At 63.4% G+C, this 461373-nt stretch carries 381 protein-coding genes, 4 tRNA genes, 4 pseudogenes and 2 riboswitches (2 of these 391 cut by a window edge); of the genes and pseudogenes, 182 read left to right on the top strand and 207 right to left on the bottom strand.

Annotation, left to right across the window (positions count from 1 at the left end; all coding sequences use genetic code 11):
• The 4 genes from DWF74_RS05765 to DWF74_RS05750 form a co-directional block, all read left to right on the top strand.
• Window positions 1-8743, top strand: the 3' portion of a protein-coding gene (locus DWF74_RS05765; protein ID WP_115580566.1) for a non-ribosomal peptide synthetase. 554 nt of this gene lie to the left of the window's left edge; only the last 8743 of its 9297 coding nucleotides appear in the window; the start codon falls outside the window, past its left edge; its stop codon occupies window positions 8741-8743.
• Window positions 8744-8811: 68 nt separating this feature from the next.
• A complete protein-coding gene (locus DWF74_RS05760) occupies window positions 8812-9870 on the top strand; it encodes a TauD/TfdA family dioxygenase (protein ID WP_115580565.1) in 1059 nt (352 codons plus the stop codon).
• A 10-nt stretch (window positions 9871-9880) separates the two neighbouring features.
• Entirely contained in the window at window positions 9881-12952 is a 3072-nt protein-coding gene (locus tag DWF74_RS05755) for a non-ribosomal peptide synthetase (protein ID WP_115580564.1), read from the top strand.
• Window positions 12952-23514 carry a non-ribosomal peptide synthetase gene (locus DWF74_RS05750; protein WP_115580563.1) on the top strand — a complete coding sequence of 3521 codons (10563 nt, stop codon included), beginning with the start codon at window positions 12952-12954 and terminating at the stop codon, window positions 23512-23514. Before DWF74_RS05755 ends, DWF74_RS05750 begins: the two co-directional genes overlap by 1 nt.
• Window positions 23515-24174: 660 nt before the next feature.
• Here the strand turns inward: DWF74_RS05750 and DWF74_RS05745 are convergent.
• The 6 genes from DWF74_RS05745 to pvdM form a co-directional block, all read right to left on the bottom strand.
• Window positions 24175-26652 (bottom strand): TonB-dependent siderophore receptor, encoded by a 2478-nt coding sequence (locus DWF74_RS05745; RefSeq protein WP_159426431.1) that lies wholly within the window; start codon window positions 26650-26652, stop codon window positions 24175-24177.
• A gap of 113 nt (window positions 26653-26765) precedes the next feature.
• Window positions 26766-28421, bottom strand: a complete 1656-nt coding sequence (locus DWF74_RS05740; protein ID WP_060840283.1) for a cyclic peptide export ABC transporter — start codon at window positions 28419-28421, stop codon at window positions 26766-26768.
• A 324-nt stretch (window positions 28422-28745) separates the two neighbouring features.
• Window positions 28746-29765 (bottom strand): GNAT family N-acetyltransferase, encoded by a 1020-nt coding sequence (locus DWF74_RS05735; protein WP_060840282.1) that lies wholly within the window; start codon window positions 29763-29765, stop codon window positions 28746-28748.
• A 32-nt stretch (window positions 29766-29797) separates the two neighbouring features.
• On the bottom strand, window positions 29798-30688 hold the full coding sequence (locus DWF74_RS05730) for a formylglycine-generating enzyme family protein (protein ID WP_060840281.1): 891 nt from the start codon (window positions 30686-30688) through the stop codon (window positions 29798-29800).
• Between the two features lie 47 nt (window positions 30689-30735).
• A complete protein-coding gene (locus tag DWF74_RS05725; RefSeq protein ID WP_115580562.1) occupies window positions 30736-32022 on the bottom strand; it encodes an aminotransferase class V-fold PLP-dependent enzyme in 1287 nt (428 codons plus the stop codon).
• 32 nt (window positions 32023-32054) lie between these two features.
• Entirely contained in the window at window positions 32055-33404 is a 1350-nt protein-coding gene (gene pvdM / locus DWF74_RS05720; protein WP_115580561.1) for a pyoverdine-tailoring dipeptidase-like protein PvdM, read from the bottom strand.
• A gap of 173 nt (window positions 33405-33577) precedes the next feature.
• Here pvdM and DWF74_RS05715 point away from each other — a divergent pair, with 173 nt between their 5' ends.
• Entirely contained in the window at window positions 33578-35206 is a 1629-nt protein-coding gene (locus DWF74_RS05715) for a PvdJ/PvdD/PvdP-like protein (RefSeq protein ID WP_115580560.1), read from the top strand.
• Between the two features lie 52 nt (window positions 35207-35258).
• Here DWF74_RS05715 and DWF74_RS05710 read toward each other — a convergent pair whose 3' ends face one another.
• The 5 genes from DWF74_RS05710 to DWF74_RS05690 form a co-directional block, all read right to left on the bottom strand.
• Window positions 35259-35696, bottom strand: a complete 438-nt coding sequence (locus tag DWF74_RS05710) for an SMI1/KNR4 family protein (RefSeq protein ID WP_115580559.1) — start codon at window positions 35694-35696, stop codon at window positions 35259-35261.
• A gap of 28 nt (window positions 35697-35724) precedes the next feature.
• On the bottom strand, window positions 35725-36024 hold the full coding sequence (locus DWF74_RS05705; RefSeq protein WP_115580558.1) for a DUF3349 domain-containing protein: 300 nt from the start codon (window positions 36022-36024) through the stop codon (window positions 35725-35727).
• 116 nt (window positions 36025-36140) lie between these two features.
• Window positions 36141-37532: an efflux transporter outer membrane subunit gene (locus DWF74_RS05700; protein ID WP_102861753.1), complete on the bottom strand. Its 1392-nt coding sequence runs from the start codon at window positions 37530-37532 to the stop codon at window positions 36141-36143.
• A 7-nt stretch (window positions 37533-37539) separates the two neighbouring features.
• Window positions 37540-39513, bottom strand: coding sequence for a MacB family efflux pump subunit (locus tag DWF74_RS05695; protein WP_102861752.1), 1974 nt, complete (start codon window positions 39511-39513; stop codon window positions 37540-37542).
• Window positions 39514-40686, bottom strand: a complete 1173-nt coding sequence (locus DWF74_RS05690; RefSeq protein ID WP_102861751.1) for an efflux RND transporter periplasmic adaptor subunit — start codon at window positions 40684-40686, stop codon at window positions 39514-39516.
• 322 nt (window positions 40687-41008) lie between these two features.
• Here DWF74_RS05690 and DWF74_RS05685 point away from each other — a divergent pair, with 322 nt between their 5' ends.
• From DWF74_RS05685 to DWF74_RS05670, 4 genes are all read left to right on the top strand, one after another.
• Window positions 41009-41491, top strand: coding sequence for a sigma-70 family RNA polymerase sigma factor (locus tag DWF74_RS05685; protein WP_102861750.1), 483 nt, complete (start codon window positions 41009-41011; stop codon window positions 41489-41491).
• Window positions 41492-41688: 197 nt separating this feature from the next.
• The gene (locus DWF74_RS05680; protein WP_102861749.1) at window positions 41689-43026 is read left to right on the top strand and encodes a lysine N(6)-hydroxylase/L-ornithine N(5)-oxygenase family protein; all 1338 of its coding nucleotides are present in this window, start codon (window positions 41689-41691) and stop codon (window positions 43024-43026) included.
• Between the two features lie 278 nt (window positions 43027-43304).
• The gene (locus DWF74_RS05675; RefSeq protein ID WP_102880155.1) at window positions 43305-44021 is read left to right on the top strand and encodes an MgtC/SapB family protein; all 717 of its coding nucleotides are present in this window, start codon (window positions 43305-43307) and stop codon (window positions 44019-44021) included.
• A gap of 335 nt (window positions 44022-44356) precedes the next feature.
• On the top strand, window positions 44357-44812 hold the full coding sequence (locus DWF74_RS05670; protein WP_102861747.1) for a response regulator: 456 nt from the start codon (window positions 44357-44359) through the stop codon (window positions 44810-44812).
• Between the two features lie 92 nt (window positions 44813-44904).
• Here DWF74_RS05670 and DWF74_RS05665 read toward each other — a convergent pair whose 3' ends face one another.
• Entirely contained in the window at window positions 44905-45813 is a 909-nt protein-coding gene (locus tag DWF74_RS05665; RefSeq protein WP_102861746.1) for a LysR family transcriptional regulator, read from the bottom strand.
• A gap of 97 nt (window positions 45814-45910) precedes the next feature.
• On the opposite strand from DWF74_RS05665, the gene DWF74_RS05660 reads away from it, so the two are divergent.
• The 3 genes from DWF74_RS05660 (at window position 45911) to DWF74_RS05650 (ending at window position 49134) form a co-directional block, all read left to right on the top strand.
• Complete coding sequence (locus DWF74_RS05660; RefSeq protein ID WP_115580557.1) at window positions 45911-46786, top strand: pirin family protein; 876 nt, start codon at window positions 45911-45913, stop codon at window positions 46784-46786.
• A gap of 144 nt (window positions 46787-46930) precedes the next feature.
• Complete coding sequence (gene ycaC, locus DWF74_RS05655; protein ID WP_102861744.1) at window positions 46931-47557, top strand: isochorismate family cysteine hydrolase YcaC; 627 nt, start codon at window positions 46931-46933, stop codon at window positions 47555-47557.
• A 134-nt stretch (window positions 47558-47691) separates the two neighbouring features.
• Window positions 47692-49134 carry a mechanosensitive ion channel family protein gene (locus DWF74_RS05650; RefSeq protein ID WP_115580556.1) on the top strand — a complete coding sequence of 481 codons (1443 nt, stop codon included), beginning with the start codon at window positions 47692-47694 and terminating at the stop codon, window positions 49132-49134.
• A 19-nt stretch (window positions 49135-49153) separates the two neighbouring features.
• Here DWF74_RS05650 and DWF74_RS05645 read toward each other — a convergent pair whose 3' ends face one another.
• The gene (locus tag DWF74_RS05645) at window positions 49154-49918 is read right to left on the bottom strand and encodes an AraC family transcriptional regulator (RefSeq protein WP_102861742.1); all 765 of its coding nucleotides are present in this window, start codon (window positions 49916-49918) and stop codon (window positions 49154-49156) included.
• Between the two features lie 100 nt (window positions 49919-50018).
• Here DWF74_RS05645 and DWF74_RS05640 point away from each other — a divergent pair, with 100 nt between their 5' ends.
• The 3 genes from DWF74_RS05640 (at window position 50019) to DWF74_RS05630 (ending at window position 53373) form a co-directional block, all read left to right on the top strand.
• Window positions 50019-51149 carry an MFS transporter gene (locus DWF74_RS05640; protein WP_115582424.1) on the top strand — a complete coding sequence of 377 codons (1131 nt, stop codon included), beginning with the start codon at window positions 50019-50021 and terminating at the stop codon, window positions 51147-51149.
• Between the two features lie 148 nt (window positions 51150-51297).
• Entirely contained in the window at window positions 51298-52371 is a 1074-nt protein-coding gene (locus DWF74_RS05635) for an NAD(P)-dependent alcohol dehydrogenase (RefSeq protein ID WP_102861803.1), read from the top strand.
• A gap of 90 nt (window positions 52372-52461) precedes the next feature.
• Window positions 52462-53373 (top strand): universal stress protein, encoded by a 912-nt coding sequence (locus DWF74_RS05630; RefSeq protein WP_115580555.1) that lies wholly within the window; start codon window positions 52462-52464, stop codon window positions 53371-53373.
• 32 nt (window positions 53374-53405) lie between these two features.
• On the opposite strand, the gene DWF74_RS05625 is transcribed toward DWF74_RS05630, so the two are convergent.
• From DWF74_RS05625 to DWF74_RS05605, 4 genes and pseudogenes are all read right to left on the bottom strand, one after another.
• Complete coding sequence (locus tag DWF74_RS05625; protein ID WP_115580554.1) at window positions 53406-54143, bottom strand: Crp/Fnr family transcriptional regulator; 738 nt, start codon at window positions 54141-54143, stop codon at window positions 53406-53408.
• A gap of 68 nt (window positions 54144-54211) precedes the next feature.
• Entirely contained in the window at window positions 54212-62902 is an 8691-nt protein-coding gene (locus tag DWF74_RS05620) for a glycoside hydrolase family 94 protein (protein ID WP_115580553.1), read from the bottom strand.
• Between the two features lie 379 nt (window positions 62903-63281).
• Window positions 63282-63881: pseudogene (gene vgrG / locus DWF74_RS05610) on the bottom strand (type VI secretion system tip protein VgrG); the annotation flags it as partial.
• Window positions 63882-64077: 196 nt separating this feature from the next.
• A complete protein-coding gene (locus tag DWF74_RS05605; RefSeq protein WP_025129830.1) occupies window positions 64078-64596 on the bottom strand; it encodes an Hcp family type VI secretion system effector in 519 nt (172 codons plus the stop codon).
• A 499-nt stretch (window positions 64597-65095) separates the two neighbouring features.
• Between DWF74_RS05605 and DWF74_RS05600 the strand changes: the two genes are divergently transcribed.
• The 4 genes from DWF74_RS05600 to DWF74_RS05585 all read left to right on the top strand — a co-directional run bounded on the left by DWF74_RS05600 (window position 65096) and on the right by DWF74_RS05585 (window position 69982).
• Window positions 65096-65482, top strand: a complete 387-nt coding sequence (locus DWF74_RS05600; protein ID WP_102864601.1) for a DUF2946 domain-containing protein — start codon at window positions 65096-65098, stop codon at window positions 65480-65482.
• A 115-nt stretch (window positions 65483-65597) separates the two neighbouring features.
• Window positions 65598-67766 (top strand): TonB-dependent receptor, encoded by a 2169-nt coding sequence (locus DWF74_RS05595; protein WP_102864961.1) that lies wholly within the window; start codon window positions 65598-65600, stop codon window positions 67764-67766.
• A 53-nt stretch (window positions 67767-67819) separates the two neighbouring features.
• Window positions 67820-69304, top strand: coding sequence for a PepSY-associated TM helix domain-containing protein (locus tag DWF74_RS05590; protein ID WP_115580552.1), 1485 nt, complete (start codon window positions 67820-67822; stop codon window positions 69302-69304).
• A gap of 147 nt (window positions 69305-69451) precedes the next feature.
• Window positions 69452-69982, top strand: a complete 531-nt coding sequence (locus tag DWF74_RS05585) for a DUF3087 domain-containing protein (RefSeq protein ID WP_102881875.1) — start codon at window positions 69452-69454, stop codon at window positions 69980-69982.
• Between the two features lie 27 nt (window positions 69983-70009).
• Here the strand turns inward: DWF74_RS05585 and DWF74_RS05580 are convergent, their stop codons facing one another.
• Window positions 70010-72640, bottom strand: coding sequence for a hypothetical protein (locus DWF74_RS05580; RefSeq protein ID WP_115580551.1), 2631 nt, complete (start codon window positions 72638-72640; stop codon window positions 70010-70012).
• A gap of 297 nt (window positions 72641-72937) precedes the next feature.
• Between DWF74_RS05580 and DWF74_RS05575 the strand changes: the two genes are divergently transcribed.
• Both DWF74_RS05575 and DWF74_RS05570 read left to right on the top strand, forming a co-directional pair.
• A complete protein-coding gene (locus DWF74_RS05575) occupies window positions 72938-73720 on the top strand; it encodes a sulfite exporter TauE/SafE family protein (RefSeq protein ID WP_102864605.1) in 783 nt (260 codons plus the stop codon).
• Between the two features lie 121 nt (window positions 73721-73841).
• Window positions 73842-76289, top strand: a complete 2448-nt coding sequence (locus DWF74_RS05570) for a hybrid sensor histidine kinase/response regulator (RefSeq protein ID WP_115582423.1) — start codon at window positions 73842-73844, stop codon at window positions 76287-76289.
• Between the two features lie 16 nt (window positions 76290-76305).
• On the opposite strand, the gene pcsA is transcribed toward DWF74_RS05570, so the two are convergent.
• Window positions 76306-77028 (bottom strand): phosphatidylcholine synthase, encoded by a 723-nt coding sequence (gene pcsA, locus DWF74_RS05565; protein ID WP_115580550.1) that lies wholly within the window; start codon window positions 77026-77028, stop codon window positions 76306-76308.
• A 319-nt stretch (window positions 77029-77347) separates the two neighbouring features.
• Window positions 77348-78520, bottom strand: coding sequence for a class C beta-lactamase (gene ampC, locus DWF74_RS05560; RefSeq protein WP_115580549.1), 1173 nt, complete (start codon window positions 78518-78520; stop codon window positions 77348-77350).
• Window positions 78521-78746: 226 nt separating this feature from the next.
• On the opposite strand from ampC, the gene DWF74_RS05555 reads away from it, so the two are divergent.
• The 3 genes from DWF74_RS05555 to DWF74_RS05545 all read left to right on the top strand — a co-directional run bounded on the left by DWF74_RS05555 (window position 78747) and on the right by DWF74_RS05545 (window position 81239).
• Window positions 78747-79634 carry a LysR substrate-binding domain-containing protein gene (locus DWF74_RS05555; RefSeq protein ID WP_115580548.1) on the top strand — a complete coding sequence of 296 codons (888 nt, stop codon included), beginning with the start codon at window positions 78747-78749 and terminating at the stop codon, window positions 79632-79634.
• A 148-nt stretch (window positions 79635-79782) separates the two neighbouring features.
• Window positions 79783-80601 (top strand): AraC family transcriptional regulator, encoded by an 819-nt coding sequence (locus DWF74_RS05550; RefSeq protein WP_115580547.1) that lies wholly within the window; start codon window positions 79783-79785, stop codon window positions 80599-80601.
• Window positions 80602-80822: 221 nt separating this feature from the next.
• Window positions 80823-81239, top strand: coding sequence for a hypothetical protein (locus DWF74_RS05545; protein WP_115580546.1), 417 nt, complete (start codon window positions 80823-80825; stop codon window positions 81237-81239).
• A gap of 17 nt (window positions 81240-81256) precedes the next feature.
• Here the strand turns inward: DWF74_RS05545 and DWF74_RS05540 are convergent, their stop codons facing one another.
• The 3 genes from DWF74_RS05540 to DWF74_RS05530 all read right to left on the bottom strand — a co-directional run bounded on the left by DWF74_RS05540 (window position 81257) and on the right by DWF74_RS05530 (window position 82850).
• Window positions 81257-81703, bottom strand: coding sequence for a GNAT family acetyltransferase (locus DWF74_RS05540; protein WP_102864611.1), 447 nt, complete (start codon window positions 81701-81703; stop codon window positions 81257-81259).
• 57 nt (window positions 81704-81760) lie between these two features.
• Window positions 81761-82204 (bottom strand): hypothetical protein, encoded by a 444-nt coding sequence (locus DWF74_RS05535; RefSeq protein ID WP_060840237.1) that lies wholly within the window; start codon window positions 82202-82204, stop codon window positions 81761-81763.
• Window positions 82205-82274: 70 nt separating this feature from the next.
• A complete protein-coding gene (locus DWF74_RS05530; protein ID WP_102864612.1) occupies window positions 82275-82850 on the bottom strand; it encodes a helix-turn-helix domain-containing protein in 576 nt (191 codons plus the stop codon).
• A gap of 125 nt (window positions 82851-82975) precedes the next feature.
• Here DWF74_RS05530 and DWF74_RS30385 point away from each other — a divergent pair, with 125 nt between their 5' ends.
• On the top strand, window positions 82976-83128 hold the full coding sequence (locus DWF74_RS30385; protein ID WP_162884076.1) for a hypothetical protein: 153 nt from the start codon (window positions 82976-82978) through the stop codon (window positions 83126-83128).
• 68 nt (window positions 83129-83196) lie between these two features.
• Here the strand turns inward: DWF74_RS30385 and DWF74_RS05525 are convergent, their stop codons facing one another.
• Window positions 83197-84348, bottom strand: a complete 1152-nt coding sequence (locus DWF74_RS05525; protein WP_115580545.1) for an MFS transporter — start codon at window positions 84346-84348, stop codon at window positions 83197-83199.
• Between the two features lie 347 nt (window positions 84349-84695).
• Here DWF74_RS05525 and DWF74_RS05520 point away from each other — a divergent pair, with 347 nt between their 5' ends.
• The gene (locus DWF74_RS05520) at window positions 84696-85166 is read left to right on the top strand and encodes an Lrp/AsnC family transcriptional regulator (protein ID WP_102864614.1); all 471 of its coding nucleotides are present in this window, start codon (window positions 84696-84698) and stop codon (window positions 85164-85166) included.
• Between the two features lie 3 nt (window positions 85167-85169).
• Here the strand turns inward: DWF74_RS05520 and DWF74_RS05515 are convergent, their stop codons facing one another.
• Window positions 85170-86060 (bottom strand): LysR family transcriptional regulator, encoded by an 891-nt coding sequence (locus tag DWF74_RS05515; protein WP_102864615.1) that lies wholly within the window; start codon window positions 86058-86060, stop codon window positions 85170-85172.
• 98 nt (window positions 86061-86158) lie between these two features.
• Here DWF74_RS05515 and DWF74_RS05510 point away from each other — a divergent pair, with 98 nt between their 5' ends.
• The 3 genes from DWF74_RS05510 (at window position 86159) to DWF74_RS05500 (ending at window position 89045) form a co-directional block, all read left to right on the top strand.
• On the top strand, window positions 86159-87157 hold the full coding sequence (locus tag DWF74_RS05510) for a cyclase family protein (protein WP_102864616.1): 999 nt from the start codon (window positions 86159-86161) through the stop codon (window positions 87155-87157).
• 120 nt (window positions 87158-87277) lie between these two features.
• Window positions 87278-88273 (top strand): diaminopimelate epimerase, encoded by a 996-nt coding sequence (locus DWF74_RS05505; RefSeq protein ID WP_115580544.1) that lies wholly within the window; start codon window positions 87278-87280, stop codon window positions 88271-88273.
• Between the two features lie 112 nt (window positions 88274-88385).
• Window positions 88386-89045 carry a hypothetical protein gene (locus DWF74_RS05500; protein ID WP_115580543.1) on the top strand — a complete coding sequence of 220 codons (660 nt, stop codon included), beginning with the start codon at window positions 88386-88388 and terminating at the stop codon, window positions 89043-89045.
• Between the two features lie 12 nt (window positions 89046-89057).
• Here the strand turns inward: DWF74_RS05500 and codA are convergent, their stop codons facing one another.
• The 13 genes from codA to DWF74_RS05435 form a co-directional block, all read right to left on the bottom strand.
• Entirely contained in the window at window positions 89058-90314 is a 1257-nt protein-coding gene (gene codA / locus DWF74_RS05495) for a cytosine deaminase (RefSeq protein WP_102864619.1), read from the bottom strand.
• A gap of 170 nt (window positions 90315-90484) precedes the next feature.
• Complete coding sequence (gene codB / locus DWF74_RS05490) at window positions 90485-91756, bottom strand: cytosine permease (protein WP_115580542.1); 1272 nt, start codon at window positions 91754-91756, stop codon at window positions 90485-90487.
• A 180-nt stretch (window positions 91757-91936) separates the two neighbouring features.
• On the bottom strand, window positions 91937-92560 hold the full coding sequence (locus tag DWF74_RS05485) for an NUDIX hydrolase (RefSeq protein WP_115580541.1): 624 nt from the start codon (window positions 92558-92560) through the stop codon (window positions 91937-91939).
• Window positions 92561-92661: 101 nt separating this feature from the next.
• Window positions 92662-93633 carry an oligopeptide/dipeptide ABC transporter ATP-binding protein gene (locus DWF74_RS05480; RefSeq protein ID WP_115580540.1) on the bottom strand — a complete coding sequence of 324 codons (972 nt, stop codon included), beginning with the start codon at window positions 93631-93633 and terminating at the stop codon, window positions 92662-92664.
• On the bottom strand, window positions 93630-94625 hold the full coding sequence (locus DWF74_RS05475) for an ABC transporter ATP-binding protein (protein ID WP_108546346.1): 996 nt from the start codon (window positions 94623-94625) through the stop codon (window positions 93630-93632). Before DWF74_RS05475 ends, DWF74_RS05480 begins: the two co-directional genes overlap by 4 nt.
• A complete protein-coding gene (ddpC, locus tag DWF74_RS05470) occupies window positions 94622-95521 on the bottom strand; it encodes a D,D-dipeptide ABC transporter permease (RefSeq protein ID WP_115580539.1) in 900 nt (299 codons plus the stop codon). The genes DWF74_RS05475 and ddpC overlap by 4 nt, the downstream gene beginning before the upstream one ends.
• A 1-nt stretch (window position 95522) precedes the next feature.
• A complete protein-coding gene (locus DWF74_RS05465; protein ID WP_115580538.1) occupies window positions 95523-96539 on the bottom strand; it encodes an ABC transporter permease in 1017 nt (338 codons plus the stop codon).
• A 118-nt stretch (window positions 96540-96657) separates the two neighbouring features.
• Complete coding sequence (locus DWF74_RS05460) at window positions 96658-98235, bottom strand: ABC transporter substrate-binding protein (protein WP_115580537.1); 1578 nt, start codon at window positions 98233-98235, stop codon at window positions 96658-96660.
• Between the two features lie 149 nt (window positions 98236-98384).
• On the bottom strand, window positions 98385-98942 hold the full coding sequence (ddpX, locus tag DWF74_RS05455) for a D-alanyl-D-alanine dipeptidase (RefSeq protein WP_115580536.1): 558 nt from the start codon (window positions 98940-98942) through the stop codon (window positions 98385-98387).
• 32 nt (window positions 98943-98974) lie between these two features.
• Window positions 98975-99835 carry a MurR/RpiR family transcriptional regulator gene (locus DWF74_RS05450; protein WP_115580535.1) on the bottom strand — a complete coding sequence of 287 codons (861 nt, stop codon included), beginning with the start codon at window positions 99833-99835 and terminating at the stop codon, window positions 98975-98977.
• Window positions 99836-99976: 141 nt separating this feature from the next.
• Entirely contained in the window at window positions 99977-100483 is a 507-nt protein-coding gene (locus DWF74_RS05445) for a nucleoside 2-deoxyribosyltransferase (RefSeq protein WP_115580534.1), read from the bottom strand.
• Window positions 100484-100517: 34 nt separating this feature from the next.
• Window positions 100518-100874 carry a 6-carboxytetrahydropterin synthase QueD gene (queD, locus tag DWF74_RS05440; protein WP_011062303.1) on the bottom strand — a complete coding sequence of 119 codons (357 nt, stop codon included), beginning with the start codon at window positions 100872-100874 and terminating at the stop codon, window positions 100518-100520.
• 129 nt (window positions 100875-101003) lie between these two features.
• Window positions 101004-102083 (bottom strand): hypothetical protein, encoded by a 1080-nt coding sequence (locus DWF74_RS05435; protein ID WP_102864627.1) that lies wholly within the window; start codon window positions 102081-102083, stop codon window positions 101004-101006.
• Window positions 102084-102244: 161 nt separating this feature from the next.
• Here DWF74_RS05435 and DWF74_RS05430 point away from each other — a divergent pair, with 161 nt between their 5' ends.
• From DWF74_RS05430 to DWF74_RS05415, 4 genes are read left to right on the top strand one after another with little or no spacing between them, the layout of a single operon-like run.
• Window positions 102245-102565: a PepSY domain-containing protein gene (locus tag DWF74_RS05430; protein ID WP_102864628.1), complete on the top strand. Its 321-nt coding sequence runs from the start codon at window positions 102245-102247 to the stop codon at window positions 102563-102565.
• Entirely contained in the window at window positions 102565-102879 is a 315-nt protein-coding gene (locus DWF74_RS05425) for a PepSY domain-containing protein (protein WP_102864629.1), read from the top strand. The genes DWF74_RS05430 and DWF74_RS05425 overlap by 1 nt, the downstream gene beginning before the upstream one ends.
• Window positions 102879-103547: a response regulator transcription factor gene (locus DWF74_RS05420; RefSeq protein WP_102864630.1), complete on the top strand. Its 669-nt coding sequence runs from the start codon at window positions 102879-102881 to the stop codon at window positions 103545-103547. The genes DWF74_RS05425 and DWF74_RS05420 overlap by 1 nt, the downstream gene beginning before the upstream one ends.
• Complete coding sequence (locus DWF74_RS05415) at window positions 103544-104857, top strand: sensor histidine kinase (RefSeq protein WP_115580533.1); 1314 nt, start codon at window positions 103544-103546, stop codon at window positions 104855-104857. The genes DWF74_RS05420 and DWF74_RS05415 overlap by 4 nt, the downstream gene beginning before the upstream one ends.
• Window positions 104858-105025: 168 nt before the next feature.
• Here DWF74_RS05415 and DWF74_RS30925 read toward each other — a convergent pair whose 3' ends face one another.
• A complete protein-coding gene (locus DWF74_RS30925; protein WP_430757467.1) occupies window positions 105026-105730 on the bottom strand; it encodes a methyl-accepting chemotaxis protein in 705 nt (234 codons plus the stop codon).
• A gap of 201 nt (window positions 105731-105931) precedes the next feature.
• Window positions 105932-105988, bottom strand: a pseudogene (locus tag DWF74_RS30920) (hypothetical protein); the annotation flags it as partial.
• A gap of 1529 nt (window positions 105989-107517) precedes the next feature.
• Here DWF74_RS30920 and DWF74_RS05405 point away from each other — a divergent pair.
• The 3 genes and pseudogenes from DWF74_RS05405 (at window position 107518) to DWF74_RS30910 (ending at window position 110689) form a co-directional block, all read left to right on the top strand.
• Window positions 107518-108834, top strand: coding sequence for a Na+/H+ antiporter family protein (locus tag DWF74_RS05405; RefSeq protein WP_162884150.1), 1317 nt, complete (start codon window positions 107518-107520; stop codon window positions 108832-108834).
• A 175-nt stretch (window positions 108835-109009) separates the two neighbouring features.
• Window positions 109010-109783 (top strand): annotated as a pseudogene (locus DWF74_RS30915) (cache domain-containing protein); the annotation flags it as partial.
• Window positions 109784-109867: 84 nt separating this feature from the next.
• Window positions 109868-110689, top strand: a complete 822-nt coding sequence (locus tag DWF74_RS30910; protein WP_416760374.1) for a methyl-accepting chemotaxis protein — start codon at window positions 109868-109870, stop codon at window positions 110687-110689.
• Between the two features lie 48 nt (window positions 110690-110737).
• On the opposite strand, the gene yegQ is transcribed toward DWF74_RS30910, so the two are convergent.
• Window positions 110738-112063, bottom strand: coding sequence for a tRNA 5-hydroxyuridine modification protein YegQ (gene yegQ / locus DWF74_RS05395; RefSeq protein ID WP_102864635.1), 1326 nt, complete (start codon window positions 112061-112063; stop codon window positions 110738-110740).
• Window positions 112064-112220: 157 nt separating this feature from the next.
• Here yegQ and DWF74_RS05390 point away from each other — a divergent pair, with 157 nt between their 5' ends.
• Window positions 112221-113282: an AI-2E family transporter gene (locus DWF74_RS05390; RefSeq protein WP_115580530.1), complete on the top strand. Its 1062-nt coding sequence runs from the start codon at window positions 112221-112223 to the stop codon at window positions 113280-113282.
• On the opposite strand, the gene DWF74_RS05385 is transcribed toward DWF74_RS05390, so the two are convergent.
• From DWF74_RS05385 to DWF74_RS05375, 3 genes are all read right to left on the bottom strand, one after another.
• On the bottom strand, window positions 113279-113461 hold the full coding sequence (locus tag DWF74_RS05385; protein ID WP_102864637.1) for a hypothetical protein: 183 nt from the start codon (window positions 113459-113461) through the stop codon (window positions 113279-113281). The genes DWF74_RS05390 and DWF74_RS05385 overlap by 4 nt on opposite strands.
• A 108-nt stretch (window positions 113462-113569) precedes the next feature.
• Entirely contained in the window at window positions 113570-113764 is a 195-nt protein-coding gene (locus DWF74_RS05380) for a hypothetical protein (RefSeq protein WP_102864963.1), read from the bottom strand.
• 247 nt (window positions 113765-114011) lie between these two features.
• Entirely contained in the window at window positions 114012-114371 is a 360-nt protein-coding gene (locus DWF74_RS05375; RefSeq protein WP_115580529.1) for a hypothetical protein, read from the bottom strand.
• A 255-nt stretch (window positions 114372-114626) separates the two neighbouring features.
• On the opposite strand from DWF74_RS05375, the gene DWF74_RS05370 reads away from it, so the two are divergent.
• Window positions 114627-115448: a shikimate 5-dehydrogenase gene (locus DWF74_RS05370; protein WP_115580528.1), complete on the top strand. Its 822-nt coding sequence runs from the start codon at window positions 114627-114629 to the stop codon at window positions 115446-115448.
• Between the two features lie 95 nt (window positions 115449-115543).
• Here DWF74_RS05370 and DWF74_RS05365 read toward each other — a convergent pair whose 3' ends face one another.
• Window positions 115544-116194 carry a YceH family protein gene (locus tag DWF74_RS05365; RefSeq protein WP_102864640.1) on the bottom strand — a complete coding sequence of 217 codons (651 nt, stop codon included), beginning with the start codon at window positions 116192-116194 and terminating at the stop codon, window positions 115544-115546.
• A 221-nt stretch (window positions 116195-116415) separates the two neighbouring features.
• Window positions 116416-118935 carry a flavin-containing monooxygenase gene (locus DWF74_RS05360; RefSeq protein WP_115582422.1) on the bottom strand — a complete coding sequence of 840 codons (2520 nt, stop codon included), beginning with the start codon at window positions 118933-118935 and terminating at the stop codon, window positions 116416-116418.
• 177 nt (window positions 118936-119112) lie between these two features.
• Between DWF74_RS05360 and DWF74_RS05355 the strand changes: the two genes are divergently transcribed.
• Together DWF74_RS05355 and DWF74_RS05350 are read left to right on the top strand one after the other, a co-directional pair.
• The gene (locus tag DWF74_RS05355; RefSeq protein ID WP_102864641.1) at window positions 119113-120141 is read left to right on the top strand and encodes an AraC family transcriptional regulator; all 1029 of its coding nucleotides are present in this window, start codon (window positions 119113-119115) and stop codon (window positions 120139-120141) included.
• Between the two features lie 71 nt (window positions 120142-120212).
• On the top strand, window positions 120213-120722 hold the full coding sequence (locus DWF74_RS05350; RefSeq protein ID WP_102864642.1) for a DUF1993 domain-containing protein: 510 nt from the start codon (window positions 120213-120215) through the stop codon (window positions 120720-120722).
• Window positions 120723-120813: 91 nt separating this feature from the next.
• Here DWF74_RS05350 and sstT read toward each other — a convergent pair whose 3' ends face one another.
• The gene (sstT, locus tag DWF74_RS05345) at window positions 120814-122046 is read right to left on the bottom strand and encodes a serine/threonine transporter SstT (protein ID WP_102864643.1); all 1233 of its coding nucleotides are present in this window, start codon (window positions 122044-122046) and stop codon (window positions 120814-120816) included.
• A gap of 346 nt (window positions 122047-122392) precedes the next feature.
• On the opposite strand from sstT, the gene DWF74_RS05340 reads away from it, so the two are divergent.
• Window positions 122393-123550: an MFS transporter gene (locus DWF74_RS05340; protein WP_102864644.1), complete on the top strand. Its 1158-nt coding sequence runs from the start codon at window positions 122393-122395 to the stop codon at window positions 123548-123550.
• Here the strand turns inward: DWF74_RS05340 and nhaR are convergent, their stop codons facing one another.
• Window positions 123551-124456 (bottom strand): transcriptional activator NhaR, encoded by a 906-nt coding sequence (gene nhaR / locus DWF74_RS05335; RefSeq protein WP_102864645.1) that lies wholly within the window; start codon window positions 124454-124456, stop codon window positions 123551-123553.
• A 134-nt stretch (window positions 124457-124590) separates the two neighbouring features.
• Between nhaR and DWF74_RS05330 the strand changes: the two genes are divergently transcribed.
• Together DWF74_RS05330 and DWF74_RS05325 are read left to right on the top strand one after the other, a co-directional pair.
• Entirely contained in the window at window positions 124591-124839 is a 249-nt protein-coding gene (locus DWF74_RS05330) for a hypothetical protein (protein WP_102864646.1), read from the top strand.
• A 30-nt stretch (window positions 124840-124869) separates the two neighbouring features.
• A complete protein-coding gene (locus DWF74_RS05325; RefSeq protein ID WP_102864647.1) occupies window positions 124870-125625 on the top strand; it encodes a TerC family protein in 756 nt (251 codons plus the stop codon).
• Window positions 125626-125704: 79 nt separating this feature from the next.
• Here DWF74_RS05325 and DWF74_RS30380 read toward each other — a convergent pair whose 3' ends face one another.
• Window positions 125705-125875, bottom strand: a complete 171-nt coding sequence (locus DWF74_RS30380) for a hypothetical protein (protein WP_162884075.1) — start codon at window positions 125873-125875, stop codon at window positions 125705-125707.
• A gap of 224 nt (window positions 125876-126099) precedes the next feature.
• Here DWF74_RS30380 and DWF74_RS05320 point away from each other — a divergent pair, with 224 nt between their 5' ends.
• A complete protein-coding gene (locus DWF74_RS05320) occupies window positions 126100-126774 on the top strand; it encodes a PA2778 family cysteine peptidase (protein ID WP_102864965.1) in 675 nt (224 codons plus the stop codon).
• A gap of 50 nt (window positions 126775-126824) precedes the next feature.
• Here DWF74_RS05320 and pbpG read toward each other — a convergent pair whose 3' ends face one another.
• Entirely contained in the window at window positions 126825-127763 is a 939-nt protein-coding gene (gene pbpG, locus DWF74_RS05315) for a D-alanyl-D-alanine endopeptidase (protein ID WP_102864648.1), read from the bottom strand.
• Window positions 127764-128055: 292 nt separating this feature from the next.
• A complete protein-coding gene (gene folD / locus DWF74_RS05310; protein ID WP_102864649.1) occupies window positions 128056-128910 on the bottom strand; it encodes a bifunctional methylenetetrahydrofolate dehydrogenase/methenyltetrahydrofolate cyclohydrolase FolD in 855 nt (284 codons plus the stop codon).
• Between the two features lie 280 nt (window positions 128911-129190).
• Here folD and DWF74_RS05305 point away from each other — a divergent pair.
• The 10 genes from DWF74_RS05305 to DWF74_RS05260 all read left to right on the top strand — a co-directional run bounded on the left by DWF74_RS05305 (window position 129191) and on the right by DWF74_RS05260 (window position 139452).
• Window positions 129191-129267 (top strand) — tRNA-Arg (locus DWF74_RS05305).
• 32 nt (window positions 129268-129299) lie between these two features.
• Window positions 129300-129375: transfer RNA gene (locus DWF74_RS05300), tRNA-His, on the top strand.
• 57 nt (window positions 129376-129432) lie between these two features.
• Window positions 129433-129517 (top strand) — tRNA-Leu (locus tag DWF74_RS05295).
• 412 nt (window positions 129518-129929) lie between these two features.
• Complete coding sequence (gene tig / locus DWF74_RS05290; protein ID WP_115580527.1) at window positions 129930-131240, top strand: trigger factor; 1311 nt, start codon at window positions 129930-129932, stop codon at window positions 131238-131240.
• A gap of 92 nt (window positions 131241-131332) precedes the next feature.
• Entirely contained in the window at window positions 131333-131968 is a 636-nt protein-coding gene (gene clpP / locus DWF74_RS05285; RefSeq protein ID WP_011062274.1) for an ATP-dependent Clp endopeptidase proteolytic subunit ClpP, read from the top strand.
• A gap of 112 nt (window positions 131969-132080) precedes the next feature.
• The gene (clpX, locus tag DWF74_RS05280; protein ID WP_102864651.1) at window positions 132081-133364 is read left to right on the top strand and encodes an ATP-dependent Clp protease ATP-binding subunit ClpX; all 1284 of its coding nucleotides are present in this window, start codon (window positions 132081-132083) and stop codon (window positions 133362-133364) included.
• A gap of 162 nt (window positions 133365-133526) precedes the next feature.
• Window positions 133527-135923, top strand: a complete 2397-nt coding sequence (lon, locus tag DWF74_RS05275) for an endopeptidase La (protein ID WP_102864652.1) — start codon at window positions 133527-133529, stop codon at window positions 135921-135923.
• Between the two features lie 148 nt (window positions 135924-136071).
• A complete protein-coding gene (locus DWF74_RS05270; protein WP_011062271.1) occupies window positions 136072-136344 on the top strand; it encodes an HU family DNA-binding protein in 273 nt (90 codons plus the stop codon).
• A gap of 226 nt (window positions 136345-136570) precedes the next feature.
• Window positions 136571-138442: a SurA N-terminal domain-containing protein gene (locus tag DWF74_RS05265; RefSeq protein ID WP_115580526.1), complete on the top strand. Its 1872-nt coding sequence runs from the start codon at window positions 136571-136573 to the stop codon at window positions 138440-138442.
• Window positions 138443-138573: 131 nt separating this feature from the next.
• Window positions 138574-139452 carry a sterol desaturase family protein gene (locus DWF74_RS05260; RefSeq protein ID WP_115580525.1) on the top strand — a complete coding sequence of 293 codons (879 nt, stop codon included), beginning with the start codon at window positions 138574-138576 and terminating at the stop codon, window positions 139450-139452.
• 58 nt (window positions 139453-139510) lie between these two features.
• Here DWF74_RS05260 and DWF74_RS05255 read toward each other — a convergent pair whose 3' ends face one another.
• Window positions 139511-140716: an MFS transporter gene (locus tag DWF74_RS05255; protein WP_115580524.1), complete on the bottom strand. Its 1206-nt coding sequence runs from the start codon at window positions 140714-140716 to the stop codon at window positions 139511-139513.
• A gap of 123 nt (window positions 140717-140839) precedes the next feature.
• On the opposite strand from DWF74_RS05255, the gene DWF74_RS05250 reads away from it, so the two are divergent.
• Entirely contained in the window at window positions 140840-141739 is a 900-nt protein-coding gene (locus DWF74_RS05250; protein ID WP_102864657.1) for a LysR family transcriptional regulator, read from the top strand.
• 92 nt (window positions 141740-141831) lie between these two features.
• A complete protein-coding gene (locus tag DWF74_RS05245; protein WP_102864658.1) occupies window positions 141832-142683 on the top strand; it encodes a DUF2242 domain-containing protein in 852 nt (283 codons plus the stop codon).
• Window positions 142684-143032: 349 nt separating this feature from the next.
• Here the strand turns inward: DWF74_RS05245 and DWF74_RS05235 are convergent, their stop codons facing one another.
• Window positions 143033-144073 carry an AraC family transcriptional regulator gene (locus DWF74_RS05235; RefSeq protein ID WP_102864660.1) on the bottom strand — a complete coding sequence of 347 codons (1041 nt, stop codon included), beginning with the start codon at window positions 144071-144073 and terminating at the stop codon, window positions 143033-143035.
• Window positions 144074-144076: 3 nt separating this feature from the next.
• Entirely contained in the window at window positions 144077-145207 is a 1131-nt protein-coding gene (locus DWF74_RS05230) for a carbon-nitrogen hydrolase family protein (protein WP_102864661.1), read from the bottom strand.
• A 209-nt stretch (window positions 145208-145416) separates the two neighbouring features.
• Here DWF74_RS05230 and DWF74_RS05225 point away from each other — a divergent pair, with 209 nt between their 5' ends.
• Both DWF74_RS05225 and DWF74_RS05220 read left to right on the top strand, forming a co-directional pair.
• Complete coding sequence (locus DWF74_RS05225; RefSeq protein WP_115580523.1) at window positions 145417-147456, top strand: NADPH-dependent 2,4-dienoyl-CoA reductase; 2040 nt, start codon at window positions 145417-145419, stop codon at window positions 147454-147456.
• 75 nt (window positions 147457-147531) lie between these two features.
• Window positions 147532-148461 carry a 1-aminocyclopropane-1-carboxylate deaminase/D-cysteine desulfhydrase gene (locus DWF74_RS05220; protein WP_115582421.1) on the top strand — a complete coding sequence of 310 codons (930 nt, stop codon included), beginning with the start codon at window positions 147532-147534 and terminating at the stop codon, window positions 148459-148461.
• On the opposite strand, the gene DWF74_RS05215 is transcribed toward DWF74_RS05220, so the two are convergent.
• The 3 genes from DWF74_RS05215 to DWF74_RS05205 all read right to left on the bottom strand — a co-directional run bounded on the left by DWF74_RS05215 (window position 148452) and on the right by DWF74_RS05205 (window position 151244).
• Window positions 148452-149006, bottom strand: coding sequence for a cytochrome b (locus DWF74_RS05215; RefSeq protein ID WP_115580522.1), 555 nt, complete (start codon window positions 149004-149006; stop codon window positions 148452-148454). The two genes, DWF74_RS05220 and DWF74_RS05215, sit on opposite strands and share 10 nt — an antisense overlap.
• Before the next feature lie 198 nt (window positions 149007-149204).
• Window positions 149205-150032 (bottom strand): phosphonoacetaldehyde hydrolase, encoded by an 828-nt coding sequence (gene phnX, locus DWF74_RS05210; RefSeq protein ID WP_110596148.1) that lies wholly within the window; start codon window positions 150030-150032, stop codon window positions 149205-149207.
• A gap of 102 nt (window positions 150033-150134) precedes the next feature.
• Window positions 150135-151244, bottom strand: a complete 1110-nt coding sequence (locus DWF74_RS05205) for a 2-aminoethylphosphonate--pyruvate transaminase (RefSeq protein ID WP_115580521.1) — start codon at window positions 151242-151244, stop codon at window positions 150135-150137.
• A 110-nt stretch (window positions 151245-151354) separates the two neighbouring features.
• On the opposite strand from DWF74_RS05205, the gene DWF74_RS05200 reads away from it, so the two are divergent.
• Window positions 151355-152215: a LysR substrate-binding domain-containing protein gene (locus DWF74_RS05200; protein ID WP_102864666.1), complete on the top strand. Its 861-nt coding sequence runs from the start codon at window positions 151355-151357 to the stop codon at window positions 152213-152215.
• Window positions 152216-152282: 67 nt separating this feature from the next.
• Here DWF74_RS05200 and DWF74_RS05195 read toward each other — a convergent pair whose 3' ends face one another.
• Window positions 152283-153170, bottom strand: coding sequence for a LysR substrate-binding domain-containing protein (locus DWF74_RS05195; RefSeq protein ID WP_102864667.1), 888 nt, complete (start codon window positions 153168-153170; stop codon window positions 152283-152285).
• Between the two features lie 288 nt (window positions 153171-153458).
• Here DWF74_RS05195 and DWF74_RS05190 point away from each other — a divergent pair, with 288 nt between their 5' ends.
• The 3 genes from DWF74_RS05190 (at window position 153459) to DWF74_RS05180 (ending at window position 157099) form a co-directional block, all read left to right on the top strand.
• Complete coding sequence (locus tag DWF74_RS05190; protein WP_102864668.1) at window positions 153459-154784, top strand: MFS transporter; 1326 nt, start codon at window positions 153459-153461, stop codon at window positions 154782-154784.
• Between the two features lie 99 nt (window positions 154785-154883).
• On the top strand, window positions 154884-156275 hold the full coding sequence (locus DWF74_RS05185; protein ID WP_115580520.1) for an FAD-dependent oxidoreductase: 1392 nt from the start codon (window positions 154884-154886) through the stop codon (window positions 156273-156275).
• A 119-nt stretch (window positions 156276-156394) separates the two neighbouring features.
• Window positions 156395-157099: a YebC/PmpR family DNA-binding transcriptional regulator gene (locus DWF74_RS05180; protein ID WP_060840179.1), complete on the top strand. Its 705-nt coding sequence runs from the start codon at window positions 156395-156397 to the stop codon at window positions 157097-157099.
• 68 nt (window positions 157100-157167) lie between these two features.
• On the opposite strand, the gene DWF74_RS05175 is transcribed toward DWF74_RS05180, so the two are convergent.
• From DWF74_RS05175 to zapE, 4 genes are all read right to left on the bottom strand, one after another.
• Window positions 157168-158481: a leucine-rich repeat-containing protein kinase family protein gene (locus tag DWF74_RS05175; protein WP_115580519.1), complete on the bottom strand. Its 1314-nt coding sequence runs from the start codon at window positions 158479-158481 to the stop codon at window positions 157168-157170.
• 89 nt (window positions 158482-158570) lie between these two features.
• Window positions 158571-158939, bottom strand: a complete 369-nt coding sequence (locus DWF74_RS05170) for a hypothetical protein (protein WP_115580518.1) — start codon at window positions 158937-158939, stop codon at window positions 158571-158573.
• Window positions 158926-159540 (bottom strand): hypothetical protein, encoded by a 615-nt coding sequence (locus DWF74_RS05165; protein ID WP_115580517.1) that lies wholly within the window; start codon window positions 159538-159540, stop codon window positions 158926-158928. Before DWF74_RS05165 ends, DWF74_RS05170 begins: the two co-directional genes overlap by 14 nt.
• Window positions 159537-160667: a cell division protein ZapE gene (zapE, locus tag DWF74_RS05160; RefSeq protein WP_115580516.1), complete on the bottom strand. Its 1131-nt coding sequence runs from the start codon at window positions 160665-160667 to the stop codon at window positions 159537-159539. The genes DWF74_RS05165 and zapE overlap by 4 nt, the downstream gene beginning before the upstream one ends.
• Window positions 160668-160904: 237 nt before the next feature.
• Between zapE and DWF74_RS05155 the strand changes: the two genes are divergently transcribed.
• From DWF74_RS05155 to DWF74_RS05125, 7 genes are all read left to right on the top strand, one after another.
• On the top strand, window positions 160905-161405 hold the full coding sequence (locus DWF74_RS05155; RefSeq protein ID WP_102864675.1) for a Csu type fimbrial protein: 501 nt from the start codon (window positions 160905-160907) through the stop codon (window positions 161403-161405).
• A gap of 104 nt (window positions 161406-161509) precedes the next feature.
• A complete protein-coding gene (locus DWF74_RS05150) occupies window positions 161510-162049 on the top strand; it encodes a Csu type fimbrial protein (RefSeq protein ID WP_102864969.1) in 540 nt (179 codons plus the stop codon).
• 20 nt (window positions 162050-162069) lie between these two features.
• Window positions 162070-162606 (top strand): Csu type fimbrial protein, encoded by a 537-nt coding sequence (locus DWF74_RS05145; protein ID WP_102864676.1) that lies wholly within the window; start codon window positions 162070-162072, stop codon window positions 162604-162606.
• A gap of 4 nt (window positions 162607-162610) precedes the next feature.
• Complete coding sequence (locus tag DWF74_RS05140) at window positions 162611-163111, top strand: Csu type fimbrial protein (protein WP_102864677.1); 501 nt, start codon at window positions 162611-162613, stop codon at window positions 163109-163111.
• Between the two features lie 46 nt (window positions 163112-163157).
• Window positions 163158-163949: a fimbrial biogenesis chaperone gene (locus DWF74_RS05135; protein ID WP_102864678.1), complete on the top strand. Its 792-nt coding sequence runs from the start codon at window positions 163158-163160 to the stop codon at window positions 163947-163949.
• Window positions 163950-164067: 118 nt separating this feature from the next.
• Entirely contained in the window at window positions 164068-166425 is a 2358-nt protein-coding gene (locus DWF74_RS05130; protein ID WP_115580515.1) for a fimbria/pilus outer membrane usher protein, read from the top strand.
• A gap of 32 nt (window positions 166426-166457) precedes the next feature.
• A complete protein-coding gene (locus DWF74_RS05125; protein ID WP_115580514.1) occupies window positions 166458-167447 on the top strand; it encodes a Csu type fimbrial protein in 990 nt (329 codons plus the stop codon).
• A gap of 4 nt (window positions 167448-167451) precedes the next feature.
• Here DWF74_RS05125 and DWF74_RS05120 read toward each other — a convergent pair whose 3' ends face one another.
• Both DWF74_RS05120 and DWF74_RS05115 read right to left on the bottom strand, forming a co-directional pair.
• A complete protein-coding gene (locus DWF74_RS05120) occupies window positions 167452-168177 on the bottom strand; it encodes an anti-sigma factor family protein (protein ID WP_115580513.1) in 726 nt (241 codons plus the stop codon).
• Entirely contained in the window at window positions 168174-168680 is a 507-nt protein-coding gene (locus tag DWF74_RS05115; RefSeq protein WP_102864682.1) for an RNA polymerase sigma factor, read from the bottom strand. The genes DWF74_RS05120 and DWF74_RS05115 overlap by 4 nt, the downstream gene beginning before the upstream one ends.
• Before the next feature lie 168 nt (window positions 168681-168848).
• Here DWF74_RS05115 and DWF74_RS05110 point away from each other — a divergent pair, with 168 nt between their 5' ends.
• Together DWF74_RS05110 and DWF74_RS05105 are read left to right on the top strand one after the other, a co-directional pair.
• On the top strand, window positions 168849-169934 hold the full coding sequence (locus DWF74_RS05110) for a catalase family peroxidase (RefSeq protein WP_115580512.1): 1086 nt from the start codon (window positions 168849-168851) through the stop codon (window positions 169932-169934).
• Window positions 169931-170470, top strand: a complete 540-nt coding sequence (locus tag DWF74_RS05105; RefSeq protein WP_115580511.1) for a cytochrome b — start codon at window positions 169931-169933, stop codon at window positions 170468-170470. The genes DWF74_RS05110 and DWF74_RS05105 overlap by 4 nt, the downstream gene beginning before the upstream one ends.
• A 29-nt stretch (window positions 170471-170499) precedes the next feature.
• Here the strand turns inward: DWF74_RS05105 and DWF74_RS05100 are convergent, their stop codons facing one another.
• Window positions 170500-171720, bottom strand: coding sequence for an MFS transporter (locus DWF74_RS05100; protein ID WP_115580510.1), 1221 nt, complete (start codon window positions 171718-171720; stop codon window positions 170500-170502).
• Window positions 171721-171823: 103 nt separating this feature from the next.
• Between DWF74_RS05100 and DWF74_RS05095 the strand changes: the two genes are divergently transcribed.
• Window positions 171824-172279: a winged helix-turn-helix transcriptional regulator gene (locus DWF74_RS05095; RefSeq protein WP_102864686.1), complete on the top strand. Its 456-nt coding sequence runs from the start codon at window positions 171824-171826 to the stop codon at window positions 172277-172279.
• A 36-nt stretch (window positions 172280-172315) separates the two neighbouring features.
• On the opposite strand, the gene DWF74_RS05090 is transcribed toward DWF74_RS05095, so the two are convergent.
• Both DWF74_RS05090 and DWF74_RS05085 read right to left on the bottom strand, forming a co-directional pair.
• The gene (locus tag DWF74_RS05090; RefSeq protein WP_110596137.1) at window positions 172316-173470 is read right to left on the bottom strand and encodes a M14 family metallopeptidase; all 1155 of its coding nucleotides are present in this window, start codon (window positions 173468-173470) and stop codon (window positions 172316-172318) included.
• 473 nt (window positions 173471-173943) lie between these two features.
• Entirely contained in the window at window positions 173944-174291 is a 348-nt protein-coding gene (locus DWF74_RS05085; RefSeq protein WP_102864688.1) for a DUF6124 family protein, read from the bottom strand.
• A 133-nt stretch (window positions 174292-174424) separates the two neighbouring features.
• Between DWF74_RS05085 and DWF74_RS05080 the strand changes: the two genes are divergently transcribed.
• Window positions 174425-175090 carry a LexA family protein gene (locus tag DWF74_RS05080; RefSeq protein WP_102864689.1) on the top strand — a complete coding sequence of 222 codons (666 nt, stop codon included), beginning with the start codon at window positions 174425-174427 and terminating at the stop codon, window positions 175088-175090.
• Between the two features lie 54 nt (window positions 175091-175144).
• Here the strand turns inward: DWF74_RS05080 and DWF74_RS05075 are convergent, their stop codons facing one another.
• From DWF74_RS05075 to DWF74_RS05060, 4 genes are all read right to left on the bottom strand, one after another.
• A complete protein-coding gene (locus DWF74_RS05075; protein WP_115580509.1) occupies window positions 175145-177091 on the bottom strand; it encodes an acetyl/propionyl/methylcrotonyl-CoA carboxylase subunit alpha in 1947 nt (648 codons plus the stop codon).
• Window positions 177091-177906 carry a gamma-carboxygeranoyl-CoA hydratase gene (locus tag DWF74_RS05070; protein ID WP_115580508.1) on the bottom strand — a complete coding sequence of 272 codons (816 nt, stop codon included), beginning with the start codon at window positions 177904-177906 and terminating at the stop codon, window positions 177091-177093. Before DWF74_RS05070 ends, DWF74_RS05075 begins: the two co-directional genes overlap by 1 nt.
• Window positions 177907-177923: 17 nt before the next feature.
• A complete protein-coding gene (locus DWF74_RS05065) occupies window positions 177924-179528 on the bottom strand; it encodes a carboxyl transferase domain-containing protein (RefSeq protein ID WP_115580507.1) in 1605 nt (534 codons plus the stop codon).
• A 106-nt stretch (window positions 179529-179634) separates the two neighbouring features.
• The gene (locus DWF74_RS05060; protein WP_115580506.1) at window positions 179635-180798 is read right to left on the bottom strand and encodes an isovaleryl-CoA dehydrogenase; all 1164 of its coding nucleotides are present in this window, start codon (window positions 180796-180798) and stop codon (window positions 179635-179637) included.
• Between the two features lie 228 nt (window positions 180799-181026).
• Between DWF74_RS05060 and DWF74_RS05055 the strand changes: the two genes are divergently transcribed.
• Window positions 181027-182730: an AMP-binding protein gene (locus tag DWF74_RS05055; RefSeq protein WP_102881803.1), complete on the top strand. Its 1704-nt coding sequence runs from the start codon at window positions 181027-181029 to the stop codon at window positions 182728-182730.
• Window positions 182731-183351: 621 nt separating this feature from the next.
• On the opposite strand, the gene DWF74_RS05050 is transcribed toward DWF74_RS05055, so the two are convergent.
• The 3 genes from DWF74_RS05050 to DWF74_RS05040 all read right to left on the bottom strand — a co-directional run bounded on the left by DWF74_RS05050 (window position 183352) and on the right by DWF74_RS05040 (window position 185778).
• On the bottom strand, window positions 183352-184251 hold the full coding sequence (locus tag DWF74_RS05050; RefSeq protein ID WP_115580505.1) for a hydroxymethylglutaryl-CoA lyase: 900 nt from the start codon (window positions 184249-184251) through the stop codon (window positions 183352-183354).
• 62 nt (window positions 184252-184313) lie between these two features.
• Entirely contained in the window at window positions 184314-184718 is a 405-nt protein-coding gene (locus DWF74_RS05045; RefSeq protein ID WP_115580504.1) for a MerR family transcriptional regulator, read from the bottom strand.
• Window positions 184719-184842: 124 nt separating this feature from the next.
• A complete protein-coding gene (locus DWF74_RS05040; protein WP_102864697.1) occupies window positions 184843-185778 on the bottom strand; it encodes a LysR family transcriptional regulator in 936 nt (311 codons plus the stop codon).
• A gap of 180 nt (window positions 185779-185958) precedes the next feature.
• Between DWF74_RS05040 and DWF74_RS05035 the strand changes: the two genes are divergently transcribed.
• Entirely contained in the window at window positions 185959-187188 is a 1230-nt protein-coding gene (locus DWF74_RS05035) for an acyl-CoA dehydrogenase (protein ID WP_102881801.1), read from the top strand.
• Window positions 187189-187243: 55 nt separating this feature from the next.
• Here the strand turns inward: DWF74_RS05035 and DWF74_RS05030 are convergent, their stop codons facing one another.
• Window positions 187244-188626: a substrate-binding domain-containing protein gene (locus DWF74_RS05030; RefSeq protein ID WP_115580503.1), complete on the bottom strand. Its 1383-nt coding sequence runs from the start codon at window positions 188624-188626 to the stop codon at window positions 187244-187246.
• Between the two features lie 292 nt (window positions 188627-188918).
• Here DWF74_RS05030 and DWF74_RS05025 point away from each other — a divergent pair, with 292 nt between their 5' ends.
• On the top strand, window positions 188919-189251 hold the full coding sequence (locus DWF74_RS05025; RefSeq protein WP_102864700.1) for a YegP family protein: 333 nt from the start codon (window positions 188919-188921) through the stop codon (window positions 189249-189251).
• Between the two features lie 48 nt (window positions 189252-189299).
• On the opposite strand, the gene xthA is transcribed toward DWF74_RS05025, so the two are convergent.
• On the bottom strand, window positions 189300-190112 hold the full coding sequence (gene xthA, locus DWF74_RS05020; protein WP_115580502.1) for an exodeoxyribonuclease III: 813 nt from the start codon (window positions 190110-190112) through the stop codon (window positions 189300-189302).
• 175 nt (window positions 190113-190287) lie between these two features.
• Here xthA and DWF74_RS05015 point away from each other — a divergent pair, with 175 nt between their 5' ends.
• The 7 genes from DWF74_RS05015 (at window position 190288) to DWF74_RS04985 (ending at window position 201364) form a co-directional block, all read left to right on the top strand.
• Entirely contained in the window at window positions 190288-190938 is a 651-nt protein-coding gene (locus tag DWF74_RS05015) for a GNAT family N-acetyltransferase (protein WP_110596189.1), read from the top strand.
• 65 nt (window positions 190939-191003) lie between these two features.
• Window positions 191004-192731, top strand: coding sequence for an autotransporter assembly complex protein TamA (locus DWF74_RS05010; protein WP_102864702.1), 1728 nt, complete (start codon window positions 191004-191006; stop codon window positions 192729-192731).
• Window positions 192728-196405 (top strand): translocation/assembly module TamB domain-containing protein, encoded by a 3678-nt coding sequence (locus DWF74_RS05005; protein WP_115580501.1) that lies wholly within the window; start codon window positions 192728-192730, stop codon window positions 196403-196405. Before DWF74_RS05010 ends, DWF74_RS05005 begins: the two co-directional genes overlap by 4 nt.
• Before the next feature lie 206 nt (window positions 196406-196611).
• Window positions 196612-197085 carry a MarR family winged helix-turn-helix transcriptional regulator gene (locus DWF74_RS05000; RefSeq protein WP_102864704.1) on the top strand — a complete coding sequence of 158 codons (474 nt, stop codon included), beginning with the start codon at window positions 196612-196614 and terminating at the stop codon, window positions 197083-197085.
• Window positions 197082-198551: an efflux transporter outer membrane subunit gene (locus DWF74_RS04995; protein ID WP_102864705.1), complete on the top strand. Its 1470-nt coding sequence runs from the start codon at window positions 197082-197084 to the stop codon at window positions 198549-198551. Before DWF74_RS05000 ends, DWF74_RS04995 begins: the two co-directional genes overlap by 4 nt.
• A gap of 15 nt (window positions 198552-198566) precedes the next feature.
• Complete coding sequence (locus tag DWF74_RS04990; RefSeq protein WP_102864706.1) at window positions 198567-199766, top strand: HlyD family efflux transporter periplasmic adaptor subunit; 1200 nt, start codon at window positions 198567-198569, stop codon at window positions 199764-199766.
• Window positions 199767-199834: 68 nt separating this feature from the next.
• A complete protein-coding gene (locus DWF74_RS04985; protein ID WP_102864707.1) occupies window positions 199835-201364 on the top strand; it encodes a DHA2 family efflux MFS transporter permease subunit in 1530 nt (509 codons plus the stop codon).
• Between the two features lie 139 nt (window positions 201365-201503).
• On the opposite strand, the gene lpxH is transcribed toward DWF74_RS04985, so the two are convergent.
• Both lpxH and DWF74_RS04975 read right to left on the bottom strand, forming a co-directional pair.
• A complete protein-coding gene (gene lpxH, locus DWF74_RS04980) occupies window positions 201504-202256 on the bottom strand; it encodes a UDP-2,3-diacylglucosamine diphosphatase (protein WP_102864709.1) in 753 nt (250 codons plus the stop codon).
• Window positions 202253-202756 (bottom strand): peptidylprolyl isomerase, encoded by a 504-nt coding sequence (locus DWF74_RS04975; RefSeq protein ID WP_016965727.1) that lies wholly within the window; start codon window positions 202754-202756, stop codon window positions 202253-202255. Before DWF74_RS04975 ends, lpxH begins: the two co-directional genes overlap by 4 nt.
• Before the next feature lie 270 nt (window positions 202757-203026).
• Here DWF74_RS04975 and DWF74_RS04970 point away from each other — a divergent pair, with 270 nt between their 5' ends.
• Both DWF74_RS04970 and cysS read left to right on the top strand, forming a co-directional pair.
• The gene (locus tag DWF74_RS04970; protein ID WP_115580500.1) at window positions 203027-204727 is read left to right on the top strand and encodes a glutamine--tRNA ligase/YqeY domain fusion protein; all 1701 of its coding nucleotides are present in this window, start codon (window positions 203027-203029) and stop codon (window positions 204725-204727) included.
• A gap of 18 nt (window positions 204728-204745) precedes the next feature.
• Entirely contained in the window at window positions 204746-206128 is a 1383-nt protein-coding gene (gene cysS / locus DWF74_RS04965) for a cysteine--tRNA ligase (protein ID WP_102864711.1), read from the top strand.
• 68 nt (window positions 206129-206196) lie between these two features.
• On the opposite strand, the gene DWF74_RS04960 is transcribed toward cysS, so the two are convergent.
• The 24 genes from DWF74_RS04960 to DWF74_RS04845 form a co-directional block, all read right to left on the bottom strand.
• Window positions 206197-206514 carry a helix-turn-helix domain-containing protein gene (locus DWF74_RS04960; protein ID WP_102864712.1) on the bottom strand — a complete coding sequence of 106 codons (318 nt, stop codon included), beginning with the start codon at window positions 206512-206514 and terminating at the stop codon, window positions 206197-206199.
• Window positions 206501-206851, bottom strand: coding sequence for a hypothetical protein (locus DWF74_RS04955; RefSeq protein ID WP_019092839.1), 351 nt, complete (start codon window positions 206849-206851; stop codon window positions 206501-206503). Before DWF74_RS04955 ends, DWF74_RS04960 begins: the two co-directional genes overlap by 14 nt.
• Before the next feature lie 237 nt (window positions 206852-207088).
• Window positions 207089-208552 (bottom strand): NADH-quinone oxidoreductase subunit NuoN, encoded by a 1464-nt coding sequence (nuoN, locus tag DWF74_RS04950; protein ID WP_015636299.1) that lies wholly within the window; start codon window positions 208550-208552, stop codon window positions 207089-207091.
• Window positions 208553-208559: 7 nt separating this feature from the next.
• On the bottom strand, window positions 208560-210092 hold the full coding sequence (nuoM, locus tag DWF74_RS04945; RefSeq protein ID WP_011062195.1) for an NADH-quinone oxidoreductase subunit M: 1533 nt from the start codon (window positions 210090-210092) through the stop codon (window positions 208560-208562).
• Window positions 210093-210131: 39 nt separating this feature from the next.
• On the bottom strand, window positions 210132-211985 hold the full coding sequence (gene nuoL, locus DWF74_RS04940; RefSeq protein ID WP_115580499.1) for an NADH-quinone oxidoreductase subunit L: 1854 nt from the start codon (window positions 211983-211985) through the stop codon (window positions 210132-210134).
• A complete protein-coding gene (nuoK, locus tag DWF74_RS04935) occupies window positions 211982-212305 on the bottom strand; it encodes an NADH-quinone oxidoreductase subunit NuoK (protein WP_016964784.1) in 324 nt (107 codons plus the stop codon). Before nuoK ends, nuoL begins: the two co-directional genes overlap by 4 nt.
• 4 nt (window positions 212306-212309) lie before the next feature.
• The gene (gene nuoJ / locus DWF74_RS04930) at window positions 212310-212810 is read right to left on the bottom strand and encodes an NADH-quinone oxidoreductase subunit J (RefSeq protein ID WP_102864715.1); all 501 of its coding nucleotides are present in this window, start codon (window positions 212808-212810) and stop codon (window positions 212310-212312) included.
• A 9-nt stretch (window positions 212811-212819) separates the two neighbouring features.
• Window positions 212820-213368 carry an NADH-quinone oxidoreductase subunit NuoI gene (gene nuoI / locus DWF74_RS04925; RefSeq protein WP_003223795.1) on the bottom strand — a complete coding sequence of 183 codons (549 nt, stop codon included), beginning with the start codon at window positions 213366-213368 and terminating at the stop codon, window positions 212820-212822.
• A gap of 11 nt (window positions 213369-213379) precedes the next feature.
• Entirely contained in the window at window positions 213380-214387 is a 1008-nt protein-coding gene (gene nuoH / locus DWF74_RS04920; protein WP_102864716.1) for an NADH-quinone oxidoreductase subunit NuoH, read from the bottom strand.
• Entirely contained in the window at window positions 214384-217098 is a 2715-nt protein-coding gene (gene nuoG, locus DWF74_RS04915) for an NADH-quinone oxidoreductase subunit NuoG (RefSeq protein WP_115580498.1), read from the bottom strand. The genes nuoH and nuoG overlap by 4 nt, the downstream gene beginning before the upstream one ends.
• A gap of 137 nt (window positions 217099-217235) precedes the next feature.
• Window positions 217236-218591, bottom strand: a complete 1356-nt coding sequence (nuoF, locus tag DWF74_RS04910) for an NADH-quinone oxidoreductase subunit NuoF (protein WP_102864718.1) — start codon at window positions 218589-218591, stop codon at window positions 217236-217238.
• Window positions 218588-219085 carry an NADH-quinone oxidoreductase subunit NuoE gene (gene nuoE / locus DWF74_RS04905; RefSeq protein WP_011062188.1) on the bottom strand — a complete coding sequence of 166 codons (498 nt, stop codon included), beginning with the start codon at window positions 219083-219085 and terminating at the stop codon, window positions 218588-218590. The genes nuoF and nuoE overlap by 4 nt, the downstream gene beginning before the upstream one ends.
• A 2-nt stretch (window positions 219086-219087) precedes the next feature.
• Entirely contained in the window at window positions 219088-220869 is a 1782-nt protein-coding gene (gene nuoC, locus DWF74_RS04900) for an NADH-quinone oxidoreductase subunit C/D (RefSeq protein WP_102864719.1), read from the bottom strand.
• A gap of 70 nt (window positions 220870-220939) precedes the next feature.
• Window positions 220940-221614 carry a NuoB/complex I 20 kDa subunit family protein gene (locus tag DWF74_RS04895; protein WP_011062186.1) on the bottom strand — a complete coding sequence of 225 codons (675 nt, stop codon included), beginning with the start codon at window positions 221612-221614 and terminating at the stop codon, window positions 220940-220942.
• A 10-nt stretch (window positions 221615-221624) separates the two neighbouring features.
• Entirely contained in the window at window positions 221625-222038 is a 414-nt protein-coding gene (locus tag DWF74_RS04890) for an NADH-quinone oxidoreductase subunit A (protein WP_011062185.1), read from the bottom strand.
• Window positions 222039-222641: 603 nt separating this feature from the next.
• A complete protein-coding gene (gene aceA, locus DWF74_RS04885; protein WP_025126589.1) occupies window positions 222642-223967 on the bottom strand; it encodes an isocitrate lyase in 1326 nt (441 codons plus the stop codon).
• Between the two features lie 514 nt (window positions 223968-224481).
• Entirely contained in the window at window positions 224482-225237 is a 756-nt protein-coding gene (locus DWF74_RS04880) for a secretin N-terminal domain-containing protein (protein WP_102864720.1), read from the bottom strand.
• A gap of 176 nt (window positions 225238-225413) precedes the next feature.
• Window positions 225414-225836 carry a GNAT family N-acetyltransferase gene (locus DWF74_RS04875; protein WP_102864721.1) on the bottom strand — a complete coding sequence of 141 codons (423 nt, stop codon included), beginning with the start codon at window positions 225834-225836 and terminating at the stop codon, window positions 225414-225416.
• On the bottom strand, window positions 225829-226995 hold the full coding sequence (locus DWF74_RS04870; protein WP_102864722.1) for a cupin domain-containing protein: 1167 nt from the start codon (window positions 226993-226995) through the stop codon (window positions 225829-225831). Before DWF74_RS04870 ends, DWF74_RS04875 begins: the two co-directional genes overlap by 8 nt.
• An 83-nt stretch (window positions 226996-227078) precedes the next feature.
• On the bottom strand, window positions 227079-228449 hold the full coding sequence (purB, locus tag DWF74_RS04865; protein WP_102864723.1) for an adenylosuccinate lyase: 1371 nt from the start codon (window positions 228447-228449) through the stop codon (window positions 227079-227081).
• A gap of 119 nt (window positions 228450-228568) precedes the next feature.
• Window positions 228569-229192, bottom strand: a complete 624-nt coding sequence (gene hflD / locus DWF74_RS04860) for a high frequency lysogenization protein HflD (protein WP_025126594.1) — start codon at window positions 229190-229192, stop codon at window positions 228569-228571.
• Window positions 229189-230322 (bottom strand): tRNA 2-thiouridine(34) synthase MnmA, encoded by a 1134-nt coding sequence (gene mnmA / locus DWF74_RS04855; RefSeq protein ID WP_102864724.1) that lies wholly within the window; start codon window positions 230320-230322, stop codon window positions 229189-229191. The genes hflD and mnmA overlap by 4 nt, the downstream gene beginning before the upstream one ends.
• A gap of 71 nt (window positions 230323-230393) precedes the next feature.
• On the bottom strand, window positions 230394-230840 hold the full coding sequence (locus DWF74_RS04850; RefSeq protein WP_115580497.1) for an NUDIX hydrolase: 447 nt from the start codon (window positions 230838-230840) through the stop codon (window positions 230394-230396).
• A 161-nt stretch (window positions 230841-231001) separates the two neighbouring features.
• Window positions 231002-233227 (bottom strand): NADP-dependent isocitrate dehydrogenase, encoded by a 2226-nt coding sequence (locus DWF74_RS04845; RefSeq protein WP_102864726.1) that lies wholly within the window; start codon window positions 233225-233227, stop codon window positions 231002-231004.
• 505 nt (window positions 233228-233732) lie between these two features.
• Here DWF74_RS04845 and icd point away from each other — a divergent pair.
• A complete protein-coding gene (gene icd / locus DWF74_RS04835; RefSeq protein ID WP_102864727.1) occupies window positions 233733-234989 on the top strand; it encodes an NADP-dependent isocitrate dehydrogenase in 1257 nt (418 codons plus the stop codon).
• Window positions 234990-235068: 79 nt separating this feature from the next.
• Here icd and cspD read toward each other — a convergent pair whose 3' ends face one another.
• A complete protein-coding gene (gene cspD / locus DWF74_RS04830) occupies window positions 235069-235326 on the bottom strand; it encodes a cold shock domain-containing protein CspD (RefSeq protein ID WP_102864728.1) in 258 nt (85 codons plus the stop codon).
• A gap of 224 nt (window positions 235327-235550) precedes the next feature.
• On the opposite strand from cspD, the gene clpS reads away from it, so the two are divergent.
• On the top strand, window positions 235551-235913 hold the full coding sequence (gene clpS / locus DWF74_RS04825) for an ATP-dependent Clp protease adapter ClpS (protein WP_011062173.1): 363 nt from the start codon (window positions 235551-235553) through the stop codon (window positions 235911-235913).
• A gap of 29 nt (window positions 235914-235942) precedes the next feature.
• Complete coding sequence (gene clpA, locus DWF74_RS04820) at window positions 235943-238213, top strand: ATP-dependent Clp protease ATP-binding subunit ClpA (protein ID WP_102864729.1); 2271 nt, start codon at window positions 235943-235945, stop codon at window positions 238211-238213.
• 125 nt (window positions 238214-238338) lie between these two features.
• Here the strand turns inward: clpA and infA are convergent, their stop codons facing one another.
• The 4 genes from infA to trxB all read right to left on the bottom strand — a co-directional run bounded on the left by infA (window position 238339) and on the right by trxB (window position 241127).
• On the bottom strand, window positions 238339-238557 hold the full coding sequence (infA, locus tag DWF74_RS04815; RefSeq protein WP_002553999.1) for a translation initiation factor IF-1: 219 nt from the start codon (window positions 238555-238557) through the stop codon (window positions 238339-238341).
• A gap of 100 nt (window positions 238558-238657) precedes the next feature.
• Entirely contained in the window at window positions 238658-239365 is a 708-nt protein-coding gene (locus DWF74_RS04810; RefSeq protein WP_115580496.1) for an arginyltransferase, read from the bottom strand.
• Window positions 239366-239423: 58 nt separating this feature from the next.
• Complete coding sequence (aat, locus tag DWF74_RS04805; protein WP_115580495.1) at window positions 239424-240104, bottom strand: leucyl/phenylalanyl-tRNA--protein transferase; 681 nt, start codon at window positions 240102-240104, stop codon at window positions 239424-239426.
• 72 nt (window positions 240105-240176) lie between these two features.
• Window positions 240177-241127: a thioredoxin-disulfide reductase gene (trxB, locus tag DWF74_RS04800; RefSeq protein WP_115580494.1), complete on the bottom strand. Its 951-nt coding sequence runs from the start codon at window positions 241125-241127 to the stop codon at window positions 240177-240179.
• A gap of 295 nt (window positions 241128-241422) precedes the next feature.
• Between trxB and DWF74_RS04795 the strand changes: the two genes are divergently transcribed.
• From DWF74_RS04795 to cysG, 6 genes are all read left to right on the top strand, one after another.
• A complete protein-coding gene (locus tag DWF74_RS04795) occupies window positions 241423-243831 on the top strand; it encodes a DNA translocase FtsK (RefSeq protein ID WP_102864733.1) in 2409 nt (802 codons plus the stop codon).
• 68 nt (window positions 243832-243899) lie between these two features.
• Window positions 243900-244523, top strand: coding sequence for an outer membrane lipoprotein chaperone LolA (lolA, locus tag DWF74_RS04790; RefSeq protein ID WP_102864734.1), 624 nt, complete (start codon window positions 243900-243902; stop codon window positions 244521-244523).
• 33 nt (window positions 244524-244556) lie between these two features.
• Window positions 244557-245882: a replication-associated recombination protein A gene (locus tag DWF74_RS04785; RefSeq protein ID WP_115580493.1), complete on the top strand. Its 1326-nt coding sequence runs from the start codon at window positions 244557-244559 to the stop codon at window positions 245880-245882.
• On the top strand, window positions 245879-246253 hold the full coding sequence (crcB, locus tag DWF74_RS04780; RefSeq protein ID WP_041119048.1) for a fluoride efflux transporter CrcB: 375 nt from the start codon (window positions 245879-245881) through the stop codon (window positions 246251-246253). The genes DWF74_RS04785 and crcB overlap by 4 nt, the downstream gene beginning before the upstream one ends.
• Window positions 246254-246269: 16 nt before the next feature.
• On the top strand, window positions 246270-247550 hold the full coding sequence (gene serS, locus DWF74_RS04775; RefSeq protein WP_102864736.1) for a serine--tRNA ligase: 1281 nt from the start codon (window positions 246270-246272) through the stop codon (window positions 247548-247550).
• Entirely contained in the window at window positions 247551-248945 is a 1395-nt protein-coding gene (gene cysG, locus DWF74_RS04770) for a siroheme synthase CysG (protein ID WP_115580492.1), read from the top strand.
• A gap of 71 nt (window positions 248946-249016) precedes the next feature.
• On the opposite strand, the gene DWF74_RS04765 is transcribed toward cysG, so the two are convergent.
• The 6 genes from DWF74_RS04765 to tusD form a co-directional block, all read right to left on the bottom strand.
• The gene (locus DWF74_RS04765; RefSeq protein WP_115580491.1) at window positions 249017-250018 is read right to left on the bottom strand and encodes a glutathione S-transferase family protein; all 1002 of its coding nucleotides are present in this window, start codon (window positions 250016-250018) and stop codon (window positions 249017-249019) included.
• Between the two features lie 88 nt (window positions 250019-250106).
• A complete protein-coding gene (locus DWF74_RS04760) occupies window positions 250107-251108 on the bottom strand; it encodes a glycosyl transferase family protein (protein WP_115580490.1) in 1002 nt (333 codons plus the stop codon).
• Window positions 251105-251440, bottom strand: a complete 336-nt coding sequence (locus DWF74_RS04755; RefSeq protein WP_016966956.1) for a TusE/DsrC/DsvC family sulfur relay protein — start codon at window positions 251438-251440, stop codon at window positions 251105-251107. The genes DWF74_RS04760 and DWF74_RS04755 overlap by 4 nt, the downstream gene beginning before the upstream one ends.
• Window positions 251437-251733: a sulfurtransferase complex subunit TusB gene (gene tusB / locus DWF74_RS04750; RefSeq protein WP_115580489.1), complete on the bottom strand. Its 297-nt coding sequence runs from the start codon at window positions 251731-251733 to the stop codon at window positions 251437-251439. Before tusB ends, DWF74_RS04755 begins: the two co-directional genes overlap by 4 nt.
• Window positions 251733-252095 (bottom strand): sulfurtransferase complex subunit TusC, encoded by a 363-nt coding sequence (gene tusC, locus DWF74_RS04745; RefSeq protein WP_102864741.1) that lies wholly within the window; start codon window positions 252093-252095, stop codon window positions 251733-251735. The genes tusB and tusC overlap by 1 nt, the downstream gene beginning before the upstream one ends.
• 1 nt (window position 252096) lies before the next feature.
• The gene (tusD, locus tag DWF74_RS04740) at window positions 252097-252489 is read right to left on the bottom strand and encodes a sulfurtransferase complex subunit TusD (protein ID WP_060840113.1); all 393 of its coding nucleotides are present in this window, start codon (window positions 252487-252489) and stop codon (window positions 252097-252099) included.
• 186 nt (window positions 252490-252675) lie between these two features.
• Between tusD and DWF74_RS04735 the strand changes: the two genes are divergently transcribed.
• Window positions 252676-253425, top strand: a complete 750-nt coding sequence (locus DWF74_RS04735) for an SDR family oxidoreductase (RefSeq protein ID WP_102864743.1) — start codon at window positions 252676-252678, stop codon at window positions 253423-253425.
• A gap of 12 nt (window positions 253426-253437) precedes the next feature.
• Here DWF74_RS04735 and DWF74_RS04730 read toward each other — a convergent pair whose 3' ends face one another.
• From DWF74_RS04730 to DWF74_RS04715, 4 genes are all read right to left on the bottom strand, one after another.
• Entirely contained in the window at window positions 253438-254142 is a 705-nt protein-coding gene (locus DWF74_RS04730) for a YoaK family protein (protein WP_115580488.1), read from the bottom strand.
• A gap of 42 nt (window positions 254143-254184) precedes the next feature.
• Window positions 254185-254520: a DUF6388 family protein gene (locus DWF74_RS04725; RefSeq protein WP_115580487.1), complete on the bottom strand. Its 336-nt coding sequence runs from the start codon at window positions 254518-254520 to the stop codon at window positions 254185-254187.
• Between the two features lie 36 nt (window positions 254521-254556).
• Complete coding sequence (locus tag DWF74_RS04720) at window positions 254557-255057, bottom strand: RDD family protein (RefSeq protein WP_115580486.1); 501 nt, start codon at window positions 255055-255057, stop codon at window positions 254557-254559.
• A 102-nt stretch (window positions 255058-255159) separates the two neighbouring features.
• Window positions 255160-256068, bottom strand: coding sequence for a LysR family transcriptional regulator (locus DWF74_RS04715; RefSeq protein WP_047305299.1), 909 nt, complete (start codon window positions 256066-256068; stop codon window positions 255160-255162).
• 125 nt (window positions 256069-256193) lie between these two features.
• Here DWF74_RS04715 and DWF74_RS04710 point away from each other — a divergent pair, with 125 nt between their 5' ends.
• From DWF74_RS04710 to DWF74_RS30540, 10 genes are all read left to right on the top strand, one after another.
• Window positions 256194-257342, top strand: a complete 1149-nt coding sequence (locus DWF74_RS04710) for a muconate cycloisomerase family protein (protein ID WP_162884074.1) — start codon at window positions 256194-256196, stop codon at window positions 257340-257342.
• A 10-nt stretch (window positions 257343-257352) separates the two neighbouring features.
• The gene (catC, locus tag DWF74_RS04705; protein ID WP_016966965.1) at window positions 257353-257643 is read left to right on the top strand and encodes a muconolactone Delta-isomerase; all 291 of its coding nucleotides are present in this window, start codon (window positions 257353-257355) and stop codon (window positions 257641-257643) included.
• A gap of 51 nt (window positions 257644-257694) precedes the next feature.
• Window positions 257695-258624, top strand: a complete 930-nt coding sequence (catA, locus tag DWF74_RS04700) for a catechol 1,2-dioxygenase (protein ID WP_060840106.1) — start codon at window positions 257695-257697, stop codon at window positions 258622-258624.
• Window positions 258625-258760: 136 nt separating this feature from the next.
• Window positions 258761-259717: an AraC family transcriptional regulator gene (locus tag DWF74_RS04695; RefSeq protein ID WP_115580484.1), complete on the top strand. Its 957-nt coding sequence runs from the start codon at window positions 258761-258763 to the stop codon at window positions 259715-259717.
• 626 nt (window positions 259718-260343) lie between these two features.
• Window positions 260344-261708, top strand: coding sequence for a benzoate 1,2-dioxygenase large subunit (benA, locus tag DWF74_RS04690; RefSeq protein WP_115580483.1), 1365 nt, complete (start codon window positions 260344-260346; stop codon window positions 261706-261708).
• Window positions 261705-262193, top strand: coding sequence for a benzoate 1,2-dioxygenase small subunit (gene benB, locus DWF74_RS04685; protein WP_115580482.1), 489 nt, complete (start codon window positions 261705-261707; stop codon window positions 262191-262193). The genes benA and benB overlap by 4 nt, the downstream gene beginning before the upstream one ends.
• Before the next feature lie 10 nt (window positions 262194-262203).
• Window positions 262204-263217, top strand: coding sequence for a benzoate 1,2-dioxygenase electron transfer component BenC (gene benC / locus DWF74_RS04680; protein ID WP_115580481.1), 1014 nt, complete (start codon window positions 262204-262206; stop codon window positions 263215-263217).
• Between the two features lie 142 nt (window positions 263218-263359).
• Window positions 263360-264133, top strand: coding sequence for a 1,6-dihydroxycyclohexa-2,4-diene-1-carboxylate dehydrogenase (locus tag DWF74_RS04675; protein WP_115580480.1), 774 nt, complete (start codon window positions 263360-263362; stop codon window positions 264131-264133).
• 273 nt (window positions 264134-264406) lie between these two features.
• Complete coding sequence (locus DWF74_RS30545; protein WP_205413480.1) at window positions 264407-265138, top strand: alanyl-tRNA editing protein; 732 nt, start codon at window positions 264407-264409, stop codon at window positions 265136-265138.
• Window positions 265139-266074, top strand: a complete 936-nt coding sequence (locus tag DWF74_RS30540; RefSeq protein WP_205413479.1) for a hypothetical protein — start codon at window positions 265139-265141, stop codon at window positions 266072-266074.
• Window positions 266075-266140: 66 nt separating this feature from the next.
• Here the strand turns inward: DWF74_RS30540 and DWF74_RS04665 are convergent, their stop codons facing one another.
• The 3 genes from DWF74_RS04665 to DWF74_RS04655 form a co-directional block, all read right to left on the bottom strand.
• A complete protein-coding gene (locus DWF74_RS04665; protein ID WP_115580479.1) occupies window positions 266141-266686 on the bottom strand; it encodes a hypothetical protein in 546 nt (181 codons plus the stop codon).
• Between the two features lie 97 nt (window positions 266687-266783).
• Entirely contained in the window at window positions 266784-268166 is a 1383-nt protein-coding gene (locus DWF74_RS04660; protein ID WP_115580478.1) for an ATP-binding protein, read from the bottom strand.
• Window positions 268163-268825, bottom strand: coding sequence for a response regulator (locus DWF74_RS04655; protein ID WP_115580477.1), 663 nt, complete (start codon window positions 268823-268825; stop codon window positions 268163-268165). The genes DWF74_RS04660 and DWF74_RS04655 overlap by 4 nt, the downstream gene beginning before the upstream one ends.
• A 170-nt stretch (window positions 268826-268995) precedes the next feature.
• On the opposite strand from DWF74_RS04655, the gene DWF74_RS04650 reads away from it, so the two are divergent.
• From DWF74_RS04650 to DWF74_RS04630, 5 genes are read left to right on the top strand one after another with little or no spacing between them, the layout of a single operon-like run.
• Window positions 268996-269262, top strand: coding sequence for a PepSY domain-containing protein (locus DWF74_RS04650; RefSeq protein WP_060840094.1), 267 nt, complete (start codon window positions 268996-268998; stop codon window positions 269260-269262).
• Complete coding sequence (locus DWF74_RS04645) at window positions 269262-269807, top strand: cytochrome b/b6 domain-containing protein (RefSeq protein ID WP_115580476.1); 546 nt, start codon at window positions 269262-269264, stop codon at window positions 269805-269807. Before DWF74_RS04650 ends, DWF74_RS04645 begins: the two co-directional genes overlap by 1 nt.
• 43 nt (window positions 269808-269850) lie before the next feature.
• A complete protein-coding gene (locus DWF74_RS04640; protein WP_115580475.1) occupies window positions 269851-271146 on the top strand; it encodes a sialidase family protein in 1296 nt (431 codons plus the stop codon).
• Window positions 271146-271757 carry a hypothetical protein gene (locus DWF74_RS04635; RefSeq protein WP_115580474.1) on the top strand — a complete coding sequence of 204 codons (612 nt, stop codon included), beginning with the start codon at window positions 271146-271148 and terminating at the stop codon, window positions 271755-271757. The genes DWF74_RS04640 and DWF74_RS04635 overlap by 1 nt, the downstream gene beginning before the upstream one ends.
• A 49-nt stretch (window positions 271758-271806) precedes the next feature.
• Window positions 271807-273840 (top strand): LTA synthase family protein, encoded by a 2034-nt coding sequence (locus DWF74_RS04630; protein ID WP_115580473.1) that lies wholly within the window; start codon window positions 271807-271809, stop codon window positions 273838-273840.
• A gap of 83 nt (window positions 273841-273923) precedes the next feature.
• Here DWF74_RS04630 and darG read toward each other — a convergent pair whose 3' ends face one another.
• From darG to DWF74_RS04615, 3 genes are read right to left on the bottom strand one after another with little or no spacing between them, the layout of a single operon-like run.
• A complete protein-coding gene (gene darG, locus DWF74_RS04625; protein WP_115580472.1) occupies window positions 273924-275012 on the bottom strand; it encodes a type II toxin-antitoxin system antitoxin DNA ADP-ribosyl glycohydrolase DarG in 1089 nt (362 codons plus the stop codon).
• Window positions 275009-275653, bottom strand: coding sequence for a type II toxin-antitoxin system toxin DNA ADP-ribosyl transferase DarT (gene darT, locus DWF74_RS04620; protein ID WP_115580471.1), 645 nt, complete (start codon window positions 275651-275653; stop codon window positions 275009-275011). Before darT ends, darG begins: the two co-directional genes overlap by 4 nt.
• Window positions 275650-276222, bottom strand: coding sequence for a DarT ssDNA thymidine ADP-ribosyltransferase family protein (locus tag DWF74_RS04615; protein ID WP_115580470.1), 573 nt, complete (start codon window positions 276220-276222; stop codon window positions 275650-275652). The genes darT and DWF74_RS04615 overlap by 4 nt, the downstream gene beginning before the upstream one ends.
• A gap of 379 nt (window positions 276223-276601) precedes the next feature.
• Here DWF74_RS04615 and DWF74_RS04610 point away from each other — a divergent pair, with 379 nt between their 5' ends.
• The gene (locus DWF74_RS04610; protein ID WP_162884073.1) at window positions 276602-277489 is read left to right on the top strand and encodes a helix-turn-helix transcriptional regulator; all 888 of its coding nucleotides are present in this window, start codon (window positions 276602-276604) and stop codon (window positions 277487-277489) included.
• 296 nt (window positions 277490-277785) lie between these two features.
• On the opposite strand, the gene DWF74_RS04605 is transcribed toward DWF74_RS04610, so the two are convergent.
• The 5 genes and pseudogenes from DWF74_RS04605 to DWF74_RS04585 all read right to left on the bottom strand — a co-directional run bounded on the left by DWF74_RS04605 (window position 277786) and on the right by DWF74_RS04585 (window position 283447).
• Window positions 277786-278295 carry a winged helix-turn-helix domain-containing protein gene (locus tag DWF74_RS04605; RefSeq protein ID WP_240322031.1) on the bottom strand — a complete coding sequence of 170 codons (510 nt, stop codon included), beginning with the start codon at window positions 278293-278295 and terminating at the stop codon, window positions 277786-277788.
• 251 nt (window positions 278296-278546) lie between these two features.
• A pseudogene (locus tag DWF74_RS04600) lies at window positions 278547-279531 on the bottom strand (type I restriction endonuclease); the annotation flags it as partial.
• Window positions 279531-280877 (bottom strand): restriction endonuclease subunit S, encoded by a 1347-nt coding sequence (locus tag DWF74_RS04595; RefSeq protein ID WP_115580468.1) that lies wholly within the window; start codon window positions 280875-280877, stop codon window positions 279531-279533. The pseudogene DWF74_RS04600 and the gene DWF74_RS04595, both read right to left, overlap by 1 nt.
• Complete coding sequence (locus tag DWF74_RS04590; RefSeq protein ID WP_115580467.1) at window positions 280874-282850, bottom strand: type I restriction-modification system subunit M; 1977 nt, start codon at window positions 282848-282850, stop codon at window positions 280874-280876. The genes DWF74_RS04595 and DWF74_RS04590 overlap by 4 nt, the downstream gene beginning before the upstream one ends.
• A gap of 315 nt (window positions 282851-283165) precedes the next feature.
• Window positions 283166-283447: a hypothetical protein gene (locus DWF74_RS04585; protein WP_016966805.1), complete on the bottom strand. Its 282-nt coding sequence runs from the start codon at window positions 283445-283447 to the stop codon at window positions 283166-283168.
• A gap of 311 nt (window positions 283448-283758) precedes the next feature.
• Between DWF74_RS04585 and DWF74_RS04580 the strand changes: the two genes are divergently transcribed.
• The 3 genes from DWF74_RS04580 to DWF74_RS04570 all read left to right on the top strand — a co-directional run bounded on the left by DWF74_RS04580 (window position 283759) and on the right by DWF74_RS04570 (window position 285982).
• Entirely contained in the window at window positions 283759-284727 is a 969-nt protein-coding gene (locus DWF74_RS04580) for a hypothetical protein (protein ID WP_115580466.1), read from the top strand.
• Complete coding sequence (locus tag DWF74_RS04575) at window positions 284727-285413, top strand: hypothetical protein (protein WP_115580465.1); 687 nt, start codon at window positions 284727-284729, stop codon at window positions 285411-285413. The genes DWF74_RS04580 and DWF74_RS04575 overlap by 1 nt, the downstream gene beginning before the upstream one ends.
• A gap of 86 nt (window positions 285414-285499) precedes the next feature.
• Complete coding sequence (locus DWF74_RS04570) at window positions 285500-285982, top strand: DUF4265 domain-containing protein (protein ID WP_115582419.1); 483 nt, start codon at window positions 285500-285502, stop codon at window positions 285980-285982.
• 688 nt (window positions 285983-286670) lie between these two features.
• Here the strand turns inward: DWF74_RS04570 and DWF74_RS04565 are convergent.
• From DWF74_RS04565 to DWF74_RS04555, 3 genes are all read right to left on the bottom strand, one after another.
• Window positions 286671-288854 carry a TonB-dependent siderophore receptor gene (locus tag DWF74_RS04565; protein ID WP_115580464.1) on the bottom strand — a complete coding sequence of 728 codons (2184 nt, stop codon included), beginning with the start codon at window positions 288852-288854 and terminating at the stop codon, window positions 286671-286673.
• Window positions 288855-289110: 256 nt separating this feature from the next.
• Window positions 289111-289359, bottom strand: coding sequence for an Arc family DNA-binding protein (locus DWF74_RS04560; RefSeq protein ID WP_115580463.1), 249 nt, complete (start codon window positions 289357-289359; stop codon window positions 289111-289113).
• A gap of 265 nt (window positions 289360-289624) precedes the next feature.
• Window positions 289625-291016 (bottom strand): aldehyde dehydrogenase family protein, encoded by a 1392-nt coding sequence (locus DWF74_RS04555; RefSeq protein ID WP_115580462.1) that lies wholly within the window; start codon window positions 291014-291016, stop codon window positions 289625-289627.
• A 100-nt stretch (window positions 291017-291116) separates the two neighbouring features.
• On the opposite strand from DWF74_RS04555, the gene ptrR reads away from it, so the two are divergent.
• Window positions 291117-291995, top strand: a complete 879-nt coding sequence (ptrR, locus tag DWF74_RS04550; RefSeq protein ID WP_060844074.1) for a putrescine utilization regulator PtrR — start codon at window positions 291117-291119, stop codon at window positions 291993-291995.
• Window positions 291996-292007: 12 nt separating this feature from the next.
• Here the strand turns inward: ptrR and DWF74_RS04545 are convergent, their stop codons facing one another.
• The 4 genes from DWF74_RS04545 to DWF74_RS04525 form a co-directional block, all read right to left on the bottom strand.
• Complete coding sequence (locus DWF74_RS04545) at window positions 292008-292628, bottom strand: LysE family translocator (protein WP_115580461.1); 621 nt, start codon at window positions 292626-292628, stop codon at window positions 292008-292010.
• A gap of 111 nt (window positions 292629-292739) precedes the next feature.
• Complete coding sequence (locus DWF74_RS04540; protein ID WP_115580460.1) at window positions 292740-293423, bottom strand: hypothetical protein; 684 nt, start codon at window positions 293421-293423, stop codon at window positions 292740-292742.
• A gap of 164 nt (window positions 293424-293587) precedes the next feature.
• On the bottom strand, window positions 293588-294616 hold the full coding sequence (locus tag DWF74_RS04530) for a hypothetical protein (protein WP_115580458.1): 1029 nt from the start codon (window positions 294614-294616) through the stop codon (window positions 293588-293590).
• A 104-nt stretch (window positions 294617-294720) separates the two neighbouring features.
• Window positions 294721-295719, bottom strand: coding sequence for a bile acid:sodium symporter family protein (locus DWF74_RS04525; protein ID WP_115580457.1), 999 nt, complete (start codon window positions 295717-295719; stop codon window positions 294721-294723).
• Between the two features lie 85 nt (window positions 295720-295804).
• On the opposite strand from DWF74_RS04525, the gene DWF74_RS04520 reads away from it, so the two are divergent.
• Entirely contained in the window at window positions 295805-296602 is a 798-nt protein-coding gene (locus tag DWF74_RS04520; RefSeq protein ID WP_060844070.1) for an AraC family transcriptional regulator, read from the top strand.
• 284 nt (window positions 296603-296886) lie between these two features.
• Here DWF74_RS04520 and DWF74_RS04515 read toward each other — a convergent pair whose 3' ends face one another.
• The 4 genes from DWF74_RS04515 to DWF74_RS04500 are packed head-to-tail and all read right to left on the bottom strand — an operon-like array spanning window position 296887 to window position 301488.
• Complete coding sequence (locus DWF74_RS04515) at window positions 296887-297339, bottom strand: response regulator (protein WP_060840076.1); 453 nt, start codon at window positions 297337-297339, stop codon at window positions 296887-296889.
• Window positions 297336-299663: an ATP-binding protein gene (locus tag DWF74_RS04510; RefSeq protein WP_060840075.1), complete on the bottom strand. Its 2328-nt coding sequence runs from the start codon at window positions 299661-299663 to the stop codon at window positions 297336-297338. Before DWF74_RS04510 ends, DWF74_RS04515 begins: the two co-directional genes overlap by 4 nt.
• On the bottom strand, window positions 299660-300328 hold the full coding sequence (locus DWF74_RS04505; RefSeq protein WP_060844069.1) for a response regulator: 669 nt from the start codon (window positions 300326-300328) through the stop codon (window positions 299660-299662). Before DWF74_RS04505 ends, DWF74_RS04510 begins: the two co-directional genes overlap by 4 nt.
• Window positions 300325-301488, bottom strand: coding sequence for a sensor histidine kinase (locus DWF74_RS04500; RefSeq protein ID WP_115580456.1), 1164 nt, complete (start codon window positions 301486-301488; stop codon window positions 300325-300327). Before DWF74_RS04500 ends, DWF74_RS04505 begins: the two co-directional genes overlap by 4 nt.
• Window positions 301489-301660: 172 nt before the next feature.
• Here DWF74_RS04500 and DWF74_RS04495 point away from each other — a divergent pair, with 172 nt between their 5' ends.
• Entirely contained in the window at window positions 301661-302179 is a 519-nt protein-coding gene (locus DWF74_RS04495; RefSeq protein WP_102864778.1) for an SgcJ/EcaC family oxidoreductase, read from the top strand.
• 57 nt (window positions 302180-302236) lie between these two features.
• Here DWF74_RS04495 and DWF74_RS04490 read toward each other — a convergent pair whose 3' ends face one another.
• Entirely contained in the window at window positions 302237-303238 is a 1002-nt protein-coding gene (locus DWF74_RS04490; RefSeq protein ID WP_115580455.1) for an AraC family transcriptional regulator, read from the bottom strand.
• Between the two features lie 248 nt (window positions 303239-303486).
• On the opposite strand from DWF74_RS04490, the gene DWF74_RS04485 reads away from it, so the two are divergent.
• Complete coding sequence (locus DWF74_RS04485) at window positions 303487-304260, top strand: EAL domain-containing protein (protein ID WP_115580454.1); 774 nt, start codon at window positions 303487-303489, stop codon at window positions 304258-304260.
• Between the two features lie 42 nt (window positions 304261-304302).
• Here DWF74_RS04485 and DWF74_RS04480 read toward each other — a convergent pair whose 3' ends face one another.
• The 3 genes from DWF74_RS04480 to DWF74_RS04470 form a co-directional block, all read right to left on the bottom strand.
• Entirely contained in the window at window positions 304303-304692 is a 390-nt protein-coding gene (locus DWF74_RS04480) for a YceK/YidQ family lipoprotein (RefSeq protein ID WP_240322030.1), read from the bottom strand.
• A gap of 63 nt (window positions 304693-304755) precedes the next feature.
• On the bottom strand, window positions 304756-305076 hold the full coding sequence (locus tag DWF74_RS04475; RefSeq protein ID WP_102864782.1) for a YceK/YidQ family lipoprotein: 321 nt from the start codon (window positions 305074-305076) through the stop codon (window positions 304756-304758).
• Between the two features lie 57 nt (window positions 305077-305133).
• Window positions 305134-305670, bottom strand: a complete 537-nt coding sequence (locus tag DWF74_RS04470; protein ID WP_115580452.1) for a DinB family protein — start codon at window positions 305668-305670, stop codon at window positions 305134-305136.
• Between the two features lie 244 nt (window positions 305671-305914).
• Between DWF74_RS04470 and DWF74_RS04465 the strand changes: the two genes are divergently transcribed.
• From DWF74_RS04465 to DWF74_RS04430, 8 genes are all read left to right on the top strand, one after another.
• Window positions 305915-307189: a cystathionine gamma-synthase family protein gene (locus DWF74_RS04465; protein WP_115580451.1), complete on the top strand. Its 1275-nt coding sequence runs from the start codon at window positions 305915-305917 to the stop codon at window positions 307187-307189.
• A 152-nt stretch (window positions 307190-307341) separates the two neighbouring features.
• Window positions 307342-308778, top strand: a complete 1437-nt coding sequence (locus DWF74_RS04460) for an amino acid permease (protein WP_102864785.1) — start codon at window positions 307342-307344, stop codon at window positions 308776-308778.
• A 41-nt stretch (window positions 308779-308819) separates the two neighbouring features.
• Window positions 308820-309710 (top strand): LysR substrate-binding domain-containing protein, encoded by an 891-nt coding sequence (locus DWF74_RS04455; protein ID WP_115580450.1) that lies wholly within the window; start codon window positions 308820-308822, stop codon window positions 309708-309710.
• A gap of 16 nt (window positions 309711-309726) precedes the next feature.
• Window positions 309727-311103: a threonine synthase gene (thrC, locus tag DWF74_RS04450; protein ID WP_115580449.1), complete on the top strand. Its 1377-nt coding sequence runs from the start codon at window positions 309727-309729 to the stop codon at window positions 311101-311103.
• A gap of 22 nt (window positions 311104-311125) precedes the next feature.
• The gene (locus DWF74_RS04445) at window positions 311126-311563 is read left to right on the top strand and encodes an Lrp/AsnC family transcriptional regulator (protein ID WP_115580448.1); all 438 of its coding nucleotides are present in this window, start codon (window positions 311126-311128) and stop codon (window positions 311561-311563) included.
• A gap of 434 nt (window positions 311564-311997) precedes the next feature.
• Complete coding sequence (locus DWF74_RS04440) at window positions 311998-313041, top strand: homoserine dehydrogenase (RefSeq protein ID WP_108545707.1); 1044 nt, start codon at window positions 311998-312000, stop codon at window positions 313039-313041.
• Between the two features lie 10 nt (window positions 313042-313051).
• Window positions 313052-314458, top strand: coding sequence for an aldehyde dehydrogenase family protein (locus DWF74_RS04435; RefSeq protein ID WP_115580447.1), 1407 nt, complete (start codon window positions 313052-313054; stop codon window positions 314456-314458).
• A gap of 154 nt (window positions 314459-314612) precedes the next feature.
• The gene (locus DWF74_RS04430; protein WP_115580446.1) at window positions 314613-315848 is read left to right on the top strand and encodes a TPM domain-containing protein; all 1236 of its coding nucleotides are present in this window, start codon (window positions 314613-314615) and stop codon (window positions 315846-315848) included.
• 70 nt (window positions 315849-315918) lie between these two features.
• Here the strand turns inward: DWF74_RS04430 and DWF74_RS04425 are convergent, their stop codons facing one another.
• Window positions 315919-316128: a hypothetical protein gene (locus tag DWF74_RS04425; RefSeq protein ID WP_102881721.1), complete on the bottom strand. Its 210-nt coding sequence runs from the start codon at window positions 316126-316128 to the stop codon at window positions 315919-315921.
• Between the two features lie 187 nt (window positions 316129-316315).
• Between DWF74_RS04425 and ykgO the strand changes: the two genes are divergently transcribed.
• A complete protein-coding gene (gene ykgO, locus DWF74_RS04420; RefSeq protein WP_011062095.1) occupies window positions 316316-316465 on the top strand; it encodes a type B 50S ribosomal protein L36 in 150 nt (49 codons plus the stop codon).
• Between the two features lie 69 nt (window positions 316466-316534).
• Here ykgO and pseH read toward each other — a convergent pair whose 3' ends face one another.
• A complete protein-coding gene (gene pseH, locus DWF74_RS04415; protein WP_115580445.1) occupies window positions 316535-317083 on the bottom strand; it encodes a UDP-4-amino-4,6-dideoxy-N-acetyl-beta-L-altrosamine N-acetyltransferase in 549 nt (182 codons plus the stop codon).
• Between the two features lie 129 nt (window positions 317084-317212).
• Between pseH and DWF74_RS04410 the strand changes: the two genes are divergently transcribed.
• Together DWF74_RS04410 and DWF74_RS04405 are read left to right on the top strand one after the other, a co-directional pair.
• The gene (locus DWF74_RS04410) at window positions 317213-318097 is read left to right on the top strand and encodes a LysR family transcriptional regulator (protein WP_102864792.1); all 885 of its coding nucleotides are present in this window, start codon (window positions 317213-317215) and stop codon (window positions 318095-318097) included.
• A 185-nt stretch (window positions 318098-318282) separates the two neighbouring features.
• Window positions 318283-319119 carry a bifunctional allantoicase/(S)-ureidoglycine aminohydrolase gene (locus DWF74_RS04405; RefSeq protein WP_115580444.1) on the top strand — a complete coding sequence of 279 codons (837 nt, stop codon included), beginning with the start codon at window positions 318283-318285 and terminating at the stop codon, window positions 319117-319119.
• A gap of 278 nt (window positions 319120-319397) precedes the next feature.
• Here DWF74_RS04405 and DWF74_RS04400 read toward each other — a convergent pair whose 3' ends face one another.
• On the bottom strand, window positions 319398-319658 hold the full coding sequence (locus DWF74_RS04400; RefSeq protein ID WP_102864793.1) for a hypothetical protein: 261 nt from the start codon (window positions 319656-319658) through the stop codon (window positions 319398-319400).
• Between the two features lie 179 nt (window positions 319659-319837).
• Between DWF74_RS04400 and DWF74_RS04395 the strand changes: the two genes are divergently transcribed.
• Entirely contained in the window at window positions 319838-320431 is a 594-nt protein-coding gene (locus tag DWF74_RS04395) for a hypothetical protein (protein WP_346330278.1), read from the top strand.
• A gap of 373 nt (window positions 320432-320804) precedes the next feature.
• On the opposite strand, the gene DWF74_RS30770 is transcribed toward DWF74_RS04395, so the two are convergent.
• Together DWF74_RS30770 and DWF74_RS04390 are read right to left on the bottom strand one after the other, a co-directional pair.
• A complete protein-coding gene (locus tag DWF74_RS30770) occupies window positions 320805-320939 on the bottom strand; it encodes a hypothetical protein (RefSeq protein ID WP_275896152.1) in 135 nt (44 codons plus the stop codon).
• 139 nt (window positions 320940-321078) lie between these two features.
• Window positions 321079-321840, bottom strand: coding sequence for an SDR family NAD(P)-dependent oxidoreductase (locus DWF74_RS04390; protein WP_102864794.1), 762 nt, complete (start codon window positions 321838-321840; stop codon window positions 321079-321081).
• 283 nt (window positions 321841-322123) lie between these two features.
• Between DWF74_RS04390 and DWF74_RS04385 the strand changes: the two genes are divergently transcribed.
• Complete coding sequence (locus DWF74_RS04385) at window positions 322124-322363, top strand: hypothetical protein (RefSeq protein ID WP_102864795.1); 240 nt, start codon at window positions 322124-322126, stop codon at window positions 322361-322363.
• A gap of 120 nt (window positions 322364-322483) precedes the next feature.
• Here the strand turns inward: DWF74_RS04385 and DWF74_RS04380 are convergent, their stop codons facing one another.
• Both DWF74_RS04380 and DWF74_RS04375 read right to left on the bottom strand, forming a co-directional pair.
• Complete coding sequence (locus tag DWF74_RS04380; RefSeq protein WP_115580443.1) at window positions 322484-322807, bottom strand: DUF2388 domain-containing protein; 324 nt, start codon at window positions 322805-322807, stop codon at window positions 322484-322486.
• Between the two features lie 117 nt (window positions 322808-322924).
• A complete protein-coding gene (locus DWF74_RS04375) occupies window positions 322925-323638 on the bottom strand; it encodes an SOS response-associated peptidase family protein (RefSeq protein WP_115580442.1) in 714 nt (237 codons plus the stop codon).
• An 86-nt stretch (window positions 323639-323724) separates the two neighbouring features.
• Here DWF74_RS04375 and DWF74_RS04370 point away from each other — a divergent pair, with 86 nt between their 5' ends.
• The 3 genes from DWF74_RS04370 to DWF74_RS04360 all read left to right on the top strand — a co-directional run bounded on the left by DWF74_RS04370 (window position 323725) and on the right by DWF74_RS04360 (window position 325266).
• Entirely contained in the window at window positions 323725-324126 is a 402-nt protein-coding gene (locus DWF74_RS04370) for a hypothetical protein (RefSeq protein WP_205413520.1), read from the top strand.
• Window positions 324127-324192: 66 nt separating this feature from the next.
• On the top strand, window positions 324193-324750 hold the full coding sequence (locus DWF74_RS04365; RefSeq protein WP_115580441.1) for a hypothetical protein: 558 nt from the start codon (window positions 324193-324195) through the stop codon (window positions 324748-324750).
• 93 nt (window positions 324751-324843) lie between these two features.
• A complete protein-coding gene (locus tag DWF74_RS04360) occupies window positions 324844-325266 on the top strand; it encodes a hypothetical protein (protein WP_162884072.1) in 423 nt (140 codons plus the stop codon).
• 20 nt (window positions 325267-325286) lie between these two features.
• On the opposite strand, the gene DWF74_RS30375 is transcribed toward DWF74_RS04360, so the two are convergent.
• Window positions 325287-325496 carry a hypothetical protein gene (locus tag DWF74_RS30375; protein WP_162884071.1) on the bottom strand — a complete coding sequence of 70 codons (210 nt, stop codon included), beginning with the start codon at window positions 325494-325496 and terminating at the stop codon, window positions 325287-325289.
• Window positions 325497-325770: 274 nt separating this feature from the next.
• A tRNA-Ser gene (locus tag DWF74_RS04355) sits at window positions 325771-325858 on the bottom strand.
• 123 nt (window positions 325859-325981) lie between these two features.
• Between DWF74_RS04355 and DWF74_RS04350 the strand changes: the two genes are divergently transcribed.
• A complete protein-coding gene (locus DWF74_RS04350; RefSeq protein ID WP_011062013.1) occupies window positions 325982-326653 on the top strand; it encodes a Bax inhibitor-1/YccA family protein in 672 nt (223 codons plus the stop codon).
• 76 nt (window positions 326654-326729) lie between these two features.
• On the opposite strand, the gene gspM is transcribed toward DWF74_RS04350, so the two are convergent.
• The 18 genes from gspM to DWF74_RS04255 form a co-directional block, all read right to left on the bottom strand.
• The gene (gene gspM / locus DWF74_RS04345) at window positions 326730-327230 is read right to left on the bottom strand and encodes a type II secretion system protein GspM (RefSeq protein ID WP_240322029.1); all 501 of its coding nucleotides are present in this window, start codon (window positions 327228-327230) and stop codon (window positions 326730-326732) included.
• Between the two features lie 3 nt (window positions 327231-327233).
• Complete coding sequence (gene gspL / locus DWF74_RS04340) at window positions 327234-328373, bottom strand: type II secretion system protein GspL (RefSeq protein ID WP_102864801.1); 1140 nt, start codon at window positions 328371-328373, stop codon at window positions 327234-327236.
• Window positions 328374-328379: 6 nt separating this feature from the next.
• Window positions 328380-329267 (bottom strand): type II secretion system minor pseudopilin GspK, encoded by an 888-nt coding sequence (gspK, locus tag DWF74_RS04335; RefSeq protein ID WP_162884070.1) that lies wholly within the window; start codon window positions 329265-329267, stop codon window positions 328380-328382.
• Window positions 329264-329860: a type II secretion system minor pseudopilin GspJ gene (gspJ, locus tag DWF74_RS04330; protein WP_115580440.1), complete on the bottom strand. Its 597-nt coding sequence runs from the start codon at window positions 329858-329860 to the stop codon at window positions 329264-329266. Before gspJ ends, gspK begins: the two co-directional genes overlap by 4 nt.
• Window positions 329857-330243 (bottom strand): type II secretion system minor pseudopilin GspI, encoded by a 387-nt coding sequence (gene gspI / locus DWF74_RS04325; protein ID WP_240322028.1) that lies wholly within the window; start codon window positions 330241-330243, stop codon window positions 329857-329859. The genes gspJ and gspI overlap by 4 nt, the downstream gene beginning before the upstream one ends.
• Complete coding sequence (gspH, locus tag DWF74_RS04320; RefSeq protein WP_162884069.1) at window positions 330227-330721, bottom strand: type II secretion system minor pseudopilin GspH; 495 nt, start codon at window positions 330719-330721, stop codon at window positions 330227-330229. The genes gspI and gspH overlap by 17 nt, the downstream gene beginning before the upstream one ends.
• A 3-nt stretch (window positions 330722-330724) precedes the next feature.
• The gene (gene gspG, locus DWF74_RS04315) at window positions 330725-331114 is read right to left on the bottom strand and encodes a type II secretion system major pseudopilin GspG (protein WP_222933766.1); all 390 of its coding nucleotides are present in this window, start codon (window positions 331112-331114) and stop codon (window positions 330725-330727) included.
• 61 nt (window positions 331115-331175) lie between these two features.
• Window positions 331176-332393 carry a type II secretion system inner membrane protein GspF gene (gene gspF / locus DWF74_RS04310; protein WP_115580439.1) on the bottom strand — a complete coding sequence of 406 codons (1218 nt, stop codon included), beginning with the start codon at window positions 332391-332393 and terminating at the stop codon, window positions 331176-331178.
• 2 nt (window positions 332394-332395) lie between these two features.
• A complete protein-coding gene (gene gspE, locus DWF74_RS04305; protein WP_115580438.1) occupies window positions 332396-333889 on the bottom strand; it encodes a type II secretion system ATPase GspE in 1494 nt (497 codons plus the stop codon).
• Window positions 333886-335805 carry a type II secretion system secretin GspD gene (gspD, locus tag DWF74_RS04300; protein ID WP_060844044.1) on the bottom strand — a complete coding sequence of 640 codons (1920 nt, stop codon included), beginning with the start codon at window positions 335803-335805 and terminating at the stop codon, window positions 333886-333888. The genes gspE and gspD overlap by 4 nt, the downstream gene beginning before the upstream one ends.
• Window positions 335802-336350 (bottom strand): type II secretion system protein N, encoded by a 549-nt coding sequence (locus DWF74_RS04295; protein WP_115580437.1) that lies wholly within the window; start codon window positions 336348-336350, stop codon window positions 335802-335804. The genes gspD and DWF74_RS04295 overlap by 4 nt, the downstream gene beginning before the upstream one ends.
• Before the next feature lie 136 nt (window positions 336351-336486).
• A complete protein-coding gene (gbpA, locus tag DWF74_RS04290; protein WP_115580436.1) occupies window positions 336487-338040 on the bottom strand; it encodes an N-acetylglucosamine-binding protein GbpA in 1554 nt (517 codons plus the stop codon).
• A gap of 318 nt (window positions 338041-338358) precedes the next feature.
• Complete coding sequence (gene gbpA / locus DWF74_RS04285; RefSeq protein ID WP_115580435.1) at window positions 338359-339915, bottom strand: N-acetylglucosamine-binding protein GbpA; 1557 nt, start codon at window positions 339913-339915, stop codon at window positions 338359-338361.
• Between the two features lie 235 nt (window positions 339916-340150).
• Window positions 340151-341719, bottom strand: coding sequence for an N-acetylglucosamine-binding protein GbpA (gene gbpA, locus DWF74_RS04280; protein ID WP_115580434.1), 1569 nt, complete (start codon window positions 341717-341719; stop codon window positions 340151-340153).
• A 180-nt stretch (window positions 341720-341899) separates the two neighbouring features.
• Complete coding sequence (gbpA, locus tag DWF74_RS04275) at window positions 341900-343453, bottom strand: N-acetylglucosamine-binding protein GbpA (RefSeq protein ID WP_115580433.1); 1554 nt, start codon at window positions 343451-343453, stop codon at window positions 341900-341902.
• Between the two features lie 140 nt (window positions 343454-343593).
• The gene (locus tag DWF74_RS04270; RefSeq protein WP_115580432.1) at window positions 343594-347244 is read right to left on the bottom strand and encodes an ATP-binding protein; all 3651 of its coding nucleotides are present in this window, start codon (window positions 347242-347244) and stop codon (window positions 343594-343596) included.
• A 31-nt stretch (window positions 347245-347275) separates the two neighbouring features.
• Window positions 347276-347917, bottom strand: a complete 642-nt coding sequence (locus tag DWF74_RS04265; protein WP_102864813.1) for a response regulator transcription factor — start codon at window positions 347915-347917, stop codon at window positions 347276-347278.
• Window positions 347918-348219: 302 nt separating this feature from the next.
• The gene (locus DWF74_RS04255; protein ID WP_115580430.1) at window positions 348220-348657 is read right to left on the bottom strand and encodes an Lrp/AsnC family transcriptional regulator; all 438 of its coding nucleotides are present in this window, start codon (window positions 348655-348657) and stop codon (window positions 348220-348222) included.
• A gap of 132 nt (window positions 348658-348789) precedes the next feature.
• Between DWF74_RS04255 and DWF74_RS04250 the strand changes: the two genes are divergently transcribed.
• The 3 genes from DWF74_RS04250 (at window position 348790) to DWF74_RS04240 (ending at window position 353657) form a co-directional block, all read left to right on the top strand.
• Entirely contained in the window at window positions 348790-349683 is an 894-nt protein-coding gene (locus tag DWF74_RS04250) for a DMT family transporter (RefSeq protein WP_060844038.1), read from the top strand.
• A 248-nt stretch (window positions 349684-349931) separates the two neighbouring features.
• Window positions 349932-352217, top strand: coding sequence for an FdhF/YdeP family oxidoreductase (locus DWF74_RS04245; protein ID WP_115580429.1), 2286 nt, complete (start codon window positions 349932-349934; stop codon window positions 352215-352217).
• Between the two features lie 513 nt (window positions 352218-352730).
• Window positions 352731-353657 (top strand): Dyp-type peroxidase, encoded by a 927-nt coding sequence (locus DWF74_RS04240; protein ID WP_240322053.1) that lies wholly within the window; start codon window positions 352731-352733, stop codon window positions 353655-353657.
• A 56-nt stretch (window positions 353658-353713) separates the two neighbouring features.
• On the opposite strand, the gene DWF74_RS04235 is transcribed toward DWF74_RS04240, so the two are convergent.
• From DWF74_RS04235 to DWF74_RS04220, 5 genes are all read right to left on the bottom strand, one after another.
• Window positions 353714-353869 carry a DUF2474 domain-containing protein gene (locus DWF74_RS04235; RefSeq protein WP_082729275.1) on the bottom strand — a complete coding sequence of 52 codons (156 nt, stop codon included), beginning with the start codon at window positions 353867-353869 and terminating at the stop codon, window positions 353714-353716.
• Entirely contained in the window at window positions 353862-353993 is a 132-nt protein-coding gene (locus DWF74_RS30765; RefSeq protein WP_275896151.1) for a hypothetical protein, read from the bottom strand. The genes DWF74_RS04235 and DWF74_RS30765 overlap by 8 nt, the downstream gene beginning before the upstream one ends.
• A complete protein-coding gene (gene cydB, locus DWF74_RS04230) occupies window positions 353980-354996 on the bottom strand; it encodes a cytochrome d ubiquinol oxidase subunit II (protein ID WP_115580428.1) in 1017 nt (338 codons plus the stop codon). Before cydB ends, DWF74_RS30765 begins: the two co-directional genes overlap by 14 nt.
• Before the next feature lie 16 nt (window positions 354997-355012).
• Window positions 355013-356434, bottom strand: coding sequence for a cytochrome ubiquinol oxidase subunit I (locus tag DWF74_RS04225; RefSeq protein WP_102864819.1), 1422 nt, complete (start codon window positions 356432-356434; stop codon window positions 355013-355015).
• Window positions 356435-356566: 132 nt separating this feature from the next.
• Window positions 356567-358891: an FdhF/YdeP family oxidoreductase gene (locus DWF74_RS04220; RefSeq protein ID WP_115580427.1), complete on the bottom strand. Its 2325-nt coding sequence runs from the start codon at window positions 358889-358891 to the stop codon at window positions 356567-356569.
• Between the two features lie 457 nt (window positions 358892-359348).
• Here DWF74_RS04220 and moaA point away from each other — a divergent pair, with 457 nt between their 5' ends.
• Genes moaA through moaE form a run of 5 tightly spaced genes read left to right on the top strand, consistent with a single transcriptional unit; the run spans window position 359349 to window position 362527 of the window.
• The gene (gene moaA / locus DWF74_RS04215; RefSeq protein ID WP_102864821.1) at window positions 359349-360347 is read left to right on the top strand and encodes a GTP 3',8-cyclase MoaA; all 999 of its coding nucleotides are present in this window, start codon (window positions 359349-359351) and stop codon (window positions 360345-360347) included.
• A gap of 46 nt (window positions 360348-360393) precedes the next feature.
• On the top strand, window positions 360394-361293 hold the full coding sequence (locus DWF74_RS04210) for a bestrophin family protein (protein ID WP_115580426.1): 900 nt from the start codon (window positions 360394-360396) through the stop codon (window positions 361291-361293).
• 26 nt (window positions 361294-361319) lie between these two features.
• Window positions 361320-361802, top strand: coding sequence for a cyclic pyranopterin monophosphate synthase MoaC (gene moaC / locus DWF74_RS04205; RefSeq protein WP_115580425.1), 483 nt, complete (start codon window positions 361320-361322; stop codon window positions 361800-361802).
• On the top strand, window positions 361799-362050 hold the full coding sequence (locus DWF74_RS04200) for a MoaD/ThiS family protein (RefSeq protein ID WP_102864824.1): 252 nt from the start codon (window positions 361799-361801) through the stop codon (window positions 362048-362050). Before moaC ends, DWF74_RS04200 begins: the two co-directional genes overlap by 4 nt.
• A gap of 3 nt (window positions 362051-362053) precedes the next feature.
• Complete coding sequence (moaE, locus tag DWF74_RS04195) at window positions 362054-362527, top strand: molybdopterin synthase catalytic subunit MoaE (RefSeq protein ID WP_115580424.1); 474 nt, start codon at window positions 362054-362056, stop codon at window positions 362525-362527.
• A gap of 88 nt (window positions 362528-362615) precedes the next feature.
• Here moaE and fdhD read toward each other — a convergent pair whose 3' ends face one another.
• The 3 genes from fdhD to mobA all read right to left on the bottom strand — a co-directional run bounded on the left by fdhD (window position 362616) and on the right by mobA (window position 365118).
• Window positions 362616-363443: a formate dehydrogenase accessory sulfurtransferase FdhD gene (gene fdhD / locus DWF74_RS04190; protein ID WP_115580423.1), complete on the bottom strand. Its 828-nt coding sequence runs from the start codon at window positions 363441-363443 to the stop codon at window positions 362616-362618.
• A gap of 57 nt (window positions 363444-363500) precedes the next feature.
• Window positions 363501-364391 carry a LysR family transcriptional regulator gene (locus DWF74_RS04185; RefSeq protein WP_060840021.1) on the bottom strand — a complete coding sequence of 297 codons (891 nt, stop codon included), beginning with the start codon at window positions 364389-364391 and terminating at the stop codon, window positions 363501-363503.
• Between the two features lie 109 nt (window positions 364392-364500).
• Window positions 364501-365118 carry a molybdenum cofactor guanylyltransferase MobA gene (mobA, locus tag DWF74_RS04180; protein ID WP_205413500.1) on the bottom strand — a complete coding sequence of 206 codons (618 nt, stop codon included), beginning with the start codon at window positions 365116-365118 and terminating at the stop codon, window positions 364501-364503.
• A gap of 226 nt (window positions 365119-365344) precedes the next feature.
• Between mobA and moaB the strand changes: the two genes are divergently transcribed.
• Together moaB and DWF74_RS04170 are read left to right on the top strand one after the other, a co-directional pair.
• Window positions 365345-365884: a molybdenum cofactor biosynthesis protein B gene (gene moaB / locus DWF74_RS04175; RefSeq protein ID WP_060840020.1), complete on the top strand. Its 540-nt coding sequence runs from the start codon at window positions 365345-365347 to the stop codon at window positions 365882-365884.
• Window positions 365881-367086 (top strand): molybdopterin molybdotransferase MoeA, encoded by a 1206-nt coding sequence (locus DWF74_RS04170; protein ID WP_115580421.1) that lies wholly within the window; start codon window positions 365881-365883, stop codon window positions 367084-367086. Before moaB ends, DWF74_RS04170 begins: the two co-directional genes overlap by 4 nt.
• Here the strand turns inward: DWF74_RS04170 and DWF74_RS04165 are convergent.
• From DWF74_RS04165 to DWF74_RS04150, 4 genes are all read right to left on the bottom strand, one after another.
• The gene (locus DWF74_RS04165) at window positions 367083-368123 is read right to left on the bottom strand and encodes an FUSC family protein (RefSeq protein WP_162884149.1); all 1041 of its coding nucleotides are present in this window, start codon (window positions 368121-368123) and stop codon (window positions 367083-367085) included. The two genes, DWF74_RS04170 and DWF74_RS04165, sit on opposite strands and share 4 nt — an antisense overlap.
• 123 nt (window positions 368124-368246) lie before the next feature.
• Window positions 368247-369872, bottom strand: a complete 1626-nt coding sequence (locus DWF74_RS04160; protein WP_115580419.1) for an NADP-dependent glyceraldehyde-3-phosphate dehydrogenase — start codon at window positions 369870-369872, stop codon at window positions 368247-368249.
• 140 nt (window positions 369873-370012) lie between these two features.
• On the bottom strand, window positions 370013-371050 hold the full coding sequence (locus tag DWF74_RS04155) for an AraC family transcriptional regulator (protein ID WP_115580418.1): 1038 nt from the start codon (window positions 371048-371050) through the stop codon (window positions 370013-370015).
• 9 nt (window positions 371051-371059) lie between these two features.
• Window positions 371060-371974 (bottom strand): GGDEF domain-containing protein, encoded by a 915-nt coding sequence (locus DWF74_RS04150; protein ID WP_102864833.1) that lies wholly within the window; start codon window positions 371972-371974, stop codon window positions 371060-371062.
• 444 nt (window positions 371975-372418) lie between these two features.
• On the opposite strand from DWF74_RS04150, the gene DWF74_RS04145 reads away from it, so the two are divergent.
• From DWF74_RS04145 to DWF74_RS04115, 7 genes are all read left to right on the top strand, one after another.
• Window positions 372419-374941: a TonB-dependent receptor gene (locus DWF74_RS04145; RefSeq protein WP_115580417.1), complete on the top strand. Its 2523-nt coding sequence runs from the start codon at window positions 372419-372421 to the stop codon at window positions 374939-374941.
• A gap of 39 nt (window positions 374942-374980) precedes the next feature.
• Window positions 374981-376903, top strand: a complete 1923-nt coding sequence (locus tag DWF74_RS04140; protein ID WP_115580416.1) for a phytase — start codon at window positions 374981-374983, stop codon at window positions 376901-376903.
• A 91-nt stretch (window positions 376904-376994) separates the two neighbouring features.
• Window positions 376995-377705, top strand: a complete 711-nt coding sequence (gene tolQ / locus DWF74_RS04135; RefSeq protein WP_108545627.1) for a protein TolQ — start codon at window positions 376995-376997, stop codon at window positions 377703-377705.
• A gap of 16 nt (window positions 377706-377721) precedes the next feature.
• Entirely contained in the window at window positions 377722-378168 is a 447-nt protein-coding gene (gene tolR / locus DWF74_RS04130; RefSeq protein WP_115580415.1) for a protein TolR, read from the top strand.
• Window positions 378165-378980, top strand: coding sequence for an energy transducer TonB (locus DWF74_RS04125; RefSeq protein ID WP_115580414.1), 816 nt, complete (start codon window positions 378165-378167; stop codon window positions 378978-378980). Before tolR ends, DWF74_RS04125 begins: the two co-directional genes overlap by 4 nt.
• A gap of 162 nt (window positions 378981-379142) precedes the next feature.
• Window positions 379143-380030 carry a Dyp-type peroxidase gene (locus DWF74_RS04120; RefSeq protein ID WP_115580413.1) on the top strand — a complete coding sequence of 296 codons (888 nt, stop codon included), beginning with the start codon at window positions 379143-379145 and terminating at the stop codon, window positions 380028-380030.
• 17 nt (window positions 380031-380047) lie between these two features.
• Window positions 380048-381016 carry a Gfo/Idh/MocA family protein gene (locus tag DWF74_RS04115; protein ID WP_115582415.1) on the top strand — a complete coding sequence of 323 codons (969 nt, stop codon included), beginning with the start codon at window positions 380048-380050 and terminating at the stop codon, window positions 381014-381016.
• Between the two features lie 211 nt (window positions 381017-381227).
• Here the strand turns inward: DWF74_RS04115 and DWF74_RS04110 are convergent, their stop codons facing one another.
• On the bottom strand, window positions 381228-381518 hold the full coding sequence (locus DWF74_RS04110) for a type II toxin-antitoxin system ParD family antitoxin (protein WP_115580412.1): 291 nt from the start codon (window positions 381516-381518) through the stop codon (window positions 381228-381230).
• A 180-nt stretch (window positions 381519-381698) separates the two neighbouring features.
• Between DWF74_RS04110 and lexA the strand changes: the two genes are divergently transcribed.
• From lexA to DWF74_RS04060, 10 genes are all read left to right on the top strand, one after another.
• On the top strand, window positions 381699-382316 hold the full coding sequence (gene lexA, locus DWF74_RS04105; RefSeq protein WP_115580411.1) for a transcriptional repressor LexA: 618 nt from the start codon (window positions 381699-381701) through the stop codon (window positions 382314-382316).
• The gene (gene imuA / locus DWF74_RS04100) at window positions 382316-382933 is read left to right on the top strand and encodes a translesion DNA synthesis-associated protein ImuA (protein ID WP_115580410.1); all 618 of its coding nucleotides are present in this window, start codon (window positions 382316-382318) and stop codon (window positions 382931-382933) included. Before lexA ends, imuA begins: the two co-directional genes overlap by 1 nt.
• 7 nt (window positions 382934-382940) lie before the next feature.
• Entirely contained in the window at window positions 382941-384356 is a 1416-nt protein-coding gene (locus DWF74_RS04095) for a Y-family DNA polymerase (protein ID WP_115580409.1), read from the top strand.
• Window positions 384353-387433 (top strand): error-prone DNA polymerase, encoded by a 3081-nt coding sequence (locus DWF74_RS04090; RefSeq protein ID WP_115580408.1) that lies wholly within the window; start codon window positions 384353-384355, stop codon window positions 387431-387433. Before DWF74_RS04095 ends, DWF74_RS04090 begins: the two co-directional genes overlap by 4 nt.
• A 507-nt stretch (window positions 387434-387940) precedes the next feature.
• A complete protein-coding gene (locus DWF74_RS04085; protein WP_162884148.1) occupies window positions 387941-388600 on the top strand; it encodes a CsgG/HfaB family protein in 660 nt (219 codons plus the stop codon).
• A 28-nt stretch (window positions 388601-388628) separates the two neighbouring features.
• Window positions 388629-389000, top strand: a complete 372-nt coding sequence (locus DWF74_RS04080; protein WP_102864845.1) for a DUF4810 domain-containing protein — start codon at window positions 388629-388631, stop codon at window positions 388998-389000.
• On the top strand, window positions 388997-389656 hold the full coding sequence (locus DWF74_RS04075; RefSeq protein ID WP_102864846.1) for a DUF799 domain-containing protein: 660 nt from the start codon (window positions 388997-388999) through the stop codon (window positions 389654-389656). The genes DWF74_RS04080 and DWF74_RS04075 overlap by 4 nt, the downstream gene beginning before the upstream one ends.
• Window positions 389657-389893: 237 nt before the next feature.
• Complete coding sequence (locus DWF74_RS04070; protein WP_102864847.1) at window positions 389894-391612, top strand: ATP-binding protein; 1719 nt, start codon at window positions 389894-389896, stop codon at window positions 391610-391612.
• Window positions 391613-391722: 110 nt separating this feature from the next.
• Entirely contained in the window at window positions 391723-394389 is a 2667-nt protein-coding gene (locus DWF74_RS04065; protein WP_115580407.1) for an ATP-binding cassette domain-containing protein, read from the top strand.
• Between the two features lie 135 nt (window positions 394390-394524).
• On the top strand, window positions 394525-394758 hold the full coding sequence (locus tag DWF74_RS04060) for a DUF465 domain-containing protein (protein ID WP_102864849.1): 234 nt from the start codon (window positions 394525-394527) through the stop codon (window positions 394756-394758).
• Between the two features lie 169 nt (window positions 394759-394927).
• On the opposite strand, the gene DWF74_RS04055 is transcribed toward DWF74_RS04060, so the two are convergent.
• On the bottom strand, window positions 394928-396031 hold the full coding sequence (locus DWF74_RS04055) for an SMP-30/gluconolactonase/LRE family protein (RefSeq protein ID WP_115580406.1): 1104 nt from the start codon (window positions 396029-396031) through the stop codon (window positions 394928-394930).
• 25 nt (window positions 396032-396056) lie between these two features.
• Window positions 396057-397232: an SRPBCC family protein gene (locus tag DWF74_RS04050; RefSeq protein ID WP_115580405.1), complete on the bottom strand. Its 1176-nt coding sequence runs from the start codon at window positions 397230-397232 to the stop codon at window positions 396057-396059.
• Window positions 397233-397600: 368 nt separating this feature from the next.
• Between DWF74_RS04050 and DWF74_RS04045 the strand changes: the two genes are divergently transcribed.
• The 6 genes from DWF74_RS04045 (at window position 397601) to DWF74_RS04020 (ending at window position 413579) form a co-directional block, all read left to right on the top strand.
• The gene (locus DWF74_RS04045; protein ID WP_240322027.1) at window positions 397601-408667 is read left to right on the top strand and encodes a DUF637 domain-containing protein; all 11067 of its coding nucleotides are present in this window, start codon (window positions 397601-397603) and stop codon (window positions 408665-408667) included.
• Window positions 408668-408681: 14 nt separating this feature from the next.
• Window positions 408682-409032, top strand: a complete 351-nt coding sequence (locus tag DWF74_RS04040; RefSeq protein WP_115580404.1) for a DUF3969 family protein — start codon at window positions 408682-408684, stop codon at window positions 409030-409032.
• Window positions 409033-409119: 87 nt separating this feature from the next.
• Window positions 409120-409248, top strand: a complete 129-nt coding sequence (locus DWF74_RS30760) for a hypothetical protein (protein WP_258009287.1) — start codon at window positions 409120-409122, stop codon at window positions 409246-409248.
• A 445-nt stretch (window positions 409249-409693) separates the two neighbouring features.
• Window positions 409694-410242, top strand: coding sequence for a fimbrial protein (locus tag DWF74_RS04030; RefSeq protein ID WP_102864858.1), 549 nt, complete (start codon window positions 409694-409696; stop codon window positions 410240-410242).
• 78 nt (window positions 410243-410320) lie between these two features.
• Entirely contained in the window at window positions 410321-411052 is a 732-nt protein-coding gene (locus tag DWF74_RS04025) for a fimbrial biogenesis chaperone (protein ID WP_060845151.1), read from the top strand.
• A 109-nt stretch (window positions 411053-411161) separates the two neighbouring features.
• Complete coding sequence (locus tag DWF74_RS04020) at window positions 411162-413579, top strand: fimbria/pilus outer membrane usher protein (protein ID WP_240322026.1); 2418 nt, start codon at window positions 411162-411164, stop codon at window positions 413577-413579.
• 87 nt (window positions 413580-413666) lie between these two features.
• Here DWF74_RS04020 and DWF74_RS04015 read toward each other — a convergent pair whose 3' ends face one another.
• On the bottom strand, window positions 413667-417257 hold the full coding sequence (locus DWF74_RS04015; protein WP_115580403.1) for an ATP-binding protein: 3591 nt from the start codon (window positions 417255-417257) through the stop codon (window positions 413667-413669).
• Between the two features lie 10 nt (window positions 417258-417267).
• Window positions 417268-417891, bottom strand: coding sequence for a response regulator transcription factor (locus DWF74_RS04010; protein WP_102864861.1), 624 nt, complete (start codon window positions 417889-417891; stop codon window positions 417268-417270).
• A gap of 335 nt (window positions 417892-418226) precedes the next feature.
• Here DWF74_RS04010 and DWF74_RS04005 point away from each other — a divergent pair, with 335 nt between their 5' ends.
• Window positions 418227-419186, top strand: a complete 960-nt coding sequence (locus DWF74_RS04005) for a fimbrial protein (RefSeq protein WP_162884068.1) — start codon at window positions 418227-418229, stop codon at window positions 419184-419186.
• A gap of 146 nt (window positions 419187-419332) precedes the next feature.
• Window positions 419333-420562: an EAL domain-containing protein gene (locus DWF74_RS04000; RefSeq protein ID WP_115580401.1), complete on the top strand. Its 1230-nt coding sequence runs from the start codon at window positions 419333-419335 to the stop codon at window positions 420560-420562.
• Window positions 420563-420584: 22 nt separating this feature from the next.
• On the opposite strand, the gene DWF74_RS03995 is transcribed toward DWF74_RS04000, so the two are convergent.
• Window positions 420585-421211 carry a response regulator transcription factor gene (locus DWF74_RS03995; protein ID WP_115580400.1) on the bottom strand — a complete coding sequence of 209 codons (627 nt, stop codon included), beginning with the start codon at window positions 421209-421211 and terminating at the stop codon, window positions 420585-420587.
• Window positions 421212-421592: 381 nt separating this feature from the next.
• A complete protein-coding gene (locus DWF74_RS03990; RefSeq protein ID WP_102864865.1) occupies window positions 421593-422066 on the bottom strand; it encodes a hypothetical protein in 474 nt (157 codons plus the stop codon).
• A 200-nt stretch (window positions 422067-422266) separates the two neighbouring features.
• On the opposite strand from DWF74_RS03990, the gene DWF74_RS03985 reads away from it, so the two are divergent.
• Window positions 422267-423172, top strand: coding sequence for a LysR family transcriptional regulator (locus tag DWF74_RS03985; RefSeq protein WP_102864866.1), 906 nt, complete (start codon window positions 422267-422269; stop codon window positions 423170-423172).
• Between the two features lie 730 nt (window positions 423173-423902).
• On the opposite strand, the gene DWF74_RS03980 is transcribed toward DWF74_RS03985, so the two are convergent.
• The 9 genes from DWF74_RS03980 to DWF74_RS03940 form a co-directional block, all read right to left on the bottom strand.
• The gene (locus DWF74_RS03980) at window positions 423903-425261 is read right to left on the bottom strand and encodes an OprD family outer membrane porin (protein ID WP_115580399.1); all 1359 of its coding nucleotides are present in this window, start codon (window positions 425259-425261) and stop codon (window positions 423903-423905) included.
• Between the two features lie 116 nt (window positions 425262-425377).
• On the bottom strand, window positions 425378-426727 hold the full coding sequence (locus tag DWF74_RS03975; protein ID WP_115580398.1) for a citrate-proton symporter: 1350 nt from the start codon (window positions 426725-426727) through the stop codon (window positions 425378-425380).
• Between the two features lie 87 nt (window positions 426728-426814).
• Window positions 426815-428209: an amidase gene (locus tag DWF74_RS03970; RefSeq protein WP_115580397.1), complete on the bottom strand. Its 1395-nt coding sequence runs from the start codon at window positions 428207-428209 to the stop codon at window positions 426815-426817.
• Window positions 428210-428468: 259 nt separating this feature from the next.
• Window positions 428469-428738, bottom strand: coding sequence for a hypothetical protein (locus tag DWF74_RS03965; protein ID WP_102864870.1), 270 nt, complete (start codon window positions 428736-428738; stop codon window positions 428469-428471).
• Window positions 428739-429127: 389 nt separating this feature from the next.
• Entirely contained in the window at window positions 429128-429889 is a 762-nt protein-coding gene (locus DWF74_RS03960; RefSeq protein ID WP_115580396.1) for a hypothetical protein, read from the bottom strand.
• A 136-nt stretch (window positions 429890-430025) separates the two neighbouring features.
• Window positions 430026-430916: a phosphotransferase family protein gene (locus DWF74_RS03955; RefSeq protein ID WP_115580395.1), complete on the bottom strand. Its 891-nt coding sequence runs from the start codon at window positions 430914-430916 to the stop codon at window positions 430026-430028.
• Window positions 430917-431021: 105 nt separating this feature from the next.
• Window positions 431022-432740 (bottom strand): hydrogenase maturation protein, encoded by a 1719-nt coding sequence (locus DWF74_RS03950; protein WP_115580394.1) that lies wholly within the window; start codon window positions 432738-432740, stop codon window positions 431022-431024.
• Window positions 432741-432999: 259 nt separating this feature from the next.
• Window positions 433000-433314 (bottom strand): SCP2 sterol-binding domain-containing protein, encoded by a 315-nt coding sequence (locus tag DWF74_RS03945; RefSeq protein ID WP_011061945.1) that lies wholly within the window; start codon window positions 433312-433314, stop codon window positions 433000-433002.
• A gap of 50 nt (window positions 433315-433364) precedes the next feature.
• On the bottom strand, window positions 433365-434075 hold the full coding sequence (locus DWF74_RS03940; RefSeq protein WP_102864874.1) for a histidine phosphatase family protein: 711 nt from the start codon (window positions 434073-434075) through the stop codon (window positions 433365-433367).
• A 203-nt stretch (window positions 434076-434278) separates the two neighbouring features.
• Between DWF74_RS03940 and sohB the strand changes: the two genes are divergently transcribed.
• The gene (gene sohB / locus DWF74_RS03935) at window positions 434279-435304 is read left to right on the top strand and encodes a protease SohB (RefSeq protein WP_102864875.1); all 1026 of its coding nucleotides are present in this window, start codon (window positions 434279-434281) and stop codon (window positions 435302-435304) included.
• 110 nt (window positions 435305-435414) lie between these two features.
• On the opposite strand, the gene DWF74_RS03930 is transcribed toward sohB, so the two are convergent.
• A complete protein-coding gene (locus DWF74_RS03930) occupies window positions 435415-435909 on the bottom strand; it encodes a DUF934 domain-containing protein (protein WP_016966421.1) in 495 nt (164 codons plus the stop codon).
• Complete coding sequence (locus DWF74_RS03925) at window positions 435893-437551, bottom strand: nitrite/sulfite reductase (RefSeq protein WP_047305033.1); 1659 nt, start codon at window positions 437549-437551, stop codon at window positions 435893-435895. The genes DWF74_RS03930 and DWF74_RS03925 overlap by 17 nt, the downstream gene beginning before the upstream one ends.
• A gap of 596 nt (window positions 437552-438147) precedes the next feature.
• On the opposite strand from DWF74_RS03925, the gene DWF74_RS03920 reads away from it, so the two are divergent.
• Window positions 438148-439233, top strand: a complete 1086-nt coding sequence (locus DWF74_RS03920; protein WP_102864876.1) for an ABC transporter substrate-binding protein — start codon at window positions 438148-438150, stop codon at window positions 439231-439233.
• A gap of 7 nt (window positions 439234-439240) precedes the next feature.
• On the opposite strand, the gene DWF74_RS03915 is transcribed toward DWF74_RS03920, so the two are convergent.
• Together DWF74_RS03915 and metH are read right to left on the bottom strand one after the other, a co-directional pair.
• Window positions 439241-439462, bottom strand: coding sequence for a DUF2970 domain-containing protein (locus DWF74_RS03915; protein ID WP_102864877.1), 222 nt, complete (start codon window positions 439460-439462; stop codon window positions 439241-439243).
• A gap of 101 nt (window positions 439463-439563) precedes the next feature.
• Complete coding sequence (metH, locus tag DWF74_RS03910) at window positions 439564-443274, bottom strand: methionine synthase (RefSeq protein ID WP_102864878.1); 3711 nt, start codon at window positions 443272-443274, stop codon at window positions 439564-439566.
• Window positions 443275-443430: 156 nt separating this feature from the next.
• Between metH and DWF74_RS03905 the strand changes: the two genes are divergently transcribed.
• Window positions 443431-445722, top strand: coding sequence for a fatty acid cis/trans isomerase (locus tag DWF74_RS03905; RefSeq protein WP_115580393.1), 2292 nt, complete (start codon window positions 443431-443433; stop codon window positions 445720-445722).
• A gap of 143 nt (window positions 445723-445865) precedes the next feature.
• On the top strand, window positions 445866-446450 hold the full coding sequence (nfuA, locus tag DWF74_RS03900) for a Fe-S biogenesis protein NfuA (protein ID WP_102864880.1): 585 nt from the start codon (window positions 445866-445868) through the stop codon (window positions 446448-446450).
• A gap of 175 nt (window positions 446451-446625) precedes the next feature.
• Here nfuA and cobM read toward each other — a convergent pair whose 3' ends face one another.
• The 4 genes from cobM to DWF74_RS03880 form a co-directional block, all read right to left on the bottom strand.
• Window positions 446626-447372, bottom strand: a complete 747-nt coding sequence (cobM, locus tag DWF74_RS03895) for a precorrin-4 C(11)-methyltransferase (protein ID WP_115580392.1) — start codon at window positions 447370-447372, stop codon at window positions 446626-446628.
• 82 nt (window positions 447373-447454) lie between these two features.
• Window positions 447455-447868 (bottom strand): cobalamin biosynthesis protein, encoded by a 414-nt coding sequence (locus DWF74_RS03890; RefSeq protein ID WP_115580391.1) that lies wholly within the window; start codon window positions 447866-447868, stop codon window positions 447455-447457.
• Window positions 447865-448566 (bottom strand): CbtA family protein, encoded by a 702-nt coding sequence (locus DWF74_RS03885; RefSeq protein WP_115580390.1) that lies wholly within the window; start codon window positions 448564-448566, stop codon window positions 447865-447867. The genes DWF74_RS03890 and DWF74_RS03885 overlap by 4 nt, the downstream gene beginning before the upstream one ends.
• 11 nt (window positions 448567-448577) lie before the next feature.
• On the bottom strand, window positions 448578-448766 hold the full coding sequence (locus DWF74_RS03880) for a CbtB domain-containing protein (RefSeq protein WP_060839964.1): 189 nt from the start codon (window positions 448764-448766) through the stop codon (window positions 448578-448580).
• Window positions 448767-448863: 97 nt separating this feature from the next.
• Window positions 448864-449095, bottom strand: a riboswitch (cobalamin riboswitch).
• 73 nt (window positions 449096-449168) lie between these two features.
• A riboswitch (cobalamin riboswitch) is annotated at window positions 449169-449380 on the top strand.
• 98 nt (window positions 449381-449478) lie between these two features.
• On the opposite strand from DWF74_RS03880, the gene cobW reads away from it, so the two are divergent.
• From cobW to DWF74_RS03845, 7 genes are all read left to right on the top strand, one after another.
• Window positions 449479-450549 carry a cobalamin biosynthesis protein CobW gene (gene cobW, locus DWF74_RS03875; RefSeq protein WP_102864884.1) on the top strand — a complete coding sequence of 357 codons (1071 nt, stop codon included), beginning with the start codon at window positions 449479-449481 and terminating at the stop codon, window positions 450547-450549.
• 3 nt (window positions 450550-450552) lie between these two features.
• Entirely contained in the window at window positions 450553-454326 is a 3774-nt protein-coding gene (cobN, locus tag DWF74_RS03870; protein ID WP_115580389.1) for a cobaltochelatase subunit CobN, read from the top strand.
• Between the two features lie 154 nt (window positions 454327-454480).
• Window positions 454481-455488, top strand: a complete 1008-nt coding sequence (locus DWF74_RS03865; RefSeq protein WP_115580388.1) for an ATP-binding protein — start codon at window positions 454481-454483, stop codon at window positions 455486-455488.
• 53 nt (window positions 455489-455541) lie between these two features.
• Complete coding sequence (locus tag DWF74_RS03860; protein ID WP_115580387.1) at window positions 455542-456141, top strand: vWA domain-containing protein; 600 nt, start codon at window positions 455542-455544, stop codon at window positions 456139-456141.
• Window positions 456142-456605: 464 nt separating this feature from the next.
• Window positions 456606-458252 (top strand): phospholipase D-like domain-containing protein, encoded by a 1647-nt coding sequence (locus tag DWF74_RS03855; protein ID WP_102864888.1) that lies wholly within the window; start codon window positions 456606-456608, stop codon window positions 458250-458252.
• Between the two features lie 133 nt (window positions 458253-458385).
• On the top strand, window positions 458386-459963 hold the full coding sequence (locus DWF74_RS03850) for a tyrosinase family protein (RefSeq protein ID WP_115580386.1): 1578 nt from the start codon (window positions 458386-458388) through the stop codon (window positions 459961-459963).
• A 5-nt stretch (window positions 459964-459968) separates the two neighbouring features.
• Window positions 459969-460700 (top strand): DUF2182 domain-containing protein, encoded by a 732-nt coding sequence (locus DWF74_RS03845; protein WP_115580385.1) that lies wholly within the window; start codon window positions 459969-459971, stop codon window positions 460698-460700.
• A gap of 78 nt (window positions 460701-460778) precedes the next feature.
• On the opposite strand, the gene DWF74_RS03840 is transcribed toward DWF74_RS03845, so the two are convergent.
• Window positions 460779-461373, bottom strand: the end of a protein-coding gene (locus tag DWF74_RS03840) for a hypothetical protein (RefSeq protein WP_115580384.1). It continues 1430 nt past the right edge of the window; the window shows 595 of its 2025 coding nt (coding positions 1431-2025); its start codon lies off the right edge, out of view; the stop codon is at window positions 460779-460781.

Below are 461373 nucleotides of genomic sequence, written 5' to 3'. Positions count from 1 at the left end.
CTCTGACGGCTGGTCGATGAACGTGCTGATCGACGAGTTCATCCGTTGCTACGACGCCTTCGAACGGGGCGATCAGCCGCAACTGCCGGCGTTGCCAATCCAGTACAGCGACTATGCCTTGTGGCAGCGGCGCTGGCTGGAGGCAGGGGAGCAGGCACGGCAGCTGGAGTACTGGCAGGCGCAGTTGGGGAGCGAGCATCCGGTGCTGGAACTGCCCACTGACCATGGACGCCCGGCGATGCCCAGCTACCGTGGCACCCGCTATGACTTCGCCGTGGCGCCGGAGTTGGCCGAGCAACTGCGGGCTTTGGCCAAACAGCACAATGTGACCCTGTTCATGCTGTTGCTCGGCGCCTTCAATGTGCTGCTGCACCGTTACAGCGGCCAGGACGACATTCGCGTCGGCGTACCCATCGCCAACCGCAACCGCGCCGAGGTCGAAGGCCTGATCGGCTTTTTCGTCAACACTCAGGTGCTGCGCACCCAGCTCACCGGCCAGATCCGGGTCAGCGAACTGCTGCAGGCCGTCAAAGAGGCGGCGCTGGGTGCCCAGGCTCATCAGGACCTGCCGTTCGAGCAACTGGTTGAAGCCTTGAAGCTGGAGCGCAACCTGAGCCACACACCGCTGTTCCAGGTGATGTACAACCACCAGCCCCAGGTGGCGGATATCAGCACGGTACAGACAGCGTCCGGGCTGGAGCTGAGCCTGGTGCAATGGCAGAGCCGCACCACCCAGTTCGACCTGACCCTGGACACCTACGAGAAGTCCGGCAAGCTGCACGCCGCCCTGACCTACGCCGAAGACCTGTTTGACGCTGACACCATCGCACGCATGGCGCGGCATTGGACCGCACTGCTGCAAGGCATGCTGGAGGATGCCGAGCAGCGCATCGGCGAGTTGCCGATGCTCGATGCCCGGGAGCGCCAGACCCTGGTGCACGATTGGAACGCCACGGCGCAGGCTTACCCCACCGGGTTGAGCATGCCGCAACTGATCGAAGCTCAGGTCCGGCGTACCCCCGACGCCTGCGCCTTGGTGTTCGGCGAGCAGCAACTGAGCTACGCCGAACTGGATGCCCGAGCCAACCGGCTGGCCCGCTTGCTGCGTGAACTGGGTGTGGCGGCGGATGTGCTGGTGGGCATCTGCATCGAACGCTCCATCGAAATGGTCGTGGGCCTGCTGGCGATCCACAAGGCCGGTGGCGCCTACGTGCCCCTGGACCCGGAATACCCCCGGGACCGCTTGGCCTACATGATCGAGGACAGCGGCATCCGCCTCTTGCTGAGCCAGCGTTCGCTGCTGCCGCTGCTGGATTTCCAAGCCGATGCAGAGGCGCTCAAGGTCATCCTCCTGGACCAGGATCAGGACGCGCTGCTGGCTTATGACAGCGGCCCGCTGGAGACGCCGGTCGACCCGCTGAACCTGGCCTATGTGATCTACACCTCGGGTTCCACCGGTAAGCCCAAGGGGGCTGGCAACAGCCACGCGGCGCTGGTCAACCGTCTGTACTGGATGCAGCAGGCCTATGGCCTGGACGCCAGTGACGCGGTGCTGCAGAAAACCCCGTTCAGCTTCGACGTCTCGGTCTGGGAATTTTTCTGGCCGCTGATGACCGGTGCCCGGCTGGTGGTGGCGGCCCCGGGGGCCCACCGTGAGCCGGCGCGCCTGATCGACACCATCATCGACCACGGCATCAGCACCCTGCACTTTGTGCCCTCGATGCTCCAGGCCTTCATCCATGAGCAGGGCGTGTCGGCCTGCGCCAGCCTCAAACGCATCGTTTGCAGTGGCGAGGCCTTGCCCCTGGATGCCCAGCAGCAGGTCTTCGCCCGATTGCCGGGCGCTGGCCTGTACAACCTCTACGGCCCGACCGAGGCGGCGATCGACGTCACCCACTGGACCTGTGTCGACGAAGGCGCAAGCAGCGTGCCGATTGGCCAGCCGATCGCCAACCTGCGTACCCATGTCCTGGATGCCCAGTTGCAACCGGTACCGGCGGGTGTTGCCGGTGAGCTCTATCTGGGCGGCCTCGGGCTGGCTCGCTGTTATCACCGGCGCCCGGCCCTGACCGCCGAGCGCTTTGTACCTTGCCCCTTCCACCAGGGGGCGCGGCTGTATCGCACCGGCGACCGGGTGCGCCAGCGGGCCGATGGGGTGATCGAATACCTGGGCCGCCTGGACCATCAGGTCAAGCTGCGGGGCCTGCGTATCGAGCTGGGTGAAATCGAAGCCCGGCTGATGCAGCACCCGAGCGTGCGCGAGGCCGTGGTGCTGGTGCAGAACGCCAAGCACCTGGTGGCGTATCTGGTGTTGCAAGAGGGCGCCCAGGCCCAGGGGTGGACCGACGAACTCAAGGCCTGGCTGGCCAGCAGCCTGCCGGAGTACATGGTGCCCCATCACCTGCTGGCCCTGGATCGCTTGCCGGTGACCGCCAACGGCAAGCTCGACCGCAAGGCCTTGCCGCTGCCCGAGACGGCGCCGCAACTGGCCTATGTGGCCCCGGAGAACGCCATGCAGAAGGCCCTGGCGGGCATCTGGTGCGATGTGCTGGGGCTCGCTCAGGTAGGCCTGGACGATAACTTTTTCGAGCTTGGCGGTGATTCGATCATCTCGATCCAGGTGGTCAGTCGCGCCCGTCAGGCCGGGGTCCGTCTGGCGCCCCGGGACCTGTTCCAGTACCAGAGCGTGCGCAGCCTGGCCCAGGTCGCGGTCCTCGACGATCAGCCGCAGATCGACCAGGGACCAGTGACCGGTGAGGTGCCGTTGACCCCGGTACAGCACTGGTTCCTGGCTCAGGAGGTGCCTCGACCGGGGCACTGGAACCAGTCGTTGCTGCTGGACCCGCGCCAGCCCTTGCAGCCAGCGCTGTTGCAGGTGGCGTTGTTGCAGGTGGTCAATCATCACGATGCCTTGCGCCTGCGCTTTGTCGGCACGCAGCAGGGTTGGCAGCAGGCCTATGCCGAGCCTGCCAGCCACTTCGACCTGTGGCAGTGCCGGGTCGAGCATGACCAGGCCCTGGCGGCAGTGTGCGACGAGGCCCAGCGCAGCCTGGACCTGCAAGCCGGCCCCCTGGTACGCGCGGTCCTGGTGGAGCACGAGTCGGGTCGCCAGCAACTGTTGCTGGTGATCCACCACCTGGTGGTGGATGGGGTGTCCTGGCGGGTGCTGCTGGAGGACCTGCAACAGGCCTACCGGCAGTTGGCGGAGGCTCAGACGGTGCAACTGCCACCCAAGACCAGTGCCTATCAGGCCTGGGCCCGGCGCTTGCGGGAGCATGCGCCGCAGCGCGAGACCGAACTGCCGTACTGGCTGGCGCAGCAGAGCGGAGCCGGCGACTTGCCCTGTGACAACCCAGCGGGCGGCCTGCAGAACCGTCATGGCCGCAAGATCGAGTCGCGACTGGATGTGGGGCTGACCCGCAAACTGCTGCAACAGGCTGTGAGCGCCTATCGCACCCAGGTCAACGACCTGCTGTTGACCGCCCTGGCTCGCGTACTGTGCCGCTGGACCGGGCAGGCTTCGGCCCTGATCCAGTTGGAAGGGCATGGTCGCGAGGACCTGTTCGACGATCTGGACCTGACCCGCACCCTGGGCTGGTTCACCAGCCTGTACCCGGTGCGCCTGCAGCCGGCCGAGCAAGCTGGGGCTGCAATCAAGGGGATCAAGGAGCAACTGCGCGCGATCCCCGGCAAGGGGCTGGGCTACGGCTTGCTGCGCTACCTGGGCAGCCCGGCCCAGCGTCAGGCGCTGGCGGCATTGCCGCAGCCACGGATCACCTTCAACTACCTGGGCCAGTTCGATCGCCAGTTCGATGAGCAGGCGTTGTGGACGCCGGCCAGCCAGAGCAGCGGGCAGGCTCAGGACCCACAGGCACCCCTGGCCAACTGGCTGACCCTGGAAGGCCAGGTCTATGGCGGCGAACTGGCGTTGCAGTGGGGCTACAGCGAGGAAATGTTCAGCGACTCCAGCATCCAGCGGCTGGCCGATGACTACCTCGCCGAGCTGCGCCTGCTGATCGAGCACTGCTGTGGGCTGGATCAGGCCCAAGCTACGCCTTCGGACTTCCCGCTGGCACGGATCTCCCAGCAACAGCTCGACGCGCTGCCGGTGCCGGCGGTTGCCATCGAGGACCTGTATCCGCTGACGCCGATGCAGCAGGGCATGCTGTTCCATACCCTCTACGAGTCCCAGGAACAGGCCTACATCAACCAGTTGCGCCTGGACATCCACGGCCTTGATCCCCAGCGCTTTGCCGATGCCTGGCAGAGTGCCCTGGATCGCCACCCTATCCTGCGCAGCAGCGTGCACTGGGAAGGGCTGGACAGCGCCCATCAGTTGGTCAGGAACCGGGTCAAGGTGCCGTTGCAGGTACTGGCATCGGCCCCGGCGGATCTCGATCTACTGGCCGCGCAAGAGCGTTCCCGGGGGTTCGAGCTGGATCGGGCGCCCTTGCTGCGCCTGCTGCTGGTGCCCATCGCCGACAACCACTGGCACCTGATCTACACCTGCCACCACCTGCTGCTCGATGGCTGGAGCAATGCCAGCCTGCTGGCCGAAGTGATCCAGTTGTACGGCGGCGCTCGCTTGCCGGCGCCCCAAGGCCGCTATCGCGACTACCTGGGCTGGTTGCAGCAGCAGTCGGCCCCGGCTGCACAACAGTTCTGGAGCGAGCGCCTGCACGCCATGGACTCGCCGACCTTGCTCGCCGACGGGGTGCGCAAGCCGGTGTCGGGCAGCGGCCATGGGCAGCACCTGGAAGGGTTCGACCAGGCGCTGACACAACGCCTGGGCAGCTTTGCCCGGCAGCAGAAGGTCACCCTGAACACTGTGCTGCAAGCCGCCTGGGCGCTGTTGCTGCAGCGTTATTGCGCGCAGCAGTGCGTGATCTTCGGTGCCACCGTGGCGGGGCGTTCGGCGCCGCTGCCGGGTATCGAGCAGCAGTTGGGGCTGTTCATCAATACCTTGCCGATCATTTGCCAGCCACGTTCGCAGTGCAGCGTGGGGCAATGGCTTGAGCAGATGCAGGCGCTCAATCTGGGCTTGCGCGAACACGAGCACGTGCCGCTCTACGAGATCCAGGGTTGGGCCGGGCACCAGGGCGCCCCCTTGTTCGACAGCCTGCTGGTGTTCGAGAACTTCCCCGTGGCCCAGGCCCTCAAGGAGGGGGCTCCGGCCGGGCTGCAGTTCTCCGGCCTGGCCAACCACGAGCAGACCAGCTATCCGCTGACCCTGGGCATCGAGTTGGGCGAGCACCTGAGCCTGGACTTCAGCTATGACCGCAGTCGTTTCAGTGCCGATCAGGTCCAGGGCTTCTGTGCCCAGTTGCGGCATTTGCTGCTGCAGTTCATGGCCGATCCCGACGCGGCCCTGGGGGGCTTGCAGTTGTTGAGCGAACAGGCGCGCCAGGACTTGCTGCAGCACAGCCAGCTGGCCGAGGTGGTGCCCGCCCAGGCGCCGCTGGTGCACCAGCGGATCGCCGCGCAGGCGGCGGCCACGCCCGAGGCGCTGGCGCTGGTGGTCGATGGCGAGCAACTGGACTATGGCCAGTTGAACGCCCAGGCCAACCGCCTGGCCCATTGCCTGCAAGCCCAGGGGATTGGCCCGGGGGATCGGGTCGGCCTGGCACTCAAGCGCGGCCCGCAACTGATCGTCAGCCTGCTGGCGGTGCTCAAGAGTGGCGCGGCCTATGTGCCCCTGGACCCGCAATACCCGCAAGAGCGTCTGGCGTTCATGATTGCCGACAGCCGCCTGAGCCTGCTGCTCAGCGACACCGGCACCTGGGCCGCGCCGCTGCTGCCCGACAGCGTGCTGCATTGGGATCTGCCGAGCCTGGCGCAACGCTTGAGCCATTGCTCCAGCGCCGATCCGCTGAACCGCGCCTGCCCGCAAGACCTGGCCTATGTGATCTACACCTCGGGCTCCACCGGGGTCCCCAAGGGCGTGGCCATCGATCACCGGGCCTTGTCGGCGTTCTGCGAAGCGGCGGCGGATTATTCGGCGCTCACCGCCACCGACAAGGTGCTGCAATTCGCTACCTTCAGCTTCGACGGTTTCGTCGAGCAGTGTTACCCAGCCCTTTGCCTCGGCGCGGCCCTGGTGATGCGCGGCGACGAGCCCTGGGCCGTCGAGCAACTGGCGGCGGTGATCGTCAGCCAGGGCGTGACCCTGGCCGACCTGCCGGCGGCTTACTGGCACTTGCTGGCCAAGCAGTGCATGGCCGACGGTATCCGCAGCCTGGGGCGCCTGCGCCAGGTGCATGTCGGCGGCGAGGCGATGTCGGTGGAGGGCTTGCGCCTGTGGCACGCCGCCGGGCTTGGGGGGGTACGCCTGCTCAATACCTACGGCCCGACCGAGGCCACCGTGGTCTCCAGTGTCCACGACTGCCGGGAGCAGGATGCCAGCGAGGTCTACGGCATCCCGATCGGCCAGCCGATCATCGGCCGCGCCCTGCGGATCATCGACGGCGACCTCAATCTGCTGCCCGAAGGCGGCACCGGGGAGCTGTGCATCGGTTCTGCGTCGAGCCTGGCCCAGGGGTATTTTGACCGGCCGGGACTGACCGCCGAGCGCTTCATTCCCGACCCCTTTGCCGGTCAGCCCGGCGCCCGGCTGTATCGCAGTGGCGACCTGGCGCGTTACAACCCGCAAGGGGCGATCGAGTACATCGGCCGCATCGATCATCAGGTGAAGATCCGCGGCTTCCGCATCGAACTGGGGGAAATCGAGGCGCGCCTGTCGGCTCGGCCAGATGTGCGTGAGGCGGTGGTGCTGGCCGTGCCGGCCAACAACGGCATGCAACTGGTGGCCTATGTGGTGCCCTCTGCGTTGCCTGGGGATACCGACGACGGCCTGGGCGATGCTCAGGCACAGGCCGAGCGTTGCGCGCTGATCAAGGCCGGGCTCAAGGAAACGCTGCCGGATTACATGTTGCCCAGCCACGTGCTGCTGTTGCCGCGCCTGCCCCTCAACCCGAACGGCAAGCTGGACCGCAAGGCCCTGCCCAAGCCGGACTTGAGTGCCTTGCAACAAGCCTATGTGGCCCCGCACAGCAAACTGCAGCAGCAGGTGGCGGCGATCTGGCAGAGCGTGCTCGAAGTCGAGCGGGTCGGCCTGCAGGACAACTTCTTCGCCCTGGGCGGGCACTCGTTGCTGGCCACCCAGGTCATCAGCCGGGTGCGGCATGAGCTGGGCTTGCAGGCCGCGCTGCGGACCCTGTTCGATGCGCCCGACCTGCAAGCCTTTGTCGCCGCCCTGGGCGCCACTGAGGCTCCGGAGGCGGCCCCGGCCTTGTGCCGGGTGGATGACTCGCGGCCACAGCCGTTGTCCTTTGCCCAGCAGCGCTTGTGGTTCCTCTGGCAGTTGGAGCCGCAGAGCTCGATGTACAACATCGCCCGGGCCCTGGAGTTGCGTGGCGAGCTGGACATCGAGGCGGTGCGGCAAGCCTTCAAATCACTGATGCAGCGGCATTCGGTATTGCGTACCACCTACAGCGAGGTCGAAGGCGAGAGCTGGCAGCACGTCCATCGCCACCTGCCGCTGTCGTTCGTGTTCGATGACCTGTGCGCCTTGCCAGTGGCCGAGCGCGAGACCATGGCCCAGCAGCAGTTGCAGCAACAGGCCGCGGAGCCCTTCGACCTGATCGCCGGCCCGCCGATGCGTGTACGCCTGCTGCGGCTGGAGCCGCAACGGCACCTGCTGCTCATGACCCTGCACCACATCGTCGCCGACCATTGGTCGTTCGGCATTCTGCCGACCGAGTTCGTAAGCCTGTATCACGCCCATCGGACCGCCACGGCCAGCCCGTTGCCGGAGCCGGCCCTGCATTACGTGGACTTCGCTGTCTGGCAGCGCCAATGGCTCGAAGGCGGTGAGCTGCAGCGTCAGCTCGATTACTGGCGTGATGTCCTGGGCGATGACCATCACCTCACGCGCTTGCCCGCCAGTGCCACGGTGCAGCCAGGGCAGACGCCGTCACCCTTGTGCGATCTCCACGAGTTCCATTTTTCGGCGGCTCAGAGCCAGGCGCTGCGCGCCTTTGCCAGTGCCCAGGGGGTGACGTTGTACATGCTGCTGCTGGCAGGTTTTGCCCTGGTGGTGGGGCAGCGCAGCGACAGTTCGCGGGTGCGTCTGGGGACCGATATCGCTAACCGCAATCACGCCGGCGTTGAAGATCTGGTGGGCTTCTTCGTTAACCAACTGGTATTGCAGATAAGTGTCGAGGAACAACAGTGCGTCAGCGACTTGCTGCAGGTGACACGGAGCACGGTCATCGGTGCTTCGGATCACCAGGACCTGCCTTTCGAGCGCCTGGTGGAGGCGCTGCGGGTGGTCCGGCGCGCCGGTCGTTCGCCGTTGTTCAGCATCAAGTTCATCTATCAGGAAAGCCTTGATCAGCCCTTGTCGATCGACGGCCTGGACGTGCAGCCGGTGGCTGCCGGCAGGGCTGCCGCGGAGCTGGACCTGGTGGCCGAGTTCGTCAATGCGCCCCAGGGCATCTACCTCGGCCTGAAGTGCGATGCCGGGCTCTACACCGCCGCGGACATGGCGTGCCTGTTCGAGCAGTTGCAGGCGGTGTTCGAGCTGATGGTGGTCGATACCCAGGCGCCGTTGGCGGCGTTGCTGAACCAGGCACGGGATATCCAATACCTGCGCGAGCGAGACCAGTTGCAACAGCGCCAGGCCCTGCTCAAGCAACAGCACCCGATTCAGCGGCGCCGTCCAGGACGGGTGCCGGTCGAGTGAAGCCATATTGAACAATCATGCAGGCGCGTGCGATCGCCGCGCCTGATACCGCGAATCGGAGGTGGGTCATGTCGAAATTCGAGTCTCAAGCCATACCGGCATTGGGCAAGGGACGGCGCAAGAGCTTGAGCCTGGACCAATCCAGCCTGGTGACGTTCACGCCGCTGTTCGAGAACAGCTCGATTCCCCTGCTGTGTACGCCGAACGTTCCTGGCGTGGGGCTGGCGCAGTGGGCCGGGGAAAACCGCGAGCTGCTCCAGGAAAAGCTCGACCGGCACGCAACGTTGTTGTTCCGCGGCTTCGCGGTGCAGGACATCAACGAATTCAACCAGTGCGTCGATTCGATTTCCGGTGGTGCCCTGGAGTACCTGTTCCGGGCCTCGCCGCGGACCCAGATCACCAAGAAACTCAACGTCTACAGCTCCACCGACTACCCGGCCGTGGAAAAGATCTTTCCCCACAACGAGCACTCCTATTCCCCGGTGTTTCCGCTGCACCTGTATTTCTACTGCGACGTGCCGTCGACCACCGGCGGCGAGACGCCATTTGGCGACACCCGGCATTTGCTGGCGCGGATCGATCCACAGGTGCGCGAAGAGTTCCAGCGCAAGCGCGTGCTCTATGTGCGCAACTATGGCGACGGCATGGGGCTGCCCTGGCAGACCGTGTTCCAGACCGACAACCGCGCCGAGGTCGAGGCCTATTGCGCGAAGATCGGCGTGACCCCGGAGTGGAAATCCGGCAACCGCCTGCGCACCCGGCAACAGGGCCCGGCCATGGTCCGGCATCCGCGTACCGGCGAGAGCGTGTGGTTCAACCATGCGACGTTCTTCAATGCCCTGACCCTGCCAGAGAGCATCCGCGACAGCCTGCTGGCGGAGTTCGCGCCCGAGGACCTGCCGCAAAACACCTTCTTTGGCGATGGCAGCCCGATCCCCGATGACTACATCACCCATCTGCAACAGCTCTATCGCGAGGTGATGGTGGAGTTTCCCTGGGAGAAGGGCGACGTCGTGATGCTCGACAACATCCTCACCCTGCACGCCCGCAACGAATATTCAGGCCTGCGCAAAATACTCACAGCCATGGCCGTCCCGCTGAAAAGCACCGACGTGGCCATTGGTTAAGGACATCAGCATGACCGACTTTTCCCAAGCAGAGACGTTTCAGATTTCGGCCCAGCAGGCCGCGATTCTTTCCCAGCAGCAGTACCTGGGCCAGCCGCTGGCGGCGCAGGCGCTCCTGTCCTTCGACACGCCGCCCGAGCGTGCTGTGCTGGAGGCCGCACTGAACGAGGTGTGCCAGCGCCACGAAATCCTGCGCACCCGCTACCGGCAGGTGCCCGGCTTCAAGCAACCGGTGCAGGAAATCACCCCCCAGGTGCGCCTGCGCCTGTCGCTGGAAGCGGGGCGCAGCCTGCAACAGGCCCGTGCCGAGGATCGCCTGGCCCTGGCCGAAGTGCCCCTGGTGGCCTCGCTGCTGGATCGTCAGTTGCTGATCAGCGTGACCCTGGCCAGCTGTGACCGCCAGTCTCTTTCATTGCTGATGACCGAACTGCAGCAACTGTGCGCGGGACGGCAGTTGCCAGCGTTCGACAGCCTGCAGTACGCCGATTACGCCGCCTGGCAGAGCGAGCTGGGGGAGGAGGCGATCGGTCGCGAAGGCCTGCAGTTCTGGCGCACTCTGTATGCCGGACAGCAGCCGGGCGTGCGCCTGCCGTTCGAGCGCCGCCTGGACTTTGCGCCGCAGTTGCAGGAATGCCGCCTGGACACCGATCTGGCACCGGCATTGCGCCAATTGGCCAGTGCGGCCGAGCTGAGTGTCGAGGACAGCCTGCTGTTCCTCTGGGCCGGTTTCCTCGCCGGGCTGAGCCAGCAGGACTCGCTGTTGGTGGCGCTGACCGTGGACGGTCGCAGCGACCAGTTGCAGCAGACCCTGGGCCATTTCAGCCGGCGCCTGCCCGTGGCCGTCACGTTGCAGCCCCAAGCCACCTTGCAGGACAACCTGCAGGCGTTCCGTCATCAGCTGGACCTGAGCCGCTCTTGGCAGGATTGCCTGAACGAGCTGGAAGCGTTCGGCGCCGAGCAGCCCCGTCCCCTGGACCTGGGTTGCTCCTACAGCGAAGGCGCCGAGGTGCAGGAGCTGCTCCTTGATCGGGCGTACTTCGAGAAGCTGCACCTGCAGGCCTGGGCCGAGGCCGACCAGCTGTCGCTGCAACTGAGCTGGCAGCCCCGTCTGCTGCCCGACGGCCTGCCTGCCGCCTGGCTCGAACAGTTCGCCCAGTGGCTCAAAGCGGCCGCCGCGGACAGCAGCCTGACCCTTGAGCAATTGCCGTTGGTCAGCGCTGATCAGGCGCAGCGCCTGTTGCAGGATTTCGATCGCAGCGCGGACCTGAGCGCCGCCGATGCACCGCTGCTGCACCAGCTGTTCGAAGAGGCCGCCCGGGCCTTTCCCGAGCGTGCCGCGATCCATGTCGATGGCCGGGAAATCACTTACGCCGAGCTCGACCGTCAGGCCAATCAGCTGGCCCACAGCTTGCGCCAGCAAGGGGTCGACAGCGACGCCATCGTCGGGGTCTATGGGGCGCGTTCCATCGAGATCGTGGTGGCCCTGCTGGGGATTCTCAAGGCCGGTGGCGCCTACCTGCCGCTGGACCCGGCCTATCCCAGCGAGCGCCTGTCCTTCATGCTCGAGGACGCAGCGGTGCGCTGCCTGATCAGCCTGCAACCCCTGCATCCGGACATCGTCCTGCCGGCCGACCTGCCCCAGATCAGCCTGGACCCTCAACTGTTGAGCGGCAACGCCCAAGCGCTGCCCAGCCGCAGCACGGGCGACAACCTGGCGTATGTCATCTATACCTCGGGCTCCACCGGCAAACCCAAGGGCGTGATGGTGTCCCACGCCAATGCCAGCACCTCGACCCTGGCCCGCGGCGCGTTCTACCAGGCGCCCCTGGAACGTTTCCTGATGCTGTCCTCGTTCTCCTTCGACAGCTCCGTGGCGGGGATCTTCTGGACCCTGAGCCAGGGCGCGACCTTGTACCTGCCCAGCGAAGAACAGCACAAGGACCCGCAGCAGGTCGCCGAGCTCATCGACGCGCAGCGGATTTCCCACTTTCTGGCCCTGCCATCGTTCTATGCGCAAATCCTCGAAGCCCTGCAGCAGCCGTCACTGCGCTGTGTGATCGTGGCCGGCGAAGCCTGTCCGGTGGAGCTGGCCCTGCGGCACCGGGAACGGCTGCCCGAGACCTTGCTGGTGAATGAATACGGCCCTTCGGAAAGTGCGGTCTGGTGTTCGGCTTTCGCCGTGGAGCAGCCGCCTGTGGATGAGCGGGTGGCCATCGGTGGCGCTATCGCCGGTACGCGACTGCGGGTGCTGGATGAAGAAGCCGGACTGGCCGGTATCGGTCGCGAGGGCGAGCTGTTCATCGGAGGTCCGGGCCTGGCCCGTGGCTACCTCAAGCGTCCGGCCCTGACCGCCAGTCGCTTCCTCCCGGACCCGTTCGCCAGCACCCCCGGTGCGCGCCTGTATCGCACCGGGGACCGGGTCAGCAGCTTGCCCCAGGGCACGCTCGACTACCTCGGTCGGATTGACTTCCAACTGAAGATCCGAGGCTTTCGCATTGAGCTGGGCGAGATCGAAAGCCTGCTCGGGCAAGCTGCCAATGTGCGCGAAGCCGCTGTCGTGGCCCGGGACACGGCGGCCGGCAAACAGTTGGTGGCGTATGTGGTGCTGGCCCAGGTCGACGACCGCGAGGCCCAGGAGCAGGCCCTGCTGGCCCAGCTGCGCGAGCAGTTGCCCGAGTACATGGTGCCGTCGTTCCTCAGTGTCCTGGAGCGTTTCCCCCTGACCCCCAACGGCAAGCTGGACCGTAACGCCCTGAGCGCTCTGGAGCTGCAAGGCAGCGCCTATGTGGCGCCGCGCAACGAGCTGGAGGCCACCCTGGCCGCCATCTGGCAAGAGGCGCTGCAACTGGAGCGGGTCGGTGTGCATGACAACTTCTTTGCCCTGGGCGGCCACTCGCTGCTGGCCACGCGCATTCGCTCCAAGGTGCAAAGCGAGCTCAACCTGTCCTTGCCGCTGCGGGTGTTCTTTGAGGGCGAAACGGTGGAGCTGCTGGCCCGACAGGTCGAGCTGCATCGTGATTCCGGGGTGACAGGGGACAAGGTCGATGCCTTGGAAGCCCTGTTTGCGGAGGCCCAGGAGTGATGAATCCGTTACCCGAGCGCATGCTGGCGCTGTCCAAGCGGTTCGCCGCGTTCAGCCCCCAGGAGCGTAGCGCCTTGCAGCGCAAGATGATCGAGCAGGGGCTGTCCCTGGACCTGTTGCCGATCCCTGGGCGCAGCCAGGACCAGACGCTGATGTGCGCGTCCTATGCCCAGCAGCGCCTGTGGTTTCTCTGGCAACTGGAGCCCACCTCCAGCGCCTACAACCAATTGGCGGTGCTGCGCTTGCAGGGCGACCTGCAGGACGCCGATCTGCAACGCAGTATCCAGTACCTGATCGACCGCCATGAGGTGCTGCGCAGCACCTTCAGCCTGGACGGCCAGCAAGTGATGCAGGTGATTCATCCGCAGCGCGAATTCCTCCTGCAACGGCTGGATTACAGCCACCTTGAGGACGCCGGCCCACAGGTGGCCGAACAGGTGACGGAGCAGGGCGAACGCCCCTTCGACCTGGAGCACGACCTGCTGTTGCGGGCGACCCTGATCAAGCTCGGGCCCCAGGAACATGTGCTGCTGTTCTGTACCCATCACATCATCAGTGATGCCTGGTCGCTGCCGATCCTGGTGGGCGAGGTGACCAGCGCCTATGTGCACTGGCGCCAATACCAGCGCGCGCCGGACCTGGCGCCGCTGGCAGTGCAGTACGCCGACTTCGCCGTTTGGCAGCGCCTGTGGCTGGAAGCCGGTGAAGCCGAGCGGCAGCTGCAGTACTGGCGCGAGCGCCTGGGCAGCGAACCCTTGACCCTGGAACTGCCTCTGGACCGGCCGCGCCCGCCGCTGCGCAGTGCCCGGGGCGGGCGCCACGCCATGGTCTTCGATCAGGACCTGGACCGCGGTGTGCGCGAACTGGCCGCGAGTACCGGCTGCACCCTGTTCATGGTGCTGCTGGCGTCCCTGCAGGTGCTGCTGCAGCGCTACAGCGGTGCCCGCAGCATTCGCGTGGGCACGCCGGTGGCCAACCGCACGCGGGCCGAAGTCGAGGGGCTGATCGGCTTTTTCGTCAACACCCAGGTGCTGCAGGCCGAGATCGACCCGCAGCAGTCATTCAGTGCCTTGCTGGCCCAGGTCAAGACCCGGGTGCTGGAGGCCCAGGCGCATCAGGACCTGCCGTTCGAACAACTGGTCGATGCCCTGCAGCCTGAGCGCAGCTTGAACCAGAGCCCCTTGTTCCAGGTGCTCTACAACCACCTGGCGGGGGACAACGAAGGCGCGCGGGTGGAGATTCCCGGGCTGAAGATCGAGGCCCTGGCCAGCGACAGCGAAGCCGTGCGCTTCGACCTGACCTTCAACACCCATGAAGAAGGCGGACGCCTGCAGGGGGCGCTGGTCTACGCTAGCGACCTGTTCGACCCGCAGACCATCGAGCAGATGGCCCGGCATTGGCACAACCTGTTGCAGGCGGTGGTGCGCGAACCGCAGCGTCGCCTGGGCGAACTGCCGATGCTCGATGCGGCAGAGCGCACGCAGATACTGGAGCAGTGGAACCTCGGCAGCGCCTTTGAGCGTCCACCCTTGTCGGTACCGGCCTGTGTCGAGGCGCATGCGCTGCGCAGCCCCGATGCGCCGGCCGTGGTCTGCGCCGGGCAGCAACTGACGTATCAACAGCTCAATGCGCAGGCCAACCGCCTGGCGCGTCAGCTGCGCGAACGCGGCGTGGGGCCGGATGTGCTGGTGGGCATTGCCGCGCAACGCTCGATCGAGATGATCGTGGGCCTGCTGGCGGTGCTCAAGGCCGGCGGCGCCTACGTGCCTCTGGACCCCGAATACCCGCAGGAACGCCTCAACGGCATGATCGAGGACAGCGGGATTACCCAGTTGCTGGCCCAACAGCAGCTGATCGGGCGTTTTGCCGATCTGCCCGGGCTCTGTATCGAGCCCCTCGAGGATTCGCCGGCACGCCAGGCCCTGAGTGCCGACAACCTCGAACCCCTGACGGCTCCCGGACACCTGGCGTACGTGATCTTCACGTCTGGCTCAACGGGGCGGGCCAAGGGCGTGACCATCAGCCACGGCGCCCTGGCCAACTACGTGGCGGCCATTCATCAGCGTCTGCCGCTGGCGTCGGCCCGCAGCATGGCGCTGGTGTCCACGCCGGCGGCGGACCTTGGGCACACGGTGCTGTTCGGTGCCCTGTGCGGCGGCCAGGCGCTGCATGTGATCAGCGCCGATCTGGCGGTGGACGGTGCGGGCCTGGGCCAGTACCTGCAACAGCAACAGATCGATGTGCTGAAAATTGTCCCCTCGCACCTGGCGGCGCTGTTGGGTGAGGACAATGGCGCGGTGCTGCCACGTCAGTGCCTGGTGCTGGGTGGCGAAGCCTGCCCGGTGAGCCTGGTTGAGCGCATCCAGCGCCTGGCGCCGCAGTGCCGGATCGTCAACCACTACGGGCCGACCGAAAGCACCGTGGGCGCCCTGACCCAGGCCGTGGAGGGCGACTGGTCCCAGGCTGCGTCGATTCCCCTGGGCCGGCCACTGGCCAATGTCCGCGCCTATGTGCTGGACAGCGAAGGCCAGCCGGCCGCCGTCGGCAGCCTGGGCGAACTGTATCTGGCCGGTGCCGGACTGGCCCGTGATTACCATCGGCGCCCTGAGCTGACCGCTGCCAGCTTCATCCCCGATCCTTTCGACCCGCAGGGCGGCGCCCGCCTGTACCGCACTGGCGATCAGGTGCGCTACCGCCGCGACGGCAGCATCGAGTTCTGCGGGCGCATCGACCAGCAGATCAAGATTCGTGGCTTCCGGGTCGAGCCGGGAGAAATCCAGGCCTGCCTGCACAGTCATCCCTGGGTGCGCGAGTGTGCGGTACTGGCCCTGGATGGACCCCAGGGCAAGCAGTTGGTGGCCTATCTGGTGTGCCAGTCCGGGCTCGACCCGGATCAGTGCAAGGAAGGGCTCAAGCAGCACATGAACGCGCACCTGTCGGCCCATCAGGTGCCCAGCCATCTGCTGTTGCTGCCGGCGCTGCCCCTGAGCCCCAACGGCAAGCTGGATCGCCAGGCTTTGCCGCGCCCTGAGCAGGGCCGTCCGCAGGACCTCTACCGTGCGGCACAGAACCCCGTGCAACAGACACTGGTGGATATCTGGCAGGAGGTCTTGAACCAGCCGCGAATCGGTATCAACGACAACTTCTTCGAACTCGGTGGCGACTCGATCATCGCCATCCAGATGGTCAGCCGCGCACGCCAGGCGGGCTTGCAGATTTCCTCCCGGGACGTGTTCCGCAGCCAGAGCATTCTTGAGCTGGCAGCGGTGGCCAAGCAAGGCACGGCCTTGTTCATCGATCAGGGACCGGTGCGTGGCCCGATGCCGCTGACGCCGATCCAGCAGGTATTTTTTGCCAGCGACATTCCCCAGCGCCAGCACTGGAACCAGTCGCTGCTGCTGACCCCTCGCGAGCCGTTGCAGGTGCCGCTGCTGGAGCGCGCCCTGAACCAACTGCTGGTGCAGCACGATGCGTTGCGCCTGAGGTACCGACAGCACGCCGGCCTCTGGCAGGCCGAACACCAGGAGCATCCCGAGCCGGTCAGCCTCTGGCGGCAGTGGGTGGCGGATGCCGCAGCTATTCAGGCACTGGGCCAACAGGCCCAGAGCAGTCTCGACCTGGAACAGGGGCCTCTGTTGCGCGCGGTGCTGATGGACCTGGACGATGGCAGCCAGCGTTTGCTGCTGGTCATCCATCACCTGGTGGTGGACGGCGTGTCCTGGCGGATTCTGCTGGAGGACCTGCAAAGCCTTTATCGGCAGTTGGCCGAGGGTGCGGTGCCGGTCCTGCCGTCCAAGACCAGTGCTTTCCAGGATTGGGCCGTGCACCTGCAAGACTGGGCGCAGCGCCTTGGGCACACCGACGAACTGGATTACTGGTGCCGGCAACTGGAGCAGGCGCCTCAGGGCCTGCCCCTGGACTATCCCGCCGGGGCGAACCTGGCGTGCCATGGCACGGCGATCAATGCCCGGCTGCCTCGGGAGCTGACCAGCCAGCTGTTGCAGGAAGCCCCCAAGGCCTATCGCACACAGATCAACGACCTGTTGCTGGCCGCCCTGGCGCGCGTGATCTGCCGTTGGACCGGGCATTCGCAGATGCTGGTGCAGTTGGAAGGTCACGGGCGCGAGGAACTGTTTGCCGATGTCGACCTGTCGCGTTCGGTGGGCTGGTTCACCAGTCTCTATCCGCTGTGCCTGACTCCGGCGCAGCCACTCTCGGATTCGATCAAGGCGGTCAAGGAGGACTTGCGTCGGGTCCCGGCCAATGGCCTGGGTTATGGCGCGTTGCGTTACCTGGGGCCGGACGCGGTCCGCGAACGCCTGCAGGGGCTTGCGCAGCCGAGGATCACCTTCAACTACCTGGGGCAGTTCGACCAGAGCTTCGACTCGCAGTCACTCTTGGCTCCGGCGCCGGAAGCGGCCGGTGACGAACGTCACCACGAGGCGCCACTGAGCAATTGGTTGACGGTCAACAGCCAGGTCTATGGGGGCGAACTGTCCCTGAGCTGGAGCTTCAGCCATCAGTTGTTCAAGCCGCAGACGGTTCAGCGCCTGGCCGATGATTACCTGCTGGAACTGCAGGCGCTGATCGAGCATTGCACCCTGGATACCTCGGCGGGCGTCTCGCCATCGGACTTCCCCCTGGCCGGGTTGAACCAGGCTCAGCTGGATGCGCTGCCGGTGGCCCCACGTACCATCGCCGACTTGTACCCCTTGTCGCCGATGCAGCAGGGCATGCTGTTCCACACCCTCTACGAGCAGGCCAGCGACGATTACGTCAATCAGCTCCGGGTGTCGGTGCAGGGCCTGGACCCGCAGCGTTTCCGCCGGGCCTGGGAAGATGCCCTGCAGGCCCACGACATCCTGCGTACCTCTTTCCACTGGCAAGCGGAGCTGGAGCAACCGGTGCAGATTGTCCAGCGTCAGCTGGTGCTGCCGTTCCGGGTGCTCGACTGGTCGGACGGGCAGGCCAGCGAGCCTGCCCTTGACGCGCTGGCCGGCGAAGAACGCAGCCTGTGTGCGCATTTCGACCGTGCACCGTTGTTGCGCCTGTGCCTGGTGCAGACCACGGCCCAGGACTACCAACTGATCTACACCAACCACCACATCCTGATGGATGGCTGGAGCAGTTCGCAGTTGATGAACGAGGTCCTGCAACGCTACGCCGGGGTGGTGCCGCCACAGGCTCCGGGGCGTTATCGCGACTACATCCAGTGGCTGCAACGCCAGGATCTGAGCGCCTGTGAACGTTTCTGGCGCGAGCAACTGGGGCGTTTGTCGACCCCGACCCGGCTGGCAGGCAGCATCGCCCTGGAAAACCCGGGCGCGGATGCCGGCCATGGCGAGTTCCACCATGATTGGACCCAGCCGTGGACCGAGCGCCTGGTGGCCTTCGCCCGGCAGCAGAAAGTCACCGCCAACACCCTGTTGCAGGCGGCCTGGCTTCTGCTGTTGCAGCGCTATACCGGACAGAGCACCGTGGCCTTTGGCGCGACGGTGGCGGGGCGTCCTTCGGAGCTGCCGGGGATCGAGCAGCAGATCGGTCTGTTCATCAATACCTTGCCGGTGATCGCCACCCCCGATGCGCAAATGAGCGTGGCGCAGTGGCTGCAACAGGTGCAGGCGCACAATCTGCAACTGCGCGAATACGAACATACGCCGCTCAACGATATCCAGCGCTGGGCCGGCAGCAGCGGTGAAGCGCTGTTCGATACCCTGCTGGTCTTCGACAACTACCCGGTGGCCCAGGCCCTGGAGCAGGAGGAGGCTTCCAGCGTGCGCTTCGGTGCCGTGCACAGTCGTGAACGCACCAACTATCCGTTGTCGGTGGCGGTGGCGCTGGAGCAGCGCCTGAGCATCAGCTACGGCTATGCCCGGGAGGCCTTCAGCGCGGCGGTGATCGAGCGCCTCAACGGCCATCTGCTGCACCTGCTGGCGCAACTGATTGATAACCCCCAGTTGCAACTGGGCGCCATCGAGCTGCTGACCCCGGCCGAGACGGCGAGCCAATGCATAGCGCCCGTCGCGCCGGGGATCGAGCCGGCGGTACACGAGAGCATCGGTGCCCTCGCACAACGCTGGCCGGAGCGTCAGGCGGTGCTGTTTGCCGGGCAACGCTTCACTTACGCAGAACTGGACCAGCGGGCCAACCGCCTGGCCCATGAACTGGTGGCCCGTGGGGTCGGCCAGGAGGTCCGGGTCGGCGTGGCATTGCCCCGGGGCGAGGGGCTGCTGGTGGCCTTGCTGGCGGTGCTCAAGGCCGGCGGCGCCTTCGTGCCGCTGGATCTGAGCTACCCAGCCGACCGCCTGGCCTACCTCATGGCGGATTCCGGCATGGCCCTGTTGCTCAGTGACACCGAGTCGTTGCAGCGCCTGCCTTCGGCCGCCGGTCTGGCGGTGCTCGATCTGTCGCGCCTGGAGGTCGGGCAGCATCCGCTGACCGCGCCTGCGGTAACAGTGGCGCCAGAGAGCCTGGCCTATGTGATCTACACCTCGGGTTCCACCGGTCAGCCTAAGGGCGTGACCGTGGCCCATGGTCCGCTGGCGATGCACTGTCGCACCACCGGCGAACGCTATGGCATGACGCCCGAGGACTGTGAACTGCACTTCCTGTCGTTTTCCTTCGACGGCGCTCATGAACGCTGGCTGACCGCCTTTGTCTGCGGCGCCAGCCTGCTGCTGCGTGACGACAGCCTGTGGACCCCGGAGCAGACCTGTGAAGCGATTCGCCGCCATGGCGTGACCATGGCCGGTTTTCCTCCGGCGTACCTGCATCAGTTGGCGGAACATGTGCAGCGGGTCGGCAATCCGCCGCCCATGCGCCTCTACAGCTTTGGCGGCGATGCCATGCCGCAGGCCAGCTTCGAGCTGGTCCAGCAGGTGTTGCGTCCCCAGTACATGATCAACGGTTACGGGCCCACCGAAACCGTGGTCACGCCGCTGGTGTGGAAAACCGCTGCCGGTGAGCCTTGCAAGGCTGCTTATGCGCCCATCGGCCATTGCGTCGGCGAGCGCAGCGCCTATGTCCTGGATGCCGATCTCAATCCCTTGCCAGTGGGGGTCGCCGGAGAGCTGTACATCGGCGGCAATGGCTTGGCGCGAGGTTATCTGCAGCGTTTCGCGCAGACCGCCGAACGCTTTGTTCCCGATCCCTACAGCCCCTTGGGGGGACGTCTGTATCGCACCGGGGATGTGGTGCGCCAGGGTAGTGACGGGGTGTTCGAGTACCTGGGGCGTATCGACAACCAGGTGAAGATCCGTGGCTTCCGCATCGAGCTGGGCGAAATCGAAGCGCGGTTGATGGCCCACGAACAGGTCAGCGAGGCGGTGGTTCTGGCCCAGGACACCGCCCATGGCCGGCGGCTGGTGGCTTATCTGGTGCCGGCCGCGACCGTGCTTGAGAACGAGCAAGATCAGGAAAGGTTGCGTGAAACCCTGCGCCAGACGTTGAAGGCCTGCCTGCCCGACTACATGGTGCCGTCCTATTGGCTGTTTCTCGAACGCTTGCCGCTGTCGCCCAATGGCAAGCTGGATCGCAAGGCGCTGCCCATGCCGGAAATGGTCCAGGCCAGCCACGCCTATGTGGCGCCACGCAGCGATCTGGAGAAGCGCCTCGCACAGATCTGGCAGGACGTGCTGAAGCTGGCGCAGGTCGGTCTGACCGACAACTTCTTCGAGCTGGGCGGGGACTCGATCATCTCCCTGCAGTTGGTCAGTCGAGCGCGTCAGGCCTCGATCCGCTTTACCCCCAAGGACCTGTTCGAGCAACAGACCATCGGAGGGCTGGCGGCGGTGGCGCAGTGCGGGGTGCAGGACGACATCGACCAGGGACTGGTGAGCGGCGACATGCCGCTGCTGCCGATCCAGCGTCTGTTCTTTGCCGAGCCGATTCCCCAGCGGCACCATTTCAATCAGTCGGTGCTGCTGATTCCGGCCACGCCCTTGAACCCGCTGGCCCTGAAGCAGGGCTTGCGAGCCTTGCTTGAACATCACGACGGATTGCGTCTGCAGTTCCAGCAGGGGAGCGCAGGCTGGAGTGCCAGCCATGGTCCGCTGGATCAGTCCGGGCCCGGTCCGGACCTGTTGTGGCAGGCCGAAGCCGCCAACGCCGCCGAGCTGGAGCAGCTCTGCGAGAAGGTCCAGTGCAGCCTCGACCTGCAGCGCGGGCCTTTGTTGCGGGCGCTGTTGGTGACCCTGGCAGACTCCACTCAGCGCTTGTTGCTGGTGGCCCATCACCTGGTGGTGGATGGCGTGTCCTGGCGCCTGTTGTTCGAGGACCTGCAAAGCGCCTACACCCAGGCGCTGGCCGGGCAAGCGCTGCAGTTGCCTGCCAAGAGCAGTTCTTATCAGGCCTTTGGCCGACGCCTGCAAGCCTATGCCCATGGGCCCGAGGCCCGGGCCGAACTGGCCTACTGGCGCGCGCAACTTGCGGGCGCACAGGCATCGTTGCCTGGGGTCGAACCTGGCACCCAGGCCTTGAGCCGCGACGCTGGCAGCGTGCAGGTCCAGCTCGATGCCGCGACCACCCAACGCTTGCTGCAACGCGCTCCAGCCGCCTACCGGACCCAGGTCAACGACCTGTTGCTGGCGGCCCTGGCCCAGGTCATGGGGCAGTGGACCGGACAGCCGTCGACCCTGATCCAGCTGGAAGGCCACGGGCGTGAGCAACTCTTCGAGGACCTGGACCTGAGCCGCACCGTGGGCTGGTTCACCTCGGTGTTCCCGGTGCGCCTGAGCGCCGGGGACAGCGCCGAGTCTTCGATCAAGCGGATCAAGGAACAGCTGCGGGCCATTCCCAACAAGGGGATCGGCTACGGTGCCCTGCGTTACCTGGGGGATACCGCCAGTCGCGAGGCGTTGCAGGGGCTTGCCCAGCCTCGGGTCACCTTCAACTACCTGGGGCAGTTCGACGGCAGTTTCGATGATCCTCAGGCGCTATTCATTCCGGCGCCCGAGGCCCATGGCGCGGATGCCAGCATCGATGCGCCCCTGGGCAACTGGCTGTCCATCAGCGGCAAGGTGTACGACGGCCAGTTGCGCCTGGACTGGAGCTTCAGTCAGCGCATGTTCGACAGTGCGCAGATCGAGTCTTTGGCCCAGGACTATGTCCAGGCGCTGCAGGCACTGGTGGAGCATTGCTGCCAGGCCCGCGGCGGCGTTACGCCATCGGACTTCCCGCTGGCGCGGCTGACCCAGGAACAGCTCGACGCCCTGACGCTGGTGCCGGCGCAGATCGAGGACATCTACCCATTGGCGCCGATGCAGCAGGCCTTGTTGCAGCATGAGTTGCAGGACCATGAGGCGGGGGATTTCGTCAACCAGATGTGCATGGATGTGCAAGGCGTCGACCCGCAGCGACTGCGTCAGGCCTGGCAGCAGGCCATGGATACCCATGAGATCCTGCGCAGCCGTTTTGTCTGGGGCGGGTCCCTGGTGCAGCCGCTGCAGGTGGTCCACAAGCAGGTCGAGGTGCCGTTCCAGGAGCTCGACGGCACTGTGTTGAGCAGCGCTGCGCTGGAGCGTCTGGCCCTGGCTGACCGGCTCAAGGGCTTCGACCTGTCCCAGGCGCCGTTGCTGCGTCTGCAGGCGATCAAGCTGGGGGAGGGACGCTACCGGCTGATCTGTACCAACCATCACATCCTGTTGGACGGCTGGAGCGGGTTCCAGTTGTTCAACGATGTGTTGGCGGCCTACACCGGGCAGGCCATCAGTCACCGACCGGCTGGCTACCATGACTACATTGCCTGGCTGCAGGCCCGTGACCAGCAGGCCGACGAACGCTTCTGGCGTGAACAGCTCAAGCCACTGAAGGTGCCGACCTTGCTCAGTGCCTGCGCGATGGCCCAGGGCGATCGGCAGCGGGGTGGGCATCGTCAGCATTACTTCGAGTTCGACGAGGCCCAGACCGAGCAACTGACCCGTTTCGCCCGGCAGCAGAAGATCACCGCCAACACCCTGGTGCAGGCGGCCTGGCTGTTGCTCCTGCATGTGCATTGCGGTCAGTCGACGGTGGCCTGCGGCGCCACCATCGCCGGACGCCCGCCACAGCTCAAGGGCATCGAGCAGCAGTTGGGGCTGTACATCAACGATGTGCCGCTGGTGGCCAGTATCGAGCCGGGTCAGCGTATGGGTGATTGGCTGCAGGAACTGCAAGGGCGCAACCTGCTGATGCGCGAGCACGGTTACAGTGCCTTGAGCGATATCGAACGCTGGGCCGGGTTGCCGGGCGGGGAGTTGAGCGACACGGTGATCGTGTTCGAGAACTATCCGGTCAGTGCGGCGTCGGCGGGTGGGGATGTCGGTGATTTGCGTCTGGAGAGCATGCACAGCTTCGAGCAGACCAGTTCGGCGTTGACTTTGTATGTCGAGCTCAAGGGGCAGTTGCAGTTCCACTATGACCATCGTCTCAATGCCTTCAGCGAGGCGGCGGTAGAGGCGCTGAATCTGCAGTTGGTGCAGATGCTCTGGCTGTTGGCCGATGGTTCGGCGGAGCGGTCGCTGGCGCAGGTGTTGGCGCAGCAGGGCGGGACGCCGGTTAGGCGGGAGGTGCTGTTAGGGGTTTAGGTATCGTTGATTGGTGTGATGGGCGGGAGGACAGGTGACTGTTCTCCCGTTTTTTTTGGATGGGGGAAATCTGGTGGTGGTTGGGCTTTTGCGGCGTGGGTTGGAGTACAGGTCCATTGCTGCGGGGCTGGCCGCTGGCGGTTGGGAGGGGGCATATCCATTGCTGCGGGTGCGGCGGCTGGCGGTTTCGCCCTTACGGCGAGTCACTTTGGGGCCCCAAAGTAACCAAAGGGCTTTGCCCCTCCACTTGGTGCCTCGCATAGCGAGGCATGCCCGAACTCCGGCGTTGATCCGTGGGCCGCCACCGGCCATCCCGGCCGGGTGGCGCCTAACCCGGCATCCCTGCCGGGTTACCCACGGCTCAATGCCTGCGTTCGGCCATAGTGGTTAACGGGGCGTTCAGATCAAGATCAAAATCAAGAGCCAGACGGCGGCCTTGCGGCCGGCCTGAAGCTGAACGCGCGCACTCATTCCCCTGAAGCTGGCTTGCCAACAAGGCTTTGGCTCGGGCGCTGTATGGCTTGCGGGCCTCTTCGCCGGAGCGCAAATCCAATGGCAATGCCGAAGACTGGGGGCGAAACATCGGGTCGAGGCTGGCGCCTCGGGCAAAAAAATCCCCGCCCCGGTGACCGGGGCAGGGAGGGGTTCAACTGGAGGGAATCAGAAGCTGTATTTGACGTTGAACATGACGTTGCGCGGGTCGCCGTAGTAGATCGAGTTGTAGGTGCCGATACCGCTGTAGTAGTTGCGGTCGAAGACGTTGTTCAGGTTGACCGTGGCCTTGAGGTTCTGGTTGAAGTCGTAGCTGCTCATCAGGCCCACCACGGCGTAGCTGGCACGGGTGAATTTGTGGCTGGGCAGTTGGTTGTAGGCGGCATCGACGAAGCTGTTGTCGACGAAGGAGGTCGAGCTCTGCCATTGCATGTTGCCGCCTACGGTGACTTTGTTCAGTTCGCCAGGCAGGCGATAGGTGGTGGCTACCTTGAACAAGTGCTGTGGCTGGGTGGTGGCCACGCGCTTGTTCTTGGCGTCGTAGGACTCCTGGTAGACGTAGCCGGCGTTGACGTTCCAGTCCGGCAGCACTTCACCGGCCATTTCCAGTTCGACGCCGTTGGTGGTGGCGCCCTTGATCGCACGCATGGCCTCGAAGCCGTCAACGCCCATGACGCCGGTATTCTCGCCCAGGTTATCCTGCTTGAGCTGGAACAGCGCCAGGCTGGCGTTCAGGCGACGGTCGAAGTATTCACCCTTGACCCCCACTTCGTAGCTCTGACCGGTGAGCGGCTCCAGGGACTTGCCGCTGACGTCCAGGCTGTAGGGCTGCGGTTTGAAGATGTCGGTGTAGCTGGCGTAGACCGTGTGGTAGTCGTCCAGGTCATAGGTGATGCCGGCATAGGGAATGACTTCCCCGGAGTTGGTGGTGGAGATGCTCGGCAGTTGGCGCAGGGCGTTGACCCGATCGATCTGCCAGTCGTAGTCGGTGACCCGGGCACCGAGTATGAAGTTCAGGGCATCGGTGGGCTTGAGGATCACCGCTGCGTAGGAGACTTTCTGGGTGCTCTTGATGTCGAAGGTCGACCACCAGGCCCAGTCGGTCGGGTAGGGCATGCTGTTGTTCCAGTTCAGCACGTCGTCGATGACTCCAGTGGTGGTGCCGTCGATACGCTTGGAGCGGGTGGTGGCGTGGGAATAGTTGTAGCCCAGCACCAGTTCGTGGGTGCGCCCAAACAGCGCGAACGGACCCTTGGCGTAGGCATCGAAGGACTTCTCGTCGCTGTTGGAGCCGAAGTTGGCCACGCCGCCCGGCGGCAGGTAGCCATAGTCCTGGCTGTTGTCGAGATTGACGTGCTCGCTGGACATGCCGGCGATGATTTCCCGCGAGGTGTACTTGCGCGTATTGACTGTCGCCTTGAAGGTCCAGTCGTTGTCGAACTGGTGATCGAGGCCGACAAAGGCGTGCTGGGTTTCCTGGTTGCGGTAGGCGAACTTGTCCGCCGGGTTGGTGGAACGGGAGAACTTGATCCGATTACCGTTCTTGTAGAACACCGGCAAACTGGTGTTGGTCGTGGCGTCGTTGTTGTTCTTCTGGTAGTCGTAGCCGACGCTGAGGGTGGTGGAATCGCTCAGGTCGCCTTCGAGAATGCCGTAGAAAACGTTCTGTTCACCTTTCTGGTAGTCGATGAAGCTGTTGCGCTTGCCGGTGCCGGCCACCATCCGTCCGCGTATCGCACCGCCTTCCACCAGCGGGCCGGAAACGTCCACTTCGCTGGTGTAGCGGTCCCAGGAACCGGCGCCGGCGGCGACGTGGCCCTGGAATTCCCGGGTGGGGCGCTTGCGCACCATGTTGATCACCCCGGACGGATAGCCGATGCCGTTGACCAGGCCGGTAGCGCCCTTGAGCACTTCGATACGGTCGTAGATCAGGGTGTTGCCGATGCTGTAGTTGTCGCGGATGTTGCCGCCGTCGGTGCCCAGGCTGGGAATGCCGTCGTACTGGAAGTTCTGGATTTCAAAGCCCCGCGAGTAATACACGTAGCCTTCGGAGCTCTCGCGGTTGACCGTGATCCCGGGGGTCTGCTGCATGACGTGCGCCAGTTCGGTCAACCCTTGGTCATCCATCTGCTGGCGGGTGATGACGCTCACCGACTGCGGCGTTTCGCGCAGCGACAGGTCCATGCGCGTGGCCGAGTTGCTTTGTCCGGTGGTGTAGGAACCGGTCCCCTCAGTGGTGCTCCCCAGCCCCTGAGTGGAAATGTTCATGGTCCCCAGCTCCACAGCCCCACTGCTTTGCACCAGGGTCACGGTGTTGCCTTGGCGCTGATAACTCACCCCGGTCCCGCGCAGCAGTTGCGACAGGGCCTGGTCGGGCTGCAAGGCGCCCTTGATCGCCGTGCTGCGCTTGCCCTGGACGCTGTCCTGGTTGTAGAGCACTTGCAGGTCGGCTTGCTGGCCGAAAGTCTGCAAGGCGCTGCCCAGGGACTGTGCAGGAATATCGAAATTGGCTTGCTGGGCCTGTACCTGGGCGGCACAGGGCAGCGCCAATACGGCCCCAAGCAGATAGGGACGCAAGCTCGGCCGCAGCGCATGGCGCATGAGCAGGGCTTTTTTCAGGGGGGTGAGTCCAAGAGGTGCTGGCATGTTCATTTGCTCTTATTAAGCGGCAATGGGAATTCGTTTTAAATGTGAATGTTTCTCAAACTTGTTATGAGACGTTCGACTTCCCGAAAACCGGAAAGCCGATACGAAAAAAATCAGGCCGGTTCGAGTTCGCAACTGACCTTGCCCGCTTCCATGCGCACCAACTGGTCGGCAATGTCGAAATAGCGATCGTCGTGGGAGATGACGATGATGGTCTTGCCCAGGCGTTTGAGGTCCGGCAGCAGCTCGGTGTAGAAAATCCGCCGGAAGGTCGGGTCCTGGTCGGCGGCCCATTCGTCGAACACCAGCACCGGGCGTTCCTCGATCCAGGCGTTGACCAGCGCCAGTCGCTTGCGTTGCCCGGTGGACAGATCTGTGGTGGTGAAGGCCCCGTCGCGGATGCTCACCTTGTGCCCGATCTCCAGGCGGCGCAGATACTGTTCGGCCTCTTCGGGCAGTTGTTCGCCACCCTGGACCAGGTCATCGAACAGGTAGTAGTCGGCAAAGATGGTGGTGAACAGTTGTCGATAGTCGTCGCGGGTCTCGGCGGTGACAGGGCGGCCGTTGAGGCGGATCTCGCCTTCCTGGGGTCGGTACAGGCCCAGTAGCAGCTTGATCAGGGTGGTCTTGCCGCAGCCGTTCTCGCCAACGATGAAGACGATGTCGCCCTGCTTGATCCGCAGGTTCACCGGGCCCAGGGCAAAGGGCGCGCTGCCTTCGACGGCCGGGAAGGCGTAGCGCACATCGTGCAGTTCCAGGCTGTGCACGGTCTGGGGTTGGCTTGCGGTTTCACTGAGCAGCAGGTGCGGTTCGGGGGAGGAGAAGCGCTCGGACAGTTCGGCGATGCGGCGGAAGGCCACCTGGGCGCGGCTGACAATCGGCAGGTTGCCGATCAGCAATTCCAGGGGGCCCTTCATGTACAGCAGCACCAGGACGAAGCCGCTCATCACTGCGCGGTCGTTGTTGGGCCAGAAGGACTGCAGGGCCAGGGCCAGGCCGATGACCACGAAAAACAGCATGGAGCCGAAGGTCTTGGCGACGATGAAAATGTTCACCGACTCGATCTGTTTGTTGCAGATGTGCTCGGCGCTGTGCTTGATCCGCTGGTTGAACATGCGGTTGCGGCGCGGCCGGTGGATGCGCAGTTCCTTGGCGCCGTCGGCAATGGCGTTGTAGTGCTTTTGCAGGTTGTCCTCTTCATCCCGGGCGTCCATGAAGCCCTTGATGCCCTTGGTTTGCGCAACAAACTGCACGCTGCAACCAATCACGATGGCCACCAGCATCAGCAGGAACATCGGCCATGAGAGCAGGGCCAGGTAACCCAGGCAGCCCAGGGTCACGGTCAGGGAAATGGCCAGTGGCGCAAAGGCGAAGGCGAAGTCGCTGATGGTGTCGATGTCGTGGGTCAGTACCGGGATCAGGCGATGGCTGCGATAGCGTTCGATCTGCTCGATGGGCGCGCTGAGGACTTTTTCCCCCAGGTCTTTGCGCAGCTTGCTGATGATGTGCTGGCCGACGTAGTTGCTGCCGATATCCGACAGAATCGAACACAGCAGCGCCAGCAGGCACAGCCCGGCGAAGGTCAGGACCACGCCGCGACTGAGGCCGTCGGCGCCGTTCAGGGCCTGGTTGATGGTCGCCAGCAGGACGGTGATGCTCAGGCCGCCGATGATGCCCAGCACGATCGAGACGGCCACGGTGGGCCAGAAAGGTTTGAGCAGGCCCAGCAGGTCACGGATGGCGCTGCGGCTACGCGGAGGGCTGTTCATGATGACTCCTGGTTCAAGCACGGATAAGGGCGGGTGAGAGGCGGTTTGCGTTGGGGCATGGGGGCCGGGGTGCAGCCGTCGGGTTCATCTGGTGCGCTTCCTCTGAAATGGATCGACATACGGGCAAGGGTCCGGGGTGCACAGCGCGACGCGGCGTGCAGTGCGCTGCAATGCCGGGCTTGAGGAGGCTGTCGCGTTCGGGACGGGGCTTGACTCAAGACCGTTGCAGAGAAGACGAAGTGGCACTGGGGGGATTTAGCGCAGGCCCGGCGTCGCGCCGTGCGCCGGTCGCTGCCGGGAGGCTGCAGCGACCGCTGGATCAGCTCAAAGTGGCCGATCGAAGAAGAACTCGCGTTCCAGGCGCAGCAGAGCGGCTTTCTTGTGGGCCAGTTGGATGTCCTTCAAGTGACCGAAGCCCTGGGACTTGAGGAAGTCGATCTGCCGGTCATGGTCGATGCGCGGTTCGCCAAGGATGCGCTGGGTACGTGGATCATCCAGGAACATGTAGTGCATCAGCGAATTGAACCAGCCCTTGAGCTTGCCGATGCCCTGGTGCTTGTTCTCGCCCACCACCACGTGCCAGCCGCGGTCGTGGTCCTGCACGTCGTAGTAGGGGGCGATGCGGTCTTCCTTGCACCAGTAGACTTCGAAGTAGGCGAAGGGCTCGTCGTCGTAGCAGCCGATCAGCGGATGGACCCGCGGGTCGGCGAGCATGTCTTGCAGATAGGCGGCGTGCTCGTCGAGGCTGCCGGCCTGCTCCCAGAAGAACGCCACCTGCTCCAGGTTCATCCAGCGATTGAAGGCTTGCAGGTCACGGTCCGGATCGATGGTGCGCAGGCTGAACTCGGTGTTGAGCCCCGGCAGACGACGGCGGTACACCTCGCCCTGGGGCAGTGGCGGGCGTTGCGGGTGACGTTTCTCGCCGCTGAACTGGTAGAAGGGCGCGGTGTGGGCGCTGGCCGGAGCGCTGAGCCAGGGCAGCGGGTGCTGCCAGAAGGTACTGCGTCGGCACTGTAGCTCCACCTGGTGGGCATCGACGGCGAGCAAGGTGTCAAAGACCCCCTGGCGGATGGCTGACACGGCAAAGTCGCGGCTGGCACGCAGGCGAACCCGCACCTGGGCGGACTTTTTCTTGTAGCAGAAATGCCCGCCCAACAAGGCCAGCAGCGCGCTGGCCGGGTAGTTGGGGGCAATCTCGCCGGCGATCTCGATCAGTTCGCCATCGCTGCGAAAGGTCAGTGCCGCGAAGCCCTCGGTGTGCAGGCTGCCCTGGTTCTCTTCGGCGTCATGCACGCTGGCGGTGGAACCGTCGCTCAGCGACAGGGTGAACAAAGCTGCTTTCATGGTGTGTCTCCGTCAGTCGATGAGGGGAAGGGTCAAAGGTCGCGGGCAACCCGGAACCCCAGCCAGTCACCACGATCGGTGGGGTAGATGTTGTTGCGGTTGCCTGAGCGGGAAAAAATCGGCGCTTCGGTCCAGTCGTTGCCGCGCATCTGCAGGACGCTGCAGTTGGGCTCGGTCCAGGCGCTGCCGTCGGTGGGGGCGCCGACATAGCTGTCATGCCAGCAGTCGGGGGTGAACTCGTAGACATTGCCGTGCATGTCGTAGACGCCAAAGGCGTTAGGGGGGAAGGAGCCGGCGGGCGAAGTGAAGCTGAAGCCGTCTTCCGGGCCGTAGGTGTTGGCGTGCTTGGCAATGCTGTATTCCTTGCCCTCGTCGAAAGGGAAGGGGAAGGGGCCGGTGCTGCCGGCGCGGGCCGCGTATTCGCGCATGGCTTCGCTGACGATGTAGTAGTGCTGGCCGGTGCGCTTGGACAGCCAGGCGGTGTAGGCCTGGGCTTCGTTGAAGTCCATGCACACCGCCGGTTGGCGCGGGCCGACTGGGTAGCGGGGTTTACCGGCCTTGCATTCGCGACCGGGGCGCGTGTCGCCGTCGGGCATCTGGTAGCCGGTTTCCTTCAGGTAGGTGGCCCATTCGCCGGCCAGGACCTGGAAGCGTCCGATGGCGAATGGCTTGGCGAAGGTCACTTCATGCATCGGACCTTCGTCCTCCTGGCGGCCGACCTCGTCAGCGGGGGTACCCATGGTGAAGGTGCCGGCGGGCAGCACCACCATTTCCGGACAGTCCTTGCAGTCCTTGAACACCTTGCCCGGCTGGGGCGAGGCGGCGGCCTGGGCGGCGGTCGGCAGCAACAGGCTCAGCAGCAGGGCCAGGGAGAGGCTGGCCAGGGGCGGGCGGAGGGCGGTGCTCAGTGAATGCTGTTTCATCATGACTCTCTTTTTAAAAGTGACGCAGGGCGCAAGGAGGAGCGGTTTCAGACCTTTTTGCGCAGCAGGTCCATGAAGCGATCGATCTGTTGTTCGTCGTTGAGCAGGCCAGGCGCGGTACGGATCACCGGACCGACGTCCCGGTCCACGGCATCGACCACCACCCGATTGGCCATCAGGTAGGCGGCGAACTGGTCGCAGTCCTGATTCTTGATCCGGAAGAAGGTGAAGCCCGCTGACAGCTCGGGGCTCAGGGGGGTGACCAGCGCCACTTGGGGCAGCTCCTGCAGACGTTGCTTGAGGTAGCTGTTGAGGGCGTGGATGCGCGCCTGGACCTGGGCCTTGCCCAGCTGCAAGTGCAGCTTGAAGGCTTCATCCAGGGCCCAGCGGTGTTCAAAGGCGTGGTAGCCGCCGGGGGTCATGCTGGTAGCGAAATTGTTGTCCTCGGAAAAGGTCGGCACGCTGGGGGTAACGTCCTTGAGCTCTTCGGAACGGGCGCAGATGATCCCGGTGCCGCGAGGGCCGAACATCCACTTGTGAGTGCCGGAAATGAAGTAGTCGCAGTGCATGTCGGGGAAGTCCAGGTTATCCACGCCAAACCCGTGGACCCCATCCACCACATAGATGATTCGGTCTTTGTCGTCGCGGTTGCGGTTGAACTCATCCACCAACTGGCCGATCTCGCCGATCGGCAGCTTCACGCCACTGCCCGACTGCACCCAGGTCATGCCCAGGACTCGGGTATTGGGGCGGATGCTGCGCTTGATCGAGCCCAGGATTTCATCCTTGGACACCCGGTGCGGGTCCTTGAACAGGCTGATCTTGCGCACCTGGGTGCCTTGTTTGGCCACGCGGAAATTCAGGCTGTATTCGGTGGCGTAGTGTTCGTGGACCGTGGTCAGGATCTCTTGATCGGGCCGCACGTGAAGGCCGCCGTAAATCATCGCCAAGCCTTCGCTGGTGCTGCCGGTGAGGGCGATCTGGCCGGGCTTGGCTTGCAGGTAGCGGCCCGCCCATCGACGCACTTCGGCCTCGCGTTTCCAGGGTTCCTGCAGGTCCCAGTCCATGGCCAGCCCCGGGTTGCGGTCGATATTGGCGCGATGCCGTTCGATGGCTTCACGCACGGGCCTTGGGTGCGAGGTCACCAGGAAGTTGGAAAAGTGAATGGAGTCCGGGTCCTGGTCGAACAGCAGGCGCAGTTGCGTCCATGGGTCCTTGGGCGCAGGGGGCGGGGCGCTAGTGCTGGTGCCGGACGCGGCCAGGGCGCCGGCGCCCAGAGGCAGGCCGGCGGCGAGGATGCCGGCCTGTTTGAGAAATGTACGGCGATCGGTCATGAGCTCATTTCACTGGTTGGCAAAAGGGGGGATCAGCGATGGGCCAGGGGCTTGGCGGATTTCTGCACCTGCTCCCAGACCCGCAGGAAGTTGCCGCCCCAGAGCTTGGCGATATCCGCTTCGCTGTAGCCGCGCTGCAGCAGTTCGGCGGTGACGTTGCGGCCCTCGCTGACATCCTTCCAGCCGTCCAGGCCGCCGCCGTCGTTGAAGTCCGAACTGATGCCGACGTGGTCGATGCCGATCTTCTTCACGGCGTAGTCGATGGCGTCGCCGAAGTCCTTGAGGGTGGCCTTGGGTTCTGCTTCGACAATGCTGTACAGCTCGCCGGCGTATTCGCCGAAACGCTGTTCGGGCCACACGGTGATGATGGCGTCGCCGGGCATCAGGGCCATTTCCAGCCCGGTCAAGGGTTGCAGGTCGAAACGCGCGCGCAGGGCGTTGAGCTTGTCCCGGGTCGCTTGGCTCAGGGGACGGATGTAGGTGGGGAAACCGACGATCTGCACCACGCCGCCGCTGTCCTTGATCAGCTGCATTTCCCTGTCGCTGAGGTTGCGCGGGATATCCACCAGGGCCCGGGGCGCCGAGTGCGAAGCGACGAAGGGCGCGCGGCTGAGTTGGCTGACCTGCTCCAGGGCCTTGGTCGACATCTGCGAGACGTCGATGATCACCCCCAGGTCGTTGAGTCGGTGCACGGCCTGCCGGCCCAGGTCGGACAGGCCGCCGAGGGCGTCCGGGGTGTCGTTGAAGAACGGCAGTGGACGCGAGGAGTCGGACCAGGCGTTGTTGCCCACGTAGCTGAAACCGAACATGCGCATGCCCCGGGCCGCCCAGTGATCGAGCTGGTCGAGATCGGTGCCCAGGGGGTAGGCGTTGAGCATGCTGAGGAACACCGCGAACTTGCCTTCGCCGTTGAGGCGGCGGAAGTCGTCTGGGGTATAGGCAATGCCCACCTGGTTGGGGAAGTCGCGGACCATGCCGGTGAGGATCTTGTAGCGCGCTTCCTGCTCGTTGCGCGCGGCGTCGACAAAGCCCGCCGTGGGACGATGAGGGGCATTTGCGCCGTTCCAGATTTCCGGCCAGCCGAAAATCGTCAGGGCTGCGCCGGACAGGCGCCCGCGTCCGGCCTTGGCCAGGTCGAACTGGCCGCTGCCGTCCTTGTCGGCCTCGTTGCCGGCACTGCCGAAATCCAGGGGCACGGTAATGTGGCTGTCGAAGGAGAGGATGCGCTCCTGCAATTCTTCGGCCTGCTTCATCACCTTGACCGGGTAGCCCGGGTTGTCCCTGAACCAGTAGTCCCAGGCCAGGAAGCCGGCGCCGGCGCCAATCGCCAGGGCCAGCGGCAGGCCGATGTAAAGAGCCTTCTTCGAACGTGGTTTTGTCATTGCCATCTCAGTCGGTTTCGCCGTCAAGGTGCAGGCACGGGGGCCTTTGCTATCTGGGAAGAACGAGCCAGTGACGAAGAAATTTAAGTCCCCTGCGCGGGCGGTAAATTTCCGTGGGCAATAAACGTTCTAGCTTGGATAAAGCCTGCATCAGGGCTGACACAGGTAGGGCAATGACGATTTCTCGACGAGGGTTCATGGCGGGCTTGGCGCTGACTGGCGCTGCCGTGCCGGCGGCGTTTTATGTGCATCGCGAGTTGACGCGTGAGGAATTCCCGATCACCCCGGGCGAGGCCACGGTGGAGCTGGCGGATACCGCCGGGCAACGCTTGGCGGACCAGTTGCGGGGCATCTGGAGCATTCGCTTTGAAGGCGCCGATGCCGGGCTCGATGGCCTGGGGCGCCAGGACTTGGAAGTGTTTCTCGACATCGCCCAGCGCGGGCGTGGCCTGCGCGGTTACCTGGATACCGCCGAGGGCCTGCGCGGCGCCGCCGAGCCGCGCTACCGGATCGTTGCCGACCTGGTGAGCCCACAGCCGGGTGAGATGTACTGGCGATTGATTCCTGCCACGGCGGTGGACGGTGCCGCCACTTATGAGTTCAAGATGAGCCTGGATGAAGTCTGGGCCGATTTCGCCAACGCCGGCAGCGGCACCCTGAGCGGCTGTGTCGAGCGCCTGGACCGGCCCCTGGCGCTGCCCGCCTTGGACAACCGCTTTGTCGCCACCAAGCAGATGTTTCCCGAGGCTCGCCAGCGTATCGGCCTGAACCCGACGCTGCTGGCCTGGCTGGTGTCGCCCGAGCATCGGTTGTTCCACCAGCTGTGGCACGCGACCCGGGACAAGTGGCACCGGCTTTCCGAAGAGAAGCGTGACGCCCTGCGCGGCATCGGTTGGCAGCCCGGTCCTCGGGGGCAGGAGCGCGATGCGCGCGGTCCGAAGAAGGATCGCAACGGCTCGGGTATCGATTTCTTCTTCATGCATCGGCACATGCTGGGCACGGCGCGTTCCATGCAGGACTTGCCGTCCTGGCAGCATTTCCCCCTGCCGCAGCCGGAACTGCTGCGTGATCGCCTGGGTTTCGCCCGCTATTTCGACAACCATGACGGCGGTTCCCTGCCGCCGGCGTGGCTGGCCGATGACGATGACGACTACAGCCAGTGGGTCAGCGACATCAAGGCCGGCGAGACCTACCACAGCAACTTCCAGGTCTGGGAGTCGCAGTACCGCAACCCGCGCTACCTGGCGAACCTGACCCTGGGTCAGTTCGGCTCGGAAATCGAGCTGGGCCTGCACGACTGGCTGCACATGCGCTGGGCCTCGGTGCCGCGTGATCCTTCCAGCGGTGCACCGGTGCCCATGGCCCGCGATCCGGCGGACTTTTCCCCGCGCTGGTACCAGCCGGAAAACGACTTTCTCGGCGATCCGTTCTCCTCCCATGTCAGCCCGGTGTTCTGGCGTTTTCATGGCTGGATCGACGACCGCCTGGAGGACTGGTTCCGTGCCCACGAACGTTTCCATCCCGGCGAGCTCAAGCGTCTGGAAGTCAATGGCGTGCCCTGGTTCGCCCCGGGGCGCTGGGTCGAGGCCGGCGATCCCTGGCTGGGGCCGGTGACCCACGGTTGCAGCACCATCCCTGGATTACAGACCGGCAAGACCGTGGAGATGGACCCGGAAACCATGAAGCTGGCCCTGCGCATCACCTTTATCGAGGATGAAAAGCAGTTGGCCGATCTGCTGCGCAAGGTGCCTCGCCGGCCCTGGTATGCGCGGCATTTGAAGGTCAGGCAGCGACTGCTGTAGCGGCGCCGGACTGATCGTGAACTTCGAGTCTGGAGGTCGTTGCTAGGGGTGTTCAGATCGAAAGGGCCACTTCGGCCAGGAAGCTGAACAGTTCTGGGTATCCGGTCTGCTGCCATGCTTGGGTTTCATGATCAAAAAAGCACACCTCTGCCAGGCATTGGGTGTTTTCAATCCGGAATCCGTAGAAGTCGCCGCAGCCGTTCTCTGAAAACAACAGATGACACTTGCCAATCAGTGGGTGTTGTCGATTGATTCTGGCCAGGTTGAAATCGCTGTCTCTGTCCAGTGAGTAGACGATTCCCAAGGCAAAGTAGCCGCCCCCATGCTTCAGCAGGAACTGGCGGTACTCGACAGGAAGTCGCAGCGCCAGGTCATTTTGAGCCTCGGTGATGTCCTCCTCGGTGGCGGCGCTGTCCGAAGGGAGCTCAAACCAGATCGGATGGAGGTTCTTCTTGGCATTCAGCAGTTGTTCAAATTCACTGAAGTTCATTGTCCTGGTCTTCTTGAGGGGCGATGCATCAGATGTCGGCCAGTGTTTCAGACGCTCCGTGATGGTTCAGGCGCTGAGTTAGCGATGCTATCTCCTGGGCTTTCGGTTTCTTGCTGGTCACGGCCTCGTAGATCTCGTTGAGGACCAGATCCGGGTCCTTGTGGGTGAGCTGTGAGATGACATTCGCCAGGTTTCGATCTGACAGATGTTCATATAGCGCTGCCAGAAGAGGGCGGTAATCGGTTGGGCTGACTCCGTTCGGGAATGCTCTTTTCAGCATCGACAGTACATCTGCCAGGGAGGCGTCCAGCTCGGTTCCGATGGGCATGGTGGGGGTGTTGCTCGCGTCTGTTGGTGGTCGCAGATTCTAGGTCATCAGGGCCCCGGCCGTCGCTGCGACGATGGCCAGTGGTGATACCGCTGGCCATGCGAGCTTTTGCTGATTCATTGATTCCAGCCGCCACCCAGGGCCTTGTACAGGGCAATGCTGGACTGCAGCCGTGACAGCCGCAGTTGCACGTTCTGATCCTGGGCGGCGTACAGGGTGCGCTGGGTTTCCAGAACGGTCAGCAGGTCTTCGGCGCCGGCCTGGTAGCGGCTCTGGGCGATCTCGAAGGCCCGTTGCGCCTGGTTCAATTCCTCGCTCTGCCACTGGCGTTGCTGGTCCAGGCCGCGAATGCTGTTGAGGGCCTTCTCCACATCGGCAAAACCATTGATGATCGCCCCGCGATAGCTTTCCAGCAGTTCTTCTTGGCGGGCCGTGGCCTTGTCCCGTTCGGCGCTCAGGCGCCCGGCGTTGAAGATCGGTGCCACGAGCCCGGCGCCGAGGTTGTAGAAGGGACTGCGCAGCAGGTCCGGGGCGTGGCTGGCACCGGAGCCGAGGCTGGCGCTCAGGGTCACGCTGGGCAACATGGCCGCCCGCGCCACTTTGACGTCGGCCTGGGCCGCGGCCAGTTTGGCCTCGGCGCTGGCAATGTCCGGACGCCGGCTCAGCAGGTCGCTGGGGACGCCGGCATTGATGCTCGGCCATTGCAGTTGGGTGAAGTCCTGGTGGCCCAGGTTGAGCGCCTGCACCGGTTGCCCGAGCAGGGCGGCGAGGGTGATCCGGGCTTCTTCGGCCTGTTGCTGCGCCAGGGGCAACTGGCGTTGCTGGGCGGCGACCAGGCTGCGTTGCTGGGCCAGTTCCAGGGCCGTGGCCGAGCCCGAGTCGTAGCGGGTCTGCACCAGCTTGAGCACGTTCAGGGCGTTGTCCAGGTTCAGCTGGGCGATCCGGCTTTGTTCGCTCAGCGCCAGGGCCTGGGTGTAGCTGTTGGCGACGCCGCTGAGCAGGGTCAGTTCCACGGTGGCCCGGTCGAACTCGCTGGCCTTGACCCCCAGCAGGGCGCTGTCGCGGGAGGCGTGGCGGCCGCCCCAGAAGTCGATCTCGTAGCTGGCGCTGAGGCTGGCATCGAAATAGTCCACGGCCTGGTTGTCGCTGGTGGCGTCCAACTTGCTGTAGCCCTTGCCGCGCAGCAGTTTCTGCCGGTTGGCGTTGAGCCCGCCCTTGAGCTCGGGCAGCAGTGGCGCGCCGGCGATCACGGCGCTGGCCTGGGCCTGGCGCACCCGGGCCACCGCTGCGGCCAGATCGAAGCTGCCATCGCGGGCCTGGGCGATCAGGCGGTCCAGGTCCGGGCTGGCGAACTGGCTCCACCATTGCCGGTTGTCGGCCTGGGCGGCGGGGGTGTTGGCTGTTTGCCAGGTGGCGGGGGCTTGCAGGCCGCTGTCCGGGCGCGGTGCGGGGCTGCTGCAGGCGGCCAGCAGGATGCAGGCGGCCAGGAGGCTCAGGGGTGTTTTCATCGTTCGATCATTCACTGGTAAGGGCCGTGACCGGGTCGAGCCGGGCAGCTTTGCGGGCCGGCATGAAGCCGAAGATGACGCCGGTGACCAGGGCGCAGCCGAAGGCGCCGAGGACGGCGACCAGGGAGAAGGCGATCGCCACTTCACTGAGGATCAGTACGCCACCGATCAGCAGGGCCAGGGCGATGCCGGTCAGGCCGCCGACCACCGAGAGCATCACCGCTTCGGTGAGGAACTGGCGCAGGATGTCGCGCTGGCGAGCGCCGGTGGCCATGCGGATGCCAATCTCTCGGGTGCGTTCGCGCACGGTCATGAGCATGATGTTCATCACCCCGATACCGCCCACCAGCAGCGAGATCGCGGCAATGGCGCCGAGCATCAAGGACAGGGTGTTCTGGGTGCGGGCCTCGGCCTGGATCATCGCCGCGTTGTTGGTCAGCTCATAGTCGCGCTGGCCGTTGTGCAGGCGCAGCATCAGTTGGTCGATGGCTTGCTCGGCTTCCTCGACCTTGCTGGCGTCCGCCGCGGCGATGGCCACGTACTCCGGATTGCGACTGCCAAACAGGCGGGTGCTGGCGGCGGAGTAGGGCACGGCGATGCGATCGTCGCTGTCCTGGTCGCCGGAACTGGCGCCTTTGCCCATCAGTACGCCGACCACCTGGAAGGGGGCGTTTTCGATCAGGATGTACTGGCCGATGGGGTTGGCGACGTCCTTGAGCAGTTTTTCCCGGACCTTCTTGCCGATCACCGCGACCGCGGCGCCGGCTCGTTCGTCGGCCTCGGTGAAGTAGCTGCCTTCGACCACCGGCCAGTTGAAGATGTGCGGGAAGTTGGTGTCGTTGCCCCCTACGTAGCTCATGTGATCGGCATTGCCGAAACGCACCACGGCTTCCGAGCCGTTGACCGGCATGATGCGCTTGACCTGGGGCAGGGTGGCCACGGCCGCGACGTCGTCGAGGCTGATGATGCCTTGCGGCGCGCGCGGGTTGGGCGAGTGTCCGCTGAGGTAAAGGATGTTCGAACCGAAGGCCCCCATCTGCGCCATCACCTGGCGCTTGCTGCCTTCGCCCACGGCCAGCATCACCACCACCGAAGCGACGCCAATGACGATCCCCAGCAGGGTCAGGGCGGTGCGGAAGCGGTTGATCCACATCACCCGCCAGGCGGCCTGCACCGCTTCCAGCAGTTCGCCCTTCCAGGCGCCGGTGGCTTCGCTGCCGTCGGCCAGGCGCTGGCGCAGGTCCACCGCCTGCAGGGCGCCGGCGTTGGCGCTGGTCTGTACCGATGGGTCGTGGTGGGCGGTGTCGCTGATGATTTCGCCGTCGCGGATTTCGATGATGCGCTTGGCCCGGGCCGCCACTTCACGGTCGTGGGTGATGAGGATCACCACGTGGCCCTGGCTGGCCAGTTCGTCCAGCAGGGCCATGACTTCTGCGCCGCTGTGGCTGTCCAGGGCGCCGGTGGGTTCGTCGGCGAGGATGATGTGGCCGCCGTTCATCAGGGCGCGGGCGATGGACACCCGTTGCTGCTGACCGCCGGACAGTTGATGCGGGCGGTTGCCGCTGCGACTGGCCAGGCCCAGGCGCTCCAGCAGGGCGGCGGCGCGGGCGTGGCGTTCGGCGGTCGGGGTGCCGGCATAGATGGCCGGCATCTCGACGTTTTCCTGGGCCGAGGCCGAGGGGATCAGGTGGTAGCCCTGGAACACGAAGCCAAAGGCTTCGCGGCGCAGCCAGGCCAGTTCGTCGCTGTCGAGCTGGGCGACGTTCTCCCCGGCGAACAGGTACTCGCCGGACGTCGGACGGTCCAGGCAGCCGAGGATGTTCATCAGGGTCGACTTGCCGGAGCCGGAGGCGCCAACGATGGCGACGAATTCCCCGGCGTGGATCGACAGGTCGATGCCGCGCAGGACATCGACTTGCGGGCTGTCGCCGCCGCCGTAGGATTTGCGGATGTCTCTGAGGTCGATCAGCGGAGTCTGCATTCAACCCCCGCTGCTGTTGGCCGGGCCGATCAGCAGGTGATCACCTTCGTTCAAGCCGTCGAGGATCTGGATGCGCAGGCGGTCACTGATACCGACCCGGACTTTGCGCTCGTCGATCGAACCGTTCTTGGCCACCACCCGGGCAGTCTGCAGGTCCGGCTCAGTGCTGCCCTGCAGAGCGGCGATGGGGGCGGTGAGGACATTTTTTGCCTGGTTGGCGACGAAGAACACCTGGGTGGTCATCTCCGCCATCAGCGCGTTGTCGGCGTTGTCCACGTCCAGCAGTACGGTATAGAGCACCACCCGGCCGCTGCCGCTCTTGCTGGTGCTGGTGGGGCTGCCGCTGCCCTGGCTGGTTTCGTTCAGCGGCTTGGGCGGAATGGGCAGGATCTGCCGCACGGTGCTGGTCCAGCGCCGGTTGCCACCGCTCAGGGTGGTGAAGTAGGCCTGCATGCCGGGTTTGACGTGGCCGATATCGGCTTCCGAGACTTCGGCCCAGACGGTCATGGGCGAGAGTTTGGCGATGCGCAGGATCAGCGGTGTTTGCTGCTGGGCGTTGAGGGTCTGGCCTTCGCGAGCGTCCACCGCGACCACGGTGCCGGACATGGGGGCGTAGATGCGCGTATAGCCCAGTTCCGCCTGGTCGCTGCGCAAGCTGGCCTGGGCCTGGCGGATCTGCGCCTTGTACATGTCGATGCGTGCCTGGGTGGCCTTGAGTTCGGCCTGGGCGGTCTGTACGTCCTCTTCGCGAGTGGCGCCGCCGGCCGCCAGGTTCTGCTGGCGCTGGTATTTCTGCCGGGCCAGCTGGTTCTGGGCGTACTGCTCCTGCAACTGGGCCTGCAGGTTCTCAATGGCGAAACGGCTGGCGTCGAGCTTGGCCTGTTGGGTGGCAGGGTCGATCTCCACCAGCAATTGGCCTTCCTTGACTGTGTCGCCGGCCTCGACGTGGATCTTGCGGATCTGCCCGGAGGCCTGGGCGCCGACGTCGACATAGCGTCGGGGCTGCAGGGTGCCCAGGGCGGTGACGCTGCTTTCGATATCGCCACGGCTGACTTGCACCGTCGCGAACTGATCGCGCCCAGGGGGAATGAAGGTCCAGGCAGTGATGGCTACAACGGGAATCAAGCAGAGTGCGGCAAGCAGGGCGCGTCGGGTATGTCGGGGACGTTTCATGCAGGGTTCCGGCCAGGGGAAATCGGCCCGTCATCCAGCCGTTGCTGCTTCACGAGGCAAGGCCGGGCGCTGCCGTCGGGGCGGCAGATACGGGGAGCTGTCAGGTAAACGAGAAGCGCGCGGGGGAATTTAACTCCCGACACATGGGGTTACAGCTGCTTGAACACGAAATATCTACGGATCGCTGCAGCAGTACTTTAAATCTATATGAGAATTACTATAAATTACGTCGCTCCTAAACTGCCATCATTGAATGACTGGATCAGTCCCCTTGCCACGGATCTTGTTCAAGGACAGAAATCACCCACCTGGGTCGGGAGTCATGTTGGAAAGTTACTACCGCGAGCTGATGGGCTTCCTCAGCGCCAGGCTTGGCAACCGCCAGGCCGCCGAGGACGTTGCCCATGACGCCTTTGTGCGGGTGCTGGAGCGCCCCAGCGCTCCTCCCATCGAGCAGCCGCGGGCCTTCCTTTATCGCACGGCGCTGAATCTGGTGATCGATGACCATCGGCGTAACCAGCTGCGTCAATCCGAACCCCTGGAAGCACTCGACCAGCAAGAGCACTGCTTCAGTCCGTCACCGCAGGCGAGCCTGGATCAGGGGCAGCGTCTGGAGATGCTCCAGCGAGCCTTGGCGGAACTGCCCCGGCTGTGCCGCGAGAGTTTTCTGCTGCGCAAGCTTGAAGGTCTGTCCCATGTGCAGATTGCCGAGCATCTGGGCATTTCCCGCAGCCTGGTGGAAAAACACATCGTCAATGCCATGAAGCATTGCCGGGTGCGCCTGCGTCAGTGGGAAGCTCAGTGACCAGCGGCGCACGCTGGCGGCACTGAGCCTGGTGTAGTGGCGGCTGACTTTTGTTTGCCGGACAGCCGGGGCAGTGGGTTAAATTTTTTTTCATCGTCCTCGTTCCTACTCAACAGACGACCTGTTGGCCCTCAGGGGCCGGCCAGGTCACCGGCGTAATTCCCCGCGTTGAGGGGCTTCTCCAGAGGACACTGGACATGACACAGGCAATGGCATCGGCCATCGTTCACGATTTGATTGGTATCGGTTTTGGTCCCTCGAACCTGGCGCTGGCCATTGCGCTGGAGGAGCGCGGCCAGGTTCAGGGTCCTCTGGACGTGCTGTTTCTCGACAAACAGGCCGATTATCGCTGGCACGGCAATACCCTGGTGACCCAGAGTGAACTGCAGATTTCCTTCCTCAAGGACCTGGTCACCCTGCGCAACCCCACCAGCCCTTACTCGTTCGTCAACTACCTCAAGCACCATGGACGCCTGGTGGACTTCATCAACCTCGGGACCTTTTATCCGTGCCGCATGGAGTTCAACGACTATCTGCGCTGGGTCGCCGCTCAATTCAAGGACCAGAGCCGCTACGGCGAAGAGGTCCTGGCCATTGAGCCGCTGTTGCACAACCAGCAAGTCGAGGCGCTGCGGGTCATCTCGCGCAATGCCCAGGGGGAAGAGTTCATCCGCAGCACCCGCTCGGTGGTGGTCAGCGCTGGTGGAACGCCGCGGATTCCCGAGACTTTCAAGGCGCTCAAGGGCGACCCTCGGGTCTTCCATCATTCTCAGTACCTGGAGCGCATGGCAGAACAACCTTGTGTCGCCGGCAAGAAGATGAAAATCGCCATCATTGGTGGCGGCCAGAGTGCAGCGGAGGCCTTCATTGACCTCAATGACAGCTTCCCGTCGGTGCAGGTGGACATGATGATCCGTGGCTCGGCACTCAAACCGGCCGACGACAGTCCCTTTGTCAACGAAGTGTTCTCGCCCGAGTTCACCGACTTGGTGTTCCAGCAAGCCAGTAGCGAACGTGAGCGCCTGGTCAACGAGTACCACAACACCAACTATTCGGTGGTGGACATCGACCTGATCGAACGCATCTACGGGATCTTCTACCGCCAGAAAGTCTCGGGGATCGCCCGTCACGCATTCCGCACCCTGACCCTGGTGGAAAAAGCCGTGGCTACCGATCAAGGCATCGAGTTGGTGCTGCGCAACAATGCCACCGGCGCCTGCACCACTGAGCACTACGACGCGGTAGTGCTGGCCACCGGTTATGAGCGCCAGATGCATCGTCAACTGCTGGCGCCTCTGCAGGAATACCTGGGCGACTTCGAAGTGGACCGCAACTATCGGGTGATCACCGACGAGCGCTGCAAGGCCGGTATCTACATGCAGGGCTTCAGCCAGGCCAGCCATGGCTTGAGCGACACCTTGCTGTCGGTACTGCCGATTCGTGCCCAGGAGATCGCCGATTCGCTGTATGAACATGGCAAGACCCGCGGTCATAGCCGCTCGGTCCGCGACCTGCTGCTGGCCACCGCCAGCTGACCGGCGCCACGGCCGCTCTTGCGTGGCCTGCGCGGACGGGCGCCAAGACAATCTTGCAGAGCTCTTCGCCGGCAAGCCGGCTCCTGCCGTTTGGGGTTATCCCGGGTGTTTTCTGCAGGAGCCGGCTTGCCGGCGAAGGCGTTCCTGAACCTTGGCTTGAGAACTGTTCGATTCCTCTTGCCGCGTCGTGGTGGCCAGCGGCAAGTTTCGGGGTTGCGGCGTACTGCTTGTAACTTGCTGCTTGTAGCTTGCCGCTAGTCGCCAAGAGGATTTTCGACATGCAGGCCCTGCACAACATCAACCTGGACTCGCTGATCGATACCCTGGTCAGCCTCAGCGCGGCTTTTATCCTTGGCGGCCTGATCGGCTTTGAACGCCAGTACCGGCAGCGCACCGCGGGCTTGCGCACCAACGTGCTGGTGGCGGTGGGCGCGGCGATTTTCGTCGACATGGCCAACCGCCTGGGCGGTGCCGACGGCGCGGTGCGGGTGGTGGCCTACGTGGTGTCGGGCATCGGCTTTCTCGGCGCCGGGGTGATCATGCGCGAGGAGGGCAACGTCCGCGGGCTGAACACCGCCGCCACCCTTTGGGCTTCGGCGGCGGTGGGCGCCTGTGCCGGTGCCGATCTGGTTCTCGAAGCCCTGCTGGGCACCCTGTTCGTGCTGGCCGCCAATACCCTGTTGCGGCCCATCGTCAACAACATCAACCGCCAGCCACTGGACGTGATCTCCGCCGAGGTCACCAACATCGTCTACGTCATTGCCCAGCGTTCGAACCAGAAGGCCGTGTTCGCCTTGCTGGAAGCCGAGTTGACGCGCAGCAATTACCCGGCCAGCGATGTCGATGTGCATGCTTTTGGCAACGATGAAGTGGAGATCGAGGCGACTCTGGCCAGCACCTCGGTGGACGGTGAAGAACTGGATGCGCTGGTGGCGCGGCTGTCCACCTCGGCCCTTGTGCAGCAGGCGTTCTGGAGCCCGAGCACCACCGAGTGATAGGGGCTTGATGATGGCTGGCGTGTTGTCTTTTGCTGTTCTCAGAGACCTGCAGTGGGTTCTGGGAAAAGCCTTACAAAACAACAAGACCTTTCAGTCTCGTACCCCTCTGCTAAAAAAACCGGGCGGCGATTAAGGTAGTGAGCGACTTAGAAAGAGCTAGCGGTTGGGCTTGTGCAGTAGCTGACTTGTCCGAAAAAACTACGGCAAGAGCATGCTGGGCGTGGTTTTCAGATTAATCCTAGAGAAAACCCTCCGACACTTCCCTAGCCTTCTACCGATCTAGGAGGAAGGCCGGCAGTCGCCGGTCGTAGTCTCAAAAGCAGGATCCAGAAATGTCCAATAGAGCGCTGCGCATACTGATTGCCGATGATCAACATTTTCATCGCATGCAGATCGAACGAACCTTGAATCAACTGAATTACTACCGCATTGCACCCGTGCACACATTGGAGGAACTGCTTTCGCTGGTGGAGTACGCCTGTGATCCGTTCGACCTGCTGATCATCAACGGCAGCCTGGCCACCCACAGCGGTTTCGATCTGCTGGACTTCTGCCTGGACAACCCCCAGCTCGGCCACGCCCTGATCTATGACAGCCAGCGCTTTCCACCCATCCCCAGCAGCCTGCGGCACCGGATCCAGGCCAGCCGCGCCGAGTTGCCGGACAGCGAGGCGATCCGGCGTTTGATGCAGCAGATCGATCCGCCCGTGTTCCGGACCTCCAGGTCAGGCGGCATTCAGTGGCTGCCGGAACTGCAGCACGGCGGCTGGCGCGCCAGTGCCAATTGATTCAATCGCGCTCTATGCAAAACGGCATCCCCAGGGATGCCGTTTTACGTTGCGCTGCGGACAAGGCGCCGTCGATGGAGCCGGCGTCGGGGTCAGGCCATGTCGCTGTGGCTGAACTCCTCGCCGAGAAAGTCGATCAGGCTGCGTACCGAAGGCAGCAGGCCACGGCGTGACGGGAAGATGGCGTGGACGATCCCGCAGCGCGGCGCCCAGCCGGGCACCAGTTCCAGCAGGCGCCCGGCGTCCAGGTCCTCGCGGACCACCACCTTGGGCAGGTGGGCGATGCCGACGCCCGCCAGCACCGCGTGGCGCAGGGCCAGCAAGTCGTCGGTGACCATCCGCGGCCGATGGCGGATCAAGGCTTCGGCGCCGTCGGGCCCCAGCAACTGCCATTGGTAATCGCGTTGCGCCGCTCCCCAGTGCAGGCTCGGCAGGCCACTCAGATCTGCCGGTGTAGCCGGGCTCGACAGGCGCTGGAGAAAGTCCGGATGGCCCACCAGGCTCTGGGTGCTGTTGCCCAGTACCTTCATCACCAGATCGGTGTTTTCCAGGGGCGGGAAGCGCACCCGCAGGGCAATGTCGAAGCCCTCGTGGATCAGGTCGACCCGGCGGTTGGTGCTTTCGATGAACAGCTCGACCAGGGGGTACTTGAGCATGAAACGGGTGAGCATCGGCCCGACCCAGGAGTTGAGCAGGGCCGTGGGGCAGGCCACGCGCACCAGGCCTTGAGGTTCGGAGCGATTGCGTTCGATGACTTCCGCCGCGCCCTCGGCTTCCACCCGCATGGCCAGGCAGCGTTGGTAATACTCCTGGCCGATCTCGGTCAGCGAACAGTGGCGGCTGGTGCGCTGGATCAGGCGCACGCCGAGGCGCTCCTCCAGCTGGGCAATCCGTCGGCTGAGCTTGGACTTGGGCATGTCCAGGGCGCGCCCGGCGGCGGCGAATCCTCGGTGCTCCACCACTTGGGTGAAGTAGTAGAGGGTATTCAGGTCTTCCAAGATCGTTCTCCAAATAGAACGCTAAGGGCGATTTTTGCAGTCTAGCGCGGCAAAGGTGTGAGTTTTAAGGTGTGTCCATCAGATAGTTCTGGAGGACGACATGAAAAGCATCATCGGCATCTACACCAGCCCCCGGCCTCACTGGGTCGGTGACGGCTTCCCGGTCCGCACCCTGTTTTCCTACGACAACCTGGGTCAGCACATCAGCCCGTTCCTGCTGCTGGATCACGCCGGCCCCGCCCAGTTCAGCCCCACCAACACCCGCCGTGGGGTCGGTGAACATCCCCATCGCGGCTTCGAGACAGTGACCATCGTCTACGACGGCGAAGTGGAGCACCGTGATTCCACCGGCAGCGGCGGCAAGATCGGTCCGGGCGACGTGCAGTGGATGACCGCCGCTTCGGGGATTCTCCATGAGGAGTACCACTCCGCCGATTTCGCCCGGCGTGGCGGCAATCTGGAAATGGTCCAGCTGTGGGTCAACCTGCCGGCGAAGGACAAGCTCGCAGCTCCCGGTTACCAGACCCTCGTTGCGGCGGACATCCAGCAGCTCCCGCTGCCCGGCCATGCCGGCAGCCTGCGCCTGATTGCCGGTGAGTTCGCCGGCCAGCGCGGCCCGGCGCGGACCTTCACCCCCATTGACGTCTGGGACATGCGCCTGCTGGCCGGCAAGCACCTGGAGCTGCCCCTGCACCCGGGGCGCAACACCGCCTTGGTGGTGCTGCGTGGCACGCTGCAGGTCAATGGCCAGGAGCGGGTCGCGCAAGGACAGTTGGCACTGTTGGAACGCGAGGGCGACCTGATCAGCCTGCAAGCCGACAGCGACGCGATTGTGCTGTTGCTCAGCGGCGAGCCCATCGACGAACCCATCGTCGGTCACGGCCCGTTCGTGATGAACAGCGAAGAGGAAATTCATCAGGCCTTCGTCGACTTTCAATCGGGACGCTTCGGCCAGATGGACGCCACCGGTCACTGACCGGCAGCGCTGGCGCGGCACGCATGGCCGACTAGGCTCTGCGAGTCGCGCGCTATCCCCAATGTCCGCCCTCACGCTGCAGGTGCGGCCATGGGTTTAACCCCAGCCGGGTTATCCGGCATCGATCATTAGCGAGGACTCACCATGACTAACGCCTACAAACGTCTCGACAAGGAAAATGCCGCCGTTCTGCTGGTTGATCACCAGGCCGGCCTGCTGTCGCTGGTCCGCGATATCGAGCCTGATCGCTTCAAGAACAACGTGCTGGCCCTGGCCGACCTGGCCAAGTACTTCAAGCTGCCGACCATCCTCACCACCAGTTTCGAAACCGGCCCCAACGGCCCGCTGGTGCCAGAGCTCAAGGCGCTGTTTCCCGACGCGCCGTACATTGCCCGTCCCGGCCAGATCAACGCCTGGGACAACGAAGACTTCGTCAAGGCGATCAAGGCCACCGGCAAGAAGCAACTGATCATTGCCGGGGTGGTCACCGAAGTCTGCGTGGCGTTCCCGGCGCTCTCGGCCCTGGAAGAAGGCTTTGAAGTCTTTGTGGTCACCGATGCCTCCGGCACCTTCAATGCGCTGACCCGGGACTCGGCCTGGAACCGCATGTCCAACGCCGGCGCGCAGTTGATGACCTGGTTCGGCCTAGCGTGCGAGCTGCATCGTGACTGGCGCAACGATGTCGAAGGCCTGGGCACTCTGTTTTCCAACCACATCCCCGACTACCGCAACCTGATGACCAGCTACAACACCCTGACCCAGGGCCAGTAAAGCCCCGGCAGCGGCGGGCATCGCGCCCGCCGTTGCGTGGCATGGCCGCATCACCGGTTTTTGTCTTTTCCAGCTATACCTGCCCCAGCGTCTTTCGTGCGATCTTGCCGCCATTGTCCTGCTGGAGTTGCTCGATGCTTGCCCCATTCGCCGATCACCTGCTGTTGGCCGCGATGACGCTGTTGCTGCTGGACCTTGCCCTGTGGCACCTGATCGGTACCCAGGGCGATCGCTGGAAGCTGGCGGTGCGGGTGCTGATGTTCTGCCTGTACAGCCTGATGCTGTTCAACCAGGGCCTGAGCCCCATGCAGACGGCGCCCTGGCCGGACGATGTGCCGTTGCACCTGGCGGCCACCGGTTTACAGATCGGCTGGTGGCTGTTCGGCGCCCGGACCCTGACGGTGTTGCTGGGCACCCTGATGATGCAGCGGGTCGGTCACACCGGGCGGCTGTTGCAGGACTTGATGGGTGCGGTGATCTTCCTGATCGCCATCATCGCCGCCCTGGCCTACGTGCTGGACCTGCCGGTCAAGGGCGTACTGGCCACCTCCGGGGCGCTGGCGATCATCGTCGGCCTGGCCCTGCAAAGCACCCTCAGCGACCTGTTTTCCGGCCTGGTCCTCAATACCACCAAGCCCTATCAGATCGATGACTGGATCGCCATCGACGGCACCGAAGGCCGGGTAGTGGACATCGATTGGCGGGCGACCCGGCTGCAGACCTCCCAGGGCAGCATGGTGGTGATCCCCAACTCCCTGGCGTCCAAGGCCAAGATCACCAACTTCAGCCGCCCCAGCGATATCTATGGTTTATCCATCAGCGTGCAGGTCAGCCCCCACGCTCGCCCACAGAAGGTCATCGAGGCCCTGGAACGGGCCATGCTCGGCTGCCGTTTCCTGCTCGGCACCCCGGCCCCCAGCGTGGCCCTGAAAAGCTCCGGCAGCAGCGGCGCGGAATACGAGATCAGCGGCTTCGTCGCCACCATGGGGCAGAAGCGCGAAGTGCGAAACCAGCTGTTCGACCTGGCATTCCGTCATTTGCAGGCCAGCGGCATCAGCCTGCTGTCCAGCGACGAGCCGGTGCAGAACCAGGCGCTGTCCCGACCTCGGGCGCTGCTGGACGCCTCCAGTATCTTTTCCACCCTGCGCCAGGAAGAGAAGGACACCTTCAGCCATAACATGCAGTTGCAGACCTTCCGTGCCGGCGAAACCATCCTGCCGGCGGGGGCGGTCAGCGATCACCTGTTCATCATCGAGTCCGGCGTGGTGTCGGTGACCATGCAGCGTGACGGCAAGCCCTTCGAAGCCGGACGCATGGGCCCGGGTGAAGTGATCGGCGAGGCGGGCGTGGTGGCCGAGCAGGCGACGCTCGCGGAGTTTTCGGCCAAGACCTTCTGCAGCCTGTACCGCATCGACAACGAGTTCCTCAAACCCTGCCTGGATGCCCGTCACGACATCGGCGACGCCATGAAGACCCTGCTGGACTTCCGCCAGCACATCGCCCAGAGCCTGGCCCAGTCGCCACCCAAGCCTGTGGCCAAGAAGGGCTTTCTGCAGTGGTTGCGCAGCCGCACCTGAGGTGCCCCGTTGCGGTTCCTCATTTGAAGTAGGCCCGGGGCGTGGTGCCGGTCATGGCCTTGAAGAAGGCGATAAAGATGCTGTCACTGGCAAAGCCCAGTTCGAAGGCCGTGTAGCCGATGCTACGGCCGGTGGCCAGCAACTCGATGGCGCGCATCAGCCGCCATTGCTGGCGCCATTGCTGGTAACCCAGGCCGGTCTCGCGCTGAAAGATGCGGCCGATGGTGCGGCTGCTGGCGCCGACCCGGGTGGCCAGCACCTTTAGCTCCGGTGGCAGGCGCTGCAAGTCTTCCAGCAGCGGCTGCAGGCGCTTGTCCCAGGGCAGCGGCAAGGACAGCGGCTGGTGCAGCGCAGCGCCGATTTCCTCCAGGCACAGGCCCAGCAGGTGCGGGTAGCGGCCCTGGCTCCAGTCGCAATCGAACGCCGCCAGGGCCATGGGCTCCAGCACGGCGCGCAGCAGGGGACTGACATCGATCACCGCCACGTCCGCCGGCAGGCGCGGACTGAGTTCGACACTGAAATACAGCGAGCGGTAATCCACGCTCTGTTGCATCTGCGCCCGGTGCTGCACCCCACCGGGAATCCAGGCCGCCCGCGAGGGCGGCAGCAGGCACAGGCGGTCGGCGAGGGTGATCCGGGTGCAGCCCTGGCGGGTGTACAGCAGTTGCCCGCGACGGTGCCGGTGCAGGCCGGAGTCATGATCGCCGAGGGTGGCGGCAACGCCGATCACCGGTGCGCTGAAGGGGTCCGGGTCGAAGCGTGCCTGGGGATCGAGCCATGCCATCTTTGTCCGATTTCCACTGTTTATTGGCCGGGTTGCGATAATACGCCAGCCGCGCCTGCCTAGAATCGCCGGCATGTTTTTTTTGCCGAGCATCCACCTGATGAATCCCCGTTCCCTGTTGCCCCTGGCCATGGCCCTGCTGATGTTCCCGCAGATCGCCCAGACCCTCTTTAGCCCGGCCCTGACCGATATCGGTCGGGACTTTGGCGTCCCGGCGCAGCAGGCGGCCCAGAGCCTGTCGGTGTTTATCCTGGGGTTCGCGCCGGGGGTGGTGCTCTGGGGACGCCTGAGCGATCGCTGGGGGCGGCGCCCGGCCTTGCTTGGCGGGCTGGCGCTGTATGCCCTGGCGCTGGTCCTGGAGTTGCAGGCCCGCAGCTTTGCCCAGCTGTTGCTGTGCCAGGGGCTGGCAGCACTGGGCGTGGCTGCCGGTTCGGTGGTGACCCAGACCCTGCTGCGGGACCTGTTCCAGGGCCGCGAACTGATCCGGGTGTTCTCACTGATGGGCATGGTGCTGGCGGCCAGTCCCGCTATCGGTCTGTTCGCGGGAGCGGCCCTGAGCCGTGCTTTTGGCTATCAGGGCGCACTGACGGGGTTGCTGGTGCTGGCCCTGGCGTTGTTCGGCTGGTGCGCCCGGGCCTTGCCGGAAACCCGTCCGCCTGCGCAGCCCCTGGCGCCCCTGGCCGGCACCTTGTGGCAGATGCTGCGGGACCCCGCGATCTGGCGCTCGGCGCTGCTGGTGGCGGTGTTCAACCTGGCCTTGCTCAGCTATTACAGCCTCGGGCCCTTTGTGTTCCGTAGCCTGGGGCAGGGCGCGCAATGGTTCGGTTACAGCGGCGCGTTGCTGGCCCTGGGCTCCGGCCTGGGTGCCTGGCTCAACCGCCGGCTGTTGGGCCGGGGCTGGCACAGCGAGCGGCTACTGGTATTGGCAGCCCTGGCGGTGTTGGCCGGGGGCGGCGGGGTCCTGGCCTTGCAGCACAGCCTGTGGCTGGTGCTGCCGATGCTCGGGGTGGTGCTGGGCTTTGGCCTGGCGATTCCGAACATTCTCGGCTCGGCCCTGGCGGCCTACAGCGACCGGCTGGGCAGCGCCGGGGCCTGGTTCGGCTTGTTCTATTACCTGCTGATCGGCGCCGGCCTGCTGCTGGTGGGTTGGGGGCAGGCCCTGGGCCCGAGCCTTTGCCTGTGCGGCGCGGCGGCCTTGTTGCTGTGCCTGGGTGCGCGCCGCCGCACATGAAAACCGGGTTTGCGACACACGGTCGCCGCACCGTCCCTGAAGGGGCCATTGTTTGACCATGATCAAGCCGTTGCCCGGCGCATCCGCGCAGCCTGTAGGCAGATCTGTGCAACGGCGCAGCCCCTTCCCGGAACTGGAGATCGGCAACATGGCCAAGATGAAAGCCGCGGTATTCGTCGAAAAGAACCGCATCGTCCTGGAAGACAAGGACATCCCCGAAATCGGTCCGCTGGACGCTCTGGTGCGCATCACCACCACCACGATCTGCGGCACCGACGTGCACATCCTGCGCGGCGAATACCCGGTGGCCAAGGGCTTGACCATCGGCCACGAACCGGTGGGCGTGATCGAGCGCCTGGGCTCCCAGGTCCGCGGTTTTCATGAGGGCCAGCGGGTGATCGCTGGGGCCATCACTCCCAGCGGTCAGAGCTACGCCTGCCTCTGTGGTTGCGGCTCCCAGGATGGGCCTGACACCCGCCATGGCTTTCGCGCCACGGGCGGCTGGAAGTTCGGCAATACCATCGACGGCTGTCAGGCCGAGTACGTGCGGGTGCCGGACGCCCTGGCCAACCTGTGCCCGATTCCCGACGGTCTGAGTGACGAAGAAGTACTGATGTGCCCGGACATCATGTCCACCGGCTTCTCCGGCGCCGAGCGCGCCGAGGTGAACATCGGCGACAGCGTGGCGGTGTTCGCCCTGGGGCCCATCGGCCTGTGCGCGGTGGCCGGGGCCCGGCTCAAGGGCGCCACCACTATCATCGGCGTCGACACCGTGGCCGCGCGCATGAGCGTGGCGCGCGGGTTGGGGGCGACCCACGTGGTGGACTTCAAGCAGGGCGACGTGGTCAAGCAGATCATGGAGCTGACCGACGGCCGCGGGGTCGATGTGTCGATCGAGGCCCTGGGCACCCAGGGCACTTTCGAATCGGCGCTGCGGGTGCTGCGCCCGGGCGGCAAGCTGTCGAGCCTGGGGGTCTATTCCTCCGACCTGCGCATCCCGCTGGATGCCTACGCCGCCGGCCTCGGCGACCTGAGCATCCTCAGCACCCTGTGCCCCGGCGGCAAGGAGCGCATGCGCCGCTTGATGGAGGTGGTCGCCAGTGGCCAGGTGGACCTCAAGCCCCTGGTTACCCACCGCTTCAAGCTCGATGACATCGAAGCCGCCTACGAGCTGTTCGCCAGCCAGCGCGACGGGGTGATGAAGATTGCCGTGACGCCATGATCCGAGCACCGGGTGGCCTTGATGCATATCAAGGCGCCCGGGGTCGTCTGCCTCGACACTCAGGCCCATCAACGTCCAAGGAGGTCAACCATGAGCCAGTACCAGCGTCTGTTGCTGATTGCCGATCCCCAACAGCATCAGTCTCCCGCGGCGCGCCGCGCTGCCGCCCTGGCCAAGGCCAGCGGAGCAGCCTTGCATGCCCTGGTGTTCGTCGAACCACCGGCGCGCACCTACCTGTGGGAAGAGCACCTGGAAGAAAGTGAACGCCAGGCCTACCTGCAACGCCATGAGCGCTGGCTGCAGGTGGAAGCCGAGTGGATGCGCGAGCAGGGGGTGGAAGTCACCACCCAGGTGATCTGGAGCACCCAGGTGCTCAAGGACATGCTGGACTACATCAACGAATTCCAGCCCGATCTGCTGATCAAGGACGTGACCCTGGAATCGGCCCTCAAGCGCGTTTTCGTCACCCCCCTGGACTGCCACCTGCTGCGTGAAGCCCCGGTGCCGGTGCACCTGGTCAACGACGCCCCGCACAAACTGCCCCGGCGCATCGTCGCCGCCGTCGACCCGGCCCAGTCCGACACCCAGATCAGCGGCCTCAACGGCCTGATCATCCAGACCGCCAACGCCCTGGCCCTGCAATGCGATGCGCAACTGCACCTGCTGTATGCCTACGACCTGATGCCGATGCTTGATGGCGTCGCGCCGGTGGCGTCCACCGCCTGGAGCGTCAACTGCCTGGACGAGTTGCGCGACTCCTTGCACAAGGAGTTCGAACGCCTGGGCGATCAATACAACGTGCCCCAGGAGTTTCGCCATTTCATCATGGGGCCGCCGGTGCCGGGCATCGCCCAGTTCGTCGACGAGTACCTGGTGGACGTGGTGGTCATGGGCACCGTGCACCGCACCGGTTTTGGCCGGCTGATCGGCAGCACCACCGAGCGTGCCCTGTACTCGATGCCGGGCAGCATCCTGGCGGTGAAGGCGCTGAGCCCGAACTGAAATCCCCGCTCTGACCCTGCCAGCGGCGAGCCTCAGCCCGGCTCGTCGCCCTGGCTGCCCGGCAAGTACGGCAGCAGCCGCGCGGTCTCCTTGCGCACCACCGCGTAGCACTCGCAACTGTGCTGTTCCAGGCGCGGCCGGTCGAGGACGTTGATGCGTCCCCGGCTGTACTCGATGATGCCCTGGCGCTGCAGTTTGCCGGCGGCCTCGGTGACCCCTTCACGGCGCACCCCGAGCATGTTGGCGATCAACTCCTGGGTCATCACCAACTGGTTGCCCGGCAGGCGGTCCAGGGACAGCAGCAGCCAGCGGCACAGTTGCTGGTCGATGGAGTGGTGGCGGTTGCACACCGCAGTCTGGGCCATCTGGGTGATCAGCGACTGGGTGTAGCGCAGCATCAGCAGGAGCATCTCGCCGTGGCGGTTGAACTCGTCCTTGAGGCGCTGCCCGGGCAGGCGCAAGGCATGCCCGGCGCTTTGCACGATGGCCCGGCTGGTGGTGCTCTCGCCGCCCATGACCAGGGACACGCCCACCAGTCCTTCGTTGCCCACCACGGCGATTTCCGCCGAGGCGCCGTTCTCCATCAGGTACAGCAGCGACACCACCGCGTCGGTGGGGAAATACACGTGGCGCGGGATATCCCCGGACTCGTAGAGCACCTGGCCCAGGGCCAGGGGCACCGGCTTGAGGTGGGGCAGCAGGCGCTCTTGCACCTGGGCCGGCAGTGCGTTGAGCAAGTGATTGGGCCCGAGCCCAAGGTTGTCGAACATCTCAGAACCACCGGATGGCAAGGCGTCAGCGCTCACTCAGGGTAGTCCAGGGCGTTGCCCGGTGTCTGTCATGGCGCCGACTCGGTGATGGCCGCTGTCGGGGAATGCCCGGTCTGCGGCGGTGGGACACTGACGGGCCAGGTGAGTAACACCCGGCGTGTGGTGCCGTCGTCCAGCAGCGGGATGGCCAGCTCCGGCAGGGGGCGTCCGTCCAGGCTCAGGCTGAGGCTGGCGCCTGGAGTCTGCTGCACCTCGATGTGGTAGACCGTCGCGCCAAACCGGTAGTCCAGGCTGTAGCCCGGCCAGTGGGCCGGGATCACCGGTTCGATGTACAGCTGCTCGCCTTCGCGGCGCAGCCCCAGCAACGACTCGACGATCAGCCGGTACATCCAGCCCGCCGAGCCGGTGTACCAGCTCCAGCCGCCGCGTCCGGTGTGGGGCGCCACGCCATAGACGTCGGCGGCCATCACATAGGGTTCGACTCGGTAGGTGGCCACCTGCTCGGCGCTGCGTCGGCTCACCGGGTTGATCATGTGCAGCAGCTCCCAGGCCCGGGCGCTGTCCCCCAGACGGGCGAAGGCCATGCTGGCCCAGATCGCCGCGTGGGTGTACTGGCCGCCGTTCTCCCGCACCCCGGGCACATAGCCCTTGATGTAGCCCGGGTCCAGGGGGCTGTGGGCGAACGGCGGGTCCAGCAGCAGCACCACGCCGCTGTCGCGGCGCACCAGATGCCGGTCCAGGGACTCCATGGCCTGATGCTGGCGGACGTCACTGGCGGCAGCGGAGAGCACCGACCAGCTCTGGGCGATGGAGTCGATGCGGCATTCCTGGTTGTCGGCGGAGCCCAGGATCTGGCCGTCGTCGAACCAGGCCCGGCGATACCACTGGCCGTCCCAGGCCTGGCTGTCGAGGGCCGTGCGCAAGGCCAGGGCCTGCTCGCGACAGGCCCGGGCGAAGGCCGGATCGTCGTGCTGTTCGGCGGTGACGGCGAACCGCTGCAGCACCTCGTGGCTGAAGAACCCCAGCCACACGCTTTCCCCCAGGCCCCGCTCGCCGACCCGGTTCATGCCGTCATTCCAGTCCCCGGTGCCCATCAGCGGCAAGCCGTGGACGCCGCGCCGGCAGCCGTGCTCGATGGCCCGTTGGCAGTGGCGGTAGAGGCTTTCCCGCAGTCCGCTGGCCTGGGGCAGGTCGTAGTAGGACTCTTCCCCGGGATTGAGCTGGCGACCTTCCAGGTAACCCACTTCAACCTCCAGCACACTGCGGTCGCCGGTGATCTGCACATAGCGGCTGGTGGCCAGGGGCAGCCAGAGGAAGTCATCGGAACAGCCGGTGCGCACCCCGCGATTCTGTGGTGGGTGCCACCAGTGCTGGACGTCGCCCTCGGGGTACTGGTGGGCGGCGCAGAGCAGTAGGTGCTCGCGGGCCAGGATCGGCTCGGCGTGGATCATGGCCATGCTGTCCTGCAACTGGTCGCGAAAACCGATGGCGCCACCGGACTGGTAGAAACCGCTGCGCGCCCAGAAGCGGCAGGCGATGGTCTGGTACATCAGCCAGCCGTTGGCCATGACATCGATGGCCGGGTCCGGGGTATGCACCTGCAGTGTGCCCAGGCTGTGCTGCCAGTGCTGGTGCACGGCGGCCAGTTCGCTCTGCGCCATCTGCGTGCCGCGGTATTGCAGGACCCTTCGGGTTGCGGCCTTGGCATCCACCTCGGCCCCCAGGCGGAACAGTACTTCCTGGCTCTGGCCGTCCGCCAGCTCCAGCGCCACCTGCATCGCCGCGCACGGATCGAAACCGGCGCCGGAACGCCCGGACAGGCGCCCCCGAGTCAATGCGGCCGGCGCCGCGAGGCTGCCGTTGCGGCCAATGAACTCGCTGCGGTCGCCGGTGAAACTGCGCACCGCCGAGTCGGTGTCGAGAAACGCCACATGCCCGGAAAACTCCATGTTGTAGGGGTTGCGGGCGAACAGCGCGCCACTGACCGGATCGCTTTCAGTGACCACATGCATGGCCGAGCGACCGCGCAATTCCCCCAGCACCCATTCCACGTAGCAGGTCACTGTGAGGCGCCTTGGCCGGCCGCTGCGGTTGCGGATCTTCAACCGCGAGAACTTGATCGGCGCCTGCAGCGCCACATAGATCGTCAGCTCGCTGTGGATGCCGTTCTCCTCATGTTCGAACACGCTGTAGCCGAAGCCATGGCGGGTGCGATAGCTGCCGTTGCCGGGGCAGGGCTGGGGAGTGGGCGACCAGACCTGGCCGCTGTCTTCGTCACGCAGGTACAGGGCTTCGCCGCTGGGGTCGCTGACCGGGTCGTCGTGCCAGGGGCTGAGGCGGTACTCGTGGGCGTTTTCGCGCCAGCTGTAGGCGCCGCCGCTTTCCGAGATCACCGTGCCGAACAGCGGGTTGGCGAGCACATTGGCCCAGGGCGCCGGGGTCGGTTGCCCGGGGTTGAGGGTGATCAGGTATTCGCGGCCGTCGCTGCTGAAGCCGCCGTAGGGCGTTTCCAGGATCAGTTCCGGCAGCGGGGCTGGCGGGGCACTGCTGGCCGTTTGTGGCAGGCGCACCAGGGGCGCTTCCAGGCGCGGCAGCGACGGATCGGCGCGGCGCCGGTGGACCTGCTCGGCGAGGCTGCCGCGGCTGTCGCTGATCACCAGGCGCGCCACCGCCAGCATCAGCACCCGGTCTTCGCCCGACAATTGCTGGGCCGGACGCACGAAGATGCCCCCGGGACGGTCGATCAGGCTGGCTTCGCTGCCGGAGGTCACCAGGCCCATGATCAGGTCCTGGAGCTGCTGGCGGTAGCCGACCTGATCCTCGTTCCAGATCACCAGGTCCACCGCCAGGCCTTTCTGCCGCCAATAGGCGTGGGCCTTGATCAGTTGCTGCACCAGGGTGATGTTGGCCAGATCGCCCACTTGCAAAAGGACGATCGGCAGGTCCCCGGAAATGCCCTGGCCCCAGAGCCCGGACTGGCTGCGGCGGTTGGCCAGCAGCAGGCTGCTGTCGGCCCGCAGGCTGGCGTTGGCATAGAGCAGCGAGGCGGCCATCTGTTGGAACAGCCGGGCTTCGGCCAGTGAGGCGTTGAGCTGGCGCAACAGCACCTGGCTGTGGGTCCAGGCCAGGTCGAAGACCCGGTCCGCCAGGTGCCGGTCACGGTATTTGTGGATCAGTTGCAGGCAGTGTTCGCGGCTCTCGGCGACCCCGGTCACCAGGTCGATGGTGGCGCTCTGGCCGGGGTCGAGGGTGATCCGGCAGCGGATCGCCACGATCGGGTCGAGCACCGGTCCGGCGCTGCCCGAGAGTCGTTCGACCTGCGGGTCCAGGGCCAGGGGCGAGGCCAGATCCCGGCCGCGGCCGATAAAGCGTGCGCGATCGGTTTCATAGGAGATGGCGTCGATGTCCACGCCGTGGGCCGCCAGCAGGTGGCACAGCCACGGCACTGGCTGCTCCTGGGCCCGTGGCCGGCGGCTGCAGACGATGGCCTGCAGGCTGGGCAGCAGTTCGGTTTCGATGAACAGGTTGCTGAAGGCCGGGTGGGCCGCATCGCTCTGGGCCGGGGCCAGGACCACCTCGGCGTAGCTGGTGAGCTCGATGCTGCGGCGCCCCCGGGCCCGGTTGCACAGGTGCAGGCGGCGCAGTTCGATGGGGTCCTCGGGGGACACGACGATTTCCAGGTGGCTGTCGAAGTCCCGTTCACGTACCCGGAATTCGGCCCGGGCATCGGTGAAGATCGCCTCGAAATGCTCTGGGCGGCGGCGGGTTGGCTGGTAGGCCGCGGACCAGAAGTCGCTGCTGGCCACGTCCCGCAGGTAGCAGAACTGCCCCCAGTGATCGCGGGTCGGGTCTTCGTGCCAGCGGGTCACCGCCAGTTCGTTGCAGCGGCTGTAGCCACCACCGGCACTGCTGAGCATCAGGTGGTAGTGACCGTTGGACAGCAGTTGCACGGCCGGGCGCTTGCGGTCCGGGTCGGCGAATACCCGCAGTTTGTTTTCATGGGCCCGGGCCGCTTCGTCGGCTTCCGGAGCACCGGCGGCGTGCAGGTACTGGGCGGCGGTTTTCGGCACCCGTTCCTGCAGCAGCAGGGCGATGGCCTGGAACTGCGGATCGGATTCGAAGCGCCGTTGCATGGGTTGATCCAGCAGCAACCAGGCCAGGGCCAGCAGGCTCATGCCCTGGTGGTGAGCCATGAACGACTGCACCACGGCATGGTCCTGGCCCCGGGGCAGGCGCGACTCGGTGTAGTCCACGGCTTCATAGAGGCCGAAGCGTCCACCCAGCCCCAGCTGTGCCAGGCGCTGCAGGTTCTGGCAGGCGGCCTGGGGCGCCACCATCAGCGCCAGGACACTGGCGTAGGGCGCCACCACCCGTTCCGCGCCGAGGCCACGCTTGAGCCCCAGGCCCGGCACGCCGAACGCCCGGTACTGGTAGTTGAACTGACTGTCGAGGGTGTTGTAGCCCGACTCGGACACGCCCCAGGGCAGGCCCAGTTGCTGGCCGTGCTCGATCTGCAGGGCCACCGCGGCGCGGCAGGTCTGGTCCAGCAGGGTGCCCTGGTAGCTGGGCATCACCAGCATCGGCATCAGGTATTCGAACATCGAACCGGTCCAGGACAGCAGCACCGGGGTGCCGGCGCTGCTGGTGAGCAGGCGGCCCAGGGCGAACCAGCTTTCCTGGGGCAACTGTCCCTGGGCGATGGCGACAAAGTGGGTCAGGCGCACTTCCGAGGCCAAGAGGTCGTAGTAACCGGCATCCAGGCGGTGTTCATCGGCGTTGTAGCCGATCACCAGCAAGTGGCGACGGGTGTCGTAGAGAAAGCCGAAGTCCATCTGCGCCATGCTGGCTACCGCTTCCAGCAATCGACTGAGGCAACTTATGCGCTCCAGGGCCAGCTCCTGCACGGCGGCGATCCGCTCATGGTGCATCGGCAACCAATACCCGGCGTCCAGTTGGGCCAGCTGGCGCCAGCTCAGGGTGCCGAAGCGGCGGCCATCGGCCATGGGCGGCAGGCAGCGCCATTGCAGTTCGTCATGCAGGTCACGGCATTGCGCGGCCAGTGCCTGGCGCCAGAAGTCCACATCGTCCGTTGTGCCGGCCTGCGCCTGCTCGACGCTGTCGGCAATCCGTTGCAGCAGCCCCAGCAAGGCATCCGGAGCCACATCGGCATGCAGGCTCAGGTGCTCATGCACGGCGCGGGTTTCCAGGCGCCAGCGCAGCACTGGGGCGGTGTCCTGGCCGGCCGCCGTGAGGGCGTCCTGGAACACATCGAGGCTGTCCAGCAGGCCGTTGGCGATCTGCAGCAGCGCCGGAGGGCTATCCACCAGGGCCTGCAGGCCGGGGCGCAGGGTCAGCAGCATGCCTACCAGGTTGCCGCTGTCCACGGTGGACACATAGCGCGGCGGCAAGGGTTGCAGGCTCTGGGTGTCGTACCAGTTGTAGAAGTGCCCGCGATAGCGTTCCAGCCGGCCCATGCTGGCCAGCATCTGCTCCAGGCGTTGCATCAGTCGGCGGCTGCTCAGGTAGCCGAAGTCGTGGGCCGCCAGATGGGCCAGCAGGGCCAGCCCGAGGTTGGTCGGCGAGGTGCGATGGGCGATGCGCTGCTGGGGCTGTTCCTGCAGATTGTCCGGAGCCAGCCAGTTGTCATCGGGGCCGACGTACTGGTCGAAAAAGCCCCAGGTGCGGCGGGCCAGGCTCTGCAGGAAACGCCGTTGGCCGCTGGAAGGCTCGAACGCCACCTGGCTTGCCGGGCGGCTGAGCCACCAGGCCAGGGCCGGGCCGGCCAGCCAGGCCAGGAGCAAGGGCGCGGCCATCAGCAGTTGCGGCCGCGGCCACAGCAGCCCTGTCAGCAGCAGGGCCAGCAACGGGCCGATCCACATCCGCCGGTACAGCTGCAGCAGGTTGTCATCCGGGCCGCGCTCGGCTTCCCGGGACGGTTGCCACTGCAGGCGATGAGCTTTGCTGATGCCCATGCGCCACAACGCGCGGGCCATGGCGTCCAGGCTGTAGGCGACCTCATAGGGCAGCCAGGCCAGGGGCAACAGGGCCCGGGACAGGTGCTGGCCGGCGCTGCCCAGGGCAGCGGTCAGTTGTTGCAGCAACGGCACTTCCGGGGTGTTGTGCACCAGCTCGCGCAAGGCGGCGGACAGGGGCAGCACCAGCAGCACAATCAGCACCGCCAGGGTCCAGGCCAGGGGCTGGGTGGAGCCCAGCCAGCCCCACAGCAGCATGCTCAGCAAGGCCAGGGGTTCGAGGCTGCGGCGCAGGTTGTCGAGGATTTTCCAGCGTGCCAGCGGGCTCAGGCGATTGCTTTCCAGGCCGCCGGCGGCCTTGGGCGACCAGGGCAGGAGCCAGGGCAGCAGTTGCCAGTCGCCGCGAATCCAGCGCTGGCGGCGCTTGACGTCGGTGCTGTAGCGCGCCGGGTATTCCTCGAACAGCTGCACATCACTGAGCAGCCCGGAGCGGGCGTAGCAGCCCTCGATCAGGTCGTGGCTGAGAATCCGGTTGTCGGCAAAGCGCCCGCCCAGGGTCTGCTCGAAGGTGTCCAGGGCATAGATGCCCTTGCCGACGAAGGAGCCTTCCTGGAACAGGTCCTGATAGACGTCCGACACCGCGCGGGTATAGGGATCGATCCCGGCATCGCTGGCGAACAGCCGGGAATAGGCGCTGCGCGCGGTGCTCGACAGGCTGATGCCGACCCGCGGCTGGAGAATCCCGTAGCCGCTGACGATGCGCCCGCTGAGCGGGTCGGTCTGTGGGCGGTTCAGCGGGTGGTCCATGGCACCCACGCATTGCTGGGCCACGTCCCGGGGCAGTTGGGTGTCGCTGTCCAGGGTGATGACATAGGTGATCTCGGGCAGGGCCTGGATATCGCCGACGATCAGCGAGAAGCGTTCCTGGCCACGGCCGCGCAGCAGGGCGTTGAGGTCTTCGAGCTTGCCGCGCTTGCGCTCGTGGCCCATCCAGCAATGTTCGGCGGCGTTCCACAGCCGTGGCCGGTGCAGCAGGTAGAAGCGATCCACCGCCTCTTCGGGGTACTTCAGGTTCAGCGCCTCAATGCCTTGTCGGGCCAGCGCCAGCAGGGCGGTGTCGCCGTCCTGGGTTTCGCTGGGGGCGTCGAGAAAGTCGCTGAGTAGGGCGAAGTACAGCTGGGCATCGCGGTTGGCCAGAAAGCGCACTTCCAGGCCTTCCACCAGCTCTTCGACATCCGCCGCGTTGCCGAACAGGCAGGGCACCGCCACCAGGGTCCGGGCCCGGGGCGCAATGCCTTCGCTGTAGTCCAGGCGCGGCAGAATGCCCGGGGCCACGGTCAGGGTCACCAGGCCGTTGATCAGGCCAATGGCCAGGCGGCTGGCCAGCAGCAACGCCGGCACCGCCCACAGTGCCAGCCAGTAATGGCCGGGGCTGGCTTCCTGATACAGGGCATCGAGAAACGGCCAGGCGAACAGCGCCGATAGCAGCATCACCGGCCCCAGGAAAAAGCCCAGGGGCGCCTGGGTCAGCAAGCGCCGGCCGCGTTCGGCCAGGGGGACTCGGGCGCCGATCTGTTGTTCCAGGGTGCGGCGTCCGGCGCCGATCAGGTAATGCCCGACATGGCCGGCCACGGCTTCCGGGGCCTCGGCGCAGTAGTGGGCGCGGGCCAGTTCGATGCACTGGCGGGCCACCTGTTCTTCACTCAGGGGGCAGTGGCGGGCCAGGCGTTCGAGCACATGCCGGTAATGGTCGCGGGTGGCGAAATCCATGCGCCGGTAGACCTGGGCCGGGTCGTCCTGAAGCACCTGTTCGACCCGGCTCATCAGCTCGACGAACTCGCGCCAGTTGCTGGCCGAGAGCAGGCGCAGGCTGGAAATACTGTTGCTGATGGACACCTGATCGGCGGCTTGCTGTTGGGCGTCGAGCTGTACCAGGCGCTCGATGTTCAGCCCGGTTTCCCCCAGTAGTTGCTCGATCCAGGCCAGGGGCAGCACCAGGGCGGCGTTCTGGCCCTGCAGGCGCCGCGCCAGTTCGGCGACGAAGGCGGCACTCATGGGCGGTGCCGAGCGCGCCATGTCGGCCACCGCCAGCACCACGCTCTTGGCGTCCTGCTCGGCGGTTTCCATCAGGCGGTCGGCCCAGTCGTTGGCCAGATTGCGCTCGCTCCAGTTGGCCATGACCCGGAAGGCCACGCGCCGCAGGTTCTCGATCAAGGCCAGGCGCAGCATGATCGGAATCGCCCACAGCTCGCCGAGCTTGAGCGGGGTGACGCTTTGGTAGCTGTCGACGAAACGCCCCAGGCTTTCGCTGTCGACCCGGCCGTCGCCGTGGGAAATGGTTTCCAGGGCGATGTCGTAGACCCGTGGCAGACCCGCCGACTGGCCGTTGGCCAGGCGCGGCAATTGCCGGCTGTAGCCCCGGGGCAGGTGAGTGCGGGTGATGCGGATCTGTTCTTCCAGCAGGTAGTAGTTGTCCAGCAGCCATTCGGCGGCGGGGGTGGCCCGGGGCGAGCTGCCGGTGGCGGCGGTCAGGCTTTTGCAGCAACTGGCCAGGGCGCTGGCGTTGTCCGACAGGCGTGCCAGCAGCCAGTCGGGGTTGCGGCTGTGGCTCAGGCGGTGCTGGTGCGCCAGCAGGGTGCCGTGGCTGGCCATCTGTTCACTGCTGAACAATTCCGAGCGCAGCGGCGCTTCGTATTCGACGCTGTTGCGCGAGGCCTTCCATTGGCCGTATCTGGCGGCGGGCAGACGGCAGAACCTCAGGAATGTGTGGGTCCAATGACTGTCCATGTTTTCCTTGGCATAACAGAGCCGTCCCTCGGCACGGGGTGCGAGGGAGGGCCGGGAGCGGGGCGTGCGGTCAAATCGATGCACCGTCGCGACGAACGTTTCAGGCAAAAAGCTGCAACCTTGACGGTGGCGGGAGTGGGGGAGGGTGTCTGTGCGTTGGGGCACATAGGCGGATGACCGGCATTGCTGCTGGGTGGCTTGACGTGGCTAGGGAGCTTGATCCCGCTCGGGCGCGTAGTGGTCGTGGAACCTGAGGGAGCGGTCTTGTTGGTGGGCATATCCGTTGCTGCGGGTGCGGCGGATACCCGCCTGGCCACTCAGGGCGATGGCCGGGTTGCCGCCGTTGCTCTGCTGCGACTCGTCGTTGGCGCCATGCCCCAGGTCGCGCACCGCTTCGCTGAGGGTTTGCTGTGGTTGGGTGGACGTACAACTTGTCACCCTGGACCAGGGTGTGGGCGTTGGCATCGTGCTTGAAGAAATAGAACAGGCCTTCCTCGGTGGACATGCGGTCGAACAGATAGAGGTCGGTGTCTCCGGCCTGGACGCAGTATTCACGTGGCGCATGCGGGGTGTGGATGTAGGGCTGGTAATCAAGAACGCCGTGCTCGTCCAACACCGACTTGAGGATCTCGGGCACCGTCTTCTGCTGAAAAATACGCCAGTCGGAGCTCAGGGCCAGCCGAGCTAGTTGCGGCTCCACCAGCAGGCGGTAACGGGTGCGGCGAAAGCCGGTTTTACCCTGGGTGAAGCTGCTGACCAAGCCGTGGACATGCCGCACCTGCAGGCCGCCTTGCCAGATCGTCAGCAAGGCCGGCTGGTCGAGGATCTGGCCGAAGTCGATGGCACCGTTGTCGCTGGCCAGTTCGAGCGTCAGGCGAAAAGGCTCGGACAAGGCTTCTTCCAGGGTGAACTCGACAACCTCGAACGCTACCTGCGCGGTCAGCACGGAAAACGTGAACTGCAAATCCCTTTGACGCATGACACACATCTCCACTTCGTGAAGTGCTCATCCCCCCTGACAGCACGAGCGATCAGGGAGTGTGCAGTCGGTGCTCGGTTTTCCCGAGACTCGTCCTATCCAACGGATGACCGGTGTGCCTCCTCAGACGTGCCTGGGAGCGCAAAGCCCATCGGTCGGTGCGGCTGACCGATGGGGTGGCAAGGTGTCGCTGGGTTTAGCCGGCGACCGGGGTACGCCAGTCATCGGAGCCCGAAGTGCCCGACACTTCATGGGTCCAGGTGATCTTGCGGTAGGTGAACTCGACGTCCTCCAGGTGGGTGAAGTGCGCGTTCGACGGGTCCTGGCAGTTGTGCATGTAGTCCTTGATGTCGACGATGATCGCGTCTTCCAGGGTGGTGGTGAAGTAATGCTCCTGGGTGCCGGCGGCGGAGGTGCGGAACCACTGGATTTCGATCTTGCTCAGACGCTCACCGGAGGTCAGGGCCGCGAGCAGCAGTGGTGAAGCCTTGTCGAAGACCTTGGTGATCTTCACCGGTTTGTGTACCCGCTGGCCGGTGGGCTGACCGGACTGCGGATCGCGGGGGATGATCACTTCATGGCTGAAGCCCTGGACCATGACTTGATCTTCGTGACCTTCCTGGTAGGTGTTGCCAACGGAGTCAGCGGTGAAGGCACCGGCGGTGATCAGACCTTGTTTGGTACCGGTGACGGACATATACGCTGGGGTTGCCATTGTTGCTCTCCTTGCTTGGATGTACGGAAAACCCGGAGGCCTGAATGGCCGGCCGGGCTCCTGGGACTTCTCAAGACTCATGCCAACCTGCCAATACCCCTTGCCAATCAATCACTTGATGGAAATCCAAGGTTCAACAGGCTGTTTCCAGCCTGAATTCCTATAGAAAGTGCGCAAGAAGTTGCGCAGTACTGCGCAACTTCTTGCGCACTCCTCTGTAGAGCCCTGAGCGTCATGCTTACAGCGATGTGCCCACAGGCTTACTCACATTCGAGTGCGCAACTTCTTGCGCATCAAGGCTAAAAGCCATCATGGGCATGGGCAGCATTGTTCCGCCCAGGCACGGGCTCACCTGGCGACTTTAGTTCTGGTCCGATCCTTCGCTCTTCGCGAGTCGGCTATAAAGCTCGCCACAACCTCACCGCAGGCGGGCCCATGAGATTTGCTCGCCATGCATAGGTGATTTTCCAGTGCGTTTTTCACTGTTAACCTTGCCGCCATGACCCATTCTTCCGCACATCGCCCTCACATTGCCTGGACGCTGTATTTCTGCGTGCTGTTCAACGTGTTCGTCTGCGGTCTGGGTCATGGACAGATGGCTGCACTGGAAATCACCGGCGTGGGTGGGCAGTTCTGTCACGCCCTGGGCGAATCTGCATCAACTCTGGATGACAGCTCCAGCGACAAGACTGGCCCCAGCACCATGGGGGCTTTTGTCTGCCCCCTGTGCTCGGCGGTGAGCCTGGGCCTGGGGCTGCTGTTCTGTCTGGCCTGGCTGCTGCTGGTACGGCACTCGGCGCGGGTCAAGGTCGAGCGGGGCAGCAAGGCGCCGCCGCGTTACTCCTGGCCGTCACTCAATCCTCGGGCTCCCCCACTGAGCGCCTAGCGCTGCTTCGCGATTGCCCTGGCGTCGCGTGCTTTTCATCTCCCGGTACTTAAGTCTGCGGTCGCGATGGCGACGGCGGCCGGGGTGTTTGATGATTTTTTTCGAGTCCGAGTCCATGAAGTTCCTGTATCGCTCCCCCAGTTGTGCGGCGCTGTGCTGTGCCCTGTCGTTCAATGCCCTGGCCGAGGGCACGCTGCAATTGCCGCAGACGCGCATCAGCGCCGATGAAGTGCAAGCCACTGGTCTGCAACTGGATACCCAGACCACCACCGGCTCGCGCCTGGGCCTGACCCCGCGGGAAACCCCGGCGTCGGTCAATGTGGTCAACCGCCAGCAGATTGAGCAGCGCGGCGCCGCCAACACCCAGGACATACTGGCCAGCGTGCCGGGGATGAACGCGGCGTCATCGCCGGGCATTCCGGGTTTCGTTTCCTATCGCGGTTTCTCCGGGCCGCAGATCACTCAGTTGTTCAACGGCATCAGCGTGCAATACGACTCCATCGCCGCCCGTCCCGTGGACAGCTGGATCTACGACCGGGTCGAGGCGGTCGGCGGGCCGTCGAGCTTTCTCTACGGCACTGGCGCGGTGGGCGGTTCCATCAACTACATCACCAAGCTGCCTTCGCGCACCGAGTCGTTCAATGAAGGGCGGGTCAGCTATGGCTCCTTCGACAGCCGAGAAACCTCCTTGGGTTTCAACCATGCGCTGAACGACGGCGCCGGGCCGCGCCACTACGCGCGTTTCGATGTCAGCCACACCACCAGCAACGGTTATGTCGACCGCGAGCAGCGCGATGCCTGGACCACGGCGTTTTCCCTGTTGACGGATTTCAACGACCAGCTGTCCCACACCCTGGCCTACGAGTACCAGAACGAAAGCGTCGACAGCCCTTACTGGGGCACGCCGGCGTTGAGCCCGCTGGGGGGCAAGATGGAGGTGGACAAGAGCCGGCGCTTCGAGAACTACAACGTCAGCGATGGTCGTTATGAACAGCGGGTGCAATGGCTGCGTTCGATCATCGACTATCAGGTCAATGACCGCACTTCCGTGCGCAACACCCTGTACCACTACAACGCCGATCGCGAATACCGCAACCTGGAAAACTACGCCTACAACAGTGACAACAGCCAGGTGGTGCGCTCTGGCATCCTGCTCCAGCGCCACGCCCAGGAACTCAACGGCAACCGTTTCGAACTGCTGCATCACAACAGTCTGTTCGGCCTCGACAGCCAGTGGTCGGCGGGTATCGATTACAGCCACAACGTGATGAGCAACTACCCGCGCTCGGTGTCGGGCTCGCTGCCTGGGGTCGATCCGGACGCTTTCGATCCGGGCAGCTTCTGGGACTTGCCGGGCATGCAGCGCGGCTTCGAGAAGAACCGCCGCAACCAGGTGGATACCTGGGCCCTGTTCCTGGAAAACCGCCTGCAACTGACCGATCGCCTGTCCCTGCTCAGCGGCCTGCGCCACGATCAGATCGACCTGCAAGTGACCAATTACCGCGCCGTCACCGAGGCCAATCCGGCGTTCTTCCAGCGTAAATACCGGCCCACCACCGGGCGCCTGGGGCTGGTCTATGAGTTGACCCCGGCGGCCAACGTCTACGTGCAATACAGCACCGCTGCCGATCCACCGGCAGGCATCCTGACCACCGCCAGCTACGGTCAGGTGCGCGACTTCGACCTCAGTACCGGCAATCAGTGGGAGATCGGCAGCAAGTTCGATTTCCTCGACGGCCGCGGCTCGGCGACCCTGGCCGCCTACCGCATCGAGCGCAAGAACCTGTCCACCGCCGATCCGAGCAACCCCGGCAGCAGCCAGCCGGTGGGCCAGCAATCGTCCCGCGGGGTGGAGCTGGCGGGCTCGTTGCGGGTCACGCCCAAGCTGTTGGCCGAAGGCAACTTCGCTTATGTCGACGCCCAGTACGACGAGTTCTATGAAAACGTCGGCGGCCGGCCGGTGTCGCGCAAGGGCAACAGCCCCACCAATACCCCGGACAAGGTAGGCAACCTGTGGCTGAGCTACGACATTGCCCCGTCCTGGCAGGTGGGCGGCGATGCGCGCTACGTGTCGTCGATGTATGCCAATGCGGCCAACACCCGCTATGCGCCGGCCTACACGATCTTCGGCGCCTTTGTCGGCTACCAGCTCAATGCCGATACGCGGATCACCGGCCGGGTGCGCAACCTGACCGATCAGGTCTACGCCCGCACCACGGGGCAAACCCAGCTGTACCTGGGGGCGCCGCGGACCTTCGAGCTGGCGCTGCAAACGCGCTTTTAACCTGAGACAGCGGGGCGCCCGATGGCGCCCCGCGCATTTGCGAGCAGCCTGTGATGAAGCGTTACCTGTACCTCTGGCACCGCTGGCTGGGCATTGTTGCCTGCCTGTTCATGGCCCTGTGGTTTATCTCCGGGGTGGTGATGCTGTATGTCGGCTACCCCAAACTGACCCCCGCCGAACACTGGTCACGCTTGCCTGTATTGCAACTGGGCGATGCACCCATTGACCTGAAGCAGGTGCTGCACGCTGCCGATCCCGAACTGGCGCCGTCAAGCATTCGCTTGACCACGGTGGCCGGCGCCCCGCGCTATATCCTCGAATACCCAGGACCGCGCAAGGTAGCGATCGAGGCCGATAGCGGCCTGCAAGCGCTGCCCACTGACCGGGTCGAGGCCCTGGCCGCGGCCCGGCAGTTTGCCCCCGGTGTGGCGGTGCGTGATCGCGGGACAGTGAATGGCGACATGTGGAGTCAATCCCGGGCCCTGGACGCCGACCGACCCTTGCTGCGGGTGGCCACCGCCGATGCCGAACGACGTCTGCTGTATGTCTCCGGCACGACGGGCGAGGTGGTGCGCGATGCCACTGCCACCGAGCGTGGCTGGAACTGGATTGGTGCCTGGCTGCACTGGCTGTACCCGCTGCGGGGCATCGGCATCGATGGCGCCTGGGGGCCGATCGTCACTTACCTGTCCCTGGCCGCGACCCTGATGGCCGTGCTCGGCCTGGCGGTGGGCGTGCTGCGCTGGCGCTTCAAACGCACCTATCGCAATGGTTCGCACTCGCCGTACCAGGGCTTTGCCCGCTGGCATCATGTGGGCGGCATGCTGTTCGGCGTGCTGCTGATTACCTGGATCTTCAGCGGCCTGATGTCGATGAACCCGTGGAAAATCTTCAGCAGCTCCCAGCCCCTGTCGGTGGCGGCCTATCAAGGCGCACCGCTGCACGCTGCGGCCTTTCCCCTGAGCGCGGCCCAGGCCCTGCAGCGCTTTGCCGATGACGGCCTGCAGGCCCGGGAGCTGGAGTGGCGGATGATCGGCGGCAAGGGTTATGTGATCGGCTACGACGGTGCCGGACGCACGCGGATTCTGGCCATGGACGATCAGCAGGTGCTGCGCCAGTTCAACCCCGACACCTTGCGCCAGGCGGCCTGGGCCATTCGCCCCGAGCGGCCGATGGTTGTCCAGCAATTGGCTGCCTACGATTTCTATTACTACGCCCGCGAGCCCCACAGCATGATGGGCCACTTGCAGCAGCGCCTGCCGGTGCTGCGGGTGCGCTTCGACGACCCGGCCCAGACCTGGCTGCACCTGGACCTGCACACCGGCGCCATCGTCGGGCAACTGGACCAGCCGCGCCGCGCCTCGCGCTGGCTGTTCGGCCTGCTGCACAGCTGGGACTGGCTGCCGCTGCTGGCCAACCGCCCCTTGTGGGACCTGTGGATGATCCTGTTCAGCGCCGCAGGCTTGCTGATCAGCGTCAGCGGTGTGGTGCTGGGCTGGCGCCGCCTGGGGCGTTCATTGCGTGGGCGTCGGCGTTGAGGCGGGGGAGGGCGCAATACCGCGACCTGGATCAGGGTTATGCAGTATTTCTGCCCTGCGCCGACGATTTAAGCCACCGCTCCCGGTCCCAGCGGTGATAATGCCCGCCTGCTCAATTCCCTACTGCTTCCGGAGCCCATCGCCCCCATGTTCGTCATCACCCCGCAGGACCCTGAACTCTATCGCCGGCAAACCCGCCGCAGCACCCTGATCATCGCCCTGGTGTTCATCGCCCTGGCCATGCTGTTTTCCAGCGCTGCGGTGGCGGTGTTCGGCCAGCCCGGCGGCGATAACCTGGTGTGGAATGCCGGCGGCGTGTTCACCGGGCTGGTGATCAGCGCCGTGCTGTTGCGCACGGTGTTCTGGACCCAACCGTGGATGGCCTCGGCGGTCTATGGCTGGCGCCTCAAGCGCAGCCTGATGCGGGTGACCAATGTCATGCATCATGTCACCGCCGGGGTGGCGGCGGGCGATCCGGCGGCCCTCAAGCTGCTGCGTTTCTATCACCTGGGGTTGACCCAGATGCATCAGCTGGACGCCAACTCCAGTGCCCACGGACAGATGCTGGGTGAAGTGGAGCGCCATCTGGCGTTGCTGGCCGAGCAGGGCATCGACCCGCAGCAGGAGCGCCTGGAGGCGCAGTGGCTGGAAGCGGTCAAGGTGCACCAGCCGCGCTGAGGTTCAGGTTGATCCGCTGGCCCTTCCTCAAGGCTGCGGATCATCCAGGTAGCGCCACAAGGCCTCGGCCATTTCGTTGGACTGGCCACTGCGGCCAAACAGCTGCTGGCCGATATGCAGCCCCAGCTGGCGATAACTCTCGAACTGCGCCTCGTCGAAGAACTGATCCACCGTGCTCTGGTTGGGAAAGCCCGGGTTGGCCCGGGCGTAGTTGACGACGTCCGCTGTCAGCCCGGCGATCAGCCGCGGCTTGAGCACCAGGATCCGGCAGTGGGGCGTGGCCGCGATGTCCGCCTGGGTGTCGGGGCTATGGGCGTAGACGTTCAGCAGCAAGGCGCACTTGTGACTGTCGGCGCCCGGTGGCTGGCGAAACTCTTCCAGACTGCCGAACAGCCCCTTGAGTTGGGGATGGGCCAGTACCCCCGGGTCTTCGCGGATTTCCAGGGCCTGGTCGATGCGCGCCAGGCGCACCAGATTGGCCAGGTCGTCGAACTGGTAATCCGGGTCGCAGCCGCTGTCGCAGGTGACGATCAGTTCCACGCCGCGCCCCTCACGCAGCAACTCGTAGGTGGCGGTGTTTTCGAAATGCCCGCCGTCGGACAGGTACTGGTAGTCGCGTCGATGTCCATGAAACCGCGAGGTCAGCTCATAGAACAGGTAGGCCTGGGTGCCGAAGTAGGTCCAGGGCTTCAGGTCACGGGGCTTCCAGTGCTGTTGCCCGGGATCGAGGAAGTGGCTGGGCCACCAGATGCCCAGGCGTATGTTGGCCAGCCCCAGGATCAGCGACATGCCCAGGCTGTTGGCTCGCCCCAGGCCGGTGCTGAAGGCGGCGCCGGAGACGCCGATCCACTGGCCCAGGCTCAGGGGGCTCATGATTTCCGAGGCCGGGCCCTGGCTCAGGTCACGGCGGTAGGGCTTGCCATCGAGGGTGTAGCGTTCCGCCGGACCGTCGCTGGCGACGCTGCCTTCGGTTGAGGGGGCCCAGTTCGGCGCGATGCACAAAGGCTTGCCCTTGCGGTCGCGCTGCACCAGTTGCTCGGCGGGGTCCACCGTCAGGTTCATGGTGACGTTGATCAGGTGCACCGGCCCGGCACTGGGGGTGGCGTAGTACTGCTGCAGCGACAGGTCGTCGCTGGACATCGGCTCGGCCACGCTGAGGTAGGTGCGGCGCTGCTGTGGCGGGCCGTTGAAGCGCCGGCCATTGGACGCGCCGAGGTAGGCGCGGGTCAGCCTGGCGCTGTAGAAGGCCTGGAGCGACGAGGTGTTGAGAAAGCCGATGAAGCGCCCGCTGACGCAGACCAGCAAGGCGGTCACCATGCTCAGGGCCAGCAGGCGCCAGGCAGCGGCAGCGCTGTAGCTGATGGCGCCAGCGTCATGGGCGACCCATTGCACCAGCAGCGCCCAGCACAGGCACAGCAGGCTCATCAGCAGGCATCCGGCAACCAGCGCCAGGACATCCAGGGGCAGTTTGCGCATCCAGCCGGGCAGCGGCTTTTCATCCTTGAGCAGCACCAGGCGGCGCACCAGCCACATCAGCAGCGCCAGCAGCAGGGGCGTGGCCAGGGCCTGATAGTCCAGCAGGTAGCGATACAAGGCTTCGGCACCGGTCACCAGCAGGGCCAGGAAAGCCAGAATGGCCACTGCCGCCATGGCTCGCCCCAGGGCGCGGGTGATCTGCACCCGGTAGTTGCGCACGCAGTTGTTGCAGGTGCTGTCCTTGGCCGGGTCTCGGTGATCCGCCAGCCGGCGGACCAGCCGGTGGGTGATCAGCAGCGCGTTGCTGCCGACCAGGGCGGCCCCAAGGGCCAGGGTGCCCACCACCTGCCATTGGGCCACGTCATAGGCCAGGGCGCCGCCGATCCACAGGCCGGTGACGATCGCCAGCATGAAGCGCAAGGCCGGGTTGCCAAGGTTTGGCGGCTGGTCCAGATCGCCTTGGGGGATCACCAGCCAGTACGCCACGGCGCAAGGCAGGGCGAACAGCAGGGCGGCCATCAGCGGCCACAGCAGCAGGCTGGCCTGACTCAGCACCTGGAACAGGGTCAGCAGGCTGAGCATCAACAGGATCGGCATGCCGATCATGGCGTGCAGCGACAGCCAGTTGCGCCAGGTCATGGCCAGGGCATAGAGCATGTCGCCGGAGCTGGTGGGCGTCAGGTAGCGGCCGTTTTCCCGCAGCCAGGCACCCGGGCCCTGGCCCACGGGCTGCTGGGCGTAGTCGACGCCGGTGCTGATACGTCCCGGCGGCTCGAAGCGCAGCGCCTGGTAGGCATCGCGGGCGGCCTGGCCCACCGGGTCCTGGGGATCGGGCTCGCGCAGGCGTCCGGGAAGGAACAGGCTGGAGAAGAAGCTGCCGATATAGCCGCCGCCACTGACCGTGGACAGGTAGTCGATGCGTGACAGCAGACTGTGCTCGGTGGCGGTTTCAGGCGCGGGCTGGAGTGGGGCCGTGGAGGCCGTCGCCGGTGCCGGCGCCCGGGCCATGGCTTGCAGAACGCCGAGGCAGAAGGTGGCGCTGCGGATGCCGCCCCCGGACAACGCCAGGCCCCAGTTGCCACGCTGCGGCGTGCTGGGTCCGGGGGCTTGCTGGTGCAGGTTCAGGCGTCTGAAACGGATGCGCTGTTGCTCGATCTGGTAGAGGGTCGAGTCGGGTGTCATGGGCCTTCCTTGGAAAACGAAAGGGGCGGGACCTGAGTGAGCTCAGGATCGCTTGCCCCGGCGAGCGCCCAGCAGAATACCGGATGCGCAGGTTGCGGTGTATGTCACCGGCGGTTCAGGGAGGGCTGGATGGGCATGTGGCGGATGCAAGGGCGGCGGGCACTCGATGCGTCTGGCGCATGGAAAAAATGGCCCTGGTTATAACGTTAGATTTTATTCATATAAATGGACATAAGCTTTAGCCGCTATGCTGCCGCCAGTTTTTTACCTGGCCGTGTGATTTGTAGGGTTTTATTGATGGATGTGGGTAATTTCGGTTTTGTCATCGCAGGCCTGGTAGTGGGATTCATCGTGGGCATGACGGGGGTGGGCGGCGGCTCGCTGATGACCCCGATCCTGCTCTGGTTCGGCATCAACCCGGCCACCGCCGTGGGCACTGACTTGCTGTACGCCGCCATCACCAAGTCCGGTGGGGTGCTGGTGCATCAGAAGAACCGCAATATCGACTGGCGCATCACCGGCTGGCTGACCCTGGGCAGCGTGCCGGCGGTACTGGCGACCCTAGGGTTCTTGAACAACCTGGACTCCGATCCCCAAGCCTTGAACTCGGTGATCAAGCAAGGGCTGGGCTTCGTCCTGTTGCTCACGGCCCTGGCCATCGTCTTCAAGAAGAAGCTCATGGCCTTCGCCCAGCGCCACGGCAGCGACTATCAGCCAAGCCCCCGCGGTCTCAACGGCCTGACCGTGGTCACCGGGCTGATCCTCGGCACCATGGTCGCGCTGACCTCCATCGGCGCCGGCGCCCTGGGCACTGTGGCGCTGTTCATCCTCTATCCGTTCCTGGCCACCAAGCGCCTGGTGGGCACCGAAATCGCCCACGCCGTGCCCCTGACCCTGGTGGCCGGCCTGGGTCATGCCAGCATGGGCAACATGGACTGGCACCTGCTGGGGTTCCTGTTGATGGGCTCACTGCCGGGGATCTGGATCGGCAGCCACATGACCGGGCGGATCTCCGACGAGATCTTGCGCCCATGCCTGGCGGTCATGCTGTTCTCCATCGGCTACAAGCTGGCCTTCTGAGGTCCACAGCCGGGCCATGCTCGCCGTCACCTGCTAACTTCCGTGGATTCCAGGGGTCAGTTATCCTGCGCAGGCCCTTGATGGGCGGCGCAGCCCCTTTTCCCCTTGTGTGATGCAGTCCATGACTATTTCCTCTGCTGATGGTGCCGCCCCCCAGACCTGGCGCGGCGGCGAGACCGGTGCCGCCATCCGCCAGTTCGACTGGTCGCAGACCTCGGTGGGCCCTCGGGAGCACTGGCCCAGCCTGCTGCACAGCACCTTGAGCCTGGTGCTCGAATCCCCTGAAAGCCTGTACCTGCTATGGGGCCCGCAGAAGCAGTTCTTCTTCAATGATGCCTATCGTCCGGTACTGGGGCCGCGCCTGGCCCATGCCCTGGGGCAGACCATCGAGACGCTCTGGGCCGATGCCTGGCCGGATGTGCAACCCATGGTCGAGCAGGCGTTCCGCGGCCAGTCCTGCCGTCATGAAGACCTGCCGGTGAACATGCAGCGCTATCCCGGAGAGGAACTGACCTGGTGGTCGTTTTCCATGAGCCCGATATTCGACGAGCGCCAGGAGCAGGTGCTGGGGGTGCTGTGTCACACCGTGGAAACCACCGCGCGGGTGCGCCTGGGGCTGCACGCCCGGCTCACCGAGTCGCGCCTGCGCGAGACCCGCGAGCTCAATACCCGGGTGCTGGCCAGCAGCAATGACTGCATCAAGGTGCTGGACCTCGATGGTCAGTTGTCGTTCATGAGCGAGGGTGGCCTGCGGGTCATGGAGGTCAGCGACTTCAATGCCATTGCCGGCTGCCCCTGGCCGGACTTCTGGCAGGGCCAGGGCAACCTTGACGCCCAGGCCGCCATCGCCGCTGCCCAGGCCGGGGAATCGGCGCGGTTCCAGGGCGCCGCCAACACCCTGGCCGGCAACGCCAAGTGGTGGGATGTGCAGGTCACGCCGATGCTCGATGAGGCCGGTCAGCCGGAGAAGATCCTCTGCATCTCCCGGGACATCACCGCCACCCGCGAGGCCGAGGAGCAGTTGCGCCGCCTCAACGAGTCCCTGGAACAGCGGGTCCAGGCGCGCACCCAGGAGCGCGACCGTATCTGGCAACTGTCCACCGACCTGATGCTGGTGGCGGATTTCAACGGGCGCATCGTTGCCGTGAACCCGGCCTGGACCCGACTGCTGGGCTGGCAGCGGCACGAACTCGAAGGCAGCAGCTTCTACGATTTCATCCACCCCCAGGACAGTGTGGCGGCGGTCAACGCCTGCACCGAACTGGCGCTGGGTCAGAGTTTTTCACGGGTGGAAAACCGCTTTCGGCACAAGGACGGCAGCTATCGCTGGGTGTCCTGGAGTGCCGTGCCCGACCCCCAGCACCTGCATGCCGTGGGGCGTGACATTCAGGCCGAGCGTGAAGCCGCGCAGGCGCTGCGCAAGACCGAAGACATCTTGCGCCAGGCACAGAAGATGGAGGCGGTGGGGCAACTGACGGGTGGGGTCGCCCACGACTTCAATAACCTGCTGACGGTGATCCGCTCGTCCACCGACCTGCTGCGGCGCAACCTCAGCGAGGAGCGCCGGCAGCTGTACATCGATGCGATTTCCGACACCGTGGACCGCGCCAGCAAGCTCACCGCCCAGCTCCTGGCCTATGCCCGCCAGCAGAACCTGCGCCCGGAAACCTTCGACGTCGGCGTCAGCGTGCAACTGCTGGCACAGATGATCAATCCGCTGATCGGCGCCTGCATCGAACTGCGTATCGAACTGCCGCAGCAAGCGTGCTGCATCCATGCCGACGCCGGCCAGTTCGATACCGCGCTGATCAACATGGCGGTCAATGCCCGGGACGCCATGCAGGGCGAGGGCCTGCTAGTGATTGCCGTGGAGCGGGTGGCGCAGATTCCCGCCAGCGCCAGCCAGGGCGCCCAGAACGGCGACTTTGTCGCGGTGTCCCTGACCGACACCGGTGCCGGCATCGACCCGCAGCAGATCGAGCGGATCTTCGAGCCCTTCTTCACCACCAAGGAGGTGGGCAAGGGCACTGGGCTGGGCCTGTCCCAGGTGTTCGGTTTTGCCAAGCAGTCTGGCGGTGGCCTGGTGGTCCACAGTCAGCCGGGGCAGGGCACGCGCTTTACCTTGTACCTGCCGCGCTCTGAAGCTGTGGTCAGCCCGGTAGCGGCCCCTTGTCCGGGGCCGCTGCAGGTGGATGGCCAGGGGGCCACGCTGCTGGTGGTCGAAGACAATCCCGAAGTGGGCGTGCTGCTGGCCCAGGCCTTGAACGAGCTGGGCTACCAGACCGAATGGGCCACCAGCGCTATCGAGGCACTGCGTCGCCTGAGCCAGGAGCCGGGGGTGTTCCAGGCGGTGTTTTCCGATGTGGTGATGCCCGGCATGAGCGGCATCGAGCTGGCCACCCGCATCCGCAGCGATTACCCCGGGCTGCCGGTGATCCTCACCAGCGGCTACAGCCCGGCCCTGGCCCAGGGCCAGACCCGGGAGTTCGTGTTCCTGCAGAAACCCTACTCGGTGGCGGCCCTGGCCCAGGCCTTGAGTGCCGCGATCGGCAACGACCCGCCGCTGTGATGCAGGCCGCCGCCGTCTATGGCTGGTGGCTGCCCTTCATCCACTCCTGGGCCGAGCGCCACAGGCAGATCCCCAGGAAATAGGCTGAAGCCGCCAGCCACAGGCCCATGATCGACGGGCTGTGCAAGGGGTGGCTGAGGATCAGCAGCGCGCCACTGAGCAGCCAGACGAAGGTCACGATGATGTTCAGCCCCATCCACTTGCGTACCCGGAACGGATGCAGGAACTGCACCCGAGTGGCGGTCAGCAGGGCCAGGGCGAAGATGCTCAGCAAGCTCAGCCAGGGGCCGGGCTCGATCAGGTAGAAGCACAGGGCGACCACGTTCCAGGCGGCGGGAAAACCCTGGAAGTAGTTGTCGTGGCTCTTCATGTTGACGTTGCAGAAGCACAGCAGCGACGACAGCAGGATCAGCGAGGTGGCCAGCAGTGCGCTGTACTCCGGCAGGGGAATGTAGCGGTAGATGAACAACGCCGGGATGAACACGTAGGTCAGGTAGTCGATCACCAGGTCGAGCACCGAACCGTCGATGTTGGGCAGCACCGAGCGGGTGTTGACCTTGCGCGCCAGGGAGCCGTCGACGCCATCCACCAGCAGCGCCACCCCCAGCCACAACAGGCAGGCCTTGGGCTGGTTGTCGAACAGTGCCAGGGTGGCGAGCAGGGCGCTGACCACTCCGGTGGCGGTGAAGCCATGGGCGCCCCAGGCTTTGATTCTGGCGATTTGCAGGGTCGATATCACGGGGCGTTTCTCCGGCGGCTGTGGTTCCCGGACGACCAGCGTTGTGCACGCGGCGGTGCTGGTCCAGGTTGCAGTTATCGACCGGAAAGCCTGGCAGAAGGTTCAGCGCCACCCCTGAATCAGGCTCGATGCGGGCCTTGCGGTCCTTGTCGCTATCCAGGAAGGCGGGCGTTGCACAGCTGGCCGAGGTCAACGGTCGAGGGGGATTTCCTGAGTCTAGGCGCCATGGCCGAAGCGACAAGAAAAACGCCACCTGGCGCTGAACACCGGTGGCGTTTTTTATTGGCTGCCCCGGGGGGCGTGATGCTGTGCTGCTCGGTTACTTCGTTGCCTCCAGGGCACTGAGGAGCGCATGGGCGGCCTTGATCCGTTCCTCGTTGGGGTAGTTCTTGTTGGCCAGCAGGACAATGCCAATCTGTTGGCTCGGGACAAACAGCACGTAGGCGCCGAAGCCGCTGGTGGAACCGGTCTTGTTGTACAAGGCGTCGGCCTTGGGCGGTTGGGCCGGAGTCAGCCACTGCACCGGATGCGGTTCGAGGGCCATTGGCGTCGAGTTGCCTGCCAGCAGCCGTGCCAGGGGCACCGGGTAGGCGTAGCGCTCCCAGCCCAGGCCCTGGGTCATGTCGCCGACCCGGTAATAGCCGCTCTGGGTGCTGGCGATGGCTTTTTGCAGCGTGTCGTCCAACGGCTGCGGTTGCAGGTTATCGGCAACGAACTGCAGCAGGTCCGGGGCACTGGTCTTGACCCCGTAGGCCTCGGCATCCAGGGGGCCGGGGCTGACCCGGATCGGCTTGTTCTGCTTGTCATAGCCCTGGGCGTAGTGGGCCTGCTGGTCCTTGGGCACCTGGAGGTAGCTGTGCTTGAGCCCCAGTTTGGGGAACAGGCTCTTTTCCAGCAGTTGAGCGTACGGTTGGCCCAGGCTGCGGGCAGCGAGGTAGCCGAACAGGCCGATGCTGGGGTTGGAATACAGACGCTGGGTGCCCGGGCTGAAGGTGGGCTTCCAGGTGTTGTAGTAATCCAGGGTCTTGTCCTCGCCCTGGACGTCGTCGGGGAACTGCAGTGGCAGGCCACCGGCACTGTAGGTGCCCAACTGCAACAGGCTGATGCCGTCGAAGGCACTGCCGCGCAGGGCCGGCCAGTACTGGCTGGCGTGGTCCTCGAGGGCCAGCTTGCCGCTGGCCTGGGCGTAGCCGGCCAGGGTCGCGCTGAAGGTCTTGCTCACCGAACCCACTTCGAACAGGGTGTCGTTGTCCACCGGCTGTTGATTGTCCTTGGAGGCAAGGCCGTAGTTAAAGTAATGTCGCTTGCCGTTGGCGATGATCGCCACTGCCATGCCGGGAATGCCCTGCTGTTGCATCAGCGGACGGATGGTGGCATCCACGGTGGTTTTCAGACGGCTGTCCTGGGGGGGCTCGGCCAGGGCGTCGACGCTGCCGAGGAGCAATACGCAGGCGCTGATGATGCCTAATCCGGTTGAGGTTTTATGGCGCATGATGGGCTGTTTTCCATGGGTTCTGATTTTTTTTGCCGCCTATTCCCAGCGGCTTTCCGGCTTCGGGGTTCTTTGCCCGAACCCCGGAGGCGCAGTGCTTGCGGAGTCTTTCCGGGAAGGGAGGACGTGGTCAGCGCTGCGCGAGCGAGGCCAATGTAGGCAGTCTGCGCAGGATCGGCAAACGACGATATTTCGCAGGAGCCATTAGAAAAACTAGGGAATGCCCATGCTCCGTCCACACCTGCCCTTGAACGCGCTGCGGGCTTTCGAAGCCTCGGCCCGTCATTTGAGTTTCACCCGCGCCGCCATCGAACTCTGTGTGACCCAGGCGGCGGTCAGCCATCAGGTCAAGAGCCTGGAGGCCCAGCTCAACGTCACCCTGTTCAAGCGCTTGCCCCGGGGGCTGATGCTGACCAGCGAAGGCGAGACCCTGCTGCCGGTGCTGCGTGAGTGCTTTGATCGCATCGCCCAGACCCTGGGGCGTTTCGAGGGCGGGCACTACCGCGAAGTGCTGACGGTGGGTGCCGTAGGCACCTTTGCCGTGGGCTGGCTGTTGCCGCGCCTGGGGGATTTCCAGGCGCGCTATCCCTTTGTCGACCTGCGCCTGAGCACCAACAACAACCGTGTCGACGTGGCCGCCGAAGGCCTGGACTACGCCATCCGTTTTGGCACGGGAGCCTGGCACGGCATCGAGGCCCTGGAGCTGTTGCAGGCGCCGCTGTCGGTCTTGTGCATACCGCAGATCGCCCACCAGTTGCACAGCCCGGCGGATCTGTTGGGCCAGACCCTGTTGCGCTCCTATCGCACCGATGAATGGCCGCAATGGTTCCAAGAGGCGGGACTGGGCGGCGGCAGTCCCTTGCCCCAGAGCATTGTCTTCGACTCCTCCCTGGGCATGCTCGAAGCGGCCCTGCAAGGACTGGGGGTGGCCCTGGCGCCGCCGTTGATGTTCGAGCGACAGTTGGCCAGCGGGGCGGTGGTCCAGCCGTTCGAGATCGGCATTGTCACCGGCAGCTACTGGCTGACCCGTTTGCAGTCGCGGGCGCAAACCCCGGCCATGAGCGCCTTCAAGGCCTGGCTGCTGGAGGCGGTGGCCGCAGGCCCTCATCAATAGCGCCAATGCCCCGGCGTCCAGAGCCGCTGGCCGGCGTGGCCAGTGGCTTGGCTCAGCCCCGTGGGCCCGGCACAATCCTCGACCTTGCAGGGCAGGCGCCGGCATCGTGCCGATGGCCGGCATGCCCCGGGAGTGTGGAGGAAGGTGGATGCCCGTCTTGAAACAGCAGGACCAGGACCAGGACCAGGACCCGGACGCGATTGCGCGTCCGGTATGTGCCCTGTGCATCTCGATGCAAGAAGAGCGCTGGGAACGGCCGTGGCACAGCCATCGCAAGGCCCAGTTGCTGTTTCCCGCGGGCGGTGTGCTCAGTTGCGAGAGCGCCGAGGGCCTGTGGCTGGCGCCGCCGCAGTGCGCGGTGTGGATTCCCAGCGCGATCGAGCATCGGGTCCAGGGGCTGGAGAACGCCCAGGGTTATTGCCTGTTGGTCGAGCCCGAGCACGCCCGGTCGTTGCCGCAGGCCTGCTGCACCCTGGTGATGTCGCCGCTGTTGCAGGAGTTGCTCAAGCGCTGTGCGCAACTGCCGTTCCTGTATGACCAGGACGGCGCCGCCGGGCGCCTGGTCGCGGTGACCCTGGATGAGCTGGCGGTCGCGCCCCGTGAGCAGATCCACCTGCCCATGCCCCGGCACGCACAGCTGCGGCGTCTGGCCCAGCAGATCCTTGAACAGCCGCAGCGGCGCCTGAGCCTTGGGCAATGGGGCGAGCAGATCGGCCTCAGCGAACGCAGCCTGAGCCGCTTGATCGTGGCCGAGACCGGCCTGAGTTTCGGTCGCTGGCAGCGCCAGTTGCACATCCTTCTGGGGCTCAAGCAATTGGGCCGGGGCGACTCGGTGGAGTGTGTGGCGCTGACCCTGGGCTATGACAGCGCCAGCGCCTTTATCCGCATGTTCAAGAAAGCTGTGGGCCAGCCGCCGGGGCGGTTTTTTGCCGAGCGTCGGCAAGCCCTGGAAAACCACGCCCTGTAGCCGCTGCCGAGCCCGCGAGGCTGCGAAAAGGCCCGCAGGGCCTTGCCTGGCGATGCCTCGTCAAATTCAAGATCGCGGTGGCCGCCAGGTCAGAGTGCCGCCTGTGGCAGTGGCAATATCTGGCTGGATTAGTCAATAACTTGTCGATCTCGGCTGATGCGGACAGTGGTTCTCGGGAAGATGATAAGCATTCTTGTTTGTCAGCTTCTGGAGGTGTTCCCATGTACTTCGATCATCAGCATTTTCCCCTGGTCTGGATGCGTCGCGCCGAAGGCGCAGGACAGCCGGTAGTCGACCCTTACCAGCAACTGGAGGCGCTGACGCAGCGTGCCCAGGCTTTTGTCCTGATGAGCGATCTGATACCTGAGCCCGAGCAGCGCAACAGCGCTCAGGGCAAGGCGTTGCTCAAGCAGGGCTCGATGTGGACCAAGTGCAACAAGGCGGCGATCCGCCGCTGGATCAAGGCGATGATCGTCATCGCCCCGCAGCCGGAGAACCAGGCGCAGGTCGAGGCTTTTGCCAGGACCTATGAACAGTTCTGGGGCTACCCACTGCTGCACAGTGCCTCGCCGCTGGCCGCCGTCAGTTTGGCCCAGCAACTGCTGGCGCCGCCGCGCAGCAACCTGAACAACTGGTGAGGGCGGCGCGGCTGCCGTCAGCCGCGCAGGTGCTCGGGGACGTTGGCGGTGATCACCTTGCCCATGCTGACCCGGGGTTCAACCTGATACCCCAGGGCCTGGTAGAAGCCCTGCACCGCGGCGTTGCTGCTGAGGATCTGCAGGTTGATCTTCAGGCAGCCGCGGGCGCCCAGGGCCTGCTCGCCATGGCGCACCAGGGCCCGGCCGGTGCCGAGCCGGCGCTGTTGCGGGTCCACCGCCAGGGAGTACAGCCAGCCACGGTGGCCGTCGTAGCCGGCCATTAAAGTGCCGATGACCTGAGCTTCGGCCAGGGCGACGAAGAACAGCCCGTCATCCACGGCGAGCTTGCGGTCGATGGCCAGCTCCGGGGCGTTGTGGGCGGTGTCGTAACCGAAGACACGCTCCCACAGTTCGATCACCGGCTGGCGGTGCTGGGTGTTGCGGTACTCGACGAGTTGGATCATGGCGTGGGCTCGATAAAGGGTTGAGCACCGGAGCGCGGGTATGGCCGGTGGCAGGTTTCAGTCCTGGTGGCCGGGCCAGGTTTCGGTGGGGAAATAGGCCTCCAGCCCAGGTTCCTTGTGGTCCACGCCATCCCGGGTCCAGTAGCAGCTCAAGCGCGAGTAGTTGTCCAGGTCGCCACGGACCAGGCAGGTGGCGCTGTGCCCGGGCTCGCTGAAGCGCAACACATCGGCCTCGGCCATGGTGGCCCGCTCCACCTTGCCGATGGCGGTGGTGGTCTTGCCGTTGATGGTCTTGACCAGGGTCAGGGCCTGGTTTTCATAGCGGATCACCGCGGTGCCGGAGTAGGTCGGGCCGCCGTCCGGCTCCTTGCCGATCAGCATGAACTGGCCGGGCACCATGCTGTAGTAGACGTGCGGCTCCTGGTCCTGCTTCGGCGCGGCCTGGGCCGCGAGGCTGGCCAGCAGCAGGCCGAGAAGGGGGGCGCGGGAGAAATGCGGCATCGGTGCTCACTCCTGTTGAGGCGGGGGGCCATGATTCCAGACTTGGCGTTGCAGATAAATGCCCGGGCGGCTAGCGGTGTTCGATCACCAGGATTGCCGTGGTGTCGGCTTCCAGAGCTTCAAACACATGCGGCTGGTCGGCGCTGTAGCGGAGGTAGTCGCCGGCATTCAGGCTGATCGGGTTGTCCGCCGGCCCGGCCAAGGCCCGTCCACGGGCAATCACCAGGTGTTCCACGGTGCCCGGCAAATGCGCCTTGGATTGCCGCGGCTGGCCGGGCTGGACGTTGAGGCGGTACAGATCGCGCTGCGCTCCGGGTGGGCAGTGGTCTAGCAGGGTCGCCGCATAATGGGCGTCCTCGGCGTGGGCGGTGGTGCCTTCATGGGCACGGATGACCTTCAACTGATCCGCCGGCTGTTCGAAAAAACGTGTGACCTGCAGGCCCATGGCCTGGGCCAGGGCCCACAGGGTCTCGATGCTCGGGTTGCCCATTCCGGCTTCCAGCTGGGACAGGGTGGACTTGGCCACGGCCGCCCGCTTGGCCAGTTCCGAGACGGAAAAACCGGCGTTCAGACGTTCGCGCTTGATGGCTATGGCCAGCTGGCCAATGGGTGAAAGGGTGCTTGCTTCGTTCGTTTTGTCGTTCATTTGTCTGTTAAATCATCCTTGTTTCTCTTGACGCAGAGAAAATGCGATGTTCATTATATTGGATAAATGTTCGATATAAAAACAAAAGGAGTTTCCCGGATGATTGTGCGGTACAGGGCAAACTCATGGGGCTGAGCCTGCGGTTGGTGGTGATTCCGTATCACGAGATCTGCCTGATGATGCATTGCCTGGCCCATCTGCAACTGTGTTTGGGGGATTGGCTGGTGGCTGGGCAGACCCACCTGTTCGTCGAATCACCCCGCTGGTACAGCCGCTAGCGCCGGGCACTGTACGGGGGCGGTCACGCAAGGGGATCAGCGCCGTTGGCGGGCGCTGGGGTGTGGCGTCAGACCTTGAGCACCTTGCCGCTGGCGGCCACTGCCAACAGCAGCACGGCGATCAGGCCGAACGCCATGCTCAGGCTGCTGCCATGGGCAACGAAACCGATCACCGCGGGGCCGGCAAGGATGCCGGCATAGCCCAGGGTGGTGATGGCCGGGACGGCGATGCTTTCCGGCATGACCGTTTGCTTGCCCACGGCGGTGTACAGCACCGGCACGATGTTCGAGCAACCCGCGCCCACCAGGGCATACCCCACCAGCGCCGCTTCCCAGGCCGGGGCCAGGGTCGCCAGCAGCAGGCCGGCGGCTGCCGTGCTGCCGCCGATGACGATCACCCGTCGGGCGCCCAGGCGGTGGACGATGGCATCCCCGGTCAGGCGGCCCAGGGTCATGGTCAGGGCGAAGGCGGCGTAACCGAGGCCGGCGTAGGCCGCATCCAGGTCGCGCTCGGCGCTGAGAAACACTGCGCTCCAGTCCAGCACCGCGCCTTCGGCGAGGAACACCACAAAGCACAGGCAGCCAATGAACAGCACCACACCGTGGGGCACGGCAAAGGCCGGGCCCGAACTCTGGCTGCCGTAGGGCAGCATGTGCGGCGCGGCCTTGAGCAGGGCCACCAGCATCAGGGCAATCACCACCAGCGTTGCCCCCAGAGGCGACAGGCCCAGGCCCAGCAGCGCGCTGACGCCGGCGGCGCCGACAATCCCACCGAGACTGAACAGCCCGTGGAAGCCCGACATCATGGTCTTGCCGCTGGCGCGCTCGACGATCACCGCTTGCAGGTTGACCGTGGAATCGACACCACCGAGCCCGGCACCGAACAGGAACAGCGCCGCCATCAACAGCGGAATCGAGGTGAGGGTCGCCAGCAAGGGCAAGGCCAGGCAGATCAGCAGGGTGCCGCCGGCCATGACCCGGCGACAGCCGAAGCGCCCGGCCAGGGCCCCGGCGATCGGCATCGCCAGGATCGAACCCACGCCCAGGCACAACAGCAGCAGGCCCAAGGTGCCTTCGTCGAGCCCGGCCCGGGCCTTGGCATAGGGCACCAGCGGGGCCCAGGCGGCGATGCCGAAACCGGCGATGAAAAAGGCGATGCGCGTGGACATCTGTTCGAGGCGGCCGGGGGTGGCCTGCAGGTGAGTGTTGCTGGCAGTCATAAAAATCCTTGGCGGTCAGGTGCCAGCGAGGGGGCAACGCTGGCTGACCGGTTGTGCTGTCGCACCGATCCCTTGTTCATGCAGCCTGGTATCGGTGGCGCCTTCAGAAGGCTTCGAGGGTGGCCGGGGGGATTGTGACAAAACTAACGGTTGAAGGTTGCAGAAAAACCCAACCGGGGCCACGAACGGAACATTCGTCGCCGCCTCGGCAATGCTTGAGGCATTCCACGGCCGCTGCTGTTGGCGGAAATATTAGTGCGCAGGGGGCGCATCTATTGCGCATAATCGGCGGCTTTTGCACAAAATCATTCCACTGTGCGCCGTTGTTTTCCGGAGTTGCGCCGTTCATGAACACCAGTCTCGATGCCTATGACCTGAAGCTGCTCGCCGAGCTGCAACGCGATGCCAGTACCGCGCAGAGCGAACTGGGCCTGCGGGTCAACCTGTCCACGGCGGCGGTCAATCGGCGGCTCAAGCGCCTGATGGACGAGGGTGTGATCGAGCGCTACACCGCGCAAGTCGCCCCGGATGCCCTCGGCCATGAGCTGAGCATCATCGTCGAGGTGGAAGTGGAAAGTGAGCGCATCGACCAGATCGATGCCCTCAAGCGCAGTTTCCAGGCCTGTCCCCAGGTCCAGCAGTGCTACTACGTGGCCGGTGAATGCGACTTCGTGCTGATTTTCTGCGTGCGCAACATGGCCCAGTACACCCAGCTGACCCGCGAACTGTTCTTTGGCAATGACAACGTCAAGCGCTTCAAGACCCTGGTGGCGATGAACCGGGTCAAGGTCGGGCTCCAGGTGCCCACCGACGGTTGAGGCTCAAGGGGTCTGCAGCGCCTCCAGCAGAAAATCGATGAACACCCGGACTTTCTGTGACAGGTGGCGCTGGCTGGGGTACAGCGCGTAGATCTGGCGGCTGGGCAGGCGTTGTTCCGGTAACACGCGCAGCAGTTGGCCGCTGTCCAGGAGCGGTTGGGCGACAAAGCCGGGCAGGGCGCCGATGCCCAGGCCGGCCACCAGCATGTCGCCGAGCAGCAGGCTGTTGTCCACGGCAAAGTGCACCGGCAGCTCCAGCCGGGTCTGGCCTTCCGGGCCCTCCAGTTGCCAGCGCCCGGGATGCTCCGCCAGCCGGTAGGCCAGGCAGCGGTGGCGATGCAGGTCGGCAATGGCGCTGGGCGTGCCCTGGGCCTGGAGATAGGCCGGCGCGGCACAGATCACCTGCTCAACCTGACCCAGGTGACGCGCGATCAAGGTCGAATCCTCCAGTTGCCGGCGAATCCGCAGGGACACGTCGAAGCCTTCGCCCACCACATCCAGCACCTGATCGTTGAGGGTCAGGTCCACCTGCAATTGCGGGTAGCGCTGCATGAAGGCCACCAGGATCGGCGAGAGCACCTTGAGCCCGAAGGACAGCGGCGCATTGATCCGCAGGCGGCCACCGGGTTCGTGGCTGCCGGCCTGGGTGGCGCGCTCCAGGGCGTCCAGCTCATCGAGCAGATGACAGCATTCATTGAAGTAACTCTGCCCGGCTTCCGAGAGGCTCATCCGTCGGGTGGTGCGCAGGATCAGCAGGCTGCCCAGGCGCTCTTCCAGTTGCCGCACCTGCTTGCTGACGGCGGCGGTGGATTGCCCGAGGTCGGCGGCGGCCTGGCTGAAGCTGGCCCGTTCCACCACCCGGCGAAAGGTGCGCATGGCCATCAGTACGTCCATATTGTTTCCCCTGGGTTGAATATCTATCCACGAATCGGCTGATTATCTCTGATTGATCCCTCAATACCATGGGCACTTCATTTCACAGGAGTGTTGTCATGGCTCATCACGCAATGTCCAAAATCCTTCCTGGGGTGCTCGCCCTGGCCCTTTTCAGCGGTAGTTGCAGTGCCGCCACTGCGGCCCGGGCCGAGGTGGGGATCAGCCCTTGGGGGCCCAAGGATGAGATCGGTCGCTTGAACCTGATCACCCCCGAGTCCCGGGCGGCGATCATGGCCCGGGTCAGCGGCGAGCAGGCCTACGACCTGGCCGTGGATTATTTTGTCGGCATGCCCAGCTGGCAGGCCGCTGGAGATCCGCCCTATCAGATGTGGATGACCCATACGCCCCACGGCAATGTGGTCGCCGATCCGATGCAGGTCGGCGAACCGATGAACCAGCACGTCAGTTACAGCGGTTCGGCGGTATCGATGTACGCCCATATGGGCACCCATATCGACGCCCTCAACCACTTTGGCCTCAACGGCAAGATCTGGAACGGCTACCGCGCCGATCAGCATCTGGGGGATCGGGGCTGGAACGTCACCGGGGCGGAAAAACTGCCGCCGATCATTGCCCGCGGAGTGCTGATCGATGTGGCTGCGGCCAAGGGGCTGGAACAGCTGGCGGACAGCTACCGGGTGACCCGCGCCGACCTGCAACAGGCCCTGGCCAAACAGAAGGTGGCGCTGGAGAAGGGCGACGTGGTGCTGATCCGCACCGGGCGCATGCGTGACTACGACAATGCCCAGCGCTATATGGCCAACCCGCCGGGGCTGAGCCTGGATGCGGCGAAGTTCCTGGTGGAAGAGGGCGGCGCCATGGTGGTGGGAGCGGACAACCTCAGCTTCGAAACCTTCCCTTCCGAGGTCGAGGGCAATTACCTGCCGTTGCACACTTACCTGCTGGCGATGCAGGGCGCGCCGATCCTGGAGCTGGTGAACCTGGAAGGCTTGTCCCGGGACAAGGTCTATCAGTTCGCCTTTATCGGTGCCTCACTCAAACTGCGGGGTGCCGACGCGGCGCCGATCCGGCCCATGGCCTTGCCCATTCGCTAGCCTGGCGGATGGTTGTTCTTCAGCAGCGCGCGGTGTCCACCCAGGCTTCTTGGTTCCCCTGGCCGAGCCGCTGGATTGTCCGTAATGTCAGCGGCTCGGTTTTTTTCTGGAGGCGGTGTGATGGCGGCGTTCTACGATGCCCGGGGCAATATCTATGGCGTGGTGTCGCCCGAGGCGCTGCGCAGCCTGGGCATTGCCTTGCCCGATACGGCGGCGCAGGCGGCCCTGGACCGGCGGCGGTGGGCTGTGCAGGCCATCGCCGCGCTGTGTGACTGGGCGCCGGGAGCTCGGCCGCAAGGGGCCAAGGCTCATCGCTGTGACGGCTTGTTGGTGGGGCCGTTCCAGGCCGGTGCGCCTTTCGATCTGCTGATCGTTAATACCGACGGCACCCTGGCCGAGCGCAGCGGCAATGGCCTGACGATTTTTTCCCAAGCCCTCACCGAACAAGGGCTGATGGCGGTCGAAGGCGAGACGCTATTGCGGGTGCATCATGACCAGCGCGGTGGCGACTCGCCGGTGATCACGGCGGTGGAGCCGGCGCGGGTGGCGGGGGTGTCGGGGTTCTGGCTGGATCTCGGGCAGCCGTGCTTCGGACCTGAGGCGGTGGCAGCTGATGGGGTGCAAAGCCTGACCTTCAATGGTTGCCAACTGAGCCGGGTCGCGCCCTTGCAAGCGTTGAATGCGCAGTGGCAGCACAGCCAGTTCGTGCGTATCGGCAATCCCCATTGCGTGACCCTGGTGGAGGCGGCCGATGCTTTGCCGAGCAACCCGCAGATGCTCGAACCGCCGCTGTTCGAGGGCCTGACCCGTATCGCGTTCGCCCGGCCCATCGGCAACGGCCAGCCCTGCCCGGCCGGGGTCAACTTGCAATGGGCCATGCGCGCAGGTGAAGGGCGCATCGTGGCCCGGGTTTTCGAGCGTGGCGAAGGTCCCACCGCGTCGTCCGGCACCAGCGCCAGCGCTGTGGCTTGCGCGGCCTGGCGGGTGGGCTGGGTTGAGGCCGGACGGGTCGAAGTGCTGATGCCGGGCGGCACCGCGCCGTTGCTGTTGCAAGAGACCGATGGGGTGTTAACCCGGGTGAGCCTGTTTGGCACGGCGTGGGCCCTGGCTGACTGAGCAGGGCGCCGCCGTGGCGCTGGCCGGGTGCAAAACGGCTGGGGTTTATGTAGCGTGGCGGCAGTCGTGGCCTATCTCCCGATACCGCCCGCATTCATGGAAGGGATTCGACATGCAAAAAGGAATGCCCCGCCGCGCCTTGCTCAGAGGCTCGGTTATGGCTCTGGGGGCTTTAGTCGCTGGCAGCCTTGGTGGTTGCCTGACCAGCCAGCTGTACGAAAGCCGCGCCAGCAATGAGGTCTATACGGAAACCGTCAGCCAGTTCTACATCACGGCGGACGAGCAGAGCTTTGTCATCCTTGGCAAGAAGTACCACTACTTCGTGAGGGTCGATCCCGAGTTGCTCAAGGCCATCAAGTCGGATCTGCACGGAAAAATGCAGGCCGAGTTTTCGCAGATTCTCGTCAATGCGGGGCAGAACCTGGACGGTAACCTGCTCCTGAGAATTCCCGGGCTGGATCAGCTCGACGCCCAGCAGATCGAGGCAGCCGAGGCCTTGGGTTTCGTGGTGGCGAGGTCGCAGAACGCCCTGTTGCACCGCTATGCCATTCGCGGCAGCCGCTTTAAGTCCAAGCGGGATATCAGCGCCTATCAGGCCAACCCGTTGAACAGCACCTACACCTTGCAGTTCTCGGCGTACCGGGAGAAGAGCAAGGTCGGCCAGGTGCTGTTGACGCCGGTGACCCTCACCGCAGACGGGGTGTTGACGATCCTCGCCCTGCCGCTGTTGCCGGTGGCGTTCATGGCGGCCCAGCCGTTTCGGGTCAAGTAAGCATCGCCACCGTCAGTCGCCGGCCAGTTGCACCTGGGCCATCTGCCGTTGCATCAGCACCTTGCCGTGGCGGATCGAATACAGCGGCAGGCCTTGGCTGCGGAGCATTTCGTAATCGCTGTCGGCCGAGAGGATCAGCAGGTTCGCCGGCCGACCTTCCTCAAGGCCGTAGCCTTCGCCCAGGGCCAGGGCCTTGGCGCTGTTGTCGGTGACCAGGTCCAGGGCGCTTTGCAGGTTGCTGTAGCCGAGCATGTGGCAGATGTGCAGGCCGGCTTCCAGCACCCGCAGGATGTTGCCGTTACCCAGGGGGTACCAGGGATCGACGATCGAGTCCTGGCCGAAGCAGACGTTCATCCCGGCATCCAGCAGCTCCTTGACCCGGGTCACGCCGCGGCGTTTCGGGAAGCTGTCGAAGCGCCCCTGCAGGTGGATGCTTTCGGTGGGGCAGGAGACAAAGCTGATGCCCGAGTGGCCCAGCAAGCGAAACAGCTTGGCGCAGTAGGCGTTGTCGTAGGAACCCATGGCGGTGGTGTGGCTGGCGCTGACCCGCGAACCCATGCCGCGGCTGCGGGCTTCCTCGGCCAGCACTTCGAGAAAGCGCGAGTGCGGGTCGTCGGTTTCGTCGCAGTGCACGTCCACCAGGCAGCCTGTGCGTTCGGCCAGGTCCATGAGGAACTTCACCGAGCTGACGCCCTGGTCGCGGGTGTATTCGAAATGGGGGATGCCGCCCACCACATCGGCGCCCAGGCGGATGGCTTCCTCCATCAGCTCGCGGCCATTGCGGAACGATTCGATGCCCTCTTGAGGGAAGGCAACGATCTGCAGGTCGATCAGGTGCGCGCTTTGCTCGCGCACTTCCAGCATGGCCTTGAGGGCGGTGAGGTCGGGATCGGTGACGTCGACGTGGGTGCGCACGTGCTGGATGCCGTGGGCGGCCAGGGAGCGGATGGTTTTGTGGGCGCGGGCGCGGGTGTCTTCGGCGGTGATGGTGGCTTTGCGTTCGCCCCAGCATTCAATGCCTTCGAACAGGGTGCCGCTCATGTTCCAGCGCGGCTCGCCGGCGGTGAGGGTAGCGTCCAGGTGAATGTGCGGTTCGACGAAGGGCGGCACCACCAGGTTGCCGCCGGCATCCAGGTGTTCGGGGCCGAAGGCCGGGACGGCGCCGGAGGTGTCGGCGCCTTGCAGGACAATGCGGGCGATGCGGCCGTTTTCCAGGTGCAGTTGGTACAGACCTTCACGGTGGCGCAGGCGGGCGTTGGTGATCAGCATCGGAGCAGTTCCTCGGGTCGGGCAATCAGTGGTTCAGCCGTCGGATCAGGGCAGGTCCTTGTCCCACGGTCGTTGGACGGCCCCCGGTCAGGCGTTAATGCGCGGTGCGGCAGGGGCAGGGTGTTGCGTGACCGGGCCATGATAGACCCGGAAGGTGCCGGGTGAGCAAATCAGGCCTGGATGTCGGCGGCCTGGGGGACGCGTGCGCCCAGCATTGCGCTCAACAGGATGTAGCTCAGGCCGGCAGCCGCGATGCCCACCAGCGGCGCGACCCAGGGCGAGCAGAAAGCCGCCAGGGTGCCCAGGCCATAGGCGCACAGCCCTGGCCAGTTCCAGGCCGGCAACTGGCTGTCGGCCAGACGCGGGTAGCGGCCGCGCCAGCGATAGAAGAAGTCGGCCATGATCACCCCGCCAATCGGCGGAATCACCGTGCCCAGCAGCACCAGATAAGGCACCAGCAAGTCGTACATGCCGAGCATCGCCAGCAGGGTGCCGATCAGCGCGCCCACCAGGGTCACGGTCTTGCGCCGCTGGGTGCGCAGCAGGTTGCAGCCGGCCACGGCGAAGTTGTAGATGGTGTTGTCCTGGGTGCTCCAGATGTTCAGCAGCAGCATGGCCATGGCCGCCATGGCGAAGCCTTGCAGCAGCAAGACTTCCACCACGTCCGGCTGCTGGTAGACGATGGCGCCGTAGGCACCGATCAGCACCATCAGGCCGTTGCCGATGAAGAAACCGATCAGGCTGGCGCTCACCGCCACCCGCGCCGAGCGGGAGAAACGGGTCCAGTTGGTGGCCTGGGTGGCGCCGCTGACAAAGGTGCCGAACACCAGGGTCAGGGCGGTGGACAGGTCCATGGTGGCGCTGGGGCTGAGGGCCAGCAGGCCGTCGAGACCGCCGACCTGGGTGGTCGCCACCGTCATCGACAGCACCAGCAGCAGACCCATGGCCGGCACCGCGATCCACGACAGGATCTCCAGGCCGCGATAACCGACATAGGCGGTGGCGCAAAAGGCCATGCCGAACAGCAGCATCAGTCCCAGCACCGCGCCCTGATCCAGCTGGAAATACTTGCCCAGCACCACCGCCGCGGTGGCGGTGCCCCAGGCGTACCAGCCGACCTGGGTCAGGCCGAGGATCAGGTCGCTGAGCTTGCTGCCCCGTTCACCGAAGCACAAGCGCCCCATCAGCACCGTGTTCAGCCCGCTCTTGAAGGCGATGTAGCCCAGGCTCGCGGCGTAGATCCCCAGCAGCAGGTTGCCGAGGACAATCACCATCAGCAGGGTGGTGAAGTCGAACGCCACCCCCAGCTTGCCGCCGGCGAACATGGTGGCGGTGAAGAAGGTGAAGCCCAGCAGCACCATGGCCATGGAGGCCAGGCCCTTGCGGGCGTGCTGCGGAACTTCGCTCAAGGGGTAGTCGTTGCCGGGTTCGTGCTGGGTCATGGGCCTGTCCCTGGTCGGAGTGATAGCCGGTTGTTGCAGCCAGCGTGCCAAGCGGCCTGACAACCGGGGGCTGCCCGGCAGGTATAGACGATCGCGGGCATTGAGCCACGAATGAGCGCCTGCAGCGGCACGAAAGCGGTGCAGGCAGCGTCATCTTGAGTCACGCCACGCCGCTGTGGATTAGTCGAACAGCACCTGGGTGGTCTTGCCTTGATGAAAGTCGAAGGCCTCCTGGATATCCCGTTCCACGGTGCGGCCCAGGGACAGGGGCGGCAACTGGTCGGGGGCGAAGAAACCGGCCTCGCTGGCTTCGCTGCCAGCCACGGGCGCCGGGCCGCCGTGGCGCTCGCAGAGAAAGTACAGCTTGTAGAAGTCGCGGTGATCGGCCTTGTAGGGGCCCTTGGCCTTGTGCCGGACGCCGTACAAGGCGCGTACCGACACCTCAAGCCCAGCCTCTTCGTGGATTTCCTTGATCACGTTCTCGCTGGCCGACAGGCCGACGTCGGCATAACCCCCGGGCAGGGCCCAGAGGCCGTCGTGCTGCTCGCGCACTAGCAGAATCTTGCCGTCCTCGATCAGCGCGCCGCGCACTTCGACCATCGGCGTCGAGTAGCGCTGGGCAAAGTCCGAGACCAGATCGGTGATGCGCTCCACGGGCACATTGCCCAGTTGCGCGAGCATGTCGTGGGCGATGTCGGCGACTTCCTGGTAGCGCTCGCGGTCGTGCACGTCCTTGCAGAAGTGCAGGCCGGTGGAGGCGATGGCTTGCAAGCGTTTGGCGTGGGTCAGCCAGTGGCTTTCCATGGGTGGGGTTCCTGCGGCGTCAGAGAGAAGGCGCCTGTTTTAAGCCCTTGGCGCGCAGGGAGCAAGCACCACGCCGTGGCAGGCGGCGTGGTGCTCTTGGATTACCCCGCGAGATCCTGCAGATGGCAACGCACTTGCTGCGTCGCATTGCCCAGCAGCTGTTGCGGCTGTTCGCAGCCTGGGCCGCGGCGGCTGCAGCGGTCGAGAAAGAAGCAGCCGCTGGGCAGCTTGCGGTTGCCCGGCAGTTCGGTGGGCGCCGAAACCTGGCTGTCCGCCAGGGGCGCGCCCAGGCGTGGCACCGCATCCAGCAGCAGTTGAGTGTAGGGATGGCGCGGCCGCTCCAGCACCTGTTCGGCGCTGCCCAGTTCGACGATCTGTCCCAGGTACATCACTGCCACCCGGTCGGCCATGTGCCGCACCACCGAGACGTTGTGGGAGATCAGCACAAAGGTCAGGCCGCGACTGCGTTGCAGGTCCGCCAGCAGGTTGAGGATCTGCGCCTGCACCGAGATGTCCAGGGCCGAGGTCGGTTCGTCGAGGACAATGATGTCCGGGTTCGACGCCAGGGCCCGGGCAATGGCGATGCGCTGGCGCTGGCCGCCGGAGAACTGGTGCGGGTAGCGCTCCAGGTATTCGCCGCGAATGCCCACCTGCTGCGCCACCGTGGCGGCGATCTCGCGCATCTGTGCGGCCGGGGTGTTGCCCAGGGCGAACAGCGGCTCGGTGATGATCTTCCAGATCGGCAGGCGCGGGTCGAGGGACGATTGCGGGTCCTGGAACACGATCTGTACATGGCTGTGGCGTTCGCGGTCGCTGGCGTAGGCCCAGCGCAGGTCGCCGCTGCTGGGCTGGACCAGGCCCATCAGCAGTTGCGCCAGGGTGCTCTTGCCGCAGCCGGATTCGCCAACGATGCCCAGGGTTTCCCCGGGGCGCAGTTCCAGGTCGATGCCGTTCAGCGCATGGGCGAAGGCCCGGGGCCGGCCCAGCCAGTCATTGCTCAGGGGGAAACGCACTTGCACGTCGTTGAGCCGCAGCAGCGGCGGGTTGCCGGTTTGCGAGGCGGTGGTAGTCATTGGGCGGACTCCGGGGCGGCCAGCCAGCAGGCGCTCTTGCGCTGCTCGCCGGCGTTGATCGAATGCAGTGGTGGCCGTTGGGCACATATCGCCATGGCCTGCGGGCAGCGCTCGCGGAAGGTGCAGCCAGCGGGCAGGTGGGCGAGGTTGGGCACCTGCCCGGGAATGGTCAGCAGTGGCGCGCCGGGGACCACCTGTTCCGGCAGGCCGCTGAGCAGGCCGCGGGTGTAGGGATGCTGTGGGTCGAGCATGACCTGGGCGGTGCTGCCTTGCTCGACCACGGCGCCGGTGTACATCACGTAGACCCGGTCGCAGAACTGCGAAACCACCGCCATGTCATGGGTGATCAAGAGGATCGCGGTGCCCCGTTGCCGCGCCTTCTCGCGCAGCAACAGCAGCACCTGGCGCTGCACCGTGACGTCCAGGGCGGTGGTCGGTTCGTCGGCGATCAGCAGTTGCGGGTCGCAGGAGAACGCCAGGGCGATCATCACCCGCTGGCGCATGCCGCCGGACAGCTCGAACGGGTAGGCCTGGAGCACCTGCTCGGGGTCGGCGATGTGCATGTCGCGCAGCAGGGCGATGGCCTTGGCCCGGGCCTGGTCCTGGCTCAGGCGCTGGTGATGGATGATCACGTCGAGCATCTGCCGGCCGATGCGCCGGGTCGGGTTGAGGGCGGTCATCGGCTCCTGGAAGATCATCGCCGCGTCGCGGCCACGGATCTGCAGCAGCTGTTTTTCCGGGGTGGCGAGCATGTCGCGGCCCAGCAGCGACAGGCTGCCGGAGGTGATGCGGTAGCTGCGCTCGGGCAGCAGGCGCAGGCTGAGCATGGCGGTCACCGACTTGCCCGAGCCGGACTCGCCGACCACGCCGACGATTTCCCCCGGGTTGACGTGCAGCGACACGCCGTTGAGGGCCTGCACGTTGCTGCGGTAGGCGGGGAATTCCAGGCTCAGGTTATCGATGTTGAGGACGGCGGATGAGCTCATGGTCATTTCCCCTGTTGCCGTGGGTCGAGCAGGTCACGGATGCCGTCACCCAGCAGGTTGAAACCGGTGGCGGTGAACAGGATCGCCAGCCCGGGAAAGGTCGAGTACCACCAGTTGTCGAGGATGAAGTTGCGCCCGGTGGCCACCATCGCCCCCCATTCGGCGGTGGGCTGCTGCGCGCCCAGGCCAATGAAGCCCAGGGCCGAGGCCATGAGGATGGCGCTGCCGATGTCCAGGCTCAGTTGCACCAGCAATGGCGGCATGGCGTTGCGCCCCACGTGCCAGCTGACGATGTGCCAGCGCCCGGCGCCGTAGGTCTGCGCCGCCTTGACGTAGCCCATCTGGCGGATGCTCAGGGCCTGGCCCCGGGCCAGTCGCACGTAGAACGGAATGCGCACCAGGGTGATCGCCAGCATGGCGTTGAACAGGCTCGGGCCCAGGGCGGCGGCCAGGGCCATGATCAGCACCAGCGACGGCACCGACAGCATGATGTCCATCAGGCGCATGATCAGGCTGTCGAAGCGCCCGCCGATGATCCCCGACATGCAGCCCAAGAGGCCCCCGGCCAGGCACGAGGCGAAGGCCACGAACAGGCCCACGCCCACCGACTGGCGGCTGCCGTGGAGCACCCGGCTGAACAGGTCGCGGCCGACTTCGTCGGTGCCGAACCAGTGGGCGGCGCTGGGGGCGGCCAGGCGCTGGGCCAGGTTCAGGGCGTTGGGGTCATGGCTCGACAGCCAGGGGGCGAAGGCCATGCACAGCAGCACCAGCAGGGTCATGCACAGCCCGGCGATGGTCAGCGGGCTTTGCCGCACGCGGTAGCCCAGGTAGGCCAGGCGCGCGCGCCAGCCGTTGGCCTGGGCCACGGGCAGCGGCAGGGGAATGTTCAAGGGAGCGGACATCTCAATTTACCTCGCCAATGCGCGGGTCGATCACCCGGTACAACAGGTCGATCGCCATGTTCAGCAGCACATAAATGAATGACACCAGGATCGCGAAGCCCATCACCGCCGGGAAATCCAGGGCCTGGATCGACTTCACCACGTAGGCGCCCATGCCCGGCCAGGCGAACACCGTCTCGGTCAGCACCGCGCCGTACAGCAGGTCGCCCAGGGTCAGGCCGAGCACCGTCACCGAGGGGATCAGCGCATTGGGCAGGGCGTGGCGCAAAATCACCGCCCAGCGCGACAGGCCGTAGGCCCGGGCGGTGCGGATGTAGTCCTCGCCGAGCTGGTCGAGCATCGCCGAGCGGATCTGCCGCGCCACCACCCCGAGGTTGACGAAGCCCAGGGTCACCGCCGGCAGGATCAGGTGCTGCAGGGCATTGAGGAACAGTGGAATATCCCCGGCCAGCAGCGAGTCGATCAGGTAGAAGCCGCTGATGGTTGGCGGCGGCTCCAGGCCCTCGTCCAGGCGCCCGCTGCCGGGCAGCCAGCCCAGGTTGCCGTAGAACAGCAGGATCAGCCCCAAGCCCAGCCAGAACGCCGGGGTGGAAATCCCGGTGACCGCCAGGGTGCGGGCGATCTGATCGATAAAGCGGTTGTGATAGACCGCCGACAGCACCCCCAGCGGCACGCCCACCAGCACCGACAGCAGCAGCGCCGCCAGGGCCAGCTCCAGAGTCGCCGGGAAGAAGTTCTGCAGGTCTTCCAGCACCGGGCGGCTGGTGCGGATCGAGGTGCCCAGGTCGCCGTGCAGCAGGTCGAGCATGTAGCGCCCGTACTGCTGGTACAGCGGCAGGTCCAGGCCCAACTGGTGGCGGATGTTCTGCACGATGGCATCGCTGGCCCGGTCGCCGGCGATCAGCCGCGCCGGATCACCGGGAATCAGGTGCGAGATGGTGAAGGTAATCAGCGAAACCCCGACCACGACCAGCAACAGGCCGAGCAGGCGTTTGCGCAACATATTCAGGAAGGCCATGAGGCAACCTCGTTAACGCTTGACGAACGGCGGGGGCAACAGCGGTGCCCCGCCGGGGACACGGCAACCCGGCACCGACCCGGTTCAGGGGCCGGCGACGGGGACTGCAGGCGCGGCCCTACTTGCTGATTTCAGCGATGTTGAACACCTGTTCCAGCATCGGATGGAACACGTAGCCCTTCACCGAATCACGCATCGGCAGGCTGTAGTTCTTCTGGTACAGGTAGGCGTAGACGTTGTCCTTGAGGACGATCTTCTGCGCCTTCTGGTACAGCTCGATGCGCTTGGCGGTGTCGTTGGTGGCCGCCGCTTCGCGGATCAGGCTGTCCACTTCGGGGTTGCTGTAGAACGAGCGGTTGCCCGGCAGGCCCTGCAGGCTGGAGTCGAACCAGAAGTTCATGAACATGTAGGGGTCGGCGAAGTCCGGGCTCCAGGAGCCGATGGCCACGTCGTAGTCACCCTTGCCGACCCGTTCACGCATGGTGGCGTTGGCCAGTTTTTCCATCTTCAGGTTGATGCCCAGGGGCGCCAGGCCCGCTTGCAGGGTCAGGCCGATGGACTCCCAGTTGGCGTCCTTGTCCGAGTACAGGTAGGTCAGGTTGCTGATCTTCTGCGGGACCTTGGCCAGGCTGGCCTTGGCGCCGTCGAGGTTCTGCTGCATCAGCGGCAGGCTCGGGTCGTGGGACCACATGCCGTCGGGGATCGGCCCGTTCATCAGCTTGGCCTGGCCCTTGAGGATGCCGTCGACGATGCCTTTGTAGTCGATGGCCTGGACCAGTGCCTGGCGCGCCTCGACGTTGTCCAGGGGCGCACGCTGGTTGTTCAGGTACAGGTAGTTGACCCGCAGCGAGGGGAAGGTCTGGATCACCACCCCGGACTTGCCGGCCAGGGTGCCGAGCTGGTCTTCGGGCATGTCCTCGATGATGTCCAGGTCGCCGCGCTCCAGTTGCAGGCGGCGCACCGAGGCTTCGCTGATGATCTTGATCACCACCTTGTTCAGGCTCGGCTTGGGGCCTGCGTAGTAGCTGTTGGGCTCCAGCGTCAGCGACTGGCCCTTCTGCCAGTTGCTCAGGCGGAAGGCCCCGGAGCCGGCGGTGTGGGTCGACAGGTAGGCGTTGACGTCTTCGCCCTTGTTGGCCACGTCCGGGTTGATGATGCCGCCGCCGTTGTGGGCCAGGGTGTAGAGGAAGGGCGCGTAGGGCTTCTTCAGGGTGAAGCGCACGGTCAGCGGGTCGACCACGGCCACGCTCATGTCATCCGGGAAGGCCCCGGACGGACCTTGCTTGAGCTGCATCAGGCGGTCGAAGGAGAACTTCACCGCCGCGGCGTCCACCGGCTTGCCGTCATCGAACTTGTTGCCGGGCTTGAGCTTGAAGTCCCAGGTCAGGTTGTCGGCGGAGGTGCTCCAGCTCTCGGCCAGGTCGCCCTGGACTTCGGTGCTGCCCTTGCCGTTCTCGACCTTGTAGGTCACCAGCTTCTGGTAGGCCGGGTAGGTCACGGCCCAGTCGTTGTTGTCGATGGTCACGGCCGGGTCGAGGGTCTGCGGGTCGGCGGCCTTGCCGATCATCAGGGTGTCCTTGGGCGCGGCGGCGCTGGCCGCCTGCCAGGCGCCCAGGCTCAGGGCGGCGCACAGCAGCGACAGGGCGACACGGGTGGACAGACGCACATCAGGGTTATTGCGCAGATTGGGGGTCATGCCGGTTTCCTTGATCATTCGATGTTGGGAAGTTCGTCAGGTTTTTTATAAAAGCTATAACCGGGCAGTTGTTGCTGAAGCGGTGTTGCAGTACGACCGGCTTGGGGCAGTTAGCTGCCTGTTGTTGTGGCCGGTTGGGGAACGGGAGATCAGTGTTCGAAGGGCTGGTCGTGCTCCTGGATCAGGGGGAAGTCCTCGGCGTTGGGCAGCTCGTAGTGCCACCACTCGGTGGGGATCGCCTCGAAGCCGGCGCTGAGCATGATCCCCAGCAGCAGCAGGCGATTGCGCTGCACCTGGGGCGGCAGGTCGCTGTAGAACTGGTGCGACTTGGGCTCCATGGCATCGAAGGCGGTGCCCATGTCCAGGGGCTCGCCAGATTCATCCACCAGGGTCAGGTCCACGGCCACGCCGCGGGTGTGGTGCGAGCCCAGGCGCGGGTCGCGCACGTAGTCCGGGTCGGGCAGGGCCTGCCACAGCAGTTGCTGGGCGTAGGCCGGGCGGTAGGCGTCGTAGATGCGCAGGCCCAGGCCAGCCATGCGCGCCAGCTGGCTGGCCTTGTACAGGCAGGCCGCGGCGTCCTTGTGCAGCAGGCAGCGGGCGTTGCGGTAGATCACCTGGCCGGCCAGGTTGTCGGCGCTGGCGTAGACCAGGTCGATTTCCAGTTGGTGGCGCTGGGCGTCGATTTCGACAAGGGGGCTGTTGTTCACTCACTCACTCCATCTTGGGGCACGCTTGAAGGTCAGGATTCGAACTGGCCGAAGGCTTCCTGCAACGCTCGGTTCTTCGCCAGGCGCTCATCCAGGCGCTCGCCATAGCCCTCGGCCACCGCGGACACCATCAGGTTGAACAGGCAGGTCAGCGGCGCCAGGGAATCCCAGAACTGGCCGACATCGGTTTTCAGTTGCAGCAGGTCCAGCGGGTAGTCCCGAGCCCAGGGGCACTGCAGGTCGGTGACCAGGGCCAGGGGCAGGGCGTTGGCGTTGGCCACTTCGCAGAAGGTCTGGGTGACGGCGGAGTAGGCGCGAAAGTCGGAAATGATCGCGTAGGGCTTGGCGAAGCCCGAGTTCAGGGTTTCCGCGTAGATGCCCGACAGGCCGTCGACGTAATAGACCTTGGGCCGGATGTATTCCAGGTGGCTGTGGAAGGCGTTGAGGATGCCCCGGGTCGACTGGATGCCGATGATGAACACCGCGTCGGCCTCGACGATCTGCCGCACGATGTCGGCGAACACCTGGCTGCGGGCCAGGCCGTAGACGTGCTGGATGGCCTCGATCTCGCGATGCATCGAGCGCTCCAGGGCGTCGTCCTGATGGGCTTCGCTGCGAAACGCGCCGAGCCGGTCGGTGATCAGCCAGGAGGCCGGGGCATCGCCGCGCAGGCCTTGCTTGACGTCATCGAGGTTGCGGTAGCCCAACGAGCGCAGGAAGCGCCCCACGGAAATCCCCGTGGTGCCGGCTTGCTGGGCGATGCTGTCGGCGGTCTCGAAAGGCAACTGCTGGAGGTTGGCCAACAGGTAGGTGGCGATGCGCTTGCCGGTGGGCGTCAGGCTTGCAAACTGCTGTTCCAGGGTGACTTGGAAACTGTTCTTGTCCATGACCATCTCGCAAGGCGTTCGCGGGAAATGTTATTGAAGTTTCATTTTTGTAATTTGTGTTAGAAACATAACATCGGCCTTCGCGACAAAACAAGGCTTTTGTCCGATGGGGTCGTTTTCGGCAGAAAGTGACGCTGCTGGTTATCTTCAGTGGGCCGCAGGGGCTGCGTTCAACCAGTGCCCGAGGTCACGGATGGCTGTTTCCACACAGCTGCTACGACCGCTCCAGGTGCAGGCCAGCATCAGGTTGCGCGGCAGGTTGAAATCTTCCACCGCAAAGCCCTGGGCATCGCGGCCCTGGGCGTCGTGGGGTACTTGCTGGCGCAGGGTCGCGGGGCCGCTGAAGTAGGCCCACACCGGCTTGCCCAGGGCGATGGCCGCGCCCACTTCGAAGGCGGTGCCGGAATCCGGCTCCAGGCCGCGAAAGTCGTTGAGGTTGGCCAGCAGGGCGTCGCAGGCGCGGATCATGGCCAGGTTCTGCTGGCAGATCCACTGCGCGGTGGCTTCTGGCGAGAGGTTCTGCGGGGCCTGGTTATCCAGGGGGAACAGACCGTGCAGGCCCTGGGCGCTGCACAGTTGCTTGAGGTATTGGCCATGGGCCACGGCATCGCGGCGAAACACATCAAAACCGGCGAGGTAGATACGTGGGCTCATGGGCAGCTTCCTTGCGACCTGTAGATGGCTCGGCTTACTCGCCGCGGTAGATGCAGCCGCTGGTGCAGGTTTCGTGGATGCGAATCGCCGAAAGCTCCGGCAGCAGCGGCTTGAGTTCGTTCCAGATCCACTTGGCCAGGACTTCGCTGGTGGGGTTTTCCAGGCCGGGGATGTCGTTCAGGTAGTTGTGGTCCAGGCGCTCGTAGAGCGGCTTGAAGATGGCCTTGATTTCCGAGAAGTCGCGAATCCAGCCGGTGTGCGCGTCGACCTCGCCGCTGAGGTGGATTGCCACCTTGAACGAGTGGCCATGCAGGCGGCCGCACTTATGGCCCTCGGGCACGAAAGGCAGGCGATGGGCGGATTCGAAGGTAAATTCTTTGAAGATTTCCACAGTGTCGGTCAGCTCTGTCAGGTGGCGTCGCCCGGGGGGCGAGTTGAGGCAGGCGGCGAGTTTATCAGCTTGGCTCCCGGGCTGCGGAAAAACCCTGACTAAAGGGTCAGTGCGCGGCCTGGGGCAGCCTCACAGGCTTTGCAGGCGTTCGCCCAGGCGGTTCTGCGCCGCCAGTTCGAGGAACTCGTCGCCCAGGCGCCGGCTTTCGTCCATGGCGCTGCGCCAGTATTTCTGCCGGCCGGCGTCATCGCCCATGAAGCGCTTGAAGTCGTTGCGGTCCGGCAGCTTGCCGTAGGGCAGGCGCGCCAGGTATTCCTTCGACGGCGCCAGCAGCAGGACGTCGCGCAGGCGCTGCGGGCTGGCCCGGCGCCAGGGCAGGGTCTTGTCGAACCAGCCGGGAATCACCCGGTCGGTGAAGTGCGGGTAGAGCACGATGTCGCTGCCGCTGTAGGGCAGGTCCAGGTGGTAGTCCAGCAGGCCGCCGTCGCGGAAGGTGCCGGCCCCGGCGCCGGGCAGTTCGCGCACGCCCTGCATGACCATGGGGATCGAGCCCGAGGCCAGCAGCGCCTGGCGCAGGTTGCTGCGATCCAGGGGCACGAAGCGCGAAGGGAAGTCTTCCAGGGCGTGCAGCGGCGGTGCCAGGCGCGGGTCATGCAGCACCAGGCGTTCGAAGTGCCGGGACAGGCGCGCGCGGCCGCGCAGGTTGTCGGCGATCACCGAAGACAGGCCCAGGCCGAGGCGCCCGCGGTGATCGTCTGCCAGCAGGCCGTGGCTTTTGACCACCATGATGTTCAGTCGGTAGTGAGGGTTGTCGAGGATCGACGCATCGCGGCCATCGAGCAGGTCGTCGAGCATGCGCTGCGAGCTGTGGCTGATCTGCGCCATGGTCACGCCCTTGGCGAAACTCTGGGCGTTGTACAGCTGGCCCAGGCGACGGATGCCTTCGGCGGCGTCCGGCAGGCAGGCACTGGCGAAGCGCCAGGAACCCACCGAGGCACCGATCAGCGAGCGTTCGCGGGGCACGGCGGGCAGCCATTCGCCGAACAGCGCCAGGTCCAGGCCCTGAATACCCAAGGCCTTGGGGCCGCCGGCAGCGCCCGGCAAGGTGCCGACTTCGCCGGCGTGCAGGCCTTGGCGGCGGATGCGGGCCAGGGCGCGAGGGCCGGCCTTGAGGGTCAGGGCGGGAAACTTGATATGGATGGCGGTCATACCGGGCTCACTCTTGAATCAGCCGCCGAGTATAGAGAACCCGGGCGCTTCGGGCCGAGTGAAACTTGTGTCAGGGCCATGATGGCGATTCAGTTTCAATTAAGTTGCCTTGGGTATCGTCGGCGCCATCGGCCTTTGGCCACTGACCTTGGAGACCTGCCATGAAAACCCTGACCGCGCTGTTCAGCGCCAGCCTGATTGCTCTGACCACCAGCCTGGCCGCCAGCCTGGCCCATGCCCGCGACTTGGGCCCGGACGAAGCCCTGCGGCTGCGCGACGCTGGTACCATTGTGTCCTTTGAAAAACTCAATGCCACGGCCCTGTCCCGGCATCCTGGGGCGAGCATCAGTGAAACCGAGCTGGAAGAGGAGTACGGCAAGTACATCTACCAGGTTGAACTGCGCGACCCGCAAGGGCTGGAGTGGGACCTGGAGCTGGACGCCGTGACCGGCCAGGTACTCAAGGATCATCAGGACACTTAATGAACTCGACAATGCGCGCCGGCAGCCGGGTGGCCCTGGCGCTGTTGCTATTCTGCTCCCTGGCCGTGGCCCGCGACCTGGACCAGGACGAGGCCCTGCGCCTGCGCCAGCGGGGGGTGATCCTGCCCCTGGAGCAACTCCTGCAGCAAGCCATGGACCGCTATCCTGGCGCCAAGTTGCTGGAAGCCGAACTGGAAGAAAAACATGATGTATACATTTATGAGGTTGAGCTGTTGACCCTGGACGGCGTGGTCCGTGAGCTGGACCTGGATGCCGCCACTGGGCGCCTGTTGAAAGATGAGGAAGACGACTGATGCGCCTGCTTGTGGTGGAAGATCACGTATCCCTGGCCGATGAACTGCTGGAGGGCTTGAAACTCCAGGGCTACGCGGTGGACTGGCTGGCCGACGGCCGCGATGCCCTGTACCAGGGTGCCAGTGAGCCCTATGACCTGATCATTCTCGACCTTGGCCTGCCCGGGGTCCCGGGGCTTGAGGTGCTGCGTCAATGGCGCGCCGGTGGTCTGGCGACCCCGGTGCTGATTCTCACCGCCCGCGGCTCCTGGGCCGAGCGCATTGAGGGCCTGAAGGCTGGCGCCGACGATTACCTGAGCAAGCCTTTTCACCCCGAGGAGTTGCACTTGCGGGTGCAGGCGCTGTTGCGTCGCTCCCACGGCCAGGCCAATCAGCAGACCTTGCAGGCCGCCGGGCTGCACCTGGATGAAGGCCGCCAATGCGTGGTCCGTGATGGCCAGGACGTGTTACTGACCGCCGCGGAATTTCGTCTGTTGCGCTACTTCATGCTGCACCCGCAGCAGATCCTGTCCAAAAGCCATCTGGCCGAGCACCTGTACGACGGTGAAACCGAACGCGATTCCAATGTCCTTGAAGTCCACGTCAATCACCTGCGGCGCAAGTTGGGGCGCAGCGTGATCGAAACCCGCCGCGGCCAGGGCTACCTGTTCGGCGGGAGTGATTCGTGAGGTCGATCCAGCGGCGCCTGAGTCTGGGCCTGATCACGGTGATGCTGGTGGTCGGTCTGGTATTGGCGCAGACCAGCCTCTGGCTGTTTGAGGTGGGCCTGCAGCGTTACCTGGAGGCGGGACTTCAGGAAGACAGCGAAAGCCTGCTGCTGGCGTTGGTCCGGGGCCCGCAAGGTTTGCAACTGGACGAGCGTCGCCTGTCGCCTGCCTATCAACGGCCCTTTTCCGGGCATTACTTCCGTATCGATTTCGCTGATGTGCATTGGCGTTCCCGTTCCCTGTGGGATCAGGAGCTGCCGCAGCTGGAGCGCGCCGGCCTGCAAAGCGACCTGCAACTGGGGCCGGAAGGTCAGCAGCTACTGGTGCTGCGCAGCGACTACAAGCGCCTCGGGCAATCGATTTCCATCAGCGTGGCCCAGGATTACACCCCGGTGCGCGAGAGCTTCCAGCGCATGCGTCAGGTCGGTCTTGGCCTGGGGCTGGCCGGGTTGCTGCTGATTCTGCTGCTGCAGCGGATTACCGTGCGCCGGGCCTTGCGTCCCCTGGAGACCGCACGGGAGCAGATCGCCCAGTTGCAGCAGGGCCAGCGCTCGCAGTTGGACGCCCAGGTGCCGGTTGAACTGGAACCGCTGGTGGCGCAGATCAACCATTTGCTGGCCCACACCGAAGACAGCCTGAACCGCTCGCGCAACGCCCTGGGCAACCTTGGCCACGCCTTGAAAACCCCTCTGGCGGTACTCCTGAGTCTGGCTTCGGGTCCCAAGCTCGAGGGTCACCCCGAGGTGCGCAGGGTGCTGCTGGAGCAATTGCAGCAAGTACAGCAACGCCTCAATCGCGAACTCAACCGCGCGCGGCTGGCGGGGGATGCACTGCCCGGGGTGCTGTTCGAATGCGATGCCGAACTGCCGGGCTTGCTGGCGACCTTGAACATGATCCATGGCGAGCACCTGGACTTGAGTTACCAGGCGCCACCGGGGCTGCGCTTGCCCTGGGACCGGGAAGACCTGCTGGAGCTGTTGGGCAATCTGCTGGACAACGCCTGCAAATGGGCCGATGCCCAGGTGCGCCTGAGCGTCGAGGAGCGGCCGCAGGGCTTTTGCCTGCGGGTGGAGGACGACGGCCCGGGCATTCCCGAAGCGCGGCGGGCGGAGGTGTTCAGCCGCGGCGCACGGCTGGATGAACAAACCGATGGCCACGGGCTGGGCCTGGGCATCGTACGCGACATAGTCGACGCCTGCGGCGGCCGCCTGAACCTGGGGGACAGCGAGTGGGGCGGCTTGCGGGTGGAGGTCGAGCTGCCCAAGCGCTGAACTTGCCTGGCGCTCGACCGCCGAACCCTGGCGGCCTCTGGATCTTGGCGGCCCTGCGTGCCGTTCGCAGCCTGCGGCAGCGGCTACAGCATTCCGGTTTGGTGCCGGTGTAGCCGCTGCCGAGCCATGGCGAGGCTGCGACAAGGCCCGAAGGGCCTTTGGACAGGGTCAGACGCGGAACTGGTCCATCAGGCTCTGTTGCTGGTTGGCCAGGCTGTTGAGGGACTGGCTGACCCGCGCCGATTCATTGGCCTGTTCCGACAGCGACTCGGTGACATCGCGAATGGTCGCCACGTTGCTGTTGATCTCTTCGGCCACCGCGCTCTGCTGTTCGGCGGCGCTGGCGATCTGCAGGTTCATGTCGCTGATCACCGTCACCGCATCGCCGATCTGGCGCAGGGCGGTGACCGCCTGACCGACTTGTTCGACGCTGCCCTGGGCCTGGCGATGGCTGTTGTTCATGGACCCCACCACATCCCGGGTGCCGGTTTGCAGTTGCTCGATCACTTGGCGGGTTTCTTCCACCGATTCCTGGGTGCGCTGGGCCAGGTTGCGCACCTCGTCGGCGACCACCGCAAAACCGCGCCCGGCCTCTCCGGCGCGGGCCGCTTCGATGGCAGCGTTGAGGGCCAGCAGGTTGGTCTGCTCGGCAATCGAACGAATCACTTCCAGTACCGTGCCGATCTGTTCGCTGTTGGCGGCCAGACCTTCGACCTGGGTCATGGCGGCGCTCATGTCGGCGGCCAGTTGATCGATGCTGCGGGTGGTGCGGTCGATCACGGTCAGGCCCTGTTGCGTGGCCTGGTCGGCATCCCGCGCCGCCTGGGCCGCCTGGGCCGCGCTGCGGGCCACGTCCTGGGCGGTGGCGCTCATCTCGTGGGAGGCGGTGGCCACCTGATCCACCTGGCGATACTGCTGTTCCATGCCGGCGCTGGTCTGGGTGGCGATGGCCGATGACTGGTCGGCAGTGCCGCGGGCGTCCTGCACCGAGCGTTTCACTTCGGCAATGATCGGCTGCAGCTTGTCGAGGAAACGGTTGAACCAGCCGGCCAGTTGCCCCAGCTCGTCCTTGTTGTTGTAAGCCAGGCGCCGGGTCAGGTCGCCTTCACCGCTGGCAATGTCTTCGAGCATGTGCGCCACGCCGAGAATCGGCCGGGTCACGCTGCGCGCCATCAGCCACACCAGCAGCAGGCCCACCACGGCAGCCAGCAGGCCCAGGCCCAGCTCCATCAGGGTGCCGCTGTTGTTGCTGGCGTCCAGTTCGCTTTTCAAGGCTTCGGCCGGACCCACCAGGACCTTTTCCGGCACATCCAGCAGCACGCCCCAGGGCTTGCCGCCAGGGATCGGGGTGAAGGGGGCGAGGACCTTGAGTTTCTGCTGGCTGTGCAGGCTGTGGGTCTGGGTGCTATCGGCCAGTTGGCGGATCAGTTCGGCGCCGTTGACGCTGTCGACACTGTCCAGGCGCTGGCTGAGCTTGCTGGCATCCGGGCTGTAGCCGGCCAGCAGGCCTGCGGGGCTGAGGATACTGACGCTGGTCTGGCCGGCGTAGAGCTTCTGGCTGGCATCGCGGCTGATGGCCTGCAGGCTGTTGAGGTTGATGTCCACCGACAGCGAGGCGATGACTTTGCCGTTGACCAGCAGCGGGAAGACGATGCTGGTCATCAGCACCTTCTGGCCGTCGATGTCATAGAAGTAGGGCTCGATCACGCAGGGCTTGAGGGTGCTGCGCGGGCAGGTGAACCAGGCATTGGCCGGTTGGCCGCTGGGTCCGCTGCGGGTGTCGCTCATGTCGCTTTCCGGCAACGCCATGGAGGTCAGCTGGCCCGGGGTGGGTTGGGACCAGTACAGGGCGAAGCGGCCTTTTTCGTTGCTGCCCAATTCGCTCTGGCCGCTGAACAACTCGTCCTTGCCATCCAGGGCGTTGGCTTCGAACACCAGGGACAGGCCCAGCAGCTCGGGGTTGGCCTGCAGCGCCGACTTGACCTGGCGGGTCAGGTCTTCACGCAGGTCGAAGGCGTCGAGGAAGCGTTTCTCGGCCTGTTCCCGCAGGAACAGCACCTGGCGGGAAAAGCCGTGGCCGTATTGATAGGCGTCCATGAACTGTTGGCGAATGCCCAGTGCCTGGACTTCACCCTGGGCTTCGATCCGCGCCTGGGCTGCTTCGTTGAGCATCTCCATGCTCGACGCTTTCACCAGCTCGGAGCTGTGCTCCATGCGATACAGCGAAAGCCCCACCAACAGCGACACGATGCCCAACAGGCAGAGTCCGGCCAGCAGGGTGATCTTCCATTGGATGGAAAGTTGTCTGAGCGACATGGAGGCGTCCTTTATTCGATAAATATCTGAGACTTTGCACTGTAACGGCCGACGAACGGCGTTCTTTAAACGCTTGTTCGAAATAAGCCGTGAGGCTCCGGGGCTGCGGTGCAGCCCGTCGGGAACGCGCGCCCTCGCCACGGCTACGGGGGGCTCGGGTGCTTCGCGCGCAAGCTTGCTCCTGCGGGCGGCGGGGTGCGGGTTTTGACAAGCTGGTTGCGCTGCTGCAAAGTGCGCGCCCTCTAATAAGAACCTCTTTCATCTCGATGTCGGCAGCCCGCTGCCTTCCGGTCGGTCACAGGCTTTTGCGCCTTTTTTAGCGGCGCAGTAATGAGGTAACGATGATTAACGCAGTAATTGCCGCGGTTGGCGTGATGCTGGTGCTCAGCCTGTCCCGCGTGCATGTAGTGATCGCCCTGATCATTGGTGCCCTGGTGGGCGGCTTGACGGGTGGCCTGGGGATCGAGGCTACCCTCAAGGCGTTCAACAGTGGTTTGGGTGGCGGTGCCACCGTGGCCCTGTCCTACGCCTTGCTCGGCGCCTTCGCCGTGGCCATCGCCAAGTCCGGCCTGGCCCATGCCCTGGCAGACAAGATCCTGATATTGGTGGATCGCCAGGACGCCCACGGCGGCGGCCAGGTCAAATGGCTGCTGATCGGCCTGTTGTGGGTGGTGGCGATTGCTTCGCAGAACATTCTGCCGATCCACATTGCCTTCATCCCACTGCTGGTGCCGCCGCTGCTCTATGTACTGACCAAGTTGCAACTGGACCGGCGGTTGATCGCCTGCGTCATCACCTTCGGCCTGATCACCCCCTACATGTTCTTGCCGGTGGGCTTCGGCAACATCTTCCTCAATGAGATCCTCCTGGCCAACGTGGCCCGCAGCGGGGTGGATATCAGCCATATCAATGTCACCCACGCCATGGGCATTCCCGCCCTGGGCATGCTCTGCGGCCTGCTGCTTGCGTTCTTCAGCTACCGCAAGAAGCGCGTGTACAACCTGGATCGGATCGAGAAAGTCGAGCAGGTGGCGGTGCAGTACAACCCGCGGACCCTGCTGGTGGCGGGAGCGGCTATCGTCGCTGCGTTCGTGATCCAGTTGCTGCTGGACTCGATGATTATCGGGGCTTTGTGCGGCTTCCTGATGTTCTCGGTGTCGGGCATCGTGCGCTGGCGCGAGACTGACGAGCTGTTCACCGAAGGCATGAAGATGATGGCCATGATCGGCTTCATCATGATCGCCGCCTCCGGGTTCGCCGAAGTGATGAAGGCCACCGGCGAGGTCAATTCCCTGGTGCAAGCCTCGGCGGCGTGGATCGGCCACAGCAAGGGCGTGGGGGCCTTGCTGATGTTGCTGGTGGGGCTGTTGGTGACCATGGGCATCGGTTCGTCGTTTTCCACGGTGCCGATCCTGGCCGCGATCTTCGTGCCCTTGTGCGTGCAGCTGGGTTTCAGCCCGTTGGCGATCGTTTGCATTGTGGGCACCGCCGGGGCGCTGGGTGACGCGGGCTCGCCGGCCTCGGATTCGACCCTGGGCCCGACCTCGGGGCTGAACATCGACGGTCAGCACCATCACATCTGGGACACCGTGGTCCCGACCTTCCTGCATTACAACCTGCCGCTGCTGGCCTTTGGCTGGGTCGCGGCCATGGTCCTCTGATTCCATCCCTCTCTATGCCGGAGCCGGCTTGCCGGTGAAGGCGTCCTTCAAGGCGCTGCTGGGTCTGCCGGCCCTCTAACCGGCAGGCCCGCTCCTGTGAGGTCGGGCTCAACTTTTGTTTTGGTGTGCCGTTAACGGCTTATCACACCAATAAAAAACCAAGAGTGAGCCCACTATGCGCTTGAGCCTGAAGGCCAAAGTCCTGTCCCTGGCGGTACTCCCGGTACTGCTGTTCGCGCTGGTGATCAGCCTGAGCACGGTGTTCATGTTGCGCCAGCAGGCCCAGAAAGAGGTTGAGGAAACCCGTAGTCGTCTGCTGGGCGAGGCCAAGACCACGCTGCAGAGCTATGTCGAAGTCGCCCTGAACACGATCAAGCCCCTGTATGACGCGGCGGCGCCCGGGGATCAGGCGGCCCGGGCCGAGGTGGTCAAGCTGCTGTCCAACATCACTTACGGCAAGGACGGCTACTTCTTCGGCTACGACTCCGAAACCGTGCGCCTGTTCAAGGGCAACAGCCCGGACGGCGTGGGCAAGAGCTTCAAGGACAATCGCGACCCCAACGGCGTTTATGTCAACCGCGAGCTGGTGCGCGTGGGCAAGGACGGCAGCCATTACGTGCAATACAGCTCGACCCAGCCGGGCAGCGACGTGCTGGTGCCCAAGCTGGGTTACACCGAGTACCTGCCCAAGTGGGACATGGTGCTGGGCACCTCGGTCAATCTCGACGGCATCGACGCCCAGGTGGCGGCGGTCCAGGACAGCGTCAACCAACGCATGGAAGGCATGGTCCTGAGCATCCTCGGGATCGCCGCGGTGGTGCTGCTGGTGATTGCGGCCCTGGGCCTGCTGGTGGCCAACACCATGCTGCGGCCGCTGAACCTGATGAAGGCCAACCTGGATGACATCGCCGCCGGCGAAGGCGACCTGACCCGGCGTCTGGCGATCACCAGCCAGGACGAACTGGGAGAACTGGCCGGTTCGTTCAACCGTTTTGTCGACAAGATCCACGGTCTGGTGCGCCAGATCACCGAGATGACCGGGCAGCTCACCGAGCTGGTGACCCAGGTTTCGGATCAGGCCCAGCGTTCGGAACAGGCCATGGAGCGTCAGCGTCACGAGACCGATCAGGTGGCCACGGCGATCAATGAAATGTCTTCGGCTGCCCAGGAAGTGGCGCGCAGTGCCCAGGGGGCGGCGGTGGCGGCGCAACAGACCGATGAGGAAGGCCAGGCGGCCAAGCGCGTGGTGGATGGCAGCATTCAGCAGATCCATGCCCTGGTCAGCGATATTCGCAACAGCGGCACTTCCCTGGACAGCTTGCAGCAGGACGTGACGTCGATCGTCAGCGTGCTGGATGTGATCCGCTCCATCGCCGAGCAGACCAACCTGCTGGCACTGAACGCGGCCATTGAGGCGGCCCGGGCCGGGGAGGCCGGGCGTGGTTTCGCGGTGGTCGCCGATGAAGTGCGGGCCCTGGCCAGCCGTACCCAGCAAAGCACCCAGGAAATCCAGGGCATGATCGATCGCCTGCAGCAGGGCACCCGGGTGGCGGTGGACGCCATGCGCCGCTCCAGCGACGCCGGCGATGGCACCTCGGTGAAAGCCAACGAGGCCGGTGCCTCGCTGGACACCATGGCTCAGCTGATTGGCACCATCAATTCGATGAACGCGCAGATTGCCAGTGCCGCCGAAGAGCAGACCGCAGTGGCCGAGGAGATCAACCGCAGCGTGCATCAGATTGCCGTGGCGGTGGACAGCGTGGCCGATGAAACCCAGCGCGGGGCCCAGACGTCACGCAGCCTGGCGGACCTGGGGCAGCGCCTGGGTCGGTTGGTGGGGCAGTTCCGGATCTGATGTTGTGCTCAGCCAGCCGCCCGGGGCGGCTGGCAAGAGCGCTGCGCTTCAGGCGCTGATGTCGCGCATCAACAGACCAAAGCGCAGGTCCACCTGATCGGGGATCGGTAGGTACACGGTGTGGCCATCCCCCGGGGCGACTTCGATGGCTTGGCCCTTGGCGTTCTGCAGTTCGTGCAGATCGAAATGGAAGTTGCCCTTGGGGGTCATCAGTTCCATGTGATCGCCCAGGGCGAAACGGTTCTTCACCTTCACTTCTGCCAGACGGTCACGGCGTTCGCCGGTGAGTTCGCCGACGAACTGCTGGCGTTCCGACACCGAGCTGCCGTTCTGGTAGTTCTGGTATTCGTCATGTACATGGCGCCGCAGGAAGCCTTCGGTGTAGCCGCGCTGGGCCAGGGATTCCAGATCGTTCATCAGGCTGCGGTCGAACTCGCGCCCGGCCGCCGCGTCGTCGATGGCCCGGCGGTACACCTGGGTGGTGCGCGCGCAGTAGAAGTGGGATTTGGTCCGGCCCTCGATCTTCAGCGAGTGCACGCCCATGCGGGTCAGGCGTTCCACGTGCTGCACCGCCCGCAGGTCCTTGGCATTCATGATGTAGGTGCCGTGCTCGTCCTCGAAGGCCGGCATCAGCTCGTCCGGGCGATTGGCTTCCTGGAGCAGGAACACCTGGTCGGTGGGTGCCCCCAGGCCCAGGGTCGGCTCCGGCTGGAAGGTCTGGACGATGTCCCCGAGGTTGTTCTCGGTGGCTGCTTCGGCCTTGTATTTCCAGCGGCAGGCGTTGGTGCAGGTGCCCTGGTTGGCGTCGCGCTTGTTCATGTAGCCCGAGAGCAGGCAGCGTCCGGAATAGGCCATGCACAGGGCGCCGTGGACGAAGACTTCCAGCTCCATGGCCGGCACTTTCTGGCGGATTTCCTCGATTTCTTCCAGGGACAGTTCCCGGGACAGGATGATCCGGGTCAGCCCTTGCAGTTGCCAGAATTCGACGCTGGCCCAGTTCACCGTGTTGGCCTGCACCGAGAGGTGGATCGGCATGGCCGGGAAGTGCCGGCGCACCAGCATGATCAGCCCCGGGTCGGACATGATCAGCGCATCCGGGGCCATTTCGATGACAGGCTCCAGGTCCTTGAGAAAGGTCTTGAGCTTGGCGTTGTGCGGGGCGATGTTGACCACCACGTAGAAACGCTTGCCCTGGGCCTGGGCCTCGCGGATACCGAGGGCCAGGTTGGCGTGGTCGAATTCGTTGTTGCGCACCCGCAGGCTGTAGCGCGGTTGGCCGGCGTACACCGCATCGGCGCCGTAGGCGAAGGCGTAGCGCATGTTTTTCAGGGTGCCGGCGGGGGCCAGGAGTTCGGGCTTGGCGAGGAGCGTCATGGGGCTGTCGGTCGCAAAAGGTCGCGAGGGTAAGCCAGTGCTGGCGGGCATTCATTGATCTGGATCTATGTCTGATGCAGAAAAAACGCACTCGGCATCACGGCTGCGGACTAACCTCAGGACGCCGTGATGGGGCGTTGACTGATCTGGATCGGACATGAATCAAAACAACCTGCAAAACAAAAGCCTGCTGCTGTTACTGGTCCTGGTGACGGTGGCGTTCATCTGGATTTTGCTGCCGTTCTACGGAGCACTGTTCTGGGCGGTGATCCTGGGCATCGTCTTTGCTCCCTTGCAGCGCCGTCTGCAATTGAAGTTCGGCTGGCCGCGCAATCTCACGGCCTTGTGCACCCTGCTGACCTGCCTGGTGATCGCCATCTTGCCGGTGATCATCACCAGTGTGTTGCTGGTCCAGGAAGGGGCCGAGCTGTACAAGAAGATCGAAAGCGGTCAGTTGGACATCGCCGGCTACCTGGCCCAGTTCAAGCACAGCCTGCCACCCTACTTTCAGCACTTGCTGGATCGCTTGGGCCTTGGCGAGCTCAAGGGCTTGCAGGAGAAGACGGTCAAGAGCGCGATGCAGGGCAGTCAGTACCTGGCGACCCAGGCGTTCAGCTTCGGTCAGGGCACCTTCGAGTTCGTGGTGAGCTTCTTCATCATGCTCTACCTGCTGTTCTTCTTTTTGCGTGATGGCGCCGAACTGGCGCGCAAGATCCGCACCGCCGTGCCCCTGGCCGAGTACCAGAAACGCCGGCTGCAACTGAAGTTCAATCGGGTGGTAAGGGCTACGGTCAAGGGCAATGTGCTGGTGGCGGTGACCCAGGGCGCCCTGGGTGGAATGATCTTCTGGTTCCTGGATATTCCCAGTGCCTTGTTGTGGGCGGTGCTGATGGCATTTCTGTCATTGCTGCCGGCGGTGGGGGCGGGGATTGTCTGGGGGCCGGTGGCGGCGTACTTCCTGATCAGCGGAGCGATCTGGCAAGGGGTAGTGCTGGGGGTGTTCGGGGTGTTCGTGATCGGCCTGGTGGACAACCTGCTGCGGCCCATCCTGGTGGGCAAGGACACCAAGATGCCGGACTACCTGATTCTGATCTCGACCCTGGGCGGGCTGGCGATCTTCGGCCTCAACGGGTTTGTCATCGGGCCCTTGATCGCCGCGCTGTTCATGTCCAGTTGGGCGCTGTTCGTCGAAACCCGGCCTCGAGTGCAGTTGCCTTAGCAGTGGACCCTGTGCAGATCGAGTTGCCTGGACAGGGCCTGGGCGGCGGGCAGGGAGGTCAGCGGGCCGCTGACGGCTTCGCCGTCGCGTACCAGGTACCAGCAGGCCAGCAAGCCCAGTTGCCTGAGCGACGCGGGGACGGCACTGCCGATAACGGACATGATCTGAACCTTGGGCATGACAAGCTCCTCGATTGGCGAGGAGTTACCTTACAAAGCCTCAAGTGCTACGAAAAATCACCCAGTCTGATAGTGGACATTGATGCCGGTGCTAGCGGCTGCGGTCGTTCAGTCCACCACCTGATCGAGCATGTGCAGCACTTCCTGCTCATTGAGCAGGCCCTTGCGCACCAGATTCTGGGCCAGCAGCGAGAGAAACTTGGCGCAGCGATGGCCTTCCAGATGCTTGAGTTCGGTCAGGGCGTCGTACACCCGGCTGGAGGTGCAGAGGCCTTCGACGCGGTGGGGGTTTTGCGTGGGCATGGGGTCGTCCTTGTTGTTATGGGCCTGTGGCGAGCGGACTGGGTCGATCTTGCAGTCCTTGAATGACACAAACATGACAGTCCCGCGTTGCTCAGGGCCGTCGTGGGATCAGCGCACTATTCCCGGATTTGCAGGCAAATACTGTTCCAGTCGCGACATTGTTCGGGATTATTCAGACATCCGGGTGATGGCAAAATGCAACAGGCCCCGCTTCGAGGGCGGGGCCTGTGGTTGTTTCAGTGGACGGTTACCAGCGGCCGGGACGTGGGCCGTAGTAGTAATGAGGGTGGCCGTAGTAGCCCCGTGGCGGACCGTAGTACACCGGCGCCGGGCGGTAGTAGACCGGTTGTTGGACATAGACCGGTGCTGGCTGGTAGTAGACCGGCGGTGGTGGCGCGGCATACACCGGCTGGGGTTGCACATACACCGGCGCCTGCTGCACGTAGACCGGACGATCCTGGTTGGCGATCACCGAGCCCACAACGGCTGCACCGACAATTGCGCCCAGCGCTGCGGGGCCGGCCCAGCCACCACCGTGGGCCGATGCCTGGCCGGCGACAGCCAGTGCACCTATGAGCAGGGCAATCTTGGGGATTTTGGAAATCATGGTTGGTCCTCGGTTCAACCCCTGCGTTTATGGTCTGCACCAGACTCAAGAACTGACGCGGGGATACTGCTAAGACAGCGGTTTCTGGAAAATCTGCACAGCCGCTGAGTAAATATTGTGTAAGGTCTGTACCGGCCTCTTTACCGTCATCCCTGGGCGCTGCTGGGGCCTGCAAACCAGCGCCGATATGATCAGGCACAAGGGGCTTGGCTGACCAAGCCCGTCTATCCGAAAGTGCCCAGCGAGGAGATGAATATGCAAATGAACCCCAACAAAGACACCCAGTTGTGCATGTCGCTGTCCGGGCGTCCGGGGAACTTCGGCCTGCGTTTTCACAATCATCTGTATGAGCAGTTGGGGCTCAATTTCTACTACAAGGCCTTCAGCAGTCAGGACCTGCCTGGTGCGGTGCGGGGGATACGTGCGTTGGGGATTCGCGGCTGCGGCGTGTCCATGCCGTTCAAGGAGGACTGCATCGCCCTGGTGGATGAGCTGGATGCCTCGGCCAGGGCCATTGCTTCGATCAACACCATCGTCAATACCGACGGTCACCTGAAGGCCTACAACACCGATTACATTGCCGTGGCCCAGTTGCTGGCCGAGCACGACGTGCCACGGGAATCGACCTTCGCCCTGCGTGGCAGCGGCGGCATGGCCAAGGCGGTGGCCAGTGCCTTGCGTGATAGCGGTTATGCCCAGGGCGTGATCGTCGCGCGCAATGAAGTCACCGGGCGCGCCCTGGCTAGTGCCTTGGGATATGAGTGGCAGGCGGAGTTGGGCAGCCTGCGGCCGCAGATGCTGATCAACGTGACCCCGATCGGCATGAGCGGTGGCCCGCAAGCGCAGCAGCTGGCGTTCGAGGCCGAGGCGATTGCTGCGGCGGACCGGGTGTTCGATGTGGTGGCCGTGCCGTCGGAGACACCGTTGATCCTGCGGGCCAGGGCCGAAGGCAAGCAGGTCATCACCGGGCTGGAGGTGATTGCGATTCAGGCCCTGGAGCAGTTTGTGCTGTATACCGGCGTGCGCCCGAGCGAGGAGCAGTTCCGCCAGGCCGTGGCCTTCGCCCGGGCCCTGTAGCCGCTGACGCAGGCTGCGACAAGGTTTGGGCGTCTGCCAGGGCGTCGCCCCTTTTTTGGGGGGGCGATCGCAGTTTTCGGCAGCGGCTACGGGAGTCAGCCTTCGAGTTGGGCCAGACGTTCTTCCAGGGCGGCAATCCGCGCTTCCAGTTCTTCGATGCGCTCCACTGAAACCGCGCCGCCGGCGCTGCGCTCCACCGGGTTGCCGCGGGCGGCGAGGATCGCTTCGATATCCGCCGGGTCGCCCAGGGCGTGGGTGTAGCGGTCCTCGCGCTGGCCGGCCTGACGCGGGATGTGCAGGGCCAGGCCCCGGGCGATCAGGCGTTCGAGCTGGTGCAGGACTTGCTCGCTGTCTTCGAAATCGTGCATGCGCCCGCTGCGGGTCAGCAGTTCGTTGACCGTCTGCGGACCGCGCAGAAACATCAGGCCGCACAGGATCAACTGCGCCGGCACCAGTTCCAGGGCCTTGTCCAGGCGCTGCTCCCAGCGGTCGGCGCGGCTGCCCATGACCAACCGAGTGAAGCCCCGTGCCTCAAGGGCGCGCAGGCTCTGGCCGACCTGGCCCTGGGTCAGGTTCATCACCGGTTCGCGGCTGGTTTTCTGATTGCAGGCGATCACCAGGGCATTGAGGGTCAGGGGATAGGTTTCCGGGCTGGTGGCCTGCTTTTCGATCAACGAACCCAGAACGCGGATGTCGGTACTGCTCAGGCGCAGTGCTTCGCTGGGGGTGTCGTGCTCGTTGCTCATAAGTGCTGGTCCCTTGGTCACTGATGGATGAGGTCGTGGAAAACCCGGTGCATGGCGCGCTAGGGCGGTCTTGAGTTTTCCGTGGCCGAGTCGGCCTTCTTCGAGGGGCTCTGTTTTACCTTCACAAGCCGGTTCTGGCCATCAGAACTTGGTGGGGCGGGGATCGGGTTGCGGCGTTCAAGCAAGGCAAGGCCGCCGCGCAGTCGGCGCGGCGGCAGGTTTCAGCTGGATTGCGCAGCTTGTGCTGGTTCGGCTGCGGCCCGCGGCGTGGACGGCGCTGGGGGACTGGCGGCGGGTTCCAGGCACCGCTGGGCAAACCGGGCGATGCTGCGCAGGGCGTTCCTGGCAGAGCGCAGATAGAAGGCCTGCAGCTGGAAGACATGCCAGCGCCCGTCGTGAATTTCCAGCTGGCAGGGCACGCCGGACGCCCGTGCCCGTTCGGCCAGGCGGATGGAGTCGGACAGCAGCAATTCCTGGTCGCCGACCTGGATCAGCATCGGCGGCAGGCCGCGCAGGTCCGCTTCCAGAGGGCGATGTGAAAGCGTCTGCGCAGGGACGGCGTAGGCCTTGAGGGCCTGTTCCAGCCAGTCGCGGCGGATCATCGGGTCGACGGCGGATCGGGATTGAAGGCTGTCAGCGCCCAGGTCGGGATCGGTAACCGGCGAGAGCAGTATCAGCCCGGCCGCGAACGGCTCGCCGCGTTGCTTCAAGGTCAGCGCCAGTGCCAGCGCCAGGGCGCCCCCGGCAGAGTCACCGGCAATCAGCAGTTGTTGCGCCGGGCAGCCCTGGGCACGGATGGCGTCATAACAGGCCAGGCAGTCGTCCAGCGCGGCCGGGTAGGGATGCTCCGGTGCCAGTCGGTAGTCAGGCGCCCAGACGCGGCAGCCAGTCTCCCTGGCCAGGCGGCTGGTGACGCTGTAGTGGGTGTCCGGGTTGCCCAGGCAGAAGGCGCCGCCGTGCAGGTAGAGGATGACCGCGTTCGAGGTCCGGGCCTTGGGCTCGACGCACTGCACCGCCGACTGACCCAGGCTCGTGCGCTTGCGGATTACGCCCAGGCCACCGGGCATCAGCCAGGAGAGGGCGTTGACGAGCTTGCGCTGGCTCACCAGTTGCCGCGGCGGGCCGATCAGGGGCCTGAAACTGGCTCTCAGGAAAAGCCGCAAGAAAGCCGCGTTGCACCGTTCCAGCCAATCCCCGGGTGGGGCCACTCGCTGTCCATCGCTGGGCGAAAACGGCGCCTCCAGGGGGCTGGCAAATCGGTAGGCGGACAGTCCGCCATAGCGGGTCAGCCATCTGTAGCTCCAGGTGAAACCGGGCCAGTTGGTGCTGTTGTGCCCCTGTGCGTCGACATACCAGCTCTGGCAGCCGCTCCACACCGAGGTGGCCAGGCGGCGCTGGATGCGCCACTGAAAACGCTGGTAGGGCGACTCGTCCACCTCCAGGGTTTTCGCCGCGCTTTTGAGCAGCGCCCGGCGGGCCTTGATCACGTGGGATATCTGGCTTTCCAGCATGTGGATGATGGAGTTGTGGCCCAGGTTGGTGTTGGGGCCGTAGAGCATGAAGAAGTTGGGGAAGCCGGGCACGCTGAGCCCCAGGTAGGCTGCCGCGCCATCTTGCCAGGCCTGGTTCAGGTCGACCCCGCCGCGGCCGCTGATGCGCATCGGCGAAAGGAATTCGGTGGCGGCGAAGCCGGTGCCATAGATGATGGCGTCCACCGGGTGCTGCTGGCCGTTGAGGGTTGTGATGCCGTGCTCGGTAATGCGCTCGATGCCCTGGGTCAACAGCTCGACATGGGGGCTGGCGAAGGTTTTCAGGTAGTCGTTGGACAGCAGGATGCGCTTGCAGCCGATGGGATAGTCCGGGGTCATGCGCTGGCGCAGTTCGGGGTTGGGCACCGAGGCATTCAGCAGCTTGTGAAAAGGAATACCGACCACCCATTGGGTCAGGCTCTTGAGGCGGGTAAAGCCCAGGGCCCGGGATTCGAAATGCAGGTAGTAGGCGGCGCGCACCAGTTTGGCCCATAGCGGATGGCGGGCGAATCGCTGCTTTTCCTCCGGGCGGTAGGCGCGGTCGGCCTTGGGCATGATGTAGGCCGGGGAGCGCTGGAAGACCTTGAGCGCGGCCACCTGATCGGCGATCTGCGGAACGAACTGGATGGCCGAGGCGCCAGTGCCGATCACCGCCACCCGCTTGTTGGCCAGAGGGTAGTGATGGTCCCAGGCTGCGGAATGGAATACATGCCCCTGGAAACTGTCCAGGCCCGGCAGATTGGGCAGGGCGGGGCGGCTCAGTTGGCCAGTGGCGCTGATCAGCAGGCGGCTGAAGTGCTCCTGGCCATCGCGGCAGATGACCTGCCAGCAACTGCTGGCTTCATCGAACCGGGCGTGGCGCACTTCGCTGCCAAAGTGGATGTGGCGCAGCAGGTCGTAGCGCTGGGCGCAATGCTGCAGGTAACCGTGGATCTCTGCCTGGGGGGCGAACACCCGGGACCAGTTCGGGTTGGGCTCGAAGGAAAACGAGTACAGGTGCGAAGGCACGTCGCAGGCGGCGCCGGGGTAGGTGTTGTCGCGCCAGACGCCACCGACGTCCTGGCCTTTCTCAAGAAGGATGAACTGATCGACCCCGGCCTTGCGCAGGGCGATGGCCATGCCCAGGCCGCCGAAGCCGCTGCCGATGATCAGGGCCTCAAGGGGCGCGGTTGGGCTGGAGGGTGGGGTGCAGGCAGGTGCTGATTGGGGCATGACGACCTCGTTGTTATTGTTGTGCGGCACTGGGTTGATCCTCCCGAGGCCACGTCCTTGTTTCTGTGGTGCAGCCCCGATCAGTGAAGCATGCAGGGAATAAAGTGCAGGCCCCATGCTGTAACGGGACAAGTGCTTTAGTATTTGGGCCAAATCAGCGGTTCATGAGTCCGGCCCATGAGTATCCAGACCTACACCCGAGGACCTTCCAGCGCCTTGCTGCTGGTGAGCTTCGGCCGCGAAAAGGGCTTGCCAGTGGCGAGTTTGCTGGCCGGTTCGGGGTTGTCCCTGGAGCAGTTGCAGGACCCCAACAGCCTGTTGACGGCGGCTCAGGAACTGCAACTGGTGAGCAATCTGCTGGGTTTGCTGGGCAATCCCCGGGGCTTGGGTTACGTCGTGGGCGCGCGCTATCACTTCTCCAGCTACGGCCTGTTTGGCTATGGCCTGATCAGCAGTACGACCGCGGCGGATGCCTTGAACCTGGCCTTGCGCTTCTTACCCCTGACTTATGCCTTTGCCACGATCGGCTATCGATTGGAGCAGGAGCTGGGCGTGCTGACGTTTGCTGAGCCTGCGGTGGCGGACCCGGCGGTACGGGAGTTTCTGCTGCAGCGGGACATGGCTGCTGCGGCGGTATTGATGAAGGAGATTGTGGGCCCGGACTTTCGCCTGACGCGGTTTACCCGGTGCAATGGCCGTCCTGTGGCGCGCAGCAAGGGGGAGGTGGAGCAGATCCTTGGCCTGAGTCCCGCCTATCGGGCCGCGCAGCATGGCCTGGCCTTCGACCGGCGCTTCCTGACCCGGGCCTTGCCCCAGGCCAATCCACTGACGGTGTCGATGTGCGAGCAGATGTGTGCACAGTTGCTGGAGCGTCGTGCAGCGCCTCAGGGGGCTACGGCCCTGGTGCGCCAGTATCTTGAGGCCGCCCCCTCCGGCAGCGTACCGGACCTGCCGAGCATGGCGCGGTTGAGTCGGACCAGCGTGCGTACCCTCAAGCGTCGTTTGCGGGAGGAGGGCACGTCGTACCGGCAATTACAGAGCCAGCACCGCAGCGCTCGAGCCTTGGAGCTATTGGGCAACCCGGCCTTGAGCCTGACGCAGATCGCCGAGCGGCTGGGCTTCAGCGATCTGTCGAGTTTTTCCCAGAGCTTCAAGCGCTGGTTTGGCGTCGCGCCCAGCGCCTATCGCCAAGGGCCGCCGGGATAAAGGCCCCGGGGTCGGCCGCTGTGGCTATAATCGCTGCTCGTTGTATTTCCGCCATCCATGTCGAGACTGTCATGACTATTTCCCTGTACGCCGCTTCCGTTCCTGTCTTCAAGCAAATGCTCAACGCCTTGAGCGATGTACTGCACAAGGCCGAAGCTCACGCCACGGCGAAGAATATCGAACCCAATGCCCTGCTCCAGGCGCGCCTGTATCCGGACATGTTCCCGCTGGTGCGTCAGGTGCAGATCGCCGTGGACTTCGCCAAGGGCGTATCGGCTCGCCTGGCCGAGGTCGAGCTGCCCAAGTACGACGATACTGAAGTCACCTTCGCCGACCTGCAGGCGCTGATTGCCAAGGTCCTGGCCTTTATCGAAGGCATCCAGCCTTCGCAGATCGATGGCAAGGAAGGCATCGAGATCGTCACCCGTCCGGGCACTCCGAAAGAGAAGCGCTTCAGTGGCCAGTCCTACCTGCTGACCTACGGCCTGCCGCAGTTCTTCTTCCACGTCACCACCACCTACGCGATCCTGCGTCACAACGGTGTGGAAGTGGGCAAGCGCGACTACATGGGCGCGTTCTAAGGCGTTCTGCTGAAGAGCGGCACGACCCTTTCAGCGCGCATAAAAAAGCCCGGCCAGGTTGACCCTGGCCGGGCTTTTTAGTGGCCGTGAATCAGGCTGAGGCTTGCGCCTTGTCTTCCTGGGCCATGCACGCGGCGGCGGTGAAGAGCACGTCGGTGGAGGAGTTCAGCGCAGTTTCCGCCGAGTCCTGCAGCACGCCGATGATGAAGCCCACGGCCACCACTTGCATGGCGATTTCGCTGGGGATGCCGAACAGGCTGCAGGCCAGTGGAATCAGCAGCAGCGAGCCACCGGCGACACCGGAAGCGCCGCAAGCGCAGATCGCTGCCACCACACTGAGGAGCACGGCGGTCGGCAGGTCGACGGCGATGCCCAGGGTGTGCACGGCGGCCAGGGTCAGCACGGTGATGGTGATCGCTGCGCCGGCCATGTTGATGGTGGCGCCCAGGGGGATGGACACCGAATAGGTGTCTTCATGCAGGCCCAGGCGCTTGCTCAGCTCCAGGTTGACTGGAATGTTGGCCGCCGAACTGCGGGTGAAGAACGCGGTGATGCCGCTCTCGCGCAGGCAGGTCAGTACCAGCGGGAAGGGGTTGCGGCGGATCTTCCAGAACACGATCAGTGGGTTCATCACCAGGGCCACGAACAGCATGCAGCCGATCAGTACCGCCAGCAGGTGCAGGTAGCCCAGCAGCGCAGCGAAGCCGGAAGTGGCCAGGGTCGAGGCCACCAGGCCGAAAATCCCCAGGGGGGCGAAGCGGATCACTACACGTACGATGACGGTGACCCCGTTGGACAGGTCGTCGAGCACCGTGCGGGTGGTCTGGCCGGCGTGGCGGATGGCCACGCCCATGCCGATGGCCCAGGCCAGGATACCGATGAAGTTGGCGTTCATCAGGGCGCTGACCGGGTTGTCCACCACACTCAGCAGCAGGCTCTGCAGCACTTCGCTGATGCCGCCGGGAGCGGTGATGGCGACGTCCTGGGTCGACAGCACCAGGGCGGAGGGGAACAGGCTGCTGGCGATGACGGCTACCACGGCGGCAGCGAAGGTGCCCAGCAGGTAGAGCACCAGGATCGGCCGGATATGGGTTTCCTGGCCGTGCTTGTGGTTGGCGATTGAGGCCATCACCAGCACGAACACCAGGATCGGCGCCACGGCCTTGAGCGCCGAGACGAAGACCTTGCCGATAAAGGTGGTGGACTTCGCGGCCTCTGGAGCCAGCAGGGCCAGGGCGATACCGGCAATCAGGCCGATAACGATCTGCGTGACCAGGCTCAGGCGTTTGAGGAATTGCAGAAAGGAAGGGGGGGAAGCGCTCATAGCGGTATCTCTGTTTATTTTAATGTGCAGTGCATGCCGGGTGCCCCGGGCCGGAAGTGGCCCGGCTGCAGCGGCACCCATGGCTGCGGTCAATGGCAACCGGCGATCGGGCGACTTGAGTGGCAGTGCGCGATCAGGCCTGTTTTTGGCAGGGGGCGGACTTTATCACAGCAGCCAGTGCTTCCCGCGTCGATGTGACGATCTGCCACTTGGCGCAGCAAGAAAAGCGGCGACGTGGCGGTTGCCCTGACCCGTACTCACTCTGTTAATATTTGTCACCCCCTTTTCCTATCCAGTCAGCGGGCCCTTCGGGCTATCGCTGCTGTCGCCGTTTCTGGAGTTCTTGATGTTGTTGCCCATCCTGCTGTTGTCGGCTGCGGGTTTTACCGTGCTGACCACGGAATTCATCATCGTCGGCCTGTTGCCGTCGATTGCCCGGGACTTGCAGGTCAGCGTGTCCCAGGCCGGCTTGCTGGTGACCCTGTTCGCATTCACGGTCGCCGCTTTCGGGCCCTTCCTGACCGCCTACTTCGCGCGTTTTCCGCGCAAGCAGCTGTTTATCAGCGTGCTGTTGATGTTTGGCCTGGCCAATACCCTGGCGGCGCTCGCACCGAATATCTGGGTGATGTCCCTGGCGCGACTGGTGCCGGCCCTGGGGTTGCCGGTGTTCTGGGCCCTGGCCAGCGAAACGGCAGTGGATATCGTCGGCCCGGACTACGCCGGGCGCGCCATTGCCAAGATCGGCTTCGGCATTGTTTGCGCCACGGTGTTCGGGATTCCCGTGGGCACCCTGATCGCCGATGCCTTTGGCTGGCGCAGCGCCTTTGGCCTGCTCGCTGTGGTGGCCTTCGGCAAGGCCTTGCTGCTGTGGGTCTACCTGCCGACAACCAAGGCGCATAACCAGCAGGCGAGCCTGCGTTCGCAGTTTCGCATCCTGCGCAGCCCGCTGATGCAGGGGCATGTGCTGCTGTCGATTCTGGTGTTCAGCGGCATGTTCACTGCCTACACCTACCTGGCGGATATTCTCGAGCGCCTGGCGGGCTTCAACGGCACCGTGGTGGGCTGGTGCCTGATGGGCTTTGGCGCGGTGGGGTTGATCGGAAATTCCCTGGGCGGCCGGGCTGTGGACCGGCATCCGCTGATCGCTTCCATGGTGTTCTGTGGGTTGATGATCGGCGGCATGCTGGCCCTGGTGCCGAGCATTCATTCGACCCTGGGGTTGGCGGCAGCCATGGGTGTCTGGGGCGTGACCCAGGCAGCCCTGTTCCTGGTCAGCCATGTGCGGCTGATCAAGGCGGCGCCGCAAGCGCCGGCGTTCGCTGCGTCGCTGAACATCGCCGGGGCCAACCTGGGGATCGGCCTGGGGGCCATGGTCGGCGGTCGGGTGATCGACACCTTGGGGCTGGGTAGCCTGGGATTTGCAGCGTCCTGCTTCATTGTGCTGTCCATTGCCCTGGCGTTGCTGCTGATGAAGCTCAAGGCGCCGCACGCCTGTCCTTCCTGATCAGTGGTTGATGGGGGTGAACAGTTCCCGTCGGGCCCCTTCGGTAATGGCGACAATGCCGGGGTGCTTGACCTTGCGCTCCACGGAAATGGCGTAGAACGATTCAGTCACGGCATCGGTCTGGCCAATCAGATGCACGCCGTACTGTTGCCGGACCTCATCGGCAATCACGCTGGGGGCGATAAAGATCCCACTGCCGGACTGGCCGAAGGCCTGCATCAGAGCGCTGTCATCGAATTCGCCGATGATGCGCGGTTGCAATTGCTGTTCGGCGAACCAGCGCAGTAGGCGGCTGCGGACCACGGTTTCCTGGCCCGGGATCAGCAGCGGGGCGCCGTGCAGGCCCCGGGGAAAGTCCGCGCCGTGCAATCGTGCCAGTTCCTCGGTGGCGAAGAAACTGACGCCGCATTCTCCGAGTTTCTGGCTGTAGCCCTTGATGTCCAGATGCGAGGGCATGGGGCTGTCGGAGATCACCAGGTCCAGGCGTTGGATGGCCAGGTCTGCCAGCAGGCGCTCTAGTTTGTCTTCGCGACAGGTCAGGCGAATCGGGTCGCTGAGTTCCATGGTGGGCGCGATCAGGCGATAGACGATGGACTTGGGCACCACGTCTGCCACGCCGACGCGGAATTGGATCTGTTGCTCGTCGGGTCTGGCCCGAAGCATGGCTTCGAGTTCACCACCGAGCTGGAACATCTGTTCGGCGTAGGGCAGGGCCTGGCGCCCGGCTTCGCTCAGTTCCAGTTGGCGTCCGACCCGGTGAAACAGTTCGATGCCATAGGTCTGCTCCAGCAGGCTGATCTGGCCGCTGATGGTTTGTGGGGTCAGGTTGAGCTGCTCGCAGGCGCGGACGATGCTGCCGGTCTTGGCTACAACCCAGAAATAATGCAGTTGGCGGTAGTTGAGCATGGTGACTATCAGTTCGTGAAAAGCGAAGTATAACTGCTAAAAATACGAATTTTCCTGAAGTATTACTCTCCTTAGAATGCCCCGCTATCGACGGGGCCCCACTTGGCCACGCCCGTTCTATCGAGGAATACGGTATGTCATTCAAAAAACTGGGTGCAGCGTCGCTGCTGGCACTGTCTATGCTGACCCTGGCGGCTTGCGATCAGGCGGAAAAAAGCGCACAACAGGTGCTGGACAAGGCGGCCGAGACTGCCAAGCAAGCCATCGACGATACTCACAAGGCTGCAGAGCAAGCGTTGAGTGACGCCACGCAAAGTGTGACCGGCAAGGAAAAACCACAGGAAGACGCGGCGAAGAAGCCGGAGTCGTCCCAGGAAATCTGATCTTTCATACAACCGATTCAGGATTGACCCATGGATTACCTCTTACAACTCGCTGCTAGCCCCACTGCTTGGGTCGCCCTGGCCACCCTGGTGGTGATGGAAATCGTGCTCGGCATCGATAACCTGATCTTTATTTCCATCCTCACCAACAAGTTGCCGGAAAAGCATCGGGCCAAGGCGCGGCGCATTGGTATTGGCATGGCGTTGTTCCTGCGTCTGGCGCTGCTCAGCACCATCGCCTTCATCGTCCAGCTCACCGAGCCGGTGATCGACGTCATGGGGCAGAGCTTCTCCTGGAAGGACATGATCCTGATTGCCGGTGGCCTGTTCCTGGTGTGGAAAGCCACCACGGAGATTCACCACAGCATGACTCCGGAGCCTGAGGCGGACAAAACCCAGGCATCGGGCGTGGCGATCGGCTTTGCTGCTGCGATTGGCCAGATCCTGTTGCTGGACATGGTGTTTTCCATCGACAGCATCATTACTGCCGTGGGCATGACCGAGCACTTGCCGATCATGATCATTGCGGTGGTGGCGTCGGTACTGGTGATGCTGCTGGCTGCCGAGCCGTTGGCCAAGTTCATCAATGACAACCCGACCGTGGTGATGCTGGCCCTGGGCTTCCTGATCATGATCGGCATGACCCTGATCGCCGAAGGTTTCGGCGCCCATGTACCCAAAGGGTATGTGTATGCGGCGATGGCGTTCTCGGCAGCCATTGAAAGCCTGAACATACTGGCTCGTCGGGTCCGTCAGAAGCGTCAGGCGGCGCAAGCCGAGGGCTGATTCGCAACCATGACAAACGGCCGTCTGCACTCCTTGGAGTCAGGCGGCCGTGTTGTTTTCGGCAGGGCGGGGATGTTGATCAGTGGGCAGTGGCTGGGCGCCGGGCGGCTTTTCCAGTCTTGATGTCAGGGGTGGACTGCTGGGGCCGATGATGGTGACGGCGGGTGATGCGTAGCACGCCCCAGAGCATTGCGGCGGCTACGGCCAGCCAGCTCAGGATCAGCATCACTATCGTCGTTGTCAGGCTCATAAGTGCCTCCTTGATGCCCTGTCCAGGGCACACACTCTTACCAATGGTTAGTCTAGTAGTCTCTGTGTTTCAGGCTATTGACCAATAGTCGAGAGTCTTCGAACACTTCGCTCTATGGTTTTCAATTAACTGCCGCCTAACGCTATACCCTCGCCCGTGAGGGCCCTATGATCAAGGCCCCAGCCGGGACCGGGTCGTCCGGCGTTTGAATATAGAGAGCGATGATGGTGCGGGTATTTCCTCGATTTCGAGCGGCGTTGCTGGTCAGCGCCTGTGTCTTGAGCCTGGTCGGTTGTGCCGGCAGCGTGCAACCCGAGATCCAGCGCTTGCCGGAGCGGGTAGAGCTCAACAGCGTGCCGTTTTTCCGTGGAGAGATGTATCAAAGTGGCCCCGGAGCCTTGGCTGGCATGCTGTCGCAACAGGGCATCGTGATTACTCCGGGGTTGTTGGACAAACCCTTGCACCTGCCTGGCGCCGAGGCGCAATTGCAGCAGAACATGCTAAGCCTGGCGCGTGAGTACGGGATGGTGGTCTATCCCCTGGACGATCATCTAGCGTCCCTGCTGACCCAGGTGGCGGCAGGTTATCCGGTACTGGTGCGCTTTACCGAAGGTTCGACGTTCTGGGCTGAGCCGCGTTATGCGGTGTTGGCTGGCTACAACCGGGACAAGCAAACCGTGTTGCTGCGTGGAGCGAAAAGCCGTCGGCAACTGATGAGCTTTCGTGAGTTCGAGTCGTCCTGGAAGAGCGCCGGGAGCTTTGCGGTATTGATTCAGGCGCCCAACCAGTTGCCAGCCAAGGTCGATCGCCAGCGCTGGTTGAAAGCCGCCGATGAACTGGGGCAGGCCGGTCAGGAGCAAGCAGCAGCCAGGGCCAGCAAAGCGCTCGATAGCCACTGAAGCCTGCAGACAACAACGGCGCCATTGGGCGCCGTTGTTGTGCTTGAGTATCAGTGCGAGGCCTGAGGGGCTGCAGTCTGGCGGTTCTTGAGGTTCTTATCGGCCTTGTAGCGCAAGGCAACGTCCGGTACCGAGCCGCTCTTGCCGGTTTCTACCCAGTTGCGGATGCGGCTGGCGTCAGCGAAGTGGGTGTACTTGCCGAAGGCATCGAGAATCACCAGGGCTACCGGGCGATTGCCCATGCTGGTGACCAGCACCAGGCAGTGACCGGCTTGATTGGTGAAGCCGGTCTTGGTGATCTTGATGTCCCATTTCTCCTTGTTGACCAGGTGGTTGGTGTTGCGAAAGCCCAGGGTGTAGTTGGGCTTGCGGAATGCCACGGTCTTTTCCTTGGTGGTACTCAGCTCGCTCAGTAGAGGGTACTTGCGGGCAGCCACCAGCAATTTGCTCAGGTCGCGAGCCGTGGAAACGTTATGGATCGACAGGCCGGTGGGTTCCACATAGCGGGTGTGGGTCATTCCCAGTGACTTGGCCTTGGCGTTCATCGCGGCGATGAAGGCCGGATAGCCTCCCGGGTAATGATGGGCCAGGCTGGCCGCGGCGCGGTTTTCCGAGGACATCAGGGCAATCAGTAGGGTGTCTCGACGGCTTAGTTCGCTTTTGAGCTTGACCCGGGAGAACACGCCCTTCATTTCTGGGGTGTCGCTGATGTTCATGGAGATGTGTTCGTCCAGCGGCAGCTTGGCGTCCAGAACCACCATGGCGGTCATCAGTTTGGTCACCGAAGCGATGGGCACCACGACGTCCGGATTGCTGGAATAGATGACTTTGTTGGTTTGCAGGTCCAGCAGCAGCGCGCTGCCGGATGCAATATGCAATTGTGAAGTGTCTCTTGGCGCCGCGGTGGTTTCGCTGGCGTCGACGCTGTGCGCGATCAAGGTGCCGGACACAGCAAACAATAAGCTGAGGATGGAGAGACGAATTTTCACGCGGGCGGACTCGATAATAATGGATATGCCGTTTGGCAACGGGCTTTTTCGGAAAAGCGTTACATTTTATGAGTATGGCTGAAGAACTGTCGATTGTTCTTCAGTGGTCAGTCGAAAACCCTTAAAAACCAAGAAAAAACACCGTTTTTTCCTGAGTGCTACTGCGGTTTCAGAATAGGCTGAGTGCGATCCTGAACGCTAAGATTCAGGGGCGATAAAGAGCGCTGTGGTGTTGTAACGTTGGCGCATAAAAAAACCCGCCATTGGCGGGTTTTTGTGCGCTGTCGAAAACTCAGCTGTGCAGCGATTCTGCGGCGTACAGGGTGTTTTCCAGCAGGCAGGCGCGGGTCATGGGGCCTACGCCACCAGGCACTGGAGTGATCCAGCCCGCGCGGGGCAGGGCGGTTTCATAAACCACGTCGCCCACCAGCTTGCCGTCTTCCTGGCGATTGATGCCGACGTCGATGACGATAGCGCCTTCCTTGATCCACTCGCCCTTGACCAGGCCTGGCTTGCCAGCAGCAACGACAACCAGGTCGGCACGGCCGACATGGCCAGCCAGATCCTTGGTGAAGCGGTGAGTGACGGTCACGGTGCAGCCAGCCAGCAGCAACTCCATGGCCATCGGGCGCCCAACGATGTTGGATGCGCCGACCACGACTGCATCCATGCCATACAGGTCGGCACCGGTGCTTTCCAGCAGGGTCATGATGCCTTTGGGAGTGCAGGGGCGTAGCAGGGGAATGCGTTGGGCCAAACGACCGACGTTGTAAGGATGGAATCCATCCACGTCTTTGTCCGGACGAATGCGTTCTAGTAGTAGAGAGGCATCCAGGTGCTCAGGAAGTGGCAGCTGTAGCAGGACACCGTCGATGTTCGGGTCATCATTGAGGCGATCAATCAAGCCCGCCAGTGCTTCTTGAGTGGTGTCGGCGGGCAAGTCATAGGCTTGTGAAAGGAAGCCGACCTCTTCGCAGTCTTTACGCTTGTGCGAGACATAAACCTGAGAGGCCGGGTCGCTGCCGACCAGAATCACCGCGAGGCCCGGAGTACGCAGGCCTTGCTGGCGACGCTCGGCGACACGTTTGGCGATCTGCTGGCGCAGGCTAGCGGCGATCGCTTTGCCGTCGATTAGTTGTGCAGTCATGACGCGTGATTAACCATCGAGAGGGAGAGAAAAAGAGAACGTATTCTCGCATGTCGGAACGTGAGGGCAAAGGCGCTTGGTCTGCAAATTCCCCTAACTCCTTTAATTAAATGAATTTTTTTCAAAAAAGAGTTGACGACCTAAAGGCTCGCCTATAACATTCGTCGCACTTGTCGGGCACAGCCTAGCACTGGTTAAGAAAGTCGGGCAGAGTTGATGTTTAGCTCATAACGACTGAAAGCAATTAGTTTGTAATCGTTAAAGAATACAGATTAATAAGGCGCCCGTAGCTCAGCTGGATAGAGCATCCGCCTTCTAAGCGGATGGTCGCAGGTTCGAGTCCTGCCGGGTGCGCCATTAGGCAGCTTTGGCACAAGTAACGCAATATGGTGGGCGTAGCTCAGTTGGTAGAGCACAGGATTGTGACTCCTGTTGTCGTGGGTTCGATCCCCATCGTCCACCCCATATTCGAAGAAGGCGCCAGATTAATAGTCTGGCGCCTTTGCTTTAAAAGATTGTTAAGCGGACGTGGTGGAATTGGTAGACACACTGGATTTAGGTTCCAGCGCCGCAAGGTGTAAGAGTTCGAGTCTCTTCGTCCGCACCAATAAAGTAGCTAGTTAATAGCAGATTACGGCGCAGCACCTGAAAAGGGCTGCGCCGTTTTCGTTTTTGGGTCCGATATGTCTGGTGTTTCCACGCACAGTGGGGCGGCTGGGTTGGGCAATGGTTGGCCTTTGGTCGCTGGATGCTGGGATCTTGGCTATTGGTTGGTGTATGTCAGGGAAGCTCTGGCCGGCTCCTTCTATATATAGAAGGGTTGGTGTAGAGGCTCTGGTTGGATTCGTAGTATTTGCTCTCATGGCGAGGCTCAATCCTTTGTCCTCGCCTTCACATTGTCGGCCGTTTTTTACCCGTTTTCAGTAGGGTGACTTCTTGAGTTTGACCCACTAGAATGCATGCCCTTGATTCTGGGGTCGGAAAACGGCCGGCTAACGTCTGTGCAACGAGGAATATCCATGCAAGTTTCTGTTGAAAATACTTCTGCTCTTGAGCGCCGCATGAGCATCACCGTGCCGGCTGAGCGCATCGAGAGCCAGGTCAACAAGCGTCTGCAGCAGACTGCCCAAAAGGCCAAAATTGCGGGCTTCCGTCCTGGCAAGGTTCCAATGAGCGTGATTCGTCAGCGTTATGAGGCTGATGCGCGTCAAGAAGCAGTGGGTGATGTGATCCAGGCTTCCTTCTATGAGGCCGTTGTTGAGCAGAAGCTGAACCCAGCTGGCGCTCCTTCGGTCGAGCCTAAGGTGTTGGAGAAGGGCAAGGATCTGGAATATGTTGCCACTTTCGAAGTCTTCCCAGAGTTCACGGTTGCTGGTTTCGAAAGCATCGCTGTTGAGCGTCTGAGCGCTGACGTAGCTGATGCTGATCTGGACAACATGCTGGAGATCCTGCGTAAGCAGAATGTTCGCTTTGAAGTTGTTGATCGCGCTGCGCAGAACGATGATCAACTGAACATCGACTTCGTGGGTAAGGTTGACGGTGAAGCTTTTGCAGGCGGTTCGGCTAAAGGCACTCAGTTGGTACTGGGCTCTGGCCGCATGATCCCTGGCTTCGAAGACGGTCTGGTTGGCGCCAAGGCTGGTGAAGAGCGTGTCCTGAACCTGACCTTCCCTGAGAACTATCAGAACCTGGATCTGGCCAACAAGGCTGCCGAGTTCACCGTGACTGTTAACAGCGTTTCCGAGCCTAAGCTGCCTGAGCTGACTGAAGAGTTCTTTGCTCAATTCGGTATCAAGGAAGCCGGCCTGGAAGGTTTCCGTGCCGAAGTTCGCAAGAACATGGAGCGTGAGCTGCGTCAGGCCATCAAGTCCAAGGTGAAGAATCAGGTAATGGACGGTCTGTTGGCCTCCAACCCGATCGAAGTGCCAAAGGCGCTGCTGGACAACGAAGTTAATCGTCTGCGTGTTCAGGCTGTCCAGCAATTCGGTGGCAACATCAAGCCGGATCAGCTGCCTGCCGAGCTGTTCGAAGAGCAAGCCAAGCGCCGTGTAGTGCTGGGCCTGATCGTTGCTGAAGTTGTTAAGCAATTCGATCTGAAGCCTGATGAAGACCGCGTTCGCGAGCTGATTCAGGAAATGGCTTCGGCTTACCAGGAGCCTGAGCAGGTCGTGTCCTGGTACTACAAGAACGAGCAGCAATTGAACGAAGTCCGTTCGGTTGTGCTGGAAGAACAAGTTGTGGATACTGTTCTGCAGAAAGCTAGCGTGACCGACAAATCGGTCTCTTACGAAGAAGCGGTCAAGCCGGTAGAAGCACCTCAAGCCGACTGATTTTCTTCTCGTTCGAAGCACACACCATAAGCCAGCCTTCGCGCTGGCTTATGCGTATTCAAGACGTGACTATTTGGGAGTGACTGCAGAGCATGTTCCGTAATTCTTATATTCAGCAGAACTCTGATATCCAGGCCGCAGGCGGCCTGGTCCCGATGGTTGTCGAGCAGTCCGCTCGTGGCGAGCGCGCCTACGACATCTACTCGCGCCTCCTCAAGGAGCGAGTGATCTTTCTGGTAGGTCCTGTAGAAGACTACATGGCCAACCTGATTTGTGCGCAACTGCTATTCCTTGAAGCGGAAAACCCGGACAAGGACATCCATCTCTATATCAACTCCCCGGGCGGCTCGGTAACGGCTGGCATGTCGATCTACGACACCATGCAGTTCATCAAGCCTAACGTTTCAACCACCTGTATTGGTCAGGCATGCAGCATGGGTGCCTTCTTGCTGACGGCCGGTGCCCCTGGCAAACGTTTCTGCCTGCCAAACTCCCGAGTGATGATTCACCAGCCCCTGGGCGGTTTCCAAGGCCAAGCGTCGGATATAGAAATCCATGCCAAGGAAATCCTCTTCATCCGTGAGCGTCTCAACACGCTGATGGCCAAGCATAGCGGACGCACTCTGGAAGAAATCGAGCGCGATACCAATCGTGATAACTTCATGAGCGCCGAAGCAGCGCGTGAGTACGGGTTGATCGATGAAGTAATCAACCAACGCCCCGCTTAAAATAAGCAGCTCAAAATAGGCTTGGTCAGTTGTTCTGATCAGTGGCGGGCTTGAAAAAGCCCGCAATAGCCTTCATCTTGTGTTGCAAGCCTATCGGATTTGGATCGAACGAATGACTGACACCCGCAACGGCGAGGACAACGGCAAACTGCTTTATTGCTCCTTCTGTGGCAAAAGCCAGCATGAAGTACGCAAATTGATTGCCGGCCCCTCGGTCTTTATCTGCGACGAGTGCGTCGACTTGTGCAATGACATCATCCGTGAGGAGGTGCAGGAAGCACAGGCCGAGAGCAGCGCGCATAAATTGCCTTCGCCTAAAGAAATCAGCGGCATCCTTGATCAATACGTGATTGGTCAGGAACGTGCAAAAAAGGTTCTAGCTGTAGCGGTGTACAACCACTACAAGCGCCTGAATCAGCGTGACAAGAAAAGTGACGACGTCGAGCTTGGTAAGAGCAACATCTTGCTGATCGGCCCTACAGGTTCGGGTAAGACGCTGCTGGCGGAAACCCTGGCCCGTCTGTTGAATGTACCGTTCACGATCGCCGATGCAACCACCCTGACCGAAGCTGGTTATGTGGGTGAGGATGTCGAGAACATCATTCAGAAGTTGCTGCAGAAGTGCGATTACGACGTAGAAAAAGCTCAAATGGGCATCGTCTACATCGATGAAATCGATAAGATTTCCCGCAAGTCTGACAACCCTTCGATTACTCGGGATGTTTCCGGTGAAGGCGTTCAGCAAGCCCTGTTGAAGTTGATTGAAGGTACGGTTGCTTCCGTTCCGCCACAAGGTGGTCGCAAGCACCCGCAGCAGGAATTCCTGCAAGTCGATACTCGTAACATCCTGTTCATCTGTGGTGGCGCGTTCTCCGGGCTGGAAAAGGTTATTCAAAACCGCTCTACCCGTGGCGGCATTGGTTTCAATGCTGAAGTGCGTAGCAAGGAAGAGGGCAAGAAGGTTGGTGAGTCCCTGCGTGAAGTCGAGCCTGACGATTTGGTCAAGTTCGGTCTGATCCCGGAGTTCGTTGGCCGTCTGCCAGTCCTGGCGACCCTGGATGAGTTGGATGAAGCTGCATTGATTCAGATCCTCACTGAACCGAAGAATGCCTTGACCAAGCAGTACGCCAAGTTGTTCGAGATGGAAGGTGTTGATCTGGAGTTCCGCACTGACGCCTTGAAGTCAGTCGCCAAGCGGGCACTTGAGCGCAAGACAGGTGCTCGTGGCCTGCGTTCGATTCTCGAAGGTGTTCTGCTCGACACTATGTACGAGATCCCCTCGCAATCCGAGGTGAGTAAAGTAGTGATCGATGAAAGCGTCATTGAAGGCAAGTCCCAGCCACTGTACATCTATGAAAACAGTGAGCCGACGGCCAAGGCGGCGCCAGACGCGTAAGCGTCGCGCTGTTGGATTGAAAGAAGGGGCCTTCGGGCCCCTTTGCTTTTAGCGTCTTAAAGTGCTGTCTTTAAGCTTGTTTTTTTTACAGGCAGCCCCCATCTTGGTTTCAAGCTTACTTCCATCTGTTTACGGCCGTACGGCCGCCGTAGAGGCGAAATCATGAAGACAACCATCGAATTGCCTCTCCTGCCATTGCGTGATGTTGTGGTTTATCCGCACATGGTTATCCCGCTGTTCGTGGGGCGCGAGAAGTCGATCGAAGCCCTCGAGGCAGCGATGACGGGCGACAAGCAGATTCTCTTGCTGGCACAGAGAAACCCTGCTGATGACGATCCCGGTGAAGATGCACTCTATCGCGTAGGTACCATTGCAACTGTCTTGCAGTTGCTCAAGTTGCCTGATGGCACCGTCAAGGTGTTGGTTGAAGGCGAGCAACGCGGCGCTGTCGAACGCTTCAGTGAAGTTGATGGTCATTGCCGTGCCGAAGTCTCCCTGATTGACGAAGTAGATGCTCCTGATCGTGAGTCAGAGGTGTTTGTTCGCAGTCTGCTGTCCCAGTTTGAGCAATATGTGCAACTGGGCAAGAAAGTTCCTGCCGAGGTGTTGTCCTCCCTCAACAGTATCGACGAGCCAAGCCGCCTGGTGGATACCATGGCCGCGCATATGGCGTTGAAGATCGAGCAGAAACAGGAAATCCTCGAGATCATTGATCTGTCTGCTCGGGTCGAGCACGTCCTGGCATTGCTGGACGCCGAGATCGACCTGCTGCAAGTTGAAAAGCGCATTCGTGGCCGCGTCAAAAAGCAAATGGAACGCAGCCAGCGCGAGTACTACCTGAATGAGCAGATGAAGGCCATTCAAAAGGAGCTGGGCGATGGTGATGAGGGTCACAATGAAATCGAAGAGCTGAAAAAGCGCATCGATGCCGCCGGCCTGCCAAAAGATGCGATGACCAAAGCTCAGGCCGAGCTCAACAAGCTCAAGCAGATGTCGCCGATGTCTGCCGAGGCTACGGTGGTTCGCTCCTATATCGATTGGCTGGTTCAAGTGCCTTGGAAGGCCCAGAGCAAGGTGCGTCTCGACCTGGCGCGTGCCGAGGATATTCTCGACGCCGATCACTATGGTCTGGAAGAGGTCAAAGAGCGGATTCTCGAATATCTCGCCGTACAAAAGCGCGTGAAGAAGATTCGTGGTCCGGTGCTGTGCCTCGTCGGTCCTCCTGGGGTAGGTAAGACCTCTCTTGCGGAGTCGATCGCCAACGCGACCAACCGTAAGTTTGTGCGTATGGCGCTGGGTGGCGTACGTGATGAAGCGGAAATCCGTGGGCATCGTCGAACTTACATCGGTTCGATGCCAGGAAGATTGATTCAAAAGATGACAAAGGTTGGGGTTCGCAACCCGCTGTTCCTGCTCGACGAAATCGACAAGATGGGCAGTGATATGCGTGGTGATCCGGCGTCGGCGTTGCTGGAGGTTCTGGACCCTGAGCAGAACCACAACTTCAACGATCATTATCTGGAAGTTGATTACGACTTGTCCGATGTGATGTTCCTTTGCACCTCCAACTCGATGAATATTCCTCCAGCATTGCTGGACCGGATGGAGGTGATTCGTCTGCCTGGCTACACCGAGGACGAGAAGATCAACATCGCGGTCAAGTACCTGTCGCCCAAGCAGATTCAGGCCAATGGACTGAAGAAAGGCGAGCTGGAATTCGACCCCGATGCGATTCGCGACATCATCCGCTACTACACCCGCGAAGCCGGTGTGCGGGGCCTGGAGCGCCAGATCGCCAAGGTCTGCCGCAAGGCGGTGAAAGAGCATGCGATGGAAAAACGCTTCTCTGTTAAGGTCACTTCCGATCTGCTGGAACACTTCCTGGGCGTGCGTAAATTCCGCTACGGCCTGGCCGAGCAGCAGGATCAGATCGGCCAAGTGACCGGCCTGGCCTGGACTCAGGTAGGCGGTGAGTTGCTGACGATCGAAGCCGCTGTGGTTCCAGGCAAGGGTCAGTTGATCAAGACCGGCTCCCTGGGCGATGTCATGGTCGAGTCGATCACTGCCGCGCTGACCGTGGTACGCAGTCGTGCCAAGAGCCTGGGTATTCCCTTGGACTTCCACGAGAAGCGTGACACCCACATCCACATGCCGGAAGGGGCTACCCCTAAAGACGGCCCTAGCGCGGGCATAGGCATGTGCACGGCGTTGGTTTCGGCGCTGACCGGCATTCCGGTGCGGGCTGATGTAGCGATGACAGGGGAGATCACCCTACGCGGTCAGGTATTGGCCATCGGCGGGCTGAAAGAGAAATTACTTGCAGCTCATCGGGGTGGAATCAAGACGGTGATCATTCCTGAAGAGAATGTTCGCGATTTGAAAGAAATTCCTGACAATATCAAGCAGGATCTGCAGATTAAACCAGTTAAATGGATTGACGAAGTCCTGCAAATTGCGCTGCAATACGCGCCGGAGCCCTTGCCGGATGTGGCTCCCGAGATAGTTGCAAAGGACGAAAAACGCGAGTCTGACTCTAAGGAAAGAATTAGCACGCATTAGTACGCATTAGCCTGGGGGGCTTCCTTGACAGCTTTTTAGAGCCCTTGTTATAAAGCGGCTCTTAAGTGTCTGTAGGCCATTCAGCACTCGTTTTTGCTTTCACCAAAAAACTTAGAATCATACTCATAGATATGTAAGGGGACTTAGAGTGAACAAGTCGGAACTGATTGATGCTATCGCTGCATCTGCTGATCTCCCGAAAGCTGCTGCTGGCCGTGCGCTGGACGCAGTAATCGAATCCGTTACTGGCGCTCTGAAGGCCGGTGACTCTGTTGTTCTGGTTGGTTTCGGTACTTTCTCCGTAACGGATCGTCCAGCTCGTATCGGTCGCAACCCACAGACCGGTAAGACTCTGGAAATCGCTGCTGCTAAAAAGCCAGGTTTCAAAGCCGGTAAAGCACTGAAAGAAGCCGTAAACTAAGTTTCTTCAGGGTCTTTGCCCATCCGGGTCGGGGTCATGCCTGATCTGGCAGCGGGGCGCCAGTAGGCCGGTGCATCACCGGCCAATGCCGAGGGTCGCAGGTTCAGCTCTCGTCCGCTCCGCCAGTTACGAGAAGGCGCATCCTCGGATGCGCCTTTCTTCTATCCGGACTCTACCCACACTCCACGGTTGCTTAAATTGAAGTACAGCCGTTTCTGGGGGACGCATGCTGCAGAATATCAGGGACAACTCACAAGGCTGGATTGCCAAAACCATCATCGGGGTCATCGTCGCACTGCTGGCGTTGACCGGTTTCGATGCCATTTTCCAGGCCACTACCCATAACCAGGACGCGGCCAAGGTCAACGGCGAGGAAATCACTCAGAACGAGTTGAGCCAGGCCGTCGACATGCAACGTCGTCAACTGATGCAACAGTTGGGCAAAGATTTCGATGCCTCCCTGCTGGATGAGAAGATGCTGCGCGAAGCCGCGTTGAAAGGGCTGATCGATCGCAAACTGTTGCTGCAAGGTGCACAGAATTCCAAGTTTGCCTTCTCCGAGGGCGCGCTGGATCAGGTGATCCTGCAAACGCCGGAATTCCAGGTTGAAGGCAAATTCAGCCCTGAGCGTTTCGATCAGGTGATTCGTCAGTTGGGCTACACCCGTCTGCAATTCCGCCAGATGCTGGCTCAGGAAATGCTGATCGGTCAGGTGCGTGCCGGTCTGGCGGGCAGTGGTTTCGTGACCGATGCTCAGGTACTGGCGTTCGCTCGTCTGGAAAAACAGACTCGAGATTTCGCTTCACTGAGCATCAAGGCTGATCCGGCAGCGATCAAGCTGACCGATGACGAGGTCAAGGCCTATTACGATCAGCACGCCAAGGAGTTCATGACTCCCGACCAAGTGGTGATTGATTACATCGAGCTGAAGAAGGCTGCCTTCTTTGATCAGGTCAGTGTCAAGGACGAGGACCTGCAGGCGCTGTATCAGAAGGAAATCGCCAACCTGTCCGAGCAACGTCGTGCCGCGCACATCCTGATCGAAGTCAACGATAAGGTGAACGAGGCTCAGGCCAAGGCCAAGGTCGAAGAGATCCAGGCGCGTCTGGCCAAAGGCGAAAGCTTCGAGGCACTGGCCAAGGAATTCTCCCAGGATCCAGGCTCGGCTAATAACGGTGGCGACTTGGGCTATGCCGGTCCAGGTGTTTATGACCCAACCTTCGAGAAGGCGCTGTATGCGCTGAATAAGGATCAGGTCTCGGCCCCGGTGCGTACGGACTTCGGTTTCCACCTGATCAAGCTGTTGGGCATCGAAGCACCGGAAGTGCCGAGCTTCGCCAGTCTCAAGGACAAGCTGACCCGCGACTTGAAAACTCAGCAGGTCGAGCAGCGTTTTGTCGAGGCGACCAAGCAGCTGGAGGACTCTTCGTTCGAGGCCTCCGATCTGGCACAACCGGCTCAGGAACTGAAGCTGACTGTTCACACCTCCGCGCCATTCGGCCGTGACGGTGGCGACGGTATCGCTGCCAACCGTGCAGTGGTGCAAGCAGCGTTCAGCACCGAAGTCCTCGATGAGGGTTCCAACAGCACCGCCATCGAACTGGACCCGGAAACTGTCGTGGTGCTGCGAGCCAAAGAGCATCGCAAACCTGAGCAACTGCCTCTGGAAAGCGTCGCCAGTGCCATTCGCACGCAATTGGCCAAGGAGCACGCCAGTGCTGCGGCCAAGACCAAGGCTGAAGAGCTGATTGCCAGCTTGCGTGATGGCAAGACCGCGCTGAACAAGCCGGTTGATGGCCAGAACTGGAAAGTCGCACAAGCGGTGACCCGTGGTCAGGATGGTATCGATCCAACTGTTCTGCAGGCGTTGTTCCGCATGAGCAAGCCTGAGTCCAAGGACAAACCGACCTTCACTAGCGTGACCCTGCCTAACGGCAATCTGCTGGTGCTGCAGCTCAATGCCGTCAATGAAGCCGCTGCGCCGACCGAGGAAGAGAAGGCTCAATACCGTCGCTTCCTGGCCTCGCGGGTAGGGCAGCAAGATTTTGCCGCCTACCGCAAGCAGCTGGAAAACCAGGCGGACATCAAGCGTTACTAATGCCTGAACCGCAGTGTTGAAAAGACCCCGGCCGCAATGCCGGGGTCTTTTTTTGAGCTCGGATAAACCTCAGGTGCCGGTGGTGTGCCAGCGCTTGCGCGCATGCAGGTAAGGATAAGAGCGAGAATGCCATGAACCACGATCTGATGACCAACAACCCCCTGTTGATCGTTTCGGCGATCTTTGTGTTTTTCATCCTCCTGGAAATAGCTTGTTCAGCCTTTCGCCAACCCCGTGGCCAGCGCCGCGACGTGCTGATCGAGGCGGTGGGCTCAAGCCTGTTGCTTGGCGTGACCTTTCCCCTGGTGATGTGGGCCAGCGGTGCGCTCATGGGCCTGGCACTGCCACAAGCCAAGGGCATGCTGGCGGATACGCCCTGGGTGCTTGGTCTGCTGTTGTTCCTGATCTTCGATGACATGGCCCAATACTGGTGGCACCGCCTGACCCATCGTCTCCCCGCGCTGTATGCCCTGCACCGGGCTCACCATTCAGCGGCCTACATGAGCATTCGCATCGTTTATCGCAACAACAGCTTCTATTACCTGCTGATGCCCGGAATCTGGTTCTCCGGGGTGCTGATCTACTTGGGGCTGGCGCCGGTCTATTACGGTTACCTGATTCTCAAGATGACGGTGATCTTCGCCGCACACAGCAGCGTGGCCTGGGACGACAAGCTGTACCGCATCGGTTTTCTCCGGCCACTGATGTGGCTGGTGGAGCGAGTCTTTTCAACGCCTTCGACCCATTCGGCTCACCATGGCCTGAGCGCCGAGGATGGCGTGACCCACTACAAGGGCAACTTCGGTAACTTGCTGTTCCTCTGGGATGTGCTGTTTGGCACCGCGAAGATCACCCGCCGCCGGCCCGTTACCTTCGGTATCGAGCACTTGGCGCCGGTGAGCTGGAAGGAGGAGCTGTTCTGGCCGTTGGTACGCAGTCGCAAAGCCCGATCCGCTGCGCACGCAAAAGTGGATACTGCTTTGCAGACTGGCGCTTCGGCTGAAGGCTAGCGACCTGGCAGGCTCCGTTGCCGCGAGAACGCCCGATTGCCAAGGCTTGGGTCGAGGATCAGCGTCTGACTGGAAAGCCCTGGTGCCGGGCGTTCACCGCCACCACCAGGCTGATCAGCAACAGCGCGGCAATCACCCAGGGGAAGATCGCCACTCCCGGCCCTTGCAGCAGCAAGGCGCCACCCAGGCCGCCACCGGCGATCGCCAGGTTCCATAGGGTGACCAGCATCGACTGCGCAGTGTCAGCGTGCTCGCCTGCGGCCTTGGCCAGTGCGGTTTGCAGCAGGGTGGCCATGCCGCCGAAGGACAGCCCCCAGATAGCGGTCGCCCCATAGATCGCCACTGGCCAGTCACCCAGCAGCCCCAGCATCAGGGTCGAGCCGATGAACAGCAGGCAACTGACCAGCACCAGTTGACGCAGCCAGCGATCGATCAGCAGGCCCACCAGCCAGATGCTCAACAATGCGGCCAGGCCAAATACCAGCAACACCCGCTCGATCTGCTCACCAAGCCCGACCGGCTGAAGAAAGGGCGCGATGTAGGTGTAGAGAATGTTGTGTCCCAGTACATAGGCAAAAGTCACGAACAGCACTGGTCGGATCCCCGGCAAGGCCAGGACTCGAGCCAGCGACAAGCGCTTCTGCGCGCGCAGCCCCGGGAAGTCCGGCACCTGAACCAGTACCCAGCCAATTAGCCCCAGGGTCAGCAAGGTCATGACAGCAAAGCTCATGCGCCAGCCCACCAGGTTGCCCAGCCAGGTTCCAGCGGGCATTCCCACCGACAGAGCCACCGGCGCGCCGAGCATGGCCAGCGTGATTGCCCGGCCTTGCAAGTGAGGCGCCACCATGCGGCTGGCATAGCCGGCCAGCAAGGCCCAGAGCAGACCGGCGAAGACCCCGGCGAAAAAGCGTGCCACCAGAATCAGGCTGTAGTCACTGGAGAGGACGGTAACAGTGTTGACCAGGGCAAAGCCGGCGATGGCCAGCAACAGTAAGGGGCGCCGCCGCCAGCCCTGTGTGAGGATGATCAGCGGGATGGCGGCCAGTAGCGAACCCAGGGCATAGAAGGTCACCAGCTGGCCAATCAGTGCAGGTGAGACGCCAAGGTTGGCACTCATTTGTGGCAGCAGCCCAGCCGGCAGGGTCTCGGTCATCAGGGTAATGAAACCGGCGCTGGCGAGAGCCAGCAGGCCGCCGACAGGCAGGCGTTCGCGGGTCTCGGCGGGTGCTTGTAGCAGTTCACAGGCATTGGCGGAGTTGCTCATGGTCGGGCACCGTTGTGCAGGGGCAGAAATGAAGCTCACAGGGTAGGGTTCTGTGCATGGCGGAAAAATAGGCTAAGGTTCCGAACTTATCGGACACAGAAGTCCTTAATCGCAGGAGGCAGAATGGACTGGCTGGGCAGTATCCCGGTGTTCATGCAGGTGGCCGAGACACGTAGCTTTACCGAAGCGGGGCGGCTATTGGGAGTGTCCTCCTCAGCCGTGGGCAAGAGCATCGCGCGGCTTGAGGAGCGTCTGGAGACGCGCCTGTTCCATCGCACCACCCGCAGTATCAGCCTGACCGCCGAGGGGGCCGGGTTCCTCGAGCGCTGCCGCCGGATAGCTACCGAAGCGGAGGCTGCGGAGTTCCAGCTGTGCGATTCCTCCAGTGCGCCTGTAGGTAAGTTGCGGATCAGCGCTCCCCAAGTTCACGGGCTGTTGATGCCGGTACTGGCGGAGTTCATGCAGCTCTATCCACAGATCGAGCTGGACGTGGACCTTTCCGATCGCATGGTGGACGTGGTGGAGGAGGGGTTTGATCTGGTAGTGCGCACGGGCAATCCCAAGGACTCCCGGCTCCTGGCCCGACAATTGGGGCGCTTTCACATGGTGCTGGTGGGTAGTCCCGACTATTTCAAGCAGCGCGGCCTGCCGCAATGCCCCCAGCAACTGCGCGAGCACGCCTGCCTGCGGCACACCTTTCACCACACCGGCAAACTTGAGCCGTGGCCGTTCAAGCCCCAGGCCCACTTACCGGAACCGCTGCTGCCGACCCGCTTGACCAGCAGCTCCATCGAGGCTGTGGAACACGCTGCCCGCAGCGGTTTGGGTATCGCCTGTTTGCCGGATTTCATGGTGCAGGCGGCGGTTCGCCGGGGAGCGTTGCAGACAGTGCTCGACGAGTACCTGGAACACAGCGGCACGTTCTGGGTGCTGTGGCCATCGAGCCGGCATGCAGCGGCCAAGCTGAGGGTGTTGATCGAGCACTTGAGCGAGCGACTTTTTCCGGCAAACAACGGTCAGTAAACTTGTGTGAAATTTAAGACACCAATTACCTGCGCGGTGTGGCATTGATCTGTTGCACAATACGCGCCGGAGCGTTTTCCTCAGGATTTTCGATGTTTAGATCATTTCATCTGCGCGCCGCAGCCGCGGCATTGCTGCTGTCCGCTGTCGCCGGTTGTTCGACGCACAAGACCGCCATCTACGAGCATGAAAGCTTCGATGATTCCGGCACTTTTTCGCGCAATTACCCGGTCAGCGATACCGCTTCCTGTGAAGCCGCACGCCGGGCTCTGCTGAGCCAGGGCTACATCATCACCAGCAACGACCCGAAGCTGGTCAGTGGCCACAAGAGCTTCCAGCAGACCGGTGAGACCCATCTGGAGATCAGCTTCAATGTGGTCTGTGCCCAGGACGGCAGCGGCGACCAACGTTCGACGGTGTTTGCCAACGCCTTGCAGGACCGTTATGCACTCAAGAAGGTGAACAACTCGGCGAGCCTGGGCGTCGGAGTGCTGGGTTCGGTGTCGATGCCGATCGGTTCCACCGACGACTCCATGGTCAAGGTGGCCAGTGAGACGGTGTCGTCCGCCAAGTTCTATGAGCGCTACTTTGCCCTGGTCGAGCTGTTTTTGCCCCAGGAAGTGAAGAAGGCTGCACATATCGAAGAGAAGCCCAAGGCTGATCTGGGGGTTCCCGAAAACAAGCCCGAGGCGGAACCCAAGCCTGAGTCCAAGCCACAGAGCGAAGTGATCGAGCCGAGTGCTGTGGTCGCACCGCTGGTGCCCGCCAATGAGCCTGAGCCAACGCTCTCCCAGCCCGTGGCTCCACCAGCGGAAGTCGCGCCGATTGTGCCGGCTGCCAGCAGCGAGCTGGCGCCTGCCAATCAAGCCGTCACTGCACCCCCCGCCAGCAGTCTGCCGCCGCCGACCGAGCCGATTCCCGCTCTGCCGGGCAGCGGGCACTGATCGGTTCCAGGATGCTCGGGCCGACTCTTTAAAGTCGGCCCGATGTTTACATCGCGCTCGCCTTCGACTGCAATCATTGCCGTTGCATGGGTATCCACAGCTTAAATTTCTCACGGGCTGTTACGTTTTAACGACATAAATCTTGACCGGGGGGGTAGTATTTTTTCTGTCATCCCGGCACTTTATGCTGGTCCCGACAGTCATTAGGCACAGGGTTATTCAATCAACGGAAAAGGAGTCCGCCATGGACGAATACCAAGAGGAACTGCTGGAGTATCAAGCTTTTGAGCTCGATCCCCTGGAGCCAGCAGAAGACGCCACCGAGCTGTAACGCCGGTGGCGTTTTTTTTTAGCCGAATTGTCGGTGGCTGCGCCGGAATTCCCCCGGGGTCTGCCCGTTCCAACGCTTGAAAGCCCGTTGAAATGCCTCGGCTGAGGCAAAGCCCAACAGATAGGCGATCTCGCCGAATGCCAGTTCGGTATCGCGGATATAGGTCATGGCCAGGTCGCGGCGAGTGTCGTTGAGAATCGCTCGAAACTGCGTCCCTTCTTCCGCCAGCTTGCGCCGCAGGGTCCAGGTCGGCAGCTTCAGGCGCATCGCCACTTCTTCCAGGTCCGGCTCACGGCCACCGTTGAGCAGAGGGCCCAACAGCTGGATGATGCGTTCGCGCAGGCTGCGGGTCCGGGTCAACTGTTCCAGTTCTCTTTCACATAGCTGCACCAGATGCCGCCAGGTGCTGGGGCAATGCTCCGGATTGCGCAGGGCCAGGTTGGCCTGGCTCAAGCGCAGCTGGTTCTGTTCAGCACCGAACTGGATGGGCGTTGGGCCGAGCAGGGCATAGGCGTCGTGATAGTCCGGGCGCTCGAACTCGATGTCGATCTGCTCGGCATGAATGGCCTGGCCGCAAAGACTCGACAGCTGCTGAAGCCAGCCGGACATGATTGAGTCCACGACGAAACGGTTGTAGGCGTTGTAGGGGCTGATGGAATAAAAGCGCAGCCAGGCACCGTTGGCGTCTTCGTGAAAGCTCGACTGGCCGCGATAGTTGGAGCCGTACAAGGCCTCGAAACGGGTCAGGCAGCGAGCCGCTTCGCGCACGGTAGGGGCTTGCGCGGCAGTCACCCCAGCAAGGCCCATCTGGCTCAGGCGACTCAGGCGGCCCATACGCAGACCCAGTGCCGGGTCACCGGTCAGCTGGATCGCCCCGTGGCCCAGGCGCATGTAGCGGGGGATCGACAAGCGTGCCCCGGCTTCCCCCAGCCTGGCGGCGTCCAGTGCGTATTGTTCCAGCAACGGTGTCGGGTCCAGCCCATGACTGCGTACCGCGTCCACCAGGCTGTGGACGAACCCCACCGAGAGGTCTCCCAGGCGCATCGGCGGCGTCTTCATCGACTACAACCAGATGTTCAGCAAGCGAGCACCCCGGGTGCCCTCGTCGGCAAAGGTCTGGCCATTGCTGTTGATAAAGCTCTGGCCGCTGCTGCGCTGGTCCCAGAACTGGCCACGCAGGAACACGCTGACCCCGGCACTGGCCAGGCTGCTGGGCGGGCGGGCAGTGAGGGTCAGGCGATGCCAGGCCTCGCCTTCGCTGGCTTCCTCGGGCTTGAGGCTGACTTCACTGGGGGTGGCGATGCTCTTGTAACCGCGCCAGGGTTTGTCCCAGCCGTCGCGGCCCATGACAAAGGCCGGGACTGCCACCAATTGAGTGCTCTGCTCATTGAGCTTGCGATAGTTTTCCGGGTACCAGCTGTCGCTGCCGATCAGTACGCCGAGCCGTCCGGCGGGGGTATCGATCACCCGTAGCGCTGTTTCGGTATCGCCCTTCAGGTAGCCGCTTTCGGCATAGGTCGGGTAGATCTGCCGCTGGGGCTGGCCCATGGGCAGGCCATCGCTGCCGAACACCAGGCTGCTGTTGTACAGGGCGCCGCTGCCAATCTGCAGGGTGCCCTGACTGACACTGGGCTCCGGCAGAATGATGGTGCCGGCCACCAGGGTCACCTGGAACTCCTTGGCCAGGCCGCCGAACAGCCACTGATAGTCCTTGGCCATTTTCTTCGCCTTCATGCGCAGATACGCATCGTCCAGGCGACTGTCGCCCCTGGCGCTGATCAGCGCCTTGAGAAACGGCAAGGGGTTGCTCACGGCCAGCCAGTTCATCGCTTCTTTCAAGGAGGTGGCCTGGTACAGCTCGTTCTTTTCACCACTGACCATCAGCCAGGTGCCGATATGCTCCGGTAGCACGACGATGGTCTTGGCGTTGACCAGGCCTTTGTCAGTGGCTTGCTGCAAGTAGGCCGCCAGCTTGCGATGCAGGCGTTCGATGTTCTGGTAGTCGGTGGGGAACAGTTCAGGCTGAATCGCCAGCAGGTTGCCATTATCGGCTGGCACGCCTTGATCCACCGCGAGCTGGATGCGCAGGTCCGACAGGTAGTGCGCCTCTGGACGGTCGCGAGTCCAGATTGCGTAGCGGGTGGCGGCTGCAAGCAGGGCCAGAGTGAGGGTGATGTAGAGAAGTTTGCGCATGGGGAAACAGTCAGCGGCCGTGTGCAGGAGTCGTCGACTAGGGTAGGGCCCGGGCCGACGCTTGCCAAGGGGCGCTGTGCGTTTGGATCAATAAGTTGTCAGTTACGGTCATTGAGCGCCGGATACCGTGCTCTTAGTCTGTGGAGCACTACCGATGGAAGACGCAGAGCTTCCACATTTTCCGTGATTGCCCGATCTGGAGTGACACCATGGCTGCCGCACCTTACCCGCACTTGCTGGCCCCCCTCGACCTGGGGTTCACCACCCTGCGCAACCGCACCCTGATGGGGTCCATGCACACCGGTCTGGAAGAGAAGCCCGGCGGTTTCGAGTGCATGGCGGCGTATTTTGCCGAGCGTGCCCGCGGCGGCGTGGGCCTGATGGTCACCGGCGGTATCGGTCCCAACGACGAGGGCGGGGTGTATTCCGGCGCTGCCAAGCTGACCACCGAAGAAGAGGCCCTCAAGCACCAGATCGTCACTCGTGCGGTGCACGAGGCGGGTGGCAAGATCTGCATGCAGATTCTTCACGCCGGGCGTTATGCCTACAGCCCCAAGCAGGTCGCCCCCAGCGCGATCCAGGCGCCGATCAACCCGTTCAAGCCCAAGGAGCTGGACGAGGAAGGCATCGAGAAGCAGATCCGCGACTTCGTCACCTGCTCGACCCTGGCCCAGAAAGCCGAGTACGACGGCGTCGAAATCATGGGCTCGGAAGGTTATTTCATTAACCAGTTCCTGGCGGCCCACACCAACCACCGTACCGACCGCTGGGGCGGCAGCTACGAAAACCGCATGCGCCTGCCAGTGGAAATCGTTCGCCGGGTGCGTGAGGCGGTCGGTCCGAACTTCATCATCATCTTCCGCCTGTCGATGCTCGACCTGGTGGAAGGCGGCAGCACCTGGGAAGAAATCGTGCAGCTGGCCCAGGCCATCGAACAGGCCGGCGCCACCATCATCAATACCGGGATCGGCTGGCACGAAGCGCGAATTCCCACCATCGCCACCAAGGTGCCTCGCGCCGCATTCAGCAAAGTCACGGCCAAGCTGCGCGGTTCGGTGAGCATTCCGCTGATCACCACCAACCGCATCAACACCCCGGAAATTGCTGAGCAGATCCTCGCCGAGGGCGATGCCGACATGGTTTCCATGGCTCGGCCGTTCCTCGCCGATCCGGACTTCGTCAATAAAGCCGCCGCCGGTCGCGCCGACGAGATCAACACCTGCATCGGCTGTAACCAGGCGTGCCTGGACCATACCTTCGGCGGCAAGCTCACCAGTTGCCTGGTCAACCCCCGTGCCTGCCACGAGACCGAGCTGAACTACCTGCCGGTCACGCAGATCAAGAAGATTGCCGTAGTGGGGGCCGGCCCGGCGGGCCTGTCCGCCGCTACCGTGGCCGCTGAACGTGGCCATCAGGTGACCCTGTTCGACTCCGCCAGCGAGATCGGTGGCCAGTTCAACATCGCCAAGCGGGTGCCGGGCAAGGAGGAGTTCTATGAAACCCTGCGTTACTTCAAGCGCAAGCTGCAGACCAGCCATGTCGAGCTGTGCCTGAACACCCGGGTGGATGTGGAGCAACTGGTGGCCGGCGGTTTTGACGAAATCATCCTGGCCACCGGTATCGCCCCGCGTGTGCCGGCGATTCCCGGGGTGGAGCATCCCAAGGTCCTGAGCTACCTGGATGTGTTGCTGGAGCGCAAGCCGGTCGGCAAGAGCGTGGCTGTGATCGGTGCCGGTGGCATTGGCTTCGACGTTTCCGAGTTCCTGGTGCACCAGGGCGTGGCCACCAGCCAGGACCGTGAAGCGTTCTGGAAGGAATGGGGCATCGACACCCAGCTCGAAGCCCGTGGCGGCGTAGCGGGAATCAAGGCTGAGCCCCATGCACCGGCCCGTCAGGTGTTCCTGCTGCAGCGCAAGAAAACCAAGGTTGGCGACGGCCTGGGCAAGACCACCGGCTGGATTCACCGCACCGGGTTGAAGAACAAGCAGGTACAGATGCTCAACAGCGTCGAATACCTGAAGATCGACGACGCCGGTCTGCATATCCGCATTGGCGAGGCAGGAGAACCCCAGGTGCTGCCGGTCGACAACATCGTCATCTGCGCCGGTCAGGACCCGCTGCGTGAGCTGCAGGATGGCCTGCTGGCCGCAGGGCAGAATGTGCACTTGATCGGCGGCGCCGATGTGGCCGCGGAGCTCGACGCCAAGCGTGCCATCAATCAGGGCTCGCGCCTGGCGGCACAGCTGTAACGGCGTCAGCGACACGCAGCGGGCAAAGAGGCGCACTGGTAGACTGCGCCTCTTTGCATGTTGAACCTGATGCTGATGTCCTTTCCCGATTCCTTCGATTGGCTGCCCCAGGCACCGCTGCAACGGCTGGACCTGGACTGGCTGTCTCAAGCCGGGGTCGAGGTGGCGGTGCTGCGCCTGGACCTGATCGATCCACTGATCAGCGGCAACAAATGGTTCAAGCTGACCGAACACCTGGCAACCGCGCGCCAGTGTGGTGCCGCCGGCATCATCAGCCTGGGCGGTGCCCATTCCAATCATCTGCACGCCCTGGCCGCTGCCGGTCGACGTTTTGCCTTCCCCACGGTCGGGCTGTTGCGCGGCCATCCACAAGACACCCCGACCGTGCGCGACCTGCAGCGTTTCGGCATGCAGGTGCACTGGTTGGGTTACGCCGGTTACCGGGGGCGCCATGCCCCCGGTTTCTGGGCGCCTTGGCAGGCGCAGTACCCCGAGCTGTATCCGGTGCCCGAGGGGGGCGGTGGCCTGGCGGGCGCTTCAGGCTGCCGGCCGTTGCTACAACAGGTGCAGCAACAGTTACCGGCCTTGGGCTGGAGCGACTATCACGGTTGGTGGCTGGCCGTCGGTACTGGCACCACCCTGGCTGGGTTGGTGCTGGCGGAGGCTGGCGTGCACCCGGTGTATGGCGCACTGGCGGTGCCTGCGGATCACGGGGTGGCGCAGCAGGTTGCGGATATTTTGCAGGAGGCCGGGCTGAACAGTGGCCGTTATGAGCTGCTGGACAGCAGTCGTGGCGGTTTTGCCAAGGTCGACGCAGAGTTGCGGGAGTTCATCCAACTGAGTGAGCGATACAGCGGCTTGCCATTGGAACCGCTGTACACCGGCAAGGCCCTGCTGGCCTTGCAGGCGCAGGTCCTGGCCGGGCGCTTTGCCGCGGGTAGCCGGTTGATCTTCGTGCATACCGGCGGCTTGCAAGGCCGCCGTGGATTCGCCGATCAGGCCTGATCCGGTTTGCGCCACATGCGTTGCAGGGTGTTATCGCGCATCACGTAGTGGTGATAGAGCCCGGCCAGGGCATGCAGACCGATCAGCCAGTAACCCAGGCTACCCAGCAGTTCGTGCCAGCCCTGGAGTTGTTTGGCCAGGTTTTTGTCCTCTGTCACCAGCAGCGGCAGATCGAAGCCGTAGAACATCACTTGATGGCCCTTGGCGCTGGTGGTCAGCCAACCGAGCAGCGGCATGGCGATCATGAACAGGTAGAGCGCCCAGTGCATGAGCGTCGCCAGCAGCCTCTGCCACTGGGGCGGGTTGGGCACGATCTTCGGTGCGACGCCCTGGGTGCGCGCGAACAGGCGCAGCCAGACCAGAACGAACACCGTCAGGCCGAGCATGAAGTGGGCTTCGACAATCAGCGTGCGAGCGCCGCTGCCCTTGGGAAAGATGCCGCGAAATTCGATACAGGCGTAAACCACCGCCAAGAGCACCAGCATCAACCAGTGCAGGGTGATCGTCATGCTGCTGTAGCGAGACTCAGTGTTTTTCCAGGGCATACGGGACATCCTCGGTCATCAGGTCTGAAGCCTCCGTTCTTGAATGACGGAGTGCTGTAACTGTAATCCGCTATCCGAGGGTTTGCCTGAGTCGACAGGGGCTTTTATCGCCCTTGTCAGGGCCCTGGCGGGGCAATGCCCGATAAAAAAACGGCGGTGCCAGGAGCGCCGCCGTTTGGTTGTGGAGCTGGGGCCTGATCAGTGGCTCTGGGGCATCTCTCCTCGGGCCAGGCGCTGGTTGATGTCGGCGATGACCTGAGGCAGATCGGCAATGGTGTCGATCATGTAGTGCGGGCGCGAAGCCTCGAACAGTTTATGGATGCGCTTGCGCTCGCTGGCCAGGGTGTCGCTGGCCAGGGCACGGAAGCCGTCATAGCTCAGGCCCAGGGCGTTGCCCGAGCAGATCAGGGCCACGGTCCACATGCCGGCGCGACGGCCCTCGAGAATCCCTGGCACGGTGTCGTCGATCTTCACGCAGGCGGCAACATCATCGATGCCCAGGGCGATCACATTGGCCAGGGCCTGGGCCGGCCAGGGGCGACCGTTGGGCACTTCGTCGGTGGCCACTACATGGTCGGCGACGTAGCCGTTGCTGGCGGCCAGGGTCACCACCTTGTCCATCACCTGCTTGGGGTAGCCGGAGCAGGAGCCGATCTTGATGCCTTGCTCGCGCAGCTTGGCAATCACTTCCAGGGCGCCGGGAATCAGTGCCGAATGCTCGGCGATTTTCTCGATCTGCAATGGCATGAAGCGCTCGTAGATGGCTGTGACGTCGGCATCGGTGGGTGTACGACCGAAGACTTTACGGTAGCGCTCGGCCACCTCCGGCAGGTCGCACAGGGTGCGGATATGGTCCCACTTACCCATGCCCATGGGGCCGCGGGCTTCTTCGATAGACACCTGCACATCGAATTCGGCAAAGGCTTCGACAAAGATCTGCGTCGGAGCGAAGGAGCCGAAGTCCACCACGGTGCCGGCCCAGTCGAGGATCGCTGCTTGCAACTGAGAAGGGTTGCTGTAGTTCATGGTTTCAATGCCTGTGTAGGAGCGAGTTTGCTCGCGGAAAAAGGTTCGGGATCGCAGCGCCTGTTTCGCGAGCAAGCTCGCTGTTGCAGGCACGGCGGGGAGTCAGATGTTCTGGACTTCCATTTCCTGCAGTACCTCGGCGATGGCGGCGACGGCGGCCTGCATGCCGCGGCGGTCGACGTGACCGATGCAGCCCACGCGGAAGGTTTCGACTTGGGTCAGCTTGCCCGGGTAGAGGATGTAGCCCTTGGCCTTGACCCGTTCATAGAAGTCCTTGAACTGGTAACGCGGGTCTTGCGGGGCATGGAAGGTGACGATGATCGGCGCCTGGATTGCTTCCGGCAGAAAGCTGCGCAAGCCCAAGTTCCCCATGCCTTCCAGCAGTGTCCGACAGTTGTCGGCGTAGCGCGCATGGCGTGCCGGCAGGCCGCCTTCTTCGTTGTACTGCAGCAGGGCTTCATGTAACGCAGCGACCACGTGGGTCGGCGGGGTGAAGCGCCACTGGCCGGTCTTGGCCATGTAGCTGTGCTGGTCGTGCAAGTCCATGGCCAGGGAATGGGCGTTGCCCGCCGCCTGGGCCAGGGACTCCTTGCGGGCGAAGACAAAACCCATGCCGGGCACGCCTTCCAGGCATTTGCCGGAGGCGGCGATCAATGCGTCGAAGGGGATTTCCCGGGCATCGATGGGCAGGGCGCCGAAGGAGCTCATGGCATCGATGATCAGGCGTTTGCCGTGGCGGGCCACGACCTGGGCGATCTCCGGCAGCGGGTTGAGGATGCCGGTGCTGGTTTCGCAGTGGATCAGGGCCACGTGGCTGATGCGGTGGTCGGCCTGGAGCAGGCGCTCGACGTCGGCGGCGGTGGTGGGTTCGTCCTCGGCGGTTTCAAAGGTGCTGAAGTCGCGGCCGAGCACTTCGCAGATTTTCGCCAGGCGCTTGCCGTAGGCACCGTTGATCAGCACCAGGACCTTGCCGTTGCGGGGCACCAGGGTGCCGATGGCGGCTTCCACGGCGAAGGTTCCGCTGCCTTGCAGGGGGACACAGTGGTGGCTGTCGGCGCCGTTGACGATGGCCAGCAGTTGCTGGCACAGGCTGGCTGTCAGTTGGTTGAAGCGCTCATCCCATGAACCCCAGTCCACCAGCATCGCCTGGCGGGTGCGGGCGGATGTGGTCAGGGGCCCGGGGGTAAGCAGGATTGGCTCGGCGATGCTCATGCTGTGTCCTCGAAAATGATGGGATGAAGCTACGGGGACTAAATTGCAGTTTGCCTTGTCATCAATCAAATTGTTTGTTGTTATGCCAGCCATCAGTGAGGCCGATAGCTATGAACCTGTTTCAACTCCGCGCATTCGACGCCGTGGCCCGTGAAGGCAGCTTCACCCGGGCCGCCGGGCGGCTGTTTATCAGCCAGCCAGCGGTGACCGGGCATATCAAGGCCTTGGAAGAGCATTACCAGATCACCCTGCTGCGGCGCACTGCGCGCCGGGTGGAGCTGACCGAGGAAGGCATCAAGCTGGCGGCCATCACCCGGGCCATGTTCGGCCTGGCCGAAGAGGCCCAGGCCATGCTCGAGGCCAACCGGCAATTGCTGACCGGGCGCCTGGAAGTGGCGGCGGATGGCCCGCACATGGTGATGCCGATGCTGGCCAGCCTACGGGCGAAGTATCCGGGAGTGACGGTCAACCTGCGCCTGGGCAATGCCCAGGAAACCCTGGCGGCGCTGCTGTCGGAACACGCCGACGTGGCGGTGCTGACCGAAGTCGAGCCGCGCAAGGGCCTGCACCTGCAAAGCCTGGGTGAGTCGCGGATGTGTGCCCTGGTGCCCCAGGGGCATCCCTGGCTGGAGCTGCCCGAAGGCATTGCCATCGAACAACTGGATCAGGTGATCATGGTGCTGCGCGAACCCAGTTCCATCACCCGGCGCACCTTTGATGAGGCTTGCGTGTTGGCCAGGGTCCAGCCCCGCGTGCTGCTGGAACTGGACAGCCGCGAGGCGGTGACCGAAGCGGTGGCGGCGCAGTTGGGCGTCGGGATCGTCAGTTCAGTGGAAGTGGGGCACGACCCGCGGGTGTGCACGGTGCCGATTCGTGGCGCTGGCCTGATCAACCGGCACATGCTCGGTTGCATGGAACGGCGCCGTGACCTGCGCCTGATCCAGGCGTTTTTCGCCCTGGCTCCTGCCTGACCGCCCCGTAGCAACTGGCTTGTCAGCGAAGAGGCCCGAGGGATCGCCTTCGCCGGCAAGCCGGCGCCTACGGAGCGGTGGGGGAGGCCAGGCTTTCGCGTACCAGATCGAGAAAGGTCGCGACGATCCGCCGTGAACTCTGCTCGCGCAGGCACACCAGGGTTTCGGTCATGCGCCGCTGGCAGTCGATGATCGGCAGGGCGCAGACCCGGGAGTCGGCGCCGAACTCCGCCGCCGAGACCACCCCCACGCCAATCCCCACCACTACCGCTTCTCGCGCCGCTTCCCGGCCCTCCACCTGGATGGTCGGGCGAATCCGCAGGCCGGCCCGGTTCATTTCCTCTTCCAGGGTCTGCCGGGTTACCGAGCCGACTTCCCGCAGCACCAGGGGCGTGTCGTCCAGGTCGGCCAGGCAGATGGACTGGCGATCGGCCCACGGATGATTGCGCGAGACAAAGGCCACCATCGGGTCGTTGCGCAGGGTCAAGGACAGCAGGCGCTCGTCATCCACCTCCCGTCCCAGCAGGGCCAGGTCGGCCTGGTAGTTGAACAGACGCAGCAGGGATTCATCGGTGTTGCCGGTCTCGATCTTCACATTGATCCCGGGGTACAGCTCGCAGAACCGGGCGATCTGCGGCAGCACATGCACCGGGGCATCCACCGCCAGTACCAGGCTGCCGGTCTGCAAGGCCTGGGAATCCTGCAACAGTTCCTTGGCTTCGGCCTCCACCACGAACAGGCGCTGGGTGATGGCCAGCAGGCGTTCTCCCAGATCCGTGAGGCGTACCGAGCGTTTGTTGCGATGGAACAGGATGACGCCGAAGCGCTCTTCGAGCTTGCGCACCTGATCGGAAATCGCCGGCTGGGTGAGAAACAGGCGTTCGGCAGCCTTGGTGAAGTTGCCGTGCACGGCCACCGCATGAAAGGCCTTCAACTGTGCGTGGGAAACCGACATGGGCAGATCCTCTTACAAGCTGGGCTTATATTTGAAATACGATAAATCGATTTCACTTATTAGTTGGTAATTGCTTCCATCTTTCAAGGCCCGGGTGACCCGTCAGTCGACCCGTACCCGGCCCTGATGCCTGTGCGTGCACCTCCAAGTCCCGAAACAGGGAAAGCAACAGGACTCATCTGACCAGCAGTGCCTGCCTCAAGGGCTCTGCTGCAGTGCTCAACAATAAAAAACACAGGCGTTTGTTCCTCATTCTGCCGGCACACTCACCCTGAGGTCAGAACCACAATGAATAAGCACAACGGCACCATCAAACGTTGGCGCGTGCAGATTTTCGCCATCACCTGGATCGCCTACGCGGCGTTCTACTTCACCCGCAAAGCCTTTTCCGTCGCCAAACTGGGGATCGCCGACGATCCCGACTTCACCCTCGACAAGATGGCCATGGCCAACCTCGATGCCATCTACCTGGCGGCCTACGCCGTGGGCCAGTTCACCTGGGGGATCTTCGCCGACCGTTTCGGCCCGCGGGTGGTGGTGCTGGGCGGCCTGCTGATCTCCGCGGCCGCGGCCCTGGTCATGGGCAGCTTCGCCACCTTGCCGGTGTTCGCCACGTGCATGCTGATCCAGGGGCTGGCGCAGTCCACCGGCTGGTCCGGGCTGTGCAAGAACATGGGCAGTTTCTTCCCTGCCCGGGAGCGTGGCCGGGTCCTGGGGCTATGGAGTTCCTGCTACGCCTTTGGCGGGCTGGTGGCGTCGCCCTTTGCCGGCTGGTGGGCCTATACCCTGATCGGCACCTGGCATGCGGCGTTCATCTCCAGCGCAGTGGTGGTGGGGCTGACGGCGGTGCTGTTTTTCATCTTCCAGCGCAACACCCCGCAGGATGTGGGTTTGCCGGCGGTGGAGCCATTGGCGCCACAGAGTGCCGAGGAGGAGGCCGCCGAGCGCCGCCTGAGTGTCTGGGAGCCGTTGCGGGAGATCCTGCGCAATCGCACGGTGCTGGTGCTCGGCCTGTCGTACTTCCTGCTCAAACCGGCGCGCTACGCGATTCTGCTGTGGGGACCGGTGATCGTTTATGAGCAGATGCCGTCGGTGGGCAAGGTGGGGGCGGCGATCGTGCCCACCACCTTCGAGCTGGCCGGGCTGCTGGGGCCGATCATGATCGGCCTGGCCTCGGACAAGCTGTTCGGTGCCCGGCGCATGCCGGCCTGTGTCCTCAGCCTCTTGGCGCTGACAGTGTCCCTGGCGCTGTTCATGGGGGCGCTGCACACCGGCAGCGTGCTGCTGGTGATGCTGCTGCTGTTTTTCATGGGGCTGACCCTGTACGGGCCGGACTCGATGATCAGCGGCGCGGCGGCCATTGATTTCGGTTCGGCCAAGGCCGGGGCCACGGCCGCAGGCTTCGTCAATGGCTGCGGCTCGGTGGGGGCAGTACTGGGGGGCTTGTTGCCGGGCTATTTCGACACGGTGACGGTGTTCATCGTGTTTGCCGGCTGTGCCCTGGTCTCGGCGCTGTTACTCATGCCGTTCTGGAACAGCCGACCCCATGGGAGCGAGCCGGTGCGCGGGCTCGTTCCCAATGGACCGTTGTTGATCAAGCCGTTGCGTTCCTGACTTTTCTGACCCTTCGCCGGCAAGCCGGCTCCTACGAAGTGTTGTAGGCGCTGGCTTGCCAGCGCACCCACTTGCCGTTTTTTTCCTGGAGACTCACCCATGCGACCTTTCTGGCTGGAACAGGCCCTGCAACAGGAAACCCTGGACCCCTGTCCGCCTCTGCAGGGCGATACCACCTGCGAGGTGGCCATTGTCGGCGGCGGCTACACCGGTTTGTGGACCGCCATCATGCTCAAGGAGCAGAACCCCGGGCTGGATGTGCTGCTGATCGAGGCGGATATCTGCGGCGCCGGTGCCAGTGGGCGCAATGGCGGCTGTGCGCTGTCCTGGTCGGCCAAGTACTTCACCCTGGAGCGTCTGTTCGGCATCGAGGAGGCGGTGCGCCTGGTCAAGGAGTCCGAGCGCAGCATCCACGCCATCGGCGCATTCTGCGAGCGCTATGGAGTGGAGGCTCACTATCGCCTCGACGGTACCTTGTACACCGCCACCAACCAGGCCCAGGTCGGTTCCACCGACGGGGTGATCGCGGCCCTGGAACGCCGGGGCATCAATTCCTTCGAGAAGCGCCCCTTGGCCGATGTGCAGCGCATGGCCGGTTCCAGCCAGCACCTGGAAGGCTGGTACTCGCCGGCCGCCGCCAGTGTGCAGCCGGGGTTGCTGGTGCGTGGCTTGCGTCGGGTGGCCTTGCAATTGGGGGTCAGAATCCATGAGCACAGCGCCATGACCGGGTTGGAAGAAGGGCGCCCGGCGCGGTTGCGCACCCCTTTGGGACAGATCCGTGCCCAGCGTGTGGTGTTGGCGATGAACGCCTGGATGGCCCGGGCCTTTCCGCAGTTCGAACGCAGTGTGGCGATTGTTTCCAGTGACATGCTGATCACCGAGCCGCGTCCGCAACTGCTGCAGCAGATCGGCTTGACCAGCGGGGTGACGGTGCTGGATTCGCGGATCTTCGTGCACTACTACCACAACACTCCCGACGGCCGGATCATGCTCGGCAAGGGCGGCAACACCTTTGCCTACGGTGGGCGCATGTTGCCGGTGTTCGACCAGCCGTCGCCCTATGCCGGGTTGCTGCACAAGAGCCTGGGGCAGTTCTTCCCGGCCTTTGCCGAGGTGCCGGTGGCCGCGACCTGGAACGGTCCGTCGGATCGCTCGGTCACCGGGTTGCCCTTCTTCGGCCAGATGAGCCGCGCCGGCAACCTCTTCTATGGGTTCGGCTATTCCGGCAGCGGCGTGGGCCCCTGTCATATGGGAGGGCAGATTCTCGCATCCCTGGTCCAGGGCCTGGACAATCCCTGGACCCGTTCGCCCCTGGTCAACGGTCCCTTGGGTTACTTCCCCCCGGAGCCGATCCGCTACCTGGGCTCGCTCATGGTGCGCAACGCCATTCGCCGCAAGGAGCGGGCCGAGGATCATGGGCGTCGGCCGCGGCATCTGGATGTGCGTCTGGCGCGTTTCGCTGCGGCCGCTGGCAAGGCCGACAAGGGCTGAAGCCTGGCGGGGTAGGGCCGGTCGCTGACTTTTTGGTCGATCAGGGCCCTGAGGACGTATAAACTTGCCCATCGCGTCGGCCAAATCCAACTCGACGCCATAGATCAAGAGAGTGAGTAATGGGCGCACAGTGGAAGGTTAAACACAAAGAAGCGGCAGCCAACGCCAAGGGCAAGATCTTCGGCAAGCTGGTGAAAGAGATCACCATTGCCGCACGTAACGGCGCTGACGTCGCCACCAACGCCCACCTGCGGCTGGTGGTCGAACAGGCCAAGAAGGCCTCGATGCCCCGCGAGACCCTTGAGCGCGCCATCAAGAAAGGTTCGGGCCAACTGGGCGAGACCGTGCAGTACCACCGCGTGACCTACGAAGGTTTTGCCCCGCACCAGGTGCCGCTGATCGTTGAATGCGTGACCGATAACATCAACCGCACCGTGGCGGAAATCCGTGTGGCCTTCCGCAAGGGCCAACTGGGTGCTTCGGGTTCGGTGTCCTGGGATTTCAACCACGTGGGCATGATCGAAGCCTCGCCGGACAGCCCGGACGCCGATCCGGAACTGGCCGCCATCGAGGCCGGTGCTCAGGATTTCGAACCGGGTGAAGAGGGCGCGACCCTGTTCCTGACCGAGCCTGCGGACCTGGATGCCGTACAAAAGGCATTGCCCGAGCAAGGTTTCACCGTGTTGTCGGCCAAGCTGGGCTATCAGCCGAAGAACCCGGTGAGCGGCCTGAGCGATGAGCAGATGGCTGAAGTCGAGGCCTTCCTCGAAGGCCTGGACAACCATGACGACGTGCAGGACATGTTCGTCGGCCTGGCGGGTTAAGACCGCGATTCGCCGGCCAGCCGGCTCCTGCAAACCTCTGTAGGAGCCGGCTGGCCGGCGAAGCTGTTTTAAAGCCCCGCCAATTCCTCACAGACCAGGGCAAAGTCCGGTCGTGCCAGCACCTCTGGCTGACAGCAGCGCTGCACCAGCGCCGCCAGTTTCTGCCGCTGTTCCAGGCTCAGCGAGCCATCCCCGCGCTCCAGCAATTCTTCCAGCAAGACACCGAAGGCCCGCACTTCCAGGCGTTGCAGCGCCCGGCTCTCTGGGGTGTCGTCCTTGGCATGGAAGGACGCCGCGCCAAAATCCCCCAGCAGGCAGTCGCCTTGTTCATTCCACAGGGTGTTGTGGCCGTAGAGGTCGCCGTGGGTAATGCCCTGGGCATGCAGGTGGGCACCCACCGCAGCGATGCCGCGGGCGATTCGCAGAATCACGCCGGCACGGTAGTGCGCGTTATCCGGGTAGATATCCCGGGAGCAGGAATCCAGGCTCGGCAGCGCCGCAAGGTTGCGGTAGCTGGGGTCGATCAGTTGCATCACCAGTCCGTTCTGGCCCTGGGGATGCTCGACGATGCGGCCCTCGACCCGGATCAGGTTCGGATGTAACCCGGCACTGATACAGGCGTTCATTTCATGCAGCGGCGAGCCATCGCTGGTCATCTCGCCCTTGTACAGCTTGACCGCCACCGCGCGGGCGGGCTCTCCCGTCGGCTGCCACCACGCTTGGTGAATCACCCCGGAGGCGCCTTCGCCCAGGCGTTGCTCCAGGCGCAGTTCGTGCCAGGGGATGGTGCGGGTGGACTCCAGGGCCTGGGCGTCGGCCTCGGATTCCAGTGGATTGCCGGCATAGGCCAGCCAGGTCAGGCGCGGCAGGGCCAGGAGGAACGGCGGCAGCTCGGTCAGGCGGTTGGCGGCGATCCGCAGCAGCTCCAGGTTGTGGCACTGGCCCAGGCTCTGGGGCAGGGCGGTCAGGCGGTTGCCGGCCAGCATGAGCTTTTGCAGCAGCGGGCGCTGGCCCAGCTCTTCGGGCAGTTCACTGATGCGGTTGTCGGTGAGGATCAGCCAGCGCAACTGCGGCGGCAGGGCGGCGGCCGGGACCCGTTCGATGCGGTTGGCCTTGAAGCCGATCATGCTCAGTTGCGCGCAATGGCCGAGGCAGGCCGGTAGTTCACTGAACTGGTTGTCCGAGCAGAACAGGATGCGCAGGTGGGTGAGCCGGTGCAGGTCGTCGGGCAGGCTGCTCAGTGCATTGCCGCTGAGGTTGAGGATTTCCAGCGAGTCGGCCAGATCGAAGATCTCCTGGGGGAACTCGGTCAGTCCACAGGACAGGTCCAGGCGCTTGATGCCGGCCAGCTGGCCGGCCCGCAGTTGAGCAAGGGTATCCATGAACAGCGTCAGTACTCGAAAGAAGAAAAAGGCGGGCAGAATAAAGCAGTTCGGTGGTTTTGGCTGCCTAAGCGGCCATTGGATGAGTGCTATTGGGTTTCCAGCAACCTGAAGGTCAACGCGCCCGCTCCCTGTACGTAGTCGGCAATCAGGGTAAGGTCGGTCTTGCGGCCTTTGGACCACAGCTGGCAGGCCACTCTCATGACGGATGGCTCGGTGTCCAGCGGGTAAAGGTCCAGGGCGACCCGGCCGCTGCGGTCCGGCTGGAATGCCCGATCATAGGGCGCAGGGGCCAGGTCCACGGCCTGTTCTCCCGAGCTGTCCAGCTCTTCGAGGATTTCTGCATAAATGGCCGGGCTTACGCCAAATGCCGCCAATACCGTTGGCTGGGCATTTTCAATAGCGCGCAAGAGCGCCGCTGCCAGTCGATAAATCTCTTTGCGGTCAAATTCTTGCATCTTGCAGTGCTTCAGCTAACCGGCGAAATGCCGCGGGGTGCCTGGGGTTCCTGGCTTCAGCCAGCATCGACTCCAGGCTGTGGTGCTCCAAGGTGTATTTTACCGATCCGGTGGCGGCTCTGCCCAGCGGGTTTTCCAGGTCGAAGTCGCTCTCCAGGGTTGCAAGCAAGTAGGCGCCCTGGCGGCTCCATTGGTTGAAACGCATGACGTGGCGGTCATCCAGAATCACCGCGCCTTCCTGCTTGTCATCCGAGAAATGGAAAGCCAACTGCGAAGGGGGCAGGTTTTGCTGTGCCGCAAGGCGTTTCCTGTACTTGAGCACGGACGTCAGGCGGGCCCCAGGGGCCAGGCTGAAGCCACTGCCGACCCGTTGCCGGTCAAGGAAGTAGCACTTGAACAGCACCTCCAGGGTTCGCTGGTGGTAGCGCGTCGTGCAGATTTTTTCATACTGGTGAAAGTCCTGGGGCTCGCCGACCCGCTCATAGCCTTTGGCCGCCAGTTCGGCTGCCGAGAAACTCTCCAGGCCAAATAGCCGGGAGTGCTTGAGGGTTGAATCTTGCAGGTGCAGGCACACCAGCTCGCAAAAGCTGATCGAACTCATGTGGCTACTCGCTCAAGCGGGTGCCCGGGACCGATTACCTGCAATTGCCCGAGGCGGCTGCGGGTGCGCGCCAGGTCGATGGCGTGGCCGCCGAGACACTCGTGCAGCGGGCGCTGGCCGATCAGCTGCAGGCGTTTGTCCTGGTCGTAGAGCACGTCGATCAGGTTGATGAAGCGTTGCTGGGCGGCGATCGAGCATTCTCCCAGCTCCGGCAGTTCGTCGATGATCCAGGTGTCGAAGTGGCGACTCAGTTCCAGGTAGTCCATGACGGCCGTGGGCTGTTCGCACACATCGTTGAATTCAAAACGGATGCTGCGCTGCTGGATCTGGCGCACGGTCAATTGCCGGGCGCCTACTGTCAGTTGCGCCGCTGGGGCATGGCGCTCGGGCAGTTCCAGGGCCTGGCGCTGGGCCGGGGTGCCGGGCCACACATAGTGACCCTGGGTGAAGAGCTGCTGATCGTGGGAGCGGGCCTGGCTCCGGTAGTCGTGGGGGCCTCCCACCTCCATCACCTGCATGCGCCCGTTGATCAGTTCGATCACCGGCTTGAAGCGGGCGTGGTACAGCGGGTTGGGCAGCAGGCCCTCGGGGGCGTAGTTGGAGGTCAGTAACAGCGTGATGCCGCGGTTGAACAGGGCCTTGAACAGCCGGGTGATCAGCATCGCATCGCCAATGTCATGGACATGGAACTCATCGAAGCAGAGCACTCGGCACTGGTTGAGCAGTTCATCCAGGGTGGTTTCCAGAGCGTCGGCCTGCTGCTGATGGCGGAACATGCCCTGGTGCAACCGGGCGAAGAAGTCGTGGAAGTGCAGGCGCTGTTTTTCGGCGATGGGCAAGGCGCGGAAGAAGCCGTCCAGCAACCAGCTCTTGCCCCGGCCGACGGCGCCGTACAGGTACAGGCTCTGGGCCTTGCCGGAGGATTGCGTCAGGTCCTCGGCCTGCCGGGCCATGCAGTCGATCACCCGCAATTGGCTGTGGCTGAGGGTGTATCCCAGGTCCCGGGCCTTGTGGCGAAAGTAGTCATGAATCACGCCACCGGCACCGTTCGGGCGGCGCAAGGCTCGGGCGAACAGGCGTCGCCAGGGTGATTGAGTCTGTGCAGGTGTTGGCGGTAAAGCGGCCAATGGTGGTTACCCCGATGATTCCAGGCCGCCTACCTTAAAAGCGGCGCGACAATTTAACCAATAGAAAACCCAACAGCCAGTGATCTCGAAAAGGCATGGCGGCGATAGACGGTCATTCACACCGGGCAGGCCGATTAATACGCTAACTGGCAGTTTCGCCCGCGGTTGCTAACCTGATTTCAGCGAATGCTCCTCATAAGGATTGAGGCCTTGAATGGATATAAGGGTTTGGCAGTCATGAGCGCGTTGCTCAGCGCGACGGCAGGGGCCGCGGATTTGCAGGTGCAGGTCCGGGTCGATGTGCAGCGTGGCTGCCAGTTGGTGGGTCAGCAGCGGGAGGCGGGTGTCGAGCAACTCGGTACCTTGGACTTTGGCAGTACTGCGCGCCTGAACGATCCGGCGGGGCCTTTGGCTGCGGCATGGGTCAGTGGTCGCCTGCCACGCCTGGAGTGCAATCCCGATACCCCTTATCAGATGCGCATCGACGGCGGCCTGCATGGCGGTGTCGGCGAGGTGCGTTACCTGGCCAGCAACAGTGCGTTGGGCAAACCCATTCCTTATCGCCTCTACCAGGACTCGGCCCGGCGCATTGCGTTGCCGGTGAATGTCCCGGTCAGTGGACGGGTGCCGGACTCCGGCACTGTGGATCTGCCCCTGTACGGGCGCATTGAACCTCTGGCCGAGATTCCCCGGGCCGGGGGCTATTCCGATGTATTGAAGGTGACACTGACCTGGTGAGGTCGGGGGTATGACAGCTGCCACGGGGGACCCGGGCAGAGCAGGGACAGCCGTTCAGGTTGAACGGCTCACGTGGGAGTCCTGATGGAACCGGGATGGGTGCAATGAAAGGCAGGACCTGGACGATCGTCGCCCTGGGCTCGCTGTGTCTGCTGGTTGATGATGCCCAGGCGGCGATCAGCGGGCAGATCCAGGCGCGCCTGGTGATCACTGCCAGTTGTCAGGTGAGCAGTGGCGGCAGCGCGCCCTCCACGAACCCCATCAGCAACCTGGGCATGCTCGACTTCGGGCAGCAGGGGCCGACCTGGGTCAACCCCATCAAGGCCAGCCTCACCGACAGTGCCGAAGGCCAGTTGCAGGTGGCCTGCAATCCCTCGGTCACCGGTTTCACCGTGACCATCAATGGCGGCCTCAACGGCGACGGTACAACCCGGCGTTTGAGCAACGGACGCCAGACCATTCCCTATCGATTGTTTGTCGATGCATCCGGTAGCGACAGCTACAGCATCGGCCAGCAGCGCAATTTCGCAGTGAGCAGCGGCAGGCGGATTCCCATTCCGGTGTTCGGCTCTGTGGTCGCGAATACCCGCGCGGTTCCGGCAGGGGTCTACACCGACACCCTGACCATCACGCTGGATTGGTAACTCACGAGAGGACGCACATCATGCACGCGCTTGTATCCAGGATTGGCTGGCCCTTGTTGGGACTGGTCATGGTTTCCACGGCCAACGCCGCCACTACGGTCACCGGTCAGATCAGCTCGACCCTGATCCTCACCAGCAGTTGCCAGGTCAACGGGGTGGGCGGCAGCACCGGTCTGAACTTCGGCGCCTTGAACTTCGGCACCACCAACAGCCTGTTTACGACGGCCACTGGCCAGGTGCTGGGGGGCGGTGGCGGGGCTCTGTCGATTCTCTGCTCCAGCGGCACCACACCCAGCCTGACCATCCAGGGCGGCAACAATGACGGTATGTCCTCGGGTGGCACCCGGGCGTTGTACGACGGGGTGGCCAACTATGTGCCCTACGACCTGTACACCGACTCCGGCCACTCGCAGATCGTGGCGATCAATGGGGTGATCAACCTGGCGCCGAGCACCGGGGTCGCGCAGACCGTGAACCTCTATGGCCAGGCCGTGGGCAAGGCCGGGCTGCCGGCCGGCACCTACACCGATACGGTGTCCGTGCAGCTGACCTTCTGATGCCATGGCCAGCCAAGGTCTTGCGCTGTTTGCCCTGATCTGCGCCAGTGCCTGGCCGGCGTGGATCTGGGCGGCCACCAGCCAGAACTTCCAGGTCAGTGCCACCATCACCGCCGGTTGTCTGGTGGTGGGCGGTGTCAGCAACTACGGCAGCCTGTCCTTCGGCAGCCAGTCGGCGCTGTCCACCAGCACCGTGCGAGTGGCGTTGATCGGGGGCGTGCAATTGCAGTGCACACCGGGAGTGGCCTTGAACATGACCGTGGACGGCGGCCAGTACAACAGCAGCGGGCGACATATGCAGCTCAATAGCGGCAGTGCCCGGGTGGCCTATCAGTTGTTTCGCGATGCGGCGTACAGCCAGAGCCTGGGCATAGGCCAGAGCGTGGCCGTGGCTTACAGCGATGCCAATAACATCAGCCTGCCGATTTACGGGCAGGTGCAGTTGCCGGGCAATCAGCCTGGGGGGACTTACAGCGATGTGCTGCAGGTGCAGCTGTCGTGGTGATGGGGCGAGTCGACAACCAGTCGGCAGGCGGACAAGGAGTAGCAGTATGCATTTACCTTTGCGGGGCCTTTGGGCCACCGGTTACCTGATACTGGCCGGAGTGTTGTCTGGCGTGCCCAGGGTCCAGGCCGCCAGCTCGGTGCTGATCTGGCCGATCGATCCGGTTCTGGAGGCGGATCAGCAAGCCAGTGCACTGTGGCTGGAAAACCGCGGTACTGAAACCGCCAACCTGCAGATCCGGGTGTTTGCCTGGAGCCAGAGCGGTTTTGCCGACCAGTACCAGAACCAGCGCGACGTCATCGGCAGCCCGCCGGTGGCGAAGATCGAACCCGGGCAGAAGCAACTGGTGCGCCTGACCCGAACCCGTGAGGTGCCGCCGGGGCAGGAGCTGGCGTACCGGATCATCATCGACGAGATTCCTTCGGCCAAGCCCATCACCCCGGAAGAGGGGGCCAAGAGTGCGGCGGCGATCCGCTTCCAGATGCGTTACTCGGTGCCGTTGTTCGCCTATGGCGCCGGCCTCTGGAGCAAGGAAGACACTTCCCGCCCTCGCGATCCCAAGGGCGCCGGTGTGCCGGACCTGAGCTGGCGCAAAGTGGCGGTGGACGGCCAGACGTTTTTCGAGCTGCGTAACCAGGGGGCCGTGCACGCACGCCTGACCGATGTGGCGTTCAAGCAGGGCGGGCAGACCCGGCCGCTGGCGCCGGGCTTGCTCGGTTACGTGCTGCCCGGGGCGGTCATGCGCTGGCCGGTGACGGCCCCCCTGACAATGGATTCGACCCTGCAACTGCGGGTCAATGGCGCGCCGCAGGTGCAGAGTCTGGCACCTGCGCACTGATCCACTGCAGTCATGCAAGCGCCTGCCAGGTGGCGCTCGGAAGAGGTACGGACGGATGCGAGCGCGGTGACGCATCCGCCTTGGGATGGAGATGTCCATAAATGGACTTGAACCCGCCATGAGCCAGGACGCTGCTCGTTGTTTGCGCTGCTGGAAAGGACTGATGGCTGGCCTGTGCGGTCTGATGCTGGCGCCTTTTTGCCAAGCTGGCGAGCTGCCGCCACCGCCCAGCAGCCTGGAGTCGCTGGCCGATGCGCAGTTGTTTCTGGAACTGGTGATCAATCAGATGAACACAGGGAAGGTGGTGGCGGTGGAGCAGCGTGCCGGACGATTGTTCATGCCGGTGCAGACGCTGCGGGAAACCGGCATCAAGCTGCCGGAGGGGCTGGGCAGCGAAGTCGATCTGGACAGCCTGCCGGGCCTGCACAGCGATTACGACAGTCAGGGCCAGCGCCTGCTGATTGATGTGCCGCCGGATTGGCTGCCGGAGCAGTTCATCGGCAGTCGCCAGGCCTATCCAAGGACACCGGCCCTGAGCAGCTTCGGCGCGCTGCTCAACTACGATCTGTACCTCAATGACACCGATGAAGGCGGCACCTACCTGGCGGCCTGGAATGAAGTGCGGCTGTTCGACACCTGGGGCACCTTGTCCAATACCGGGCAGTACCGGCGGACCTTGTCCGGCGTTGCCAGCAGCTCGTTGAACAATGGGTATCGGCGTTATGACACCACCTGGCGTTTTTCCGATGAAGAACGCCTGCTGACCTATGAGGCGGGTGACGTGGTGAGCAGCGCCTTGCCCTGGAGCAGTTCGGTGCGTCTGGGTGGGGTCCAGCTGTCTCGGGATTTCGCCGTGCGCCCGGACCTGGTGACCTATCCCTTGCCGCAGTTTGCCGGTGAAGCGGCGGTGCCATCCTCCCTGGACCTGTTCATCAATGGCTACAAGTCCAGCAGCAGCGAGGTGCAACCGGGGCCTTACACCCTGACCAACATTCCCTTTATCAACGGGGCTGGGGAGGCAGTGGTGGTGACCACGGACGCCCTGGGGCGGCAAGTGTCGACCACGGTGCCGTTCTACGTTACCAGCAGCCTGCTGCAGAAGGGGCTGACGGATTTCTCGGTGGCCGCAGGGAACCTGCGCCGGGACTACACCCTGCGTGATTTTGGCTACGGCCCGGGTGCCACCTCCGGCAGCCTGCGCCATGGCCTGAGCGACAGCCTGACCCTGGAAGCGCATGCCGAAGCCTCGGACTCCCTGACGCTGGGCGGGGTGGGCGGCAATATGCGCCTGGGCAACTTCGGCGTGCTCAACACGGCGCTCAGCCAGAGCCGTTTTGACGGCAGCGGCGGTCAGCAGTTCAGCTTCGGCTACCAGTACAACAACCAGCGTTTCAGCCTGGCGTACCAGCGCATGCAACGTCGTGACCAGTATGCCGACCTGACGGTGGTCGACAGCCCCTACATCAGCCTCAGCCAGCGCAGCGAGCAACTGACCCTGAGCCTCAACCTGGATCGCTACGGCAGCCTGGGGGCCGGCTATTTCGATGTGCGGGCCGCCGACTCGAGCCGCACCCGGTTGTTGAACCTGACCTGGAGCAAGCCGCTGTGGCACAACAGCAGCTTCTACCTGTCGGCCAACCGGGAGATCGGCGATAGCCAGTGGGCGATGCAGGCGCAGCTGGTGATTCCCTTCGACTTGCACGGCAGCCTGAGCCTGAGCAACGAACGCAGCAAGACGGGGGAAAACCGCCAGCGGGTCAATTTCAGTCGTTCGGTGCCCCTGGAGGGCGGGGTTGGCTACAACCTGGGTTATGCCACGGGCAGCGGCGCCGACTATCGCCAGGCGGATGTCACCTGGCGCCTGCAGTCGGTGCGCCTGCAGGCGGGGGTCTATGGCACCCGCGATGCCGAGACCCGCTGGGCCGATGCCAGTGGCTCGCTGGTGTGGATGGACCGCCAGGTGTTCGCTGCCAACCAGATCGACGATGCCTTCGTGGTGGTCAGCACCGATGGTTACCAGGATATCCCGGTGCGCTATGAAAACCAGTTGGTGGGGCAGACTGACAAGAGCGGACACTTGCTGGTGCCCTGGAGCAGTGCCTATTACCGGGGCAAGTACGAGATCGATCCGTTGAACCTGCCGGCCAACGTCCAGACGCCGAATGTGGAGCAGCGAGTGGCGGTGCGTCGTGGCAGCGGCTATTTGCTGGAGTTTCCACTGACCCGGATCATCGCCGCCAGCGTGGTGCTGGTGGACGCCCAGCAACGGGAACTGCCCCTGGGCAGCACCGTGACCCATGAGCAGAGTGGGGCTCGGGCGGTGGTCGGCTGGGATGGGCTGGTATATCTGGAGAATCTTTCGCAACACAACAGCCTGCAAGTCAGCCTGGCTGATGGCCAGAGCTGCCGTGCGCAGTTCGACATGGATCTGCAACAGCAGCAGGTGCCGTTGATCGGCCCGCTGGTCTGCCAGTAGTTGTGGCGTCACGAGGCAAGGGAGTGCTGAGGGTGGACAGGTTCAAGGGATGGCGACAGGCAATAGTGGGGCTGCTGGCGAGTCTGCTGACGCTGCAGGCCCAGGCGCTGTGCAACGCTGTCAGCACCGCACCGGCGGGGTTCGGCACTGTCAGCTCGATCCTGGTGCGTACCACTTCGCAGCCGGCTTCCACCACCAATGCGGGCTTGAGCTGCACTGGCTCGCTGTTGAGCCTGCTGGCCAGCAACGACCACTTCTACGCCACCATCACGTCCAGCACCAGCGGCATGGTCGGCCCCACGGGCGATGTCATCGGCTACACCCTGTACGCCAACAACAGCACCAGCTATCCGATCACTCGGGGCGTGCAGTTCGACTTCGCGCGCAACTCGATCATCGACCTCCTGGGCTTGCTGGGCAGCCCCACCGTGGCCAAGACCGTGCCCATCTACATGGGGACCATCACCGGCAGCAACGTAGCGGCAGGTGTCTACACCGAGAACCTGAGCATCTTCTGGAGCTGGAACTATTGCGCCGGGATCGGCGCACTGGGGGTCTGCCTGGGACGGGACATCGGCAGCGGCACCCAGGCGCTCACGGTGAACATGACGGTGTCCAACGATTGCGTGATCACCGCGCCGAACATCAGTTTCGGCAGCGCGCCGGTGGTCAGTGCCTTCGCCACGGTCACCGGGCAGACCATCAACCTGTCCTGCACCAAGGGCAGTGCCTATACCGTGGGCTTGAGCGACGGCCAGCAACCCGTGAGCGCGGGAGGGCGACGGCGGATGATTTCCGGCAGCAACTACCTGGCCTACGACATTTTCAAAAGTGCCGGCAACACCCGTTGGGGCAGCGTTGGCAGTGCCCGACGCTCCAGCACCGATGCCGAAGTGAACCCGGGCAATGGCCTGGGCACCGGCAGCCAGATCTTCAACTACAACGCCAGGATCTACACCGACCAGAACACGCCGCCCGCGGGCACCTACATCGACAACGTGGTGCTGGACGTGGGGTTCTGAAGGCCTACAAGGGTATTTCCACCGGGCCGACCATGGCGTAGTTGTAGCCCCCGACGGACCAGTACTGTGCCTGCAACGGGCCGTCACGGCGGCTACCACGGGGTAGCAGGGTGTTCTGCGGTCCTGGCGGGCGGATGTAGAAGCTGACTTTGCGCCCCTCGCGATCCTGGTACAGAACCATTGCCGCCGGCCCTTGTTCGGTACTGAGCAGGCGCCCGCTGACCGCTTTGAAGCCAGCGTCGTGCAGGTCCGGCAGCGGGCTGGCCTGGGTGAAGTAGCGATCCAGCCAGGCTTGCATGGCGCCGTTGTCCTGGACCTTGAAGTCCGCCGGCAGGATGCCTTGCTCGGCGAACAGGCGATACGCCTGGAGGGCATCGGTCATCGGCAGCACGCTGTTGCCGGCCAGGGTCAGCTCCCGGGCCTGCCAGCCGCTCAGACCGCCAACCCCGACCGCCACCAGCAGTGCCGCGGCACTGGCCAGGCGCCGCAAGCCCCGCTGCTGGTGGCGCGTACGGATCAGCGTCGGCTCCAGCGCCGGGTTGGGCGCTTGCAGCAGGGCGCCACCGAGGGCGGCCCGCAGGTGCTGGGCATCCTGCTGCCAGGCCTGGACCTGGGCTGCCGTCTGCGGATGGTTGGCCAGGTAACTGTCCAGCACCCGGCGGTCCGCTTCGCTGAGCTGGTGATCGACGTAGGCGTGCAGGTCGCTGTCGCTGGGGGGCAGGCTGATCATTTGAGTATCCGTAGAGAGGGGCTGCTGATTTCGCCGTCGCTGAGTTGGCGCAGCGCCTGGCGGGCCCTGGACAGGCGCGACATCACGGTGCCGACGGGGACCTGGAGGATCTCTGCCACTTCCTTGTAGCTCAAGCCCTCCACCGAGACCCAGAGCAGCAGGGCGCGTTGCTCGGCGTTCAGGCGGTCGAAAGCGGCCAGGGTCGACTGGGCGACTACGGTGCGCTCCACCGAAGGCTGGGCGTCGTCACGGCCGGTAAAGAATTCGAGCATGCGTGCGTAACGCCGGGAGCGTCGGTGGGCATCAAGAAACTGCCGGTAGAGGATGGAAAACAGCCAGGCTCGCAGATCGCCTTCGGGGCGTTTATGGGCCCGACTCGACAAGGCGCGCTCCAGGCAGGACTGCACCAGATCGTCGGCGCTGCTGGGCTGGCGCGTCAGGGACAGGGCAAAGCGCCTGAGGCGGGGGAGCAGCAGGCGTAGCTGTTCGTCGAAATCGTTCATGAAGTCCTGCAGGTGCTGGGCCAGTCACTAGGCTTGGGACTAGGAAGACGCGCTGCCTCGCAGGTTATTCCACAGACGCGCAAATAAATATCGGGCTGTGGAATAACCGGCACCGGGCTGCGTCTGACTGGTCCTGGTCCCTTGTGGCCCCGCGTACTGGAGATGTCCATGGTTGCCCCATCCTCGCCACCCGATCGTCCGCCCTTGAGTGCTGTCAGCCTGACCTTGCGCCTGGGGGCCATTGCCTGGGTGGTGGCCGCCGCTGCCGCGGCGCTGGCCTACGTGCACGGCAACTTCGACCCGCAACGCCTGACTCCCAAGGCCCTGGTGGATGTGCTGGAGACCAATAACGGCGTGCATCCGGGGTTTCGCCGCAACCACGCCAAGGGCGTGTGTGTCATCGGTTACTTCCAGAGCAGTGGCGAGGCCCGGGCCTACTCCACGGCACAGGTGTTCAGCGAGGCGCAAACGCCGGTGGTGGGGCGTTTTGCCCTGCCCAGCGGCAACCCCTATGCGCCGGACAGCAGCGTGCCGATCCGCAGCCTGGCGTTGCGTTTCCTCCAGGCCAACGGCCAGCAGTGGCGCACGGGAATGAACAGCATGCCGGTGTTTCCGGTGGGCACTCCCGAGGCGTTCTATCAACTGCAGCAGGCCAGTTCCCCTGATCCGGCCACGGGCAAGCCGGACCCGACCAGGGTGCCGGCGTTCTTTGCCGCTCACCCGGAGGCCGGGCCCTTTCTGCAATGGGTCAAGAGCGCCAAGCCTTCAGCCAGTTATGCCAGTGAAAGCTACAACGGGATCAACGCGTTCTACCTGGTGGATGGCAGCGGCAAGCGCCAGGCGGTGCGCTGGGGCGTGGTCCCCGAGACCGGTGAGGCGCCAGCCCCGGGCAGTGCTCCGCAAGGCGCGGACTACCTGGAACAAGACCTGACGCAGCGCCTGGCTCAAGGGCCGTTGCGCTGGCGTTTGCAGATCACCCTGGCGGCGCCCGATGACCCCACCCATGACGCCAGCAAGGCCTGGCCCGCAGAACGTCCGGTGATCAATGCCGGGACCCTGGTGCTGCAAGGCACCCAGCCGCAGAACAGTGGCCAGTGCCGGGACATCAATTACGACCCGCTGATTCTGCCCAATGGCATCCAGGCCTCCGATGATCCCCTGCTGGCAGCACGCTCTGCTGCCTACGCCAGTTCCTACCTGCGTCGCACCAGCGAAGTCAGTCAATTGCCCTCCGCCCAGGAACCGCGTCCATGAATAGCCACCCTCAACACTTCGCCCCGCTGGCGCGCCTGCTGCACTGGCTGATGGCGCTGATGATCATTGCCATGCTGTTTATCGGTGCCGGCATGGTGACCTCGGTGTCGGCCCGTCATGAGTGGCTGATCCACGTGCACAAGCCGTTGGGCATCGCCATTCTGCTGTTGGCGGCGGTGCGCCTGCTTGTGCGTTTTTCCACTCGACAACCGCCGCTGCCGGCAGACTTGCCGGGCTGGCAGGTGTTGGCGGCCAAAGCCTCCCATGTGCTGCTGTACGCCCTGATGCTGGGCTTGCCGGTACTGGGCTGGGCCATGATTTCGGCGGCCGGGGACCCGGTGATGCTGAGCGGTTCGTTGCAGTTGCCCGCGATCCTGCCGGCCAATGCCCAGGTGTTCGCTCTGTTGCGCAAGGCCCATGGCTACCTGGCTTATCTGCTGTTCCTGACGGTGTTGCTGCATCTGGCGGCGGCACTGTTCCATGGCTGGGTCCGCCGAGACGGGGTATTGCAGAGCATGCTGCGGGGGCGGGTTTGAGTCCCCCTTGAGCAAGCCTGCTGTGTCGTTCAAATGGCACAGCGAGCCTCGGTCCGAGCTTTCCCGGGGTTCAGGCTCCACAGCCAATAGACCAGTGCCAGGCTGTTGATAGCGGCTCCCAACAGGCAGACCCCGATCCAGCCGGCCCAGGCGTAGGTGGCGGTGGCGGCAATCGAGCCGCCGGCGCTGCCCAGGGAGTAGAACAGCATGTAACCGGCGGCCAAGCGGCTCTGGGCTTGTGGGCGCACGCTGTAGATCAGGCTCTGGCTGGTGACGTGGACGGCCTGCAAGCCCAGGTCGAAGGTGATGACTCCCAGTAGCAGTGCCCACAGGGACGATTGGGTAAAGGCGATGGGCAGCCAGGACAGCAACATCAACGCCAGAGCCAGGCCGCTGGTCCACTGCGCCAGGCCGCGATCCGCCCAGTGCCCGGCCCGTGCTGCGCCCAGGGCGCCGGCGGCCCCGGCCAGGCCAAACAGGCCGATTTCGGTGTGAGACAGCGACAGCGGCGGGGCGCTCAGAGGCAGTACCAGCGGGGTCCACAAGACGGTGCCCGCGGCGAAGATCAACATCGCCAGCACCGCACGGTCGCGCAGTACTTTTTCTTCCCTGAACAGCTGCAACAGTGAGCCGAGCAATTGCCCGTAGCGTTGCACCGCGGGTGGCTGTTCAACTCTGGGCAGCACTCTCCACAGGGTCAGGGCCACCAGCAGGGTCAAGCCGGCCGACAACAGATAGACCGAACGCCAGCCGGCCAGATCGGCCATGGTTCCGGCCACGGTGCGGGCCAGCAGAATGCCCACCACGATGCCGCTGGTCACTATGCCGACCACCTGTCCACGCTGGGCTGTGGGTGCCAGGTTCGCGGCATAGGCCACCAGAGTTTGGGTCACCACCGCCAGCAGGCCGGTGCTGGCCATGCCCAACAGCAGCCAGGCGCTGCTGGGGGCCAGGGCCACCATTAGCAAGGCCAGCACTGACAGCAGAGTCTGGGTGACGATCAGTCGCCGGCGGTTGAGCAGGTCGCCCAAAGGCACCAGCAACAGCAGCCCCAGGCCGTAGCCCACCTGGGTCAGGGTGATGATGATGCCCACCGTGGCCGGCGGCAGGTCGAAGGTTCGGGCCATGGCGTCCAGAAGCGGCTGGGCGTAGTAGACGTTGCCCACCGCCAGGCCACAGGCGATGGCGAACAGCAGCACCACCCGTGGTGAAAGAGTCGAGGGGGCAGGAGGGGAAGGATCGCGTGACATGTCGGGCTCCGTATCTGGTTTCGTTATAAAACCAGTTGTACGGTAGAGATTGTGGTTTTATATTGCAACCACTTTTCTGTGGCCCGAACGGAGACTGCCCAGCATGGTTAAACGCACCAGCCTGCAAGATGCCGAGTGCCCGGTGGCCCGCTCACTGGACGCCATCGGTGATTGGTGGTCGTTGCTGATTGTGCGGGATGCCTTTGACGGCATCCGTCGCTTTGGCGAGTTCCAGCGCAACCTCGGCATGGCCAAGAACATTCTTGCCGCACGTTTGCGCACCCTGGTGGAACACGGGGTTTTTGAAGTGGTGCCGGCCTCGGATGGCAGTGCCTACCAGGAGTACGTGCTGACGCCAAAGGGCAAGGGGCTGTTTCCCCTGATCATCGGCTTGCGCCAATGGGGCGAGGCGTTTTTCTACGAGGAGGGCGAGGCGCATTCGCGAATGGTCGACCGGGAAACCGGGCAACCGTTACGTGCGCTGGAACTGCGTGCGGCGGATGGGCGCTTGCTGGGGCCGGAGGATTGCCGACGGGTGCCGGCTGGCGCCGATGAGTGACGACTGCGCACAGGCTCGCGCAGCCGTCAGTCGGGTTCAGCGCAGGTGGTCCACTAGGTCGGCGAGGGTGCTCATGACATCCTTGCCCAGCTGCATGGAGCGCTTGCCGGACCAGCCGGTGACGGGGTTGGGGTTATCGTCGTGGTCCTTGAAAGGCATCTCCAGGGTCAGCGCCAGGCAGTCGTATTTCTCCCCGACGGCATTGCAGGCCAGGGTCATGTTGGCCTCTCCGGGATTGTCCCGGGCGTAGCCGTGGGTAGTCTGGAAGTCTCGGGTCTGGCGCTTCAAGTGGCTGCGAAAATGCTCTTCGAGTCCCGCCAGGCGTGGCGTGTAGCCCGGGTTGCCCTCGCAGCCGGCGGTGAAGACGTGAGGAATTTCTTCATCGCCGTGCACATCAAGAAACAGGTCGACGCCGTACTTTTCCATCTGCTGCTGGACGAACAGCACCTCCGGGCTCAGTTCCTGGCTGGCGTTCTGCCAGGCGCGATTCAGGTCCTGGCCCTTGGCGTTGGTGCGCAGGTGGCCGTGGAACGCGCCGTCCGGGTTCATGTTGGGCACCAGGTACAGATCGGCCTTGGCCAGCAGCGAGTTGAGCTCCGGGTCATCCCGGTGCTGCAGGCGCTCGATCACGCCTTCCATGAACCATTCGGCCATGTGCTCGCCGGGATGCTGCTGGGCAATGATCCAGATCTTGCGCTGCCCTTCCTTGCCGCTGCCCTTGCGCAGAAGCTGGATATCCCGGCCTTCGACGCTTTTGCCCACTGCCAACAGTTCGGTGTCGGCCTTGCTCAGGGCTTGATCGATCAGCCAGTCGTGGCGCCCGCGACTGTAGGGCTCGAAGTAGGCGAACCAGGCGTGAGTCTGGGTGGCCTCCAGATTGAAACGCAGGGCGTCACCTTCGAAGATCGTCGGTACGCGAAACCAGTTCACATGGTCATAGGAAGCGACGGCCTGGTAGCCGGTCCAGGCTTTGTTGTAGGAGGACTGGCTGGCGTTGGTCAGGCGGAACCAATGTTCCTGGCCGACATGCAGGCCGCTGACCTTGAAGTGAAACCATTGGAAGTGCGGACTCTGGGTATCCGGGCGGATGGCCAGCAGTGCCTGCAGCGGATTGCTGATGTCCAGCACGTTGATATTGCCGCTGTCGAAGTCGGCAGTAATTTGAAACGAAGTGTGATTACCCACGGTCATGGTCGGTCCCTGTATAGGATTGTTATGACCGCTACTCTACACACTGAGGGGGGTAATAGAAGGGGGGGCGTCGTCCTTGACGCAGAAGCAGCTTAGTGGCTATGCGATTGATTCTCAAGCGCTACTTTTGTCTTTCCTGGCCATTTAGCACGGCTGCTATCTTGCAAAAGGACATTCTTTTGCTATCATCGCCGCCATTATTTTAGCTGCATCCACGTCTTCATTAGCCTGAAGCCAAGCCAGAAAACTGGCAAAAAAAAGACCCGGCAAAAAGCCGGGTCAAAAACCGTGATTAGCCTGATGAGGAGATAATCCAAAGGTCCGACCTAAGGTCCTTTGGGCTATCGACTGATCTCGCGATCAGTTGCTTGCAATAATAATCATTATCATTTGCAGGTCAAATGTTTTTCCCTGCCCTTTGGAAAATATTTTTCCATTTCTCCTGTTTCCGCTGTTTATTCCTTGCCGGCGCCTCAGCTGGACTCAAAGCGCTGACTTTCCAGGGACTTGTCCACCAGGGCTTTGGCCAGGTCGATCATGTGCACCACGGAAAAAGCCAGGTCACGCTTGGCCCCCCGCAGATTGTCGGCCGCGTCATAGGCGGTGGCTGCTGCACAGCGCAGCAGATCGGATGCATGGATCATGGCTTCCTCGCTGCTGAGGTTGCGCCTGACCTCGAAAAACTTCTCTTCCTTGTCCGATCCGGTCAGCGCGGGCTTCAAGTAGTAGTCCATCGCCCGTCGTGCTGCGTGGCTGCCCTTGAGTGAATTCAATGTGGTCTCTGTATCGAGCTCCGGCACGTCCTTGCTGCTTGCGTTCATAAAGTGTTCCGTCCTGTTTGAGAAAAGGAAAGAGGGGTATGAACTAGATTAATACGTATTGTAATTGTGACGAGATTTCAAATACTACAAGTTGTGTGTTGAGGTCGGAAATACACAACGTATTGTTCAGTCCATGGACAAATGGATCGAGTTGGTCAAAGCCAACATGAAAGGCCGCAAGGTCACACAGGAAAAACTCGCCGAGCGTCTGGGCATGTCTCAGGGTGGTATCGGTCATTGGTTGAGCAAACGCCGTCAGCCAAAGATCGAAGACATGAATCGGGTGCTTGAAGAGATCGGCATGGGCTTTCTGGAAGTTGCCCTGGTGGTCCGCGAGAAACCCATGCTCGGTGACGATGGCGAACCCCTGGTGAACGAGCCTTCACTGTTGCACAAGTACAATCCGTACTTCCGTTATCCGGTGAGCGATTGGCGAGCTGCTGGGGAGGTTCGTGAAGATGGCAAGTCAGCCTATGTACCGGAGCGCTATGAGCTTTCCGATTATCAGGCTCAAGGCGCGGCGTTCTGGCTGGTGGTAGTCGGTGACGCAATGATTGCGCCCAGCGGCTTGAGCATCAGTCAGGACATGCTGATTCTGGTGGACCCGGCTGTTACCGCCGAACCTGGGAAGTTGGTGGTCGTACAGTGTCCCGGTAATGCCGAGGCGATCTTTCGTAAGTGGGTGAAAGAGGGCAGTCAGCATTATCTGGTTCCCCTCAATCCCACCTATCCGAAGATGCTCTACAGCGACGAGTGCCGGGTTATTGGTGTAGTCGTACAAGCTACTGCGAAGTTTTAACTTGCTTGAAAGGCCCCTTCCTACAGCTAGGAAGGGGCTTTCTTATTAGTGGGTTTACTCCAACTCTACCAACGCACTGCCTTCACTAACCATTTCGCCTTCCTGGCAATACAGTGCCCTGATGACACCTGCCTGGGGCGCGCGGATGCTGTGTTCCATCTTCATCGCCTCCAGCACCACCAGTTGCGCGCCGGCTTCGACGCTTTGCCCGGCGCTGACCAGCACCCGCACGATGCTGCCGTTCATGGGCGCAGTAAGTCCGCCCTGGTGACTGTGACTGGCATCGGCTGCAGCAATCGGATCGTAAGCCGTGACGCTGTGCATCTCGCCCTGCCAGTGCAGGTACAGAGTGTCACCACGGCGAATGGCGCGATGTTCACGACGCAACCCTTGTTGCTCTACCCACAGGTGTTCACCTTGCAACTGGAAGGCTGGCGAGCGAGCGCCCAGGCTGATGGCCTGATCCTGTCCGGCACAGCTCAGGTGCAGGCTGGTCTGGGCCGGTAACGCGCTGCGCCAGCCATTGACTGCCGACCATGGGGACTGCAGGTCGTCGCTACGCACCCGTTCCGGCTGGCTTTGTGTGAATGCCTGTGCGGCCGCTTGCCAGAAGTCCGCGCCGAGTTCGCAGGGCGCTGGCAGTAATTGTTCCTGATAGCGTGGGATAAATCCGGTATCCAGTTGCGCCTCGGCGAACGCTGGATGGGCAATGATGCGCCGCAGGAACGCCAGGTTGGTTTTCAGGCCACCGATGGCGAACTCGTCCAGCATGCTTAACAGGCGCAGACGAGCCTGCTCGCGGGTTTCGCCCCAGGCGATCAGCTTGCCCAGCATCGGATCGTAGAAGGGCGACACGCTATCGCCTTCCTCGACCCCGCTGTCGACCCGACGGCCCGGGCCAGCGGCGGATTCGCGATACAACTCCAGGCGCCCGGTCGCGGGAAGGAAGTCGTTGCCCGGGTCTTCGGCATACAAGCGCACTTCAATGGCGTGCCCCAGCAGCGGGACCTGTTCCTGGCTGATGGGCAGGGCTTCACCCTGGGCCACGCGTATTTGCCAGGCCACCAGATCGAGGCCGGTAATGGCTTCGGTAACCGGGTGTTCCACCTGCAGCCGGGTATTCATTTCCATGAAGAAGAATTCGCCGCGAGCATCCAGGAGAAACTCCACGGTGCCGGCGCCGACGTAGCCGATGGCCTGGGCCGCGCGCACGGCGGCTTCGCCCATGGCCTTGCGCAGCTCGGGGCTGAGGCCGGGAGCGGGGGCTTCTTCGACCACTTTCTGGTGACGCCGCTGGATCGAGCAGTCGCGCTCGTTGAGGTACAGGCAGTTGCCGTGTTGGTCGGCGAACACCTGGATCTCCACGTGGCGGGGCTTGAGCAGGTACTTTTCCACCAGCATCCGTGAATCGCCAAAGGATGATTGGGCTTCACGTTGGGCCGAGGCCAGGGCTTCGGCCAACTGGCTGACGTCCTCGACCACTTTCATGCCCTTGCCGCCGCCGCCAGCGGTGGCCTTGAGTAGCACCGGGTAGCCGATGCGCTCGGCGGCACTGCGGAAGGTTTCCAGGTCCTGGGCTTCGCCGTGATAACCCGGCACCAGAGGTACGCCGGCGGTTTCCATCAGTGCCTTGGCCGCCGACTTGCTGCCCATGGCGTCAATGGCCGAGGCGGGCGGGCCGAGAAAGATCAGGCCCGCCGCTTCGATGGCTCGGGCAAAACCGGCGTTTTCCGAGAGAAAGCCGTAACCGGGGTGGATGGCCTGGGCGCCGCAGGCCTTGGCCGCAGCGATCAGCTTGTCGATCTGCAAGTAACTGTCGGCGGCCTTGCTGCCCCCCAGGTCGACGCGGATATCTGCCTCGCGGCTGTGCCGAGCATCGCGGTCGGTGGCGCTGTGCACGGCCACGGTGGTCAGGCCCAAGGCCTTGGCGGTGCGCATCACGCGGCAGGCGATCTCGCCACGGTTGGCCACCAGTAAAGTGTCTAGAACGGGGGCGCTCATCAGCGGGACTCCTTGGTCGTGGGCTCGGACTGCCAACTGGGCGGGCGTTTTTCCAGGAAGGCCCGCAGGCCTTCCTGGCCTTCGGCGCTGACCCGAATCCGCGCGATGGCATTTTCGCAGTAGCGACGCAGGGCTGTGGTGAGGGCGCCATTGCCCACTTCTCGCAGCAGGTCCTTGCTGGCGCGCATGGCTTGGGGGCTGTTGAGCAGCAGATTGTCGATCCATTGGGTGACTTGCTGTTCCAGCTCGGCAGCCGGGTAACTCTCCGCCAGCAAGCCGATTTCCCGTGCCCGTTGGCCGCCAAAGCGCTCGGCGGTGAGGGCGTAACGTCGGGCGGCGCGCTCGCCAATGGCCTGGACCACAAAGGGACTGATGACCGCTGGCGCCAGGCCAATGCGGACTTCCGACAAGCAGAACTGCGCATCGTCGGTACCGATTGCCATGTCGCAGCAACTGATCAGGCCCAGGGCGCCACCAAACGCTGCGCCTTGCACCACGGCCAGGGTCGGGATCTTCAGCTTGGCCAGGTTGTACATCAACTCCGCCAGTTCCCGGGCGTCGTCGAGGTTGGTCTGGTAGTCGAGTTCGGCGGACTGCTGCATCCAGGCCAGGTCGGCGCCGGCACTGAAGTGCTTGCCGCGTCCGCGCAGCAGCAGGAAGCGCAGGCTCGGGTCGCTCTGCACCTGATCCAGGGCCAGGATCAGCTCGCGGATCATCTCGGCGTTGAAGGCGTTGTTCTTGGTTTCGCGGCTGAGCCACAGGGTGGCGAAGCCACGAGGGTCACGCAGCAGTTCCAGGGTATTGAAGTCGCTCATGTTTTTCTCGCGCAGGATTACATGCGGAACACGCCGAAGCGGCTCTGTTCGATGGGTGCATTAAGGGCCGCAGACAGGGCCAGGGCCAGGACGTCACGGGTCTGTGCCGGGTCGATGACGCCGTCGTCCCATAGCCGGGCGCTGGAGTAGTAAGGGTGCCCCTGGTGCTCGTATTGATCGAGGATCGGCTGTTTGATCTCGGCTTCCTGGGCGGCATCGAAAGGGTGTCCGCCGCGTTCCGCCTGCTCGCGCTTGACCTGGACCAGCACCCCGGCCGCCTGTTCGGCCCCCATCACGCCAATCCGCGCGTTGGGCCACATCCACAGAAAGCGTGGATCGTAGGCGCGACCGCACATGCCGTAGTTACCGGCCCCGAAGCTGCCGCCGATGATCACGGTAAATTTCGGCACCTTGGCACAGGCCACCGCGGTGACCAGCTTGGCGCCGTGCTTGGCGATGCCGCCAGCCTCGTATTTCTGGCCCACCATGAAGCCGGTGATGTTCTGCAGAAATAGCAGGGGAATCCCGCGCTGGCAGGCCAGTTCGATGAAGTGCGCGCCTTTTTGCGCGGCTTCGGCGAAGAGGATGCCGTTGTTGGCGAGGATGGCGATAGGGTAGCCATGCAGGTGAGCGAAACCGCAGACCAGGGTGGTGCCGAACAGGGCCTTGAATTCATCGAACAACGAGCCGTCCACCAGCCTGCTGATGACTTCGCGTACATCGAAGGGCTGCTTGGGATCGGCCGGCACCACGCCGTAAAGCTCTTCACGGGCATACAGCGGAGCGAGCGGGGTGCGTTGCTGCAACTGGCCCTGCTTGTGCCAGTTGAGGTTGGCCACGCTGCGCCGGGCCAGGGCCAGGGCGTGTTCATCGCTGTCGGCGTAGTGGTCGGCAACCCCGGAAATCTTGCAGTGCACGTCGGCGCCGCCCAACTCTTCGGCACTCACCACCTCGCCGGTGGCAGCTTTTACCAGGGGCGGGCCGGCGAGGAAGATGGTGGCCTGTTCACGAACCATGATGGCTTCGTCGGCCATGGCCGGCACGTAGGCGCCGCCGGCGGTGCAGGAACCCATGACCACGGCGATCTGCGGGATGCCCTGGGCGCTCATGTTGGCCTGGTTGAAGAAGATCCGGCCGAAGTGCTCGCGGTCCGGGAATACTTCGTCCTGGCGCGGCAGGTTGGCGCCGCCGGAGTCCACCAGGTAGATGCAGGGCAGGCGGTTCTGTTGGGCGATGGTCTGGGCCCGCAGGTGTTTCTTTACCGTCAGCGGGTAGTAGGAGCCGCCTTTCACCGTGGCGTCGTTGGCCACGATCATGCATTCGATGCCTTCTACCCGACCGATGCCGGCAATCACGCCGGCGGCGGGCACGTCTTCGCCATAGACCTCGTAGGCGGCCAGGGGGCTGACTTCAAGAAACGGCGAGCCAGGGTCGAGCAGGCGGTTGATACGCTCGCGCGGCAGCAGTTTGCCCCGGGAAGTGTGGCGCTCCTGGGCCTTGGCACCACCGCCTTGCTGGACCTGGGCGAGCAGGGTATGCAGGGCGTCGACTTGGGCCAGCATGCTGGCCGCGTTCTGCGCGAACTCGGGGGATTTCGGGTTGAGCTGAGACTTCAGAATCATGGGAGGGCCTACGGCAGCTTCAAGCGACACGCTTCAAGCTGCAAAAGTAAGTCGGTATTACGGCAGCTTTGGCTTGCCGCTCGTAGCTCGCAACGTGCGGCTGCTCTTACTTGGTTTCGTTGAACAGTTCGCGACCGATCAGCATGCGGCGGATTTCGCTGGTGCCGGCGCCGATTTCGTAGAGCTTGGCGTCACGCAGCAGGCGGCCCGCGGGGAATTCGTTGATGTAGCCGTTGCCGCCAAGGATCTGGATCGCATCCAGGGCCATCTGGGTGGCACGTTCGGCGCTGTAGAGAATCACCCCGGCGGCGTCCTTGCGGGTGGTTTCGCCACGCTCACAGGCCTGGGCCACGGCGTACAGGTAGGCGCGGCTGGCGTTGAGCTGGGTGTACATGTCGGCGATCTTGCCCTGGATCAACTGGAACTCGCCGATGCTCTGACCGAACTGCTTGCGGTCGTGGATGTAGGGCACCACCAGGTCCATGCAGGCTTGCATGATCCCGGTCGGGCCGCCGGAGAGCACCACGCGCTCGTAGTCCAGGCCGCTCATCAGCACTTTGACCCCGCCGTTGAGCACGCCGAGGATGTTTTCCTCCGGCACTTCCACGTCATCGAAGAACAGCTCGCAAGTGTTGGAGCCGCGCATGCCCAGCTTGTCGAACTTGTTGCTGCGGCTGAAGCCCTTCCAGTCACGCTCGACGATGAAGGCGGTGATGCCGTGGGGGCCCTTTTCCAGGTCGGTCTTGGCGTAGATCACGTAGGTGTTGGCGTCGGGGCCGTTGGTGATCCAGGTCTTGCTGCCGTTGAGGACGAAGTGGTCACCGCGCTTGTCGGCGCGCAGCTTCATCGACACCACGTCGGAGCCGGCGTTGGGTTCGCTCATGGCCAGGGCGCCAATGTGTTCGCCGCTGATCAGCTTGGGCAGGTACTTGCTCTTCTGCTCGTGGTTGCCGTTGCGGTTGATCTGGTTCACGCAGAGGTTGGAGTGGGCACCATAGGACAGTGCCACCGAGGCGGAGCCGCGGCTGATCTCTTCCATGGCCACCACGTGGGCCAGGTAACCCAGCCCGGCGCCGCCGTATTCTTCCGCTACGGTAATGCCCAAGAGGCCCATGTCGCCGAACTTGCGCCACATGTCGGCGGGGAACAGGTTGTCGACATCGATCTGTGCCGCCCGAGGAGCCAGTTCCGCCTTGACGAAGGCCTGGACCTGTTCGCGCAGCATGTCAATGGTTTCACCGAGGGCGAAGTTCAGGGTCGGGTAACTCATGGCGGGGCACCTTCAAACTTGTTTTTATTGAGGGAATGGGCTGCAGAGAGCGGCGCTGTCTAGCTCTCACCTTTACGTTAACGTAAACCTGCGACCGAAGGCTGTCAATCGCCCTTTACGTAAACGTCAACTTGCGCCAGAGTAGCAGGGCTTTCGATTGGAGCCAGGCTTTTTCGCACCATCGGCCAGGCTCCTGAACACCCACTAATAAAGACAATAGGGGTCGTCATGGAACACTCGGGTTTCCAGCCGGATCGCAGTTACACCCGTGGTACGCAAGACAAGCCATTGCTGGCGCTGACCATCGGCCAGGCCTTCGACAACACCGTCGCTGCCTATCCCCAGGGGGAAGCCCTGGTGGTGCGTCATCAGCAGTTGCGCTACAGCTGGCAGCAACTGCGCGAGGCCGTCGACCTGCATGCCAGGGCGCTGCTGGCCTTGGGGCTGAAGACGGGGGATCGACTGGGGATCTGGGCCCCCAACTGCGCCCAGTGGTGCATCGCCCAATTTGCCAGTGCCAAGATCGGCGCGATCCTGGTGAACATCAACCCGGCCTATCGCAGTTCCGAGCTGGAATATGTGCTCAAGCAGTCCGGCTGCCAGTGGCTGATCTGCGCCGGAGCCTTCAAGACCTCTGACTACCACGGCATGCTGCAGGGGCTGATCCCTGAATTGGCGGAGCAATCCATCGGTCAATTGCACTGTGAACGCCTGCCCGAGTTGCGTGGGGTGATCAGCCTGGATGCCCAGCCGCCCTCCGGCTTTCTGCCCTGGTCGCAACTGACGGCCCTTGCCGCTGGAGCCACCGCCGAGCAATTGCAGGCGCGCCAGGACAGCCTGGATTTCGATCAGCCGGTGAATATCCAGTACACCTCCGGCACCACCGGTTTCCCCAAGGGCGCGACCCTGAGTCACTACAACATCCTCAATAACGGTTACATGGTGGGGGAGAGCCTGGGCCTGACCGCGGCAGATCGGCTGGTGATCCCGGTGCCGCTGTATCACTGCTTCGGCATGGTCATGGGCAACCTGGGCTGTATCACCCACGGCACCACCATGATCTACCCCAACGATGCCTTCGATCCGTTGCTGACCCTCAGTACCGTGGCCGAGGAGCGGGCTACCGGCTTATATGGGGTGCCCACCATGTTCATTGCCATGCTCGACCAGCCCAGGCGTGGTGAGTTCGACCTGTCGAGCCTGCGTACCGGGATCATGGCCGGTGCCACTTGTCCGATCGAGGTGATGCGCCGGGTCATCAGCGAGATGCACATGAGCGAGGTGCAGATCGCCTACGGCATGACGGAGACCAGTCCGGTGTCGTTGCAGACCGGTCCTGCCGATGATCTGGAGTTGCGGGTCACCACCGTGGGCCGTACCCAGCCGCACCTGGAGAGCAAGATCATCGACGAGGCCGGCAATCTGGTGCCGCGGGGCACCATCGGTGAACTCTGCACCCGGGGTTACAGCGTCATGCTCGGTTACTGGAACAACCCCCAGGGCACCAGCGAGTCCATCGATCAGGCGGGCTGGATGCACACCGGCGACCTGGCCACCATGAACGAGCAGGGTTATGTGTGCATTGCCGGGCGCAACAAGGACATGATCATCCGCGGTGGCGAGAATATTTACCCGAGGGAGCTGGAAGAGTTTTTCTTCACCCATCCCGCCGTGGCCGATGTACAGGTGATCGGCATTCCCTGCGCCAGGTACGGTGAGGAAATCGTCGCCTGGATCAAGTTCCACCCCGGGCATTGCGCCAATGAAGTCGAGCTGCAGGCCTGGTGCAAGGAGCGCATCGCCCACTTCAAGACGCCGCGTTACTTCAAGTTCGTCGAGGAGTTTCCGATGACGGTAACCGGCAAGATCCAGAAATTCCGCATGCGCGAAATCAGCATCGAGGAGTTGCGCGAGCAGGTGAGCAGGGTGTGAGCATTGCTGGAGCGTGCATCTGGACGGGTGCACGCTTTATGGGCGAGAAGGGCAGGCAAAAGCTAAATCGCAGAAAGCACAAAGGGGAGCCGAAGCTCCCCTTTAATTTGTCGTTGCGTGCTCTTTTTTTATTATTGAGGGGCGGTCTATTGTTGTTTTTGGCAACCGTGGCCCTTTACCGCTGTTTTTGGCGATCCCCATCCGGGATCAAGAGCAAACGTATTTTTTTGAGCGCTGATCTAACGTGTCGCCAGGGCGATCCAACCAGTTCGGGAGCTACCTCAGGGTAGTTTTATTGTTCTCTGACCGGTTGCGGGTGGCTCTTGCAAGCCCTCCTGCACATCACATCCTCTCCAAAAAAATCTGTTAGCTGCGTCTCTGCCGTGTTGTTTTTGTTATGTCAGAGTCGTTACGTCTTATTTTTATTAGGTTTGCTGCTTTTTATTCTTGTTATGCCATAGAGATAGCAGGAGCCGTGCCAACTTTTTAAAGTCCTTTAAAATCAATAGCTTGATGTTTTTGTAGGACAATCTGCATCGCAATAAAATCGACAAACTGTTTCCGTGTTACTCGTTCCCGCCACCGTTTAGAGCGGCCGGTAACACCCGGCCGCACATTGGCTCACCCGGCGCTACGTGCCTTGGCCACACGAGAACCGCTGGGACGGCCCAGCACCGTGCAGATCTGCCGGCCAGCATCGATCAGGCGATCCATGTCGATACCGCTGTGTATGCCCAGGCCGTTGAGCAGGTACAGCACATCCTCGGTAGCAACGTTACCGCTAGCGCCCTTGGCATAGGGGCAGCCGCCGAGGCCGGCGATCGAACTGTCGAACACCGCGATGCCCTCCAGCAGACTGGCGTAGACGTTGGCCAGGGCTTGGCCATAGGTGTCGTGGAAGTGGCCGGCGAGCTTCTCCCGTGGTACCTGGGCGCTCACCACTTCGAACATTCTGCGGGTGGCGCCGGCGGTGCCGGTGCCGATGGTGTCGCCCAAGGACACTTCGTAGCAGCCCATGGCGTACAGCTCACGGGCCACCAGGGCCACTTGCTCCGGGGCTACCTCACCTTCGTAAGGGCAGCCCAGCACACAGGACACATACCCGCGCACGCTGACGCCATGCTGCTTGGCGGCCTCCATGATCGGCACGAAGCGCTGCAGGCTTTCGCTGATGGAACAGTTGATGTTGCGCTGGGAGAAGGATTCCGATGCGGCGGCGAACACCGCGACTTCCTTGACCCCCGCCGCCAGGGCATCTTCGAAGCCCCGCAGGTTCGGCGCCAGCGCGCCGTAGACCACCCCCGGCTTGTGCTGGATGCGGGCGAAGACCTCGGCCGAACCGGCCATCTGCGGTACCCACTTGGGCGAGACGAAACTGCCGACTTCTATATAGCCCAGGCCTGCCGCCGTCAGGGCATCGACCAATTGCACCTTGTCATCGACGCTGATGGGCTGGGCTTCGTTCTGCAGACCGTCGCGGGGGCCCACTTCGATCAGGCGTACATGGCTGGGGAGTGACATTCAGGTTCACCTTCTATGAGGGAGGGCGGATGCCGGCGCGAGCGGCGCAGGTGTCCCAAGGATTATTGTGCGGTGCTTTTCTGGTTCTGGATGGTTTGTTCCAGCGCCTGGGTACAGCGCTCTTCGGCGGTGTCCAGTTCCAGCTTCATCTGTTCGATGTCGAGCAACTGCTGTTCGAGCTGCTCTCGCCGTTCGCCGATTTTCGCCAGCATGCTGTGCAACTGCTTCAGGTTGCCGCTGCTGGGGTCGTAGAGCTCGATGAGTTCACGGCATTCGGCCAGGGAAAAGCCGATGCGCTTGCCCCGCAGGATCAGCTTCAGACTGACTTTGTCCCGTGGGGAGTAGATGCGTTCCTGGCCGCGACGCTCAGGGGTCAGCAGGCCCTGCTCTTCATAGAAGCGTATGGCCCGGGTAGTGATGTCGAGCTCGCGGGCGAGGTCGGAGATGCTGTAGGTCTGGCTGCTCATGGAGGCGCTCAAGGTAGGACTTGGCGCTAAGCTAAAGGCAGGTTTACGTATACGTCAAGCAATCCGCGTCGATCCCGTTCGCCGGCAAGCCGGCTCCTACAGTGAGGGCTTGCCGGCGAAGGGGTCAGGCTGTCTGCTGGTCGAGTTTCTTTTCGTGGGCGGTCACCTGCTGGCACAACTCGATCATCTGTTCGCGCATCCAACGGTTGGCCGGGTCCTGGTCGGTGCTTTCGTGCCAATAGAGGTGGGTTTCCACCGGTGGTACATCATTGACCGGAAGATTGAAGGCCTGCAGGTCATGGCGTCGGGCAAAACGTTCCGGGACGGTCATGACCATGTCGGTTTGTTGCAACACTTGTGAAGCCATCAGGTAGTGCTGGGAGCGCAGGGTGATCTTGCGCTGGATGCCCATCTTGCCCAGCGCCAGGTCGACATGGCCCAGGCCGCTGCGACGGCTGGAAATATGGATGTGGGTCAGGGACAGGTAGTCGTCCAGGGTGAACTTTTCCTTGCCGGCCAGGGGGTGGCCCTTGCGCATGGCGCACACGTAACGGTCTTCCATGAGCTTGACGTGGCGCACCTGGGGGTCGGTGTTGAGGGGGGCGTCCACGGCAAAGTCCAGGCGCCCGGCTGCCAGTTCCTTGGTGGTCTCCCGGCGCTTGGAGAGGAAACTCTCGATGATCACCGCCGGTGCCAGGCGGCGCAGGCGTTGGAACAGGGGGGGCAGGATCACTGCCTCGGTCAGGTCGGTCATGCTGATGCGGTAGGTCTTGACCGCTTGCAGAGGGTTGAAAATCCGACTTTCCTGGACTGAAACCCGCAGCAGTGACAATGCATTGCGCACCGGACCGATGATGTTCTGTGCCATGGGGGTGGGCACCATGCCCTGGGCGGTCCTGACGAACAGCGGATCATTGAAGGTCTCGCGCAGACGCGCCAGCGCGTTGGACACCGCCGGTTGGGTGATGCCGACGATCTGCCCGGCGCGGGTCAGGTTGGCTTCGGTGTAGATCGCGTCGAAAACGATGAAGAGGTTGAGGTCGACCTTGCTCAGATTCATGGCGCTGCACTCTTATTGTTAGGGCCTGTGAGGGAGGCTCGGAGGCCTTTCGGATCAGCCGATCATATATCGGTGATGAATGTTAATACACGCCGAGAATAGGCTAGGTAAATTTTCGTAGCTGATCTAGCATCGATTTCAGTCCCCCAACACCCGTTCTTCACAAAGGTAGAACTGCCCATGGAATTCGCCTATTCCCCCAAGGTTCAAGAGCTGCGTGAGCGCGTCACCGCGTTCATGGATGCCTATGTTTATCCGGCTGAAGCGGTCTTCGAGCGTCAGGTTGCCGAAGGTGATCGTTGGCAGCCGACCGCCATCATGGAAGAGCTCAAACTCAAGGCCAAGGCTGAAGGTCTGTGGAATTTGTTTCTGCCTGAGTCGGAACTGGGGGCCGGCCTGACTAACCTTGAATATGCGCCACTGGCGGAGATCATGGGCCGATCGCTGCTGGGCCCCGAGCCGTTCAACTGCTCGGCGCCGGATACCGGCAACATGGAAGTGCTGGTGCGTTATGCCAGCGAAGAACAGAAGCAGCGCTGGCTGGAGCCGCTGCTGCGTGGCGAGATCCGCTCCGCGTTCGCCATGACCGAGCCGGATGTGGCTTCCTCCGACGCCACCAACATGGCGGCCCGCGCGGTGCGCGACGGCGATCAGTGGGTCATCAACGGCAAGAAGTGGTGGACCTCGGGCGCCTGTGATCCGCGTTGCAAGATTCTGATCTTCATGGGCCTGAGCAATCCGGATGCGCCGCGTCATCAGCAGCACTCGATGATCCTGGTGCCGGTGGATACCCCCGGGGTGAAGATCGTCCGTCCACTGCCGGTGTTTGGCTACGACGATGCGCCGCATGGTCACGCCGAAGTGTTGTTCGACAACGTTCGGGTGCCCTACGAGAACGTGCTGCTGGGCGAGGGTCGCGGTTTCGAGATTGCCCAGGGGCGTCTTGGCCCGGGGCGCATTCATCACTGCATGCGTTCCATTGGCATGGCCGAGCGGGCGCTGGAATTGATGTGCAAGCGTGCGGTGAATCGCACCGCGTTCGGCAAACCGCTGGCTCGCCTGGGGGGCAATATCGACAAGATCGCCGACTCGCGGATGGAGATCGACATGGCTCGGCTGCTGACCCTCAAGGCGGCCTACATGATGGACACCGTGGGTAACAAAGTGGCCAAGAGCGAGATTGCCCAGATCAAGGTGGTGGCGCCGAATGTGGCCCTGCGGGTGATCGACCGGGCGATCCAGATTCACGGTGGGGCCGGGGTATCCAATGACTTCCCATTGGCCTACATGTACGCCATGCAGCGCACCTTGCGCCTGGCCGATGGCCCGGATGAAGTACACCGCGCGGCCATTGGCAAGTACGAAATCGGCAAGTATGTGCCGAAGGAAATGCTGCGCAGCAGCCATTGATGATCATGCAGCCGGCCTGCCGGGCGACGCCTGTGGCAGGCCGGTTGCTGTGTATTCAGTACACCCAGACTTCTACGCGCCGGTTCTTGATCCGGCCCTCGTCGGCGTTGTTGGCCGCCACTGGCAGCTCAGCGCCGAAACCGCGGATCTCGCGAAACACCACGCCGCTTTTCACCAGTTCCCTGCGCACTGTCATGGCCCGCAGCTTGGACAGCAGGGCAGCGCGTGCCGGGTCGCTCTTGGCATCCCCGAATCCGGCCAGAGTGACGTGCCGGTTCATCTTGCCGTGCTGGCGCAGGTAATCCAGGACGCGATTCAGGTCCTGGCGTGCCTTGTTGTCCAGATTGGCGCTGCCCTCCTCGAAGCGAAAGTTCACGCTCAGGCGTTGCGCATCCCGGCTCAGTTGCTGGTAGGCCTTGGGCATCTGTGGGCTGGGCGTTACCCGCATGGCTTGCACGGTCTGGGCGACAAAGCCGTTGGCGGCGACGATGGCCTGGCCTTTGGCGCTCTGGGAAAAACTCACCAGGGCGTCCGCCCAGGGGTTCTGCCCATTGGGCGGCAAGTACAGGTACAGACGCCGCGACAGTGGGTAGTCCTCAGTGGCGATCAGACTGTTGAGGGGCGGCATGGGCTGGGAGTCACCGTCGATAATCGCCACGGCCTTGGCCTGGCGTACGTAGGGCAGGCCGATGAAGCCGATGCCTTGAGGGTCCCGGCTCACCGCGTCCGACAGCTGTTCGCTGGACTCGAAACGCTTGGCCGCCGGGTTCAACGCCTTGCCGCGACGGCTGAGGACCAGCTCCTTGAAGGTGTCGTAAGTGCCGGACTGATCATCCCGGGCATACAGGTGGACCAGCCCGCCCGTGCTCCCCAGCTCTTCCCAGGTCTTGATCTCGCCACTGAACAGGCGGGCCAGTTGCTCGGTGCTTAGCTGGCTCAGCGGATTGTGCGGATGAAGGATGATTGCCAGACCGTCGATGGCGATGACCTGTTCGGCGCCAGGGCTTTTCAGGTCTCCCAGGCTTTCCAGCTCCACCAGTTCGCTGTCCTTGATCGGTCGGGAGGCGGCCGCAATATCGGCCTGGGCGTTTTTCAGTGCGCTAAAGCCGGTGCTCGAACCGTGGGCGGCAACGTCCACTCTGACTGTCCGACCTTGGGCGCTCTGTCCTAGAACGCGTTTCTCATTGTCCTTGCCACTGCCCTCGATCCTGACGTTGTGCAGACCCTGTTGTTCAAGCAAGCCCTTGACCAGCGCCGGGCCAAGCTGGGCGCCGATGGTGTTGGAGCCCTGGATACGCAGCACGGCGGCATTGTCGGGCGCCAGGGGCAAGGCGGCGAACACTGACCAAGGCAGGGCATAGCAAACAAAGCCGATCAGAAACAGGCTGATGGTCCGGCACCAGATATCTCGTTCACTGACGGTGGAAGCGCGGGGCATGGCGGCACTGGCCTTCTATTGAGAAAGAGGAGAGTGCTGGCGAGATTAAGTCAGGGAGGTGACAGGTATGTGACGAGCGGCACTTTCTGGCGATAAATGGCGAAAGTCCTACATCGTAAATAGCTGTTTTCTCTAGATTTTTTGAGACTTGTCCTAAAGACCAGTCTTCGGAGGCTGCGTAGAGTTGGCAACTTTGTCTGGCGGGGATTGGGGCGACTGCCAACGCGTCATCCCCCCGCAGATGCCTCGGCAGTGTTGTGCTGCTATTTCGTAGTAAGCAAAGGAGTTACAAATGAGTGCCTGGTTCGAGCTGAAGCAGTATGGCAGTGGTGCATGCAGATTCTTGCTGAAGACAAAGGAGGCGCAGACCATGCTTCAAAGCGACCGATTCCCTTGCCGGGACAGTGCCGAGGCGGCTCTCGGCCTGTTCCGCGCACACTGCGCTTCTCCTGAGCGCTACGTCAAGAAAATTTCATCGGGCGGTAAACCTTATTTCAAGCTCAAGGCCGGCAAGGAAGTGATTCTGGTCAGTCATTTGTACGACTCGGAGCCTACTCTCGAGAGCGCCATCAACGCCATCGCAGCTGCTGGCACCACTGAACGGGTTGAAGTGGTCCAAATGTAAGCGGTAGTAAAAAGCCCATCTTGCGATGGGCTTTTTTGTGCCTGTGAATCAGCTCAACTCGAGCCAGATCGGCGCATGGTCAGAGGGCTTTTCCATGCCCCGCAGTTCATAGTCGACGCCGGCGTCCTTGACCCGGGGCAGCAGCCCCTGGGATGCCATGATCAGATCGATGCGCAGGCCACGCTTGGGTTCGTCCTCGAAACCGCGACTGCGGTAGTCGAACCAGCTGAAGCGATCGTTCACCTCGGGGTTCAGGTGACGGAAGCTGTCTACTAGACCCCAGTTCTTCAAGCGTGCCATCCACTCGCGCTCTTCCGGCAGGAAGCTGCATTTGCCGGTCTTGAGCCAGCGTTTGGCATTTTCGGCGCCGATGCCGATGTCGCAGTCTTCCGGGGAAATATTCACGTCACCCATGACCACCAGGGGCTGGTCGTTGCTGAAGCGATTTTCCAGCAGCTGCTGCAGGTCATGGTAGAAGCGTTCCTTGGCCGGGAACTTGGTGGGATGGTCGCGGCTTTCACCTTGGGGGAAGTAGCCGTTCATGATGGTCACCGGCGTGCCGTTGGCATCGGCGAAAGTACCCCAGATAAAACGCCGCTGGGCGTCTTCGTCATCGCCCTCGAAGCCTTTATGCACGGCCAGTGGTGCCTGGCGCGAGAGCAGGGCGACACCGTAATGGCCCTTCTGGCCGTGGTAGTGCACGTGGTAGCCCAGGGCCTGGACGTCGGCGAGGGGAAACTGCTCGTCGGCGACCTTGGTTTCCTGCAGGCCGATCACGTCCGGCTGGTGTTTGTCGATCAGCGCCGCCAGCTGATGGGGGCGGGCGCGCAGCCCGTTGATATTGAACGAGACGATCTTCATGGTCGGCGGTCCTGGCAAAACAGCGATGCTAGCTGACTACGCCCGGGTCGACCAGCATGGCAGCCCCGCGAATGCGCTGCTAATGTCCTTGAGCGTGGGAACGATCAGCGCCGCGCCAGGTTCGTAATAACAAGAGTGCGGCCATTCGAGCCGGGCCCAGGGGAGAGTGACCGACATGCCTGATACCGCCAACGCCATCGCCGATATCCATATGCTCGACAGCGGCTATTCCCGTGAAGCGCGGTCGCTGCTGTACCAGGCCTATCGCCATGAGCCGACCTTCGGTTTCATTTTCGAATCCGAGCGTGCCGGTTATGAACAGCGGGTGCGGGCCACGGTGCGTGAGCTGGTGAAACAGCATTTTCTGCAAGACCTGCCGGCCATCGGCCTACTGGTCAACGACCGCTTGATCGGCATTGCCCTGATCGCCCCACCGCAACGCCGCCTGGGCATTACCGAAAGCTGGGCCTGGCGGCTGCGCATGGTGCTGAGTACCGGGTTTCGTTGCACGCGGCGATATCTGGAGTACCACGAGGCGGTGCAGGCCTGCCTGCCCGGCGATGCGGTCCATGTCTTGCCGTTATTAGGCGTGCACCCGCAATTCCAGGGGCAGCATTTCGGCGAACAGCTGCTGGAGGCGGTGCACAATTGGTGTGCTGTGGATGAGCATTCCCAGGGCGTGGTGCTGGATACGGGTAATCCGCGCTATCTGGAGTTCTATAAACGCCAGGGTTATGAAGAGATCGGAGAGATCGCGGTAGGGCCGGTCCGCGAGCACGTATTCTTTCATCCGAACCCGCAACTCTTACAAAGAGCAACAGCCTGATATAGAACTTTCCCAGCACTTGAGCGCTCTATCGCCCCCCCAAGCTCGTGATAGCATCCGCGCCTATGAAGTTTCCAGGAAGATTTACCAGCGGCTTTTTGCTGTTGTTCACAAGCTGTGCGGCGCTGGCGCAGAGCGAATTGGATGTCAGGGTAAAGCCCGCCAATGACGAGCTGAAAGCCAATGTGGAAGGTTACATTGGCGGTGTCGGTGATCGTGATGAAGAAGCCCTGCTGCGATTCAGCCGGGGCGCCGAGGAGCAGGCGAAGAAAGCCGCCCAGGCATTGGGCTACTACCAGCCCCGTATCGAAAGCGAAGTGCGCGGCGGCGAGAAACCCCGCCTGTTGTTGCGTATCGACCCCGGCGAGCCGGTGCATCTGCGCAATGTGACGATCCGGGTCGAAGGCCCGGCAGCGTCCCTCAAGTCCTTCCGCACCCCTGACAGTGACCAGCTCAAGCCTGGCGCTGTGCTCAATCATGGCCGTTACGAAGATGCCAAGCGCCTGATTCAGAACCAGGCCTCGCGCTACGGTTTTTTCAGCGGACGTTTTACCCGCCAGCAATTGTCGGTAGACCCCCTGGCCGGGGTGGCGGACATCGAACTGGTGTATGACAGCGGTCCGCGTTACGCCCTGGGCAAGGTCAGCTTCACCGGGGACTCGTTGTTCGACGAAGACCTGTTGCGGCGCATGGTTCCCTTCAAGAACGGTGCTCCCTACGACTCCGAGCTGATTGCCGAACTCAACCAGGCGCTACAGTCCAGCGGCTATTTCGAGGGCGTGCGGGTCGATGCCGCGCCCACTGCTGCCGAGCACGAGGTGATTCCAGTGGCGGTCCTGCTGGAAACCCGCAAGCCCCGGACCATGGGGCTTGGCCTGGGTTACTCCACTGACGTCGGCCCCCGGGTCAAGGCCAACTGGACCCGACACTGGGTCAATCCCCAGGGTCACAGTTATGGCTGGGAGGCTGAAGTCTCCCAGCCCCGGCAGAACGTCGGCCTGTGGTATGACATTCCCCTGGACCCGCCGCTGACCGACAAGCTGCGCTTCGCCGGTGGTTATCAGAATGAAGAAATCTCCGGCACCGATACCCTGAGTAAGCTGCTCACAGTGGGCCCCGAGTGGCACAGCAAGTTGCCCAGCGGCTGGCAGCGCGTGGTCTCGCTGAAGTATCAACGTGAGGAGTATCGCCTTGGGGACGACTCGGGCCTGAGTAATCTGCTGATGCCTGGCCTGACCTATTCCTACCTGCGCAGCGACAACCGTATCGATCCGCACAACGGTTATCGCATTCAATTCGATACCAAGCTGGCCAAGGAAGGCGTGGGCTCCGACACCAACCTGTTGTACGGAACGGTCCTGCTCAAAGGCCTGACCACGGCCTGGGACAATCACCGCTTTCTGGGGCGTGTGCAGTTCGGAGGCAGCGCCACCAACGGTTACAAGTCCATTCCGCCGTCCTTGCGCTTCTTCGCCGGTGGCGACCAGAGCGTGCGTGGTTACGACTACCAGACTCTGTCCCCGAAGAACTCCGAAGGGGATCGCATTGGCGGTCGTTACATGGTGGCTGGCAGTGTCGAGTATCAGTACTCCATTGCCGAGAAATGGCGGATCGCGACCTTTGTCGATCAGGGCAACTCGTTCAACAAACTGGAGCTACCGAACCTCAAGACCGGGGTTGGTGTGGGGCTGCGCTGGGTGTCGCCGGTAGGGCCGATCCGGGTCGACCTGGCCCACGCGATGAATGACGACGGTGGGATTCGCTTGCACTTTTCCATGGGGCCAGAGCTTTGAAGCGCACCTTGAAGATAACGCTGCTGGCGATTCTTGCGCTGGTGATCCTGACCCTCCTGGCCTTGACCACGGTGCTGGGGACCCAGGCTGGCAGCCGCTGGGCCCTGGGCCTGGTGCCGGGGCTGACCCTGGACAATTTCCAGGGCCATCTGGGTAGCCAGTGGAGCACAGACCATCTGCTCTGGCAGCAGGACGGCAGCCGGGTTGAGCTCGATTCGGTGAAATTTGCCTGGTCTCCTGCCTGCCTGTTGCGCATGACCCTGTGCATCGAGCAGTTGGAGGCCGATCAGGTCAGCCTGCAGTTCGCTCCCAGCAACGATGCCGAAGAAAGCACAGGGCCCATCAGCCTGCCGGAATTGCGTCTGCCCGTGGCCATCGAGCTGGGACAAGTACGGGTCGGCCGCTTGTTGTTCAACGGCAGTGAAGAGCTCAAGGGGCTGCAACTGGCGGCGCGCTGGACCGCTCAAGGCTTGCAGATCGACTCGGTGCACCTGCAGCGCGATGACCTGAGCCTCGACCTGTCCGGCCTGTTGCAACCCAGTGGCGACTGGCCCCTGACGGCTCAGGGCACCCTCGGCTTGCCCGCTCCTGGCGGTGGTCCCTGGGCGCTGGCTATGCAGGTCGAAGGCGATCTGCTCAAGACCCTGAAACTCAAGGCCGACAGCAGTGGCTATCTGCAAGGGCAGTTGAGCGGTGAGCTGCAACCCCTGGTGGAGAACCTGCCGGCGCAAGTGCGGATCATTGCCAGTGGCTTCAAGGCCAGCGCTGACTTGCCGGACACCCTGCAACTGGATCAGTTGGAACTGACCGGCAAGGGGGACTTGAAAAACGGCTACCAGCTCGACGGCAAGGCCAGTCTGCCGGCGGAGCAAGGGCCGGTGGCTCTGCTGTTGCAAGGCAAGGTCGACGCCAAGGGCGCACAGATTGCCACGCTGGAGTTGCGGGCCAACGACAAGCAGAGCCTCAATCTCAGCGGTCAGCTTGATTGGAGCCAAGGCTTCTCGGCCGAGGCCAAGCTTGCCTGGCTGGATTTCCCCTGGCATCGCCTTTACCCATTGATCGAAGAACCGGCCGTGGCGCTGCGCAGCTTCAATGCAGAAGTGGCCTATCGGGATGGCAACTACCTGGGCAACTTCAAGGGTGACCTGGATGGCCCGGCAGGCGCCTTCAGCTTGAGCAGTCCCTTCAGTGGCGACCTGAGCAAGATCTTCCTGCCGCAATTCCAACTCACGGCCGGACAAGGCAAGGCCCAGGGGCACCTGAACCTGCAATTTGCCGACGGTGTGGCCTGGGATACGGCGCTGGAACTGTCGGCCATCAACCCGGCCTATTGGCTGGCCGAGTTGCCCGGTACCCTGGCCGGCCCTTTGCGCAGCCAGGGGGAAATGAAGAACGAACAGCTCAAGGTCACGGCCGACCTCGACCTCAAGGGGCGCCTGCGGGGGCAGCCGGCCGTGCTGCTGGCCAAGGCCGACGGAGCAGGGGAGCAATGGAACCTCAGTGCCCTGGATATCCGCCTGGGGGACAACCGCATCAACGGCTCCGGCAGCCTGCAGCAGAAAATCGCCGGCCAGCTGGACATCAAGCTGCCGCGTCTGGGCCAGCTATGGCCGCAGTTGCGCGGGCAACTCAATGGCCGGGTAGATCTGGCAGGCACGCTCAAGGCGCCACAGGGCAAGGTGGACCTCTCGGGGCAGCAACTGGCCTTTGCCGACAACCGCCTGCAAAGCCTCAAGCTGGGGGCGACTCTCGACGGCGCGCAACAGGCCCAGGTGGATCTCAAGGGCAGTGGAATTCAGGCCGGAGACACCCAGCTTGGCACCCTGACCCTGGCCGGCCAGGGCGATATCAAAAAACAGAAACTGCAACTGGATTTGCAAGGCCCACTGTTGAAACTGGCCCTGGGGCTGGACGGCGCGCTGGATCAGGGCAACTGGCGGGGGCGCCTGGCCAGTGGCGATGTACAGACCGGCGGCCAGGACTGGAAACTGCAGAACCCGGCGAAGCTGGAGCGTTTGGCCAATGGCACCCTCAACTTTGGCGCCCATTGCTGGACCAGCGGCGATGCCAGTCTGTGTGGCGAAGACCAGCGATTGATGCCCGATCCGAAGCTGCGTTATCACCTCAAGCGTTTCCCCATCGACAGCCTGGCTCAATGGCTGCCCAAGGATTTCGCCTGGAAGGGCATGCTCAATGCCGAGGTACAGTTGGACCTGCCGGCCAGCGGTCCCAAAGGCCAGATCCTGCTGGATGCCAGTGGTGGCACCCTACGGGTCAAGGACAAGGGCCAATGGCTGGACTTCCCCTATCAGGTGTTGAAGCTCGATACCCGCCTCAACCCGCGACGCATCGATACCCAGTTGCAGTTCGACGGCGGCAAGTTGGGCGAACTGATGGTCCAGGCACAGATCAATCCGTTGCCCAAAAGCAAACCGTTGTCCGGGGAGTTCCGCCTCAGTGGTCTGGATCTGTCCGTGGCACGGCCGTTTGTGCCCATGGTGGAGAAACTCAGTGGCAACCTGAACGGCAGTGGTCGCTTGTCTGGCGGGCTGTTGGCGCCTCAGGTCAACGGCAATCTGCAACTCAGTGGCGGTGAGGTCTCCGGTTCCGAGCTGCCCATCAGCCTTGAAGACTTGCAATTGAGCGCGCAGATCATGGGCGAGAGCGTGCAACTCAACGGCGGCTGGAAAAGCGGCAAGGCCGGGCAGGGCAACCTCAATGGCAATATCGCCTGGGGGCGAGCCTTGGCGGTGGACCTGAGCCTCAAGGGCACGCAGTTGCCCGTCACTGTCGAGCCCTATGCCGCGCTGGAAATGGCTCCGGACCTGAAGATTTCACTGCAAGACGACAAGCTGGCAATCAACGGCAAGGTGCTGATCCCCAAGGGGCAGATCACCGTACGCGAATTGCCGCCCTCGACGGTCAAGGTTTCCGATGACACGGTCATCGTCGGCCAGCAGACCGACGAAGGTAAGAAGCCCATGGCCATGGCGATGAACATCGATGTGGAGGTGGGCCAGGACAAGCTCAGCTTTGCCGGGTTCGGCCTTACCGCCAACCTGCGGGGGCATGTGCACATTGGCGACAACATGGATACCCGCGGCGAGCTGTGGCTCAACGACGGTCGTTATCGGGCCTATGGCCAGCGCCTGACGGTGCGTCGTGCACGGTTGCTGTTTGCCGGCCCCATCGACCAGCCGTACCTGGATATCGAGGCGGTGCGCCAGACCGACGACGTGATTGCCGGCATCCGCTTGAGTGGCAGCGCCGAGCAACCGGCGACGCAGATCTTCTCCGAACCGGCCATGAGTCAGGAACAGGCCCTGTCCTACCTGGTACTGGGACGGCCGCTGAGCTCTACCGGTGAAGACAACAACATGCTGGCCCAGGCGGCCCTGGGCCTGGGGTTGATGGGCAGCGCCGAGCTCACCGGCGGCATTGCCAAGAACCTGGGCATCCAGGACTTTCAGCTGGACACCCAAGGCAGTGGTAACAGCACCAGCGTGGTGGCTAGCGGCAATATTTCCGAGAAACTCAGTCTGCGTTATGGCGTCGGGGTCTTCGAACCCGCCAGCACCATTGCCTTGCGCTACAAACTGAGCAAGAAGGTCTACCTGGAAGCGGCCAGCGGTTTTGCCAGCTCCCTGGACATCTTCTACAAGCGCGACTTCTAAGGCTTGCTGCCAAAGGGGGCATGGCCCCCTTCTTGTCCACACCACCTCTCCCTGATCGAACAAGGCGCCCGCCGGTTTTCAAGCCGGCGGCGCTGCGCCGTTGATCAAGCAAATAAACAGCAAGCTAATCACTGCGTTGACATTGGCTGCCTAGGCAGTAATATCTCGACACACACTCTCTGCCTAGGCAGCTAACTGGTGGTCAGATGAAGCATTTCAAACCCGACGACTTTCACAATTGCCATCTCGGCTTGCTGCTGGGGCGTGCCGCCCTGCTCAAGGACCGGATCATTGACACCCACATGGAGCCCCACGGCATCACTGCCGCGCAGTTCAAGGTGCTGATCATCATGGCCCAGTTCGGCGTCGATACCCCGGCCGAATTGTGCCGCCACCTGTCCCTGGACAGCGGTTCGATGACCCGCATGCTCGACCGCCTGCAGCAGAAGGACTTCCTGGCGCGTCAACGCTCGGAGGACGACCGGCGCCAGGTGCGCCTGGTGCTGACCGAGGAAGGTCGCAAGCTTGCTGATCGGCTGCCTTACATCGGTGCCAATGCAATGAACCAGTTGGCGGGTGCCATCTCTCCCGAGGAGTTGCGCACCCTGGAGCAGATTCTCAAGAAAATTTTGCTGGCTGCCGGTGACCCGATCACCATCCTGCGTTTAGGTGAAAAATGAGCAGTAAAACCTCGCGTACCCGCCTCAGCCTGGTGCTGTTGGCCATGAGTCTGGCCGGTTGTGCCAATTACAGCGGCCTGGATACCTCCGGCGTAAGCCTTGAGGCGAAAAGCCTCGCAGCTGGACAGTCTCTCAACGGTGTGACTTTGTCGCCGGCAGCCTGGCCACAAAGTGACTGGTGGAAAAGCCTGGGCGATACCCAGCTTGACGGGCTGATCCAGGAAGCCCTGCGGGACAGCCCGGACATGCAGATCGCCAGTGCCCGTGCCCATCAGGCCAGTGCTGCGGCTTATGCCGCGGATGCCGGGCGGATGCCGACCCTGGATGCCAGTGCCGGTATCAGCCGCTCGCGCCTGGCCCGTGACCAGGACCCGCTGGGGCAGGGCGGGGCCTATTCCACGGTGCGCAACATTGGCGCCAGCTTCAATTACAACTTCGATCTCTGGGGGGGCCAGCGCGCGGCCTGGGAAGCAGCGCTGGGGCAGGCCCGAGCCGCTGAAGTCGACCGCCAGGCAGCGAGTCTGACCCTGGCCGCCGATGTAGCGCGTGCCTACAGCGACCTGGGGCGTGCGCATATCGTGTACGACCTGGCGAACGAGGACCTCAAGCGTACCCGGCAGATGCTCGACCTGAGTCGCCGTCGCCTGGACTCCGGGATCGACAGTCAGTACCAGTACCAGCAGACCGAAAGTCTGGAGGCCAGCTCCCAGGCCAGCCTGATCGACGCCGAGAAGCAATTGCAGAGCGCGAAGATCGCCTTGGCTGTATTGCTCGGCAAGGGTCCGGATCGGGCCGATGACATCTCCCGGCCCAAGGTCCTGCAAGCCAGCGCCGTAGCCCTGCCTTCGACGCTGCCCGCTGAACTGCTGGGGCGCCGGCCTGATCTGGTGGCGGCTCGCTGGCGGGTGGAAGCGGCGAGCAAGAACATCGATGCCAGCAAGACCCGTTTCTACCCCAACCTCAACCTCAGTGCGCGAGCGGGCACCGAGGCGTTGCTGGGGGATGCGCTGTTCGGTTCCGCCAGTCGCTTCTTCAGTATCGCGCCGACTGTCTCGCTGCCGATTTTCGACGGCGGGCGGCTGCGGGCTGACCTGGACGCCCGGGATGCCGACTACGACCTGGCAGTCGCGCAATACAACAAGACCCTGGTGGCTGCCCTGGGGGATGTCAGCGACAGCATCTCCCAACTGCGGGAAATCGGACGGCAGATCGTCGCCCAGCAGCACGCCACCGACATCGCTCAGGACTCTTACAACACCGTGGTCCAGCGTTTCGGCTCCGGGATCGGCAACTACCTGGACGTGCTGAGCATTGAGCAGCAACTGCTGCAGGCCCAGCGCCAGCTGGCCACGCTGAATGCTCAGCAGATCGATCTGTCGATTCAATTGATGCAGGCGTTGGGGGGCGGCTTCGGTGCCCAGAACCTGGCTTCGGCCGACCCAGCCCCAGTTCCTCAGACTAAATAATTCGAGGTATTTGTCATGGCCACTGCCGACACTCAAGCAACCGAAAACACCCCGGACGCCGGTAACTCCCGCAAGCGCAAAGTCATGCTCCTGGGGCTGACGGCCATCGTCATTCTCGGCGGTCTGGGCGTGTTCGCCTGGCACGAACTTTATGGGCGCTGGAATGAAAGCACCGACGATGCCTATGTCAACGGCAACGTCGTGGAGATCACCCCGCTGGTCACCGGCACTGTGGTCAGCATCGGCGCCGACGATGGTGATCTGGTGCATGAGGGCCAGGTGCTGATCAACTTCGATCCTAACGATGCCCAGGTCGGCCTGCAGAGTGCCGAGGCCAATCTGGCCCGCACCGTACGCCAGGTGCGTGGCTTGTACAGCAACGTTGATGGCATGCGGGCTCAAGTGGCGGCGCAGAAGGCCGAAGTGCAGAAAGCCCAGGACAACTTCAATCGCCGCAAGAACCTCGCGGCCAGCGGAGCGATTTCCCAGGAGGAACTGTCCCACGCTCGTGATGACCTGACCTCGGCACAAAATGCCCTGGCCAACGCCCAGCAGCAGCTCAACACCACCAATGCCCTGGTGGACGACACCGTAGTCTCCAATCACCCGGATGTGCAGGCCGCGGCCGCGCAGTTGCGTCAGGCCTACCTGAACAACGCCCGCAGCACGCTGATTGCGCCAGTGACCGGTTATGTGGCCAAACGCACCGTGCAACTGGGCCAGCGGGTCCAGCCGGGCACTGCACTGATGGCGGTGATTCCCCTGGACCAGCTGTGGATCGACGCCAACTTCAAGGAAACCCAGCTGCGTGACATGCGCATTGGCCAGCCGGTAGACATCGAGGCCGACATCTATGGCAGCGATGTGAAGTACAGCGGCACCATCGATAGCCTCGGTGCCGGCACCGGTAGCGCCTTTGCCCTGTTGCCGGCGCAGAACGCCACCGGTAACTGGATCAAGATCGTGCAGCGTGTGCCGGTGCGTATCCACATCAATGCCGAGGAGCTGGCCAAGCACCCGCTGCGGGTCGGCCTGTCGACCCTGGTGAACGTCAACCTGCGGGATCAGAGCGGCCCGGTACTGGCCCAGCAACCACCGCAAAAGGCTTCCTTCAGCACCAACGTCTATGACCGTCAGTTGGGCGAGGCCGATGCTCTGATCGCCCGTCTGATCCACGACAACAGCGCGACCATCGGCAAGACGGCCCAGCGCTGATTCGCCAATCCGTCAACCCTGGTGTCGTCTAGAGACCAGGGTGCCAGCCCAGTTCCTAAGGATTCGCGATGAGCAATAACGCGTCTTTCACGCCTCCCAGCCTGCTGCTGAGCACCATCGGCCTGTCACTGGCGACCTTCATGCAGGTGCTCGATACCACCATCGCCAACGTGGCGTTGCCGACCATCTCTGGCAACCTCGGGGTGAGTTCGGAGCAGGGTACCTGGGTCATTACCTCGTTCGCCGTGAGCAACGCCATTGCCTTGCCACTGACCGGCTGGCTGAGCCGGCGTTTCGGTGAAGTGAAGCTGTTTATCTGGGCCACCCTGCTGTTTGTGCTGGCCTCGTTTCTCTGCGGTATTTCCACCTCGATGCCCGAACTCGTTGGCTTTCGGGTGCTGCAAGGGGTGGTAGCAGGTCCCCTGTATCCCATGACCCAGACCCTGCTGATTGCCGTCTACCCGCCCGCGAAGAGGGGGATGGCCCTGGCGCTGCTGGCCATGGTCACGGTGGTGGCGCCGATTGCCGGGCCGATACTCGGTGGCTGGATCACCGACAGCTACAGCTGGCCGTGGATCTTCTTTATCAATGTGCCGATCGGCCTGTTTGCTGCCTGGGTGGTTCAGCAGCAATTGAAGGCGCGACCGGTGGTGACCAGCCGCCAGCCGATGGACTATATCGGCCTGCTGAGCCTGATCGTCGGGGTCGGTGCCTTGCAGATCGTTCTCGACAAGGGCAACGACCTGGACTGGTTCGAGTCCAACTTCATCATCGCCGGCACGCTGATCTCGGTGATTGCCCTGGCGGTGTTCGTGATCTGGGAAATGACGGATCGGCATCCTGTGGTCAACTTGCGGCTGTTCGCCCATCGCAACTTCCGCATCGGCACCATCGTGCTGGTGGGCGGTTACGCCGGGTTCTTCGGGATCAACCTGATCCTGCCGCAATGGTTGCAGACCCAGATGGGCTACACCGCCACTTGGGCCGGTCTGGCCGTGGCACCGATTGGCATTTTGCCGGTGCTGATGTCGCCCTTTGTCGGCAAGTACGCCCACAAGTTCGACCTGCGCCTGCTGGCTGGCCTGGCGTTCCTGGCCATTGGCCTGAGCTGCTTCATGCGTGCCGGATTCACCAATGAGGTGGACTTCCAGCACATCGCCCTGGTGCAGCTGTTCATGGGGATTGGTGTGGCGCTGTTCTTCATGCCGACCCTGAGCATCCTCATGTCCGACCTGCCGCCGCACCAGATCGCCGACGGCGCCGGCCTGGCGACCTTCCTGCGGACGCTGGGGGGTAGCTTTGCGGCGTCGCTGACGACCTGGATCTGGATTCGTCGGGCGGATCAGCACCATGCCTACATGAGCGAAAGCATGAGCATCTTCGATCCGGTCACCCGGGACGCGTTGAACAACCTCGGCGGTGCCAGCACCCAAGCCTACGCGCAGTTGGACCAAGTGCTCACCAGCCAGGCGTACATGCTCTCGACCGTGGACTATTTCACCTTGCTGGGCTGGGGGTTCATGGGCCTGATTCTGTTGGTGTGGCTGGCCAAGCCACCGTTTGCCGCCAAGGCCGGCCCGGCGTCGGCGGGGCATTGATGCCCATTGTCGTATGAGCTGGCTTGCCAGCGAAGGCGTCCGTAAGGGCGATGCAAGGCTTGCTGGCCACTTCGCCGGCAAGCCGGCTCCTACGGTGGGGCATTTGTTGTAGGGGCTACTTGCCAGCGAAGGCGTCTGTTCAGGACGAACCGGGCAACGCCAGCTGCGTGGGTACGAAATCGAACGCAGCCAGTTGGAAACCCTGCTCGTCCACCTGCAATGCCCAGCCCTGTCGATCCCAGTCCCCCAGCACGATGCGTTTGGCGGCCTGTTGGCCAATCTGCAACTTGTGGATCGCCGGGCGGTGGGTATGGCCATGAACCAGGGTGCCCACTCCATGTTCGCGCATGACCCGCGGTATTTCGTCCGGGGTCACATCGACAATGTCGTTGGCTTTCATGCGCGTCTGGGCGCGGCTTTCGTTGCGCAGCTTGCGCGCCAGCTTGCGCCGGGTGCGCAAGGGCAGGTGCCGCAGAATCCACAGGCTCAACGGGTTGCGCAGGTAACGACGCATGCGCATGTAGGCTTCGTCGCGGGTGCACAGGCTGTCGCCGTGCATCAGCAGTACCGGCTCACCGTAGAAGTCGACGACGCTGGGGTCCTTGAGCAGGGTGGCGCCGGCTGCCTTGCAAAAGGCCTGGCCGAGCATGAAGTCGCGATTGCCATGCATCAGGAAGACCTGGGTACCGCTGTCGCTGAGTTCGCGCAGTGCCTGGCAAATGGAAAGCTGGTAGGGGGTCATGGCATCGTCGCCGATCCATACCTCGAAGAAGTCCCCGAGGATGTACAGCGCCTCGGCGGCGCGGGCGCGCCCACCGAGTAAATCCAGAAACGCCCGGGTAATGTCCGGGCGTTCCTCTTCCAGATGCAAATCTGAAATCAGCAGTATCACTCAATGATCTCGGCTTTCTCGATGATCACGTCTTCTGCGGGTACGTCCTGGTGGCCGGATTTCATGGTGGTGGCCACGCCTTTGATCTTGTCGACCACTTCAGTGCCGGCGATCACTTTACCGAATACTGCGTAGCCCCAGCCTTGAACGGTCTTGCCGCTGTGGTTGAGGAAGCTGTTGTCGGCGACGTTGATGAAGAACTGCGCGGAGGCCGAATGCGGCTCCATGGTACGGGCCATGGCGACGGTGTACTTGTCGTTGGAAAGGCCGTTGTCCGCTTCGTTCTGGATGCTTGGACGCTTGTCTTTCTTTTCTTTCATGCCAGGTTCGAAGCCGCCGCCCTGGATCATGAAGTTACCGATGACGCGGTGAAACACGGTGTTCTCGTAGTGCCCGGCTTTCACGTATTCGACGAAGTTGGCCACGGTCAACGGGGCTTTCTCGGCGTTCAATTCCAGCACGATCTCGCCGTGGTTGGTGGTCAGTTTGACTTGGGTCATGGTCGGTACTCTTTATAAGGAGAAGCGTTTTCAAGAAAATCCTGGGTGGCGGGGCACGCATGCGGTCCGCACCGATTTGGCCATCCTGCAGCCAAGGAGCGCAGTTTAGCGTGACCGCCATGAATTTCGAGGCTGTTTTTTCACTTGCACGCTATTAATAGCCGCAGTTTTAAAGCTGCGCTCTGTCAGGCACTTGACAGCATCGGCTATGATACTCGTTTTGATTTATCAGGCCGCACCCGGCCGCGCACTTGTACGTTCAAGGATCCTATGAGCAAGCCCACTGTCGACCCTACCTCGAATTCCAAGACTGGACCGGCCGTACCGGTCAACTTCCTGCGCCCGATCATCCAGGCGGACCTGGACTCGGGTAAGCACACACAGATCGTGACCCGCTTCCCTCCGGAGCCCAACGGTTACCTGCACATCGGTCACGCCAAGTCGATCTGCGTGAATTTCGGCCTGGCTCAGGAGTTCGGTGGTGTCACCCACCTGCGCTTTGACGACACCAACCCGGCCAAGGAAGACCAGGAGTACATCGACGCCATCGAAAGCGACGTCAAGTGGCTGGGCTTTGAGTGGTCCGGTGAAGTGCGCTATGCCTCGCAATATTTCGACCAATTGCACGACTGGGCCGTGGAACTGATCAAGGCAGGCAAGGCCTACGTCTGCGACCTGACTCCCGAGCAAGCCAGGGAGTACCGCGGTAGCCTCACCGAAGCGGGCAAGAACAGCCCGTTCCGCGAGCGTTCGGTTGAAGAGAACCTGGACTGGTTCGCCCGCATGCGTGCCGGCGAATTCCCGGACGGTGCACGGGTGCTGCGGGCCAAGATCGACATGGCCTCGCCGAACATGAACCTGCGCGACCCGATCATGTATCGCATCCGCCATGCCCATCACCACCAGACCGGTGACAAGTGGTGCATCTACCCCAACTACGACTTCACCCACGGTCAGTCGGACGCCATCGAAGGCATCACCCATTCGATCTGCACCCTGGAATTCGAAAGCCACCGTCCGCTGTACGAATGGTTCCTCGAGCACTTGCCGGTGCCGGCGCACCCGCGTCAGTACGAATTCAGCCGCCTGAACCTGAACTACACCATCACCAGCAAGCGCAAGCTCAAGCAACTGGTGGACGAGCAGCACGTGAATGGTTGGGACGATCCGCGCATGTCGACCCTGTCGGGCTTCCGCCGCCGCGGCTACACCCCGGCATCGATCCGCAACTTCTGCGAGATGGTTGGCACCAACCGCTCCGACGGCGTAGTCGATTACGGCATGCTGGAATTCAGCATCCGCCAGGACCTCGACGCGAATGCCCCGCGCGCCATGTGCGTGCTGCGTCCGTTGAAAGTCGTGATCACCAACTACCCGGAAGACCAGGTCGAGAACCTCGAACTGCCGCGTCATCCGCAGAAAGAAGAACTGGGCGTGCGCAAGCTGCCGTTCGCCCGTGAAATCTACATCGACCGTGATGACTTCATGGAAGAGCCGCCAAAGGGCTACAAGCGCCTGGAGCCCAACGGTGAAGTGCGGCTGCGCGGCAGCTACGTGATCCGTGCCGACGAAGCGATCAAGGATGCCGAGGGCAATATCGTCGAGCTGCGTTGCTCCTACGATCCGGACACCCTGGGCAAAAACCCTGAAGGCCGCAAGGTCAAGGGCGTGATCCACTGGGTGCCGGCTGCCGCCAGCGTCGAGTGCGAAGTGCGCCTGTACGATCGTCTGTTCCGTTCTCCGAACCCGGAGAGGGCCGAGGACAGCGCGAGTTTCCTGGACAACATCAACCCTGACTCCCTGCAAGTGCTCACTGGTTGTCGTGCCGAACCCTCGCTGGGCAACGCACAGCCGGAAGACCGTTTCCAGTTCGAGCGCGAAGGCTACTTCTGCGCGGATATCAAGGACTCGAAACCCGGTGCTCCGGTATTCAACCGTACCGTGACCCTGCGCGACTCCTGGGGTCAGTGATTCAGTCAAGGAACTAACGTGCTAACGATCTACAACACGCTCACCAAGAGCAAAGAAGTCTTCAAGCCTTTGGATGGCAACAAGGTGCGCATGTACGTGTGCGGCATGACCGTGTACGACTATTGCCACCTTGGGCACGGCCGCAGCATGGTGGCCTTCGACCTGATTACCCGCTGGCTGCGTTTTAGCGGTTATGACCTGACGTACGTGCGCAACATCACCGATATCGATGACAAGATCATCAATCGTGCCAATGAGAACGGTGAGTCCTTCGAGGCCTTGACCGAGCGTATGATCGCGGCGATGCACGAGGACGAGGCGCGGTTGAATATCCGCAAGCCGGACATGGAGCCGCGGGCCACCGACCATATCCCTGGCATGCACGCGATGATCCAGACCCTGATCGACAAGGGTTATGCCTACGCTCCGGGCAATGGCGACGTGTACTACCGCGTCGGTAAGTTCATGGGCTATGGCAAGCTGTCGCGCAAGAAGATCGAAGACCTGCGCATCGGTGCGCGGATCGAAGTGGATGAGTCGAAGCAGGACCCGCTGGACTTCGTGCTGTGGAAAGCCGCCAAACCGGGCGAGCCAAGCTGGGAGTCGCCGTGGGGGGCTGGTCGTCCGGGCTGGCATATCGAGTGCTCGGTGATGTCCACCTGCTGCCTGGGTGAGACCTTCGACATTCACGGCGGTGGCAGCGATCTGGAGTTCCCGCACCACGAGAACGAGATTGCCCAGAGCGAGGCGGCGACCGGCAAGACCTACGCCAATGCCTGGATGCACTGCGGCATGATCCGCATCAATGGCGAGAAGATGTCCAAGTCCTTGAACAACTTCTTCACCATTCGCGACGTGCTCGACAAGTACCATCCAGAAGTGGTGCGTTATCTGCTGGTGGCCAGCCACTACCGCAGCGCCATCAACTACTCGGAAGACAACCTCAAGGACGCCAAGGGCGCGCTGGAGCGTTTCTATCACGCGCTCAAGGGTCTGCCAAAGGTCGCTCCGGCCGGTGGCGAAGTCTTCGTCGAACGTTTCACCCAGGTGATGAACGACGACTTCGGTACTCCGGAAGCCTGTGCCGTACTGTTCGAGATGGTGCGTGAGATCAACCGCCTGCGTGAGAGCGATATCGATGCGGCGGCGGGTCTGGCAGCGCGTCTGAAAGAGCTGGCCAGCGTGCTGGGCGTGCTGCAACTGGAAGCCGATGACTTCCTGCAGGCCGGTGCTGAAGGTCGGGTCGATGGGGCACAGGTCGAGGCGCTGATCCAGGCCCGTCTGGCAGCCCGTGCCAACAAGGATTGGGCTGAGTCCGACCGTATTCGCGATCAGATCACCGCCATGGGCGTGATTCTGGAAGACGGCAAGGGCGGTACGACCTGGCGCCTGGCTGACTAAGCTGGCGTTTGCTGCAACAAGAAACCCGCCTGGTGCGGGTTTTTTGTTGCCCTTCGAACAGTGCCGGATCAGGCCAGCGAGGCGAGGCGCTCCACTGTGTCCGGGTAGCGTTCCACCAGGCGCATCAAGGTCGTGGCCTGGGCGTTGGGTGTGGCGCGGCCTTGTTCCCAGTTTTCCAGGGTACGGGTGTTGGTCCGCAGGTACATGGCGAATACTGAGCGCGAGAGGTTGAGTTGCTGGCGGATGTTCATCACCTCGGTGGCAGTGATGGGGGGCAGTTTGTCCAGCTTCACTTTATGGCTGCGCAGGGTGATCTTGCCCTGGCGTTCCTGGGTGAGGGCGTCGATGCCTTCTACCAGTTCGGAAAAGATGTCACGTTTGGTCATGTCTTCTGGCCTCGATTTCACGTTCCAGCAGTTGTTTGAGCTGTTGTCGCTGCTGCGGTAGCAGGTCGTCCATCTGCTCCTTGTCGAACAGGGTGAAGAGCCAGAACTGCGCCCCTCCGGACCACCAGTAATAGATCACCCTCAGCCCGCCACGCCTGCCCTTGTTGCGTCGCTCATCGACAAAACGCATCTTGCGCAAGCCGCCAGTGCCCTGAATCAGAACCCCTGCGTGCGGGTGGCGCAGCAACTCGATCTGCAGTTCGCAGAACAGCTCGTCGTCAAGGAAGTCCTTTCGGTATCGTGCAAATGCCGGTAGTTCAATAAACAGAGCATTCATTTCATACGCTTCCTGCGTATAGACTGGATGACGCTGCAGCTTTGGTCAAGGCCCGCTGAGCGCCGCGTTTGATCTGGCAACAGTCTATGCCTGCGGCATTGGGCTGAATGTCGGAGCGGGCCGACGTGACAGGAAGGGCGATTCCGAGTTTCGCTGGGAAGAGGGGAGGGCAGGGCCCTGAAATGCAAAACGGCACCCGAAGGTGCCGTTCTGTTTGTTGCGTTGAAACCTAAGCGATCAACCCGCCAGGCCGGAGTGCTGGACCAGGGTCAGCAGCGGCTGTGGGTATACGCCGAGGAAGAACGCCAGGACCGCGATGGCCAGCAGCATGACGCCACCGGCTTTCTGTTCCCAGTGCAGTTGGGCATCGACGCGACGCAGGTTCGGTTCGATCAGGTACAGGGTGACCATCACTCGCAGGTAGTAGAAGACGCCGATGGCGCTGCCCATGACCAGGGAACCGACCAGCCACCATTGGTGCGCTTCGACACCGGTAGCGATGATGTAGAACTTGCCGATGAAGCCTGCGGTCAGTGGGATACCGGCCAGGGACAGCATCATCACGGTGAGGACGGCGGTCAGGTACGGACGGCGCCAGAACAGGCCGCGGTACTCGTACAGGGCGTCGGCATCACGGCCTTTGTACGGCGAAGACATCAGGGTGATCACACCGAAGGCGCCAAGGCTGGTGATCACGTAGGTGACCAGGTACACGCCGATGGCTTCCATGGCCAGGCCCTTGCTCGCCACCAGGGCGATCAGCAGGTAGCCGAAGTGAGCGATGGACGAGTAACCCAGCAGACGCTTGAGGTTGCTCTGGGTCAGCGCCAACAGGTTGCCCACCAGGATCGAGGCGATGGCGATCACGGTCAGCACGTTGCTCAGGACACCGCTGCTGGCCACTGGCGACAGCTGGAACAGACGCACCAGTACCGCGAACACCGCTACCTTGCTGGCGGTGGCCAGGAAGGCGGCGACCGGGGCCGGGGCGCCTTCGTAGACGTCCGGAGTCCACAGGTGGAAAGGCACCAGCGACAGTTTGAAGGCCAGGCCGATCAGCATCATGCCCAGGCCCAGTTGCGCCAGCGGGCTTGGCAGCCCAGTGGCGGCCAGGGCTTGACCGATACCGCTGAAGCTCAGGCTGCCGGCTTCTGCGTAGAGCAAGGCCATGCCGAACAACAGGAAGCCCGAACCGGCGGCCGACAGCACCATGTACTTGATGCCGGCTTCCAGGGAGCGCTTGTTGAAGAAGGCATAGGCCACCAGGCCGTAGACCGGTACCGAAAGCAGCTCCAGGCCGATGAACAGGCCAGCCAGGTTCTGCGCGCTGACCAGTACCAGACCACCGGCGGCGGCCAGCAGGATCAGCAGGTACAGCTCTTCTCGGTTGCCCGGGTAACCGCTGCTGCCGTCGCCCAGGTAGGCGTGGGCCAGGGTGACGCAGGCCAGGGTGGCCACCAGGATCAGGGCCATGTACAGGCAGGCGAACTGGTCGATCTGCAACAGCGGGGTCACTGCCAGCGGTGCCACTTTCAGCACCGGGAAAATCGACAGCAATGCCAGGTTCAGACCGGCCACCGACAGCAGGAAGGTCTGGGCGTGGTTGCGCCGCCAGGCGATCGCCAGCATCACCACCACAAGGGTGGCGCTGGTGATCAGCAGCGGCGCCAGGGCTATAAAGTGTTGAATCGTAAAGTCCATAGCGCTCTTACCGGGCCGAAGCGAGTTGAGTGAAGGCGGTGCTGAGCCATTGCTGCACGCCATGCATGGTGGCGGCAGAGGTATCGAGGAACGGTTGCGGGTACACGCCGATGTAGATCAGCAGTACCGCCAGTCCCAGCACCATGATCAGTTCGCGAGCATCCATGCCGTGCAGTACCGCGTCCGACTTGGACGGGCCGAAGTAGGCACGGTGGATCATGATCAGCGAGTAGACCGAGCCGAACACCAGGCCGGACGTCGCGATCGCAGTGATCCATGGCGCGCTGACGAAGGTGCCGATCAGGATCAGGAACTCGCCGACGAAGTTACCGGTGCCCGGCAGGCCGAGAGAGGCGGCTGCAAAGAACAGGCTGATGGCCGGCAGGTAGGCGATACGCGACCACAGGCCGCCCATTTCACGCATGTCGCGGGTATGGGTGCGTTCGTACAACTGGCCGCTGAGGATAAACAGCGCGGCTGCCGAAACACCGTGGGCCAGCATCTGGATCACCGCGCCCTGCAGGGCCTGCTGGCTGCCGGAGTAGATCCCGATCAGCACGAAGCCCATGTGGGAAACGCTGGAGAAGGCGATCAGACGCTTGATGTCGGTCTGGGCGAAGGCCAGGAAGGCGCCGTAGAAGATGCCGATCAGACCCAGGGTCATGGCGATCGGTGCGAACTCTGCCGAAGCATTGGGGAACAGCGGCAGGGCGAAACGCAGCAGGCCATAGGCCGCCGTCTTCAACAGGATACCCGCCAGGTCCACGGAACCGGCGGTCGGTGCCTGGGCGTGAGCGTCAGGCAGCCAGGAGTGGAACGGCACCACCGGCAGCTTCACTGCGAAGGCGATGAAGAAGCCGAGCATCAGGATGTACTCGGTGGCGGTGGACATCTTGGTCTTCAGCAGCTGGGCGTAATCGAAGGTGATCACCCCGGTGTTGTTGAAGTTGACCAGCACCAGGCCCAGGATCGCCACCAGCATGATCAGGCCGGAAGCCTGAGTGAAGATGAAGAACTTGGTCGCTGCGTAGATCCGGGTTTTCTTGCCGTCTGCCGAGCTGTGACCCCAGAGCGCGATGAGGAAGTACATCGGCACCAGCATCATTTCCCAGAAGAAGAAGAACATGAACAGGTCCAGCGCGAGGAACACGCCGACCACACCGCCCAGGATCCACATCAGGTTAAGGTGGAAGAAGCCCACGTGACGCTGAATCTCTTTCCAGGAGCAGAGTACCGAGAGGATACCCAGCAGGCCGGTCAGCAGGATCATCAACAGCGACAGACCGTCCAGGGCCAGGTGCACGTTGATGCCGAAGCGCTCGATCCAGACATGCTTGAACTCGATGGCCCAAGTTGGATCGGCGCCAGGCGCCGGAGCAAATGAATAGTTACCGTGGGCCCACAGCCAGAGGCCGAGAGCGAGTTCCAGGGTCATGGTCAACAGCGCAATCCAGCGGGGGAGGGTGGCGCCGAAGCGCTCACCCAGCCAGCACAGCAGGCCGCCGATGAAGGGGATCAGGATTAGCCAAGGCAGAATCATGACGGGCTCAATTCCTTTCGCAAGTTCGCAAGGTTCATATCAGACCGCTACCAGCACAATGGCGCCGATGACCAGCACGGCACCGGCTGCCATCGAGGCGGCGTACCAACGCAGTTGACCGGTCTCGGTACGGCTCAGGGAGTTGTGGCCCCCTTTGGCCATACGCGGGATCAAACCGATGGTCTGATCGAGCGGGTCCTTGCGCAGTACATGGCTGATGGCCAGGTATGGCTTGACGAACAGTTTGTCGTAGATCCAGTCGAAGCCCCAGGCGGCGAACCACCAGGCCGAGAGCAGACGCCCGATGCCGCTGTTGGCGATGGCGGTCACAACGCGACGCTTGCCAAGGAACAACAGGGCGGCCAGCAGGATACCGGCCAGGGCGATGGCGCCCGAGGCGATTTCCAGGCTGTGCTTGGCTTCGCCACCGGCATGACCGACGCTCAGCGGCAGTACACCATGCAGGGGCGGAGTGATCATCGCGCCGATCCCGGTGGACAGCACGATCAGCACCACCAGCGGCAGCCAGTGGGAAATCCCGTGGCCGGCGTGGGCTTCGGTCTTGGCTTCACCGTGGAAGGTGATGAAGATCAGGCGGAAGGTATACAGCGAGGTCATGAACGCACCCACCAGGCCGGCGTACAGCAGGCCGTGGTTGCCGCTGGCGAAGGCTTCCCAGAGGATCTCGTCCTTGGAGTAGAAGCCCGCGGTCACCAGAGGCAGGGCCGCCAGGGCTGCACCACCGACGATGAAGCTGGCGTAGGCCAGAGGCAATTTCTTCCACAGGCCGCCCATTTTGAAGATGTTCTGCTCGTGGTGGCAGGCAACGATCACCGCACCGGAAGCCAGGAACAGCAGGGCCTTGAAGAAGGCGTGGGTCATCAGGTGGAAGATCGCACCGTCCCAGGCGCCAACGCCCAGGGCCAGGAACATGTAGCCGATCTGGCTCATGGTGGAGTAGGCGAGGATCCGCTTGATGTCGGTCTGCACCAGCGCGGCGAAGCCGGCCAGTACCAGGGTCACGCCACCCACCAGGCCCACCAGGTGCAGGACTTCCGGCGCCAGGGTGAACAGACCGTGGGTACGGGCGATCAGGTAGACGCCGGCGGTGACCATGGTCGCGGCGTGGATCAGTGCCGAAACCGGGGTCGGACCGGCCATCGCGTCCGCCAGCCAGGTCTGCAGCGGCAGTTGTGCGGATTTGCCCACGGCGCCGCCCAGCAGCATCAGGGTCGCCAGGGTGATCCAGAAGTCGCCGGCCTGGAATTTCTGCGGTGCCAGCACCAGCAGTTCCTGGACGTTCAGCGTGCCCACCTGTTGGAACAGAATGAACAGGCCGATGGCCATGAACACGTCGCCGATACGGGTGACGATAAAGGCCTTGAGTGCGGCGTTACCGTTGTTGCGGTTGCTGTAGTAGAAACCGATCAACAGGTAGGAGCACAGGCCCACGCCTTCCCAGCCGAAGTACAGGAACAACAGGTTATCGCCCAGCACCAGGAACAGCATGCTGGCGATAAACAGGTTGGTGTAGGCGAAGAAGCGCGAGTAGCCGGCTTCACCGCGCATGTACCAGGACGCGAACAGGTGGATCAAAAAGCCCACGCCCACCACCACACCCAGCATGGTCACGGACAGACCATCCAGGTACAGGGCGAAGTTCGGCGCGAAACCGTCCACCGACATCCACTGCCACAGCACCTGGGTGTAGTGACCACCCTCGGGCGGCGCGACGTTGAATTGCCAGATCACGTAGGCGGCCACGATGGCCGATAGACCAATGGAGCCGACGCCGATCAGGGCCGAGAGGTTTTCCGAGAGGCGTCCCCGGGAGAACGACAGCAGCAGGAAACCGATCAGGGGGAATACGAAAGTCAGAAAGAGAAGGTTCATCCGCGCATCTCGCTGGCTGCATCGATATCGAGAGTGTGGAAGCGGCGGTACAGCTGCAGCAGGATCGCCAGGCCAATACTGGCCTCGGCGGCTGCCAGGCTGATCACTAGGATGAACATCACTTGTCCATCCGGTTGCGCCCAGCGGGCGCCCGCAACGATGAAGGCCAATGCCGAGGCGTTCATCATCACTTCCAGGCTCATCAATACGAAGAGGATGTTACGGCGGACCATCAGGCCGACCAGACCGAGGCAGAACAGGATGCCGGCAACTGCCAGGCCATGTTCCATCGGGATAGTACCGAGAGGGATAGTAGGCATCGTGTTACTCCTTCGCCTCGTTGCGGCCCAAGTGGAACGCCGTGACGGCTGCGGCGAGCAGCAGCATCGAGGCGAGTTCGACCACCAGCAGGTAAGGGCCGAACAGGCTGATGCCCACGGCCTTGGCGTCGACGGTGGTTTGACCGATACCGGCACCGCTCTGGTGGCTGAACAATACGTACAGCAGTTCAGCCAGCAGCAGGGCGGCGAGAATCACCGGGCCGATCCAGATGCCGGGCGTGAGCCAGATGCGCTCTTGCTGGGCCGCGGCCGGGCCGAGGTTGAGCATCATCACCACGAACACGAACAGCACCATGATGGCGCCGGCGTAGGCGATCACTTCCAGGGCACCGGCGAACGGTGCGCCGAGGCTGAAGAAGGTCATGGCCACGGCGATCAACGAAATGATCAGGTAGAGCAGGGCGTGCACAGGGTTGGTGTTGGTGACCACGCGCAGCGTGGAAACAACGGCAACACCTGATGCGAAATAGAAAGCGAATTCCATCGTTCTTCCTTAAGGCAGCAAGCTCTTCACGTTGATCGGCTCGGCTTCATTCTGCGCGGAGCCTTTTGGCTTACCGGCAATGGCCATACCTGCAACACGATAGAAGTTGTAGTCAGGGTTCTTTCCGGGACCGGAGATCAAGAGATCCTCTTTCTCGTAAACCAGGTCCTGACGTTTGAACTCGGCCATCTCGAAATCCGGTGTCAGCTGGATTGCGGTGGTCGGACAGGCTTCCTCGCAGAGACCGCAGAAAATGCAGCGTGAGAAGTTGATGCGGAAGAAGTCCGGGTACCAGCGACCGTCTTCGGTTTCAGCTTTCTGCAGCGAGATGCAACCCACAGGGCAGGCCACGGCGCACAGGTTGCAGGCTACGCAACGCTCTTCGCCATCGGGGTCGCGAGTCAGGACGATACGGCCACGGTAGCGTGGCGGCAGGTACACCGGCTCTTCGGGGTATTGCAGGGTGTCGCGTTTGCGAAAGCCGTGACCGAACACCATCACCAGGCTGCGCAACTGGGTACCAGTACCCTTAACGATGTCGCCAATATATTTGAACATGGGTCAAATCCTCACTGAACCGCGCCCGCAGGCGTGTTCAACAACACAAGCGCAGCGGTCACCAGCAAATTGATCAGGGTCAGCGGCAGGCAGAATTTCCAGCTGAAGTCCATCACCTGGTCATAACGCGGGCGCGGGATAGAGGCGCGCAGCAGGATGAACAGCATGATGAAGAACGCGGTCTTCAGGGCGAACCAGACGAAGGACAGTTGCGGCAGGATGCCGAACGGACCGTGCCAGCCACCGAAGAACAGGGTGACCAACAGTGCCGAGATCAAGATGATGCCGATGTACTCACCAACGAAGAACATGCCCCATTTCATGCCGGCGTATTCAATGTGGTAACCGTCGGCCAGTTCCTGCTCCGCTTCCGGCTGGTCGAAGGGGTGACGGTGAGTCACGGCCACGCCAGCGATGAAGAAGGTACAGAAGCCGAAGAACTGCGGAATGATGAACCACAGGTTCTGCGCCTGGTACTCGACGATGTCGCGCATGTTGAAGGAACCGACCTGAGCCACGATGCCCATCAGCGCCAGGCCCATGAACACTTCGTAGGACACGGTCTGGGCCGAGGCCCGCAAGCTGCCCAGCAGGGCGAACTTGTTGTTACTCGACCAGCCGGCGAACAGCACCGCGTAGACTGACAGGCCAGCCATGGCGAAGAAGAACAGCAGGCCGATGTTCAGGTCCGCGACGCCCCAGGTCGGGGTGATCGGGATGATCGCGAAGGCGATCAGCAGGGCAGACATGGCGACCACCGGTGCCAGGGTGAAGATCACCTTGTCGGCAAACGGCGGGGTCCAGTCTTCCTTGAAGAACATCTTCAGCATGTCGGCGGCGATCTGGAACATGCCGAACGGGCCAACGCGGTTCGGACCGTAACGGTCCTGCCACCAGCCCAGCAGGCGACGTTCGACGAAGCTCAGCAGCGCACCGGCGATGACCACCGCCAGCAGGATCACGACGGCCTTGACGACCGTCAGGATCACGTCGATCACTTCAGGGGTAAACCAACTCATTGCGCCGCCTCCTGCAGACCGTCAACGGATTTGCCAAAGAACGCCGGAGGAATCCCCGCCAGACCGGCAGGCAGGCCCACCAGGCCAGCACCCAGCTCTTCGTTGATGCGCAGTGGCAGACGCAGGGTCTGGCCGGCTACGTTCACCGCGAGCAGGGCACCGTCGTTGACACCCAGGCGATCGGCTTCGGACTTGGCCAGGGCCACGTAGGCCGCCGGAATGCGTTCCTGTACCGGAGCGGCTTTTGAAGAGTTCTCTTCGCTGCCGAACAGGTGATAGAACGGCACCGCTTGCCAGGTGCCCTGAGCCGGAGAGAAGGCCCGCGGTACGCTGGCGAACCAGTTGAGACGGTCGCCCTGGCTTTCGATCAGGCGAGTACCCGGATCACCGGCACGCAGATGGCCGCCGACTTCGTCCTGGAACTTGTTCCAGGCTTGCGGTGAGTTCCAGCCCGGCGACCAGGCGAACGGCACTTGCGAGCGCGGTTCGGCGGAGCCCGAGTAACCTTCCATGGAGTAGGCGAAGGCGGTATCCGGGTCTTGCGGGGTGCGCGGTTCATGCACGCTCTGGTTGGCGCGCATGGCGGTACGGCCGCTGTAGCGCAGCGGTTCGCGGGCCAGTTTCAGGCCTTTGATACGGAACGCTGCGGAAGGTGCCGCGTCGATGATGGAAGCCAGTTGCGGGGTGCTCGCGGCGCAGGCAGCGGTCACGTGGTCCAGCTGGGTCCAGTCCACCGGCTTGTTCAGCAGAGTGCTGCGCAGGGCATGCAGCCAGCGCCAGCCTTCGTGGACCATGATGCTGGCGTCCAGGTAGGTCGGATCGAAGACCTGGAAGAAGCGCTGGGCGCGACCTTCCTGGCTGACCAGGGTGCCGTCGCCTTCGGCGAAGCTGGCCGCCGACAGCACCAGATGCGCGCGCTCCACGGTGGCGGTCTGTTGATGATCGGCAACGATCACCACCTTCGCCGCGTTCAGTGCGGCATCCACCTTGGCTGCGTCGGTGCGGGTGTACAGGTCGTTTTCCAGGACCACGATGGCGTCGGCCTTACCGTCGATCACCGCCTGCAGGGCCGCGTCCACGGATTCGCCACCGAGCATGGCCAGGCCGAGGCTGTTGGCCTCTGGCACGATCAGGCTGATGGAGCCGGCTTTGTCGCGCAGCTTCAAGGCTTTGGCGATGTTCGCTGCAGCTTCGATCAGCGCCTTGGAGCCCAGGGATGTACCGGAAATGATCAGTGGGCGCTTGGCCGCCAGCAGAGCGTCGGCAATACGCTTGGCCAGTTCCAGGGCTTCGCTGTCCAGGCCTTCCACGGCAGGGGCGCTGGCGTCGATGGCGTGAGCCACGGCGAAACCGATGCGCGCCAGGTCGTCCGGAGCGGCGTGTACACACTCCTCGGCGACGTCGTCGAGCTTGGTTTCAGCCAGGCTGGCAATGAACAGCGGGTTCAGCGCGTGCTGGCCGATGTTCTTCACGGCGGCGTCGAGCCAAGGCTGGACGCGCATGGCGTCGGCCATTTCCTCTGCCTTGCCCTTGACCGACTGGCGCAGGGCCAGGGCCATGCGTGCGGCGGTTTGGGTCAGGTCTTCGCCAAGGACGAAGATGGCATCGTGGTCTTCGATCTCGCGCATGTTCGGAACCGGCAGCGGACTGTCGTTCAGCACCTGCAGAACCAGGCGGATGCGCTCCAGTTCGGAAGCTTCGATACCACTGTAGAAGTGCTCGGCACCGACCAGCTCACGCAGGGCGTAGTTGCTTTCCAGGCTGGCGCGAGGCGAGCCGATACCGACGATGTTGCGACCGCGCAGCAGGTCGGCCGCCTGGTCCAGGGCCTGGTCCAGAGTCAGCTGGGTGCCATCGGCCAATCGTGGCTGGCGCGGACGGTCCTTGCGGTTGACGTAGCCGTAGCCGAAACGGCCACGGTCGCAGAGGAAATACTGGTTCACCGAACCGTTGTAGCGGTTCTCGATGCGCCGCAGCTCGCCGTAGCGCTCACCCGGGGAGATGTTGCAACCGCTGGAGCAGCCATGGCAGATGCTCGGCGAGAACTGCATGTCCCACTTGCGGTTGTAGCGCTCGGAGTGAGTCTTGTCGGTGAACACACCGGTCGGGCAGACCTCGGTGAGGTTGCCGGAGAACTCGCTTTCCAGGGTGCCGTCTTCAACACGACCGAAGTACACGTTGTCGTGGGCGCCGTAGACGCCCAGGTCGGTGCCGCCGGCGTAGTCCTTGTAGAAGCGCACGCAGCGATAGCAGGCGATGCAGCGGTTCATTTCGTGGGAAATGAACGGGCCAAGGTCCTGGTTCTGGTGGGTGCGCTTGGTGAAGCGATAACGGCGCTCGTTGTGGCCGGTCATCACCGTCATGTCTTGCAGGTGGCAGTGACCGCCTTCCTCACAGACCGGGCAGTCGTGGGGGTGGTTGGTCATCAGCCATTCGACAACGCTGGCGCGGAAGGCCTTGGATTCTTCATCGTCGATGGAGATCCAGGTGTTGTCAGTGGCTGGGGTCATGCAGGACATGACGATACGACCACGGGTGTCGTTCTCGTCGGTGTACTGCTTGACCGCGCACTGGCGACAGGCACCAACGCTACCGAGAGCGGGGTGCCAGCAGAAATAAGGGATGTCGAGGCCTAGTGACAGACAAGCCTGTAACAGGTTGTCCGCCCCATCGACTTCGAGCGCTTTGCCGTCTACGTGGATAGTGGCCATGGTTCAAAGTTCTTCGTTGGCCCGGTGTCAGCGGGCGTGGCTAATGGAATCTTGTTATGCGTGCGAATCAACACAGCCGTTCACGGCGTCATCGCACGTCGAGCGCAGGGCACGGACCCTGCGCCCTCATCTAAGCGTTACGCGCCGACTACGATCGGTCGGGCCAGAGGCGGGACGGCGGCGCTGGTAGGCGCGATGCCGGCTTCGAACTCTGGACGGAAATACTTGATGGCACTGCCCAAAGGCTCCACGGCACCCGGTGCGTGAGCACAGAAGGTCTTGCCTGGGCCGAGGAAGCCCACCAGACCCAGCAGGGTCTCGATGTCGCCCTGCTGGCCCTGGCCGTTCTCCAGAGCCATCAGCAGCTTGACGCTCCATGGCAGGCCATCACGGCAAGGGGTGCAGAAGCCGCAGGATTCACGGGCGAAGAATTGCTCCATGTTGCGCAGCAGCGACACCATGTTGATGCTGTCGTCCACCGCCATGGCCAGGCCGGTACCCATGCGGGTGCCCACTTTGGCGATGCCGCCGGCATACATTTGCGCATCCAGGTGTTCTGGCAGCAGGAAGCCGGTACCGGCGCCGCCTGGCTGCCAGCACTTGAGCTTGAAGCCGTCGCGCATGCCGCCGGCGTAGTCTTCGAACAGCTCGCGTGCGGTTACGCCGAAGGGCAGCTCCCACAGGCCAGGGTTCTTCACTTTGCCGGAGAAGCCCATCAGCTTGGTGCCGTGGTCTTCGCTGCCTTCGCGGGCCAGGGATTTGTACCATTCCACGCCGTCGCCGATGATCGCCGGCACGTTGCACAGGGTCTCGACGTTGTTCACGCACGTCGGCTTGCCCCACACGCCTACGGCAGCAGGGAAGGGCGGCTTGGAGCGAGGGTTGGCGCGACGGCCTTCCAGGGAGTTGATCAGTGCGGTTTCTTCACCGCAGATGTAACGCCCGGCGCCGGTGTGCACGAACAGCTCGAAATCGAAACCGCTGCCCAGGATGTTCTTGCCCAACAGGCCGGCGGCCTTGGCTTCCTCCACGGCACGCCGCAGGTGCTTGGCGGCGGTGGTGTATTCGCCGCGCAGGAAGATGTAGCCGCGGTAGGTCTTCAGTGCACGGGCACTGATCAGCATGCCTTCGATCAGCAGATGGGGCAGTTGCTCCATCAGCATGCGGTCCTTCCAGGTGTTGGGTTCCATTTCGTCCGCGTTGCACAGCAGGTAGCGGATGTTCATGGACTCGTCTTTGGGCATCAGGCCCCACTTCACGCCAGTGGGGAAGCCCGCACCGCCGCGACCCTTGAGGCCGGCATCCTTGACGGTCTGGACGATGTCGTCCTGGGACAGGTCGGCGAAAGCCTTGCGCGCCGCCGCGTAACCGTTCTTGGCCTGGTACTCGTCGAACCATACCGGCTCGCCGTCGTCACGCAGACGCCAGGTCAGGGGGTGGGTTTCTGCGGTACGCGCAATGCGGTTCGCAGGGCCGAAAGAGGTCAGGGTCATACGTAGCCCTCCAACAGTTTGGCCACGCCAGCAGGCTGTACGTCGCCGAAAGTGTCGTCGTCGATCATCAGCGCCGGGGCCTTGTCGCAGTTGCCCAGGCAGCACACCGGCAGCAGGGTGAAGCGGCCGTCGGCGGTGGTCTGGCCGAGGCCGATGCCCAGCTCGCTCTGAATCTGGCTGACCACGGACTCGTGGCCGCCGATGTAGCAGACCATGCTGTCGCAGACGCGAATGATGTGGCGGCCCACTGGCTGACGGAAGATCTGGCTGTAGAACGTCGCCACGCCTTCAACGTCGCTGGCGGGGATGCCAAGGATCTCGCCGATGGCGTAGACCGCGCCGTCCGGCACCCAGCCACGTTCCTTCTGGACGATCTTCAGGGCTTCGATCGACGCCGCGCGCGGGTCTTCGTAGTGATGCATCTCGTGCTCGATGGCCGAGCGCTCGGTTTCGCTCAGGGCGAAACGGTCTGTCTGGATAAGCGTGCTGTTCATGCTTAGCGGTCCACGTCGGCCATAACGAAGTCGATACTACCCAGGTACGCGATCAAGTCCGCGACCATGCTGCCGCGGATCACCGAAGGGATCTGCTGCAGGTGGGCGAAGCTTGGGGTGCGAATCCGGGTGCGGTAGCTCATGGTGCCGCCATCGCTCGTCAGGTAATAACTGTTGATGCCCTTGGTCGCTTCGATCATCTGGAAGGATTCGTTGGCCGGCATCACCGGGCCCCACGAAACTTGCAGGAAGTGCGTGATCAAGGTTTCGATGTGCTGCAGGGTGCGCTCTTTCGGCGGCGGCGTGGTCAGCGGGTGATCCGCCTTGTACGGGCCTTCCGGCATATTGCGCAGGCACTGGTCGATGATCTTGATGCTCTGGCGCATCTCCTCGACGCGAACCATGCAGCGGTCGTAGGCGTCACCGTTGGCCGCCAGTGGAACTTCGAACTCGAAGTTCTCGTAGCCGGAGTACGGACGGGCCTTGCGCAGGTCGAAATCGCAGCCGGTGGAACGCAGGCCGGCACCAGTGACGCCCCATTCCAGGGCTTCCTTGGTGTTGTAGGCGGCAACGCCGATGGTCCGACCCTTGAGGATGCTGTTCTGCAGGGCAGCCTTGGTGTACTCGTCGAGGCGCTTGGGCAGCCATTCGACGAAGTCCTTGACCAGCTTTTCCCAGCCGCGGGGCAGGTCGTGGGCGACGCCGCCGATGCGGTACCAGGCCGGGTGCAGACGGAAGCCGGTGATGGCTTCGATCACGGTGTAGGCACGCTGACGGTCGGTGAAGGTGAAGAACACCGGAGTCATGGCACCGACGTCCTGGATGTAGGTACCCAGGAACAGCAGGTGGCTGGTGATGCGGAAGAACTCGGCCATCATGATGCGGATGACGTCGACCTTCTCCGGCACCTTGATGCCGGCCAGCTTCTCGACCGAGAGCACGTACGGCAGGTTGTTCATCACCCCGCCGAGGTAGTCGATACGGTCGGTGTAAGGGATGAAGCTGTGCCAGGACTGACGCTCGGCCATTTTCTCAGCACCACGGTGGTGGTAGCCGATGTCCGGAACGCAGTCGACGATCTCTTCACCGTCCAGCTGCAGGATGATGCGGAACGCACCGTGGGCAGACGGGTGGTTCGGGCCCAGGTTGAGGAACATATAGTCCTCGTTGGCACCGGAACGCTTCATGCCCCAGTCTTCTGGACGGAAGCGCGCGGCTTCTTCTTCCAACTGCTGCTTGGCCAGGGTCAGGCTGAACGGGTCGAACTCGGTGGCGCGGGCCGGGAAGTCCTTGCGCAGCGGGTGACCTTCCCAGGTCGGCGGCATCATGATCCGCGAAAGGTGAGGGTGGCCGGCAAAGTCGATGCCGAACATGTCCCAGACTTCACGCTCGTACCAGTTGGCATTGGGCCAGATACCGGTCACGGTCGGCAGACTGAGGTCGCCTTCGGACAGGGCCACCTTGATCATCACGTCGCTGTTACGTTCGATCGACAGCAAGTGGTAGAACACGCTGAAATCGGCACTCGGCAGGCCTTGACGCTTGGTGCGCAGGCGCTCGTCCACGCCATGCAGGTCATAGAGCATGACGTACGGCTTGGGCAGGTTGCGCAGGAAGGTCAGGATTTCAACGAGTTTGGAGCGGGTAACCCACAGCACCGGCATGCCGGTGCGGGTGGCCTGGGCGGTGAACGCCTCAGGGCCAAAACGGTTATTGAGTTCGACGACCACATCCTGGTCGTCAGCCTTATAAGGCGGGATGTACAGAGCACTGCCTGTAGTCATGGTTTTTTATCGCTTTCGGTCAACGTAAAGAGTGAAGCCAGTGTCGTTTCTTTGTCAGAACAGATCTGGATCAGACTTCGTCAGGGCTGCGCAGGTTGGTGACCTGAATACGCTGTTCGCGGCGCTGCTCCTTTTGCGACGGCATCTCGGCGCGATATACGCCTTGATCACCGACGACCCAGGACAGTGGGCGACGCTCCTGGCCAATGGATTCTTGCAACAGCATCAAGCCTTGCAGGAATGCTTCGGGGCGGGGCGGGCAGCCAGGTACGTAGACGTCCACGGGCAGGAACTTGTCCACCCCCTGAACTACGGAGTAGATGTCGTACATGCCACCGGAGTTGGCGCACGAACCCATGGAGATAACCCATTTAGGCTCGAGCATTTGCTCATAGAGACGCTGGATGATCGGCGCCATCTTGATGAAGCAGGTGCCGGCAATAACCATGAAATCCGCCTGACGCGGCGATGCCCGGATAACCTCGGCGCCAAAGCGCGCGATGTCGTGGGGCGCCGTGAAGGCAGTGGTCATTTCCACGTAGCAGCAGGACAGACCGAAGTTGTACGGCCACAGGGAGTTCTTACGCCCCCAGTTGACCGCGCCGCTCAGCACGTCTTCCAGCTTGCCCATGAAGATGTTTTTGTGGACCTGATCCTCTAACGGATCGGAAACGGTTTCCCGTTCGCCGATCGGGTACTGATCGTTAGGAGCATCGGGGTCGATCCTGGTGAGATTGTATTGCATCGCCAAAGCCTCATTGTTTTAGCTTCGCCTGCCGCTTACGACGACCTTCCGGAGCCCAGTCAAGAGCCCCCACTCGCCAAAGGTAGACAAGACCTGCCAACAGAATTGCTATGAAAACGAGAGCTTCGACGAATCCGGTCCAGCCGCTTTCGCGGACGGACACAGACCAGGCAAAGAGAAAGAGGGCTTCGATATCGAAGATCACGAAGAGCATCGCGACCAGATAGAATTTGGCTGAGAGCCGCAAGCGGGCGCCACCGGTAGGTAGCATGCCGGACTCGAACGGTTCGTTTTTGCTGCGGCCCCAGGCTTTTGACCCGAGGAGGCTGGAGACGCCGAGCATGAAGGCACAAAGGCCGACAACACCCAGAAGGAAAATGGCAAAGCCCCAGTTGTGGGCCATGAGTCCTGTCGCTTCGGGCATGCTGGTAATCCTTAACAGAGAGCAAGAGTCTCTGAGCTTGATAAAGAAATAAAGCAGTGACGATATGTCGCAGCGCAATCAATCGCGCTGATTTTATGGCTAAACACCGGGCAAGTAAAATTTCTAAAGCGAAATTGTTTATCGTAATAAGGACATAGCTCACCTCTGTAGCCCCGTAAGCCGCGGCCTGTGGGCATTAGGGGAGGTTTTGTTAATTATGTTTTGTTGCAGCTGCAACGAAAGTTGTAGCCGCTAAATGATAATCAATATTGTTTGGGTGTTGTTTTAATCTGCTTTCCTTCGGGGAGTGGGAAAGTTGCTTGTTATATCCCTGTTACTGCAAGTAGCAGGGGCGCACCTTTTAACCTGTTTCGCTCTGGGTAACACCGCTCTGGATCAATGTTTGGCGAGCTTTCTTGCAGGGGCCGGGCGTCTCGAGGTTTTTGAGGGGGCTGCAGGGGAGCGGTTCGCCGGCAAGCTGGCTGTTGCAGGTTTGGCGGGCAAAAAAAACGCCCCGAACCAGTCGGGGCGTCAGTTGTACAGCAATGCAGTTGTTTTTACCGGGCCTGCATTGGCCGCTCGATCAAGGCGCGAGGCCTGGAATCAGTGGAACTGCTCTTCTTCGGTGGAACCGGTCAGAGCGGTTACCGAGGACGAGCCACCCTGGATCACGGTGGTCATGTCGTCGAAGTAGCCGGTGCCCACTTCCTGCTGGTGCGCCACGAAGGTGTAGCCTTTGGCGGCGTCAGCGAATTCCTGCTCTTGCAGCTTCACGTAGGCGGTCATGTCGTTGCGGGCGTAGTCGTGCGCCAGGTTGAACATGCTGTGCCACATGTTGTGGATGCCGGCCAGGGTGATGAACTGGTGCTTGTAACCCATGGCGGACAGTTCGCGCTGGAACTTGGCGATGGTGGCGTCGTCCAGGTTCTTCTTCCAGTTGAAGGAAGGCGAGCAGTTGTACGACAGGATTTGGTCCGGGTATTCCTTCTTGATTGCTTCGGCGAAGCGACGAGCTTCGTCCAGGTCCGGCTTGGCGGTTTCGCACCAGATCAGGTCGGCGTACGGAGCGTAAGCCAGGCCGCGGGCGATCGCTTGATCCAGGCCGGCTTTCACTTTGTAGAAGCCTTCCTGGGTGCGGGTGCCGGTCACGAACGGCTGGTCGTACGGGTCGCAGTCCGAAGTCAGCAGGTCAGCAGCGTTGGCGTCGGTACGGGCCAGGATGATGGTCGGTACACCGGCAACGTCTGCCGCCAGGCGGGCAGCGGTCAGCTTCTGTACGGCTTCCTGGGTTGGAACCAGCACCTTGCCGCCCATGTGGCCGCACTTCTTCACGGAAGCCAGTTGGTCTTCGAAGTGAACGCCGGCGGCGCCCGCTTCGATCATGCTCTTCATCAGCTCGTAGGCGTTCAGCACGCCGCCGAAACCGGCTTCAGCGTCGGCCACGATTGGCGCGAAGTAGTCGATGTAGCCGTCGTCGCCCGGGTTCTTGCCGGCTTTCCATTGGATCTGGTCGGCACGACGGAACGAGTTGTTGATGCGCTTGACCACGGTCGGAACCGAATCCACCGGGTACAGCGACTGGTCGGGGTACATGGATTCGGCGGAGTTGTTGTCCGCAGCCACTTGCCAGCCGGACAGGTAGATGGCCTGGATGCCGGCTTTGACCTGTTGAACAGCCTGGCCGCCGGTCAGGGCGCCCATGCAGTTGACGAAATCTTTCTCAGGACGGAAGGACGGCTTGGCACCTTGGGTGACCAGGTTCCAGAGCTTCTCGGCGCCCATGCGTGCCAGGGTGTGCTCGGGTTGGACCGAACCACGCAGACGGACCACGTCGGCAGCGGAATAAGTGCGAGTCACGCCTTTCCAGCGCGGGTTTTCAGCCCAGTCTTTTTCAAGGGCTGCAATTTGCTGTTCGCGTGTCAGTGCCATGGAGATAAACCTCGTCGCGTCTTGTGTAAAAAGTCGTTCTTGGTTGGAGAATTCCGGCTCCGCCGATCACGCGTTGTAACGTTGCGTGGAAGGCTGCTCGCTGACCAGGAAGCTTAGGCGGTCCAGTCGGGTCTGGCGGGGATGGCGACGGGTGAACGATGGGCTCGAGGGGAGAGTGAGCAGGTGAAGGCGAGCTGCGGTGCGCATGCGGGCGTCGTGGGCCTTGGTGCGTTCCATCAGTGTGTTGCCGATCGACCTAAATACGCTTCCGTCCCTCGGGACAACTTCGTTCCAGTCGCAATCTCGTCAAACACACCTTGTGGGCAGTACAGACACGAATCGGCTCAGGTGGGTAGGTTAGAGCGGCGATCCGAAGGCCCTTGCCAGGGCCCCTGATTAGCGGGAGCGAGGCCATCATGCCCGCGGTTTTTTGGCTCGTCAAATGTTTTGTAGTGCTTTTTTTATGGCACTACATCTTTGGTCTAATACGACTAATCAGTCAGTTTTTGGTGCTTTAGTCCAAGGCGTCGACCTTGACGCGCAAGGTCATGTCATCCCGTCCTTGAGTCGAGTAGCTGCGGCCCAGGGCCTGCTTGTCGGCCTGGGTCTGGCGATTGACCCCGGCCAGGGTGATCCACTCGCCGAGGCGCCCACTGACAGTTGTGTCGGTACTTTGCACGTTCACTACATCAGGGCGTTCCTGGCTCATACGGTCGCGGTTGGTGCTGATACTCAGGTGCACGGTCTCGCCGGTGACGCTGGCTGTCACGTAGAAGCCCTGGGTGACGTTGCGGTATTGGGTCTGGTTTTGCAGGCGACCGTAGGGATCGGTCTGGGTGGTGGTCAGGGGTACGCTCTGGCCAACCTGGATCAGCGCCGGCACGCCTTCGCTGGCCTGGACCTGTTGGATGCCGCCATCGCGGCTCTCGGTGCTGCGATTGATGATGCGCGTTTGCGGTGCACCATTGACCGAATAACCCTGGTTGTCCTGGAAGTTGTTCTCGTTGGTGTCGACGGTGATCAGCAGACGCTTGGCCGCGGTATCCAGTTGCGCAATGAAGGCCCGCAGTTCGGCGATCTTGCCCGGCTCGGCGTTGACGATCAGCTGGTTGCCATAGGCGCTGACCTTGCCGTCCTTGCCCAGAAAATTTTGCGCCACCGGCAGCAGGTCGGCGCTGGTGCGGTTGTTGAGGGGCACGATCTCGGTGGCGGCCATGACCGAGCAGCTGAAGGTCAGCAGCAGCGTCGTGAGTAAGGTGCGTAGGGACATATCCGTTATCTCCGCGAGTAGCTGGCGTAAAGCCTTGAGTTTGACACTTTGTCGGCTTTGGGTGGGGCAAGTTGAATCCTAGACGGCAAAACGCCCCGGCATCCTGGTCTTGCGCCTGGTGGGCGCAAGGGGATGGCGGGGCGTTCGCTCTGGCCATTGCCGCTGGGGCTTGTCGGTCAGGCGCCGCGAACCATGTCGACGTGGGGGATTCCCGCTTCGAGGAATTCCTCGCTGACAATCGAGAAGCCCAAGCGCTCGTAGAACGGTGTGGCCTGGACCTGGGCGCTGAGCATCTGTTGCTTCAGGCCTCGCTTCTCGGCTTCGTCGATCACTGCGCGCATCAGCGCATCGCCGACCTTGAGGCCGCGCCAGTCCTTGAGTACCGAGACCCGGCCGACATGGCCGTCCGGCAGCAGGCGCGCGGTACCGATAGGGAAATCACCCTCGCAGGCCAGAAAGTGCACAGCGCTGTCGTCGTCGGCGTCCCACTCCAGTTCGGGCGGAACCGATTGCTCGGCAATGAACACTGCTTCACGAATGCGCCGGATCTCGGCGTTATCCTTTTGCCAGTCTGCGACACGTACGTGAATCTTATTCATCGGCAAACCCCAGGCTCCCTTGCTTGACCAGTTCACACAGCAGGCCGCGCCCATCTTCATCCGCCAGCCAAGGGCCGAGGTTGTCGATATGCAGGGCGTCGGCGGCGCAAATCATTTTCAGCAGCTCGCGCAGTTTACCGGGAAGCAGGCGACTTTGGCCGCTGGCGAACAGCAGCAGGTCTTCATCGACCTCCGACCAGGCCAGGCGTGCGCTTGGATTGCGGATCAGGATCGCGCCCTGTTCCAGGCTGCCCAGCAGGTCGTCCTCTTCCAGTTCCGGGCCGACCACCAGTTCCGGGTAGCGTGGCTCGGTCATGAACTGGCCGAACCAGGTCAGCAGCAGGCGTTCGTCGCTCATGTGCTCGGCCAGCAGGCCCTTGAGGCGATCGAGGGCGTCCTGCTGGATCTGGTGCGGGTCGCTGGCCGGCTGCACGTCGGCGTCGGTGTAGCGCTCTTCGTCCGGCAGGAACTGGCCGAGGAAGTCGGTGAAGTGAGTCAGCACTTCAGCGGCGCTCGGGGCGCGGAAGCCCACCGAGTAGGTCATGCAGTCGTTCAGCGCGACGCCGTAGTGGGCCAGGCGTGGGGGCAGGTAGAGCATATCGCCCGGCTCCAGGACCCAGCTTTCGGTCTCTTCGAATTCGGCGAGGATGCGCAGGTCCGCGTGTTGCAGCAGCGGGCTCTCGGAGTCGCACATCTGGCCGATCTTCCAGTTGCGCTTGCCGTGGCCTTGCAGCAGGAACACGTCGTAGTTGTCAAAGTGCGGGCCGACGTTACCGCCCGGTGCGGCGAAGCTGATCATCACGTCATCGATGCGCCAGCTCGGCAGGAAGCGGAAGTGCTCCAGCAGTTCGGCGACTTCCGGGACGAACTGGTCCACGGCCTGGACCAGCAGGGTCCAGTCGCGCTCTGGCAGCTTGCTGAACTCGTCTTCGGCGAACGGGCCGCGGCGCAGTTCCCATGGACGTTCGCCTTTCTCGATCACCAGGCGCGATTCGACTTCTTCTTCCAGGGCCAGGCCGGCCAGTTCGTCAGGTTCGATCGGGCTTTCGAAGTCAGGCAGGGCCTGACGGATCAGCAGGGGCTTCTTCTGCCAGTAGTCACGCAGAAATTCCCGTGCAGTGATGCCGCCCAGAAGTTGAAGTGGAATGTCAGGATTCATTTGTAACCTATTGAAAAAGTTTACTTTTCTAGCAGGAATAAAAACGCCCGGCGCGGCCGGGCGTCAAAAGGTCGAGCAGTCGGTCAGATGCGCTTGGCCTGGGCCGCGGCATTGCCGATGTAACTGGCCGGGGTGAGCTGCTTCAGCTCGGCCTTGGCCGCGGCCGGCATGTCCAGCCCGTCGATGAAAGTCTGCAGCGCTTCAGGGCTGATGCCCTTGCCGCGGGTCAGTTCCTTGAGCTTTTCGTACGGATTTTCGATGTTGTAGCGACGCATCACGGTCTGAATCGGCTCGGCCAGGACTTCCCAGCAAGCGTCCAGGTCTTCGGCGATCCTCGAAGCGTTGAGCTCCAGTTTGCTGATGCCTTTGAGGCTGGCTTCGTAGGCGATCACGCTGTGAGCGAAGCCCACGCCCAGGTTGCGCAGGACGGTGGAGTCGGTCAGGTCGCGCTGCCAGCGGGAGATCGGCAGCTTGCTCGCCAGGTGCTGGAACAGGGCGTTGGCGATCCCCAGGTTGCCTTCGGAGTTTTCGAAGTCGATCGGGTTGACCTTGTGCGGCATGGTCGAGGAACCGATTTCGCCGGCAATGGTGCGTTGCTTGAAGTAGCCCAGGGAGATGTAGCCCCAGATATCGCGATCGAAGTCGATCAGGATGGTGTTGAAGCGGGCGATGGCATCGAACAGCTCGGCAATGTAGTCGTGCGGCTCGATCTGCGTGGTGTAGGGGTTGAAGGCCAGGCCCAGTTCGTCTTCGATGAAGGCGCGGGCATTGGCTTCCCAGTCGATGTCCGGATAGGCCGACAGGTGGGCGTTGTAGTTGCCCACGGCGCCGTTGATCTTGCCCAGCAGCGGTACGGCGGCGACCTGAGCGATCTGGCGCTCCAGACGGTACACGACGTTGGCCAGTTCCTTGCCCAGGGTGGTCGGCGAGGCCGGCTGACCGTGGGTGCGCGACAGCATCGGCACTTCGGCGAAACGGATCGCCAGTTCGCGGATGGCGTTGGCGGTCTGGCGCATCAGCGGCAGCATCACGTCATCACGGCCTTCGCGCAGCATCAGGGCGTGGGACAGGTTGTTGATGTCCTCGCTGGTGCAGGCGAAGTGGATGAATTCACTGACGTTGGCCAGCTCAGGCAGCTTGGCGGCTTGTTCCTTGAGCAGGTACTCGATGGCCTTGACGTCGTGGTTGGTGGTGCGCTCGATCTCTTTGACGCGCTCGGCGTGCTCCAGGGAGAAGTTCTCTGCCAGGGCATTGAGGACGGCGTTGGCTTCGGCGGAGAACGCCGGCACTTCGCTGATGGCGCTGTGGGCGGCCAGGCGCTGGAGCCAGCGCACTTCAACGAGGACGCGAGCACGGATCAGGCCGTATTCGCTGAAAATGGGGCGCAGGGCCTGGGTTTTGCCGGCGTAGCGGCCGTCAACAGGGGAAACCGCAGTGAGCGAAGAGAGCTGCATGGGGTGTTCTCGGACAGTCGGGCAACGAAATGGGGCGCGTATCATACATGAAAATATCCGCAGGTCCGTTGCCAACTGACCAGCGTCTTACGCGCAGCTCTTGAAAAATCAGGCGCAGCTCAGCTGCTGCGCATCAATGGATAAAGCTCTTTGAGCAATTTGCGCCGGCTGATCACCAGTTGCCAGCGATGGCCGCCCAACTGGCGCCACAGGCGTGCGGAACGAATGCCGGCCAGCAGCAGGGCGCGAATTTTCGAGGCGTTGCTCGGTTGCTGCAGGTTGCGCATGTCGCCATGTACCTGAATGCGCTGGCGCAGGGTGCTCAGGGTGTCCTGGTACAGCCCGCCGCACGCGGCAATGACGTTTTCGTGGGCCGGGCCGAAGTGTTCGACCTGGGACTGGATCTGCGGCAGGCGCTTGCCGATGGTTTCCAGCAGGTCTTCGCGCTTGGCCAGCTGACGTTCCAGGCCAAGCATCGACAAGGCGTAGCGCAGCGGCTCGCGTTGCAGAGTGCTGGGGTCGCGCTCCAGGGCGCCGATCAGGGCGCGGTAGCCCTCGCGCAGGTTGATGTCGTCGCCGCCATAGACTTCCAGGGTGTCCTTCGGATCACGGATCAGCAGGCTGCCGAGCATGCAGCTCAAGGCGGCTTCGCTGACCTGGCCGGTCTTGGCGATGCGGTCCACCAGCACCGCTGCGAGGAATACCCCACCCAGCGCCGTCAGTTGCTCCTGAATCGGGCTCATGGACGGACGTCCTTGCTGCTCCAGGGTTCGGCGACTTCGATGACGCCGCCGCCAAGGCAGATTTCACCGTCGTAGAACACCACGGACTGGCCGGGGGTTACGGCGCGCTGCGGGTCGTCGAAGGTGGCGCGGTAGCCGTTGGCGGTCTTTTCCAGGGTGCAGGGCTGGTCGCTCTGGCGGTAGCGCACCTTGGCGGTCAGGCGCCGTGGCTGGCTCAGGTCGATAGGGTTGACCCAATAGATGTCGGAAGCCAGCAGGGCGCGAGAGAACAGCCATGGGTGATCGTTGCCCTGGCCAACGATCAACTCGTTGTGCTCCAGGTCCTTGATCAACACGTACCACGGCTCTTCGCCGGCGTCTTTCAGGCCGCCGATGCCCAGGCCCTGGCGTTGGCCGATGGTGTGGTACATCAGGCCGTGATGGCGGCCGATGACTTCACCTTCGGTGGTCTTGATCTCGCCGGGTTGGGCCGGCAGGTACTGCTTGAGGAAGTCGCTGAAGCGCCGCTCACCGATAAAGCAGATGCCGGTGGAGTCTTTCTTCTTTGCCGTGGCCAGGTCGTGTTTCTCGGCGATGGCGCGTACTTCGGGTTTTTCCAGCTCGCCCACCGGGAACAGGGTCTTGGCGATCTGCTCGCCGCCCACGGCATGCAGGAAGTAGCTCTGGTCCTTGTTCGGGTCCAGGCCCTTGAGCAGTTCGGTGCGGCCGTCGATGTCGCGACGGCGCACATAGTGGCCGGTGGCGATCAGGTCGGCGCCGAGCATCATGGCGTAGTCGAGGAACGCCTTGAACTTGATTTCGCGGTTGCACAGGATGTCCGGGTTCGGCGTGCGACCGGCCTTGTATTCGGCCAGGAAGTGCTCGAACACGTTGTCCCAGTACTCGGCGGCGAAGTTGGCGGTGTGCAGCTTGATGCCAAGCTTGTCGCACACGGCCTGGGCGTCCGCCAGGTCGTCCATGGCGGTGCAGTACTCGGTTCCGTCGTCTTCCTCCCAGTTCTTCATGAACAGGCCTTCCACCTGGTATCCCTGCTCCATCAGCAGGAGGGCGGAAACGGAAGAATCCACGCCGCCGGACATGCCGACAATGACGCGCTTCTTTTGGGTGTCAGAAGGGGCTGGATCACGCATAGGAATTCAATGGGTGTCTTGAAAAAGGACGCGATTCTAACAGGCTGAGGCCTGCAAGGCTAAAACTGCGGTTAAAGCATTGGTCGGATCAGCGCCAGGCTGTGCAGTTGGCCGTCCAGGTAATCGTCCAGGCACTGCAGGATCAGCTCGCTGCGCCAGTTGGCCCGTTGCTCCAGCAGTTGCTCGCGGCTCATCCAGCGTGGGCCGATGATGCCGTCATCCAGCTGATAGTCCGGACGGTGGCGCAGTGGCTTGGCGGCGAAGCACACGCGCTGGTAGGTCACGCCGTTGCTGGGGGCGGTGTACAGGTAGATGCCGACCACGCCGGTCAACTCCACGTCCCAGCCGGTTTCCTCCAGGGTTTCGCGGATGGCCGCCTGGAGCAGGCTTTCATTGGCATCCAGGTGTCCGGCAGGCTGATTGAGCACGGCCTGTTCGCCCGAGTACTCCTCGACGAACAGAAAGCGGCCCTGGTCTTCGACGATGGTGGCGACAGTGATATGGGGTTGCCATTCCATAAGGGCACTCCTTTATAAGAGGCGGGCATTTTAGGCGGCGGCTTGTCGGCGAAGCGAGCGCCGCATGTCCGGCGTGGAGGCGTTCGCCGGCAAGTCGGCTGCTTGTGGGCCCAGAAGCACAAACCCCGGCGCGGGGCCGGGGTTTGTGTGTTCGCTCCTGCTTACACCAGCGCAGCGATGGCCGCGTTGAGGGTGGCGCTCGGGCGCATGGCCTGGCTCACCAGCTCAGGGTTGGCGCTGTAGTAGCCACCGATGTCCACAGGCTTGCCCTGTACGGCGTTGAGCTCGGCGACGATGGTCGCTTCGTTCTCGGTCAGGGTCTTGGCCAGGGTGCTGAACTGCGCTTGCAGGGCAGCATCCTCGGTCTGGGCGGCCAGGGCTTGTGCCCAGTACAGCGCCAGGTAGAAGTGGCTGCCGCGGTTGTCGATGTTGCCGACTTTGCGCGATGGCGACTTGTTGTTGTCGAGGAACTGACCGGTAGCCTGGTCCAGGGTCTTGGCCAGTACCAGGGCTTTCGGGTTGTTGTAGGTGTTGCCCAGGTGCTCGAGGGAAGCGGCCAGGGCCAGGAACTCACCCAGGGAATCCCAGCGCAGGAAGTTCTCTTCCAGCAGCTGTTGCACGTGCTTCGGGGCCGAACCGCCGGCGCCGGTTTCGAACAGGCCGCCACCGTTCATCAGTGGCACGATCGACAGCATCTTGGCGCTGGTGCCCAGTTCCATGATCGGGAACAGGTCGGTCAGGTAGTCGCGCAGTACGTTGCCGGTCACCGAGATGGTGTCCTTGCCGTCGCGGGTGCGGGCCAGGGTGAACTTCATGGCTTCAACCGGGGACATGATGCGGATGTCCAGGTCGCTGGTGTCGTGATCTTTCAGGTAGGCCTGAACTTTTTCGATCATTACGCCGTCGTGGGCGCGCATCGGGTCCAGCCAGAAGATCGCTGGGGTGCTGCTGGCGCGAGCACGGTTGACTGCCAGCTTGACCCAGTCCTGGATCGGTGCGTCTTTGGTCTGGCACATGCGGAAGATGTCGCCGGCTTCGACTTTCTGCTCCAGCAGCAGCTTGCCTTGGCTGTCGGTCACGCGAACCACGCCATCAGCCTTGATTTCGAAGGTCTTGTCGTGGGAGCCGTACTCTTCGGCTTTTTTCGCCATCAGGCCGACGTTCGGCACGCTGCCCATGGTGGTCGGATCGAACGCGCCATTGGCTTTGCAGTCTTCGATCACGGCCTGGTAGATGGTGGCGTAGCAACGGTCCGGGATCACTGCCTTGGTGTCGTGCAGTTGGCCGTCGGTGCCCCACATCTTGCCGGAGTCACGGATCATCGCCGGCATCGAGGCGTCGACGATCACGTCGCTCGGCACGTGCAGGTTGGTGATGCCTTTATCGGAGTTGACCATGGCCAGGGCCGGGCGGGCTGCATAGACGGCCTGGATGTCGGCTTCGATCGCGGCTTGCTGATCGGCCGGCAGGGCCTTGATGCGGGCGTACAGGTCGCCGATGCCGTTGTTCAGGTTGAAGCCGATTTCTTGCAGGACGGCGGCGTGCTTGCTCAGGGCGTCCTGATAGAACTCGGCAACGATCTGGCCGAACATGATTGGGTCGGAGACTTTCATCATGGTGGCTTTGAGGTGCACCGACAGCAGTACGCCTTGTTTCTTGGCGTCTTCGATTTCGGCGGCGATGAAGGCGCGCAGGGCCTTTTTGCTCATCACGGCGCAGTCGAGGATCTCACCGGCTTGCACGGTGGTTTTTTCTTTCAGGACGGTGGCGGTGCCGTCTTGGGCGATCAGTTCGATCTTGACGCTGTCTGCGGCTTCGATCAGCGCGGCTTTTTCGCTGCCGTAGAAGTCGCCGTTGCTCATGTGGGCAACGTGGGACTTGGAGTCCTTGGCCCAGGCGCCCATCTTGTGCGGGTGCTTGCGCGCGTAGTTCTTCACCGACAGCGGAGCGCGGCGGTCGGAGTTGCCTTCACGCAGAACCGGGTTCACGGCGCTGCCCTTGACTTTGTCGTAACGCGCCTTGGCGTCTTTGTCGGCGTCGCAGGTCACGGTTTCTGGGTAGTCCGGCAGGGCATAGCCCTGGGCCTGCAGTTCCTTGATCGCGGCTTGCAGTTGCGGTACCGAGGCGCTGATGTTCGGCAGCTTGATGATGTTGGCTTCCGGGGTAACGGCCAGTTCGCCCAGTTCGGCAAGGTGGTCCGGTACCGCTTTGGCACCCAACTGCTCAGGGAAGCTGGCGAGGATGCGGCCGGCCAGGGAGATGTCGCGGGTTTCCACGGCGATATCAGCCGAAGCGGTGAAGGCTTCTACGATAGGCAGCAGGGAATAGGTGGCGAGGGCCGGGGCTTCGTCGGTGAAGGTGTAGATGATCTTCGAGCGGGTGGGCATATTCGGATTAACTCTCTTCTTTGCTAAAGCGTGCGCAGAAACTCGAGGTGCGCCGGGTAAGCGCTTTCGTTCAAAGGTCATCCATGAGCCGAATGTCGAGGTTTCTTCGCGGTGATGTTGGGTGCATCAGTCGAGCGTCAAGCGGGTGGGCTGCGGTAACAACCCGGCTTTGGGCGGCCATTCTCGGCTTGTTTTTTTCGGTAGCAGAGCGTTCGGCCGTCGTGACTCTGTGGTCAGCGGCGGCATTATACATAGGTAGCTAGCAAAACGCCGATGCTTCATAGGAGCCCGTTCTCGTCCATTGGTCTAAAGGTCGCAGGCGGGGGGTAGGCGTAGAGTCGCTCGAGGTGCTCGATTTTGGCACTTTTCCCTTTGCTTTCAGGCTTGTAGGCCGCGAACTGTGCAGCTTTCACGGCATATGGGTGGAACATGAGGTTCCCGTCCAGATTCAACTGGGTTACGCTCGAACGCAGCCAGATGTTCAATCCACACAACGGAGTTCAGCATGGGATACAAGAAGATTCAGGTTCCAGCAGTCGGCGACAAAATCACCGTCAACGCAGACCATTCTCTCAATGTTCCTAACAACCCGATTATTCCTTTCATCGAAGGCGACGGTATTGGTGTTGATATCAGCCCGGTCATGATCAAGGTTGTCGATGCTGCGGTTAAGAAGGCTTACGGCGGCGAACGCAAGATTTCCTGGATGGAAGTGTATGCCGGGGAAAAAGCGACTCAAGTGTACGACCAGGATACCTGGCTGCCTCAGGAAACCCTGGACGCGGTGAAGGACTACGTGGTTTCCATCAAGGGCCCGCTGACCACTCCGGTCGGTGGTGGCATCCGTTCCCTGAACGTGGCCCTGCGTCAACAGTTGGACCTGTATGTATGCCTGCGCCCGGTGCGCTGGTTCGAAGGCGTGCCTAGCCCGGTGAAAAAGCCTGGCGATGTGGACATGACCATCTTCCGTGAAAACTCCGAAGACATTTACGCCGGTATCGAATGGAAGGCCGGTACGGCAGAAGCCACCAAGGTCATCAAGTTCCTTAAAGAAGAAATGGGCGTCACCAAGATCCGTTTCGACGAAAACTGCGGTATCGGCGTCAAGCCGGTTTCCCTGCAGGGCACCAAGCGTCTGGCGCGCAAGGCGCTGCAGTATGTAGTGGATAACGACCGCGACTCGCTGACCATCGTCCACAAAGGCAACATCATGAAGTTCACCGAAGGTGCCTTCAAAGAGTGGGCCTATGAAGTGGCGGCTGAAGAGTTTGGCGCAACCCTGCTGGACGGCGGTCCTTGGATGCAGTTCAAGAACCCGAAAACCGGCAAGAACGTCATCGTCAAGGATGCTATCGCTGACGCCATGCTCCAGCAGATCCTGCTGCGCCCGGCCGAATACGATGTGATCGCCACCCTCAACCTCAACGGTGACTACCTGTCCGACGCCCTGGCGGCGGAAGTGGGTGGTATCGGTATCGCTCCGGGTGCCAACCTTTCTGACACCGTGGCCATGTTCGAAGCGACCCACGGCACCGCGCCCAAGTATGCCGGCAAGGACCAGGTCAATCCGGGCTCGCTGATTCTCTCCGCGGAGATGATGCTGCGCCACATGGGCTGGACCGAAGCGGCCGACCTGATCATCAAGGGCACCAACGGCGCCATCTCGGCCAAGACCGTGACTTATGACTTCGAGCGTCTGATGGAGGGAGCGACCCTGCTGTCTTCGTCGGCATTCGGTGATGCACTGATCTCGCACATGTAAGCGAATTTGGGCTGAAAGCAAACCGGCCGACTCAATCCCTTGAGTCGGCCGGTTTTTTTATGACTGGATGTTGGATGAATCAGCTCAGGGCGCTTTCGGTCTGGACCTCGGCGGTGACGATTTCGCCGGGTACCTTCAAGGCGCTGATTTTGATTGCATGCAGCCCCTTGGGGCCTTGGATGATCTCGAAGCTCACTGCCTGCCCGGCTTTCAAGGTCTTGTAGCCATCCATATCGATGGCCGAGTAATGGGCAAACAGATCGTCAGTCTTGCCCTCCTCATTAATAAAGCCATAACCCTTGGCATTGTTGAACCACTTGACCTTACCGCTAGCCATACTCATATCCCTCTGCAACAGACTCCATCACTGGAGTATCATCCAGTTCATCCGCCGCCAAACTTGGTAAAAAGGTTGACGCCGCGGACGTTTATTACCCAATGTGGGCCCTATTGGTTGTAACACCGTTTTGCCGATAGTCAAGGTGACCCGGCGGTCGGAGTTGAATTCCGTCCAGGGCGCCCCCACCACTGTATTTGCACAACTGACGAACCTTTCTTTCCATGCATGCAATCAGCCAGATTCGACTAACATTCAATCAGGATCGCCCGGACTTGCACGACGACGATTCCGCTGGCTTGGCTGTACAGGAAGCTAAGCCTGCGTTACAGGCGCCGCCGATGTACAAGGTGGTTTTGTTCAACGATGACTACACCCCGATGGATTTCGTCGTCGAAGTGCTCGAGATGTTTTTTAACCTGAATCGCGAGCTGGCGACCAAGGTCATGCTGGCCGTCCATACCGAAGGGCGGGCAGTGTGTGGATTGTTTACCCGCGACATCGCCGAGACCAAGGCCATGCAGGTCAACCAGTACGCCCGGGAAAGCCAGCATCCGCTACTCTGTGAAATCGAGAAGGACGGTTAACGCCGACCACTTGGGTATGAGGTGAAGCTATGTTAAACCGCGAGCTCGAAGTCACCCTCAATCTCGCCTTCAAGGAGGCCCGTTCGAAGCGTCATGAATTCATGACCGTCGAGCACCTTCTGTTGGCTCTTTTGGATAATGAGGCCGCCGCCACCGTTTTACGTGCCTGCGGAGCAAACCTCGACAAACTCAAGCACGACCTGCAGGAGTTCATCGACTCCACCACGCCGCTGATTCCTGTGCACGACGAGGATCGCGAGACTCAGCCAACCCTGGGTTTCCAGCGTGTGCTGCAACGTGCTGTCTTTCATGTACAGAGCTCGGGCAAGCGTGAAGTCACCGGCGCCAATGTGCTGGTGGCAATCTTCAGTGAGCAAGAGAGTCAGGCAGTCTTCCTGCTGAAACAGCAGAGCGTTGCCCGTATCGATGTGGTCAATTACATCGCCCATGGCATTTCCAAGGTGCCTGGGCATGGTGATCATTCTGAAGGTGAACAGGATATGCAGGACGAAGAGGGTGGTGAGTCGTCTTCTTCGGGCAATCCTCTGGATGCCTATGCCAGCAACCTCAACGAATTGGCTCGTCAAGGGCGGATTGATCCGTTGGTGGGTCGCGAGCAGGAGGTGGAGCGCGTTGCGCAGATCCTCGCTCGTCGACGCAAAAACAATCCGTTGTTGGTGGGTGAGGCGGGTGTGGGCAAGACCGCCATTGCCGAAGGCTTGGCCAAGCGCATTGTCGACAATCAGGTTCCAGATCTGCTGGCCAATAGCGTTGTCTATTCCCTGGATCTCGGGGCGTTGCTGGCGGGTACCAAATACCGTGGCGATTTCGAGAAGCGCTTCAAGGCGTTGCTGGGCGAATTGAAGAAGCGTCCCCAGGCAATTCTGTTCATTGACGAGATCCATACCATTATCGGTGCCGGTGCGGCCTCCGGCGGGGTAATGGATGCCTCGAATCTGCTCAAGCCGCTGCTGTCCTCGGGTGATATCCGTTGCATCGGTTCGACCACCTTCCAGGAATTCCGTGGGATCTTCGAGAAGGACCGGGCCCTGGCTCGGCGCTTCCAGAAGGTCGATGTGTCCGAGCCTTCGGTCGAGGACACCATTGGCATCCTGCGCGGTCTCAAAGGTCGCTTCGAGCAGCATCACAGCATCGAATACAGTGATGAAGCCCTGCGTGCCGCGGCTGAACTGGCCTCGCGCTACATCAATGACCGGCATATGCCGGACAAGGCCATCGACGTCATCGACGAGGCGGGCGCCTACCAGCGTCTGCAGCCGGCCGAGAAGCGCGTGAAGCGCATCGAGGTGGCTCAGGTCGAGGATATCGTGGCGAAAATTGCCCGTATTCCGCCAAAACATGTCACCAGTTCCGATAAAGAGCTGCTGCGCAACCTTGAACGCGATCTCAAGTTGACGGTGTTTGGCCAGGATGCGGCGATTGATTCGCTGTCTACCGCCATCAAGTTGTCCCGTGCGGGCCTGAAGTCTCCGGACAAACCGGTGGGTTCGTTCCTGTTCGCCGGTCCTACCGGTGTCGGCAAGACCGAAGCGGCCCGGCAGTTGGCCAAGGCCATGGGTATCGAACTGGTGCGCTTCGACATGTCCGAGTACATGGAGCGGCACACCGTATCGCGCTTGATTGGTGCGCCTCCCGGCTACGTCGGTTTCGACCAGGGTGGCTTGCTGACCGAAGCGATCACCAAGCAGCCGCATTGCGTATTGCTGCTCGATGAAATCGAGAAGGCGCATCCGGAAGTCTTCAACCTGCTGCTGCAGGTGATGGATCACGGCACCCTGACCGACAACAACGGGCGCAAGGCGGATTTCCGCAATGTGATCGTCATCATGACCACCAACGCCGGTGCTGAAACCGCGGCGCGAGCCTCTATCGGCTTCACTCATCAGGATCACTCTTCCGATGCCATGGAAGTGATCAAGAAGAGCTTTACGCCAGAGTTCCGCAACCGTCTGGACACCATTATCCAGTTCGGTCGCCTGAGCCACGAAGTGATCAAGAGCGTGGTGGACAAGTTCCTTACCGAGCTTCAAGCGCAGTTGGAAGACAAGCGCGTACAGTTGGAAGTGACCGATGCCGCTCGCAGCTGGCTGGCCGCCGGTGGTTACGACGTGGCCATGGGTGCACGCCCGATGGCGCGTTTGATCCAGGACAAGATCAAACGTCCCCTGGCCGAGGAGATCCTGTTTGGCGAATTGTCCGATCATGGCGGTGTGGTACACATCGACATCAAGGATGGCGAGTTGACCTTCGATTTCGAGACCACGGCGGAAATGGCTTGATGGCCGCGTAACGCAGCAGTACCGCCAAAGGCACCGGAGGGTGCCTTTGTGCTATCTGGGGTTTGCCGGTTTATTCGAGACGAACAAAAACGCCCGGCATAACCGGGCGTCTTGTATTGACTTGCTTAGCGAGCGCGGTAAGTGATGCGCCCTTTGCTCAAGTCATAGGGCGTCAGCTCGACGCGCACTTTGTCACCGGTAAGAATACGAATGTAGTTCTTGCGCATCTTGCCGGAAATATGCGCGGTTACGACGTGCCCATTTTCCAACTCCACACGAAACATGGTGTTGGGCAGGGTGTCGACGACAGTGCCTTCCATTTCGAAGCTGTCTTCTTTCGACATGCAGTAAAGCCCTCGGTGTCCAATGAATGGCCCGGTGCAACTGCGCCAGGCAAAAGCGGCGTGCATTGTGCCCGAAAAGTGGGGTTTAAGCCAAGACCTTCTAGTTGAGGATCACCCATCTCTGGTTAACCAGCAGCTCTATGGGGCGATATTGGGTCTTGTAGTTCATCTTTTTGCAGTTTTTGATCCAGTAGCCGAGGTACACCGCGTCCAGTCCCAGGCGCAGGGTTTCGCCGATTTGCCAGAGGATCGCGTAGCGCCCCAGGCTGCGGCGCTCTTCATCGGGTTCATAGAAGGTGTAGACCGCCGAAAGCCCGTTGGGCAATAGATCGGTAACGGCCACCGCCAGCAGGCGCTCCTCCAGGCGGAACTCGTAGAAGCGGGAAAACGGCAGGTCACGCACCAGGAAGGTCGAGAATTGGTCGCGGCTGGGGGGGAACATGTCGCCGTCGGCGTGGCGTTGCTCGATGTAGCGTTGGTAAAGGTCGAAGTACTCTTCGCTGAAGCCAGGTTTGGCCGCTTGTACGCTCAGGTCGCTGTTGCGTTTGAGAATGCGTTTTTGCTGACGATTGGGTAGGAACTGCGCCACTGGAATGCGCGCCGGGACGCAAGCGTTGCAGTTTTGGCAGTGGGGGCGGTACAGGTGATCGCCGCTGCGACGAAATCCCATTTCCGACAGATCTGCGTAGACATGCACGTCCATGGGCTGGCTGGGATCGAGGAACAAGGTGGTGGCCTGTTCGTCGGGCAGGTAGCTGCAAGAATGGGGTTGAGTGGCATAAAACTTCAGGCGCGCCAACTCGGTCATGAGTCAACCCTCGGAATAAGCTTTGAAATTAAGTGTAAGCCACAGCCGTCAAACCCGCCTAGGAAACCCATGTGGCGCGGCTCGGCTGATCCAGGTGACGCGCGAGGTAGTCGGCGAACTCGGGTCGGGAAATGGAGCGCGCACCCAGGCTGTGCAGATGCTCGGTAGGCATCTGGCAGTCGATCAATACAAATCCCCACTCCTTCAGATGCTGTACCAGAGTGGCGAATCCGAATTTCGAGGTGTTGTCGGCACGGCTGAACATCGATTCGCCAAAAAACAGTTGGCCCATGGCCAGGCCGTACAGCCCTCCCACCAACGTGCCTTGATCCCAGACTTCCACCGAATGGGCATAGCCGCGCTGATGCAATTGCAAATAGGCCTGTTGCATCGCCTCGCTGATCCAGGTGCCGTCGGCATAAGCCCGAGGTGCTGCGCAGGCACTGATGACCGCAGCGAAGTCCTGGTCGAATGTCACTTGATAGCGCTGTTTGCGCAACAGCTTGCCCAGGCTGCGGGAGACATGCAGCTCGTCCGGCAGTAGCACGGTGCGTGGGTCGGGGGACCACCAGAGGATCGGTTGCCCCTCGGAAAACCAAGGGAAGCAGCCGTGACGATAGGCCTGAATCAGGCGATCGGCGGACAGATCACCGCCCGCAGCCAGCAGCCCGTTGGGCTCGCGCATGGCCTTTTCCAATGGGGGGAAATCAAGCTTGTTGCGTTGTAACCAGGTCAGCATGGCATCCAGACTTACGGCAGGGGAGGGCGGTGGCGGGCCGATGATGGCCCGCCACAAGCGTAGGGCGAGGGCTTAGTTGTCGTCGAGGAATTTTTCTGCGTCCAGAGCTGCCATGCAGCCGGCACCGGCGGACGTAATGGCCTGGCGGTAGACGTGGTCGGCCACATCGCCGGCGGCGAACACTCCCGGGATGCCGGTGGCGGTGGCATTGCCTTCGCTGCCACCCTTGATCAGCAGGTAGCCGTCACGCATCTCCAGTTGCCCCTGGAACAGGTCGGTATTGGGTTTGTGACCGATGGCGATAAATACCCCGGCCAACGCCAGGTCCTTGGTGGCTCCGCTGTGGCTGTCCTTGAGGCGGGCGCCGGTCACGCCGCTAGCATCACCCAGCACCTCGTCCAGATGCTGGTTCCAATGCAGGCGGATATTGCCGTTGGCGGCCTTGTCGAACAGTTTGTCCTGGAGGATTTTCTCTGCGCGGAGCTTGTCGCGCCGGTGCACCAGGTGCACTTCCTTGGCGATGTTGGACAGGTACAGAGCCTCTTCAACGGCGGTATTGCCACCACCCACCACTGCCACCACCTGATTGCGATAGAAAAAGCCGTCGCAGGTGGCGCAGGCGGAAACCCCTTTGCCGGCAAACGCTTCTTCCGATGGCAGGCCCAAGTACTGCGCCGACGCGCCGGTGGCGATGATCAGCGCGTCGCAACTGTAGGTGCCGCTGTCGCCGATGAGGATAAACGGCCGTTGCTGCAACTGAGCGGTGTGGATGTGGTCATAGACGATCTGGGTGTCGAAGCGTTCCGCGTGTTTCTGCATGCGCTCCATCAGCACCGGGCCGGTCAGGCCTTCGACGTCACCAGGCCAGTTGTCGACATCGGTGGTGGTGGTCAGTTGGCCACCGGCTTGCAAGCCGGTGATCACTGTCGGTTTGAGGTTGGCGCGCGCGGCATAAACGGCGGCGCTGTAACCGGCAGGGCCGGAGCCCAGAATGATCAGGCGTGAATGCTTCGCTTGGTTCATAAAAACACCTCATAAGCCTTTGTCACAAAAGAGAATGCATGCTCCAATTGAACAGTGCGTATTACGCAATTGGCTATGCTTAACAGACTGTTCTGACGTGGCATGGTGTGAACAAACCCGTACAATACGACGATGTACCAGGCTTATTCAGAATTGCACCGTTTCAGAAGCAAGGGGCAGAGTGTTAAAAGTAGCCCCAGTTACGCCGGTCAACTTTATTTACCTGCTCGGATTGAGCAGTATCTTGTAGTCAATCACCCGTTGGACGCGCTTATGGCGCAGGAAAAGACGCGTTTTGAAGAAATCCACCGCAGCACCTAAACCTGTTGTTCCGCTCTGGCGTCAGCAATTGCACTACCGGCTCAAGGAAGGTGCATTGATCGCCATTGGAGCCCTGTGCCTGTTCTTGATGATGGCACTTTTGACCTACGGTAAAGATGATCCGGGTTGGAGTCATAACAGCAAGATCGAAGATGTGCAGAACTTCGGCGGTCCCGCAGGCTCTTACAGCGCCGATATCCTGTTCATGGTGTTGGGTTACTTCGCTTATATCTTCCCGTTGCTGTTGGCGATCAAGACTTACCAGATCTTCCGCCAGCGCCATGAACCGTGGCAGTGGAGCGGCTGGCTGTTTTCCTGGCGGCTGATTGGCCTGGTGTTCCTGGTGCTGTCCGGCGCTGCGCTGGCCCATATCCATTTTCATGCCCCCACCGGCCTGCCTGCCGGTGCCGGTGGTGCCCTGGGCGAAAGCCTGGGTGACCTGGCCAAGAATGCCCTGAACGTGCAGGGCAGTACCCTGATGTTCATTGCCCTGTTCCTGTTCGGCCTGACGGTGTTCACCGACCTGTCGTGGTTCAAGGTGATGGACGTCACCGGCAAGATCACTCTCGACTTGTTCGAACTGTTCCAGGGCGCGGCCAATCGTTGGTGGGATGCTCGCGTTGAGCGCAAGCAACTGGTGGCGCAATTGCGCGAAGTGGATGCCCGGGTCGATGAGGTGGTGTCCCCGAGCATTGCCGACAAGCGCGAGCAGGCCAAGGTCAAGGAGCGTCTGATCGAGCGCGAGCAGGCTTTGAGCAAGCACATGTCCGAGCGCGAGAAGCAGGTGCCGCCGGTGATCACGCCGGTAGCGGTCAAACCGCCAGAGCCCAGCAAGCGCGTGCAGAAAGAGAAGCAGGCGCCGCTGTTCGTCGACAGCGCGGTGGAAGGCACCTTGCCGCCGATCTCGATTCTTGACCCGGCGGAAAAGAAACAGCTCAATTATTCGCCCGAATCCCTGGCGGCCGTCGGCCATCTGCTGGAGATCAAGCTCAAGGAGTTCGGCGTCGAAGTTGCGGTGGATTCCATCCATCCCGGCCCGGTGATTACCCGTTACGAAATCCAGCCGGCGGCCGGGGTGAAAGTCAGCCGTATCGCCAACCTGGCCAAGGACCTGGCCCGTTCCCTGGCGGTGACCAGTGTGCGGGTGGTGGAAGTGATTCCCGGCAAGACCACCGTGGGCATCGAGATCCCCAACGAAGACCGGCAGATCGTGCGCTTCTCTGAAGTGCTCTCGACCCCGGAATACGACAACTTCAAATCCCCGGTCACCCTGGCCCTGGGCCATGACATCGGCGGCAAGCCGATCATCACCGACCTGGCGAAAATGCCTCACCTGTTGGTGGCCGGTACCACAGGTTCCGGTAAGTCGGTGGGGGTCAACGCGATGATCCTGTCGATCCTGTTCAAGTCCGGCCCGGAAGACGCCAAGCTGATCATGATCGACCCGAAGATGCTCGAACTGTCGATCTACGAAGGCATTCCGCACCTGCTGTGCCCGGTGGTCACCGACATGAAGGACGCAGCCAACGCTCTGCGCTGGAGCGTGGCGGAGATGGAGCGGCGCTACAAGCTGATGGCCAAGATGGGGGTGCGCAACCTTTCGGGCTTCAACGCCAAGGTCAAGGAAGCCATCGACGCCGGCACACCACTGGCCGATCCGCTGTACAACCGCGAAAGCATCCACGACGAAGCGCCGCTGCTGACCAAGTTGCCGACCATCGTCGTGGTGGTGGACGAATTCGCCGACATGATGATGATCGTCGGCAAGAAGGTTGAAGAACTGATCGCCCGTATCGCCCAGAAGGCCCGGGCCGCCGGTATCCACTTGATTCTCGCGACCCAGCGGCCGTCGGTGGACGTGATCACTGGCCTGATCAAGGCCAACATCCCGACCCGCATGGCGTTCCAGGTGTCGAGCAAGATCGACTCGCGGACCATCATCGACCAGGGCGGCGCCGAACAACTGCTGGGCCACGGTGACATGCTCTACATGCCGCCGGGCACCAGCCTGCCGATTCGCGTCCACGGCGCCTTCGTCTCCGACGATGAAGTGCACCGCGTGGTGGAGGCCTGGAAACTGCGGGGCGCGCCGGAATACAACGACGACATCCTCAACGGTGTCGAAGAGGCGGGCAGCGGTTTCGAAGGCAGTAGCGGCGGTGGCGACGGCGATGATCCGGAAGCTGACGCGCTCTACGACGAAGCCGTGCAGTTCGTCCTGGAAAGCCGCCGGGCCTCGATCTCGGCGGTACAGCGCAAGCTGAAGATTGGCTACAACCGCGCTGCCCGGATGATCGAGGCCATGGAAATGGCTGGGGTGGTGACGGCGATGAACACCAACGGCTCCCGCGAAGTGCTGGCGCCGGGCCCGATGCGCGACTGATCCCTGTTTCGTTTTCAGCGGCGTGATGCCACGCCGCTCGCATACCCATCCAATTTATGAGGAATTCCATGCGCCTGATTCGCATGTTGCTGCTGCCGGTACTGGCTGTGACCTCCCTGTCGGTCCACGCCGACCCCAAAGACGTGGCGCGCCTGACCCAGTTGCTGGAAAAGTCCCAGACCCTGACCGCGCGTTTCTCCCAACTGACCCTGGACGGCAGCGGCACCCAGTTGCAGGAAACCGCCGGCGAAATGTCCCTGCAGCGCCCGGGCCTGTTCTACTGGCACACCGATGCGCCACAAGAACAGCTGATGGTTTCCGACGGCCAGAAAGTTTCCCTGTGGGACCCGGACCTGGAGCAGGTGACCATCAAGAAGCTCGACCAGCGCCTGACCCAGACTCCGGCCCTGCTGTTGTCCGGTGATGTGTCGAAGATCAGCGAAAGCTTCGACATCACCTCCAAGGAGGCCGGTGGCGTGATGGACTTCACCCTCAAGCCGAAAACCCGCGACACCCTGTTCGACAGCCTGCGCCTGTCGTTCCGCAACGGCATGATCAACGACATGCAGTTGATCGACAGCGTCGGCCAGCGCACCAATATCCTGTTCACCGGGGTCAAGGCCAACGAAGCGATCCCGGCGTCCAAGTTCAAGTTCGACATCCCCAAGGGTGCCGATGTGATCCAAGAGTAAGCAGCCGCAACCGCAAGGTTTCGAAGGTAGTCCATGGACCTGTTTCGTAGTGCCCCGATCGCCCAGCCACTGGCCGCACGCTTGCGTGCGACCAACCTGGACGAGTACGTCGGTCAGCAGCATCTGCTGGCTCGGGGCAAGCCGCTGCGTGAGGCCCTGGAGCAGGGTGCCCTGCATTCGATGATCTTCTGGGGCCCTCCGGGAGTGGGCAAGACCACCCTGGCGCGGCTGCTGGCGGAAGTCTCGGATGCTCACTTCGAAACCGTCTCGGCGGTGCTGGCCGGGGTCAAGGAGATCCGCCAGGCGGTGGAAATCGCCAAGCAGCAGGCCGGGCAATACGGACGGCGGACCATTCTGTTTGTCGATGAAGTGCATCGTTTCAACAAGTCCCAGCAGGATGCCTTCCTGCCCTACGTGGAAGACGGCACGCTGATCTTTATCGGTGCCACCACGGAAAACCCGTCCTTCGAACTCAACAATGCGCTGCTGTCCCGGGCCCGGGTCTATGTGCTCAAGAGCCTGGATGAAGCGGCCCTGGGCACCCTGATACAGCGCGCCCTGACTGAGGAGCGCGGTCTGGGCAAGCGCCAGTTGCGCCTGAGCGACGAAGGCTTCCAGATGCTGCTGTCGGCGGCCGATGGCGATGGCCGGCGCATGCTCAATCTGCTGGAGAACGCCTCGGACCTGGCGGAAGACGGCGGCGAGATCGGCGTTGATCTGTTGCAAAGCCTGCTGGGGGATACCCGCCGGCGTTTCGATAAGGGCGGCGAAGCCTTCTACGACCAGATTTCCGCGTTGCACAAATCGGTGCGCGGCTCCAACCCCGACGGCGCCCTGTACTGGTTTGCGCGCATGCTCGACGGCGGCTGCGACCCGCTGTACCTGGCCCGGCGCGTGGTGCGCATGGCCAGCGAGGACATCGGCAACGCCGACCCGCGGGCGCTGAGCCTGTGCCTGGCGGCCTGGGATGTGCAGGAGCGCCTGGGCAGCCCCGAAGGCGAGCTGGCGGTGGCCCAGGCCATTACCTACCTGGCCTGTGCGCCGAAAAGCAACGCCGTGTACATGGGCTTCAAGGCCGCCATGCGCGCCGCTGCCGAGCACGGCTCCCTGGAAGTGCCGATCCACCTGCGCAACGCCCCGACCAAGCTGATGAAGCAGTTGGGTTACGGCGACGAGTACCGCTACGCCCATGACGAGCCGGATGCCTACGCCGCCGGTGAAGACTATTTCCCCGAAGAGCTCGAGCCTTTGCCGCTCTACCAGCCGGTGCCCCGTGGCCTGGAACTGAAGATCGGCGAGAAGCTCAAGCACCTGGCCGCCCTGGACCGGGCCAGCCCCTTGCAGCGGAGAAAACCGTGATCCCCCTGATCCTCGCAGTTTCCGCCGGCGGCGTGGCCGGTACCCTGTTGCGCTTCACCACGGGCAACTGGATCAACGCCAATTGGCCGCGGCACTTCTATACCGCGACGCTGGCCGTTAATATCGTGGGCTGCCTGCTGATCGGCGTGTTGTACGGACTGTTCCTGGTCCGTCCGGAAGTGCCGATCGAAGTGCGTGCCGGTTTGATAGTGGGCTTCCTCGGTGGCCTGACGACTTTTTCATCCTTTTCACTGGATACCGTGCGTCTGCTGGAAAGCGGACAAGTGGCGCTGGCCCTGGGCTATGCGGCACTGAGCGTATTCGGCGGGCTGCTTGCTACCTGGGCCGGCCTGTCCTTGACCAAACTTTGATAAACGAGAGAACGACATGCTCGATTCCAAACTGTTACGTAGCAACCTCCAGGACGTAGCGGATCGTCTGGCATCCCGCGGCTTTGCCCTGGATGTGGCACGCATCGAAGCGCTGGAAGAACAGCGCAAGACCGTGCAGACCCGCACCGAGCAACTGCAGGCTGAACGTAACGCGCGCTCCAAGTCCATCGGCCAGGCCAAGCAACGCGGCGAAGACATCGCCCCGCTGATGGCCGACGTTGAGCGCATGGGGAACGAGCTGAGCACCGGCAAGGCCGAGCTGGAAAACATCCAGAGCGAACTGGACTCGATCCTGTTCGGCATTCCCAACCTGCCTCACGAATCGGTGCCGGTGGGTGAAGACGAAGACGGCAACGTTGAAGTGCGCCGCTGGGGCACCCCGACCACCTTCGACTTCCCGATCAAGGACCACGTGGCCCTGGGCGAAACCCACGGCTGGCTGGATTTCGAAACCGCGGCCAAGCTGTCCGGCGCGCGCTTCGCCCTGTTGCGCGGCCCTATCGCCCGTCTGCACCGCGCCCTGGCGCAGTTCATGATCAACCTGCACACCGGCGAGCACGGCTACGAAGAGGCCTACACTCCGTATCTGGTGCAGGCTCCGGCCCTGGTGGGCACCAGCCAGCTGCCGAAGTTCGAGGAAGACCTGTTCAAGATCACTCGCGAAGGCGAAGCCGATCTGTACCTGATCCCGACCGCCGAAGTGTCCCTGACCAACATCGTGGCCGGCGAGATCCTCGATCCGAAGCAACTGCCGCTGAAGTTCGTCGCCCACACCCCGTGCTTCCGCAGCGAGGCCGGTGCTTCGGGCCGCGACACCCGCGGCATGATCCGCCAGCACCAGTTCGACAAGGTCGAGATGGTCCAGGTGGTCGAACCTTCGACTTCGATGGAAGCCCTGGAAGGCCTGACCGCCAACGCCGAAAAGGTCCTGCAACTGCTGCAACTGCCGTACCGCGTACTGGCCCTGTGCACCGGCGACATGGGCTTCAGCGCGGTCAAGACCTACGATCTGGAAGTCTGGGTGCCGAGCCAGGACAAGTACCGCGAGATCTCCTCGTGCTCCAACTGCGGCGACTTCCAGGCCCGTCGCATGCAGGCGCGCTTCCGCAACCCGGAAACCGGCAAGCCGGAGCTGGTGCACACCCTCAACGGTTCCGGCCTGGCCGTGGGCCGCACCCTGGTGGCGGTGCTGGAAAACTATCAGCAGGCCGACGGCTCGATCCGTGTGCCGGACGTGCTGAAGCCGTACATGGGTGGTCTTGAGGTCATCGGCTAAATGGAATATCTGCCGCTGTTTCACAACCTTCGCGGCAGTCGTGTGTTGGTGGTCGGTGGAGGGGAGATTGCCTTGCGCAAATCCCGTCTGCTGGCCGATGCCGGTGCGCAGCTGCGAGTGGTCGCGCCTGAAATAGAAGCGCAATTGCAGGAACTGATCGTCGCCAGCGGCGGTGAGTCCCTGCTGCGCGGGTATGTCGAGGCAGACCTCGACGGCTGCACCCTGATCATCGCCGCCACCGACGACGAATCCCTCAATGCCCAGGTCTCCGCCGATGCCCGTCGGCGTTGCGTCCCGGTCAACGTGGTGGACGCGCCGGCCCTGTGCAGCGTGATCTTTCCCGCCATCGTCGACCGTTCGCCGCTGGTCATCGCGGTCTCCAGCGGCGGCGATGCGCCGGTGCTGGCGCGGCTGATCCGGGCCAAGCTGGAAACCTGGATTCCTTCCACCTACGGCCAGTTGGCCGGGTTGGCGGCGCGTTTTCGGGCCCAGGTCAAAGGCCTGTTTCCGGATGTGCAGCAGCGCCGGGCGTTCTGGGAGGATGTATTCCAGGGCCCCATCGCTGATCGCCAACTGGCGGGGCAGGGCGCGGAGGCCGAACGTCTGTTGCAGGCCAAGATTGCTGGCAAGGCGCCCCATGCGCCGGGCGAGGTGTATCTGGTGGGTGCGGGCCCGGGTGATCCGGACTTGCTGACCTTTCGCGCCCTGCGCCTGATGCAACAGGCCGATGTGGTGCTCTACGACCGTCTGGTGGCACCGGCGATTCTCGACCTGTGCCGCCGCGATGCCGAGCGCATCTACGTTGGCAAGCGCCGCGCCAATCATGCCGTGCCTCAGGAGCAGATCAACCAGCAACTGGTGAACCTGGCCCGGCAAGGCAAACGCGTGGTGCGGCTCAAGGGTGGCGATCCGTTCATCTTTGGTCGTGGCGGCGAAGAGATCGAAGAACTGGCGGCCCACGGCATTCCATTTCAGGTGGTGCCGGGGATTACCGCGGCCAGCGGTTGCTCCGCCTATGCCGGGATTCCCCTGACTCACCGCGACTACGCGCAGTCGGTGCGCTTTGTCACCGGCCACCTCAAGGACGGCACCAGCAACCTGCCCTGGAGCGACCTGGTGGCACCGGCCCAGACCCTGGTGTTCTACATGGGCCTGGTGGGCTTGCCGACCATCTGCGAGCAACTGATCAAGCACGGGCGCAGCGCCGACACCCCGGCGGCCCTGGTTCAGCAGGGCACCACCAGCAACCAGCGAGTGTTCACCGGCACCCTGGCCAACCTGCCGACGCTGGTGGCGGAGCACGAAGTGCACGCGCCGACCCTGGTGATCGTTGGCGAAGTGGTCCAGCTGCGCGAGAAGCTGGCCTGGTTCGAAGGCGCTCAGTCCGAGGTCTGAAAAGCTTCGCCGGCAAGCCGGCTCCTACAGATCCCACTGTTGTAGGAGCCGGATTGCCGGCGAAAGCGTCCTCAACCCCTGCACCACACCCCCATCCCGCTCAACCGTTGCCGATCATGGCCGCGACTGAAGTCCTGCAACGGCCCCTTTGGCACGATCCCGGTCGGATTGATGGTGCTATGGCTGGCGTAGTAGTGCCCCTTGATATGGACGAAATCCACCGTTTCGGCAATTCCCGGCCATTGATACAGCTCCCGCAGCCAGTTCGACAGGTTGGGGTAATCGGCCATCCGCCGCAGGTTGCACTTGAAGTGGCCGTGGTACACCGCATCGAAACGGATCAGCGTGGTGAACAGCCGCACATCGGCTTCGGTCAGGTACTCGCCGGCCAGGTAGCGCTGTTTGTCCAGCAACGCTTCCAAGGCATCCAGCTCGGCGAAGACATCATCGAACGCCGCCTCGTAGGCCTGTTGTGACGTGGCGAATCCGGCGCGGTACACGCCATTGTTCAGCGCGGGGTAGATGCGTGCGTTGAGTTCATCGATGCGTGCGCGCAACGGCTGCGGGTAGAAGTCCAGGGCGTTGCCGGTCAGGCCGTCGAAGGCGCTGTTGAACATGCGGATGATCTCCGCCGACTCGTTGCTGACGATGCGCTGTTGCTGCTTGTCCCACAGCACCGGCACGGTGACGCGGCCGGTATAGTCGGCGCTGTCGGCGGTATAACGCTGGTGCATGAAATCAAAGTGATCCAGCGCATCACCGCTGGAGCCGTAGGCGCTGTCGAAGGTCCAGCCGTGCTCGCGCATCAGCCAGCTGACCACCGAGACGTCGATCAGCTGTTCCAGGCCCTTGAGCTTGCGCAGGATCAGGGTGCGGTGGGCCCAGGGGCAGGCCAGGGAGACATACAGGTGGTAGCGCCCGGCCTCGGCGGTAAAGCCGCCTTCGCCGCTGGGGCCCGGGCGGCCATCGGTGGTGACCCAGTGCCGGCGTTGCGCCTGTTCCCGTTGGAAGGCGCCGTCCTTGCCGCTTTCGTACCACTGGTCATGCCAGCGCCCATCGATCAGCAGTCCCATGGAATGCTCCTCAGCTATTGTGCGTTGGAGTGCAGTCTATGCCCCTGGGTTCGAACAAAAAGCGCAAAGCATGGGCGGTTTTGATCGATTAAATCGATCTGTCCCGGGCATCCCAATACTGCTGGGCCAGCGCGAAGGCCTGCTCCCGCGGCGTGCCCAAACCGCGCAAGGCCAGGGCCATGGTCGCCAGCAGGGCCAGTTGTGGGTAACTGTCCTCAACATCACCGCGCCACAGCGCCTTGAGGTGCTCGGGATCCAGGCTGGCCGGTTTGACATGGCGCTGGGCCGACAGCGCCGGCCATTCCTCGTCCCAACTGACGCCGCCGGTGCTGCCGTACAGATGGCTGGTGGTGTCCGGGTTGATCTCGATCTCGCCGCCATCGCCCTTGATCACGATCACGTTGTCCCCCAGCAGGCCGCTGGCATCGCGGTGCACTGCCTGGTAACCGGGGTGGAAGATGCTCTGCAGGCCGCAACGGGCGCCCAGGGGATTGAGAATGCGCGCCAGGGAATGGATCGGTGAGCGCAGGCCGAGGATGTTGCGCAAATCGATCATCCGTTGCAGCTGTGGCGCCCAGTCGCCTAGCGGCATGAAGGCCAGGTTGCCCTGGTCCAGTGCCTGGCTGACCGATGACCAGTCACGGCACAGGGGAATCCCCAGGGGCTCCAGCAACTGTTCGGTGTACAGGCGCCCGGCGGTATGGGCGCCGCCGCCGTGGAGCAGGATGCGCACGCCGCTCTGCGCCAGGCACTTGGCCGCCAGCAGGTACCAGGGCAGATGGCGCTTCTTGCCGGCGTAGGTCGGCCAGTCGAGGTCCAGCTGGATCGCAGGGGCGTTCAGGCGCTGGCGCAAGGCTTCGGTAAAGCCTGCCAGCTCTTCCGGACTTTCTTCCTTGTGCCGCAGCAGCATGAGAAAGGCGCCCAGCTGAGTGTCCTCCACCTTGTCGTCCAGTAGCATGCCCATGGCTTCCCGGGCTTCCTCGCGGGTCAGGTTGCGCGCACCGCGCTTGCCTTTGCCCAGGATGCGCACGAACTGGGCAAAAGGGTGTTCTTCCGGGGTCTGGGTGAGCAGGGGGGCGAAATCGTTCATAGGCAATTGGTCGGCTTTGGCAGGCCCGCCAGCTTGGCGGCAAGTTTGGCGGGAGTGCCTTTGAACAGTCGGTTCAGGTGCAGGCTGTTGCCCTTGTCCGGGCCCAGCTTGAGGGCGGTGTACTTGATCAGCGGGCGAGTGGCCGGGGACAGCTGGAACTCTTTATAGAAGCCCTGCAGCAGTTCGAGGATTTCCCAATGCTCCGCGCTCAGCTCCAGCTCTTCGTTGGCGGCCAGGGCTTGGGCTACGTCGGCGGACCAGTCGTCGAGATTGACCAGGTAACCGTCCTTGTCCAGTTCGATGGCGCGAGCGCCCACAGTCAGGGTACTCATAGCCAGGTATTGACCTTGTCATGCTCAATCGACAGCTCGACGAAGCCTGGGTAATCCACCGCACGGGCCCAGGTCGGCAGCTCCAGTCCCCGGGCTTGCAAGTCCTCTTCCAGCACATACAGCTTCAGGCCGCTGCGGGCGCCCAGTTCGCCGTAAAGGGTGGTGCCCGGCTGCAGGGCATAGGCGGCATCGCCGCACAGCAGCAGGCCATCGGCGCTGCCCAGCAGGCGCAGGCAACTGCTCAGGCGGGTGTCGGTGAAGGGCGAGTGGGACAACACGTGCAAGGTCGACATCAGAGGGTAATCACCTGGTCAAAACGGTCGATGATCCCGGCCAGTTCCGGGGCGTTGAGCAGCTGTACCGCGTCAAGGCTCAAGGTTGCCGGGTCCAGACCACGAGCAGCAAGGCTGGCGCTACAGGCAAACAGTTCGTCGACGCCGAACAGCGACAGCGCCTGCAGGTTGGCGCTCAGGTCTTTCTGGCGCAGCAGCGACGCCTGTTGCCCCGGCGCCAGTTGCAGCACGCCATCGTCGAGAAACAGCAGGCCGATCGGCAGGTCGAAGGCGCCGCCGGCCAGGACGATATCCAGGGCCTCGCGGGCACCAGGGCCGGACCAGGGCGCCTGACGGCTGATCAACAACAGGGATTTGGCCATCTCACGCCCCTCCAAAACAGATCAGGCGGTCGGCGGCCTGTACCGCGTCATGCAATTGCCCGAGCCCCGACAGTTCCCAGGGCGCCTCGACGTTCACCGCCGTGCGCTGATAGCGCTGGGCTTCGTCGGCGTTCAACACACCCCGGCGCAGGGCGGCGGCGATGCACACCACGCCATCGAGCTGATGCTGCTCGACAAATTCGCGCCATTCCCGGGGCAGGTCCTGTTCGTCCTGGGGCGTGACGACACTGTTGGCAGCGTTGTGCACGCCGTCCTGATAGAAAAACAGCCGGACAATCTCATGCCCGCCCGCCAGCGCCGCCTGGGCGAACAGCAGGGCGCGGCGCGAGGAAGGCGCATGAGCGGCAGAGAACAGGGCGATGGCGAACTTCATGACGGACTCGATGGATAAAACTGCGGCCATGATAAAGCTTTCTCCGTGGATCGGCTAAACCCCTTTCGCCCCGAAGGCTCAGGCGTGGCAAGCCCGGGACATATCGGGTAAAGCTTTGCCTGGCCCCAAACCCCGGGGCCAGGGATAGACTCGCGCCTTCAATCAACCTGGGACAAGGAGCAAGGGATGATGGATTTGAATTCGGCGGTGGTGGTGGTCACCGGTGCCGGTCGTGGTCTGGGCGCGGCACTGGCCATCAGTCTGGCGGACCTGGGCTGCAAACTGATTCTCTGTGGGCGTAACCCTGAAGCCCTGGCGCAGGTGAGTGCGGCCATTGAGACGCGCACCGGCCAGGCCGCCGATTGCGTGGTGGTGGATCTGGCCAGCAGCGACAGCGTCAAGGCGGCCCTGGCGGAGATTCATGTGCGTCAGCCCCAGGTGGACATTCTGATCAATAACGGCGCCATGTGGCTGGAGGCCAGCGAGCAGCCCCACAGCGCGGCCGAGGTCACCGGAGTGATCGATGCGGCCCTGACGGGCACCTTCCTCCTGACCCAGGGCCTGATGCCGGCGCTCAAGGCCTCCACGCGTCCGGACATCGTCACCATCGGCTCCATCAGCGGCTTGCCCAATGCCCCCCTGCACAGCGTGTCGCTGCCGTTCTATGCGGCCAAGCACGGGCAACTGGCCCTGGCCGACGGTCTGCGCCAGGTGCTCAAGGGCACGCCGGTGCGCTCGCTGTGTGTGCATCCGCCGTATCTGGAGGATATTTCGCCGCTGGACCCGGCCTGGCAGCAGGTTCCGGCACGACAGAAGGGCGAGCAGGGCACCAACCGCGACGTGGTGGAAGCGGTGGTCTTCGCCCTGACCCGACCGCGGCACATCAGCCTGTCATCGATCGTCATCGATACCGACAGCGGCGGTCTGTTCGACTGATGGCGGCGCAGTTCAGCGGGTCTTGTAGCCCAGTTGCCAGCGGCGCGGAATCTTCAATGACGCCACCCCTAGCAATGCTGCAAACAACCCGCTGACATACAACGCCTTGAGCCCCAGGTGCTGTTCCAGCAGGGCACCCAGCACCGCTCCGGCGAACATCCCGCTCCACGGCACCAGCTGTACCCGCCAGCCGTTGCGCCGTTCGCCGAGCACCCATCTCCCCAGCCCGCGGCCAAAGCGCGACAGGGCCCCGGTGACGTAGGTCAGGCCGATGGGCAGGCCGTTCACTTCCTCCACCGCCGCATTGAGCATGCCCATGGCGATGATGGCCGCCAGCAGGGCCGGCAATTGCTGCTCGAAGGGCCAGGCGGCGGAGGCGCAGAGCAAGGCGCCAATGCTCAGCAGCAAGGGCAGGGCGCGGTGCCCGGCCAGGCGGCTGACCACCACGCCCAGGGCGTTGCCGACGACAAAGGTCGCCACCAGCAGCATCAGGCGCAGCACCAGGGCCGGTTCGCCATCGCTGATGGCCACCGCCATGCGCGTGGTGTTGCCGCTCATGAAGGACACGAAATCCCCGGTGGCCATGAAGCCGATGGCGTCGGTCATGCCAGCCAGCACCGAAAGGCAAGCCACCAGCCCGAGGCCGACCCGCCCGCGCCATTTCTGCGTGTGCTGCAGGGCGGCGCTGGCCGATTGGGTGGAAGTCGAAGGCAACATCGTCGGTTCTCCTGAACAGGGACTACGGGGGACGCGTGCAGGTCAAGGTTGTGGATCGAGAGGATGCAGGGCGCAATACTCATCCCACGGCATGCCGGCCATTTCCGCCACCTCCTTGTGCACTTCAAGGCGCTGGGCGTGGAATTCCTCGGGGCTGGCAGCGGTCAGTTGCAGGCTCAACTCCCAGGCGAACAGCCCCAGGCGCTCGGCTTCGGCTTCAAAGGCTTCATGCAGGCGTTCGTTGCGGTACTGCTCAGGCGTCTCGCCCTTGACCTGGGCCTCCAGCGGATTGAGCTTGTCCAGGGCTTCGCGCAGTTCGGGGCGGGCGACGAGAAATCTTTCCAAGGCTATTTCGTGGTGCAGGGCATCGGCGGGCATCGGGGCTCCTTGAGGGGAACGGGCAGTCTTCAGGCTTCAAGCCCGGGACAGGGGGTGTGCTGGCATTTCACTGCGTATCTGCTGCAGATCCTTGTGCGGGATCACGTAGGTGCGGGCGAGCATATCGCCTATTCGCTGGCAGCGGCTTGATTCCACGCAGGCCATCAGCGGGACAAAGGCGAACGCGGCCTCCAGATAGCGGGTGGCGCTTCTGATCAGTACCTGGATCAGCGTCGGCGGCGTCCCGGCGGCGTTGATCACCACCAGGTCCAGGGCGCACTTGCCGGGCGTGCGGCCCTTGAAGAAATACTCCCAGGCCACGAAGTACAAGGGCCAGACCAGCATGAACAGCATTGAGTGCAGGTAGGGCTCCAGCCCCGTCTGTTGCGCGAGGTCGAGCAAGCGTCTGACCGGCTGCAACGCCAGCACCCCGTGCAGGCTCAGCGACAGGAGCACATACACCGCCAGCGCCAGCACCTGGTCGAACATGAAGGCGGCGGCGCGGCGCAGGATCAGTCGGGTTCTTGAGACTTCCATGGTCGATTCCAGAGTTTTTTCCATCATGTCGGGCGCAGTGTAATCCCCGCAGGGCGGGGAGTAGCAGTGGTTTTGGCGGGGGCCTACTGCACCCGCACCGAGTCAGCTGACCACGGGCTGTTCGCGACCGATCTCGCTGCGCAGTTGGGCAATCAGGTGCAGGCAGTGGGTGAGCCCCGGCGACGGCTCGCCGACCCGGCGGCTGAGGATGATCGGCGAGGTGGCCTCGGGTTCCTGCAGCGGGCAAAAACCGATGTCGTCGCGATGCAGCACCTGCACCGAGGCCGGCACCAGGGTGATGCCGATCCCGGCGCCCACCAGGCCGATGGCGGTCTGCAATTCGTTGGTCCACTGGGCGATCTTCAGGTTCAGGCCACGGGCACTGAACAGTGCGATCACATGGTCGGCGTAGCTCGGGCGCGGGTTGGCCGGATACAGCACGAAGGGCTCGTTGGCCAGTTGCTCAAGGCTCAGCTCTTGTCCCAGCAAGGGATGGCCGGCGGGCAGGGCGACCACCAGCCGATCCTCGGTCAGTACCCTCTGCACGATGGCCGGGTCGTCGATGTGAATCCGCCCGAAGCCGATATCGATGCGCCCGGCCTTCAAGGCTTCCACCTGTTGCAGGGTGGTCATTTCCGACAATCCCAGTTCCAGCTCCAGGGTCTCGTTGCTGCGCAGGCGGCGGATCAGTTGCGGCAGCACACCGTACAGGGTCGAGGGAGCAAAACCGATGCCCAGCCAGGTCTTGTGCCCCAGGCCGATGCGCCGGGTGTTGTCGCAGACCTTGCCCAACTGCTCCAGCACCCGGTTGGAATGTTCAAAGAAAAACCGCCCGGCGGCGGTCAGGCGCAGCGGCCGGCCGCGTTCCAGCAATAGCACCCCCAACTCGTCCTCCAACTGCTGGATCTGCCGGCTCAACGGCGGCTGGGCGATGTGCAGGCGTTCGGCGGCGCGGGTGAAGTTGAGGGTTTCCCCCAGCACCTGGAAGTAGCGCAGATGACGCAATTCCATGACAGCTCCCCTGTAGAGATGTGCATACCTTTAAGGTATCAAGCCAGACCAATTCTATATTGGAACCCCGGAAAAAGCCGGGACAGAATCGAGCGCAGAACTTCAAAAACCTCACGGGTATGGACATGCACGCTTCTGCCATTGAATCGATCGAAACGATCATCGTCGATCTGCCGACCATTCGCCCCCACAAGCTGGCCATGCACACCATGCAGAACCAGACCCTGGTGCTGATCCGCCTGCGCTGCGCCGACGGCATCGAAGGCCTGGGGGAATCCACCACCATCGGCGGCCTGGCCTATGGCAACGAAAGCCCGGACAGCATCAAGACCAACATCGACCGCTTCTTCACTCCGCTGCTGATCGGTCAGGACGCCAGCAACATCAACGCCGCCATGCTGCGCCTGGAGCAGAGCATCCGCGGCAACACCTTCGCCAAGTCCGGGATCGAAAGCGCCTTGCTCGACGCCCAGGGCAAGCGCCTCGGGCTGCCGGTCAGCGAGCTGTTGGGCGGCCGGGTGCGCGATGCGCTGCCCGTGGCCTGGACCCTGGCCAGCGGCGACACCGCCAAGGACATCGCCGAAGCTGAGAAGATGCTCGACCTGCGCCGCCACCGCATCTTCAAGCTGAAGATCGGTGCCGGTGAAGTGGACCGCGACCTGGCCCACGTGATTGCCATCAAGAAGGCCCTGGGCGACCGCGCCAGCGTGCGGGTCGACGTCAACCAGGCCTGGGACGAAGCCGTGGCGCTGCGCGCCTGCCGCATCCTCGGCGGCAACGGCATCGACCTGATCGAGCAACCGATTTCCCGCAACAACCGCGCCGGCATGGTGCGCCTGAATGCCAGCAGCCCGGCGCCGATCATGGCCGACGAATCCATTGAATGCGTGGAAGACGCCTTCAACCTGGCCCGGGAAGGGGCGGCCTCGGTGTTCGCCCTGAAGATCGCCAAGAACGGCGGCCCCCGCGCCACCCTGCGCACCGCGGCCATTGCCGAAGCGGCGGGCATCGGCCTGTACGGCGGCACCATGCTCGAAGGCGGCATCGGCACCCTGGCCTCGGCCCACGCCTTCCTGACCTTGAACAAACTGAGCTGGGACACCGAGCTGTTCGGCCCGCTGCTGTTGACCGAGGACATCCTCGCCGAGGCGCCGGTGTACCGGGATTTCCACCTGCATGTCTCACGGGCACCGGGCCTTGGCCTGAGCCTGGACGAAGAGCGCCTGGCGTTCTTCCGTCGCGACAACACCACCCCCGTGCTGCATCACACCTGAGGAGGGCTGCATGCTATTCCACGTGAAAATGACCGTGAACCTGCCGGTCGACATGAACCCCGAACGCGCCGCGCAACTGAAGGCCGAGGAAAAGGCCCTGGCCCAGCGCCTGCAGGCCGAAGGCAAGTGGCGTCACCTGTGGCGCATTGCCGGGCTGTACGCCAACTACAGCGTGTTCGACGTCGACAGCGTGCAGGAACTGCACGACACCCTGATGCAATTGCCGCTGTACCCGTACATGGCCATCGAAGTTAACGCCCTGTGCAGGCATCCTTCGTCCATTCATGAGGATGACCGCTGAGTTCGCATCAGCCCGTTCACCACTCTAATAAATACAAGATGAGGATTAATCATGAACGTCAGAATTTCCCAGACTGCCAGCGCCCAGCGTTTTCTTGAAGAAGCCAGCGGCCAGTTCACCGAAGGCGGCAACCCCCGGGCCAAGGCCATCGTCTACCGCATCCTGCGGGACACCGTGAACATCATCGAAGACCTGAACGTCACCCCGGAAGAGTTCTGGAAAGCCGTCAACTACCTCAACGTCCTCGGCGCCCGCCAGGAAGCCGGTCTGCTGGCCGCGGGCCTGGGCCTGGAGCACTACCTGGACCTGCTGATGGACGCCGCCGACGAACAGGCCGGCAAGACCGGCGGCACCCCGCGCACCATCGAAGGCCCGCTGTACGTGGCCGGCGCGCCCCTGAGCCAGGGCGAGGCGCGCCTGGACGACGGCCTCGACCCGGGCGTGGTGCTGTTCATGCAAGGGCAGGTGACCAATACCGCCGGCCAGCCCCTGGCCGGGGCTGTCGTCGATGTCTGGCACGCCAATACCGGCGGCACCTATTCCTACTTCGACGGCAGCCAGTCGGAGTTCAACCTGCGCCGGCGCATCGTCACCGACGCCGAGGGCCGCTACCGTTTTCGCAGCATCGTGCCGTCCGGCTACGGCTGCCCGCCGGAAGGCCCGACCCAGCAACTGCTGGATCAACTGGGGCGTCACGGCCAGCGCCCGGCGCACATCCACTTCTTCATCTCCGCCGATGACCATCGCCACCTGACCACCCAGATCAACCTGGACGGCGACCCCTACCTGCACGACGACTTCGCCTACGCCACCCGCGACGAGCTGATCGCCAAGATCACCTTCAGCGAGGACCAGGCCCGGGCCAAGGAGTTGGGCGTGAGCGGCCGCTTCGCGGAAATTCACTTCGACTTCACCCTGCAGTCCTCGGCCCAGCCGCAAGAACAGCAGCGCCACGAACGGGTGCGTGCCCTGGAGGACTGAAGCGCCGACCCTGCTTGACCCGGCCACGGAGCACCGACCCAGGTGCCCGTGGCTTTTGCCGTTATGCCTGGCCTGACGAGACTGCGTTGCGTGCCTGAAACGCAGACCTGATAAGCACCATCAGAGTGACCCGATCATGCAAATGCATCTGTTGAGTGAACGCAGCCGCGTGTTTGTTCAAGCCGATCCCCATGCCGTGTCCGGTTACGTCAATCAGCACGTGGGCAGCCACTGCATCCGCCTGCCCCGGGCGGGCCATCCCCAGGCCAGCCTCAACCATCGGGCCCTGGCCAGCCTGGACCTGTGCAGCCTCAGCTATGGCGGCAGCGTGCGCGTCACCTCGCCGGCGCTGGAAAGCATCTACCACCTGCAGGTGCTGCTGCGCGGCCACTGCCTGTGGCGCAGCCGCGACCAGGAACACTGCTTCGCCCCGGGGGAACTGCTGCTGATCAACCCCGACGACCCGGTGGACCTGACCTATTCCGACGACTGCGAAAAATTCATCATCAAGATTCCCACGCACCTGCTGGAAGCCGCCTGCCAGGAACAGCGCTGGCAGTACCCGGGGCAGGGCGTGCGCTTTCTGCGCCAGCGTTACCAGCTGCAGGAACTGGAAGGCTTCGTGCCCCTGCTGAGCCTGTTGTGCCAGGAGTCTGAAGCCCTTGAGGCCATGCCCAAGGTGCAGGAGCACTACGCGCACATCCTGGTGAGCAAACTGCTGGGCCTGATGCAGACCAATGTCCAGCGCGGCACCCTGAGTGCCTCGGCGGCGACCTTCGAACGCATTGCCGACTACATCGAGCGCAACCTCAAGCGCGACATCGGTTGCGAAGAGCTGGCGCAACAGGCGTGCATGAGCCTGCGTTCGCTGTACGCGCTGTTCGAACGCAACGTCCGCACCACGCCGAAGCACTACATCCGCCAGCAGAAACTGCAACGGGTGCACGCCTGCCTCAGCGACCCGCACAGCCCGGTGCGCAACGTCACCGAACTGGCCCTGGACTTCGGCTTTTCCCACCTGGGTCGCTTCGCCCAGAGCTACCGCCAGCAATACGGCGAACGGCCGTCCGACACCCTCAAGCGTCGCCACTGACCGGCCCTTCCGACCTGTGCCTGGCGATCACCCGGCAGACCTTCGGTGTCCTTGGGATCCCTGCGTCTCCTGCGGAGCCGTTCGCAGCCTGCGGCAGCGGCTACACCCCTGTAGCCGCTGCCGAGCTTGCGAGGCTGCGAAGAGGTCCGCAAGACCTTGCCTGGCGATCGCCAGTCGAACCTTTAGCGGCCTTGAGACCCTTGCGTCCCTTCGGGCCGTTCGCAGCCTGCGGCAGCGGCTACACCCCTGTAGCCGCTGCCGAGCGTGCGAGGCTGCGAAAAGGTCCGCAGGACCTTGCCTGGCGATCGCCAGTCGAACCTTTAGCGGCCTTGAGACCCTTGCGTCCCTTCGGGCCGTTCGCAGCCTGCGGCAGCGGCTACACCCCTGTAGCCGCTGCCGAGCGTGCGAGGCTGCGAAAAGGTCCGCAGGACCTTGCCTGGCGATCGCCAGTCGAACCTTTAGCGGCCTTGAGATCCTTGCGTCCCTTCGGGCCGTTCGCAGCCTGCGGCAGCGGCTACAAGGCAATCTGCAGAAAACGGATACAGGTCTGCACGCATCGGCTATTGCCCCGCCAACCCCCGTCCTAGCATGGCCCTGCCTGAATAAAAACAATGGAGGCGGCGGCCATGTCCCTGCGACCCGAATACCTGCATTCCCTGCTTGAAGAAGACCCCGACCAGGGCGTCTACCGCTGCAAGCGGGAGATGTTCACCGACCCCCGGTTGTTCGACCTGGAGATGCAGCACATCTTCGAAGGCAACTGGCTGTACCTGGCCCACGACAGCCAGATCCCCAATCCCAATGACTACTACAGCACCACCATGGGCCGGCAGCCGGTGTTCATCGCGCGCAACAAGAACGGTGAACTCAACGCCTTCATCAACGCCTGCAGCCATCGCGGCGCCATGCTCTGCCGGCACAAGACCGGCAACAAGGCGTCCTTCACCTGCCCGTTCCACGGCTGGACCTTCAACAACACCGGCAAACTGCTCAAGGTCAAGGACCCGGCCGCTGCCGGCTACCCGGCCAGTTTCAACTGCGAAGGCTCCCACGACCTGACCCGCGTCGCGCGCTTTGAGTCCTATCGCGGCTTTCTGTTCGGCAGCCTCAACCCCGACGTGCTGCCCCTGGTGGAGCACTTGGGGGAGTCGGCGAAGATCATCGACATGATCGTCGACCAGTCCGCCGACGGCCTGGAAGTGCTGCGCGGCTCCTCCAGCTACATCTACGAAGGCAACTGGAAGCTCACCGCCGAGAACGGCGCCGACGGCTACCACGTCAGCTCGGTGCACTGGAACTACGCCGCCACCCAGAACCAGCGCAAGCAGCGCGAAGCCGGGGAAGACATCCGCACCATGAGCGCCGGCACCTGGGCCAAGCAGGGCGGTGGCTTCTACTCCTTCGACAAGGGCCACATGCTGCTCTGGACTCGTTGGTCCAACCCCGAGGACCGGCCGCTGTACGAACGCCGCGACGAGCTGGCCCGGGACTTCGGCCAGGCCCGGGCCGACTGGATGATCGAGAACTCGCGCAACCTGTGCCTGTATCCCAACGTCTACCTGATGGACCAGTTCAGCTCGCAGATCCGCATTGCCCGGCCGATCTCGGTGGACCGCACCGAAATCACCATCTACTGCATTGCGCCCAAGGGCGAGAGCGATGAAGCCCGGGCCCGGCGCATCCGCCAGTACGAAGATTTCTTCAACGTCAGCGGCATGGCCACCCCGGACGACCTGGAGGAGTTCCGTTCCTGCCAGCTCGGCTACCAGGGCAGCACCACGGCCTGGAACGACATGTCCCGCGGTGCCGAGCACTGGGTCCAGGGAGCGGACGAGGCCGCCAAAGAAATTGACCTGCAGCCGATCCTCAGCGGCGTGCGCACCGAGGACGAAGGCCTGTTCGTGATGCAGCACAAGTACTGGCAGCAGACCCTGCTCGCGGCCCTGGAGCGTGAAGCCTCACGGCAGATCGCAGTGGAGGCCGTGCAATGAATATTTCCTACGACACCGTGCGCGATTTTCTGTACCGCGAAGCCCGCTACCTGGACGACAAGGACTGGGACAGCTGGCTGGAACTCTACGCCCCGGACGCGACCTTCTGGATGCCGTCCTGGGACGACAGTGACCAGCTGACCGAAGACCCGCAGCGGGAAATCTCGCTGATCTGGTACGGCAACCGCAGCGGTCTGGAAGACCGGGTGTTCCGCATCAAGACCGAGCGCTCCAGCGCCAGCATTCCCGACACCCGCACTTCCCACAACCTGAGCAATATCGAGCTGCTGGAGCAGGGCGACGGCCTGTGCAAGCTGCGCTTCAACTGGCACACCCTGAGCTTTCGCTACAAGACCGTGGACAGCTACTTCGGCTGCAGCTTCTACACCCTCGACCTGCGCGGCGAAAACCCGCTGATCCTGGCCAAGAAAGTCATCCTGAAGAACGACTACGTTCGCCAGGTCGTCGATATCTACCACCTCTGAGGCGACCGCCATGAGCCATCAAATCGCACTCAATTTCGAAGACGGCGTCACCCGTTTCGTCAACGCCAACCCGGGCGAAACCGTGGCCGACGCCGCCTACCGCCAGGGCATCAACATCCCCCTGGACTGCCGCGACGGCGCCTGCGGTACCTGCAAATGTTTTGCCGAGGCGGGGCGCTACGAGCTGGGCGAGGACTACATCGAAGACGCTCTGAGCGCCGACGAGGCCGAGCAGGGTTTTGTCCTCACCTGCCAGATGCGCGCCCTCGGTGATTGCGTGGTGCGGGTGCCGGCTTCGTCCCAGGTCTGCCGCGCCGGGCAGGCCATCTTTCAGGCCAACATCAGCGCGGTGCGCCAGCTGTCCGACAGCACCATTGCCCTGTCGATCAAGGGCGAGGCCCTGAGCCAGCTGGCGTTCCTGCCGGGGCAATACGTCAACCTCGGGGTGCCCGGCAGCGAACAGACCCGGGCCTATTCCTTCAGCTCCTTGCAGCGCGACGGTGAGGTCAGCTTCCTGATCCGCAATGTGCCCGGCGGCCTGATGAGCAGCTTCCTCACCGGTCTTGCCAAAGCCGGCGACAGCATGACCCTGGCCGGGCCCCTGGGCAGCTTCTACCTGCGGGATATTCGCCGGCCCTTGCTGTTGCTGGCCGGCGGCACCGGGCTGGCGCCGTTCACCGCCATGCTGGAGAAAATCGCCGAGCAGGGCAGTGAGCATCCGCTGCATTTGATCTACGGCGTGACCAACGATTTCGACCTGGTGGAGCTGGAGCGCCTGGAAGACTTTGCCGCGCGCATCCCGCAGTTCAGCTTCAGCGCCTGCGTGGCCAACCCCGAGAGCCAGTACCCGCGCAAGGGCTACGTGACCCAGCACATCGAGCCGGTGCACCTCAACCAGGGTGATGTGGACGTGTACCTGTGCGGCCCGCCGCCGATGGTCGAGGCGGTGAGCCAGTTCATCCGCGAGCAGGGCATCGCCCCGGCGAATTTCTACTACGAAAAGTTCGCCGCCAGCGCCGCCTGAAGGGCGCCTCGCCGCTGTAGGCGCTGGCTTGCCAGCGAAGGCGTCGACAAGGGCGCTGCAAGGCTCAAGGGCCCCTTCGCCGGCAAGCCGGCTCCTACGTCGGGTGGCGTGCTCTCCATCTTTTTGCATCCACGAGGTTTCCATGAACCGTTTCCACAACCAAGTCGCCCTGGTCACCGGCGCCGCCCAAGGCATCGGCCGTCGCGTTGCCGAACGCCTGGCCGAAGAGGGCGCTCGCGTGGTGCTGGTGGACCGCTCCGAACTGGTCTTCGAACTGGCCGCCGAACTGACCCCACGCTTCCCGGTCCTGGCCCTGACCGCCGACCTGGAGCAGTACCGCGAATGCAGCCGAATCATGGCGGCGGCCATCGCCCACTTCGGCCGCCTCGATGTCCTCATCAACAACGTCGGCGGCACCATCTGGGCCAAGCCCTTCGAACAATACGAGCCCGCGCAGATCGAAGCCGAAGTCCGTCGCTCATTGTTCCCGACCTTGTGGTGCTGCCACGCCGCCTTGCCGCAGATGCTGGAGCAGGGCAGCGGGGCCATCGTCAACGTCTCCTCCATCGCCACCCGCAGCCTCAACCGCGTGCCCTACGGCGCGGCCAAGGGCGGGATCAACGCACTCACCGCCTGCCTGGCCTTCGAAACCGCCGGCCGTGGCGTGCGGGTCAACGCCACCGCTCCGGGCGGCACCGAAGCCCCGCCGCGGCGCATTCCGCGCAACAGCGCTGAACAAAGCCCTGAGGAGCAAGTCTGGTACCAGCAGATCGTCGATCAGACCCTCGACAGCAGCCTGATGAAACGCTACGGCAACATCGACGAACAAGCCGCAGCCATCCTGTTTCTGGCCTCCGCCGAAGCCTCCTACATCACCGGCACAGTGCTGCCGGTGGGCGGCGGCGACCAGGGCTGAGGGTCAACCTGCTGCTGACTGACCGACCTGTAGGAGCCGGCTTGAGAGATCGCGTTCGCCGGCAAGCCGGCTCTTACGGCAATCGCGTATTGGATTGGCTTTCGCACGAGAGGTAGGTTGGGGATTGTGTGCGCCGAAAATTAATCCTGGGGATTTATTATTAATCCGGGGGTTGAATATTCATCGGCAGATGGTTCTTAATGCACCACACAGGCAACGGCTGTTCATGGGAATCCCCGGCCGGCCGTGAATGCTCAAGGACGCGAGGCACACATGAACCCAACCCTTCCTTTGTTTCATCAGCAACCCTACCTGCAAACCGTGCAATGCCAGATCCACCGGCTTGAACGGGACGATTCGGGTGTGCCCTTCGCTCTATTGAGCGAGACGGTGTTCTATCCCCAGGGCGGCGGCCAACTGGGGGATCGGGGGCTGCTGACCCTCAGCGAACCCGGGGCCGCTGATGTGCCGCAGGTGATCGAGATCGCCACCACCAAAAGGAAGGACGACGAGATCAGGCATTACCTGAAGCTGGATGACGCCGGGTTCGGGCAACTGCAATCACTGGTGCCGGGGCAGGGGGTGACGGCGACCCTGGACTGGTCCCTGCGCTATCAGCAGATGCGCATTCATTCGGCCATGCACCTGATGCACTGCCTGCTGGAGCAGACACTGGGGCGCTCGATTCCACACCCGGTCCGCTCGCCGTTGAATGACCAGGGCGGGGAAAATCACTATGAGTTCACGGGCGAGTTCGATGAGCAGAGCCTGGAGCGTGCCACGCAAGAGTTGAATCGCTTTTGCGCGGCCGGTCATGCCGTCAGAACCCAGGCTGACACCGGCAAAGGACCAGGCTATCGCTGGTGGCAATGCGGCGAGTGGTCGATCCCCTGTGGTGGCGTGCATGTCGGCAATACACGAGAGATAGGGGCCGTCACTGCCAGCATGAAACTCAGGAAGAACACCACCCGGGTCGCTGTTTCGTTCGCGGTAGAGGTTGAGTAAATGTCGGAGAACCAGCAGGCCTTTGGCGCGTTTCTCACCCAGTTGCGCCTCGAAAGCGGCCACCTAAAGATTTCAACTTTTCTGGAAACCGTGAACATTCCGTTTTCCGCCAACCACTACCGGGACGTCGAGGCAGGACGCAAGCACCTGAGCCTTGAGTCAGCCGTCGAACTGCATGACCAACTGGGCATCGTCCCCGCCAGCAAGTCGAGCTTCGATTACTACTGGCATTACTTTCGTGACTTGTTGCCGGCCCCCGTGCACGAAATGCTGTTTGGCAAAGGGGTGGAGATCAAGGATCTTTCCGCCATGCTCGAGGTGCGTGAACACGACTCCAAGCTGCTGCGCCGCGCCTTGAGCCTGAGCCGCTACGAACGTGAGTTCATCGTCACCGAAGAGATCATTGCAGCCTTCAAGGAACACTTCGAACTGCTGCCGTTGATGACCTATCTGTACATGGTGGACAGCGCCTCGGTGGCCGAAATCCAGGCGGTGTGCCAGCAGCTCGGCCTGGCCTACGACGCGCGTACCGAAGCCTTCCTGAGCCTTGTGGCCAAGGAGCGCAGCACCCCGCGGTCACCCTTCGTGCGCCATGCCCCCACCTTGAGAATGCCCAGAACCGCAGAGGCCCTGGCGCTCAAGGACCGGTTCCTGCGTCACGAGATCGATCGATCGTTGACCAAGCCCGAGCAAAGCGAATATTTCAATGTGTCCGGATCATTCAAGTACAGCGCGATGGTCACGCTCAAAGCGGCGGACATCGAAGAGATCCAGGACCGTCTTGTCGATCTGTTTTCGGTGATCGAAGTGCACAACAAATCTTCCGGACAACTGGAAGACCCAGGGGCTGATCCCTACTTCTTCGGGCTGGTGGTGTCGGGCCGCCCGGAGTACGACGGGCGCGCGGGGCGATCGAAGAAAAAGAGCCGGGGATGAAGCAGGCGCTGGCCGCTGCCACCCGTGGCCACAGCCGAGCTGCGGGTGGAGACGGCCCAGGCGGCGCTATGACCTGTTCTGGGGAATGGCATAGGGCAGGGTGATGGGCGGCGCGTCCTGCAAAGGCCGCGAAGACTTCGCCATCAGATAACCGATGATCTGCGCCGAGCTGAGCTCGATATGCAACAGGTCTTCATCGTCAAACCACGCGTTGGGCCAGAAGATCAGGTCCGAGGCATTGGCTTCGGGGAAGTTGGTTTCCAACAGGCCCAGGGCGTAGTCCGTATCAGACTCCGTGCCTTCGCACTGGCAGATGAAATCCGCCACGGCGCACGCTTCGTCGAAGCTCAGGTCGTCAACGTAGCGCTCTTGATGAAAGGCCGTGCGCAGAAAGTTCGCCGCGCTGGTATGGCTGTGCATGTCGCGAAATTCGTGGAACTCGAAAGGCCGGCCGGCGTGGCTGTTCCATTGCTGGATCAGCGCACTGATCTCGGGGCTTTCCCGTTCCTGGTTGTTCCAGATCTGGTCGAGGATCTGGTTGAGCAAGTCCTTCATCAACGCCCGTATTTTCGGCGTCGCGGGTGTTGGTTTCAGCCGTTCCGGCATGGCCATGGGGGGCTCCCTGATTGTTATTTCATGCGGCTGGCGGAGGGGCCGCCAGCCCCCCGATTCCCGAGCGGCGCACAGGATAGGCCCTTCGCGCCGCCGACTAAAGCGCTGGCCCCAGCCGCAACAACGCACACAACCCGCCCTCAGGCCGATTGCGCAACTCCAGACGGCCACCGATCTTGCTGACGATCATCTGCACAATCGCCAGCCCCAGCCCGGCGCCATGGGCGTTGCCCTGGCTGTAGAAACGCTCCAGCAAACGTCCGCGCTCCTCTTCATTGATGCCGGGCCCGGCATCTTCCACGCACAGGTGCATCGCGCCATCGGCCTGGGGCCGCAGGCCGACCCGCACCTCGCTGCCCGCGGGGGCAAAGTTCAGGGCGTTGGTCACCAGGTTCTGCAGGGCAATGGCCAAAGCCACCGGATCGGTGTCGATCAGGCAGCCTTCGTCGCCTTCGAGCACCAGTTCAACATCCTTCTCCAGGGCCAAAGGCGTCAGCTCCGCCAGCTCTTCGCGCACCAGGGCGCTGAGGTCAATGCGGCTCAGGCGCGGATTGCTCAGCTGCGGCTCGATGCGCGCCATGGTCAGCAGCTGACTGCCGATGCGGGTGGCGCGGTCGACGCCGCTCACCAGAAAATCCAGGGCTTCCTGGCGTTGCTCCGGGCTGCCGGCGCTCTGGGCGTTCTGCGCGTGAATCCGCAGGATCGCCAGGGGCGTGCGCAGTTCATGGGCGGCGTCGGCAATAAAGCGCCGCTCGCGCTCCAGCAGGCTGTCGATCTGCGCCAGTAACTGGTTGAGGGCGGTCTGCATCGGTTCCAGGTCCTGGGGCAACGGCTTGAGCCCGAGCGGCTGCAAGGTGTCGCTGCTGCGCCCGCGAATGGCCCGGGCCATGGCCCGCAGTGGCGCCAGGCCCCAGCCGATGGTCAGCCAGATCAGCAGCGCCAGCAGCGGCACGCCGATCAGGGTCGGCCACAGGGTATGGCGCACGATGCGCTGGATCAGGTCCTGGCGAATGTCATCCCGTTCGCCGACCCAGATCAGCAGGCCCTGCTGCGGGTCGGCCAGGAGAAAGGCGCACCAGTCCCTGCCGTTTTCCAGGATGTCGTGGGCCCCCAGGGTGGTGGGCGGCGCCTCCAGCAGCGGGGCCTCGGCGGAGCGCATCAGCAACTGGCCATCGTCGCGCCACACCTGGAAGGTCAGGCGGGTTTCATAGGGGTGGGCGGCGCCGTCCACACCGACCCGGCTCATGGCCTGGTCGAAGGCCTGGTGCAGGCGCTCCCAGTCCGCCGCGTCCGTCTGTTGAGCCGGGTCGCGCTGGCGCAGCACCCCTTGCAGCAGCCGCGCGCTCTGGGCCAGCTGGGCGTCGTAGACCTCTTCGATTTCATGGTGGCTGTCGCGCAGCACCAGCCAGCTGATCAGCAAATCCCCCAGCAGCACCAGGACCAGGACCGGCAGCAGAATCCGCGTGCGCACCGAGTTCATGGCTTGAGCTCCAGCACATAACCGACGCCGCGCACGGTGCGGATCAGCTCGCTGCAGAGCTTCTTGCGCAGGTTGTGGATCAGCACTTCCAGGGTGTTGCTCTCGACCCGGTCCTGCCAGCCGTACAGCGCCCGGGACAGGCGTTCGCGGGTCACCACCTTGCCCGGGCGCACCATCAGCTGATGCAGCAACTGGTATTCCATGGGGGTGAGCACCACCTCGGCGTCGTGGTACTGCACCTGCTGGTTGGCCGGGTCGAGGCAGATACCGGCGTGCTCCAGCAGCGGCTGGGCACGACCCTGGCTGCGGCGCAGCAGGGCGCGGACCCGGGCCTTGAATTCCTCGACATCGAAGGGCTTGACCAGGTAGTCGTCGGCCCCGGCATCCAGCCCGGCGATGCGCTCGGCGGTGCCGTCGCGGGCGGTGAGAATCAGCACCGGCAGGTCCTGGCGGGCGGCGCGCAATTGCTGGAGCAATTCCAGGCCGTCGAGCCGCGGCAGGCCCAGGTCCAGCAGCAACAGGTCGAAGCTTTCCGTGCGCAGGGCATGCAGGGCGCTGGCGCCATCCTGCAGCCAGTCCAGGGTGTAGCCTTCGGCGCTCAGGGCCACGCGGATGCCCTGGCCGAGGGCACGATCATCTTCGACAAGCAGCAGGCGCATGGGGTGTTCTCGGTTGGGCGGGGGGCAGGGAAGGGGCGCATGATGACGCCGGCCAGGGGCTGCCGGCAGGGGTTTTAGGCGGTGAAAATGTTACCGCGCGTTGCCAACTAAGCTTTCACTAAGCTTGGTTTTGCACAGTGCAATCTCCCCCATTACCGGAGCGTTTCTCTATGCGCAAAGTCCTGCTGCTGTCCCTGGTTCTCGCCAGCCCCCTGGCCATCGCCGGCCCGCAATGCACCACCGCCGAACGCTCGCAATGGCAAGACCCGCAAGCCTTCCAGGACCAGCTCAAGGCCCAGGGCTACCAGATCAGCAAGTTCAAGGTCACTGACGGCAACTGCTACGAGATCTACGGCTTCGACAAGGACCAGCGCAAGGTCGAGATCTACCACGACCCGGTGACCGGCAAGGCGGTGAAGACCGAGATCAAAGGCTGATGCCGCACGCGTCCCTGCGGCTGTGGGACCCGCTGGTGCGACTGTTTCACCTGTCCATCGCCGGGGTCTTTATCGGCAACTACTTCTTCAATGAAGCCGGTGACGACTGGCACGTCTGGCTGGGCTACTACGCCATGGCCTGGCTGCTGCTGCGCACAGTCTGGGGATTTGTCGGGCCGCGCAGTGCGCGCTGGTCCGACTTCTGGCCGACCCGGGCCCGGCTGGCGCGGCATCTGCGCTCGCTGTGGGCCGGGCGCCCCGAGCACCGCCTGGGGCATTCACCCCTCGGGGCTTTGGTGATGCTGCTGATGCTGCTGGCCCTGGTGCTGATCGGCGTCAGCGGTTTCTTGATGGAGGAGGTCGATGCCTTGTGGGGCGCCGACTGGCCGCTGCAGGTGCACGAAACCAGCGCCGATGTGCTGCTGGGCCTGGTGCTGCTGCATGTGTGCGCGGCGATTTTTGAAAGCTTCCAAGTGCGCGACAACCTGCCGTTGTCGATGCTCACCGGCCGCCGCCGACCCTTGCCGGGTCCTGAGCGGCGCTGACGTTTTCCCTTGTTCCCAACCGGCACTTGCCACGGGCTCCTTTATGCGTGCGCTGTCCTTTCGCCTGAGCTTCATCTGCAGCAGCCTGCTCTTGGCCGCCGTCTTTATCGCCGCCTGGCGCAGCCATCCGCCTCACCAACTGGCGCCGTTTGCCCAGGCTGCGGTCAGCAGCGATACGGCTACGACCGACAGTACGCCGCAATACAACAGCCGCTTCGTCTCCTCGGACCTGGATGACTTCGTGCATTCGTCCTCGGTGACCGCCTTGCCCGGCGGCGACCTGATGGCCGTGTGGTTCGCCGGCTCCCGAGAGGGCGCCGCCGATGTGCAAGTGCGCAGCGCACGCTTTGACGCCAAGACTGGCGAGTGGGGCGCCGAGCAGGTGCTGGCCACCCGCGAATCGACCCGGGACGGCACCGGGCGCTATATCCGCAAGCTCGGCAACCCGGTGATCGCCCTGGGCCCGGACCAGCGCCTGTGGATGTTCTACGTTTCGGTGTCGGTGGGCGGTTGGGCCACCAGCGCCATCAACCTGATGGTTTCCGACGACCTGGGACGCAGTTGGTCGGCGCCGCGGCAGTTGGTGACCTCGCCGTTCTTCAACATCAGCACCCTGGTGCGCGCCGCGCCGGTGTTCCATGCCGACGGCGCCATCGGCCTGCCGGTGTACCACGAGTTCATGGGCAAGTTCGCCGAGTACCTGTACCTGAGCGCCGATGGCGCGGTGATCGACAAATTCCGCATCAGCCGCGGCAAGCACTCCCTGCAACCGACCATCGTGCCCCTGGACGAACGTCGCGCCGTGGCCATGCTGCGCTACGCCGGCGACACCCACCACAAGGTCCTGGCCAGCCGCACCGAAGACGCCGGGCAGACCTGGAGCGAGCCCTATCCGCTGCAACCGTCCAACCCCAACTCGTCCCTGGCGGCAGTGGGCACCGACGACCAGGGCCTGCTGGTGGCCCTCAACGACCTGCAGGACGGGCGTTTCAGACTCAGCCTGTACGGCACCGACGCCGGCCTCAGCCAATGGCGCCCGCTGGTGGAGCTGGACCAGTCCCCCGACCCTTTGGGCCAGCCGTTTTCCCACGAGGCCTACAAGGACATCATCGGTGAAGGCTTCCGCGCTTCCAGCGGCGCCCGACGCCTGCCCCTGGAACAGCGCTTCTTGAGCAACCTCGACTATCGGGTGTGCAAGCCCCAGGGCTGCGACTTCGAGTACGAATACCCCTACTTCAGCCGCGGGGCGGACGGCCTGTACCACCTGGTCTATTCCTGGAACAACACCTTTATCAAGCACGTCAGCTTCAACGCGGCGTGGCTGGCGGAGCGCCTGTGATGCTGTCCCTGTGGCAAGCCCACCTGAGTTTTATCCTCCTGGGTTTCGTGCTGCTTGGCAGCCTGCGCCTGACCGCGCCCTGGCGCCCCTGGCTGCTGCCCGTGCTGGCCCTGGTCAGCTTCATTCCACTGAACCAACTGCCGCTGGCGGCCTATGTGCGCAGCTTCACCGATGACTTGGCCATCAGCACCCTGGTGCTGCTGGGCTGGGTCAGCCTGCGGCACTTGGGGGTGATTGCGCCCTTGCCAGCCAAACACCGGGTGCAGGTCCTGCTGCTGTTTATCGGCCTGACCCTGAGCCTGTACCCCGCGACCCTGGGCCTGACCTATTTCGACCCCTACCGCTGGGGCTACAACCCACGGCCGATGATCGTGCTGATGGGCCTGGCGGCGCTGGTGCTGCTGTGGCAGCGCAACCTGTTGGGGGTACTGATGCTGGCAGCCGGGACCCTGGCCTTCGCCCTGCGCCTGAAGCCTTCGGAAAACTACTGGGACTACCTGCTGGACCCGCTGCTGGCGGGCTACTGCCTGATCGCCGGCAGCGGCGGTCTGCTGCTGTGGCTGTGGCGCCGCGTCAACCAGCGCAGCCACCGGCAGCCCCTTGCCGGGTAAACCAACCGGCCGCGCCGCGGCCTTCGACAACACCACACAGAGGTCAATGATGGGCGGGTTGCAATCACGCCGCCTGCGCTACGGCGTGGGCGCAATCGGGCTGGTATTCGGCTTGCTGGCACTGCTGCGGCTGCTGTTCGCCGTGGGGTTTTCCGGGGTGGACCTGAGCGCCGCCGACCAGCGCGAGGCCATCCTCCAGACCCTCGGCATCGGCCTGCGCTTCGACCTGCGCCTGACCCTGCTGCTACTGCTGCCCCTGGCCCTGCTGGCCTGGCTGCCGCGCTGGAACCTGCTGCGCCTGCCGGCCCTGCGCTGGCTGGCCCGGGCCTACCTGCTGCTGGTGCTGGGCGGGGTAGGGCTGCTGTACATCATCGACTTCGGCCACTACGCCTACCTGGGCGTACGCATCAACGCCACCGTGCTGCGCTACCTGGACGACGCACAGATCTCCCGGCAAATGCTCTGGGAAAGCTACCCGGTGCTGTGGATCGTCCTCGCTTGGGGCAGCACCCTGGCCCTGTGCTGCTACGCCTTGCTGCGCCTGGAACGCCTGACCCTCGACCGCCCAGCGCAACCCCTGGGCCGCTGGTCCCTGGCCAGCGTCAGTGCCCTGGGCATCGCCGCCGTGTTCCTCGCCCTGCTGGGCCGGGTAGAAAACCTCAACCTGGAAAACCCCGTGCCCCTGCGCTGGAGCGATGCCTACTTCTCCGGCAACAGCCAGATCGCCGCCCTGGGCCTGAACCCCGTGCTGTTCTTCTACGACACCCTCAAGGCCGGCCAGGCCCAGTACGACGAAGCCCAAGTGCGCCAACACTACCCGGCCCTGGCCCGCTACCTCGGCGTCGACCACCCGGACCCACAGCGCCTGAACTTCACCCGCCAACAAGGCGTGCAGCCGTACCGCATCGACCGCCCCCGGCCGCCCAACGTCATCTTCGTCATGCTCGAATCCCTCGGCACCAGCGCCGTGGGCGCCTACGGCAACCCGCTCAACCCCACCCCCAACCTCGACCGCCTGGCCCGCCAGAGCTGGTTCTTCAAACACTTCTACGTCCCGGTCACCGGCACCGCCAAGACCGTGTGGGCCAGCATCACCGGCGTGCCCGACGTCACCCGCCAAGAGACCGCCACCCGCCAGCCGCTGATCACCCGCCAACACAGCCTGATCAACGCCTTCAGCGACTACCACAGGCTCTACCTGATCGGCGGCAACGCCGGCTGGGCCAACATCAACGGCCTGATCCGCCAGAGCATCGACAACGTGCGCCTGTACGACGAAAGCCACTGGCAATCGCCCCTGGTGGACGTCTGGGGCATCTCCGACCTCGACCTGTTCAAGGAAAGCGACCGCCTGCTGCGCGCCATCCCCCAGGACCAACCGTTCTTCGCCTACCTGCAAACCTCCGGCAACCACCGCCCGTTTACCATTCCCAAGGACAACGACGGCTTCCAAGCTCAGGACCTACCCCTGGAACAGGTCCAGGCCGCCGGTTCCCGGAGCCTTGCGCAATACAACGCCGTGCGCCTCTTGGACTTCAACATCGGCCGCTTGATGGAGATCGCCAAGGCGGGCGGTTACTACGACAACACGATTTTCGTGTTCTTCGGCGACCACAACACCCGCATCAGCCAGATCCCCCACATGGCCCCCGCGTTTGAACAGCTAGGGCTGGAAAGCAACAACGTACCGCTGCTGATTCATGCGCCAGGGATGTTGCAGCCCAGAGTGATCGAAGAAGCCGTCGGCCTCGCCGACCTGCTGCCCACCGTAGCCGGCATGGCCGGGATGCCCTTCACCAATGGCGCCATGGGGCGGGACATACAACAGCCTGCACCGGAGGGGGAGCGGGTGGTGCCGCTGGTATTGAGGGAAGGGACCTTTCCGGTGATTGGCGGCGTGACCAAGGATTTTTTGTTGCAGATGCAGCACGACGGCAGTGGTGCGACCTTGCATGATTTGGCGTCGAGCACCCCGCGGGAGGATGTGGCGCAGGAGCATCCGCAGGAGTTTGAACGGTTACTGGAGTTGACGCGGGGGATGCATGAGGGGGCGCGGTTGATGTTGTTTCGCAACGTTCGCTGACACCGCTTTGTCATCGGTTGACGCCAGCCCGTGTAAGAGCTGGCTTGTCAGCGAAGGCGGCTGTAAGACCGCCTGAGCGCTATTTAACAGACAGCCAGTTCAGGACTGAAGCTACTGGACGTCAGGCGTTTGAGCGCTATATCAAGCGCCTGATCGTCGAACAGCCTGTTCTTGCGAGCAGCAGAGCCGGCCCCTCCGTCCCACTGCTTCAATGCCTCGCGCACTGCGGGAACAGTTGGAGAAACCCCTTCTCGGTTTAGTAACCAATCGACCGTCGCCAACAGCTCCATGCCAAAGGGAGATTCAAAACCGTCAATCAGCTCAGCGGTGCGCTCCAATGCTTGGGCGTACTCTTTTGCTTCGGTTTTGAGATAGGTCTGTAGAAAAGTCTTACGCACATCGTCGAACCAGATCACATCGCTAATATCGGCGTCACTGATTCGCTTGTTGCAGTGCAGATAGCTGCCATCCAGATTATTCAGCAAATGCTCCAAGCGGTTGGCATATGGCCCAAATTTGTGAGCAACAAATTTAAGGTTTAAAGGGTTCTCGGTGTCTGGCAGTTTTTCTATTGCTCGCTCAAGGAACCAAGCGAGTTTCTGAATTTCTAGCAGACTGCACTCCATGCCTAAAACCCAGTAACGCCTAACCAGTTCTGCAATCAGCGCGCGAGCGGGCGTGAGTTTCTCCACTCCGTTTCGTTTGGCGACGTTCAGATACTGTTTAGAAGGCTCAAACACCAAAATATCGACATCCAGATCGCTGAGTATCGAAACGATCTGCTCCCGAACTTCAGGCCATTTCAAGCCACCGTTACCGGCACCTAGCGGAGGCACTGCGACGGACTTCACCTGGTTTTCAAGCAAAAAACGACGCAGGTCATGCAAACCTTCTGTTATCCAAGCCATCTGCGAGGGTGATCGCCAGTGACGCTTGGTAGGGAAGTTCACGATCCAACGTGGTCCATCCAACTCGTTGACGGCGGTGACGTGCATTTTGCCAGTCTCCACCGCGCCAGCTTTGCAGGCTGCCGAGTACAGACGGTAATTCTCGCTAAAACGCTCTTTAAACATCAGAGCGATTCCTTTGCCCATCACGCCTACGGTATTCACCGTGTTGACCAGGGCTTCGGTTTTGGCTTCCAGAAGGTTGCCTTGGGTAAAACGGATCATTGGAAATACCATCCCGGACGCGCATGAACAGGCAAGGCCAAACCTCTGGTGGCCAAGTCTTGTTCTATGCGTTTCTTCATTGCATCGCTGTAGCACATGATGCCGAGGAGTCCTGTAATCGGTAGGTGATTGTGAATCAGCGCTTCAGCCTGATAACGCTCCATTTTTCTAGGGTCATCGGGGTCGCGTTTGAAGTCGCGTCGCTGAAGGATAGCCCAGTCGACCTGGCTGAGATTCGCCAGATCGCTGTAATAGTCTGTCCAATACGGATAGGCGTGTGCGTTTGTGAAGACGAACGGTAGTCCTAGCTGTTCGACGCGGTACAAGCTCGATACCAGAATCACAATCTCATCATTGGTGCGTTGTTGAACACTCCGGCCTGAGTGAATGTTTTTCATCATCACAGAGAAAGGAGTGAAATAGAAGGGCACATAATCAGCTAGCACACCACCAGGAGTAATGGGTACATGACGTGCCCGGCGCTTGTCGATCAGGTCTACGTTGCCGATGTTTACGTACTGGGGGGCCTGTATTTCGGAGCTCGCACAATGCAGACCGTTGTCCAGAATCCAAGGCAGGTTGTCGCGATGGACGATACGCCAAATCAGAGCCTTCTCTGGATTCAGTCTGCTGTAATTCATCGACGAAACATTCCGGGATTCACTCCAATCTGCACAGAAACACCAGCTTCGCGCATTTTAGCCCCGCAATGCTCTTCAACCTCAGAATTAGCGACAAAAATCTTGAAAAAATCATTAGCAGAAACAACGGTGGGAGACAGGCATTCCGCCATGCAGACGCTTTTGCAGTGAGGGTCGTGATAGTCCCTTTGGTTCATCGCATCCCAGTCAATGGCCTCGAAGCCTGCCTTATAGTCAAGCAATTGAATGGTGTCATTAGCCAATGGGTGTCGAGGAATGACCTTCCAATCCTTTTCAATTGCGAAGGATCGGCGAATAGATATGACTACGAATTGGGTGTCGCGCTTATTGCCCTGAACGCTTCCGTCAAATGGATTCGCGGCAAACCAATGAAAGGGGACGTAGTTTTCGAGTCCCAGCGCTTGTCGTTTTTTAAGTATTTCAGCATCAGCTACGTCTTTGAACCCTTTGAGCTGCGAGCGTGGCCTGAGGCCGTTCTGAAAGATACTGCTCAAATTTTCAAGGGCGGTGAGGTGATAAAGCAGTTTTTGTTCCTTGATATCTACCATGTCGGTCTCCTTGACCTATGCAATTGCTGAGTGGTTTCAGCCCTGCTACTTCTTCCGTGCGGACAACAACCTTAAATAAATACTCACACGCTGGTGCGATTTAGCAGGGTGCTGATAGTGATTCTATTGCGCCATTACGTTGAGCTACAAGTTCAATCTAGGCTTCGCCATCTGACCGGTATCTTTCTAGTGGATACGGGCTTTCATTGCTGTCAATCAGTCGGTTTTCCCCTTTCTTAAGGTGATCAGTGAAATCAGAAGGCCCCTTCAGAGGGCGTAGATATTGAGCCAGTATCGATGAGGAGGGCTGGAGGTATTGAATTTGTACTCGTTTTTGGTGTACAAACTCATAATTCGTGTTTTTTTGTCAGGGTGGGTTATGGAACGACTGAAAGAGTTACGGAAGGTTTTGGGGTTGACGCAGGCTGCTTTAGCAAGCCAGTTGAGTGTTTCACAACAAACCGTTGCTAGATGGGAGCGAGGAGATGCTGAACCCAGCTTCGCGACTTTGAGGGATATCGCTACCTTATTGGGAACGAGTGTTGATGATCTGCTGGAGTATTCAGTAGGGCGGGCCAAAATTTCTTCACAGCACTGGAGGCTCCAAGATGAAAGCATTGATGGATTCTGGGGGCATATTGGGCTTCTTCTCCCCGGAAAGTTGAAGAGCCAGTGGTATCCGATTACTGAAAACGAATGTGGAAGAATCCATCATATTTTGTCGGAACGGCACACCTCCTCTGGTTGGCTATTGCTTAGCACGCTTAATAACAAAGCCTTGATCGTAAATCCTGATCTGATGCAAAGAATTCGGCTCCTGGATGATGCTGCTGATCAGCCTGCTGATGACGATTGGGAGCTTTCTATTGACGGTTATCAAGGTTGGGGAGCGGAAATCTATCGTGGAATAAGTGAGTTTTTCTGGGATGAGGATGAGTTTGAGTCAAAAAACTCTAAGGCCCTAAAAAAGGTTGTTACTGATCTCATAGAGGAACATAAGCTGGATGAGGAAGCTGTTTCTGAGTTTATGGAGCATACGAAAATTCATTTAAAAAACGGGTCTTTAATTAGCTTCAAAGCTGACCGGTCTGATACGTATGAGCTTGCTATCGATGCTGATTGTGCAACCCCATCCACAATTTCTCTAAAGAATGATCACACTGGTGAGTTGAATTATTTTAATCCCATGCATGTTGCTTTAGTGGAGATACCATTAACGGAATATCTCGAGGCTGCGAGAGAGATGATGGAGGAGTTAGAGGGGTAAGGGGCGTCTCAATAATGAGGCCTCTAGAGTAGACAATATTCAGACACCTGGCGGCTGGGCTCTTTTCAAGACAAAAGAAATCGGCTTCACCGCCAACCGCTCGCAATCCAATTCGGCTGCGCAAGTTAATCCACGATCATATGGGGAAAAGGCTCTATGAGACCTTCACGGCTGTACGCCTCAAGCGAATTCGCGCCCTCAGCATCGACCATAGGCTATGGAAACCGAAGAAATGCACCTGCAGTGATTTTTGCAAACTTGGACCAATTGAGTGGAGCCTGTTGTCCCGTCGTAACTCACTCCTCCGCAAAATAATCACTGTCGAGCTGCTTGACCTCGTACACCTGCTTCACGCTCACCAGTGATTGCACCAGTGCCTGATGGGCCTCGGCCAGTTGCTCGTCGGGAGTGGTTTCTGATGGGGCGATATCCAGCGCAGCGGGGATGTCCGTCGTTTGTGGCTTGGCGGCATGGAAGTCAGCGAACTCGGGGAATTGTTTCAGCCAGCTCACGGTAATGCGCGCGGGTCCATTGGCCAAGGCGTCGAGGCCACGCGGGGTGATTTGCACCATACCTTTGGCGGGAATGGTCAGCAGCCCTGCTTTGTTGAGATAAGTTCGAGCCCAGCCTACGCGGTTATTGATTACCGTCTGATTCCCAGAGGGCAGGTATTCTTTGCGCTCCTCCTCGGTCAGTTGGAACTGATCGGCAATGCGCTCGCGCAGTTCTCTGAGTGGCAGCGGCGCGCCGTTCTGCACGGTGGTCAGCACCGGCCGCATGACGCTTTGAAAGTCCGGAATTGCCATGGTCACTCCTTAACCCAGTTGATTGCTCTCAGCGAGACCTGCCGCTGCCTTGAGCATTTTCAGAATCACCAGCGCAAAGGCTCGGCTCTTGGTTTCGTTATCCAGTACTTCCAACGACAGTTTCTCGTTGTCAGTCATGGCGTCGAGTACGGTGTCCACCACGCGTTTTGGCAGCAGGCCGTGCATCACCTGGTCCACCGAGTGGCTGTTGACTTGAGCCATTAAGTCATCTTGGTGCAACAGGCGTTGGGTGATGCCCGAGCCGGCGCTGTGCTGGATCAAGTAACGCTTGCCTGGCCCTTCGGTGCGGGTGGTGTTGACCAGCTTGTTGACCACTTCCCATTGGTGGTAACGCGGGAAGATCATCGTTTCCTTGGTGACCAGCGTGCCGTCGAAGCCTTCGCTGGTTTTTTTGTCCAGGTGCAGAAAGCGCCCCAGCACCTTGAGCCAGGCATCGGGCTGTAGCAGCCGTTGCCAGAGGTAGCTGGTGGCGTATTGGCTGTCGTCGGCAGGCATTGGGTTGCCGGCGCCGCCTTCCTCAGTACCCAGGTTAAAGGGCAGGAAGAAGGTGTCCTTACCCGCCAACTTTGTGGTCATCGCCACTTCGTTCTGGCCCACGGCAAAGTGCACCAGCGCGCCACGCTTGAAGGTCAGCAGTGGCTCGGGCTTGCGGGTTAGCGGGTCTTTTACCGGGCGGTCGTCACGGTACTGGCGCTTGGCGTTTTCCACCGACTGCTTGAATTCGCTTTTCAGCTCCAGCGTGGCGGTAGGGATGCCGTTAACAAACAGCACCAAGTCCAGCCGAGGGTTGTAGCTTTGCCCACTACCACCCGCTTCGCGGGCGTGCGGCGAGTAAGACACCTCTGGCACCACCCGCAGGCGGTTGCACTGGTAGCGCTTGAGCGTGTCCGGGTTCATGCCGTGGTCGGGCTGGAAGCTGCACAGCTCCACTTTTACTGCAGGTAACTTGAAGCCATGACGCAACACATCCAAGGTGCCGCTCTGTTCCAGCTCGCGCACCAGTTTCTGGATCAGTACATCTTCAGGGGCATTGGGGTTGGCCTTGGCGAACTTATCCCAACGCTCCGGCCAGGCGTCCTTGAAGTAGCCCAGCACATCTTCGGTGTACAACGCCGTGCGACGGTCGTAGCCACTGGCTGTACCGACTAACCAGCCTTGGGCGGATAGGGCCTCGATAATGTCCTGCTGAAACTGAGCTTCCTTGCTGTCCGCCATTACACGGCCTCTTGTGCTAATTCAGGGGATGGTGCACTGGCTGGGGGCTGCCAGCCGCGTACGTCGATTTTGCCGGTAACGGCGGCGGAGATTAGGGCGGAGCGGCGTTCTTGAAGCAGCCTAATACCCTTTACAGCTTCTTTGCTCAAGAAATCAAACTGTGCTCTTAGCTTTTTTACTGCGGCGACAATCTCAGCCACCTCGTTGCTTGGAGGAATAGGTATATCAATTGATTTGACGATGTCAGTGTTCAAGTTCGGCTGGCCCGAGCCAGCAGCCCTATCTCTTAGCCCCTCAGTCAGGGTTGCAAGATAGAGATATGAATACTCTTTATCCAAGGAAATATTTTCGAAGCCAACAACTCCGTCATTGGCATTTGCGTCGATCATCAATATTTTCGGAACGCCCAAGGTCGCTCCGCTATTTGAAAGCAGCAAAGTGCCCTTAGAAAAAACCCGGCATTGATCGCTGCCTTTCTTTGTAAGAAACGTCTCTGTTTCATGCAGATAAATCTCATCGTCTTTCGTTATTTCTGCAACTGTTACCCAAGGAGAATAATCACCATTGAACAGTTCTGGATCACCGGCTGGTCGTGGTGAGCCTCCTCTGACAACAGAAGATATATACCCAAACTTGCTTACCACCCAGTGTGCCGGCACCTCACCTAGCCACTCCACGCCGGAGTCTTTCATCGGAGCCGTGGGGTCGAGGCCTTTTGTGACTGCATGGGAGATGACAGCCTGGCGCTTTTCCTTGAGCAGTTCGATCAGGCGCTGCTGCTCTTCGATCAGCGCGTCGATGCGGGCGGTTTCGTGGTCGAGGAAAGCACCAATCGTTCTCTGTTCATTAATCGAAGGAAAAGGAAGGGATAGCTGAACAAAGTTGTTATATCTAAGGGCTTGTCCATCACGAACAAGATTGCTTGTATTTTGCAGGGCAGATATGAACGGTGCAGATTTAAAGAGATGCTTAAAAAATCTATCGTCGAGTTCTCTATTAGCATAGAGCGGAACATATGCAGAGCTTACTGCTCCACTATAAGAGCAAAATTCCAGGCCGCCTTGAAAGCTGCGCATACTAATGACAAAGTCGTTAACCTCAGCCTTCTTTAAAATATCCCGACCCAAGATAACCTGCATCACCTTCTGGTCTTCCAGCTGGCAAAATAGCTTTTGTGGGATAACTCCATACTTTTGCGAAGCGGTCAGCTGCTCATCACTCTCAACAGCCTTAATGTTTCTCTCCGAGAAAACATTCTTGCTGCGATAGATATGCCAATGCCCTGGCATCTCACCGATCCAATCCTGTCCGGAGCTCTTGTAATCCGGATAACTTGGAAACGTCATGCCGACAGCCCCTCAATCATCTGCTTGATGCGGTCGGTGCAGGTCTTTAGGTCGCGGTCGATCTCGGCCAATGGACGCGGCGGCTGGAACACATAGAAGTGGCGGTTAAATGGAATCTCAAAGCCAACAATGCCTACCTCGCCGTCCTGTGCATCAGTCTTACTTTCGTCGATCCAGGCATCCGGCACATGAGGAAAAACTTCCCGCTGGAAGTAGTCATACACCGACTCACCCAGCGGTACGTTTTCGTTGTCACGCAGTCCTGCGTCCGCCTCTGGCTGGTCTTTGCTGGTGCAGATATCCGCCTTGGGGTCACGTTCGCTCAAGGCATTGAGCAGCGCTTTTAGCTCTGGCGTGCTGAGGCTGACACTGTGCGCGGCCAGGGCTTTTTTCAGTAGCTTGCTGAACTGCTCGCGGTTGCGGTGCAGTTGACTAGCGTCCATGGATTGCAGGGTTGTCATCAGTTGTTGCTGCGCGGTGCTGTCGAGTTTCTGGATAGCTTTTTCTTCCAGCACTTTGGCGACGCGCTCGGCGCTGGTCTGGAAGTTCAGACGCAACGGCCGTTCGACGGTAATGCGTCGATAGCCGAAGGCCTCGATGGGGAAGATCTTGCTCTGCGCGGTTTGCTCGAAGCTGCCATACAGGCGCACCAGTTCGCTGATTTGTTCTTCGGTGATGTACTGACGCTTGCTGCCCAGCGACTTGCGCATTTTGGCGTAGTGCTGGCTGCCGTCGATCAACTGCACCTTGCCCTGGCGCGCAGCAGCCTTGTGGTTGCTGAGTATCCACACATAGGTGGCAATGCCGGTGTTGTAGAACATGTCCGTTGGCAGCGCGACGATGGCTTCGACCAGATCGTTTTGCAGCAGGTAGCGGCGAATCTCCGACTCACCCGAGCCCGCGCCACCGGTAAACAGCGGCGAGCCGTTGAGGATGATGCCGATGCGCGAGCCACCGTCGCGTGGGTCACGCATTTTGCTGACCAGATGTAGGAGGAACAGTAGCGAACCGTCGGACACCCGTGGCAGGCCCGGGCCAAAACGACCGTCGAAGCCTTTGTGGTTGTGCTCGTCGGTGATCTGCTTCTGCACCTTCTTCCATTCCACGCCGAACGGCGGGTTGCTGAGCATGAAGTCGAAGCGCTTGTCGGCCAGTTGGTCGTTGGACAGGGTGTTGCCGAGCTTGATGCTGGCCACGTCCTGGCCCTTGATTAGCATGTCCGCTTTGCAGATGGCGTAGGACTCGGGGTTCAGCTCTTGGCCGTGCAGAGAGACGCTGACCTTCTCGCTGATGGACTGAATGTATTCATCACCCTCAGACAGAAAACCGCCTGTACCTGCGGTTGGGTCGTAGATGGTGACGATGCTATTGGGTGCCAGCTTGTGGTCTTGATTGGTGATCACCAGTGAGGTGGTGAGGTGCACGATATCCCGTGGGGTAAAGTGTTCACCTGCGGTTTCGTTGGAGCTTTCAGCAAACTTGCGGATCAGCTCTTCGAAGATGATGCCCATGCCAAAGTTGCTGATGCGCTCGGGGCTCAGGTCGGTGGCTGCAAAGCGTTGCACCACTTGATAGAGCAGGTTGGCGCTGGCCAGTTGCTGAACGAAGTCTTCGAAGTGGAAGTGTTCGAAGATCTCGCGGGCGTCTTTGCTGAAGGCTTGCACATAACTCATCAGGTCAGCGGCGGTCTGGGTATCCGACAGGGTTTCCAGGGTCAGTGGCGAAGCATTGAAAAATTGTTGATCCGCTGTTCGCAGCAGAATTATCTCGCGTACGGTATCTGGGCGGCCTTCCTGAGCGAAGGTCTGTTTGATTACTTCGGCCTTAGTCGGTGCGAGCACGCACTCCATCCGCCGCAGCAGGGTAAATGGCAGGATAATGCGGCCGTACTGGGATTGCTTGAAATCACCACGCAGCAGGTCGGCAATCGACCAGAGAAAGGCGGCCGTCTGGGAATGATTTTCCGTGTTCACGCGAGAATTCCTTGGGGTATAGGCAAAGCGGCAAGTCTAACCTGTCGAACAGCCTATCTGTAGCGGCCCATGTAGAAATGGCGGTAATGGGTAGGGACAGGAGCTAGTGCTCCGGTGTGGGTTCTATTCCCGTTGATAAAATATGAGGCCGCACACGAACATGCCGCCAGCAACGATATGCATGCTGAAAAGTGCTGCTAGTTTGGATATGGGCCCAAGTAAGGAGGGGAACTATGTCCTTCAATACTGGCGTTCTTTTACAAACGCTTGAGACATTAAAAAGCCGGCTCGTAGCCGGCTTCCTTGGCGCCTAAATCACTTGCTAAATGCCCTTGTTTGAATCGCAGCCAACACATCCCGTACATCCTGAAGTAATAACCGGGCTGTATTGGTCACAGTACCAATGTCCTTGTCGCTCGCGTCTCTCAACGTGGCACAGGTCATCAGATTCAGATAATCAAGCGCAGTCACTAACCGCTCACTCGCACACGCATGCAGATCCACCAATGGCGCCTGGCTGTCGATAAACAACACTGGGCCATCGCTAGCAATTGGAGTGAGCGGGATAAAACGTTCGGATGGGTCAATATTGCTCATGGTGTCGTTCCTTCCAAGAGTGAAAAGTCGCCACCTGTTGCTGCGAATCAACCGGGGTGTAGTTTGTTCCTTTCGACGGAGCTCTGAAGTGCCGCGGACCAGAATCGAGGGTCTGAAAAACTATATGGGCGAGGTAGATGATGGGCAATGGCAGCCCTGTAGGAACGGTCTCTCTTCCAGGTAGGGACAGGCTGAATTTCCTGAAGGTTTCATATCCGCTGCAATGGAGGCGGTCTGCATCAGCAATACCTTCTGTCTCCCAGCGATTTTGCTATCCTGCGCCCCTTTTCCCCACCGCAAGGAACGCAGGCATGACCCAGCCCATTGGCAGCAGTTCACAAACAAGGGCTGGCCAACAGCGTCACCTGCCACACCTCCTGTTCCGTCTGACCACAGCACTCCTGCTCGGCCTCGGGCTCATCACCCCCACCGCCCAAGCCAACCCCACCACCACCTACCGCGGCACCCTAGGCGATACCCCGGTTGAACTGGCGCTCACCTACGACTCTCAATACGGCGGCGGTATGTCCGGCTATTGGTTCTCCGAGTCCGAGCGCCTGCCCATGGCGTTGGAGTCCACGCCTTTCCATCCCGGCTCCGCGCTGTTGATCAACATCATGGACAACCCGACCCTGCCGGCGACGGCGGTGTCGTTGCAGCCGTTCGCCGAGGGGGCAGAGGCGCTGCAGGGCAGTCTGGTGGATCTGCGCACGGGCACGCAGCAGCCGTTGCAGTTGCAGCGGGTGACGCGTTTTGGCGGCAGTCAGCGGGAGGCGTTTGAGGGGGAGTTGCTGCAGCCGGTGTTCGATCGGGATTTCTATTTCAGTGTGCATGCCGCGCGCAAGGCCGGGGAGGAGGTGGCGCAGGTGGACAGCATCCGGGTGATCAGTCGGGCCACCGGTAAGCGGGTGCAGGAGATTGGCGGGCAGTGGTGTCTGTCGTCCGTGGGCACCAGGACGCTGACCTTCGGGCATTTTCATGACGAGGCTCGGATGGACTTTCAGGTCCAGGGCTATCGCGTGGGGGAGACGGATGGTCGGGTGTGGTGCTCGCCCACGCAGTATTACCTGTACAACCGGGATCTGCGGACCTATCGGCGCCATCCGCAGTTGGAGCAGTTCGCGGCGGACGGTGATCTGCGCTTTTCCCCCAGTGGGCAGATGGAATTCAGCAAGCAGGACTTTATCAATTACGACCAGCGCACTCGGCGTTGGGATTATTACCGGGTGATCACCCCTGAGCGTTTGGAATATCTATCGTCGGGCGAGGAGCGTTTCTGATGCGCGGGTTTGATTTTGCTCGGGGGCTGGTGGTGCTGGTGTTGGCGCTGTGGCTGTTGCCGGCGCAGGCGTCTCATGGGGTGTATGAGGGGACCTTGGGCAAGCAGGCGATTGTCTTGACCCTGGGCAGCCAGAACGCGGTCTACCAGGGCACCTATGCCTATCAGCGCTATCGCACGCCGATCCGCCTCAAGCCGACCTTCAGCTACAGCAACAAGACGCTGGCCATGGATGAGCTGGACGAGCAGGGCTTGCCGGTGGCGCGTCTGCAGTTCAATGACTTGCTGAACTCCCGTCAGCAGGAGCAGGTGCGCGGCACCTGGACCAGTTATCGCACGGGCAAGACCTTGCCCATTGCGCTGAAGCTGGTGGGCCTGGTGGATTCGGATCGCTCGTGGCCGCAGCCGGTCACCACGCTGTTGCAGAGTGCTTCCACCAAACGCTGGTATTTCCAGGTGCCGATGCCGGGCAATGATCAGCGGATCACGACGCTGGAGGTGATGGACAAGGCCACCGGCAAGTTGCTGGTGAGCCTGGCGATCGCGGCACCGGGCTGTCCGAATCGGGGGGTGGATATCTTGCAGTTGCAGGGTGAGGGGGAGCAACTGCGGATTGCTTTCAAGGATTGCACGTTTCCGGGGTTTCGGTGGAATGAGGGCGGTGGGAGCTTTGCGCCGTTGCCTTGAGGCCCGTTCGTTTGCGCCCTTTGGGGACGTGGCGGCTGGTGGATTAGATGAGTCTGGTGTTGAACCTGGACGTTGTGGAGCCCCGTATGGATGACAAGCAATCCCCTGTGCTGATTCAGGTGTACATGGCCGATGACGATGGCGCCGTTCGCGAGGAGTTGCTGGCGCGGCAGATCGATGAGCATACCTACGAGTTGCTGTCCTCGCCGGGGCTGGCGCAGAACCTGGCGCGGGGCGATATCGTTTCCATCCGCAATCCCGATGCTCCGGCGCAAGTGCTGAAGCGGGGCGGCAATTTCTGCATTCAGATCTATGCCGATTACATTGATCCGACGGTGATCAGTGCGCTTGAAAACGAGGTCGCTGGTGAGCTGGGCGGAACCCTGGATGGGCTGTTCGAGGGGAACCTGTCATTCGCTGTTCCTGCGAGCAATGGCATGGACCGTATCAATGCGGTGTTCGATCGCTTCCGCGAGCAAACCGGGATCGAGTGGTACTACGCCAATGTCTATAAAAACCTCGACGACGATGAGGACGAGACGCTGTTGAACTGGTGGTTGGACTGCTGATCTTTCCCGGGGCCTGGGCATGCCACCCAACAAACCGACCAAGTAGCGACCAAGTAAGCGACCAAGTCAGCACCCGGTAGTGCTCCAGTGGCCGTTCTGTGGTGTGGGCCTGCATGGGCGTGGGGGAGCGCTAATCGTCCAACAGCGTGTTGGACGATTGAGACTTTTGTACTGGCATTGGAAAGAGGCGGGCCGACCTTTTGTTTGCTCAATCGTTGGGTGTGCTTTTTACCGGCGAGAGCGGGCTTGAGGACGTCTTCGCCGGCAAGCCGGCTCCTACGGTGGATGTAGGAAGGGTCTGTCTTTTCTGTAAGGCGGGCTGGAGGCGCTGATTGCGCTGCTGTTCTGTGGGATAACCATCAGCGTAACCCTGGACGTACTGATCGATTCCAGGGGTATCCCACGCAGAGAGGTCGTGGCCATGGGCCAGGAAATGCGGCTGTTTCAGGAGGACTTGCTCAAGGCGGTTGCCGATATGAGCGCCGGTAAGGCTGTGCGTTCAGTGACGCTGTCCGTGGCGACTCGTCGCCAAGGATGGGCGGGAGACGCGCAAGGTGTGTTTGTCGAGATTTTGATGGCTGGCCTGTGCCGGCGCTGCAGTTTTTCCGGCAAGCCACAACGCCCGGGATTTCGTGGGCGTTGTAGCCGCTGCCGCAGGCTGCGATCGGCCCCGTAGGGGCCGTCTGCCTTAGAAGTTCACCGAAGCACTCAACCGCGCCGTCAACGGCGCGCCCTGGAACAGGTAGTCGTCGCCCATGTATTCCCCGGCATCGCGCCAGTAGCGTTTGTCGAACAGGTTGTCCACGGTCAGGCGGAACACGGTGTCGTAGCCATCAATGCGGGTGCTGTAGCGGCTGCCGATGTTGAAGATGGCGTAGGCGCCGGTGGCGACGTTGCCCTGGCGGTCGGCGTATTTGCTGCCGCTGTATTGCATGCCGCCCAGCAGGGCCAAACCATCGAGCCAGGGCAGGGCGTAGTCGCCTTGGAGGCTGGCTCGCAGGCGTGGGACGTTGAGGGTTTGGTGGCCTTCGTAGGCCGGGGTGCCGGTGTCCTCGACCCGGGAGCGAATCGCCGCGACGCTGGCGGCAATCTGCAGGCGCTGGGTGGCCCAGCCGTTGGCGGAGAGCTCCAGGCCGGTGTTCTTTTGCTGGCCCTGCTGGACGTAGGTGAAACCGCCAGCAGCATCCGGGCGCGAGTACTGGTAGGCCTGGCGCATCTGGAACAGCGCGGCGCTAAAACTCATGCGCTGCCAGTCGTACTTGACCCCGGCTTCGATCTGCCGCGAGACAGTGGGGGCCAGGGTGTCGCCACTGTTACTGGCGAACCAGGGGGCCTGGCCACCCAGGCTCAGGCCCTTGCTGTATTGGGTGTACAGCGACAGTTCGCTGATCGGTTTGTAGATCAGCGCGGCCTGGGGCAGGAATACATAGCGTTGGGTGTGGCGATCGCGCACGCCGTCCTTGTCGAAGCTCTCTTCGTCGAGGCGTACTTCGCGCCCGCCGAGAACGGTCTGCCACTGTTCGTTGAAGCTGATGCGATCGCTGAGGAACAGACCGTATTGGCGGCTGTCGAGGCGTTTGTGGGAGTCATTGAGGGCGCCGTTGTAGCGGGCGAAGTTTTCCGGCTCGCTCTGGATATTGCCCGTGCCAATCCATTGGTTGATGGACTCGCGCCGATCCACCACGCGGCGAAACGCACTGGTCCCCACGCTCAACTCATGGCCCAGGCCCGCTGCGTCGAAGCGGCCATTGAGCAGCGCCTGCACTTCATCGTTGCGCCGGGTGTCGTCGGGGCTGCGGAAGTCGTAGATGTCGTAGTTGCCTTCGGGGCTGAAGTAGTTGCCGTTGGCATTGATGCAGCCGGTGGTGCAGCCGCCCCAGGCAAACGAACTGTAGTCATCGATCACCACCTTGCTGCGGGACGCGCTGAGGCTGCCGGTCCAGTCATCGTTGAAGCGGTACTCGAAGTTGCCACCGATGTTCAGCGATTCATTGGTCACCGGCTTTGACCCGCTCTGGTGTCCCAGGAGTTTTTTCGGCGAGGCGTGGTGGGGCAGGCTGGAGCCGCCCAGCAGTTGATAACCCGGTGCCGAGCGCTGCTGCTTGTTCTGGTATTCGATATCCAGTTGCAGCAGGGCATCGGGGCTGATGTTCCAGTCGAAGGCCAGGGAGGCGAAGTCGCGCTGGCCATTGGTGTGTTCGACATAGGAGTGCAGGTCTTCATGGGCCAGGTTGGCGCGCAGGCCGAACTGCTGTTCGCTGCCGAACCAGCCGCCCACGTCGGTGGCCAGGTAACCGCTGCCGCGATCGTCGGTGGAAACGGTCACCGAACGAATGTCCGTGGGCCGCTTGGTCACGTAGTTGACCAGGCCGCCGGGCTCGCTGACCCCGCTTTGCAGGCCGGAAAGGCCCTTGAGCAGTTCCACCCGCTGTTTGTTTTCCAGGGCGACGTTCTGCTCGCCGGTGATGGTGCGGTTGTTGATCTTGTAGCTGCTGGCCGCGTTCAGGGAGAAGCCGCGCACCTCGAAGTTTTCGTAGTAGCCCACTGGCGCGTAGCTCTGGCCCACCGAGGCGTCGTTCTTCAGTACATCGCTGAGCAGTCGGGCCTGCTGGTCGAGGATCATCTCTTCGTTGATCACGCTGATGGAGGCCGGGGTATCCAGCAACGATGTTTCGCTGAAGCCGCCCACCGAGGCGCTGTCGGCGCGATAGCCGTATTGCTCTTCGCCACTGACGGTCTGGGTCGGTAACTGGGTGCCGCTGGCGTTGGCCACCGCGTGGCTACCGGCCAGCAGCAGGCCCAGGGTCAGGCGATTGAAAGGCAATCCTGTGGCGCTGGCGCGTGTGGGGGGCGTCGGGTGAGTCCGGCTCATGAACAATCCTAGAAGGCGACGCTGTCCCCATGGCAGAAGCCGGGGGAGGTTCCTGAGAAGGCTACGATCGTCGACCTGAGTGTGTAGTGAGGAACAGCGCGGGAGCCCTGCGGGCATCAGGCAAGGGCCTGGCGGTTGCCGCTGGGTGCTGTCGGGCAGGCGCCATCATACAAGCTGCGGCGCGGGGGTAAAGGCGGGAGAGGGATTGGCTCAGGTTACCGAGGGGGGCGGCCCTGATGCATGAAAAGAAACGGCGTTACCGGTCAGGTTCAGGGGCGTTCATTTGCAGGGATTCGATCTGTTGTTCCAGGGTTGCAATCTTGCCCAGCAGGATGTTGATGAGTTTCTTGTCGTGGCTACGGGCTTCGGTGGCGACCAGCGACTTTTCCAGTCGGTCGACGATTTCATTGTTCATGCTGCGGTTTTCCTGCTTGGCGATGCGCTTGACTTGGGTGTGAAGCTCACCAGGCAGGCGAACGATGAATTTTTGAGCGGGGGCGCACATGCCGGACCTCGGGTGATATCAAAAAGAAACATCATAGAAAGGTCGGGGCAGGCAGGGCTTCAAGAAAATTCTGAAAAAACAGCAAGATCGGGCTTAGTTTCGCTGAGCAGGCTTGGCGATCCGCCGGGCCGCATCCAGGCATTGCGCCCCATCCAGCCAGGCCCCTCAATCAAGAGTCGGGGGCCAGGCCGCCAGGCCCCTCGCCAGCGCTAACGGCCGTTGGCAACCGGGCCTCTGGCCGCTGGCTGAAGCCCGGTGATCGACCTTAACGCCGATCCAGCCACACCGTCTGTGCATTGCAGAACTCGCGCACGCCGAAGTGCGACAGCTCGCGGCCGAAGCCGCTTTTCTTCACCCCGCCGAAGGTCACCCGAGGGTCGCTGGCGCTGTAGCCATTGATGAACACGCCGCCGGTTTCCAGTTCGTCGGTCATCTGCCGGGCCCGTTCCAGGTCCTGGGTGAAGATCGTCGCGGTAAGGCCGAACTCGCTGTCGTTGGCCAACTCCAGGGCGTGCTCGGCATCCCGGGCGCTGATGATGGCGGCCACCGGGCCGAACAGTTCCTGCCTGAAGGCGGTCATCTGCTCGGTGACGTCGGCCAGCACCGTGGGCTGATAGTAGTTGCCGGCGCCTTCGACCTTGTCGCCTCCCAACAGCAGGGTGGCGCCTTCGGCCAGGGTGGCCTGGACTTGCTGGTGCAGCTCGTCACGCAGGTCGAAGCGGGCCATGGGGCCGAGGTAGGTGTCGCTGGCCAGCGGGTCGCCCATCACCAGGGCGCGGGTGGCCTCGACGAATTTGCGGGTGAATTCCGCGACCACCCCTTGCTCGATGATCAGGCGCTTGGCGGCGGCGCAGACCTGGCCGGTGTTCTGGTAGCGGCCGATCACCGCAGCCTTGACCGCTTCGTCGAGGTCGGCGTCGTTGAGCACGATAAAGGGGTCGGAACCGCCCAGTTCCAGTACGCATTTCTTCAGCGCGGCGCCGGCCTGGGCGCCGATGGCGATGCCAGCGCGCACGCTGCCGGTCAGGGTCACGGCAGCGATGCGGCGGTCGGCGATGGCGCGGGACACGCCATCCGGGGTGACGTTGAGCAGCTCGAACACGCCTTCAGGGAAACCGGCGCGCTGCATGACGTCCAGCAGCAGGTAGGCGCTGCCCATGACGTTCGGCGCGTGCTTGAGCACGTAGGTGTTGCCGGCCAGCAGCGCCGGCACCGCGCCGCGCAGCACCTGCCAGATCGGGAAGTTCCACGGCATCACCGCCAGCAGCGGGCCCAGGGGGCGGTACTCGATGCGCGCCTTGTTGTTTTCCACCAGGGTCGCTTCCGGGGCCAGCATGGCCGGGCCGTGCTCGGCGTACCACAGGCACAGCTGGGCGCACTTCTCGATTTCGCCGCGGGCCTGGGGCAGGGGTTTGCCCATTTCCAGGCTGATCATCCGCGCCATGGCCTCGCTGTTGTCCCGCAGGGCCTGGGCCAGGGCGGTCAGGTGCGCGGCGCGGGCGGCGACGCTCTGGCGCTTCCACAGGGCAAAACCGCGGGCGGCGCGCTCCAGGGCGGCGTCCAGTTCCGCTTCGGACTGGTAGGGGTAGGCGCCAATCTGCTCGCCAGTGGCGGGGTTGATCGACAAGGCGTGGGTATTGCTGGAAACAAGGTTCATGGCACCGTCCTGCAAGGTGGGAATGACGGCAGGTTACGGTGCTGGATCTTTGCTGAAAACTGAATAATATTGATCGAGTCGTTCACGTTTGGAGAATGCTGTGGATCTGGTCCAGCTGGAAATTTTCAAGGCCGTTGCCGAGCAGGGCAGCATCAGCGCCGCCGCGCAGTTGATCCACCGGGTGCCGTCGAACCTCACCACGCGGATCAAGCAACTGGAGCAGGACCTGGGGGTGGAGCTGTTCATCCGCGAAAAAAGCCGCCTGCGCCTGTCGCCCGCCGGGTGGAACTTCCTCGACTACGCCCGGCGCATTCTCGATCTGGTGGCCGAAGCGCGCCTGACCGTGGCCGGCGAGGAACCCCAGGGCCCGTTTGCCCTGGGCTCGCTGGAGAGCACGGCGGCGGTGCGCATCCCGGCGCTGCTCGCGGCCTACAACCAGCAATACGCCAAGGTCGAGCTGGACCTGTCCACTGGCCCTTCGGGGACCATGATCGACGGCGTGCTCTCCGGGCGTCTGGTGGCGGCCTTCGTCGACGGCCCGGTGCGCCACCCGGCCCTGGAAGGGCTGCCGGTGTTCGAGGAAGAAATGGTCCTGATCGCGCCCCTGGGGCACGCGCCCATCACCCGCGCGCGGGAGGTCAACGGCGAAAGCATCTACGCCTTTCGCGCCAACTGTTCCTACCGCCATCACTTCGAAAGCTGGTTCACCCAGGACGCCGCGGTGCCGGGCAAGATCCACGAAATGGAGTCCTACCACGGCATGCTGGCCTGCGTCAGCGCCGGTGCCGGGCTGGCGCTGATGCCCCGCAGCATGCTGGAAAGCATGCCCGGCTGCGCCACGGTCAGCGTCTGGCCGCTGTCGCCGCGCTTTCGCTTCCTGCGCACCTGGCTGGTCTGGCGGCGCGGCACCGTGTCCCAGAGTTTGAGCAGTTTTGTGAAGCTGCTGGAAGAGCGTGGGGTGGTGCTGGCTGAGGTTTGAGGGGCGCGATGTTCAACGCCTGCTCAAGGCCAGGCGAGCCGCGAACAGCACGAAGATCATCCCTGTGGTGCGGTCCATCCACTGGATCACCTTTTCCCGCTGCAGCACCCCGCTCAGGGAGCGGGTGGCGCCAATCAGCAGCAGGGACCAGATCAGCCCCAGCACCACGTGGATGCTCACCAGACCGAAGGTCCAGAGCACCAGCGGCTGTCCCTGGGGAATGAACTGCGGCAGGAAGGACACGTAGAAGATCCCCACCTTGGGGTTGAGCACGTTGCCCAGCAGGCCCTTGAGAAACCAGTGGGTGCCGGGATTGCCGTCCGGGTTGGCCGGAGCAAACGAGCGGCGCGGGCGCAACAGCATGTTCAGCCCCAGCCAGGCCAGGTAGGCGGCGCCGCAGTACTTCAACAGGTTGAAGGCCAGTTCCGACACTGCAATCACTGCCCCCAGGCCGAAAGCCACGGCCGCGCCCCAGAGCAGGCAACCGGCGTTGATCCCCAGTGCTGCGCGCAGGGCCTGGCGTTTGCCTTCCACGGTGGCGGTGCGCAGTACCAGGGCAGTGTCCAGGCCCGGGGTCAGGGTCAGCAGGGTAGCGGCGAAGGTGAAGGCCAGGAGGTTGTCGGTGATGGACATGGGCAGGGTTTCAAGCCGGGACGTTGGCGAACGTTAGCACAGCCGTGAAGCACTGATGCGCTCCACGGCGGTGTGGGTAAACCGCAGCGGTTTGGGCTCTGCAGGCAAGCCTCAGGCCTTACACCGGACCAGTGCCAGATACACCCCCGAGCCTTTCCCAGGTTCGATGTAATTCGCGCTGTCCAGATTGGTTATCTGGGTCGGTTTCATCTCCAGTTCCAGCTCCGGTGCGTCGGCGTACCACTCGTTGTTGTCGTTCAGGCCATTCTCGAAAGCGTCGAGAAACGCCTGGCAACTGTCGAACTTGCCATAGCTGTAGTTGCCTTGCTGGTCACTGTAGAAGCGTGAGTAGCTCAGCAGCACAATGCCCCAGCGCTCGATGCGCTCATCGGGACTGGTGCGGGGGATCTGCTTGACCAGGTCCTTGCGGATTTCCCAGATCTTGTAATAGGCATTCTTATTGTTGTGCACCACCTTGAACTCGATGGCGGTCGAGGCCTTTTCGCCGTAGCTGTCCTCGATCCAGATATCCACCTTGCGCCGCTCGGCAGCGATCAGCCAGCGCGGGACGTTACAGCGAGGAACGCTGATGTGGCTGGGGCGGTAGTCGTCGCGTTCATCCAACTGGCCGCCGAGGCCGAAATGCTCGCGATTGATGTCCAGCAATGCCGCCGATTCCAGGCTCAGCCACAGTTCCGGAGCGACACTGACAACAATCGATTTGAGAATGCGCTGGCGTTCTTCCTGTTGCAGGTGCGTCAGCAGCAGTTCGGTAAAGCGGGGAACAAAGGACATGGGATCTCCTTATCAGGTCCGAAAAGGTGGAGCGGTCAGATTAATGCCCATCTGTAGGAGCGAGCTTGCTCGCGATGCTTTCCAAAGCGCCGCCTATTCCCGGTGAGTGCGGGTTATCGTTGAGGTCCTCGGCGAGCAAGCGCGCTCCTACGACAGGGCGGCGTTTAGAACGGGCCGAGGGGTTCAGGGATGCCCAGTTGCTGTTGCCGGGCTTCGAGCTGTTTGTCCACGGCGCGTTTGCCACTGAGCAGCTTGAGGTGCTGGACGCTGGGCGGTAGCTGGCTGCCGATCAGTGTCAGCAGATCCATCTGTGGGGCCTTGATGATGCGCAGGTCGGCGATGTTCGAGGTGTTCAGGCCGCTGAGTTCCCCCAGGCTCTTGAGGTTGATCAGGCTCAGCTTGTGCAGCCGGGCCAGTCCGGCGAGATCCAGCCGGCGCAGTTGCGCCTGGTCCTCGATCTTCAGCGCTTCAAGCTGTGGAAAGCCGTCCAGGTCCAGGCGGTTGAGGCCGCGCACCCGCAGGATCTCCAGATCCGTGACCTGGGGGTTGTGCAACTCCGGCATGCTCTCGCGGCTGCCGAAACTCAGCACCAGGCTGCGCAGCCCGGCCATGCCGGCCACCATGCCCAGGGTGGTCTTGGCCGGTAGGCGATGCAGGCTCAGGTGCCTGATGCTCGGGCACTGGCTCAGCACATCCAGCTGATGGCTCTGCACGCTGATGCTCAGGCTGTGCAACTCGGGCATCCAGCCAAGCGGCGCCAGTTCAATCGCCGGGCCCTTGTCCAGGGACAGCCGCAGGCTGTGCAGTTGCTCCAGGTTGGGCAGGCTGAGCAGTTCAGGCAGATCGGCGCTGATCACCTGCAGGGCAAACTCCCGAAGCAGGGGCAGGCTGCCAATGGCCTCGTAGTGCTCCAGGCTGTCGAGGCAATCCAGGCTCAGGGACTGCACATGGGGCAGGGCCAGCAACACCCGGGCATCGAACGCGCTGCCCGGGTAATGGCTGTAGAAACGCACCTTGAGGCGTTCACCGAAACGGGCGCAGAGCGTGTCGAGCTGACTCAGCAGTGCGCCGTTGTACTGTTCGGCCTTGGCGAACTGGACGATGACCTGGGCCTGGTCATCGGCCTCCAGGCGGGCGCTCACCTGCAGTTCCAGGTCGGCCTGGCTGGGGGCTTGAATTCGATGGGGAAACATCGGCGGTCCTTGATGATTTTCGCCGCGGCATCATGCCATTGCGCACGCTTCATCACCATCTGCGCGCAGGCCCGGCCAGCTGCCGGGCCGCCTTTCCGGAAGCGTTACGGGTCGACCTGACCCATCAGCTCGGCCACCGATTCCGGGCGCTTGGCGTAGCGCTGGGCCAGCACCGCGCAGACCATCAGCTGGATCTGGTGGAACAGCATCAGGGGCAGAATCAGCACGCCCATGGTGCTGCCGGCGAACAGCACCTGGGCCATGGGCACGCCGGTGGCCAGGCTCTTTTTCGAACCGCAGAAGAGGATGGTGATGCGGTCTTCCTGGTCGAAGCCGAACAGCTTGCCGAGAAAGCTCGAGGCCAGCAGCACCAGGGCCAGGAGGATGCAGCAGGCCACCACCAGCCCGCCCAGTTCCCACAGCGGGATCTGGTGCCAGATGCCTTCGTTCACCGCCTCGCTGAAGGCGCCGTAGACCACCAGCAGGATCGAGCCCTGATCGACGAAGCGCAGCCAGTGCTTGTTGCGCCCGACCCAGGCGCCGATCCAGCGCCGGGCGATCTGCCCGGCGATGAATGGCAGCAGCAGTTGCACGCTGATCTTGATGATTGCATCCAGGGTCGAGCCGCCTTCGCCGTGCACGTTCAGCAGCAGGGTGACCAGGAGCGGGGTGAGGAAGATGCCGAACAGGCTCGACGCTGCGGCGCTGCAGATGGCCGCCGGGATATTGCCCCGGGCCAGGGAGGTGAAGGCGATGGCCGATTGCACCGTGGCCGGCAGCGCGCACAGGTAGAGCATGCCCAGGTACAGGTCGTTGCCCACCAGCGGCGACAGCAGCGGCTTGAGTGCCAGCCCCAGGACCGGAAACAGGATGAAGGTCAGGCTGAACACCAACAGGTGCAGGCGCCAGTGACCGGCCCCGGCGATGATCGCCTCCCGCGACAGCTTGGCGCCGTGGAGGAAGAACAGCAGGCCGATGGCGAGGTTGGTCAGCCAGCCGAAGCCGACCGCCACCTGGCCGCTGGCCGGCAGGAAGCTGGCCAGCAGGACCACGCCGATCAGGGTCAGGGTGAAGTTGTCGGGCAAAAGACGTGAGCGAGTCATAGCGGTTTCATCCGGGGGTTGCCAAGTGCAGTGGGGCGACTCTAACGTGGCTGCGGTTTACCGACTAACGCCAAGGAGCCCATTGATGCCGCCTAAAGGACATGAAAAGATCGTCCGCCGCAGTATTCCCGGGCTGCCGAGTCTGCCGCGACCGGTGTACGGGCGCACCGAATCCTTGCCCAACCGGGCCCTGACCCGGCGCCACAGTCACCCCTGGGTGCAATTGTCCTATGCGATCCAGGGCGTGCTGGAGATCCAGACCCTTGGCGGACGCTTTGTTGCCCCGCCACAGCGCGCGGTGTGGATTCCCGCCGGGGTGCCGCACCGGGTGTTCAGCTCGCCGCGCACCGAAATGCGCAGCCTGTACCTGGATTGCAGCGTCACCGCCTGGGCGGCCACCGACAGCTGCCAGGTTCTGGCGGTCAGCAGCCTGTTGCGGGAACTGATCCGCGCCTTCAGCGAATTGCCGGTGGAGTATGTCGAGGACAGCGCCGACGGCCGCCTGGCCCAGGTGCTGCTGGACCAGCTGGCTGCCGCGCCGCAACTGGACCTGATGCTGCCGCTGCCCCTGGACGCGCGCTTGCGCACGATCTACCGCAGCCTGCAGGCGCACCCGGAGCAGCCGACCACCCTGGGCCAGTGGAGCCAGAAGCTCGGGGTCACGGAGAAGACCCTCAGCCGTCTGTTTCTCAAGGACACCGGGCTGACCTTTCGCGCCTGGCGCCAACGCTTGCGCCTGCTCGGCGCCCTGACCCCCCTGGAGCAGGGCGAGCGGGTCACCGATGTGGCCCTGGCCTGCGGCTATGACTCGACCTCGGCGTTTATCGCCGCGTTTCGCCAGCAGTTCGATGCCACCCCCGGCGAGTTCTTCCGCGACCTCTGAACCCCGCGATTCCTGTAGCCGCTGCTGAGCCCGCGAAGCTGCGCAAAGGTCCGCAGGACCTTGCTTGACGACCTCCCGTCGAACCTCAATCGATCTTAAGAACCCTACGTCCCTTCGGGCCGTTCGCAGCCTGCGGCAGCGGCTACAGGGTGCGACGGTGCGACGGTGCGACGGTGCGGCAGGTGCGGCAGGTGCGACGATGCGACGGTGCGACGGTGCGACGGTGCGACGATACGACGATACGACGATACGACAGGCGCGACAGGCGCGACAGGCGCGACAGGTCAGGCCTTTGATGGGCGCAGCAGTGCGATCTGCTCCGGCGGCACCAGGGTGCGCAGGGTCTTGTACAGGGCCCGGGTTTCCAGCAGGTTCCAGATCCGCAGCAGGGTTTCCAGGGCGTCCAGCGGCTTGCTGATGAAGTCCCGCGCGCCCAGGGCCAGGGCCCGCAGGCGGGTGTCGCGGGTGGCGTCGGCGGTGAGCACCAGGATCGGCAGGTAGTCGTGGGCCGGAATCCGCCGGTTGAGCTGTTCGAGCACGGCAAAACCGTCGAACTCGGGCATGTGCAGATCGAGGATCACCAGGTCCGGCTCGAAGCTGTTGAACAGCTCCAGGGTGCGCAGCGGCTGGGTGCTGCTCAGGACGTTGTGCAGGCCTTCGCGGGCCAGCAGCTGTTCCATCAGGTCGAGGTTGGGGCGCTGATCATCGACGATGAGGATGCGCATATCGGCAGTCATAGGGGCTCCGCTAAACAGGCGTCCAGGTGGGCGAAGAACGCTGGGATGTGAATGGGCTTGGTGAGAATCGCCGTGGCGCCGGCTTCCAGCAGGCTGCGCTGGGTCAGCTCGCTGGCGTCGGCGGTGATCATCAGGATCGGCGTGCTGGCGGTGCTGCCGGAGGCCCGCAGCCGTTGCAGCACTTCCAGGCCTTGCAGGTCCGGCAGGTTGACGTCCAGCAGGATCATCTGCGGTGAGTGCTGGCGGGCCAGGTCCAGGCCCAGCTGGCCCTGCATGCTCGACAGCAACTGAATACCCGGACGGCGCTGCAGCAGGGTTTCGATCAGCGCCAGGCTTTGCAGGTTGTCTTCGATGCAGAGGATCTTGCCCCGATAGGGGCTGGGCGTGGGCAGCGTCGGCGGCTTCAGCGCCGGGGTGGCCAGGGGCGTTGCGAGCGGGGCATCGGGCAGGCGCACACAGGGCAGTTCGAGGATGAAGCGGCTGCCGCTGCCCATTGTGCTGTGCACCTCCAGGCTGCCGTCCATCATCTCCAGCAGGCTCTTGCTCAGGGCCAGGCCCAGGCCGGTGCCTTCGACCTTGGGATCGGCGTCCAGGCGTTCGAAAGGCTTGAACAGGCGTTGCAACTGGTCGGCGGCAATCCCGGCCCCGGTGTCGATCACGGCAATGCGCAGGCGCGCTTCTTCCAGGGTCACCTCGATGCTGACCCGGCCCTGGGCGCGGTTGTACTTGATGGCGTTGGACAGCAGGTTGAGCAGGACCTGGATCAGGCGTTGGCGATCGGCAATCACCCCGCTGTCGGCGGGCAGTTCCGGCAAGGCGCTGAGCTGGATGCCGGCGTCGGTGGCCATCGGCGACACCAGGGTCAGGGCCTCATGCAGCACCGCCGCCAGGGGCATGGGTTCGACGTTCAGCGGCAGGCGCCCGGCTTCGATGCGGGCGATGTCCAGCACCTCGTTGATCAGCCCCAGCAGGTGCTGGCCGGCCCGCAGGATATGCCCGACCTGGGGGCGCTGGCCGGCGCTGGAATCCATGTCGAGCAATTGCGCGAAACCGAGGATGGCATTGAGCGGCGTGCGCAGTTCGTGGCTCATGCGCGAGAGGAACTCGCTCTTGGCGCGGCTGGCGCTTTCGGCTTCTTCGCGGGCGGTGCCCAGGGCGATTTCCGCGGCGCGGCGGTCGGTGATGTCCCGGGTGATCTTGGAGAACCCCCGCAGGGCGCCACTGGCGTCGTATTGCGCGGTGATCACCACGCTGGCCCAGAAGCGGCTGCCGTCCTTGCGGCAGCGCCAGCCTTCTTCCATGTAGTGGCCGTGGGCGGTGGCTTCGCGCAGGGCCATGTCCGGGTGCTGCGGGCATTCCTCCGGCAGGTAGAACAGGGAGAAATGGCGGCCGATGATTTCCTGGTCGCGGTAGCCCTTGATCCGTTCGGCACCGAAGTTCCAGGTGGTGACCATGCCGGCGGTGTCCAGGGCGAAGATCCCGTAGTCCTTGACCCCGTCGATGATCAGCCGCAGGCGTTCCTCGTTGTCGCGCAGGGCGCGCTCGCGTTCGGCCAGCAGTTGCCCGGCTTCCACCAGGCGCGTGCCCAGCTGGCCGATTTCATCCAGCTCCGGGGCTTGCGGCAGCAGCGGCTGGCCCAGGGCCAGGCGCTGGGCGTTGCCCTGGACCTGTTGCACCCGGGTGACGATGCCCCGGGACAGCAGCAGCACCGCGACGATGGCGCCAAACAGTCCGCAACCGGCGGCCAGCAGGGTGGCGAACAGCAGGCGCATGCGGGTTGCCGCCGCGGCCGCGGTGCGTTCGGCCAGCAGCGCGTCCTCGTGGATGCGCATGGCGCTGATCTGCTCACGCAGCACGTCCAGCACCTGCTTGTTGTCGATGAGGATCGCGGTCACCGTGGCGCTGTCGTCGCGGCTGCCGTTGCGCAGGGCCACCAGGCCTTCGAGCTTGGTCTGGATCAGCGGGGTGATGGTGTGCAGGTACTCGCGCATGCGCGTGTCGCGCACGTTGCGGTCCAGGCGTTGCAGGGCCGCTTCGATCTGCGGACGGGCCTGGAGGTAGGCGGGCAGGAAGTCCTCGCTGCGGGTCAGCAGGTAGCCGCGCACGCTGGCCGCGGCCTCGGCCAGCAGGGTGTGCACGGTCTGGATATCGCCCTGCACCAGCAGCACCCGGCGCACGTCTTCTTCGGCGCGGGCGGTCTGGCGTTCGGCGCTGTAGATCAGCACCAGGGACAGCAGCAGGATCACCAGGGGCAGGGAGATCACCACCAGCGCCTTGCCCCGCAGCGGCAGGTCGGCCCAGCGCCGGGCGCTGCGCAGGTTCATGGCCACTGCCCGCTGGGCTGGGCCACCAGTCCCAGGGCGATCCCACGCACCGCCGCCTGGGTGCGGTCGGAGGCGCCGAGCTTGCCGATCACCCGCTCGACGTGGGCCTTGGCGGTGCCGGTGGTGATGCCGAGCTTTTCGCCGATCTCGCGGTTGCTGAAGCCGCCGGCCACCAGCCCCAGCACCTGGCGCTCGCGGGCGGTCAGGGCCTGGGCCTGGGGTATCTGGCCGCTGCCGCGTTCGGTCATGCGTCGCAGCAGGCGCGCACTGACCGCACTGTTGAGGGCTTCCTCGCCCTGGGCCACCCGTTGCAGGGCGCCGATCACTTCGTCGCGGCTGGCGTCCTTGAGCAGGTAGCCCACGGCGCCGGCGGTCATGGCCGCTTCCAGGTGATCGGGGCTGTCGTCCATGGTGAAGATCACCACCTTGACCTCGGGCTGGCGCTGCTGCAGAAGGCGCGCGGCCCCCAGGCCATTGAGCCGCGGCATGCGGATGTCGAGGATGGCGATGTCCGGGCGCAGTTGCTCGCACAGGGCCAGGGCTTCTTCACCGTCCCTGGCCTGGCCCACCACCTCGAACTCCGGGTTGCCCGCCAGCAGGGCGACGAAGCCGGTGCGGGTCACTTCATGGTCGTCCGCCAGGACCAGGCGTATCAGGCTACTCATGGCGCTTGCTCCAAGGGTTGCACGGGCACGCTGGCCAGCAGCCGGGTGCCGCTGCCGGGCCGGCTGTCGCAGCTGAAATGGCCGCCCAGCAGATGGGCGCGCTCATGCATGGCGACCTGACCCAACTGCTCGGCCACCGGGGCCGGCGAGCTGACGAATCCGCAACCGTCATCGTTGACCCCGAGCAGCGCCAGGCCGTCTTCCAGGGCCAGGCTCAGGTGCACCTGCGAGGCCCGGGCGTGCTTGAGGATGTTGTTGATGGCTTCCTGGGCGATGCGGAACAGGGCGATCTCCACCGCATCGGGCAGGCGCTGCGGCGCGCGCTGCCCCCAGTACACCAGCAGACCGGCGTCGCGCAGGCGGTCGGCCTCGCGGTCGATGGCCCGCAGCAGGCCGAAGTCGTCGAGCACGTGGGGGCGCAAGCCGCCGATCAGTTGCCGGCCTTCGCCGACGCAGCCCTGGGCCAGTTGCAGGATGGTCTGCAGGTCCTGGTGCAGCTCGGCGGGCAACGGCGGACAGCGCCCGGCGAAGCCCTGCAGGCGCTGGTGCAGCCCGGCCAGGGTTTGCGCCAGGCCGTCGTGCAGGTCATAGGCGACCCGCTTGCGTTCGTCTTCCTGGGCGCTGAACAGGCGTTGCACCAGCTCCGACATGCTGCGCTCCCGGGCTTGCAGGTCGCGCAGCAGACGATGGTTTTCCAGGTGCGCCGCCAGCAGGGTGGCCAGCAGTTGCAGGGATTCCAGGTCTTCGCTGTCCGGCGGGCTGATGGGCACGCTGTTGGCCAGCAGCAGGGCGCCGAAGGCGCGGCCGTCGGCGCGGTGCAACAGCACGCGCAGCACGGCGCTGTCCGGGGTCGGCGGCGGCTCCGGCCATTGCGGGTGATCGGCCAGGGCACGCAGGCCTTGCAGGCGTTCTTCATGACCCAGGGCGGCGCGGGTGTGGACCACGCCATCCTCGGCCCATTCCAGCAGCAGCCCGTGGTCCATGGCGGCGAAGGCGCAGGCCCGTTGCACCACCCGCTGGCGCATCTGCTCGGGGGGCAGTTGCAACAGTTCCTGGCCGGTGTCCACCAGCAGTCGCAGGCGCGCGGCGCGGCTCTGGGACTGTCGATACTGGCTGCGCAGGGCCAGGGCGCTGGCGGGGTCGAAGGATGGGGTGGACATGGCGTTGCTCCAGTGCGGCGGCGCTACGGTTGAACAAAAGCGGGCATTAGACCCGCTGCTGCACGTCACGCCTATCTGCCGAATGGCATAGGCCGAAAGCTCCAGTTGGCCGATGGCGCGGACGACGGCGATGGGCAAAGTGTGGCTCATTGAAACCCACTGGAGAAATCGTATGAAACTGAAAACCACTGCCCTGGCCCTGTTTTTCGCCTTCACCGCTCCACTGGCTGTGGCCGCCGAGGTCAAGCCCTATGTCTACAGCGCCGTTGCCGAGCAGCCGCAAGCGGCCCAGGACCGTGAGATCGCCGGCCTGTTCGATCGCTGGAACAGCGCCTTGCAGACCGGCAACCCGCAGTCGGTGGTGAGCCTGTATGCGCCGAACGCAGTGTTGCAGCCGACCGTGTCGAACCAGGTGCGCAGCACTCACGCCCAGATCCAGGACTACTTCGAGCACTTCCTGGCGTCCAAGCCGGTAGGTCAGATCAACTACCGTGAAATCCGTCACCTGGGCCCGGATGCCGCCCTGGACAGCGGCGTCTACACCTTCACCCTGACCGACGCGTCCGGCAAGAGCGAGAAGGTCCAGGCGCGCTACACCTTCCTGTACGAGCGCATCGATGGCCAGTGGAAGATCCTCAACCATCACTCCTCGGCCATGCCGCAAGTCCAGCCGCAGCTGGCCGCTCACTGATCCACCTTGCGTTCCCTTCACGCCGAGCCTGTGCTCGGCGTTGTCGTTTCCCGCGGCTCACTGCTCGCGGTAGCGTCCCGGGGTCATGCCGAACCAGCGCAGGCAGGCCTTGTGAAAGCTGCTCTGGTCGCGAAAGCCCAATAGCGCACCGATGTACTTGACGCTGCGCATGGAGTTGCGCAGGAAGCTGTGGGCCAGCATCAAGCGGGCTTCGTCCAGCAAGGCCGAGAAATGCACGTCTTCGTGTCCCAGGCGGCGTTGCAGGCTGCGGGTGCTGACCCCGACGATCTGGGCGATGTTCGGCAGGTCGCTCGGTGCGCCCTGGGCCAGGCGTTCGGACAACGCTCGACGGACCCGGGCGGTCATCGAACCGTTGTGCAGCAGGTTGAGGCGATTGCGCGCGTACTCCAGGTGCAGCACATCCAGGGCCGGGTCGGCGGTGGGCAGGGCAATGGCGCAATCCTGGCTGCTGAAGGACAGGCTGTTGTAGGGCGCGCAAAACTGCAGGTTGTCTCCCAGCAGCTGGCGCAGGGACCCGGTGTCCAGCGGCTCCTCGTAGGTGAAGGTGGCCGCCAGGGGCTGCACTTTGTGCTGCGGCAACAGCCAGTGCAGCAGGCCCAGGGTCTGGGCCGCGCCGGCGTCGATAAAGGCCCGGGGCATCATCGAGGGTTCGCTGGCCACGTCGAAGCCGATCAGGGTCAGCATCTGCGGTTTGCGCTCCAGGCACATGCAGAAGCCGTTGCTGATCAGCGCGTGGTAATCCACCAGGCGTTGCAGCGCGATGCCCAGGGTGGCGCAGGACATCACCGCATAGCCCAATGCCTCCAGGTTGGCCGGATGGGCCTTGCTGTAGGCCAGCAGGCCCAGGTCCGGCTTGCCGGTGCGGTGCACCGCTTCCTGTATCACCTGATAGACCAGTTCCAGCCTCACGCCCTTGGGGTTTTCATACACATCCCGCAGGCTGCTGCCCAATTGCTTGAGCAAGGTTTCGACGTGGGCGCCGCCCTCATTCATGACATCGGCAAGCACCCGAAAGCTGGCGCTGGTCATTCTATGCATAGGTCTTCCTGGACTGATGGCTTAGTGATATCGGAGAGGCCGTTGGCATGATTGCAATAAACACGGGGCCACAGACGATTCGGCAGTGCCGCGCGTTTCCGAGGACAAGCGAAAGGTATCCAGGAACACTTCCTCAAGGCCTGTGCCGGGGTCGATCATGTTCGGCCAGGGCCCTTGGAAAGGGTGACGGCCAGCGCGTCGCATCCGGTTCGCCGCGAGGGTGCCGTTGTCTTGCCCGGGGAGTTGTCATGCAAAGCGTCAGAGACTTTTATCGTGAACTGGCCCAGGGCCGCCTGATGCTGGCGTTCCAGCCGGTGGTGTGGCTGCCCGACAGCAGCCGGGTGCTGTACCACGAAAGCTTGCTGCGCCACATCGATGCTCAGGGCGGCGAAGTCTATCCTCTGGCGCTGCTGGAAAAACACCAACTGATGCGCGAGCTCGATCAAAGCGTGGTGCGCTGCGTGATCGATGCGCTGCAGCGTGATGAACGCCTGCGCCTGGGGTGCAATATTTCCGCCCAGAGCGCGATCATCGACGGCTTCTGGTTGCCGATTCTGCAGGTGCTGCGCGACTCACCCTCAGTGGCCGCGCGCCTGGTGATCGAGATCACCGAAAGCGCCACGCCGCCGAGCATCGAGGCGGCCAGCGAGTTCGTCCTGTGCCTGCGGGAGCTGGGCTGCCGGGTGGCCATCGACGATTTCGGCGCGGGCCTGGGCACCCTGGAATTCATCCGCCAGACCCGGCCGGACATCGTCAAGATCGACAAGGGCTACATCCAGCGCGCCCGCGGTGAACTCAACAGCGCCCAGACCCTCAGCCACCTGGTGCAGCTGTGCAAGACCCTGGCGCCGTGCGTGATCATCGAAGGGGTGGAGACGGACAGCGACCAGAACCTGGCCACCGCCTGTGGTGGCGAGTGGGGGCAGGGCTATCTGTTCGGTCGCCCGCAGGTGGATCGGCTGGGGCGGCGCTGCTGCCTGGAGCAGCAGATGGCGCCGCGGTGTGCGCTGGATCAGGCCTAGCCCGGTGGCGCCATGACACGGCGCGAGCCCGCCTGACGGGGTTCAATCAACCTGCGGGGTGATGGGCGGGGTGTGGGCCGTCGGGTCTTGCACCTCGGCACTGATGGGCAATGCCGGCAGCTCTTCCGTGGGAATCTCCTTCATGTCCACGTGCCTGTTGCGCTGGGGCCGTTCCGGCTGGAACGCGTCGTAGGGCAGCAGCACGGTGTCGAGCGCCGCATCCAGGGGCAGGCTGGCCACCAGCAGGATCGGGCACACCACCGTCACCCAGCAGCCGCCGGTGATCATGCGTGCGTAGCCCATGTCATAGCCGGTGAGTACTTGGGCGTTGGTCTTGACGCTGCGGTAGTAGCGGTCGTCGCGAAAGTCCAGGGCATTGCCGCGAGTCATGTAGGTGCCGCAGCCGGACAGCAGTAGGGTGTTGAGCAACAACAGGTAATGGAGGATTCGGATGATCGGGCTTCCACGCAGGGGCGAAACAGGGTCGGGCGCGAATCAGTGATTCATCGCGTCATAGGGCAGCAGCGCGGTGTCGGCCACGGCATCCACCGGCAGGCTGACGATGGCCACCACCGGGCAGACGATGCTGACCCAGCAGAAGACCGTGGCGTAGCCGTCGTAGCCACTGGAGCCACGCATGGTCAGCAGCTCGATATTGGCCTGGGTGCCTTTGTAGTAGTCGTAGCCGCTATGGGCGTTGGGCGTGCGGGCGATCAGGGTGCCGCAGCCCGTCAGGGATATTGCGGATAACAGAAGTACAGCGTTGAGGGCTTTGATGATGCCATTCCTTAGCGAGCAGATTTTTGCCGTGCGCATCGTCGCAGAAGCCTGGGGCGCACGCTAGATAGGCTCGAATAAATAGTCGGCACCCGATCAGAGCGCTGATGGAATCAACAGCAACAGATCGGTATCGCCGATGTCCACGCCGGCTTGGGTCAGCAGGGTGCTGGCCTGGCCCCGGTGATGGGTCTGATGATTGAAAAAATGCACCAGCAGGGCATACACATTGCGCTCGGCGACCACGCCCCGGGTGTTGGCGTAATGCAGGCTGCTGTCCAGGTCGGTTTCGCTCAGGGACTGGCTGAAGTTGAGGATCAACTGGTCCAGCCATTGGCGTTGCTGCCAGAGCCCGTCGAGGTTTGGGAACAGCAGGGTCTTGAGGTCCTGGGGCAGGGCCACCTGCTGCAGCGGGGCCAGCGCCGGATGCTGCGTCGGGTGTTGGGCAAAGCGCTTGAGCCAGATGGTGTCACCGGCCAGCAGGTGATTGAGGGTGCCGAGGATCGAGCCGAAAAACGCCTGGCGGTCGAGGACGATCTGCCCCTCGGGCAGGCTCATGGCGGCGTTGTACAGCTTGGCGTTCATCCATTGGTTGTAGCGGGCCATCAGGCCCAGGTGCTCGGTGCGGTTCATGGCCGTTCCTGGTGGTGTGGGGCGCTCGATCAGGCGGTCGTCAGCTTCGCAAGGTGGATGGCCGGCGCGCAAGGGTGGCTTGAAAATCTCCGCGCGATGGGCGTTTTCCCGGTCGGCGAGGCATTAAAAAAACCGCCCCTTTGGCCCCGATAACATCGTTTCTCGGGGCTTGGGCTTTTCTCTATATTGGCCACCAGATCCAGCGCGGCAACAGGCCGCGCGCCCTCTATGGTGAGCCGTTGCAATGAATAAAAAACCTGAACGCACAGGGCTGGAAAATCCCGGGACCGCCACTCGCGTGGTCTGGGGCGGAGAGCAAGTCCGCCACCCTTACAACGCCACGCAAACCCCGATTGTCGCCAGCGCCGCCTACGGCTACGACGACATCGACCAGTGGTACGACGTGGCCCTGGGCAAGGCCCCGGGCTTCATCTACAGCCGCATGAGCAACCCCACGGTGGAAACCCTGGAAGCCAAATTGTGCGACCTGGAAAACGCCGAGTCGGCGGTGGCCTTCAGCAGCGGCATGGCGGCCATCAGCGGCGTGCTCTACAGCTTCCTGCGCCACGGCCAGCGGGTGGTGTCGACCAAGGACAGCTACGGCGGCACCAACAAGATTTTCGAAGAGTTCCTGCCGCGCATGGGCGTGGCCGTGACCCTCTGCGAAACCTTCGACCAGCAGCAGATCGAAGCCGAGATCGCCCAGGGTTGCGACCTGCTGTACCTGGAGACCCCGACCAACCCGACCCTGAAGATCGTCGACATCCAGCGTCTGGTCACCGCGGCGAAACAGGTCGGCGCCCTGGTGGTGGCGGACAACACCTTCGCCACGCCGCTGAACCAGAACCCCCTGGCCCTGGGCGTGGATGTGGTGATCCACAGCGCCACCAAGTTCCTCAGTGGCCACGGCGATGTGCTCGGTGGCGTGGCCTGCGGCAGCGAGGCGCTGATGAGTCAGGTGCGCCATTACCGGGAAATCAACGGCGCCAGCCTCGATCCGTTCTCGGCCTACCTGATCATCCGCGGGATCAAGACCCTGGCCCTGCGCATGCGTCAGCAACAGCACAGCGCGGCGCAACTGGCGCAGTTCCTGCTCAACGAGCCGCTGGTGGAAGCGGTGAATTATCCGGGGTTGCCCAGCCACCCGAATCACGCCGTGGCCTGTGCGCAGATGCGCGGTTTCGGCGCCATCGTCAGTTTTGTCCTGGTGGGCGGCATGGACAGCGTCAAGCTGCTGTTACCGCGCCTGCGCTATGCCCACTGCGCCGGCAACCTGGGGGCGGTGGAAACCATCTACGGCCCGGCGCGCACCACCAGCCATGTGGAGAACACCCTGGAAGAGCGCCAGGCCCTGGGCATTTCCGAAGGCCTGGTGCGGATCTCGGTGGGCATCGAAGACACCGATGATCTGCTGGCGGATCTGCAACAGGCCTTTGCCTGGCTGCGCCAATCGCTCAAGCACAACCCGGCGCCCGGCGCCGTCCCTTCCCTGAATGCCCGGGTCGAGGTGGCCCACTGAAAGAGCGTGCAATACCCCCACAGCAAGGCAGCCCGTGGGGGCTTCATGAAGAGGAATAACAATAAAAACCTGGCGGCATCCGATTTGTTTTCTGCCCATTTCCACAGTCGCAGAAATTGAGACTTGCCCTGACAACTTTCATGAGAACCATCATGTCCCTACAAGAACAACAGACCGACTTGCGCGGCGGCTTCAAGCAAGAAATGCAGACCCGGCACATCGTCATGCTCGCCCTTGGCGGGGTGATCGGCACCGGGCTGTTCCTCACCTCCGGCTACACGGTGAACCAGGCCGGCCCGCTGGGTGCGGTGATCGCCTACATCATCGGCGCGCTGATGGTGTACATGGTGATGATGTGCCTCGGCGAGCTGGCGGTGCAGATGCCCGAGACCGGCTCCTTCAGCACCTACGCCACGCGCTTTCTCGGCCCTGGCACCGGCTACACCGTGGCCTGGCTGTACTGGCTGACCTGGACCGTGGCCATTGGCTCGGAATTCACCGCCGCCGGTATCCTCATGACCCGCTGGTTTCCCGACACCCCGGTGTGGATCTGGAGCGCGCTGTTCGCCCTGGTGGTGTTTTTGTCCAACGTGGTCTCGGTGCGGCTGTTCGCCGAGACCGAGTTCTGGCTGTCGCTGGTCAAGGTGATCACCGTGCTGGTGTTCCTGGTGGTGGGTGGCGGGGCAATCCTGGGCCTGTTGAACATCGATCAGGCCCACAGCATCGGCTTGAGCAACTTCACCCGCGAGGGGTTGTTCCCCACCGGCTTCATGCCGATTGCCATGACCCTGCTGGCGGTGTCCTTCGCCTTCTCCGGCACTGAGCTGATCGGCATTGCTGCCGGGGAAACCCGCGACCCGCAACGCAATGTGCCACGGGCGATCCGCACCACGGTGCTGCGCCTGGCGATCTTCTTCGTCGGCACCATCTTCGTCCTCGCCACCCTGTTGCCCCGGGAGCAGGCCGGTTTGGTGGAAAGTCCGTTCGTCACGGTGTTCACCTACATCGGCATTCCGTACTCGGCCGACATCATGAACTTCGTGATCATCAGCGCGCTGCTGTCCGCCGCCAACTCCGGGTTGTACGCCGCCTCGCGGATGCTCTGGACCCTGAGCGACCAGGGCCATCTGCCCAAGCAGTTCTCGGCCCTGACCCGCATGGGCACGCCGCTCAACGCGATCATCGTGAGCATGGCCGGCGGTGCGGCCTCGCTGCTCAGTAGTGTGTTCGCGCCGGACACCATCTACCTGGCCCTGGTGTCGATTTCCGGGCTGGCGGTGGTGGTGGTGTGGATGAGCATCGCCGCCAGCCAGATCGCCTTCCGCCGTCACTACGTGGCCAATGGCGGTGATGTGCGCGAGCTCAAGTTCCGTGTCCGCGGCTACCCCTGGGTGCCGCTGGGGGCCTTGTTCTGCTGCGCCCTGGCCTGTGTCGGCATCGGCTTCGACCCCGAGCAGCGAGTGGCCCTGTACTTCGGTGTGCCCTTCATCGCCTGGTGCTACTTCGTGTATTACATTACCCGCAGTAGCCGCCAGCGGCGCCTGGCCCTGGCACCTCTGGCACGCTCGTCCGATGCCCTTCAGGGCTGAAGAACGGGAGCGGTCTCCAGGGTGTCCATGAGAGTCAGGCCATGAAGCAGAAAAGCTTGCCCCCGCTGAACTGGCTGCGCGCCTTCGAAGTGTCCGCCCGCTGCCTGAACTTCACCCACGCCGCCGAGGAACTGTTCCTCACCCAGGGTGCGGTGAGCCAGCAGATCCGCCAACTGGAAAGCCACCTCGGGGTGGCGCTGTTCAAGCGCCTGCCCCGGGGCCTGGACCTGACCGAGGAGGGGCGCTCCTACCTGCCGGTGGTGCAGGACGCCATTACCCGGCTGGCGGTGGGCACCAACGAGATCTTCGGCCAGCACCAGCACCGGCCGATCAAGGTGCGCGGCAGCCTGGCGTTCTTCGTCCACTGGCTGGCGCCCAAGCTGGTGACCTTCCAGCAGGCCCAGCCCCAAGTGGACCTTCGCTACATCAGCAATATCTGGGTCAAGGAACTGGACGGCGAGGACGACATGGAGATCCGCTGGGGCCGCGGTCATTGGCCGGGGCTGGTGGCCCAGCGCCTGACCTGGGACAGCCTGTTCCCGGTCTGCGCCCCGGCCTTGCTGGCGCGCTTGCCACTGCAGGTGCCGGACGATCTGGCCCGGCATCAACTGCTGCATGTACTGGGCTATGAGGAGGGCTGGGGCTACTGGCTCAAGCGTGCCGGCGCCAGAGGCGTGGACTCGTCCCGGGGCATGCAGTTCGACACCCTGATCTCGACCCTGCGCATGGCCGAACTGGGCCAGGGCGTGGCCCTGGCCCGTTCCTCGATGGTCGCTGAAATGCTGGCCGACGGGCGCCTGGTGGAGCCTTTCGAGCAGCGTATCGAGGCCAGCGAATCCTTTTATCTGGTGCGCGGCGCCGATGCCGAGCAACACCCCGATGCGCTGAAGTTCTCCACCTGGCTGGTGGAGCAGGCCCATCGCTATAAATGACTGGCCGGAGCCAAGCATGCGCTATGTGAGTACCCGCAGTGCCGCTGAACAGGTGGATTTTGCATCCGTGGTTTTGTCCGGCGTGGCCGCCGATGGCGGGCTGTATGTGCCGCAGCGGCTGCCGTGTTTCAGCCCCCAGGAAATCGCCAACTGGTCGACCCTGGATTACCCCGAACTGGCCTTTCGCGTGCTCAGCCCCTTTGTCGGCGACAGCCTGCCCGAGGCCGACTTCAAGGCGTTGCTGCACCGTGCCTACAGCGGTTTTGGCCATCGTGCGGTGGCGCCTTTGCGGCAGATTGATCGCAACGAATGGCTGCTGGAGCTGTTTCACGGTCCCAGCGGTTCGGCCAAGGACTTTGCCGCACGCCTGCAGGCCCAACTGGTGAGCTACTTTCTCCAGCGCCGGCAGCGTCGCGGGGTGCTGGTGGGCGCCAGCAACGGCGACACCGGGCTGGCGGCGATCGACGCCTTCAAGGACTGCCCGCAGACCCAGGTGCTGGTGTTCTACCCGCAGCACGGTGTGCCCGAGCAGCAGGGGCGGCAGTTGCAGGCGGCGCATCACCCGGGGTTGTGGCGCTTTGCGGTGCAGGGCAGTTTCGACGACTGCCAGACCCTGGTCAGCCGCCTGCTGCGCCAGTGGCCTTTGCCCGAGCACGAGGCGATCGGCTTCAACTCCAGCAACTGGGTGGGGGTCATGGCCCAGCTGGTGCTGTATTTCCATGCCGTGCTGCAACTGGGCGGCGGCCAGCGGCCCATCGGCTTCAGCGTGCCGGCGGCGAGTTTTGCCGAAGTCTATGCCGGCTACATCGTGCAGAAGATGGGCCTGCCGATCACCCAGATGATTGTCGCCACCAATAGCAATGACGCGCTGCATCAGCTGTTCCTGAAGAACCGCTACTCCCGCGGGCAGGCCCGCCAGAGCCTGTCGCCGGCCATGGACCTGTCGCTGTTCGCCAACCTGGAGCGCCTGGTCTGGGAGCTGTATGGCCAGGACCCGCAGGCGGTGGCGGCGCTGATGCGGGGGTTCGAGGACAGCGGCGAGATGAGCCTGAACAACGAGGCCTGGCTGCAGGCGCGGATGATCATCGACTCCTATTCGGTCAGCGACGAAGAGACCGGCAAGGAGATCGTCAGCCTGTACCGGGACACCGGCTACGTCATCGATCCCCACGCCGCCACCGGGGTGCTGGCGGCGCGCCTGTACCGCCGCAGTCTGGTGGCACCGATGGTCACCTTGGGGGAAATCGCACCGGCCAAGTCGGCGCGGCTGCTGGGCTCGCTGGGCATTCCCGGGGTGGTCCCGCCACCGGTGGCAGCGCCCTCGACGCAGCAGTGGCAGACCCTGGCGGCGGATGATTTTGCCGCATTGCTGCATTGCCTGAAGGCACTGTGATGGACCGGTTCAAGGGGGCTGTATGAAGCGGATTCTGGATCCTCTGGACGAGCGCATCCTGGCCGAGCTGAGCGTCAATGCCCGAGCGGCCCATGCCGAGCTGGCGGCCAAGGTCAACCTGTCGCGCAATGCCGTGCGCCAGCGCATCGAACGCCTGGAGCGCGACGGCGCGATCCAGGGCTACACCATTCGCGTGGGCGAAGGGCGCGGGGCGGATACCCGGATCAACGCGCTGATCTTCGTCTACCGCTACGACCGCATGCGGGGCGCCGAGGTATTGCAGGCCCTGCGCTCGATGCCGGAGATCGTCCAGTGCGAAGTGCTCAGTGGCGAGTTCGACGTGCTGGTGCGGGTCAGCGCCGCCACCGCGGAGCGGGTGCACCGGGTGTGGAATGACATCGCCGCCTTGCCCGGGGTGGAAAACACTGTGACTTCCTTTGTCTTGTCCTCCGTGGCCTGAGCGCAGAGCCGGATCTTCTGGCCTCCTGTAGCCGCTGGCGCAGCCTGCGAAAAGGCCCGAGGGGGCTTCAGCGTGGGTGGGGTCGCTGCGTGCCCAAGGCCCGTTCGCAGCCTTCGGCAGCGGCTACACGATCTATAGCCCCAGCAATCCCTGTAGCCGCTGCCGAGCCTTTGGCGAGGCTGCGAAAAGGGCCGAAGGACCTTCCTGCGCCGTCAATCAGCATATTGCGATGAATGGAACCCTGTGTGTTGTCCTGATGGACCGCACCGCCAGGTTTGGCGTCTCCTGCGGAGCCGATCGCAGCCTTCGGCAGCTGTCACGGGTGCTGGGCAAAATGCTCAGCAAATACAGCAAAACGGCATATTTCACTGCCCGGGCCAGCCCCCTAACCTTGTGTCCATCAGCTTCTTCAACCCGGATGGAACACAACAAAAATGACTGAATACAACATCGCCCTGGTGGGCTTCGGCGGGGTCAATCGGGCCCTGGCGCAACTGATTGCCGAGCGCAATCAGGCATGGAAAAAACAGCTGGGTTTCAGTTTGAAAATCGTCGGCATCAGCGATCTGTTCCTCGGTTCCATCGTGGCTCCCCAGGGGCTGGATGCCGGTCTGCTGAGCAAGCTGCCGGCAACCAAAGGCGCGTTGGCGCAACTGCCGGGCGGTCAGGTGGAGGCGCTCAACGAACAGGTGATCAAGGACTCCGGCGCCGACATCATCGCCGAGGCCACCTTCACCAATCCGGTGGACGGCGAGCCGGCCAGCACCTTCTGTCGCTGGGCCCTGGAGCAGGGCAAGCACGTGGTGACCACCAACAAGGGGCCGATCGCCCTGCACGGCGCCGAGCTCAAGGCCCTGGCCCAGCGCAATCAGGCGGCGTTCGAGTACGAAGGCGCGGTGATGAGCGGCACCCCGGTGATCCGCATGGCCAAGCAGTCCCTGGCCGGCAGCGAGCTGCTGGGTTTCGAGGGCATTCTCAATGGCACCTCGAATTTTGTGCTGACCCGCATGGACGCCGGCCTGGGCTTTGCCGAGGCGGTGGCCGAGGCTCAGGCACTGGGGTATGCCGAGGCTGATCCGACGGCGGATGTCGAAGGTTTTGACGTGCGCTTGAAGGTGGTGATCCTGGCCAACGAACTGCTCGGTGCACAGTTGACCGTCAGCGACGTCAGCTGCCGCGGCATCTCCGGCCTGACGGCGGCGGACCTGGAGCAGGCCCGGGCCGAGGGCGCGCGCTGGAAGCTGATCGGTTCGGCCCGGCGCCTGGCCGATGGCTCGCTGCAGGCCAGCGTCGAGCCGCGGCTGTTGCCCCTGGCTCATCCGCTGGCGGGTATTGGCGGGGCGATCAACGCGGTGTCGTTCAACACCGAACTGCTGGGCGCGGTGACGGTGTCCGGGCCGGGCGCCGGGCGCATCGAGACGGCCTTTGCCTTGCTCTCGGACATCATCCACATCCACCAGTCGCGCACCAGCCGCTAGGAGCCTGTCCATGAATCTGTCACGTCTGGCGCCGGTCGCCGATTCGATTGACGTCTGCAGCCCCTTCGATGGTCGCCTGATTGGGACCGTGCCACGCCTTGACGCCTGTGCCGTGCCCTACCTGTTGCAGCAGGCGCGCCAGGGCGTGAACGACTGCGCCGCGTTGCCGCGCCATCAGCGGGCACGGATTCTGGAGCGGGCGGCCTTGAACATCGAGCGCGACGCCGAGCACTTTGCCCGGCTGATCGTCGATGAAGCGGGCAAGACCCTGAAACAGGCGCAGAAGGAGGTCAAGCGCTGCGTCAACACCCTCAAGCTCTCGGCCGAAGAGGCCAAGCGCAATGCCGGCGAGGTGCTGCCCTTCGATGCTTACGAAGGTTCGGAGAACCGCCAGGGCTGGTTCTCTCGCGAGCCTCTGGGGTTGATCCTGGCGATCACCCCCTACAACGATCCGCTGAACCTGGTGGCGCACAAGCTGGGCCCGGCCATTGCCGGGGGCAACGGGGTGATCCTCAAACCGTCGGAGCTGGCGCCGCTGTCGGCCATCAAGCTGGTGGACTACTTGCGCGATGCCGGGCTGCCGACTTCGGTGGTGACCCTGGCCACCGGCGGCGCGGAATTGGGCAAGGCCCTGGTGGCGGCCCGCGAGGTGCGGATGATTTCCTTCACCGGCGGCTTTGTCACCGGCGAGCAAATCGCCCGCAGCGCCGGCCTGAAGAAGCTGGCCATGGACCTGGGGGGCAACGCGCCGGTGATCGTCATGGCCGACTGCGACCTGGCGGCGACGGTGGAAAGCTGTGTGTCCGGGGCGTTCTGGGCGGCGGGGCAGAACTGCATCGGCACCCAGCGCCTGCTGGTCCAGGCCTCGATCTACGAGGCGTTTCGCGAGGCCTTTGTGCGCCTGGCCCGGGAGCAGGTCAGTGGCGATCCATCGGCCGACAGCACGGATATCGGGCCGATGATCAGCCTGCAGGCAGCGCAGAACGCGCAGAAGGTCGTGGATGAAGCACTGCAGCAGGGCGCGCGGTTGCTCTGCGGGCATCAGCGCCGGGGTTCGTGCTACGCCGCCACGGTGCTGGAGAATGTCGACCATGGCAGCCGCCTGTGGCAGGACGAGGTCTTTGCGCCAGTGGTGGTGTTGCAGGCGTTCGACGATCTGGATCAGGCCATCGCCCTGGCCAACCAGCCCGAATACAGCCTGCATGCGGGGATCTTCACCAACGATCTGCGCACCGCCATGGACGCCGCGCGGCGGATCGAGGCGGGCGGGGTGATGATCAACGATTCGTCCGATTACCGTTTCGATGCCATGCCGTTTGGCGGCTTCAAGTACGGCAGCCTGGGCCGCGAAGGGGTGCGTTTCGCCTATGAGGAAATGACCCAGCCCAAGGTGGTGTGCCTCAACAGCCTGAGCTGAGGCCGATTGCAGCAACACGACAGGTCGTCGGGCACCGGGCAGGTTTGGTCACCTGCCCGGTGTTTTTTTGTCTGCGCGGCAGCGGATCGAATCGACCCAGGGAGCGGTGGTGGTAGAGTCCGCCCACCCAGGATGAAGGATGCGGGAAGCGCGAATGATCAAGCTGTTGTGGCAACAAGGGCGCGGGCTGTGGCTGGCGCTGTTTCTCGGGCTGCTGCTGCCGGCGCCGGGCTACGCCGAGCCGGTGCCACCGGGGTTGGCGAGGATTGAGCTGGACCGGCGGATCATCGATCTGAGCGGCACGCTGGACGCGGCGCAGCAGCAGCGCATGAGCGAGAAACTCGCGGCCCTGGAACAGCGCCGCGGTGCGCAGATCGCGGTGATGCTAGTGCCCAGCCTCGGCCAGCAAAGCATCGAGGCCCTGAGCAACCAGCTGTTTCGCGCCTGGAAGCTGGGGCGCAAGGGGGTCGATGACGGCCTCCTGCTGCTGGTGGCGAAGAACGATCGCCAGGTGCGCATCGAGGTGGGTTATGGCCTGGAGCCGGTGGTCACCGACCTGCTGGCCGGACAGATCATCGCCCGGGACCTGGCCCCGGCCTTTCGCCGGGGGGATTTCGCCGCAGGCATCGAACAGGCCCTGGATGACCTGATTGTGCTGGTGGACGGTGGCGAACTGGCGGAACCGGCGCCCTTGCAGGTGCCCTTGCAGATCCCCCTCGAAGTCTATGCCTTGCTGCTGGCCTTCATCATCGGGGCGGTGGCGGGAGTGATGCTGGCCGCGGGCTGGAAGTGGCGCCGGGTCCTGGCCGCTCTGGTGCTGCTGGTGGCGTTGCTGGTGGGCGCGGTCGGCGGTCGCGAGTGGCTGGTGCAATTGTTCCTGGTGCCGCTGTGCATGCTGGTGGGTGGCGCGACGTTCGCCGGGCTGTGGCAGGCGCGCCGGGTGTTCTACGGGGTGCTGGGGCTGCTGCTGTACATCGCCGTGCTGACCCTGCTCAGTCAGTTCCTGGGCCGTTCGACCTTCCTCTACGGGCTGGCCTGGCCGGCCGGCGTGCTGCTGGTGCTGGGAGGGCATTGGCTGCTCTATCGCATGATGCGCAACCGCTGGCGCAAGAGCCCCAAGGGCTTTGCGTGGCGACTGGGGGCGCTGCTGGTGCTGATCCTGCTGATGGCCTGGGGTGTCGACGCCTGGAGTACGGCCCGGCAGTGGCTGACGCTGTTGCCGTTCGCCTACTTCCTCGGTTTCATGCTGTTTGCCAGTACCGGCGGTTTTCACTGGACCAGCGGCGGTGCCAGTAGTGGCGGCGGTAGTGCTGGCAGTTCGAGCTCGGGAGGCGGGTTCTCCGGAGGCGGCGGTTCCAGTGGCGGCGGTGGAGCGTCGGGCAGTTGGTGATGCGCCTGTTGGCCTTTCCCATGGCGGACGGACCGGCCCAGGCGCTGCCGTGTCCGTCCGAGTTTGTGGATCAGACGACTTCGTCGATCAACGAGGTTTTTGGCGCCGTGACCGGTGGCTGAGGCTGTTCCTTGGCCTTGTCTCTGAGTTTTTCCAGCGCCTCTTTCTGTTCCGCCGTCAGGGGCGGTGGGGTCAGCACCTTGCCCGAGTCAGGCAGCTTGATGCCGGGCTGAGAGCCGCCGGCGGTCAGGGGGGGAAGGGGACGGTTGTTTATTTCCATGTCACTGCATCCTTGAGTGGGGTGAATAAAAGATAACGACCGCTTTGCGCTGATCTTTAGAGCCAATGCTCTAGGCCGCCAGATGAACCTTCTTTCGAAGGGGGGCTTGATTTGGTGTTGATAACTATTCTTGTTTGCAAATAAGATATGTTATTACGTTTTGAAATCACCCCAAGGAGTCTCTCCCATGAAAGTCCTGTCCTCCCTCAAAGAAGCCAAGAACCGTCACCGCGACTGCCAGATCGTCAAGCGTCGCGGGCGGATCTACGTGATCTGCAAATCCAATCCTCGCTTCAAGGCGCGCCAGGGCGGGGCGAAAAACCGCAACAAGGGCTGATCCGCCGCTTGCTCCTGTCCAGGACAGGGCGCCCGATACGTGGCAAGCACCGTCGGGCGCGTTGGCGGCTTATCTGCCGAGGCGGGCGATCAGGGGCTCGAGCGTCGGACGTTTGCTCTGCCACTCCGCCTTGGTGATGCCCAGCAGGACCACGTCCATGCGTTGGCCATCCTTGAGGATGTTCTGGCGCCGCAGCCCCTCCTGTTGGAAGCCGAATTTCAGGTGCATGTTGATCACCGCAGGGTTGCTGGCCAGTACCTCGCAGTTGAGTTTTTCAAGACCGGCTTCGGTGAAGGCGTAGTCCAGCATCCAGAACTCGATCAGGCTGCCCAGGCCCTTGCCTTGCTGCTTGGCGTCCAGGTAGAACGCCCAGTCGGCGGTCTTCTGTCGGGCATTGATGGCATTCAGCGAAACGATGCCCAGGGCCTGGCCTTCGTCCATGACGACAAACACCGCCTGGGCCGGATTGCCCCGCAGCGACTCCAGCCAGCGCTGGTGTTCCTGCTCGCTGATTTCGTGGGAGGTGTACATGTACTGGCGCACCTCTTTCTGGTTGCGCAGCGTGCGTACATGGGCCTGAGTGGCGGGATCGGCATCGACTAGCGGGATGAACTGCATCCTGATGTCCTTCTCGGATGGGTAAGCGGTGGTGGCGCATGATGGCATATCCACGGCCGTTGCATGGATTTGTCTCGCGGGACAAGAACCGGTAGAAAGAGCCCTCGCATTCAGAAAACAGATACCTGCATGAGCAACATCGAGAAACCCAATAGCCGCCTGTTCGACCTCGACTTGCTGCGGGCCATTGTCACGGTGGCCGATTGCGGCAGTTTCACCACGGCGGCCAGTCGCCTGCATTCGACTCAGTCCACCGTCAGCCAGAAGATCCGCCGCCTGGAGGAGATGGCCGGGCACCGCCTGCTGGAGCGTGGCAATCGCGATGTCCTGCCCACCGATGCCGGCGCCACGCTGCTGGGGTATGCCCGGCGCCTGCTGGCGCTGAACGACGAGATGCTTGAGGCGCTGTCCGGCGCCACGGTGGCGCTGACGGTGCGGATCGGCGTACCGGATGACTTTGCCGCGGGGCGCACCACCGAGCAGTTGGCCGCCTTCAATCGCCGCTATCCCCAGGTCAAGCTGGAAGTCACCAGCGGCATGAGTCGCGACCTGAGCGCCAGCTATGACCGCGGCGAACTGGACCTGGTGGTGCTCAAGCAACTGCGCAACAGCCGCGAGGCCCTGGGCTGCTGGCCGGAGAAGACCCGCTGGGTGGACAGCGCGAAAAACCCCTGCATCGACCTCGACCCGCTGCCCATCGTCACCTTCCCGCCGCGTGGGGTGTACCGCGATGAAATGATCAATGCCCTGGAGTCCATCGGCCGGCGCTGGCACATCAGTTTCACCAGCTCCAGTCTCAGCGGCCTGCAGTCAGCGATTGCCGATGGCATGGGCATCGGCCTGCTGCCGCTGCGCGCGGTGACGGCAGGGCATCAGGTCCTGGCCCGCAGCAGCGGGTTGCCGTCGGTGGATGTGTTCGAGGTGGCGTTGCTGCACCGTCCGGCGGCGGATCCCATGGTCAAGGAGCTGGCCCGGGTATTGTCACGGGTGCTGGCCCAGGACACCCGTGGCTGAGTCTGTTTACTATTTGATAAATGAATATACCGGATTCCGGTATTTAATTTGTGCATGAAGGCGGCGCTGGATATCGTGATGGCCAGCAGCGATCCGCAGCATTGCCTGGCGCGTCGCTCCGCAGATTTGTTCACCCCGGCGGCGTTGCTGCACGGGGTAGCAAAACAACAATGAGGAGAGTCTCGATGTCCAAAACCACTTATTACGCACCCCACGGCGGGCACCCGGCGCAGACCGAAATGCTCACCGACCGTGCCATGTTCACCGAAGCCTATGCCGTGATCCCCAAGGGCGTGATGCGTGACATCGTCACCAGTCACCTGCCGCACTGGGACAATATGCGCATGTGGGTGATTGCCCGTCCGCTGTCGGGTTTTGCCGAAACCTTTTCCCAGTACATCGTTGAAGTGGGCGCCAATGGCGGCAGCGACAAGCCCGAGCAGGACCCCAACGCCGAAGCGGTGCTGTTCGTCGTCGAAGGCGAAGTCAACCTGACCCTGCAGGGCCAGGAGCACGTCCTCAAGCCCGGCGGTTATGCCTTCATCCCGCCGGCGGCCGACTGGAAGCTGCGCAACACCAGCGGCACCGAGGCGCGTTTCCACTGGATCCGCAAGCACTACCAGAAAGTCGACGGCGTGCCGTACCCGGACGCGTTCGTCACCAACGAGCAGGACATCGAGCCGCGGGTGATGCCGGACACCGACGGTCGCTGGAGCACCACCCGGTTTGTCGACATGAGCGACATGCGCCACGACATGCACGTCAACATCGTCAACTTCGAGCCGGGCGGCGTGATTCCCTTCGCCGAGACTCATGTCATGGAGCACGGCCTGTATGTTCTGGAAGGCAAGGCGGTGTATCGCCTGAACCAGGACTGGGTCGAAGTCGAGGCCGGCGACTTCATGTGGCTGCGCGCCTTCTGCCCGCAGGCCTGCTACTCCGGCGGCCCGGGTCGCTTCCGCTACCTGCTGTACAAGGATGTGAACCGCCAGATGCGCCTGACCCTGAACGCGCCGCATTGATACTAAGGTGGGGCAGGGGCGCTCAAGGCCTCTGCAGCGGCGAGGGATGAAAACCGGCGAATATTCGCCGGTTTTTTTTGCTTCGCAGCAAGGCAGGCACCGGATGGTCGCGCCAGGTTGTTTCGCGTCGAGGTTCACTTAGCGATTGATGATTAGCACGACCTGTCGAACTGAGGGCCGAAAGTGGGCTCGGACAAGTAAAGGGCTATTCAGGGGAGTTGCAACTTATCAACGTTGAGCCAAGGCCGCCGACGGCAGCCTTGGCTGCTGTTAGTGCCTTAGGCGACCGGGTGAATGGTCTCACCGTGGTCTTTCACGGTGCTGCTATCAACTTCGATCTTGCTCGTGGCCTGGACATAGTAAGGCGCCTGGGTGCCGTTCCTTTTCAGGGACAGCACAAAGCCACGGTCGTCCGATCTGTCCCAGCTTTCCTGCTTGCCGCTGTCGATTCCAAAGAAGGTGGTGTCGCCGTCGCTGCCCCATTTGTTGACCGAGACTTCAATCTTTTTCGATGATTTGTTGGTAACGGTAATACCCATCTCTATATTCCTTTTAGATTGAGGTTTAGTTGATCTGGCTATTGACTGCTATCCAATGCTTACAGTCGTTATGTTGTTCCATACAACCTAACTAGAACTGCCAGTCAATGCAGGTGAAGCGCCTTGAAGTCTAGATACTATTTTGCTATCAGCAAGGCTGCACTCCTGGAGCTTCCTCAATGAATCGCCAATGCCCATCTCGCCTTGTCACAACGCCTTCAGCTGTGCCGGGCAACGACGATTTTGCTCCTCACCCACCTATTTGGCAGCAAGATCCGGACTTGCCGATCATGGGCAGCGCTGCATCGGCCATCATGGGGTTCTGCTTCTTGGTGCTTTGGTCCTTGCCGGTCTTGGTGCTGACGATATTGCTCCTTCTGGGGGCCGAAGCGATGCTAGGTGAACCGCGCAGCGATGGGTCGAGTTTCACAACGGCGCTTCTCATCCAGTTCCTGCTGGGCTTTACCGTGCTCATGGGACTGGTCTTCGCGTGGATTTTCTCTGTGCCCAGAGTGCTGGCCTTCACGTTCGACGAAAACCAGCAACTGCTGACCCTTACCGTCAGCCGGCGCGGCCGTAAGCCCACCGAAGTACGGGTGCCATATAGCGACATCATTGGCATCTACCCTTACGTGTTCGCCAGTTATGACCGCGATGGCCATTTCAGCGTTTTGTGTCAGGGCCAAGAGGCAAGCAGTCGCTGTACCGATTGGCCGAGGGTACTTCTCTGGAAGAAATGGAGTTTCATTCGGCGTGGTTGCGAGGAGCGTTAGGCGAACGGATGCATAACCTGGCGGATCTGGACAAATGAACGAAGCGCGCCCATCCCGCCACTTCTTCGGGCGTTTATCCGCTCGAGGCATTGGGGGAGGTGGTACATGATCCTTGAATTCATGGCGCGTGGTTGATTGGGGTGAGGGTGTTATGGGGGACCTGATAGGGGAGGCGTTGTTTCATGCGACCTGACTGGAACGGCCGGCCAATGAGGGTGAAGCGCATTGGCGTCCAGACAGTTTCTTGCTGTCGGCAAGGCAGTGGGCGGCAACCTGGCTGAGGTGTCGTCAGTTCAACTATGTGCAACTTGAGCCTTGAAGGAAAAGAGGACGCCACTTGTCGAACAGCCTGTGCGCGGCGTCTCTTGGTTGTTCAATGCACGCTACGGGCGGCCTTCCAGAGGTCTTGCGCACCCAGGTCGGCCTGCCAGGCTTCGAAGCAGGATCGCCATTGTTCAAAAGCCGGGCCCAGGGGATGACGGGGGGCGCCGCTGAGTGAATAGGCCATACCCTCTCAGCCCTGATGCCTGGCGTTGCCCGTCGGTGGTTGACCTTGCCAAGACCATCCGTGAAGTGTCGATGCGGTCGAGCATGGTCACCGGCAAGGTGAGTTGCTGTTCATTGGCGACGCCGGCAAGGCTTGGGAACTAGGTCAGATTCAACCCGCCGTCCGAGAGGAGTATCTCGCCGGTCAAGTAATCCGACTCGACCAGCATGATCACGGCGTGGGCGATGTCATCTGGGCTGGCGGCCCTGCGCATCGGGGCGCGAGTTCGCCACAACTCTTGGGCATCGGTCCACTCTGCGGTCATGGGCGTGTCGACCAAGCCTGGCGCCACAGCGTTTACGCGAATGTCTGGCCCCAGCGATAACGCGAGCAAGCGGGTCATGTGATTCAGCGCGGCTTTGCTGACCGCATAGGGAATCGATGCGCCTTTAGGACGGATACCGGCATGTGAACTGATGTTCACGACACAACCCGCTCGCCGCTGACGGGCGGCATCGCGCAATGCCGACTCGGCCAATGTGACGAGGTGGAACGGTGCCACGACATTCACCTCGTTCAATTCGTGCCACACCATCGAGTTGGCCGAGGCAAGGTCGCCGTGGGGAATGACTCTGCTAATACCAGCGTTATTGACCAATACATCGAGCTGCCCCCACGCGGCGATCGCCTCGTTAACAAGCCTGACTCTGTCAGCTTCGACAGCAAGATCGGCTTGTACATAAACAGCCTGCTTCATTTCAGCGGCCATAGCGCGTCCCGTATCCGCAGAAGTTCGCGAATGGAGCACCACCGCATAGCCTGCCTGGCTGAGTGCACGTGCAATGGCTGCACCGATGCCGGAAGTGGATCCTGTCACCAACGCGACGCGTAATCCGTTATCGATTGTCGGATTGGGGGTCATATGGACTTCTCTGAGGGGTTGCTGGAAAGCCGTTATCGGAGCACCAAGCGGGCAAGGTTGGAACGGGTCGGCGTAACCAGGCACGCGCCTTGTTCATCAGCGTCTATTTCCCTGAGGGCCGAGTAGAGCGCCGCATGATAAGGGCTGCCGATTCCAAGTCCAGCATTCTGTCCGTTGGGCAGGTCGACGGGAGCCCTGTATGCGCAAAGATGGGAGCAGGGTTGCCGTTGAATCCGACGCCTGTTAGACAGCCGGCCCAAAGTGTCGCCAAGGACTGCAATCAATGTTTCTGCTAATGATGGTTCTCTCGCTCTGGGCGGAGGATCCCGCCTATGTCGTCAACGAAGAACACTGCAAATTCGGGCATTTTGTTGAGTTACCGAAGGACAAGAGACAGGGGCGGCTGATCAAGGCGTGCATCTATCGAATGGAAGGTAAAACCCCGCCTCTTTTTGAACGCGTGCAGGCCAATCCTGTTCGGCCACTGACAGAACTCATGAAGGCGCCTGCTGAATTACGCTAACGCGGCTTGGCTAACCGTCCGCTGGAACTTGAGGAAAGTGCTGTGGGGAGGCTGATTTTATTTCAGGCATGACTTTGATGAAGTCCTGTGCCGCTGCACGTTATGCCAGGAGAACAGACTTCAGAGCGTAGTAGCGATTGCCAGGGCCAGTTGTTCGTCGGTCATGTACGGCGGGCCATAGGCCGAGTGGTAGTAGCGAACGGCTTGCTCGAATTGAGCGCCGCGAATCTCGCCATCTGAGCCTACGAATGCCGGTGCATCAGCCTTGGCAGGCTGGAATTGCTTCACCGCCAGCTCAGATAGTCCGGTTGTTCCTGAAAGAAGCAAGGTTGGAGCCAGCGTTATCATCATCATCGAGTTTTGATAGGAGCCCTTGTTTTCCGCCGCGGCTTGAGCACCGGTCAATGCCAGGATGACGAACACTAGAGTTTTCCATTTATGCATTCCTCACCGCTTCCTTGCTGCCTGCCGAATAGTGGCGCAACGATACCAAGGTGGGTCGCTGTATAGATAGAAGAATCCCGGTGCCGGGCCGGGCTCGATACGGAGGCCTGTCAATCATCAGCCGTTGTTCACCACATCGCCCCCGGCGGGTTTGGTCGTAGGCTCTATCAGTTCCGCCCCGTGGTTCCTGACGTTGCCGATGGCGGTGCTGACTCTGAACCATTCGAAGGCGTCGGCGGGCTCACCCTGGTGCAAGGCCATCTGTTCGGCGCGCTCCTTCGGCGTGGCCGGATCGAGCCATTCCCGGGCCTGCTCCGGCGCCAGGACCACCGGCCGGCGGTCGTGAATATCGACCATACCGCCCTGAGCGTCGGCGGTGATGATCACAAAGCCGTCGTGCTCTGCGCGGCCTCGCTTTGGATCCGGAAGTTGTCCGATCGAGGCACAGAGGATGGGGGAGCCGTCGCGGTGCCGGATCAGGTAGGGCTGCTTCTTCGCGCCGCCTTCATCCACCCACTCGAACCAGTTGTCGATCGGGCATAGGGCTCGGTGCGGCCAGATCTGGCGGAAGAACGGACCGTGGGCCACTTTTTCGACCCGGGCATTGACCGGGGCTGCGCGATCATCCGCCCAGTGCGGCCGCCAGCCCCAGCGCACGGCGTCGGCATGCAACGCTTCGCCGGCAACATGGAAGAGGGCAAGCTGCATTGTCGGCGCTGCGTTGTAGCGCCCCAGGGGCTGGTCGCCAACGCTGTTGACCAGTGCCCCTGGCATGCTCAGGGCAGCGACGAAGTCGTGGATACCGCGATACTGAGAAAGTCTTCCGCACATTGCTGTGCCCTCACGCTAGGAGCGTAAGCATAGCGCCGCCTGTGGGCTTCTATTCATCAGCGCGCTCAGTGGTGAAGAGATTTGGCATGGCGCAGTTTGGCTTGGACATCAATGGCGTTGAGGAGGTTGACGGGGCCCTCTATGCGCCAGCGTGGTGGTACCGCGTCGGGTCGATTGCCTTCAAGGTGTTCCGATCGGGCTTCCTGGTGAAAATCGCACCCCGGAAAACTGCGGCCATGGCTGAGTTTTACCCGGCGTACCTGCACTACGGGGTGAAGCGCGGCAGGCGTCTGGGCAAGCTGGCGCCAGGAACGGGCAAAGGAAAGTCCAACCGGCGAGCTGCTGGCGCGCGTGCGGCTATAGCCGAGCGTGCAGCGGGGGAGTGGCGTATCAAGCCACGTGACAACTACATGGCTGATGCGCTGCAGGACTCCAGCTCTGATGTGAAGGGTATTCTCAGTGCGGCCTTCGCTAGCGCCTTGCGCTGAAAGCGGGTGATGCCTGCTCTGAAGATGCGCTACGATCCGCGGTCCATTGGAAGGAGGTCAAAAGGAATGATCGGTCGTTTAGCTGTGTGCGCTCTTCTGGCTGCGCAAGTGGTGCCTGCATTCGCGGCAAAGGATGAAGTCGAGTATTTGATCCCGGAGGACTGGGATTCGAAAAAAGACGAGGCTAAGCCTGCCGGCGGCTTGCCTCTGACTTCGAAGGAACTTGAGTCTGGAATGAAAAAGAGATTCAAGGAGGTTCCGCAGTGTTCAGGCGTTGCGTTTGGTAAGGCCCAAGCCATGAAGAATGGTGAGGTGATTTACCAAACCTTGAGCTTGAAGGGGGCCCAGCTGGAGATGTTTGTTGAAATCAACAGTGCTGGGAAGGTAGGCAATGCCAAGTTCCTGGGTAGCAAGGGAGCAAAGGACGATCCCGAACTTCGTCTCATGATGTGCTCGACCTACGCCGTTATGCGCACTTTGCAGCCTGAACTGGAGTCGTCTGAAGCTGCGCTGAAAAGCTCCTCCCGAGCGTGGACTTTGTCAAAGCAAAAGCCATTTGAAATGGCCTTCTATTTCAACAAGATCAAAACCCAGTACGTGCCCTTTGAGATGAACGTCTACTGAAGTTTGCTGCTCGGTTGAAAAGTAAATCCAGCGGACTCTGGGTTTCTTTGGCTTTGAGATTCTGGAGAGTTATCGGTGTTACAGACGTTGTGGATGTTGCTCAATTGGGAGGTTTGGGAGTCACTTGCAATAGTTTCTATCCCATTTCAGCTGTTTGTCTGGGTTGGGGTTATGGTCACAATGCTTATCATTCGTTTCCGTGGCCGCATTCCTATCTTTTGGGCCAATCTGTTGGCGGGCGGGGTTGCTGGGCTGGCAGCTATGCAGGTTTGTATGATGTCGGCACCTTATGCGCTCGATTACAAGGATTACCGCGAGAGCGTTCGGAAGTTGGAGGCTCAGGAGCGCTTACAGCGACAACAGGAGTCGCCAGATGTTGATGCGCCGCCTGTTGAGTTGGCGGGGGGGATGGCAGGACTGGAGTCAATGAAGATTTTTATGGCACTGGTTTCATACCGGGCAGATTCCAAACAGCCCCAGGAGAGTGACCAGCAACCGGAAGAAAAGGAGTTCTGAATCGCCCCGGCCAGTACATCTCATTCTTTGGCTACCTGCGAGTGCATCTCTGCGAGCTTGAAGGCGTTGTGCCGGCTTTCGCGCAGCAGGCGGGTCAGCTCCGCGATTTCGTTCTCCAGCAACAGGATGTGCTGCTTGCAGGTTTCAAGGGGCGAAGGAATGCCCAGCCAATCGGCTGTGTCGTCTTCGGTGTGCACGGTACTACCTCGAATACCATGCTGTATGTGCATACAGTGATCGAGGCTTGAGCCAGGCGCGATTTGCGCCGACGAACTTTAGGGGGTAGGGGTGGTGTACGGTCGGCAGAACGCCGGAGACGGGCTACAGCAGTATGCACAATCGGCATATTGCGGTTGCATTGGATTGAGGCGAAAGCCTCTCAAAAAGAGCAAAGTATTCGGACGCGTCCAAAAATGCTTGAGCTGGGTCGACGTGGCGAGGTCAGGAGTAAAATCCCCCAGACACAAAAAAGCCCTGAAAAATCAGGGCTTTCTCGTTGAGATTTGGCGGAGGCGTAGAGATTCGAACTCTAGGACCTGTTACAGTCGGCGGTTTTCAAGACCGCTGCCTTAAACCACTCGGCCACACCTCCAGATCGCATTGCGGGCGCCATAATACCCGAATGAAACACACTGTCAAACTCTCTGCATAGCGAGTTACAGAGCCTCTGTTATCATCCTTGCCACTAAATGTTTCCCCCAACAGGAGTGTCGCCATGCGCGAACAGGATTACGCAGTTAACAACGGCGTGCAGGCCGAGCAGCTAGAGGTTAGCCGCGTCCTGCGCAACACTTATGGCTTGCTGGCCCTGACCCTCGCGTTCAGCGGTGTCATGGCTTATGTGGCGCAGCAGATGCGGGTCGGCTACCCGAACATCTTCGTGGTGCTGATCGGCTTTTACGGTCTGTTCTTCCTCACCAACAAACTCCGCGACTCGGCCTGGGGCCTGGTCTCGGCGTTCGCCCTGACCGGCTTCATGGGCTTTTTGCTCGGCCCGATCCTCAACCGTTACCTGGGCATGCAGGGCGGTGCTGAAGTCGTTAGCTCGGCCTTCGCCATGACGGCGCTGGTGTTTGGTGGTCTGTCGGCCTATGTGCTGATCACCCGCAAGGACATGAGCTTCCTCGGTGGTTTCATCACCGCTGGTTTCTTCGTGTTGATGGGCGCCGTGCTGGCCAGCCTGTTCTTCCAGATCAGCGGTCTGCAGTTGGCGATCAGCGCCGGTTTCGTGCTGTTCTCCTCGGTGTGCATCCTGTTCCAGACCAGCGCCATCATCCATGGCGGCGAACGCAACTACATCATGGCCACCATCAGCCTGTATGTATCGATCTACAACCTGTTCGTCAGCCTGCTGCAGCTGTTCGGCATCATGGGCCGCGATGACTGAATCCGGTTGTTGAGCCAATAAAAAAAGCCCGCTTCGGCGGGCTTTTTGTTGTCCAGGTTTCAAGCGTGACAAGGTTTCAAGGGCTGTGCAGCTGCAAGCGTGCGCTGGCCATGGCGTCCTTGTTGACCTCGATGGAGAACGACAGCACGGCGACTTGCTGCTGCTCCAACTGGTCGATCCAGGTGATCAGGCCGTTGAGAGGCCCCTCCAGACTGAGGTTGACCCGTCCTTCATCCTCCTGGTCCATGCGTTCCAGGTTGAGCCCGGCCTGGCTGCTGGAGCGTGCCAGCATGCCCGGCAGGGCATCACCGGAAATGACTGGGCCACGAAGTGCGGAGGTGCTGACGGGCAGCCGTTGTAGATCTAAAAGCAATTGCGTTTCCTCGGTATAGCGTTGCTCGGCCAGGGCCAGAGCCTGTTGTTGCGGTTGCCAGAGTAGATAGAGGCTGGTCAGGCCAGCGAAGACCACCAGGGCTTGTACCGCCCGTTGTTCGCGCTTTGCCAGACGCTGCCAGCGTTGTCGGAGTGGGGTCGCCAGGGCGGTCCTGGTCGGAGTCGTGGCGCTGGATGGATTCACGTCTTACTCCTTGATTTGAAAACGCGCGGAGACGCCTTGAGCGTCCCGCACGGATGAGTCGGTGCTGACGCTCAGGCCCTGGTTGATCAGGCCCTCGCGCAGCATTTGCAGATCGGCAAAGGCCGGGGCGCTCACTTGCAGGCTCCAGCCTTCCTCGGCCTGGTAATCCAGACGCTGGATCATCGACAGCGCGCCGCCACTGGCGACCCATTGCTCCGCCAGTTGCGACAGACGCAGGGCTACGCCCGGTGTTTCCTGCACCTGTTGGCGTTGCTTGAGCCGCACCTGACGCGCCAGATCGGCGGTAACCGGTTCATCGGCAAAGCGCTCTTGCCACAGACTCTGGCTGGCGGCGTGCAACTGGTCGCTGCGTTGCTCCAGGTACAGCCGGTGCCCGATGTTCTGCAACAGATGGGCGCCGCCGGCAATCGCCAGCACCAGTAGCGTCAGGCGCCAGGGCTTCGCTTTACGGGTGCGGCGCTGGAATTGGCCCTGGCACAGGTCGATTGCCTGCAGGCTGCCCTGGCTGAGCACTTGCCAAGGCTGCTCTTCGACCTGCCAGTGCTGCGGTTCCAGGCCGTCGATGCCCGGGGCCTGGGCGCCTTGCCACAGTAGCCCGTCCGGCACCAACCGGCTCAGGTCGCCGAGCTCCTGGTCGCTGAGGGTCAGGCGCAGTGGGGCGCTGCCGCCCAACAGCCAGCGGCCGTCCCAGGCCAGGGCTCGTGGCCGGTCCTGGGGCAGGCAGTCGGCATCGATGTGCATGCGCGCCGGGTGCAGTCCGTGTTCGGCCAGGCGCTTGAGGCAACGCTGCAGGCGCTCGCGATTGATGACCAGCACCGAGCAGTGACGTCGCTCGCGCAATGGGCCATGGGCCATGTGCAAGTGCTCGACGTCGTCGATCAGGTGTTCTTCCAGGGCACTGTGCAGCGCCTGGCGCAACCAGCGACCGCTGCGGGCCGGGACGCTGACTTGATGAAAACTGGCCATTTCCATCGGCAGCAGCAGGACAAATCCATGCTCGCGAAGCTGTTCGGCGGCCTGTTCCAGGCTGCCTTGCTGGGGCGTGCTGCCGGCTGACCACCAGTGGCAACGCCACGGGGTGTCGCCGGTGGTATGGGGCGAAAGGTAAAGCCAATGGCTCATCAATGGTTACTCGGTAAGCAGATGGGCGTTGGACGGTCCGGGGAGCAGCGTGCGCTGTTGCACCCGGACCTGTTCAGCGTTCATGACGCGCAGGTCGCTGACCAGGCGCAGGCGTCGGCCATGCAGTTCAACGTCGATGGTGGCGCGGAACTGGCGACTGTTGACGCTCAGCCCGCGAGGGGTAATGTCCCGGCCCTGGAGCATGGGGTTGGCGAGGAACGCGGCGACCGTGGGATAGCCCTTGCTCGGGCGCGATTGGGCCAGGGTCTGGGCGGTCGGCAGGTCGATGCCTTCGATGCTGGCCAGCACCAGGGCGCTGGCGGTATTGAGGTTGATGTGGGCTTGTTCATAGGCCGCGACCAGTGGCGACAGGCGTTGCAGGGTGGCGCGATCGACTTCCGGCAATTGTCGCAGCTCGCTGATGTCGCTCAGGGGTAATGGGCGGCCCAGGCGATCAAGAGGGCGCGACAGCGCCGCCGGGTCGTGGGGCTTGATCTGGGCCAAGGCCAGCAGCCGCTGGTAGCGGGCACGGGGGATGACATCGTCCTGCACCAGCGCGCTGTTGAGATTGAAGCGCGCGCCCAGATCGACGATCTGGATCGCCATCCTGCCCCCTTCGATCGGGAACGCCGGGGCCGGTCGGGCCCAATGCTGGCCCAGATGGGTCACCAGCAGGCCGCCTTCGCTGCGGGCATCTTCCTGCAACTGGCTACGGGCCCAGCTTTCGCCACTCAGGGCCAGTTGCCAGAGCTGCTGGTGTTGCACCAGGTGGCTGCTGCTGGCGAGGCTGAGCCGCTGGCGGGCGAGCATATTGCTCACCACCAGGGTCACCAGCGCGGTGATCAGCAACACGCTGAGCAAGGCAACGCCGCGCTGTGCACGAGGCTTATTCACGGGGGGGCGTCCTCGTCCACTTCGGCGCCGCCGGGGAGCAGAATGACCCGGCGGATATGCGGGAAGCCGGGCGCGCTCAGCTCAATGTCCACGGCGGCCGGCAGGCTCAGGGCCTCGCTGCCGATGGGCCAGCTGTCATGGGGCAGGCCCAGGGCGTCGATGAAGCGCAAGTGGACCAGCTCGACCCCACTGAGCAAGGGTTGCACCTGGCTAGGGCTGTCTCGTTCCAGGCCCTGGGTTTCGCGAATCCATTCGCCGTCGCTCAAGCGATGGTTGACCTGCAACAGATCGCTGCGCGGAGCGTCCAGGGGGTTGCGCCAGCCGCCGCGCAGCAGGCGCAGCCCCTGGTGCTGGCTGATCAGCGCCTGGCTATGGCTGTGGTCGTCCTTGAGGGCGTGACGCTGCACTTGCACCAGATCACGCTCCAGCAGACTCAGGGCCCGTTGCAGGTGGCGCAACTGCTGTTCCTGGGTCTGGATGCGCTGGTCGCTGCGCATCACCCGATCCAGCAACTGATAGGTCGCCAACCCCAGGAGGCTGAAGATGGCGATGGCCACCACCACTTCCAGCAAGGTGAAGCCGCGCTGGTTCATGGGTTGGCCTCGACGTAACCCAGCAGCTGCGCGCGGCTGTATTGCCGGGCCCGTTGCGGGTCCTGCTCGGCCGAGACCCGCAGGCTGACCTTGAGCAACCGCGAGTCCGGGGCCGCCTCGATCTCGCTGAACAGCCACCAGTTGCGCCCGCCAAACTCGACCTGTCGTTGCTGGCGCCCAAGGGTGCGCGGCTGCATGCCGCTGCGCAGTTCATTGAGGTAGTTGTCGGCAATCCAAGTGGCTTGGGTGCGTTCGGCCAGATTGCCGCTGTTGATGGCCACATGCTGGATCGCACTGAACAGCGCAATCGACACCGTGGCGAAAATCGCCAGTGCCACCATCACTTCCAGCAGGGTAAAACCCCGCTCAGTTCGCGGTTTCAAGTCGGGGCTCCTGTATGCCGTCGCTGGACAGGGTCAGCAACGGAGTGTTGCGGTGCTCGATCCACAGGGTGAAGGCGCTGGTTTCATCGCTGGACAGCACCAGCAGTTGGGGCAGGGCGCTGCGACTAACCGCCTGGCCCAGGGCCGGGCCGGCTTCGGCAACCTCAAGGCGCAGGCGCAGGTTGTCGGGCAGGCTCTGGGCCCGCCAGTCGCGGTCGGCCAGCCACTGTCCCTGTTCATCCAGGCGCAGCACGGAGTAGGCGTCGGGTTCGATGCGCAGTCCGTAGTCGCTGTTGCTCAACACCGCCTGCTGGCGTAGCAGTTGCAGCAGCGCCAGCAGACGATCGCCTTCACGGCGCGCCTGGCGGCTGGCGGAGTCGGGGTTGATCAGGCCGATCATGCCCGCGGACAGGGCGATGATCAGCACCACCACCAGTACTTCGACCAGAGTGAAGCCCTTGGCGTGGGAGCGTTGCACCGCTCAGCGGTCCCAGTTGCCGATCTCGGCGTTCAGGCCGTCGCCGCCGAGCTTGCCGTCGGCGCCAAAGGAGAACAGGTCATAGCCCGTGCCGCGGGCGCCTGGCACGCGGTACTGGTAGGCATTGCCCCAGGGATCGATGGGCAGGCGCTTGAGGTAGCCGTCGGGGTTCCAGTTGCGTGCCGGCGGGTTGCCGCTGGGCTTGCTGACCAGGGCTTCGAGCCCTTGCTGGCTGCTGGGGTACTGATGGTTGTCGAGCTTGTAGATGTCCAGGGCCATGGCAATGGCCTTGATATCGCTCTGGGCGGCGGCGCCCTTGGCCTGGTCGGGACGGCTCATGATCTGGGGCACCACCAGGGCCGCGAGGACCCCGAGAATGACCACCACCACCATGATTTCAATCAGGGTAAAACCGCGTTGTTTGTTCTGAGTCTGCACGTAGGGGGTTCCGCATTCAGGTAATCAATTGGTTCAGGCTGAGGATCGGCATCAGGATCGCCAGCACGATGATCAGCACCGAGGCGCCCATGAACACCAGCATCGCCGGTTCGAACAGGCCCACCAGCAAGGCAATGCGGTTGGCCAGTTGTTCTTCCTGCTGCTTGGCGGCGCGTTCGAGCATGCTGTCCAGCTCGCCGGAGCGTTCACCGCTGGCGATCATGTAGAGCATCATCGGCGGGAAACTGCCGTTGAGTTCCAGGGCTCGGGTGAGGCTGATACCTTCGCGCACCCCCCGGACGATGTCTTTCAGACCGGTACGAATTTTCTGATTGGCCACCACTTCGCTGGCGATGGACAGGGCGTCCAGCAGTGGCACGCCGCTGCGTCCAAGAATCGCCAGGGTGCTGACAAACCGCGTGCAGTTGCTGGCCCGGATCAGCCGGCCCAGCAGCGGCAGTTGCAGCACCAGGGCATGCCAGCGCTCGCGGGTGGCCGGGTTGCGGACGGCGGCGCGGGCGGCCAGTACCAGGGCCGCCACCAGCAGCAGCAGGAGCAGGCCATAGTCCTGCAGGAAGGCGCTGCTGGCGATCAGGCCCCGGGTCAGCAGCGGCAGTTCCTGGCCACTGTCGATGAACACCTTGACCACGTCGGGCACCACGAAGCCCAGCAGGAAGCCGACGATGCTGACGGCCGCCAACATCAGGATGCTCGGGTAGAGCATGGCCAGCTGGATCTGCTGACGGGCCGCTTGCTGGGCTTCGGTGTAGTCGGCCAGGTTGATCAGCACCTGACCCAGGTGTCCGGAGCGTTCGCCGGCGGCCACCGTGGCCCGGTACAGATCCGGGAAGGCCCGCGGGTAGGCCGCCAGGGCCACCGCCAGGCTATAACCCTCCAGGACCCGGGAGCGGATGGCCAGGAGCATGCTCTTGATCCGCTGTTTCTCGCACTGCGCGGCGACCGCGGCCAGCACCTCCTCCAGGGGCAGGGCGGCTTGGACCAGGGTCGACAACTGGCGGGTGAGCAAGGCCAGTTCGGCGCTGCTCAAGCCGCCTCCGGACACCTGCAGCAAGCCTTTGCCACGCACGCGCTTGCTCTGCGCGGCGCTGACCTTGAGGATCACCAACTGGCGCTCGCGCAACAGTTGCCGGGCATGGCGCGGGCTGTCGGCTTCCACCACGCCGGTGGATTTTTTGCCGGCGGCGCACATGGCCAGGTATTCGTAAGCGGCCATGATCAGTCCCTCTGGGTCACGCGTAGCAGTTCTTCCAGGCTGGTCTGCCCCTGCAACACCATGGCCTGGCCGTCGTCGAACAGGCTGGCGCTGTGCTGGCGCGCATGCTCCAGCAGTTGGTACTCGCCGGCGCCGGTGTGGATCAGCTGGCGCAAGGTGTCGTCGAACAGCACCAGCTCATAGATGCCGCGACGTCCGCGATACCCCGAGTGCTGGCAGGCGCTGCAGCCCTTGGGCCGGTACAGCAGCGGCGCGGCGTCGGCGCTCAGTCCCAGGCGTTCGCAGGCGGCGGCATCGGCGCTGTGGGGCTCCTTGCACTCCGGGCACAGCAGGCGCACCAGGCGCTGGGACAACACCCCCAGCAGTGAGGTGCAGAGCAGGAAGGGTTCGATGCCCATGTCCACCAGGCGGGTCACGGCGCCGATGGCGCTGTTGGTGTGCAGGGTCGAGAGCACCAGGTGCCCGGTGAGGGAGGCCTGCACGGCAATTTCCGCGGTTTCGCGGTCGCGGATCTCGCCCACCATCACCACGTCCGGGTCCTGACGCAGGATGGCCCGCAAGCCCCGGGCGAAAGTCATGTCGACCTTGGCGTTGACCTGGGTCTGACCGATCCCGGTCAGGTGGTACTCCACCGGGTCCTCGATGGTCAGGATGTTGCGTTCCAGGCTGTTGAGGCTGGCCAGCCCGGCATACAGCGTGGTGGTCTTGCCGGAGCCGGTGGGGCCGGTGACCAGGAGAATACCGTGGGGTTTGTGCAGGGCGATTTCCAGGCGCTGGCGCACCGTCTCATTCATCCCCAGGTGGCTCAGGTCGAGGCGCCCGGCCTGTTTGTCCAGGAGGCGCATCACCACCCGTTCGCCATGACTGGAGGGCAGGGTCGAAACCCGTACATCCACCTCATGACCGGCGATGCGCAAGGCAATCCGCCCGTCCTGGGGAATGCGCTTCTCGGCGATGTCCAGCTTGGCCATGACCTTGATCCGCGACACCAGCAGGGTCGCCAGCTCGCGGCGCGGGCGCAGCACTTCACGCAGCAGGCCGTCGACCCGCAGGCGCACCGACAGGTGTTCTTCGAAGGCTTCCAGGTGCACGTCGGAGGCCTTGCTCTTGACCGCCTCGCTGAGGATCGCGTTGATCAGGCGGATGATCGGCGCGTCATCCTCCTGTTCCAGCAGGTCAGTGGTCTTGGGCAGTTGCTCGGCCAGGCTGTTGAGATCGAACTCTTCGTCGAACTGCTCGCCCAGGCCGTCGGCCACCTGCTTGGCGCCGTTCTGTCCGTCGCGGTAGTGAGCGGCCAGGCGCTGGGCGAAGGCTTCGTCGTCCAGCACCTGGCTGCGCAGCAACGCGCCGTTGAAACGGCGCACTTCGGCCACCACCGACAGCGGCGTACTGGCGCGGCAATACAGCACCGCGCCGTCTGCCTGATGGTCCAGCACCACGCCGTGGCGGCGCGCGTAGGCAAAGGCCAGACGCGCGTCTTCGTGGGTGGCGATCATGGCTGGCGCTGGGCGCCGGGGGCGCGCATGTCGATCAGGCCTGCATCGCCATCGCGCTGGGCGTCGAACAGGCGGTGGGCGTCGGCAGGCAACTGGCCGCCGGTCTTGCCGTCCGGGCTGCGCAGCGAGCGCATGTTGTTGTACTTGTGCTGGCTCATCTGCTCGGTGCTGGCGGCGTTGCGCAGCAGGGTCGGACGCAGGAACACCATCAGGTTGGTCTTCTCGTTGACTTCCTTGCTGCTGCTGAACAGGCGGCCGACCCAGGGAATGTCCCCCAGCAGCGGCACCTTGCTGACCTGGACCTTGACGTTGTCCTTGATCAGCCCGCCGAGGACGATGATCTGCCCGTCGTTGGCCAGGATGGTGCTCTTGACCGAGCGCTTGTTGGTGATCACGTCGCTGGTGTTGATGCCCGGCGGCGCGGCGGCCAGCTCGGAGCTTTCCTGCTCGACATTCAGGCGCAGGAAGTTGCCTTCATTGATATGTGGCGTGACCTTGAGGGTGATCCCCACATCCTTGCGTTCCACCGTGGTGAAGGGGTTGCTGGCACCGGCGGTGTCGGTGGTGTAGGAGCCGGTCTGGAACGGCACGTTCTGGCCGACGAGGATTTCCGCCGCTTCGTTGTCCAGGGTCAGCAGGCTCGGGGTGGACAGCAGGTTGTTGTTGGAGTCGCTGGACAGGGCGGTGATCAGCGCGCCGAAGTTGCTGCCGCCGATGCCGATGATCGCGCCATCGGGCAGGTTCGGGCGCTTTTCGTCCTGCAGGCTGTTGAGCAGGGTGCCGATGGACAGGCCGGCGCTATTGAAGTTGGCGGCGGCGGACAGCTTGCCGCGGTTGCCGGCCCATTGCACGCCGAGGGCCTGGTTGATGTCGCCGCTGACTTCGACGATCGCCGCTTCCACCAGCACCTGGGCCCGGGGCCGGTCCAGCTCGTTGATGATGCTTTCGAAGGTCGCCAGCTGGGCCGGCGAGGCCATCAGCACCAGGGCGTTCTGGCTGGTGTCGGCGCTGACCAGCACCGGGCTGTCGGGTTTCTGGCTGTCGCCGCCACGGTTGCCGGACTCCATGCGCTTGCCAATGCCGCTGAGCAGTTCTTCGAGCTTCTTCGCATCGCTGTGGTTGAGCCGGCGCACCCGCGCGGTGTCGCCGACATTGGTCGGTACATCCAGGCTCTGTGCCAGACGCTGCATCTGCTGGCGGACCGGCGCCGGGCCCACCAGGATCAGGCGGTTGCTGCGCGAGTCGCCAATGGCCTTGGCGCTGGTCATCGCACTGTTGCTGTCGGCCAGGCTGTCGGTCAGGGTCTTGGCCACTTCGGTGGCCCAGGCGTGCTTGAGCTGCACGATGCTGAACTGCCGGCCACCGGCGTTATCCAGCTCGTTGATCACCAGGCGCACCCGCTCGACGTTGTTGGCGCTGTCAGAAATCACCAGGGCGTTGGAGGTGGTGGAGGGCGCCATGTAGGCGTCCGCGGCCACCAGCGGGCGCACCGCGCTGGCCACTTCGCTGGCGTTGGCATTGTTCAGTTCGATGACCTGGGTCACGAACTCTTCACTGGCGCCGCTGGGCTCGGCGTGGGCCTTGGTCTTGGCTTCGGCCACCGGCAGGATCAACACCCGGTCGCCCTGGTCCATGGCGACAAAACCCTGGCTGCGCAGGGCGGTGAGAAACAGCGAGTAGATGCCCTGCTGATCCATGGCGGTGCTCGATTGCACCGTGACCTTGCCGTTCAGGCGCGGGTCCAGAATCATCGTCTTGCCGGTGATCTGGCCCACTTCGTTGACCAGGTCGCGCAGCTCGGCGTCCTTCATGTTCAGGGTCCATTGCTGGGCCGCGGCGGTTTTTTCCGTGGCGTACACGGGATTGATCAGGGTGCCCAGGGTCAGCAGGGACCCGGCGATAAAGGCTCGATTCATGATGCTCCAGGGGATTGCACAGACGGTTGCAGCAGGCTCCCGCTGCCTGGCTGTGGATGGGGTTGGGCCGCGGCGGCGTCCTCTGCCTGCGGGGTCAGCAACGGCGTTGCGTGCTGGGGCAGGCTCAGGATCAGTTCCTCGCCAAAGCGTTGCACTCGCACTTGGTCGGTGCCGATCTGGCGCAGGCTGCCCCCGCCCGGCAGGGGCTCGCCGATGCCATAGAAGCGGCTGCCTTCCGGCGATTCGATCAGGGCCCGGGACTGCTCCGGGTGAGCGGCCACCAGGCTGGCCAGCAGGCTCAGCGGCACCGGGGGCAGGTCGCTTGGGTGCTCTTGCAACTGGACGCCGAACAGCCGGGCGATGGCTTGCGGGTCGGGCTGGGACCGGGGGGCCGCCGGCACCACGGCGGGCGCCTGCAGGCTCGCCGGGTTCAGGCTTTGCCGGAACTGCCAGCTGCCGTACGCCAGCCACGCCAGCCAGGCCGCCAGAAACGACAAGGCGCCGACCAGCAGGCCAGCGCGAAGCGAGGGGCGAAGGGCGCTCATAAGCACAGGCGTCTCGGCAGGTTTTCACCCTGCCGGAGCAGGGTTCTTGAATAGGGGGTTGAGCTCATGGGGGGGCTTGACCGCTAACAAGGAGCGTGGCGCCGTGGCGCCACGCTCGGGTGGTTGACGCTATGACTTACTTGGCGTTCCAGGCCGACTGCCAGGCGAAACCTACGCCCGGCTCGTAGGCGTTGGAGCCGCTGGTCCACTGGGTGCACCAGCCGGCGACGGCGCCAGGCTTGCACTCATAGGTCTTGCCGTCCTTGGGTTGCAGGACCACGGTGCCGGCCTTGTAGGATTTCAGGCCATTGGGGAACACGTAGTCGTACTTGGCGCCGCCTTCACCGCCGTTGCCGCCTTCGTTGCCACCTTCACCACCGCCGGCTTCGGCCTTGAGGGTGAAGCGGGCGGACTTTTGCAGCACTTCGCCTTTCTTCGAGGTGGCCACGACCACCAGGTCGTAGACCCCGGGGCTGACATTGTTCAGCGGCATGGAGAAGTGCGGGGTGTTGCCGGCCGGCGCTTGCTGGAAGGTCACGCTTTCGCCTTTGGCGTTGAACACGGTGGCCTTCACGGTGTAGTCGCCGTTCTTGGCGATGGCGTTGAAGTGCAGTTCGGTCTTGCCGTCTTTCAGGGTGTATTCGGACTGCATGCCGGTGATGGACAGCTCGCCCGGTTTGGCGGCCTGTTCCTTGTCGATCATCACGTTGACGATGTCGCTGCCTTTCTTGACCAGGATTTCGTTCCTGCCGAAGTTCGGCACCACTTCGTCCTTGTCGTTGAGCAGGCCCATCTGGTAGCCCTGCTTGGCGGCATTGACCTTCTTCGCCAGCTCGCGCGGCCAGACGTCGGCCTTGGCCAGTTCGGCGCTATCGATGTTCAGCACCACTTGCTTGGCGTGGAGCTCGCCCTGTGCGTTGAAGACGCGAGTCTTGACCTTGTCGCCGATGCTCAGGGCTTCAGGTTGTACCGCGCCCACGGTGTTCCAGTTCGACGGGATGACCGCGCCATTGTCGATGTTCAGGTCGACCACGCTGTAGAAGGTGGCGTCGGTGTCGTTGACTTTCCAGGTGGCCAGCAGCACGTGGTAACCGGAGCGATCAGACGGGATGTCCACGGTGTGATGGGTTTTGCCTTCGGACGGGGCTGGGACGGTGCCGGACGGCCATGGCTGATCCAGCAGCGGGGTCATCTCGAACGAGTCGCGGGTCAGTGGCTGGTTCGGGTTCCAGTCTTTTTTGGTGATGTAGAACTGCCAGTAGCGAGTGGCGTGACCGGCTTTGTAGTGCCAGGTGAAGTTCTGCGGGCCCGGCTTGATGGTGGTCTTGGCCCAGCGGGTAGCACTCTGCTCGTTGATCGGGGAGAAACGCACCAGGCCGCCGGCGGCGATGGTGCCGTTAGCCGGGCCGCATACCTTGAAGTCGCCGGTGCAGGCCTGGGCGTTGCTTGGAAAGTGCTCGAGATCGTTACGGCCGGGCACGCCGATGTACTCGGTGCTTTGTGGCTCGTACATCACTGGACCGCAGTTGACGTTCAGTCTGCCGCCATCGGAACTGCACATGAAGGCGCGGGACTTGGGGCTTTCGATGTAACCGTGGGCCGAGGCTTGCTGGGCGGCCAGTCCCGCCGTCGCCATGGCGATGACGATCGGCAGTTTGAGGAAGGAGCGAGTCCGGTTGGAGTTGATCATGCTGTATGCCTTGAGCAATTGAAAAATGAGTGTTGAAGCGCTGCGAGGAGCCGGTGATGGGGGAATGGGACACCTTGGAGGTCCGCTGTTCCGGCAGCCTTGCCAGCGAGCACAGGCTACGTGCTGCTCCCGGGTGTTCCCATGGGACGAGTACGAGAGTCAAAGGGCTCTAGAACAAGCTTTTGCTGGATTCTTGGCGGATCGGCGCGACCCGTCTGACGGGCCTTTGCAGGCGTGCAAAAGCGCGCCGGCCGGATAAAAAAAATGAGCGTGACGCTTGCGCGTCACGCCCCAAGGAGCAACTGGGGAGTTGCCGGATTACTTGAGGATCCAGGCCATCTGCCAGTGAGAGCCGGTGCCGGGTTCGTACTGGGTCACGCCGGCCTTCCACTGCACGCAGTAGCCGCTGTACGGGAACGGCTTGCACTGGTAGGTCTTGCCGTTCTTGGGCTGCAGCACCAGGGTGCCGGCCTTGTAGGATTTCAGGCCTTCAGGGAACACGTGGTCGTACTTGGCCGGCGTCTCGGGAGTGGTGCCGCCCTCGTTGCCACCGCCGCCCGGGGTTTCCTCAACCTCTGGCTCGGCCTTGAGCTTGAAGCTGATGGTCTCTTGCAGCAGCTCGCCTTTCTTCGACTTGGCCACCACCACCAGATCGTACTGGCCCGCTGTCACGCCTTTGAGCGCGAGGCTGAAGTGCGGCGCATTGTTGCCACTGTCGGCTTGCTGGTGAGCAACGGTTTCGCCCTTGGCATTGACCACGCTGGCGGTGATGGTGAAGTCGCCGTTCAGAGCGATGGCGTTGAAGTGCAGGTCGACCTTGCCGTCCTTCAGGCTGTACTCGGACTGCATGCCGGAGACCTTGAGTTCAGCCGGTTTGGCGGCTTGTTCCTTGGCGATCAGCACGCTGTTGATATCGCTGTTCTTGTTGACAAAGATGCTGTTCTTGCCGAACTGCGGCACCACCTGGTCCTTGTCGTTGAGTTCGCCGATCTGGTAGCCGAGCTTGGCCTGGTTGACCTTTTCCGCCAGCGCCTTGGGCCAGTTGCTTTCCTTGGCCAGTTCCGCGCTGTCGATGTTCAGGGTGACCTGCTTGGCCGACAGTTCGCCCTGGTCGTTGAACACCCGGGTCATGACCTTGTCGCCGATGCTCAGGGCCTCGGGTTGAACGGCACCGATGTTCTTCCAGCTCGACGGCGCGACTTCGCTGTTCTCGATGTTCACGTCCACCACCTGATAGAAGGTGTTGGTGTTGTCGCCCACCATCCAGGTGGCCAGGACGATGTGGTAGCCGCTGCGGTCGGCCGGAATGTTGACCTTGTGGCTGGTGAGGCCGCCGGTCTTGGTCGGCAGGGTGTTGTTCCAGTTGTCGGTCAGCAGCGGCGCCGCTTCGAACGAATCACGGGTCAGTGGCTGGTTGGGGTTCCAGTCTTTCTTGGTGATGTAGAACTGCCAGTTGCGCGTGGCGTGTACCGCGGTGTAGCGCCAGTCGAAGGTGTTCAGCCCGGGCTTGATGCTCATCTTGGTCCAGCGGCTGGCGGTCTGTTCGTTGAGTTTGGCGAAATGGCGCAGGCCACCGGCGGCAATGGTGCCGTTGGCTGGGCCGCAGCGGGTGAACTCACCGTGGCAGGCTTGGGCGGTGCTGGGGAAACCGTCGCGGCTGGCGTTGGCCAGGTATTCGACGCTCTGTGGCTCGTAGGCTACCGGGCCGCAGTTGGTGTTCAGGTTGCCGCCCTTGGCGCTACACATGTACGAGCGGGACTTGGGGTTTTCGATATAGCCGTGCGCGGCCGCTTGTTGTGCGCTGAGCGCGGCCATGCTGATGGCCATTGCCAGAGGAAGTTTGAGGAATGAACGGGCTTTGTGCAGCGTGATCATCGCTTAATCCTTGGTTGTGCGTTATTGGGGTCAACAGGCATCGATTGACAGTGCGGTTACTCGCAGTGAGCTCGGCGGGGGATGGTCAGTGCTCGATGGCCGTGGCCAGAGTAAGAGGCCGTCTTCGGCGCTTGAATGGGACCAGTACGAGAGTGTGCGGGCAGGACTGGGGCTACAGAGGGAGCAGAAAAACGTGGCGCCGGGGCGCCACGTTCAAGGGGTTGGCAATCAGTGTTTACTGGCGCGTCCAGCCCCATTCCCAGGCACTGCCGACGCCCGGCTCGAACACGTTCATGTTGCTCGTCCACTGCTTGCAGTAGCTGCTGGAAGGCAGCGGCTTGCATTCATAGACCTGGCCGTCCTTGGGTTGCAGAACCAGCGTTCCGGCCTGGTAGGACTGCAGTCCCTGAGGGAAGACGTAGTCATACTGGGCGCTGACGTCGGCCGGATTTTCCGGCTTCTGCTCGACGACCTCGGGCGTGACCTTGAAGCTGGCGGTTTTCTGCAACAGGCGGCCTTTCTTGGAGCTGGCCACAATGACCAGGTCGTATTGGCCGGGCTGGATGTCCTTCAGCGTGGTGGCGAAGTGGGGGGCGAGGTTGCCGACATCGCCGTATGCCTGCTGGATACGCTTGCCTGCTGCGTCAAAGATTTCCAGGGACATGAAGTAACTGTCGTTCGGGTCGGTGTGTTCGAGCACGGCATTGAGGTGCAGCTCGACCTGGCCGTTCTTGATCGGGTACTCCTTATGCAGGCTCAGAACGCTCAGTTCAGTGGTGCGCTCGGCAAGGGTGCGGTCCACCAGGACGCTGGTGATGCCGCTGTCTTTCTTGGCGAAGATGGTGTTCTTGCCCAGTACCGCAACCACCTGGTCCTTGGCGTTCAGATCACCCATCTGGTAGCCGAGGTTGGCGGCGTTGACCTTCTTCGCCAGTTCCCGGGTCCAGGTGTTCTTGTCCGCCATGGCGGCCGAGGTAATGTCCAGGGTCACCTGTTTGGCCAGTTGTTCGCCTTGCGCGGTAAAGACCCGGGTCCTGACCTTGTCGCCGACTCCCAGTGCTTCGGGCTGCACCGAACCGATATCGGTCCAGATCGACTTCGCGACTTCGGCCTCGGGCTTGGCAGGCGCGCCGGCGTTATCGATGTTCAGGTCCACCACTTGATAGAAGGTGTTGCTGTTGTCAGCCACCATCCAGGTAGCCAGGACGATGTGATAGCCGCTGCGATCAGCCGGGATGTTCACCTTATGGCTGGTTTTACCCCCGGCCTTGGCCGGCATGGTGTTGTTCCAGGTATCGGTGAGCAACGGCGTTGACTCGAACGAGTCGCGAGTCAATGGCTGGTTGGGGTTCCAGTTCTTCTTGGTGATGTAGAACTGCCAGTTGCGCGTGGCGTGTGCCGCGGTGTAGCGCCAGTCGAAGGTGTTCAGCCCAGGCTTGACGGTGACTTTTTTCCAGCGCGTGGAGGTTTGTTCGTTGAGCTTGGCAAAGGCGGCCAGTCCGCCCGCGGCGATGGTGCCGTTGGCTGGGCCGCATTGGGTAAAGGCGCCGTGGCAGGACTGCCCGGCGCGTGGGAAGTCCGCGCGGCTGCCGCCTGTCAGGTACTCGATGCTCTGCGGTTCATACGTTGCGCTGCCGCAGTCCTTGTTCAGGTTGCCACCGGCATTGCTGCACAGGAATGCCCGGGATTTCGGGCTTTCGATGTAGCCGTGTGCACCTGCCTGTTGCGAAGCCAGAGCCGCCATGCCCATGGCGATGACCAGAGGCAGTTTAAGGTGGGTGCGAGCTCTTTGTGAGGTAACCATCTGGTATTGATCCTTACCTTGAAATAGTGGGTGTCACTGGGTAGTCAAAAAGGGGAGAGGTTGCTGTGCTGCCGCCTGGCCTGAACACGAGTGTCAGTTCCCATTGCGTTGGCGGCCGCTACAGCCGGTCAAGAGCAGGTGGCGCTTGCGCGCCACGCTCAAGGCTTTGAAGCACCGGGTTTAACGGCGTATCCAGCCCCATTCCCAGGAGCTGCCGACACCTGGTTCGAACACGTTCATGCCGGTCGTGAACTGCTTGCAGTAGCTGCTGAACGGCAGCGGCTTGCATTCATAGACCTGGCCGTCCTTGGGTTGCAGAACCAGCGTTCCGGCCTTGTAGGACTGCAGCCCCTGAGGGAAGACGTAGTCATACTGGGCGCTGACATCCGCCGGATTTTCCGGCTTCTGCTCGACGACCTCAGGCGTGACCTTGAAGCTGGCGGTCTTCTGCAACAGGTGGCCTTTCTTGGAGCTGGACACGATGACCAGGTCGTATTGGCCGGGGTTGATGTCTTTGAGCGTCGTCGAGAACTGCGGGTTGAGGCTGCCGACGTCGCCGTATGCCACCTGGACGCGCTTGCCTGCTGCGTCATAGATCTCCATGGACAGGAAGTAGCTGTCGCTTGGGTCCGTGGCCTCAAGGCTGGCCTTCACTTGCAGCTCGACCTGGCCATCCTTGATCGGGTACTGCGCTTGCAGTCCGGCGATTTTCAGTTCGGTTGGGCTGACGGCCAGGGTCCTGTCGATCAGCACGCTGGTGATGCCGCTGTCTTTCTTGGCGAAGATGGTGTTCTTGCCCAGTACGGCAACCACTTGGTCCTTGGCGTTCAGATCACCCATCTGGTAGCCGAGGTTGGCGGCGTTGACCTTCTTCGCCAGTTCCCGGGTCCAGGTGTTCTTGTCCGCCATGGCGGCCGAGGTAATGTCCAGGGTCACCTGTTTGGCCAGTTGTTCGCCTTGCGCGGTAAAGACCCGGGTCCTGACCTTGTCGCCGACTCCCAGTGCTTCGGGCTGCACCGAACCGATATCGGTCCAGGCCGACTCCGCGACGGGGTCCGGCTGGCTAGCCGCCCCCGGGTTGTCGATGTTCAGGTCCACCACCTGGTAGAAGGAGTTGCGGTTGTCATCGACTTTCCAGACAGCGAGCAATACGTGATAGCCGCTACGGTCGGCAGGGATATTCACGGTGTGTCGGGTTTTTGCGTTCGGCATGCGACCGCCCCACGGTTCGTCGAGAAGAGGTGTCATCTCGAAGGAGTCGCGGGTCAGCGGCTGGTTCGGGTTCCAGTCCTTTTTGGTGATGTAGAACTGGTAATTGCGGGTCTTGTGATAGGCGGTGTAGTGCCAAGTGAAGGTGTTCGGGCCGGGTTTGATGGTGTTCTTCTTCCAGCGACTGGTGGTTTGCTCGTCCAGTTTGCCGAAGCTGCCCAGGCCGGCAGACGCGATTCGGCCGTTGGCCGGACCGCAGGTGCGGAAGTCGCCATCACAGGCTTGTGCGTTGCTCGGGTAGCTGGTGTGGCCGTACCCAGTGGAGGCGAAGTACTCAATGCTCTGAGGCACGTAGGTGGCAACGCCGCAACCTGTGTTTTGGCCTTTGTTGCACAGGAACACGCGCGATGCCGGACTCTCAATGTAGCCGTGAGCAGCGGCTTGCTGAGCCGTGATCGAGGCCAGGCCGATGGCTAGAGCCAGGGGCAGCTTGAGAAAGGTACGCGCACGCTGTAGCGAGATCATCTCTTGATCCTTAGTTGGTTTTTTAATGGATTCAACAGGCAATCAAGTGAGGGGGGAGCCACTTTCGGTCGTACTGGCGCCTCTGTCTGGCACCCCCCTCTCCGAAAGCAACGGGCAGGATAGGGTGCGCTGTGTCAGGGCTATATGGGACGGGTACTAGATTGCGTTTGGAGCGCCTCGGGCGGTGTATCGGTGGGCTGTGGCGGCGGCTCGCGCAGGCTGGCGAGCTGCTGCCTGGCTTGTTGGTAAACCTGCTCCATGGCGCTGAGCAGCGCTTGCTGGCAGTTGCGCACGGACGGCAGATGGGTCACGTCGACCTTTCTCAGGGCCTCGCAGGTTCTGGCCATTTCCTGGGCGTTGATCAGGCAGGCCACGCCGCTCAGGCGATGGGTCAGGTCGTTGATCAGATGCGGGGTATTGGCCAGGACGCAGGTGCGCAGTTCGGCGATTTCCTGCTGCAGGTTCTTGGTCAGTTCGTTGAGGATGCGCCGATGCAGGGTCGGACTGTTTTCCCCCAGGTCCCTGAGGTGGTCGATGTCGAAGGCGCGCACCCGCTCTTCGCCGGCACCGCTGTGACTGCCCAGGACTTCCTGCAGCCGGGCCAGGGTCACCGGCTTGATCATCAGATCGTTCATCCCGGCGTTGGAGCATTGGGTCGCTTCGTTGCTCAGGGCGCTGGCGGTGTAGCCGACGATCAGCCGCGGCTTGGCCCCGCTCTGTTGTTCGGCCTCACGCACCGCCCGTGCCAGGCTGTAGCCGTCCATGCCCGGCATGTTGCAGTCGCTGATCAACACGTCGTAGTGGCGGTGGCGCAGCAGCTGCAGGGCTTCTTCGCCACTGCTGACGTGTTCGGCCACGTGACCGATGCGCTCCAGCTGCAGGGTCAGCACCAGGCCGTTGGTGGAGACGTCGTCCACCACCAGCACCCGCAAGGCTTTGCCGGTGATCGGCGGCACTTCCGGCTTTTCCGCCACTTCCGCGTTTGCTGTCTGCCAGCTCACCGGCAGTTCGACGTGGATGCAGCAGCCTTGTCCGGGTTCGCTTTCCAGCCAGATGCGGCCGCCCATCAGTTGCACCAGCTGGTGGCAGATGCTCAGGCCCAGGCCCGATCCGCCGTACAGGTGGGCGGTGCGCGCGGTGGCCTGGCGATAGGGCTCGAAAATCCCCGCCTGGTTGGCCAGGGGAATGCCGATGCCGGTATCGCGCACGCTCAGGGTCAGCAGGCTGTTGCTGTCCTGCACATGGGTTTCGCGCAGGGTGACCTGGATGTGGCCGCGGTCGGTGAACTTCAAGGCATTGCTCAAGAGGTTGTGCAGGATCTGCTGCAGGCGTAGCGAGTCGACCCAGTACAGCCGGTTGGGGCTGGCCTGATAGTCGAAGTTCAGTTGCAGGCGTTTCTCCCGGGCTTGCACGGCAAACAGTCCCAGGCCGTTGGCGAGCAGGGGTTCCAGGGCGGTGGGGTGGGGTGCCAGTTGCATCAGGCCACTCTCTATTTTGTCCAGATCCAGAATGTTGCCGATCAGGTCGATCATCGAGGTCGCCGATTGCTGGGCCACCCGCAGGTTGTGCGACGGCGCCTGGCTGGCGCTGGTTTCCAGTTCCAGCAGACCGACCAGGGCATTGAGCGGGGTGCGCAGTTCGTGGCTCATGGAGGCGAGGAACTCGCTCTTGGCGGCACTGGCTTTTTGCGCAACCTGCTTGGCTTCGCGCAATTTGAGTTCCAGGTTCTTGCGCTCGGAGATGTCCAGCCAGCCCCCCAGCAGCCCCTGCAGGACCCCGCGGGCGTTGTAGAACGGCACCAGCCACTGATAGAGGCAGTACTGCTGCTCCTTGATCCACAGGCTGGTGTCGAGAAAGCGTGGCCGGTGATTGGCCAGCAGCAGCTGATGCTCCTCTTGCAGCACCTCGGCGAAGTCGCGCGGCATGTTCGGCTGCTCGGTAGGCAGGCAGCCCTCGACCTGCTCCTGGGAGGTGGCGAAGAACTCCTCATAGGCGCGGTTGCAGGTGCTCAACCGGCCATTCAGGTCGCAGACATACAGCGGCGTCGGCAGGCCGTTGAGCAGGGAGAACTGGAAGGCCAGCTTGTCCTGCAGGCGGGTCTGCACGCAGATGGTTTCCCGCACCTGGATCTTCAGGCGCCAGTTCCAGATCAGCGACAGCACGAAGATGATCAGGATCACCACGCCCACATGCCAGGCCTGCTCGGCGACCCAGCTCCAGAGCGCGGCGCTGGAATGTTGTTCGGCGATCAGCTGGATGTCGCTTTGCGGGTTCCTGGCCATGGAGTCCAGCAGCTTGTCGAGCACGCTCAGCAACTCCCTGGCACCTGGGGCCGCGGCAAAGCGGTGGGGCGTGGGCAGGGCGTCGAAGGCCAGGCCGAACTGCAGTCCTGAACCGGACAGCGCCTCGGTGCCCACCGGGGTGTCCAGGGTCGCGTCGACCTGACGTTGCAGCACCAGGTTCAGGGCCTGGCGATGATCCTCGGTGAGCACCAGATGGATGTCCGGGTAGCGCTGTTTCAGGTGTTCGAGCAGCGGGTGGTTGCGCGGTAGCGCCAGGTGTCGCCCGAGCATGGCGTCCAGGGAACTGGGAGAACTGTCGCCATGGCGCACCACAAAGGCCCAGTTGCGAGTGCCGTAGCTCTGGCTCAGGCCGATGCCCCTGGCATTGCCGGTCAGGCCCAGGTCGCGGGTGGTCAGATCGGCGTTGCCGGCGGCCAGTTGTTCCAGGTCATCGGTCCTGGAGCGACTGGGCTGAATGTTGAGCTGCAGGCGGAACGAGTCGGCCAGGGTGCGCAGGATATCGATGCTCAGTCCGGCCCACTGGCCCTCGGCATTGCGGTAGATGTAGGGCGGCGCTTCCTCCGCCAGCAGATTGATCTGCCGGTGCGCGGTGAGCCAGTTCAGTTCGCTGGGGGTCAGGGAAAACGACTCGGTCGGCGCGAAGGGAAAGGGCTCCTGGCTCGACTGGTTCTGGATCCGCCGCTTGTGCTCCTCGGGAATGGCGTTGAGCACGTAGTCGATCAGCGCTCGCAGGGTGGCATCCTCGCGCCGCACGGCAAAGGCGAAGCCGGCGTCGGGCAACTGTGGATAGAACTTGCTGTGCAGCCGCAGGTCGGGGCGGGCCTGCATGTACAGGGTGGTGCGGAAACGGTCGCTGATAAAGGCGTCGGCCTGTTTGCCGGCCAGTTGCTCAAGGGCCAGGGCGGTGGTGTGCACGCCGCTGACGTCGGCCCGTGGATAGGTCTTGCGGACGATCTTGAGGTCCAAGTAGTTGTCCAGCACCAGCACCCGCTTGTCTTCCAGGTCCGGTGGCAGGCTCTGGTCGTTGATGCGCCCGACGATGATCGGCTGGTTGTTCAGGTACGGACGGCTGAGGGACAGACCGGGGGTCTGTGCTTCAAGCGCGGTGGCCCGGGGCAGCAGGTCGATACGGTGTTCGAGCAGGGCGCGGATCGCGTCCTGGGGCGAGGCCAGCTCGACGAACTCGAAGCGCAGGCCCAGCTGCTTGCCGATGAGCTTGAGGTATTCGTCGGAGATCACCTTGAGCACCTGGTTGCCGGCGCTTTCCAGGGGCCGCTCGGGGGGCACGATGGTCGCTACCCGCAGCACCTTGTGGGGCAGGGTGCTGCGCATGTCCAGCAGCCGGGCCAATGACGGATTACCCGGCTCTTGCGACTCGGCGCAGTGGGCGGGCAGGCTGAAAAACAGGCTGACCAGGACCATGAAGCTGAACAGCAGGCAGACACGGATCAGCCTCCAGAACTGGGGGGGGCGGGAAATCAGGGGCATAGGGGGGAAGCTCCGGAGTTTTGAGGACCGCTCAGCTCAGGCCGTGTTCCTGGATGTACAGGAACAGGCTGGCCGAGGTGTCCAGGCCAAGCTTGCGCATGGCGCTGCTCTTTTGCGTGCTGATGGTCTGTTTGCTGCGGCACAGGTGCTGGGCGATGGCGCCGATGCTCATGCCGGTGCCGTACAGACGCAGCACCTCGATCTCTCTGGCCGACAACTGCTCGGGCTGCAGCAGCGGCTTGCCATGCAAGGCGGTGCTGGTGTCCAGCAGATGCTGGATCGACGGCGACACGAAAGGTGCCCGCGAGTGGGCGGCAATCGCCTTGGGCAGGTCGTTGAGCAAGCCGCGCTTGCTCACCAGGCCCTGGATTCCGAGTTTGAGCAGGCTGCTGATCAGCGCCGGGTTGTCGAGCATGGTGATCACCACGATGGCCAGCTCCGGGTAGCGTGAGCGCAGGCGTCTGATCAGACGAATCCCATCCACCTGATCGCCACCGGGCATCATCAGGTCGGTCAGCAGCAGGTCGCAGGGCTGGCGCTGCAGGTTTTCCAACAAAGCTTCCACGCTGTGGGCCTGGGCAACGATTTCCAGTTCGGCGCGGTTTTCCAGCAGGGTATGAATCCCAATCAGGGTCAAGGGATGGTCATCGGCTATCTGCACGCGGATCGGCATGGGTTCTTGTACTCGGCTTTTCGACAGGCATGAGCCCACAACAATGCGCAGCTTCCGCAAAGGAGCAGGCATTTTGCTAGTGGGGTCGTCAGAGGATTCGCAGGGTATCACTGAAATTGACGCCAAAAAGACGTCTGGGGGATTTTAAGAATCGTCTTATGCCTAAGGGGAAACTTTCTGAAAAGAGCTCGAGAAGTCAGCTGGTTTTTTGTAAGAAACGCCTCTGGAACGGCCTTTTCACCCCTCAGTTGCAGGCCGTTTTCAGGGGCTTTTTCGACGGTGAAAAAGCCCATTTCACGGGGTCAGTTCATGGGCGGCAACCGCCGCTTGATCGGCGATTTCTTGATGATCGCGGTGTTGGTTTCGGCGAAATGGTTGAGGCGGTCCAGCAGGCTGTCCAGCTGTTCCATGGAGCGCACTTGAAGGCGGGCGATAAAGCAGTCGTCACCGGTGACCTTGTCGCATTCGGTGAACTCGGCAATTGCCAGGATCTGCCGTTCCACCTCCTGCAAGCGGCCCGGCAACGGACGAATCCGGACAATGGCCTGCAATTGGTAGCCCAGGGACTTGGGGTCGATTTCCAGGGTATAGGCGGTGATCACCCCGCGTTCTTCGAGTTTTTTCAGGCGTTCGGCCACGCTGGGGGCGGACAGCCCGCTGATCTGCGCCAGGGCCTTGAGGGAGCGGCGGGAGTCCTGCATCAGGGCACTGATCAGGGCCTGGTCGATGGCATCGAGCATGGCAACCTCGTTAGGTGATTGGGCGTTTATGCCTTGATAAAAAAGGCCTGAGTGCATACTAGCCCAGGTTTTGAACTGGCGATGGCCGTGTGCCGCTGGGCATAATCTGGCCCTTGTCAGAGGAGATTGATGATGGATGCACTGACCCGTCGCGGATCACTGGAAATGACCGCCGCGATGCTGATTTCCGGAACCATTGGCTGGTTCGTTCTGGTGTCCGGACAACCGGTGCTGGACGTGGTGTTCTGGCGTTGCCTGTTCGGTGCCGGCGCGTTGCTGCTGATTTGCGGCGCTTTCGGTTTTTTGCGAAGGAATATTCTGACTCGGCGCAGCCTGTTTCTGGCGGTGCTCAGCGGCGTGGCGATTGTCGGCAACTGGGTGCTGCTGTTCGGTTCCTATTCCCGGGCCTCGATCGCCATCGGCACCGCGGTGTACAACGTCCAGCCGTTCATTCTGGTGGCCCTGGGGGCGTTGTTCCTGGGGGAGAAGATCACCCCGCAGAAGCTGTTCTGGCTGTGCCTGTCCTTTGCCGGGATGTTGGCCATCGTCAGCGCCCATGGCACCGAGGGCGACGCCGGCAGCGACTATCTGCTGGGCATCGCCCTGGCCCTGGGCGCGGCATTGCTCTATGCCTTCGCCGCGTTGCTGATCAAGCGCCTGAGCGGCACGCCGCCGCACCTGATCGCGCTGATCCAGGTCTGCACCGGGGTCCTGCTGCTGGCGCCCTGGGCCAACCTCGCCGAGCCACCCCAGCAGGCCACGGCCTGGGCCAGCCTGCTGACCCTGGGCATCGTGCATACCGGGGTGATGTATGTGCTGTTGTACGGGGCGATCCAGAAGCTGCCGACCGCGCTGACCGGCGCCTTGTCCTTCATCTATCCGATCGCGGCGATCTTCGTCGACTGGCTGGCCTTCGGGCATCGCCTGGGGCTGTTGCAGTGGCTGGGGGTCGCCGCGATTCTGCTGGCCGCCGCCGGGATGCAGCAGGGTTGGACGTTCAAGCGCCGGCGCAGCGTTCTGCAATGAGCGCAGGCTGAGGCCGGACGGGGACCGGCAATAGGTTCCACGCTGGCGGGCCCGGGCGCCAGCGTCGCGTCTGTGCCGGTCGGCGCCTGAGCTTGACAGGCCGGGGCGCAGCGCTAGCTTTTATCCAGTGTCGGCACTGTTGCCACGCACTACCCCCTGTGATCCAGGCCCCTGGCAACCCGCCCGGGTACGCCTCGACCATCCGCAACCACCGACTCGCGTCGTGCCGGGTCGGCCCTGGAGCGATCATGAGCACTCGACGCAAGGTTCCCGGAATCCGCAACTACGATGGTCCCGCCGGTGGCTGGGGCGCGCTCAAGGCTACCGCCACGGCGGTGCGCGAACAGATGGACGCGCTCAAGGCGCCCCTGACCCTGATGCGCACCAACCAGCCCGATGGCTTTGACTGCCCGGGCTGCGCCTGGCCCGACAAGGAGCACAAGTCGACCTTCCAGTTCTGTGAAAACGGCGCCAAGGCGGTGACCTGGGAAGCCACCAACAAGCGGGTGACCCCGGCCTTCTTCGCCGAGCATCCGCTGACCTCGCTGCTGCAGCGTTCCGACTATCAGCTCGAAGACCTGGGCCGCCTCACCGAGCCCCTGGTCTATGACCGCGCCAGCGATACCTTCAAGCCGCTGGCGTGGCAGGCGGCGTTCGAGCGTATTGGCCAGATCCTGCGGGGCCTGCAGCCCGAGCAGGTGGAGTTCTACACCTCCGGCCGCGCCTCCAACGAAGCGGCCTACCTGTACCAGCTGTTCGCTCGGGAATACGGCAGCAACAACTTCCCCGACTGCTCGAACATGTGCCACGAACCCACCAGCGTCGGTTTGCCGCGCTCGATCGGCATCGGCAAGGGCACGGTGTCCCTGGAGGATTTCGACCTCTGCGAGCTGATCATTTCCATCGGCCACAACCCGGGCACCAACCACCCGCGGATGATGGGCACCTTGCATGAAGCCTCGCGGCGCAAGGTGCCGATCATGGTCTTCAACCCGCTGCGCGAGCGCGCCCTGGAGCGCTTTGCCGACCCGCAGAACATGGTGGAGATGGCCACCTACGGCTCGACCCGCATCGCTTCGTCCTACTTCCAGGTCAAGGCCGGCGGCGATGCGGCGGCGATCAAGGGCATCATGAAGGCCCTGCTGGCCCTGGAGGGCAGCCTCGGGCAGGTGCTGGACCATGAGTTCATCGCCGAGCACACCCAGGGCTTCGAGGCCCTGGCGGCGGACCTGCACGCCACCGCCTGGGCGGACATCGAGCAGGCCAGCGGCCTGCACCAGGCGGACCTGGAAATGGTCGCCGCAGCCTACGCCAAGTCCAATGCCACCATCGTCACCTACGGCATGGGCATCACCCAGCACAACGAAGGCACGGCCAATGTGCGGCTGATTTGCGACCTGCTGATGCTGCGCGGCAACCTGGGCAAGCCGGGGGCCGGCATCTGTCCGTTGCGCGGCCATTCCAACGTCCAGGGCAACCGCACCGTGGGCATCACCGAGAAGCCTACGCAGGCCTTTCTCGACAAGCTCCAGCAGACCTTCGGCTTCACGCCGCCTTCGGCCCATGGCCACGATGCGGTGCAGGCCATGCAGGCGATGATCGACGGCAGGGCCAAGGCGCTGCTGTGCCTGGGGGGCAACTTCGCCGTGGCCCTGCCGGACCCGGGCCAGTGTTTCCCGGCCATGAGCCGGCTCGACCTGAGCGTGCACGTGGCCACCAAGCTCAACCGTAGCCATTTGCTGGTGGCCAAGGAGACCTTCATCCTGCCCTGCCTGGGCCGCACCGAGCTGGACCTGCAGGACGGCCTGCGCCAGGCCATCACCGTGGAGGATTCGATGTCCATGGTCCACGCCTCGGCGGGCAAGCTGACCCCGGCGTCGCCGCTTCTGCTCTCGGAACCGGCGATTGTCGCCGGCATGGCCAAGGCCACGCTGCCCGACAGTCGCGTGCCCTGGCTGGAACTGGTGGCCGACTACGACAAGATCCGCGACCTGATCGAACAGACGGTGCCCGGCTTCGACGACTACAACGCCCGGATCCGCGTGCCCGGCGGCTTCCGCATGCCCCTGGCGGCGGCCCAGCGGCAATGGCTGACCCCCTCGGGCAAGGCCGAGTTCTTCGTCTTCCCCGGGCTGCACGAGGACAAGGAAGTGGACGGCGCCGATGTCCTGCGGCTGATCACCCTGCGCAGCCACGACCAGTACAACACCACCATCTACGCCCTGGACGACCGCTATCGCGGGGTCTTCGGCCGTCGCGACGTGCTGTTCATCAGCCCCGGGGATCTGGCTGCCCGTGGCCTGGCCCACGGTGACCTGGTGGACATCGAGACGGTCATCGGCGGGCGGCGGCTGCGCTACGAAAACATCACCGCCATCGAGTACAAGATCGCCCCGGGCACTGTGGGCGCCTATTACCCCGAGGCTAACCGCCTGGTGCCCCTGGACTACCTGGATGTGGACAGCGGCACGCCGTCCTACAAATCGGTGCCGGTGCGGGTCTTGCGCTCGACCTTGGGCAGCGCCGCCTCCTGAGCCGGCAATGGGCGAGGGAGCTCGCTCCCGCTCGGACGCGCAGCGGCCGTAAAACCTGAATCTGCGGTCTGCCTGATAGGAAGGGGACTCAGGCATTGGGAAGGCTGCGCCTTCCAGCGGGAGCAAGCTCCCTCGCCACAGTAAGCGCTCTTGTCACAAGGTTTGTTCAACCTCACAGCTGGTGGCTGACAGCTTGCCGCTTACAGCTGCTTGTTTGTTCAGCCTCACAACTGGCGGCAACCCAGCGGCCGCAAGAACTGCTGCAAACAGCTTGTGGCTGGAAGCTTGCCGCTTGCAGCTGCTTGTTTGTTCAGCCTCGCAGCTGGCGGCAACCCGGAGGCCGCAAGAACTGATGCAAACAGCTTGCGGCTGGCAGCTCACCGCTTGCAGCTGCTTCCCTCACCACCGCCACAATCTGCTAATTTCCTGTCGGTGACTTTTCCGACCGCAGCCCGTGGACCCCACAATGACCCAGTCTTCCTCCCTGGCCGAGCGCAAGCCCGAGCCGCAGCCATCTGCAACCCCATCACCCGCAGTGCAATTTTCATCGTCGCCACCCTGGCCCCCGGCGCTGCTGCCGCGCACACCCTGCGCGAGTGGTGCGCCGACGTCGCCGCGCTGACCCGCTCGGTGGGCAAGCGCGTGCCGGGGGGCAATCTGTCCTGTGTCTGCGGCTTTGGCTCCGCCGCCTGGGACCGGCTGTTCGCTGGCCCGCGTCCGGCGTCGCTGCACCCCTTCATTGAGGTGGGCGTGGAGGGCCGGCGCGCGCCGTCGACCCCCGGCGACCTGTTGCTGCACATCCGCGCCGAGCAGATGGACCTGTGCTTCGAGCTGGCCACGCAATTGCTCAAGCCCCTGGGCGACGCAGTCAAGGTGGTGGACGAGGTCCAGGGCTTCCGCTATTTCGACATGCGCAGCATGGTCGGCTTCGTCGACGGCACCGAGAACCCGGAAGGCCGCGAGGCGGTGGATTTCACCCTGATCGGCGACGAAGACCCGTCGTTCTGCAACGGCAGCTACGTGCTGGTGCAGAAATACCTGCACAACATGACGGCCTGGAACGCGCTGACGGTGGAAGCCCAGGAACGCATCATCGGCCGCACCAAGCTGTCGGACATCGAACTCGACGAATCGGTGAAACCCAGCTGCTCCCACAGTTCCCTGACCACCCTGGAAGAGAACGGCGAGGAGGTGAAGATCCTGCGCGACAACATGCCCTTCGGCCGTCCGGGCGCCGGGGAATTCGGCACCTACTTCATCGGCTACGCGCGTTCGCCACGGCCGGTGGAGCAGATGCTGGAAAACATGTTCGTCGGGCGCCCGGCGGGCAACTACGACCGCCTGCTGGACTTCAGCACGGCCGTCACCGGCGGGCTGTTCTTCGTGCCTTCCGCCGATCTGCTGGAACAGCTGGCCGAGCGCGCGCCGACCGGCCAATAACCGCAAAAACCCGACCCGCTGCTGCGGGCCGGGGTTTCAGGGGGGACCGGCAATTATCAGTGGCTGTGCATGCCGGCGGCCTGCATCAGCAGGCGCAGCAGGCCGGCCACCAGCCCCAGGCCGATGACGCTGGCCAGCCAGATGCCGAGCATCCACAGCAGGCGCTGCCAGCCGGGTGCCGGTTGCGCGGGGGGGGTGGTGAGTTTATCCATGGGCCAGCTCCAGCATCAGCGCGCCGCTGCAGGCGAGCATCAGCAGGGCGCCGATGAACAGCAGGCTCAGTTGCGCCACCGTCCTGTGCCAAGGCATTGGCTTTGCCCGATCAATGGTAGCCATCGCCAATCCTCACTTTGCCGCGGAACACGTAGTAGCTCCAGCAGGTGTACATCAGGATGATCGGCAGGATGAACAGGGTGCCGATCAGGATGAACAGCTGGCTGGTCAGGGGCGATGCCGCGTCCCACAGACTGATGGACGGCGGCACGATGTTCGGCCAGATGCTGAACGCCAGGCCGATGTAGCCGAGGAACACCAGCACCAGGGTGAACACGAACGGCCAGTGGGAATGATGCTGGCGCAAGGTCCCCAGCAGCCCGCACAACGCCAGTAGGCCCAGCACCGCCAACGCACCGAAGATCACGATATGGGCATGGCTGAACCAGCGGGTGGCGATGTCCGGGTGCAGCACCGGGGTCCAGACGCAGAGCACCGCCACCACCGCCATCAGCGCGAACGCCAGGGGGCGGGTGTAGTGGCGCATGCGCGCTTCGAGCATGCCCTCGGTCTTGACCAGCAGCCAGGTGCTGCCCAGCAGCGCGTAGGCCACGATCAGCCCCAGGCCGCAGAACAGCGGGAACGGCGCCAGCCAGTCCAGGGAACCGCCGGCGAACTGCCGGTTGACCACCGGGATGCCGGAAATGTAAGTGCCGATCACGATGCCCTGGCACAGGGTCGCCAGCAGCGAGCCGCCGATAAAGGCCCAGTCCCAGATGTGGCGCTGCTGCGGGCTGGCCTTGAAGCGGAACTCGAAGGCCACGCCGCGGAAGATCAGCCCCGCCAGCATGAAGATCAGCGGCAGGTACAGGGCTTCGAGAATCACCGAGTAGGCCAGGGGAAAGGCCCCGTACAGCGCTGCGCCGCCGAGGATCAGCCAGGTCTCGTTACCGTCCCAGACCGGGGCCACGGTGTTCATCATCACGTCCCGTTCCCGGGCATCGGGGATCAGCGGGAAGAGAATCCCCAGCCCCAGGTCGAAGCCGTCCATGATCACGTACATCATCACCCCGAAGGCAATGATCACGCCCCAGATCAACGACAGGTCTATGCCTTGAATCGTCATGTTGATATCCCTTGTTTCAGTGGTGGTGGTCGCTGGACGCAAAGGTCTCGGCGATGGCGGACAGAGGACGGCGCGGCGTTGGCTCCTGGCCGACAGGGTGGGTCGGCGGGTGCTCGTGGTGGGGCTGCGGGCCCTTGCGCACCAGCTTCATCATGTAGCCGATGCCCACCGCGAACACCGAGAAGTAGATCACCACGAACAGCGCCAGGGAGATGCTCAGTTGGGTCACGCTGTGGTTGGAAGCGGCGTCGCTGGTGCGCAGCAGGCCGTACACCACCCAGGGCTGGCGCCCGACTTCGGTGGTGATCCAGCCCGCCAGCATGGCGATCAGGCCGGTGGGGCCCATCCACAGCACCAGGCGCAGGAACAGGCGGTTGCGATACAGCGCGCCGTTACGCCGCAACAGCAGGCCCAGCACCCCGGTGAGGATCATCAACATGCCCAGCCCGGCCATGATGCGGAAACTGAAAAACACGATGGCCGAGTTGGGACGGTCTTCCTTGGGGAAGCTCTTGAGCGCAGGGATCTGCTTGTCCAGGCTGTGGGTCAGGATCAGGCTGCCCAGGTAGGGCACTTCCACGGCGTAGTCGGTTTTTTCGCCGTCCATGTTGGGAATGCCGAACAGCACCAGGGGCGAGGGTTCGCTGCCGTGGTTTTCCCAGTGGCCTTCGATAGCGGCGATTTTTGCCGGTTGATGTTCCAGGGTGTTGAGGCCGTGGGCGTCACCGACCACCGCCTGGATCGGCGCCACGATCAGCGCCATCCACAGCGCCATGGACAACATCTTGCGCACTGGCGGCGTGTTGTTGCCCCGCAGCAGGTGCCAGGCGGCGCTTGATCCGACGAAGAACGCCGTGGCGACGAACGCGGCAATCGCCATGTGCGCCAGGCGGAAGGGGAACGACGGGTTGAAGACGATTGCCAGCCAGTCCATGGGCATGATCCGCCCATCGACGATGGAGAAGCCCTGGGGCGTCTGCATCCAGCTGTTGGAGGCGAGAATCCAGAAGGTCGAGATCAGGGTGCCGATGGCCACCATCACCGTGGCGAAGAAGTGCAGCCCGCGGCCGACCCGGTTCCAGCCGAACAGCATGACCCCGAGAAAGCCCGCTTCAAGGAAGAACGCGGTCAGCACCTCATAGGTCAGCAGCGGCCCGGTGATGCTCCCGGCAAAGTCCGAAAAGCGGCTCCAGTTGGTGCCGAACTCATAAGCCATGACCAGCCCGGAGACCACGCCCATGCCGAAGTTGACGGCAAAGATCTTCGACCAGAAGTGATACAGGTCCTTGTAAGTGCTGTTGTGGGTCTTGAGCCACAGCCCTTCGAGCACCGCCAGGAAACTGGCCAGGCCGATGGTGATGGCGGGAAAGATGATGTGGAACGAGACCGTGAACGCGAACTGGATGCGTGCAAGGTCGAGCGCCTGTAGATGAATCATGACGATACCCTCGTAATGGCTTGATGCCCGAGCAGGCACTGCGCGGCCGTCGCGAACCCGTGGGCTCGCGGCGGGGGCAGGGGCACTGCACAGGTAAAGGCTGGGGTGGCGATAGCACCGCCCCAGGCTGGATCACAGGCCAACGGACTGGATCAGGTTGCTGGCCGCAGCCGGCTCCAGGCGGATGGCGATGAACTTGGAGGTCGGCGTGTAGGTGCGGTCGCCATAGCTTTCCAGGGGCACCAGGGGGTTGGTCTCCGGGTAGTAGGCGGCAGACTGGCCGGCGGGAATGTCATAGGCAATCAGGGTGAAACCGCTGACCCGACGCTCCCGGCCGTCGTCCCACAGCGAGACGATGTCGACCTTCTGCCCCGGCTCGAAGCCCAGCTGGCGAATGTCCTGCTCGTTGGCGAACAGCACCTCGCGCATGCCGTAGACCCCGCGATAGCGGTCGTCCAGGCCATACAGGGTGGTGTTGTACTGGTCGTGGGAACGCATGGTCTGCAGGATCAGGTCCGGCTTGACCTTGAGCTTGCGCACCCCGGCGCTGACCAGGTGCTCCGGCAGCACGCTGGGAATGAAGCGCGCCTTGCCGGTGGCGGTGTTCCAGCGCCGCTGGGTGGCGTCGTTGCCCAGGTGGAAACCGCCGGGGTGCAGCAGCTTGAGATTGAAGTCCTCGAACCCCGGGATGGTGTCGGCGATCAGGTCGCGGATGCGTCCGTAGTCTTCGATGGTCCACAGCCAGTCGATGGGGTGCTGGCCCAGGGTGGCGTTGGCGATGCCGGCGATGATTGCCGGTTCCGAGCGCAGGTGCGGCGACTTGGGTTTCAGTTGGCCATGGGAGATGTGCACCATGCTGAAGGTGTCTTCCACGGTGATGCCTTGGGGGCCATTGGCCTGGATATCGATATCGGTACGGCCCAGGCACGGCAGGATCAGCGCCTCGCGACCGGTCACCAGATGGCTGCGGTTGAGCTTGGTGGCAATGTGCACAGTGAGCTCGCAGTTGCGCAGGGCGGCGTGGGTGCGCGGGGTGTCCGGGGTGGCCTGGGCGAAGTTGCCCCCCAGGCCGATGAACACCTTGGCCCGGCCCTGTTCCATGGCCGAGATCGCCATCACTGTGTTGTGCCCGTGCTCCCGTGGCGGCTTGAAGCCAAAGCGCGCCTCCAGGGCATCCAGCAGCTCGGTGGGCGCCAGTTCGTTGATGCCCATGGTGCGGTCGCCCTGCACGTTGCTGTGGCCGCGCACCGGCGACAGGCCGGCGCCGGGGCGGCCGATGTTGCCCCGCAGCAACAGCACGTTGATCACTTCCTGGATGGTCGGCACCGAATGGGTGTGCTGGGTCAGGCCCATGGCCCAGCACATGATTGCGCGCTTGGCCTTGCGGTACATGCGCGCCGCCAGCTCGATGTCGGCCAGCGTCAGCCCGGACTGCTCGACGATGTGGTTCCAGGACGTGGCATCGACCTCGGCCAGGTAGCTGTCCAGGCCCGAGGTGTGCTCGGCGATAAAGGCCCGGTCGAACACCGCTTCGCCATTGTTGGCCAGGGCCTCGCGCTCCCAGCGCAGGAGGAACTTGGCGATGCCGCGAAAGGCCGCCATGTCGCCGCCCAGGGCCGGGCGGAAGTAGGCCGAGGAGGTGGGTTCGGAGCCGTTGGTGAGCATCTCCAGCGGGTGCTGCGGATGCTGGAAGCGTTCCAGGCCACGCTCCTTGAGTGGGTTGAAGCAGATCACCTGGGCACCGCGTTTCACCGCCTCGCGCAGTGGCTCCAGCATCCGTGGGTGGTTGGTGCCGGGGTTCTGGCCGATGACGAAGATCGCGTCGGCTTCTTCCAGGTCATGGAACACCACCGTGCCCTTGCCCACGCCGACGCTTTCGAACATGCCCACGGCACTGGCCTCGTGGCACATGTTCGAGCAGTCGGGAAAGTTGTTGGTGCCATAGGCGCGCACGAACAGCTGATACAGGTACGCCGCCTCGTTGCTGGCCCGGCCCGAGGTGTAGAACTCCGCCTGGTTCGGCGAGTCCAGCCTTTTGAGGTGGCTGGCGATCAGCTCGAAGGCCTCGTCCCAGGTGGTTTCCACATAGCGGTCCTGGGTGGCGTCGTAGCGCATCGGGTGGGTCAGGCGGCCCTGGTATTCAAGCCAGTAGTCGCTCTGCGCGGCCAGGGCCGAGACCGTGTATTTACTGAAGAAGGCCGGGTTCACCAGGCGCCCGGTGGCTTCCCAGTTGACCGCCTTGGCGCCGTTCTCGCAGAACTTGACCATGCCGTTTTCCGGCGACTCGCCCCAGGCGCAGCCCGGGCAGTCGAAGCCGCCGTTCTGGTTGGTCTTGAGCATGGCGCGGATGTTCTTGAAGGCGTTTTCACTGCCCAGCCAGTTCCTGGTCACCGCGATCAGTGCCCCCCAACCGGCGGCCGCCCCCTTGTAGAGTTTATATCGATCAACTTCGCTCATGATATTTCTCCAATACAGCGCACGCAGGCAACCGCCCGACAAATAATCGATGTCAGTGATTGTTTAACTGCACAGGCTAAATGCGGTTTTGTGGTGACGCCGTTTAAGTTCGGATCTGTTTGGGGCAACGGAGTCACTTATAGGGCCCGTTTCATGGGCCACGAATAAAGCCTATTCGGCGCTTGTATGGGCTGTCTAATCGCAATTAATGACTGGCTGATCGAAAGCCTCTATCAAGAATTAAAAGCCATGATAATCAATGAGTTGAGTTGAATTCTTGTTGCTGATTGTGGACGGTTTTTTCGTTGATAGAGTGCGTTGATCAATCAGTTGTAAATAGCGATTGGACGCAACTTTTAATCGCTCTTAGTCTTGCCGACAACAACTCCTTAACGGTCGTTTTTGGCCGCGAATTACAACTAAGACCTATAGGTCGCAAGCGTCGACAGAGGCTGTGATGTCAGATCAAGTATTGGTGGATGGCTTTGCTCGACGGGTCGACTATTTACGTATGTCGGTGACCGACCGTTGCGATTTTCGTTGCGTGTATTGCATGGCCGAGGACATGCAGTTCCTGCCGCGCCAACGCATCCTGACCCTGGAAGAGCTGTACCAGCTGGCGCAGCGTTTCGTCGCCCTGGGTACGCGCAAGATCCGCCTCACCGGTGGCGAGCCGCTGATCCGTCCCGGGGTGGTGCAACTGTGCGAGCGCATCGGGCAATTGCCGGGGCTGCGGGAGCTGTGCATGACCACCAATGGCTCGCAACTGGGCAAGCTGGCAGCGCCGCTGTTCGAGGCCGGGGTCAAGCGCCTGAACATCAGCCTCGACAGCCTGGACCCGACGCTGTTTCGTCAGCTGACCCGCACCGGTGACCTGTCCCAGGTCATCGCCGGCATCGACGCGGCGATTGCCGCGGGCTTCGAGCGCACCAAGCTCAACTGCGTGGTGATGAAAGGGCGCAACGACCGCGAGATCAACGAACTGGTGGCGTTCGCCATCGACCGCAGCCTGGACCTCTCGTTTATCGAGGAGATGCCCCTGGGCACCATCAGCGAGCACAGCCGCCGCGATGCATTCTTTTCCAGCGCCCAGGTCCGTGAGCGGATCGCCGAGCGCTACACCCTGATGGAGTCCGCCGAGTCGACCCAGGGGCCGTCGCGCTACTGGCGCCTGGCCGAGGCGCCGCAGATCCGCCTGGGCTTCATCTCGCCCCACAGCCACAACTTCTGCGGCACCTGCAACCGCGTACGGCTGACAGTGGAAGGGCGCTTGCTGCTGTGCCTGGGCAACGAACACTCGGTGGACCTCAAGGCCGTGCTGCGCGCCCACCCCGGTGACGCCGAGCGCCTGCAGCGGGCCATTGTCGAGGCGATGAAGCTCAAGCCCTATCGCCACCATTTCGAGCTCAACGATGAGCTCCAGGTGGTGCGTTTCATGAACATGACCGGCGGCTGAGCCGCCGCTCATTGCTCCCTTCTTATCGTGCAAAGGTTTCGCTCCGATGATCGTCAGATCCAAACCCAACCTGATCAGCGTGCTGATCTCCCTCAAGGGGTCGATCGCCAAGCGCATTGCTTTGCGCAGCCTGCTGGTGACCCTGCTGGCCTCGGCCATCGTGCTGATCGAAACCCTGCACCCGGCCTACTTTTCCAAGGTCAATGCCACGCCTTTCACCTTGCTCGGGCTGTCGCTGTCGATCTTCATGAGCTTTCGCAACAACGCCTGTTACGACCGCTGGTACGAAGGGCGCAAGGCCCTGGGCGCGGTGCTCACCGAGGTGCGCTCGCTAATCCGCGAAACCCAGGTGCTCGGCGATGCCCAGGCCCGCAGCAGCATCCTGCGGGACCTGTGCGGTTTCGCCCACGCCCTCAAGGCCCGGCTGCGCCAGGAAGACGAGCTCAGCGCGGCAGGCACCTGGCTCAGCCATTGGCCGGCGGCCCGGACGCCGAACCTGCCGGACAGCGTCCTGCGCCAGGTGTCGCGCCAGTGCTCGGCCCTGGCGACTTCGGGCGTGATCAGCGAGTGGCGCTACCTGCTGATCGCCAATCTGCTGTCCGGGATCACCGCCGCGCAAACCACCTGCGAGCGGATCAAGGGCACGCCGCTGCCGTTCCCCTACACCTTGCTGCTGCACCGCACCAGCTACATGTTCTGCATCCTCTTGCCCTTTGCCATGGCCGAGCCCCTGGGCTGGCTGACGCCGATCTTCACCGCCATCGTCAGTTACACCTTCTTTGGCCTGGACGCCATTGGCGACGAGCTGGAAGACCCCTTTGGCCACGACGAGAACGACCTGCCGATGGACGCCCTGGTGCGCACCCTCGAACGCGAGATTCTCGACGCCCTGGGGGCCACTGAACTGCCGCCGGCCCTGGTGCCGGTGGACTATGTCCTGAGCTGATCCACTGTCTTTATCCGAGGTTGCACATGAACGAACTCACTCACCTGGACGCCCAGGGCCGGGCCAGCATGGTGGATGTCACCTGCAAGGCCGTAACCGAGCGCGAAGCCCAGGCCCAGGCCTGGGTGCGCATGCTCCCGGCCACCCTGCAACTGATCCAGGACCAGGGGCACCCCAAGGGCGACGTGTTCGCCGTGGCGCGCATCGCCGGGATCATGGCGGCGAAGAAGACCCACGAACTGATCCCCCTGTGCCACCCGTTGCTGCTCAGCGGCATCCACGTCGAACTGCAAGCGCTGCCGCCAGACCGGGTGCAGATCACCACCTGCTGCCGACTCAATGGCGCCACCGGGGTCGAACTGGAAGCCATGACCGCCGCCAGCGTGGCGGCGCTGACGATCTACGACATGTGCAAGGCGGTGGACCGGGGCATGGTCATCGAGGGCCTGCAACTGCTGAAGAAGCAGGGCGGCAAATCAGGGCTGTTCATCGCTGGAGAAACGCAATGATTCTGGTCAATTACTTTGCCCGCTACCGCGAACAGCTGGGCAGCGGCGGCGAGAAACTGCCCCTGGACGCCGACCTGCACACCGTCGATGACGTGCGCCAGTTGCTGATGGCCCGGGGTGAAACCTGGGCCACGGTGCTGGGGGAAAGCAGCCTGATGTGCGCGCTGAACCAGGACCTGTGCAAGCTCGATGCGGTCATCGAGGACTTCGATGAAATCGCCTTCTTTCCTCAAGTGACCGGGGGCTGAGGCATGAGCATTCAGGTGCAGACCCAGGCCTTCAACCTTGATCAACTCAACGCCGGCCTGCAGGCCGGCGATAGCCGTGTCGGCGCGGTGGTGACCTTTGTCGGTTATGTGCGCGACCTCAACCTGGGGGAGGCGGTACAGAGCCTGTACCTGGAACACTACCCGGGCATGACCGAGCGCTCGCTGCAGGGCATCGTGCAACAGGCCCGGGAGCGTTGGCCGCTGAACCGGGTGAGCCTGGTGCATCGGGTGGGGTTGTTGCAGGTGGGCGAGCCCATCGTTTTTGTCGGCGTGGCCAGTGCCCAGCGGCAAGCCGCCTTCGAGGCCTGCGCCTTCATCATGGATTACCTCAAGACCCGCGCACCGTTCTGGAAGCGCGAAGTCACCCCCGGTGGCGAACGCTGGATCGACGGACGTGAGAGCGACCGGCAGGCTGCCGAACGTTGGGCTGCCGAACGTTGGGTTGCAGAACGTTGAGCAGCAGAACATTGAGCTGATGCCGGTGAGTGAGGTTTGAGGGAAGGTGGGGAACAACGCCGGATGCCTGTCTTCCGGCGTTGTGCATTTACACCGGGCTGTAGATCCGCGGGGCGTTGCGATGGGGCACGTGGATCAGGTTCAGGTGGTGCTTGTTGGCCCATTGCACGGTCAGTGCGGTGGGCGCCGACAGGCTGACCAGGGTGCCGAGGCGGGCGCGCACGGCTTTGTGGATCAGTTCCAGGCTGCAGCGGCTGGTGACCACGGTGAAGCCCTGGCGGCCATCGATCCCGGCGTTCAGCAGGGCGCCGATCAGCTTGTCCAGGGCGTTGTGGCGGCCGATGTCTTCCTGGCACAGGCGCACCTCGCCCTGTTCGTCGAAGTACAGCGCCGCGTGCAGGGCGCCGCTGCTGCGGGCCATGTGCTGGGCCTGTTCGATGCGCTCGCGCAGGCCCTGCAGGTGTTCGGCGGGGGGCAGGGGCGAAGGTTCGAGTATCTGCAATTGCGGCAGCGCCTGTTCCAGGGCCTCCACGCCGCATAACCCGCAGCCGCTGGTCCCGGCCATCTGCCGGCGATGGTCCTTGAGGGCCCAGAAGGCCCGGCTGGAAATCTGCACATCGGCCTGGCAGGCCTGGGGAAAGTGGCTGAGGCGGATGTCGTAGATTTCGCTGAGGTCACCGACGATGTCGTTGGTGATGCTGAAGCCGCGAATGAAGTCTTCCAGGTTGCCGGGGGACACCATCATCACCGCCTGGCTCAGGCCGTTGTAGGTGATCGCCAGGGCAATCTCGGCGGCCAGCGGCGCCTCGGCCAGCACCCCGTCGGGGCTGTACTCGCGATAGGCCACGCGCTGCGGCGCCGGCGCCGGCGCATTGGCTTCGGGTTGTTGCTGCGTTTGTTCGATCCGGCAAACCATGACCACACCTCGATACAGTCGATTCGCCCCGGGCCATGGGCGGCCCGGGGCATGCATTCAGTCTTTGAGCGCAAACAGCTTCCTGGCTTCGGCGAAGCACTTTTCGGCAATCGCCGAGCGCGGTTCGGTCTTGCGCATCACCAGGCCCAGGGGCGCCAGCACGCTGGCATCCGGCAGCTGGATGAAGGCCAGGTTGTCGATGGGCGAATCCAGGCCGCTGTCCAGGGGCATGATCGAGCAGCAGAAGCCCTCGTGGATCGCCTGGAACAGCTGGTAGGTGGAATCGCTTTCCAGGATCGGCGTCGGGTTCAGGCCGCGGCTGCGAAAGCTCAGGTCGATGGACTTGCGATAGTGCATGCCGGTGCTGAGCATGCCCAGGGGCAGCTCGGCGGCGTCTTCCCAGCTCATTTCGCTGCCTTCGAAATGAAAGTGCCGGGTGTCGTAGAGCAGGCCGACCCGGGTCTCGCCGATCTCGAAGAAGTCCAGGTAGTTGGGGTTGACGTGGTCCAGGTAGCAGACCCCGAGGTCCAGCTGGTTGTTGCCGATGTCCTCGATGATCCGGTCGGAGCTGGCGGACGACAGGCTGAACTTGAGCTCGGGAAAGCTCGCCGAGAGCTTCTGCACATAGCTGATGGGGTTGAAGCCGCTCAGCGGCACCAGGCCCAGGCGCAGGTTACCCACCAGTTGCCCGCGGCAGGCGGCGGCCTCGGCGAACAGCCCGTCGTGGGCCGCCAGCAGGGTCTTGGCCCAGGCCAGGACCCGCTCGCCGGCCTCGGTGAAGCCTTCGAAGCGCTGGCCGCGGGTCACCAGGATCAGGTCCAGCTCGTCCTCCAGGTTGCGCAGACGCATGGACAGGGTCGGCTGGGTAATGTGGCAGCGCGCGGCAGCCTGGCCGAAGTGCCGGGTCTGCTCCAGGGCGATCAGAAACTTGAGTTGCTTGATGTCCACAATGGCACCTGTGGTGAAGGGAATCGGAGTCAGTATTAACGCAGGTGTCCGGTTCGTGGAAAGACGTTCAGTCTTCCCGGGCCGAACCCTCGGGGCACACCGTCGGCGTTCAGGCCACGGGCCCGGGGTCTGTTTCAGACAGTAGTTCAGGGGTGTTGAAGTTGCTCAGCCGCGGATCGTCGGCGGCGCAAGGCAAAGGCTTCAGGCCATGGGCGGCGAGGGCCCGCAGCAGGCTGCGCTCGCCGCGCTCCCAGGCGGCGCGCAAGCGGGCTGCCAGGGCCGTGGGTATCAGGCTGAACATGGGTTGCCACTGTCCGTCCTGCTGCACCATCAACGGGCTGAGGGTGTCCGCCGGGCGGGCATCCAGCAGCGTCTGGATCAGCGCGCCGTCGATCCGCGGCGCGTCGCAGGCCAGTACCAGCAGCCAGGGGTGCCGGGCCACTGCCAGACCCGCCAGCACGCCGGCCATGGGGCCGGGAAAGTCTGCCTGCTCATCCGCCACCAGGCGATCGGCATAGGGCCGGTACTGCTCGGCGTTGCGGTTGCAGGAAATGATCAGGTCGTCGCTGAAGGGCCGCACCGTGGCCTGCACATGGGCAATCAAGGGCCGGCCCTGCCAGGTCACCAGGCCCTTGTCGCGACCGCCCATGCGCGAGCCGCGGCCACCGGCCAGCAGCAGGATCGAGCAGGGCGGGGAGAGGGTCGGGGCAGGGCGGGTCGGGGTCATGGTCTGGCGCATGTCAGGTGGGTGGCGCAAACGATGGCATTGTCCTTCGGGCACGTCCAATCGGAAGTGTTGAATGGACGATTGATGGGCTTTATCAACCGCCACACCAAACCGCGGTTGACGATAGAGCGCCTCGATAATCCGGTCAGTCAGAACGATTAGACAGCCGCGGTTTCGGGCCTTTAGCCTGCATCCATGATTTTTATCTTGCCGGTCGGAGAATGACATGAGCGTGAAGTCGGATGCGTTGTTTGTACCCTTGAACATAGCCGTGCTGACAGTCAGCGATACCCGGGAATACGCCACGGACACCTCCGGGCAACTGCTGGTCAGTCGCCTGCTGGAAGCCGGCCACACCCTGAGCGAACGCAACCTGCTCAAGGACGATCTGTACAAGATCCGCGCCCAGGTGGCGGCCTGGATCGCCGACGAGCGCATCCAGGTGGTGTTGATCACCGGCGGCACCGGCTTCACCGGTCGCGACAGCACCCCCGAAGCCGTGAGTTGCCTGCTGGACAAGCACATCGACGGTTTCGGCGAGCTGTTTCGCGCCATCTCGATCCTCGATATCGGCACCTCCACGGTACAGAGCCGGGCCCTGGCCGGGCTGGCCAATGGCACCCTGGTGTGTTGCCTGCCGGGCTCCACCGGGGCCTGCCGCACCGCCTGGGAAGGCATCCTCGCCGAGCAACTGGATGCCCGCCATCGGCCGTGCAATTTCGTGCCGCACCTCAAGCCGGTGCAGGCCTGCGAGTCTCGAGGATGATCCAGGGCCACTTGATGCCGCTGGAAGAAGCACTGGCCAGCCTGCTGGCCATGGCCGATACCCAACGTCTGACGCAAAGCGAAACCCTGGCCCTGGACCATGCCCGGCAACGGGTGCTGGCCACTGACCTGGTGGCGACCCTGGGCCTGCCGCCCTGGGCCAACAGCGCCATGGACGGCTATGCCCTCAACCTGCAGCACTGGGACGGCCAGCCACTGGCGGTGTCACAGACGATCTTTGCCGGTCAGCCTGGCGACCCCTTGCAGCCGGGCACCTGTGCGCGGATCTTCACCGGCGCCCCGGTGCCTGCCGGCGCTGACTGCGTGGAGATGCAGGAGAACGTCGAGTTGCTGGAGGATGGCCGGGCGCGCTTCACCCAGGCGCTGAAGCCGGGACAGAACATCCGCCCTCAAGGCCAGGAGAACCGGGCTGGTGATGTGCTGTTGCAAGCCGGCAAGCGCCTGGGGCCTTTCGAACTGGCGGTGGCCGCCGCTCAGGGCTGCACCGAGCTGCAAGTGGTGCGCCGTCCGCGGGTGGCGTTGCTGTCCACCGGCGATGAGTTGCTGGAACCGGGCATGCCTATTCGCCCGGGTTGCATCTACAACAGCAACCGCACCTTGCTCCGCCACTGGCTCGACAGCCTGGGCTGCGAGGTCATCGACGCCGGGATTCTTCCCGACCAGCCACAGCAGACCCGGCTCAGGCTGGAACAGTTGCAGCATGGCGCGGACCTGATCCTGACCACTGGCGGGGTCTCGGCGGGGGATGCCGATTGCCTGGGCCAGGTGCTGAGGAACAACGGCCGACCGCTGTTCTGGAAGCTCGCCATCAAACCCGGAAAACCGCTGACGGTGGGCCACTTCGGCCAGGTGCCGGTGATCGGCCTGCCGGGCAATCCGGCCTCGGCCCTGGTGACCTTCGGCCTGCTGGCCCGGGCCTACCTGTTGCGGATTCAGGGAGTGGAGCAGGTTGCGCCCTTGAGTGTGCCGGTCAGCGTGGCCTTCAACTGGCCCAAGGCCGGCAGCCGCCGGGAATACCTGCGGGCGCGCCTGGAAAACGGCCGCGCCGTGCTCTACCCGAATCAGAGCTCGGGGGTATTGCTGGGAGCCTCCTGGGCCGATGGCCTGGTGGAGATCCTTGAAGGCCACACCCTGCAGGTGGGCGAGGCGGCGCGTTTCATTCCCTTTAGCGAGTTGTTTTAAATCTTCCAGTGCCGGGCGCTCTTGGCCAGTCGCTGGCGCATTTCGCCCAGGGTCGCGGCCAACTGCCGGGTGAGCAGCCGGTAACCGTCAAGGGGCGAATACACCGGCGCCTCCAGGGCCTTGTCGGCATGGCCTTCCAGGGGTTTGTCCAGGCGCTGGGTGCCCCCCGTTTGCAGGGCCCGGGCCATGCCGATCAACTGCACGCGGATCTGCCGGTGCTCGGCCTTGAGTGCCAGTTGCATCTGTGCCATGGCCTGCCGGTCGCTGGCATCGGGGCGGGTGTTGCCGAGGATCTCCAGGGTGCTGATGCACATCCGCAGATTGCGCTGGATGGCGTCCAGTTCGGTCATGGAAATCCGCACTTCCTTGGACACCGACGGCATCAGCGAACGCAGTTGCAGCATGGCGGCGTTGACCCGGCCCAGGAGCTTGAGGTGTTCGTCGTCGGTCACCGACTGGCCCTGGATGATCCGTCCGTACAACTGGGCGCAGTCGCGCAGGGCGCTGGCCAGGGTGTAGCGCCAGGAATACACCGCGTACAGCGGAATGGCGAAGGAAAACGCCAGGGCCAGGGCAATGCCGATGAGGATGTCCACCGCGCGCCACAGGCCGTCGCTGATCTGGTTGTCGCCATGGCCGGCGACGATGAACACGGTGATCGCCGCCAGCAGCGCGATATACCCGCCCTTGCCGATGGCGTGGTAGGAAAAGTAGCCGCACACCGCCGACATGCCCAGGTAGGTCAGCCAGGGATGGCCGAAGTACGCCTGCTGCACCACCAGCACCAGGCCGACCCCGGCGCCCACCAGGGTGCCGATGGCCCGCTCGGCGGCCTTCTTGCCGATGTTGCCGTGGTGCTGCAGGCCGCCGATCACCACCAGCATGGTCACCGACGCCCACTCGCCGTGGGGCAGGTTGAGGCCGGTGGTCAGGAGAATGGTGGCGATCAGGCCGAGGGCGACCCGCACCGCGTGGATCAGGCGGGCGTGACGGTAGCGCCGGTACGGGTCCAGCAGGGGACGCAGCAGGCGCTGCAGCAAGGGCGGCAGGTGGATGCCCCGCAGGTGTTTGAACGGGCCCAGACCGGTTTCTCCAATAGCTAATGAGTGGCTGAATCAGTAGCCGCGACTCGCCGCGTGGCGAGCCCCGGCCAGGCGCTTTTAGAAAATGTAGTCGGTGGTCAGGAAGCTGGAGTCGCGGTTGCGGATGATGTCACTGATCAGCTCCTTGTTGCGCTCCTGGAACTTGGTCGCCACCAGGGTGCGGATCGAGAAGGTGCGCAACGCATCATGCACCGACAGCGTGCCCTCGGCGGAGTTCTTGCGGCCGTTGAAGGGGAAGGTGTCCGGGCCGCGCTGGCACTGGGCGTTGATGTTGATCCGCCCGACCTGGTTGGCGAAGGTGTCCACCAGCCGGCCGATCACCGCCGGGTCGCTGCCGAACAGGCTCAGTTGCTGGCCGAAGTCCGACTCCAGGACGTAGTCGATCACCGTGTCCAGGTCGCGGTAGGGCACGATGGGCACCACCGGGCCGAACTGTTCCTCGTGGTAGACGCGCATCTGCGGGTTCACCGGGTACAGCACCGCCGGGTAGAAGAACGACGCCCGCGACTCGCCGCCATGGGGGTTCACCACCTGGGCGCCGTGGGCCTGGGCATCGGCTACCAGGGCGTGCAGGTAATCGACCTTGGTGTTTTCCGGCAGTGGCGTCAGGGCCACGCCCGGCTCCCAGGGCATGCCCGGCTTGAGGCCTTGCAGCTTGGCGTTGAACTGCTGGATAAAGCGCTCCACCACGCTTTCATGGACGAACAGGATCTTCAGCGCGGTGCAGCGCTGGCCGTTGAACGACAGCGCGCCGGTAACGGCCTCGCTGACCGCGTTGTCCAGGTCGGCATCGGGCAGCACGATTCCCGGGTTCTTCGCGTCCAGGCCCAGGGCCGCGCGCAGGCGGTGCGGCTTGGGGTGGAGTTTCTTCAGGTCGCTGGCGGCCTTGTTGGTGCCGATGAAGGCGAAGATGTCGATCTTGCCGCTGGCCATCAGCGCGCTGACGGTCTCGCGGCCGCTGCCGTAGATGACGTTGATCACCCCGGCCGGGAAGCTGTCGCGGAAGGCTTCGAGCAGCGGGCGGATCAGCAGCACGCCGAGCTTGGCCGGCTTGAACACCACGGTGTTGCCCATGATCAGCGCCGGGATCAGGGTGGTGAAGGTTTCGTTCAGCGGGTAGTTGTAGGGGCCCATGCACAGGGCCACGCCCAGGGGCACGCGGCGGATCTGGCCGAGGGTGTCCTGCTCCAGTTCGAAGCGGCTGGAGCGCCGGTCCAGTTCCTTGAGCGCGCCGATGGTGTCGACGATGTAGTCGCAGGTGCGGTCGAACTCTTTCTCCGAGTCCTTGAGGTTCTTGCCGATTTCCCACATCAGCAACTTGACCACTGCTGTGCGCTGTTCGCGCATGCGCGCCAGGAAAGCTTCCACGTGCTGGATGCGCTCAGCCACGCGCATCGTTGGCCAGGCGCCCTGGCCGCGGTCGTAGGCGCGCACGGCGGCGTCCAGGGCGGTGAGGGCGGTATCAGCGTCCAGCAGCGGCGTGCTGCCGAGAATCACTTGCTGGTCGCCGTCGGCGCCGCTCAAGTAGATCGGGCTGCGGACCTGGGCCAGGGGGCCGTTCCAGGTGCGCAGCTCACCGTCTACCAGGTAGTCGCGCTGCTCCACCGGATCGGGCAGGCGATAGGCTTCGGGGATGTCGGCGGCAGCAGGAAACAGGTTGTTGAGGACATTGGCTGTGGTCATGACTCTACCCCGTGTTGGAAATGGCTCCGGCGCGGATGACAGTGGCGCCATCGCTCCAAGGTTTATACGCCTGAATGGCCTGCGGCTTTAGCGCTTTGTGCAGTTGGCACACCCGCGGTCATGGTTCGAGGTTAAACGTTTCAGCTGTTGCCCAGCAACTGCCGGATCAGGGTTGGGGTGCTGCCGGTCCAGCGCTTGAAGGAGCGGCGGAAGTTGGCCGGGTCATTGAAGTTCAGGTACTCGGCCACTGCCTCGTTGCTCCAGCCCCTGATCTGGTACAGGTACAGCGCCACCTGCTTGCGCACCCGGTCCACCTGCTGCTGGTAGCCGCTGTGGTGCTTGCTCAGCTTGCGCTTGAGGGTCGCCGGGCTCATGGCGAAGGCCTGGGCGGTCTGTTCCAGGCTCGGCGCATGCCGCACGTTGGCTTGCAGGTAGCGGTCCAGGGCATCGAGAAAACTCCCGGAAAAACCCAGCTGGCGCAGGTGTTCGTCGGCTTCCAGGCGCGCCACCTGGCCGGCGGTGGCCGAGGCCCCGGGCCAGGGCCGGGTCAGGTATTGCCGGGGGATGCGCATCAGGTCCAGGGGCCGCCGGAACTGGGTCTGTTCCCCCAGGTGCACCCAGTACTGCTCGACGTAGCGCGGCTCGGCATGGCTGAAGCTGCATTCCCAGGGCAGGCGCTGGCCGCTGAGCCACTGACTCATGGCCACCAGCGAAGTCATGCTGGCTTCCAGCAGGAAGCGCCCGTGCTCGCCGGCGCCGCAGCTGTCCAGCCAGTAGCAATAGGCATGCTGCTCATCCAGCACCAGGCGTAGGCTCAGCAGGGGGCTGAGCAGGGCCTGCTGCTGCACCAGGGTGTCCAGGGCCTGATGCAGGTTCTGGGCATGGCGCAAGGCATGGCTGGCGGCGCCGTAGTGCCCGGGCAGCAGGCGCTGGCCAAACAGGAAACTGCTGTCGTCGGCGTCCAGCAGGCGCCGGCTGTTGCCGATCAGCGCCAGGAACTGCTGCGGGCTGAGACGGGTCTGTCCGGCCAGGATGTCCTCGTGGAACAGCCCGGTGCCGCGCAGCAGGCGATGGCTGTCGATGTCCCGCGACAGCGCCAGGTCGATCAGCGCCGCCGGTTGATAGTGCCCGGGGATGAAGCGGGTATCGGCTTCGTACCAGTGGGTCTTCACGGTCATGACGGCGCCTCAGGCGGTTTTCGCCAGGGGCTGCTTGGCCCGGGCCAGGGCCAGGTTGAGGCGTTTGAGCAGGACCTCCGGGGTCTCCTCCAGGGCCATCACCACCGCGGTGCTGGCCGCCAGGTGCAGGCGCTCGCCGTGTTGCCGGGTCTTGTGCGCCAGGCCCTGCACCGCCTGTTGCAGTTCCAGGGCCAGCAGTCGGGCCTGGCTCTCGCCGGTGTTGGGCAAGAGCACCACGAAGCGGTCGCCGGCCAGTCGGCACAGCAGGTCCTGGCGCCGCAGGTTGAGCAGCAGCACATGGCTCAGGGCCTGCAGCACCGCATCCCCTTCGGCGTGGCCGTAGTCCTGGTTGATCGCGGCGAAATGATCCAGGTCCAGGGCCAGCAACGACAACGGCTGCTGCTGGCGGCGACTGTCCTCCAGGCTGGCGGCCAGCTCGCGCTTGAGGTAGTCGGCGCCGGCCAGGGGCGTGAGCTTGTCGAACTGCCGGTGCTCGCGAAACAGCCGTTCCTTCTTTTCCATCTGCGCGCTGATGGCCAGCTGTTCGCGGTGCCAGTGGTAGATGCCGATGGTCAGCAGGATCATGCCGATGGGCATCGGCCCGGACTCCAGCCAGTGGTCCCAGGTGATGCTGGCGGGCAGGCGGATGAACTCGTCGAGGCTGTCGATCCACCAGGAAAAGAAAATGCAGCTCAGGCCCAGGGCCAGGTAGTTGGTGACCCGGCCGGCGGGGCGGCTCTTGAGCACCAGTGCGAGCCAGACCAGGGCCAGCAGTGCCGAGCCGCCTTCGCCGATGATGTCCAGCCATTGCCACTCGCTGACTGATTTCAGGCTGCCGCAAGCCAGGTGCAGCAACAGCCCGGCATTGGCCGCCAGCAACAGCGCGGCGAGTTTCCAGCGGTGGGGTTTGAGCACGCAGAACATGGCCGCGATCCTTTTTGCCAGGAGTGAGAGGGCGCCAGCACAGCAGATGTTTGTGACGGTGTGGTGACAGCGGAAAAAACCGTCGAGGGGTCGAATCAGCTCAGGGTTCAGGCGTTTTTTTTTGCTGGATGGGGTCGCCTCGAGGGCCTCTTCGCGGGCAAGCCCGCTCCTACGGGGCGTCGGGGGCGCCACGGATGTGTAGGAGCCGGCTTGCCGGCAATGGGGCCCGCAAGACCTGCGCCCGACGGGTGATGGCTTTTGCCGGCAAGCCCGCTCCCGCAGGGGTCAATTCAGCTCATTTGCCGGGGCGAAACCCGGGGAAACGGCTGTTTTGGCGACCTGCCGACCAGGCCTGTCACAGAACCGTCATTCGCCAACCCTAGCGTGCCCTCCCAGTTGCCGGGCCCCTTGCCCGGCGTTGGCGGACTCTTGGGGAGGAACCTCATGTACAAGCGCAGCAGTCCCGGGCTGGTCAGCTTTACCTTGACCGCGCTGGCCATGGCCATCGCCAGTGAACGCTTGAGCGCCGCCGAAACGGCCGCCACCGAGCACGTCCAAGTGGTGGGCCAGGCGGCCAGCATCGATCAGGCGCTCAAGGAACAACGGCGTTCGGACAGCATCCAGAGCGTGGTACACGCCGACGGCGTGGCCCAGTTGCCGGACCAGAACGCCGCCGAAGCGGCGCAGCGCCTGCCGGGCATCAGCATCGAGCGCGACCAGGGCGAAGGGCGCTTTGTCAGCGTCCGCGGCCTGGGCCCGGACCTCAACAGCGTGACCATCAACGGCACCCTGGTGCCGTCCCCGGAAAGCGCGCGCCGCGCCGTGGCCCTGGATGTGCTGCCCTCGGAGCTGGTGCAGTCGCTGTCGGTGATCAAGACCCTGACCCCGGACATGGACGCCAACTCCCTGGGCGGCACCGTGGACGTGAAAAGCCTCTCGGCCTTCGACCACAAGGGCCTGTTCTACAGCGGCAGCAGCGAGGCCAGCTACGACCAGAACACCCGCCAGACCAGCCCGAAATTCTCCGGCGCGGCGAGCAACCGCTTCAGCCTCGGCGACGGCATCGACAACTTCGGCGTGGCCGCGGCCCTGAGCTGGCAGAAGCGCGATTTCGGCTCCGACAACGTCGAGACCGGCGGCGCCTGGGACTTCGAGCGCGGCGCCAGGCTGCAGGAGTTCGAGCAGCGCGACTACGCCATCAGCCGCGAGCGGGCCGGCGGCGGCCTGAACTTCGACTACAAGCCCGACGACAGCAGCAGCTACTACCTGCGCACCCTCTACAGCCGCTACAAGGACAGCGAGACGCGCAACTCCACCAGCATCGAGTTCGCCGACCCGCTGGCGGTTGGGGAGCGCGGCGACGCCGAGGCCAAGCGCAAGCTCAAGCAGCGCGAGGAAACCCAGGAGATCCAGTCCTACGTGTTCGGCGGCGAGCGCCAGTTGGGCCTGTGGACCCTCAGCGGCCAGACCGGCTACAGCCGCTCCAGCGAAGACAGCCCGGCGCATATCGCCGGGGCCACCTTCAAGGGCAACAGCGACTTTTCCGACAGCGGCTTCTACGACAACGGCAAGCCGCGCCCGGTGATCGGCTCAGGCTTCTTTGACGCGGCCAACTTCACCCTGGACAAGGTCGACTGGGAAAAGCAGAACACCACCGACACCGAGAAGAACCTGCGCCTGGACCTGGCCCGGGACTATGACCTCAGTGGCTACGCCGCGCAGTTCAAGTTCGGTGGCAAAGTCAGCCGGCGCAACAAGGACAACGACCTGGAAGCCTGGGTCTACAAGGACTTCGACACCCTGGGCTTCACCGACCAGCAGCTCAACCTCGGGCAGTTCCAGAAGGGCCGCGTGGACTATTCCCTGGGCCGCTTCGGCCCGGGCATCAGCGGCAGCGCCATCAAGCAACTGATCGGTGGCCTGAATCCGGCGGCCTTCTACGACGAAGAAGAATCCCGGGTCAACGACTTCAAGATCCGCGAAGACATCAACGCCGGCTACTTCATGAACACCCTGGACATCGACGACTGGCGCTTCATTGCCGGCCTGCGCTACGAGGGCACCGAGTTCGAGGCCAAGGGCACCGGGGTCACCGACGGCGCCTTCACCGCCACCGACACCAAGCGCCGCTACCAGCACTGGCTGCCCGGGCTGCACGCGCGCTACCAGCTGGACAAGAACACCCAGCTGCGCGCGGCCTGGACCAAGAGCGTGGTGCGCCCGACCTTCGGTCAGCTGGCCCCGGGCTTTGTCATCGACGGCGACGAGGCGACCTTCGGCAACCCGGACCTCAAGCCCCTGGAGTCGAGCAACCTGGACCTGGGCATCGAGCACTACATGGGCCGCGCCGGCAGCGTCTCGGCCTTCGTGTTCTACAAGGACATCCAGAACTTCGTCTACAACACCGACCTGGCCGGCACCGGCGCCTGGAGCGGGTTCTCCGAGGCGCACACCTTCGCCAACGGCGACAGCGCCAAGCTGTATGGCCTGGAGCTGGCCTACTCGCAGAAGTTCGACTGGCTGCCGGCGCCGTGGAACGGCCTGCTGCTGGGCGCCAACAGCACCTTCAGCCGCTCCAGCGCGAGCATCGAAGGCTTCGACCAGAAGGCCGGGGTCAACCGCAAGCGCGACATCGACCTGCCCAACCAGTCGGACACCGTGGGCAACCTGATGCTCGGTTGGGAAGACGACAAGCTCAGTCTGCGCCTGTCGGCCAACTACAAGTCGGCCTACCTCTATGAGCTGGCCTCGATCGGCGACAAGGCCCACGACCTGCACGTGGACGCCCAGACCTTCGTCGATTTCAGCGCCAAGTATTCCCTGAGCAAGAACCTGCAACTGAGCTTCGAGGCGCAGAACCTCACCGACCAGCCGTACTTCGTCTACACCGGCAACCGCTCCTACAACGCCCAGTACGAGGAATACGGCCCGACCTACAAGCTCGGCCTGACCTTCACCCATTTCTAAGTACCGGGCCGCTGCCCGACTGCACCTCCAAGGATTGTGATGAGCACTGTATCGACCGCGAAAACCACTCTGCTGGCGCTGTGCATTGGCCTGGCCAGCAGTGCTGCCCAGGCCGCCCCCGGCGTGCCGGGCCTGACCCTCAAACCCTGGGCCGAGCAGACCCCGGGCGTCACCGGGCTGGGCTTCGTGCCCGCCGGTACAGGCGCCGACCGGCTGCTGGCCAGCGAGCGCGAAGGCCTGTTGCTGCTGGATGAACAGGGCCGCCAGCTGGCCCGCTTCAAGGGCTCGTTCAACGGCCTGGACAGCCGCGCCGCCGGCCAGCAACTGCTGGTGGCCAGCCTGGACAACGAACGCCAGCAGGCACTGCTGCTGAGCCTCGACCCGAAGGCCCGGCATTGGGGCCAGCCGCTGTACCTGCCGCCCCGCGACTTCCCGGTCAACGGCCTGTGCCTGTACCGCGACGAGGCCAGCAACCTGTTCCTGTTCCTGGTGGGCGAGGAGGGCAAGGGCGAGCAGTGGCTGGTGGGCCACGGCGCACAACTGAGCGCCGAGCCGCGACGGGTGCGTGGCCTGCCGCTGCCGCCGGAGGCCAAGTTCTGCCAGGTGGATGACGCCGCCCAGCAACTGCTGGTCAATGAACAGAACGTCGGCTGGTGGGCCTACCCGGCCCACGCCGAAGCCGACACTGCACGCCAGCCGGTGGCCCTGCGCGCGCCCTTTGGCGAGATCAGGAAAAGCGCCGGGGCCATGGCCCTGGTGCCGGGCGGGGTACTGGGCCTGGACCCGAAAGCCGCGCAACTGCATCTCTATCAGCAGCAGGAGCAGGGCTGGTCGGCCCAGGCCAGCTTGCCCCTGAGCGGCCTCAAGGAACCGGAAAACATCGCCCTGCGCGCCAGCGCCAAGGGCCTGCAAGTGTTGCTGCGCGATGACGAGGATGGCCGCCTGTACCAGGGCCAGCTGGACTGGCAGGCCCACGCGCCGGCCCTGCCGCCGGTATTGCCCAACGTGCAGGCGGCGGTGCAGAGCGAACCGGTGGGGCGCCAGGGCGATGCCGCCGATGACCCGGCGATCTGGGTCCACCCGCAGCAGCCGTCCCTGAGCCGGGTGCTGGGCACCAACAAGAAGCAGGGCCTGCTGGCCTACGACCTGCAGGGCAAGCTGTTGCAGGAACTGGCGGTGGGGCGCCTGAACAACGTCGACGTGCGTCCCAACTTCAAGCTGGGCCAGCAGACCGTGGACCTGGCCGTGGCCAGCAACCGCGACCGCAACAGCCTCAGCCTGTTCGCCATCGACCGTGCCAGCGGCGAGCTGCGCGAGGCCGGGGAGATCCCCACGCCACTCAAGGCGATCTACGGCCTGTGCCTGTTCCAGCCCGCCAGCGGCGAGATCTATGCGATTGCCAACGACAAGGACGGCACCTTCGTCCAGTACCGCCTGAGTGCGCCGTCCGGCAGTGCCCAGGGCGAGCTGGTGCGCCAGTTCAAGGTGGCCAGCCAGCCCGAAGGTTGCGTCGCCGACGACCAGCGCCAGCGGCTGTTCCTGGGGGAAGAGGACGTCGGGGTCTGGGCCCTGGACGCCCGCCCCGAACAACCGGCGACCCTGCACAGCGTGATCAAGGTCGGCGGCCTGTTGCAGGCCGATGTCGAGGGCCTGGCCCTGTACCAGAGCAACGCCCGCGACTACCTGGTGATTTCCAGCCAGGGCAACGACAGCTACCTGGTGCTGGACGCCGAGCCGCCGTTCGCTTCCCACGGTGCCTTCCGGGTCGGCCTCAACGCCGCGGCGGGGATCGACGGCGCCTCGGAAACCGACGGCCTGGAAGTCACCTCGGCCAACCTCGGCGGGCCCTGGAGCCAGGGCCTGCTGGTGGTCCAGGACGGGCGCAAGCGCATGCCCGAGCAGACCCAGAACTTCAAGTTCGTGCCCTGGGCCGACGTCACCCGGGCCCTGAAGCTGCCCTGAGCGGCTGTCATCACCCGGTCATCGGCATGTCATCGAATAGCCCCACCGGCACGGCTCTGGCCCCGGCGGGCACCCGCGAAGGAGTTTCACCATGCAAGCCACACTCGAACACATGAGCATCTGGGGGCTGATCAGCGATGCCAGCCTGTTGGTCAAGGCGGTGATGCTGACCCTGCTCCTGGCATCCCTGCTCAGCTGGTACCTGATCATCCAGCGCGGCGCCGTGCTGCGCGGCCGTGAGCGCCGTTGCAACGCGTTCATCCAGCGCTTTCGCGCCGCCCCCGAACTCTTGCCGCTGTACCGCGAAGTGGCCCGCAAGGCCGACGGCGAAGGCGGCGTGGAGCCGATCTTTGTCGCCGGCTATGAGGAATTCGGCCACCTGCACGGCGCGGCCGGCGGCGCCGCTGAAGGCGTGCTGGAGGGCGTGGAACGGGCCTTGTACGTGGCCATCAGCGAGCAGGAAACCCGCCTGGAAAAGGGCCTGCAGTTTCTTGCCACCGTGGGCTCGGTCAGCCCCTATATCGGCCTGTTCGGCACCGTGTGGGGGATCATGAACTCCTTCCTCGGCCTGTCCCAGGTGCAGCAGGCGACCCTGTCCACCGTGGCCCCGGGCATTGCCGAGGCGCTGATCGCCACCGCCATCGGCCTGTTCGCGGCGATTCCCGCGGTGATCGCCTACAACCGCTTCTCGGCCCGCAGCCAGACCCTGCTGACCCGCTACTACGCCTTTGGCAACGAACTGCAGGTGCGCCTGCACCGCACCTTGCAGGGCACCCCGAGCCACCTGGCCGTGGCCGCCTGAGAGAAGGAGCAAGCCGATGTTAGTCAGGCCGCAACGCAAGCACGGACCCAAGGCGGAAATGAACGTGGTGCCCTACATCGACGTGATGCTGGTGCTGCTGGTGATCTTCATGGTCACCGCGCCGATGCTCACCCAGGGGGTGAAGATCGAATTGCCCAAGGTCGCCAGCCAGGCCCTGGCCACCGACAGCCGCCAGCAGATCCTCACCCTGTCGGTGAAGGCCGAGGGCGGCTACTACTGGAACCTGGGCAGCGAACTCGACACCCGGCACCAGACCGACAGCGCCGTGGACCTGGAGCAGATGCGCGCCAAGGTGGCCCAGGTGATTGCCCAGCGCGGCGACACCCAGGTGTACATCCGTGCCGACCAGGATGCCGCCTACGCCAGCGTGGTGGCGGCCATGGCCGCGTTGCAGCAGGGCGGGGTGCACAACCTGGGGCTGGTGACCGAGGCCCCGCAATGACGGCGATGATCATCCACAGCCCCACGGTGCTTCCCATGGGGCCCGAAGCCTCCGGCTTCTGGCGCAACAGCCTGGCGGCGACCCTGGCCCTGGCCCTGCACGCCGGGGTGCTGGCGGCGCTGGTGCTGGGCTGGTCGGTGGACAAACCCCAGGTCGAGGCGCCGGCGGTGCTGACCACCCAACTGGTGATGCTGGCGCCTCCCGCCGCCCCCGCCGAACCCCTGCCGGCGGTGGCCGAGGTGGCACCGCCACCACCGCCCGCGCCAGCGGCTCCGCCGCCGCCGAGTCGACCCCAGGTAGACCCCCAGGTGCAGGCGCAGAAGCTGGAACAGGCGGCCCTGGCGCGCAAGCGTGTGGACGACAAGAAACGTGAGCAGGTGCAGGAGCAGCAACGCCAGCAGCGCGAGCGCCTGGACGCCGAACAGCGCCAGCGCGACGCCGAGCAACGCCTGGCCCAGGAACAAGCCCAGGCCCAGCGCGCCGAACAGTCGCGGCTGGCCGCCGAGCGCGCGCGCCAGCAGGCGGCCCAGGCCGCCGCCGACAGCCGCCAGTACCAGCCCCTGAGCAAGGAGGCTCCGGACTACCCGCAGCGAGCCCTGGACAAGAACCTGGAAGGCGACTGCACCGTGGAATACAGCGTCAATCCCCAGGGCCGGGTGGAGAACCCCAAGGTCATCGACGGCTGCCACCCGCTGTTCATGCGCCCATCCCTGGCGGCGGTGGCGACCTTCCGCTACCAGCCTCGGCTGATCGACGGTCAGGCGGTGACGGTGCCGGCGGTGCGCAACACCTTTCACTATCGGATCCACTAGGGGCGCCCCGGCTTCGCCCGCCAGCGGCTGCCGGGTGGGCCGGGCAGTCCCTTGGCGCAGGCCGGAGCTGTGCTGTTGCCGCCGGTTGCCAATCCGTTGCGCAACGGCACTGACGCCTGCGCCGCACAGCGGTAAACTCCCCGCCTTTATTCAGGAGTTCCCATGAGTTACTACCAGCCCGGCATCCTCGCTGCACCCGTTCCGTCCCAGGCCCGTCATTTGTTCTTTGCCCTTGAGTCCCTTGAGGCGTTGCCCCAGGCCCTCGACCAGTTGCTGGCGCGGGTGGACGGCGCAACGGCGGTGGCAGGCTTTGGCGCATCGCTGGTCAAGGCCCTGGGCGCCCGGGTGCAAGGGCTCAAGGCGTTCCCGGCGCTGACCGGCGTCGGTGTCGACAACCCTTCGACCCAGCACGCGCTGTGGGTCTGGCTGCACGGTGAGGAGCGCGGCGAACTGCTGCACCGCAGCAACGAACTGGAGGCCGCGCTGGCCCCGGCCTTTCGTCTGGTCGGCATGCAGGAAGCCTTCCGCCACAAGAGCGGTCACGACCTGACCGGTTATGAAGATGGCACCGAGAATCCTCATGAAGAGGCCGCCGTGGCTGCGGCGCTGGCCGAGGGTGAAGACGGCCTGCGCGGTGGCAGCTTTGCCGCGATCCAGCAGTGGCAGCACGACTTCAAGGGCTTTGCCGCGATGCACCAGCAAGAGCGCGACCACATCATCGGCCGGCGCCTGAGCGATAACGAAGAGCTGGACGATGCCCCGGAATCGGCCCACGTCAAGCGCACCGCCCAGGAAAGCTTCACCCCTGAGGCCTTCATGGTGCGTCGTTCGATGCCCTGGATCGAAGGTGACAAGGGCGGCCTGATGTTCCTCGCCTTCGGTCACAGCCTGAACGCCTTCGAAGTCCAGCTGCGGCGCATGAGCGGCCTGGAGGACGGCATCGTCGACGGCCTGTACCGCATGAGCCGGCCGATCACCGGTGGCTACTACTGGTGCCCGCCGCTGCACAACGGCCAGCTCGACCTGCGCGCGTTGCAAGCGGCGAAATGAATACCGAGACCGGGTCGCTGGGCACCGTGCGCTGGGGCATGATCGGTTGCGGCAGCGTCACCGAGCGCAAGAGCGGCCCGGCCTTCTACAAGGTCCCGGGTTCAGCGCTGGTGGCGGTGATGGGCCGCCGCGCCGAGGCGGTGCGCGACTATGCACGGCGCCACGGCATTGCTCGTTACTACACCGATGCCCAGGCCCTGATCGACGACCCCGAGGTGGACGCGGTGTACATCGCCACGCCCCCCGACAGCCACTACGCCTACAGCCTGCAAGTGGCCGCCGCCGGCAAGCATTGCTGCGTGGAAAAACCCATGGCCCTGCATGCCGGGCAGAGCCGGGCCATGCAGCAGGCGTTCCAGCAGGCCGGGTTGCACCTGTTCGTGGCCTATTACCGGCGTTCCCTGCCGCGCTTTGCCCAGGTGCGGCAATGGCTGGCGGATGGCCGCATCGGTGAGGTCCGGCACCTGCACTGGAGCCTGAGCAAGGCCGCCTCCGAGGCTGACCGCAGCGGCGCGGCCAACTGGCGGACCGACCCACGGATTGCCGGTGGCGGTTACTTCGCCGACCTGGCCAGTCATGGCCTGGACCTGTTCCAGTACCTGCTGGGGGACATCGTCGAGGTGGCCGGCATCAGCACTCGCCAGGCCGGGCTGTATGCCGCCGAGGACGCGGTCAGCGCCAGCTGGCGCTTCGCCTGCGGGGCCCTGGGCAGCGGCGCCTGGAACTTCGTCGCCGACCGCCGGGTGGACCGGGTGGAGATCATCGGCAGCCAGGGGCGCATCAGCTTTTCCGTGTTCGACGAGCATCCGCTGCAACTTGAAGCCGAAGAGACCCTGAGCCTGGTCATCGAGCACCCCGAGCACATCCAGTGGCATCACGTGCAGGGCATGAACGCCCATATCCGCGGCGAGTCCCGGCACCCGGCCCTGGCCAGCGAAGCCCTGAAGACCGATTGGGTCATGGATCGGATCCTGCAGCGCGGCTGAGCCAATGGCGGCGGTCTTTCGGGCCGCTTCGCTGGCAAGCCGGCTCCTACCGGGGGCAGGGCATTTCCGTGTAGGAGCTGGCTTGCCAGCGAAGGCGTTCTTGAGGCGGGTGCCAGTCACGCGGGCCGCTTCGCCAAAGTGTCTTTGGGAAAACCGCAGTGCATCGACGATGTCGGTTCGGGCTGCATTGGAGATCCGCTACTGGACCATCTCAGTGTTGCTCTTGATCCGTGGCGATCGCTTCCAGTCCCAGCTCATCCAGGTAGTGCTGCAGGTTTTCTTCCCGCACCTGGCTGAAGCGTCCTTGTTGCAGGTCCGCGATACCGATCGCAGCGGCTTGGCGCAATGCCTCGATTTTCGCGGCTTCCTCGGCAACCCGTTGTTCCAGCAGACGCAAACCTTCGCGCATGACCTCGCTGGCGTTCTGGTAACGACCGGATTTGACCAGGTTGTTGATGAGCTGCTCTTGATGGGCGGTGAGGACAACGTTTCGCGTTGGCATGCCGTGCTCCTGGGCTGGGCGTGTGAGGAAAGGCGTTGGCATATTATGCCAAGTGGTGGGCAGATTCAGCCTTGACGGGCGCCTGACGACAGGCGGTTGCGGGCGTTCATCGGCATCGACGATGGTTTTCTGGCAGGACTGATTGGCGGTTCTTGTCAGATAAATCCGAGAGGAGTACAAATGTACTCCATGAAGACTTTATCCCCCCGCCGCAGTGCCATCCTGACCTTTATCCGCGAACGCATCGCCGATTATGGCCAGCCCCCAAGCCTCGCTGAAATCAGCGAGGCGTTCGGTTTTGCCTCGCGCAGCGTGGCGCGCAAGCATGTGCTGGCGCTGACCGAGGCCGGGTTTATCGAGGTCAACCCCCATCAGGCCCGGGGCATTCGCCTGCTCAATCAGCCGCGGCGCCCGGAGCTGCTGGAGATCCCGGTGCTGGGGCGGGTGGCCGCCGGTGCGCCGATTGGCGTCGATGCCGACATACACGGCCAGTTGTGGCTGGACCCGGGGATGTTCTCCCGCACTCCGGATTATTTGCTGCGGGTCCAGGGCGATTCGATGATTGATGACGGCATCCTCGACGGCGATCTGGTGGCGGTGCGCCGCAGCAGTGAGGTGCGTAACGGCCAGACGGTGATCGCCCGCCTGGACGGCGAGGTCACCATCAAGCGTTTCGAGCGCAAGGGGCAGGGCATTCGCCTGTTGCCGCGCAACCCGGCCTATCAGCCGATCGAGGTTACCGACGACCACGAACTGTTTATCGAAGGTGTGTTCTGCGGTCTGGTGAGGCCAGGCTGATGGGTGCCGTGGTCGCACTGGATACCCTGTTCAATGGCGGACGGGTATGGAAAGGCCGCCCGGCGGCCGCGCCGGTCAGCCTGCAGCCGACGGGGCATGCTGCTTTGGATGCGGTGCTGCCCACCGGCGGCTGGCCGGAGGCGGCGCTGACGGAAATCCTCATCGCCGCCCAGGGCCTGGGCGAGCTGCAGTTGCTGTGGCCGAGCCTGGCGCGGCTGACCGCGGCGGGGGAGCGGGTGGTGCTGGTGGCGCCACCCTTCGTGCCCTATCCCCAGGCCTGGCAGAACGCCGGGGTGGATGTGCGCCAGCTGTCGATCATCCAGGCCGGGGAGCGCGATGCCTTGTGGGCCGCTGAGCAATGCCTGCGTTCTGGCAGTTGCGGCGCGGTGCTGTGCTGGCCGCAACAAGTCGACGACCGCGCCCTGCGGCGCTTGCAGGTGGCGGCGGAAAGCGGCCAGACCCTGGCTTTCGCCTACCGGCCCCTGGACGCCGCGCACAACCCGTCGCCGGCGGCCCTGAGGATCAGCGTGCAGGGTCGCCCCGTGCAGTTGCGGGTACTCAAGTGCCGGGGCGGGCTGGCCCATCCGGCCCCGATTGCCTGGCCCGCCGGGCACTGAGGTTGGCATGCGCTGGGTGTGCATTCTGTTCCCGCAATTGGCGCTGGACGCCGTGCTGCGTCAGCGCGCCGAACCCGAGGCGCCCCTGGCGCTGCTCAGTGGCACCCCGCAGCGCCGGGTGATCCAGGCGGTGAATGGCGCCGCCCGCGAGCTGGGCCTGCGCCCCGGGCAATCGCTGACCGCCGCCCAGGCCCTGACCAAGGCTTTTGCCAGCGCCGAATACGATCCGCAGCAGATCGAGCACTGGCAGCAGTTTCTCGCCGCCTGGGCCTATGGCTTCAGCTCCCAGGTCAGCGTGGCCTACCCCCGTACCCTGGTGCTGGAGATCGAGTCCAGCCTGGGCCTGTTCGGCCCCTGGCCGCAGTTGGAGGCGCGCCTGCGCCGGGAGTTGCAGGCCCTGGGCTTTCGTCATCGCATCGTCGCCGCGCCCAATCCGGCGGCGGCTCGGGTCCTGGCCAATGCCTATGACGGCTTGGCGGTGGCCGACGGCGAGGCCCTGGCCAGGGCCCTGGGAGCGATGCCCATCGAGCGCCTGGGCCTGGCCCCGGAGCAGGCCACGGCCCTGTCGCGCATGGGAGTGCGCAGCTTCCAGCAGTTGCGGGAGCTGCCCCGGTCTAGCTTGGCCCGGCGTTTTGACGGCAGCCTGCTCAAGCACCTGGATACCCTGCTCGGTGAGCGTCCGCTGGGGCTGGCGTTCTATCAGCCGCCGGACCGTTTCGACCTGCGCATCGAGCTGAATTTCGATGTGCTGTCCCATCAGGCGCTGCTGTTTCCCCTGCGCCGGCTGACTGCCGATCTGGCGGCCTTTCTCTGTGGCCGCGACAGCGGGGTGCAGCGTTTTGCCCTGCACCTGGAACATGCCGAAGGCGCCGACACCCTGATCCCGGTGGGGCTGCTCAGCGCCGAGCGCGATCCGGCGATGCTGTTTGAACTGGCCCGTGGGCGCCTGGAGCAGATCCAGGTGCCGGCGCCGGTGCGCAACCTGCGGCTGGTGGCCGAGGACCTGCCGCTGTTCGTGCCCCGGCACACGGAACTGTTCGACGAGCGCCCGCAGCAGAACCTGCCCTGGGAGCAGTTGCGCGAACGCCTGCGGGCGCGCCTGGGGGATGACGCGGTGCAGGGCCTGGGGCATCGCGCTGATCATCGACCGGAGCGCAGTTGGCAGACCCAGACTGATCCGCGCCCCTGTCCGGCCAGCCCCGGATTGCGCCGTCCTGGCTGGCTGTTCACTGAACCCCAGGCCCTGAACGAAGGCAGCGTGCGGATTCTCATGGGCCCGGAGCGCATCGAGTCCGGCTGGTGGGACGGCGCCGACGTGCGCCGCGACTACTACCTGATCGAAACCTGCGCCGGCCAGCAGGGCTGGGCCTATCGTCAGGTCGGCGAGCCCGGGCCCTTGCTGCTGCAAGGCTGGTTCGCATGAGGGCTTACGCCGAGCTGCACTGCCTGTCCAACTTCAGTTTCCAGCGCGGAGCTTCCAGCGCTCAGGAACTGTTCCAGCGCGCCAAGGCCCTGGACTATCAGGCCCTGGCGATCACCGATGAATGCACCCTGGCGGGGATTGTCCGGGCCTGGCAGGCCTCACGCGATACTGGCCTCAAGCTGATCATCGGCAGCGAAATGCAGGTCGAGGGCGGCCCGCGCCTGGTGCTGCTGGTGGAGGACCTGGCGGGTTACCAGGGCCTGTGCCGGTTGATCACCCGGGCCCGGCGCCGGGCGGAGAAGGGCAGTTATCGCCTGCTGCGCGAGGACTTCATCGAACCCTTGCCGGGGCTGCTGGCCCTGTGGCTGACGGACGATGGCCCGGCGACGGACCACAGCCACTGGCTGCGCCAGATATTCCCCGAGCGCCTATGGCTGGCGCTGGAACTGCATTGCGGCCAGGACGATGCCCGGCACCTGCAACAGCGGCTGGCCCTGGCCCGGCAACTGGGGCTGCCGGCCGTGGCCTGTGGCGATGTGCACATGCACGTGCGCGGGCGCCGGGCCTTGCAGGACACCATGACCGCGATCCGCCATCACCTGCCGGTGGCCGAGGCCGGGCAGCGGCTGTTCGCCAACGGCGAGCGTCACCTGCGGCCCATCGAGGTGCTGCAAGGCCTGTACCCGCAGGCCTTGCTCGACGAATCGCTGGTCATCGCCGGACGCTGCGTGTTCGACCTCGGCCAGTTGCGCTACCAATACCCCCGGGAGCTGGTGCCCGACGGCCATGACGCCGGCTCCTGGCTGCGGGTGCTGACCCAGCGCGGCATTCTGCGCCGCTGGCCCGGTGGAGCCCGGGCCGAGGTGCTGCAGCAGATCGAGCATGAGCTGACGTTGATCAGCGACCTGGGCTACGAGAGCTACTTTCTTACCGTGCACGACATCGTCGATTTTGCCCGGCGCCAGCACATTCTCTGCCAGGGCCGGGGTTCGGCGGCCAACTCGGTGGTGTGTTTCGTCCTCGGCATCACCGAGATCGACCCGGACCGCTCGACCCTGTTGTTCGAGCGCTTCCTGTCCAGGGAACGCAACGAGCCGCCGGACATCGACGTCGACTTCGAACACGAGCGCCGCGAAGAGGTGCTGCAGTACGTGTTCCAGCGTTACGGCCGGCACCGCGCGGCGCTGACCGCGGTGGTCAGCACCTACCACGGCGCCGGGGCGGTGCGCGATGTGGCCAAGGCCCTGGGCTTGCCGCCGGATCAGGTCAACGCTCTGGCCGACTGCTGCGGCCACTGGAGCGATACGCCGCCCAGCGTCGAGCGTCTGCAGGAGGCCGGTTTCGACCCCGAGAGCCCGGTGCTGCGCCGGGTCCTGAGCCTGACCGGGCAGTTGATCGGCTTTCCCCGGCACCTGTCCCAGCACCCCGGCGGCTTCGTGATTTCCGAGCAGCCCCTGGACCATCTGGTGCCGGTGGAGAACGCGAGCATGGCCGAGCGCACGGTGATCCAGTGGGACAAGGACGACCTGGACATGGTCGGCCTGCTCAAGGTGGACATCCTCGCCCTGGGCATGCTCAGCGCCATCCGCCGTTGCTTCGACCTGATCCACGGCTACCGCGGTCAGCGCTACAGCCTCACCAGCATTCCGGCCGAAGACCCGGCCACTTACCAGATGATCGGTCGCGCCGACACCATCGGCGTGTTCCAGATCGAGTCCCGGGCGCAGATGTCGATGCTGCCCCGACTCAAGCCGCAGAACTTCTATGACCTGGTGATCGAGGTGGCGATCGTCCGCCCCGGGCCGATCCAGGGCGGCATGGTGCATCCCTACCTGCGTCGGCGTAACCGTGAAGAGCCGGAGACGTATCCGTCGTCGAAGTTGGAAGCGGTGCTCAAGCGAACTCTGGGCGTGCCGCTGTTTCAGGAGCAGGTGATGCAGATCGCCATTGTCGCCGCCGACTACACCCCGGGGGAGGCCGACCAGTTGCGCCGTTCCATGGCCGCCTGGAAGCGCCACGGCGGCCTGGAGCCGCACCGCGAACGGCTGCGCCAGGGCATGCGCAAGAACGGCTACAGCGACGAGTTCGCGGCGCAGATCTTCGAGCAGATCAAGGGCTTTGGCAGCTACGGCTTTCCCGAATCCCATGCCGCCAGTTTTGCCTTGCTGACCTACGCCAGTTGCTGGCTCAAGTGCCACGAACCGGCGGCCTTCGCCTGCGCCCTGATCAACAGCTGGCCCATGGGTTTCTACAGTCCGGACCAGATCCTCCAGGACGCCCGGCGCCACGGTTTGCAGATTTTGCCGGTGGAGGTGAGCGCCAGTGACTGGGACTGCAGCCTGGACGCTGGACAGGGCCTGTCCGGGCAGCCGGCCGTGCGCCTGGGGCTGCGCATGATCAAGGGCTTTCGCCAGGAGGACGGCCAACGCATCGAGAGCGCACGCCGGCAGCGGGGCTTTGTCGATATTGCCGACCTGGCCGAGCGCGCCCGGCTGGACGTCCGCGCCCAGGAGCTGCTGGCGGATGCCGGAGCCCTGCGGGCGCTGGCCGGGGATCGCTACCGGGCACGCTGGGAAGTGGCCGGGGTGGAGAAGCAACTGGGGCTGTTCGCCGATCTGCCACGCCAGGAGGAGGCCCCGGTGAACCTGCCCCGGCCCAGCGTCGGCGAAGACTTGCAGGCCGATTACCACAGCCTCGGCACCACCCTGGGGCCCCATCCTCTGGCGCTGCTGCGTGCGCAGCTCAAGGCCCGGCGCTGCCGCAGTTCCCGGGAACTGCTGGAGGTTGAGCACGGGCGTTCGGTGAGCGTGGCCGGGCTGGTCACCGGGCGCCAGCGCCCGGGCACCGCCAGCGGGGTGACCTTCGTCACCCTGGAAGACGAGTTCGGCAACGTCAACGTGGTGGTCTGGCGCGACCTGGCCGAACGCCAGCGTCGGGTACTGGTGGGTTCGCAGTTGCTCAAGGTCGACGGCACCCTGGAGACCGAGGGCGAAGTGCGCCACCTGATTGCCGGACGCCTGACGGATCTGAGCCCGTTGCTGGCTGGCATCAGCGTGCGCAGTCGGGATTTTCGCTGACTGCCGCCGAGCCTCTGGCGGTCTCAGGACTTTTGCGTCTCCTGCGGAGCCGTTCGCAGCCTGCGGCAGCGGCTACAAAAGTCAGGCTCGGCACTGGCCTGTAGCCGCTGCCGAGCCATGGCGAGGCTGCGCAAAGGCCCGCAGGGCCTTGCTTGGCGATCTGCTGCCGAGCCTCTGGCTGTCTCAGGACTTTACGTCTCCTGCGTCGGAATGCCGCCCAAGCCGTTCGCAGCCTGCGGCAGCGGCTACACAGCTCCCGGCCCCTAGGTTTTGCGAGCGGAGACAGGTGGACGCTGATGATTTTTTATTCCTTTTCGGTATGGTGGCGCTTTGGCATAATCGCCGCCGATGATGCCCCCTGCATCAAGTTTCAGAACGTCCCGCCGATGCTTTTCCAGCCCCCACAGACTGGGGCCAGAGGCTTACGGCAGGGCGAAAGTGCATCGAGACGGTGCACCCAAATGGATACTCAAAAAGGAACCTAGAGTGAGAGTGATCTCGAAGTTGATGTTGTCCGCTGCAGCACTGGCGGTGCTGACGGGCATGAGCGGTTGTGCCACTGAAAGCTCCCGCGCCTTGCCGGTGGAAAAGGTCCAGAGCGCCAGCCAGGTGTGGACCGGGGCCCGGGTGCCGATGGCGGTGGGCAAGTTCGATAACCGTTCCAGCTACATGCGCGGAATTTTCTCCGACGGCGTCGACCGCCTCGGCGGCCAGGCCAAGACCATCCTCATCACCCACCTGCAGCAGACCAACCGTTTTAACGTGCTGGACCGCGACAACATGGGCGAGATCCAGCAGGAAGCCGCGATCAAGGGCCAGGCGCAGAAACTCAAGGGCGCGGATTTCGTGGTCACCGGCGACGTCACCGAGTTCGGCCGCAAGGAAACCGGCGACCACCAGTTGTTCGGCATTCTCGGCCGCGGCAAGACCCAGGTGGCCTACGCCAAGGTGGCGTTGAACATCGTCAATATCAGCACTTCCGAAGTGGTGTATTCGACCCAGGGTGCCGGCGAGTACGCCCTGTCCAACCGTGAAGTGATCGGCTTCGGCGGCACCGCTTCCTACGACTCGACCCTCAACGGCAAGGTGCTGGACCTGGCCATGCGCGAGGCGGTCAACCGCATGGTCGAAGCCATCGATGCCGGGGCCTGGAAACCCGGCCGCTGATCAATACTGCTGACAGGGAGACGTAAGCATGTTCAAGACCTTCACCGCGCGGCCACTGCTGGCCGGCGCCTTGCTGGGCAGCGTTTTGCTGGCCGGCTGCAGCGGGCCGAAGACGCTGTACCAGTGGGAAACCTACCAGGCCCAGACCTACGAATACTTCAAGGGCGAGGAAGCCCGCGAGGCCCAGGTCGAGGCGCTGGAGCGCGACCTGCAGAAGATCAAGTCCACCGGCAAGGCGGTGCCGCCGGGTTACCACGCGCACCTGGGCATGCTCTACGCGGGCCTGGGCAAGGATGACCAGATGGTGCAGCAGTTCAATACCGAGAAGGCGCTGTTCCCCGAGTCCGCCTCGTACATGGACTTTCTGTTGAAGAACGCCAAGCAGGGAGCCGCTAAATGAACTTCACCACCTTGCGCAACCTCCTGGGCCTGTTGAGTGTCAGCCTGCTGGTGGGCTGCGCTGCACCCAAGACCGTGGACTATTCGGCCTACAAGCAGGCCCGGCCGAAGTCGATCCTGGTGCTGCCGCCACTCAATGAGTCGCCGGACGTCAAGGCCACCTACAGCATGCTGTCCCAGGTAACCTTTCCCCTGGCCGAAGCCGGTTACTACGTGATGCCGATTGCCGTGGTGGATGAAACCTTCCGCCACAACGGGCTGACCAATCCGGCGGACATCCACGGCCTGTCGCCGGCCAAGCTCAACCAGATCTTCGGCGCCGACGCCGGGCTGTACATCACGGTCAAGGAATATGGCACCAGCTACATGTTGATCAGCAGCGAGACCGTGGTCACCGCCAGCGCCACCCTGGTAGACCTCAAGACCGGCACCACCCTGTGGACCGGCAGCGCTCGCGCCTCCAGCGAGGAAGGCAACAGCGGCAACAGCGGCGGCCTGGTGGGCATGCTGATCACTGCCGCGGTGAAGCAGATCATCAACACCTCCACCGACGCCGGGCACCCGATCGCCGGCATCACCAGCCAGCGCCTGCTGTCGGCCGGGCAACGCACCGGTCTACTGTACGGTCCGCGCTCGCCGAAATACGGCACCGACTGAGGCCTTGCGGGCGGGCAATCCGCCCTTTGCCAGGGGGGCGCTTAGCGGCGTCCTCCTGGACTGGCCGGGATCGCCTATTCTGTGTGTTCAGTGCTGTTGAACCGGGCGTGTCCAGGTTTTCCGGTCCAGGGCTGAAAACCGTGAAACCATCCGCCCGGGCCGTGCTCAAAGGCTCTGGAGGCTGTGCGCAACCTCTTGAAAACCCATGCTGTATCACGTTTTTCGTAGAGTCCGTTCATGCCGTTCTTATCAGATCATCACGGGTGCCAGGGGTGGAAAGGCGAGATGGCCGAACGCATCCGTGCCTTCGACTGGTCCGTCACCAGCCTGGGTTCATTGCAGCACTGGAGCCATAGCCTGCGCAGCACGGTGCAACTGATGCTCGGCTCGCCGGTGCCGATGGTGATGCTCTGGGGGCCGTTGGGCTACATGATCTACAACGATGCCTACGCGGTGTTCGCTGGCGGGCGCCACCCTTATCTGCTGGGCTGCGCGGTGGAGCTGGGCTGGCCGGAAGTGGCCGAGTTCAATCGCGGCGTGATGAACACCTGCCTCAGTGGCGGCACCTTGTCCTATCGCAATAAGGAACTGGTGCTGCTGCGCAACGGCGAACCGGAAAACGTCTGGCTGGACCTCTACTACAGCCCGGTGGCCGGTGATGACCAGGCACCCGCCGGGGTCATTGCGATCGTCGTGGAAACCACCGCCCATGTGATTTCCGAACAGCGCCGGCAGGCCGCCGAGGATGATCTGCGGCAAATGACCCGCAACCTCGAGCAGCGGGTGCTGGAAGAGGTCAATGCACGGCTGAGCGCCGAGGAGCAGTTGCGTCAGGCACAGAAGCTTGAAGCCATTGGCGGCCTCACCGGTGGCGTGGCCCATGACTTCAATAACCTGCTGCAAGTGATTTCCGGCAACCTGCACCTGCTGGCCCGCCATGAGCCGGACAACGCCAATGTGCAGCGCCGTACCGGGGCCGCACTGGCGGCGGTGGAGCGCGGGGCCAAGCTGTCGACCCAACTGTTGGCCTTTGCCCGACGCCAGCCGTTGTCGCCGGCGATCTACAACCCGCACCATCTGTACGAGGGGTTGGGTGAACTGCTGCAGCGTGCCCTGGGTGAAACCATTGCTATCAAGGTGCAACTGCCCGACCAGCCCTGGTGCATTCATGTGGACCGCAATCAGTTGGAAAACGCCGTGCTCAACCTGGCAATCAATGCCCGGGACGCCATGGGCGGCGAGGGCACCATCAGCATCAGCGCGGAGAATCTGCTGCTGGACCGCAGCTTCTGTACCGGCAAGGACATCATCCCCGGCGAGTACCTGCGCCTGACCGTGGCCGACAGCGGCAGCGGCATGTCCCCTGAAGTGCTCAAGCAGGCTTTCGAGCCGTTTTTCACCACCAAGTCCGACGGCCATGGCACCGGCCTGGGCCTGAGCATGGTGTTCGGGTTCGTCAAGCAGAGCGGCGGCCATATCGACATCCTCAGCCTTCCCGGGCAGGGCACCCGGGTGCAGATGTATTTCGCCCGCAGTGCCGCTCAGGAGGCCCAGCGTGCGCCGGCCTGCCCGGCGCGTGGGCCAGGAGGGCAGGCGTGCATCCTGGTGGTGGAGGACAACGCCGATGTGCGCAGTGCAGCGGTGGAAATGCTCAAGCACGAGGGCTATCAGGTGCGTGCCGCGACCAATGGCGATGCCGCCATGCAATTGCTGATGGCAGGGCTCAAGGTCGACCTGATCTTCACCGATGTGGTGATGCCCGGTCTGATCAAGAGCACCGATCTGGCCACCTGGGCCAGGACCCAGGCACCGCCGATTGCGGTGTTGTTCACCTCGGGGCACACCCGGGACATGATTTCGCGCAATCATCAGCTCAGTCCGGACACTCATCTGTTGAGCAAGCCTTACGGCCCCGAGGACCTGAGCGCCATGGTGCGCTCCTTGCTGGGGGCCTGAGTCCTTTGCGCACCGCCGCTTCAGGGCTTGCCCCGGCACCTGCAGGTTGTGTGATGATCGCCGCTCGCGCCGTTTGCGACACTTCCCGAATTTCGACTCCAGGCAGGTCCATGACTTCTTCGCGCAACGCCCCCCATGATCCCCTGACGAGCACGCTGCCCACCCACAGTTCCGGTTTTGTCCGGGTGCGTGGCGCCCGCGAACACAACCTGAAGAATGTCGACGTGGACATTCCCCGGGATGCCCTGGTGGTGTTCAGTGGGGTGTCCGGCTCGGGCAAGTCGTCCCTGGCCTTCTCGACCCTGTACGCCGAGGCCCAGCGCCGCTATTTCGAATCGGTGGCGCCCTATGCCCGACGGCTGATCGATCAGGTGGGGGTGCCGGATGTGGACCGGATCGACGGCCTGCCGCCGGCGGTGGCCCTGCAACAGCAGCGCGGTACGCCGAGCACGCGTTCTTCGGTGGGCAGCGTGACCACCTTGTCCAGCCTGGTGCGCATGCTCTATTCCCGGGCCGGCAGTTACCCGCCGGGGCAGGCGATGCTGTATGCCGAGGACTTCTCGCCGAACACACCCCAGGGTGCCTGCCCAGAGTGTCACGGCCTGGGCCGGGTGTATGAGGTCAACGAAGCGACCATGGTCCCGGACCCTTCGCTGACCATCCGCCAGCGCGCCGTGGCTTCCTGGCCCCTGGCCTGGCAGGGGCAGAACCTGCGGGACATCCTGGTGACCCTGGGCTACGACGTGGACATTCCCTGGCGCGAACTGCCGAAAAAGCAGCGCGACTGGATTCTCTTCACCGAGGAAACCCCCACGGTGCCGGTGTACGCCGGGCTGACGCCGGAGCAGACCCGTGAAGCCCTCAAGCGTCAACAGGAGCCCAGCTACATGGGCACCTTCAGTGGTGCCCGGCGCTACGTGTTGCACACCTTCACCCACACCATGAGTGCGCTGATGAAAAAGCGCGTGTCGCAATTCATGCGCGGCAGCCCGTGCCCGCTGTGCGCAGGCAAGCGCCTCAAGCGCGAGGCGCTGTCGGTGACCTTTGCCGGGCTGGATATTGGCGAACTGTCGCGCCTGCCGTTGCTGCAACTGGCCGAGGTGCTCAGGCCCGTGGCGGCGGCCGACTACCTGGAGCAGGCGGCGGCCGGTGATGAGGTGCTGAGCCAGGCGCAGACCCGGGCTGCGCGTCAGCAGCGCCATGCCCAGGGTGCCCCGGAGCACCGTGGCGCGCCGGATGTGCGGCATACCCCCAACCTGTCCCTGGAGAAGCGCCTGGCCGCGCAACGCATCGCCCAGGATCTGCTGGAACGGGTCAGCACCCTGACCGACCTGGGGCTGGGTTACCTGGCCCTGGAGCGCAGCACCCCGACCCTGTCGTCCGGCGAGTTGCAGCGCCTGCGCCTGGCCACGCAATTGGGGTCGCAGTTGTTCGGGGTGATCTATGTACTGGATGAGCCTTCGGCGGGCCTGCACCCGGCGGACGCGCAGGCCCTGTTCGAGGCCTTGCAACGACTCAAGGCCGCGGGCAACTCAGTGTTTGTGGTGGAGCACGATGTGCAGACCATGCGCCGCGCCGACTGGCTGGTGGACGTTGGCCCGGCGGCGGGGGAGCGCGGCGGCCAGGTGCTGTATAGCGGGCCGCCAGCGGGGTTGGTCGCCATCGAAGCCTCCCAGACCCGGGCCTATCTGTTTGCCGAACAGGCCCCGACCCGGCGTACTCCGCGCCAGCCCCGGGGCTGGCTGCGCCTGGAGGGCATCACCCGCAATAACCTCAAGGACCTGGACGCGGCGTTTCCCCTGGGCTGTTTCACCGCCGTGACCGGGGTTTCCGGTTCCGGTAAATCCAGCCTGGTGAGTCAGGCCCTGCTGGAACTGGTGGGGGCCCACCTGGGTAAGGTGGCCGGCGGCGAGGAGGCGCCGCAGCTGGACCTGGAAGACGACGAGCCGCAGAGCAGCGGCGGCCGGGTCAGTGCCGGCCTGGAGCAGATCAAGCGCCTGGTGCAGGTGGACCAGAAACCCATCGGCCGTACCCCGCGCTCCAATCTGGCGACCTACACCGGGTTGTTCGATCAGGTGCGCAAGTTGTTTGCCGCCACCCCCGCCGCCCGGGAGCGCGGCTTTGACGCCGGGCAGTTTTCCTTCAACGTGGCCAAGGGCCGTTGCTCGGCCTGCGAGGGCGAAGGCTTTGTCAGCGTCGAGTTGCTGTTCATGCCCAGCGTCTTCGCCCCGTGCCCGACTTGCCAGGGGGCCCGTTACCACCCCGAGACTCTGGCCGTGACCTGGCAGGGCCTGAACATCGCCCAGGTACTGCAACTGAGTGTCGAACAGGCCTTGCCGGTGTTCGCGCAACAGCCCGGCATCCGTCGCGCTTTGCAAGTGCTGCGCGACATCGGCCTGGACTACCTGCGCCTGGGCCAGCCGGCCACCGAGCTCTCCGGCGGCGAGGCCCAGCGCATCAAGCTGGCCACCGAGCTGCAACGCAATGCCCGGGGCGCCACCCTGTACGTGCTGGACGAACCCACCACCGGCCTGCACCCACGGGATGTGGACCGTCTGCTGGAACAGTTGGACAAACTGGTGGAGGCGGGCCACAGCGTGGTGGTGGTCGAGCATGACATGCGCCTGGTGGCCCAGGCCGACTGGGTCATGGACATCGGCCCGGGCGCGGGCGACCAGGGCGGCACTCTGGTGGCCTGCGGCACGCCGGCGCATGTGGCCACGCAGCGCAACAGCCGTACCGCGGCGTTCCTGGCCCAGGCCCTGGCCGGAAATTGATCCAGAACAGGTGCCCGTGACGAACGGTGACCGCTGGTCTGATTGGCGGTCGACAGACCCGGGGCGCCGAGCCCATTCTGATCACTGGCAGGGGCGTAATGAAGCCCTTGTTGCCATCAACCACGGAGGTGTTCCATGCCGGTGATCCACGACCTTTACCAGGACCTGAGCTGCAGCAAAGAGGACATTCAACAGCGTCGGGCCAGTGACCCCCACCTGAATGCGCTGTTCGACAAGTACACCAGCATCGACAACCAGGTGCTCAAGGCCGAAGCAGCCGCCGCCGCGGACGACGAACTGAAGAAACTCAAGGAAAAGCGCCTGCTGATCAAGGACGAAATCTCCGAGAAACTCACCGCCCGTTCCTGACCTCCCAAACTGTTGCGAGGGAGCTTGCTCCCCCAGGGCGGCTTGCCGCCCTAACTTCTGCAGCGCGGCTTATCGCCTAAACTTCTAGCAGACTGGCTTGTCGTCCTGACTTCTCCCAGCGCGGTTCGTCCGCCCTGACCCCCGCAGTGGCTCCCCGCAACTCTAACCCTCAAGGCGCCAGCGCCTCCTTCAATGGCAGCCGCGCCATGTGGCTGGCACTCAAGGAGCCCAGGTACAAGTCATCTCCATACTCGCGCACCGTGGTGATCGGCGAGTAGTTGCCGCTGCTGCCGTCCTGCAGGTTGGCAATCACCCGGCCCTGGGTATCCAGACCCAGGACAAAGCCGCGCTTTTCCACCGGCTTGGGCAGCACGGTCATGGCCCGTACCAGCATCTTGCGCACCAGGGGATAGGCCGCGGTGCCATCGAGCAGGGCATTGCGCGGCGCATACAGGGCCACCCAGAAGCGCTCCCGGCCATTGAAACTGAGGTTGTCCGGCAGCCCCGGCAGGTTGTCGATGAACAGGTCGTGGCTGCCGGCCTTGTCGCCCTTGAGCCAGTAACGACTGATGCGGTAGGCCCCGGTTTCATTGACCAGGACAAACGCCTCGTCCGGTCCCAGGGCAATGCCGTTGGCAAATTCCAGGCCTTCCAGCAGCACCTCGGTGGTGCCGCTCTGGAAGTCGTAGCGCAACAGGCGGCCGTCGCCGCCATGCTCGATCACCGCCTCGCCGTCGTGGCCATAGCCCCAGCGGCTGCTGGCGTCGCTGAAGTAGGCATAGCGCCCGGCGGCGTCCACCGCCACGTCGTCGGTGAAACCGAAGTTCAGGCCATTGGCTTCGGTGCTCAGGGTCTGCAATTGGCCTTGCGGGTCCAGGCTCAGCAGGCCCTTGATGGCATCAGCGATGATCAGGCGTCCATCCGGATGCCGGGCCAGGCCCAGGGGCCGGCCGCCGGTGTTGACCAGCACCTTGAGGGCGCTGCCGTCGAGGCTGGTTTGAATCACCCGACCGTCATGCAGGCCGGTGATCAGTTGGCCCTTCTCCAGAAGCAGGGCCTCGGGCCCGTCGATGTCCCGAGCGCCCACGGGTTGCACCGCCTTGAGCTTGTGGTTCTCGGCATAGGTGCCCTGGCTCAGTGAGGGGGCGGGGGCCGGGATCCAGGCCACCGGCTGGACCCGGGTCGGTGCCAGTAGCAGGAACGCCAGGATCGCGACCACCAGCAGCAGGAGGATGCGGGCGGGGGAGAAGCGTCGGGGGGCAATCTGATTCATGCAAGGACTCCTGTCAGGGTCGGCTTCAGGATGGGCTGCTGGCCGGGGCGGTGGTTGTCAGCGGGATGGCCTGTTGGGCCGTCTCGCACAATGCCAGCAATGACGCGGCGGATTCTCGCTCTATCCGCCGTTTGAATAACAGCTGATTGCCCAGGCGCATCAGCAGGTTGTCGAAGCGGTATTCCAGGGTCCGCACAAAGCGCGTGCGTTCGCCCGTCAGCGCTTGGCACTCATAGGTCACTTGCAGTTCCAGGCCATGATCGCCCCGGGCGGTGGCACGCCAGCGGTGCCCCGGCAGGTACTCCCGGACCTGCCAGTTCAGGTGGCCGCTGCGTCCGCCGGCATGGATGTCTTCCTCGAAAATCTGCCCGGCGAACAGGGGGCCATCGTCACCCAACACGTTGAGAGAGGATGGATGCCATTGTGGCCAGCAGCGTGGGCTGGCGGCGTAGGCCAGGGTGGCGGCGGCGCTGCGCGGGATCTCGATCTGATGCTGCATGCGGGTCATGGGCGTGGACTCGTCAGGAAAGGGAGCGGGGGCCGGCACTTCTTCCGGTTGCCAGTGCAAGGTGCCGAACAGCCAGTCCATCAGCGGCAGGACGATATTGAAATTGCGCGTCTGCATCAGCTCGCGGCGGTGATGCAGCTCATGCAGACGGCGCATTTGCCGCACCCAGGGCAGGCGCGCCAGGGGATGACTGGCGGGCAAGTGCTCACAGGCATGGAAAACTTCATAGGCCAGGTAGCCGACCAAGGTGCAACTGGCGAACAGCGCCGCGATGTTGCCGTTCCACAGGCGCAGCAGCGCCCACAGCGGCAGGGCGAACAGCAGGCTGTGGACCACGATCAGCCAGGCCGGAAACAGGATCACCCGCCAGTCTTTGCGCTCTTCATAGGTCATCAGTCCCGGGGTGAAGAAACTGTGGTGGTCGCCGGTATGCCGGGCATAGAACAGCCGGGCGAAAGGCTGCTTGTGATGCCCCAGCCAGCGATGCACCACGTAGATGCACAGGTTGAAGAACAGCAGCGACACCGGCACCGCCAGCCATTCCGTGGGCTGCACCCGCTCCAGGGTGCTGCACAGCACCGCAATGCACAGCGCGCCGTAGGCAAGCACGAAGCCGCCATGCAGCCAGGGGTTGTAGCGCGGACTGACCGCGGCTCGATACTGCTCGCGAAAGTGTTGGGTGGTGGTTCGCACAGCGCTGTTTCCCGTTGTTGTTCTTGTGGGCAGCAGCGTAGCCGTCGCCCCTTTATCCGGCCAATGGACAGTGGGATTGAGCGGTATTCATCAAGCTGAACCGGCGGTGAAAAGCGGTCCGGGAAAGGGGGGCGAGGCGGTAGCGGGGTGAATGAAAGATTGACGCCAGAATAGTGGCTATTTAGTATTTTGCCATCAAATTGATATCACTTTTGCTGATGTTCTGTTTCTTTTGACCCGCTTTTCTCTGCTGCGGATCGATGGACTACCAGTTCGATCTTGCCTCGCGAAATCAATTATCGCTCGCCGTGGGCCTTCGGGATGAAGGCCTTTGGGGTTTTTTGCTCCTGCATTGTTGAGAGACTGACATGGACGTTCGCCAACTCGCCTTTATGGCCCGCCAGCCTTCGGCTGCCCTGCAATCGCGTGACTCTTTCTGCGGCTTTTCCAAGCGCAGCCTGGCGTTCATTCTCGCCAACATGATGTTCTGGCAGCCGCTGGTGGTGATGGCCGACGGCATCGTGGTCAACGGTAGCGGCACCACACTGGGTCAGGCCGGCAATGGCGTGCCCATCGTCAACATTGCCGCCCCCAATGGCAGCGGTCTGTCCCATAACCAGTTCAGCGATTACAACGTCGGCCAGCAGGGGGTGATCCTCAACAACGCCACCAACCGCACCCAGTCCACCCAATTGGGGGGGATCATCCTCGGCAACCCCAACCTGGGTGGCCGCGCGGCCAATGTGATCCTCAATGAAGTCAACGGCGGCAGCCCCAGCCAGCTCAAGGGCTACACCGAAGTGGCCGGACAATCGGCCCATGTCATCGTTGCCAACCCTTACGGGGTGAGTTGCAACGGCTGCGGCTTCATCAACACCCCGAAAGCCACCCTGACCACCGGCAAACCGGTGATCGAGAACGGCCAGCTCCAGCGTTACCAGGTGGATCAAGGCAGCGTCGCCATTGAAGGCGCGGGGCTCAACGCGAGCAATATCGACCAGTTCGAAATCATCACCCGCAGCGCCAAGATCAACGCCGAGATCCAGGCCAAGCACCTGGCGGTGATCGCCGGGGCCAACGATGTCGACGCCAAGACCTTGAACGCCACGGCCCGCAACGCCAACCCGGCGGGTGCACCGCAACTGGCGATCGACTCATCCGCTCTGGGCGGCATGTACGCCGGGGCCATCAAGCTGGTGGGCACCGAGGCCGGGGTCGGGGTCAAGCTCGACGGCAAGCTGATCGCCAGTGGCGGTGATATCCAACTGGATGCCAACGGTCAGTTGCGCATGGCCGACGCCACCGCCGAAAAGGGCGCGGTGGCGATCAAGGCCGGCAGCCTCGATGCCCAGGGCGCGGTCTACGCCGGCAGCGAGTTCAAGGTGCAGACCCGGGGCGACCTGAGCAGCCAGAAAACCCTCGCCGCCCGGGACCGCATCAGCCTCGACAGCGGTGGCCAGTTGAGCAACCAGGGCATCATCGAGGCTGGGGTCAATGCCGACAACAGCCGCAACCCCGACGCGGACATCACCCTCACCGCCCAGAATCTGGACAACCGCGGCAAGAGCATCGTCGCCAGCCGCGATCTGACGGTCACGACCAGGCAGACCCTGGACAATCGGGGCGGGACCTTGAGCGGGCAACGTCAGGTGACGCTCGGTGCCGGCACCCTGGATAACCAGAATCAAGGCCGGGTGCTCAGTAGCGATGCGTTGGTGCTGCAAGCCGGGCAACTGCTGAATCACAACGCCTTGATCACCAGTGATGGCCAGCTCAAGGCCCATGTCGGCCACCTGGGCAATGACCATGGTGAGCTGAGCAGCCTGACCCAACTCACCCTGCAAGTGACCTCGCTGGACAACGTCGCCGGGCTGGTGATGGCGGGCGACACCCTGGACATCAGCGCCAGCGGGAAGATCAGCAACCAGGGCGGGGCCCTGGGGGCGGAGCAGCTGCTGAAGGTGCGCGCGGGGGACCTGGACAACAGCAAGGCCGGCAATCTGCGCAGCGAGGGGCGCCTCAGTGCCGAGGTCGCCGGGCGTCTCGACAATCAGGACAAGGGACTGATCCAGGCCACCGGAGTCGTTGAGGTACAGGCCGGGCATCTGGATAACCGCAAGGGCAGGATTTCCGCCGGCGACACCTTGCAGGTCAGTGGCGAGACGGCGGACAACCGCGGCGGGGTGATGCGGGCGGACCAGGCCCTGAACCTGCTGAGCCGCGAGCTGGACAACCGGGACAAGGGCCGCCTGGAAAGCCAGGCCGCGGTGAGGGTAGAAGGTCGCCGGCTGGACAACAGCAGCGGCCTGCTCAGCGCCACCTCCGGCCTGGCGCTCAAGACCCGGGAAGTGCTCAACAACGGTGGCCGTATCGCCAGCAAGAGCGACCTGCAGGCCCAGGTCGACAGCCTGCGCCAGCAGGGCGGCGAACTGGTGGCCGAAGGCGACCTGCACCTCACAGGCCAGCACCTGGACAACCGCGACAAAGGCCTGGTGGCGTCCCTCAAGGCCCTGACCCTGGACGTCGCTGAAGTGGACAACCGTGGCGGTGCGCTGTCGGGCCGGGGCGAGCTGCAGATCAACGGCCAGGGGCTGAACAACAGCGACGGCGGCAAGGTCCTGGCCGATGATCGCCTGCTGCTCAAGGTGGCCCGGGTGATCAACCAGAACCAGGGGCTGCTGTTCAGCAAGCAGGGGCTGAATCTCAGCGGCAGTAGCCTGGACAACAGCGGCGGCCAGCTGGTGAGTCAGCAGCCCTTGCTGCTGACCCTGAGCGCAGCCCTGGACAACCAGCGAGGCCTGATCAGCGGCGAAGACCTGCTGACCCTCAAGGTGGGCAGCCTGGACAACCGGGGTGGCCGCCTGACCGGCGCCCAGGCCCTGAGCATCGACAGCCGCGGGGCGCTGCTCAACCAGGCTGGCGCCATCGTCGCCGAGCAAGGCCTGGCCCTGGACAGCGCCAGCCTGAACAACAGCGGCAAGGGCGTGATCAGCGCCAAGGCCGACGCGCGCCTGAGCACCGGGGACTTCGACAACAGCCAGGGCGGCAGCTTCACCAGTGCCGGGCAGTTGCGCCTGACCACCGCACAACTGACGAACCACCAGGGTCGGATCGGCAGCGATCAGGCACTGAGCGCCAGTGTCAGCGGTCTGGATCAGCAGGGCGGCGAGCTGTTCAGCAACGCTGACCTGACCCTGGACCTCAATCACGGACAGTTGAACAACCAGGGCGGCAACCTGCACACCCCCGGGCAACTGCTGTTGCGCAACCTCGATCAGGTGGACAACCGCGGTGGCGAGATCTCCGGGGCCAAGGCCTTCAGCCTGAACGCGCGGCAACTGGACAACAGTGGCGGCAAGGTCCTGAGCAACCAGGCGCTGACCCTGCGCATCGAACAGGCCCTGGTCAACGTCAAGGGCCTGATGGCGGCAGCGGCGCTGGACAGTCGCAGCACTCGACTGGACAACCGCGAGGGCGAGCTGCACAGCCGTGGCGACCTGCAGTTGCAGGTCACCGAGGCGGCCGACAACCAGGGCGGAGTGATCCTGGCCGACGCCCAACTGACTCTCAAGGCAGGCACCCTGGATAACCGCCAGGACGGCCTGCTGGGGGCGACCCGGCAGCTTGACCTGAACATCGGGCAACTGGACAACCGTGGCGGTGAGCTGTCCAGCCAGCAGATCGGCCTGGTCGGCGAGCGCCTGGACAACAGTGCTGCCGGGCGGGTACTGGCCAGCGGCGACCTGACGCTGACCGTGGCCCAGGTCATCAACCAGAGCCTGGGGCTGATTAGCGCGGACCAGGGCCTGAGCCTCAACGGCACGAGCCTGCACAACCAGGGCGGGGATCTGGTGGGGCGGCAGCGCCTGGACCTGGCGCTTGCCGGCGACCTCGACAACCATCAAGGTCGCATCAGCAGCGAAGGCGGCCTGGACATTCAGGTGCGCAACCTCGGCAATCGCCAGGGCAGTCTGTCCAGCGCGGGCGCCCTGCAGATCAGCGCCCGGGAGACCCTGGACAACCGCGGCGGCAAGCTGCTGAGCGACGCTGCGCTGACCCTGTCCAGCGCGCGCCTGGACAACCAGCAACAGGGCGTTATCAGCAGCAAGGCCAAGCTGGCACTGGACACTGGCGAACTGGACAACAGCCAGGGCGGCAACCTCAACAGCGGTGATGCACTGAACCTGACCGCGACCCAGGTCAACAACGACCAGGGCAGCATCGGCAGCGCCAAGGCCTTGCAGGCCTCGGTCAGTGGCCTGCAGCAGCAAGGCGGCAAGCTGTTCAGCAAGACTGCCCTGAGCCTGGACCTCAATCACGGCACGCTGAACAACCAGGGCGGCTTCATCAACGCCCCCGGTCCACTGGTGCTGAGCAACCTGGGCACGGTGAACAACCGCCAGGGTGAAATCTCCAGCGAGCAGGCCTTCGAGCTGGCGGCGCACAGCCTGGACAACAGCGCCGGGCAACTGCTCAGCCATCAGGCGCTGACCCTGCGTATCGACGGCGCGCTGACCGCGCTCAAGGGCAAGATTGCCGCTGCCGCCCTGCAGATCGATGCCGGCAGCCTGGACAACAGCGGCTCGCTACTCAGCGACCACGACCTGGGCCTGAGGGTCGCCGGTGCGCTGCACAACCAAGGGCTGATCCAGTCCGCCGGGCACTTGCAACTCAGCGCCAAGGGCCTGGGCAATCAGGGCGGCAAGCTATTGGGTGGCACGGGATTGAGCATCGACCTGGGACCGCAGACCTCGGACCTGGACAACCGCCAGGGCCTGATCAACACCCAGGGCGTGCTGAGCATCGCCCACCTGCGGGACCTGCAGAACCGCGAAGGTGAAATCTCCAGCGCCCAGGGCTTCAACCTGGCCGGGCGCAACCTGGACAACAGCGCCGGCACGCTGATCAGCAACCAGCAGCTAGGGGTCGAGGCTGCGCAGCTGACCAACCAGCAGGGGCTGGTCTCCGGCTGGCAGGGGCTCAACCTCAGCGGTGGCAGCCTGGACAACCGCCAGCAGGGCACCCTGTCGAGCCTGCTGGGGGAGCTGGATATCGACCTCAGCGGTGCTTTGCTCAACAGTGCGCAAGGCGGGCTGGCCAGCCAGGGTCGGCTGACCCTCAAGGCCGCCAGCCTGGACAACAGCGACAAGGGCATCGTCACCAGCAAGGGCGAGCAGCAACTGACCCTCGGCAGTGGCGGTTTGAACAACGCCCGGGGCGGGCTGATTGAAAGCAGCGCCAGCCTCGACATCGGCGCCGGCGACCTGGACAACCAGGGCGGCCGTCTCAGCGCCGCGGGTGTCCTGAGCTTCACCGGCAACAGCCTGAACAACCAGGGTGGCAGCCTGCGCAGCGAAGGCGCGGTGACCCTCGACCTGCTGGGCGCCCTGGTCAATGCCCAGGGCCAGCTGGCCGCCAGTGGTCCGCTGCTGCTCAAGCGTTCGAGCCGGATCGACAACCAGGGCGGGCAACTGATCAGCCAGAACCTGATGACCCTGTTCAGCGCCAGCCTGGACAACAGCAACCGCGGCACCCTGGCCGCCAACGGTGCGCTGCAAGTCACCACCACTGGCCAATTGAGCAACCAGGGTGATGGCCTGATCTATAGCCGCGATGCCGGTTTGAGTCTCAATGCCGGCAGCCTGAACAATGCCCAGGGAGCGATCCAGAGCGCCAAGGCCCAGACCCTGGCCATGACCGGGGCCATCGACAACCAGGGCGGCAAGCTGATCGCCGAAGACGGCGACCTGCGTATCCAGGGTGCCAACCTGGACAGCCGCGGCGGGGTGCTGTCGAGCCTCAAGGGGCTGTTTGAGGCACGTGTCTTGGGGCAACTGAACAACCATGGCGGCCAGGTCGAGGCCCGGAGCCTGGACCTGCAGGCCCTGGCCGGGATCGATAACGGTGGCGGGCGCATGGCGGCCAAGGGCGGCGATCTGCTGCTCAACAGCGGTGGCGCGGGGGTGGATAACAGCAACGGCGGGCTGTACGCCAGCGGGCGGGTCAAGGCCAGTGGCCACTCGCTGAACAACAGTGTGGGGCAGATCAACGGCCAGCACATCGACCTGGACTTCAAGGGGCCAGTGAACAACCGTGGCGGCCTGATTGAAAGCCGCGAGAGCCTGGCCCTGCGAGGCGCCAGCCTCGACAACCAGGGCGGCAAGCTGCGGGCCCTGGCGACCGGGGGCAAGACCGAACTGCAGATCGGTGGCCAGTTCGACAACCGCAACGGCCTGCTGGAAACCGCCAACACCGACCTGACCCTGGCGGCGTCGGACTTCCTCAATCAGGGCGGCAGCCTGCTGCACCTGGGAGAAGGCAACTTCGATATCGCCACCGGTAATGTGATCAATGCTGGCGGCAGCCTGATCACCCGTGGCGGCCTGACCCTCACTGCCGACAGCTGGACCAACAGCAGCGTGATCCAGGCCGGACGCTTGAACCTCAACGTCAACCAATTCGCCCAGACCGCCAGCGGCCAGCTGCTGGCCAGCCAGCACTTGCAGGCCCGGGGCGACAACTGGAGCAACGACGGGTTGCTGGCCAGCGATGGCAGCCTGGACCTGCAGATCGGCGGCACCTATTCCGGCAGTGGCCGGGTGTCCAGCCTGGGTGACATGACCTTCGCTGCTGCCCAGGTGAACCTGGGCAGTGCCGGCAGCATCGCCGGCGGCGCTGATACCCGGGTCAACATCGGCGGGCAACTGAACAACGCCGGGCGCCTGACTTCCAACGCCACACTCACGGTGAATGCCGGCGGTGTGCTCAACACCGGCACCCTGGGCGGCGCCCAGGACCTGAGCCTGACGACCCCAACCCTGGTCAACGACCATGGATTTGTCTTCAGCGGCCAGAACGCCAGCCTCAACGTCAACACCCTGACCAACAGCTATGGCGAGTTCTACAGCCTGGGCGGCCTGACCGTGGCCGGCATGGCGGCCGGCACCTCGGCCCAAAGCCTGAAGAACATCTCCGGCAACATCCAGAGCGGTGGCGATATCAATATTGCTGCCCTGGATCTGGTCAACGATCGTGAAAAATACGAGGCCAGCCAGCAGATTACCGATGGCCGCATGACCATCCGCTGCGCCCAGCACTGTGGCGGCGGCGCCAGTTGGGTCCGGGGGCCGGTGTTTATCTACCGGACAGTGGAAGGGGTGGTGAGCAGCGACTCGCCGCAGTCGACCCTGAATGCGGGAGGCAACCTGACGGTCAACAGCAGCAGTTTCCTCAACCGCTACAGCACCGTGTCGGCAGGCAATGACCTGACCATCACCAGCGGCACCATCACCAACCAGGCCTCCTTGGTGGCGTCCGGTTCTTCCGGCTATGAAGTGGGGGCCGGGGTCAAGATCAAGCGTGGGCTGTTCTTCCAGCTGGCCCGTGACGTGCAAGCCTATGATCGGGCGCACCCCCAGGGCAGTGCCTTCAACCAGCAGGATTTCGCGGCCCTGGTGGCCAAGTTCAACCCGGGGATCTTCTATGGCATCGACCGGCCGGTAGAGACCTCGACCCTGAGTTCTTCCTCCGCGCCGGCCATCATTCAGGCCGGTGGTAAGGCCCGGCTCACGGCGGCCAACGACATCAGCAGCATCAGCGTGATCAAGAGCGCCATTGCCGTGGGCGACCGCGCCCGGGACACCGGCGTGGGGGCGGCGAGCAAGCCGCTGATGGTGGTGCTCAACTCCCAGCTGCCGCCGGACCTGGCGCAGCAGCAGGTCAATCCCCTGAGCCTGCCGAACTTCAGCCTGCCTTCGGGGCAGAACGGGCTGTTTCGCTTGAGTGGCCAGGGGGGCACCGCGCAGCCTGCGGGCCCGGCGCACAGCTGGAACATGGGGGGCGCCAGCCTGGAACTGACCTCGCGTCAGGCCGGGCCGGAGCCGATCCGCCCTCGGGACCTGAGCAGTCAACCGCTGCCGCAGGTGGCCCTGGGCGCCCGTGAGCTGAATCTGCAGGATCACCAGGCCACCGGCGTCGATGGCCGCACCGCAGCGGTCCAGGTCAGCGCGACGGCGGCGGACTCGCCGCTGGGCGTGCTGCCCGTGGGCGGCACCGGCAACCAGAGCGTCAGCCGGGTCCAGGGCCTGCCGGACAGCAGCGTGCGCAGCAATCCCCACAAATACCTGATCGAAACCAACCCGCTGCTCACCGACCTCAAGCAGTTCATGAGCTCCGATTATCTGCTGTCGAACCTCGGGTATGACCCGGACCAGAGTGCCAAGCGCCTGGGTGACGGCTTCTATGAGCAGCGGCTGATCCAGCAGGCGGTGACGGCGCGTACCGGCCAGCGGTTCCTCGATGGCCAGAACAGTGACGAGGGCATGTTCAAGTACCTGATGAACAACGCCATCGCCAGCAAGGATTCGCTCAACCTCGCGGTGGGCGTGACCCTGACCTCCCAGCAAGTGGCGGCCCTGACCCACGACATCGTCTGGCTCGAAGAGCAGGAGGTGAACGGCGAGAAGGTGCTGGTGCCGGTGCTGTACCTGGCCAACGCCAACAACCGCCTGGCGGCCAACGGCGCCCTGGTCCAGGGCCGGGACGTGACCCTGATTGCCGGTAAGGACCTGGTCAACTCCGGGACCTTGCGTGCCAGTGAGAACCTGAGTGCGACCACCGGCAACAACCTGGTCAATGGTGGCCTGATCGAGGCCGGCGAGCGCCTCAACCTGCTGGCCGGGGACAATCTGGTCAACCGCGCGGGCGGCATCATTGCCGGGCGCGATGTGACGGTCCGCGCCCTGGGCGGGGACGTGATCAACGAGCGCAGCATCAGCACGTTCCAGAGCAACCCTGGGAGCACCACCCAGCGCCTGGACTACGCCAACAACGCGGCGCGGATCGAGGCCGGCAATAACCTGAGTGTGCAGGCGGGCCGCGATATCAATAACGTCGGCGGGGTGCTCAGCAGTGGTGCCGACATCGCCTTGGTGGCGGGGCGCGACGTCAACCTGACGTCGGCCCGGGAGCACGACAAAATCACCCGCGATCGTTACTTGAACGAAAGCGTCACTCAGCATGGTTCCAGCGTCAGTGCCGGGCGTGACATCGCAGTCAGCGCCGGACGCGACCTGACGGCAGTCGCCAGCCAGATCGAGGCCAAGCGGACCATCGCCATGGATGCCGTTGGGGACATGACCCTGGCCTCGGCCGCGGATGAGCAGCACAGCTACTCCAAGACCAAGAAGGTCACCCGCCAGGAAGATCATGAGCGTCAGGTCGGCACTTCTCTCACTGCCGGGGCCGATGTGGTCCTCAGTGCGGGCAAGGACCTGAGCCTGATCTCCAGTCGCATCAGCGCCGGCAACGAAGCCTACCTGGTGGCCGGTGACGACCTGGAACTGCTGGCCGCCCAGGACAGCGACTACTCGCTGTACGACATGAAGAAGAAGGGCAGTTGGGGGCGCAAGAAAGCGCGCCACGACGAGGTGACCCAGGTCACCCACGTTGGCAGCCAGATCAGCACTGGTGGCGACCTGACCCTCAAGAGCGGCGGCGACCAGAAGTACCAGGTGGCCAAGCTGGAAAGCGCCAAGGACCTGACCCTGGACAGTGGCGGCGCGATCACCTTCGAGGGGGGCAAGGACCTGCATGACGAGACCCATACCAAGAGCAAGAGCGATCTCTCCTGGTACTCGATGAAGGGCAAGGGCCGCACCGATGAAACCCTGCGCCAGAGCACCCTGGTGGCCCAGGGCAATCTGCTGATCAAGGCGGCCGATGGCATGCGCATCGATATCCGCCAGGTCGACCAGCAGACGGTCAGCCAGACCATCGATGCCATGGTTCAGGCCGATCCGGGCCTGGCGTGGATGAAGGACGCCCAGGCGCGAGGGGATATCGACTGGCGCCAGGTCAAGGAAATCCACGAAAGCTTCAAATACGACTCCTCGGGTCTCGGCGCGGGGGCCAAGCTGGTAGTCGCGATTCTGATGTCCCTGGCCATGGGCCCGGCGGGCCTTGGCCTGGCAGCGCCCCAGGCGGCGGTGGCCGGCAGCCTGGCCACCACCGGGGTCAGCAGCACCATCAGCAACAAGGGCAACCTGGGCTTGGCACTCAAGGAAACCTTCAGCGCCGACAGCCTGAAAAACGCCGCCATTGCCGGGTTCACCGCCGGTGCCTTCGAGTACGCCGATGCCAACTGGTTCGGCGGTGCGGACAGCGCCGGAGCGGGTACTGCAGTCCCGGGCACCGAGGGCAGCACGGCCTCGACCTTGCAGAATGCCAACCCGTCCAAGGACATCTTCCGCTGGAGCACGGCGGCCGACACCGTGACCCGCACCACGGGCCGGGCGCTGATCTCCAGCGGCATCTCCACGGCGATCGGGGGCGGCAGCTTTGGCGACAACTTTGGTGCGGCCTTGCTCGGCGAGGCGGGCAACGTGGCCATGGCGACGGGGTTCAACTGGGTCGGCGACAACGTCCGCTTCCCCAATGGCGGTCTCGAGAAGATCGTCGCCCACGCCCTGATGGGCGGTCTGCTGGCGGAAGCCACGGGCGGCGATTTCAAGACCGGCGCCGCGGCAGCCGGTTTGAACGAGGCCCTGATCAACCAACTGGCGAGCGTGGCCGACGGCAACAAGGACCTGCAGTTGGCGCTGTCACAATTGACCGGCCTGGTGGCAGCTGCGGCAGTGGGCAAGGACCTGGACAAAGGGGCGCAGATTGCCCAGATGGCCACGGCCTACAACTATCTGTTCCACGAGGAAATACTCGAGAAAGACCGCAAGCTGAGTGCCTGTACGACGAAAACCGAATGCGACGGCATTCGCGACTACTACCGCAATCTGGATGAGACCCGGAACAAGGAGTTTCCGCAGCTTTGCCAGCAGAACCCGACACTGTGCCAGGCGGTATTCGAGCGCCTCAGGTCCGAGGAAGGGACCAATCAGCAATGGATGAGCGACCTGCGCAAATCGGACCGGCCCGACCTGTTTGCTCAGTTGACCGATCTGTATCTTGTCATGGGCAACAATCAGGTCGCGCTCAATCGCTACATTGCCAACGCTCAGCGGGACAAGTATGGAACCCTGGGGGTGGTGGCTGCCGACTACATCCTCGAGGCCGCGGACCCCAGGTCAAAACTCTTCACCCCGGGCGGTGGCGCCAAGGGGCTGGCGGATGGGATCAAGCGCGGTATCGTTGGCGGCGGGGCCGGCCAGAACGGCGGCATCAAGCATGTCTATGATTCGCTGCGCAAAGCGCCGGAGTACCCCGTGGGCTTCAAGGAGCGCGCCGGAGGAACCACCCGCAATGCGGTCAAGAACGTGGAGGCGCTGGCTGACTTGCGCAAGGTGGAGGCCGGCAAGTGGAGCAAGGTGTACAAGGATGGTTTCGATAACGCGGGTGCACGGGTCTCGGTGCACTATTTCCAGAGTGAAAGTGGCAAGGTCTTCAACGTGAAGACCAAGAACGGTTGGAGTAATACCCGGTGAAGGAAATATCGTTGATGGTTGAAGCTCTGGGCTCTGAACAGGCCACCCGGCTGGTGTGCACGCTGGCGATTGGCTTGTTGACGTCGTTGCGCACCGAGGCCATCTCCCTGGAGGAGGCCGAGTGGATCCTGTTCACGCCGCGTACCGCAAGCATTTTGCAGGACAAGGGGCTATCGCCCGAGCTCTGTAATCTGATCATGGAGGCATGCGAACTGGAGGATGTGCAGAGCCTGAGGCCGGATCGCCTGGAGGCCAATGTGCAACAACTGGCCGAGCGTTTTGCATCGATCCTGCAAAGCGATCCCGGTTATGCCCACAGAGCCAGTGAAAGGATCCGTCGGGAAGACTTGTATGTCATCCGTTAGTCCTCGACCTGCTGAACTTCGTGTTGCTGCTTGCTCATCTGATCAGCAATCCGCGCTTGCTCGGCGAAGTCAGGGGAGGGGTAGCTGTTGCTGATGCCCGTGTTGGCGCCGCTAGTGACGCTGTTGCGGATCTTCCTGGCCGCCGCCATGACCTGCTGGCTGACCGCGCGTTTGTTCCTGCCGCAGCAGGGTCCTGGTCCCGCCGTGGCCAAGTGATTCACGTGCCCCCAGTTGCCGTTACAGGCAGCCGGGGGGGCGCGCCACGAAGTATCCAGCACTCGGATCGCCGCTGGAGATTGTCCTGGGCTCGGCCAAGGTCCAGCGTCTCAACCTGATTTGGCATCGCCAGCAACAGCTGGCGTCGGGGGCAGTGGTTGCACGGAAATATCAGCGCGATTGCCCCTGCGGCGCAGGTATGAAGAGCACAGGCTCGGCCCCGAAAAAAGCCACTGGTGCGGGCTTCTTAGTTGTTGCAGGCCCTTCGGGCCAAGGCTTTCGGGGGGCTCGAGGCCGAACGTCTTGATGGGCCTCCGGTTTGCAATCAAGAATCTTCTCGGTCACGCCCGAGAGCCGTCCTATCTCATTCACAAGTTAACGTTTGTAGGCTTTCCAGGCCTTGAGGAGCAAGGCAAACGTCAAACACGAGATAGGTATAAAACCCATGAAATTCATCAAGTCCGCACTGTCTGTCGCTGTGTGCTGTGTCGCTGCCCAGGCCATGGCGGCCGACGGCGAAATCAACTTCACCGGCTCGATTACTGCCAATACCTGTTCGGTGAGTGTCGGCGACCTCAACGGCGGTGCCGGCGTTAATGTTTCCCTGGGCAACGCGCCCGCCCTGTCACTGAAAAAGGCCGGCGATACCGCTGGCGCCGGTTCCTTTGCCCTGAGCATGACGGCGCCGAAGGACGACAAGGATTGTGTGCTGACCGGCAAGACCGCCACCGTGCGCTTTCTCAGCATGAACGGTGCCGCCGGCCCCAACGGTGAGTGGTTGGCCCTGGAGGGCGCAGGCGGCGCCGGGGTGGCCAAGAACGTCGCGGTGCAGATTCGCGACGCCAAGGGCGTGGACGTGCAACTGGGCCGGGCCTCCAGCGAGTACGCGGACCTGACTCAACCGATGCGTTTCACCGCCAACTACATCGCCACCGGTGAAGCCACGCCGGGCACCGCCAACGCCAAGGCGTCCTTCAGCGTCGACTACAAGTAAGCGCGTTCCGGCCGGGGCTCCTGCCTGTGACTTGGGGGCCTCGGCATGCCCTGTTCCCTGCCTCAGGTTCTGATCGATATGACTACTTTCCCTCGCTTTCGCGGCGCGCTGCTGTGTGCGTCCCTGGCGCTGCTCTGGCCCGTCTCCCAGGCCAGCGCCGGCATCATGCTCAATGGCACGCGGATCATCCTCAACGCCGATGAACGCAGTGCCTCGACCATCGTCTCCAACCTCACCAGCAGCGATTACGCGGTGCAGACCTGGGTCAATGACGCCGCGGACAGCAAGGGCTCGCTCAGCCCGTTCATCGCCATGCCGGCGCTGTTCAAGGTGCGCGCGGGCGAGGAGCAGGTGGTACGGATCATCAAGACGCCCGGGCAACTGCCGGAGGATCGGGAGTCGGTGTTCTATTTCAATGCCCAGGAAATTCCGCTGCTGGAGCAAAAGCAGGAGAACACCCTGAAAGTGGCGGTGCGCACCCGGGTCAAGCTGTTCTATCGGCCCGGCCACTTGCCGGGCAGCGCTCAGGACGCGCCCGGCCAGTTGACCTGGAAACTCCTGGCGCAACCGTCGGGAACGGTGTTGCAGGTGACCAACCCGAGTGCCTATCACATCACTTTCATCGCTATCCGGGTGATGGATGGCGACACCCCGATCGAGCTGCAGGACGTCGACATGGTGGCCCCCAAGTCCACCCAGGACTTCCCTCTCAAACGCCGGCTCAAGTCCGGCAGCGCCACTGTGGAATTCTCGATCATCAATGACTACGGGGGTTACAGCGATCCGTTGAAGTCCAGTGCGACGTTCTGAGCCGATGACGTGCCTACGGAATGAAACCAGCGCAGTCATGCAGAGGGTCAAGTTCGGGATGTGTGTGTGTTTGAAAAACTGGGTCGGTTGTTTGGCCGGATCGCTATTGTTGGCCGCCCTCAAGAACAGCGCAGGTGTCGCCGCAGAGTTCGATAGCGGATTCGTGGCGGATTTTGGTGGCAGCGGTGCGCTGAAAAGCGATCTCGAAGCCATGCTCCATGAGCAGGACGTGGGTCCGGGCCGCTACCTGGTGGAGATCAGTCTCAACCGTGATTATTTTGCCCAGCGCGACCTCAGCTTTGTCCCCGGCGACAAGGGCCTCAAGGCCTGCCTGCCGCAGGCACTACTGACGGAAATGGGAGTCAAGCTGCCTCCCTTGCAGGCCCCCGGCATCGATGAGCAATGCCTGGACTTGCCCGGGCTGGTGCAAGGCGCGAGCGTGAATTTCGACAGCCGCCAGCTCCGGCTGGACATCAGCGTGCCGCAGATAGCCATGAACCGCGATGCTCGGGGCTATGTGGCGTCCGAAGAGTGGGACAGCGGGGTCAATGCCGGCTTTCTCAACTATCAGTTCTCCGGATCCCAGAGCAGGAACCCGCAGCGCAACGCGGCCAACTATTACCTCTACCTCAATGGCGGTCTCAACCTCGGCGACTGGCGCCTGCGCTCCAGTTCGTCCTATCGCAAGGATGGCACCTGGGAGCGCGCCGCCAGCTATGTGCAACGCGACCTGCCGGGGACCCTGGGCAGCCTGACCCTGGGTGAAAGCGTGACCCCGGGGGACACCTTCCAGAGTGTGCCGTTTCGTGGCGTGCAACTGGCCAGCGACACGCAGATGCTGCCCGACTCGCTGCAGGGCTATGCGCCGGTGATCCATGGCGTGGCCCAGAGCCAGGCCCGGGTCGAGGTGCGTCAGCACGGCTATTCGCTGTACAGCACCTTCGTCTCCCCGGGGCCTTTCGAGATCCGCGACCTCAACGCCGCGTCCGGCAGTGGTGACCTGGAGGTGATCATCACCGAGGCCGATGGCAGCGAGCGGCGTTTCATCCAGCCTTACGCGACCTTGGGCAACCTGCTGCGCGACGGCACCTGGCGCTACAGCCTCAGCGCCGGCCAGTACCATGAGCCGAGCTCGCAGGTAGAGCAACCGACCTTCACCCAGGCATCCCTGGCCTATGGCATGCCGCGGGACTACACCCTGTCCCTGGGCGGGTTGCTGGGGGAGGGCTATCGCGCCTATCAAGTCGGTGTGGGCAAGGGCCTGGGCACCTTCGGCGCTTTGTCCCTGGACGTGACCCAGGCCATGACCGACACCCCGCTGGGGTCGCTCAGTGGACAGAGTTATGGCCTGCGCTACGGCAAGGCGTTCGCCACCGGCACCAACCTGCGCTTTGCCGGCTATCGCTATTCGACCCCCGGCTACCGGGACTTCAGCGAGGCCGTGAGCCAGAGCACCTGGGACAGCGATCACGATGCGGACGGCCGCTATCGGCGGGTCAGCCGGCGCAGTCGACTGGAGGCCAACCTTTCCCAGGCCTTTGCCGACAGCACGTCGTTGTACCTGAACCTGTCACAGCAGGATTACTGGAACTCGTCCCGGCAGCAACGTCAGGTGCAGTTCGGGGTCAGTGGCCAGGTGCAGCGGGTCAACCTGTCGCTGTACGCCAGCAAGAGTCTGAGCGCCAGCGATAACGAAGGCGTGCAGTTGGGCCTGACCCTGAGCTTCCCGCTGGGTCGGCACAACGCCAGCGTCAGCCTGGAGCGCAATGCCGACGGCAGCCACGATCAGCGCCTGGGCCTGAGCGGCCTGGCGGGGGACTACCACAACCTCAACTACAACCTGGACATGCTGCGCAGCGAGCATTCGGCCAACACCGGCTCGGCCTCCGTTGGCTATCGCGCGCCCTGGGCCAACCTCAATGCCGGCCTGAGCAGCAGCAGCGCCTACAAGACTGCCAACGTCGGCATCTCCGGCTCGGTACTGGCCCACCCCGGTGGTGTGCAACTGGGGCAGAGCCTGGGCGATACCATGGCCCTGGTGGAGGTCAAGGACACCCCCAATGTGGGGGTCAACAATGCGCCGGGCACCTTTACCGATGCCAAGGGCTACAGCCTGGTGCCCTATGTGCAGCCGTACCGGCGCAACCGCATCAGCCTGGACACCAGCAAGCTGGACGCCAACACCGACATCGACAGCGGCGTGAGCACCGTGACCCCGCGGCGCGGTGCGGTGGTGCTGGCGCGCTTCAAGGCCCGGCACACCGAGAAGGTGCTGGCCAGCGTGACCCTGCCCGGGGGCGCGGTGGTGCCGTTCGGCGCGGCGGTGCTGGATGCCGCCGGGCATAAGGTCAATGCCGTGGGCCCGATGGGCCAGGTGTTGCTGGCGGTGGGCGAGAGTCGCGACTTCCGCCTGGTCTGGGGCACCGCCGCCAGTCAGCAATGTGCCGTCACCCTGGACCTGCAACAGACCCGGGAACAGGAAGGCTTCAAGCTGGCGAACCTGCGTTGCGCGCCCTTGGGCCACTAGCGCCCGGTCCCGGCGTCAGACCCGGCCCGCAAGCTTCGGCTTGCGGGCTTTTGTTTGGCTCTGCACCCGGGCTTGGTGCGCCCAGGGTCAATGCGGCTGGGCGGAAGTGGCCAGGGTGCTGTTGAGCTGTTCCATCAGGGTCCTGACCTCCTGGCACAGATGGGCCAGGGTGTCGACGGCGGCGTTGTCCGCCAGGGCTTGCTCCAGGGTCTCACACAAGCGCAGCAGGGCGTCGGACTGCATCATCTGCGCCGAGCTTTTCAGCTTGTGGGCCTGGCTGGCCAGGGTCTTGAAGTCGAGGCGGGCCATGGCCTCCTCCAGGGCGTGAAGGTCCTGCTGATTGCAGACGATCAGGTGGCCCAGCAGGCTGCGGCGCTTGTCCTCCGGCAGGTTGAACAGCAACAGCGCCGAACTGCCGTCTTCCACTTCCTGCGGCGTCCTGCTCTCGCTGAACAGCGGCACGTAGCGGGCCAGCATCGACACGCTCAAGGGCTTGAGCAGGCAGGCATCCATGCCGGCGGCGAGGCCGGCCTGCATGTCCTCGCCCCGGGCGCTGGCGGTGGTGCCGATGATGGTGCAGGGGGGCATGCGCATCTGCTGTTCCAGGCGGCGGATCTCTTCGGTCAGGCCGATGCCGTCCAGCTCCGGCATGTTGCAGTCGGTGATGATCAGGTCGACCTCGTTGTCCTCCCAGATGAACAGCGCCTCAAGCCCGTCGTGGGCCAGGATCGGCAGGTGGCCGAGCAGTTCGATCTGCTCCTTGAGCAGGGTCAGGCTCGGCAGGTGGTCCTCGACGATGAGGATCTTCAGGCGCCGCTGGATGGGCGCCGCCGGTTCGCTCTTGGGCAGCGCCAGTGGGGTGTCGCTGTGGGGGGCTTCTTCGGCGCAGGCGGTCAGGGTCATGGTGGTGCCCTTGCCCGGGCTGCTGTCCACCAGCAGGTCGCCATCGATGATCCGGCTCAGCGACTGGCAGATACACAGGCCGATGCCGGCGCCACTGTTGCGGTTGACGGTGACCCGGGAGAAGGGCGTGAACAGGCTGGCCATGTCGGCCGGATCGATGCCCGGGCCGGTGTCCTGCACGCTGATGGAGAAGGCGAAGCGCTGTTCGCCCAGCGCCACGCCCTGGACCCGCAGGGTGATGTCGCCACTGTCGGTGAACTTGATCGCGTTGCTCATCAGGTTGGAGAGGATCTGCTTGATCTTCAGCCGGTCCAGGCGCAATGGCAGGTCGGCGCAGGCATCGAAGTGGGTGATGATCGACAAGCCCTTGCGGGTCGCCAGGCTGTCGAAGATCCCGCGGATCGAGGTCACTATCTGCCGCAGGGTGCAGGTTTCCAGGTGCAGGCGGGTCTGCCCGGATTCGATGCTGGAGATATCCAGGATGCCCCCCAGCAGCTCCAGCAGGCTGACGGCCGCCTCGTGGGCCAATTGCAGCGATTCGAGGTTCTTGCCCTGGGGCGCCTTGCGGGTCAGTACCAGCTCCAGCATGCCGATGATGGCATTCATCGGGGTCCTGATTTCGTGGCTCATGGTGGCCAGGAAGGTCGACTTGGCGCTGTTGGCCCGGTCGGCGGCCTCCTTGGCCTGGCGCAGTTCTTCGAGGATGCGCAGGCGATCGCCGATATCCAGCCAGCCGCAGACCACGCCGAACACCTGCTGCTGATCGTCGCGCAGCGGCTGGATCCAGTGGTAGATATCCAGGCTCTGGCCGCCCAGGTGCAGGGTCTGGTCTCGGGCAATCGCGCTGCCCGATCGCACCACCTGCTCATAGTCGTGCTGCCATTGATTGACCACGGTGCGGCTGAGCAGCGCGTCGAGGACCTTGCTGTTGGTGCTGGAGGTGGCGCCGGGGACGAAGGTCTGGGCGTAGGGGGTGTTGAACAGCAACAGCTCGCCGTCACGGTCACGCACGTAGATCGGGTGGGGAATGCTGTCGACGATGTTCTGGATCAGGCTCAGGCGCTCCTGCAATTGCTTGCGCACGATGGATTTCTTGAAGATCAGCTTGCGCAGGTAAAGGATCCAGATGCAGGTGGCCAGAAGCAGGACGAAGGAGGCGCTGAGCACCTGATAGACCCGCAGGGTCACCTGTTCCCAGTACTTGTTGTCGGTGGCGGCGTTGGCCCGCCAGCGTCCGGAAATGGCCGCGGTCTCGCTCGGGGAAATGCGCAGCAGGGCCTTTTCGATGATGGAAATCAGCACCTTGTTCTGCGGCTGGCTGGCGAGGCCGATCCGTGCGTTAACGCCCTTGAGCAGGCCCGAGACTTTCAGCGCGTCCTCGTATTTGTAGGACAGGTAGTAGCGGGCCTGGTTGGTGGAGGTCAGGGTGAAGTCGCTGCCGCCGTCGCGTACCCGGTTCAGGGAGTCGGCGACGTTGTCGGTGGTGTGGATCTTCAGGTGCGGGTAGTTCTGGCGGATGTGTTCCAGCAGGGCGTCGGAGGTGGGCAGGGCGATGCTCTGCTCGGGACTGTCCTTGAGGTTGAACTCCTCGGGGCCGTTGTTTCGGGTGATCAGGGTATAGGGCGTGGTGATGACCGGGCGGGTAAACAGGTACTTGCGATCCCGCGAGTCGGTTTCCGACATGATTCCCAGGTCCACTTCGCCCTTGTCGAGCAGTTCCATGGCCTTGTGCACCGAGCGGGTGCGGACGATCTCGAAGCGCAGTCCGGAGTTCAGGCGCACCAGTTCCAGAATGTCGGACATGGTGCCGCCGAACTGGCCGCTGTTGTCGAACAGCGCGTAGGGCGCGAGGTCTTCGCTGACGGCGATCCGGAAGGGCCTCTTGCTCTGCAGCAGCTGCTTTTCCTCGTTGTTGAGCACGCTGACGAATTCGTCATCGCTGCACTTGAGGGTCACCACCCACCAGTTGACCATCCGGATGATCTGGCAGCGGCTGCGCGACTGCAGCTGCTGGTTGAGGATCGAGACCAGGCGCCGGTTTTGCCCGGTGTAGGCAAAGCCGATGTAGGCCTCCAGGCCGTTGACGCTGATGTTGGTCACCAGCTGATTGTTGAAGCTCTGGTTCAGCAGGTAGTTGGTGCTGACGGTGTCGCCCAGGTAGGCCTGGGCTTGCCCCTTGAGCACGGCGGCGATGGCGTCATAGGGCGACTGGTAGTTCTTGATGGTGGCGCTGCGGAAGATCTTGAAGGTGTTCTCGTCGATGAAGCCGTCGGGGGTGGAGGAAATCTGTGCCGCGGGATCGCGCAGGTCCACGTCAAGCAGGCTGCCGGTGGTGGAATACAGGGCGATCTGGGTATAGGCGTAGGGCGAGGAGATTTGTACGCCGTACTTTTCCGCCTCCGGTTGGGTGGCGGCATCCACCAGATCGATTTCTCCCGCTTGCAGTGCCTTGAAGGCGCTCATGCGGTCCGGATAGCTGCTGATCTCGAAGCGGATGTTGAGGACTTTCTGCAGCGCCAGCAGGTTTTCCGCAAGGATGCCCTCCAGCTGTTTTTTCTCGGTGAAGATGGTCAGCGGCGGGTAGTCGGGGTAGGTCACGCCGATTCTGACCGGCTTGCGCTGGCTGAGCCAGGCCCGGTCTTGCTCGGTGACCTGGGCGGAGAACTGCAGGGCTTGTCCCCGTGACGATAACTGGAAGGGGTCGGCACCCTGGACAACGGCGGGCAGCAGGGCCGTGAACAGAGTCAGGAGTAGCGTCAGGTAGATGGGGTTCATAGGGCGCAGGTCAAAGCAGATTCATTTCTTTGGCTATGCCGGCCAGCTCTATGGTAGTGCGTACCCCCAACTTGCGAAGAATGTTGATCTTGTGTCCGCTGACCGTCTTGTTGCTCAAGTGCAGGCGTTCACCGATGGCCACATTACTCAGTCCCTGGACCAGTAGTTGCAAAACGATGATTTCCTTATTGGTGAGTCTCTGCGAAGCCGACTCGTTGTTCTGGCCGTGTTCCATGTAATGGGCCAGTACTTCCTTGGGGAAGTAAAGATAACCGTCATTGATGGTGTTGAGCCCCTTCACCAGTTCATCCATGTTGGCGCTCTTGTTGATGAAGCCCAGGGCTCCGGCTTGCATGCAGCGGGCCGCATAAGTGCTGGCCAATTGCGAGGTGAAGACCAGGGTCTTGATCTTGAGGTTTTCCGAGTGGATGCGTTGCAGCACCGACAGCCCGTCCAGGCTATCGAGGCCGATATCCAGCAGCAGGTACTCCGGGGCCAGGCTGCGGATCTTGGCGAGGGCGTCCAGGCCATCGGTTGATTCGGCAACGACCTGATAGCCATGTTGCTCCAGCGTGACTCTGATTGCCCCGCAGATAATCGGGTGATCATCCACGATCAGTACGGTTCTCGTCATGGTTTCCTCATTCTGATTCTTACTTGGAGAGTGTTTATAGCGGTATAGGATAAAGCTCCGGTTTAACATCCGAATTATACCTGCGCACCCTCTTGGACGGTTCTAAAGAGCAGTGCGCTGACGGACTTTTAAGGATGTTCTTGGTTTTCTACAAGAAGCTTCTTGGATTTTTTGGCGGGTGCTTTTGTTAGCCTGTTGACTCTTTTAGTTGTGCTGGAAAAGAGCATCAGAGGCAGTTAATGCACGGTCGATTATTGTTTTTGCTTTGTTGCATAAGTGGCGGCGCCTGGGCCGATTGCACCGGTGGTGATACTGAAAAGTATCTGGACTTCGACATGGGCACTCAGTATGTGCCCCGTGATGCGCCCATCGGTTCGGTGATCGGCACGGCCAATGCCAGTTTCACTTACAAGCACTCCAGCGAGATTGAATGTCGCCATGGCGATCTGTGGGAGACTCGACTCAATGCCTGGCCCAGAGTGACGGGCATCACCCTGCCACCGTTCACGGGGCTGGATTTGAGCAAGGCCACCATCCTCAAGACCAATGTGCCCGGCGTCGGCGTGGTGATCAGTGCCCCCGGTCGCAGCATGACGCACTGGATCAACGTCAGCGGGGCACATCCTTTGGTCCCGTTCAAACTGAGCAATACCCAGGCCTTGCGTATCGTTGATCCGGTGGAAACCCGCTTCACCCTGATCAAAGTCAGCAATGATATTCCCATGGGCAGCTCGCAGGTCAGTAACAGTCAATCGGCAGTGGCGTTCTGGTCTGGCAACCGCCGTTTCCACAGCGTGTTCCTGCTCGCCACTGTGGTGCGCTCGGAGTGCTCCTTGGCCGGCGGCGCCAACACCTACCTCGAAGTGCCCATGGGCGAGGTCATGCGTCGCCAGTTCAACGGCAAGGACAGCCACATGGACAGCAAGGATGTGGTCATTCCCCTGACCAACTGTACGGCGGGCACCTACCCGACGGATCAGGGCTGGAACTACTACCAGAACGCCAACGCCCACCTGCGCCTGGAGGGCGTCCAGGGTTCGGCGATCCTCGACGCCCATCGGGGCATTCTCGGCCTGACGTCGGACTCCACCGCCAAGGGCGTGGCGGTGCAGGTCCTGCGCAAGGATGGCGTCACCCCCTTGACCCTGGGGCAGGAGGTATCGATGGCCCGTCTCAGCGGCAGCCAAATGAACATCGAACTCAAGGCCCGCTACATCCAGACCTCCGATTCGGCGGCAGGCCCCGAGCCGGGCAAGGCCAATGCCCGGGCGGCCTTTACCCTGACCTACAAGTAACCGCAGCGACTGGTCACACCCGCCCCTGGGGGGCGGTGGGGCCGGCAAGGGCATGAACTCGGAAAGCTCTTGCTCCGATTCAGGAAGCGTCCTGAGTTCAAGCGAAGCTGTTTTGGATAGGATGATTTTTTTCCGGAGCTGTCTTGATGTCGACGTTGAGCGTACTGCTGTTGTGTTCGAACGCTTTTCGGGTTCGACGCCTTTCAAGAATACTCACAGCCTCCGGGGTTGCCCGGGTTCAGGTGATCGGTCAGGAAAGCCAATGGGCGCAGTTCCCGCCCGAGCTGGATGAACTGGACCTGGTGATCTGCGATTCCCTGCAGTCGCTGACGGCCATCTACTACCTGCGCCGGCTCTGCGAGCACTACGGCTTTTTCTCGATGATCGAATGCGAGGCCCTGGATGCGCCCATCCGCTGGGGGCTGGCGAATTTCCGCGCACATTCGGGCAAGTACTGCGCCGGCAGCTACAGCGACCTGGACACCACGCAGATCAGCGGCTTGCTGCTCAAGGCCCTGACCGTCAAGCGCGCGGTGCACAAGCACACCCTGGCCGCGCCGAAACGCCCTCCCGCCAGCAACGACTGGGTGGCGCAACGGGATGTGTTTCAGGCCCTGGCCGCGCAGCAGTTCATTCCCTACTTCCAGCCTCAGGTGTGCCTGCGCACCCGACGCATCACCGGTGTCGAGGTCCTGGCCCGCTGGCAGCATCCCGACAAGGGCGTGCTGGGGCCGCAATTCTTCCTCGACCTGTTCGACAGTCCGTCGCGGCATCGCCAGTTGTTCGAGTGCCTGGTGCACCAGGGGCTGCAGGTGCAACGGCAATTGCAGGGCACGCCGGGCGGCGAGGCCCTGGTGTTTTCCTACAACATCGAGGCCAGTCAATTGACCGACCCCGAGTTTGCCGCCCGGGTGTTGCAGCAGATCGACGCCGCCGGGGTGCCCAAGACTCAGGTCACCCTGGAGATCACCGAGCGCCAGGCCCTGACCCTGGACATGCAGAGCATCGAGAACATCAGCGTTCTGCTCAACAGCGGGGTACGCCTGTCCCTCGACGACTTTGGCACCGGGCATTCGTCGATCATGCGTCTGGCGGACATTCCCTTCGGCCAGATCAAGCTCGACTCGGGCTTTGTCGCCAGTGCCCTGGGGCACAAGGAAACCCGGATCATCGAGGCCCTGGTGGGGCTGGCCCGTTCGCTCGACCTGGAGTTGGTGGCCGAGGGCATCGAAACCGAGAAGCAGCGCCGGCATCTGCAGCGCCTGGGAATCGATGCGGCTCAGGGTTATCTGTTCCACAGGCCGATGAAGGGGGCGGCGCTGGCCCGGCTGCTGGCCACGGACAGCCCGCCGCTGCGGCTGATCCGTCAGGGCTAGTGCCACTGCGGGCCGGCACCGCTCACAGCAGGTCCATCTCCTTGGCGATGGTGGCCAGTTCGATGGTGGTGCGCACCCCGAGTTTCTTCAGCACATTGATCTTGTGCCCGCTGATGGTCTTGTTGCTCAGGTTGAGCTTGCTGGCGATTTCCAGGTTGCTGTAGCCGCTGGCCAGCAATTGCAGGATCACCAGTTCCTTGTTGGTCAGGTTGTTCAGTGCGTCATTGGCGGCGTGGCCGATTCCCCGGTACATCTCCAGGACTTCCTTGGGGAAATACAGATAGCCGTCGGCCAGGGCATTCAGGCCCTTGACCAGTTCCTGCAGGCCGGCGCTCTTGCTGATGAAACCCATGGCCCCGGCCTGCATGCAGCGCACGCCGTAGGTGCTGGCGCGATTGGCGGTGAATACCAGGGTCTTGACCTCCAGTTGGTCCAATGCAATGCGTTGCAGGACCGATAGCCCATCCAGGTTGTCCAGGGAAATGTCCAGCAGCATGTAGTCCGGACGCAGCTTGTGAATCTTGTCCAGTGCGTCGAAGCCGTCGGAGGACTCGCCGATGGGCTTGTAGCCGTTCTCTTCAAGCAGCTCGCTGACCGCGGCGCAGATGATGGGATGGTCGTCGACGATAAGCACGCGTCTTTTTTTCATGGGGTCCTCGGAAGAAACCCTGGTCAGAGCTGTTAGGGCTCGTTGCGTAAAATGGGTCACTCGGCAGTCACTGCTTTTATTGTGGAAGTCATAGGCCCGATGACTCTTTTGCATGGGGTCAACGATGTTTTGCAGGGTCGCGGAGACCGCGGCGTAACCCCAAGAGAGTGAAGGCTTGGTAAACAGCGCAAGCATGTTAGTTCAGAAAAACGGGCAAAAGATTCGCGCAAGAAGCGACTGGTAAATATCCAAGACGCTTCTTGCCAGGGCGCGCGCGCAGTCTGTGAGCGCTGTACTCAAGTGGGAAGTTTGCGCAGTGTCCTCAGCCGCTCGGGGCTGAGGCTGGCGGGGCGGCAGGTCCTGGGCGCCGTTCAGTAGCTATTACGGCGCCTTGAGCATCACATAGGCTTCACCGCCACGGCGATCGTGCATGAGGATGAAGGTCTGCCCGTCGAGGGTGATCTTGGTCGGCACGCTCTGTGCCAGCGGGGTGCTGGAGAACTTGCCGGCCATGCTCAGAAACTGCTGGGTCAGCGAGCTGTCGTTCTGGCTCGGGGTGGTGATCGCGCATTCCTTGCCGGCCTGGACCTGGACCCCCAGGGTCTGGTCCTCGTTCATGCCCATCTTGGCGAAGCCGGCATCGGTGAGTTCAAGAATGCCATGGGCCCGGGCGGCGGTTTCGGCACCGGCGAAGGACGGCGCGGATTTCAGGCAGATATCGCGAAAGGCCAGGATGCCGGCGGAGGTGATGGTGGGTTCCTGCCTGATTTCCCGGGTCACGCTGGAGCAGGCGCCGAGCAGCGCCAGAGCGGCGAGAAGTGAGGCTAGGGATGCGGTGCGGGGCAGAGTGTTCATGGAAAATCCTTGCAAACGGGCCGGCCAGGGCGCGGGGAATGGTGCTTGCCGAAGGAGGCGTCGGCGCTCTAGCAGGTTAGGCAGGGGCACCGTGCAGATCAATCTTTTGTGTGACATCCGCGGAGTCAGGAGCGATTGGCCAAGGGCTGGCGCAGTAATTGCGTGCCTGCTGGATCCGTTCAGCGAGGGGGCCTGTGGCCATGCAGTTACGAGCGTTGCGTTACTTCCACGAGGTGGCCCGGTGTGCCTCCCTGCGTCAGGCGGCCGAGCGCCTGTACGTGACGCCTACCGCCGTGAGCCGGCAGATCGAGCAGTTGGAGCACTTCTTTGGCACTGCGCTGATCGAGCGCGGCCCGCGGGGCATCCGCCTGACGGTGGAAGGCGAGTGCCTGGCCGAGCAGGTCAGCTCGACCTTGCGCGGCTTCGATCAGGTGCGCGACGTGATCGCCAGTCGCCAGAGCCAGGTAGCGGGTAACGTCAGCATCCATGTGTCGGAAAGTATCGTTTCCAGCGTGCTGGCGCCGGTGCTTGCGGCGTTCAACCGGGCCCATCCGAAAGTCACCTTCAACATCGTCATCGCCAGTGCCGGCGCCACCCTGGATGCCCTGTGCAGCGGCGAGGCCGATCTGGGCCTGGCCTTCTACCTGCCGGAGCGGGCCGAGGTGGACGTGACCGCCCATTGCCAGTTGTGGCACCGGGTGCTGGTCAGCGCCGAGCACCCGTTTGCCCAGTGTCCGAGCATTCGCCTGGCGGACCTGCAGGGCCAGCCCCTGGCGATTCCCGATTCGGCCTACGGCGTGCGCCAGGCCCTGGAAGGGGCGGCGAAGAAGCGCGGGGTGAGCATTCTGCCGGTGTTCACCACCAGTTCCCTGGAGGTGCAGAAAAGCCTGGCCCGCCAGCGCGCGGCGGTGCTGATCCTGCCCCAGGTGGATGCCGAGGCCCGGGACTTGGGGGATGGCCTGGTGGCGGTGCCGATCGACGACGAGTCCCTGGAGCGGATCCGCGTCGACCTGTGCGTGGTGCGCAACCGCCCCCTGTCGGTGGCCACCCTGAAATGCCAGGAAATGCTTGCCCGCGCAATGCAGCACTACGCCCTGGTCGATTGAGGTCCTGCATACATGACCCTGTAGCCGCTGCCGAGCCTGTGGCGAGGCTGCGACAAGGCCCGCAGGACCTTGCCTGGCGATCACCTGCCGCCCGCCCGGGCGGACTTGAAATCGTTGCGTCTGCTGCGCAGCCTGCGGCAGCGGCTACACGATCGCTCAGGTGTGGCTGTAGCCGCTGCCGAGCCCGTGGCGAGGCTGCGACAAGGTCCGCAGGACCTTGCCTGGCGATCACCTGCCGACCACCCCGGGCGGACTTGACATCGTTGCGTCTGCTGCGCAGCCGTACGCAGCCTGCGGCAGCGGCTACACGATCGTTCAGGTTTGGCTGTAGCCGCTGCCGAGCCTGTGGCGAGGCTGCGACAAGGTCCGCAGAACCTTGCCTGGCGATCACCTGCCGCCCGCCCGGGCGGACTTGAAATCGTTGCGTCTGCTGCGCAGCCGTACGCAGCCTGCGGCAGCGGCTACACAATCGCCCAGGTGTGGCTGTAGCCGCTGCCGAGCCCGTGGCGAGGCTGCGACAAGGCCCGCAGGACCTTGCCTGGCGATCACCTGGCGACCACCCGGGCGGACTTGCAATCGTTGCGTCTGCTGCGCAGCCGTACGCAGCCTGCGGCAGCGGCTACACGATCGCCCAGGGGTGGCTGTAGCCGCTGCCGAGCCTGTGGCGAGGCTGCGACAAGGTCCGCAGGACCTTGCCTGGCGATCTCTCGCCATCGCACCGCCCCATTTCTCAGAACAACTTGAACGGAAAGTTGCCCACCAGGCGGAACTCGTCATAGCTGCCGTCGATCTGGCCGCCGCTGGCGCGGTGGTTGTAGACGATGGTGCGCAGCACTGCATCCTTGAGCCGCCCGGATTGCACCACATACGCCAGCATCAGGCCGTTTTCGTCGTGCTTGGCGCCGTCCAGGCCGCGCACGTTGTAGCCGCGGTTGCGGCCGTTGCGATCACCGTCGTAGTGCGTGCCATCGATGTCCCAGCCCTTGGCGTGCCACAGGCTGGCGCTCAGCCCGGGCACGCCGTAGGCGGCAAAATCCAGGTCGTAGCGCAGCTGCCAGGACTTTTCATTGGGGCCGTTGTAGTCCGAGTACAGGGAGTTGGCCATGTAGTTGCCGGTGGACTCCCAGACATAGTCGAAGTACTCGTTGCCGAACACTTGCTGCCAGGCCAGGGTCAGGCTGTGGGCCTGATGGCTGCCGGTCAGCGCCAGACTCAAGGCGTCGTTGTCGATGTAGCCCAGGCGCTGCTGGCCCTGGTCCCGGGTGTGGTAGTAGTTGAACGCGGTCTTCAGCGCCAGCTGGCTTTTGTCCCCGGCGCGGTGGGTCAGGCCCAGGTAGTACTGGTCCCACATGTTCTCGAAGCGCGAGGCGTAGAGGCTGCCTTCCAGGCCCGGGCCGGGTTTCACGGTGGCCCCCAGGTAGCTGATGCGCTCACCGCTGTAGGCGCGGTTGCCGAAGGTGGTGGTCAGGCGCTCGCTGCCGGTGCCGGTGCGCGGGATGGCCCGGTCGAAACTGCCGGCCTGCAGCGCCATCCAGTCGGTCTCGTTGCTGTACAGGCCCACGCCCTGAAAGCTTGAGGGCAGGGCGCGGTTGTCCTTGAAACGCAGCACCGGGTTGTCGGTCATCAGGCGCCCGGCCTTGAGCTCGGTGTTGGACAGGCGCAAACGCACATCGCCGATGCCCAGGCGGCTCCAGGTGGGCAGGGCGTCGCCGTCGCTGTCCACCAGCACCCGGTCGCCGCCATTGGCCACCCGGCCATGACCGCGCTCCAGGTTCACCGCGCTGAACAGCGCGGCATCCACGCCCAGGCCGATCAGCCCCTGGGTGTAGCCCGAGCTGTACTTGAGCATGCCGGTCTGTACCCAGGTTTCCCGCACCCGGGTGCGTTCGATGCCGTCGGGCTTCTTGATGCTCAGGTAGGTGTCGCGCTGGGTGTGCTGGTTGGAATAGTAGTGGCGCAGGTTGAGGTCCAGGTGGCTGCCCTGGAGGAACCCCGGCGCCTGGTCCTGCTGGCTCGGGCGCGGGTTGTCCTGGGCGATGACGGCGCTACTGGCCGCCAGTGCCAGGGTGAACAGTACGGGCTGTTGCATGGTGCTTCCCCACAAATCAAAGGCGTCGGTCCTCCGCCCGACCGCGGTCATGCGCGGCCGGCAGGGTAGAGAAAAACGCGGTGCCGTAAAAGGGTGTCGGGCCGTGAGGCGAATGCTCAGCGGGCGCGGGCTTCTGCGAGCCGTTGGCCGGGGTGGCTGCGCCCGGGTGCCTGCGGGCGGGTTTCCTTGGCGAACCAGGCCGCAGTCAGGCACACCAGGTTGGCCACCAGCAGGTAGCCCACCGGCGACATCGGGTTGCCGGTGGTGCCGATCAGCCAGGTGATGATGATCTGCGCGGTGCCGCCGAAGGCCGCCACGCCAAAGGCGTAGACGATGGAGAAACCGGTGGAGCGCACCGCCTTGGGAAAGCTCTCCACCAGCAGCACGATCAGCGCCGCGCCGCTCATGCCGTGCAGGCCGGAGAGCACCGCCAGGGTCAGCAGGAAAGTCGTCGGGCTGGGATGCTCGGTCATCAACTGCAACGCCGGGAACAGCACCAGCAACAGCACCACTCTTGGCGCCATGAGGATGGTGCGGCGGCCGAAACGGTCGCAGAGCATGCCGCCGGCAATCGCGCACACCGCCATGGCCGCGCCGGCCACCAGGGTCGAGAGCATGGAGATGCTGGTGGGCAGCTTGAGCTCGGTGAGGGCGAAGGTGGTCATGTAGTTGATGAAGTACTGGGTGATGGTGCTGCCGGAGAGAATCAGCAACCCCAGCACCAGGGCCCGGCGGTGCTCGCCGAACACCTGGCGCACCAGGCTGCCGGTGCTGGCCTCTTCGCCCTGGCCGTGGAAGGTTTCCGCCAGGTTGCGGCGAATGTAGATGCCGATCGGCAGCACCAGCAGGCCGAACACGAAGGGCACGCGCCAGCCCCAGCTGTTGAGGTCCTCGGGGGACAGCACCTGGGTCAGGGTGTAGCCCACGGTGCCGGCGGCCATGGCGGCCACGCCCTGGGCCACCACCTGCCAGCAGGCGTAGGTGCCGCGCTTGTGCGGCGGCGCGGCTTCGAGGATGTAGGTGGTGGCGGGGCCGGCCTCGCCGCCCCAGGCCAGGCCCTGGATCAGCCGGGTGATTACCAGCAGGATCGGCGCGGCGATGCCGATGCTCTCGTAGCTGGGCAGGATGGCGATGCTGCCGGTACCCACGGCCATCATCACCAGGGTCAGGAGCATCGCCGGCTTGCGTCCGACGCGGTCGGCGTAGGCACCGATCAGCACCGCCCCCAGGGGCCGCACGATAAAGCCGACGCCGAAGGCGGTGACCGACAGCATCAGGCTGACGAAGGCACTGTCGGAGGGAAAGAAGGTGTGGCCGATCATCACCGCGAAGGTGGCGTAGACCCCGAAATCGAAGAACTCCACGGCGTTGCCGAGGATCACCGCGAACACGCTGCGCTTGCCCCCCGCCGCGCTGGGCGTTTCGGGCTCGGGTGTGGCGGATGGATTGGACGCTTGGCTGTGCATACTGGCCCCTCGAATTTTTATTCATAGGTTGCCCAGGCCCCGGGCAGCAAGGCCCGGAGCTGGGGTGAAGGTGGCAGTTTCGGTGTGTCAGTGAGACGGCGGATTCGGCCAGCTGTGGATTGCTCCGCGCCAGCTCTCATAGGTCTTGGCCACTTGCAGCAGCCATTGATCGGCAAAGCGCGGGGCGATCATCTGCAGGCCGATGGGCAGGCCATCGGCGGCGAAACCGCAGTTGATCGACAGCGCCGGTTGTTCGCCCATGTTCCAGGGCAGGGTGAAGACGATGTGCTCGAACGGTTGCTGCGGGTCGTTGCTCGGCGACGGCCACTGCGCGGGAAAACTGTTGACCTGGTTGGTCGGCGACAGCACCAGGTCGAACTCGCTGAACACCTGGGCGGCGCGGCGGCGCATCTCGAAGGTCTGGTTGAAGCCCTGCACCGCCTCGACCCCGGACAGTTCGGCGCCCGGCGCCGCCCAGTCGCGGATATAGGGCAGCACCTTGGCAAACTGCTCGGCGCCCAGGGCCGAGAGTTCCGCCCATTGCCGGGCGCGCCAGAAGCGGTCCAGGCCGTCCAGTTGCGCGCGATCCATGATCGGCGCCAGGGTGCGCACTTGGGCGCCGTGGCTTTCGAACCATTTCGCGGCGCGCTCCACCGCCTCACAGACAAAACCTTCCGGCTGCAGCCCGGCGCCGGGCTCCAGCATCAGGCCGATCTTCAGGCCGTTGACCGACACCGGTTCATCGCTCCAGTCGCCGGTCAAGGGCGGCAGGCTGGTGGCGTCGCGGGCGTCGGGCTTGGCCAGGTAGCGCATCAGCAGCACCGTGTCCTCGACACTGCGGGTCATGGGCCCGGCGCAACGCCCGGTGTAGTACGGATCGATGGGAATCCGCCCCAGGGTCGGCTTGAACCCCACCAGAGCGCACCAGGCGGCCGGCAGGCGCACCGAGCCGCCGATGTCGGTGCCAATGTGCAGCGGCCCGTAACCGGCCGCGGCGGCCGCAGCGGCGCCGGAACTGGAGCCGCCGGTATTGCAGGCAGTGTTCCAGGGATTGCGAGTAATGCCGTGGAAGCTCGACAGCCCCGAGGACAACATGCCGAAATCCGGCACCGTGGTCTTGGCCAGGATGATCGCCCCGGCCTCACGCATCCGCGCGGCCGGTGGCGCATCCTGCAGGGCCGGCTTCAGGGTGGTGGCCGCGCTGCCCAGGGGAATCGGCGTGCCTTGGGTGGCGATCAGTTCCTTGATCGTCACTGGAATCCCGTCCAGCGGGCCGTTGGGGGCGCCCTTGTTCCAGCGCTCGGTGGCGGCCCGGGCCAGCAGGCGTACCTGCTCCGGATCGAAGGCATAGAGCGCCCGGATATGCGGCTCCCAGCGCCCGATATGGGCCAGCAGATGGTCGTAGTAGTCCAGGGGCGAGAGCTGGCGGCTGGCGAACTGCGCCAGCAACTGGGCGGTGGATAGATCGTGCAAATCAGTCATCGAACGCATCCTTGTGTCGGGCGTCAGTCGGGTTGCTGATGACCCGACTGTAGCGCTTGCACCTTAGCCCAACCATCACAAAGGACGCAGCGTGGTGTTGCGTTTTTGTGAGCACTGCGGCGGCGTATTGCTCGGCCTGATTGGAATGCGGCCTCACCCAATCGAGACGTTCTGTGGGAGCGGGCTTGCCTGCGAAGGGGGCCGAAAGGTCTACACATGGCTCCCGCTCCTCTTCGCCGGCAAGCCCGCTCCTACCGGTTCAGCGGGTCTGCGCTTGCAGCTGGCGGCCCAGCACATCCAGCACATCGCAGCCATCGCGCAGCGGGATGGCGCAGATCAGCGCCAGCTCTTGCAGCACCACCGCATCGCCGGGGATGTCGGGGCGGGTGGCGAAGTTTTCCAGCAGTTGAGTGACGGCGCGGATGCGATAGGCGGCTGCTTCGTACAGCACATCGGCAGGGGCCTGGGTATCGATCAGCAGGGAAGGAATGGTGCAGTCGTGGCCGGTGATCGGCATGTAGCGATTCATGAGTCCAACTCCATTCAGGGGTGAGCGCTGTCACTCAATCGTCGCCAAACAAAAGGGTGGCAGCTGTACGCGGGTTGGCGAGCCGGGAATGGAAGAACCGACAGACCCGAAGGTCTCCCGCGCACAGCCGCCATCAAGCGGTCATGCGATAACAAAAGCCCTGACCAATCTGCCAGCGCCTCGCTTTGTTCCATTCACAGGGTCGCCAAACCCGTTCGTCATCAGGACGACCCGGGACTATAGGCATGCACTCCAGAACGGGACAAGGCACTGGCAGGACAGGACTTTCTGAGTTTGCTGTAGGACTCAGGAGCGCGAGTGTGGATCAAGCGTGCCGCAGGTTCAATGGCGGGGCTCAGTCGAAGCCGACGCTTGCGCTGTGGCGGGTTTCAGTTCCCTTGCTGCGCCTTCAGTTTTTCCGCGACATCTGACACCACCCAATTCAGCGTGGCGATCGGAACCGTGATCGCCTTGCCATCGGCGTAGAGCGCACAGAAGGATGCCGAGCACTGCATGACCCGGTAAGTGCCCTTATGCCCATCCGGGTCGTTGACGGTCACTTGGGGTGAGTCTTTGAAACCGTTTTTCAGATCCTCGGCCGCCGAGTCTTTGCCGATCAGTACAAAGGGGGTGATGGTGATCATCAAGATAAAGGAGATGAAAAACATCGCCACAAACAGGCCGTAGCTGGGGATGAAGATGTACAGCGCACATTTACCTATCTCCTTGAAGAAGGACGGGGCGGCAACGGTGGCCTGCGGTTGCTTGGCGGACTGCTTCTTGTCAGTGATTTTTTTGTTGAACAAGGCGATCAGATAGTTGAGGCCGCCGAACACCAGAATGCTCAGTGCGCAGACGATTGCGGCCCATAGCCAGTGTTGTCCGATGAACTCCAACCCGCCTTTCAGACCGTTGGTCATGGCGTGATACCAGGCCAGAACTGCGTTGACGAAGGTGGTGGAGGTGTCCATTGGAAACATCGAGGTTTCCAGCTGAAAGTAGCCGAGGTAACCATCGTGGTAGGCCTTGCCGTTCAAATAGAAGAACGGAGTGGTGATTGCCAGAATCACCGAGCCGATCATGCCCCAGGCAATCGGGCTTTTACCGGTCTTTTCCTGGGCTTCTTTTGTGTTCTTGACCTTGGCGTTCATCGTCTTTCCTTAGATTTTTCCAATGGTGTCTTCAACTCTGCGATCCGCGCGGGGCGAAATCGTGGCAGCGGCTTTCTTTCTTGCTATCAGGCAAACGGGGGGAAGCTGGGGGCAGCAGGCTGGGATGCGTCGCCTATCAGCAATACCAACGAGGCACATCCCGGGAAAAACCGGCGAAGTCTTCCCAGACCTTTTGTGTGCGTTGCAGGCTGGCGTGGATTTCCTGCTCGCCGAAGGCCATGGCCCAGAGCACGCTGAAGAAGCTATCAAACGCGGCGTAGAAGGCCATGCGGGCGAGAAAAACCGGCTCGGGATGGCCTGCACAATAGCCGTCGATCTGGCCGCGGGCGAAGTCGCTGCTGAGGTTGCAGGAAAACAGCGCCAGCCGATTGAATTCCCGCGCCGGATCTCCGAAACGGCAGCGGTTGAAGTCGATGATCGACAACAGGTCATCGGCGCCGACGATCATGTTGCTCAGGTGATAGTCACCATGGAGAAACACCTGCGGCGCGTCGGCCAGCAGATGAAAGTGCCGCTCGAGAAACTGCAGGAAGTCTTGCTCATGGGCCACCTTGTGGCCACAGCTCCGGTACTGTTCGAGCTTTTTACGGTAGATGGCATGCATCTGCTGTTCGGCGTTTTCAGTGCCTTCAGGCGCAGCAACGCTGTGGATCTGCTGGAGTATTTGACCGGCTTGCAGGCCAAGCTCATAACAGGCGGCGGCGGGCTGCTCGGCAACCCATTGCGCGCCATCCTTGCCTTCAATCCACGACAACAACGAGTAAACCTGGCGTCCTGAATCAAACAGACCGAAGTCCAAGGGTTGGGACATGGCGATGCCCTTTGCCGCCAGATGCTGGGTCCACTGGAACTCGTCGCGTTTGTTGACGTACTGGGATGAATCGTTGGTGCGCAACAGCAGGTGTTGGCCTTGTTCGTCGACGATATGAAAGATTCTATCGCTGGACCAGCCCTGGGTTTGTGCTTCGATACTGCGCCACGTGGCGTGGCCTGGAATGTCTTGCATGCTCGCCTCCTTGCAAACGATTGCCGCCCCTGGGGGCGGCAACAAAAGGCGGCGAATGGTACGTGGCCTGGCGGTGCTTTGAAAGCCTGCCGCTCAGGCGGTGAATCAACCCACCAGGGCGATGTCCTGGGGCTTGGCCCAGGCTTCGATCAGCCGCTCTGGTGTGCAGCAGGTCTTGCGCTTGTAGACGAAGTTGCTGCACTTCTCGGCGAAGCCCTTGCGGTTTTGCACCATGTCCATGTGCATCTCTTCCAGCTCGGCGTTGCGGCAGTGCTGCATCAACTGTGGGTCGGCGTCCAGCTTGCGCTGGCGCAGGTGCTGGTAGCGCGGGTCGGTGAGTACGCCGTTGGCCCGTTGCAGCAGCCACAGGCCGAACTCGTCCGGGCAGCGCGGGCCGATCTCCTGCACCATGCCCATCTGCAGGGCCTGGAGGGCGCTGATGGGCAGGCAGGCTTCGGTCAGTTGCTTGGCCATGGCCTGGCCGACGGCGCGGGGCAGGCTGTAGGTCCAGTACTCGGAGCCGTACAGGCCCATGCTCTTGTAGTGCGGGTTGTAGACGGTGTCGGCGCGGGCCAGGACCACGTCCGCGGCCAGGGCCAGCATCAGGCCGCCAGCGCCGGCATTGCCGGTCAGGCCGCTGACCACCAGTTGGCGGGCGCTGAGCAGTTCCAGGCAGACGTCGTCGATGGCCTGGATGTTGGCCCAGGCTTCCAGGCCCGGCACTTCGGCGGCCTGGATCACATTCAGGTGCACGCCGTTGCTGAAGGCGCCGCGGCCGCCGCGTACCAGCAGCACCTGGGTGTCTCGGGCCTTGGCCCAGCGCAGGGCGCTGACCAGGCGCTGGCATTGCTCAGTGCTCATGGCGCCGTTGTAGAACTCGAAGGTCAGCTCACCGACTCGACCGGACTCGCGGTAGCGGATCGGCTGGTAGGACTCGGTGCTGAACGGGCTGCTGGAGACCGACCAGTCCAGCACCGGTACCTCGGCCAGGCGTTCGCCGAGTACGTGTCGGGCCGGGCGCTTGAAGGTTTCCTCGCCGGGCTGGGGCTTGAGGCGCAGAGAGCCGATCCACAGGCTGTGGTCGCCGCAGGCCACCAGCACCGCATCGTCATGCACCGCCAGCAGTTGCCCGGGCATGCCGGTGCGCGAGTCCAGGTGAGCGTCGTACACGTAGTACTGACCGCCGGCGAGGCTGGCGAGGACGCCGGGCTGGCCGTCAGCGGCGTCGATGCTGCGCTTGATGAACTGCGCGCTGTCGTGCCAGCTGAAGGTGCGGTCGCACTGCTTCATGTTCGGTTGCAGGCGGCCAAGCACTGCGGGGTTGTCGTAGTCCAGAGGGACCGGGGTAAAGCCGTTGCGGAATTTTTCCACCACATCGCGGATGCAATGGATGGCGGCGTCGCTGACCAGGCCGTTGTACAGCTCGGACTTGCGCAGGCCGGTGGGCAGGTTGAATTCGTGGGTCGACCAGATTGGCCCGGCGTCCATTTCTTCCACCGCCTGCAACGCGGTGACACCCCAGCGCTTGAGCTCCTTGCTGATGGCCCAGTCCAGGGCGCTGGCACCACGGTCGCCGACGATGCCTGGGTGAATGATCACCACCGGACGCTTGGCGTTGCTCCACAGCTGCTGCGGTACCCGGTCCTTGAGGAACGGGCAGATCACCAGGTCGGCCTCGGCCTCTTCGATCTGCCGGCAGACCTCTTCTTCACCGGTGAACAGCACCACGCTGGGGCGGTGCCCGGCCTGGCGCAGGTCAAGCCAGGCGCGTTGGGTCAGACCGTTGAAGGCGGTGGACAGCAGGATGATCTTCAGTGATCGCATAAGCAGACTCTTCCGTGAGTGATAGCGGTGTGGCAAAGGGCTCCGGCTGTGCCGTCCCTGGCCGCAATGGAGGCGCAAGAGTAGAGGGGGGGGGCGAGGCACAAACTGACCGAGATCAATCAAGCGTGCGGCCGGAAGACTGAGCTGCCCAGTGGTATTGATCCAGGGCAAAGCGGCGGGCTAGAGGCGTTGCGTGGTGCAGAAACGACAAATCCCGCCACGGGGGCGGGATTTGTCTGCAGCCGGACCTTGCGGGGTCTTAGGCTGGGAACAGCTCGCTCAGCTTCATGGCCAGCATCATGTCGCCTTCGGCGCGCAGTTTGCCGCCCATGAAGGCTTGCATGCCGTCGGTTTCGCCGCTGACGATGCCGTCCAGGGTTTCGCCGTCCATCACCAGGGTGACTTGGGCGTCCGGGTTTTCGCCTTCCTTGAGTTCACAGGTGCTGTCCTTGACGACCAGCGAGAAGTGCTTGGAATCATCGATGCGGAAACCGAAAACCAGGTCCAGGCCGGCAGCGGCAGCTGGGTTGAACTTGGCTTGCATGGCTTGTACGGCGTCAGCTACGGAGGTCATGGTTCGATCCTTTTATGGGTGGTTACAGCAAGGGTCACAGTAAGCCGGGCTCAACGGAAAGTGATGAGCTCCGGAGCCTTCAACAGTTGCAGATGGGCATGACCGTTGAAGGAAGCCAAAGACACCTCGCGCCCGCGGAACTTCAGCTGGTTGAGCGAGGTGTTGACGATTTGCCAATTCAGTTCGAACGCCTGCTGGGCAGGTATCCGGGTGATCAGGTGGAGCAGGGCGGTGATGGTGCCGCCGGAGGTGAACACGGCAATCTTGTGCTGGTTGTCCGCGGCTTCGAGAATCCGCTGCAGGCCGCCCTGGACCCGCTCGACGAAGCCCAGCCAGCTTTCCAGCCCGGGAGGATCGTAGGTGCCGGCCAGCCAGCGCTGGATGATCAGGGCGAAGATGCGTTGGAACTCGGCGCGGTTCTGCGCGGCGTTGCGCAGGATGTTCAGGGCTTCGGGTTCCTGGGGCAACAGGTCGGGGAGCAGGGCGCGGATGATGGCATCGGCGTCGAACTCGTTGAAGGCTGAATCGATTTCCAATGGCGGGTGGTCAAACCCGGCGGCATTCATCTGTTCCATCGCGGCCTGCGCGGTGTGCTGCTGGCGCCGCAGGTCGCCCGACAGGCAGCGATCAAAGCTGATGCCCAGCGCCGCCAGATGCTCACCGAGCACGGCAGCCTGGCGCACGCCGGTGGCAGACAGCACGTCGTAGTCGTCTGCACCGAAAGAGGCTTGGCCATGTCGAATCAAATAGATGCTGCCCACGTCCGTGTCGTCCCGGTACGTTGAAAGTTTTGCGAGGTTATGAGGATGCCAGTGAGCTGTCAATGAAAAAACATACGCTTGTTTGAAATGCTTGTTGGAGCCTCGTAACACGAGGTTTCGCGACTGGTGGCCGACCGGTCGCGCCGGTATGCTTGAGCCCATTGCGCTGCTGGTTGGCAGCGGTTCATGTTTGAGGAGTCCCTGTGGAGTTTTTCGCCGAATACGCCAGTTTTCTGGCCAAGACCGTGACCCTGGTGGTCGCCATCCTGGTGGTGCTGATCACTGCCGCTGCGCTGCGCAGCAAGGGCCGCCGCAAAGGCACCGGGCAGTTGCAGGTCAGCAAGCTGAATGATTTCTACAAGGACCTGCGCGAGCGCCTGGAGCAGAGCCTGCTGGACAAGGATCAGCTCAAGGCCTTGCGCAAGGCCCAGGGCAAGACCGAGAAGAAACAGAAGAAACAACCGGCCGAGGCCAAGCCCCGGGTGTTCGTGCTGGACTTCAATGGCGATATCAAGGCTTCGGCGACCGAAGGCCTGCGCCATGAGATCACCGCCTTGCTGAGCCTGGCCACGCCCAAGGATGAAGTGGTGCTGCGCCTGGAAAGTGGCGGCGGCATGGTGCACAGCTATGGCCTGGCGTCCTCTCAACTGGCGCGTATTCGCCAGGCCGGGGTGCCTTTGACCGTGTGCATCGACAAGGTGGCGGCCAGCGGCGGCTACATGATGGCCTGCATCGGTGAGAAGATTATCAGCGCGCCGTTTGCCATCCTCGGCTCCATCGGCGTGGTGGCCCAGTTGCCCAACGTCAACCGCCTGCTGAAAAAGCACGACATCGATTTTGAAGTGCTCACCGCCGGCGAGTACAAGCGCACCCTGACGGTGTTTGGCGAAAACACCGAGAAGGGCCGGGAGAAGTTCCAGGAAGACCTGGATGTGACCCATCAGTTGTTCAAGAATTTCGTGTCTCGCTATCGCCCGCAATTGGCCATTGATGAAGTGGCCACCGGTGAAGTCTGGTTGGGCGTGGCGGCGCAGGAGAAGCTGCTGGTGGACGAGCTTAAAACCAGCGATGAGTACCTGGCGGACAAAGCCAAGAATGCCGAGGTGTTCCACCTGCACTATGCCGAGCGCAAGAGCTTGCAGGAGCGTGTCGGGCTGGCGGCCAGCGGTTCCATCGACCGCGTGCTGCTGACCTGGTGGAGCCGCCTGACCCAGCAGCGTTTCTGGTAAGCCACCACTTGCAGAAGCCGGCAAGCCGGCTTTTGCGCCAGGGTCGGAAGCAGGTACAAAAAAGCCCTGGACCGGGAAACCGGTTCAGGGCTTTTTGTTGGCGCCAGGGCTTAGCGGCGACGGAACAGCGGCAGCGGTTCGTCGGTAGCGGCCTGGTAGGTCACCGAGAAGTCCTTGAGGCTTTCAAGGGCTTCGTAGGGGTCCTTGTCGGCCCGCAGGGCGTAGGCGTCGAAGCCGCAGCGGTGCAGGTAGAACAGCTGGTCGCGCAACACGTCGCCAATCGCTCGCAGTTCGCCTTTGTAGCCATAACGGTCACGCAGCAGGCGGGCGTTGGAGTAGTTGCGGCCATCGGTAAAGGCCGGGAAGTTCAGGGCAATGACCTGGAAATGCTCGACGTCGTCACCGATCTCCTCGGCTTCTTCGTCCGCATCCAGCCACACGCCCAGACCGCCATCGCGGGCCTTGAGGGCGTGGGCGTGGTCGCGCCACAAGGCCAGCGGCACGATCAGGTCGTCGCAGTTGGAGATGCCGTCGAGGGTCGCGTCCTTGGGCAGCAAGTGCCAGGTTTCGTCGATGACCTCGTTGTTCTTAATGATTCGCTGCATAGACGCGCTCCTTGAAGAGGTCGATGCCAATACGTTGATAGGTGTCGATGAAGCGTTCGTCTTCGGTACGTTGTTCCACGTACACGTCGATCAGCTTCGAGATCACGTCGGGCATGTCGTCCTGGGCGAAGGACGGGCCGAGGATCTTGCCCAGGCTCGCGTCGCGGCTGGCGCTGCCACCCAGGGACACCTGGTAGAACTCCTCGCCTTTCTTGTCCACCCCGAGGATGCCGATGTGGCCCACGTGGTGGTGACCACAGGCGTTCATGCAGCCGGAGATGTTCAGGTCCAGCTCGCCGATGTCGAACAGGTAGTCCAGGTCGTCGAAGCGGCGCTGGATGGATTCGGCGATCGGGATCGACTTGGCGTTGGCCAGGGAGCAGAAGTCGCCGCCCGGGCAGCAGATGATGTCGGTCAAAAGGCCGATGTTCGGCGTGGCGAAGCCGTTTTCACGCAGTTCGCCCCACAGGGTGAACAGTTGGCTTTGCTCGACGTCCGCGAGAATCACGTTTTGCTCGTGGGAGGTGCGCAGTTGGCCGAAGCTGTAACGGTCGGCCAGATCGGCGATGGCGTCGAACTGCTTGTCGGTCACGTCCCCCGGCGCTACGCCGGTAGGTTTGAGCGACAGGGTCACGGCAACGTAGCCCGGCTTCTTGTGGGCCAGGGTGTTGCGCGCACGCCAGCGGGCAAAGCCCGGGTGCTCCTTGTCCAGGGCCGCCAGTTCGGCGTCCTGGTTGCTCAGGGCCTTGTAGTCGGGGTCGACGAAGTGTTTAGCCACCCGATGCACTTCGGCTTCGGTGAGGGTGGTCTGGCCGCCCCGCAGGTGGACCATTTCCGCCTCGACCTTCTCGGCGAACACTTCCGGCGTCAGGGCCTTGACCAGGATCTTGATCCGCGCCTTGTACTTGTTGTCACGACGGCCGTAGCGGTTGTAGACCCGCAGGATGGCGTCGAGGTAGCTCAACAGGTCCTGCCAGGGCAGGAACTCGTTGATGAAGGCGCCGACCACCGGGGTACGGCCCAGACCGCCACCGACCAGCACGCGGAAACCCAGCTCGCCGGCAGCGTTGTACACCGGCTCCAGGCCAATGTCGTGGACCTCGATGGCTGCGCGGTCGGAAGTCGAGCCGTTGATGGCGATCTTGAACTTGCGCGGCAGATAGGCGAATTCGGGGTGGAAGGTGGTCCATTGACGGACGATCTCGCACCAGGGGCGCGGGTCGATCAACTCGTCGGCGGCGACACCGGCAAACTGGTCGGTGGTGACGTTACGCAGGCAGTTGCCGCTGGTCTGGATGGCGTGCATCTGCACGGTGGCCAGTTCGGCCAGGATGTCCGGCACGTCTTCCAGGGCTGGCCAGTTGAACTGCACGTTTTGCCGGGTGCTGATGTGCGCATAGCCCTTGTCGTAGTCACGGGCGATCTTGGCCATCATCCGCGCCTGGCGCGAGGTCAATTGGCCGTAAGGCACGGCTACCCGCAGCATTGGGGCAAAACGTTGGATATAAAGGCCATTCTGCAGGCGCAGGGGACGGAATTCCTCTTCGCTCAGCTCGCCTGCCAGATAGCGTCGGGTCTGATCACGGAACTGCTTGACGCGGTCCTCGATGATCCGCTGATCGTACTCGTCGTATACGTACATATAGGTCCAGTTCTCAGGCTACAGGTGGCGCCAAAGCGCACTTGGCAAATACTGCGGTGAACGGCTTCGGTACGTTGCTTCGACTGGCGTCGACCGGGGCTTGTCGCCGGTTTCACCTCGTCCTGCCTTCGTTCTCGCTCAACCCCACCCATGTAAGCAAATCTGCGCGCACGGCCGCGCACTCCGGTCGGAGCCGCCGAACGATACCAGTTTGTGGTTATGCGCAAAAGTGATGTTTGAGTATATGCAAAGAACCAAAACGACTAACGGTAGGGGTATATGAGTATCCACATTTGAGGTGGGGACAATCCTGGTCTTAACTGTGGTCGTGTCTTTGAGCAGTCACCGACAAAATCTACTAGAGGCGATGCTATGAGCCATCCAACCAAAACAAGGAAAAGTGACAGTAGCGTTGATGCTTGGGCCATTCTCTTTCTGATCATACTGGTCGTGGGTACGGCCGTGTTTTGGGTCAGCCACCAGTAGTCGAGCGTAAAAGAAGAGCCCGAATTGTCGGACAATCAGGACAATTTGCCGCCGTTGGCCAGCAATTTGCCAGTTATACTGCCTGGGATAATCCAGGGGCTCTTTTCACAATGTTCAAGGTTCTGTGCAAGTGGGTGATATGTCTGAGTTTGCCGTTCTGGGCGGTGGCTCAAGCAACGTCGGTGGTGTTTCTCAACCCCGGTAATTCAACGGAAACCTTCTGGGTCAGTTATTCGCGGTTCATGCAGGCAGCCGCCCGGGATCTGGGCATGGACCTGCAAATTCTCTATGGCGAACGCAATCCGCAGAATTCTCTCGATCAGGCTCGGGAGCTGTTTCAGCGAGCGCAAAAGCCCGATTACCTGATATTGGTCAACGAACAGTATGTCGCTCCGCAGATCCTGCGCATGTCGCAGGGTTCCGGGGTCAAGCTGTTTATCGTCAACAGCCCACTGACCGAGGATCAGCGGGCGTTGATCCGCCAAAGTCGCAGCAGTTACTCCGATTGGATCGGCAGCATGATGAGCAACGATGAAGAGGCCGGTTATCGGATGCTCAAGGAGTTGTTGCGCCAGCATGGCCCTTTGCCTGCCGGGCAAACAATCGATTTGCTGGCCTTTTCCGGGGTGAAAGTCACGCCGGCCGCGCAGTTGCGCGAGCAAGGGCTGCACCGGGCCCTGGCGGAAAATCCTCAGGTGCGTCTGCGCCAGCTCGTGTATGGCGAATGGAACCGGCAGCGGGCGCACGAACAAGCACAACAGCTGTTGCAGCGCTATCCACAGACGCAACTGATCTGGTCGGCTAACGACGAAATGGCTCTGGGGGCCATGCAGGCTGCCCGGGAATTGGGTCGCAAGCCGGGGCGCGATCTGCTGTTCAGTGGACTCAACAGTTCGCCCGAAGCCTTGCAGGCATTGATCGACGGGGAGTTGTCGGTGCTGATGGCCGGACATTTCACCAGCGGCGGCTGGGCCCTGGTGGCCCTGCATGATGATGCGCTGGGGTTCGATGCCCGACGTCTGGGAGGGCCGGACTGGCATTTGTCGCTGTTCCAGTCATTGACCCGTGACCAGGCCCGGCAACTAATGCGCCTGGGCGATCAGGTCGGTGCCCGGGTCGATTTTCGCGGGCTGTCCGCCCAAGGCAAGCCCGACAGCTACCGCTATCCCTTCAGTTTGCAGCTGTTGCTGCACTGACGCCGTTTCAGACTCCCGCCAGGTGCATCGCCAGGTTGGCGATGCCCAGCAGCACCAGCACGAACAGGGTGGTAAAGAGAATGCCCAGCACGATGAAGTGACTGGGTTTGCCGTGACTGAAGTCCCGGGCGCGATTTTTCCCGCTTTGTACGCCGAAGGCGGCCGCCAGCACGCTTTGCAGCATCTGCAGGAAGGTTGGGGGCTGATTGTCGCTGCTTGGATCGTCCATAAATCCCTCGACACGGTTGGGTGTCAACAGAGCATAGACAATGTCGCCTGTGATGGCGGGCTGGTGTAGGAGCCGGCAGGCCGGCTCCTACAGAGTCTGGGTCAGTTGTCGTAGCCCAGGTTCGGCGCCAGCCAGCGCTCGCTTACGGCCAGGTCCTGGCCCTTGCGCTCGGTGTAGCTCTGCACCTGGTCCTTGTCGACCTTGCCCACCGCAAAGTACTGCGCCTGCGGGTGGGCGAAGTACCAGCCGCTGACTGCAGCCGCCGGGAACATGGCGAAGTGTTCGGTGAGGAACACGCCACTGCGGCCGGCGCGGCCTTCGCTGGCCTCGGGGTCGAGCAGGGCGAACAGGGTGCTCTTCTCGGTGTGATCCGGGCAGGCCGGATAACCCGGGGCAGGGCGGATACCGCTGTACTGCTCCTTGATCAGCGCCTCGTTGTCCAGCTGCTCATCCTGGGCATAGCCCCAGTAGTCCTTGCGCACCTGCTGGTGCAGCCACTCGGCGCAGGCTTCGGCCAGGCGATCGGCCAGGGCCTTGACCATGATCGAGTTGTAGTCGTCGCCGGCATCCTGATAGGCCTTGGCCACTTCCTCGGCGCCGATCCCGGCGGTGGTGATGAAGCCGCCGACATAGTCAGTGATGCCGCTGTCTTTGGGCGCGACGAAGTCCGCCAGGGAGAAGTTCGGCTTGCCGTCGGTCTTGATGATCTGCTGGCGCAGGTGGTGCAGGCGGGCCAGTGGCTGGCCGTCGTCGCCGTAGACTTCCAGGTCGTCGTCCTGCACCTGGTTGGCCGGCCAGAAGCCGAATACCGCCCGGGCGCTGATCAGTTTTTCATTGATCAGCTTGTCGAGCATCTCCCGGGCGTCCTTATACAGGGCGGTGGCGGCTTCACCGACCACTTCGTCTTCAAGGATGCGCGGGTACTTGCCGGCCAGGTCCCAGGAGATGAAGAACGGCGTCCAGTCGATGTACTCGGCCAGCACCTTGAGGTCGATGTTGTCCAGCACCCGGGCGCCGGTGAAGGTTGGCTTGACTGGCTGGTAGTTGGCCCAGTCGAACTGTGGCTTCTTGGCGATGGCTGCGGCGTAGCTCAGGCGCTCGGTACGGGCGCTGCGGTTGGCGGTGCGCTCGCGCACCTCCACGTACTCCTCCCGGGTCTTCTCGACGAAGCCGGCCTTGAGCTCCTTGGACAGCAGCTGGGTGGCCACGCCCACGGCGCGGGAGGCGTCGGTGACGTAGACCACCGCGTCATTGCTGTACTTGGGCTCGATCTTCACCGCGGTGTGGGCCTTGGAGGTGGTGGCGCCACCAATCATCAGCGGCAGGTGGAAATCCTGGCGCTGCATCTCGCGGGCGACGTGGACCATCTCGTCCAGGGACGGAGTGATCAGCCCGGACAGGCCGATGATGTCGCACTTCTGCTCCTTGGCCACCTGGAGGATCTTCTCCGCCGGCACCATCACCCCGAGGTCGACGATGTCGTAGCCGTTGCAGCCCAGGACCACGCCGACGATGTTCTTGCCGATGTCGTGCACATCGCCTTTTACCGTGGCCATGAGGATCTTGCCCTTGGCCTCCGGCTTGTCGCCTTTCTCCAGTTCGATGAACGGAATCAGGTGGGCCACCGCCTGTTTCATCACCCGGGCGGATTTCACCACCTGGGGCAGGAACATCTTGCCGGCGCCAAACAGGTCGCCGACCACGTTCATGCCGGACATCAGCGGGCCTTCGATCACTTCGATCGGGCGGCTGAAACTCAGGCGCGACTCTTCGGTGTCTTCGACAATATGGCTGGTGATGCCCTTGACCAGGGCGTGTTCCAGGCGCTTGTTGACGTCCCAGCTGCGCCATTCCTCGGTTTCCGCTTCCTTGACGCTGCCATCGCCCTTGAACTGGTCGGCGATGGCCAGCAGCGCGTCGGTGCCGTTTGGCGTGCGGTTGAGCACCACGTCTTCCACGGCATCGCGCAGCTGCTGCGGGATCTGGTCGTAGATCTCCAACTGGCCGGCGTTGACGATGCCCATGGTCAGGCCGTTGCGGATCGCGTACAGCAGGAACACCGAGTGGATCGCCTCACGCACCGGGTTGTTGCCGCGGAACGAGAACGACACGTTGGACACGCCGCCGGAGCTCAGGGCATAGGGCAGCTCATCGCGGATGTAGGCGCAGGCGTTGATGAAGTCCACTGCGTAGTTGTTGTGTTCCTCGATGCCGGTGGCCACGGCGAAGATGTTCGGGTCGAAGATGATGTCTTCCGGCGGGAAGCCCACTTCATTGACCAGAATGTCGTAGGAGCGCTTGCAGATTTCCTTCTTGCGCGCCTCGGTGTCGGCCTGGCCGACCTCGTCGAAGGCCATCACCACAACGGCGGCGCCGTAGCGCTTGCACAACTTGGCGTGGTGAATGAACTGCTCGACGCCTTCTTTCATGCTGATGGAGTTGACGATGCCCTTGCCCTGGATGCACTTGAGGCCGGCTTCGATCACTTCCCACTTGGAGGAGTCGATCATGATCGGTACGCGGGAGATGTCCGGCTCGCCGGCGATCAGATTGAGGAAGGTGACCATGGCCTTCTTCGAATCCAGCATCCCTTCGTCCATGTTGATGTCGATCACCTGGGCGCCGGCTTCCACCTGCTGCAGGGCGACTTCCAGGGCCTCGGTGTAGTTGTCCTCGCGGATCAGTCGGGCGAACTTGGCCGAACCGGTGATGTTGGTGCGCTCACCAACGTTCACGAACAGCGAGTTGCGATCGATGGTGAAGGGCTCCAGGCCCGACAGGCGGCAAGCCTTGGGAATGTCCGGGATCTGTCGCGGGGCATAACCGGCCACGGCTTTGGCGATGGCGGCAATGTGCCCCGGGGTGGTGCCGCAGCAGCCGCCGACGATATTCAGGAAGCCGCTCTGGGCGAACTCCTCGATGACCTTGGCGGTTTGCTCCGGCAGTTCGTCGTATTCGCCGAATTCGTTGGGCAGGCCGGCGTTGGGGTGCGCCGAAACGTGGGTGCTGGCCTTGTTCGACAGCTCTTCCAGGTAGGGGCGCAGTTCGCTGGCGCCCAGGGCGCAGTTCAGGCCCACCGAGATCGGCTTGGCGTGGGCCACGGAGTTCCAGAAGGCCTCGGTGGTCTGGCCCGACAGGGTGCGGCCAGAGGCATCGGTGATGGTCCCGGAAATCATGATCGGCAGCTCGACGCCCAGTTCTTCGAACACGCCCTGTACGGCGAAGATCGCCGCCTTGGCGTTCAAGGTGTCGAAGATGGTCTCGATCAGGATCAGGTCGGCGCCGCCTTCGATCAGGCCCTTGGTGGACTCGGTGTAGTTCTCCACCAGCTCATCGAAGGTGACATTGCGGTAGCCGGGGTTGTTGACGTCGGGCGACAGCGAGCAGGTACGGCTGGTCGGGCCCAGGACACCGGCGACGAAACGCGGCTTGTCCGGGTTCTCCTGGGTCTTGGCGTCGGCCACCTTGCGGGCCAGGCGTGCGCCCTCTACGTTTAATTCGTAGGCCAGTTCTTCCATGCCGTAATCGGCCATGGAAATGCGTGTGGCGTTGAAGGTGTTGGTTTCCAGGATGTCGGCGCCGGCATCCAGATAGGCTTTTTCGATGCCACCGATCACGTCCGGACGGGTGATCACCAGCAGGTCGTTGTTGCCCTTGACGTCGCTGGGCCAGTCGGCGAAACGCTTGCCACGGTAGTCCTGTTCTTCGAGCTTGTAGCTCTGGATCATGGTGCCCATGCCGCCATCGAGAATCAGAATGCGCTCTTTGAGGGCTTGCTGGAGAGCGTGGAGGCGAGCACTGCGATCAGACATGAGAACTACCTGGTAGGGCCATAACGAAGGGCGTGGATCATAGCAAACCTGCATGGATTTGCGGCATGTACGGGTTTTGCATGAATATCGCTCATGTTGGTGGCCGGGCGACATCGGTAGAATCGCGGCGTTTTTTTTACTTTCGGGACCAGGGACATGCCGTACCGTTTTGTCGTTGCCAGCGCTTTGCTGCTGCTCAGTTCATTGTGCATGGCCCAAGGTCCCGCACCGGCCATTTCCTACACCCGCGACATCCAGCCGATCTTTACCGAGAAATGCGTGGCCTGTCATGCCTGCTACGACTCCGCCTGTCAGCTCAACCTGGGCAGTGGCGAAGGGGCCGGTCGTGGCGCGTCGAAGATTCCGGTGTACGACGGTGAGCGCAGCAAGGCCCAGGCGCCTACGCGGCTGTTCTATGACGCCAGCGGCAAGGCGGCCTGGCAGCGCCAGGGCTTCTATTCGGTGCTCGACGCCCAGGGCAGCCAGGCAGCGCTGATGGCGCGCATGCTCGAACTCGGCCACCGCACCCCCTTGCAACCCAATGCCAAGCTGCCCAGCGAGATCGTGCTGGGCCTGAGCCGCGAGAATATGTGCCCGCAGCTGGGGGAGTTCGACGCCTATGCCGGTGCTCATCCCAAGGAAGGCATGCCCCTGGCCGTCACCGGCCTCACCGACCAGCAGTACCAGACCCTGCAACGCTGGTTGGCCTCTGGTGCGCCCATCGACGAGCAGGGCCTGGCCCCCAGTGCCCGGGAAAGCCTGCAAGTGGCCCAGTGGGAGAACCTGCTCAACGCCCCCGGCGCGCGGGAAAGCCTGGTGGCGCGCTGGCTCTACGAACACTGGTTCCTGGCCCACATCTATTTCGAAGGCGGCGAGCCGGGGCACTTCTTCCAGTGGGTGCGCTCGCGGACCCCCAGCGGCCAGCCCATCGACCTGATCAACACCCGGCGCCCCAACGACGACCCGGGCACCCAGGTGTATTACCGCCTGTGGCCGGTGCAAGGGGTGATCGTGCACAAGACCCACATCACCTACCCGCTGAGCGCGGCGAAGATGGCCCGGGTCAAGACCCTGTTCTACAGCGGCGACTGGCAGGTCAGCGCCTTGCCGGGCTACGGGCCGGGGCGCCGGGCCAATCCGTTCGAGACCTTCGAGGCGATTCCGGCCAAGGCCCGCTACCAGTTCATGCTGGATAACGCCGAATACTTCGTGCGCACCTTCATTCGTGGCCCGGTGTGCCGCGGGCAGATCGCCACCGATGTGATCCGCGACAACTTCTGGGCGCTGTTCCAGGCCCCGGAACACGACCTGTACATCACCGATCCTACCTATCGTGGCCAAGCCACACCGCTGTTGGCCATGCCTGGGCAGAACGACGATGTCGGCAGCGTGCTCAGCCTGTGGCTGTCCTATCGCGACAAGCGCAACGAATACGAAGCCCTGCGCCGCGACTTCTATGCCGACTCTCCGGCCCCCAGCTGGTCGACCCTGTGGGCCGGCAACGACAACGCGCTGCTGAGCATCTTCCGCCACTTCGACAGTGCTTCGGTGAGCAAGGGCCTGATCGGCGAGGTGCCGCAGACGATGTGGCTGTTCGATTACCCGCTGCTGGAGCGCACCTATTATCAGTTGGCGGTGAATTTCGACGTGTTCGGCAACGTCTCCCACCAGGCCCAGACCCGGTTGTACTTCGACCTGATCCGCAACGGCGCCGAGCAGAACTTCCTGCGCCTGATGCCCGCTGGCACCCGTGAGGATTTCCTTGACGATTGGTACCAGAACAGCGGCAAGTTCAAGATGTGGCTGGATTACGAGTCCATCGACGACGACAAGCGCAGCGCCTTGAAACTGGACCCCAAGGACCCGAAGAAAGACTTCGCCCATCAGTTGCTGGCCCGCTATGGCGAGCTCAACGCCAAGCCGGACCCGATCAATCGCTGTGACAGTGCCTATTGCTCGCGGCCCAATATCGACCCGGCGTTGCAGGATGCCGATCAGGCCCTGAGCCGCCTGGCGTCGCGTCCGGCGGCGGGACTCAAGGTCATCGAGCAGTTGCCGGAAGCCACCTTGCTGCGGGTCCAGGCCCCGAGCGGCAAGCGCGAGTTCTACAGCATGCTGCGCAATCGCGCCCACAGTAACGTGGCCTTCATGCTGGGCGAGTCGCTACGCTACCAGCCGGGTCTGGACACCCTGACCATTTTTCCGGGCATTCTCAGCAGTTATCCGAACTTCATGTTCAACGTTCCGAGCGAGCAGGTGCCGGCATTTGTCCAGGCCATGCAAGCGGCCAGGGATGCCGCCGGCTTCGAGAAGATCGTCGATCGCTGGGGGATTCGCCGCAGTCATCCGCAGTTCTGGCAGTACTTCCACGATCAGACCCGTTATCTGCAGGAAGTCGACCCGGTCGAGGCCGGAGTCATGGACATGAACCGTTACGAAAACCTCTGATACAGGGCCGCTATCTGTCCTCGGGACGCCCGCTGGCGGGCCCCGGGGAAGCCCTATACCAAGGTCTATCCCGACAAAAATACTAGGACTTTGTCAGCGGCGTCGATTGGCGTAAACTGCGCCCACGTCTGCGAGGAACCACCATGAGCGCCATAACCATTACCGACGCCGCCCACGATTATCTGGCTGATCTGCTATCCAAGCAGAACACCCCGGGGATTGGCATCCGCATCTTCATTACCCAGCCAGGAACTCAGTACGCCGAGACCTGCATCGCCTATTGCAAGCCGGGCGAAGAGAAACCCGAAGACAAGGCCCTTGGCCTGAAGAGCTTCACCGCCTACATCGACGCCTTCAGCGAAGGCTTTCTCGATGACGCGGTGGTCGACTACGCCACCGACCGCATGGGCGGCCAACTGACCATCAAGGCGCCCAACGCCAAGGTGCCGATGGTCAATGCCGACAGTCCGGTCAACGAACGCATCAACTACTACCTGCAAACCGAGATCAACCCGGGGCTGGCCAGCCACGGCGGTCAGGTCAGCCTGATCGACGTCGTTGACGACGGCATCGCCGTGCTGCAATTCGGTGGCGGTTGCCAGGGTTGCGGCCAGGCCGACGTGACCTTGAAGGAAGGCATTGAGCGCACCCTGCTCGAGCGCATCCCCGAGCTCAAGGGCGTACGTGATGTCACCGACCACACGCAGAAAGAAAACGCCTACTACTAAGGCGTTCGCTGCGAACAAAAAAACGGCGCCCCGTGAGCGCCGTTTTTTTATGCCCGCAAACCAACGCCTCCCGAAATAAGCCTCCGTAGGAGCCGGCTTGCCGGCGAAAGGGCCCTAGAGCCTTGCGCCAATGCCGAGATTGCCTTCGCTGGCGAGCCAGTTCCTGCAAAGAGGGTCAGGGGCGATAGAGGTGCGCGTGTCCGGCGCGGTACAGCGATGATTCGCTGAACGCGTCCGTGGCCAGCACCCGGCCTACCAGGATCAGCGCCGTGCGCCGGAAGCCCTTGGCCGCAACCTTCTCGGCAATGTCCGCCAGGGTGCCCAGGACCCAGTCCTGGTCCGGCCAGGTGGCTCGGTGTACCACGGCAATCGGGCAGTCGGCGCCGTAGTGCGGCAGCAGCTCTGTGACTATCTTCTCCAGGTGGTTGACCCCCAGGTGAATCGCCATGGTGGCGCCGTGGGCCGCGAGGCTAGCGAATTCTTCACCGGTCGGCATGGCGGTCTTGTCCGCATAGCGGGTCAGGATCACGCTTTGGGACACATCCGGCAGGGTCAATTCGGCTCCCAGCAGGGCGGCACAGGCGGCGGTGGCGGTGACGCCAGGGATGATCTCGAAGGGAATACCCAGCTCCCGCAGGCAGCGGATCTGCTCGCCAATGGCGCCATACAGGCTCGGATCGCCGGAATGTACCCGGGCTACATCCTGGCCCTGGTCGTGCGCGTGCTTGATCGCCTCGATGATCTGTTCCAGATGCAGCTCGGCGCTGTTGATCACTCGTATCGCGCTGTGGCCTTCGAGGACGGCCTCGGGCACCAGCGAGCCGGCGTAGATGATCACCGGGCAGCGATGGATCAGGCGCTGGCCCTTGACCGTGATCAGTTCCGGATCGCCGGGACCGGCACCGATGAAATAGACAGTCATGGCTGTGTCCTGTGCAAAAAAGGCGGGAGCAGAGCGGCAGATGAAGAACGCTCATGTTCGAAGAAGGGAATTGTCGGCGATTCTACCGGGCAGTGGCCAATGCCAGGGTGGCCTGGGCGCATTTTTGCCTGGAAACCAGCAGTTCGGCCGGGCCACCGGATAGCTGTTCGGCCATGGCCAGGGCGGCGCTTTCGGCAACGCCATAGCAGCCGCTGTGTTCAAAGGCGATCTGTGAACGATGGCTCAGGCGCGAGGCATAAGGCGCCAGTTGACTGCTGCTGAAGCAGGTCAGTGGCAGGGCCAGTTGATCCGCCAGTTGCAGCAGGCCGGGTTCGTTACGCTTCAAGTCGATACTGGCCAGGGCCAGCAATTGCCCGCTCTCCAGGCCGTGGGCTTGCAGCACCTGCTCAAGCAGGGCGCGCAGCGTGGTCACCGGGCAGCCTTTCTGGCAGCCCAGGCCGACCACCAGGGCCGGCGCCGCGCGCCTTTCGATCATGCCGGGTACAGGTCCGTGTTCTTGCGCCGGAACAGCCAGGCGCTGATCAGCCCGAGGGCCAGCCAGAACGCCGCATTGGTCAACTGCGAGGCGATCTTGAACTGCGCTTCCAGTTCTTCCGGGGCCAGCATCGAATGCACTTCCGGTTGTGGTGCGCCGATCACGTGAGGCACGGCGATGATGGCGGCGCCCAGCAGTTTCAGCAGCCAGTTGCCTGCGAACACGATCAGGGCAAGGCCCACGGCGGTGGAAGCGGCAGCGCCGATCCACCAGACCTGGCGCTGCACCAGATCGGCGGCAGCGGTGCCCGGCAACTCCGGCGGCAGGCCCAGGGTCGGCGCCAGGCAGAAGGTCGCATAACCGGCCAGGCCCCAGAGCAGGCCCTGGGAAGTGCGGCTGGGCGCCCGCAGGGTATAGAGCCCGGCCAGCATCAGGGCGAAGCCGACCGCCACCACCAGGTTGCCACCGGTGGTGGACAGGGTGCGCTGCCAGCCGTCTTCCGGTTCCCAGGCCTCGGCATCATGGCTGTGACCGGCCATGGCGCCTTCGGCGTGTTCGTGGACTTCGGCCGCCGGGGCCTGTTCATAGGTTTCCGCCTGCAGAATCAGCGGGGCCACCCAGAAGCTCTGCAGCAGGGTCAGCAGCAAGGCCGCCAGCAACCCGCTGAAGCCTGCGGTTTGTGCAATACGCTTGATCATGTCGGCAGGTCTCAGTGGCAAGGGAAAGCAGCGCTGTGACGAGTGTCGTGGGCGGCGTTGTGCACCGCTTCGATATGGGAGAAACCGGCGAAGTACACCAGGCAGGCGCCCAGCAGCGAAGCGCCGATGGCGGCCACCAGGCGCTGGCTCAGGGTGGAGGTGCTGCTGGCGGAATGGCTGGTGCTGCTGATGATCGACATGGCGCTTCCCTTTGGAGTGTCGGCGGGGGAGGAGCGCAGGAAAACCCCGCGTGAGGAGCACGCAGGGTTTGCAACAGCGCCCGCCCACCGCGGGTTTGTTATGTGTGTGTTGCGGGCCGGTCTCCGGGCTCGCGAGGGGCAGGGGGCGACTCATGTCGTACCGTGCCGAAAAGTGTCGCCTTCCCATGCCTTGGCACAGTGGATCTGACACTTCGCTCGCTTACCGTTGCGGGGGCAGCACCGGACTGGTCACGGCTTTTTAGTTAAGCACGTGATTCACCGGTTTCCCGTTTCACCCTGTGAAGGGCACCCGTAACAAGGCGCGTAGCAAATCATGGGCGGGGTAACGTCGTCAATTGCGGATGCCGGTGTATTGCCGATTGACCGTCCCCCGCGCTCTGCGTAGCCTTGCGCCTTCGAGGTTCTTCGGCCAGCGGTCGAAGCTAAGAAGGGAACGCGGTCGATGCCGCGGCTGCCCCCGCAACTGTGAAGGGTTTCGTTTCTGCAAGGCCACTGCCTGCGCGTCCAGAACGCCGGCGGGAAGGCGCAGCAACCGCCGGTCCGACGACTGGCAAGCCCTCAGCCAGGAGACCTGCCTCGATCCCAGATTCTCACTACAACCGGGCGGGGTGATCCGGTGGCGAAATCTCCGCGCGCCTCTGCGCTGCGGCTCTCGTCCCGTATGCCCGCCACCTTTGCCAAGGGGCATCCGATGAAAACACTGGCCAAACTTCCCGTCACCATCGTCACCGGCTTCCTTGGCTCGGGTAAGACCACCTTGCTGCGGCACATGCTGGACAACGCCCAGGGCCGGCGCATCGCGGTGATCGTCAACGAGTTCGGCGAGCTGGGCATCGACGGCGAGATCCTCAAGCAATGCTCCATCGGCTGCACCGAGGAAGAGGCCAGTGGCCGGGTCTATGAGCTGGCCAACGGCTGCCTGTGCTGCACCGTGCAGGAAGAGTTCTTCCCGGTGATGCGCGAACTGGTGGCGCGCCGTGGCGACCTGGACCACATCCTTATCGAAACCTCCGGCCTGGCCCTGCCCAAGCCCCTGGTCCAGGCCTTCCAGTGGCCGGAAATCCGCAGCGCCTGCACCGTCGACGCGGTGATCACCGTGGTCGACAGCCCGGCCGTGGCCGCCGGCACCTTTGCCGCGTTCCCCGAGCAAGTGGACGCCCAGCGCAAGCTCGACCCCAACCTGGACCACGAATCGCCGCTGCACGAGCTGTTCGCCGACCAACTGTCCAGCGCCGACCTGGTGATCCTCAACAAGACCGACCTGATCGACCCCGCAGACCTGGCCAAGGTGCGCCTGGAAGTGGCCGAAGAACTGCCGCCGGCGGTGAAAGTCATCGAAGCCAGCAGCGGTCGCCTGCCCCTGGACGTGCTGCTGGGCCTGGGCGCCGGCTCCGAGGAGCATATCGACGGCCGCCACAGTCACCACGATCACCACCACGACGGCGATGACGACCACGACGACCACGATCACGACGCCTTCGATTCCATCTCCATCGAACTGCCCCAGGCCGACGAAAGCCTGCTGCTGGACGCCCTGACCCAGCTGGTGGTCAAGCACGGCATCCTGCGGGTCAAGGGCTTTGCCGCGATCCCCAACAAGCCGATGCGTTTGCTGATCCAGGGCGTGGGCACGCGCTTCGACAAGCACTTCGACCGCAAGTGGGGCGCTGACGAAGCCCGCACCACGCGCCTGGTACTGATCGGCCAGGAACTGGACGCCGCCCAACTCGAAGCGCAACTGCGCGCCGCCCTCAGCGTGTAAGCCATGCACCTGCTCAGGACCCAGCCCGGCGGTTTCGTGTCGGATGACAACATTGCCGACCTTGGACAAACCCCCGCCGAGCTGGTGATTCTGTGCAGCGGTGACTCCAGCCTGGCGCTGCTGGCGGATGCCGCCGAGCAGTTGCCCGAGGATTACCCCAGTTTTCGCCTGGCCAACCCGATGCAGGTACAGAACCACGCTTCGGTGGACCTGTATGTGGACCAGGTGCTGCGCCACGCCAAGGTGATCCTGATTTCCCTGCACGGCGGCATCGGCTACTGGCGCTACGGCGTCGAGCGGCTGGTGGAGCTGTCCCAGCGCGGGGTGCAACTGATCCTGGTGCCGGGGGACGACCGCCCGGACCCGGAGCTCAGCGACCTGAGCACCGTGGGCCCCGTCGAGCGCGACCGCCTGTGGCAGTTCCTGCGCCAGGGCGGGCGGGACAACGCGCTGAATTTCTACCGCTGCCTGGCCAGCGGCCTGCTGGGGCGCGACTACCCCTGGAGCGAACCGCAGACCCTGCCACGTACGGCGATCTACCACCCGCACAAGAGCCAGGCCGCCCTCAGCGACTGGCAGGCCGATTGGCAGCCTGGTCAAGCGGTGGCGGCGCTGCTGTTCTACCGCTCCCACCTGCAGGCAGCCAACACCGGCTTTATCGACCTGTTCTGCCAGCGTTTGCTGGCGGCGGGCCTCAACCCTTTGCCGATCGCGGTGGCCAGCCTCAAGGAGCCCGGCTGCCTGAGTCAGGTGGAAGACTGGCTGGATGAAACCGCGGCCGGGGTGATCCTCAACACCACCGGCTTTGCCCAGTCCAGCCCCGAGGCGCCGCACCTGCGGCCGTTCCGCCGCAACATTCCGGTGATCCAGGCCATCTGCGCCCAGGACAACGAACCAGGCTGGCGCGACAGCGAGCAAGGCCTGGGCCCGCGGGACCTGGCCATGCACATCGCCTTGCCGGAACTGGACGGGCGCATCATCAGCCGGCCCATCAGCTTCAAGGACTTGGCTTGGCGTAGCGAGCGCAGCCAGTCGGACGTGGTGTGCTACCGCGGCCAGCCCGAACGCATGGACTTTGTCGCCGAACTGGCCCGGCGCTGGGTCGAGCTGGGGCGCCAGGACAACGGCCACAAGCGCATCGCCCTGGTGCTGGCCAACTACCCGACCCGCGACGGGCGCATCGGCAACGGCGTCGGCCTGGACACTCCGGCTGCGGCGCTGAACATCCTCAAGGCCCTGCACGCCGAAGGCTACCCGCTGCCGGCCGAGTTGCCCGCCAGCGGCAGCGAGCTGATCCGCCAGTTGCTCGGCGGGGTCAGCAACGACCTGGACAGCCTCGACCAGCGCCCGTGTCAGCAAAGCCTGGCCCTGGACGACTACGCGCTGATGTTCCAGGCCCTGCCCGCCGCCAACCGCGAGGCGGTGCTGCAGCGCTGGGGCGTACCGCAGCAAGACCCGATGTTCCGCGACGGGCGGATGATGATCGCCGGCCTGCGTTTTGGCCTGACCTTCGTCGGCATCCAGCCGGCCCGGGGTTATCAGGTGGACCCCAGCGCGGTCTACCACGACCCGGACCTGGTGCCGCCCCATGGCTACCTGGCGTTCTACTTCTGGCTGCGCCAGACCTACGGCGCCCATGCGCTGATCCACGTCGGCAAGCACGGCAACCTGGAATGGCTGCCGGGCAAGGGTGTCGGCCTGTCGGAGAACTGCTGGCCGGACGCGCTGCTGGGGCCGCTGCCGAACATCTACCCGTTCATTGTCAATGACCCGGGGGAGGGCGCCCAGGCCAAGCGCCGCACCCAGGCGGTGATCATCGACCACCTGATGCCGCCCCTGACCCGTGCCGAAACCTACGGCCCGCTGCGTAACCTGGAACTGCTGGCGGACGAGTACTACGAAGCCCAACTGCTGGACCCACGTCGCGCCCGCGAGCTGCAACGGGACATCCTGCAACTGGTGCGCGAGACCCACATCGACCGCGAGTTGCAACTGGGCGAACAGCTGGACAGCGACGCCGACGCGGCGATCTGGCTGCCGCGCCTGGACACTTACCTGTGCGACCTCAAGGAGTCGCAGATCCGCGATGGCCTGCACGTGTTCGGCGAATCCCCCGACGGCCGACTGCGCATCGACACCCTGCTGGCCCTGCTGCGCATTCCCCGGGGCGATGGCAAGGGCGCCCATGCCAGTCTGCTGCGGGCCTTGGCCAAGGCCTTCGACCTGGGCTTCGATCCGTTGGACTGCGCCCTGGCCGAACCCTGGACCGGGCGCCGCCCGCAGCCGTTGCGACAGCTCAGCGATGCCTTGTGGCGCACGGCGGGCGATGTGCGCGAACGCCTGGAACTGTACGCCGCAGCATTGATCGAAGCCGCGCTCCAGGGCCCGGTGGCGCAGTTGGCTGAGCCGGGCTGGGAGCCGGTGCGGGTCATCATCGACGCCTTGCGCGAAGTGGTCGCGCCGCGCCTGGACGCATGCGGCCCGGCGGAAATGCGTGGCCTGCTGGACGCCTTGAACGGCCGTTTCGTCCCCGCCGGACCCAGCGGCGCGCCCAGCCGCGGGCGTCTGGACGTGCTGCCCACCGGGCGCAACTTCTATTCGGTGGACGTGCGCAACCTGCCCACCACCACCGCCTGGCGCATCGGTTTCCAGTCGGCGAACCTGATTCTCGAACGCCACCTGCAGGACCACGGCGATCACCTGCTGCACCTGGGCCTGTCGGTGTGGGGCACCGCCACCATGCGCACCGGCGGCGACGACATCGCCCAGGCCATGGCCCTGATGGGCGTGCGCCCGGTGTGGGCCACCGGCAGCCAGCGGGTGGACGATTTCGAGATTCTGCCCCTGAGCCTGCTGGACCGGCCGCGGGTCGACGTGACCCTGCGGGTGTCCGGGTTCTTCCGCGACGCCTTCGCCAACCTGATCCGCCTGTTCGACGCGGCGGTGCAGGCGGTGGCGGCCCTCGACGAGCCTGAGGACATGAACCCGCTGGCGGCCAGGGTCCGCGCCGAGCGCGAGGCCTTGATCGCCTCCGGCCTGGAGCAGGACGCGGCCGCGCGTCAGGCTGGCTGGCGGATCTTCGGCGCCAAGCCCGGAGCCTATGGCGCCGGGGTCCAGGGCGCCATCGACGGTCGCCTGTGGCAGAGCCGCGAGGACCTGGCCGAGGTCTACCTGAACTGGGGCGGCTACGCCTATGGCGGCAGCGACGAAGGCACCGCCGCCCGCGAGCAGTTCGCCACCCGCTTGAGCCAGGTGCAGGCGGTGTTGCAGAACCAGGACAACCGCGAGCACGACCTGCTGGATTCCAACGACTATTACCAGTTCCAGGGCGGCATGTTGGCCGCGGTGGAAAGCCTCAGCGGGGCCAAGGCCGCCAGCTACCACGGCGACCACAGCCAGCCGGACCTGCCGAAGATCCGCACCCTCAAGGAAGAACTGAACCGGGTGATCCGCTCCCGGGCGGCCAATCCGAAGTGGATCGAAGGGGTCAAGCGCCATGGCTACAAGGGCGCCTTTGAAATGGCCGCGACCCTGGACAACCTGTTCGCCTTCGACGCCACCACCGAGCTGATCGACGATCACCAGTACGCCTTGCTGGCAGACGCCTACCTGCTGGACGACTCGACCCGCGAGTTCGTCCGCCAGCATAATCCCCACGCCCTGCGCGACATGACCGAGCGCCTGCTGGAAGCCCAGCAGCGCGGCCTGTGGCAAGAACCCGGCGATTATCGTGAAGCCCTGGAGCACCTGTTGCTGGATATTGAAGAAGACAGCTGAGCCTGCAGCCGCTGCCGCAGGCTGCGAACGCCGACGACGTCGACGTCACGTGCTACCGCCCCGAACCTCCTCGCGACGGCTCTGCGGTGCCGATCGCAACCTGTAGCAGTGGCCACCCCCTGATGTTTGCACAACCCTTGAGCGAGACCCCGACATGAGCGACACCCCCCATTTCCCGCTGTCCGCCGTGGTCGGCGCCGAACGCCTGAAACTGGCCCTGTGCCTGACCGCCATCGACCCGAAGATCGGCGGTGTGCTGATCGAAGGCCCGCGGGGCATGGCCAAGTCGACCCTGGCGCGGGGCCTGGCCGATCTCTTGGCCAGCGGCCAGTTCGTCACCTTGCCCCTGGGCGCCACCGAAGAGCGCCTGGTGGGCACCCTGGATTTGGACGCCGCCCTGGGCGAAGGCCGGGCGCAGTTCTCTCCGGGGGTTCTGGCCAAGGCCGACGGTGGTGTGCTCTATGTCGATGAAGTCAACCTGCTGCCTGATCACCTGGTGGACCTGCTGCTGGACGTAGCCGCCAGCGGCACCAACCTGATCGAGCGCGACGGTATTTCCCATCGCCATTCGGCGAAGTTCGTGCTGATTGGCACCATGAACCCGGAAGAGGGCGAACTACGTCCGCAACTGCTGGACCGCTTCGGCCTCAACGTCGCCTTGAGCGGCCAGCCCGCGCCGCAGGAGCGCGGGCAGATCATCCGCCGGCGCCTGGATTTCGACAGCGACCCCCAGGGCTTCTGCGGCCAATGGGCCGAGGCGCAAACGGCGTTGCGCGAGCGTTGCCAGCAGGCCCGAGCGCTGCTGCCGGCCATCGCCCTCGATGACCTGTCCCTGGAGCTGATCACCGAGCGTTGCTTCGCTGCAGGCGTCGACGGCCTGCGCGCCGACCTGGTGTGGTTGCGAGCCGCCCGGGCCCACGCCGCCTGGCGCGGTGCCAGCGCTATCGCCGAGCAAGACATCGACGCGGTCGCCGAGTTTGCCTTGCGCCACCGCCGCCGAGAGACTGCGCCCAGTGCGCCGCAATCGGAGCCCAGCCCCCAGCCGCCGGCGTCAGCCAATGCCAACCCCAGTGAAGGCCAGGGCCAATGGGGCGAAATGCCGGCCCAGGCGTTGCCCACCGGCGCCCGGCGTGAAGTGCCCAGCTGGCCAAAAAAGCCCTAGGCATTCGTCCCCGCACTGATCGGGGGGCGGATGCCAAGCCCCGGGCGGGGCACCTGGATCATGGCCGGCAAGGCAAAGGCCGCGAGGCCCGCGCCGGTTCCATCAACTGGCCCGGCACCTTGCTCAAGGGCCGGCCGCGCTTGCGCCAAGACCTGCTGTTTCGCCTGCGCAGCCGCGCGCCCCATGAACTGTGGCTGGTGATCGTCGACGCCTCGGCCTCGACCCGCCGCCACAGCGCCCTGAGCGACGCCAAGGGCCTGCTGGCACAACTGTTCGACGACGCCTACCGCCAGCGCGCGCGCCTGGCCCTGCTCACCGCCAGCGGCCGCGCACCGAGCTGGCAGGTCCAGGGCCTGAAAGCCTCCCAGGACCTGCGGCACTGGCTCGATAGCCTCGGTGCTGCTGGCGGCACCCCCTTGCCACAAGCCCTGAGCGAAGCGGCCCGGTGGCTGGAGCAGCGTCAGCGGCGCCTGCCGGCGGAACAGCAGCGCGTACTGCTGATCACCGATGGCCGCTTGAAAACCCTGCCGCTGTTGCAGCCCCTGAACTGCCCGACCTTGCTGCTCGACATCGAACGCGGCCCGATCCGCCTGGGCCGCGCCCGCGAACTGGCCACACGCCTCAACGCCACCTACCAACACATCGACCTGTAGCCGCTGCCGCAGGCTGCGAACGGCCCGCAGGGCCGCAAAAAACCTGAGAGCGCTAGAGGTTCGTCAGTCGATCGCCAGGCAAGGCCCTGCGGGCCTTTTCGCAGCCTCGCCGTGGCTCGGCAGCGGCTACAGCCAGTGTCAATCCGGGCTGGTGTAGCCGCTGCCGCAGGCTGCGAACGGCCCGCAGGGCCGCAAAAACCCTGAGAGCGCTAGAGACTCGTCAGTCGATCGCCAGGCAAGGTCTTGCGGACCTTTACGCAGCCTCGCCGAGGCTTGGCAGCGGCTACACCAACCCGAGATTGTAGCCGCTGCCGCAGGCTGCGAACGGCCCGCAGGGCCGCAAAAACCCTGAGAGCGCTAGAGACTCGTCAGTCGATCACCAGGCAAGGTCCTGCGGACCTTTACGCAGCCTCGCCGAGGCTTGGCAGCGGCTACACTGCCTGCGCCAACACAGGAGTGAAGCGATGCGGGTACTGGTGCGTAACGATAAGGACGATTTCCGGGTCAAGGCCTATGCCGGGACCAATGGGGTGTTGCTGGCCATGGATCTGGATGCGTCACGGCGCAAGGGGCTGCTGGGCTTCGCCATCGAGAAGCAGGTCGGCAGCAAGCCCTGGCTGTTTCTGTTCAATAGCCTGACCTTCCCCGGCAAGACCCATACCTTCCCCCAATACAACGCCACCCCCAGCGATCAGGCGCCGCTGCAGAAGTTTCGCTGGGCCGACTACGCGGTCCGCCCCGGCACCACCCTCAACTATCGGGTGCATCTGGCCTACGGCAGCCCCGATGCGCCGCAACTGGGGGAGGCCCTGGAACTGAGCATCACCGCCGACAACGGCCAGCCGCCGGGGCAGCAGGTGATCTTCAACCGTGCCGTGGCCGCCAGCCAGGCCTTCTCGCGCAAGTTTCCGCAACTGGATGCGTTGCTCAGCAACAACAAGAAACTGCCCATCGAATCCTGGCCCGACGCCCCGCGGCAATGGCTGGAAAACGGTCTGCTGGAGGCGCTTCTGGGGTTTATCCAGCGCGCCACGGATGCCAGCTGGAGCCTGGACGTCGCCATCTACGAGTACCAGTTGCAGGCCGTCGTTGACGCGGTCAACGCCGCCTTCGACCGTGGCGTGCACGTGCGGGTGCTGTACCACGCCGGCCCCGGGGACGACGACACCACGCAGAACCAGGCCAGCCTGCAGCACCTGCCCGAGCACAGCAAACGCGGGCGGGTGACCCACGGGATCTTCCATGACAAGTTCATCGTCCTCAGCCGCCTCGACGCCGCCGGCCAGCGTCAGCCCGAAGCGGTGCTCTGCGGCAGCACCAACTTCACCGCCAATGGGGTCTACCGCCAGGCCAATGTGCTGCACAGCCTCGATCACCCGGACATTGCCGGGCGCTATCTACAGGTGTTCGAGCAGATCTGGCAGGCGCCGACGGACGTGGGCGCCACGCGCAAATGGTTGACCCAGGACAATCCCATGCAGCCGGATGCACCGCTGTTCGCCGGTTTTTCTCCGCGCAGGGGGCAGGGCGATCTCAGTGAGTTCGTCGACATCATCAACGGCGCCCGCCGCGACCTGCTGTTCGTCACCGCCTTCGCCTTGCCCGACAGGATTCTCGACGCCTTGCTCGGCCAGCCCCACGACGATGTGCTGCGTTATGGCCTGCAAAACACGGCCAGTCGCATCACCGGCTTCCACGCCGATCGCACCGCCGAGTTTGCCGCCACCGCTTTGCTCAACAAGGGCCTGGAAGGCTGGCTCAAGGAGGGTCTGAAGGGCCAGAGGGGCAACCTGCTGGTGCACACCAAGGCGCTGGTGACCGACTTCACCAGCGAGGCTCCGGTGATCATCAGCGGCAGCCACAACCTCAGCGTCGGCGCCAGCCAGAGCAATGACGAGAACTACCTGATCATCCGTGGCGACACCGATCTGGCGGATCGCTACGGCCTGGAACTGCTGCGCTTCTATGAGCATTACCGGTTTCGCTACTTCGCCAGGCAGTTGGCCCTCAAGCAGGTCCGGCCCCTGGCGGTGGACGACCGCTGGAGCGATGACTATTACCTGGAAGGCGACCTGCGCCAGCTGTCGCGCCTGCGTTTTTCCGGGCGCTGAACCGAGCCGCCGAACGGCCTGCCATCGGTCCGCTTTTACCGGGGCCGGGCAGGCAGATTGATATCACCTGATCTAGCGTTGCCAGCGGAGGAAATTCGTCCTCTGTAGCGCGGTTTTATCAGGGAGATAGGCCATGGTTCATGTTCGGCGTGATGTATGGAAGTTCAACAGCGACTGGGATCACACCTTGCTGTGGTATGTCAAGGCGGTCGGCGTCCTGCAGCAGCGACCGATCACCGATCGCACCAGTTGGCGGTTCCTCGCGGCGATTCACGGGTTTGACGAAGGCATGTGGCGCGACGCCGGTTATCTGCACAAGGGCGAAAAGCTGCCTGACGAAAACGAGCGTCAGCTGTACTGGAACCAATGCCAGCATTCCAACTGGATGTTCCTGCCCTGGCATCGCGGCTACGTGGCGTCCTTCGAGCAGATTGTCCGTGATGCCGTGGTCAAGCTCGGTGGCCCCAAGGACTGGGCGTTGCCGTACTGGAACTACAACCTGGGGCAGAAAGCCTTGCAGCTGCCGTTGTGTTTCGCCGCCCGGACCCTGCCCGATGGTGGTGGCAAGAACCCGTTGTATGTCGAGCGCCGCTACGGTCCCGACGGCGATGGCAAGGTGGTGCTGATAGCCGACTTGATCGGCCTGGGATGCCTGGATGATCCAGTGTTCGAAGGCGGCTACATGGGCAATCCGCCGGGTTTTGGTGGCACCGCCAGCAGCCTGGGCGGGCACAAGAGCGGTATCCGTGGCGGCCTGGAGGCGCGCCCGCACAATATCGTGCATACCGAAGTGGGGGGTGAGGACCAGGTGACGCCGGTGCCTGCGGGCCAGCAGCCGGCTCAGGGCTTGATGAGCTACCCGCAGACGGCGGCCCTGGACCCGATTTTCTGGCTGCACCACGCCAATATCGACCGCCTCTGGCAGGTCTGGCTGGACAGCAACCAGGAGCACCAGAACCCTGATGTGCCCGACTGGTACAACGGCCCGACCGGCCTGAACCGGCCCTTTGTCGTGCCCACCGTCAGCGGGCAACCGTGGAAATTCAAGGTGGCGCAGATGCTCGACACCCAGGCCCCCGGTCTCGACTATCGCTACGACACCAGCACCGCCGCCAAGCCCGACGTCCATCCACTGCACCAGCGGCTGGTGCGCCTGGGGTTGGCGGTCGATCAAGTGCAGCAGTTCTCTACCCAGGGGCTACTGATGAGCAATCAGCAGAGCAGTGAATTGATCGGCGCCAATCAGGCACCCCTGGACCTCGTCGGCCGTTCGACAGAGACCCGGGTGGTACTGGACAAGGCCAGTACACAGAAGGTGTTCAGCAGCCTCAAGTCGAACCTGTTGGCCGCCGACCTGACCCCTCCGGACCGGGTCTTTCTCAACCTGGAGAACATCCGCGGCAAACGCGATTCGATCGTGTTGCAGGTCTATATCAACCTGCCACCGGGCGCTGACCCGGCCGAGCATCCGCAACTGCGTGCCGGTGTGCTGTCGTTGTTCGGCCTGTGCCAGGCCTGCCGGGCGGACGGTGATCACGGTGGCCAGGGCATCACCGAGGTGTTTGAAATCACCGACATCATCGATGCCTTGCACTTGAACGGCATCACCTCGGCGGATCAGCTGGATGTTCGTTTCATCTCCAAGACTCCGGTCCGTCCGGAGGATCAGGTGACGGTCGCGCGGGTCAGCCTCACGCGGTTGGGAGGCTGAGGGGCGTGAAGGGCCATCTGCAGCGCCTGGGGCGTGGTGCGGTGCCTTGGTTGCTGCTGGCCAGCCTCTGCGGTTGGGGATGGTTGCTGGGATCGACGGCGCTGCTGTCGATCCCGGCGTTCTGCGGCAGCCTGCCGTTGGCCGGTTATGCCCTGGGCTGGCAGGGCATCGAGCAGGCGCTGCTGTTCAACCCTCCGGGGCCGCTGTTGCTGGCCTGGCTGCTGATGCTGCTGGCCATGACGCCGTTGTTGCTGGTGCAGCCACTGAGGTACGTCTGGCACCGCAGCCTGCGGCGCAAGCGCTGGCAGGCGGTGAGTCTGTTCGTGCTGGGTTTTGTCGCGGTCTGGAGCGTGATGGGGTTGGTGTTGCTGGGGCTGGTGGTGGTAACCCGACTCTGGTTGGGGCTGTCGTCCCTGCCGAGCCTGGGGGCGGCCCTGGCCCTGTGCCTGCTGTGGCAGGCGTCGCCGTTCAAGCAGCACTGCCTGAACCAGTGTCACCGGCAACCGCGAATCGCCGCCTTCGGTTGGCGCTTTGTCCGTGACTGCCTGGGGTTCGGGGTGACGCTCGGAAGTTGGTGCGTGGGTTCCTGCTGGCCGCTGATGTTGTTGCCGCTGCTGGTGGAGCAGGGCCACCTGTTGTTGATGCTGTTGTGCACCCTATGGATGCTCTACGAACGCCTGTTACGGCCGCGACCGGCGCAATGGTACTGGCCGTTGGCCCTGCGCCGGCGCCCGTGAAGCAGGTCCCGTCCGGCCACAGGGGGCACAGCGCCCGGCCCGGCGTTGCAACGGGGGCAGGCGCTGGGCAGCCTGTGGCTAGAGCTTGGGCGCCGGGCTTACCGTGGCATTGCGCCAGGCGGTTTGCAGTTGCTCCTCGAGCAACGCCGGGACCTGTTTGCCGGGCTGGTTTTCCAGGCTCAACTTCAGGCCGTTGAGGGAGCGGCCGCTGAGGCGGTTGCCCGCCAGATCCTCACGAAACACCTGTTCCGCCTCGGCATAGCGTTTCTGCGCCAGCAAGGCATAACCCAGGGACTCGCGCAGGGTGTAGTACCAGTCCGGCGGCTCGTTGTAGGCCAGGGCGTCTTGCACCTCCACTGCCTTGCGCCAGGCGGCAATCTGCTGCTGGCCGGCATCGCCGGTCAGGGCCTGCAGGTCAGCGTTGAGGCCCTCTTTGGCGTTGTTGAATACCTGGTTGCCCAGGTTTTTGAGGGCTGCGAGATCCAGTGGGCCGGCGGCACGGGTCAGGGCGCGGTCGAGCAGGGTCAGGTTGGCGATGCGCAGCAGCTGCAGCGCGGAATTGTTGCCATATTGCAGGGCGTCCTTGCCGGTCAGGGGCTGGGGCGAGGCGGCGACCGCCTGCCAGAAACCCTTGAGGGCATCGCGGGCCTGGTCCTGGTTGAGGTTCTGGGCG

The organism is Pseudomonas protegens, from assembly GCF_003363755.1.
Taxonomy (GTDB): domain Bacteria; phylum Pseudomonadota; class Gammaproteobacteria; order Pseudomonadales; family Pseudomonadaceae; genus Aquipseudomonas; species Aquipseudomonas danubii.
This window is presented reverse-complemented; position numbering and strand designations above follow the sequence as displayed.

Coding starts and splice junctions, on each gene's coding strand:
- DWF74_RS05760 (WP_115580565.1), top strand. CDS start 8,812: ATGTCGAAATTCGAGTCTCAAGCCATACCGGCATTGGGCAAGGGACGG.
- DWF74_RS05755 (WP_115580564.1), top strand. CDS start 9,881: ATGACCGACTTTTCCCAAGCAGAGACGTTTCAGATTTCGGCCCAGCAG.
- DWF74_RS05750 (WP_115580563.1), top strand. CDS start 12,952: ATGAATCCGTTACCCGAGCGCATGCTGGCGCTGTCCAAGCGGTTCGCC.
- DWF74_RS05745 (WP_159426431.1), bottom strand. CDS start 26,652: ATGCCAGCACCTCTTGGACTCACCCCCCTGAAAAAAGCCCTGCTCATG.
- DWF74_RS05740 (WP_060840283.1), bottom strand. CDS start 28,421: ATGAACAGCCCTCCGCGTAGCCGCAGCGCCATCCGTGACCTGCTGGGC.
- DWF74_RS05735 (WP_060840282.1), bottom strand. CDS start 29,765: ATGAAAGCAGCTTTGTTCACCCTGTCGCTGAGCGACGGTTCCACCGCC.
- DWF74_RS05730 (WP_060840281.1), bottom strand. CDS start 30,688: ATGAAACAGCATTCACTGAGCACCGCCCTCCGCCCGCCCCTGGCCAGC.
- DWF74_RS05725 (WP_115580562.1), bottom strand. CDS start 32,022: ATGACCGATCGCCGTACATTTCTCAAACAGGCCGGCATCCTCGCCGCC.
- pvdM (WP_115580561.1), bottom strand. CDS start 33,404: ATGACAAAACCACGTTCGAAGAAGGCTCTTTACATCGGCCTGCCGCTG.
- DWF74_RS05715 (WP_115580560.1), top strand. CDS start 33,578: ATGACGATTTCTCGACGAGGGTTCATGGCGGGCTTGGCGCTGACTGGC.
- DWF74_RS05710 (WP_115580559.1), bottom strand. CDS start 35,696: ATGAACTTCAGTGAATTTGAACAACTGCTGAATGCCAAGAAGAACCTC.
- DWF74_RS05705 (WP_115580558.1), bottom strand. CDS start 36,024: ATGCCCATCGGAACCGAGCTGGACGCCTCCCTGGCAGATGTACTGTCG.
- DWF74_RS05700 (WP_102861753.1), bottom strand. CDS start 37,532: ATGAAAACACCCCTGAGCCTCCTGGCCGCCTGCATCCTGCTGGCCGCC.
- DWF74_RS05695 (WP_102861752.1), bottom strand. CDS start 39,513: ATGCAGACTCCGCTGATCGACCTCAGAGACATCCGCAAATCCTACGGC.
- DWF74_RS05690 (WP_102861751.1), bottom strand. CDS start 40,686: ATGAAACGTCCCCGACATACCCGACGCGCCCTGCTTGCCGCACTCTGC.
- DWF74_RS05685 (WP_102861750.1), top strand. CDS start 41,009: ATGTTGGAAAGTTACTACCGCGAGCTGATGGGCTTCCTCAGCGCCAGG.
- DWF74_RS05680 (WP_102861749.1), top strand. CDS start 41,689: ATGACACAGGCAATGGCATCGGCCATCGTTCACGATTTGATTGGTATC.
- DWF74_RS05675 (WP_102880155.1), top strand. CDS start 43,305: ATGCAGGCCCTGCACAACATCAACCTGGACTCGCTGATCGATACCCTG.
- DWF74_RS05670 (WP_102861747.1), top strand. CDS start 44,357: ATGTCCAATAGAGCGCTGCGCATACTGATTGCCGATGATCAACATTTT.
- DWF74_RS05660 (WP_115580557.1), top strand. CDS start 45,911: ATGAAAAGCATCATCGGCATCTACACCAGCCCCCGGCCTCACTGGGTC.
- ycaC (WP_102861744.1), top strand. CDS start 46,931: ATGACTAACGCCTACAAACGTCTCGACAAGGAAAATGCCGCCGTTCTG.
- DWF74_RS05650 (WP_115580556.1), top strand. CDS start 47,692: ATGCTTGCCCCATTCGCCGATCACCTGCTGTTGGCCGCGATGACGCTG.
- DWF74_RS05645 (WP_102861742.1), bottom strand. CDS start 49,918: ATGGCATGGCTCGATCCCCAGGCACGCTTCGACCCGGACCCCTTCAGC.
- DWF74_RS05640 (WP_115582424.1), top strand. CDS start 50,019: ATGAATCCCCGTTCCCTGTTGCCCCTGGCCATGGCCCTGCTGATGTTC.
- DWF74_RS05635 (WP_102861803.1), top strand. CDS start 51,298: ATGGCCAAGATGAAAGCCGCGGTATTCGTCGAAAAGAACCGCATCGTC.
- DWF74_RS05630 (WP_115580555.1), top strand. CDS start 52,462: ATGAGCCAGTACCAGCGTCTGTTGCTGATTGCCGATCCCCAACAGCAT.
- DWF74_RS05625 (WP_115580554.1), bottom strand. CDS start 54,143: ATGTTCGACAACCTTGGGCTCGGGCCCAATCACTTGCTCAACGCACTG.
- DWF74_RS05620 (WP_115580553.1), bottom strand. CDS start 62,902: ATGGACAGTCATTGGACCCACACATTCCTGAGGTTCTGCCGTCTGCCC.
- DWF74_RS05605 (WP_025129830.1), bottom strand. CDS start 64,596: ATGGCAACCCCAGCGTATATGTCCGTCACCGGTACCAAACAAGGTCTG.
- DWF74_RS05600 (WP_102864601.1), top strand. CDS start 65,096: ATGACCCATTCTTCCGCACATCGCCCTCACATTGCCTGGACGCTGTAT.
- DWF74_RS05595 (WP_102864961.1), top strand. CDS start 65,598: ATGAAGTTCCTGTATCGCTCCCCCAGTTGTGCGGCGCTGTGCTGTGCC.
- DWF74_RS05590 (WP_115580552.1), top strand. CDS start 67,820: ATGAAGCGTTACCTGTACCTCTGGCACCGCTGGCTGGGCATTGTTGCC.
- DWF74_RS05585 (WP_102881875.1), top strand. CDS start 69,452: ATGTTCGTCATCACCCCGCAGGACCCTGAACTCTATCGCCGGCAAACC.
- DWF74_RS05580 (WP_115580551.1), bottom strand. CDS start 72,640: ATGACACCCGACTCGACCCTCTACCAGATCGAGCAACAGCGCATCCGT.
- DWF74_RS05575 (WP_102864605.1), top strand. CDS start 72,938: ATGGATGTGGGTAATTTCGGTTTTGTCATCGCAGGCCTGGTAGTGGGA.
- DWF74_RS05570 (WP_115582423.1), top strand. CDS start 73,842: ATGACTATTTCCTCTGCTGATGGTGCCGCCCCCCAGACCTGGCGCGGC.
- ampC (WP_115580549.1), bottom strand. CDS start 78,520: ATGCGCCATAAAACCTCAACCGGATTAGGCATCATCAGCGCCTGCGTA.
- DWF74_RS05555 (WP_115580548.1), top strand. CDS start 78,747: ATGCTCCGTCCACACCTGCCCTTGAACGCGCTGCGGGCTTTCGAAGCC.
- DWF74_RS05550 (WP_115580547.1), top strand. CDS start 79,783: ATGCCCGTCTTGAAACAGCAGGACCAGGACCAGGACCAGGACCCGGAC.
- DWF74_RS05545 (WP_115580546.1), top strand. CDS start 80,823: ATGTACTTCGATCATCAGCATTTTCCCCTGGTCTGGATGCGTCGCGCC.
- DWF74_RS05540 (WP_102864611.1), bottom strand. CDS start 81,703: ATGATCCAACTCGTCGAGTACCGCAACACCCAGCACCGCCAGCCGGTG.
- DWF74_RS05535 (WP_060840237.1), bottom strand. CDS start 82,204: ATGCCGCATTTCTCCCGCGCCCCCCTTCTCGGCCTGCTGCTGGCCAGC.
- DWF74_RS05530 (WP_102864612.1), bottom strand. CDS start 82,850: ATGAACGACAAAACGAACGAAGCAAGCACCCTTTCACCCATTGGCCAG.
- DWF74_RS30385 (WP_162884076.1), top strand. CDS start 82,976: ATGGGGCTGAGCCTGCGGTTGGTGGTGATTCCGTATCACGAGATCTGC.
- DWF74_RS05525 (WP_115580545.1), bottom strand. CDS start 84,348: ATGACTGCCAGCAACACTCACCTGCAGGCCACCCCCGGCCGCCTCGAA.
- DWF74_RS05520 (WP_102864614.1), top strand. CDS start 84,696: ATGAACACCAGTCTCGATGCCTATGACCTGAAGCTGCTCGCCGAGCTG.
- DWF74_RS05515 (WP_102864615.1), bottom strand. CDS start 86,060: ATGGACGTACTGATGGCCATGCGCACCTTTCGCCGGGTGGTGGAACGG.
- DWF74_RS05510 (WP_102864616.1), top strand. CDS start 86,159: ATGGCTCATCACGCAATGTCCAAAATCCTTCCTGGGGTGCTCGCCCTG.
- DWF74_RS05505 (WP_115580544.1), top strand. CDS start 87,278: ATGGCGGCGTTCTACGATGCCCGGGGCAATATCTATGGCGTGGTGTCG.
- DWF74_RS05500 (WP_115580543.1), top strand. CDS start 88,386: ATGCAAAAAGGAATGCCCCGCCGCGCCTTGCTCAGAGGCTCGGTTATG.
- codA (WP_102864619.1), bottom strand. CDS start 90,314: ATGCTGATCACCAACGCCCGCCTGCGCCACCGTGAAGGTCTGTACCAA.
- codB (WP_115580542.1), bottom strand. CDS start 91,756: ATGACCCAGCACGAACCCGGCAACGACTACCCCTTGAGCGAAGTTCCG.
- DWF74_RS05485 (WP_115580541.1), bottom strand. CDS start 92,560: ATGGAAAGCCACTGGCTGACCCACGCCAAACGCTTGCAAGCCATCGCC.
- DWF74_RS05480 (WP_115580540.1), bottom strand. CDS start 93,633: ATGACTACCACCGCCTCGCAAACCGGCAACCCGCCGCTGCTGCGGCTC.
- DWF74_RS05475 (WP_108546346.1), bottom strand. CDS start 94,625: ATGACCATGAGCTCATCCGCCGTCCTCAACATCGATAACCTGAGCCTG.
- ddpC (WP_115580539.1), bottom strand. CDS start 95,521: ATGTCCGCTCCCTTGAACATTCCCCTGCCGCTGCCCGTGGCCCAGGCC.
- DWF74_RS05465 (WP_115580538.1), bottom strand. CDS start 96,539: ATGGCCTTCCTGAATATGTTGCGCAAACGCCTGCTCGGCCTGTTGCTG.
- DWF74_RS05460 (WP_115580537.1), bottom strand. CDS start 98,235: ATGACCCCCAATCTGCGCAATAACCCTGATGTGCGTCTGTCCACCCGT.
- DWF74_RS05450 (WP_115580535.1), bottom strand. CDS start 99,835: ATGGTCATGGACAAGAACAGTTTCCAAGTCACCCTGGAACAGCAGTTT.
- DWF74_RS05445 (WP_115580534.1), bottom strand. CDS start 100,483: ATGAGCCCACGTATCTACCTCGCCGGTTTTGATGTGTTTCGCCGCGAT.
- DWF74_RS05435 (WP_102864627.1), bottom strand. CDS start 102,083: ATGACCGCCATCCATATCAAGTTTCCCGCCCTGACCCTCAAGGCCGGC.
- DWF74_RS05430 (WP_102864628.1), top strand. CDS start 102,245: ATGAAAACCCTGACCGCGCTGTTCAGCGCCAGCCTGATTGCTCTGACC.
- DWF74_RS05425 (WP_102864629.1), top strand. CDS start 102,565: ATGAACTCGACAATGCGCGCCGGCAGCCGGGTGGCCCTGGCGCTGTTG.
- DWF74_RS05420 (WP_102864630.1), top strand. CDS start 102,879: ATGCGCCTGCTTGTGGTGGAAGATCACGTATCCCTGGCCGATGAACTG.
- DWF74_RS30925 (WP_430757467.1), bottom strand. CDS start 105,730: ATGAGCGCCACCGCCCAGGACGTGGCCCGCAGCGCGGCCCAGGCGGCC.
- DWF74_RS30910 (WP_416760374.1), top strand. CDS start 109,868: ATGACCGGGCAGCTCACCGAGCTGGTGACCCAGGTTTCGGATCAGGCC.
- yegQ (WP_102864635.1), bottom strand. CDS start 112,063: ATGACGCTCCTCGCCAAGCCCGAACTCCTGGCCCCCGCCGGCACCCTG.
- DWF74_RS05390 (WP_115580530.1), top strand. CDS start 112,221: ATGAATCAAAACAACCTGCAAAACAAAAGCCTGCTGCTGTTACTGGTC.
- DWF74_RS05385 (WP_102864637.1), bottom strand. CDS start 113,461: ATGCCCAAGGTTCAGATCATGTCCGTTATCGGCAGTGCCGTCCCCGCG.
- DWF74_RS05380 (WP_102864963.1), bottom strand. CDS start 113,764: ATGCCCACGCAAAACCCCCACCGCGTCGAAGGCCTCTGCACCTCCAGC.
- DWF74_RS05375 (WP_115580529.1), bottom strand. CDS start 114,371: ATGATTTCCAAAATCCCCAAGATTGCCCTGCTCATAGGTGCACTGGCT.
- DWF74_RS05370 (WP_115580528.1), top strand. CDS start 114,627: ATGCAAATGAACCCCAACAAAGACACCCAGTTGTGCATGTCGCTGTCC.
- DWF74_RS05365 (WP_102864640.1), bottom strand. CDS start 116,194: ATGAGCAACGAGCACGACACCCCCAGCGAAGCACTGCGCCTGAGCAGT.
- DWF74_RS05360 (WP_115582422.1), bottom strand. CDS start 118,935: ATGCCCCAATCAGCACCTGCCTGCACCCCACCCTCCAGCCCAACCGCG.
- DWF74_RS05355 (WP_102864641.1), top strand. CDS start 119,113: ATGAGTATCCAGACCTACACCCGAGGACCTTCCAGCGCCTTGCTGCTG.
- DWF74_RS05350 (WP_102864642.1), top strand. CDS start 120,213: ATGACTATTTCCCTGTACGCCGCTTCCGTTCCTGTCTTCAAGCAAATG.
- sstT (WP_102864643.1), bottom strand. CDS start 122,046: ATGAGCGCTTCCCCCCCTTCCTTTCTGCAATTCCTCAAACGCCTGAGC.
- DWF74_RS05340 (WP_102864644.1), top strand. CDS start 122,393: ATGTTGTTGCCCATCCTGCTGTTGTCGGCTGCGGGTTTTACCGTGCTG.
- nhaR (WP_102864645.1), bottom strand. CDS start 124,456: ATGCTCAACTACCGCCAACTGCATTATTTCTGGGTTGTAGCCAAGACC.
- DWF74_RS05330 (WP_102864646.1), top strand. CDS start 124,591: ATGTCATTCAAAAAACTGGGTGCAGCGTCGCTGCTGGCACTGTCTATG.
- DWF74_RS05325 (WP_102864647.1), top strand. CDS start 124,870: ATGGATTACCTCTTACAACTCGCTGCTAGCCCCACTGCTTGGGTCGCC.
- DWF74_RS30380 (WP_162884075.1), bottom strand. CDS start 125,875: ATGAGCCTGACAACGACGATAGTGATGCTGATCCTGAGCTGGCTGGCC.
- DWF74_RS05320 (WP_102864965.1), top strand. CDS start 126,100: ATGGTGCGGGTATTTCCTCGATTTCGAGCGGCGTTGCTGGTCAGCGCC.
- folD (WP_102864649.1), bottom strand. CDS start 128,910: ATGACTGCACAACTAATCGACGGCAAAGCGATCGCCGCTAGCCTGCGC.
- tig (WP_115580527.1), top strand. CDS start 129,930: ATGCAAGTTTCTGTTGAAAATACTTCTGCTCTTGAGCGCCGCATGAGC.
- clpP (WP_011062274.1), top strand. CDS start 131,333: ATGTTCCGTAATTCTTATATTCAGCAGAACTCTGATATCCAGGCCGCA.
- clpX (WP_102864651.1), top strand. CDS start 132,081: ATGACTGACACCCGCAACGGCGAGGACAACGGCAAACTGCTTTATTGC.
- lon (WP_102864652.1), top strand. CDS start 133,527: ATGAAGACAACCATCGAATTGCCTCTCCTGCCATTGCGTGATGTTGTG.
- DWF74_RS05265 (WP_115580526.1), top strand. CDS start 136,571: ATGCTGCAGAATATCAGGGACAACTCACAAGGCTGGATTGCCAAAACC.
- DWF74_RS05260 (WP_115580525.1), top strand. CDS start 138,574: ATGAACCACGATCTGATGACCAACAACCCCCTGTTGATCGTTTCGGCG.
- DWF74_RS05255 (WP_115580524.1), bottom strand. CDS start 140,716: ATGAGCAACTCCGCCAATGCCTGTGAACTGCTACAAGCACCCGCCGAG.
- DWF74_RS05250 (WP_102864657.1), top strand. CDS start 140,840: ATGGACTGGCTGGGCAGTATCCCGGTGTTCATGCAGGTGGCCGAGACA.
- DWF74_RS05245 (WP_102864658.1), top strand. CDS start 141,832: ATGTTTAGATCATTTCATCTGCGCGCCGCAGCCGCGGCATTGCTGCTG.
- DWF74_RS05235 (WP_102864660.1), bottom strand. CDS start 144,073: ATGAAGACGCCGCCGATGCGCCTGGGAGACCTCTCGGTGGGGTTCGTC.
- DWF74_RS05230 (WP_102864661.1), bottom strand. CDS start 145,207: ATGCGCAAACTTCTCTACATCACCCTCACTCTGGCCCTGCTTGCAGCC.
- DWF74_RS05225 (WP_115580523.1), top strand. CDS start 145,417: ATGGCTGCCGCACCTTACCCGCACTTGCTGGCCCCCCTCGACCTGGGG.
- DWF74_RS05220 (WP_115582421.1), top strand. CDS start 147,532: ATGTCCTTTCCCGATTCCTTCGATTGGCTGCCCCAGGCACCGCTGCAA.
- DWF74_RS05215 (WP_115580522.1), bottom strand. CDS start 149,006: ATGCCCTGGAAAAACACTGAGTCTCGCTACAGCAGCATGACGATCACC.
- phnX (WP_110596148.1), bottom strand. CDS start 150,032: ATGAACTACAGCAACCCTTCTCAGTTGCAAGCAGCGATCCTCGACTGG.
- DWF74_RS05205 (WP_115580521.1), bottom strand. CDS start 151,244: ATGAGCATCGCCGAGCCAATCCTGCTTACCCCCGGGCCCCTGACCACA.
- DWF74_RS05200 (WP_102864666.1), top strand. CDS start 151,355: ATGAACCTGTTTCAACTCCGCGCATTCGACGCCGTGGCCCGTGAAGGC.
- DWF74_RS05195 (WP_102864667.1), bottom strand. CDS start 153,170: ATGTCGGTTTCCCACGCACAGTTGAAGGCCTTTCATGCGGTGGCCGTG.
- DWF74_RS05190 (WP_102864668.1), top strand. CDS start 153,459: ATGAATAAGCACAACGGCACCATCAAACGTTGGCGCGTGCAGATTTTC.
- DWF74_RS05185 (WP_115580520.1), top strand. CDS start 154,884: ATGCGACCTTTCTGGCTGGAACAGGCCCTGCAACAGGAAACCCTGGAC.
- DWF74_RS05180 (WP_060840179.1), top strand. CDS start 156,395: ATGGGCGCACAGTGGAAGGTTAAACACAAAGAAGCGGCAGCCAACGCC.
- DWF74_RS05175 (WP_115580519.1), bottom strand. CDS start 158,481: ATGGATACCCTTGCTCAACTGCGGGCCGGCCAGCTGGCCGGCATCAAG.
- DWF74_RS05170 (WP_115580518.1), bottom strand. CDS start 158,939: ATGCAAGAATTTGACCGCAAAGAGATTTATCGACTGGCAGCGGCGCTC.
- DWF74_RS05165 (WP_115580517.1), bottom strand. CDS start 159,540: ATGAGTTCGATCAGCTTTTGCGAGCTGGTGTGCCTGCACCTGCAAGAT.
- DWF74_RS05155 (WP_102864675.1), top strand. CDS start 160,905: ATGAGCGCGTTGCTCAGCGCGACGGCAGGGGCCGCGGATTTGCAGGTG.
- DWF74_RS05150 (WP_102864969.1), top strand. CDS start 161,510: ATGAAAGGCAGGACCTGGACGATCGTCGCCCTGGGCTCGCTGTGTCTG.
- DWF74_RS05145 (WP_102864676.1), top strand. CDS start 162,070: ATGCACGCGCTTGTATCCAGGATTGGCTGGCCCTTGTTGGGACTGGTC.
- DWF74_RS05140 (WP_102864677.1), top strand. CDS start 162,611: ATGGCCAGCCAAGGTCTTGCGCTGTTTGCCCTGATCTGCGCCAGTGCC.
- DWF74_RS05135 (WP_102864678.1), top strand. CDS start 163,158: ATGCATTTACCTTTGCGGGGCCTTTGGGCCACCGGTTACCTGATACTG.
- DWF74_RS05130 (WP_115580515.1), top strand. CDS start 164,068: ATGAGCCAGGACGCTGCTCGTTGTTTGCGCTGCTGGAAAGGACTGATG.
- DWF74_RS05120 (WP_115580513.1), bottom strand. CDS start 168,177: ATGATCAGCCTGCCCCCCAGCGACAGCGACCTGCACGCCTACGTCGAT.
- DWF74_RS05115 (WP_102864682.1), bottom strand. CDS start 168,680: ATGAACGATTTCGACGAACAGCTACGCCTGCTGCTCCCCCGCCTCAGG.
- DWF74_RS05110 (WP_115580512.1), top strand. CDS start 168,849: ATGGTTGCCCCATCCTCGCCACCCGATCGTCCGCCCTTGAGTGCTGTC.
- DWF74_RS05105 (WP_115580511.1), top strand. CDS start 169,931: ATGAATAGCCACCCTCAACACTTCGCCCCGCTGGCGCGCCTGCTGCAC.
- DWF74_RS05100 (WP_115580510.1), bottom strand. CDS start 171,720: ATGTCACGCGATCCTTCCCCTCCTGCCCCCTCGACTCTTTCACCACGG.
- DWF74_RS05095 (WP_102864686.1), top strand. CDS start 171,824: ATGGTTAAACGCACCAGCCTGCAAGATGCCGAGTGCCCGGTGGCCCGC.
- DWF74_RS05090 (WP_110596137.1), bottom strand. CDS start 173,470: ATGACCGTGGGTAATCACACTTCGTTTCAAATTACTGCCGACTTCGAC.
- DWF74_RS05085 (WP_102864688.1), bottom strand. CDS start 174,291: ATGAACGCAAGCAGCAAGGACGTGCCGGAGCTCGATACAGAGACCACA.
- DWF74_RS05080 (WP_102864689.1), top strand. CDS start 174,425: ATGGACAAATGGATCGAGTTGGTCAAAGCCAACATGAAAGGCCGCAAG.
- DWF74_RS05075 (WP_115580509.1), bottom strand. CDS start 177,091: ATGAGCGCCCCCGTTCTAGACACTTTACTGGTGGCCAACCGTGGCGAG.
- DWF74_RS05070 (WP_115580508.1), bottom strand. CDS start 177,906: ATGAGCGACTTCAATACCCTGGAACTGCTGCGTGACCCTCGTGGCTTC.
- DWF74_RS05065 (WP_115580507.1), bottom strand. CDS start 179,528: ATGATTCTGAAGTCTCAGCTCAACCCGAAATCCCCCGAGTTCGCGCAG.
- DWF74_RS05060 (WP_115580506.1), bottom strand. CDS start 180,798: ATGAGTTACCCGACCCTGAACTTCGCCCTCGGTGAAACCATTGACATG.
- DWF74_RS05055 (WP_102881803.1), top strand. CDS start 181,027: ATGGAACACTCGGGTTTCCAGCCGGATCGCAGTTACACCCGTGGTACG.
- DWF74_RS05050 (WP_115580505.1), bottom strand. CDS start 184,251: ATGTCACTCCCCAGCCATGTACGCCTGATCGAAGTGGGCCCCCGCGAC.
- DWF74_RS05045 (WP_115580504.1), bottom strand. CDS start 184,718: ATGAGCAGCCAGACCTACAGCATCTCCGACCTCGCCCGCGAGCTCGAC.
- DWF74_RS05040 (WP_102864697.1), bottom strand. CDS start 185,778: ATGAATCTGAGCAAGGTCGACCTCAACCTCTTCATCGTTTTCGACGCG.
- DWF74_RS05035 (WP_102881801.1), top strand. CDS start 185,959: ATGGAATTCGCCTATTCCCCCAAGGTTCAAGAGCTGCGTGAGCGCGTC.
- DWF74_RS05030 (WP_115580503.1), bottom strand. CDS start 188,626: ATGCCCCGCGCTTCCACCGTCAGTGAACGAGATATCTGGTGCCGGACC.
- DWF74_RS05025 (WP_102864700.1), top strand. CDS start 188,919: ATGAGTGCCTGGTTCGAGCTGAAGCAGTATGGCAGTGGTGCATGCAGA.
- xthA (WP_115580502.1), bottom strand. CDS start 190,112: ATGAAGATCGTCTCGTTCAATATCAACGGGCTGCGCGCCCGCCCCCAT.
- DWF74_RS05015 (WP_110596189.1), top strand. CDS start 190,288: ATGCCTGATACCGCCAACGCCATCGCCGATATCCATATGCTCGACAGC.
- DWF74_RS05010 (WP_102864702.1), top strand. CDS start 191,004: ATGAAGTTTCCAGGAAGATTTACCAGCGGCTTTTTGCTGTTGTTCACA.
- DWF74_RS05000 (WP_102864704.1), top strand. CDS start 196,612: ATGAAGCATTTCAAACCCGACGACTTTCACAATTGCCATCTCGGCTTG.
- DWF74_RS04995 (WP_102864705.1), top strand. CDS start 197,082: ATGAGCAGTAAAACCTCGCGTACCCGCCTCAGCCTGGTGCTGTTGGCC.
- DWF74_RS04990 (WP_102864706.1), top strand. CDS start 198,567: ATGGCCACTGCCGACACTCAAGCAACCGAAAACACCCCGGACGCCGGT.
- DWF74_RS04985 (WP_102864707.1), top strand. CDS start 199,835: ATGAGCAATAACGCGTCTTTCACGCCTCCCAGCCTGCTGCTGAGCACC.
- DWF74_RS04975 (WP_016965727.1), bottom strand. CDS start 202,756: ATGACCCAAGTCAAACTGACCACCAACCACGGCGAGATCGTGCTGGAA.
- DWF74_RS04970 (WP_115580500.1), top strand. CDS start 203,027: ATGAGCAAGCCCACTGTCGACCCTACCTCGAATTCCAAGACTGGACCG.
- DWF74_RS04960 (WP_102864712.1), bottom strand. CDS start 206,514: ATGACCAAACGTGACATCTTTTCCGAACTGGTAGAAGGCATCGACGCC.
- DWF74_RS04955 (WP_019092839.1), bottom strand. CDS start 206,851: ATGAATGCTCTGTTTATTGAACTACCGGCATTTGCACGATACCGAAAG.
- nuoN (WP_015636299.1), bottom strand. CDS start 208,552: ATGGACTTTACGATTCAACACTTTATAGCCCTGGCGCCGCTGCTGATC.
- nuoM (WP_011062195.1), bottom strand. CDS start 210,092: ATGATTCTGCCTTGGCTAATCCTGATCCCCTTCATCGGCGGCCTGCTG.
- nuoL (WP_115580499.1), bottom strand. CDS start 211,985: ATGAACCTTCTCTTTCTGACTTTCGTATTCCCCCTGATCGGTTTCCTG.
- nuoK (WP_016964784.1), bottom strand. CDS start 212,305: ATGCCTACTATCCCTCTCGGTACTATCCCGATGGAACATGGCCTGGCA.
- nuoJ (WP_102864715.1), bottom strand. CDS start 212,810: ATGGAATTCGCTTTCTATTTCGCATCAGGTGTTGCCGTTGTTTCCACG.
- nuoI (WP_003223795.1), bottom strand. CDS start 213,368: ATGTTCAAATATATTGGCGACATCGTTAAGGGTACTGGTACCCAGTTG.
- nuoH (WP_102864716.1), bottom strand. CDS start 214,387: ATGAGTTGGTTTACCCCTGAAGTGATCGACGTGATCCTGACGGTCGTC.
- nuoG (WP_115580498.1), bottom strand. CDS start 217,098: ATGGCCACTATCCACGTAGACGGCAAAGCGCTCGAAGTCGATGGGGCG.
- nuoF (WP_102864718.1), bottom strand. CDS start 218,591: ATGACCCTGACCTCTTTCGGCCCTGCGAACCGCATTGCGCGTACCGCA.
- nuoE (WP_011062188.1), bottom strand. CDS start 219,085: ATGAACAGCACGCTTATCCAGACAGACCGTTTCGCCCTGAGCGAAACC.
- nuoC (WP_102864719.1), bottom strand. CDS start 220,869: ATGACTACAGGCAGTGCTCTGTACATCCCGCCTTATAAGGCTGACGAC.
- DWF74_RS04895 (WP_011062186.1), bottom strand. CDS start 221,614: ATGCAATACAATCTCACCAGGATCGACCCCGATGCTCCTAACGATCAG.
- DWF74_RS04890 (WP_011062185.1), bottom strand. CDS start 222,038: ATGCCCGAAGCGACAGGACTCATGGCCCACAACTGGGGCTTTGCCATT.
- aceA (WP_025126589.1), bottom strand. CDS start 223,967: ATGGCACTGACACGCGAACAGCAAATTGCAGCCCTTGAAAAAGACTGG.
- DWF74_RS04880 (WP_102864720.1), bottom strand. CDS start 225,237: ATGTCCCTACGCACCTTACTCACGACGCTGCTGCTGACCTTCAGCTGC.
- DWF74_RS04875 (WP_102864721.1), bottom strand. CDS start 225,836: ATGAATAAGATTCACGTACGTGTCGCAGACTGGCAAAAGGATAACGCC.
- DWF74_RS04870 (WP_102864722.1), bottom strand. CDS start 226,995: ATGAATCCTGACATTCCACTTCAACTTCTGGGCGGCATCACTGCACGG.
- purB (WP_102864723.1), bottom strand. CDS start 228,449: ATGCAGCTCTCTTCGCTCACTGCGGTTTCCCCTGTTGACGGCCGCTAC.
- hflD (WP_025126594.1), bottom strand. CDS start 229,192: ATGAGCCCGATTCAGGAGCAACTGACGGCGCTGGGTGGGGTATTCCTC.
- mnmA (WP_102864724.1), bottom strand. CDS start 230,322: ATGCGTGATCCAGCCCCTTCTGACACCCAAAAGAAGCGCGTCATTGTC.
- DWF74_RS04850 (WP_115580497.1), bottom strand. CDS start 230,840: ATGGAATGGCAACCCCATATCACTGTCGCCACCATCGTCGAAGACCAG.
- DWF74_RS04845 (WP_102864726.1), bottom strand. CDS start 233,227: ATGCCCACCCGCTCGAAGATCATCTACACCTTCACCGACGAAGCCCCG.
- icd (WP_102864727.1), top strand. CDS start 233,733: ATGGGATACAAGAAGATTCAGGTTCCAGCAGTCGGCGACAAAATCACC.
- cspD (WP_102864728.1), bottom strand. CDS start 235,326: ATGGCTAGCGGTAAGGTCAAGTGGTTCAACAATGCCAAGGGTTATGGC.
- clpS (WP_011062173.1), top strand. CDS start 235,551: ATGCATGCAATCAGCCAGATTCGACTAACATTCAATCAGGATCGCCCG.
- clpA (WP_102864729.1), top strand. CDS start 235,943: ATGTTAAACCGCGAGCTCGAAGTCACCCTCAATCTCGCCTTCAAGGAG.
- infA (WP_002553999.1), bottom strand. CDS start 238,557: ATGTCGAAAGAAGACAGCTTCGAAATGGAAGGCACTGTCGTCGACACC.
- DWF74_RS04810 (WP_115580496.1), bottom strand. CDS start 239,365: ATGACCGAGTTGGCGCGCCTGAAGTTTTATGCCACTCAACCCCATTCT.
- aat (WP_115580495.1), bottom strand. CDS start 240,104: ATGCTGACCTGGTTACAACGCAACAAGCTTGATTTCCCCCCATTGGAA.
- trxB (WP_115580494.1), bottom strand. CDS start 241,127: ATGAACCAAGCGAAGCATTCACGCCTGATCATTCTGGGCTCCGGCCCT.
- lolA (WP_102864734.1), top strand. CDS start 243,900: ATGCGCCTGATTCGCATGTTGCTGCTGCCGGTACTGGCTGTGACCTCC.
- DWF74_RS04785 (WP_115580493.1), top strand. CDS start 244,557: ATGGACCTGTTTCGTAGTGCCCCGATCGCCCAGCCACTGGCCGCACGC.
- serS (WP_102864736.1), top strand. CDS start 246,270: ATGCTCGATTCCAAACTGTTACGTAGCAACCTCCAGGACGTAGCGGAT.
- cysG (WP_115580492.1), top strand. CDS start 247,551: ATGGAATATCTGCCGCTGTTTCACAACCTTCGCGGCAGTCGTGTGTTG.
- DWF74_RS04765 (WP_115580491.1), bottom strand. CDS start 250,018: ATGGGACTGCTGATCGATGGGCGCTGGCATGACCAGTGGTACGAAAGC.
- DWF74_RS04760 (WP_115580490.1), bottom strand. CDS start 251,108: ATGAACGATTTCGCCCCCCTGCTCACCCAGACCCCGGAAGAACACCCT.
- DWF74_RS04755 (WP_016966956.1), bottom strand. CDS start 251,440: ATGAGTACCCTGACTGTGGGCGCTCGCGCCATCGAACTGGACAAGGAC.
- tusB (WP_115580489.1), bottom strand. CDS start 251,733: ATGTCGACCTTGCACGTGTTGTCCCACTCGCCCTTCACCGACACCCGC.
- tusC (WP_102864741.1), bottom strand. CDS start 252,095: ATGGCCAAATCCCTGTTGTTGATCAGCCGTCAGGCGCCCTGGTCCGGC.
- tusD (WP_060840113.1), bottom strand. CDS start 252,489: ATGAAGTTCGCCATCGCCCTGTTCTCTGCCGCTCATGCGCCTTCCTCG.
- DWF74_RS04735 (WP_102864743.1), top strand. CDS start 252,676: ATGATGGATTTGAATTCGGCGGTGGTGGTGGTCACCGGTGCCGGTCGT.
- DWF74_RS04730 (WP_115580488.1), bottom strand. CDS start 254,142: ATGTTGCCTTCGACTTCCACCCAATCGGCCAGCGCCGCCCTGCAGCAC.
- DWF74_RS04725 (WP_115580487.1), bottom strand. CDS start 254,520: ATGCCCGCCGATGCCCTGCACCACGAAATAGCCTTGGAAAGATTTCTC.
- DWF74_RS04720 (WP_115580486.1), bottom strand. CDS start 255,057: ATGGAAGTCTCAAGAACCCGACTGATCCTGCGCCGCGCCGCCGCCTTC.
- DWF74_RS04715 (WP_047305299.1), bottom strand. CDS start 256,068: ATGGAATTGCGTCATCTGCGCTACTTCCAGGTGCTGGGGGAAACCCTC.
- DWF74_RS04710 (WP_162884074.1), top strand. CDS start 256,194: ATGCACGCTTCTGCCATTGAATCGATCGAAACGATCATCGTCGATCTG.
- catC (WP_016966965.1), top strand. CDS start 257,353: ATGCTATTCCACGTGAAAATGACCGTGAACCTGCCGGTCGACATGAAC.
- catA (WP_060840106.1), top strand. CDS start 257,695: ATGAACGTCAGAATTTCCCAGACTGCCAGCGCCCAGCGTTTTCTTGAA.
- DWF74_RS04695 (WP_115580484.1), top strand. CDS start 258,761: ATGCAAATGCATCTGTTGAGTGAACGCAGCCGCGTGTTTGTTCAAGCC.
- benA (WP_115580483.1), top strand. CDS start 260,344: ATGTCCCTGCGACCCGAATACCTGCATTCCCTGCTTGAAGAAGACCCC.
- benB (WP_115580482.1), top strand. CDS start 261,705: ATGAATATTTCCTACGACACCGTGCGCGATTTTCTGTACCGCGAAGCC.
- benC (WP_115580481.1), top strand. CDS start 262,204: ATGAGCCATCAAATCGCACTCAATTTCGAAGACGGCGTCACCCGTTTC.
- DWF74_RS04675 (WP_115580480.1), top strand. CDS start 263,360: ATGAACCGTTTCCACAACCAAGTCGCCCTGGTCACCGGCGCCGCCCAA.
- DWF74_RS30545 (WP_205413480.1), top strand. CDS start 264,407: ATGAACCCAACCCTTCCTTTGTTTCATCAGCAACCCTACCTGCAAACC.
- DWF74_RS30540 (WP_205413479.1), top strand. CDS start 265,139: ATGTCGGAGAACCAGCAGGCCTTTGGCGCGTTTCTCACCCAGTTGCGC.
- DWF74_RS04665 (WP_115580479.1), bottom strand. CDS start 266,686: ATGGCCATGCCGGAACGGCTGAAACCAACACCCGCGACGCCGAAAATA.
- DWF74_RS04660 (WP_115580478.1), bottom strand. CDS start 268,166: ATGAACTCGGTGCGCACGCGGATTCTGCTGCCGGTCCTGGTCCTGGTG.
- DWF74_RS04655 (WP_115580477.1), bottom strand. CDS start 268,825: ATGCGCCTGCTGCTTGTCGAAGATGATCGTGCCCTCGGCCAGGGCATC.
- DWF74_RS04650 (WP_060840094.1), top strand. CDS start 268,996: ATGCGCAAAGTCCTGCTGCTGTCCCTGGTTCTCGCCAGCCCCCTGGCC.
- DWF74_RS04645 (WP_115580476.1), top strand. CDS start 269,262: ATGCCGCACGCGTCCCTGCGGCTGTGGGACCCGCTGGTGCGACTGTTT.
- DWF74_RS04640 (WP_115580475.1), top strand. CDS start 269,851: ATGCGTGCGCTGTCCTTTCGCCTGAGCTTCATCTGCAGCAGCCTGCTC.
- DWF74_RS04635 (WP_115580474.1), top strand. CDS start 271,146: ATGCTGTCCCTGTGGCAAGCCCACCTGAGTTTTATCCTCCTGGGTTTC.
- DWF74_RS04630 (WP_115580473.1), top strand. CDS start 271,807: ATGGGCGGGTTGCAATCACGCCGCCTGCGCTACGGCGTGGGCGCAATC.
- darG (WP_115580472.1), bottom strand. CDS start 275,012: ATGATCCGTTTTACCCAAGGCAACCTTCTGGAAGCCAAAACCGAAGCC.
- darT (WP_115580471.1), bottom strand. CDS start 275,653: ATGAATTACAGCAGACTGAATCCAGAGAAGGCTCTGATTTGGCGTATC.
- DWF74_RS04615 (WP_115580470.1), bottom strand. CDS start 276,222: ATGGTAGATATCAAGGAACAAAAACTGCTTTATCACCTCACCGCCCTT.
- DWF74_RS04610 (WP_162884073.1), top strand. CDS start 276,602: ATGGAACGACTGAAAGAGTTACGGAAGGTTTTGGGGTTGACGCAGGCT.
- DWF74_RS04605 (WP_240322031.1), bottom strand. CDS start 278,295: ATGGCAATTCCGGACTTTCAAAGCGTCATGCGGCCGGTGCTGACCACC.
- DWF74_RS04595 (WP_115580468.1), bottom strand. CDS start 280,877: ATGACGTTTCCAAGTTATCCGGATTACAAGAGCTCCGGACAGGATTGG.
- DWF74_RS04585 (WP_016966805.1), bottom strand. CDS start 283,447: ATGAGCAATATTGACCCATCCGAACGTTTTATCCCGCTCACTCCAATT.
- DWF74_RS04580 (WP_115580466.1), top strand. CDS start 283,759: ATGACCCAGCCCATTGGCAGCAGTTCACAAACAAGGGCTGGCCAACAG.
- DWF74_RS04575 (WP_115580465.1), top strand. CDS start 284,727: ATGCGCGGGTTTGATTTTGCTCGGGGGCTGGTGGTGCTGGTGTTGGCG.
- DWF74_RS04570 (WP_115582419.1), top strand. CDS start 285,500: ATGGATGACAAGCAATCCCCTGTGCTGATTCAGGTGTACATGGCCGAT.
- DWF74_RS04565 (WP_115580464.1), bottom strand. CDS start 288,854: ATGAGCCGGACTCACCCGACGCCCCCCACACGCGCCAGCGCCACAGGA.
- DWF74_RS04560 (WP_115580463.1), bottom strand. CDS start 289,359: ATGTGCGCCCCCGCTCAAAAATTCATCGTTCGCCTGCCTGGTGAGCTT.
- DWF74_RS04555 (WP_115580462.1), bottom strand. CDS start 291,016: ATGAACCTTGTTTCCAGCAATACCCACGCCTTGTCGATCAACCCCGCC.
- DWF74_RS04545 (WP_115580461.1), bottom strand. CDS start 292,628: ATGTCCATCACCGACAACCTCCTGGCCTTCACCTTCGCCGCTACCCTG.
- DWF74_RS04540 (WP_115580460.1), bottom strand. CDS start 293,423: ATGTCCTTTGTTCCCCGCTTTACCGAACTGCTGCTGACGCACCTGCAA.
- DWF74_RS04530 (WP_115580458.1), bottom strand. CDS start 294,616: ATGTTTCCCCATCGAATTCAAGCCCCCAGCCAGGCCGACCTGGAACTG.
- DWF74_RS04525 (WP_115580457.1), bottom strand. CDS start 295,719: ATGACTCGCTCACGTCTTTTGCCCGACAACTTCACCCTGACCCTGATC.
- DWF74_RS04520 (WP_060844070.1), top strand. CDS start 295,805: ATGCCGCCTAAAGGACATGAAAAGATCGTCCGCCGCAGTATTCCCGGG.
- DWF74_RS04515 (WP_060840076.1), bottom strand. CDS start 297,339: ATGACTGCCGATATGCGCATCCTCATCGTCGATGATCAGCGCCCCAAC.
- DWF74_RS04510 (WP_060840075.1), bottom strand. CDS start 299,663: ATGAACCTGCGCAGCGCCCGGCGCTGGGCCGACCTGCCGCTGCGGGGC.
- DWF74_RS04505 (WP_060844069.1), bottom strand. CDS start 300,328: ATGAGTAGCCTGATACGCCTGGTCCTGGCGGACGACCATGAAGTGACC.
- DWF74_RS04500 (WP_115580456.1), bottom strand. CDS start 301,488: ATGTCCACCCCATCCTTCGACCCCGCCAGCGCCCTGGCCCTGCGCAGC.
- DWF74_RS04495 (WP_102864778.1), top strand. CDS start 301,661: ATGAAACTGAAAACCACTGCCCTGGCCCTGTTTTTCGCCTTCACCGCT.
- DWF74_RS04490 (WP_115580455.1), bottom strand. CDS start 303,238: ATGCATAGAATGACCAGCGCCAGCTTTCGGGTGCTTGCCGATGTCATG.
- DWF74_RS04485 (WP_115580454.1), top strand. CDS start 303,487: ATGCAAAGCGTCAGAGACTTTTATCGTGAACTGGCCCAGGGCCGCCTG.
- DWF74_RS04475 (WP_102864782.1), bottom strand. CDS start 305,076: ATGCGCACGGCAAAAATCTGCTCGCTAAGGAATGGCATCATCAAAGCC.
- DWF74_RS04470 (WP_115580452.1), bottom strand. CDS start 305,670: ATGAACCGCACCGAGCACCTGGGCCTGATGGCCCGCTACAACCAATGG.
- DWF74_RS04465 (WP_115580451.1), top strand. CDS start 305,915: ATGAATAAAAAACCTGAACGCACAGGGCTGGAAAATCCCGGGACCGCC.
- DWF74_RS04460 (WP_102864785.1), top strand. CDS start 307,342: ATGTCCCTACAAGAACAACAGACCGACTTGCGCGGCGGCTTCAAGCAA.
- DWF74_RS04455 (WP_115580450.1), top strand. CDS start 308,820: ATGAAGCAGAAAAGCTTGCCCCCGCTGAACTGGCTGCGCGCCTTCGAA.
- thrC (WP_115580449.1), top strand. CDS start 309,727: ATGCGCTATGTGAGTACCCGCAGTGCCGCTGAACAGGTGGATTTTGCA.
- DWF74_RS04445 (WP_115580448.1), top strand. CDS start 311,126: ATGAAGCGGATTCTGGATCCTCTGGACGAGCGCATCCTGGCCGAGCTG.
- DWF74_RS04440 (WP_108545707.1), top strand. CDS start 311,998: ATGACTGAATACAACATCGCCCTGGTGGGCTTCGGCGGGGTCAATCGG.
- DWF74_RS04435 (WP_115580447.1), top strand. CDS start 313,052: ATGAATCTGTCACGTCTGGCGCCGGTCGCCGATTCGATTGACGTCTGC.
- DWF74_RS04430 (WP_115580446.1), top strand. CDS start 314,613: ATGATCAAGCTGTTGTGGCAACAAGGGCGCGGGCTGTGGCTGGCGCTG.
- DWF74_RS04425 (WP_102881721.1), bottom strand. CDS start 316,128: ATGGAAATAAACAACCGTCCCCTTCCCCCCCTGACCGCCGGCGGCTCT.
- ykgO (WP_011062095.1), top strand. CDS start 316,316: ATGAAAGTCCTGTCCTCCCTCAAAGAAGCCAAGAACCGTCACCGCGAC.
- pseH (WP_115580445.1), bottom strand. CDS start 317,083: ATGCAGTTCATCCCGCTAGTCGATGCCGATCCCGCCACTCAGGCCCAT.
- DWF74_RS04410 (WP_102864792.1), top strand. CDS start 317,213: ATGAGCAACATCGAGAAACCCAATAGCCGCCTGTTCGACCTCGACTTG.
- DWF74_RS04405 (WP_115580444.1), top strand. CDS start 318,283: ATGTCCAAAACCACTTATTACGCACCCCACGGCGGGCACCCGGCGCAG.
- DWF74_RS04400 (WP_102864793.1), bottom strand. CDS start 319,658: ATGGGTATTACCGTTACCAACAAATCATCGAAAAAGATTGAAGTCTCG.
- DWF74_RS04395 (WP_346330278.1), top strand. CDS start 319,838: ATGAATCGCCAATGCCCATCTCGCCTTGTCACAACGCCTTCAGCTGTG.
- DWF74_RS30770 (WP_275896152.1), bottom strand. CDS start 320,939: ATGGCCTATTCACTCAGCGGCGCCCCCCGTCATCCCCTGGGCCCGGCT.
- DWF74_RS04390 (WP_102864794.1), bottom strand. CDS start 321,840: ATGACCCCCAATCCGACAATCGATAACGGATTACGCGTCGCGTTGGTG.
- DWF74_RS04385 (WP_102864795.1), top strand. CDS start 322,124: ATGTTTCTGCTAATGATGGTTCTCTCGCTCTGGGCGGAGGATCCCGCC.
- DWF74_RS04380 (WP_115580443.1), bottom strand. CDS start 322,807: ATGCATAAATGGAAAACTCTAGTGTTCGTCATCCTGGCATTGACCGGT.
- DWF74_RS04375 (WP_115580442.1), bottom strand. CDS start 323,638: ATGTGCGGAAGACTTTCTCAGTATCGCGGTATCCACGACTTCGTCGCT.
- DWF74_RS04370 (WP_205413520.1), top strand. CDS start 323,725: ATGGCGCAGTTTGGCTTGGACATCAATGGCGTTGAGGAGGTTGACGGG.
- DWF74_RS04365 (WP_115580441.1), top strand. CDS start 324,193: ATGATCGGTCGTTTAGCTGTGTGCGCTCTTCTGGCTGCGCAAGTGGTG.
- DWF74_RS04360 (WP_162884072.1), top strand. CDS start 324,844: ATGTTGCTCAATTGGGAGGTTTGGGAGTCACTTGCAATAGTTTCTATC.
- DWF74_RS30375 (WP_162884071.1), bottom strand. CDS start 325,496: ATGCACATACAGCATGGTATTCGAGGTAGTACCGTGCACACCGAAGAC.
- DWF74_RS04350 (WP_011062013.1), top strand. CDS start 325,982: ATGCGCGAACAGGATTACGCAGTTAACAACGGCGTGCAGGCCGAGCAG.
- gspL (WP_102864801.1), bottom strand. CDS start 328,373: ATGAGCCATTGGCTTTACCTTTCGCCCCATACCACCGGCGACACCCCG.
- gspJ (WP_115580440.1), bottom strand. CDS start 329,860: ATGAACCAGCGCGGCTTCACCTTGCTGGAAGTGGTGGTGGCCATCGCC.
- gspG (WP_222933766.1), bottom strand. CDS start 331,114: ATGGTGGTGGTGGTCATTCTCGGGGTCCTCGCGGCCCTGGTGGTGCCC.
- gspF (WP_115580439.1), bottom strand. CDS start 332,393: ATGGCCGCTTACGAATACCTGGCCATGTGCGCCGCCGGCAAAAAATCC.
- gspE (WP_115580438.1), bottom strand. CDS start 333,889: ATGATCGCCACCCACGAAGACGCGCGTCTGGCCTTTGCCTACGCGCGC.
- gspD (WP_060844044.1), bottom strand. CDS start 335,805: ATGAATCGAGCCTTTATCGCCGGGTCCCTGCTGACCCTGGGCACCCTG.
- DWF74_RS04295 (WP_115580437.1), bottom strand. CDS start 336,350: ATGAGCGCCCTTCGCCCCTCGCTTCGCGCTGGCCTGCTGGTCGGCGCC.
- gbpA (WP_115580436.1), bottom strand. CDS start 338,040: ATGATCAACTCCAACCGGACTCGCTCCTTCCTCAAACTGCCGATCGTC.
- gbpA (WP_115580435.1), bottom strand. CDS start 339,915: ATGATCACGCTGCACAAAGCCCGTTCATTCCTCAAACTTCCTCTGGCA.
- gbpA (WP_115580434.1), bottom strand. CDS start 341,719: ATGGTTACCTCACAAAGAGCTCGCACCCACCTTAAACTGCCTCTGGTC.
- gbpA (WP_115580433.1), bottom strand. CDS start 343,453: ATGATCTCGCTACAGCGTGCGCGTACCTTTCTCAAGCTGCCCCTGGCT.
- DWF74_RS04270 (WP_115580432.1), bottom strand. CDS start 347,244: ATGCCCCTGATTTCCCGCCCCCCCCAGTTCTGGAGGCTGATCCGTGTC.
- DWF74_RS04265 (WP_102864813.1), bottom strand. CDS start 347,917: ATGCCGATCCGCGTGCAGATAGCCGATGACCATCCCTTGACCCTGATT.
- DWF74_RS04255 (WP_115580430.1), bottom strand. CDS start 348,657: ATGCTCGATGCCATCGACCAGGCCCTGATCAGTGCCCTGATGCAGGAC.
- DWF74_RS04250 (WP_060844038.1), top strand. CDS start 348,790: ATGGATGCACTGACCCGTCGCGGATCACTGGAAATGACCGCCGCGATG.
- DWF74_RS04245 (WP_115580429.1), top strand. CDS start 349,932: ATGAGCACTCGACGCAAGGTTCCCGGAATCCGCAACTACGATGGTCCC.
- DWF74_RS04235 (WP_082729275.1), bottom strand. CDS start 353,869: ATGGATAAACTCACCACCCCCCCCGCGCAACCGGCACCCGGCTGGCAG.
- DWF74_RS30765 (WP_275896151.1), bottom strand. CDS start 353,993: ATGGCTACCATTGATCGGGCAAAGCCAATGCCTTGGCACAGGACGGTG.
- cydB (WP_115580428.1), bottom strand. CDS start 354,996: ATGACGATTCAAGGCATAGACCTGTCGTTGATCTGGGGCGTGATCATT.
- DWF74_RS04225 (WP_102864819.1), bottom strand. CDS start 356,434: ATGATTCATCTACAGGCGCTCGACCTTGCACGCATCCAGTTCGCGTTC.
- DWF74_RS04220 (WP_115580427.1), bottom strand. CDS start 358,891: ATGAGCGAAGTTGATCGATATAAACTCTACAAGGGGGCGGCCGCCGGT.
- moaA (WP_102864821.1), top strand. CDS start 359,349: ATGTCAGATCAAGTATTGGTGGATGGCTTTGCTCGACGGGTCGACTAT.
- DWF74_RS04210 (WP_115580426.1), top strand. CDS start 360,394: ATGATCGTCAGATCCAAACCCAACCTGATCAGCGTGCTGATCTCCCTC.
- moaC (WP_115580425.1), top strand. CDS start 361,320: ATGAACGAACTCACTCACCTGGACGCCCAGGGCCGGGCCAGCATGGTG.
- DWF74_RS04200 (WP_102864824.1), top strand. CDS start 361,799: ATGATTCTGGTCAATTACTTTGCCCGCTACCGCGAACAGCTGGGCAGC.
- moaE (WP_115580424.1), top strand. CDS start 362,054: ATGAGCATTCAGGTGCAGACCCAGGCCTTCAACCTTGATCAACTCAAC.
- fdhD (WP_115580423.1), bottom strand. CDS start 363,443: ATGGTTTGCCGGATCGAACAAACGCAGCAACAACCCGAAGCCAATGCG.
- mobA (WP_205413500.1), bottom strand. CDS start 365,118: ATGACCCCGACCCGCCCTGCCCCGACCCTCTCCCCGCCCTGCTCGATC.
- moaB (WP_060840020.1), top strand. CDS start 365,345: ATGAGCGTGAAGTCGGATGCGTTGTTTGTACCCTTGAACATAGCCGTG.
- DWF74_RS04170 (WP_115580421.1), top strand. CDS start 365,881: ATGATCCAGGGCCACTTGATGCCGCTGGAAGAAGCACTGGCCAGCCTG.
- DWF74_RS04160 (WP_115580419.1), bottom strand. CDS start 369,872: ATGACCACAGCCAATGTCCTCAACAACCTGTTTCCTGCTGCCGCCGAC.
- DWF74_RS04155 (WP_115580418.1), bottom strand. CDS start 371,050: ATGACCGTGAAGACCCACTGGTACGAAGCCGATACCCGCTTCATCCCC.
- DWF74_RS04150 (WP_102864833.1), bottom strand. CDS start 371,974: ATGTTCTGCGTGCTCAAACCCCACCGCTGGAAACTCGCCGCGCTGTTG.
- DWF74_RS04145 (WP_115580417.1), top strand. CDS start 372,419: ATGTACAAGCGCAGCAGTCCCGGGCTGGTCAGCTTTACCTTGACCGCG.
- DWF74_RS04140 (WP_115580416.1), top strand. CDS start 374,981: ATGAGCACTGTATCGACCGCGAAAACCACTCTGCTGGCGCTGTGCATT.
- tolQ (WP_108545627.1), top strand. CDS start 376,995: ATGCAAGCCACACTCGAACACATGAGCATCTGGGGGCTGATCAGCGAT.
- tolR (WP_115580415.1), top strand. CDS start 377,722: ATGTTAGTCAGGCCGCAACGCAAGCACGGACCCAAGGCGGAAATGAAC.
- DWF74_RS04125 (WP_115580414.1), top strand. CDS start 378,165: ATGACGGCGATGATCATCCACAGCCCCACGGTGCTTCCCATGGGGCCC.
- DWF74_RS04120 (WP_115580413.1), top strand. CDS start 379,143: ATGAGTTACTACCAGCCCGGCATCCTCGCTGCACCCGTTCCGTCCCAG.
- DWF74_RS04110 (WP_115580412.1), bottom strand. CDS start 381,518: ATGCCAACGCGAAACGTTGTCCTCACCGCCCATCAAGAGCAGCTCATC.
- lexA (WP_115580411.1), top strand. CDS start 381,699: ATGTACTCCATGAAGACTTTATCCCCCCGCCGCAGTGCCATCCTGACC.
- imuA (WP_115580410.1), top strand. CDS start 382,316: ATGGGTGCCGTGGTCGCACTGGATACCCTGTTCAATGGCGGACGGGTA.
- DWF74_RS04095 (WP_115580409.1), top strand. CDS start 382,941: ATGCGCTGGGTGTGCATTCTGTTCCCGCAATTGGCGCTGGACGCCGTG.
- DWF74_RS04090 (WP_115580408.1), top strand. CDS start 384,353: ATGAGGGCTTACGCCGAGCTGCACTGCCTGTCCAACTTCAGTTTCCAG.
- DWF74_RS04085 (WP_162884148.1), top strand. CDS start 387,941: ATGTTGTCCGCTGCAGCACTGGCGGTGCTGACGGGCATGAGCGGTTGT.
- DWF74_RS04080 (WP_102864845.1), top strand. CDS start 388,629: ATGTTCAAGACCTTCACCGCGCGGCCACTGCTGGCCGGCGCCTTGCTG.
- DWF74_RS04075 (WP_102864846.1), top strand. CDS start 388,997: ATGAACTTCACCACCTTGCGCAACCTCCTGGGCCTGTTGAGTGTCAGC.
- DWF74_RS04070 (WP_102864847.1), top strand. CDS start 389,894: ATGCCGTTCTTATCAGATCATCACGGGTGCCAGGGGTGGAAAGGCGAG.
- DWF74_RS04065 (WP_115580407.1), top strand. CDS start 391,723: ATGACTTCTTCGCGCAACGCCCCCCATGATCCCCTGACGAGCACGCTG.
- DWF74_RS04060 (WP_102864849.1), top strand. CDS start 394,525: ATGCCGGTGATCCACGACCTTTACCAGGACCTGAGCTGCAGCAAAGAG.
- DWF74_RS04055 (WP_115580406.1), bottom strand. CDS start 396,031: ATGAATCAGATTGCCCCCCGACGCTTCTCCCCCGCCCGCATCCTCCTG.
- DWF74_RS04045 (WP_240322027.1), top strand. CDS start 397,601: ATGGACGTTCGCCAACTCGCCTTTATGGCCCGCCAGCCTTCGGCTGCC.
- DWF74_RS04040 (WP_115580404.1), top strand. CDS start 408,682: ATGGTTGAAGCTCTGGGCTCTGAACAGGCCACCCGGCTGGTGTGCACG.
- DWF74_RS04030 (WP_102864858.1), top strand. CDS start 409,694: ATGAAATTCATCAAGTCCGCACTGTCTGTCGCTGTGTGCTGTGTCGCT.
- DWF74_RS04025 (WP_060845151.1), top strand. CDS start 410,321: ATGACTACTTTCCCTCGCTTTCGCGGCGCGCTGCTGTGTGCGTCCCTG.
- DWF74_RS04015 (WP_115580403.1), bottom strand. CDS start 417,257: ATGAACCCCATCTACCTGACGCTACTCCTGACTCTGTTCACGGCCCTG.
- DWF74_RS04010 (WP_102864861.1), bottom strand. CDS start 417,891: ATGACGAGAACCGTACTGATCGTGGATGATCACCCGATTATCTGCGGG.
- DWF74_RS04005 (WP_162884068.1), top strand. CDS start 418,227: ATGGGCACTCAGTATGTGCCCCGTGATGCGCCCATCGGTTCGGTGATC.
- DWF74_RS04000 (WP_115580401.1), top strand. CDS start 419,333: ATGTCGACGTTGAGCGTACTGCTGTTGTGTTCGAACGCTTTTCGGGTT.
- DWF74_RS03995 (WP_115580400.1), bottom strand. CDS start 421,211: ATGAAAAAAAGACGCGTGCTTATCGTCGACGACCATCCCATCATCTGC.
- DWF74_RS03990 (WP_102864865.1), bottom strand. CDS start 422,066: ATGAACACTCTGCCCCGCACCGCATCCCTAGCCTCACTTCTCGCCGCT.
- DWF74_RS03985 (WP_102864866.1), top strand. CDS start 422,267: ATGCAGTTACGAGCGTTGCGTTACTTCCACGAGGTGGCCCGGTGTGCC.
- DWF74_RS03980 (WP_115580399.1), bottom strand. CDS start 425,261: ATGCAACAGCCCGTACTGTTCACCCTGGCACTGGCGGCCAGTAGCGCC.
- DWF74_RS03975 (WP_115580398.1), bottom strand. CDS start 426,727: ATGCACAGCCAAGCGTCCAATCCATCCGCCACACCCGAGCCCGAAACG.
- DWF74_RS03970 (WP_115580397.1), bottom strand. CDS start 428,209: ATGACTGATTTGCACGATCTATCCACCGCCCAGTTGCTGGCGCAGTTC.
- DWF74_RS03965 (WP_102864870.1), bottom strand. CDS start 428,738: ATGAATCGCTACATGCCGATCACCGGCCACGACTGCACCATTCCTTCC.
- DWF74_RS03960 (WP_115580396.1), bottom strand. CDS start 429,889: ATGAACGCCAAGGTCAAGAACACAAAAGAAGCCCAGGAAAAGACCGGT.
- DWF74_RS03955 (WP_115580395.1), bottom strand. CDS start 430,916: ATGCAAGACATTCCAGGCCACGCCACGTGGCGCAGTATCGAAGCACAA.
- DWF74_RS03950 (WP_115580394.1), bottom strand. CDS start 432,740: ATGCGATCACTGAAGATCATCCTGCTGTCCACCGCCTTCAACGGTCTG.
- DWF74_RS03945 (WP_011061945.1), bottom strand. CDS start 433,314: ATGACCTCCGTAGCTGACGCCGTACAAGCCATGCAAGCCAAGTTCAAC.
- DWF74_RS03930 (WP_016966421.1), bottom strand. CDS start 435,909: ATGCAGCGAATCATTAAGAACAACGAGGTCATCGACGAAACCTGGCAC.
- DWF74_RS03925 (WP_047305033.1), bottom strand. CDS start 437,551: ATGTACGTATACGACGAGTACGATCAGCGGATCATCGAGGACCGCGTC.
- DWF74_RS03920 (WP_102864876.1), top strand. CDS start 438,148: ATGTTCAAGGTTCTGTGCAAGTGGGTGATATGTCTGAGTTTGCCGTTC.
- DWF74_RS03915 (WP_102864877.1), bottom strand. CDS start 439,462: ATGGACGATCCAAGCAGCGACAATCAGCCCCCAACCTTCCTGCAGATG.
- metH (WP_102864878.1), bottom strand. CDS start 443,274: ATGTCTGATCGCAGTGCTCGCCTCCACGCTCTCCAGCAAGCCCTCAAA.
- DWF74_RS03905 (WP_115580393.1), top strand. CDS start 443,431: ATGCCGTACCGTTTTGTCGTTGCCAGCGCTTTGCTGCTGCTCAGTTCA.
- nfuA (WP_102864880.1), top strand. CDS start 445,866: ATGAGCGCCATAACCATTACCGACGCCGCCCACGATTATCTGGCTGAT.
- cobM (WP_115580392.1), bottom strand. CDS start 447,372: ATGACTGTCTATTTCATCGGTGCCGGTCCCGGCGATCCGGAACTGATC.
- DWF74_RS03890 (WP_115580391.1), bottom strand. CDS start 447,868: ATGATCGAAAGGCGCGCGGCGCCGGCCCTGGTGGTCGGCCTGGGCTGC.
- DWF74_RS03885 (WP_115580390.1), bottom strand. CDS start 448,566: ATGATCAAGCGTATTGCACAAACCGCAGGCTTCAGCGGGTTGCTGGCG.
- DWF74_RS03880 (WP_060839964.1), bottom strand. CDS start 448,766: ATGTCGATCATCAGCAGCACCAGCCATTCCGCCAGCAGCACCTCCACC.
- cobW (WP_102864884.1), top strand. CDS start 449,479: ATGAAAACACTGGCCAAACTTCCCGTCACCATCGTCACCGGCTTCCTT.
- cobN (WP_115580389.1), top strand. CDS start 450,553: ATGCACCTGCTCAGGACCCAGCCCGGCGGTTTCGTGTCGGATGACAAC.
- DWF74_RS03865 (WP_115580388.1), top strand. CDS start 454,481: ATGAGCGACACCCCCCATTTCCCGCTGTCCGCCGTGGTCGGCGCCGAA.
- DWF74_RS03855 (WP_102864888.1), top strand. CDS start 456,606: ATGCGGGTACTGGTGCGTAACGATAAGGACGATTTCCGGGTCAAGGCC.
- DWF74_RS03850 (WP_115580386.1), top strand. CDS start 458,386: ATGGTTCATGTTCGGCGTGATGTATGGAAGTTCAACAGCGACTGGGAT.